Genomic DNA, 440955 nt, shown 5'->3' on the forward strand with positions numbered 1-440955 from the left:
CGATCTTCGGGTGCCGGTAGAGGAACTCCTCGACCTCCCGGGGATAGACGTTCTCGCCACCCCGGATGATCACGTCCTTGATCCGGCCGACGATCTGTACGTAGCCGTCCTCACGCATCACCGCGAGGTCCCCGGTGTGCATCCAGCGTCCCGCGTCGATCACCTCGGCGGTCCGCTCCGGCTGCTCCCAGTAGCCGAGCATCACGCTGTAGCCCCGGGTGCACAGTTCGCCCGCCGCACCGCGCTCCAGCGTCACCCCCGTCGCCGGGTCGACGACCTTGACCTCGATGTGCGGCATCACGCGGCCGACCGTGCCGGTACGCCGCTCCAGGTCGTCGTCACGGCGGGTCTGGGTGGAGACCGGGGAGGTCTCCGTCATGCCGTAACAGATGGACACCTCGTCCATGTGCATCTCGGCGACGACCCGCTTCATCACCTCGACCGGGCAGGGGGATCCGGCCATGATGCCGGTGCGCAGCGAGGAGAGGTCGTACGAGGCGAAGGCGGGCAGGTTCAGCTCCGCGATGAACATGGTGGGGACGCCGTACAACGAGGTGCAGCGCTCCTGCTCCACCGCGGCGAGGACGGTGGCCGCCTCGAACGCGGGGGCCGGGATCACGATGCAGGCGCCGTGCGAGGTGATGCCGAGGTTGCCCATCACCATGCCGAAGCAGTGGTAGAAGGGCACCGGCAGACAGACCCGGTCCTGTTCGGTGTAGGCGACCAGCTCCCCCACGAAGTAGCCGTTGTTGAGGATGTTGTGGTGGGAGAGGGTGGCTCCCTTGGGGAAGCCGGTCGTGCCGGAGGTGTACTGGATGTTGATCGGGTCGTCGCAGGACAGGCCGGCCTCACGGGCCGCCAGTTGCTCCGTGGTCACCGATCCGGCGACGGCGAGCAGGGCGTCCCAGGACGGGTCGCCGATGTAGTGCACGGCGCGCAGGGCGGGGCAGCCGGCCCGGACCTCGCCGACCAGGGCCCGGTAGTCGCTGGTGCGGTGTGCGAGCGAGGCGACCAGAAGACGGACCCCAGCCTGCTTCAGCACGTACTCCAGCTCGTGCGCGCGGTAGGCCGGGTTGATGTTGACCATGACGGCGCCGATGCGCGCGGTCGCGTACTGGACCAGCACCCACTCCGGGCAGTTGACCGCCCAGATGCCGACCCGGTCCCCCCGGTCCACGCCCGAGGCCATCAGCGCGCGGGCCAGTTCGTCGACGGCCGCGCCGAATTCGGCGTACGTCCAGCGCCGCCCGGACGGTACGTCGACGAGTGCCTCCCGGTCCGGGTACGCCTGGACCGCCCGGTCGAGGTTACGGCCGATGGTGTCGCCGAGCAGCGGGGTGGTGCCGGTGCCGTGGGCGTAGGACGGCCCGGTCATGTCAGGTCCCCCTCGCTGTACTCGGTTCCGGTGCCCCGGGCGGTGCGCTCGCGCAGCTCGATGCGGCGGATCTTGCCGGAGACGGTCTTGGGCAGCTCGGCGAACTCCAGCCGGCGGACCCGCTTGTACGGGGCGAGTACGGCACGGGAGTGCGCGAAGAGCGCCTTCGCGGTCTCCGGTCCGGGCTCCCAGCCCTCGGCGAGCACGATGTAGGCCTTCGGGACGGAGAGCCGCACCGGGTCGGGGGCCGGCACGACGGCCGCCTCGGCGACGGCCTCGTGCTCCAGCAGGGCGCTCTCCAGCTCGAACGGGGAGATCTTGTAGTCGGAGGCCTTGAAGACATCGTCGGCGCGGCCGACGTAGGTGATGTAGCCGTCGGCGTCACGGGAGCCGATGTCGCCGGTGCGGTAGTAGCCGCCCGCCATTGCTTCCGCGGTGCGGTCCGGGTCACCGTGGTAGCCGGTCATCAGGCCGACCGGGTGGCCCGAGAGGTCGAGCGAGATCTCGCCCTCGACGGCGCCGGGCTCACCGCTGACCGGGTCGAGGAGGACGACCTTGAAGCCGGGACTCGGGCGGCCCATCGAACCGGACTTCAGGACCTGGCCGGGGGTGTTGGCGACCTGGACGGCGGTCTCCGTCTGGCCGAAGCCGTCGCGGATGGTGATGCCCCAGGCGCGCCGGACCGTTTCGATGACCTCGGGGTTCAGCGGTTCGCCGGCCGCCACGACCTCCCGCGGCGGGGTCTTCAGCTGGGACAGGTCCGCCTGGATGAGCATGCGCCAGACGGTGGGCGGGGCGCAGAAGCTGGTGACGCCCGAGCGGTCCATCTCCGCCATCAGCCGGCCGGCGTCGAAGCGGGTGTAGTTGAAGATGAAGACGGTCGCCTCGGCGCTCCACGGGGCGAAGAGGTTGGACCAGGCGTGCTTGGCCCAGCCGGGCGAGGAGATGTTGAGGTGGACGTCGCCGGGCTTGAGGCCGATCCAGTACATCGTCGACAAGTGGCCCACGGGGTAGGAGACATGGGTGTGCTCGACGAGCTTGGGACTGGCGGTGGTGCCCGAGGTGAAATAGAGCATCAGCGGTTCGTCGGCGTCGGTCTCGCGGTCCGCCGTGAAGGTCTCCGGCTGCTCGTCGGCCCCGGCGTAGGAGATCCAGCCCTCGGTTTCGGCGCCGACGCTGATCCGGGTGTATTCGCCGGGCACCTCGTCGAACTTGGCGGTGTCGGCGTCCCGCACCAGGACGTGCCGGACCCGGCCGCGCTCGACCCGGTCGCGCAGGTCGACGGGGCCCAGCAGCGGTGTCGCGGGGATGACGACGGCGCGCAGCTTCATCGCGGCGAGCGCGGTCTCCCAGAGCTCGGTCTGGTTGCCGAGCATGACGAGGATGCGGTCGCCCTCCCGTACGCCCTGGGCACGCAGCCAGTTCGCGGCCTGGTTGGAGCGGGCGGACATCCGGGCGAAGGACATCTCGGTCCGCCCGCCGTCCTCCTCCACGATGTGCAGGGCCGTGCGGTCGTTGTCCCGGGCGATGACGTCGAACCAGTCGAGCGCCCAGTTGAAGTGGTCGCTGCGGGGCCAGCGGAAGCCCTCGTAGGCCGCGGTGTAGTCCTCGCGGTGCCGGAGCAGAAAGTCCCGGGCGGCCCGGAACGTCTCCGTCGCACTGGATGCCGACATGTGCCCTCCTCATTGCGGACCGGACGGTCACTGTCTCGGGCCGGTCGCCTAACATCATGTAAACAGTGACCCAGGTCTCACCACCCCCGAACGGGGGTGCCGCGGGGGATGCGGTGTTCCCCGGAGCCGGGTGGAGAGGCGTCAGCGTGCCGGAATCCGTCGATGCGGTCGAGATGCAAGCGGCGCTGCTGCGGCTGCGCCGGACGAGCGGGCTGCCCGTGGCCTTCGGCGGGCTGCTCTCCGACACCCGCCACGCCAGGATCGCCGAGCTGAACGGGGCACAGACCACGGCCCTGCGCGGGCTCGTGATCTCGGCCGGCAGCGGCCTCGGCGGGAAGGCGATCGCGCTGTCGCGGCCGTGCGCGGTGACCGACTACCACTCCTCGCGCCACATCAGCCACGAGTACGACACGGCGGTGGCGGCGGAGGGGCTGCGCTCGGTGGTCGCCGTGCCCGTCGTCGTACGCCGCAAGGTGCGGGGTGTGCTGTACGGGGCGCTGCGTGAGCCCCTCACGCTCGGCGACCGTACGTTCGACGCGGCGGTCGGGGCGGCCCGCGACGTGGAGCAGGCGCTGGCCGTGCGCGACGAGGTGCAGCAGTTGCTCGCCGTGACCCGGGAGGAGGTCACCGACCCCCGGGCCGTCCCGGGAGCGTGGGAGGACGTCCGGGAGGCGCACCGCGAGCTGCGCGCCCTCGCACCGAAGGTCCTCGATCCGGCGCTGCGCGACGAGCTGCTGGCGGTGTGCGGGCGGCTCGCCGCCGCGGCGGGCGCCCGGGTGCCCGGGGCGCGGGTGTGCCGGCTGGCGCCGCGCGAGGTCGACGTCCTGGCCTGCGTCGCCGCGGGCGCGACGAACGCGGTGGCGGCGGACCGGCTGGGGCTGCGGCCGGAGACGGTGAAGGGCTATCTGCGCTCCGCGATGCGGAAGCTGGGCGCGCACACCCGGCTGGAGGCGGTCGTCGCGGCCCGCCGGGCGGGGCTGCTGCCGTAGGTGCGGTGGTGAGGGGTGAAGGGCACGTTCAGCGGTCGAAGTCGATGAACGGGGCGAAGCGGATGTCGTGTCCGTCGCCGTCGCCTGCCGCCCGCGTCATCACGGAGAGCAGGGTCACCGCCTCGCCCGTGACGTCGTCACGCTCGGCCGCGGTGAGCGGGCGCAGCTCCTGGACGGTGACCGCCGTCGGCGCCGCGCCGCCCCCGCCGGATTCCAGGCGCCAGATCGCGGCGAGGAAGCCGTCGACCAGCACGCTGCCGTACGCCTGGTTCCCCACCCCGTTGCGGCCCTTGAGCGCCAGCGGGATCACCCGGGTCCGGTCCGCGTGGCCGAGCAGGACGTTGTCGAACTCGGGCAGGAAGCGCGGCGGGGCGGGGGTGTCCGCGTCGGGGCGCGGGGCGTCGGGCAGGTCGAAGAGCTCCACCCCGTTCTCGTCGCGGAAGGTGATCAGCTGGGGGCGGAGCCGGTCGAAGACCTCGCGCATCCGGGTCAGGCCCGCCCATGTCTGCATGTCCTTGACCGACGCGGGCCCGAACGCGGCGAGGTAGCGCAGCACGGTGCCGTCGGGCGCGGGGGCCGGTGCGGAGGGCCGGTCGAGCCAGTGCTCCGCGGTGGTCAGGGCGACCTGGCCGCTCTGCCCCCACACCCCGCGCGGGGTGACCTGGACGAGCGGCAGCAGACAGCGCGCGGCCGTGCTCAGGGCCTGCGGGTCCGCGTCCGGCCACTGGGCGAGGAGGTGTTCCCGGATCTCCTTCGGGGTGCGGGGCGTCTGATCGACGTACGCCCTGCCGAGGTCGCGGAGGAGGTCCAGGTCCACACCCGCGAGCCCCTTCCGGAACATCCTGAGCTCGCGGTCGCGTGCCTCCTGGACGAGGGGACGCAGGGTGAGGGCGTCGTCGGCGGTGTGGGTGTGGATGGTGGAGCGCAGGGTGACGATACGGACGACCTCGCGCGACTCCATCAGCCCGGCCAGCTCGGCCGGCTCGAAGCCCTCCAGCCGGGCGAGGAGCTGGTAGTACGGCGGCTTGGTGTTCTGCGCCTGGAGGCCGACGAGATGGCGGACGGCGTCCTTCGCGCTCATCGCCGCACGCCGGAGCAGGAGTTGGCGCTCCAGGGTCGCGCGCCCCAGCGCCCGCGGCGAGAGTACGGCGGCGGGGGCGGCGGCAGGGGTCTTCCTCTTCACGGCCATGAACGGCACGCTACGCGGCCATGCGGTCGGATTCTGTCCTGATGGCGCTCTTCCTTCGCGGGGACATCCTGCGCCATGCCGCCGCCCGGCAAGATCCCGGATTGCGCGCCGGGCGCCCGCATCATGGACCGGTGATCAGCGTCCTGTTCGCCGTCCTGACCGCGCTCAGCAACGGCGCGGCCTCCGTCCTTCAGCGCCGCGCGGCCTCTGCCGCCCCCGACAGTGAGGCGATGCGGCTGTCGCTGATCGGCCACCTGCTGCGCCAGAAGGTGTGGCTCGCCGGCATCGGCCTGGTGATCGTCGCGGCCGTCTGCCAGGCAGTGGCGCTGGCCACGGGCCCCATCGCCGTGGTGCAGCCGATCTTCATGATCGAACTGCCGGCGACGCTGCTGATGGCGAGTTTCGTGATGCGGGTGCGGTTGCCCCGGCCGGTGTGGTTCGGGGTGGCCGCCGTGACGTGTGGTCTGGCCCTCGGCATGGCGTCAGCGGCTCCGGGGGGCGGCAGTGCCACGGTGCACGGAGCCGCGTGGGTGCCGGCACTGATCCTGACGGGCCTGTTCGAGGCGGCGCTGATCGCGGGTGCGATGGCCACCCGCGGCAATCCCCGGGCGGCGCTGCTGGGGCTGGCGGCCGCCTGTGCGTACGCGCTGACCGCCGCCCTGATGAAGGACGCCATGGCCCGGCTCGACGACGGCGGGGCGGCGGCGCTCTTCACGTCCTGGCAGCTCTACGCCATGGCCGTGGCGGGCGTCGGCGCCCTGTTCCTCCTGCAGAACGCGCTGCAGGCAGGCACGCTGGTCGCGGTCCAGCCGTGTCTGACCCTGGGCGACGCCCTGATCAGCATCCTGTACGGGGTGACCCTGTTCGGCGAGGACCTGCGCACCGGCTGGTGGCTGCTGCCGGAGCTGCTCGCGCTCGGGCTGATCGCCGCGGGCTGCGTGGAACTGGCGCGTTCACCCCTGGCCTCCGGGAACGCGACAGCCCCGGCCCGTACGCGGCGGGTCGACTGACACGCCGCGTACGGGCCGGGGCCGGGGCGCTCACGCCGGACGCCTGCCCGTGGGCCAGTGACTACTTGCTGGCCGCGAAGCGCATCAGGGCCTGCTCGTCGCCCTGCTTGATCTTCCCGGTCTCATTGATCACCTCGAGCTTCCAGCTGCCGCCGGCCCGCATGGCCTTGGCCACGGCGCAGCCGTTGTCGCTGCTGAGCAGGCTCGGCCAGATGTCGGCGACCTGCTGGGTGGTGCCGCCCGTCGCGTCGTACACCTTGAAGCTGATGTTGCGCGCGCTCTGGAAGGAGCTGTGCTTCTTGTACGCGGCGGCGATGAAGACGATGGACGTGATGTTGCCCGGCACGCCGGCGAAGTCGACGGTCACCGTCTCGTCGTCACCGTCACCGTGCCCGGTCTGGTTGTCCCCGCTGTGGACGAGCGAGCGGTTGCCCAGCGGGTCCAGGGAGTCGAGGCCGGCCAGACGGACGGGCTCCGTGCCCTGCATCGCGATGGCGATCAGGTCGAGGTCGGTGCCCTTCTTCTGACGAAGCTTCCCCATCAGCCCGCCACTGGCACCGACCGTGGGATCCCAGGACACCCCGATGGACAGGTGGGTGACCCCGTCCAGATCCGCCGGGCCGTCTTCCTTCTTCAACGTGATCATGCGTGATCCTCTTCGTGGCCAGATTCCTACAGGTCGAGTGTGCCTGGTGTCCCCCGGATGCATCCCATCAGGGGCAAAATTTCGACCAAGTGTTGGACGGCTCAGGAGGAATTGTCCTGCTCCGGCACGATGCCGGAGGTTGTGCCCGCGTGGTAAAGGCGCGCGGTCTCCACGACTCCTCGGGCGCACAGCCCCTCGATGTCGGACGGGCTGCGGCCCAGCTCGGCGAGGATCCGCTCGGTGTGCCGGCCGGCCGCCGGCACGGGGCCCATCCGCGGTGCGACCCCTCCCAGGTCCACCGGCGGCAGGAGCGCCTGTACGGGGCCGGGGGCGCCGGGCACCGGGACCTCGCGCCAGCGGTCGCGCTCGGTGAGCGCGGGGTGGTCGAGGAACTCCGCGACGGAGTTCACGCCGGCGTTGGCGATCGCCGCCCGGTCCAGGAGCTCCGCCGCCTCCTGACTGCCGAGGTCCGCGAAGCGCGCGGCGACGATCGCGTTGAGCTCCTCGCGGTGGGCGACCCGGTCCTCCCCGGTGGCGAACCGGGGATCATCGACGAGCCCCGGCAGACCGAGGACGGTGACGCACAGGGCCTCCCACTCGCGCTCGTTCTGGATGGAGAGCATGACGTCCTTGCCGTCAGCGGCCGTGAAGGGGCCGTACGGCGCGATCGTGGCGTGCTGCGCACCGATCCGCGGCGGCTGGGTGCCGCCGTAGCGCGTGTAGTACGCGGGCTGGCTCATCCACTCGGCGAGTGCGTCGAAGAGGGAGACCTCGACGGTGGGGGCCCGGCCGGTGGTGGCCCGGGTGAAGAGGGCGGACAGGATGCCGCTGTAGGCGTACATGCCGCCGGCGATGTCCGCGACGGAGATGCCCGAGCGGGCGGGTTCGTCGGGCGAGCCCGTGATCGACAGCAGCCCGGTCTGACACTGCACCAGGAGGTCGTACGCCTTGCGTCCGGACCACGATCCGCTCGTGCCGTAGCCGCTGACCGTACAGGTGATGAGGGAGGGGTGCCGGGCCTGGAGGGCGGCCGCCCCGAGGCCCATCCGGTCCGCCGCGCCGGGGGCGAGGTTCTGGACGAACACATCGGCCCCTGCGATGAGTTCTTCGAGGATTTCGCGCCCCTCGGGCGCCTTGAGGTCCACGGTCAGGGATTCCTTGGAGCGGTTGAGCCAGACGAAATAGCTGGCCTGACCGTGCACGGTGGTGTCGTAGCGGCGGGCGAAGTCACCACCGCCGGGGCGCTCGACCTTGATGACGCGGGCGCCGAGGTCGGCCAGCTGACGGGTGGCGAAGGGCGCCGCGACGGCCTGTTCCAGGCTGACGACGGTGATGCCCGCGAGCGGGAGCGGAAGCGGTTCGGTCATGCGCACATGATCCCGGGCCGTGGTGGGCGACCTGGCCCGGTGCGTGCCGACGGCTCATGCGGCTCAGGCGGCTCAGGCAGACGGTTCCGGGACGACCAGCGGCGTCCCGAGGCGCTGGTGTCCGCCACTGGCCAGCATGCGCACCTCTCCGCGCTCGCTGATCTCCGCACGGACGATGCCGGTCTCGTCCTCGTAGACCGGGTACCCGCCCGCCCCGGACCGCGCGGTCCGCCGGACGATCACCGCGTCGTCCTCCACGGCGGACGTCTGAAACACCAGCTGATAACTCTCCGGGTAGTCCATGACGGCCTCTCCACGACGGCCTTCGGTGGCACGGGGGCCTGCCCCAGCGGCGGCTCCGCCCGCGGGGCGCCCACGGTCCGGCCCGCACCTTCTGCACCTTCCATGGTCTCGCAGACCCGCTGTCCCCGCACCGTGCACGGCCGCGCGGTGCGGGCCCCGGCCCCTCCTGCCTATCCTGAGGGGGTAGAGGCAGTTCGAAGGCAATCGGGCCGATACGCCCCTTTGCTCCCGCGTCGTACGGCAGGCATGGCCCGGGATCCCCGACACCGGGAAGGAATCGTCATGGAAGGCGCCGACCGGGGAGACGACGTGTACCAGCCCCAGCAGCCGGAGGCCTCCGACCCCGTCGAGCAGCTCGACACGGCGGACACCCTCCACGACCGCCGGCTGGACGACGTGCTTGACGAGGGCTACTCGCCCCCCGAGCGGCCGTGGGCCGTCGAGGACCGGGGCACCACCGGGGCCGAACAGCTCAGCGGGGAGACACTGGACGGCCGGCTGGGCCGGGAGCTGCCCGAGGACACCGATCCGGCCGGCGACGGCCTGGGCGACCTGTCCGACGGGGACGGCGAGCCCTGGGACGCGGAGGTCGGGGACGTGCGCGCCGGACGGCTGACGCGGGAGCTGGGCCTCAACGACCCGGACAGCATGGCCGGGGAGGACGTCGGGATCGACGGGGCGGCCGCGTCCGCCGAGGAGGCGGCCATGCACGTCATCCCGGACGCCCGGGCGTAGAGACGGCCCCCGTACTGCCGGGGGCTCTTCACGCTGCCCGGCGACGGCCCACCGCAGGACCACCGCACCCACCGCACCCACCGCAGGGGAGAGTCACATGCCGCACATCACCGTCGGTCGCGAGAACTCCGCCGGGATCGAGCTGTACTACGAGGACCACGGGACGGGCAGGCCCGTCGTCCTGATTCACGGGTTCCCGCTGAACGGCGCGTCGTGGGAGAGGCAACTGCCGGTCCTGCTCGGGGCCGGGTACCGGGTCATCACGTACGACCGGCGCGGCTTCGGGCGGTCGGACCGGCCCACGGACGGCTACGACTACGACACCTTCGCGGCCGACCTGAACGCGCTGATGGAGGAGCTCGACCTCCAGGACGCCGTACTCGTCGGGTTCTCCATGGGGACCGGAGAGGTCACCCGTTACCTCGGCAAGCACGGCTCTGGACGGGTCGGCCTGGCGGTGCTCGTGGCGCCGGTGCCACCGTTCCTGTTGAAGACGGACGACAATCCGGAGGGCGTCGACCAGAGCGTCTTCGACGACATCATGAGCGCCGTCGTGGCGGACCGGCCCGCCTATCTGACCGACTTCCTCGACGCGTTCAACAACACCGACGAGCTCGGCGGCAGCCGCGTCAGCGAGCAGGCGCTGCGCTCCCAGTGGACGGTGGCGGCCGGTGCGGCGGCCCATGCCACGCTGGCGTGCGTCCCTACCTGGCTGACGGACTTCCGCGACGACCTGCCGAAGATCGACGTGCCCACGCTCGTCGTGCAGGGCGACCAGGACCGCATCCTGCCCATCGACTCGACCGGACGCAGGCTGCCGGACCTCATCCGCGGCAGCCGTCTCGTGGAGATCGCGGGCGGCCCGCACAACATCGGCTGGACCCATGCGGAGGAACTCAACACCGCGCTCATGGGATTCCTGGACGAGCACCGGCGCTGAACGGCCGCGCTGCATCAGGGCGAGGCAGGGGCCCGATGCCCTGCCCGCCGTTACCCCTGAGGTAATCGACGCCTTCCACCCCCGTCGGACATCGTGTTCCTCACGAGCACAGCGCTCCCGGCCCACCGGCCGGAGCCGAGGGAGAGGACCGCACGATGACCGCTTACGACGAGGCCGTCCAGCGCTACTTCGCCGCCTGGAACGCCACCACTGCCGAGGAGCTGGAGAAGGCCGTCGCCGCGGCGTTCACGGAGAACGCCACGTATACCGACCCGCTGGCCGACGTGCGGGGGCACGAGGCGCTGGCCGCCGCGATCAGCGGAGCGCAGCAGCAGTTCCCCGGGTTCTCCTTCCGGCCCGCCGGAAGGGTGGACGGGCACCACGCCCTCGCCCGCTTCAGCTGGGAGCTGGTCGCGGCGGCCGACGGCGCGGCGCCCGTCGCCGGCTCGGACGTGATCGCCCTGGCCGACGACGGGCGGATCAGCTCGGTCAGCGGATTCCTGGACCGCGTGCCCGGGGCGTGAGCGGCCGTCGCGGCCCGCGCGGCCCGAGCCCGGCAGCCGGTGCGGGCCGGCCGCCGGGCTCGTACGGTCCTCAGGGGGCCTCCGCCAGCGCGATGCCGAAGTGGCCCTCGCCGCGGACCACGGTCTCGAAGAGCCGGTTGGCGGGCCGCGGCAGGCCGTAGTGGCCGCGCAGGGTGCTCGCGGTGTACTCGGTACGGAACAGGCCGCGCTCCTGAAGGATCGGCACGACCCGGTCGACGAAGACCTCCAGGCCGGAGGGGAGGACGGCGGGCATGATGTTGAAGCCGTCCGCGGCCCCGCTGTCGTACCAGTGCTCGATGGTGTCGGCGACCTGCTCGGCGGTGCCGGCGAAGGTGCGGTGACCGCGCCCGCCGCCGAGGCGCCCGATGAGCTGCCGTACCGTCAGGCGCTCACGCCTGGCGAGTTCCACGATGAGGGTGTAGCGGCTCTTGGCCCCCTCGATCTCGTCCTCGGTCGGGATGTCATCGGGAAGCTCCGCGTCCAGGTCGAGGTCGTCGGGCGCGATCCTCAGTCCCTGGGCGAGCTGCCGCTTGGCGTACTCGGGGACGATGAGGTTCTCCAGTTCGGCGTCGATCGCCAGCGCCTCGGCCTCGGTGTCACCGATGACGGGCACGATGCCGGGCAGGATCTTGATGCCGTCCGGGTGACGTCCGAGGGCCTCCGCGCGCTGCTTGACGTCCTTGTAGAAGGCGACGCCCTCCTCCAGGGTCTGCTGTGCGGTGAACACCGCCTCCGCGTACCTCGCCGCGAAGTCCTTGCCGTTCTCGCTCGACCCTGCCTGCACGAGCAACGGATAGCCCTGCGGAGGGCGTTGTACGTTCAGTGGGCCGTCGACGCGGAAGAACTCCCCGCTGTGCCCGATCTTCCGCACCCGATCGGCCAGGGCATGGACGCCGCGTTCCTTGTCGGCGATCACGGCGTCGTCGGCCCAGCTGTCCCAGAGCTTGGTGGACACCTCGACGAACTCGCCGGCCCGTCGGTAGCGGTCGCGGTGCAGCGGAGTGTCGTCGAGGCCGAAGTTGCGGGCCGCGTCGGCTCCCGCCGTGGTGACGATGTTCCAGCCGGCCCGTCCGGCGGAGACGTGGTCCAGCGAGGCGAACCGGCGGGCCAGGTTGAACGGCTCGTTGTAGCTCGTCGACGCGGTGGCGATCAGGCCGATGCGACGCGTGGCCCCGGCGAGGGCCGTGAGCAGCACGGTGGGCTCCAGCGTGGCGGCGGGGCGCCGGCCGGGGTCGCCGGTCAGGACGGGGCCGTCGGCGAGGAACAGCGAGTCCAGCCTGCCGCGTTCGGCGATCCGGGCGAGGTTCTTGTAGTGCTCGATGTCGGAGTTGGCCTCGGCAGGGCTCTCCGGGAGCCGCCAGGACGCCTCGTGATGGCCGGTGGACATGAGGAAGGCGTTGAGGTGCAGTTGCTTGCGGTCGGGCGTGCCGGGCATGGGAATCCATCTCTTCGCTGAGGGTTTACGGGACAGCCCTTAGGGCTGCGCGACGCCGAGGGCGGTGAGCAGGGTGTCGCGGTACTCCTGGAACCGGGGATCGCGGCGGGAGCGCGGGCCGGGCAGGTCGACGGTGAGGTCGACGGCGATCCGGCCGTCCTCCAGGACCAGGACCCGGTCGGCGAGTTCGATGGCCTCGTCGACATCGTGCGTGACCAGCAGTACCGCGGGGCGGTGGCGTTCGTAGAGTTCGCGGAGCAGGCCGTGCATCTTGATCCGGGTCAGGGCGTCCAATGCGCCGAACGGTTCGTCGGCGAGCAGGAGTTCGGGTTCGCGGACCAGGGCACGGGCCAGGGCGGCGCGCTGCTGCTCACCCCCGGACAGCTCGTGCGGCCAAGAGCGGTCGCGGCCCTCCAGGCCGACCTCGGCCAGGGCGGTGAGGCCGCGCTCGCGGGCCTGCCGGCCGCGCAGTCCGAGGGTCACGTTGTCGATGATCCTGAGCCAGGGCAGCAGCCGGGAGTCCTGGAAGGAGAGCGAGACCCGGTCGGGGACGGTGAGTTCACCGGAGCCCTCGACCGTGTGGTCGAGCCGGGCGACGGCCCGCAGCAGGGTGGACTTGCCGGAGCCACTGCGGCCGAGCAGGGCGGTGAACTCGCCCGCCGCGACGGTGAGATCGAGCTCCTTGAGGATGTCGCGGTCGCCGAACCGGCGGACCAGCTTCCTGGTGCGGATGGCCGGGCGCTCCGCGACGGCCGTGGTGCCGGCCTCGTGGACCGGGTTCAGCCCGCCAGAGTGCGTCGCCATGACAGGACCTTCCTCTCGACGGCGCGTACCGCCGCGTCCGATGCGAAGCCGAAGATCCCGTAGGCGACCAGGCCCACGATGATGACGTCGGACTGGGCGTACTGCTGGGCCTGGAACATCATGTAGCCGATGCCGCTGGTGGCGTTGACCTGCTCGACGACGATCAGTCCGAGCCAGGACGCGGTGACGCCGAGGCGCAGTCCGACGAAGAAGCCGGGCAGCGAGCCGGGCACGACGACCTTGCGGATGAACTGCGGCCGGCTCAGGTCGAGCCCCTCCGCGAGCTCCACGTACTTGCTGTCGATGCCGGTCAGTGAGGCGTACGTGTTGATGTACATGTTCACCGCGACACCGAGCGCGATGACGGTGACCTTCATCTGCTCGCCGATACCGAGCCAGAGGATCAGCAGCGGGAGCATGGCCAGGGAGGGGATCGCGCGCTTGATCTGGAGCGGCCCGTCCAGGAGGTACTCACCGGTGCGGCTGAGTCCGGCGGCGACGGCGAGGAGGACCCCGGCGCTCACGCCGAAGAACAGGCCGAGGCCCGCGCGTTGCAGCGAGATGAGGACGTTGTCCTGGAGCCGGCCGGTGGAGATGAGGTCGGACGCGGTGGACAGGACCGTGCCCGGTCCGGACAGGATCCGGGGGTCGAGGTATCCGATGGCGGAGGCGAACCACCACAGGGAGACGACCAGCACCGGGCCGATCAGCCGTCCGAAGGGGATCCCGCGGCCGGGGCCGAGGCGTCTGCGGGTGGCGTGGGGCGCGGGCACGGTGGTCTTCGTGCCGGGCGCCCCTCCCCGTACCGGGCCCCCGGCCTCGCCGGGTACGGCGGCGGTCGCACGGCTCGTGGTGCGGGTGTTCGTCAGCAGCTCGGTCATGACGTCTCCCGGTACCGGTCGGCCACGGCCTTCGCCGCGATCCCCTCGAAGCGGCGGTCGAACAGTGCGGTGACGTCCTGTTCCGGTACGAAGCCGCCCTCGGCCATCAGGTCGGCGGTCTCCTGCTCCCACGCGATCGCCTTGTCCCAGCTGACCGGGAACTGCGGCTTGCGGAGCGAGGCGACGATGCGCTTGCCGTCCTCGTGTGAGACGCCCTGGTCCTTGACGTAGTACGTGTCGATCCACTCGTCGGTGTTCTCCCAGGCCCAGGTCAAACCCCGGGCCCACACGGGGATGAAGCTGCGGACTGCGGCGGCCTTGGCCCGGTCGTTCAGCACCTCGTTGGGCGCCCAGAGGACCGTGAGCAGGTCCACGACATCGCTCTTCACCCCGCGTGCGCCGTCCTTCCCGTACTGGGTGAGGTACTTGGTGAGGGACGGTTCGTACAGCGGTGCCACATCGACCTGTCCGGACTGCAGGGCGGTGAGGAACTGGGTGCTGGGCAGAGCGACCAGTTCGACGTCCTTGTTGGCCAGGCCGGCCTGCTTCAGTGCGCGCAGGACGACGACGCCCTGTGCCTGGCCCTGGGAGAAGCCGACCTTCTTCCCGCGGAAGTCGGCCACGGACCTGATGTCCGAGCCCGGTGCGGTCGCGAAGACGTACGACGGGTGGTTCCGCACCTGCACGGCGACGATCTTCGCTCCGACACCGATGGCGTGAGCCTGGATCGGCGGTATTCCGGCATTGACCGCGAGATCGATGGAGTGGGCACGAAATCCCTGGATGATATCGGGGCCCGCGCTCAGGTTGGGCCATTGCGAAACACCGAAGGGCAGCTCCTTCGCCAATCCGGACGGCTTCAGCTGAAGCTGTGTGGAGCGAACGGCTATGGAGAGTTTCGTACCGGGCGGCGGTGCTCCCGAGGGGAGCTTTCCGGAAGGTTCGGAGCTCGCCGCTGTTTTGATCTGGGGTGAGCAGGCGGCGAGAGTTCCGATGACCGTCCCTCCGGCGAGGGCGAGAAACGACCTGCGGCCGACGTTCCGGTATGTGTCGTGGGGTGCCATGTGGTGAGTTCCTGATCCGTAGCTTCGGGAGGGGCGGGTTGTCAGAGGGAGTGGTAGGCGCCGTCGTGGAAGAGCAGCGGGCTGCGTCCCTCGTCGAGCCGGGCCTCGACCACCCGGGCGATGACGATGCGGTGGTCGCCGGCCGGCACGATCTGCTCCGTCTCCAGCCGCAGCCAGCCGGCCACTCCGACGAGCACCGGCTCGCCCTCCGGCAGGCGCCGCCAGCGAGTGGGGGCGGCGAACCGGTCGATGCCGCTGGTCGCGAAGGTGGTGGCCAGCGCCTGCTGTTCGGCGCCGAGGAAGTTGACGACGGCGGTCGCGGCCCGTTCGATGTGGGGCCAGGACGAGGTGCCGGTCCCGATGCCGAACGACACCAGCGGCGGGTCGAGCGAGAGGGAACTGAGCGAGGTCGCGGTGAAGCCGACCGGGCCGTGGCCCGCGTCGGCGGTGACGACGACGACTCCGGCGGGATAGCGGCGGAAGGCCTGCTTGAACCGGTCCGGGGCGATCCCCTTCGAGGCGGGCGCGGCCGGCGCCAGATATGAGGGCACGGTGACGGTCAACGTCTCTCCTCTGATGGAAAGTCGGAAAAATGGGCCGGTCATTGCGGCAGGATGCACAAAAGGGCAGGGCGGGGCGCACGTCGGCGCGGAGTGCTCGCCGGAATTCAGCGGGTGGTTATCGGGAACCCGGACAGGGGCGACAACACAGGCGCCGGGCATCCGTACGGGCCGGCGCGGCCGAGCGGAAGGCGCGCGTCGTCGAGGACGCGTCTCCTGAATTCCGCTGTCGGCTGATCATGAATCCATTATCCCGTCGGTATTCGCGTCCGGTCAACAATGCAACTGCCTGAATTAAGTCGGATACGGGAGTTGAGGGGACGTCAGGAAACTGCGGGGAGCGCCGGCCAGGGACCGAGCGGGTCCACGTACAACGCGCCGAGCCCCACCGCGCCCCCCGCGGTGGCCGGCACCGTGCCGGTGAAGCTGGTCGGCACCACGGCCCGCTCCGGGTCGTCACAGATCCAGGAACGCTCCGCCACCTCGGCCCGCAGATCGGCCAGACACTGCGGGATGCGGGCCGCCCCGGGCTCGACGACGACGAGCACCTCGGGGTCGAACATGTCCAGCAGCAGGGCCGCGGCCCTGCCGACCAGCCGTGCCCGCAGGCGGAACAGCGCCACCGCCCGCCCGTCACCGGCCACCGCCCGCTCCAGGAGTTCCGGGAACGAGCCGACGAACAGGCCCTGCGCTTCGGCGCGCCGCACCATGGCGCGCTCGGAGACCTCCGACTGGAGACAGCCGGTCCGCCCGCAGGTACACGGGTGCGCACCGCCCGTCCCACCGGCACCGAGCGGCAGATGCGCGACGCTGCCGGCCCCCGAGCGCGGGCCCCTGTGCATGGCCCCTTCGGAGGCGAAGGCCGCGTCGACGACGGCACCGACGAACAGCAGGACGGCGCTGTTCCTGGTCGACTCCTCACCGAACATCTGCTCCGCCCGGACCAGCGCCCGGGCGTGGCTGTCCACGTGGACCGGCAGCCCCGTCGCGGCGGAGAGGATGTCGCGGGCCGGCACGTCGTGCCAGCCGAGGTGGGGATGTTCCACGATCACCCCGGTCAGGGGATCGACCCGGTGTCCGGTGGCCAGGCCCAGGGCGAGCACGGCGCGCCCGCCGGCGTGCGCGGCCACCAGTTGGGGCAGCCGGGCCGCGAGTCCGGCGAGCAGGCGGCCGGGTTCGGTGGTGCGGTGCGGCTGCCGGTCCTCGGCGACGATCCGGCCCCGCAGATCCATCAGGGAGACGGTGGAATGGGCGACGGCGATGTGCGCCCCGGCCACCAGGTAGCCTCCGGTGTCGATCTCGACGGGGACGTGCGGCCGGCCGAGCCCCTTGGGGCCGGCGGTTTCGGCGGCCTCCCGGACCAGTCCGCGGGCGAGCAGCCGGCCGACGTGCCCGCTGACGGAGGCGGGCGAGAGGCCGGTGAGGCGGGCGACGGTGGAGCGGGCGACCGGGCCGTGGTCGAGGATCGCCCCGAGGACGGAGCCGGTGCCGGTCGGCCGGCGGCCGGGGGCGGTCGTGCGTATGCCGGAGCGGCTCGGCGGGGCCGGGCGGTTCTCGTGAGGACGGCGGACGGGCGCAGACAGACTCTTCACAGTGTCTTCCAGGTCCTGGGTGGCAGCGGTTGGCGCGGTGCGGGCTCCGGGACGGAGCGCGTGGCAGGCCGCCTCCGGCGTGGAGCCGGTCGGCGCTGCCTCTCCCGTGGAGCGTCACCCGGCGAGGGGCCGGGGCGGTCGTGGCCCCTCGGCGCGGGCTGGTGCTCTCAGGCGCGGAGACACACGGCGGAGCACACACGCTTCAGGTCGATATGACCTCGCGTCGTCAGGTGTGTGGATCGCTGCATGCCGCGCAACGTAGCCGGATCGGCGGAACGGGGTCAAACCCTCGCCGCATCCTGGACACCGCGCCGCGGGAAGGGTGTTGCCGGGTGTTGCGGCGGTATGGCGAAGGCGCGGCGGGCGTACGACGGGCGTGTGAACAGCCGGTCCGGACACGGGCAGGGAGACGGTGGCGGGCGGGTCCGGCGGCGGACGGCCGGCGGGCCGGCGGAGCGATTTCTGGAATTAACCTCTGATGCCTTGTCATGGCCGGTTCTACGCGCATAGCTTGTGCTCCCTCACCACACTCTGAGGGGCAGTTTCCGTGCGCATATCCAGATCCCGTTCCGTCCTGCTGGCCGGCGCGGTCGCCGTGACCCTCTCGGCCACCGCGCTGCCCGCCGCCTTCGCGGCTCCGTCCTCCACCGCCGTGATCTCCGAGGTGTACGGGGGCGGCGGGAACTCGGGAGCGACGCTCACCCGTGACTTCGTCGAGCTGGCCAACTCCGGCTCCGCCGCGTACGACCTGTCCGGGTTCAGCGTCCAGTACCTGCCCGGGGCCCCGTCCGCGGGTTCCCTGTGGCAGGTCTCGGCCCTGACGGGTTCCGTCGCGCCCGGCGGCCGCTACCTCGTCGCGCAGGCCGCGGGCACCGGCGGCACGGTCGCCCTGCCCACCCCGGACGCCACCGGCACCGTCGCCATGTCCGCGGCCAGTGGCACCGTCGCGCTGGTCTCCGGCACCACGCCGCTGACCTGCAAGACGGCGGCAGACTGTGCTGCCGACACCCGGATCGTCGACCTGGTCGGCTACGGCTCCGCGGTCGTCCGGGAAGGAAGCGGACCGGCGACGGGCGCCTCCGCCACCGCCTCCGTGGCGCGCGCGGCCTCCCTCTTGGACACCGACGACAACGCCACGGACCTGTCCTCGGCGGCCCCGACCCCGGTGAACGCGGCCGGTGAGACGTCCGGCGGCGGGGAGGGCCCCGGCGACCCGGGCAACCCGACCGAGCCCGGGACCGTACGCGTGCACGACATCCAGGGCAGCACCCGGGTCTCCCCGCTCGACGGCAAGGCGGTGACCGGCGTGCCCGGCGTCGTCACCGCGGTGCGCACCACGGGCTCGCGCGGCTTCTGGATCCAGGACACCGCGCCGGACGCGGACCCGCGCACCGGCGAGGGCGTCTTCGTCTACACCGGCTCCGCCGCCCCGGCGGTCGCGGTGGGCGACTCCGTCCTCGTCAGCGGCACGGTGGACGAGTACTACCCGTCGGCCACCACGCAGTCCATCACCGAGATCACCTCCCCCAGGACCACGGTCCTCTCCTCCGGCAACGCGCTGCCGGCGCCGGTGGTGCTCGACGCGGCCGCGGTGCCCGCCCGGTACGTCCCCTCGGCGGGCGGCGGTTCGATCGACGCGCTGCCCCTGGAGCCGTCGACGTACGCCCTGGACCTCTACGAGTCGCTCGAAGGCACCCGCGTGCGGATCGCCGACACCCGGGTCACCGGAGCCACGACCGCGTACGACGAGATCTGGGTGACCGTCGAGCCGAAGCAGAACCCGACCCGGCGCGGCGGCACGCTGTACTCCTCGTACACCGACCAGAACACCGGCCGGATCAAGGTGATGTCGCTCGACACCACGCGCCCGTTCCCCGTCGGCAACGTCGGCGACGTGCTGTCCGGCACCACCACCGGCGTGATCGACTACGCCTCCTTCGGCGGCTACAACCTCCAGGCGACGGAGCTCGGCACCCTCACCGACCACCACCTGCGGCGTGAGGTGACGCGCAGGCAGAAGGGCGGCGAACTCGCCGTAGCCACGTACAACGTGGAGAACCTGGACGCGCTGGACGAGCAGGCCAAGTTCGACACGCTCGCCGAGGGTGTCGCGGTCAACCTCTCCTCCCCCGACATCGTCTCGCTGGAGGAGATCCAGGACGACAACGGCGCGGTCAGCGACGGCACGGTCGGCTCCGAGGCGACGCTGAAGCGCTTCACCGACGCGATCGTCGCGGCGGGCGGCCCGCGCTACTCCTGGCGCTACGTCGCCCCGCAGGACGGCCAGGACGGCGGCGAGCCCGGCGGCAACATCCGCAACGTCTTCCTCTTCAACCCGCACCGGGTGTCCTTCGTGGACCGGGCGGGCGGCGACGCGACGACCGCGGTGGCGGCGGTGCCGACGAGGAAGAGCGTCACCCTGTCGGTGTCGCCCGGCCGGATCGATCCGGCGAGCGCGGCGTGGGACGACAGCCGCAAGCCGCTGGTCGGTGAGTTCCGTTTCCACGGGAAGCCGGTGTTCGTCATCGGCAACCACTTCGCCTCCAAGGGCGGCGACCAGCCGCTGCACGGCCGCTACCAGGAGCCGTCGCGCGGTTCGGAGACGAAGCGGGTCCAGCAGGCGGCGGAGGTCAACACCTTCGTGAAGTCCCTGCTGGCGGCCGACAAGTCGGCGCGGGTCGTCACGCTCGGCGACCTCAACGACTTCGCGTTCTCACCGACGATGTCCGCGCTGACCGCCGGCAAGGCGCTCAAGCCGCTCATCACCACGCTGCCGGCGAACGAGCAGTACAGCTACGTGTACGAGGGCAACTCCCAGACGCTGGACCACATCCTGACGAGCCCCGGCATCCGGCGGTTCGACTACGACGTGGTGCACATCAACGCGGAGTTCGCCGACCAGGCGAGCGACCACGACCCGCAGATCGTGCGGATCAAGGTCGACGGCCACCGCTGATCCGGTGCACGCGCGGCCGGGCGGCTCAACCGCCCGGCCGTGGCAGGAGACGGTCCGCCGTGTCCGCACGCGGGCGCGGCAGTGAGGCGAGCGGCCGCAGGGCGGGCGCGGCCTCCAGGGGCCGGTCGGTGAAGAAGCGGGCGACCAGGTCCGCCACGTCGTCGGGCCGCTCCAGGACCACCCAGTGGTCGGAGTCGCCGATCGTCAGGAAGCGGCTTCCCTCGATCGTCGCCGCGAAGGCGCGCTGGCGTTCGGGGGAGGTCACGGTGTCGTGCTCACCCGCGAAGACGAGCGCGGGCACCCCACTCAGCCCGCCGGAGAAGTCCGGCCGGTGCCCCAGCGCCCGGCGCAGCGACTGGGCCGCGTGCGGGGAGTGGGTGAGCGCGTGCACGAACGACCGCCGGACGTAGCGCCGGGCGAGTTCCCTGCGGTGGACCCGGCGCCCCGGGTCCAGACACATCAGCGCGTCGGCGGTCAGGGTGGCGAGCCCCTCCGTGTCACCGGCACTTAGCCGGTCGACGGCCCGGCCCCACTCGCCGCGCTGGGCGTCGCTGATGTGAGCCGGTACCCCGCCGAGGACCAGCCGGGCGATCCGGCCGGGGTCCCGCCGGGCGCAGCCGAACGCGATCGCCGCGCCGTAGGAGAAGCCGAAGAGGTTGACCCGGTCGACGCCCAGGTCGTCGATGATGCCGGCGACGGCGGCGTACAGGAGGTCGTCGCCGGTGCCGGGAGGCAGCGGATCGGCGCCGCCCATGCCGGGAAGGTCGGCGGTGACGACCGGGGCGTACGGGCCGAGGTGATCGTCCATCTGCGGCCAGCCGTACATCCCCTGGAGCGCGCCGCCGATGACGACGACCGGCTCGGTGCGGGGCGAGGGCTGCGCCAGAACGCGGTAGCTGTAGCGCAGCCCGTGCACCGACAGGTTCCGGATGATCTCGTCGGGCATGGTCATCGGTCCTTGGTCCTTGGTCCTCGGGTCGCTACGGCCGCCGCGCGGTCACGCCCTGGTGAGGACGAGTGCGGCATTGTGCCCGCCGAAGCCCAGCGAGGTCTTGACGGCGGCGTCGAACGCACCGGCCCTGGCCTCCTTGCTCACCACCTCGATGGGGATCTCGGGGTCGGGGGCGTCGAGGTTGACGGTGGGGGGCACGAGCTGGTGCTGGAGGGCGAGCACGGTCAGCGCGGTCTCGATGCCGCCGGCGGCGCCGAGGGTGTGACCGGTCATCGCCTTGGTCGACGTGACGAGGGGGTGCTCGCCGAGGACGCGGCGCAGCATCGTCGCCTCGATCAGGTCGTTGGCCACGGTCGAGGTGCCGTGGGCGTTGACGTGGCCGATGTCGGTGGCGGCCACGCCGGCGTCGGCGAGCGCGGTGCGCAGGGCCCGTTCGATGCCGAGGCCGTCGGGGTCCGGGGCGACGGCGGAGTACGCGTCGCTGGAGGCCCCGTAGCCGGCGATGTGGGCGCGGACGGTGGCGCCCCGGGCGGCCGCGTGGTCGGGGCGTTCCAGGACGAGGAGCCCGGCACCCTCGCCGACGACGAAGCCGTCGCGGTGGGTGTCGAAGGGCCGGCAGGCCGCCTCGGGGTCGTCGCGCCGGGTCGAGACGGCCTTCAGCTGGCAGGCGCTGGCGATCAGCAGCCGGGAGCAGACGGATTCGGCGCCACCCGCGACGACGATGTCGCAGGCGCCGGTGCGCAGCATCTGGTGGGCGGTGCCGATGGCGACGGTGCCGGAGGAGCAGGCGGTGGAAACGGCCTGGCTCGGGCCGTGGGCGCCGAGGTCGGTGGCGACGCTGCTGGCGGCTCCGTTGACGACGGTGAGCGGGGCGAGTTTCGGGGAGACCCGGCGTGCGCCGCGCTCGGTGAGGGCGGTGTGCTGCTCGTCGTAGAAGGGCAGCCCGCCGTGGGCGGAGCCGATGACGACGCCGACGCGGCCGCTGTCCCAGACCGAGGGGTCGAGTCCGGCGTCGGCGACGGCCTCGCGGGCGGCGATGACGGCGAGCTGCGAGAAGCGGTCCATGAGCCGCTGGGTGGCGACGCCGAGCACCGCCCTCGTGTCGAGGCCGGTGATGGTGTACATGAAGTCGCACGGCAGGTCGTGGAGTTCGGGCCGGTGCAGGACCGAGGGCGCGGCGTCGGCCTCGCTCACCCCGTGCCAGGTGGCGGCGGCGGTGGCGCCGGCGGCGGTGACCAGGCCGATGCCGGTGACGGCGGCGGCGAACGGTTCGTGGCGGTGGCGGGCCGTCATGCCGCGGCCTTGCCGCGCACGGCGTCGACCAGTTGACCGACGGTGTCGCGCGAGGTCAGCTGGACGTCTTCGAGGTCGATGCCCATCCGGTCCTCGATGAGGAGCCGCAATTCCTCCAGCGCCAGCGAATCCAGCCTGAGCTGACGGAGCGACGCCTCGGGGCGGATCGCCACCGGGTCCGTGCCGAAGTTCGCCACCAGCAAGGTGCTGATCTCGTCTGCCGTGCTCATGGGGGCACTCCTCCGCTGTCGTACGCGGTGACGCCTTGCCGCGTGGGGTGTGCGTGCCATCGGGGGACGCCGGCTGGGTTCCGGAGCAATCTTTTATACGCCCTGACGGCGGTGCGTCCGGCCCGCGTTCCCCCGTGCGGTGGGGGGCTGTCCAGGTGTGCGAATCCGCCGGGCCGGCGGGCACGCTCGGAGACGGCACCGCGCACGCCCTTGGCGGGCCGGTCAACGGGCCTCCTCACGGCCGCGCTTCGCCCGTAAACTCCGCGATCATGACGACCGAAACAGCTCAGACACCCGGAACGGACGAGGCCGAGGCCCTGTTCTCCACCATGTCCACCATGCGCGCGATGCGCCGTCTCAAGCCGGAGCCCGTCCCGGACGAGACGCTCGAGCAGCTCATACAGGCCGCCGTCTGGGGCCCCAGCGGCGGGAACATGCAGTGTTACGAGTACGTGGTCGTGACGGACCGTGAGGTGATGGCACGTCTGGCACCGCTGTGGAAGCGGTGCGTGGACGCGTATCTGGCGACGACCGGGAAGTACGCCCCGAAGGGCATGGACGACGCGGCGTACGGCCGGATGGTCGCCGCGATCGAGTACCAGCGCGACCACTTCGCCGACACACCGGCGCTGATCGTGCCCTGCTACCGGTTCCCGGAGCCCCGGATGGAGGAGGAGGGCCTGGCCGCCTACGCCCGGGCGCTCGGTCCGGCGGGGGTCGAGCACATGATGAGTACCCAGACCCGGTTCCAGGCGCTCGCCGAGGGCTCCTGCGTGTATCCCGGGGTCCAGAACGTCCTCCTCGCGGCCCGGGCGCTGGGGCTCGCCGCGAACGTCACCATCTGGCACCTGATGCTGGAGCAGGAGTGGAAGGAAGCGCTCGGCATCCCCGAGGACATGCGGACCTTCGCGGCCATTCCCGTCGGATGGCCGCAGGGCAACTTCGGCCCCATCCGGCGCCGCCCGGTGGCCGACGTCATCCACCGCGACCGCTGGTAGGACCGGCCGTCCGGACCCCGCCCGCGGCGGCGCGGTCCGGGCGGTCCCCGCGCCCCGTCACCGCTCCCCGCAACTCCATTGGGGTGAAAGGGAGTTCGACACACGCACAGATGATTGTCATGCCCTGGGCAGATCGATAACCTGAGCGGCTTCGCGGCCCTCGGCCCACCCCCCTCGTGCCCGGCGGCCGCTCTCCTCCCCCCACAGAGCAGGAGCAGGTATGCCCACACGCGCCGCCGCCCACACCAAGGCCCGCGCCTCCGTGCTGGCGGCCCTCACCGCCACCGTGCTGGCCGCGACCGGCACCCCGGCCCTCGCCGCGACGGACCCCGGGCACCCGATGAACCGGGCGTTCGAACGGGCCGCCGAGAGGTTCGACGTACCCCGCGATCTGCTCGCCGCCGTCGGTTACGGCGAGACCCGGCTGGACGGTCACTCCGGCCGCCCCAGCCAGGCGAACGGCTTCGGCGTCATGCACCTGGTCAGCAACCCCGTGAACCGGACCCTGGAACAGGCCGCCGGCCTCACCGGAAAACCCCTGGCCGAGCTCCGCACCGACACCACGGCCAACATCCTCGGCGGCGCGGCGGTGCTGCGCGGTTACGCCGACAAGGTCGGGCTCGACGCCCGGGACCGCGACGACCTCGGCGCCTGGTACCCGGCCGTCGCGCGGTACAGCGGCGCCGACGGTCCGGCCGCCGCCCTCTACGCCGACACCGTCTACACCTTTCTGGCGGACGGGCTCGACACCGTCACCCGCGACGGCGAGCGGATCTCGGTGACGGGCCGCCCGGTATCCCCGCAGAAAGGTTCACTCGACGCCCCCGACGCGAGCACCCGGAGCGCCGACTACCCGGCCGCACTGTGGGTGCCGGCCGACCCGAACAACTTCACCCCGGGGCGAACGGCCGCGATCGACAAGGTGGTCATCCACGTCACGCAGGGCTCGTACGCGGGCTCGATCAGCTGGTTCCAGGACCCGGTGTCCGAGGTGAGCGCCCACTACGTGGTGCGCTCCTCGGACGGCCAGATCACCCAGATGGTGCGGGACAGCGACACCGCGTACCACGCCCGGAGCGCCAACGCCTCGGCCCTCGGCATCGAGCACGAGGGCTTCATCGACGACCCGTCCTGGTTCACGGACTCCATGTACCGGTCCTCGGCCGCCCTGACCGCGCACCTGTGCGACCGGTACGGCATCCCGAAGGACCGCGCGCACATCATGGGGCACGTCGAGGTGCCGGGCAACGACCACACCGACCCCGGACCGTACTGGGACTGGAGCCGCTACATGGAGCTGGTCGGCGGGAGCGGCGACGGCGGCACGGGCGCCGACGGGGTGAGCTTCACCGCGTACGCGACGCAGGGCAGCGGTTCGACGGGTGCCCAGGTCAAGGCCGTGCAGACGCTGCTGAACACGCAGGGCTACCCGGCCGGGGAGGCGGACGGCACTTTCGGCCCGGCCACCCTGAGCGCGGTGAAGGCGTTCCAGACGGCGCGCGGGCTGGACGCCGACGGCGTGGTGGGGTCCAGGACCTGGACCGCGCTGCTCTCCGCCGGCACCACGCCCACGCTCGCCGAGGGAGCCTCGGGCGACGACGTGAAGCGCCTGCAGCGCGCCCTCACCGCGGCCCTCGGCTCGACGGTCGGCGTCGACGGGAGCTTCGGTCCGGGGACGGCGACCGCGGTGCGCGGGTACCAGACGAGCCGGGGCCTGACGGCCGAGGGCATCGTGGGGACGGGCACCTGGGCGGCGCTCCAGGCCGGACGCTGACCCCCGCGCCGGTGCCGGGCCGGGGGGGCCGGCGGCCTCACGTCCCACGGCGCGGCACCGGCGAAGGCGTTCAGGCCCGCTCGTACCGCAGTTCCACGACTCCGCTGCCGAAGGTCCGGGTCCCCGCGAGCCTGAGTGCGGTCCTGGTGTCCGTCGACGGGAACATGGACCTCCCCCGGCCGATCAGGACCGGGTGGACGTAGACCCGGTACTCGTCGATCAGATCGAGCGCCGCGAAGGACGCGGCGAGGTCGGCACCGCCGAGGCCCAGGTCGCCGCCGGGCTGTTCCTTGAGCGCCCTGACCTCTTCGGGCACGACCTCGTGGACGACGGTAGTGTTCCAGTCCGCCCGCTCCAGCGTCCGGGAGTAGACGTACTTCGGCATGTTCCGCCAGATGACGGCGAAATCGGCCATCGGCCCGGCGTTGGCCGGGTCCTGGTCCGCGGTGGGCCAGAAGTCCGCCATCAGCTCATGGACGACCCGCCCGTGGAGGAACCCGCCCAGCTCGGCGATCCGCTCGTTGAAGTAGCGATGCAGTTCGTCGTCGACGCGATGCCAGCTGATGTCCCGGTCCGGCCCCTCGAAGAAGCCGTCGAGGGAGACCGACATGGAATAGATGATCTTTCGCATCGCGAACCTCACCGGAAGCCTCGGGACGGATCTGCGGGGGACGGTTCCCGACCATACCCGGCAGCCGGTCACGGGCGCGGGACCTCGAGGACGTCACTCGAACAACGCCGGACGTCCGGTTCAGCGTGTGACGGTGAAAGTGGCCGCGCGGGGCACGAACGTCGTGCCGGCGTCCTTCGCGGTCGCCAGCACCGACACCTCCCAGGCGCCTTCCGGCAGACCGGCCGCCTCCTGCTGCGTGACCTTGAGCGTGTACGTGCAGCGCGAGGTGGTGTCCGAGGTGCTGCGGCACGTGGCCGCCTCCACGGACCGCATCTCGGCCTCGGTCGGGTCGAGCTTCGAACGTGTGGGCCAGGCGAGGACCTTGAGGCTCCGCACCCCCGAGTCGTCGCTCACGTCGGCGGTGAACGTGAGTGCCCCCGCCCCACGCGGGGACGGGGCCGCATAGTGGGCCGAACCGTTCTTCACACGCGGCCCGGTGGTGGCCGAGGCCACGGCGTATCCGCCGACGGCGACGGCGGCGAGAGCGACGGCGCCGATGACGGACGGGACGAGGACTCGCTTGGACATGGGGACCCCTTGGATCGAGCGGCGGTTGACGGGCGGGAGGCGCACAGCAGCGGGTGAGCGGCGTCCTTCCCGATGTGATCGAGCCTAGGGCCGACAGGTGCCCGCGGTCCTCGGGCCGCGGGACGACCGCGCCGTCCCACCGTGGGTGCAGAGCCTGCACCCCGGGTAAGAGACCGGCGTCCGCCTCCGGTCGGAGGACGGCCCCTCACCTGCGGTCATACCCTTGGTCCCTGATGAATCGAACCGACCGGCGACTGCTGCCGCTCCTGCTGATCTGCGCCCAGGCGGCGGTGTGGCCGGGGGCGGGCCTGATCCGTGGGACCGTCCCGGCCGGGTCCGCGCTTCTCGTGGCGGTCCTCGTCGCCGGACCGGTGACGGCCGCACTCGTCGTCCGCCGCGCGAGGCCGGTGACCACCCTCGTCCTGGTCGCCGCCGCCTGCGCCCTGGGGGCCGGCCCGCTGCCGCCGGGCGCGGTGGCGGTCCTGGGTACGGCCGGGGTCGCGCTGGCCCTGTTCACGGTGGCCTGCGAACACGACACCTTCACCGCCGTGTTGTGCGTACTGGCGCTTGCCGCCTGGCAGTCCGCGCACAACCTCAGCCTGCACGGGCTCAGTGACCGCAACGGACTCGACCTCGTCCTGACGGCCGTGCTGTACGCCGCCACGTGCGCCGCCGGGCTGCTCGTCCGCCGGGCCCGGCGGGCGCGACGGACCGCCGGGCACCTGCTGATCCGGGCCGAGACCGAGCGCCATCGACTCCCGGGCGCCGAACGGCAGCGACTCGAGAGGGAGTTGCACGACGTCAGCGCCCACCACCTGACCGCCGTGGTCGTCACGGCGGGGGCCGCTCTCGGCCTGCGCGAGCGCCGTCCCGAGCTGGCCGGTGAAGCACTGCGGTTCGCCGCCGAGACCGGCCGCGAGGTCACCCGGGCCCTCGGCGCGGTACGGGCTCCGGCGCCCTCGCGGGAACAGCTCCCGTCGCCGCGGGAGCGGCTGCTGGAGCTGGCCGCCGGATTCTCCCGGCTGGGCGGGCGGGTGGAGTGCGCGATCGATGCCCTGCCCGACGGTGCCGTGGCGGACGCGGCGTTCGGCATCGTGCGCGAGGCGCTGACCAATGTGGCGCGGCACGCCCCCGGTGCGCCGACGCACGTGGCGTGCCGGTACGGCGACAGCCGTACCGAGGTCGTGATCACGAGCGCGGCACCACCGGCCGGAGCGCCAGCGCACGGCGCGGGTCTCGGTTCGGGGCGCGGCCAGGGCTTTCTGCGGTCCCGGGCGCGGGAGGCGGGCGGCACGCTGACCAGCGGTCCGACGGCGGAGGGTGGCTGGGAGGTGTACGCGGTCCTGCCGGGCAGGACCGCGGCCTCGGTGGAGCAGCCGGTCCCGTGGAGCTACCGCCTCGCGCAGCTGACCGCCGCGGTGAGTCTCGTCCTGCAACCGCTGCTACCCCTGCTGGTCGTCCGGGCGGATTCTGTTTCCAGCGGTGCGCGGGTGTCGGCAGGTGTGCTCTTCGCCCTGCTGGCCTCGGCGCAGGCGTTCGCCCTGCTGTGGCGGCGACGGGCTCCCGTCGCCGCCCCGGGGATCGTGATCGGCCTGGCCCTGCTCTGGCCGGTGGCGATGGCCGTGGGCCGGTACACCGGCCCGGTGCTCCTGCCCCTGGTGCTGAGCATGGCCGCCACCTGCGCGGTCGTCGCCTCCGCCGCGGTCCGCGCGACCTCCACGGCCCCGCTGGACGCCGACGGACGCCCGCGCGTCCCCCTGCCGGCCGTCCCGGTGGTGGCCGCGGTGGCGCACGCGGTGGCCACGACCGCCGCCTTCCTGCACCGGGGCGCGGCCGTTCCCGTGTGGGCACTCGCCGCAGGGGCGACGGCCCAGGCGGCCCTGGTGGCCGGCGCGGCATGGTGGGCCGGATGCTTGCGGGGGCGCCGCGTCCGGGCCGCCCGCAGCTCGCAGGCGGAACACCTCGCCGCCTGGACCGAGGAGGCGGTGCGGGACGCGTGGGCGGAGCGCCGCCGCATCGCCGACGGACTGGAGACCACCGTGCTGGCACGCACCGCCGACATGATCGCGCAGGCCGACGCGGGCCGGCTCGACGCGGTCGCCGACCATGCCCGCGAGGCCCTGGCCGCGATGCGCGGCCTGCTCGACACGGCCCGCGAGGCGGAAGGCCCGCCCGCGTTGCGACCGCAGCCCACGCTCCAGGCCCTCGACCTGCTGGCCCATCAGGTCCGGGCCACCGGACGCGAGGTCGAGATACGGCCGCCCGGCCGGATGCCGGAACGGCTGCCCACCACCGTGGACCTGGCCGCCTACCATGCCTGCGAAACGCTCATCACGGCCGGCGGCGAGGAGCCGATGGTACTGACACTCGACGCGGACGACACGGCGTTGACGCTCACGGCGACCGGTGTGCCGGATTCCGTGCGCCCCGCCCTGTGCCGGCAGTTGGCCGTGCGGGCCGCGGTGATCGGCGGGACTCTCACCGGCGGCCCGTCCGGGCCGGTGCGGGTCCGACTCCCGCTGACGGCGGTGCCTGCCGTCCGGCGGAACGACGAGGAGGGACAACGATGAGTCTCAGGGTGCTGGTCGTCGACGACCAGGGCATCGTACGGGCGGGATTCGCCGCCGTGGTCGACGCCGAGGAGGACATGACGGTGGTCGGCGAGGCCGCCGACGGTGCCGAGGCGGTACGCCTCGCCGGGGAACTGGCACCCGACGTCGTCCTCATGGACGTCCGTATGCCGGTACTCGACGGCATCGCCGCCACCCGCATCATCACCGGCCGCCCCGGCGCCCCTCGCGTCCTGGTGCTGACCACCTTCGACCTCGACGCGTACGTGTTCGAGGCCCTGCGCGCCGGGGCTTCCGGTTTCCTCCTCAAGGACGTGCGTCCCGGCGAACTGCTGGACGGCATCAGGGTGGTGGCCGCCGGCGAAAGCGTCCTCGCCCCGTCCGCCACCCGTCGGCTCATCGGCCATTACGCCTCCGCACCGGCCGCCGGCATCCCGGGCGCCCGTACCCCCCGTGAGCTGGACAGCCTGACCTCCCGTGAGCGGGGCGTCCTGACCCTGGTCGCGGCCGGACTCACCAACACGGAGGTCGCCGAACATCTCGGCATCACCGTCGGCACCGTGAAATCCCATGTCAACGCGGTGCTCCGCAAGCTGGGGCTGCGTGACCGGGTGCAGGCGACGATCCTGGCCTACGATCTCGGGCTCGCCCGGCCGGACCGTTCCCGGGGGGTCCCGTCATGAGGATCGGAGCAGCGCGCGCCGCCGCCGTCCGCTGGGTGGCCGCCCACGCGCGGCCCGCCCCCGGCTACCGGGGGGCGTACTTCAGCGGCTCGACGGTCGGCCGGCCCGACGACGCCGAGCTGCCTGCCTCCTCCGACGTCGACGTGGTGGTCGTCACGGAGGCGGACGATCCGCCCGCCAAGCCCGGCAAACTCCGCCACGAGGGCGCGCTCTTGGAGATCACCTACGTCCCGTGGGCCGAGCTGCGCGACCCGGAGGCCGTGCTCTCCTCGTACCATCTGGCGGGCAGTTTCCGCCGGGACACGGTCATCGACGATCCCACCGGCGGCCTGCGCGCCCTGTACAGGGGCGTCTCGCCCCGTTTCGCCGAACGAGCCTGGGTCCGCCGCCGCTGTCTGGACGCCCGGCAGCGCGTCGAGGGCCGTCTGGCCGCGTTCGACGTCTCCGTCCCCTTTCACGAGCAGGTGCCCGCCTGGATGTTCCCCACCGGGGTCACCACCCACGTCCTGCTGGTCGCCGCGCTGCGCAACCCCACCGTCCGGCTGCGCTACCGGGCCGCGCGCGATGTCCTCACCACCTACGGGCGGCCGGAGCTGTACCCGGAGCTGCTGGAACTCCTCGGCTGCGCCGATGTCTCCGCGCGGCAGGTACGGCACCATGTGGCGGAACTGACGCGGACGTTCGACGCCACGGTCCCGGTGGCGCGCACCCCGTTCTTCTTCAGCAGCGACCTCACCGAGCAGGCGCGTCCCATTGCCGTCGACGGCAGCCTGGAGCTGATCGACGGGGGTGATCACCGCGAGGCCGTCTTCTGGATCGTCGCGACGCTCGCCCGCTGCCACACGGTGCTGGCCGTGGACGACCCCGCGCTGCACGCCGCGCGGTTGCCCGCGTTCGAGGCGGCCGTGGCCGAACTCACCGGGATCACCGGCACCGCGGACATCCTGGCCCGGCGGGAGGAGGTCACCCGGTTCCTGCCCCGGCTGTGGACGGCCGCCGAGGGCGTCCTGACGGCCAACCCGGACATCGCCGGAGAGCGCCCCCTGCCGCCGCAACGCCCGCTCTGATAATTTGCCCGCATGTCATCTCCTCGTGCGTAGGACCCCGCGCTGACCGCACCCGTCGTCACGGGTGCGGCACTCCGGTGTCCCCGCATGTCCGCAGCGACGGGTCTCCGCGCTGCCCTCACGAGGAATGTCATCGTGCTCACGCCTTCTTCCGCGCCCTCGCGCGCCCCCTCGTACGCCGCCGTGCTCCGAACCCCCCATGCCGCGTGCCCCTTCGCCGCCGCACTGCTGGGGCGGCTGTCCTACGGCGTCGCGCCCCTCTCCCTCCTGCTCGCGCTCAAGGACGCCACGGGTTCGTACTCCGTGGCCGGAGTCGCCATGGCCTTGTTCGGGGCCGCGAGCGTCACCCTCTCCCCCGCCCGTGCGGCCCTGATCGACCGGTACGGCCCCCGCCGGGTCCTGCCGCCCATGGCGGGGCTGTACGCGGCGCTGCTCACCGTGATCGCCCTGGCCACCTGGAATCCCGGTGCCCCGGCGCTCCTCCTGGGTGGGCTCACCATGGCGGCGGGCGCCTGCACCCCGCCGCTCGGTCCGGTCATGCGGGCGCTGTGGAGCAGCCTCGTCCCCGACCGGGAGCTGCTGCAGCGCGCGTACAGCCTGGACGGCGTCGCCGAGGAACTCATGTATGTCACCGCCCCGTTGCTGGTGGGGATCGTGGTGACGTTCACCGAGCCGGCGGCCGGCGTCCTGGCCGGTGCGGTGCTGGTGTTCGTGGGGGCGTCGGCACTGGTGTCGTCGCCCGCGGTGTCCCGCGCGCACACGGCACGGCCCCCGGCCGGCGGGCCGGCCGGGCCCCGGCTGCACGGCATCGCCGCCCTGCGGCACGCGGTGCTGGTGACGGCGGCCGTGGGGCTCTGCCTCGGGGCACTCGATCTGCTGGTGGTGGCGTTCACCGAGCGGCTCCATCAGGCGGCGGCCGTGTCCTGGGTGCTGGCCGCGCTCTCGGCCGGGAGCGCCGTCGGCGGTCTGGCCTACGGGGCGGTCCGGTGGAAGTCGTCGAGCCGGGTGCGGCTGCCGGTGGTGGCCGCCGCGCTGGGTGCGGCGCTGCTGGTGGCCGGGGTGTCACCGCATCTGTATGCGCTGGTCGCCGTCGTCGCGGTCGCCGGGCTCTTCGTCGCCCCGGCGCTCACGACCGCGTATCTGATCGCCGACGAGTCGGTGGACGCCGCCCGGCGCACCCAGGCGGGTGCCTGGGTCAATACCGCGTTCAACGCCGGGTCATCGGGCGGTACCGCCGTGGTCGGTCTGCTCGTCGACCGGTTGCCGATCGCACTGTGTTTCGGCCTGGCGGCGGCCCCGGCACTGGTGTGCGCGGCGGCGGTGGCGCGCGCCGGGGCCCGCCGCCCCCGGACCGCGGGAACGGGGGCGGCGGGCCGGGACGCGGTCAGCGGAGCCTGATCGCGCCGCCGTCGGCCGTCGGGGCCGACCGAGGAGTGCGCGGCCGCCTCGGCGGTGGGGCCCAGCAGCACGGGCTGGGTGGTGGGGATCGCGGCGTTGGCGTCGAGAGCGAGAGAGGCGGCCGCGCACCCTTCGAACAGGGTGCGCGGCCGCCTCACCGGGGCGTCTCAGCAGGTCACTTCAGGCCGAAGGCCCGGGTGATCTCCTGGTCCACGGCGAGACCGTCGCCGGCCTCGGCGTGCGCCTTGAGCGAAACGGCGGTGGCACCCTTCTTCGGGGTCTTGAACCGGGCGGTCCAGGAACCGGCCGAGTCCTTCTTCAGTTGCACCGCGCTCCAGGTCTCCCCGTCGTCGTAGCTGACGGACAGCGAGGCCTTCGTCGCCTTCACGGCGCCCTCCAGCCACTCCTGCGTGGTGGACGACAGACCGACCTCGGTCCACTTGCCGGCCTTCACGTCACCGGCCAGGTCGGTCGCGACGTCGTAGTCCAGCTGAAGCATCGGAATGTCCACCTGGAACGGGCCCTCGGGGTCGAGCGCGCCCGACTCGAACGTCCACTCCGAGTGCGTGCGGACGGAGGTCTTCCAGATGTCCGCGTCGCGCGAGGCGTCGAGCACCAGCCGGTAGGGCAGCTTCTCGTCGGCCAGGTTCCCGACGTATCCGGCGCGGCCCGGGGACTCGTCGAGCAGCTTGTCGCCCTGGTACACGGCGACCGTCCCGGTGTCGTACTCCTTGTCCGGCATGGCGCCGGAGTGACCGGCGCCGCTGTCCGTCCACGGCGTGATGTTGTACTGGATGTCGCCGTACAGCGAGCGGTTGGGCCCCCAGTAGCCGGTGCCCAGACGCGGCCGGGTGACCGGCGCGAACCAGTCGGCGGGGTAGGTACGGCCCGCCATGTAGTCCATGTCGGTGCTGCGCTCCTCCTGCGCGCTGTCCGTGCCCTCCTCGTTGAAGACCGCGTGGTCCTCGTACCAGAACGAGTCCCCGGGGAGCGGGTTGACCCACTCGGTGCGGGTGGCGGGGTACTTCTCGTACTCGGCGAAGCCGATGCCGAATCCGTAGTCCGGGATGTCGTAGCGGTAGCCGCCGCCGATGGCGTCCCGGTGGCCGTAGAAGGTGTTCTCCACCTCGGCGAGCTGCCGGGTGGACGGGGCGAAGGCGAGTGAGCGGTCCGGAATCGTGCCGTCGTGGCGGTCGACCAGGTCGTACACGTAGCTCGCGTACTTCCGCTGGTCGACGTTCACCGTCTTGCCGCGCCGGGCGGCCTGCACGAGGCCCTCGCCCGCGAGGCGCTGGACGGAGGCGACCGGGATGGCCAGCGTCGTGCCGTAGTCGGCGTAGGACTCCATCAGCACCCCGTCGCCCGCGTTGACGACGAACAGTGCCTCGGCACCGGCGGCGATCGCGGCCGCGGCCCGGTCGGCGGGGGCCACCGTGTCACTGCTGCGGATCACGACTGCCTTGCCCTTGGCGTTCAGGCCCTGGTAGTCGGCGGGGGCGCCGTTGCCCGCGAAGACGCTGCCGTACCGCTGCTCGCTGTCCTCGGTGACGAGCGAACCGCCCTGTGCGGCCACCGGGACGTCGCGGCCGTCGGCCGTCAGGTCGATCTGCTTCTCGCTCCGGCGCCAGCGCGTCAGGAAGCTGAAGCCGCCCTGGGTGACCTTCTTGGTCGGGCTCGCCCACAGCTGGTCGTACGTCAGCGGGATCTGGTACGCGTCACGCTGGACGGTGCCGTCCGGAGCCGTGCGCGCCATGTCGTAGCGCAGCTGGCGGGTCTCCGTCTCCTTCGGCGTCTTCACGGCGACCTTGTGGGCCTTGGAGGCGTCGAGCGTGACGGTGGTGGCCTTGTCGAGGACGACCTCGGGGGCCGCCAGGAAGGCGAGGGCCTGCGAGTCGGCGGTGTCGCCCTTGACGTCGGCGGCGGACCAGGCGGTGTAGTTGCCCGGGGGCAGTCGCAGTGTGGTGCTGCCGGACACCTGGACGGGGGTCAGGTTCTCGTCGCCGAGCGCGGCGAGGACGACGATGCCGTCCATCGGTTCGCCGGCGCGGTCGCGGAGCTGGAGCGTCAGGTCGTAGAGCTCCTGCTCCTTGTTCAGCGCGAAGCCGGTGTGCGCGACGACGGCGCCCGAAGCGTCCTCGGCAATGACCTGGCCGGAGAACGTGGTGTCGTTCGCGACCTTCGACGGGTCCAGCGAGAGAACGGCCTCGGCGGTCGAACCCGCCGGGACGGTCAGTTGCTTCGCCGAAAGTGTGTACGCCTCCGCGTCACTGTCCGTCGCCAGGTCGAGGGTGACGTCCTCGGCGCCGGTGTTGCGGTACGTGATCGTCCGCTCGGCGACGGGGTCCGAGGCGCTGTGCGGCCAGTCATAGGATGCGACCGCGACCGAGCCGGTGGCCTCGATCTTCGTGTCGATCGCAGCCTTCACGTCGACCCGGCCGGTGCCCTGCTCGTACGGCGTGTAGGCCGGCAGCACCTTGGACGAGGTCATCAGCGCGTCCTTGATGCGCTGGCCGGTCCAGTCGGGGTGCCGCTCCTTGAGGATGGCGGCGGCGCCCGCGACGTGCGGAGTCGCCATCGACGTACCGGACATCGACTGGTACATGCCCTCGATGCCGGGGACCGACTGCGAGGCGGCCGCGTTGATGTCGACGCCCGGTGCGGAGAGGTCCGGCTTGAGACCGTAGGAGCGAGTGAGCGGGCCCTTGGACGAGAAGTCCGCCCGGCCGTCCTGCTTGTCGACGGCGGCGATGGTGAGCGCCTTGTCGGCGGAACCGGGCGAGCCGATCGTGCCCGCGCCGTACGCGTTGCCCGCCGCGATCACGAACAACGGACCGCCGTCTGCGGACAGGGTGTTGACGGCCTGGGACATCGGGTCCGAGCCGTCGTCCGGGATGCTGGAGCCCAGGCTCATGGAGACGACATCGGCGCCCTCCGCCTTCGCCCACTCCATCGCCTCGATGATGCCCGAGTCCGCGCCGGAGCCCTCGTTGCTCAGCACCTTGCCGACGAGCAGGCCGGCAGCCGGGGCCACGCCCTTGTTGACACCGTCGGACGCGGCGCCGGAACCCGCGATCGTGGACGCGACGTGCGTACCGTGGCCGTTCTTGTCGTCGACCTCCTCGCCCGGCACGAAGCTCCTGGACTCCAGGATGCGGTCCTTGACGTCCGGGTGGTCCTCGTCGATGCCGGTGTCCAGGACGGCGACCTTGGTGCCCTTCCCGTCGTAGCCCTCGGCCCATGCCTGCGGGGCGTTGATCTGCGGCACCGAGTCCTTCAGCGCCGCCTCGACGCGGCCGTCGAGCCACAGCTTCGCGATGCCGTTGTCCAGCGAACGGGCCGTGGACGTCCTCGCGATGTCGTCCCAGAAGGAACGCACGGTGTCCTTGCCGGCCGTCAGCGCCGCGCCGTGGATGGACTCCAGCGCCCGGACGGCCCTGCTGCCGCGCGGGGTGGCGGGCAGCGCGCGGGACTTGCTCGCCGGGTAGGTGGCGATCAGCGGGATGCCGCCGGTCTTCTTGTCGTCGTAGCCCATCTTCGCGAGCGCGGAGATGTTGAAGAGGCGGCGGTCCAGCTTGCCGGCGGCGATCAGGCTTCCGGCCTCGTCGGGCAGGACGTAGATGTCGTCGCCGGCCTGCTGGACGTGGACGCCGCCGACCGCACCGTCGGGGCGGTCCACGGTGACGGTGTCCTGCCGGCCCACGCCGTCCGCGTAGTGGACGACGTCACCGGTGACCAGGGTGATGTCGTACTCATGGACCGGAGCGCTCCGGCCGGTGGCCGGCGCGGGACCGGTGGCGGCGGAAGCGGCGCCGGTGACGGGCAGCAGTGCGCCGCTCAGCAGGGCGACGGAGGTCGCTATGAGGAGGGCTCTGCGCCGCGCGCGAGCTGGTCTCGCCCGGCCGGCGGCGGTGGAGGCTGTGGATGTCATGCAGCTGATCTAACGGTTGACGCACCGGTTCGTCATCGGCTATCGCTGGCGGAAAGCCGCCGCGGCGGGGAACCGCCGTTCTCGGACGGCGCCGTGGGGCCCTGTTTCAGGCCGCGGAACCGATGCGCCCGGCCGGCCCCGGGGCGCCGCTGTGGTGGATCGGGGTGTGGGCCCCGGTCAGCGGGACACCGGTGCCGCCGCGCCGGTCGGCGACGATCTCGGCGGCGATCGACAGAGCCGTCTCCTCGGGCGTACGGGCTCCGAGGTCGAGGCCGATCGGGGAGTGCAGCCTGGCCAGTTCCAGGTCGGTGACGCCCACCTCGCGCAGCCGGTCGTTGCGCTCCAGATGGGTGCGGCGCGAGCCCATCGCGCCGACGTAGGCGACCGGGAGCTTCAGGGCCGCCTCCAGGAGCGGGACGTCGAACTTGGCGTCGTGCGTCAGGACGCACAGGACGGTACGCGCGTCCACGCCGGTGGTGGCCAGGTAGCGGTGCGGCCAGTCGACGACCAGCTCGTCGGCGTCCGGGAAACGGGCCCTCGTGGCGAAGACGGGGCGGGCGTCGCACACCGTGACGTGGTAGCCGAGGAACTTCCCGGCCCGCACGAGGGCGGAGGCGAAGTCGATGGCCCCGAACACGATCATCCGGGGCGGCGGGACGCTGGACTCGACGAGCAGGGTGAGCGGCTGTCCGCACCGCGAGCCGTCCGCGCCGAGGGTGAGGGTGCCGGTGCGGCCGGCGTCGAGCATCGCCCGGGTCTCGGCGACCGCGGTGTGGTCCAGTTCCGGGTGTTCGCCGAGGCTGCCCTCGTGGCTGCCGTCGGGGTGGACCAGCAGGGGCCGGCCGAGGAGTTCGACGGGCCCGTCGGTGATCCGGGCGAGCGCCGCCGCCTCCCCCCGTGCGGAGGCGGCGAGCGCGCCGGCGAACACCGGACGGGCGGGGTCGTCCGCCCGGACCGGTGTCACCAGGATGTCGATGACGCCCCCGCAGGTCAGGCCGACCGCGAAGGCGGTCTCGTCGCTGTAGCCGAACCGCTCCCGTACGGTCACGCCGTCGTCGAGCGCCTGTCGGCACAGTTCGTACACCGCGCCCTCCACACACCCGCCGGAGACCGAGCCGATCGCCGTGCCGTCACGGTCGACGGCCAGTGCGGCACCCGGCCGGCGGGGCGCGCTGCCTCCGACGGCGACGACGGTGGCGACGGCGAAGTCGCGTCCCTCGTCGGCCCACCGGTCGAGCTCGTCGGCGATGTCCAGCATCTCGGTCTCCTCGGCGGATGTGCGCAGGTGGGGCGGGCGGTCTCAGCTGACGCCGAGCCAGCTCTCGATCGGGTTGAGGGCGAAGTAGATGACGAAGATCACCGTCAGCCCCCACATGAAGGCACCGACCTCACGGGAACGGCCCTGCGCCGCCTTGATGGCGACGTAACTGATGACGCCCGCGGCCACACCGGTGGTGATGGTGTACGTGAAGGGCATCAGGACCACGGTCAGGAAGACCGGGATGGCGACGGAGCGGTCGCTCCAGTCCACGTGGCGGGCGTTCTGCATCATCATGGCGCCGATGACGACCAGCGCGGCGGACGCCACCTCGGCCGGCACGATCGCCGTGAGCGGGGTGAAGAAGAGGCAGGCGGCGAAGAAGAGTCCCGTGACGACGGAGGCGAGCCCGGTCCGGGCCCCCTCCCCCACCCCGGTCGCCGACTCGACGAACACCGTCTGGCCTGAGCCGCCGGCGACACCGCCGATCGCGCCGCCCGCGCCGTCGATGAACAGCGCCTTGGACAGGCCCGGCATCCGGCCCTTGTCGTCGGCCAGCTTGGCCTCCGTACCGACTCCGATGATCGTGGCCATCGCGTCGAAGAAACCGGCCAGCACCAGGGTGAAGACGATGAACCCGACGGTCATCGCGCCGACGTCGCCCCAGCCGCCGAACTCGACGTCGCCGAAGAGGGAGAAGTCGGGTGACGAGACCGCGGAACCCTTGAGCTCGGGCGGGCCGCTGCTCCAGATCTTCGGGTCGACGTCGGCGACCTTGTTGATCACGACGGCGACGACCGTGCCGACGACGATGCCGATGAGGATGGCGCCGGGGATGTTGCGGGCCTGCAGCATGAAGATCAGCAGCAGGGTCACCGCGAAGACGAGGACGGGCCATCCGGCGAGTTCACCGGCGGGGCCCAGGGTCACCGGGGTGGCGGTGCCCTTCCCCACGAAGCCTGCCTTGTAGAGGCCGATCAGGGCGATGAACAGGCCGATACCCATGGTGATGCCGTGCTTCAGCGGGAGCGGGATCGCGTTCATGATCAGCTCACGCAGACCGGTGACCACCAGGAGGCAGATCACCAGGCCGTACATCACGCACATGCCCATGGCCTGCGGCCAGGTCATCTCCGGGGCGACCTGTGAGGACAGGACACCTGAGACGCTGAGTCCCGCGGCGAGCGCGAGGGGGACCTTGCCGACGAAGCCCATCAGCAGGGTGGTCGCCGCGGCCGCGAGCGCGGTCGCGGTGATCAGGCCGGGCTGGCTGAGGAGGTTGCCGTCGACGTCCTTGCCGCCGAGGATCAGCGGGTTGAGCAGCAGGATGTACGCCATGGCCATGAAGGTCGTGACGCCGCCGCGCACTTCGGTGGCCACGGTCGATCCGCGTTCGGATATGTGGAAGTACCGGTCGAGCCATGATCTGCCCGCGGGGACGCGCGAGCCCGGGCCCGCGTCCTCCGCACCGGTCTTCGGTTCCACTGACTGCTGGGTCATGATGCCTGACTCCCAAGGTTCACAGGGGCACCCGCGATGGTGAGTGGAGATGCGGGATTTGGGATGAATGCTCTGGCTGCACGACCCGGGGGACGGCCCGAGACGAACGGTTACGGGGACTACTGATCAAGGGCCGCTAGCGGTGCGGAACTTGGGTTCTCCGGGCGGTGGTGCCTTCAGGCGCGCACCGCCCGGAGAGCTGTGGCGGAGCTCCGGTCAGGTGCCGGTGAGGTGCTCCGGGCGGACCGGGGTCCGGTTGAGCTCCAGCCCCGTCGCGTTCCGGATCGCCGCGAGGACGGCCGGGGTCGACGAGAGCGTGGGCGCCTCGCCGATGCCACGGAGCCCGTAAGGGGCGTGTTCGTCGGCGAGTTCGAGCACATCGACCGGGATGGTCGGGGTGTCGAGGATGGTGGGCAGGAGGTAGTCCGTGAAGGACGGGTTGCGCACCTTCGCGGTCACCGGGTCGACGATGATCTCCTCCATGACGGCGATGCCCATGCCCTGGAGGGTGCCGCCCTGGATCTGGCCGAGGACGGAGAGCGGGTTGAGCGCCTTGCCGACGTCCTGGGCACAGGCCAGTTCGATGACCTTGACCAGGCCGAGTTCGGTGTCGACCTCGACGACCGCGCGGTGGGCGGCGAAGGAGTACTGGACGTGGCCGTTGCCCTGTCCGGTACGGAGGTCGAAGGCCTCGGTGGGCCGGTGGCGCCACTCCAGCTCGACGTCGACCGCCTCGTCCTCCAGTACGTCGGCCAGGTCGGCGAGCACCTCGCCGCCGTCGGTGACGACCTTGCCGCCCTCCAGGAGGAGTTCGGCGGTGGCCCAGGCGGGGTGGTACGTGCCGAACTTGCGGCGGCCGATCTCCAGGACCTGCTCCCGGACGGCCTCGCAGGAGTTCTTCACGGCGCCGCCGGTGACGTAGGTCTGGCGGGAGGCGGACGTGGAGCCGGCCGAGCCGACCCGGGTGTCGGCCGGGTGGATGGTGACCTGCGAGACGCCCAGTTCGGTACGGGCGATCTGGGCGTGCACGGTGACGCCGCCCTGTCCGACCTCCGCCATGGCGGTGTGGACGGTCGCGACGGGTTCGCCGCCGATGACCTCCATGCGCACCCGGGCGGTCGAGTAGTCGTCGAAGCCCTCGGAGAAGCCGACGTTCTTCAGGCCGACCGCGTAGCCGATGCCGCGTACGACGCCCTCGCCGTGCGTGGTGTTGGACAGTCCGCCCGGCAGCGCGCGGACGTCCGGGTGCTCGCCGGCGCTCTCCCACTGACGCTCGGGCGGCAGCGGCCTGGCCTTGACCCGGCGCAGGAGTTCGGCGACCGGGGCGGGTGAGTCGACCTGCTGGCCCGTCGGCAGGAGGGTGCCCTGTTCCATGGCGTTGAGCTGCCTGAACTCTACGGGGTCCATGCCGAGTTCGGCGGCGACCTTGTCCATCTGCGCCTCGTAGGCGAAGCAGGCCTGGACCGCGCCGAAGCCGCGCATCGCGCCGCACGGCGGGTTGTTGGTGTAGAGGGCGATCGCCTCGATGTCGACGTCGTCGATGACGTACGGGCCGACGGCGAGCGAGGAGGCGTTGCCGACGACCGCCGGGGAGGCGGAGGCGTAGGCGCCGCCGTCCAGCACGATGCGGCACTTCATGTGGGTGAGCTTGCCGTCACGGGTGGCGCCGTGCTCGTACCAGAGCTTGGCGGGGTGGCGGTGGACGTGCCCGAAGAAGGACTCGAAGCGGTTGTAGACGATCTTCACGGGCTTGCCGGTGCGCAGCGCCAGCAGACAGGCGTGGATCTGCATCGACAGGTCCTCGCGGCCGCCGAAGGCTCCGCCGACGCCGGAGAGCGTCATGCGGACCTTGTCCTCGGGCAGGCCGAGGACGGGGGCGATCTGGCGGAGGTCGGAGTGCAGCCACTGGGTGGCGACGTACAGGTCGACGCCGCCGTCCTCGGACGGCACGGCGAGGCCGGATTCGGGGCCGAGGAAGGCCTGGTCCTGCATGCCGAAGACGTACTCCCCGCTGACCACCACGTCGGCGCGGGCCTTCGCCGCCTCCGCGTCGCCTCGGACGATCGGCTGGCGGTGGACGATGTTGGGGTGCGGTACGTGCCCGATGTGGTGGTCGTCGCGGCCCTCGTGGAGGAGGGGCGCCCCCTCGGCGGTCGCGGAGGCCTCGTCGGTGACGACCGGCAGTTCGCGGTAGTCGATCCTGATCTTCGCGGCGGCGCGGCGGGCGGTCTCCGGGTGGTCGGCGGCGACGAGAGCCACCGGCTCGCCGTGGTGGCGGACCCGGCCGTGGGCCAGGACGGGGGTGTCCTGGATCTCCAGGCCGTAGTTCTTCACCGCGGTCGGCAGGTCGTCGTAGGTGAGGACGGCGTACACGCCGGAGGTGGCGAGCGCCTCGGAGGTGTCGATCGAGACGATCTCGGCGTGCGCGACGGTGGAGCGCAGGGTGTGGCCCCAGAGCATGTCCTCGTGCCACATGTCCGAGGAGTACGCGAACTCGCCGGTGACCTTCAGGATCCCGTCGGGGCGCAGCGTGGACTCGCCGATGCCGCCCTTGGTGCGGGTGCCCTGGTTGATGTTGGTGGGGGAACCGGTAACGCCCATCGTTAGGTCCTGTCTGGAGTCCCGCGTCGTCCGCGCGGAGCGCGGGCGCAGCGGCGGTCGGTGCGTGCGTGCGATCGGTGTGCGTGGTCGTAGGTCATGTGGCGGAGGCACCTGTCCTGCGACCACGTACGGCGGGTGTGTGTGCCGGGCGTCGGGGCGCAGAGGCGGGACTCCGGACAGGACCTAGACCGTTTCTTCCGCGCGGGCGGCCGCGAGGCGGACCGCGTCGAGGATCTTCTCGTAGCCGGTGCAGCGGCAGAGGTTGCCGGAGAGCGCCTCGCGGATGTCCGCGTCGGACGGCTCCGGGGTGCGCTCCAACAGCTCGTCGGCGGCGACCAGCAGGCCCGGGGTGCAGAAGCCGCACTGGACGGCTCCGGCGTCGATGAACGCCTGCTGGATCGGGGAGAGCTCACCGGTGTCGCGGGTGTCCTCGCCGGCCGGCTTGGCCTCCCAGCGCCGCGCCGTGTCGAGCGCGGTGCCGCAGGCGCCGGAGGCGCACCCGGTGCCGGGGTGGGCCTCGGTGCGGTGGGCGGCGAAGTCGGCGAGACCTTCGACGGTGACGACCTCGCGGCCCTCGACCTGGCCTGCGGCGACCAGACAGGAGCAGACGGGCACACCGTCCAGCCGGACCGTGCAGGAACCGCATTCGCCCTGCTCGCAGGCGTTCTTGGAGCCGGGCAGGCCCATCCGCTCGCGCAGGACGTAGAGGAGGGACTCGCCCTCCCAGACGTCGTCGGCCTCGTGACGGCGGCCGTTGACCGTGAAATTGACGCGCATGATCAGGCGGCTCCTTCGGTGCTGCGGCCGTTGCCGCGGTACGACTCCCAGGTCCAGCCGAGGGTCCGGCGGGCCATGATCCCGACCGCGTGCCGGCGGTAGCTCGCGGTGCCGCGCACGTCGTCGATCGGGTTGCAGGCGCCCGCGGCGAGCGTGGCGAACTGCTTGGCGACGGACGGCGTGATGATCGCGCCGCTGTCCCAGAACCCGCCCTCCTCCAGCGCGGCGTTCAGGAACTCCTCTGCCTCCTTCGCCCGTACGGGTGTCGGGGCGGCGGATCCGATGCCGGTGCGGACCGTGCGGGTCTCGGGGTGCAGGGCCAGACCGAAGGCGCACACGGCGATGACCATCGCGTTTCGGGTGCCGACCTTGGAGTACTGCTGCGGCCCGTCGGCCTTCTTGATGTGTACGGCCCGGATCAGCTCGTCCGGCTCCAGGGCGTTGCGCTTGACGCCGGTGTAGAAGGCGTCGATGGGGATCAGCCGGGTTCCGCGGACGGACTCGGCCTCCACCTCGGCGCCCGCGGCGAGCAGCGCCGGGTGGGCGTCGCCGGCGGGCGAGGCGGTGCCCAGGTTGCCGCCGACGCCGCCGCGGTTGCGGATCTGCGGCGAGGCGACGGTGTGCGAGGCGAGCGCCAGTCCGGGCAGCTCGGCCCGAAGGTGCTCCATGATGGCGCTGTACGGGACCGAGGCGCCGAGCCGTACGCTCTCCTGGCCCACCTGCCACTCGGACAGCTCACCGATGCGGTTCAGGTCCAGGAGGTATTCGGGCCGCCGGTGGTCGAAGTTGATCTCGACCATCACATCGGTGCCACCCGCGATGGGCACAGCCGTCGGGTGCTCGGCCTTGGCGGCGAGCGCCTCCTCCCAGCTGGCGGGGCGAAGGAAGTCCATGAGTGGCTCTCTTCTTCTCAATCGGGTTGTTCGCTGGGGCTGGGGACGGCCGGCCCTCGACTTGTTCATGTCTTGTTCACGCGGTGTGTGACTCAGTACACAAGCCCTGCTCCACCTGGTGCAGTCACCGAAACCATGAAGGAGTTGGCTGGTCTCCATCCGCGTCTTGTAGATTCGAACGAATGGCTGGCATCGGTGACCTCACCGCAATACCCAGTTTTCACCCGCACCAACGAATGAGATCGGCGGCGACGAGATGCGGCTGCGCGCACTGCTGGAGACCGACGCGCTGGGCCTGCGGCTGCTCGGCGGCGACGAGGAGCTGGACCGGTCGGTCCGTGGCGTGATGACCACCGACCTGCGGGATCCCAGCCGCTACCTCACGGGCGGCGAACTGGTGCTGACCGGGCTGGCCTGGCACCGGGACGCGGAGGACTCGGAGCCGTTCGTACGGATCCTGGCGGGCGCCGGGGTCGCGGGGCTCGCGGCGGGCGAGGCGGAGCTCGGTGCCATCCCGGCCGATCTGGTCGAGGCGTGCGGGCGCCACCGGCTGCCGCTCTTCGCCGTCCATGAGACCGTCGCGTTCGCAACGATCACCGAGCACGTGGTCCGCCAGGTGTCCGGCGAGCGTGCGGGCGACCTGGCCGCGGTGGTCGACCGGCACCGCAGGCTGATGACCTCCGGTCCGGCGGGCGGCGGCCCCGAGGTGGTCCTCGACCTGCTCGGCTCCGACCTCGACCTCCACGCCTGGGTGCTCTCGCCCACCGGCCGGCAGATCGCGGGCGCGGGCGCCCCGCTGTCCGCACCGGCCGGCGCGGAGCTGGCCGGGCTGCATCTGGCCGCGGTGCGCTCGGGCCGGCGTGCCCCGCACCGGGTCACGGTCGGCGGCGTGACGTATTCGCTCTTCCCGATCCGCAACAACGGCCGGGGCGCCGTGCCGGCCTCCCGCGACGTCCGGGAGTCCGTCCTCTCCGACTGGCTGCTGGCCGTCGAGGCCGACGCGTCCGACTGGCCCGCCGCCCGGCTCGACCTGCTCCAGGGCGTCACCCAGCTGATCGCGGTCGAACGGGACCGGCGCGACGCGGCCCGTACGGTGCGCCGCAGACTGGCCCAGGAGGTCCTCGAGCTCGTCCAGGCCGGTGCGGCACCGGCCGAGATCGCCGCCAGGCTGCGGGTCGCCGCCCCGGTCCTGCTGCCCGGCCTCGGGACCACGCCGCACTGGCAGGTGGTGGTGGCCCGGGTCGAGTGGGACGAGGGCGCGCCCGGCGGCACCGGGTCCCCGATCGCGGCCGGCCCCGCCGCCCAGGCGCTGCTGGAGGAGATCCTGGTCGACCCGGCCGTGACGGGGCCCGATTCCTCGGACCGGATCGCGGTCGCCCACACGGGTGAGGAGGCCATCGCCCTCGTACCGCTGCCCGCCCTCTCCGACGCCCGGCCGGAGGGGGAGGAGAGGGACGCGGCGGCGGGCCCGGCGCTGCATGCCGACGCCCTGCTGGCCGCCGTGCGCGCGCCGCTCTCCGCGGGCCTCGCCGACGACGGCCGGCTGACACTGGGTGTCAGCGCTTCGGTGCACTCCCCGGAAGGGCTGCGCGGCGCACTGGAGGAGGCCCGGCACGCCCGCCGGGTGGCGGCGGCCCGGCCGGGGCGCGTCTGTGCGGCCGGCCACCACGAACTGGCTTCGCACGTGCTGCTGCTGCCGTTCGTGCCCGACGACGTCCGTCGCGCGTTCACCGCACGGCTGCTCGACCCGCTGCGCGACTACGACCGGCGCCACCGCGCGGAACTGATCCCGACCTTGGAGGCGTTCCTGGACTGCGACGGTTCATGGACCCGCTGCGCGGCCCGGCTGCACCTCCACGTCAACACGCTGCGCTACCGCGTCGGGCGAATCGAGCAGTTGACGGGACGTGACCTTTCGCGGCTCGAGGACAAGCTCGATTTCTTCCTCGCCCTGCGTATGAGCTGACTCCCGGGGGCCGCGGCGGCTCCCCAGGGCTCCCGCTGATTGTGAAAAGTTTCACCTGACATTGCCTCGACCCCTTGGCCCGGCGTGCCATTCCGTGCTGTGATGCGGCCAGACTCAGAGCGTCCGGCATCGGGGGCCACCCCCGGTGGCCGGACACTCTCCACAGCTCGATGGCGCGCTCGGGGAGGGCAATGTGGCGCATACCGCCATGTCTGGTTCCGGAACGACAGCAGATGACGATCCGCCGCTCCAGACAGCGGTATGGCGGCTGCGATCACGCGCCTGCTGGACGGACGCCGCTGCGCTGCTCGAACACGACGCCGCCACCGACCCGGCCGCGGCCCTCCAGCGCACGGCGCTGCTGACCGAGCGGTGTCTCTACACCGGCCAGGGCTGGACCGACGCGGAGGACGCGCTGCGCATCTCCGAGGCGATGGCCCACGACGACGCCGAGCGCGGGGCCGCCGCCTGCGAGCGCGGCTATCTCGCCTACGCCTCCACGCTGCTCGGTGTACGGGACCGGGCCGACGAGGCGCGGGTGGCGCTGAGCCGCGCGGCGGCGCTCCTGGCCCCGGCCGCCCCGGGCCGTCCGCTGCTCGACTTCCGGCGGGGCCTGATCGCGCAGAACATCGCGGACTCACCGCAGGCCGCCCGTGCCGCGTACCGCAGGGCCCACGCGGGCGCCACGGCCCAGGGAGACGCGCTGCTGCTCTCCTCCACCTGGCGCCATCTGGCCCTGATCGCCCTGCGCGAGGGCGAGTTGGCGGAAGCCAGGCACGGCTTCGCGGAGTCCCTGCGGATAAGGGAGGAGCTGGGTTACCTCGTCGGTACGGCCCCGGCGCTCATCGCGATGGCGGACGCCGAACCCGAGCCGGAGGCGGCGACGCGGCTGCGCGCGGAAGCGGGCCGGCTGTTCAGGCTGCTCGGCGGTGTGCCGACGTGGCTCGCGCCGCATCTGGATCCGCCGGGTCCGGAGACCGTCGAGGCGAACTGAGACGCGGGGAGCGGCCGGGCCGGGGGTCAGCCCCCGGAGCCGGCGAAGTGCTCCCGTACGAGTGACTGCACGACGGTCACGTCCTGGGCGATCAGCGCGTCGAGCAGTGCCGTGTGCTCGGCCGCGTCCGCCAGCAGGTCGGCGCGGCGGGTGACGGGGTTGCCCTCCAGGGGCCACTGGGAGCGGCGGTGCAGTTCGTCGGCCACCGCCACCAGCTGCGCGTTGCCCGCCAGCGCGAGCACCGCTCCGTGGAAGGCCCGGTCGGCCTCCGCGTAGCTCGCCCGGTCGCCGACGGCCGCCGACGCGACGGTGGCGTCGGCCAGCGGGCGCAGGGCGCACCAGCGGGCCGGCGGCACGGTCCGGGCGAGCCGCAGCATGACGGGGACCTCGATGAGTGCCCGCACCTCGGCGAGCTCGGCCAGCTCGCCCGGCCCGCGCTCGGCGACCCGGAAGCCGCGGTTCGGCACGACCTCGACGGCCCCCTCCCCGGCCAGCTGCTGCATCGCCTCGCGCACGGGGGTGGCGGAGACCCCGAAGCGGGCGCCGAGCGCCGGGGCGGAGTAGACCTGCCCGGGGATCAGCTCGCCGTCGACGAGGGCGGCGCGCAGGGCGTCCAGGATCTGTCCCCGCACGGAGTGCCGCCGCACCACGGCCCGGGGGGCGGGCGGCTCACTGTGGGTGTGCTCGCCACGGGCCTGCTCCGGCACCCGGAAGGACGAGGAGACGACGCCGGACGACGCTGCGGACGCGTGTGGTGACCACACGTCCTCACGGTCTCTGCCCTGCTCCACGGATACCTCCTCGGCCGGTCGCGGGCGCGGCTCGCGTGCGCGGCGCCTCGTGTGCACGATAGGCGGAGCAGGCCGCAGTTCAAACATCGATCGCGTCGGGTAAGGTAAGGCTAACCTGCAAACGATCGCGACTCGGTGGGCCCCGCATGTCCCTTCCCACGCTGCTTCCGGGCACGACGACCTCATCGGTGGCGGACGCGTACGCGCGTCTGGCCGAGGTCTTTCCCGGGCTGCGCGCCGAGGCGCTCGACGACGGCGAGCCCGCCCCCGGCGGGCCCGGCTGGGTGGGCGCCCACGAGCTCGCGGCCGGTGGCAGCGGGCTCGACGCCTTCCTCGCCTGGGACGACGCGCAGGTGCTGCGGGACTACGGGCAGCGGGCCCGGCCCGACGTGGTGGCCGGCTTCGGGCTCCACCGGTACGCATGGCCGGCCTGTCTGCTGGTGACGGTGCCCTGGTTCCTGCACCGGCGGGTCCCGCGCATCCCGGTCGAGGACGTCGCCTTCCAGCGGGCACTGGGCCATCTGACCGTACGGGTAAGGGAATTCGCCTGCCTGCCCGGCGATCCGGCGGCGGAGCTGCCCGGGGCCCGCGTGGTGGCCGACGAGGCCGCGCTGCGCGCCGAGGTGCTGGCGTCGGTGGCCGAACACCTCGGCCCCGTACTCGACGGCTTCGGCCCGCGGATGCGGCGCGGCAAGCGGGCCCTGTGGGGCATGGCGACGGACGAGATCGTCGAGGGCCTCTGGTACGTCGCCCATCTCCTCGGTGAGGAGCGGCGCGCGATGGCCGAGCTGGAGGCGCTCCTGCCGGGCACGACGAAGCCGTACGTCGGCACGGCGGGCTTCCGGGAACTGGCCGGCCCGGACGGGCAGTCACTGCCCACCCGGGACCGGGCGAGCTGCTGCATGTTCTACACCGTGCGGCCCGAGGACACCTGTGTCACCTGCCCGCGCACCTGCGACGCGGACCGGGTCCGCAAGCTGGCGCCCGCCCCCTGATCCACACCGCCCCCAAGGGTGGCGCGAATCGAACACAACTCCCGTGCTCTGTACGGACATTCGATCAGATCGCGGTTATCCGTCGGCTCCGCCACCCCATTGGCGTTCTCTTGCCCCGAAACCACCTGACCGCGACGCAATCCCCGGCACGATGGCGGCCGAAACGCCCTATCGCAACGCAAGGGACCGCGCATGAGACTGACCGACATATCGCTTGACTGGCTGCTTCCGGCTGCCGTTCTGCTGGCGGGGGTCATGGCGGCGGTGGCGGTGGTCGCGCGCGGCAAGCGCGCCTCTGACACATCCGCGACCGAGGACTCCTGGGAACGCAGCGAGGAACGGCGCAGACGCAAGGAGGCGCTCTACGCCACCGCTTCGTACGTGCTGCTGTTCTGCTGCGCGGCCGTCGCCGCCGCGCTCTCCTTCCACGGGCTCGTCGGCTTCGGCACGCAGAATCTCGGCCTCTCCGGGGGCTGGGAGTACCTGGTGCCGTTCGGCCTCGACGGGGCGGCGATGTTCTGCTCCGTGCTCGCCGTCCGTGAGGCCAGCCACGGCGACGCGGCGCTCGGCTCACGGCTGCTGGTGTGGACCTTCGCCGGTGCCGCCGCCTGGTTCAACTGGGTGCACGCGCCGCGCGGACTGAACCACGCGGGCGCTCCGCACTTCTTCGCGGGGATGTCGCTCTCGGCGGCCGTGCTCTTCGACCGTGCGCTGAAGCAGACCCGGGTGGCCGCACTGCGCGAACAGGGCCTGGTGCCCCGTCCGCTGCCGCAGATCCGGATCGTACGGTGGCTGCGCGCGCCCCGGGAGACCTTCGGCGCCTGGTCGCTGATGCTGCTCGAAGGCGTACGCACGCTGGACGAAGCGGTCGACGAGGTACGCGAGGACCGCCGGGAGAAGGAGCAGAACCGTCTCCGCAGGAGGGACCAGGAGAAGCTGGACCGGGCGCAGATCAAGGCCCTGAACCGGCAGAACCGGGCCTGGGGGCGGGTCGGCCGGGGCGGCGCCCAGGTGGACGTCCAGGCCATCGCCCCCGCGACGGGCTCCGCGCAGTCCGTCGCGGAGCCCGCCATATCCGAGCCGGGTCAGCTGCCCCTCAGACCCCGGCCATCCCTGCAAGCCGTCAACGGCCCGAACTCCGGGGGCGTCCCGGAGTTGGGTCCGACTGATGCGAGAACGGTCGACCTGACCGCCGAGGACGACACCCAGGCCCTGCCCCGGCTCGACTCGCTGGAGCAGAAGCTGAAGGATCTGGAGCAGCAGTTCGGCTGATGGGCCGGCCGGCTGATGCGTGCGGGACGCGGCCCTGACGATCCGACCGGACCGTCAGGGCCGTTAGCCGTGACGGTCCGACCGGCCCTCAGGGCCGTTCGCCGTCCAGCTCGAACCAGACCACCTTGCCCAGGGCGTGCGGGCTGACCCCCCAGGAGTCGGCGAGGCTCTCCACCAGGACCAGTCCCCTGCCGTGCGTACCGTCGTCGGCGTCCGGTGCGTGCGACACGGGCATGCCCGGGACGAAGTCCCTCACCTCCACGCGCAGCCTGCGCGGCGCGACGCTCACGGCGACGACCGCTCCGTCGTCCGTGTGGACCAGCGCGTTGGTCACGAGCTCACTGAGCAGCAGCTCGGCCACCTGGGCGGGCTCCTCCTTCCATCGGTACCGCAGTAACTCCCTTACGGCTCCCCGCACTTCCGCGACGGCTGCCACATCGGCGCGGCCGACTCTGCGATGCAGTCGGGCCAGTTCCTGACGCTCCATCGTTTCCCCCGCCCACACAGCGAATCGCCCCCTGTCCTCGAAGGTGCTCACGCAATGCATGCCCCGCCTACGGGCTGTCACGCTTCGGCGCGGCACCAGGACGGTGGTTCCGGCGCCCCCGGGACCGCGGCCGTGCGGGTCTCCTCCCGCTGCCGGTGGCGCAATCCCTGATCCTCGGTCCGGTGACAGGTATCTCGCTGTTCACCGCCTCCTCAGTCAACACCCGGAAAATTCACTCTTCCTGACGTTGACGGAACCGCATCTACGCGCGTCATCATGGTGGTTATGCGAATCCCCCCACGGATCACCACGCTCGGCGGCGTCGCCGCCCTCCTGTCCGTCCTCTTCGTCGGCGGCCCCATCGCGACGACAGCGTCCGCGACGACCACCTCGGTGGGCAGCGTCTGTTACTCCGCGCTGCCGTCCCAGGCCCACGACACCCTCGACCTCATCGATGCCGGCGGGCCCTTCCCGTACGACCAGGACGGGACCGTCTTCCAGAACCGTGAAGGCGTCCTGCCCGGCCGGAGCACCGGCTACTACCACGAGTACACCGTGATCACCCCCGGCTCCCCGACCCGCGGCGCGCGGCGCATCGTCACGGGCGAGGAGGTCCAGGAGGACTACTACACCGCCGACCACTACGAGACCTTCGACCTCGTCGACCACGACTGCTGAGGACCGCCCCCGGTACGGTCCGCGCCGTAGTCCCCCACCTGCGGCGCGGATCACCGGACCGGCGCACTTGTACGCTCCCTCCATGACCGTGACCTATGTGATCGAAGGCTCCCAAATCACCGACCTGGAGCGCTTCTGGGCCGTGATCGGCGAGGCGGTGAACGGGCCCGGCGGGTATTTCGGCCGGAATCTCGACGCCTTCGCGGACTGTCTGAGCGGCGGTATGGGCACGCCGGACGACGGCGACTTCGTCATCGAGTGGCGGGACCACGCTCTGTCGGCGCGGGCGCTGGGGCACGAGGAGACCGCCCGCCATCTGGACCGGATGGCCGGCCGCGCCCATGAGAGCAACCGGAACCGCCTGCGCGAGGAGTCCGCGCAGGCGGCTCTGGGGAGGGGCCCGACCCTCTTCGACCGGCTGGTGGAGGTCATCCGCGACCGGACGGAGCCGGGCACGCTGCGACTGCTCTGAGGGCCACGGGTGCGGTCGGCCGCGTCCGTGGCCCCCGGGGCCGGTCAGTGCCGCGTGTCAGGGTGCCTGTCAGTACTGCGTCGAGACCTTGACCCCGCCGAAGTCCTGCACGGCGTAGAGGCTGATGTAGTGCGCTCCTGCCGCCGGGTTCTCGACGGTCAGCGTGTGGGCGTTGCCGCTGCCGGTCGCCCGCGAGGTGTAGGCGCCCGTGGTGGCCCAGCCGTTGGCGTTGTAGTAGAGGTCGGCGTCACCCGTGCCGCCGCTCGTGGTGATCTTCAGCCGGGTGGTGCCGGCGGGCACGTAGATGTACAGGTAGGAGTAGTCGCCCTTGCCGGCCTGCTGTCCGCTGCGGGCACAGTCCTGGCCGAGTTCGCGGACGTCGCCCGCGGTGCATTCGGCCGACGGCTCCGTCGGCGGGTTGGTGGTGGTGCCGCAACTGCCGGCCGCGCACGCCGTCAGCCAGGCGTTCCAGTCGGAGTCGTAGCGGCTGCCGATGGTGGACGTGAGGAGGGTACGGGCGCCGTTCCAGTCGCCGGCGCGGTAGAGGCCCAGCAGTCGGTCCACGTCCGCACGGTGCGACTGGAGCATGTAACGCACGGCCAGGTAGCCCCAGTTGTAGACGCGTGTCTGGTCGGCGTTCTCGTAGGTGGTGTCGAACAGGGAGCGCAATGTGTACGTGTGCGCGGCGGCCTGGGTGACGGCGTCGTCGTAGGTGACGTCACGGTAGGAGTAGGAGACGTACTCCGCGAAGCCCTCGACCCACCAGATGGTCGGCGTGGTGATGTTCGCGTCGAAGTCACCGGCCATGTCGAAGCGGCCGTCGAGGTAGTGCGTGTACTCGTGGTTGAGGTTCCAGATCTGGAAGGCGGGGCGCACCCATTCGGCCTCGTAGGCGATGAAGCGCGGCTGGTTGCCGGCCGCCGCCGGGTCTCCCTCCAGGTACATGCCGCCGTTGTTGGTGTCGATGCCGTAGATGGCTCCGGCGTAGGTCTGGTAGTCGGTGCTCGAATCGAAGACGACCACCTCGATGGTGGTGTTCCTGTCGTTGGCGACGGGTCCGCTGTCCCGGGCCACCTGGTGGAAGTAGGCGTCCTGGCCGCGCAGGCTGGTGCAGGCCGCCGTGAGGTCGGCCGAGGACATCTGCTGGGCCAGGATGCGGATGCTGGCGCTGCAGGTGTACGCGACGGGAAGGACGGCGCTCTTGATCCGTGCCGCCAGGTCGCAGGTGTTGTACGTGGCGCAGTTCGCCCGGTCGTAGTAGTCGGTCATCTCGGCGAGTCCGACCCACAGGGGTGCGGTGGGGCCGGTCAGTGAGCTGCGGCCGAGCAGGTCGACGACGAGCGGACGGGCCTTGGGGCGCAGCGGCTCCTCCTGGAGGAAGCGCCCGAGTTCGCGCCCGGCGTTGGAGGTCAGGTACGACTGGTCGGTGCCCAGCAGGTCGATGTGGCCGCGGGCGAAGCCGGCGAGCGCGTCGAGCAGGCTGGGGTCGGCCTGGACGGCGCTGACGAACGCGGGCAGCTGATGCCCCCGGAAGGTCACGGTGTAGACGTTGTTGACCGCGTTGAGCATGTACCAGGAGCTGTTGTAAGCGGAGTTGTACCCGGCGAGCAGGCGCTTGACGACGTACAGGTAGCGGTCGTTCTGCTCGGCGCTGTCGATGAGCGTGACGGCCTCGGCCAGGGTCTCGCCGTTGGCGTCCGTGACGTCGCGCGAGTGGGCGGAGGCGAAGAAGGCGTCGAGCCCGCCCTGGATGGCGGTGCGCAGCGGGGCACCGTAGGAGCCGACGGTCCCGGGGTCGTAGTACTGCACGTAGTAGCCGGCGCGCAGGAAGAGCACCAGCTGCGGCATTCCGGTGCTGCTGTCACCCGGGTAGGCGGCCGATCCGTCGCGCAGGGCGGTGGCGACGCTGACCATCTGGGCCTCACGGAAGGCGAGGTAGCCGTCGTTGCCCTTGACTCCGAAGAGGGTGTTGACGCAGTCGGTCGTCGACGACCTGACCTGCTGGACCAGGGCGCTGCCGGTGCGGCTCGTGAAGTCGGAGACGGAGCACGCGGCGGCCGGTGCGATTCCGGCGGCCTTCGCGGCGGAGCGGGCCTTCGTCCTCATCGACGGGGCCGGGTGGCTCGGCGCGGAGGCGCGCGGGTCGTCGTAGTCGCGCTTCAGCGCGTCCTTGGAAGCGGTCTGCGGTGCCCGGTCGGCGGGCTTCAGGGCGGTGCCGGCTATGTGGCCGGCGTCCTGTACGGGTGCGGTGAGGGCCCGTGCGGCGGGGCCGCCCGGCTCGGGGGCCTTGCCCACGGCCTTGCCCACGGCGGCAGTCGCAGTGACGGCCGCCGTCGTGGAGGGCCGGGGCTCGGCGGCCCGGCTCGGTGCGGCGAGCATGCCGACACCCAGACAGGCAGCCAGGGCCACGGTGGACAAGCCGGTGAATCTCTGTAGAACCGAACGGTTCTTCACGTGCCGCCTCCCAGCGGTGTGGTGCCGCGCGTCGTTGCGCGGCGTGGGGGATGGTGCGGTCGGGGCCGGACGGCCGGTCCTTGAACCAGCTCGTGACATGAGCACGACCTCGACTGCGGCCGCCTGTACAATGGCACATGTCACATGTTCTTTGGAAGGCGCTGGGCGCACATTCATCTGTTCGCCAACTCCCGTCCGCAGCACTCCGCTTGCGGACGATGCCGCATCAGCCCGAGGAGTCCCGCCCCGTGACCGAGCCCCGACCTCCCCGTCCCTCCGGCAGCCACGACCTGCCGGTGCCCCCGGCCCTGGACGCCTTCATGCGAACGGGCTGGGCGAAGGCCCCGCTCCCGGCCGGCGTACCCGTCCCCGCCCACGCCCTCACACCGGCCCGCCGCGCCCGCGTCGCCGCGCGATTCCCGGGCGAGCGGCTCGTCATTCCGGCAGGCGCCCCCGCCGTCCGGTCCCACGGCACGGACCACCGCTTCCGGCCGCACACCGGGTACGCCTGGCTCACCGGCCTCACCGGCGACGACCAGGCCGGTCATGTGCTGGTCCTGGAACCGGACGGGGACGCACGCCACGAGGCGGTCCTGTACGTGAGACCGGGCTCGCCCCGCACCGGACACGAATTCCACCGCGACCGCCGGCACGGGGAGTTCTGGGTCGGCCGCAGACCCGGGCCGGCCGAGACCGCCGCGCGCACCGGCATCCGGAGCGAGCACCGGGACGCCTGGGACAAGCTCCTGACCGGCACCCAGCCGCCCACCCGGGTCCTCACCGGCGTGGATCCGTCCGTCGACGCCTGGCTCGGGGATGCGCGCCGGATGCCCGCCGTCCGGTCCGCCCCGGCCGGTCTCGATGCCGTGATCGACGAGCTCAGGCTCGTCAAGGACTCCTGGGAACAGGGCCAGTTGCAGCATGCCGTCGATGCGACGGCCGCCGGATTCGAGGACGTCGTACGGTCGCTCCCGCAGGCAGTCGCCGACCCGCGCGGCGAACGCCGGGTGGAGGGCGTCTTCGCGCTGCGGGCCCGGCTCGAAGGCAACGGCCCCGGCTTCCCGACCGTCGCGGCCGCCGGCGACCACGCGTGCGTGCTGCGGCGGACCCGCAACGACGGCCCGCTCGAACCCGGCCGTCTGCTCCTGCTGGACGCGGGCGTGGAGACCGATTCCCTCTACACGGCCGACATCACCCGCACGCTTCCGCTGTCCGGCACCTTCACCCCGGTCCAGCGCACGGTGTACGAGCTGGTGCTGGCCGCACAGGACGCGGGCATCGCGGCGCTACGGCCGGGCGCCCGCTTCCACGACTTCCACGAGGCCGCCATGCGGGTCATCGCCGAAGGGCTGTACGACTGGGGCGTGCTCGCGATGCCCGTCGACGAGGCGCTCGCTCCCGAGAACGGCTTCCACCGCCGCTACACCCTGTGCGCCGGCGGCCACATGCTCGGCATGGACGTGCACGACTGCGCGCGGGCCCGCGTCGGCATCTACCCGGACGGGGCCCTGGAGCCGGGTCAGGTGCTCACGGTGGGACCTGGGCTGTACCTCCGGCCGGACGACGAGACCCTGCCGCGCCCGCTCCGGGGCAACGGCGTCAGGATCGAGGACGACCTCGTGATCACGCAGGACGGCGCCCGCCTCATGTCGTCCGCGCTCCCCCGCACACCGGACGACGTCGAGGCGTGGATGGCGGGCCTCCTGGACGGCTGAGCACGCACCGGCCACCGCCCCGCGAGGGGGCGGTGGCCGGTGCGCAGGACTCAGGTCGGTCTGCCATCGGCCCACAGCGAGCGCACGTGGGACATGTGGGCGAGCATGCATGCCTCGGCCCCCGGCGCGTCACCGGCGACCACCAGGTCCAGCAGTTGGACGTGCTCCTGCGCGGAGGCGATCAACTGCCCCGTCTCGGCGAGCCGGTTGAGCCCGAACAGCCGGGAGCGCTTGCGCAGTTCACCGACCTCCTCGACCAGCCGGCGGTTCCCGGCCAGCGCCAGCAGGGCGAGATGGAAACGGCGGTCCGCCTCCAGGTAGCCCAGGATGTCGTTCCGCGTCGCCGCCTCGACGATCTCCATCGCGACGGGCCGCAACGCCTCCAGCTCCCGTGTGAGGCCCATCCGCGCGATCCGGCCCACGGTGGGGACCTCGATCATGGCGCGGAGTTCGGTGAAGTCGTCGAGGTCCTGCTCGGTGAGTTCGGTGATCCGGAAGCCCTTGTTGCGCACGGCCTCGACCAGGCCCTCCCGGGCCAGGTCGAGCATCGCCTCACGGACGGGGGTCGCCGAGACACCGAACTCGGTGGCCAGCGCGGGCGCGGAGTAGACGGTCCCGGGCTTCAGTTCGCCGGAGATGAGCGCCGCCCGCAGCGCGTGCGCCACCTGGTCGCGCAGATGTTCCTGCGCCGAGATCACGTTGAGCGATGTCAGGCGGGCCATGTCTGTTCCTCCAGGACCGTGCGGAGCCCAAGAATACAATGTGACGTTGTCCGTCACGGACTGGGCGGGTCACAGCAGGAACCCCTCGGGAAACGGGTCGGCCGGGTCGAGGAAGTACTGCGCGGTCCCGGTGATCCAGGCGCGGCCCGTCACGGTGGGAACGACGGCGGGCAGCGGCCCCACGGTGGTCTCGGCGACGAGTCGTCCGGTGAACTCCGTACCGATGAAGGACTCGTTGACGAAGTCGGTGTCCAGGGCGAGTTCTCCTCGCGCGTGGAGCTGGGCCATGCGCGCGGACGTGCCGGTGCCGCACGGCGAGCGGTCGAACCAGCCGGGGTGGATCGCCATGGCGTGCCGGGAGCGGACGGCGTCCGAGCCGGGGGCGATCAGCTGGACGTGCTTGAGTCCGTGGATGGCGGGGTCGAGCGGGTGGACCGGGCGGTCGGTGGCGTTGACCGCTTCCATCAGGGCCAGCCCGGCAGCCAGCAGCTCCTCCTTGCGGGAACGGTCGAACGGCAGTCCCAGGTCGTCCAGTTGGACCATCGCGTAGAAGTTGCCCCCGTATGCGAGGTCGTAGGGCACGGTGCCGTGGCCGGGGACCTTCGCCGTGAGCCCGAGTCCGGCACTGAAGGCGGGGACGTTGGTGAGCGTGACGGAGGTGGCGGCGCCGTCCTCGACCCGGACGTCGACGCTCACCAGTCCGGCGGGGGTGTCCAGCCGCACGGTGGTGACCGGCTCGGTGACCTCCACCATGCCGGTCTCCACCAGGACCGTGGCCACCCCGATGGTGCCGTGCCCGCACATCGGCAGACAGCCGGAGACCTCCATGAACAGGACCCCGAAGTCGGCGTCGGGACGGGTCGGCGGCTGGAGCACGGCCCCGCTCATGGCGGCGTGGCCGCGCGGCTCGTACATCAGCAGGGTCCGCACCGCGTCCCGGTGTGCCATGAAGTGGGCGCGGCGCTCGGCCATGGTGGAGCCGGGCAGTGTGCCGATCCCGCCGGTGATCACCCGGGTGGGCATGCCCTCGGTGTGCGAGTCGACGGCGTGGAAGATGTGACGCGTGCGCAAGTGTCCCCCTCGGTCGTCCGGCCGGTCCGGTACGACGCTCCGGCCGGCGGATGTCTGCTGCGGTTACGGGCGGGGCGGGGCGGGTCAGTCGAGGCCCTCGGCGATGGCCTTCTCGGTGGCCGCGCGCACGGCGGCCAGGGCGTCGGCGCCGAGCGGCAGGCGCGGCGGCCGGGTGGGCCCGCCGTGCCGTCCGACGATGTCCATCGACGCCTTGATGGCCTGGACGAACTCCGGTTTGGAGTCCCAGCGCAGCAGCGGGTGCAGGCGCCGGTACAGGGGCAGCGCCGTGTCCAGGTCCCCGGAGACAGCGGCCCGGTACAGCGCGACACAGCCGGCGGGCAGCATGTTGGGGCAGCCCGCGATCCAGCCGACGGCCCCGGCGAGGGCCAGCTCCAGCAGCACGTCGTCGGCGCCGACCAGGAGGTCGAGCCCCGGGGCCTCCTCGGCGATCTCGTACGCCCTGCGGACGTCCCCGCTGAACTCCTTGACTGCGACGACGGACCCCTCCGCGTGGAGCTGGGCGAGCAGCCGCGGCGTCAGGTCGACCTTGGTGTCGTACGGGTTGTTGTACGCGACGACCGGCAGGCCGACGGAGGCGACCTCGGCGTAGTGCGCGCGGACCGCCGCGTCCTCGCACACGTATCCGTTGGGCGGCAGGAGCAGGACGGAGCCGGCCCCGGCCTCGGCCGCCTGCTCGGCGCGGCGCCTGGACTGGGTGCTGTCGTACGCGGAGACGCCCGGCATCACCCTGGCCCCGTCCCCGGCCGCCTCGACGGCGACGCGCACGACCTGGTCGCGTTCCTGATCGGTGAGGGTCTGGTACTCCCCCAGCGAACCGTTGGGCACCACACCGTCGCAGCCGGCGGCGACGAGGTCGCGTACATGCGCGGCGTACGCGTCGAAGTCGATGGACCGGTCCTCGCGCAGGGTGAGCGGCGTGGCGACCATGACGCCCCGCCAGGGGCTGGTGCGGGCCGGGGTGTTCGTCGTCATGAGGTACTCCTTGTGAGGTGTGGCGGAGGGCTGGGTGTCGGGCCGGGGGGTGGGCCGCGCGTCCTCACGTGGCGTCGGGGCGGGCGGCACGGGCCAGTACGGACAGGGGGACCGGGCAGGCGAGCGGGCGGCGGTCCGGGCGCCCGGTGTCGTCGGCGCAGCCGGCGAGTTCCCGCACGGCGAATCCGCAGGTCCGTCCCTGGCACCAGCCCATCCCGGCCCGGGTGAGGAGCTTGACCGTGCGGCTGTCCCCGGCACCGAGCTCACCGACGGCCTCGCGGATGGCGCCGGTGGTGACCTCCTCGCACCGGCAGACCTCGGTGTCCGCCGCCGTCCAGTCGGTCCAGCCCGGGCCGGGCCGGTGCACGGCGCCCATCAGCTCGGCGAACGCGCGCATCCGCCGCCGGGCCCGGAGCAGCGCCGCCGTGCGGGTGGTGCGCCGGCCGCCGCGCGCGTCCGCGATCATGGAGCGTGCGGCCAGTTCGCCCTCGGTGAGGGCGAGACGGACCCCGCCGATGCCACCGGTCTCGCCCGCGGCCCAGACTCCGGGCACGGTGGTCCGCAGTTCCTCGTCGAGTTCCAGCGCGGCCGAGCCGTCCGTGCCGCACCGGGTGGCGCAGCCCAGCCCGACGGCGAGGTCGAGTTGGGGCACCAGACCGTGCCCTACGGCCAGGACGTCGCAGTCGATGCGGCGTCCGGTCCCGGGCAGCGGGCGCCAGTCGCGGTCCAGCCGGCTGACCGTGACGCCCTCCACCCGGTCGGTGCCGTGGACGGCGGTGACCGCCCGGTGCGTCAGCGGCCGGACCCGGTGGCGTGCCAGCGCCGCACCGTGCCGGGCCGCTTCCGCGAGGCGGCCGGGGTCGGCGGCCAGCACCAGGGGCGCGCGTCCGTACGCCCCGTAGCCGGAGGCCTCCACCAGGGCGGGGACCCGGGCGCCCGCCCGGGCGAGGGAGACCGCGACGGCCTGGAGCAGGGGCCCGCTGCCGGCGACGACGATGCGCCGGCCCGGCAGCACCAGGCCCGACTTGAGCATGGCCTGCGCCCCGGCCGCTCCGACTACACCCGGCAGGGTCCAGCCGGAGAAGGGGAGTTGGCGCTCGTGGGAGCCGGTAGCGACCAGCAGGCGACGGGCGTCGAGTGTGGCGGCCCCGTCCCGGCCGTCGGGCCCGGTGACCGCGTGCAGCGTCCAGTCCGCTCCGTTCCGTTCGACGGCCCAGACGTGGTGGCCGGTGAGCCGGCGGATCCGGCCGGCCGTGCGGTGCCGGTCGAGCCGTGCGGCGAGGGCGGCGAACTCCGCCCAGTCGTGGTGCAGCGCCTCGGGGCGGGTGGCGCCGAGGCCGGGCGCGGGGGCCCGGTAGTACTGACCGCCCATGGCGTCGGCGGCGTCGAGCAGGACCACGTCGAGTCCGCCGTCGGCCGCGGTGACGGCGGCGGCCATCCCTGCGGGCCCGGCGCCCACCACAGCGAGTTCGGCGCGTTCGGGCCGGGCGGCGGGCGGTTCAGCGGAGGGGGCCGTCATGTCCGTTCCCTTCCTGTGGGGTGACGACGTCACCGGGGCGGGCGGGCATCAGGCAGGCTCGCCGGTTGGGCTGCCCGTTGACAGTGGCCAGGCAGTCGAAGCAGGAGCCGATCCCGCAGAAGGCGCCACGCGGCCTTCCGTTCACCCGCGTGGTGCGCCAGGTGAGGACGGAGGCGGCCCAGAGCGCGGCGGCGATGCTCTGTCCGGGCAGGGCCCGGACCGGACGGCCGTCGAAGGTGATCTCGAAGGAGGCGCCGGGAACCGCTCCGGCCAGGCCGGCAGGGGTTCGTTCGGCCGTGCGTATGCGGGGACGTCTCACGCGGGCTCCTGCTCAGTCGGCGGTCGGACGGTCCGGACCGTCAGCGGGCTTCTCAGGGCGTACGGCGGCGCGGCGGCGCCGGTGGTATCAGCCACCGGGGCCGGAACGGGGCACCGCGTCGAACCGGTCCGGGCGGTACGGCTCGGGGTCGATGGCGGGGTCCTCCCCCCGGATCGCGGCGGTGACCAACACGGCTGTGGCGGGCGCCAGTCCGATGCCCGCGCCCTCGTGGCCGCAGGCGTGGAAGAGGCCCGGCACCCGGCGGTCGGGGCCGATCGCGGGGAGGTGGTCGGGCAGGTAGGGGCGGAAGCCGTGGTAGGTCCGCAGGACCCTGGCGTCGGCCAGGACCGGGAAGAGCGCGGCCGCCGCCGCGGCCAGCCGGCTGACCACGGGGACGGACAGCGTCCGGTCGAAGCCCACCCGTTCACGGCTGGCGCCGATGAGGACCGGCCCGGCCTGCGTGCCCTCCACGACGGGGGAGGTCTGGAGGGCGGCGGACGCACTCGACACGTCGGCCACGTACTCCGCCGCGTAGACCTTGTGCCGGATCAGGCGCGGCAACGGCTCGGTCACCAGGACGAAGCCGCGCCGGGGCAGCACGGGCAGCTCCACACCCGCCAGGGCCGCCAGCTCCCCGCCCCGTACGCCCGTCGCGTTGACCACCGCCGGGGCGAGCAGGTCGCCCCCGCCGGTACGTACGCCGCGCACCGCGCCCGTCGGTCCGGTCAGCACGGCCGTGACCGCTTCTCCCCGGTGGAGGCTCGCTCCTGCATCGCGGGCCGCGCGGACGAGGTGGGCGGCGGCCAGGGCCGGCTGGATCTGGGCGTCCTGCGGATAGAGGACTCCCCCGGCGAGCCCGGGCGCCAAGTGCGGTTCGAGTGCGGCGAGTTCGTCGGCGGACACTGCGGTCGCCCGCACCCCTGCGGCCCGTTGTCCGGCCGCGGTCGCGGTCAGGGTGGCCAGCGACTCGTGGCCCGCCGCGACGACCAGGCCGCCCTTCTGCTCGAACTCGACGTCCGGGGGCAGCGCTTCGGCCAACTCGCGCCAGAGCGCGGCGGACAGGAGCGCGAGATCCAGCTCCGGGCCCGGCACCTTGTCGGAGACCAGGAGGTTGCCCTCCCCCGCCCCGGTGGTGCCGCCGGCGACCGGTCCGCTGTCCACCACCGCGACCGAGAGTCCGGACCGGGCAGCGTAGTACGCGCAGGCGGCACCGACCACTCCGGCACCGACGACGACCACGTCCAAAGGCTGTCTCGTGAACACGCCAGTAATATGTCACATTGCTCTGAGGCCGCCAAGGGGGCGTCACACACCTTGATGTGACGCCCCGTCATCAGCCCTGTCAGGCCTTACAGGCGGGGCACGTTCCGCAGGTTGGACCGGGCCATCTGCACCATCTTGCCCACCCCGCCGTCCAGCACGATCTTGCTGGCGGAGAGCGCGAAGCCGGTCACCATGTCCGCGCTGATCTTGGGCGGGATGGAGAGCGCGTTCGGGTCGGTCACGACGTCGACGAGCGCCGGGCCCTTGTGCTTGAAGGCGTCCCTGAGGGCGCTCTCCAACTGCTTGGGCTTCTCGACCCGGACGCCGTACGCCCCCGAGGCCCGCGCGACAGCCGCGAAGTCCGGGTTCTTGTTGGTCGTGCCGAACGAGGGCAGTCCCCCGACCAGCATCTCCAACTCGACCATGCCCAGGGAGGAGTTGTTGAACAGGACGACTTTCACCGGCAGGTCGTACTGGACGAGGGTCAGGAAGTCCCCCATCAGCATCGTGAATCCGCCGTCGCCGGACATCGAGACGACCTGCCGGTTCCGGTCGGTGAACTGCGCGCCGATGGCCTGCGGCAGCGCGTTGGCCATCGAGCCGTGGCTGAACGAACCGATCACCCGGCGCTTGCCGTTCGGCGTCAGATAGCGGGCGGCCCAGACGTTGCACATACCGGTGTCGACGGTGAACACCGCGTCCTCGTCAGCCAGTTCGTCCAGGACCGAGGCCACGTACTCCGGATGGATCGGTACGTGCTTATCGACCTTGCGGGTGTACGCGCTGATCACACCCTCCAGCGCGTCCGCGTGCTTCTTGAGCATCCGGTCGAGGAACTTGCGGTCGCTCTTGGCCTTCACCCGCGGCGTCAGACAGCGCAGGGTCTCGCGGACATCGCCCCAGACCGCCAGATCGAGCTTGGAGCGGCGGCCCAGGTGTTCGGGACGCACGTCCACCTGGACGATCTTCACATCGGTGGGGAGGAAGGCGTTGTACGGGAAGTCCGTGCCGAGCAGGATCAGCAGGTCGCACTCGTTCGTCGCCTCGTACGCGGCCCCGTATCCGAGCAGCCCGCTCATGCCGACGTCGTACGGGTTGTCGTACTGGATCCACTCCTTGCCGCGCAGGGCATGGCCCACGGGGGCCTTCACCCGTTCGGCGAACTCCATGACCTCGGCGTGCGCGCCCGCCGTGCCGCTGCCGCAGAACAGCGTCACCCGTTTGGCCTCGTCGACCATCCGGCAGAGCTTCTCGACCTCCGCGTCCCCCGGGCGCACGGTGGGCCGCGAAGTGACCAGGGCGTGCTCGACGGACTTCTCCGGCGCGGCCTGCGAGGCCACGTCGCCGGGCATCGAGACGACGGCGACGCCGCCCCGGCCGATCGCGTGCTGGATGGCCGTCTGGAGCAGCCGCGGCATCTGCTGCGGGTTGGAGATCATCTCGTTGTAGTGGCTGCACTCCTGGAAGAGCAGCTCCGGATGGGTCTCCTGGAAGTAGCCGAGCCCGATCTCGCTCGACGGGATGTGCGAAGCGAGCGCGAGGACGGGCGCCATGGACCGGTGGGCATCGTAGAGGCCGTTGATGAGGTGCAGGTTGCCCGGGCCGCACGACCCGGCGCAGGCCGCCAGCTCGCCGGTGACCTGCGCCTCGGCACCGGCGGCGAACGCGGCCGTCTCCTCGTGCCTGACCTGGATCCAGTCGATGTCCGGGTTACGGCGGATCGCGTCGACGACGGGGTTGAGACTGTCGCCGACCACCCCGTACAGGCGCTTGACGCCCGCCCGGGCGAGGATGTCGACGAACTGTTCCGACACGTTCTGCTTGGCCATGGGTGCGCACTCCCTCTGCCTGTGCTCCGTGCACGATCGGCTGTCCGGACTCCGGGGCGTGAAACCTCGCCCGGACGGGTTCTCCGGAGTCCATCAACCCATGGCGCACGTGTTTACGCCTCCCAGACGCCGACCGCCGTCCGGTCGTCCGCGTACCCCTTCACCCGCAGCTGGGTGTCGGCCAGGAACCCGCCGAGGCCGGGCGCCTCGGCCGGTGTCCAGCGCTCGGCGAGCTCCTCGGCCAGCGCCGGCTCGCCGCGCAACGGCTCGGCGAGGCCGGGGCTGCAGAGCAGCAGGGTGTCGCCCGGCCGGGCGACCGACGCACGGAAGCGGAACGGCTCGGCGGGCGGCGGGACCGGGGCCTCGATGTACGGGGGCGGGGCGGTGGTGACCCCGAGGTCCATGGTCAGCCGGTCGCCCTCGGGTCCGCTCTCGGACACCGCCGAACCGAAGCCGACGACGGCCTCGCCGGTGAGCGCGCCGGGCCGGGGCACGATCGGTTCCAGGTCCTGCCAGCCGCCGTTCCGCAGCCGGAAGAGCCCGCCACCGCCCACGCCGAAGAACACGCGGGTGCGGCACGCGGGATCGGCGGACAGCAGGAGGCAGCGCAGGCCCGCGGTGTACTCGTCCGGGTCGCGGCCGAGTTCGGCGGCCCGGCCGCGCAGCTTGCCGTATGTGCGGTCGGTGAGCCGGTGCAGCCCGGACTTGAGGTCGCCTCGGCGGCCCGCTCGTATGTCGTCGGAGAGGCGGGCGTGGCTGCGTCCGACGGCTTCGGCGATCCAGCGGCACGCATCGGCCGCGGCCAGGTGCGCGCTCTCGGACGACCGGGCGCCGCCCGCGACGGCGACGAGGACGAGCGCGCCCTCCGCGGTCCCGAACCGCGCGGTGAGCAGGGCGTCGCGCCGCGGTTCGCCGCGGAAGCGCGCGGAGTCCCCCCGGACGGAGGCGGCCCGCAGCGTGTACGTGCCGTACCGGGCGCCGTCGAGCACGGTGTCGGCGACGAGCCCGTCCAGCTCGCGCGGGTCGCTCGCGGGCAGCGCGGTGGGTTCGGCGTCGTACGTGGGCGGCCTCGCGCCCACATGTGCGACCGGGATGCGCGGCGCCGCCGTCTCGGGCGCGGGTGCGGACCCGGGGGCCGGGGCGGGTTCGGCCGGGGCGGAGTCCTGGGTCCGCTCGACGACCGGGCGCCTGGGCAGCGGCGGCACGGCGTCGTCCGGCACGAGGTCGTCCGCCGCGACGGGCGGCCCGGACACGACGGTCGGTGCCTCTGCGGGCGTGGGCGGCTCCGGGGGCCTCGGTGGCTCCGGGGGCGCCGGTGGCTCCGGGGGCGCCGGTGCCTCGGCCGGCCGGCCGACCGCCAGGCTCTGGGCGATTCGGGGGTCGGCGGGAGGCGGCGACTCCGGCGCGGGAGGCGGAGATGGAGGCGGAGGTGGCGCGGCGGCGGGAGCCAGTGGTGGCGGCCCGGCGAAGGTGCGCGGCCGGGGCGGACCGGCCGGTGGCTCCCACGGGGCGCGCGCTGTCACCTCGGACGGCGGGGCCGGTGACGGGGCCGCCGTCCGGGTGACCTCGGAGGATGCCGCCCGCGGTTCGGGCACCGCGGCGGCGGCCTCGTGCGCCTCGTCTCCGTCGGCGCCCACCGCCCCCGCCGCCGAGTCGAAGCGGTCGTCGAGACTGTCGGCCGCGTGGCTCGCCCCGGTGTCCGGGGCGGAATCGTCGTACAGCCTGCGCCACCAGTCGTCCTCGTGGGCGGCGGGCCTCTCCCCCATCTGGCTCATGCCCTTATTGTCCACCGCGGGAGCCGCGCGAAAACGGGACATCCGGAAATCGAGGCCGAGTCCCGTCGTGGAAAAGGTCCGCCGGGCGGCCCCACCCCCCACGGGAAGGACGCCCGGCGGACCGGTCGGGGTGACTCGACGTCAGCGCACGGCGTAGGCGTCGTTCACGGTCTGGACGACGGAGTTGCCGTGGGCGTCCGCCATCTCGGTGCGCAGCGTGACCGGCTTGCCGGAGGCGTCCGCGTGGTTCACGGTCGCGGTCCAACGGCCGTTCCGCTGGGCCGTGGTGGCCGCGACCCAGGTCGCGCCGCCGTCGTACGAGTACGAGACCTTGGCCGCGGTGACCTTGCCGGGCGTGTATCCGGCGTGGCCCGAGACGCTCAGCCCGATCCGCTGGCCGTCCTTCGCCGCCAGGGTCTTCATGCCGTCCGAGGGCAGGTCGTAGCCCGGGAAGAGCAGCGGTATGCCCTGCGAGTAGGCGTTCTCGTCGCGGTGCGAGCGGAACTTCCAGGTGGTCTCGGTCCGGGTGGACCGCTTCCACACCTGAGCGGGCTGACCGGACTTCATCGTCATCATGGTGAGCTCGTACGCGGCGTCCTCGGCCGGGACGGTGAACACCCCGGACGGCCAGCCGGACTCACCGAGCACTTCGCCACCACTGGTGAGCCGCATGGTGCCCATGTCTCCGAAGGAGCCCTGGAGACCGCCGTGTTCGCTGTCGCTCCAGAAGCCGGGGGCGACGCCGATCAGATTGTCCTGCCGTTCGGCGGCGAGTCCTTCCCTGCCCTGGTCGTCGCGGGGGGCGGACGGGACGAGAACGCCCCGGTACCAGTTCGCGGACCGCTTCGAACCAGGCTTGTACGTACGGAACGTGTCCGTCATGAACTCGCCCCACGGGAAGCTGGAGGAGAGCGCCTGCTGCCAGGTGCTGTCGCCCGCCGAGTAGTACTCGGTGCGCTTTCCGGGTGCGGCCACGCTGTCGAACGCGCCGACGCCGTACCGGGTGCCGTAGGGGGTGGCGACGAGCAGCGTGTCCACGAAGTCGGTCCTGACGCCCATCGATTCGTAGGTGGACTCGACCGTTCCGAGGGCCTTGTCCCTGACCTTGTAGGTGCGGTCCGCGGTGACGGCGCCCTTTTCGGGGAAGGCCAGGTTGTAGACGAACGGGCTGGTCGCGGTGGCCTTCCAGCTCAGCGTCACCGGTCCGGCGGCGAGCGCGGCGGTCAGAGCGGCCGCCTCGTCCGCCTGGATGCCGAGCGAGGGCAGGGGCGCCGCACCGTAACCGACGGACGGCTTCCACGGGCCGGCGGACGGGCGGTGCGCGATGATCGCCACGGCGCCGGCGGCCCGGGCGTCGCGCGCCTGGGTGGCCATGAAGCCGTCGTCCGACACCTCGACCAGGGCGATCCTGCCCGTGACGTCGGCGGCCTTCAGCTCATCGGGGGTGCCGGTGCCTGCGTCGACGAGTGCGGCCCGGCCCGTTCCGTCGAGGTTGACGGAACCGGAGGAGGCGGCGGTGGGGTGCAGGGTGGCGCCGCCGACGACGGCGAGCTTCTCGATCTGCGGAGCGTAAGCGCGCCAGAAGCTGTCGAACTCGAAGTCGCCGTCCCGGGCCGTGCCTTGGATGTCGACCAGGTAGTCCTTGATGAGGGAGGTGCCGGCGATCGATCCGGAGTGCAGCCAGACGTCGTCCCAGCTGCGGCCGAAGGCGAGCGTCGCGCTGCGGGTCTCGGTGGTCCGGTCCTCGGTCTTCAGCTTGATCCGGTGCGCCTTGCGGGCGTCCAGCACCAGGACGGTGTCCTTGGTGACGTTCAGCTGGGGCCGGGCCAGGTAGCCGACCGATGCGGCGAGCCGCCCGGTCGCGTCCTCGGGGTCGGCCGAGACGATGAAGCTGGAGATGAAGTAGGCGCCCGGCCGCACCTCGTACACCTGGTCGGCCGCGCCGTCGTTGAAGCGGCGTTCGCCGGAGGCGGTGTCGGTGCCGATGACGTCCAGCGAGGAGGAACCCGTGGCGGGTTCGCCGTTGCGGTCGATCAGCTTGACGCGCAGGGTGACCGTCTCGGCGCCCACGTACAGCGAGAACGGGGTGGAGACCTTGACCCCGCCGGCGGCGGTGGCCAGCACCCGGCCGGTGACGTCGCCGTACTGGCTGTCGCGGAGGCGGGCGGTCGGGTCGAGCTTCAGCGGGACCTCGACCGTCGCCCCGGCGGGCACGGTGACGGTCTTCGCGCCGAGTGCGGCCACGGAGGACCGGACGGCCGAGCCGTCGTTGCCCGTGACGCCCTGGAGGGCGAGCGCGAGCTTCACCGGCTTGTCGCCCGTGTTGGTGTACGGAATCTGGACGGTGGTGCGATCCGTCCTGTCCTGCGGCCAGTTGAAGGTGCCGCCCTGGACGGCGGGTGCGCCGGTGAGCGTGGTGTCGATGGCGGCCTTGACGTCGAGCCGCCCGCCGCCGGTCTCGCGCACGTCACCGGGGATGTCGCTCTTCGCGGACGACACGAGGGCCGCCTTGACCTGCTGGGCCGTCCAGTCCGGGTGGCGTTCCTTGACGATGGCGGCGGCGCCCGCGACGTGCGGGGTGGCCATCGACGTACCGGACATCGACTGGTACGCGTAGACGCCGCGCCCGCCCGCCGCGGCGGCGGAGATGTCGACGCCGGGGGCGGCGATCTCGGGCTTGAGGGTGTGCGAGACGATCGCGGGGCCGCGGCTGGAGAACGGGGCGGTGGAGTCGTCGCGGTCGACCGCTCCGACGGTCAGCACACTGGGCGCACAGCCGGGCGAGGAGACGGTGTTGAGCGTCGGTCCCGCGTTGCCGGCGGCGATGACGAACAGGGTGTCCTTGCTCTTGCCGAGTTCCTCGGCGGCCATGCTCATGGGGTCGGTGCAGTCGGTGGGCGTCTGGCTGCCCAGGCTCATGGAGACGACGTCGGCCTTCCGGTCGACGGCCCACTGCATGCCCGCGATGATCCAGGAGGAGTCGCCGGAGCCGCTGTCGTTCAGCACCTTGCCGACGAGCAGGTCGGCGCCGGGCGCGACCCCCTTCTTCTTCCCGCCGCTGGCCGCGCCGCTGCCGCCCACCGTGGAGAGCGTGTGGGTGCCGTGGCCCTGGCGATCGTCGGTGGTGTCGGAGTCGGTGAAGTTCTTCGACTCGGTGATCCGGCCCCGGAGGTCCGGGTGTTCGGCGTCGGCGCCGGTGTCCAGGACGGCTACCTTGGTGCCCTTGCCGTCGTAGCCGGCGGCCCAGGCGAGGTCGGCGCCGATCTGTCGGGTGGAGCGGTCGAGGCTGGCCTCGACCTTGCGGTCCAGCCAGAGCTTCTTCAGCCCGGCGGCGGAGCGGGACCGGCTGGTGCCGGTGACGTCCGACCAGAATCCGGCGGTCTGCTTCTTGTCGGCCTTGAGCGCCACACCGTCGATGGCCGGGAGCGCGAGGCCGCGCTCGGCGCCGCGCGGGGTGACGGGGGCGCTGCGTGCGGTGTCCCCGGAGTAGGTCGCGATCAGCGGTACGGAGTCCGTGTGCGCGTCGTCGTACCCCTGTCGGATGAGCCCGGTGACGTTGAAGAGTTCTTCGTCCACGGTGCCGTCGGCGAGCGCCTTCGCCGCGGTGTCCGGGTAGACGTACAGGTCCTTGCCCGAACGGCGGGTCTGTACGAGGGGCAGCGTGCCGTCCTCGCGGGGCAGGGCGGTGGCCGAGGCGTTCCCCGGACCGTCGGTGCTCACCAGCACCTTGTCGCCGGTGACCAGCGTGACGGTGACCGGCTCGTTCCCCCGGGCGGTGGCAGCGGCGCTGCCGGTCAGCGGTCTCTTCGTGGCCGCGTCGCCCTGTGGCGCTGCCACGGACGGTGCGATCACCGTGACGGCGAGGACGGCGGCGGTCGCCGCCCCCAGTGCCGTACGCGATATCGGGCGCATCGCTCTCCCCAGGTAAACCGGGATAGACAGGCGTAAAGGCCCGTATTCCGGAGGTTGTTGGTGCTGCGGTGGCGCCACATTGGCAGAGTGACGGGCGGTACAGGGATGATGTGCGGCGGCGGGTTTACGCCGTGGCCGCTTTCCGCCACGGCGGGTCTGCCGGCGACAGGGAACAGCAGGGAAGCGACGCGGTCGGGAGAGGTCCGGAAATGCTGGGAGCCATAGGTCTCGACGAGACGCAGGAGTCGGCCTATCGCGCGCTGGTGGCGGTGGGAGCCGCGGAGGTCTCCGATCTCGCACACCGGCTGGCGTTGCCCGAGCGGGAGACCGAGCGGGCACTGCGACGGCTGGAACAGCACGGACTGGCGGCCCAGTCGTCGGCCCGTACGGGGCGGTGGGTGGCGGCGCCGCCCGGGGTCGCGCTGGGGGCGCTGCTGACGCAGCAGCGCCACGAGCTGGAGCAGGCGGAGCTGGCGGCGGTACTGCTGGCCGAGGAGTACCGGGCGGACGCGGCCGAACCAGCCGTACACGATCTGGTCGAGGTGGTCACCGGGGCGAGCGCCTTGGCTCACCGTTTCCATCAGCTCCAGCTGGGGGCGACGAGCGAGGTGTGCGCCCTGGTCACCGGGAACCCGATCGCGGTCAGCGGGCTCGACAACGAGTCCGAGGAGCAGGCCGCGACCCGCGGGGTGTCGTTCCGGGTGGTGGTCGAGCGCGAGGTGCTGGGACTGCCGTCGGGAATCCTGGAGCTGTCGGCGGCGCTGAGCCGCGACGAGCAGTGCCGTGTCGTGGACCGGGTTCCCACGAAGCTGGTCATCGCGGACGGGGCGCTGGCGATGGTGCCGCTGACCCGCCGCGGTGCGGAGCCCGCGGCCCTGGTGGTGCACGCGTCGGGGCTGCTGGAGTCGCTGACGGGGCTCTTCGAAGCGGTGTGGCGCGAGGCGATGCCCCTGCGGCTCGCCGAGAGCGGCGGGGTCGGCGAGGACGCGACGGGGCCCGACCCGACGGATCTGGAGATCCTGTCGCTGCTGCTGGCCGGTCTGACCGATGCCAGTGTGGCGAAACAGCTGGACCTGGGGCTGCGGACGGTGCAGCGCCGGGTCAAGGGCCTGATGGAGCTCACCGGGGTATCCACGCGGCTCCAACTGGGCTGGCACGCGTACGAGCGGGGCTGGGTCGCCCGCGAACCCCGCGCCTGAGAGCCTGACGGGTGGCCGTCGATCGGACAGCGGCCGCCCGACAGGCTCCGAACCCGTGCGGCCACGCGTCTGAGCTGCGCCGACGGGCGCGGGGCGGGCAGCGACGACGGGCGGGACCGGCCGGACTCCGGCAGGCTGGTCAGATGAGTGTCTGGCAGCTCGTCGCCGTCGGCCTGGTCATGCTGCTCGGCCTGATCGGCGTGCTGGTGCCCGGCGTGCCCGGACAGGCGATCATCTGGGCCGCCGTCCTGTGGTGGGCGCTGACGGACATGACGCCGGCCGCCTGGGGCGTCCTGATCGGGGCCACGGTCCTGCTGCTGCTGAACCAGGCGCTCAAACCGCTCCTGCCCCCACGCCGGCCCCGCGAGTCCGGGGCACCGCGGCGGACGCTGATGCTCGGCGGGATCGGCGCGATCACCGGATTCTTCGTGATCCCGGTGGTCGGAGCGGTCGCCGGATACGTGGGCGTGATCTACGGGGCGGAGCGGCTGCGGCTGGGCAGCCGCGGTGCCGGCTGGGCGTCGGTCCGCTCGGTGATGCGGGCGACCGGCTACTCCGTCCTCGTCGAACTGTTCGCGTGCCTGCTGGTGACCGGGGCGTGGCTGGGCGCGTTGATCTGGGGCTGACACCCTCGTACGGCTCCGCGAGGGCGCGTCCGTTACGCGGGCACCGGGCCCAGGGCCTGCGCGAGGCGTACGCCGTAGGAGCGCCACGGCCGCCAGCGGTCCGAGCCGGGCGTGTCGTGCGGGTCCACATCGGGGTCGCCCAGGCCCCGCATCCGGATCAGCTTCGCGGTGGCCGGGGTGATGCCGGGCAGCCGCAGCAGCGCCTGCTCGGCCTCGTCCCGGTCGGCGCCCGCGTCGAGCCGCACCTCCCCGTCGGCGAGCGCGGCGGTGAGCGCCCGCAGCGCGGGGTCGGACACCGCGCCGGCCAGGACGCCGGCTTCGGGGAACACATGGGTGAGCCCGCCGCAGGGCACGTCCAGGACCTTCCCGTACGTCTCGACCAGTTCCCCGGCGGCGGCCGGACCCAGCAGCGCCCGCACGGCGAACTCCTCGGCGTCCGCCGTACCGGGCGACCGCAGCCCGGGACGGGCCGCCACCCCTGCCGCGAGCAGCGGATCGGCGCCGAGCAGCTCGTCCACGGCGTACGGATCGGCGTCCAGGTCGAAGAGGCGGCGCAGCCGCTGCACCGCGGTGGTCAGATCGCGCAGGTCCGTGAGATGGATACGGGCCTCCAGCCAGGAGCCGGCGGACCGCTCGTCCACGGCGACGATGCCGGTGCCGTGGGGCAGGCGCAGGGTGCGGCGGTAGGTCCGGGCCCCGGGCTCCCCGCTGACCTCCTCGATCCGGTCGACCGTCTCGGCGTCGAGCAGGTCGAAGACCTCACGGGCCGCGTACGGCCCCCGGTGCGCGAGCCGGAGCGGGATGCCGGTGGTCCGCGCCTGCCGGACCGCGGCACCGAGCCCGGTGCCGGCCTCGGTGCGCAGCTCGCTCGGGGTGCGGGCGTAGATCTGGCGCACGGTGTCGTTGAACTGCCTCACGCTGGCGAAACCGGCCGCGAAGGCGATCTCGGTGACGGGCAGCGCGGTGGTCTGGAGCAGGACCCGCGCGGTGTGCGCGCGCTGGGCACGGGCCAGGGCGACGGGCCCGGCGCCCAGCTCGGCGTTGAGCTGGCGCTGGACCTGCCGTGAGCTGTAGCCGAGCCGGTGGGCGAGACCGGGGACGCCTTCCCGGTCCACCACACCGTCGCCGATCATCCGCATGGCACGGCCGACCACGTCCGCCCGGACGTTCCAGTCCGCGGAGCCGGGCACGGCGTCCGGGCGGCAGCGTCGGCACGCCCGGAAGCCGTTGCCCTGGGCGGCGGCCGCGGTCGGGTAGAAGCGGACGTTCTTGCGCTTGGGGGTGACGGCGGGGCAGCTCGGCCGGCAGTAGATGCCGGTCGTCTCGACGGCGAAGAAGAACTCCCCGTCGAAACGTGCGTCGCGGCTGCTCACCGCCTCGTACCTGGTCTCTTCGTCCATCACACCGTCCAGTGTGCGCCACCGGACACCACCGCACTCGCGGTTTTCGGACGCCGACCCGGTACACACCGGCTACCGCACCCGGCCGCGCTTCGCCTCCATGGCGGCCCGGCCCTCGGCCCCCTTGCGCTTCCAGTCGCGCCGGATCTCGGAGCGGACCCGGGCATCGGTCTTGGCGACGATGCGCTGGTTCTCGCGGAGCAGCTTGCGGTAGCTGTCCATACGCCGCTCGGGCAGCGTTCCGTCCTCGAGGGCCGCCAGCACCGCGCAGCCCGGTTCGGCCTCGTGGGCGCAGTCGTGGAACCGGCATGTCGCGGCGAGTTCCTCGATCTCGGAGAAGACCTGGCCGACACCCGCCTCCGCGTCGTACAGCCCGACGCCGCGCAGTCCCGGGGTGTCGATGAGGACGCCGCCGGAGGGCAGCACCAGCAGGTTCCGCGTCGTGGTGGTGTGCCGGCCCTTGCCGTCCATGTCGCGGGTTGCCCGCACCTCCATCTCGTCGTGCCCGAGCAGGGTGTTGGCCAGGGTGGACTTGCCCGCGCCGGAGGCTCCGAGCAGCACGCTCGTACCGCCCGAGACGAGGGCGGCGAACACGTCGACGCCCTCGCCGGTGGCGGAGCTGACGGGCAGCACCTGTACACCGGGCGCGAGCCGCTCGACGTCCTGGACGAGGTGGGAGAGCGTGACGGCGTCCGGGACCAGGTCGGCCTTGGTCAGCACGACGAGGGTCTCCGCGGCGCCCTCCCCGTCCGCCGCCCCGTCACGGAGCAGCGCGTCACCGCCGGCACTGGACAGGGCCAGGGCCAGGAAGCGTTCCACCCGTCCCAGGTCGAGCTCGACCGCCAGCGAGACGCAGATGGCGATGTGGTCGACGTTGGTGGCGAGCACCTGGCCCTCGGAACGCTTGGACGAGGTCGAGCGGACGAAGGCGGTCCGGCGCGGCAGCAGCGTACGGACGAACTGCGGGTCGCCTTCGGGGTCGACAGCGGCCCAGTCGCCCGTGCAGACGATGCGCATCGGGTCGCGCGGCACGACGAACGCCGTGTCCGCGCGGACCGTGCCCTGCGGGGTGACGATGTCGCACTGTCCGCGGTCGACGCGCACCACGCGTCCCGGCAGCAGTCCCTGCCGGGCGTACGGGGCGAAGTCGGCCTCCCAGTTGTCGTCCCAGCCGTAGGCGGCGAGGGGGTGCGACGGCGAGGAGCCCTGAAGAGTGGAGAGGGAAGAAGGAGAAGAAGAAGACGGGAAAGACAAGGGAAACCCTTCACAGGGTGGCCCCGGCAGTGCGCGCGGTGGCGCGGAGGTTCTGGAGGTAGGTCAGCCGGCGGCCACGGGGGTGGGAACGATGATCTTCGGCTTGTGGGCAGCGCCCATCGCGGCGACAGTCATCAATGTCCTCACCTCCGGTTTCACACACGGCCCGGAATCGGCGGTCTTCTCCGCCGTCCGTAACGCTGCACACGATAGCCCGCGGTGGCCGGGCGGCGTCAACGGATTTAACGCGGCACTCCGTTCCGGGGCACCCGGGCGGAATCGGTCCGGGAGATCCGCACGGAATATCCCGTGCCCTCCCTCGATCGGGTGATACGCATGGAGATCGACCGGTCGCGGACGGTTAGGGTGCCGGACATGACCTCCCCCCAGACAGCCCCCGGCACGTTCACCCAGGCCCAGTTGGGCACGCTCATCCTGATCGGCTGGAGCGGCGAGCACCCCCACAACGGGCACGACGTCGCCTTCCTGCTCGCCTACTCGCTGGGCGACGGATCGGACGGGCCCGCGGTCGGCGAGGCCGCGATGCGCATCGCACTGGATCGCTGCGGGCTCCCCGCCGGCGGCGCCCCGGTGCGCGCCGACGAGACGCCGGGCCTTCCGGTGAAGCTCCTCGTCCAGGCGGGCCAGGCCGTCCTGACGCTGCCGCACTTCAAGGCCCAGTACCCCGTCCCGCCCGAGTGGCTGGCCGCCGCCACCGAACAGGGCGAGGTGCACGCGATGTTCGCCACCCGCCCGTGGCCGCAGGGAGCCCCCGGGCTCCCGGTGGGCGAGGAGGAACTGCGCCTGTTCGCGGGTGACCCGGAGGTCATCGGAAGCTCCGCCCACTGCGTCCTTCCGGTACGCAGCCTGGGCTGACCGCCCCGCACGCACGATGCCCACCGCCCCAGTGGAGCGGTGGGCATCCGTGTGCTCGGGCGCCTCACGCACGCACCGCGGGCGGCCCGGAGGGTTCCGGGCCGCCCGCGGTGTGTGTACGGCGTCAGTTGTTGGCGATGCCGTTCCCGGAGAGGACCGGGATGCCGTTCACGAGGTGCGAGAGGGCCTCGTCTCCCTTGGCCTGGGTCGAGTTGTCGGCGCACTGCTGGTTCTGCGGGGAGGACAGGACGTTGACGTCCTGGACCGCCACGGGCAGGAGGATGCCCACGAGCGCACCCGCGTTGGCCTTGATCGGCGCTCCGACGCAGAGCTTGTTCAGCGAGCCCTGGACGAGCTGGACCTGCGGGCTGCCGTCACCCCGGGTCACGCTGTTGCCGAACGAGTCCACGGCACCGTTGCCGTTGACCGACGTGGTGCCCCCTTCGTTCCCGATCGCCATGGCCGAGGGGGCCACGGCGGCCGAGAGGCCGACCAGGGACACGGCCACTGCTGCGCCGGCCATCATCTTCTTCATCACGCTTCACCTTTCGGAGCGTTCCGTTCTGGAACGTACTGATCAACCTCTTACGGAGGCTTCGGTTCCGCGGTTCCACTCAAATGGGTTCGATCCGGCGTAAGTTCGACGTTCCGTCAACCCCGTGACCCTTCGCCGGAGACGCGCGCTCCGGGGACGAGGCCGCCCGCGCCGCACGGTCCGGACGTCGCCCCACCCGGCGGTGCCGTCGCGCCCCGGGCCGCCGCCTGCCACTCGGCGAGGAGGCGGTCGTAGATCGGTGTGGCGTCCTGCGGGTACCGCTGCGGGTCCCGCCGTCGCTGACTGTCGTGCTGGTCCATGAGTGGCCCCTACCCGGTACGGCGGCGTGCCTGGGCCACCGCTACGGCAACCGGCCCAGCACAGACGTCCTTTCGGGGGGCGTCCGGCCGTGCCTCGGCACGCGACGTGGGGCCGACCCGTCCGGGCGGCCGGGGGATCCGGCTGCCACGAGCGGGTCGGCCCCACGTGTGATCCGGGAACCGCGGGCGCTTCGGGAGCGACTAGTCGTTGGCGACGCCGTTGCCGGACAGGATCGGGATGCCGGACAGGATGTGCGACAGAGCCTCGTCACCCTTGGCCTGGGTGGAGTTCTCGGTGCACTGCTGGTTCTGCGGGGAGGACAGGACGTTGATGTCCTGGACCGAGATCGGGATGGCACCGAGCAGCGAACCGACGTTGGCCTTGGCCGGCAGGGCGATGCAGGGCTTGTTGAGCGAGCCCTGGATCAGCGCGAACTGCGGGCTCCAGTCACCGTGGGTGGCGGAGTTGCCGTACGACTGCATGGCGCCGTTGCCGTTGACCGACGTGGTGCCCTCTTCGTTGCCGATCGCCATGGCCTGCGGCGCGAGCGCGGCGGAGACGCCGACGATCGAAGCGGCGACGGCTGCCGAGGCCATAATCTTCTTGATCATGAAATAGCCCTTCTGGGGTTTTCTGTTGCCCGCCTGTCCGGAGCGACCTGATCAACTCGCGGTGGCGGGAATGGTTGTGGCGCTTCACTCGAACGGTGTTTCCGCGATCCGTACGGTTACGGAAGGTGCGGCACCGGAGAAATTGCGTGCGCCTCGAAGCGAGGCGGGAACCGCCGTCGTGGGGACGGGTCAGGCGCCGACCGGAAGGCCGCCCATGAGCGGGGCGGCACCCTTGACCGCGCCGGTGGCCTGCCCGGCGACCTTGGTGACGGTGCCGTCCTTCTGCAGCGCGTCGGCGGCGCCGCCGACCGTCTCGACGACCGGGTCCACGGCCTGCGGGGCCGCGGCCACCACCTGGTTGACACCGCCGTCGAGGCTGAAGCTGGGGGCCGTGGCGTTCGTAACGGCGAAGGCGGGAGCAGCCGTTCCGAGAGCAACCACGGAACCGGCGACGAACGCAGCTGTCTTCGCGTACTTCACTTTCGGGTTCCCTTCTGCAGCGGCATCCGTTTCGGTCGCGTCCCCGCGCCGCACCGGCCTTCTTTAGCCGTGACTTCTGCCGCTTTCCCTCTGATTAACGATCCGATTGCGGGTGGGCAACTGGGCGGCTGCGGCTTTCTGCGGACCGCTTTCCCTGGCTCGGGAAGATTGCATGACTAATCACTGATTCGAGTACGGAGGGGGACACCGGACACGATTCGGTGGTGCACTGTCGGTGCTCCGTCCCGCGCACCCGCCCGGATGTCCGCCCCCAGCCGCCGGCGCACCGCGCCCCGGGCCGGCGGAATGTCTTCGGCCGCTCCGCCGCATCGAGGAGGGCTGCGCACTCCCGGGACGGGACGCAGAAAAGAGGAAAGCCCCGGATCGCATGGAATGCGATCCGGGGCAGACCGGTGCCGAACGGATTCGGCGAGCGTGAATCAGACGTTGGCGCAGGTGTTGCCGAAGGCCGGGTTCAGCAGCGCGATGACGTTCACGGTGTTGCCGCAGAGGTTCACCGGAATGTGGATCGGAACCTGGATGACGTTGCCGGACAGGACGCCCGGGGAGTGCACGGCCGCACCCTCGGCGCCGGAGTCGGCGAAGGCGGGAGTGGCGGCGCCCATCGCCATGAGGGTTCCGGCGGCGACGGCGGCAATCTTGGTGTACTTCACTTTCAACCCTTTCTTCGACGGAGTCCGGAGCGGCCACGACTCTCGTGCCGCACGAGCGCGGTCCTGATCACTCGTAACTCCGCCGCTGTAATTCGTAACGATTTCAGACGGTAAGCGGAACTCTCCATCGGGAAGATTCTTCGGAATCCGCCCGAATGCCACAGTTTCGGTCACACACTGTCACCGCTGCGGTGGCCCGAATTTCTCGGGCGTACCCGGGAAGGGCAGCAACAGGCCCGGGCCGCCGGACGGGAAAACGCCGACGGCCCGGGCCTGTTGACAGCTGGATCAGCTGTTGCCGGCGCCGTTGCCGGAGAGGACCGGAATACCGGACAGGATGTGCGACAGCGGCTCGTCGCCCTTGGCCTGCGTGGAGTTCTCGGTGCACTGCTGGTTCTGCGGGGAGGACAGGACGTTGACGTCCTGGACCGCGATCGGGATGAGGCCGATCAGCGAACCGACGTTGGCCTTGGCCGGCAGGCCGATGCAGGGCTTGTTCAGCGAGCCCTGGACCAGGCCGAACTGCGGGCTGCCGTCGCCGCGCGTCTCGGCGTTGCCGAACGACTGCGAGGCGCCGTTGCCGTTGACCGAGGTCGTGCCGCCGGCGTCGCCGATGGCCATCGCCTGCGTCGCGCCGAGACCGAGGATGGAGGCGGCGACGGCACCCGTAGCCAGGACCTTCTTGATCACGATGAACCCTTCTCGTACTGGACGCCCCGTACCGGAGCGCACTGACCAACTAGCTTCCGGACGTTTGGTTATCTCCATTCACCCGAATGCCATGGCCGCACGGACATCCGTACGAAAGAGGTCGAGCGGAGCGGAATGGAGGCGTCAAGCGAACGCTTATCCGTAACCCGTCCGAGTGGTCACAGGATTCTCACTGGTTCCACGTTTCCCGCGTGCTTTTGCGTCGTTAGGGGTGTCGTCAAGCTTGCCCGAAGGGACGCCCACCCAGACAGGACTGGCAGGCCCGACGGCTGCTGGACGGCCTGATGAACACATTGCGGGTCACTATCGCCCGCGCGAAATGTCCCAAGGAAGGGCAACCCATGCGAAAAGCCTTGAGTAAAAGCGTGCTCGTCATGGCGGCGGCGTCAGGCATCCTGACCGCCTCCGGCGGTTACGCATTCGCCGACGCCTCGGCCGACGGCGCCGCGATCGGTTCGCCCGGTGTGGGTTCGGGCAACGCCGTGCAGGTGCCCGTGCACATCCCGGTCAACCTGTGCGGCAACACGGTCAACGTGATCGGCGCGCTGAACCCCGCCTTCGGCAACGAGTGCGAGAACGAGGACGGCGGCTCCGAGGCCGGAGACGCCCAGGGCGCGGACGCCGACGGTGTCGCCGCCAACTCCCCCGGCGTGCTGTCGGGCAACCTGATCCAGGCGCCGGTCGACGTCCCGGTCAATGTCTGCGGCAACACCGTCGACGTGGTGGGTCTGCTGAACCCCGCGTTCGGCAACGAGTGCGAGAACGAGTCGGGCGACAACGACACCCCGAAGCCCCCGCACCACCACAAGCCGCCGACTCACCACAAGCCGCCCACCCACCACCACAACCCGCCGAAGCCCCCGAAGCCGCCGACGGGCCACCACCACCACCACGACGGTGACTGCCCTCCCGGACACCACCACAACCCGCCGACCCACCCCCCGCACCACAACCCGCCGACTCACCCCCCGCACCACAACCCGCCCACCCACAACCCGCCCACGCACACGTGGCACCCGCACAACCCGCCGACCCACACCTCGCACCACAAGCCGCCGACCCACACCTGGCACCACACGCCGTCCAAGCACCACAAGCCGCCGCAGATGGCGCACACCGGTGCCAACGACAACCTGGGCATCGCGGGTGGCGCCAGCGCCGCCCTCGTGCTCGGTGGTGGCCTGCTGATGCGTCGCAGCCGCGCCGCGCAGAAGTGACGTAACCCCGCACACGGAAAGGTCCGGCCGGACAGCGCGAAGCTGTCCGGCCGGACCTTCTCACGTCCCGGTGTCAGATCCGGGAGAGTCCCGCGCGGTCGAGGCACGCGGCGATCGCCGCCGTCTCCGCGTCGTCCAGCCGGCGCATCGGCGGGCTCATCACGTTGGTGGTGATGACCCCGCGCAGCATCAGCGCGGTCTTGAACGCGCCGAGCCCGGCCGCCGTGGCGGACGCGGTGCCGGGACGGGCTGCCCGGATGATGTCGAAGAGCGCGACGAGACGGTCCTGTTCGGCCTTCGCCGCCGCCCAGTCGCCGGTGACCGCGGCCTGGTGGAGGCGTACGTAACCGTGCGGGTCGACGTTGCCGAGCCCGGGGACCGAGCCGTCGGCGCCGGCGAGCATCATCGCGTCGACGACCAGCTCGTGGCCGGTGAGCACGGAGAACTCCGACAGCTCACGGGCGCCGAGGGCCAGCCGGCGGAACGAGCCGTCGTCCCCGCTGGAGTCCTTCACACCGGCGAGCACGCCGTCCGCCGCGAGCGGCAGCAGCAGTTCCGGGTCCAGCTTGCTGTGTACGCAGACCGGCACGTCGTACGCCAGGAGCGGCAGGTCGACGGCGGCGGCGATGTCCCGGAAGTGCCGGTCGATCTCCAGGTCGTGGGTGCGGGTGTAGAACGGCGCCGTGGCGACGACGGCGTCCGCGCCGAGCTCGGCGGCCCGCCGGGCCCGCTCGATCGCACGGTTGGTGGTGGTCTCGATCGCGCCGACGAGGACCGGCACCTGGCCGGCGGCCGCCGAGGTGATGACCTCGATGACCTCGTCCTGCTGTCCGGGAGTCAGATAGGCGGTCTCGCCGGAGCTGCCGAGGGCGAAGAGCCCCGTGACACCACCGTCGAGGAGGTGCCCCACGACCCGCTCCAGGGAGGGGCGGTCGAGCGCGCCGTCCGCGGTGAGCGGGGTGACGACGGGCGGGATCACTCCGGAGTAGCGGGGGGTTCGGGCGGTCATGCGGTGCTCCTTGCGGACGGTACGGGGGTCGGGTCCCCGGAGGGGGACGCGGGGGTCTGGGGGTGGACGCAGTGCCAGCGGTGTTCGCCGGACCCGAGGGTCTGTGCCGGGAAGGCGGTGGAGCACGCGTCGTCGGCCTTCCAGCAACGGGTGCTGAACGGGCAGCCGGGCGGCGGGTTGGTGGCGGAGGGCACCGGGCCGGTGAGCACGATGCGTTCCGTCGTCTCCAGCAGGCTGGGCGTCGCCGAGAGCAGGGCTTCGGTGTACGGGTGGCTGGGGCTGCCCGCCACGTCGGCCGCCCGGCCCTCCTCGACGATGCGGCCGAGGTAGAGGACGGCGATGCGGTCGGCCAGGTAGCGCACGGTCTGGATGTCGTGCGAGATGAACACCATGCCGAGGCCGAGGCGTTCACGCAGGTCCACCAGGAGGTTCAGCACCTGGGCCCGGACCGAGACGTCGAGCGCGGAGGTGGGCTCGTCGGCGACGATCAGCTCGGGTTCCAGGGCCAGGGCGCGGGCGATGGCGACGCGCTGGCGCTGGCCGCCGGAGAGCTGCCCGGGCAGCGCCGCCAGGGTGTGTCCGGGCAGGCCGACCAGGTCGAGGAGTTCCTCGACGCGGGCCTCGCGCTCCTCGCGGGTGCCGCGGCGGTGCACGTCGAGCGGGTCGCGCAGGATCTGGCGGACCGTGAGCCGGGGGTTGAGCGCGGTGGACGGGTCCTGGAAGACGACGCCGACGGCGGAGCCGAAGTCGTCACGCCGCTGGGATCCGGACATCTCCCACAGGTCCTTGCCGTGGAAGGTGACGGTGCCCTCGGTGGGCTTCTGCAGGCCGGTCAGCACCCGGGCCATCGTCGACTTGCCGCAGCCGGACTCGCCGACCAGGCCGACGATCTCGCCGCGCCCGACCTCCAGCGTGGCATCGGTGAGGGCGTGCACGGCGTCGCGGCTGAAGACGCCTCCGCTGCGTGCCTTGTGGCGTACGTGAACGCCGTCGAGCCTGATCACAGGGCGCTCCCTTCGAGCTTCTTCGCTGCGGCGTCGGCCGGGTGGTGGCAGGCGAAGCCATGGTCCTTCGCGGCTCCGCGCCCGGTGAGTGCCGGGGTGGTGGTGCGGCAGAGGTCGGTCGCCGCGCCGCAGCGGCCGGCGAAGCGGCATCCCGCGCCGAAGCCCTGGGGTGCGGGGACGACGCCGCGGATCTGGTGGAGCCGCTCGGCGCCGGCTTCCACGGAGACGACGGAGCCGAGGAGGCCGCGGCTGTAGTGGTGGGTGGGGTCGGTGAGGATCGACCGGGTGTCGCCGATCTCGGCGAGCCGTCCCGCGTACATCACTGCGACCCGGTGGGAGAGGTCGCCGACGAGGGCGAGGTCGTGCGAGACCAGCACCATGGCGAAGCCGAGCTCGTCGCGGAGCCTGATGAGGAGTTCGACGACCTGGGCCTGGACGGTGACGTCGAGGGCGGTGGTCGGCTCGTCCGCGATCAGGAGGCGGGGACTGCGGGACAGGGCCATGGCGATGAGGACGCGCTGGCGCTGACCGCCGGAGAGCTCGTGCGGATAGCTGCGCAGGGTGCGCTCGGGCGAGAGGCCGACGAGTTCCAGGAGCTCGGCGGGCGTCTTCGTGCCGCCGCGCGAGGTCAGCTGCTTGAGCTGGGTGCCGACGAGCACCGACGGGTTGAGCGAGGAGAGCGCGTCCTGGTAGACCATCGCGATCTCGGGGCCCATCAGGGCGCGGCGTTCCTTGGGCGGGAGCTTCAGCAGGTCCCGGCCGCGGTAGAGGATCTCGCCGCTGACCTCGGCGTTGCGGGCGAGCAGGCCCATGACGGCGAGGCTGGTGATGGACTTGCCGCAGCCGGACTCGCCGACCAGGCCGAGGGTCTCCCCCTCGTGGACGGTGAAGTTCAGCTTGTCGACGACGGGGATCTCGCCGTAGCGGTCCGGGAAGCGGATCGCCAGGTCGCGTACGACGAGGAGTTCGTCGGCGTCCGCGCGGACCGGTGTGATGGTGGGCTCGGTGGCGTTGATGTGCCGGGCGAGCTTGGCGAGGGCGGCGTCGATGTCGACGGTGGCGGCGGCCTCGACCGGGTCCGGCGCGGTCGGGGCGGTGGGGTCGACGGCGGCGCGGGCGCTCTTGGGCGCCGCGGAGGCGTCGGTGAGGCCCTCGGAGAGGATGTTGAGTGCGAGGACCGTGATCAGCAGGGCGAGGCCGGGGAAGAAGGTGGCCCACCAGCCGCCCGCCAGGAGGATCTGCCGGCCGTAGGCGAGGACGCTGCCCCAGCTGGGGTCGGGGTCCTGCACACCGGCGCCGATGAAGGAGAGGCTGGCCTCGAAGATGATGGCCTCGGCGACCATGACGGTCGCGAAGACCATGACCGGGGCCATGCAGTTGACCGCGACGTGGCGGAGCACGATGTAGCCGCGCCGGGCTCCGATGACCTTTTCGGCGGCGACGTAGTCCTCGCCGTACTGGGCCAGCACGTTGGCGCGGACCACGCGGGCCAGCGACGGGGTGTACACGAAGGCGATCGTGAAGATGATCACCGGGATGCTGGTGCCGAACACGGCGACGAGGACGGCCGCGAGCGCGATCGGCGGGAACGACATGATGACGTCGAGGGTGCGCATGACGGACTCGTCGGCGAACTTGCGCGAGGTGGCGGCGAGCGAGCCGAGCAGGGATCCGGCGACCAGGGCGCAGGCGGTCGCGCCGAGGCCGATGATCAGCGAGTAGCGCGAGCCGTGCACGACGCGGGCGAACACGTCGCGTCCCGCCCGGTCGGTGCCGAACCAGTGCTCGCCGCTCGGAGCCTGGACGGGGTTGCCCGTGGCCAGGGGGTCCTGGGTGAGCAGGGGGGCGAGTACGGCGCCGAGGATGACGACGATCAGGACGCCGAGGGCGACTCGGGAGGTTACCGGGAGGGCGCGGAAGGCGATGCCCGGTCGGGAGAGCTTTGTGGCCAGACGGCCCGTGGCGAACATGTCACACCGTCCTGATGCGCGGGTTGACCAGCAGGTAGAGCAGGTCGACGATGACGTTGACCACCAGGAACGCGATGGCGATGGTCAGTACGGTGCCCTGGACCAGGGCGATGTCGCCTCCGGTGACACCTTCGAGGATGAGTTTGCCCATGCCGGGCAGGTCGAAGATCGCTTCGATGACGACGGCGCCGCTGAGCAGGTAGCCGACCTTGACGCCGAGCACGGTGAGCGGGGTGACGAGCGCGTTGCGCAGCACGGAGCGGATGACCAGGAGGACCGGCAGGCCGTTGCCCTGGGCGGTGCGGACGTAGTCCCGGTCGAGCTCGGTGACCATCGAGGTCCGGATGAGGCGGGCGAGCGACGCGGCGACGGGTACCGCGAGCGACACGGCGGGGAGGAACATCGTCCGGAGCCACCCGCCGAACGAGTCGGCGATGTTGGTGTATCCGCCGGTCGGGAAGATCTGGGTGTTCAGGGCGAACTGCTGGATGAGCAGGACCCCGAGCCAGAAGGACGGAATGGCGACCCCGGCCATGGACAGCACCCGGAAGAGCTGGTCGGGCCAGCGGTCGCGGTACATCGCGCCCAGGACGCCGCCGATGACGGCGAGGACGATGGCGATGATGAGCCCGAGGATGGTGAGCTGGAGGGTGAGCGGGAAGGCGGCGGTGATCCGGTCGACCACGGGCTGGCTCGGCGGGACGGTCGACCCGAGGTCGAAGTGGAGCAGTTGGCCGAGGAAGTGGAAGTAGCGGACGGGCAGCGGGTCGTTGAGCCCGTTGGCCTCCGCGAAGGCCTCCCGGGCCTCGGGGCCGGCGCTCTCCCCGAGCGCGTTGTAGGCCGGGTCGACCGGCGAGAACTGCAGCACCACGAAGACGAGCAACGCGATACCGAGGATCATCACCGGCATCATCGCGACGCGGCGCAGCGCGAGCCGGAGAAAAGCAACCATCGTCGGGTTCCTTGCGATTGGGCGGTCGTCCGGTCCGGGGCAGCGGGGGTGTTCGGTGCCCCGGACCGGGTTATCGGGCGCTCTGGGACGGCGCCGGTCTGTGGCCTCTCGTCCGGATCGGGGCGGGTCGGCCGGTACGGATCCGGACGAGAGGCGCTGGGTGCCGGGTCGCACGGTGGCCTGTGCGGGGGCGGGCGTACGGCCCGGCGGGCATGGCGGTCAGGCGCGGCCGACGTCCAGGAAGGAGAGGCCGGTGGTCGGCAGCGGCTTGAAGCCGCTCAGGCCCTTCTCGTTCCAGGCGGTGGGCAGCTTGCGGTGCAGGATCGGGTAGAGCGGGACCTCGTCGGCGAGGACGTCGGTGATCTGGCCCCACAGCTGCTTGCGGACGGCCTCGTCGCCGGCCTGGGCGGCCTTGTCGAGGAGCTGCTTGACCTTCTTGTACTCGGAGGTCCTGGACCAGCCGTAGCGGTTCTCCGGCCAGAAGCCGTAGTAGAACCAGCGCATCAGCAGGTCGACGTCGTTGCCGAAGACCGAGGGGTCGCCGGGGGCGACGAGTACCTCGAAGTCGCCGCTGTCGACCTTGGCGTACTGGGCGGCGGACTGGGCGATGCCGAGGGTGGCCTCGATGCCGGCCGCGGCCCAGCTCTCCTTGATCAGCGGGGCGATGTCCTTGACCCAGCCGGTGTCGGTGGTCAGGACGGTGAACTTGAGGTTCTTCACCCCTGCTTCGGCGAGCAGCTTCTTCGCCTTGGCCACGTCGTACGTGTAGACGGTGGCGGCCTTGTGGTAGTCGGGGTGCGTGGTGGGGACGTAGCCGGTGGCGGCGGTGGCGTTGCCGACCATGGCGGTCTTGATGATCTTCTCGGTGTCCAGCGCGTAGTGCAGGGCCTGACGGACCCGCTTGTCGGCGAACCGCTTGTCGGCGGTGTTGAACATCAGGAAGAGCAGGCCGAAGGACTGCACGGACTCGGTCTTCGCCGAGGCGGAGAGTCCCTTCACGTCGATGTAGGGGACGTCCTCGATGGCCTGGACGCGGCCGGACTGCATGGCGCTGACGCGGGCCGACTGGTCCGATATCAGGCGCCAGATCATCTTCTTGGCCTTGGCGGGGTGCGCGCCGTTGTACGTGTCGTGCTTCGCGAAGACGATCTTGTCTTCACGCGTCGCCGAGACGAACTTGTACGGTCCCGAGCCGACGGGCTTGGCGTCGAACCCCTTGACGTCCGCCTCGACGATCTTCTTCGGCACGATCCGGGCCACGGCGATGCGGGACGGGAAGAGCGCGAAGGGGTACTTGAGCTTGAACTCGACCGTGCCGGCGTCGACGGCCTTGACCGTGTCGATGAAGGGCACGAACTGTGCCATCAGCGAGGCGTTCTTCTCGTCCAGGATGCGTTCGAAGCTGAACACGACGTCGTCGGCGGTGACGGCCGAGCCGTCGTGGAAGGTCGCGCCCTTGCGGAGCGTGGCGCGGTAGGTGGTCGCGTTGATCTTCTTCGGCATCTCGGTGGCGAGAGCGGGCCGTGCCACGAGTGTTGCCGGATCGAGATCCACCAGCCCCTCGAAGATGTGCATATTGGCGGCGTACGGCGTCGCGCCCGAGGTGATCATCGGGTCGAAGCCCGTCGACAGGGGGTAGGACATACCGGCCTCGATGAGAGCGGTGTCGCCGCCCCCGTTCGTCGAGCCGTTGGAGGTCGAGGACGGCCCGCCGCACGCGGAAAGGCCGGCCGTGATGGCCGCAGCGGCACCGACGGCACTGGTGTAACGCAGGAAGGTGCGGCGCTCGACACCGGCTGCTCTCAGCTCGGGCACGGGTCCTCCAGGGACTTGAGGTGGGGCGTCAGGGGTAAAAACGGGGGGTCCGGCGCAGGTTCACGGAGACCGTGGAGCCTGAAGCATCAGACGTCAGATGTCTGATGCCTTGATAGCGTGGGAACGTAGCTTGACAATCGATGGGGGTCAAGAGGTGGGGAGTTCACATATGTCCGGAACGAGGCCCGGGCGACAGCTGCTCCGACAGGAAGTCGTCGACGGCATCAAGCGGTACATCCTCGAAAAAAGTCTTCGTCCCGGAGATCCGCTGCCCACCGAGCCCGCGCTGTGCGAGGCGCTCGGCGCCAGCCGCTCCAGCGTCCGCGAGGCGGTCAAGATCCTCAACGCGCTGGACATCGTGGAGGTCCGTCACGGGCACGGCACCTACGTCGGCCGGCTGAGCCTGTCCGCCCTGGTGGAGAGCCTCACCTTCCGCGGCCTGCTCTCGCCCGACGACGACTTCCAGGTGATGGCCGACCTGGTCGACGTGCGCGAGCTCTTCGAGCGCGGGATGGCCGAGCGGATCGTCTCCCTGCTCACCCCGGGCCAGCTGGACACCCTGGACGGCCTGGTGGCCACCATGCGTACGACCGGGGCCCAGGACGGGCACGGCTTCGTGGCAGCCGACCGCGCTTTCCACGCCCTGCTCGTCGCCCCGCTCGGCAACGACCTGATCGGCCAGCTCTCGATGGCGTTCTGGGACGTCTACACGATCGTCGCGCCGCACCTGGACGGCTTCACGCACAGCGACGAGACGGAGACGATCGCCGCCCACCAGAACATCGTGGACGCGGCCCGGGCCGGCGACAGCGCCGGATTCATCAAGGCGCTCGGCGAGCACTACGCCCCGGTCCGGCGCCGGATCACCGAGGCCCGCGCCCGGAGCTGATCAGCCCGCCCGGACCCACCGGAGCCGGCGGAGCGAGCCGGACGGGCCCTTGACGACCCCCGCAGCGGGTGCCTAGGGTCCGTGTGCCGACAGGACATCTGACGTCATCCGTCTGATGACCGGTGCACCATCTCGCACATGGCACTTCCCGCCGCGCCCCCAGGAGGGCACCTCCATGCCGTTCACGGACCTCTCGCTCGCGGACTGCCGCGACTACCGGCCGACGCTTCCCGTTCCGGCGGACTTCGACGCCTTCTGGTCGCGGACCCTGGAGGAGGCCCGGTCCTGCGCGGCGGACAAGCCCGTGTTCGCGGCGGTGGAGACCGGCCTCACCCAGGTCCGTACGTATGACGTGACGGTCCCCGGCTTCGCCGGGCAGCCGGTGCGCGGCTGGCTGCGGATGCCTGCCGGGGCGAGCGAACCGCTCGGCTGCGTCGTGGAGTTCCTCGGCTACGGCCGCGGGCGGGGCCTGGCGCACGAGAACCTGCTGTGGGCGTCGGCCGGTTACGCGCACCTGCTCATGGACACCCGCGGCCAGGGCTGGTCGGCCGCGGGCGGCGACACCGCCGACCCGCACGGGGGTGCGGCCGGAGTCGTACCCGGCTTCCTCACCCGGGGCATCGAGAGCCCCGAGACGTACTACTACCGGCGGCTGTTCACCGACGCGGTGCGCTGTGTCGACGCGGTGCGCACCCGGCCCGAGATCGATCCGGACCGGATCGTGGTGACCGGTGTCAGCCAGGGCGGCGGCATCGCGCTGGCCGTGTCGGGGCTCGTACCGGGGCTCGCGGGAGTGATGCCGGACGTGCCGTTCCTCTGCAACTTCCGCCGAGGGGCGGAGATTTCGGGCCGTCCTCCGTTCACCGAGATCGCCGAGTACCTCAAACTCCACCGTGACCGCACCGAGTCGGTCTTCGCCACCCTTTCGTACTTCGATGCCGCACTGCTCGCCACCCGGGCCACGGCCCCCGCACTGTTCTCCATCGCGATGATGGACGACATCTGCCCGCCCTCCACCTGCTTCACCGCCTACAACGGCTACGCCGGGCCCAAGGACGTGCGGATCTACGCGTTCAACGGGCACGAGGGCGGCGCGGAGTACCAGCAGCGGGAACAACTGGCCTGGGTGCGCTCCCTGTTCGCAGGCCTGCCGACCGGGCAGGCCGGCCACTCCTGACCGGAGGCACCTTCCGTGCGCAGACGATCCATGCTCCTTGCCGCAGGCGCGGCAGCCCTGAGCACCCAGCTCGGCGGCCGCGCCTTCGCCGCCGCTCCGGGCAGCGGCCCGGTCCTGGACCACGACACCCCTGTGGACCTGGACGGCAGCGAATACGTCGACCTGTCGAACCAGGCCGGCGCATTCGCCCCGCTCGCCACGGGAACCATCGTCGTCACCTTCCGCACCACCAGTCACCACCAGGCGATGACGCTGATCAGCGCCTCGGATCCCACCGCCCCCTCCTCCAACATCACGCTGAACCTGAGCGGCGGCGCCCTTCAGTTCTCCGTACGCGACAAGGGCGCGGTCCTCATAAATGTCATGACCCGGACACGGTACGACGACGGGCTGCGCCACACCGTCGCCGTCACCGTCGACGCGTCCGGCACCAGGCTGCACGCCGGCGGCCGCACCGTCTTCCAGACGGTGCGGCACGCCTTCGTCAAGAACGTCACCAAGCCGGCCGCCCTCGCACTGGGGCGCAACACCGACAGCGATCACCCCGGCGGCGAGTGGTTCTTCACCGGCACCATCGAGCGGGCCGCGGTCTGGGACCGGGTGCTGAGCGAGACCGAGCTGGTCGCGCAGAGCCCCCGCCCCGATCTCGCGGACCTGGGCCGGATCTCCACGATCCTCAACAGCGACACTCCGGCCACCTGGGTCGTCACCGGCGACAGCATCACCCACGGCGCGCTGCACACCCACGGCTGGCGCAGCTACCCGGAACACTGGATGGAACGGGTGCGCTGGGAGCTGGGCAAGCCCAAGAACCGCGACTTCGTGATCGATTCCGGGGTGAGCGGCGCGACCAGCGCCGAACTCGTCGCGCGGTTCGGCGAGCGGGTCACCGCCTTCTCGCCGCACGTCGTGTCGATCATGATCGGTACGAACGACATCGCGACGTCGGGACTAGGCCTCGACGCCTACCGGGCCAACCTCGTCTCGCTCGTGGGGTCGGTGCGCGCGCTGCCCGGCTCCCCGGTTCCGGTCCTGCAGTCACCCAATCCGGTGGATCCGGCGACGTGGCCGGGCCGGGTGAACCTCTCGCAGTACGCCCAGGTCATGGGCGAGGTCGCGGCGCAGCAGAAGGCCGTCTTCGTCGACCACTACAACGACTGGAGAGACGGCGACGGCGGCCAGGTCCCCCTGTCCCTCCTCAGCGACGGACTCCACCCCAACGAGCGCGGACACCACCGCGTCGCGCTCAGGATGATCAAGGATCTGCGGATCTTCGAGGCAAGCAGCGCGGTCTGTTCCCTGAACATCCCGTAGCCAGGCCCACCTCCCCCTGTCTCCCACCCTTCGCGAAGCCCCACCCCTTCCGAGAAGAGAGATCGTCCATGAACAGAACTGTCCCGGTCGCCCTGCTCGGCGCCACCCTGATGGTGGTCGCCACGACTGGCACCGCGCAGGCCGCGGCACCCGCCCCCGGCACGCTCACCACCCAGGACCTGACCGTCGACGGCGTCGGCTCCCCCCACTACCGCATCCCCGCCCTCACCACCTCGGTCAAGGGCACGCTGCTGGCCGCCTACGACGCCCGCCCCACCCTCGGCGACCTGCCGTCCAACATCAGCGTCGTGCTGCGGCGCAGCACCGACGGCGGCACGACCTGGCAGGCGCAGCAGGTGGTCCGCAAGGACGCCGCCCCCAAGGGGTACGGGGACCCGAGCCTGCTCGTCGACCGGACCACCGGCCGCATCTTCATGTTCTACGCGGCCGGGGTGAACCAGGGCTTCTTCGGCTCGGCCACCGGCAACGACGAGAGCGACCCGAACGTCCTGCAGGCGGACTACAGCTACTCGGACGACGACGGCGTCACCTGGGCCCATCGCCGTATCACCAGGCAGATCAAGGACCCCGCCTGGGCCGGGATGTTCGCCTCGTCCGGCGAGGGCATCCAGCTGCGCAACGGGCCGTACAAGGGCCGGCTGATCCAGCAGTACGCGGTCCGTATCAACGGCGCCAACTACGCGGCGAGCGCGTACAGCGACGACCACGGCGAGACCTGGAAGATGGGCACTCCGGTCGGCCCCGGCGGTGACGAGAACAAGACCGTCGAGCTGAACGACGGCACCATCATGCTCAACAACCGCTCGGCGCCGTACCGGACGATCGCGTACTCGAAGGACGGCGGGGTCACCTACACCCCGTTCGTCCAGGACACCGAGCTCCCCGATCCGGCGAACAACGCCTCGGTCATCCGCTACGCCCCCGACGCCCCGGCCTCGAACCCGCAGTCCTCCTGGCTGCTGTTCAGCAACACCGAGGCCACGTCGCGGAAGAACCTCACGGTCAAGATGTCCTGTGACAACGGGAAGACCTGGCCGATCAAGATGGTCGTCGACGCGGGCGCCGCGGCCTACTCGACGCTGACCCGGCTGCCGGGCGGCCGGGTCGGGCTGCTGTACGAGCGCGGCAACGCCGAGCACATCACGTACGACTCGTTCGACCTGAAGTGGCTCGGCGGCACCTGTGCCGACATCACGATCACCCCGCCGGCGACGCTCAAGGCCGGCACGTCCGCGGAGGTCACCGTCCGGGTCGTCAACCGGATGGACGTCACCCGCGGCGCGGGCACGCTCGACCTGACCGTGCCGAGCGGCTGGACGACCAAGCAGGTGGCGTTTCCGGCAACACGTCCGGGAGAGGGCGCCAACATCAAGGTCCCGGTCACCGTGCCCGCGGGCGCGTCGGGGAACGCGGCGCTCACCGTCACGTACAGGGCGGACGGCAAGCAGGCCTCGGGCAGCACGACGGTGACGGTCACCCCGTAGCCCGGACCACGGCCCTGCGTCCGGCTGCCACATGGCAGTTGGACGCAGGTTCCGCCGCCCCGTTCAATGGGTGCCACGCACGGTGACGGAAAGGGCGGTGGCGGACGTGGCGGGAGCCGGATTACGCATCGGAGTGGTCGGCGGGAGCGTCGCCGGCTGCGCGGCGGCGATCGCCGGGACCAGGGCAGGCGCCCAGGTCACGGTGTACGAGAGCAGCGACGGGGCGTTGGAGGACCGGGGGTTCGGCATCGTCGTCCCGCCTCCGCTCCATGCGGAGCTGGTCACGGCCGGTTATCTGGACGCCGGTATGCCGACCACGCCGGTGCCGTCACGGATCTGGCTCACCCGGGGACGGGATCGGCGCGCGGCTGTCGAAATGGCACGCCAGGACGGCGCGGTGACGCCCTGTCACTGGGGACTGCTGTGGCGCACGCTGCGGGCGAACGCCGACGGGGCGACGTATCACCGGGGACGTCCGGTCATCGGTGTGCTGCGTCATCCGTCGGGCGGCGCGGTGATCCGTACGGCGGACTCGGAGGAGCGGTACGACATCGTCGTCGGGGCGGACGGACCGCGGTCCGTCACCCGGGCGGCTGTCGCCCCGCAGGTGCGGCCGGTCGCTGCGGGGTACGTGGTGTGGCGCGGCACCCTCCCCCTCGACGCGCTCGCCGAGCACCCGCGGCAGCTGGAACTGATGCGCACCGCCTGGATCACGCTGGGTTTCCGTGGCGGGCACGGCGTGTTCTACCTGATTCCGGGCGCGGCCGACGGCTCCCGGCTGCTGGCCTACGCGATCTACGGCCCCCCTCCCCCGCCGTCGTGGACCGCCGGGCGCGAGGAGTACGTGCGGCACGTCGCCGAGGAGCACTTCCCGGCGGGCTGGGCCGAGATCGTCGCCCGGGGTGCGCACACCTCCCTGGCGTGCCACGACGTCACCGACTTCCACGTGGCCCGGGTCGCGGAGCCGCCGTTCCTGCTGGCGGGCGACGCGGCGAGCATCACCCGGCCGCACACGGCGAGCGGCGCGACCAAGGCGCTGCGGGACGCGCTCTGTCTGGAGCGGGTCCTGCGCGCCTCGTCGTCGGCCGCCGGGGCTCTGCGCCGGTACGCCGACGAGCGGTCGGGCGAGGGGGCCCGTCTGGTCGCCCTGGGCCGGCGGCTGGGCCGCGCCATGGTCGAACGGACCCCGGACTGGCCGGCGATGGGCCCTGCCGAAGTGGCGGAGTGGAGCCGCGCCACGCTGGACGGCGCCGACAGCTATCTGTACGGCGGCGGCCGGCGGGAGTGACGCCCCCAGGGGATGGATTCAGCGGCCGGCCGGCGCCGCGTCGGCGCTCAGTGCGGCCATGTCCACGACCCGGTCGGCGGCCTCCGCCACGGCCGGGTCGTGGGTGGCCACGACCGTGACACAGTCGTCCTGGTGGGTGCGCTCGGCGAGGAGGGCGGCCAGGTCACCGGCCTGGGGGCGGTCGACGGCCGCCGTCGGTTCGTCGATCAGCAGCAGTTTCGGCGAGAGGAAGAGCGCACGGGCCAGGGCCACGCGCTGGCGTTCGCCGCCGGAGAGCTGTTCGGGGCGGTGGCGCAGGCGATGACCGAGCCCCACCCGGGTCAGCGCCTCCGCGGCGCGGGAACGATGTGCGCGGGGCCGTTCACCGCTGATGTACACGGCGGCGAGCAACTGGTCGGTGGCGGTGAGGCCGGAGAGCAGGTTGCCGCTCTGGAACATGTAACCGATCCGTTCCCGGCGGGTCCTGGCGCGCTGAGCGTCGGTGAGCGCGGCGAGGTTTTCGCCGTCCAGCAGGACCTGACCGGTGGTGGGCCGCAGCAGCGCGCCCGCGACGGCGAGCAGGGTGGACTTGCCGGAGCCGGACGGGCCGACGAGGGCCGTCATGCGGCCGGGTTCGAAGGTGACGTCGAGGCTGTCGAGGACGGTGGTACGGGCGTCTGCGCGGCCGAACGTGACGGTGACGCCGCTCAGTTCGAGGCTCATCGGTTGGCTCCCAGCATGGTCAGCGGGTCGGCTCGGGTGACCCGGCGCAGGGTCAGGGCGGTGCCCGCGAGGCCCACGGCCGCGACGGTGCACATGGTGACGGTGAGGGTGGTGGCGGGCAGGCTGAAGGGCACCTGTTCGCCGACCAGCAGCCCGACCGCTCCGGCGAGCACGGCGCCCGCCGCGGTGCCGAGGACGACGACCAGGGCCGCTTGGAGGACGGAGTGGGCGAGCAGCCGTCGGCGGGAGGCCCCGAGGGCGCGTAGCAGGGCGAGTTCGGGCTGTCGTTGTACCGTCCACACGGCGAAGAAGGCACCGACGACCAGCGGGGCGATCAGGTAGAGGAAGACCTGGATCGAGTTCATGGTGACACGCTCACCGGTATAGCCGGGGGCCGCCTCGTACGCCTTCTCCTTGGTGAGCGTGGTGGTGGAGTACCGCTCGTCGAGGGCGGCGGTGGAGGTCCCGTCCGGCGCGGTGCGCAGGGCGAGGGCGCTGAACTGCCCGGGGATCGCGGTGGCCCGGGAGGCCGGGGCGCCCGGAGTGCTGAAGCGGATGCGCTGCCAGGTCCGCAACGGGACGTAGGCGACGGGCACATGACCGTAGCTGGAGCGCTCGGTCCGTCCGACGACGCGCAGTTCGATGCCGAGCCGGTCGATGACGAGGGTGTCGCCGACACGCACGCCCTCATCGGCGAGCTGGGCGGACATCACCACGCTGTCCGCCGCCGCACCGGCGAGGCCGTCGCCCTCGGTGACCGAGGGGGCGAGGAAGGAGGCGGGTTCGACGCCGAACGCGGCGAGATCCACCTCGGTGCCGCGGTTCGTCGTGCCACGGGTGATGGAGACCCCCAGCGGAGTCGTCCCGGCGCCGGCGTCCTTGCTCCACGCGGCGGCGGTCTTCTCGTCGAGGAGGCTGCGGGCGAACTGGTCGGACCGGGCGTCCGAGGAGAACACCAGTTGCGAGACGGGCAGACGGCGCAGCGCGGAGATGGTGTCGTCACCCAGGCCGGTGGTGAAGCCGGAGACGATGCCGACGAGTGCGGCGACGAGCACCACGACGGATCCCATGAGCAGGAAGCGCCCGCGGGCGGCGCGCAGCTCCAGCAGAGCGAGGAACACGGCGGTTCCCTTCGGTGGATCGATGTTAGGGACAGGGCGTCCCTAACATAGATGATGGGGACGCGGCGTCGCTAAGTGGGGGTCGCCGGTGCCGCCGGGGCTTCTAGACTGAGCCGGTGCCCAGGATCAACGCCGCCACGGTTGCCGAGCACCACGCCCAGCAGCGACTGGCCCTGGTGCGGGCGGCACGCGAGCTACTGGAGGGCGGCGACGCCGACGCCGTCACCTTCACCGCGATCGCCAGGGCCACGGGCCTCGCCCGCAACAGCGTGTACAAGTACTTCCCCGGCCGTCCCGAGTTGCTCGCCGCGGTGGTCGAGGACGCGATGCCCCGCTGGACGGAGGCCATCCGGGCCGGCATGTCGGCGGCCGGTACGCCGGAGGAGAAGATCGCCGCCTACGTGTCGTCACAGCTGGACCTCGTGCGCGGCGGGGAGCACCGGATCGCCCAGGCGCTGGCCGGGGTGCGGGACGCCGCAGTGGTGCGGGAGAGCGCGGTGCGGGCTCACCGGGAGCTGCTCACCCCGCTGATCGGCGCGCTGACGGAGCTGGGCGAGGAGGACCCGCGGCGTACGGCGCTGCTCCTCCAGGGGATCGTCAACGCGGCCACGACGGCGATCGAGAACGGCGACGACGCGGCCGCGGTGACGGACCGGGCGGTGCGCATGGCCGTCACCGCGATCACCGGCACGCCTCCGGGAGGCTGAGCGGGCGGCCGGGCCCTTACGACCTGGTGCACGAGAGCGAACGGGCTCCCGACGTCCTGCGACTCCGCCTTGGACGCGAAGTCGCATGACGCCGCTCACTGATCCGCTCTCCGCCGTGCACCGGGCCGTCACCCCGGCTACCGGGCCGGGGAAGGTTCCAGCCGGGTGCGGATGCCGTCGAAGTGGGTGCGCATCGCCCTCACCGCGCGCAGGCCGTCGGCCGCCGCCACCGCCTCGACGATCTCGCGGTGCTGGGCGCATGTGACCCACGCGTCCTGGTGGCCGTCGTCGAAGTCCTCCCGCACGCGGTCCATGGCCGCCCAGAACGCGTCGAGCACCTCGCTGAGCAGGTGGTTGTCCAGCGAGGCGTAGAGCGCGAGGTGGAACGCCCGGTCGGTGGAGCGTGCCACCCGGCCCGATCCGGCCTCCTGCTCCATCTTCGCGACCAGGGCGCGCAGCACGTCGAGGTCCTCGTCCGGGACGCCGGCCGCGACGGCGCCGACGAGCCCCGCCTCCAGCGCTTCCCGCACCTTCATCAGTTCGGCGAGCCCGTGCTCGCCCTGACGGTGGCGGACGGCCGCGCGGAAGGCGAGCCCTTCGGCGAACGGCGACAGGGAGAGCGAGCCCACGAAGGTGCCGTAACCGCGGCGGATCTCCACGACGTTGACCGCCTGGAGCGACTTGAGGGCCTCGCGCACCGACACCCGGCCGGCCTCGAAGAGGTCCATCAGTTCGGTCTCGGTGGGCAGTGCGTCACCCGGTGCGAGGCGTCGCTCCAGTATCAGTTCCTTGATCCGTCGCTCGATGTCCTGAGCCATGGTGGGCCGCGCCACAACGTCCTCCTGAGGTGCCGTTGCCCCTTGACCGGTCGCAGGAGCATCTGATTAAGGTGAAGCCAGACATAGGACATCTTACGTCCCATGTCTCGATCCGGGTAGCCGCTCAGGCCGCGGATCGGTATCCCGATCAGCTGGAGTCCTCACCATGTCTCTGACCGCACCGCTGCACGGCGTCGTCCCACCGGTCTGCACCCCGCTCGACTCCCGCGGGGAGGTCGACACCGCCTCCCTCGTCCGTCTCGTCGAGCACCTCATCGGCGGGGGCGTGCACGGACTCTTCGCACTGGGCTCCACCAGCGAGGTCGCCTACCTCACCGACGAACAGCGCGCCACGGTCCTGGAGACCGTTGTCAACGCCACCGACGGCCGCGTCCCGGTCCTCGCCGGCGTCATCGACACCACCACGGCCCGGGTCGTCGAGCATGCCAGGTCCGCCGCCGCGCTGGGCGCCGACGCCCTGGTCGCGACCGCGCCGTTCTACACCCGCACCCACGCCAAGGAGATCGCGGGGCACTTCCGCCGGCTGCGCTCCGAGGTGGCCCTGCCGCTGTTCGCGTACGACATCCCCGTCGCCGTGCACAGCAAGCTGTCCGCCGCACTGATCCGCGAGCTCGCCGAGGACGGCACCCTGGCGGGCCTCAAGGACAGCAGCGGCGACGAGGGCGGCCTGCGCCGGCTCGTCGTCGAGCTCGGCGGCCGCGAGGGCCGCTCGAACGGCCCGGTGCCCGGCTTCAGCATCCTCACCGGCTCCGAGCTGACGGTCGACGCGGCGCTGCTCGCCGGCGCCGACGGTGTCGTTCCCGGTATCGGCAACGTGGACCCGGCCGGTTACGTACGGCTCTACGAGGCCGCGCGGGCCGGGGACTGGACGCTGGCCGCGAAGGAGCAGGAACGGCTGATCAAGCTGTTCGCGATGGTCGACGTCGGCCCCGAGGCGGACATGGGCCGCAGCTCCTCGGCGCTCGGCTCGTTCAAGTCGGCGCTCCGGCTGCTGGGCATCATCGACTGCGGCGACACCGCCTTCCCGCAGATCCAGCTGTCCGCCGAATCCGTCGCGCTCGTCTCCGGGCGGCTGCGCGACGCCGGTCTGCCGCCGGTCCGATGACCACCTCGGCACAGTCGATACCGGCCGGGGGGCCCGTCGTCGGCCTCGACCTCGGCGGCACGAAGATCGCCGCCGCGCTCCTCGCGTCCGACGGCACGGTCCTCGCCCGGCACAGCCGGCCCACCCCGGCCCGGGACGGCGCGGCGGCGGTGCTCGACGCGCTCGCCTCGGCCGCCGCCGAGGTCGACCCTGACCACAGCGCCGCGGTGCTCGGCATCGCGGCGGCCGGGGTCATCGACCCCCGTACCGGCATGGTCACCAGCGCCACCGACTCCCTCCGCGGCTGGGCCGGCACCCCGCTGGGCGTCGGGCTCGCCAACCGCACCGGCTACGCGGTGGCCTGCGACAACGACGTGCGCGCCACGGCCGGGCCCGAACTCGCCGCCCTGAACGCGGAGCGCGAGGGCCACGGCTCGCTGCTCTTCGCCGCCATCGGCACCGGAGTCGGCGGCGCCCTCGCCGTCGACGGGCGGATGCTGCACGGCGCGGCCGGAATCGCCGGGCACCTCGGTCACCTGCCCAGCCCGGAGGCAGCCGGACTGCCCTGCACCTGCGGCGCCACCGGCCACCTGGAGGTCATCGCCTCCGGGCCCGGGATCGCCGCCCACTACGCACGGCTGACCGGTGCCCCCGTGGACCGGCTGGAGACCGTCGCCGCGCGCGCCGCCGCGGGCGACGCCCACGCCGTCACGGCCATCACCACCGGTGCGGCCGCCGCCGGACACGTCCTCGGGGGGCTCGCCAACGCGCTCGGCCCGGACCGGGTCGTCGTCGGCGGCGGTGTCCCGCGCATCGGCGCCCTGTACGAGGACGCGCTGCGGGCCGCCTTCGCCGGGGAGCTGATGGGACCGCTGCGCAGACTCGTCCCACAGGCCCCGCTGCTCGGCCACGACGCGGCCGTGCTCGGCGCGGCGGCCCTCACCACCACCCTTCCCCTCCACCACCCGGGAGCTCTCCGATGACCGCGCAGGAACTGGCCACCACCCTCCAGGGCAAGCTGATCGTGTCCTGCCAGGCGCCCCCCGGCGATCCGATGCGGGAGACGTCCACCCTGGTGCGGCTCGCGCTGTCGGCCGTCGCCGGTGGCGGCTCGGCGATCCGGGCCAACGGCCCCGAGGTCGTCGCCGCGATCACCGCCGCCGTCGACCTGCCGGTCATCGGCCTGTGGAAGGACGGCGACACCGGGGTGTTCATCACCCCGACCGTCCGGCACGCCCTGGCCGTCGCCGAGGCCGGCGCGGCCGTCGTCGCCGCGGACGCCACCGACCGGCCGCGCCCCGACGGCTCCACGTTCGCCGAACTCGTCGAAGCCGTCCACGCGGCCGGCGCCCTCGTCATGGCCGACGTCTCCACCCTCGCCGAGGGCGTCGCGGCAGCGGAGCTGGGGGCCGACTTCGTCTCCACGACCCTGTCCGGCTACGTACCCGGGACGCCGAAGCAGACCGGCCCCGACCTCGATCTGGTCTCCAAGCTCTCCGCCGCGATCGACGTCCCGGTGGTCGCCGAAGGCCGTATCAACACCCCCGGGGAAGCGGCCGAGGCCCTGGCGCGCGGCGCCCACAGCGTCGTCGTCGGCACCGCCATCACCGCTCCCACCGCCCTGACCGCCCGATTCGTGGCAGGCATCGCCAGGCCCTGATCTGTCCCACCACGCGGGACGGCTGCTCAAGGACGAGCGCCGTCCCGCATCCTGGAGTCACCGTGCAGACATCACCCCCCACACTCCCCTGGTACCGCCAGGTGAGCCGCACCCAGTGGAAGTCGTTCTTCGCCGCCTGGATCGGCTACGTGCTCGACGGCTTCGACTTCGTGCTGATCACCCTCGTGCTGACCGAGATCAGTGACGAGTTCGGACTGAGCACGGTGCAGGCGGCCAGCCTGATCTCCGGTGCGTTCATCACCCGCTGGCTGGGCGGCGCCGTCCTCGGCGCCATCGGCGACCGCTACGGCCGCAAGCTCTCCATGGTGCTCAGCATCCTGCTCTACTCGATGGGCACCTTCGCCTGCGGGTTCGCGTGGAACTACACCAGTCTGTTCGCCGCCCGGCTGGCCATCGGCATGGGCATGGCCGGTGAGTACAGCGCCAGCTCCACGTACGTCATGGAGAGCTGGCCGGCCGCGCTGCGCAACCGGGCCAGTGGCTTCCTGATCTCCGGGTTCTCGGTCGGCTCGGTGCTCGCCGCCCAGGTCTACGACTGGGTGGTGCCCTCGCTCGGCTGGCGCTGGATGTTCTATCTGGGCCTCATTCCGATCGCCATCGCGCTGTGGATGCGGCGCGCGCTGCCGGAGGCGGAGGAGTGGACGGAGTCCGTCGCGGACCAGGGCGCCAAGCCCAACCCGTTCCGGCCGCTGTTCCTCACCCGGGCCCGGGCCACCGCCAACACGGTCCTGGTCGTCGTCGCCACCGTCTCGCTGTTCCTCGTCTTCACCCCGGGCGGGGCCGGCATGGTGCCGGTGCTCTCCGTGATCGCCGGGCTCTCGCTCGCCGCGTTCGCCGTGCAGATGGGCGGGAGGCGCGGCTGGGTGCTGTACCTGTCCATGATCGTGACGCTGTTCTTCGCGTTCCTGTACTCGTGGCCCATCCAGGCCCTGCTGCCCACGTATCTGAAGACCGAGCTGGGCTACACGACGGACCAGGTCACGGACGTGCTGTACTTCGCCGGCTTCGGCACCATGGTCGGCTGCTGGGTCGCGGGCTTCCTCGGCGACCGGATCGGTACGAAGAAGGCGTACGCGCTGACGCTGCTGGCCTCGCTCGCCTTCGTCTATCCGGTCTTCGCGGTCAAGAACAACCTGATGCTGCTCGGCATCCTGCTCTTCCTGCTCCAGGCCACGAGCTTCGGCATCTCCGGGCTGCTCCCCCGCTACATCGGCGGTCACTTCCCGACCGCGAGCCGGGGTGCCGCACTCGGCTTCACGTACAACGTGGGCGCCCTCGGCGGGGCGGTCGCCCCGGTGCTCGGGGCCCATCTCGCCTCCGGGATGGACCTGGGCCGGGCGCTCGCGGTACTGACGTTCGCGGGCACGGTGATCGTGGTGCTGCTGGTCGGCTTCGACGTACCGGCGCGGCTGAACCGGCTGACGGACCCCGACGCCGAGCGGGACCACCTGGCGGTGACGCCGAGGCCGCCGGTCGGCGAGCATGTCCCCGTGGAGGGTTAGCGGCCCGGGTCTCCGGGGGTTCGCTCAGGGGGCAGCGGTCACAGCCCCGTGACCGCTGCCCGGGCGCGGCAGCCAACGTGTCGGTCTGTTGACGGACTCGTCGAGGGAAGACCCCCGGTCCTGAAGTCCTGGTCCCCAAGCGGCGCACGATCATCCGCGCGCCCGATGTCGCCCGCCGGAGACGAGAGCCACCATGTCGGTGGACCCCTTCCGAAGGAGTGCACCATGTCGTACCCGGAACACCTCGAATACCCGAAGCCCCGCTACCTGGGCGACAGGGGCGAGGTGAACGCGGTCTTCAGGCCGGCCGCCACCCCGCCGGACATCGCCCCGCCCGGGGGCGGCGCCACGCACTACCTCGCCACCAACGAGTCGACCGGCGGCGAATTCGGCCTGTACAAGGTGGATCTGGGCGCACGGGCCGCCGGGGCGAAGACCCACTTCCACAGGGCCATGTCGGAGTCCTTCTACGTCCTCTCCGGTGAACTGGAGCTCTTCAACGGCGAGAAGTGGGTCACCGGCCGCGAGGGCGACTTCCTGTACGTGCCGGTCGGCGGCCTCCACGCCTTCAGGAACGTGACCGATGAGCCGATGTCCATGCTCCTGCTCTTCTCCCCGGGCGCCCCGCGCGAGGAGTACTTCGAGCGGGTCGCGGAGGTGTCGCGGCGCGGTGGCGAGGAGCTCAAGCGGTTCCGCGTCCGGCACGACAGCTACTTCACCGAGGACTTCGGGCCCGGGGCGCGGTAGTCCACGGTGCCGGCCCGCCGACGGGCTCGGCGTTTCAGGCCGCGATGCGCTCGAAGACCGCGGCGAGACCCTGGCCGCCGCCGATGCACATGGTCTCCAGGCCGTAGCGGGCCTCGCGGCGGTGCAGTTCCCTGGTGAGGGTGGCAAGGATGCGGGCGCCGGTGGCGCCGACGGGGTGGCCGAGCGAGACGCCCGAGCCGTTCACGTTGATCCGTTCCTCGTGGTCCTTGTCGCCGAGGCCCAGCTCGCGGGTGCAGGCCAGCACCTGGGCGGCGAAGGCCTCGTTGAGCTCGATCAGGTCGAGGTCGGCGAGGGTGAGCCCGGCGCGGGCCAGCGCGGTGCGGGTGGCGGGGACGGGGCCGATGCCCATGGTGGCGGCGGGCACGCCCGCGCGGGCGAAGGAGACCAGACGCACCAGCGGGGTGAGGCCGAGGCCTTCGGCGGTGGCGGCACTGGTCACCAGGCAGGCGGCCGCCGCGTCGTTCTGGCCGCTGGCGTTGCCCGCGGTGACCGTGGCCTGCGGGTCGGACTTGCCCAGGATCGGTCGGAGTGCGGCGAGCTGTTCGGCGGTGGTGTCGGGGCGGGGGTGCTCGTCCGCGGTGACCACCGTCTGCCCTTTGCGCGTCTTCACCGTGACGGGGACGGTCTCCGCCTCATACCGCCCCTCGGCCATGGCCCGGCCGGCGCGCTGCTGCGAGCGCAGGGCCAGGGCGTCCTGGTCGGCGCGGCTGATGTCGTACGCGCGGCGCAGGTTCTCCGCCGTCTCGATCATGCCGCCGGGCACGGGGTGGTGGGCACCGCCGGCGGTGACCCGGCCGCGGGCGAGCGAGTCGTGGAGCTGGAGGCCGGGCCCCTTGATGCCCCAGCGCCCGTCGTGCGTGTAGTACGGGGCGGCGCTCATCACGTCGACACCGCCGGCGATCACCACGTCACTGAACCCGGCCCTGATCTGCATCGCCGCGTCGAGGACGGCCTGGAGGCCCGAGCCGCAGCGGCGGTCGGTCTGGAGGCCGGTGACGGACTGCGGGAGCCCGGCGTCCAGGGCGGCGACCCGGCCGATGGCGGGGGCGTCGGAGGACGGGTAGGCGTGCCCGAGGATCACTTCGTCCACCCGGTCCGGGTCGATCCCCGTGCGGGCGACGACCTCGGCGATGACGCGGGCGGCGAGGGCGGCCGGCGTCTGCCCGGCGAACGCCCCGCCGAAGCGGCCGATGGGGGTGCGCAGCGGTTCGCAGATCACGACATCGTGTCGGTCGGGCACAGCGGGACCTTCCGGGAGCGGGGCAGGAGAGGACAAGGGTGTGCCATGACCTTCCCACCCACCGACTGAGTCGGTCCAATATCCAGTTTCCCCTGATTCAAGACGACTCATGTCTCAATGCGGACTCACTGAGCGGCTCTACGGAGTCGGCAGCGCGTCCTCCGCGACGGCGAGCACCGCACGCAGCGCGGCCGAAGGGTTGTCGGTCCGCCAGGCCAGCGCCGCCTGCCGCCGGATCGGCGGTCCGGCCAGGCGCCGGTAGACGAGGCCGCTCTGCTGGATGTGCTGGACGGACGTGACGGTCAGGGTGACCCCGACGCCCGCGGCGACGAGCGCCAGGATCGTGTACGAGTCGGGGGCCTCCTGCACCACCCGCGGGTTGAACCCGGCGGCCTCGCAGGCCCCCACCATCGCGTCCCGCACGGTCGAGCCGGTGTTCGCGGGGAACGAGACGAACGGCTCCCCGGCCAGCACCTCGATCGGAACGCTGTCCCGGGCGGCGAGCGGATGGTCGGAGGGCAGCGCGCACACCAGCTCCTCCTCGTCGATCACCCGGAAGGTGACGCCCGGCTGCGTCACCGGAAGGCGTACGAACCCCAGGTCGAGCGAGCCGTCCGCGACCCGGGCGAGCGCGACGTTGGCGTAGGTCTGGCCCGTCATGACGAGCTCGATCCCGGGATGGGCGGCGCGCACCGCCCGGGTCAGCCGGGGCAGCGTCTCGTGGCTGGAGGCACCCGCGAAGCCGATGCTGACCCGCCCGTACTCGCCGCGGCCGGCCGCCTTCGCGGCCCGTACGGCGGTGTCGAGGTCGTCGATCACGGTCCGCACCGGCGGGAGGAACGACTCCCCCGCGCTGGTCAGCCGCACCGAGCGGGTGTTGCGCTCGAAGAGCTGGACGCCCAGTTCCTTCTCCAGCCGGCGGATCTGCTGGCTCAGCGGCGGCTGGGCCATCTGCAACCGCTTGGCGGCCCGGCCGAAATGCAGTTCCTCGGCCACGGCGACGAACGCGAACAGATGACGCAGTTCCACGACCGCCCCTCCCTCAGCACCATTGATCAACCTGCCGTCTCGATCCGAGCTTAATTCGGTATTGGACAGCGAACAATGACCGCTGGCACCGTGGGGCGACGCGCGCGCCCGCACACGCAGAGGAGCACGGTGGCCCCGACGGAACGGACCGACCGGACTGACAAGTCGATGTCGATGAAGGCGGCGATCTCCGCCTTCGTCCATGACGGCGCCACCGTCTGCCTCGAAGGCTTCACCCATCTCATCCCGACCGCCGCGGGCCACGAGATCATCCGCCAGGGCCGGCGTGACCTCACCGTCGTGCGGATGACGGCGGACATCGTCGTGGACCAGATGATCGCCGCGGGCTGCGTGACCCGGCTGGTCTCCTCGTTCGTGGGCAACTCCTCGGCCGGTTCGCTCGGTGAGCTCCGCCGGCGGGTGGAGGGCGCGGACCCCGCACCCCTCGCCTTCGAGGAGTACAGCCACTACGGCATGGTCTGCCGCTACCTCGCCGGCGCGCAGCGGCTGCCGTTCCATCCGCTGCGCTCGTACGGCGGCAGCGATCTGCCGTCCGTCAACAGCGATCTGCGCAAGGTCACTTCGCCGTATCCCGGCCCGGACGGCGAGCCCGAGCAGATCTACGTCGTACCGCCCGTCAACCCGGATGTGACGATCATCCACGCCCAGCGCGCCGACCGCCGGGGCAACACCCAGATCTGAGGGCTGACCGGTGTCCAGGCCGAGGCGGTGTACGCGGCGGACAGGGCGATCGTCGTCGTGGAGGAGATCGTGGACGACGAGGTGATCCGCTCGGACCCCAACCGCACGCTCGTCCCCGCGCACGCGGTCGACGCGGTGGTCCGCTGCCCGCGCGGGGCGCATCCCTCGTTCGCCCAGGGCTACTACGACCGGGACAACGCCTTCTACCGGGCCTGGTCGCACATCAGCAAGGACCCGCGGCGGCTCCAGGAGTGGCTGGACGAGTGGGTGCGCGGGACGGCGGACCACGCGGAGTACGTCGACAAGCTCGGCGAGGAGTTCTGGGCCGGGCTCGCGGTCGGCGAGGCCCTCAGCGAGCCGGTGAACTACGGGCGCCGGCTGTGAGCGCCCCGGAAGGACCCGCCGCCATGGAACACGGGAAGGAACGGGCCCTGGCCACCACCGCACCCGCCGCCGTCACCTCGTCCGAACTGCTCTCCGTCGTCGCCTCCCGCGAACTGGCCGCCCGCCGTACCGTGTTCGCCGGCATCGGCCTGCCGACCCTCGCCACCGAACTCGCCCGTCTGACGGTCGCGCCCGGCGTCGAGGTGGTGTACGAGTCCGGTGTCTGCGGCGCCCATCCCTCGCACCTGCCGGAGACCATCGCCGACGCGGTCCTGATCACGGGGGCGGAGGCGGTGATCTCGATGCCGATGCTCTTCGGCTGTGTGCTGCAGGGCGGCCACATCGACGTCGGCTTCCTCGGTGCCGCGCAGATCGACCGCTGGGGCAACCTCAACACGTCGGTGATCGGCGCGTGGGACAGCCCTTCGGTCCGGCTGCCCGGCTCGGGCGGCGGCGTCGAGGTGATGGCCAACTCCCGTGAGGTCTTCGTGGTGATGCGCCGTCACCACCCGCGCTCCTTCCCGGCGGAGCTCGACTTCTGCACCACGCCGGGCCCCGACCGCGCGCTCGCCGAGGGCATCCGCCCGCTGGGCGCCGGTGTCACCCGGGTCATCACCGAACTGGGCATCATGGCTCGCGCGGGCGTGGGCGAGGAGTTGCGGCTGGTCGCCGTCCAGCCCGGGGTCACCGTGGACGAGGTCCGGGCCGCGACCGGCTGGGACCTGCGGGTCGCCGACACGGTCGCCGAGGTGCCGCCGCCGACCGGGGCGGAGTTGCGGCTGCTGCGCGAGGATGTCGACCCGGACCGCGTGTACCTGCGCTGATCCGCACCGGCCCGCCCGTCCGTCACCCACGTCACCACCCCATCGAGAGGACCAGGACCACCATGCGTATCAGGATCGTCGGCGCCGGAGCCATGGGCCGCGGCATCGCCCAGTGGGCGGCCTCCGCCGGACACACCGTCGAGCTGTGCGACGTGCGGCCGGAGGCGGTGGCGGAGGCGGCCGCCTTCGTACGGTCCATGCTGGAGCGGGCCGTGCACAAGGGCCGGATGTCCGCCGCGGACGCGGACGCCGCCCTGGACCGGCTGATCGCGCTGGACGACCCGTGGGCGCGGGGCCCCGGCGTCGAGCTGGTCGTCGAGGCCGTGCGGGAGGACCTGGCCACCAAGGCGGAGGTCTTCGGCCGCCTGGAGCGGGTGCTGCCCGCGTCGGCCGTCTTCGCCACCAACACCTCCTCGTTGTCGGTGACCCGGATCGCCGCCGGCCTGAAGGACCCGACGCGTCTGGCCGGACTGCACTTCTTCAACCCGGTCCCGCTGATGAGGATCGTCGAGGTGGTGCCCGGTGCCGCCACGCGGCCGGAGATCCCCCCGTTGCTGACCGCGCTCGTGGAGAGCTGCGGGCACCGCGCGGTGACGGTCGCCGACACGCCCGGCTTCCTCATCAACCACGCCGGGCGCGGGCTGGCGACGGAGGCGCTCGCGCTGCTGGAGGAGACGGTCACCGACCCGGCGGGCATCGACCGCATCGCACGGGACGTGCTGGGCCTGCGGATGGGCCCGTTCGAGCTGATGGACCTCACCGGACTCGATGTGACGGCCGCCGTCATCGACTCGGTCTGGGAGGGCTTCCGCCACGAGGACCGGCTCCGCCCCTCGTATCTGACCCCGAACCGCGTCGCGGCCGGACTGCACGGGCGCAAGACGGGACGCGGCTGGTTCGCGTACGGCTCCGAGGCGGCCGCGCCCGTGCCGGAGGCCCCGGTCACCGGCGACCCGGACCGGCCGGTGCACGTGGTCGCCGCGTCGCCGGCCGGGGAGGCGGATGCCGCGGCCCTCCGGGAGGCCCTGTCGGCGGCGGGCGCCACCGTCGGGGCCGGTGCGGCGCCGTCGGCCGGGGCCCTGGTGCTGGTGCCCGTCTGGGGCACCACGGTCGCCGCCGCGGTGGCCGCGCACGGGCTGCCCGCGGGGCGCACCTTCGGGGTGGACCCGTTGCCGGGGGCCGGGCGCCGCCGGGTGCTGGCCGTGACCCCGGCCGCGGAGCCCGCGGCGGCGCGGGACGCGCGTGCGGTGCTGGCGCGGCCCTCGGACGGCGGCGAGCCGTTCGCGGTGTCGGTGGTGCGGGACACGGCGGGCTCGGTCGCCCAGCGGCTGCTCGCGTCGATCGTCGCGGTCTCGGCGTCGATCGCGGAACGCTCGCTGGCGACGCCGGCCGACATCGATCAGGCGGTGACGACCGGTCTCGGCTACCCGAGGGGTCCGCTGGCCTGGGGCGACCGGATCGGTGCGGCGCGGATGCTGGAACTGCAGCGGGCCCTGCACGCGACGACGGGTGACCCGCGCCACCGTCCGACCCGCTGGGTCACCGAACGCGCGGCACTGGGCCTGGCACTGACGGACCCGGGCACCTCGCCGGCGGACTGCCTGGGCGGCGGCGAAGACGGCGCGGCGTGAGTGGGGCCGGGTGACCTGACCGATTCGTTCAAGACCGTGGGCCCGCCCCCGGCCTACGGTCGGATCATGACTCCACGACTCGACGCGATCTCCCTCACCACCGCGGACCTTGCCGCATCGCTCGCCTTCTACCGCCGGCTCGGCCTCGACATCCCGGCCGGCGCGGAATCCGCGCCCCATGTCGAAGTGACCCTCCCGGGCGGGCAGCGGCTGCTGTGGGACACCGAGGACGTCGTCCGATCCTTCGACCCCGAGTGGGCCGGGACGAACGGCGGGGAGCGGCTCGGGCTCGCCTTCCTCTGCGAGAGCCCGGCAGAGGTCGACTCCGTCTTCGCCGAGCTGACCGGTGCCGGTTACCGGGGCCATCTGAAGCCGTGGGACGCGGTGTGGGGGCAGCGCTACGCGGTGGTGCTCGATCCGGACGGCTGTGCGGTGTCGCTGTTCGCCGCCGCCGATTCCCAGCGGGACAGCCTCTAGGGGGTGGCTGACACCACCCGGGTGCCGGTGAAGTACTCGCTCAGGGTGGTGCCTGCCAGTTCGCGCATCTCCCGCGCGAGATGCGCCTGGTCGGCGCAGCCCGCCGCGAGCGCGGCCTCGGCGTACGGCATCCCGGACCGTACGAACTCCAGCGCCCGTTGGAGCCGCAGCACCCGGGCGAGCGTCTTGGGGCCGTATCCGAAGGAGGTCAGCGAGCGGCGGTGCAGCTGACGGGCGCCGAGGCCGACCGCCTCGGCCGTCTGCGCGACGGTGCGGCCGCTGTCCAGGTGCGCGGCGACGGACCGCATCGCCGGGTCCGGCGGCCCGGCGACCGCTGCCCGGCGCACGGCGATGTCGTCCAGCGCGGCAGCCGGGTCGGCGGCGCCGGCGACCCGCTCGGTGAGCTCCCTGACCTGTGCCCCCGGCCAGAGATCGGCCAGGGCGACGCGACGGTCGCGCAGTTCGTGCGCGGGCACGCCCAGCAGGGCGGGGGCCGCGCCGGGGGGGAAGCGGACACCGGCGAAGCTGCCGCCGTACGGTGCGGACGGGGGCTCCGCACGGGTGTCCGGGCCCGCGACGAGGAGCCTGCCGCCGATCCAGAGCAGGTCCATGCAGCCGTCGGGCAGCACCGGATGGACGGATCCCGGCGGCACGGTCAGGGTCCAGACCTTCGCACCGTCAACCCGCGACGCGCGCTCTTCGTACCTGTCGCCCATGGCACTAGTCTCGTCGACGGACGGAGAACGGGCGCGACGGCATCCCGGGGGCGGTCATGGCGGCACTGATGCAGTTCACCACCGACAGCGGCGAGACGGTGACGGTCGAGGTCGACCGGCACGCTCCGGGTGCGCAACTGGTCGCGCGCGACGGTCATGCGCTGGCCCGGGCGGAACGCACCTTCGACGAGGCGCTCCAGGGCATCCGGTCGGCGGCCGAGTCGGCGCTCTCCGTGTTCCGGGACGGCACCCTGAAACCGGACGGGGTGGAACTCGAATTCGGTGTGAAGATCACCGCCGAGGCCGGTGCGGTGATCGCGAAGAGTGCGCTGGAGGGCCATCTGACGGTCAAGCTGTCCTGGTCGCCGGGCTCGTCCGCCGAGGCGCCCGCGGCCCCGGGTGTCCCGCCCGTCGGCTGACGGCCCGCCCTCACTCGCCGGGGGGCTGCGGCTTGTCCGTGTCCTTCTCGCGGCTCGGCTGCAGCCGGGACTTCACGTCGTCCGGCGGCAGGAACCGCGACCACCGTTCCGGGAACTCGGACGGCATGTACGGGTAGTCGCCGTCGTCCCCGTCGTCCTCGTCGTCGTACGGGCCGCCGTAGCGGCTCTCCGCCTGGGTCCGGGCCACGAATTCGGCCGCCTGGACCGCGCGCACCCGGTCGTTGGCGGCACGGGCCGCCGCCGTCGCCACCGACGGCCACACCCGGTCGATGGCCGCGTTGACGGCGGCGCCCACCAGCACCGCGAACGCGGAGATGCCGATCCACAGCAGTACCGCGATCGGGGCGGCCAGTGACCCGTAGATCGTGGGCCCCTCGACCGTACTGGTGAGGTAGATCCGCAGCAGGAAGCTGCCGACCACCCACATCGCCAGCGCCATCAGGGCGCCCGGCATGTCCTCTATCCACGGTGAGCGGACGGGGACGGACACGTGGTACAGCGTGGTCAGGAAGGCGATGGACAGCAGTATCACCAGCGGCCAGTACAGGACGCTTATGACCTCGGTGCCCCAGGGGATGAACTCCACGACCCGGTCGGGGCCGACCACCAGCAGCGGCAGCACGACCGCGCCCAGCAGCAGCGCCACCACGTACAGCAGGAAGGCGAGCATCCGGGTCTTGACGATGCCGCGCTGGCCGTCGAGCCCGTACATGACGGTGATCGTGTCGATGAAGACGTTGACCGCTCGCGAACCGGACCAGAGCGCGATCGCGAAACCGATGGAGATGACGTCGGGCCGGGCCCCGGTGGTGACGTCCGCCAGGAGCGGTTTGGCGAAGTCGTTGACGCCCCGCTCGGAGAGCACCGTATGGGCGGCGCTGAGGATGTTGCGCTCGATGGAGGCGACCGTGGTGGTGCTGGTCCACTCGTCGACGTAACCGAGCAGACCGATCAGTCCGAGGAGCAGCGGAGGCAGGGACAGCAGGGTGAAGAACGCCGCCTCGGCGGCGAGTCCCAGAATGCGGTACTCCATGCACGAGTTGACGGTGTCCTTCAGCAACTGCCAGGCCAGTTGGCGCTTGGACACGTTGCGGTAGAGCACTCTGGCCCGGTGGAGCCGGCCCGGCGGCCGCTCGGGTGTTTCATTTGCTGCCTGCACGTCCTTACCGTATCGGCATGGCAGCCACCACCCACACAGTGTCCAACCAGGCCCCTCCCCTCCTCGGCTACGACGTCTTCGGCGCGGACCGGGTGCTCACCGAAGCCGTGGAGCGGCACCTCCCGGCAGACCTGCTCGACGACGCGCGCAGGGGGCTCGCCGAGCTCGGCCGGTCCGCCGGTTCCGCCCAGGCCGCGGGCTGGGGCGCGCAGGCCAACGAGAATCCACCGAGGCTGCGGACCCATGACCGCTACGGGAACCGCATCGACGAGGTGGAGTTCCACCCGGCCTGGCACCGGCTGCTCGGCCATGCCGTGTCCGCCGGTCTGACCGACGCCTGGGACCGTCCGGGCGGGCACGTGCGCCGGACCGCCGGCTTCCTGGTGTGGACGCAGGCCGAGGCGGGCAACGGCTGCCCGCTCTCGATGACGCACGCGGCGGTGCCCGCGCTGCGGACCGATCCGGCGGTGGCCGCCGAGTGGGAGCCGTTGCTGACCTCGCGCGTGTACGACAAGGAGTTGCGGCCGGCCGGGCAGAAGTCCGGCGCGCTCCTCGGAATGGGCATGACGGAGAAGCAGGGCGGGACGGACGTACGGTCCAACACGACCCGCGCCGAGCCCCTCTCCGGCGAGGGGGAGTATCTGCTCACGGGGCACAAGTGGTTCTGCTCGGCGCCGATGTCCGACGGGTTCCTGGTGCTGGCGCAGGCCCCCGGCGGGCTGACGTGTTTCCTGCTGCCCCGGGTGCTGGCGGACGGCACGCGCAACGTCTTCGCGATCCAGCGGCTGAAGGACAAACTGGGCAACCGGTCCAACGCCTCGGCCGAGGTCGAGTTCGACGGTACGTGGGCGCGCCGGGTCGGTGAGGAGGGGCGCGGGGTGCGCACCATCATCGACATGGTGGCGGCGACCCGGCTGGACTGTGTGACCGGCTCGGCGGCGCTGATGCGGCAGGCGGTCGCGCAGGCGGTCCACCACACCACGTACCGGAGCGCGTTCGGCGGGGTGCTGGTCGACAAGCCGCTGATGCGCAACGTGCTGGCCGATCTGGCGCTGGAGTCGGAAGCCGCGACGGTGCTCGCGATGCGGCTCGCGGCGGCGTACGACGCCGGGACCGAGAGCGAGGCGGCGTTCCTGCGCATCGCGGTGCCCACGGCGAAGTACTGGGTGACGAAGCGGTGCACCCCGCTCGTGGCCGAGGCACTGGAGTGCCTGGGCGGCAACGGATACGTGGAGGAGTCGGGAATGCCCCGGCTGCTGCGCGAGGCACCGCTCAACTCGATCTGGGAGGGCTCGGGGAACGTACAGGCGCTGGATGTGCTGCGGGCCCTGCAACGGGAGCCGCTGGCGCTGAACGCGTTCCTCCAGGAGGTCGGGCGGGCCCGGGGCGCCGACCACCGGCTCGACGGGGCGATCAAGGGGCTGCTGACCGAGCTCGCCGATCTGCAGGGGATCGAGGCGCGGGCCCGCCGGCTCGTGGAGCGGATGGCACTGGTGCTGCAGGGTTCGCTGCTGGTGCGCTGGGCTCCGTCGGAGGTCTCCGACGCGTTCTGCGCGTCACGCCTGGGCGGCGAGTGGGGTGCGGCGTTCGGGACGCTGCCGCACACCCTGGACCTGGCGTCGGTCGTCGAACGGGCGCGGCCCGTGGAGCGTTGACCCGGGCGGTGCCAGCAACGGGGGGTGGTGCTGCGCCGACACGGCACCACCCCCCATGCTGTACACACCGGACTTCGGGGCGGAAACCCCGCCGTGCGGTGTGCCGCCACTCTTGTACGACCGGGGTGGCCTCGCCAGAGTTGCAGAGGGTTGCAACCATTGTGTGGAGTTGCGACACCGGGCCCCACGAAGCGGCAGGATGGGCGCCGTGGCCCTTGGCACGGTCCTGGTACTGACACTGGCACTGGCACCTGAGGGGGATCCGACGTGGAGACAAGTCCTGTCGATGTGATGCGGCCGGATGCGCAGGAGCCCGGCCGGTCCGCGCGCCTGCTCCACCGGGCCCGGGAGGCACGGGTGACGGGACAGCGGATGCCCGTCCGGCCGCGTGCGGAGATCGGGGCCTCGTGGGACCGGGTGCTGCGCAGCGGCATCGATCCGGAGCAGTCCACCCAGAGCGTGCTGCTGGAGATGGAGGAGATCGAGCACCGGCGACGGAGTTCCGTGCTGGGCGAGGTGATGCCGCTGCTCAGTGACGGGCTGGTGAGCATCGCGGACGCCTCGCAGCAGATCATGGTGGTCACCGATGTGGAGGGCCGGGTGCTGTGGCGCCAGGGCAACACGGGTGTGCTGCGCCGGGCCGACGGCATCTGTCTGGCCGAGGGCGCCGCCTGGTCGGAGGAGACCACCGGTACCAACGCGATCGGCACCGCGCTCGCCTCGCGCGCCCCGGTGCAGGTCCACTCCGCGGAGCACTTCGTCCGCAGTCTGCACGGCTGGACGTGCGCGGCGGCGCCGGTGCGCGACCCGCGCGACGGGCGGCTGATGGGGATCGTCGACATCAGCGGTCCGGCGAACACGTTCCATCCCACGACGCTCGCCCTGGTGGGTTCGGTGGCCCGGCTCGCCGAGAGCGAGATCAGGACGCAGCACCTGCAGTCGATCGACCGGCTCCGTTCGGTGGCGGCGCCCATGCTGTGCCGGCTGGGGGGCCGGGCGCTGGCGGTGGACGGCAACGGCTGGCTGGCGGCGGTCACCGGGATGCCGCCGGTGGACCGGCTGCCGCTGCCGAAGTCCGTACAGCCGGGCCGGGTGTGGCTGCCCTCGCTCGGGATGTGCCGGGTGGAGCCGCTGCCGGGCGGCTGGCTGGTGCAGGTAGCGGACGGGGCGATGGACAGTCCCCCGCGCCGCGTCGTGCTCGATCTGAGCCTGCCGCGCAGTTTGGCGGTGAACGTGGTGAGCCCGGTGGGCACGTGGACGCAGCGGCTCTCCCCCCGCCACGCCGAGCTGCTGTACGCGCTGGCCCTGCACCCCGAGGGGCGTACGGCCTCCGAGCTGGCGGAGGACCTCTTCGGGGATCCGACGAGGACGGTGACGGTCCGGGCCGAGATCTCGCGGCTGCGGCGCCACCTCGCGGAGGTGCTGGCGCACCGCCCGTACCGCTTCGGCGAGGGGGTCGAGGTGGAGGTGATCCGTCCGGAGCACCCGGGCGATCTGCTGCCGCGGTCGAAGGCGCCGGTGGTGGTGAGGGCCCGCGGCGCCTCCTGAGCACCGTTCCCGCAGGTCCCGGCTTGGGCTGGGGAAGAGACGCGTGGTTCTCTGGCAGTCATGAGCAACCCCGAACGTGCATCCGGTCCCGCCCTCGCCGAGGTGACCATCTGGTCCCTGGAACAGACCTCCCCCGCCGATCTGCGGCCCTCCGCGGTGCCGGGGCCCGACGTACGGATCGTCCGGTCCGAGGTGCCGTCGCCCGAGTTCAGCCGCTTCCTCTATACGGCGGTCGGCGGCGACATCCGGTGGACGGACCGCCTGTCGATGTCGTACGCCCAGTGGCAGGAGGTCCTGGACCGGCCGGGTGCGGAGACCTGGGTGGCGTACGTCAACGGGACGCCGGCCGGATACGTGGAGCTGGACCCGCAGGACGACGGCGTGGTCGAGATCATGTACTTCGGCCTCCTCCCGGCCTTCCGGGGGCGCCGGATCGGCGGGCACCTCCTCTCGTACGGGGCCGCCCGCGCCTGGGACCTGGCCGAGCGGTGGCCGGAGCGGCCCACGACGAAGCGGGTGTGGGTGCACACCTGCTCCAAGGACGGACCGCACGCGATGGGCAACTACGAGCGCCGGGGCTTCCGGCTGTTCGAGACCCGCACCGAGCTGGAGCCCGAGGTCGCCACACCGGGCCCGTGGCCGGAGTCCGGCCGGACTCTGCTTCCCTAGGGTCTCTCGTTCTGGACGGGAGACCCCAGGCCCTCCCGTAAGAAATGCACACGATTGTCCGGCTTTCCGGCCGACAGGCGCCCGCCACGCACGTGACGGGCGCCACATAATCTCACCTGTCGGGACAGTCTCGTCCACATCATGGATAGTGGTGGACTGCCCCGAGACCCGCGTGACAGGCTTCCGTCATGCCTGGAACTGGAATTGCCTTGGTGAGTCGACGCCACGTCGACCTCGGCCGCATGTCCAGCGCCATCTGTCCGGCGAGCTGAGAGTCCCAGCACCGCCGCGATCACCCTTTCTCTGCAAATCCTGCGCACCGCCGCGCCCAGACGCGAGTGTGCAGTTCAGAGCCGCCCTCCTGCAGTCCCGAAGGACGTACCGTCATGGCCGTTACCCCGGAACAGCCCGCGCCCGCCGCGCCCCGCCGCAAAGCGGGGCGTCACCGTGGCGAAGGTCAGTGGGCCCTGGGGCACTACACCCCACTGAACGGCAATGAGCAGTTCAAGAAGGACGACGACAGTCTCAACGTGCGGACGCGCATTGAGACGATCTACTCCAAGCGCGGGTTCGACTCGATCGACCCCAACGACCTTCGTGGACGCATGCGCTGGTGGGGCCTGTACACACAGCGGCGAGCCGGGATCGACGGCGGCAAGACGGCCGTCCTGGAGCCCGAGGAGCTCGAGGACAAGTACTTCATGATGCGGGTCCGCATCGACGGCGGACGGCTGACCACCGCGCAGCTGCGCGTCATCGGCGAGATCTCCGAGGAGTACGCCCGCGGCAGCGCGGACATCACCGACCGGCAGAACGTCCAGATGCACTGGATCCGCATCGAGGACGTCCCGGCGATCTGGGAGAAGCTGGAGGCCGTCGGCCTCTCCACCACCGAGGCGTGCGGTGACTGCCCCCGTACGATGATCGGCTCCCCGGTGGCCGGCATCGCCGCCGACGAGATCATCGACGGCACCTCGGCGCTGGACGAGATCCACGAGCGCTACATCGGCAACCCGGAGTTCTCCAACCTGCCGCGCAAGTTCAAGACCGCCATCTCCGGCTCCCCCGTGCAGGACGTGGTGCACGAGATCAACGACATCGCGTTCGTCGGTGTCGAGCACCCCGAGCACGGCCCCGGCTTCGACCTCTGGGTCGGCGGCGGTCTCTCCACCAACCCGCGACTGGCCGAACGCCTGGGCGCCTGGGTGCCGTTGGACGAGGTCGCGGACGTGTGGGCCGGTGTCGTGGGGATCTTCCGCGACTACGGCTACCGCCGGCTCCGCAACCGCGCCCGGTTGAAGTTCCTGGTCGCCGACTGGGGCGTCGCCAAGTTCCGTCAGGTGCTGGAGGACGAGTACCTGAAGCGTCCGATGCTGGACGGGCCCGCGCCCGCGGAACCGAGCAGCCGCTGGCGCGACCACATCGGTGTCCACCCGCAGCAGGACGGCCGTTTCTACGTCGGCTTCGCGCCGCGCGTCGGACGGGTCGACGGCTCCACCCTCGCCAAGGTCGCCGATCTCGCGGAGGCGCACGGCTCGGGCCGGGTGCGTACCACCGTCGAGCAGAAGATGATCATCCTCGACGTGGAGCAGGACCGGGTCGAGTCCCTGTCCGCCGGTCTCGAAGCACTCGGCTTCCAGGTGAAGCCGTCCACGTTCCGCCGCGGCACGATGGCCTGCACCGGCATCGAGTACTGCAAGCTGGCGATCGTCGAGACCAAGGCGCGCGGCGCCGAGCTCATCGACGAACTGGAGCGCCGCCTCCCGGAGTTCGACGAGCCGCTCACCATCAACATCAACGGCTGCCCCAACGCCTGCGCCCGCATCCAGACGGCGGACATCGGCCTCAAGGGCCAGCTCATGCTGGACGGCGAGGGCAACCAGGTCGAGGGCTACCAGGTGCACCTGGGCGGCGCGCTCGGCCTGGAGGCCGGCTTCGGCCGCAAGGTCCGCGGCCTGAAGGTCACCTCGGCCGAACTGCCGGACTACGTCGAGCGGGTGCTCGGGAACTTCCAGAAGGAGCGCGAGGACGACGAGCGCTTCGCGACCTGGGCGGCCCGGGCCAGTGCGGAGTCGCTGTCATGAGCGAGCGCGCAGCCCCGTTCCACTGCCCCTACTGCGGCGACGAGGACCTGCGTCCGCACGAGACAGGACACGGGGCCTGGGAATGCGCCTCCTGCAACCGGGCGTTCCAGCTGAAGTTCCTGGGCCTGCTGGCCCGGGGACTGGAGCGCAACAACGGTGAAGGGGACGGGATATGACGGACACTCTGCAAACCGGAGAGCTTTCCGCTGCCGAGCTCAAGGACCTGGCCGAGCGCGCGGGCCGGGAGCTGGAGGACGCCTCCGCGCTGGAGATCCTCCAGTGGGCCACCCGCACCTTCGGCGCGCGGTTCTGTGTGACGTCGTCCATGGAGGACGCGGTCGTCGCGCACCTCGCCTCCCGGGCGCTGCCCGGGGTGGACGTGGTCTTCCTCGACACGGGCTACCACTTCCCCGAGACCATCGGCACGCGTGACGCGGTGGAGGCGGTGATGGACGTCAACGTCATCACGCTGACCCCGCGGCAGACGGTGGCCGAGCAGGACGCCGAGTACGGGCCGAAGCTGCACGACCGGGACCCGGACCTCTGCTGCAAGCTGCGCAAGGTCAAGCCGCTGGAGGAGGGCCTGACCTCGTACGCGGCCTGGGCGACCGGGCTGCGCCGCGACGAGTCCCCCACCCGGGCGAACACCCCGGTGGTCGGCTGGGACGAGAAGCGGCAGAAGGTCAAGGTGTCGCCGATCGCCCGCTGGACCCAGGACGACGTCGACGCGTACGTCGCCGAGCACGGAGTGCTCACCAACCCGCTGCTGATGGACGGTTACGCCTCCGTGGGCTGCGCCCCCTGCACCCGCCGGGTGCTGGAGGGCGAGGACGCGCGGGCCGGACGCTGGGCCGGGCGTGGCAAGACCGAATGCGGGCTGCACGACTGATGACGACTGATCAGGAGACTTCGATGAGCGTGACGGAGACGGGAGCCACCGTCTGGCTGACCGGTCTGCCGAGCGCGGGCAAGACCACCATCGCGTACGAACTCGCCGGGCGGCTGCGCGGCGAGGGCCACCGGGTGGAGGTGCTCGACGGCGACGAGATCCGCGAGTTCCTCTCCGCGGGCCTCGGCTTCACCCGCGAGGACCGCCACACCAACGTCCAGCGGATCGGCTTCGTCGCCGAACTCCTGGCGGCCAACGGCGTGAAGGTGCTGGTCCCGGTCATCGCCCCGTACGCGGACAGCCGTGACGCGGTCCGCAAGCGGCACATGGCCGAGGGCACCGCGTATCTGGAGGTGCACGTCGCCACTCCGGTCGAGGTGTGCTCGGTGCGTGATGTGAAGGGGCTGTACGCCAAGCAGGCGGCGGGCGAGATCAGCGGGCTGACCGGGGTGGACGACCCCTATGAGGCGCCCGAGTCGCCCGATCTGCGGATCGAGTCGCACCAGCAGACCGTGCAGGAGTCCGCGGCGGAGCTGTACGCGCTGCTGAGCGAGAGGGGTGCAGCGTGACGACCGTCGCGACTGTGTCGGAAGGCACCGACAATCCGTACGCACTCAGCCACCTGGACTCCCTGGAGTCCGAGGCGGTGCACATCTTCCGTGAGGTGGCGGGTGAGTTCGAGCGGCCGGTGATCCTGTTCTCCGGTGGCAAGGACTCGATCCTGATGCTGCACCTGGCGCTCAAGGCGTTCGCGCCCGCGCCGGTGCCGTTCACGCTGCTGCACGTGGACACCGGGCACAACTTCCCCGAGGTCCTGGAGTACCGCGACCGCACCGTCGCCGAGCACGGGCTGCGCCTGCACGTCGCCTCCGTACAGGAGTACATCGACGCCGGGAAGCTCCGCGAGCGCCCCGACGGCACCCGCAACCCGCTGCAGACCGTGCCGCTGACCGAGGCGATCCAGCAGCACCGCTTCGACGCCGTGTTCGGCGGCGGCCGCCGCGACGAGGAGAAGGCGCGCGCCAAGGAGCGGGTCTTCTCGCTGCGCGACGAGTTCTCCCAGTGGGATCCGCGCCGCCAGCGCCCCGAACTGTGGCAGCTCTACAACGGCCGGCACGCCGCCGGGGAGCACGTCCGGGTCTTCCCGATCTCCAACTGGACCGAGCTCGACGTCTGGCAGTACATCGAGCGCGAGGGCATCGAGCTCCCGCAGATCTACTTCGCCCACGAGCGCGAGGTGTTCAACCGATCCGGCATGTGGCTGACCGCGGGCGACTGGGGCGGCCCCAAGGAGCACGAGAGCGTCGAGACCCGCCAGGTGCGCTACCGCACGGTCGGCGACATGTCCTGCACCGGTGCCGTCGACTCCGACGCCACCACGCTGGACGCCGTGATCACCGAGATCGCCGCCTCCCGGCTCACCGAGCGGGGCGCGACCCGCGCCGACGACAAGATGTCCGAGGCCGCGATGGAAGACCGCAAGCGCGAGGGGTACTTCTAAAATGACCACACCCACCCAGTTGGCCGAGCAGTTGTCGACCACCACCCTGCTGCGGTTCGCCACCGCGGGGTCCGTCGACGACGGCAAGTCCACCCTCGTCGGACGGCTGCTGCACGACTCCAAGTCGGTCCTCACCGACCAGCTGGAGGCGGTCGAGGACGCGTCCCGCAAGCGCGGCCAGGAGGCACCGGACCTGGCGCTGCTGACCGACGGGCTGCGGGCCGAGCGCGAGCAGGGCATCACCATCGATGTCGCCTACCGCTACTTCGCCACCACCCGGCGCCGGTTCATCCTCGCCGACACCCCGGGCCACGTGCAGTACACCCGCAACATGGTGACGGGCGCCTCCACGGCCGAGCTGGCCGTGGTCCTGGTCGACGCCCGTAACGGTGTCGTCGAGCAGACCCGCCGGCACGCCGCCGTCGCGGCCCTGCTCCGCGTCCCGCACGTGGTGCTGGCCGTGAACAAGATGGACCTGGTCGACTACGCGGAGCCGGTGTTCGCCGCCATAGCCGAGGAGTTCACCGCGTACGCGGCCTCCCTCGGTGTCCCGGAGATCACCGCGATCCCGATCTCGGCGCTGGCCGGTGACAACGTCGTGGAACCGTCCGCGAACATGGACTGGTACGGCGGCCCGACGGTCCTGGAACACCTGGAGACGGTCCCGGTCAGCCATGACCTCACCGCCTGCCACGCCCGATTCCCCGTCCAGTACGTGATCCGGCCGCAGACCGCCGAGCTCCCCGACTACCGGGGCTACGCGGGCCAGATCGCCGCCGGTGTGTTCCGGGTCGGCGAGCCCGTCACCGTGCTGCCCTCAGGCCGCACGTCGACGATCGCCGGCATCGATCTGCTCGGCGACAGCGTGGACATCGCCTGGGCCCCCCAGTCGGTCACCCTGCGCCTGACCGATGACATCGACGTCTCGCGCGGCGACCTGATCGCCCCGGTGAGCGACTCCCCCGCGGTCACCCAGGACGTCGAGGCGACCGTCTGCCACGTCGCCGACGAGCCGCTCACGGTGGGCCAGCGGGTGCTGATCAAGCACACCACCCGCACCGTCAAGGCGATCGTCAAGGACATCCCCTCCCGGCTGACCCTGGACGACCTCTCGCAGCACCCGGCCCCCGGCCGGCTCGTCGCCAACGACATCGGCCGGGTCGTCGTCCGCACCGCCGAGCCCCTCGCGCTCGACGCGTACGCCGACTCGCGCCGCACCGGTTCCTTCCTGCTGATCGACCCGGCGGACGGCACCACGCTCTCGGCCGGCATGGCGGGCGCCTCGTTCGCCGCCGTGGCGCAGGCCGAGGCCCCGTCGGACGACGACGCGGAGTGGGACTTCTGATGAGCACCGACGTCTTCTCGACCTTCGCGAAGGAGGGCGGCCGTGTCGGCAGCGGCGCCCTCGGCAGCGGCCAGGGCGGGGTCGCGCGATGTGCGCGTTGACGTACGCGCACTGCCTGCGCGCCCGGCAGCACCGACCGCACCGCCAGTTCAGACGAAGACCTGCCGACTTCCCGGCCGCGTCCCCGCACTTCCGGGGGGCGTGAGCTCCGGGCCAACGAGAGGAACACCTCCCGTGCCTGCCCCCCGTACCACGCTCCGCCGCAGCCTCGTCGCTGCCGCCGCACTGCCGCTGCTCGCCGTGGTACTCACCGCCTGCGGATACGGCTCCGAGTCGACGGATGACGACGCCGAGAAGGCGAACGTCGCCGCCGACGGAAAGAAGCTCTCCGCCGACACCGTGCGCATCGGGTACTTCCCGAACCTCACGCACGCCACCGCGCTCGTGGGTGACCAGGAGGGTCTGTTCCAGAAGGAACTCGGCGGCACCCAGCTGAAGACCTCGACGTTCAACGCGGGCCCCTCCGAGATCGAGGCGCTGAACGCCGACTCGATCGACATCGGCTTCATCGGTCCCTCGCCGTCCATCAACGGCTACACCAAGTCCAAGGGCAAGAACCTCCGGATCGTCGGTGGTGCGGCCTCCGGCGGCGTGAAACTGGTCGTCAACCCCGAGAAGATCAAGACCCTGGACGATCTCAAGGGCAAGAAGATCGCCACCCCGCAGCTCGGCAACACGCAGGACGTGGCCTTCCTCAACTGGATCTCCGAGAAGGGCTGGAAGGTCGACGCCCAGAGCGGCAAGGGCGACGTCTCCGTCGTCCGCACGGACAACAAGGTGACTCCGGACGCCTACAAGTCCGGTTCCATCGACGGCGCCTGGGTCCCCGAGCCGACCGCCTCCAAGCTGGTCGCCGAGGGTGCCGAGGAGCTGCTGAACGAGTCGACGCTGTGGCCCGACGACAAGTTCGTGATCACGAACATCATCGTGTCGCAGAAGTTCCTCAAGGAGCACCCGGACGTCGTCGAGGCGGTGCTGCGCGGTTCGGTGAACACGAACGCGTGGATCAACGCCAACCCCGACAAGGCGAAGGCGTCCGCGAACGCGGCGCTGAAGAAGCTCACCGGCAAGGCGCTGCCGGCCGAGATCATCGACCCGGCCTGGAAGTCGATCCAGATCACCGACGATCCGCTGGCCGCCACGCTCGACGCCCAGGCCGAGCACGCGGTGAAGGCCGGTCTGCTGGAGCAGCCCGACCTTGAGGGCATCTACGACCTGAAGCCGCTGAACAAGGTCCTCAAGGCCGCGGGCAAGCCCGAGGTCGCCGACGCCGGTCTCGGCGTCAAGTAACCAGCCGCTCGAAGACCCAGGAGGTGACGACCATGGCGAACACCCTCACCAAGGCCGAGGACCGTGTCGCGGTCGGGCACGCCGCCCGTATCGCACATGTCTCGAAGTCCTTCGCCGGACCCACGGGAGCGCAGCTGGTCCTGGACGACATCACGCTCGATGTCGCCCCGGGCGAGTTCGTCACCCTCCTGGGAGCCTCCGGGTGCGGAAAGTCGACGCTGCTCAACCTGGTGGCCGGACTCGACCGCCCGACCGGGGGCTCCATCGAGACCCCCGGCGGCCGGCCGGCCCTGATGTTCCAGGAGCACGCCCTGTTCCCGTGGCTGACCGCGGGGAAGAACATCGAACTGGCGCTGCGTCTGCGCGGCGTACCGAAGTCGGAGCGCCGCACCGAGGCGGAGCGGCTGCTGGAGCTGGTGCGCCTGGGCGGGGCGTACGGCAAGCGGGTGCACGAGCTGTCGGGCGGTATGCGCCAGCGGGTGGCGATGGCCCGCGCGCTCGCCCAGGACAGCCAACTGCTGCTGATGGACGAGCCGTTCGCCGCGCTCGACGCCATCACCCGGGACGTCCTGCACGACGAGCTGACCCGGATCTGGCGCGAGACGAACGTCTCGGTCCTCTTCGTCACACACAACGTGCGCGAGGCGGTCCGTCTCGCCGAGCGCGTGGTGCTGCTCTCCTCCCGCCCCGGCCGGATCGCCCGCGAGTGGACGGTCGACATCGAGCAGCCGCGCCGCATCGAGGACACCGCCGTGGCGGAACTGTCCGTCGAGATCACCGAACAACTGCGTGGGGAGATCCGCCGTCATGGCCAGCACTGACATCAAGTCGGACGGAGCGGCGTCCGGCGGGAGCGGGCCGGGCCAGGGGAAGCAGGACGACCTGGCCGGTCTGGAGGCCGGCCTGGACGCACTGGACGCCGTGCAGGTGCACCGCACCCCGGTGCGCGAGGTGCTGCTCCGCAAGGTCCTGCCGCCGCTGGTGGCGGTGGCCCTGGTCGTCGTCGTGTGGCAGCTGCTCGTCCAGGCGCAGGTGACCGAGGACTACAAGCTGCCGTCGCCGTCCGCGGTGTGGAGCAGCGCACGCGACATGTGGCTGCAGGGGACGCTGCTGGAGGTGGTGTGGACCAGCATCTCGCGCGGTCTGCTCGGCTTCCTGCTCTCGGTCGCCATCGGTACGCCGCTGGGTCTGCTGGTGGCCCGGGTGAAGTTCGTCCGGGCCGCGATCGGCCCGATCCTGTCCGGGTTGCAGTCCCTGCCGTCCGTGGCCTGGGTGGCGCCGGCCGTGATCTGGCTCGGCCTGAACGACTCGATGATGTTCGCGGTCATCCTGCTGGGCGCGGTGCCCTCGATCGCCAACGGCCTGGTGTCCGGCGTGGACCAGGTGCCGCCGCTCTTCCTCCGGGCGGGCAGGACGCTGGGCGCGACCGGTCTGCGGGGCACGTGGTTCATCGTCATGCCGGCCGCTCTGCCGGGGTATCTGGCCGGTCTGAAGCAGGGCTGGGCGTTCTCCTGGCGCTCGCTGATGGCCGCCGAGATCATCGCCTCGTCGCCGGATCTCGGTCTGGGGCTGGGGCAGTTGCTGGAGAACGGCCGCAACAACGCGGACATGCCGGGGATCTTCCTCGCCATCCTCCTGATCCTGTTCGTCGGCATCGCGATCGATCTGCTCATCTTCAGTCCGCTGGAGCGGTGGGTGCTGCGCAGCCGCGGTCTCCTCGTCAAGAACTGAGCCTCTGACATGACATCTCCGGTCCTCCTCGTCATCGCCCACGGCAGCCGCGATCCGCGGCACGCGGCGACCGTGCACGCGCTCACCGCGCGGGTACGGGCGCTGCGGCCGGGGCTGCGGGTGGAGACGGGGTTCCTGGACTTCAACGCCCCGTCGGTACCGAGAGTGCTGGAACGACTGGAAGCCGAGGGCGCGGATGAGGTGGTGGCGCTTCCGCTGCTGCTCACCCGGGCGTTCCACGCCAAGTCCGACATCCCGGCGGTCCTGCGCGAGGCGCGCGCCCGGCTGCCGCGGCTGCGGGTGCGGCAGGCCGAGGTGCTCGGCCCGTCACCGCTGCTGAACTCCGCCCTGGAGCGGCGGCTGCGGGAGGCCGGGGTCCGCCCCTGCGACCGAAGCTCGACCGGGCTCGTCCTGGCCTCGGCGGGCTCCACAGACCCGGAGGCGATCGCAGTGATCGCTGAAATCGCGCGGGAGCTGCGGCACACCGGTTGGTGTTCCGTGCGGCCTGCGTTCGCCTCCGCATCTCATCCCCGTACCGAGGACGCGGTACGGGCCCTGCGGGCCGACGGGGTGCGCCGGGTGGCCGTCGCCCCTTACGTGATCGCGCCCGGCCGCCTCCCGGACCGCATCGCGGCGGGGGCGGCCGAGGCCGGGGCCGCCGTGCTGGCCGGGGTGCTGGGCCCGTCGCCGGAGCTGGCGCGGTTGCTGCTGGACCGGTACGACGAGGCCCGTGTCCGCAGTGCCGGCCCTCTCCGGATCAGCGCCTAAGGGCTGTCCCGTAATCCCTGGTGGATCAGCGCGCGGCGTCAGATGCGGTGCATCGCAAGGCGGAGGGGCGTCCGCATACTGGATGTATTCGGGCGTTCCGACAACGCGGCGAGGTGCCGTAGCTGTCGTCGTGCGCCCGCCAGGGATTGCGGGACAGCCCTTAGGCTGCCGGGTTCTCGCTCAGCCCCTGTCCAGGCCGCCCGTGCGGGTGCGCTTGAGTTCGAAGAAGTCCTCGTGCCCGGCGAGCACCCGGAAGCTGTCGAACAGCCGCGCCGCCTCCTCGCCGCGCGGCACCGCCCGCAGCACGGGGCCGAACCACACGGTCCCGTCGACGTGAAGGGTGGGCGTGCCCACGTATCCGTCCGCCTCCGGGTCCTTGCCCGCGTCGTGACTGCGCCGCACCGCCTCGTCGTACGCCGGATCGTGCGCGGCGGCGGCCAGTTCGGCGGGGAGGCCGAGCTCGTCGAGGGACTGCGCGATCACCTCGTCGAAGTCCTCGCGTCTCTGCTGGTGGATCCGGGTTCCGTAGGCCGTGTACAGATCGCGCAGCACTCCCTCGCCGCGCAGTCCGGCCGCCGCGGCGGCGACGCGTACCGGGCCGATCGACTTGTCGACGAGCGTGCGGTACCAGTCGGGGAGTTCGTTGCCGGTGTTGTGCAGGTAGAGGCTCATCACGTGGAAGCGGAGCTCGATGTCGCGCTGCTGCTCCACCTCCAGCATCCAGCGGGAGGTGATCCAGGCGAACGGGCAGGCCGGGTCGAAATAGAAGTCGACGACGGCCCTGCCCGCGTCCGGGCTGCGGTGAGTGGTCATGGGATGAGCCTAGCCAGCCGGTGGCGCACCCCTGCGGTCCATTCGACGCCTACTGGAGTGGGCCATTTTCATGCGGCGGTCCACTGCGGGTCGCGCCCGCTCAGGGCCACCGCACGGTCGAGGTCGGATGCTTCCGGATCGACGGTGACCTCGTCGGCGAAGCCTTCGTACTGCCGGTAGAGCGCGGCCGTGCTCTCGACGATCCCGAGGACGTGGGCGGCCGCCGCGTCGGAGAGCCGGAACTCCTGGCCGGTGGCCCGGGCCACGTCCCAGCCGTGCAGGACGGTCTCCTCGATGAGCATCGCCGCGGTGTCGGCGGCCGGGGTGGCCGACTCCCCGCTGCCGATGGCGCCCTCCCAGACGGCCGGGTCGGACCAGGCGGCGACGGCGCGGTCCAGCTGGGCCGCGTACCGCTCGGCCCAGTCGGCGTCCGCGGTGAAGTCCCGGGTGGTGAGTTCCCCGGGGATCTCCGTGCGCAGGGCGCGGTGCTCCATGCCGTGCGAGGTGTAGAGAACCCAGTGGTTGATGAGCCCGCGGACGTCCCAGCCCGCGCAGGGGGTGACAGCGGTGTCGAGCTGTTCGGGGCGGACGCCGCGGGCCACGCGGGCGGCTTCGGCGGCGCATTCGGTCATGTGGGCGTGCTCGGTCTTCATGCTCAGCACTCTAGGAAGGATCATCGCTCCCGGTCTTGAAGAAAGGCGACAGCCACCGGCCGGTGGGACACCGGACGGCCGGACTACTGTTCCGTTATGCGCGCACCCCTTCCCTCCCCCTCGCTCCCCTCCCCCGACCGTTCGTTCCTCCTCGGCGGCGAGCTGCCCGTGCGCCGTCTCGGTTACGGCACCGCCCAGCTGACCGGCCCCGGTTACTGGGGCCCGCGCGGAGACCGCCTGGAGGCACTGACCGTGCTCCGGTCGGCGGTCGAGCAGGGCGTCACCCTGATCGACACCGCCGACAACTACGGCCCGGGAGTGGCCGAGGAGCTGGTGGCCGAAGCACTGCACCCGTACCGGGACGACGTCGTGATCGCGACGAAGGGCGGCGTCGTCCGGACCAGTGACAGCGCCTGGCACATCGCGGGGCGGCCCGAGCAGCTGCGGGCGATGTGCGAGGCCAGTCTGCGCAGGCTGCGGACCGACCGGATCGACCTCTACCAGTTGCACCGGCTGGACCCCGAGGTGCCGATGGCCGATCAGCTGGGGGCTCTGGATGCGCTGCGGCAGGAAGGTAAGATCCGGTACATCGGTCTGGACACCCTCACCGCCGACCAGCTGGAGCAGGCGCTCTCCCTGACCGGGATCGCCTCGGTGCAGAACCGCTTCAACCTCCTCGACCGCGGCTCGGACGCGGTACTGAAGGTGTGCGAAACCCATGGCCTGGCATTCCTCCCCTGGTTCCCGCTGGCCAACGGCGCGCTGACCGGCGACGCCGCCGTCGCGCTCGACGGTGTCGCGCGGGGCCATGGCGCCACCCGCGGGCAGATCGCCCTCGCCTGGCTGCTGCACCGCTCCCCCGTGCTGTGCCCGACCCCCGGCACCGGTTCGCCCGCCCACCTCGCGGAGAACCTGGCGGCCCGGGAGGTCCGGCTGACGACCGAGGACCTGAGCTGCCTGGAGGCGCTCGCACCCGCATGAAGGAGCACCCGCACATGACCACGACCGCCGCACCCGTCCAGCCCGCCCCGACCGCCCCGGTGCCGGTGATCCGGGCCGACCAGGTCTCCTTCGTACGGGAGGGGAACGTCCTGCTCGACTCGGTCTCACTGACCGTGCGGGGCGGGGAGCACTGGGCCCTGCTCGGCGCGAACGGGGCGGGCAAGAGCACCCTGCTCGGGCTGCTCGGCGCGGTCACCCACCCCACCCGGGGCTCGGTGGAGGTGCTGGGGCGCACGCTCGGCCGGGTGGATCTGCGGGAGCTGCGGACCCTGCTGGGCCATGTCGATCCACGTCATCCGCTGCGCTCCCCGCTGACCGTGAGCCAGGTGGTGCTGACCGGTCTGACCAATTCGGTCGAGCCCCTGCCGCGCTGGTCGCCGGGGGCCGGGCAGCGGGAGCGGGCCGAGCGGCTGCTGAAGATGCTGGGCATGGGCGGCAGGACGCGGTCGCGCTGGCCGGCGCTCTCGCAGGGTGAGCGGGGGCGCACGCTCATCGCCCGTGCGCTGATGCCGCAGCCCCGGCTGCTGCTGCTCGACGAGCCGGCCACGGGGCTGGATCTGGCCGCCCGTGAGCAGTTGCTGGACAGCCTGGACGCGTTGCGCGAGGAGCATCCGGAGCTGGCGACGGTCCTGGTCACGCACCATCTGGAGGAGCTGCCGGCCTCCACGACGCACGCGATGCTGCTGCGCGGCGGGCGGTGTACGGCCTCGGGGGCGGCGGACGAGGTCCTGACCACGGAGCGCGTGAGTGACTGCTTCGGTCATCCGGTACGGATCACCCGCACGGACGGACGGTGGGCGGCTCGGGCCCAGCGGGCGGCCCGTCGCTGACACCGCCTCACCGCTCGTCGGCCGCCGCGGTGACGAAGGGGGTGGCCTGGTGGTAGTAGAGCAGCCAGCCCGTCTCGGTGAGGCGCCACAGCGAACTGCGGTGGGCGCGCTTCCCCTTGGCCTCGGAGTCGAAGGTGACGTGGACGAGATCGTCGGCGAGTTGGACCCCGCGCATCCCCGAGGCGGTGAGCTGCCCGGCTCGCGGGGCCTCGTCCGAGGTCAGGGAGGTGATGACCATCGCGCGGTCCCAGCGGCGGCCGGTGGTGTCGACCTCGCGGAAGTCGGGGTGCAGGACCTGGACGAGGAGTTCGGTGGAGGACCGGACCGTCGGGTCGAGGAGGCGCAGTTCGCCCTCGACGGCCGCGGCCACGCCGGGGGTCGGCTCGCTCATGCGGCACCTCCGGCCGCTCGCGCGGATCCGGTGGGCCGTGCGTGGGGCCCGGTCGCGGTGGTCCTGCGGTGTCCGCTCCCGCTCGTCCCGGGCGGCGGAACCGCGTACATCATCATGGGCACACCATAGGACGATCTTCCCGAGCCGGGCGGCCGCCGCGCCCCGTGGGGGAGGGCGCGGTGGCCGCCCGGTCGGAGGGCGCCCTTGTTACTCAACGACCTTCAGCAGCTTGTTCGCCGTCCCTTCGGTGGCGTTGCTGATGGCGTCCGGGGTGGCTCCCCCGGTCAGCGCCGTCGCGACCTGGGCCGGGGTGGCGTCGGGGTGCCCCGCCAGGTAGACGGCGGCGGCACCGACGACGTGCGGGGTCGCCATGGACGTACCGGAGATGGTGTTGGAGCCGGTGTCGCTGTCGTTCCACGACGAGGTGATGTCCGAGCCCGGGGCGTAGATGTCCACGACCGAGCCGTAGTTGGAGAACGAGGACTGCTCGTCGTCCACCGTGGAGGAGGCGACCGTGATCGCCTCCGGGACGCGTGACGGGGAGCCCCCGCCGGCGTCGCTCGACTCGTTCCCGGCGGCCACCGCGAAGGTGACTCCGGAGGCGATGGCCTTCTGGACGGCCGCGTCCAGCGCCTCGTCCGCGCCGCCGCCGAGGCTCATGTTGGCGACGGACGGGCCCTGGTGGTTCTCGGTGACCCAGTCGATGCCGGCGACGACCTGCTCGGTGGTCCCCGAGCCGGAGTCATCGAGGACGCGGACGGCGACGATCTTGGCCTTCTTGGCGACGCCGTACGTCGCCCCGGCTATGGTGCCGGCCACGTGGGTGCCGTGGCCGTTGCCGTCGTCGGCACTGTCGTCGTTGTCCACGGCGTCGAAGCCCGAGCCGGCCCGGCCCCCGAACTCCTCATGGGTGGTGCGGACACCGGTGTCGATGACGTACGCGGTGACGCCCTCGCCCGCGCTCTCCGGATAGGTGTACGCGTTGTCCCCGGCGGTCTCCGCCTGGTCGATGCGGTCCAGACCCCAGGACGGCGGGTCGTCCTGGGTGGCGCTCGTGTGGAACTTCTTGTTCTGGACGACCTTGGAGACGGCCGGGTCGGCGGCGAGGCGCTTGGCCTCGGTCTCCGAAAGCCCGCTGGCGGAGAAGCCGTTGATGGCGGAGCTGTAGTTGCGCTTCAGCTTGCCGCCGTACTCCTTGGCGAGCTTCGCCTTGTCGGTCTTCTGGTCCAGCATCACGATGTAGCTGCCGGAGACGGCGGTCGCCGCGTCGGCTCCGTAGATCTTGCCGGTCGCCGGGGCGGGTGCCGCTCCCGCGAACGGGCTTGCCATCAGGGTGACTCCGGCGGCCGCGGCCACCGCGGTGATGGCGGCGGTCAGCTTGAACCGGCGTGCGCGCTGGTGAATTGCCATGAAGAGGGGTCTCCTCGTCATTCTTTGTGGGGGGATTGGCCCTCGGCCGGAAGATCTCCGGGGGCTGGTTCGAAACCCTTACCGATTGACACGCGCAGATCAAGACCTTCCCCGCGTCCGCGACGCCCCGGCCATGGTTTCGTCACAGGAAGTCGACCACTCGCACCCAAGTCGGTCACACGCAGAGCCCGTTACCGACCGCGTACCACCGCCCGTACATCACGGCCGCGACCCCACGGCGGTCGCACTCCTGGAGTCAGCGCTTCGCCCCGTTCGTGACGCTTCCTCACGAACGGGGCGGGGCGAGGCAGGTTCAGCGCCGGACGATCCGCACTCCTGTCACACCCATCAGCCCGGCGAGGGGAACATCGGATGCCGTCTGCGCGGGGTCCACCGTCAGACCGCCGCCGCGCACCATGTCGAGCAGCATCCCGGCGAGCGGCATCACCATGTGCCGCCCCCAGCACCGCTCGGACTCATGGCCGAAGGGCAGGCAGCCGGGCTGATCGTCCGGGTCGAGGCCGTCCCAGCGCTCGGGCCGGAACGCATCGGGGTCTTCCCAGAGCGCGGGATCCCGGTGGCTCAGCAGCGGCAGGAGCAGGAAGACCCACAACAGCCCGGGGGAGATGGCGCGTTCCCCCTCCCCTTACCCGTATGCGCATGTCGGAGCAAGGGCATGAAGAAGCAGCCTCAGCATGTCTGAATCGCCGCCGTTCAGGAATGCCGTGCCACCACTCCGGACAGGCAGCCGACGGGCGGACCGACCGGTACGCGACGAGAGAAAGAGGCGTACCGGTCGGTAATTTCCCGCTCCGCTCGGTGTCAGCGCTGATATCGGGCCAGGACCCGGTTCCCGTCCTCCACCAGACGCTCCCTCAGTTCGTCCGCGCCGATCGCACCGCTGTAGTACTCCTGGAGCGCGGGGGTGGCGACCTTGTCCTTCCACTCGGGGTAGCCGCGCACGGACTGGGCCGGGGCCGGGCGCAGCGCGGTCGCGAGGGCCACGCCGGTCGCCCAGCCCCGGTCGGCGGTGTGCAGCGAGGGGTCGGCGAGGGCGGCCGTGCCGGTCGGCAGCATCCAGTCGCCCTTGGCCAGGCGCACCATGTTGGCGGGCCGCAGCAGGAAGTCGATGAACTCCACGGCCTCCTTCTTGTGCGGGCTGTCCTCGGCGACGGACAGGGTCTGCGGGCTCACTCCCTGGGCCAGGCCCCCGGCCCCGGCCGGGGCGGGGAGCACGGTCCACTCGAAGCCCTTCGGGGCCTGTTCGACGACCTGTTGGCGGTAGGAGAACCCGAGCGGCACCATCGCGTACTTCCCGCCGAAGAGGCCGGGCAGCGTGTCGCCGCCGCCCATGCCGAGTGCCGTGCGGGCGGCGCTGTGGTCGGTGTTGACCTGGTCGTGAATGGTGTCCGGGACCACCCGGTCACCCTCGGCCATCGTGACGGTCACCTTTCCGTCGGCGCCGCGATGGAACAGCCGGCCGCCCGCCGAGAGGCCGAGGCTGAGGGTGACGGAGACCGGCTCCTTGAGCGGCCAGGCGATCCCGTAGCGGCCCTTGCCCGTCAGCTCCTTGGCGACCTGCCGGAACTCCGGCCAGGTCCAGGGCCTCTCCGGGGTCGGGATGCGGACCCCGGACTCCTTGAGGATCTTGGTGTTGGCGATCAGGACCCGCGGTTCCTGGAGGAACGGCACGCCGTAGACGCCGTCGTCGAAGGTGGTGGTCCGCCAGCTCTCCGCGGGGATGTCGTCGGTCAGCCGGTCCGGGAGGAGGGTACGGAGATCAGCGAGGTAGCCGCCGTACGCGAAGTCCGCGAGGTCGTCGGAGGCGTCGTGGATGACGTCCGGGGCCTCGTCCCCCTCGAAGGAGGTGAGGAGCTGGTCGTGGACGCTGTCCCAGCTGCCTTGGACGTACTGGACCTCGACGTCGGGGTGGCTCGCGTTCCACTCCTTCACCAGTCGCTTGTTGATGTCGACGGATTCCTTCTGCCAGGCGAGCGACTGGAAGCGGATCCGGATCTTCCCGTCCGCCCCGTCGTCGCCGTCCCCGGCGCACCCGCTGAGCAGGAGGGCGAGCGCGGCGGCCGCCGCCGCTGCCGTACGTACCACTGCGCGCATCAGCTCTTCACCGCCCCGGCCAGCATGCCGCCCGTGATCCGCCGCTGGATGACGGCGAACAGGACGAGCGAGGGGAGGGTGGCGAGGAACGCCGCGGCGGCGAGCGGCCCGAGGTCGCTCGCGCCCTCCGCTCCGAGGAAGTGGGTCAGTACGACCGGCAGGGTCTGTTTCTCCGGTGTCTTGAGCAGGACGAGCGCGAAGAAGAACTCGTTCCACGCGGTGATGAACGCGAAGAGTGCGGTGGCGACGATCCCGGGGGCCAGCAGCGGGGCGGTGACCGAGACGAGTATCCGCAGCCGACCGGCCCCGTCGACGGCCGCGGCCTCCTCCAGTTCGGGCGGCACGGCCCGTACGTAGCCGACCAGCATCCACAGCGCGAAGGGCAGGGCCCACACCGCGTACACCATGATCAGCCCCCACAGGGTGTTGATCAGATGCAGGTTCTTGAGGATGAGGAAGAGCGGAATGATCAGCAGGACGAAGGGGAACGCCTGGCTGACGACGACCCATCCGGTGGCGGCCGTGGAGAGCCGCGAGCGGTGGCGGGCCATCACATAGGCCATCGGGGTGGCGATGACGACGGCGATGACGCCTGCGGAGAGAGCGGCGATCAGCGAGTTGGCGGCGGCCCGGAGCAGCGGTTGCTCGTCGAAGGCCTGCCGGAAGTTGTCCAGCGTCGGGTGCTCGGGGATCCAGGTCGGGTGCAGGGAGCCCAGCTCCTGTGCGGGTTTGAACGCGGTGGAGATCAGCCACAGGAACGGGAAGGCCAGGAAGACCAGGTAGCAGAGCAGCGCGAGGTACTGCCCGGCGCGTGCGGGCCTGCTGGTGCGCGGACTCATCGGTCCTCACCTCCTCCGAGCCGTCCGGCGAGATGGACGGCGAGGAGCACGGAGATCACCGCGACCATCACACAGCCCATCGCCGCGGCGTAGCCGAACTGTCCGTACCGGAAGGCCTCTTCGTAGGCGAAGAGCATCGGCAGCCGGGTACGGCCGCCGGGACCGCCGCTGGTCAGCACGTAGACCAGGGCGAAGGAGTTGAAGTTCCAGATGAAGTTGAAGCCAGTCATTTCCCAGTCCCACGACCTTCAACTTCGCCACCCAATCTCCCTGCTGGCACGGCTTTCGCCGATGGGTCGACGCTTGGTTGACGTCGGGTTCACCCCTGGTTCACCAAGATCATCTCCCACCTGTTTCCCATACAGCTCCCGGGAGCTGGGAAACAGCAGACCGGGGCCGGACCACAGCGCCCTTGGAGGCGACTGAGGCGGTCCGGCCCCGGCGTCTTGTTCAACGAATGTCTCGTACACCGATGCCGGTTTACGGTTCACTCGTCCAGGTGGATACCCGGCGCGCCACGACGGGTAGATGGAAGCCTCCCCGTCAGACGCCATAGGGGGTACTGCGGCTGACGGGGACGGCCCCCTCGACCGGCGGGAACCTGAACCCCGCGGTCGAGCTTGTTGAGTTTTCATCATCGAACGCAGGTTCGAATCAAGCAGGCTACGCCCGCACGTCCGGCATATGCCAGACCGCGAGGAGGTCGGCCACCTCAAGGTGGACCCCTCTACTCACTTTCCAAGATCAAAGAATGCCGCAAAACTGCTGCGGACATAAGATGATCTTCGGCGGAGCGTGGCTCACATGCTCCCCGCAGACGACCAGTGGATCCTCGACGCCCGACGGGCGATCGGCGACCGCGTGCGCGTCCAGCGGATACACCTCGGCCTCACCCAGGAACGGCTCGCCGAACTGAGCGGGGTGGACCGGAGCACGATCCAGCGCATCGAGTACGGCGAAGAGGCGAAGATCAGCCACCTGCTGCTGATCGCCAGAGCGCTGCGTGTCCACGTGACGTACCTCCTGAGCTGACCGTCCCGTCGTCCAGTTGTGCACAGGTCAGCCCAAATGAGCCTTGCTCACTCTTGACCGAAAAACTAGTGTCCGTGGGCAACATTTGCACATACCAATCGGTACCGGTCACCGCGCGTATAACTGCTGGCCAGCGCCCTGCGGTGGTTCGCGGTGAGGTGCCCCATCTTCACGTAACCGGTCACTGGAGTAGACCGGATCCCGCCGCAACGTCACCCCAGCACTTGTTCTCGGCTTGCGCAGCCCGTCTCGTCGGCGCACGCCCGCGGGAACCACGAGTACGCGGCGCCCTTCTGCGGCCTCGCACGCTGCTCGCCCAGGTCGACGTCATAGCCCGCGGCAAGCGGATGCCTGCACCAGACGCAACGCCAACCCCGCTGCTGGTGCGCGGTCAGTGCGGCAAAAGACGGAAGCTCTCTGGTGGTCACAGCTGCCTGCCCCGATGGGCCGCACAGGTAACGACAGGCCACGGGCGGCTGTCGTCGACCGTGACCTCGCCAGCAGGGTGCAGAGGCCCCGTGACAGCGCCACAGTGCCAGCACGCCTCACCGTGTAATCGGGCGAAACTCGGCTGATCTGTGGTGCTGGCCGGCGCGGAGTTCGATGCACTCATGACCCGTCCTATCTGCCCGGTTCCTGCTGACGGGACAAATCATGGGCTGCCGCAAGGGGCACAAGTACCCCGGCAAGGGGTAGCGAGGGGTACCTAGTCGGCGTGGCACCACTCGGCGAAGTTCGTCAGTGTCTCGGCGTCGGCCCGCTTGAGCCGGCGGAGCGTGGCCGCATCCTCCCGCACCCACGGGTGTTCCCGGGTGTGCTGGGGGGCGATACGGCGTGCGACCTTCAGGGACTCAAACGCGTCATCCATGAGCCCGCCCCAGAGCTGTGCGCGGGCCAGTTCGATCCAGAACCCGCTGCGGCGCTCTGCCGGAAGGTCTGCTGGTGGCGTCCATTCGCGGGCCACGTCGAAGGCGCGCTGCACGTGCTCGTTGCCGAGGCTCACCGCGACGGACACCTCGTGGATTCGCACGGAGTCTGGGCCGAACGCGGTGCCCTGGTACACGCCCTCCCGAACGCGGTCCCCCAGCATCCGGGCCTCATCAAGGTGTTCGTCCGCGGCATCCCCACTCCCGGCGCGGCCGGCAATGACGGCGGCCCGCATGTGCAGGGCTCCGCGCGCTGCAACGGCCTGGGCGGCTACTGGCGGCGGGCAGGCGTCGATGGCCTGCTCCAGGGCGCGCAGCCCGGCGGTGTGGGCGCGGGCGGCGAAGAACGTCTCCGTGCGGACGTATCCGACGCTGGCCGCGAGCAGAGGATCCTGTGCGCCGGGCACAGCCCATCGCATCAGTTCGACCAGGCGGGCGGATAGGTCGCGGGCCCCGTATTTGTACGCGACAGCATCCGCGGACCGGTACGCGGTGACGAGGAGTCCTGCCACCTCCGGCACCTCACTGTGCGGTGCGCCAGCGGCGGCGCGGGAGAGTTCGGCGAGCAGGTCGGGGACTTCGCGGGCGATCTGCAGGTACTGGGCTGACAGCCGCCATGCCGTGGTCTGGGCGACAGCTGTGCGTAGCTCGGGCAGGGGGCGGACTGGTCCGTCGTCCGGCATGTCGTAGGCAGCAATGGCCGCCGACAGGGCGGGCAGGGCGTCCCGGATGCGGGTGGAAACATGCTCGCGGTCCGCGACGAGGCGGGACGGGTCCACGCCGAGGGCGGCGGCGATCGCATCGAGGGTGTCGTCGGTGACGCCCCGCTCCCCGCGCTCGATCTTGCGGATCGTACCGAGAGCCACCTGGGCTCGGGCGGCGAGCTGTTGCTGGGTCATTTTCGGGCGGGCGACGCTGCGGTAGTACGCAATGCGTCGGCCTACCGAACCGGGTTGGGTCGGTGGCATCCTGGCTCCGTTCGAGGCGTCCACTTCGAACCGTACCGGGGTGGTCGCCGCCCAGGTACGCAAACGGCCCCACCTGAACCCTCAGGTGGGGCCGTCGCGTTCAGGTCAGGTGTTGACGAGTCCGACCAGGTCTGTGAGCGAGTCGATGGACCAGTCCGCAGCGGCGCGGACCTCGGGGTCGTCGGCCCACCAGTACCCCCACGGCCCGCGGCGCAGATGTGCGGTCCGGAGGCCGGCTGCCTTCGCGGGGAAAACGTCGTTGGCGGGGTGGTCGCCGACGTACAGGGTGTCCCATGCCAGGGCACCGGAGGCGTCGAGGACGCGGGCGAAGAACTCGCTCGACGGCTTGGCGCAGCCCCATTCTGCGGACGTTGCGATGAAGTCCGCAGGCAGGTCCAGGGCGCGGAGCAACTCTCCGGCCTTGACTGTCTGGTTGCCCGCGATGACGACCCGGACACCAAGGCCCTGTAGGGCGGCCAGGGCAGGTCTCACGTCCGCGTACACGTCGGATTCGTCCAGGTGCTCGCCGCGGCCGGCTGCTTCGCGGGCGGCGTACTCGGCTGCGACGTCGATGCCTGGCCGGAGGAGTTTCACGGCGTCGGCGTTGTCGCGGCCCTGGGTGACGACGGCGCCGACAAGGGCGCTGAGGGTGTGCGGTGGGACGTCGAGCCAGTCAGCCCAAGATGCCCAGTAGCGGTCGTCGCGGATCAGGGTTTCGCCGATGTCGAAGACGATGGTCTCAATCACAGCGCGAGCCTACCGAGCCTCATTGTCAGCCCGGCGTCGTAGAATCTGCGCATGCCCTCTCCTCCTTCGCCTGCCACATCTGTGCGCTCGTTGGCCGCGGTGAACGCGGACATTCGTGCGCTGTGGGCGCGTGGTGGCCGGTTGTCGGTGGAGGGGCGTCGGGAGTATGAGCGGCTTCTCGCTGAGTGGGCGGCTGTGGTGCGGGGCGACGTCGTCGAGGCGGCGTGATCACTTTCGCGGTACTGCGGAAGTGATGGCCTGGCCTGCGGCTGATTGTCAGTGCCGCCGTTTAGGATCCGCCCGTGGCAAATCCGAGTGATGAACTGATCCAGCTGTACAGGGTGGCCGTCGAGGCCCAGACGAAGCCGACGTCCGAGCCGTACACCGAAGAGGGCTGGGCGCCGTGGCTGGAGGCGGCAGAAGCGTTTCAGCGGGCCGTGACCGCAGAAGCCGAGGCAACCGAGACCGGGCGGGGAAAGCTGGAGCAGGCGGTGAAGAAGATCGTGCTCTGGCCCGAGGCTGACGCGGGCTAGCCCCGGAAGCCGTATCGCCAGGCGCCGTCCTCGGTGCGGCCAAAGAAGCCCTCGTCGCCCATGAGTGGCACATAGGTCGCCTTGCGGAGGATGCTGGCAGGTTCGCCCTGCGCTGCAGCCATCAGGCCGTTGATGCCTTCGTCGACTGGCAGGTCGACGGCGGCCGGGGGTTCCCCGCTGGACCACGTGATCCGCTGGCCGTCGTGCGGGCCTCCGACGCACTCGACTTCGCACCGGTCGGGGTACTCCGCCCAGACGGGCAGGGCGTCGAAGTCGGTGTCGGGCAGGTTGCGGCCGGTGTGCTCGACGGCATAGTGGCGCAACTCCTGGCGGGCCGTCCGCTGGGCGTGCTCGCGCGTGTGCTCGTTGGTCTCCCAGAGCATCCGGTCGACTGCCAAAAGGATGTGGGCGAGCTCGCCGTCGATGACGGTCTGGCAGCGGAGCTTCAGCGTGTCGGGGTCCATGCGCCAATTCTCCTCGTCTTCGGTCGGTGATGTGGCCGTCTGCGGAAGCAGCTCCGCCCCCGTCCCGGGAGCAGCCGGGGCGGGGGCGGGAAGCAATCCAACCGCAAAAGCGGGGGCCGCAGCCCGAAGGATTGTTTGGTCCTCCGATTGTACGAGACCGGTATGACAACCCGGCTGCAATCAGGCGGCGTTGCGCGTTCCCCGACGCCAGTGGCCGGTCTCCGGCTCGCCGGGTTGCAGGCGCTTCCAGCTCTCCACCCGGGACAAGGCTGCGGCAAGCTCGTCGACGCTTGGCACCTTCCTCGATGTTCGCAGGCCTCGGTGCGGCATCTGGCGCCCCATTTCGCTCAGCAGATCCCCGACCGCAGCAGCAACCGACGCATGCACGCGAGCCCGCATCCAAGCCCTCACGGCTTCCTCCTCGGGTAGGGCCGGTACTCGCCAGGCGACAGATAGACGAGCACTTCGTCCCGGCGTGGCTGGTAGTGCGGGAGCGTGCCACCCCGGGCAGGGCCCGGGAAACCGCAGCGGTCAAGAACGGCGACCAGCGGGCGGCGGATCACCACGGCTCGGAATGCTCGATGCACCGGAAGTGGCTCTCCTCGCAGAGAGGGCAGGCCGGCTCCTTGGCCGCCATCACCTCACGGAAGGCCTGCTTCGACGTGAGGGACATGATGCGCCGAGACTCGGCATCGACGCCGCCCTGAGCTTCCTGCGATTCCTTCACCACGACCTCCTCGGGGTGCCCCCGCCGACGGGGGAGGCGGCGGGGGCACTGCCAGTGTGGCAGGGCAGGCGGGGGCGGGGCCAGCTACCCCTCAGGGCGCCGCGACTGGGTCAAGATCCGGCACGCGGACACAGAGGATGCCCTCGTCGTCGGCTACACCGGGCCCGCGCTCCGACCCCACCGCCTCGCACTCCTCGTCGGCGACGAAGGCGGGCCCGTCCAACTGTCCGCCCGGATCGACCCTGTCCTCGCCGGCCGGATCGGGGCTGCTCTCACCAGTGCGTTCGTCACCGGGCAGCGGCGCGCCCAAGGCGAGACGTACCACCACGTCGACAGCGACCTGATGGTCGAAGTGCTCGCCGGGTCCGGGCGGCACGGGACACTCACCGTCACCCGGATGCGGTGAACGACGCCAGCTAGGAGGTACGGGCAGCCGCTTGGCCTCCCGTGGGGAGCCGGGAGGTGCGGCAGGCCCCGCCCACAACGGGGGTGGCGGGCAGGGCCTGAACGGGGGAACCGCCTGGGGGCAAGCTCCGGCCGCGTGATCAACGATGCACCCGTTTCAGCCAAGTGGCTAGAGGGGTGACGTGAACTCGCACATCTCTACTAAAGGACAAAATCGCTGCGACGTGCAACGTAGTGCCGCTCCACGCGGCCGACAGGGCCGATAAGAGTGTCCTCACCTACTAGGAGCCAGTCCGTCCAGTACGTTCCACCGCCGTGATGCTCGCCACGGCAGGAGCAGGTGCAATCGTCGCGCGCTGCGGTCTGGCACTTCCGGTCACATCGCTCGGTCGTTGAGAACTCCAGGTAGACGTCAACCTGTCCGAACCGTTTGGCGAGGCTCTCGATGAGTACGCGCAGGTGCGGCTTGGCGATCTCCCAGCGGCCTGGCGACACCGCGTTGTTCCGGCGCGGGCGGATGCGCTCGCCAAGCGCGTTGTGTAGCCAGTTCCGGTTGCCGGCCTTGTAGGGCATCCACACCCAAAGTCGTGTCTCGTCGTAGCCGCGGCGCACCCAGGGGCGGTTCACAGTCCGATGTCCTCCGATGCGGCGTCGGTCCACTTGTCAGCTTCGCGAATGTACCCCCAGAAGGCGGGGCTGTTGTCGGCGTGCCCGGATTGGGCGCGGATCTTCTCTTCGCGCTTGCCGGCCCGGCGGCTGGTGGTGATGAAACCAGCCCGCATGCTGTGCCCGGTCAAGCGGACGGCGAGGCCGGCTCGTTCGGCGTTGCGGGCGATGATCTCGCGGACCGCTTCCGGGGATAGGGCGTGGTCGCCGAGGCGGCCGTGGACGGTGATGGGCAGGAAGGCGGGCCCGGTGGTGATGCCTGCGGCGGCACGCCAGGTGAGCCAGGCGCGGACGGGGCAGGTGTCGACGTTCTTGCCGTAGCTGACGACGACGTCGCGGGGCGGTCGGCCTTTTACTGCGGGGACGTGGACTTCGAGGCCTTGGCTGACGTGGGCGATGGTGTCGGATCGGAGGGCAGCGACTTCGGCGGAGCGTCCGGCGATTCCGAACGCCATGAGCCAGAGGGCGCGGTCGCGGAGTCCGGTGAGCCCGTCGGCAACGGCGGCGTTCATCTGGCGGAGTTGTTCGGGGGTGGCTGCGGCGGCCTTGCCTCTCCCGCGCGCCTGCCGTTCGGGGTCCATCTTCATGGGCTTCAAAGCCTGCCGGGCGGCCACGGTGGCGACCTTGGGGACTTCGACGCCGAGCCCGCGCGCGGTAACGGTGACCCCGGTGATCCTGCGGTCGATCGAGGTGGGCGCTGCGAGCTTGATGGTGTCGAGCCAGACGACGAAGCCGACGAGCGTGCCCTTGGTGACTGCGGTCAGCGGCAGCTCGTGCCCGGCCCGCTCGGCGAGCCAGCCGTGGAACTCGGCCCAGAGCGCCCAGTCGTTGGCGTAGCCGCGTTTCGTGTTGTGGGGGCGGATGGCGTCGAGGTGCTTCTCGGCTGCCTCCTCCATGGCGGCGAGGACGGCGAGCGCTGCAGCGTCGTAGGTGGCGGGGGCGGCATTCGAGTGGTGCGGAACGAGGTCGGTCACGGACTCTCCAATCGAGTACGGTACGGGCGATGCCCCGGCTGCTTTCCTCAGCCGGGGCATCGCTGCGTTCGGAACCTCCGTCACCGGGCAACCGGCATCTGGCAGGTGCGGCAACCAATCGACCGGCCCGCGAAGTACAGCGGGGCGGACAGGTGGGGCCGCCACCGAGCCTCGTCGACCGGAGCCTCGTCCGGCCGCGCCGTCAGGGACACCCGGCCGTCACTGGACGCACACTGCACGACAACCACCTGGAACTCCTGCTCCCTGTTGGAGCGCACGGCCAGGTCATGGCCGAGGTGGGGTACCAGGGCAGAGTGGTAGTCGCCCGGCGTGGTCGGGTTGGGGCGAGTGGTGGCAGAGAGCATGGGATTCCTCCTTGATGGGTGTGGATGGGCCTCAGCGGTTTTGGTCCTCGGCGAGGAGGCGGTCGATGAGCTCGCCCGCGAGCTCGGCGTTCCCGTCGAAGTAGACGGTCAGGGCGTGCTCGATGACGGGCCGCATGCTGCGGTCACCGGCAGGGGCTGCCTTGCGGGTCTCCGTGCTGGTGTTCTGCGTGGCGTCCATGCTGTTCTCCCTGCTTGCCGCTCGTTTATGTACCTACATAATGCGCTCACGTTGCACCCTTGTCAAGCCATCTCGGCAGATGGATGCTAGTTTCTGTACCTACAAACCCGAGGGGGAAAGATGGCCAGGCCAGCCACCGGCAAGACGCCGCTGCGGAACGTCCGTGTGCCCGACGAACTCTGGAGTGCAGCCATGACGGAAGCGAAGACGGAGGGGCGCTCGCTCACTGACGTCATCGTGAGTGATCTGCACCGCTACGTGAACCGGCGTCGACGCGAACGGGGCGCCCTCGACGACGAATCGCGACACCTCGGCGAGTCGGACAATCACCCCAAATAACGCCCGTGATATCGCATGTTATCGAGGGTCACCACAGCTAAGGGGAGTCGCACCCCGCGGCGTTGAACGACGAAGCGCCCCGCCCCCCGGATGAGAGCGGGGCGCAGTCGTGTCGCGGTCAGGCTTGGACGTCCATCTTGGCCAGGTGGCTGATCAGGTCAGCGATCTCGCCGCTCTCGCTGTGCGTGAAGTCGTAAGTGACTCCGTGCCCGCAGCGCATTTCCGCCTCGATGTAGAGCACCTCGCAGGTGCCCTCGCCGCAGCGCCCGTCGCCTTGCTCCTCAACATGGGCCCGTGTGGTCGGGCAGTCCCGGACGTGTTGGTACACGTCATAGCCGTCCATCAGGCGGGTGTACCCGGTCGCACGGAACCGCTTCAGCACGTAGACGGCGACGCGTTCGTCGGGAGTCATGAGGCCGCCTTCGTCCACGGCCAGTCGGCGTCGCGGCCCGTTTCCAACAGCGGCACCATGCGGAACGCCTGGTCGGTGAGCCCGCCGAACGTGTGCCGCTGCCCGTTGCCGGACGGGGTATGCCCGGCCTGGTACCCGGCAAGGTTCCACGTGTACATCGGGGTGGCCGCCGGGATGGCCGCGGTGACCTCCCGCGCGTCGTGCCCGGCCTGCTCGTCGGTGACGATGACGACCCTGTCGTGGCCCCGGAACTCCTGCCGGAGCGCGGCTGCGGTGTCGGTGCCGCCTCCGAGGAACCAGCCGCCTTCCTTCCACTTCCGGACGTCGCCGAGGAGGGACCCGCCGCGGGTGGGGGGGAACGGCTTCGTCTTCGCGCCGGGCTGGTCGGACATGTAGTAGCGGGCGGACGAGAACGACACTACGTCGGCGTGCTCGCACCGGGCGCCGAGGGCGATCCCGAACAGGGCCGCCGCATCCCAGCGCATCAGGGTGCCGTCCCGGGAGAACGACGCGTTCATTGAGGTGGACGTGTCGACGAGAACGAGCGTCCGGCCGGGCAGGCGGGGGATGTTGGCAAGGGACGCGGTGAGTGCCTTGTCGAGGGCGTGACCCCATCGCAGAGACGGGGCGGCGTTGAACGCGGAGTAGAACCGCATGGGCAGCTGACGGGACCGGGCGACCTGCTCCGGGTCGGCAAGCCGCTTCGCGACCTGCTCGGCAACGTCGTCGGACACCCCGGCCTCGTCGAAGTTCTTGAGGTTCCGCAGCAACGCCATGTAGCCCATGGACGGAACGAGCGCCTCCCACAGCTTCGCCTTGTCGACCTTCGAGCCGGCCATCGAGAGGGCCGCCTCCCAGGTGAGACCAGCGCGCCGGATCTCCTCGGCGTCGAGAACGATGCTGGGGTCCTGCTGAAAGAACTCCGGGAACGCCATGTTGCGGGCCAGGGTGGGGAGGCTGTCCGGGTCGGGGACGGTGCCGCGCTTGTGGCGGCGGTCGAGGGAGTAGGCGAACAGGTCGCCCTGCCACGCCTTGTCGGCTGCGGGCGCCGGGTGGACGAGGTTGAGGACGTCGCCGAACCGATAGCCCTTGGAGTCGGTGTCGTACTTGAGGAGCGACCGCTCGTTGTAGAGGCGCTGTACAGCGTCGGCGACACCGCGCTTCACCGGCTTGGGGAGCTTCCGCCCGTACTTGCTGGTCCAGTACCCGAGGAACTCCCCCGGCTCATCGGCTCGCTGGAGTACCGAGTCGATGGCCTGGCGGGAGTGGCCGACGATGCCAGCTTCGAGGCGGGCCTTCGTGAACTCGGCTGCCCCGACCAGTGACGCAGTACGCATGTTGGCGTCGGAGCGCAGCCACCGCAGGAACCCGGTGCACCAGTCCGGGTCGATGACAGCGACCTGGCGAATCAGTTGGGTGTAGCGGTCGTCGCGGTCGCCGCCCTTCTCGTAGAAGGTGTCGGTGCCGACGAAGTTGGAGACGGCGAGGAGGAACAGCTCGGACTTCGAGTCGCGCAGGAAGCCGGTGCCGCCCTCGTGCGTGGTGGTGCGCTCCCCGGTCGTGGTCACGGGCGAGCTGACAGCAGGGCGGGTGCCGCGCTGGTTGAAGCGGGACATAGAAAAACCCCTCACACGGAGGGGAGGTCAGCATTGGGGTGCCCGAGATCAAAGTCGGTGACGGTGACAAGGTGCTCTACCAACTGAGCTACCGACGCCGAAGCGTCGACCGGGACTCGAACCCGGGACCACCCCATTAGCAGTGGAAGTAACCGTCGCCTGCGCACCGGGCACCCCCGATGCTGTGCCTCCCGAGATCAAAGTCGGCGTGCGGCGAGATTCACCGAAGAAGTAGCCGCGGCCTGCGCACCGGGAGGTGCATGAAGTTGTGGCCCCACTGTAACGCCCAACCCTGCGAGAACCATGTCAATTTGAGGGCCGACCTCAAACTCAGATCACCCCCTCCCGCCGTAGCGGGAGGGGGCAGCATCACTCGGGGCTGGCCGGCGGGATGTCAGGTTCGAGGAACAGGCCCTGGTACTCCGGGACTGGCTGCTCGTCTGCGAGGCCGAGGTCGACGAGGGTGGCCATGTCCGCGGCCCCGTCGTCGAGGCGCCGCTGGACCTGGCGGGGCTTGGGGTCGGGCACGGTCACACTCCAGTTCGGTTGTACTCGGTCACACGATCCGGCGGGGCGGGCGGCTCGATCCGGTGGACACGCATCTGTGCCGTCATCTCAGAGACGTACCAGGCGAACGACCGGACGAGCGACCGGAGCGACCGCAGCTCCGTCTTCGTCTCGTCGAGCTCGTCCTGCATGTCGTCACGGATCGCCTGGAATGCTGCCAGGTCTGCGGCCCGTTGGTTCGGTTCCGCCTGCGCCCGTGCGGCGGCCCGCGTCGCATCGGCCGTCGCTGCCGCTGCCGCCTTCGTAGCCCGCGCAGCGAAGAGGCCGGCGAGCACCATTCCGACCGTTCCGAACGCGGCGATAATCCCAGCCCAGATACTCACGGGGCCTTGCCTTTCCTGGCGCGCCGCGGTGCTGGGGGGATCGAATGCTCGGGCACCGCGGAGGCCCACAAAATGACCCCGACATGCGAGGTGCAGTACCAGAGTGCGACGAACGCGCCGCGGGAGTATTGGCCGCTGACAGCAGCGGACAGATAGGCAACAGCCCAAACCGTGGGGGGAATGAGTGCGGCGATGAAGCCGACCCGGTCACGGCCGACGCGTAGGAGCGAACTCCCCGCCGTGATGAGGCCGGCCACGATCCATAGCCACGACCAGTGCCGCAGCGAGCACCAGTGCGTGAGGAGTTGCAGGCCGTCGGGGTCCGGTGGGGTGACGAGGAACGACACACCCCAGCACGTCTTACCGATGCCGATGATGAGGAGGAACTCGCCGCGGCGGCCCAGAGCGTGATGCAGCCGCCGGGCCGCACGGCACGGCATCTACACCCCTACGGGACGGGACGATTCCTTGGCCGGCGTCACCTGGGCGCGGGTCAGGAGTCCGAGGACGGCGAGCACCACCGCGTTCAGACCGCCGACGGTCTCAGCCGACACGGCGAACCCGTAGGCGGCGAGCAGGGCCACAGCCGCGGCGACAAGGCCGGTGAATGCGGACGGTGCGATCGGGCGGGTGATGGCCGCGGTCGCGGCGGCGAACACTGCGGAGACGACGGCGACGATCGCGCCAGCCTGCTCCCCGCTGAGCCCGAAGTTGAAGGAGACGAGCAGCGACAGGGCGCCACTGATCGTGGCGATGATGAGAGCAGGCTCTCGGCCGAAGATGCGCATGTCAGGACTCCTTGATGGACTTGGTGAGGGCGTCAACGGCCGTGCGGACGGCCCGCAGCTCGTCGCGGATGGTGATGACCGCGTTGTAGATCGACCGCAGGTAGGCGGACGGCTTCCAGAACTTGTTCTTCGCGTAGTCCGGCGCGAACTCCGGGGCGGGGACCATGTCCTCGTCCCAGGTGGCGCCCGCGATGTCTCGCTTGCTGTAGCCCGCCATGGGGTCCTCCTCGGTCGGGGTGGTGGTTGTGCCCGTGGCCGCGGCCAGGACAGCAGCGATGGGGAACGTTCCGGGGTCGCCGTGGTCGTTCTCCGGGACGTGCTGGTGCCCGCAGTGGCCCTTGAACGCCAGCCACTCCGCGTTGGCCATGCGGGTCTTCGTTGCCCCGTAGCTGGCCGGGTAGGCGACGAACGTCTGCCCAGACGTGAGCGGCACACTGTGATGGTCGCGGGCCCAGCGGGCGAACGCGCCCAGGTCGCGGATCACCCAGTCCGGCAGATCCGCGGTGTACAGGTGCGCCTTCGTGCCCCACCGCTTGTGCGCGGTCGGGTCGCAGGTGCCGACGAGCTCCACCTGAACGGCGTTGAGCGTGTTCGTCTCCACCCCGCCGGCCCGGTTGACAAGGGCGCGGGACGAGCTGTCGAAGTCGAAGTGCTGGTACCAGACGAGGCGCTTGGCCTTGAAGTCGGGCACTGCGGTGAAGTTCGGCGCCATGGATCCGCCGTCGTAGGCGGGCAGGGATGTGCCCTCGGTCGTGTGCCAGACGACGACGTTGGACTCCATTGCGGATCCCGGGTACTTCGAGCCGTACCAGTAGCCGGTGCTGGCGCCGGGGTACCTCTGCGGGCCGGTCTTGGCCATCAGCCCTCCAGGGCATGAAAGAACCCCGGGCCGGTTGGCGCGGGGCGGCGAGTAGGGGTACGGGTTCAGGAGACGGCGAGGTTCGACCAGCGGGCCTTGACGTCGCGGACTCCCAGGTGGGGGTACATGTCGCCCCGATAGCTTGAGTCCGTGACCGTGACACTGGCCGGGTTACTGACAGTGGTCCGGGTCGCGGTGATCTGGCCTGCTGTCACCTGCACCCGCAGGTGGTACACCGTCCCCGGGACGAGGGTGGCGCCGGTGGTCCCGCCGAGCTTCGTTGCCGCCGTGGTCCCGCCGCAGGTTTTGAAGATGTCGACGGACCCGTTGCTACGGACCAGGATGTTGTAGCCCGCTGCCCGCGCGCCCCCGGTGGTGACGTCGTCGTCGTACTCAACGTCGCCGGTGGTGAGCGTGAGCTGCAGCGACGCCCCGGTGGAGTCCGCGACGTCGAGCACGAAGTCGAAGTCGATGGTGAACGCGCTGGGCAGCGGCCCGAGGTAGCCCTGCATCACCCCGAGATAGCCGAGGTTGTCAGCGTGCCGGGTGCCAGAGGTATCGAGACCGAACCAAGCTGGCGCCTGGAAGAAGCCGCGGTCCTCTTTGCCGTCGACGATGCCGAGCATCCCGTGGAAGTACGTTTGCGCGGAGAAGATGTCCCGGGTGCGCATCGGTTCGGTCGCCTTGGCGTGCCATGGGTCGTCGGAGATGACCGCCCACACCGCGTCCAGGGGCAAAGCCGCGTAGTCGCTGCGCCGGTTGACGGTGTAGACGATGACCTTCAGCCCGGCCGCGGCGGCTGCCTCGATGCTGGCAACCGGGGTGAGCGCGGGGTTCAGTCCGATGTACTCGGTGCCAGCCGCGAGAAGGCCGGCATAGGTTTGCCCGTTCAGGGTGCCGTCCTCGTCGAGGAGGATTGTCGGTATGCCCGCGGCCCGGGCAGCGGCCAGCTCTGTTTCGTTCCACGCCATGATGAGGACGGAATCGGCGCGCTCGTGCCGCTGCACCGCTGCGACAGCTGCCGCGCCGCTTCCGGCGTTGTTGCAGTGGACGACGAGCGGGACCAGGCCGCCGAGCTCGGCAAGGACATCCACGAACAGCGGGATGTGCAGGTCGTTCGGCCATGAGTCGCAGAACCAGTTCCCGGCGTCGACACGGCCCCGCAGGACGGCCGGAGTCGTCAAGCCGCCGGTGGGCCCGGTGAGGTTGCTGGTTCGGGTGGCGGTGCTGTCGTGCGAGACGATGAGCCCACCGTCCTGGAGTAGGTAGACGTCGATCTCGATTGCGTCGATGCCCAGCTCGGCGGCCATCCGGAAGGCCTCGATGGTGTTCTCGGGGGCCATGAATCGGCCGCCGCGGTGCGCGATCCAGCGAGGTGCTGACAGGTCGGCGAGCTCCGCCCACGTGGCTGCCGGGTAGGTCGGGTCAAACGGCACTGGATCCCCTTATCAGAGCGTGTACATGATGTTGTTGAGGCTGATCCACGGGGGGGTTGTGGCCGCAGACTTGGCGACGATTTCCACGGTTCCATCCGGGTTGAAGTCGATCTTCATCGACAGTTGGTCGGAGGTGACACCCGAGCAAGCCGCGGTGACGGTACGGCGGTCCGTCGGCCGAGACCCCGCGGGCATGACTGTCGACAGGAACATGCCGTTGTTGGCCGGGGTTGCGCCGCTGTAGGTGACCTGGATGCCGCCCGACCACATGATGGCGGTCTCCCCGAAGAGGTTGACCCGGCGCCAGCGCACGGTGCCGTTCGCGTTGCCGTTGTTGGTGTAGCCGGTGGCCAGGGCAGGGGCCGTCCAGGTCTGCGAGCCGGCCGCCACGACTGTCCACGCCGACCCGTCGTACAGGGTGAGCAGATTGGTGTCCTGCAACCAGGCCAGCATGCCCTCGACCGGTGCGGTGAGCGTCGCCCCGCGGGTGGAGGCTGACGCGAACCGCATGATGGAGCGGGGAATGAGTCCTGCGGCAAGCTGGGCAATGGCGTCCGGGATACTCGGCGGATCCGTCATCTGTGCCAGGTCGATGCCCTGGCCGTAGCTGTCCGACGTCGGCATGTGGCCTCCTCAGAGGTCGTAGTAGGAGCCGTCCAGGGCGAACCAGGCGGTCGTGTTCGGGGAGACAAGGCCGTGGATCTGCAAAACCCCAGCCGTCGACACCTCGACCGCTGTCACGCCCTTGGTGTCAGCGCTCGTCTGGCGGCGCACGGCCCATGTCCTGGCATACGGAGGCCAAGCGGCAGCGGGCAGAGCCGACGAGAACGCGGTCTGGGTGGTGACCGCGGTGGTGCAAGAGACGGAGCCCCGGAGCTCGACCCGGTCCGATCCGGCGATCGTGATGATCCGGTACTCGGCCGGCCCGAAAATGGCCCGCGGGGTGGTGAACCCGGTCAGCAGCGGAATACTCGTCCAGCCGCCATTGGGTGCTGTGGCCCCTGCGTACCGGCCCAGCGCCACGGCCGCCCCGGCCGAGGAAACCGTCACCCGGATGATGTCGCCAGCGCTCGGGGCCTGATAGGCCTCGTCTCGCAGGGCGATGACGCCGTCCGTCGTGGTGACGGTTCCGTCCGTGCCGACCGTGTCGACAACAGCCCGGTACCAGTCGCTGCCGCGCACCGAAGGAGTTGTGGCACCGGCCCGGACAGCCTGCCGTTTCATGGAGCCAGCCATGCCGCGATTCGACGCACCAGTCGCTTTCACCCGTCCTCCTTCGCCGAGATTGTTCCGATCGGGAAGTCGCCGCCGACGTCCAGCGGGACGGTGAACGATGCGATTTGGTGGAGCTCGCGAAGCCCGTCGGGGTGCATGACCCGGATGACGTCGCCGGGCTCCAGGGCCGGATTTGGCAACGAGCTGAGGTCGCCCTTCGCGTTCGGCGCCTTCGCCGCGATCAGCTTCACGTTCGCTGCCGCTGCGCACGCGACGAGCGTGGTCAGGGTTGAGCTGCTGTACGTCGTAGGCCGGTGTCCGAACGGGCCGTCCCAGTACGTGGGGCTGCCGGGGTCCGAATCAACTGCCAGGTACTGCACTGGAGCACCCGCGTCCGAGGTCTCGCCCTTCGCGAGGACGCCGTTGAAAACGCCGTCCAGACTCATTGCACGAGTGCCTTTGACGTAGACGCCCCCCTCGGTCGCCTCGACGGCCCAGACCGGATCCACGGAAAGGACGTCGGGCAGGACACTGATGACGAAGGTGCCGTCCGCGTTCACGAAGCACTCGGCTCCGGCTGCTGCCGAGACTTCCTGGCACGCCGCCCAAGGATCACCGTCGACATCCCACGCGCGGGGTCCGATCGGCGTGTCGACGATGAGGCTGATCACCTGAGCGTCCGGAATGGACCGGGTGATCAGGGCGGTGATCGCTCCCACGACTGTGCCGGTCGCCTGGTACGGCGCAGTGAACTTGTCGTCGGCGACGATCGCCGAGATGTCCTTACCCGTCAGGGTGACGGGCCCGTCGCTGGGGTCGCCCTCCACTGTGTCCAGGCGGAACAGACCAAGCGGGACCAGCTCTGGGGCACCGGAGCCGTAATCGACACCGCGGCTGATCAGGAGCCGGGCCCCGTAGGTGGCGAGCTGATCGGTTGGGGTGAGAGGGATCAGTGACACGTCCGCGCTGGTCACGGAGCACGTCCGGCGGATTGTCTGCCCGCGGTCGACGGTGACACTGCCACCGGTGTGCTCGACGGGGACGACCCTGCCGTCCGTCAGGAACAGGAGCACCTCCGTCACCGGATTGTGAGACTCGGCAAGGCGGGGCAGGAACCGGCTACTGACGGGGTACACCGTTCACCCCATTCGGACGTCGAGGAGCAGGTCCTCGCAGGTGGCGAACGTGTTGAGGAGGTCCGCGCAGGTTGCGAATTCGGCGACGACATCCGTCCATGTCCGACCAGCGGAGCCGTTGACCCCGGTGGTGACGGGCATGTTCTGCTCGGTCAGTGGCAGCGTCCAGGACCTCATCGGGTCCATGGCGGTGCCGCCGGTTCGGCCTTCGCCGATCTGGCCGACGCTGACGTACATGTCCGCGACGCCCATGCCGGGTGCGGCCTGCCACAGGATGGTGTGACCTTCGTCGAGGAGCCAGTGCAGGGCGGCCCGCTCCTCATCGGAGATGGTCCACAGGGTGAGGTCTCCCTCCAGGCCCTGCCGCCGCCCACCGAGGACCACCTTGTTGCGGCGGCCCTTGACCACGTAGGCGGACTGTTCGATGGGGCGGGCCCAGTCGGGGGCGCGCTGCACGATCGCGGTGGTGTTCCGCTGGGGGTTGCCCGGGTCCTTGAGCCAGGCCCGGTTGATGTCGGTGTGCGGGACCGTGACGGTAGTGGTGGTGCGGGTCTGCACGTCACCGCCCACCGGGTCGGTGATCTCAACGCGGTAGGAGACCGGTACGCCAAGGGGCGCCTCGTAGTCCTCGATCACCATCAAGTCCGAGGTGACAACCGTCGTGCCGTCATACAGACCGGCCGGGCCACGAACCAGTGTCAGGGCGCCCGACGCCGTGACCCGGAAAACCTTGATGAGCTGGTCGAGAGGGAGTTCCCTCATGGTCAGCGTCACCGACGCCGTCGCCTCCGTGGCCGTCACAGTCACCAACGGCAGCGCCGGCCACAAGGCCACGTTATCGAGGCGGATCACCGAGCTCGTTGCAGTTGCTGTGAGCGTGAGCTCAACCGCAGCCTGCGTAGCACCTGCTGGGGCTGTGAGGTCGCCGAACAGGTACCACCAGCCGGGGGTGGGGGCGCTGGCAGCGGCGACGGACGTCAGTCCCAGGTCCGTGTTGGTGGCGCTGTACCAGCGGACGCCACGGGTGAGAGTCCACCCACCGGCGGCGACCTGCTCGCAGTACATCAGGCGGTACGTAGAGCCATCAGCGACGAGTGGGTACTTTGCGCTGCGGATCGTACTGCCGGTGGCTGTCGTGCTGGTCACAGTCAGGCAGTACGAGCCGTCGACAGCTGCGGCACCCCACGGTGTGGAGCGGGCGAGTGTGGCCACGCCAGCGGTCTTCGTCCAGCTGCCGACCCCCTGCTCGAACGACGCGTCGACGTAAGGCAGGACCGATCCGGCCTGGATTGTGGGGGCTGCCGCAATGACGGCCTGCTCCACTCGCAGCACCTGGCTGGCCGATGCCCCCACCAAGCCGACAGCCATTCGGGCGGTCACCGCAGTGCCTGGTGCCGGTGCTGAGACTCGCTGGCGTTGGAATCCTGTGCTGGTTGCTGCCAGGGTTGCGCGGGTTGCGGAGAGTTGCGTGTTCGTTGCGTCGTAGAACCGCAGCTCAACCCATGCGGACGCTGCGGTGGTGGGCGGCGACAGGTAGGCGTATGCCTGGTACTCGACTCCGGGTGTGACCGTCGGCTGCTCGACCGAGATCATTGCGGCGTTACCCGCGGCCGTGGCCGTCATGGCGAGGACCTGGCCCCCCGACCAGTACCAGTCAACAGCCCACGAGGTGGGGGGCGCCTGGCGGCTGATCGTCGCATTGGTCTCGGAGACCCAGCCCGACGCGTCAATCTCGCTGGACTCCGTACCGAAGCCGAAAAGGTTGCCGGTCGTGCGGATGGGGACGCCCAGGTAGACGTTCTCCCAGTAGTGCGACACCAGCGCACCAGCCGCCGTCGACGACAGGATGATGCGGACCCGGGTCGCCCCCGACGGCGCCGGACCCGCCACCCCCACCCGGTGCCACGACGCGGAGGCCGCAGACGTGGTCAGCGACCACAGGGTGGATCCGACCGGGGTGTAGGTGTCGTCGAGCCACAGCAGTCCGATCCGTTCGGCCTCCGTGGCGCTGGAGGCGTCCGCGAAGACCTGATAGGTCTGGCCGGCTGTCACCGGGTATCCGGTGACGGTTTCTGCCTGCGTTTCGCCAGCCGCACCGCTCCTCACGGTCAGCACCTTCGGCCCGTTGCGGCCTCCAGTGCCTGACAGGAATGTGCAGTTCAGGCGAGGCCGCCAGCCCGTGAACGTGGGGTCCATGCTCTCCGCAGCCGCGGAGAGCATGTTGCCGGGGATGGCCATCAGTCACCCCCGCCCGCGTCCAGGATCTGCGACAGCTGGTCAAAGCGTTCGGTGACGACGCCATGCATGGTGCCGATCATTTCCTTGCCGTCCAAATAGAGTGGTCCTTCCAGCACCATCTGTCGGGGTGCCGTGCTCGTGGAACCCCTCCCCATGAGGGCGTTGGCCTGCTGCGTTGTGAAGACGGGCTCGGGCCGGCCGGTTCCGTTGTAGGCGAGGTTGAGGCCGGGTTGGAGGTAGCCGCCCTGGTCGTACTTCCCCTTGTAGGCGTAGTGGCTGGTGAAGAGGTTGTTGTTCCAGGCGCGCGCCGACTTGCCGACGGTGACGCCGTCGCCGCCCCGTGATTCGACGTTCACCCCGTTCAGGGTGCCTGCGGTGTGACCGACACCCGCGTTGGTGATGCCGATCATGTACGGGGACTTGCCGTTCAGGACCCATCCGGGCGGGGCCGTCTGTCCAGAGAACGCCCCGGTCGCCCAGCGGCGGTGGGGCTTCTGCCCGCGGATCACGGACTCGATCGCGGACACGAACCCGGAGCAGTCCCATGACGGGTTGCCGTTGCCGCCCCACTGGTAGGGCTTCCCGGCCTGGGTGCGGGCCCACTTCAGCCCGGACTTGAAGCCGCCGCTGCCGATGCCGGCCTGGCCGAGCTTGGTGTCGGCCTTGTCGGAGTAGCCGACGATCGTCTTGACCATCTTCTTCGGAACCCCGGTGACCATGTCCCGGTACAGCGACGCAGACCCGGCAATCTTGTTCAGGAGCGGCTTCACGACGGCGTTCAGCCCGGCTTCCGCCGACGACTTCACCCCGTCCTTCAGCCAGCTAACACCGGACTTTGCGAGGTCGACAGTCTTGGATGCGGCCGAGCCGACCCAGTCGAAGATGCCGCCCTTCGAGAACCCGCCCTGGAACTGGCCCAGGGGCTTGCCCTTCATCGCGGCCGCGTTCACGGCGTGCAACCTCGCCCGCTCATACGGGTTCCGCATCGCCTCGGACACGTACACGCCCTCGCCGCGCCGCATCGGAACGAGCTGGTCGTCACCCTGCCGGTACGACGACGTACCAGGCAGGACACCGCCTCGGGCCCACCCCTTCGTTTCCATCGGGTCGATCTTCGGCGCCCCAAAAGCCTTCGCGATCAGGTTCCAGGTGGGCACGATGCCCGCGTTGTAAATCTTGTCGATGATGAACTTGACCGGCGTCTTCGCAATGTCCTTGACCTTGTCCCACGCCGTTTTGATGAAGTCCTTCGCATCCTCGAAGGAGTCACCAACCGCCTTGACGCCCTTCTTGATGTTGTCGAAGGCGGGCCTCAGTGCGTCGTCCCACAGGGTCTCGCCGGCGTCGCCGATCCAGCCGAAGACCGGCTTGGCGTAGTCGTTCCACAGCTCCTTGATCTTCCCGCCGAGGAGCCCGATGCCGAGCTTCATCAGCACCCAAGCGGGCTGGATCTTCTTTTCCCACAGCCAGACAGCCTTCTCCCCGATCCACGTGAACACGGGGCTGAATACGTTCGTCCACAGCCACTTCGCGAGCGTCGCAATCGCCTGGAAGGCTGGCTGGATGGCCTTCTCCCACAGCCACTTCGCTTTCGCACCGATCCAGCCGAAGACCGGGCCCAGGGCGTGCTCCCACAGCCACGAACCCACTGCGGCCAGGGCCTTGAACGCCAGGACCAGCGGGGCAATGAGGATCGTCAGAACGATCGTCGCCAGGATGCGCGCCGCCGCACCAATGAAGCTGAACACCGGGCTGAGGATGGTGTTCCACAGCCAGGACGCTGCGGTGCCCACCGCCGTGAAAGCGGTCACCAGGGCGCCGAACACCGGCTTCAGGATGGTGTTCCAGACGAACAGCGCACCCGTCTTCAGCGCCGACCACACTGCGTCGACAGTGGTTCGGAACCACGCGAAATGCTTGTACGCGTAGATGACCGCCGCGACGAGGGCAATGATCCCAATGATGATCAGCGTGATCGGGTTCGCCTTCATGACCGCGTTGAAAACGAGCAGGCCAAGCGTCCACACACGGGTTGCGACGAACGCCACATACATCAACTGGATCAGCCACGGCAGCGTCGTCGCAATCGACGCAATCGCACGGCCGACCGCACCCAGGATCTGCAGTACAGGACCCGACAACGGCTCCAGCGCCTTAGACATCTGATAGAAGCCGCTACTGATGTCACCGATAGCCCGGGCCAGCACCGGCCCCTGCTTCGACGAGTAGGCGAGGAACTTCTCGAACTTGTCGGACCCCTTCAGGCTGGTTCCCCACGTGGCGAACCGGCCAGTGATCCGCTGCATGGTCTTCGAAATCGAGTCCATGTGCGGCAGGAACGCCTGGATCACACCGGCCATGCCCTTGAAAATCCGGCCGAACGACGCGCCCACGCCGACGATCGCGGGCTCAACCGAGCCCGCCAGGTCCTTCTTGAAGCCCTTCCACCACGGCGACTTGAAGCCGGCCGAGGCACGGTCCTGCAACGTCTTGATACCGCGGGCCGCAGCCAGGACGAACGGCGTTAGACCCGGCAGTGAGTTCTTCAGCCCGATCAAGGCCCGGGTGAACAGCGGCATCACCTGCGGCTGCAGCGACGTCGACCACGCCTTGAACGCCGTCCGCAGCGACGTGAACGCGTCGAACGTGCCCCGCGCCGCCGGCGTCAGCTTCGCCAACTCCGCCTGATACTTCGCCTGCGCCAGGGCAGCCTGATCGACGCCCCCGGCCGCCGAAGCGGACGCGGAGGCAATCTGACGCTGAGCCGACGAGATCGAGTCCGCCGCGGACTGCTGCGCAGCAACCAGAGACTCCTGGGCGCGCGCCACGGAGCGGGCCCCGTCCTCCTGAACCCGGGTGACGTTGCGCTGCGACTCGGCGACCTTCTCCTGCGCCTTCGCAATGTCCTGCTGGCCAGTGACCTGCTGCCGGGCCGCCTCGCCGCGGGCCTTGACGAGCGCCTTCTGCTGGTCGGCGACGTTCTTGTCAGCCTCCGCAATGCGCTCCTGCGCCGTCTTGACCCGGTCGGATCCATCGACGCCGGCCTTGTCCGCCGCCGCCTTTTCCTTGGTCAGCGCCTTCGTCTCGGCCTGCTGCTCCTTGAGCCGCTGCACCGCCTGGTCGTAGGCCAGCTGGGCGCGCTCCTGATCCGCCAGAGTCGCCTTCGACCCATACGCCTGCAGCGTCCGGAGCCGGGCCTGCGCCTCCTGTACGTCCAGGACAGCGTCCCGCTCCGACAGGTGCGCATTCGTGACACGGTCTGCGAGCGCGGCCAGGTCGGCCGCCGCATCCTTGCGCGCCTGAGTCAGGTCTTCCTGTGCCTGCCGGGACGAGCGCTGAGCGTCGGCGAGGGACTCCTCAGCCTGGGCCACCCGCTCGGCCGCATCACGCTGCCGGTCCGCCGCCTGCTGCACCGCATCCGCAAGAGACGCCTTCGCCGCCTTCACCTGCTGGGCGGCCTGCACATTCGCCTCAGCCGACGACCGGGCAGCGTCCGCCACCGACTCCTCGGCCTGCCGGATCTGCCGGGCACCGTTACGAACCGCGGATGCCAAAGCTTGCTGGGCACCCGCCATCTGCAACGCCTTCGACGCACCCTGCCCATTCGACTGAGCACCCTTCAACGTTGACGCGCTCGCAGCATCCTGGGCGGCCTTCTGCGCCTGCAATGCCCCCGCGATTCCGATGATGGCGGGGGCTGCCACCGCCGCTAGCACGCCCACACCGATTGCCGCCGAAACGGAGGCGGCGCCCACCGCACCGATACCGGCGGCCAGGATCGGAATGGCCGGGATGATGGCCAGGCCGCCGATAGCGACGGTGAGCTGCAGCACCGCGGACAGGGCTCCGCCCGTGTTCACGTTGACTCGGGCGGTCTGACCGTCCAGCCGGTTGATCATTCCCTGGACGAGTGCAAGCTGGGCGGCGGCAGCTGCGGCGTCCACCCGCACCGCCACATCCGCGTCCGACGCCGACAGGCGGGCTAGCCGTGCCTGCAACTCGTTGATCTTCGCGGTTGCTGTGGCGGCATCAATGTCGATACCGATCCGCTGGTCGGCAAGGCTGCTCAACTGGGCGCGCAGAGACGCAATCTCCGCCTGCGCCGGGGTCGTGTCCGCACCAATGTTGATGTTCGGCAGCGACGCCTGCGCCTGCTGCACCGCAGCCCGCATCCGCTGCCCGAACGTCCCGTCCGTCTCCAAACGGATGTGGCCAGGGTTCGCCGAGATCCGATCGATCTCCTCACGGACCGCCGCAAGCTCCGCGCGAGCACGCGCCGTATCCGCGCGAATGGTCACATCAGGGTGGGAGGCGCCCAGGCGACGCAACTGCTCCTCGATGTCCGTGATCTCCGCGCGCGCATCGGCGGCGTCAATGTCGACGCCGATGCGCTTGCTGGACAGGGCCTCCATGCGGGCTCGCAGCGCCTGCAGATCCGAGTCCGCCTCGGATGTGTCCGCACCCACCGTAATGTTGGGAAGGCTGCGGAACGCCGCTTCGATCCGGGCCCGAGCCGCCCGGGCGAACGCCCCACCGGTCTCCTCACCCTGCCGGGTAGCCGCCGGACGCGCAGCCGCACCACCCTGGGTGATGCCGGCACGGAGAGCCCCACGGATTTCAGCAGTGATCCGGGCAGCGATCTGCGAACCGATCTGCTGACCGATCCGCAGCCCAATGTCGCCGATCTGCCGCTGCATCGCCGGGCCGAACGAGCGGCCAGCCGCATTACCCGCGTCCTCGCCGGCGCGAGTAGCGGCCGGAACGAGAGCCCTTTGCAGCCGCTGGTAAATGCCCTGCGTGTTCGGGATGACATCGACCTCGACCGAGCCGACACTGATCGCCACGGGAGCCTCCTCCCGCGCGTCAGGCCGCGCCTCCGTCTGGGTTAAGCATGTTGAACAGGAAATCTGCGTGCTGATCGGTCAACTGTTCACGCTTCTTCGGAACGCCAGCACCAACACCCGGCCGACGCATCGGCTCCGGCCTGGTCGGCTTACGGCCCTTGCCGTCCGAGTTAGCCACCACGGTGATGTACTGCAGATCCCTCAGCGCATCCGAGATCCCCGCAAGCAAGTGCTGATCCATCGACCAGCGGCCCCTCTCCGGCTCACCGTTCTGGGCCTGCTCCGCGTACTCCTCAGGGGTCAGGGCATTCCGGAGCGCGGTCATCGTCGCGGACTCCGGCGGCAGGCGCTGAATCAGCACCCGCAACCGGCGCGACGTCATCTCGCCCCGCCAATAGGCGTCGATCTGATCAGCGTCCCGACTGCAGTAGAAGGCAAGGTCGCCCTCTACCTCCTCCGGGTACGCCTCGACGACGCGGCGGGTCCACGCGATTTCCCCAGGCTCTCACCACCGCGCTGCGCGGCCTCCGACACGAACGCCTCGAACTCGTCGTTCGTCGGGTCGATCTCGAAGTACAGGTCGAGGTCCTCGGGGTGCACCACCTGCTCGGCGAAGTAGGTGAAGTTCGCGTTGGAGAGGGCCGTCTGCCACGACTGCCTCCACGCCCCGGGCGGGACGATGCGGATCTCCTCCTCGGCCAGCATGGCCGTCACGTAGTGGCCTTCCGCCTCGATCTCCTGCGCGGCGGCCGGGCTGGTCTCTTCGTCGTCGAAGACGTCGTCACGGGCGGCGGGTGCGAGCTCGCGCGGCGTCCGGACCGGACGGGGCGCGGTTGTGCGGGTGGATGTGGTGCGGCTGTTCGCGGCCATCGGCGCGGGCCTCCTCAATCGTGGCGCGGGCAAAAGGGTGAAGGGTGGGCGGGCCGGGCCCGCGCCAGCAGAAATGGCCCGCCCACCCAGCTCAGGAACCCGTGTAGACGGGCGTCACGGGAAGCTTGTCGACGTGGTAGACGGTGTTGCCGGCCTCGTCGGGGTACGTGGTGATCGTCCACTCGTAGCCGGACATTTCGTCCTGCTTGAAGGTGACGTCGGAGCGGTCGTTGATCTCGCCCTGCGGGACGTAGAAGCCCTTGTAGGCGTCCCCGTCGATGACGAGGAACCAGAACGCGCGCCGGTCCGGAACCGGCGACGAGGACTCGGCGTACTTGGTGAGGCCGTCCTCGTCCGGCTCCAGCACGGCCGCATCCAGGCGGTACTGCAGGGACTGGACGGCGGTACGAGACGTCTCCCACACCGTCAGCCCGAAGGTGCGGACCGACTTGGTGATCTGCGTGCGGAACGGAGAGGACAGCCCCCACGGCGTGAACTCCTGCGAGTCCTCGTCGAAGCCGTAGGTCAGGCCGTCGTCCGAGATGGCGCCGAGCGGCTCATACGGGGCGAGAGGCTGCGTCAGCGGCGAGTCCGGGGCGGCGGTGCCGACCGGCGCCACCCATCCCCCGCCATTTGCTCCGACGACGGCGAGATCCGCAGCGCGGGTGATCATGACCATGATGTTCTCCAGACATGGAAGAGCCCGCGCACGGGCGGGACAGAAGGGCGCGGCGCGGGCCCAAAACCGGTCAGGAAACCGGGTGACTGTAGATCTGATACGAGGCCCCGACACGTCGGAGCCCCGTGTTCTCGTAGGGGCGCACAGCAGGCGGCGGCGACGACGTGACCCGCCCGTACACCGCCCTGCTGGTCTGCGACCCGGCCAGCTCCGTCATCAGCCAGCCACGAATCAGCAGCGCCAGATCGATGGCATTGCCGCGGGTATCCGCGTACACGTCGATGTCGACCAAGGCGCGATCGAGTCGGAAGCCGTCATCGCCGCCGGCAGGAATTCGCTGAATCTGAACGGTCGGCAACTCGTTGAGGAGGTTGTTGTCGACCTCGTCACGGACGACCACGCCGGGCCCGGCCTTTGCCTGCAGCCAGCCGATCAGATCCAGCTCGATGTCGACCGAACCCACGACTGCCATCAGTCGGCCTCCAACGCCTCGCGGCCGTCGAGTGACGGGTGCACGTAGACCCAGGCAGCTGATCCGTTGATGTCGAGCGGCACGGTCGTGGGACCGCATACACAGGACGCGTCATCGGCCTCGGTGTCATGTTCGATCAGGTCGTTGCGAGGTGTGACATGTGCGGTGGCTGCCATCAGCGACCACCCGCCTGGGCGGCCCTCAGCATCACGTGATGCGCCGGAACCTTCTCCGTGCCGTACTCCACCCAGCGGGCGTAGTACGCCGTGTTCGTGACCGTGGCAGTCGCCCGGTCCTTCCGCCGGCCGCCACGTGAAGTCGAGGTCACCTCGAACGACGCCTTGTACTGGCCCGGCGTCGCCTTCCACGTGCCGGTGTACACCGGCGCGATAGTCACTGCGACACCCCGGATAACCTCGGCACGGCGCACCATTTCCGCCCGGACCATGTCCGAACGCAGTAGCTGCCCGACACCCTTCTTGGACATCTTGAACTTCGCGGGCATCATGACCACCTCGACTCATTGGGGGCGGCATGGACGTCAAGGGCGTACAAGGCGGCATCAGCTTCGACGGCGAATGGATCACCATCACGAAGAAGGAAGTCGGCCAGCAGCAGCGACAGTTCCGCATCAGGGCCGCAGACGTCACCGGCACCAGACTCAAGCGCGCCACCCGGCTCTTCCACGGCTACGTGCAGTTCGTCCTGCCCGGTAGCGGCCCAGCCACAGAGGCGAAAGGGCTCCTGGCCGGCGGCCGGCCGCACCAGTCCGACCCGCACAGTCTGTCCATCCGGCACAGCGCCAACGACGCCGCGCAGAAGCTCGTCGCAGCCGTTGAACAGGCCCGACCTACCCCGTAACCCGGTCCGCAGCGAACTGCACAGGGCCGCGGGTGCCTGTGAACGGCGACTGATGCCAGTCCCCCGGCTCCCCCGTCACCTCGCACACCTGGCCGCGGATCCGGAACTGGTCCGTGGTCAACACGTCTGTGTTCGGTGGGGCATACACGGTGAACCCGACAACGACCGTGTCCCTCTCCTGCTGCTGCGCGCCGCCCACCTGCGGAGTCTCCGCACGAGGCGCCACCACACAACCAGCAACCGGGGTCTCCGTCACCGGCCCCGGAATCGGCTGCCCCCGACCATCACGGCCCGGGGACGGACCGCGTCGGATTCGCACGACCGTCTCCCCATACGGATACGGGGCCGGCATCAGCCATACCCCCAGCCGGGCTCGAACTCGTCCGCGAAACCGGCGTCATCGACAGGCCACGTCGGCGACGGGTCAGCCGTCTCCGGTGTCGGATCCACGGTGTACGCCCCGCCCCGGCCCGCCAGCGACTTGAGGGCGGACTTGTCGGCCTTCGTCAGATACAAGCCGCCCGAACCCGACGGGCGCTGAACCGACATCGGGCCGATCGTTTCGTAGGACACCTGCTGAGGATTGACGTAGGCGCGGCCCGCCACGGAGAGGACGACCGCCTCGGCACCCTCCGGGAGCGGCCTCACTACCGTCTGGCAGAGCTTCACAGCCGTCGAGATGAGCAGGTCGGCCCGGTCGCCCTGGATCTCATCGAGCCCCAAATAGAGACCGAGCTGCTCGGCTGTCGGCGTCACAAACTCCATCGGGACCTCCTACCGGGCAAGGCCCTCAATCACATCGCACCACACAGCCAGTTCGGCTGTCGGATCCAGCTCTGCACTGCGGGCCTTCGCCCGCTTCGACGCCAACCGGTACTCGGCCGGCTGTAGCAACTTCCGGAGGACCGCCTCGTAGCCCTCGACGTCCTCGCGGTCGACGAAAACCCCGGCCTCACCCAGCGACTCACACAGGCCAGGCGTGGGGTGAGCCACGACCGGAATCCCAGATGCGAGCGCCTCCACACCGGCTCGGCCCCACGACTCGTAGGAGCTGGGCATGAGCAGCACCTTCGTGCGGGCGTACACCTTCTCCCGCATGTCCTCGCCACGGACGTGCTCGACGATCTCAACGTTCGGCAGGTCCGGCAGAATCTGCTCCCCGTAGGCGCCGCGCACCGCGAGGAACTGCTGATCCGGCATCCGCTCCGCCAAGGACCGAAGAACCTTGCCGCCCTTCTCAGGGTTACAGTTGACCAGCGTGATGGCCTTGCCCGGTTTCGTTGCGTACTCGTCGGCGAACACCGGTGGACGCACAATCAGCTCACTGCCCGGCCGCACACCCTTCGGATACTCGGCGAAGAACAGATCCGCCTCCCGCCGCATCCACTCACTGTTGTAGACCGCCAGAGCAGTCCCGCCAGCCGCAGCATCACGAAACGTCGGCCGGTACGTGTTGTGGCAGACCACCACCAACGGAGCCCCATAGCCGCGGGCCATAGCCGCTGCGGACGGAACCGTCTCCAAGTGGGCGATCAAGGCATGCGCCCGCTTCACCGCCGTCGGGAAATCCAGGCGGGCCTCCAAAGGCACCACCTGAATCCCCCGGTAGTCGTACACCTCGTGGGCCTTCCCGTACCGGGACAGCCACACCTGCACATCGTGCCCGCGCTCCACCAGAGGCCGCAGCATGGACACGAGCATGTGCTCAGCCCCAGCATTGTGCTCCGGCGGCATCGCGTGAACACGGGCCACGATGTGCAGCGGCTTGGCGGTCCCGCCCGGCGCGGAGGCCGGGACCGCAGCCATCAGCTACCGCTCGGGGTGCCGGTGAACTTCACGAACGCCTGCGCGTCGCCCTGCACGTACCCGTAGTACGCCTCCGCCAGGATGAGCACCAGGTTCTCCTGGAACGCGGAGTGGACGCCGCCCTCCTCGTCGATGTACGTGGCCTCCTTGGAGATCCGCACGGTGATGTCCATGCCGACCCCGTAGGCCGCCTGCGACCAGTCGCCGCCGATCGCCCGCAGCCCGGAGTCCGAGCTGGTGGACTGGCGGCGCTGCTTACCCGACACGCTCCGGGAGTACGCCAGCGGCTCACCGATCAGGGTGCCCGCCGACGCCATCTGCGTCCCCGGCACCGTCGTGTCGACCAGGATCGGCCGGCCCGTCGTGTCAGTCGCCAGCAGCAGCTTCGGCTTCAGCCGGTGGTCGGCGATCGTGCCGGTGTAGTCCCAGTCCTCGTCGATGACCTCTTCCATGCCGGTCACGAGGTCCGCCCAGATGCCGCCGTTCGCCTGCGCGGCCGTTCCCAGCGCCACCGAGTTGGTGGTCATCGCCAGGTAGTCGGTGAACGGGCCCGCCGCGCCCTTCATGGTGAGGCCGTGGATCGCCGCGTGGTCGAAGGCGCGGGCGAACGCCGTCGGCAGGTCACGCTGCAGCTGCTCGTACAGGCCGCCCGCGTTGGTCATCGCGACCTCTTCGGCAACCGGGATGAGGACGGCGACCTTCTTCGCCGTCATCTGCTTGATGCCGACGCTGGACGTCGACAGGGGCTTCTTCGCTGCCTGCCCCACCCAGTCCGCGGTCGGGACGTCCATCGGGATCGGGACGCTGGTCGTCGCGTCGATCGCCAGCGGCGCCGGCCGGGCCAGCGCCATCACCGCCGACTGCTCGACCGACTTCTCGAAGATCGGCGCCGTGATCGTCCGCGGCAGTAGCGCGGCATTGACATCGGACAGCTTCAGGGGAGCGGTAACCGCCATGATCGTCTACTCTCTGCAGCTACTTGAGCTGCGACTTCATCCACCCGGCGAACTCATCCGCCGGGGTGAGGGGGCGTGTCTTGTTGGCGCCGGACGCCTGAGTGCGATCCGGTGCGGGACGCCGCGGGCCCTCCTGGGGCTGGACTCGCGCCCAGTGCGGCTTGCGCTCCAACAGCGCCTGAAGGTCGGCCTCGATGGCCGCCTCGTCGATGTCGCCATCGCCGTCGATGTACGAGTCGAGATCCAGCGCACCGACCGCATCCTCCGGATCCGCGAACCCGGCGCCGGCCAGCGCCTGCACCTGGGACTTCACCAGGCGCTTGCGGGTCGCCGCGATCCGTTCCTCGGCCGCGGCGAGCTTGTCCGTGAGGCGCTCGGCGTCCGTCTTCTCCGCGTCCTTGATGGCCTGGAGTTCGGCCTGGGCCGCCTCAGCCTTCTTGAGGCGTTCGCGAAGGTTCTTGGACTCCGAGTTGGCCTTGCGGATCTTTGCTTCGGCCTGCTTCCGGTCGAACGGCTTCTCCTCGCCGCCGGCGTCCGCCTCCTGGGCGTCCTCCGTCGACTCGGTACCGTCCGCCTCCTCGGTGGTCGTCTCGTCGACGACCTCCTCAGTGCCGACCTCGGACTGCTGCTCGGTGCTCTCGTTGTTCTCAGGCATGGCGAATCGGCCCTCCAGGGGCTGTGGAAATGAGAAAGGCCGCCACCAGGGCAGCCATGGGTCAGAAAGTCATTGGGGTGCTACGGCAGCGGATGCGCGTCGCGATCCGCCAGCGCTCGCCGGAACCGCCGTAGCTGGTCACCGGAGTGGCCCTGCGCGTACTCCTGGTACAGCCGGTCCCACTCCGCCGCATGGGTGGACAGCTCGAAGCGCTGACCGCGAAACACCGGGATTACGCAGCAGTTGCACGAGTTGTGGTACTTCGCCGTGCCGCCGCCCAGGAAGGAATCATTGGCATCCCCGCCAGCCGTACCAGCCGTGGCATAGACCATCCCGCGGGATGCCATCAACTTGCAGAACGCGCACGCACCCAAAGCGGCAGCCCGGGCGTAGCCGACAGCCTGACGGTCCCCGCGGACGGCCTGACGAATCGTCTCCCGCCCCTGATCGGCCACAAGCTTCTGCGCAACCGCCTCGGCTTGGCTTTCTGCCACGTCGAGGCGCTCATCCAGCGTGACCGTCGCACCTTCACCCTCGGGCGCCCAGATGCCGTGAGTCGCCCAGCGGAGACTCGCCTCCACCTGCTCCGGCGGAGGCCTGTCCGCCAGTGGCGGAGTGAAATCCCCGGACACCTCAGCCGCAGCACGTTGCCCATCGAAGAACTCCGCAGCCAACGACGCCGACATGTCCCCGTACTGGGCCACCACCTCATCAGCGGCAGCCAGCCAATCCGGGAACGACGCCTGCAACCGGGACGGATTCAGGAAGCGCCGCAGCCGGCCAACGTCCCGCAGCAGCAGCCGCGACAAACCACGCTGGGCGCGCCGATACCGATCCGCGCCCTCACTACCATCAGACGCCGTCGACGCCATCCGGCACCTCCGGAAGCACTGCGGGCGCCGCCTCGTCACCCAGCTGCGACAACCGGTCCAGCAGACCCGACCCGGCAGTCGTCCGGCGTCGATCCATCCGCACCCGCTGCCGCTGCCCCTCCGTCAGGCCAGCCATCTCCAACGCCACATCGGAGTCGGCCGGAATGATGCCCGCCTGCACCAACTTGACTGTGGCATCCGTCTGCGCGGCCACCGTCGGGGTCGCCGGGTTCCGGAACACGGTCTCAATGCGGCGCGTCTTCTCCGGAGGCTCCCCGTCCCGCACCCACAGGGCCAGGCGCATCGCCTGCTGCCACGCGGAACCGAAGCGGCGGATCCGGCGCTCGGAGCGCTTCACCAGCTTCGCCTCAGTACTCCGGATGGCATCCGCAGACGCCGGGTTGTCGGTGGTGTAGCCGAGCATGTGCGGGGGGAGCCCGAATTGGGCCGACATGATCCGCGCATACAGGTCGATGATTTTCGTCATGCCGGTCGGGTCATGAGCAGCGAACTGGCCCACTGTCGGAACGTTGCCGTCCTCATCCCGCTCCAAGGCGAGCATGCGGCCGATGTACGTCTCCCACGCAGACTTCGCTGTGCCGTCTGCGTCCTGGAATGCCGACTCGCTCACACCCAGCAGATATCGCTGCGGCGCCCCGAAGAACTCGGCGGCCACCTCGATACCCATCAGACGCCGGCATGCCGCATCCGTAATCGACATGACCTCGGGGGTGATCTCCGACCGGCCAACCCGGTCGGCGGTCCGCTGCCGATTCGCCATCCGCACGACCGGAACCACACCGAGCCGGTGCATGTCCCGCTCAATGACCTCCCAACCACCCGACGGGGAAGGCAGACAAGTAATGGTCTGATCGGGGGTGTACAGGACCAGCATCCGCTCCTCAGGGCCCGACTCGATGTACGAGTCCGCGGCACACTCCCTCAGGGCGGCGGTCCCCATCCGCAGACGGGCGTCCCACAAAAGGGTCATGTCCAGAGGTGATTCCACCGTGATCAACGGCGGGCAGTCCTTACCGCAGTCACCGGACCCGACCGCCAGGTACTCGCGGCCATAGATCAGCGCATCGGTGTGGGCGAGACTCGACTCCTCGATCAAGTCGTTCGCCTCGACGATCTCGTCCAGCTCTGTACTGTCCGCCCCGTCCGCCCACCGGACCGCCTCCAGGTCGATCCGCTCCTCCAGCGACTCAACGCCGACCCGCGGCCAACCGATGATCGTGTGCAAGCCCCTGAGCTGCGGAGGAATGCTGATGCCCAGGTCGCGGATCAGTTGCTCACCGTTGAAGTACGCATCCCGCAACAGGAGGGCATGCCGGTCGCGCAGCATGTCGCCGCGCAACATCTGGATCAGCGCCAACTCGTCATCCGACAGATGCACCAGCGGCAGCTCAGGAATCGAAACGGTCATCGCAGCACCACCACCCGTCCCCGGCCGCGCGCAGTCTTGCGCTTCTCGTTCTTCGGGCTGTTCAGGACGGTCCGCCGCAGCATCCGGGCACCGATCATGCAGATCGCAAGGTCGATCTTCCGGGCCGACTCCCGGTGCTCCTTACCGATCGTGATCCCCCAAGCGTTCGTCCGCCGACGGGCGTTGATCACATGGGTGCGCATCACCTTGTGCCCGTCGTGCATCAGTTGCCGCTGCAGGATGTCCTCACGGGTCCGCTTCACCGCCTCCGTGAAAGTCTCCTGATTTCGGCGGTCACGCATGTCCCAACGCACCGCGTGCGCCTTCGAACCGGCGACCACGGCGCGCAGCAACAGCTTCTTGCCGTAGGCCTGCCCCCAACGGTCGAGGAAGGTGTCCCAGTACATTTCGCCGTCCTCGTCCTGACCGGACCCCGGGTCGGCGAAGAACGCCAGCACCTTGAACCGGTTGAACGCGTTCGCGACAACGCCGTCGGCGTCCTCGCGCGGCACCGACCACGGCACATAGCCCGGGGTCTCCGGGGCCGGCCAGTTCGGCGGCTTCTGCCACACACCCAGCGTCGACACCAGACCATCCGACATTCGGCAAGCCGCGAGGCCGGTCGCGTCGTCCGACTTAGACCCGTCGAAGAACATGACGATCTCGTCGCCATCCACCAGCGCCAGGTCCTCGCGCTTGCAGGCGTCCCACTCGTGGCGGGCCATCCACGCATCCTCGGCCGCGGCAATCTGGTTGTACCAAAACCGCCGGCTGCGGCTCGGCGGATTACGAACGTCAAGGATCGACGCCTTCAACCGCTCAATGTCCAGCCACGTCGAGTCCCCGCGCACTGCCCGCAACGTCGGCTCGATCCACGCCTCAGTCAGCTTCGCCTCTGGCGGCGCCTCCAGGCTGTCGTAGAACAGCCCTGTATCCGCAGCCCGCCCCGACTCCACGGCCTCGTAGGCGTCACGGGTCCGCTCGGCCACCGAGTCCTCGCCGGGCTCAAACGCGTTCGTGTTCGCCAGCGTGCGGGACTGCCCGTCGGCTGACTTTGTCGCGTTCCGCTCGATGACCGCGGCCATCTCATGACCCGAGTTCGACTCCAACCAGTGGTGTGTCTCCCCCAGATTTACGGCCGTCGGCCGCCCCCCTTCGAGGGCCCTCGGTGACGAGGTCACCGCTTCGATGCGGGCCCGCCCCTTGTCGGCGTAGATGATTTCCTTGCCGAGGTCGATGCGGTACTCCTCGATTGCCCGCTTCGTCAAGATCGACGGGAACAGTGTCATCGTGTTCCGGGTCTGATCCTGCGACACCGCGGCAATCTGCACCCACGCCGCTGGATGCTGCTGCCCCAACGGCTGCCCCGGCGGGACTCCCCACTCGTTGCCCTCGTCCGCCACCTCGGCAAAGCGGCACGGGCCAACGAACTCGAACGCCGAGTACGTCGCGATGAGCGGGTCTTTTCCGTGGCCCTTCAACCTCTGAATGACCCCGTCGCGCCACAGAAACCGGTTCGTCACCGGATCCATTGCGTACCACCACAAGGTCAAACGAGCTTGCTCAGGCGTGTACTGCCACGGCGCCCCGACGTAGTGCTGCAGGTACGTCTTCGTCCACGCCAGCGCATGCCAGCCCAGCGTGTACTCCGGCAGCAGAAACCGGCCGTCCGGACCGCGCTTCCACGTCGGCCCGAGCGTGAACGGGACAACGACGTCGGGGACCTGCTCCTCAGGCTCCATCGCCACGGAGCTCTACCAACGGAGAGGTCCGCTTCCGCTCGTTCCGCTGCAGACACGCCTCGATGTCCTCACGATCCGACCGGTCGAAGAAGCCGCGCAGTCGAACCACAGCAAAGTCCCGCATGCCCTCGATCGTTCTCGTCGAGCTTGCATAGATGCACTGCCGCTGCGGAACGTTGTGAAGCCGGGACCACGCCTGCGCCTCGGCTTGGCTGCCCGCGCAGATGACGAACCTGACCACGTCAGCCCCCTGCGATGTCACGGTACGAATCCAGAGGACTCACCGACGCCAGCTTTGGCCCCTTGGGCTTCTTCCGCTCCAGCTCCATGCGGGCCCGCCGGCGGTCGCCTTCCGTCGTGAGTAGCGACGACATCGCGGAGTTCAGGGCCGCCACGTACTGGCCGTTCGGCGGACGGTCCTCCGACAGGCCGCGGGACATCAGCTCCGCCACATAGCGGGCCACAGCCCAGTCCGACGGCTCGTAGAACGCCGCCTGGCCGGACTCCCGCAGGCTCAGGTACCAGTCCGTGGCGATCGGATGCCACAGCTCGCCCGGCTCGGGCAGGGCAGGCAAATCATCGGGTTGCCCCGACGGGGCCTGGATTAGTTCAGGGCCGTCGTCCTTGTTGCGACGACGGCGCTCCTCGGAACGCTTCGGGATAGGTCCGTGCGCGCCCATGACGACCTCCAGGGTCAGAGCACGCCACCAGGGCGCGCGAGGGCTGGAACAACGACAACGCCCCCTCAGGGACGCCGCCAGGGCGTCACGAGAGCGAGGCGACCAAACCGGCCGCGTCAGGCAGCTCGGCAAGACTGAGAGGCGAACCCGGAACCCGGTCGCCCACGATCATGTAGCGGCGATCCGAGTACACCTCGAACGCCAACTCCCCGCGGCGGATGCGCCGACCAGCCGGGACCGCGCCACGGAACCACAGATGCAAGCCGGTACCGGACCGGCCGCGCTCCATGTACGTCGGCGGCAACTGGTCCACGATCGCCCGAGCCCACGGAAGGACGACACCGTCCTCAACCGCGTGATCCAGGTCAACGACCACAATGCCGTCGCCGGCCGTCAGAACGAAGCCGATTCCGTCACCGGTCCTCGACGCGCAGGCCGCCGCGAAATCCGACCAGGACGAAGGGTCGTTCACCGAGGCGAAACGACCGTCCGTGCGCAGCGGCACCTTGGCCTTGTGCCGCACCCACCGAGGGCGGGACGTCAGCTCGACTGGAATACGAGCCGCCTGACCTGCGACTGCCTGCTCTTGGCGGGCGGCGATCCTGGTCCGACTCGCACGCTTCCGACAGGCCGCACCGCAGTACCGGGCATCAGCCCGAGCCATCAGCGGCAGCGGGCCGGCACACTGCACGCACTCGGTGCGGCGGGCTACGGCGGTCGCGGTCATGCCTCAAGTGTACGGGGCTCGTGTCACGGCTACAGCCTGCTGACCTGCACTGTTACCGATCTGCGACAGGTGAGCCGATTAGCCGGCCATAAACCGCTCGGGCATCAGCGCAGGTCAGGACCTTGGGAACCCGTACACGGGGTCAGGTGCTATACGGCCCCGATCCCTAAAAGATCATGATCATGGATATCCCCCCAGGTGATCATGAACCAAGATGATCAAGGTTTGATGATCAACTCCAAGATCTAATCTCAAGATCAAGATGCGGTTGTCCAGCCTCGCTCGAACCGACCTTCAACGTTCGATCTTCGTTCGCTTCGACCTCGAACATCGATCATCAACGCATCGAGCGAAGATGTGATCACGTCACACGTGACCGTCGACGACCATCACCACTACGACCTGCTGCCTGCCCGTCGGCCTGCCCCATGGGGTGCGGCCGGCCAGCAGCCTGCCTCGCGTCCCGCGCTGCCTCACTGTCTCCTCGTTCGTCGAACGAACTTCGAGTTCGATCCTCGGTTCGTTCAGCGACGTCGACCGACGTTGGCCCTGCTCCCGGTGAACACCGTCGCCCGTCGACCGGACATCGCACCTGAGGTACGCGAAAGCCCTGACACGCGAAGCGTCAGGGCTTCCCACCTGGTGAGCCATGTGCTTAGGGCATTAGGCGGCAAGCGGTAGCTTCCGCCGGCTACGCCACTCGATAAGCAACTGGGCCGACTTGGAGTGGTTGCACGGTGGACAAGCTGGAAGGACATTGCCGATGGCATGCCGTCCACCCAGCGCGAGCGGGATGACATGGTCCATCTGCATCACTTCGGGACGGACTCCGCAGTAAGCGCAGCAGTTGCGGTACCGATGGACGAGGCGGCGCCAGTCCTTGAGTTCCACGCCAACACTGCCCGGGTTGTTCCGCTTCCGCGCGCGACGTGCACGCCGCCGCACCTGCATGGCCTCCGGATTCTCGGCAGCCCACCGAACTGAACTCGCGATCAAATACGCCCGGTTCAATGCGTAGTAGGCGCGCCTTCTGCACCAGAAGGAGCAGTAGATGGCGTCCGACCTGATGGCCTGGAAGGCTCCTGCGCAGTGGGTGCACACGAAGTCATGGATGCCCTTGTAGCTGCGCCGTGCAGTGCGCCGCTGCCTGCACTTGCGTGAGCATGTGAGGCGATCCGTCCTGGTGACGGGGAAAGAGGTCTTGCATTCGGTGCAGGGTCGGGTCTCATCCGGGCGCCGGTTCCGACGGTAGCTAGTCTGCGTAGTACATCGGCGCGAGCAGTGCTGTGCGTCGTGTCGAAGCGGGGTGAAGCCGCCGCCACACGACCGGCAATTCCGGGATGGCGGCAACAGATCGATGCCTGCATTGATGGCGCGCTTGTAGTGCTTTGAGCATCGGAGCCTTCGCAGCTTTCCCCGAGTACAGCAGTCGGCCTCGTTGCGGTCGAAGCAGCCTGCGGAATCGTCAGGGTTGCGCGAGTTCTGCTTCTTCAGGTGCACCGCAGAACAGGGCAGGCAGCGTCGGCTGTTGCCGTGGCGATGGCTGATGTCGGCGCTGCAGTCAAGGCAGTCGCGCGTAGTCTGTGTCATGTCGACCTGTTCGCTCAGGTTGGCCGTGGCCCCGGGACGGTTCCAGCCGTCGCCGGGGTCTTTCCATAACTATCGCAGGTCAACCTGGCGTGCGCGGGGCTTTGTTGACCCTATCGGCGTCGCCCTTTCGACCCTCGGTTGGCCTTCGACCCGGGCCACTTCCCTGTGGCTTCATGGAAGCGGAGGGCGCAGTATCCGCGCGCCCGCGGCCCCATGAAGCGCTGCACGCGGCTCACGCAGCGAGTGAACGAACCCGAGCGGAGGGCATAACCGACGCCTGCTGCCTTGCCTCCACTGGTGGGCCGATCGCTCCAGTAGCGGCGACCTTCGCGGACGATGCGTCGGCTGCTTCGTTTGATTGCCACGTTGGATCACTCCTTCGTTGGCGCGGGCTCCTGGTCCTGGGGTTCGTCGACTCGTTCGATGTGGGCGCCGGCCTGGGCGGGGATGGCGAAGCAGATCCCGTTGGCGTCCTTCAGGGTGGCCCAGCCGTTGGTGAAGCCGAGGGTGAGGTTGGGGTCGGCGATGAGGATGTCGTCGATGGGCTTGCCGGGGCGGCGGATGAGGTAGGCGGGCATGGCGCGGGTCCTTTGTCAGAGGAGGCCGGGGTGTTGTTCGGGCGGCCGTGTTCGTCCGGGGCGCGGGCTGGCGCGCTGGGCGGCGTTGCCTTCGGCGCTGCTCTTCAGTCCGTGACAGGTCGCACACACACCCTGAAGCCGGTCCTCAGCGTGGGCGTCAGTCTTGGCTTCGATGTGGTCGCAGTGGGTGGCGGGTCTGATCTGGCATATCTGGCAGACCACGTCGCGGTCGAGCACCTTGCGGCGAATGGTTGCCCAGTTCGATGGCAGCCGGCTTTTGCGGTCGGAGTTCTGCCAGCCGCCACTCATGTCGACCTCCCCGTTCAGTCGTCGCTGCGCCTGATGTTTCCTTCGCTGATGTCGATGGCTGAGCGGAGGAGCCCGGTTTGGTTGATCCAGTCGCGGGTGTCGGTGGCGCCGGTGGAGAGGGCGATGGATCCGTCGGGTTGGAGGACTTTGAGGATGACGAGTGCGTCGGTGACGAGGTCTCCGTCGTCGAGGTCGGCGGTGACGCCGAGGCTGTCGAGGAGTTGCCCGATGGGCTGGTCAGCCATGGGGCGTCCCGGCGTCGTCGTGGTCGCCTCGATACTTGGCGAGGGCTTCGTGGATGCTGCTCTCGCTGCTGTCGTTGGAGTCCCACCATTCAACGGCCTGCCAGACGTCGCTGAGGCGCCGCGTTCGGACTGCGGCGCGGGTCTCCCACTGGCGGAAGAGCAGCAGAAGTTCCTCGGTCTCGCGGGCCGCGTCTTGGGCGTAGCCGAGCCCTGCGAGCCGCTGGGCCATCTCTTCGAGGTCGTGTCGGCGGGCCTGGAGGTCTTCGAGATCTTGGGCGGTGTACAGGTAGTTGTAGCTGCCGCCGCTCATCGGAGGCCGCCCTGCTGTCGTGCGGCGATGACCTCGGCTTGGGCCTTGGCGACTTCGGTCATGACCGTCTCGGTGAATCCGTCGAGGTCGGGTTCGACGCGGATGCGGATGACGTTGCCGTCGGTGGCGTCGCTGAGGGTGATCTCGTTGGCGGGGATGTTGATGGTGTCGTCGAAGATGAGGACGGCCCGCGCGCCGATCTGTTCGGCCATGCCTTGGTAGCGGAGGAGCCGCGATTCCTGGGCGGCACCGGGCGGGACTTCGACGCCTTCGTACTGGTCGATGACGAGGACGAATGGCGGTCGGTCGTCTCCGCTGCCTTCGGGGAGTTCGAGGATCTGCAAGCGGGCCATCAGCCGTTCGCCTCCTCGTCGTGGATGAGGACGCTACGGATGTTCGCGGTGGGGGCCAGGTAGACCGTCCGCTTCTTGGCGTCCAGGACGACGAAGACGTTTCCGGACCATTCGTGGCCGGGGGCGTTGGCGACCGTGTCGGTGTTGCCGTCGAGGTAGTTGATCTCGTATCGGGCCATGGCGCGGGCTCCTGGTGGTGGCGGGTTACGGGGTGTCTTCGTGGTGGATGGTGATGCGCCGGGCGAACATGGTGACGGTGATGACCACCGCTTCGTCGTCCCGGATCTCGTCGATCTTGATGCTGCTGCCGGACGGGATCGGCACCTCGACGCCGTTGATGCGGACGGCGCTGGGGGTGAGGATCTGGTCGCCGCTGCTGCGGTCGATGATCTCGATGTCCGCCCCACGGCGAGGTTCCGGCTTGCGGATGTCGGTCATAGCGTCGTCTCCGGCTTCTCCTGTTGCGGCTCGTTGCCGCTCGGGCCGAAGAAGCTGTCGAGGATGTCGCTGAGCGACTTGGTCACCTTGTCGGCGAGGTGGTGCCCGCTGGCTTTCTGCACGTAGGCGCTGATGGCGGCGGCCTGGTTGCGGACGTCGACGGGGACGCTGCTGAGGACCCCGTTGAGGCAGGGGTCGCTTTTGGCGTGGAGGTCTTCGTGATGCTGCATGGCGATGACGAGGTTCCACGCCCACAGGGGGAGGTCCGGTACGGGGGAAGCAGCCATGGCGCGGGCTCCTAGGTCAGGCAGATTCGTTGCTGGGCTCGAAGCCGTAGCGGGTTCGCAGGGCCGTTATCTCCAGCGCGATTGCCGCCTTGGCTTCCTCGGCCCACGTGCCACTGTTGACTGATGCGGTGGAGACCTCGACAGCTGAACCGCAGACGACGCCGCCATGCGGCTTGGTAGGGATGCCTGGGCGGCAGGTCCAGTCGGCGGTCCACGAGTGAAACTTGCGCCGGTTCCTGCCGTCGGTGCAGTGCTGGAGTCGCAGCTTCACGCTGTGGTCGTCGCCGTGCGGCATGCGTACCGTGGTTACGACAGGGTCGCCGACGTCTGTGTAGTCGTAGCGGCTCCGGCCCAGCAGTTTGTCGCGCGGGTCGAGTTTGATCGTGCCGCTCATCCACCACGGATCGTCACGCGAGGACTCATCGCGCCTGGCCCACAGCTTCCAGTCGATGCCGCCGTACTGAAAGCCGAGCCCGATGACCTTGGACTGGTAGCCCTTTGGGTTCAGTCGCCGGACCAGCCAGGTTCCGAATCGTTCGGTGTGCAGGTAGAGGGCACCGAAGGGGTGGAGCCGGATATGGGCGGCAAGGGTGTGTTCGCTGCCCTTGTTGCCGACCTTGAATTCGACGCTCCAGCCGGGGAAGGACTTGCCGAGGATGAGCTGGCCGCCGAGGACACCCGTGTTCTTGGTCGGCCACGGTCCCGGGGTTGACGGCGCAGCAAAAGGGATGCGGGCTCGTGCCATCCGCTTGATCTCTTCGCTGCTCATCGGTTCGGGAGGGCCGTCGACGTAGGGGCCTGCGTATCGGTCACCAACGTTCCACTGGTTGGGGTCGAGGTGGCCTTGGGGATTGGGCCTGGTTCCGCAGCGGTCGCAGCAGACCCAACGCGATCCCGGCTGGCCTCGGAACCCGTCAGTGCCGTCGACGACGGGCTTGTGCCCGAAGAGGCGGCAGGTTGCCAGCGGGCGTGGCAGGTCGTGGAGCCAGAAGCCTCGGTTGACGAACGTGCCTGGCTTCGTGTCTTCCTTGCGGTAGTCGACAGAGAAGGGATGCATGGCGCGGGCTCCGTGGGTTCAGTCGTTGAGTGCCCGCCGGATACTGCAATTCCGGCTGATCAGGCAGGCATTGCCGGTAGAATTCACACATGAAGAACTGCTCAATATCGGGCTGCTCCAAGCCCTCTCACAGTCGCACCTGGTGTCGATTCCACTGGCAGCGCTGGTATCGCTATGGCGACCCGCTCGTCGAGAAGCCGGATCGCATCGTCGGTAACGACGAGGCTCGCTTCTGGTCCAAAGTCGACAAGGAGCAGCCGGCACCCAAAGATCGACCTGAACTGGGAAGTTGCTGGGTCTGGATCGCTGGAGTCAACGAAGGTGGCTACGGCTACTTCGACTCAGGCAAAGACGCGAACGGTCGCCGCAAACGCTGGCTCGCCCACCGATGGAGCTTCCTCCGAGAGCACGGCACCCTCCCGAGCCAAGGAATGCACCTCGACCACCTATGCCGCACACGAGCTTGCGTGCGCCCATCACACCTCGAACCAGTGACACCGCAAGAAAACTGCCTGCGGGGAATCTCGCCCGCAGCTCAGCAAGCCAAGCAAATCGCCTGCCTCAATGGCGGACACCCATTGCGCACTGGCAAGTCCGGCAAGCGGTACTGCCCAACCTGCGCCCGCGAAAGCACCCTCAAAAGATACAGGGAGAAGCACGGCATACCACTGGATGCTCCACTGAAGCAAAGCAGGCCTCGGTCAATCAGCTAGACCTCGCGCAATCCCAGCCTCCAAAGTGACCCGAGGCTGGTAGAAGCCGAGCATCCTGGTCGGGTTGCACACCCGGTGGTGGACACCTTGCGGTGCGGCCGGCAGGTGCTTGATGCGGGGCGTGTAGCCAGCGGCGGCGGTGACGTACCCGGCGAGCTGGTCGAAGCTGGTGGCCCTGCCCCAGCCGAGGTTGACCGGACCAGTGACGTCGTGGTCGACGGCGGCGAGTGTGGCGCCGACGACGTCGTCCACGTGGATCCAATCCCGCGTGCTGCTGCCGTCGCCCCACACCTCGAACGGGTCGTCGCGCCGTTTGGCCCGGGCGATGAAGGCGGGGAACGGGTAGCAGTCGTCCTGGTCCTCGCCGTACCCGGAGAACGGGCGCAGGATGTGGACGCGGCAGCCTTCGGCTTCGGCGACCGCAGCGAGCTGTTCCCCGACGACTTTGGCGATGCCGTAGGTGTTGTCGGGCCGGCTGATGAGGTCGAGGTCGATGTCGTCCTCGGTGAGCCGGTGGATGTCGCCGGGCTGTTGCAGGTCGACGGGGTAGGCCGCGCTGCTGCTGAAGAACACGGCGCGCGGGGTGCCGGTGCGGATGAGCCACCGGAAGTACCAGGCGTCGAGGGCGAGGTTCGTGGCGACACCAAGCGGGGAGCCGTCGATACTGGCCCTGCCGCCGACGACTGCGGCGCAGTGGATTGCGAGATCGTGGCGGGTGTTGTCGGTGCGGAAGAAGTCGAGGGCATCGACAGCTGGACGACCGTGGCCGGCCTGAAGGTCAACGACGGTGACGGTGTGCCGCTGTGTGTTGAGTGCAGCAACGAGGTGGCGGCCAATGAAGCCTGAGCTGCCTGTTACGAGAACGCGCACTATGAACCCACCTTCACGGCTCGGTAGACGCCCCACGGCAGCTCGCTGTCGACGGGTTCGAGGCCGATACGCGCGCACGCCTCGTCCTGTTGCTCCTTGGACCAGGTGGTGACGCCGATCCACGAGTCGGCCTCGGACGGCGTCTCGGCGACGGGCCAGTCGAGGACGAGGATTCCGCCGAGCTTGGTGGCGGCCCGAAGCTTGCCGATGATGTGCAGGCAGTCGGTGTAGCTGTGGTGGATGAGGACGGCCAGGCTGTAGACGGCGTCCATGCGGCGGCGGCCGAGGTGTGCGGCGACGCCGTCGGCGTCGGCCTGGACGGTGGTGATGTCGGGGTCACGCTCTGCCAACCGGTCGCGCTCTGCCAACCGGTCGAGCATGTTCTGGGAGGCGTCGACGGCGGTCACTTCGTAGCCGGCGGCGGCCATGGGGATGGCGACGCGCCCGTCACCGCAGCCGAAGTCGAGGACCTTCGCCCCGTCGGGGATGACAGTGGCGAGCATGTCGGCCTGTGCCCGGCCGGAGTCCCAGTAGGCGTCCTCGGAGACCTGGCGGAGCGGGTGAATCGCGGTGGGGTCGGCCTGATCCCACGCCTGGATGACGTCATCTGCGGTCATCGCTGCCTCCTCAGAGCCACTTCACGGCGGCAGCGTTGATGGCCAGGTGCATGGTGTTGTCGGCGATGATCATCAGCCAGACCGCCATCCATGCGGGTCGGTCCTGGTGGTAGCCGGTGCCGGAGCATTCTGACCACGGGTGCCGGTACCTCTTGGGCGCCAGGAGGTTCTTCGCCCACACGACGTGGCGAGCGAGCCGGTAGTGGTCGATGACGGCGTGGGTGCCGATGATGGCGGCGAGCGCGGCAGGCGACCGGGTGACGAGGAGGAAGGGCAGGCCGTAGGTCAGGGCGTGTGCCCAGGCGGGCCACCAGCTCTTCGTCTTCTCGTTCGCCATCCAGTCGGACTGGATGAGGTAGTCCCCAGCAAGGTGCGCAAGCAGGAGCCCGAGGGCAACCTCACCGGTCACGACTCCTCCTCGATGAGCTTTCGCAGCTTGTCGAGGTCGTCGGCGAGCCCGCCGTTGTCCCGGTAGTCGTAGTAGGCGGCCGAGTCGCTGCTCACCTGTTCCGGCGAGTTGCACTCTTCATAGCCCTGATCTACGACCGCCTTGCCGTTGGCAGGATGCAGGTGCTCAATGACCATGTCGTCGAGGTACGTGATCCTGCCCATGCCCTTCCCCCAGTCGAGCCAGCAGAGGTCCAGGCAGAGGTGGACCAGCGCCGGGGGCGCCATGTAGCCGAGGGTGCGGACGATGTCGGCGGTCATGGCAACCGCAGTCGGCATCCTCTCCCCCATGAGGAGGTCGTTGCCGTAGACGATGCCGGGCCCGCCGGACAGGCATTCGCGGATGCGGGCATCCCAGGGCATGGCGGCCGGCCGGGGCCGGTGGTCGTCGCCCATGAACGCCAAGTACCGGTACTTCTTCGCCGCCTTGACCGCCTGCTGGTTGAGAGTTCCGCACAACCGCAGCCGCTTCCCGAACACGAAACGGACTTGGCCACCCTTCATGAACTTCGCGGCCTCACGCTTGTACGCGTCCAGCTTCGGGTCGTCGTTGTCGACGGCGAACAGCAGATCGGCAGTCGCTCCCGTCTCGTGCCACGCCCTGACGAGCGACATGACCGCCTGGGGCCGGCCGCGGGTAGGGATGATGACGAGCAGGTCGTCGGCCATGGCGCGGGCCCCTTCAGTCGGTGGCGGCAGGGTTGTGTCCTCGCGGGCGGGAGCCGTACCGCCACAGTGGGCTCGACCGGACCCCGCGAGGAGTCTTGGGGTTCAGGCGGCGGCGCGGTGTGCGTGTGGTCCGCGACTGTTCGCTGCCGGGTTGGGCGGGGTGAAGCGTGCACCGGCTTCGGCGGCGGCTTTGACGGTGGGGAGGTGGAAGAGGCATTCACCTTCGCCGCTGAGAACGGGTTCGATCTTCCTGCGGGTAACCCAGACGCGTATCGTGCCGGGCTTCACTCCAGCAGCGCGGGCGGCTTCCCAGAGGTTGCCGAGCTGATCGCCGTGCTCGATCTGCGCACCGTAGACATCGAAGCCGTCGGGGTTCGGAAAGGCGACCATGACACCTCCCACGGGTACGCGAAAGCCCCCACCGGATGGTTCACGGCGGGGGCTTCGAAGGCGTGTAGTGACTTGTGTGCCACGATCAAGATTCAGAATTACAGCCCGCGACCTGTTCGTCAAGCAGTTCCGGTTCGCGTGTCAAGGGGTCGTCTTCGTCGATTAGTGGCCGAATGAGGTTGAGGTACTCCCAGATCCAGATGCCGAGGTGTTCGGCGGCGGAGTGATAGCCCTCGCGCCGGATCAGCCGGTTGGGGTGCCAGGTTCCTTCGCGGTGTCGGCGAATCCAGTACTGGCAGCGGGCGGAGGGTTCGGGTGGCGGGGTGTTCCAGTGCTGTTCGGGGTCGTCGACGGCGGGCGGCTTGTGGCCCCAGGGCGGGGCGGTCACGGCCGCCACTCCTCGCGGTAGTCGGCGTGGTCGACATAGGACAGGGCGAGCAGCCGCAGGAGACCGACCGACTCGTACTCACTGGGGTCCATGGGGCCGACTCCCCATTCGCTGTCGATCCGGTCGTCCATTCCGTCCATGGCCGGGACGATCTCGTCGAGGATCCGCCGCTTGGCGTCGATGTCGCGCAGGACGCGGGCCGGGTCGTGCTCGATGATGTGGGCCCGGATCAACTCACCCTTCACCAGGGCGACACCGTCTCCCTTCGCGTCGACCACGCCGTCGCCGTCGAGCACGGCATCGTCCCAACTTTCGCCGCGCCAGGGAGAGGGCGCCACGCGGGCGTGACATGCAGCCCGAGCGATGCGCTCGTCTTCGGCGAGACGGTCGCGGAGGAACTGGACCAGGTCGGTCATTGGTTCGCCACGCGCACGGCGTTGAAGCAGCCGAAGCAGAGGTCAATCCACCGCTTGTCGTGCGCCGCGATCTCTGCGAGGAGAGCCGTGTCTGCCGACTTGCCGCAACTGAGGCAGATGTGGGGTTCGTCGCGGCGTGCGTCGATGTCGCTACCGTCAACGTCGACTGGCGCGGGTGGGAGCAGGGTGGGCTCGGCTTTGAGTAGGTGCAGCATGCCGGTGGCGTCCATGTCGTTATTCTCTCTCGCGGGTGTCATGCCGCGACCCCTGCTGCTTCGGCGAGCACAGCGTCCTGCTGCTGTCGGAGTTCCCGCCATGCTCCGAGGTCACCCCATTCGGTGCCGCACGTTCCGCACCTGATGCGGTGGTTGGTGGCGACGGCGGTGAGCTGGGCCCGGCACAACTGGCCGTCAACACGGACGGGGCAGAGCCCAGTCTTGACCCGGCCGGGCTTCCGTTCGTTGGCGACCGCGGCCGCGCATTCGGCGTGGAGTCGGCGGATGTCCTCGACGTCCTGGGCGACGGAGTCGTAGGCGTCGGCCGCCCACGGCAGGTTGTTGAGGAGGAACCTCACGTGCTCGGGCACGGCTTGGCGGGGGCTCCCGCGCCACGGGGCGACGGTCCAGCCGAGCCGGTTCCGCCACGCGTCCTCAATGTCCCGCAGTCGGGTCGCCATGCCGCCGGCTGCGACGAGGTTGAGGACTTCGAGCCGAGGCGGGATCGGCGGCGTCTTGCTGCCGGATGTCGGTGCTCCTCCCCCGCTGGCACCGCGCATCAACGCCGCGGTGGTGTCCAGCCGCGCGAACAGGTCGGGGAGCTCTGACAGTCGCACCCGGGTCTTGTCCTCGCACGGCCGGCAGACCTGCCGCTCGTACTCGGCTTCCCACAACGGCTTGTGGCAGTTGGTGCAGTTCGGCCATTCGTACTGGGTGAGGTCTGCGGCGTAGTTGTGCATGGTGGGCTCCTCGGTGCGGCGGTACAGAGGTGCGGGTGCTGCGTCAATTGTCGCTGAGGGTGATGACAACTGGTGGGCATGGCGAAGGCCCGCCACCCTGAGGCGACGGGCCCAGCAGGACGGGGGCGGTCACGGGGCCGCCCTCGTCGCTGCGGCACGCGCGGCAACTTTCGCAAGCTTCCCGGTCAGGGCCGCCTCCGCCGTACCGTCGGTGACGGACACGAGTGCCACGGCTGCGGCCAGGATCACGTCGCACAGTTCATCGGCGACCTCCTCACGGCTGTGGGTGACGCCCTTTCGGGGGTTTTGCCCGGTCATTCCGATGTACGCGGATGCGGCCTCGCCGGCTTCTTCTGTGACTTTGAGGATGCGCATGGCGACCTCGTGCGGTGTGCGCCCGTTGGCGGAGTCGATCCAGTCGACGAGTTGGTGGATGGTCGCCCACTGGTCGGGTGCAATCACGTCGGCCATGGTCAGGACTCCTTCTGGGTGGCAGGGAAGGTCTCGGCGTGGGTGAGTTTCCACGCAGCCCAGGCTTTGCTGGGGTACTTCGTGTGCATGCTGTGGTCGCGGTCCATGACCTGCACGAGAGTGAGCGGACCGACCTTGGCGTCGTCGTACTGGCCACCTCTCATTCGGGGGGCTACGGGCACCCAGAACGGCCCGTACTCCCACGTATCGACGCGGTACGACCAGTCGTCCTCGCCCCACTTGTGGAAGATGCGGGTCACCGCGTCAACGTCAAGGGGTCGTTCCATCAGCTTGGCTTTGTACCGCTCGTTGAACCAGCGCTCCTTGTACTCCTCGATGTACGAGGCAAGCCGCTGGGCTTCGGCGTCGGTGGGGCGGGCTTCGGAGTCCCGGTCGAAGGTGGCGATGTATCGCCACATCGGGTGGGTGCCGGTGACGGGGATACGGAGGGCGACGAGCGGGTCATCGCAGTCCGCGTCCGTTCCGAACGGCCATGTGTCGGCTGCCATGGGTCAGGTCTCCTTCGGGGTTCGGGCTGTACGCCGGGCATGCATGCGGGCGGTCATCGACGGTCCCCGCCCTGGTAGGTCCACCAGCCGTCGTAGCCGGGCGGGATGGCGGGAAAGTTCGCCAGCATCGGCTCAAGCAGCGTCAGATGCAATGCCTGCACGTGCGGCTTCTGCGACCCCCAGTAGCGCTCGCCGTCCCACCGCCCGTCGGGGTCGCCTCCGTACCGGCTGTCGAGGCGGTTGCCAAGGATCGCCTCCGGGGTGGACACGTCCGGCTCGTCCCTGAGCCAGTGGGCCCACAGGTTCAGGGCGCCGAGGCACGCGTAGGTGGTTCCGTTCTTGCGTCGGAACCAGACGGCGTTGCACTGCCCGGCCAGCCAGTAGGCGTCGTGCCGGTGGGTGACGTCGACGGCGACGGTGGTCAGGTCGATGGCGAAGGGCTTGCGGCTGATGAGGAACCGGTCTTCGCGGATCATCGGCGCCCCTCCTCGGCCGGGCAGGTGCAGTCGGGGCTGTCGGGGACGCGGCACGGGGCGGGGTGGTCCGCACGCATCGCGTCCAGCTGGGCCTGGCCCTCGGCGAGCTCGGCCGCCTCGTCGACCGGTGCCCACTTGTTGCCGCCCGGAGCGCGCGCCATCAGTACGTGCCCGGCGTCCGGCCAATCCTTGATGCCCTGCTCGGCTTCGGCACGGTCGTAGGTCGTTCCCACGATCACCGCGGGATGGTCATCGTCCTGGCCCGGGAGGAGCAGCCCGTACTCAACGTCGGCGCGAAGCGCGTTGCGGGTGCTGCACGGCCACCAGTCGCCGTCGATCATGCAGTGCGCAGAGTCCGTGTGCTGCTGGTGCAGGGCGAGCACTGAGGTTCGCTGTGTTTCCAGCTCGGCAACCTGGGCCCGCAGTCGGTCAACCTCGGCCAGGACCAGCGGGACCGCGCGGGCCAGCTGCGCCCCGGAGTCCGCGATGCTCGCCACCGTGTCGTCGGGCTCGGCCCACCGGTCGCCCCACAAGGACACGATCGCCTCGGACACGACTCGCAGCTCCTCCGGAGACGGTGCCACGTCCAGGCCGGCCGCGCGTGCAGCCTCCTGCGTGCAGATCGGGTTGTGGTCCGGGGTCATCGGGGTGTCGCTCATGGTCAGTTCTCCTCGGTGGTGCGGCGGGTCATGTTCCAGGCGGCGGGGCGGGCTGAGGCTTCGAGGCGGGTGCGGGCGTAGGTGCGGGCGCGGCGTTCGGCGAGCAGGGCACGGACCGCGGCACGGATGTCCTGGTCGGTCACGGTGTCTCGTCCGTGATGTCGGACCAGGCGCCGCTACCCCAGTCCTCGTAGGTGCGGGGGTTGGGCGTCCAGATCCAGTCCTGATCGGCGGTCCGGCGTCCGTGCTGTCCGTGCGCCAGCGGCTTGCCGGTCTCCGCGTCGGTGGTGACGGACGCGCAGTGGAAGCGAAAGCGTTCGCGGCCTTCGGGCCAGCCCACTCGGGCGGCATACAGGTGGCCGGGCTCGAAGAACGAAGGCTTGGCGCGGTCCGGGCCCATCGGAAGGTCGGTCATGGTTCTCCTCAAGCGGTGGCGGGTTGGTGGGGCCGCGCCCTCGAAGGGGGCGAGGGCGCGGCCCGGGGGTCTCCCTGGGGGCGGGGAGACCGGTCAGGGGTTTCAGTCGCGGAGGGTGGCGCGCTTCCACTCCTGGCGTTCGCTGCGCCTGACGCGGCGGCGGGACGTCTTCCTCTGCCGGCCGGGCGGCTGACCGCAGCAGTAGCAGTCGCGGCCGCCAGGTCCGTCGGGGCAGGTCCGGCCGATCATTCGAGGCATCAGGCGCTCCATTCGGTGCGGTTGGTGAGGTAGATGCGCTGCCACTTGTCCGCCGCCACCGTCCAGTCGTCACCGGCGGCGTACTCGGGGGCGTTGAGCGCCCACAGCTGATATGCGGCGTTGAGGGTCCGGGCCCGGTACTCGGTCAGGCCGAACATTTCGATGAGGTCCTGCCACGACTTCCGGACGGCGACGTAGCCGGCCTGGGTGTAGCGGGGATCGGCAGCGCCTTCCGGCTCGCTCGGCTGCTGCTCCTCGCGGTGCCACAGGTACGACGGGGCACAGTCCACGTGCACGGTCTCGCCAGCGTCGTCCACACCCGTTACGCGCAGCCCCCGCTCCATCTCGCCCGTCTCCCGGTTGTGGAAGTCCAGGGGGGAGCCGATCAAATCGAGCGCCTCGACCGAGACGACCGTGAACAGCGTCCAGTCGTGTGGGTGCCGAATCTGACTACCGGTCTGGAGAGAGTCAGCCCGAACCTGGTTCGGCGACATTGAGGTGACGGTCATGAGGGCTCCTAGGCGGGGTAGTCGTCGGGCGGGGCTGCGGTCAGTACGCGGTGACGAGGGTGCGGTAGTCGCGGATGGTGTGACCCCACAGGGCGGCGTGACCACCCCGGCGAACGACCGCGGTCAGGAGTTCGCGCTGCGTCTCAACGACCTGGTCGGCGGTCACACGGCGGCGCACCAGCTGCGGGACGGTGTAGCCGCCGTCACGCTCGATGACCCGAACCTCGTACAGGGGCGGGACGGGAAGGGCGGCCGGCCCGAACACCACGTAGGCGATGAAGCCCAGCTCGACGTTGCCGACGAGGCGGATCGCGGCGGTGAGGCGGTCGAGTTCGGCGGTCTCGGCCGCCAGCTCCTCGGCGACAACGGCGGCACGCCTCTGGCAGTTGCTGAGCTGCCCGGCGGTGTTCCACTCCGCCTCGGTGCTGTGGAAGTAGCCGATCTCGACCCGGCTGGCGAGGGCGTTGATCTCGCGGTTGAGGTTGGCGAGTTCGGTGTCGAGGTCGCGGTCGGTGTGGAAGCCGAGGGTGTCGATCACGGGTACTCCCTGTCCGGGGCGGGTGGTGGCCGTCTGCTGCGCCGCGAAGTTGGTCTAGGCGGCCTCCGTGTAGGCGGCCTGGTAGAAGGCGGGCTGGGCGAGGAACGCGGTCTGCTTGTACGTGGCGAGCCCGATGTACAGGGCGATGTCGAAGGGGCTGTACGCGGCTACGTGAATCCACTTGCCGGTGGTGCGGTGGCGCGCCCAGACCATGACCGGGGGCCGGCCGTTCGCGGCGACGTAGGCCTTCTTGACGTGCTTGCCGTACCAGGACTTGAACCCGTCCTTGAGGTCGTCGGCACCCAACCGGTCGAGGAGGTCCCCGGTGCGGATCAACGTGCCCTGCTCGACGGCGGAGGCGATGAGGCCGGAGCGGCACCTGTAGGCGAGGGCCTTCGTGGTGGTGCGGGCGGCGGTGTGGATCCGGCGGAGCTGGGCGGTGATGCGCATTGGTCCCCCTCGGTGCGGTGGCGCTTGGCGATGACTCAACCCTAGTCCAAGCCGCTTGGACAAGCAAGAGGGGCAACAAGCTTGCCCAAGTAGCTTGCATCTCAGTAGACTCGCCCCCATAGCCGTGGCCAAGCCGCTTGTGCAAACATGTGGGCATGGCCACCTATACCCCTAGCCCGGAACTGACCGAAGCCCTCAAGAGCTTCACCGAGAAGCAGGAAGCAGCAGATCAGGCGCGTGAAGCGCTCAGGAATGCTGTAGCAGCCGACCTGAAGACCTACGACGTGACAGCGGACGCCATCGCCACCTACCTGCCGTGGTCTGGCGAAACCGTCCGAGGTATCGCTCGCGAGTTCGGCGTACCCCGCAAACGCAAGCCAACCGTCCGCTCCATCAAGCCCAAGAAGCGCGTCGGAGGCGAGACCTCCGACTAGAACGGAGACCACATGGCCATGCCGCCACCAGGGCGCACAGGCGTCTACCGCTTCAGCAACGCCAAGAACCAGATCCTGTACATCGGGCTGACATCCAACCCATCACAGCGGTGGGCGCAGCACGCTTCGGACAAAGAGTGGTGGCACCAGGTGTGGATGCGGGAGATCGAGTGGTTCCCCACGCGCGAAGAGGCGGAAGCCGAAGAGGCGCGCCTCATATCGGTCGCTGCCCCGCTCTACAACAAAAACGGCGGGACCACTCGCCAGCGCAAGGCGAACCCTCGATCCATGAACTACTGGAAGCCGGACGAGGACTTCGTTTCCCTTGCGCGGCGTCACATGCGTGCGGTGGCGTCCCTGGCTGCGGCCCGCGCGGACCTGGAAAGTGCGATCGTAGCGACCCTCCGAAGCGGAATCGCCGCGCGCCACATCGAACCGCATGTCCCCTGGACTGGCCAGACGCTCTACGCGCTGGGACGCCGCGACGGAATGGAGAAGCGCGGCGAGCCGACGGTCATGAGTCCTCGCGAGGCGGCGATGCGGCAAGCCAAGGAGAACCCACCACCTCCGGCTGCCTGATTCCCGCCCCACCACCCCGGTCCCCGCGTCAGACTGCTGGCGTGGGGATTCGCTATGTGGTGCTGGGTGAGACACGGCAGGAGTGCGAGGAAGGCCTCGCCGGGCTGTGCGCAACCGTGGGCGCCCGGGTAGTACAGCAGCCGGCGCAGCTGGCGGGGCCGCGGTGGATTGCGCGGGCCGTACCCAACACGAAAGCCCCGGCCGAGGATGGCCGGGGCTGAGCCGTGCGGTGCGCGGTCAGTCCTGGATGAGCTGTCCGTCGTCGTCGCGGGGGCAGTCGCACCCGCAGGCACAGTCGGCGTGCTCCGCACCCTGCCCGTAGCAGCGGCAGTGACCTTCACCGCAGGGCTCGCGGCGCTCCTCATCCTGGGCGTCGAGGACCGCCTCGTCGTGCTCGTCGTACTCCCGCAGCTCGTCGCTGCTCATCACGTCGGCGTTGGTCATGTCGTCGTAGTCGGACATTGGGGTCTCCTCAGTTCGGGTGCTGGTTGCGGGTGTTGGCGATGACGCCAGTCGTCTTGCTGGTGATGCTGCGGGAGTCCTGGGTGACGGGCCCGTGGTAGTGCTGGTTGATGGTGGGCGGGCCGGATTCGACGGCGGCCTTGACCTTGCCCACGAGCCGGCTGACCGCGAGGACAACGGCGGCGGGGGCGCCGAGGACGATCGCGCACACGGCGGGGTCGGCATATCCGGAAGTCAGCATGACGAGGGAGGCGCCGGCGCCGACCATGACCGTGGCCGCTCCCCCGGCGAGCATGAGGGCGCTGGCGTCTGTGGCGCGCTGGGACATGGGCGGCCGGCCGGGCTGGGCAACGGGCGGGGCGGCGCCGACCAGGGGTAGCGGGGTGGTGTCGCGATAGCGAGCGACTAGCTCGTCGGCAATGGCCTGGTCAACGGCCTGCTGGAGGGGGCTAGGGATGGGCTGCCCGGTCGCGGCGGCGGTGGGCTTCGGCTCAGGCAGGGCGGGCATGGCGGGTAGATCTCCTGTCAGTTGTTGGGGTTGTCGGAGGGGGTGTTGAGCTGCTCGTTGAGTTCGGCAACTTCGGTGATTCTTTGGATCAGCGGGCCGAGGTCGAGGGTGAGCGACATGTGGGCGGGGGTGGCCTTGCGAAGCGCGGAGGAGATCACGCTTTCACCGGGGCAGAGCATGGCCAGGTGTGCGTCAACGAGCTGCCCGGCCGCTCTCAGAAGCGTTTGGACTTCCTGGGCGTTGGTGGCAGTGAACTGGTACTCGGGCGGGATGGCGGGCATGGCGGACTCCTGAGGTCAGGCGGCTTCGGCGAGGTCGGTGGTGTCGGTGGCTGCGTCGACGTGGTCGGGGTGGGCCCAGATGCCGCGGTCGACGGCGACGGCCCGGCCGTCGCGCTTGAGGCGGGTGAGGGCGTTCTTCACGGCACTGACGGTGAGCTTCGTTTCCTGCGCGATGGTGTTGCGGCCAACGGGGCGGCCCCGCTGGAGCAGGAAGCTGTGGACGGTGTCGTCCGTTCCGGCGGGCGCTTCGGCTTCGATGGCGGCCGTCGCTGCCGCGACCGGGTCGCCGGCCGGGGCCGTGGGTGTGGGGACGGCGTCGTCAGGGAGGACGACGGTTTCGCCGCGGAGGCGGGCTGCGAGCCGGTCGAGGCGCTCGGTGTAGGCCTTGCCGAGGCAGGCTGCGGCAGAGCCTTCGATGGTGGCTGCGGTGCCGGTGGTGGCCCAGTGGGCGGGGTCTCGGTCGAAGTGGGCCCTGAACTGGGCCTGGCGGTTGTCAGGGCCCTTGATGTAGCCAAGGCCGGCGGTGGACGTCTTGTCGGGCCAGTACATGGGCAGCTGGGACGGGTTGACTTCCCATCCCGGCAGGCCGATGGAGTCGGTGAGGGCGGACGCGGTACGGAACATGACGGTGTTGCCGGACTGGAGTTGCTCGCGGATGTCGGTGGACTCGGGCCCGGAGCCGAAGTAGTTGGCCTTGGGACCTTGGAAGACGAGGCGGATCTTGATTCCGCACTTGCGGGACATCAGGACGATCTCGAAGAGCAGGGCGACCGCGCCAGGCAGGGCAAGGACACGGTGCGCTTCGTCGATGGTGATGGAGATCAGCGGGTCGGGGTCGCCGACGACGAAGTGGTCGCGGCCTCGCAGCGTGCGGCCCTTGTGGTCGACGAACTGCATCATCGAGTAGCGGGCGGACCGCTCGTACATGACCTTGCGGGCCTCGTAGAGCAGCGCGAGGCCGCCCTGAGCCGTGTCCTCGTACCAGTCGACGGCCTCGCGCCAGCGGGGCAAGGACTGTCCGCCCTGCGGGTCACAAACCCAGGACACGATGCCGTTGTGGCGTTCCGTGCCGAGCAGCATGTCGAGGAAGCGGGACTTGCCGCCGTCGGTTGCCCCGTAGACGACGGAGTGGACGGGGCCGGACGGCTTCCAGAACGCGTAGTGGGCGGGGTCGCCGTCGTAGAAGATGCCGACCTTGGCCTGGCCGGTCTTCGTGTCGAGGATTTGCGGGCCGGGGTAGTCGGTGCCTGCGGCGAGCGGGTTGTGGTCGAACACGGCGATGATGGCCCGCTTGGCGGACTGGCCCATCGCCTTTTCGATCTGCAGCATCTCCTCGGGCAGGTCGAGGTCGCCAGCAATGTCGTTCATGGCGGACACGGCACGCCGCCAGTTGCCCTTCTTGAGGACGATGACGCCGGTCCACCCGTAGTCGGTGGTGACGACGTTGACGAGCTTGGATCCGGGCAGGGAGCCGTCGACGCCGGCGACGTTGTCGTGCCACGCCTTCATCTGCTCGGTGAGGTCGATGACGGGCGCTGCGGTGCGCTTGCCGCGCCGCCACCAGTAGACGCCGTGACCGATGCCCCAGGCGGCGAGGAGTGCCGGGTAGGGGCTGTTGCCGGGCTGAAGGCCGCCGGTTGCGGCCATGGCGGTGACGAGGCCGCCGGAGGTTGTGACGGCGGAGGCTGCGGCGATGAAGTCGTTGCGGGTCGGGAGCCTCTTCTTGCGGAGCTTCTTCTTGCCGATGCGGGCGTCCCAGCGGCCCCAGGCGACGGTGGTGACGGCTCCAGCCGCGGTGGCGGCGAGCGCGGTCTTCCATCCGTCGGCGGGCACGGCGAGGGCACTGCCGGCCAGGGCGGTGGCTGCGGTGGCGTAGAGGGGGGCCATGCCTCGGCGCGTGCGGTAGGCGAGCCGCATCGCGCGCCGGGCACCCTTGGTGGAGCGCTTCTTGCTGCGCCGGCCGCCCTTACTGTCGGGGGCCGTCTCGACCTTCTCGACGGTGATTGTCTCGGGCATGGCGGCGTCTCCTCGTGTTCCGTGAAGGGGCGGGCGGTGCGGCCCCGGCGTGTTGCCGGGGCCGCAGGTGGGGTTACGCGTCGGCGGTGTACGCCTGCTTGGCGGCCATGCGCCCACCCTGGGCGGCGACGGCCTCCTGGATGTTGGAGTGCCGGTCGTGGATGTTCTTCGACGACTGGGAGGCGATGGCCGCGTTGTCGACGGCAGCCTTCTGCAGGGACTGGGCGGCAGCGAGGGCGGCGGCGTACTGGTCGCGCAGGGCGGCCAGCTCCTGAAGGGTGCCGCCGTCGTCACCGAATTCGAGGGCGTCGGCCTGCTCGATGGCTGCTTCGATGGCGGCGAGCTGCTCGGCTGCGCGCTGTGCGATGGCGCCGGCTTCCTCGGCGCTGATGGTGGCTTCGGAGGCGAAGCGGGCGACGGCCTGCTTGAGCGTGTCGACGCCGGTGATCTCGGGGATGGTGGCGAGTGCCATGGGGGCTCCTTCTGTGGTGGGTGCGGTGTCGGATTCGGTGGTCTTGATGAGGGTCAATCGGGGCGTTGCGGACGGTTTGGCGGCGGGTGTGCTCGGGGCCGGCTTGGGCTTGGCGGTCTTCGCCGTGGACGGCGTTCCGTCGGTGGCGATGTCGTCACCGAGTTCGGGCTCCGGGCTGGCCTTCCCGAACTTGACCGCCGCCCGCTTGCGGGCCTTGGGCCACTCGCGCTTCCAGCCCCGCATGAAGCCCTTGGCGAAGGAGCCGGAGGCGGTCGCCCCGGTTGCCGCCCAGGCGGCGAGTTTCGCCCCGGTGCGGCGGCCCTTCTTCTTCGAGACCTTCGCGAGACGCTTCTTGTGCTTGTCGGAGACGGCACCCATGCCGTTCTCGATGGCGCGGGCGCAGGAGTAGGCGATGGCCAGCAGGAGGATGAGTCCGAGCATGGTCAGCCCCCCATCGCCCAGGCGACGAGGGAGCCGACCTGGGTGGCTACGAATCCGAGGGTGCTGGCCGCACCTTCGCCGATGGCGCCGGGGATCATCACGACCAGGACCGGGGCGAGGGCAGCGAGGATGAGCGTCCGCGTCTGGACGCCGCTCATGAAGTCGCTGATGAGCCACAGCACGGCGGCCAGGGCCAAGGCGAAGGTGATACCGAAGCCCGTCCACTCGCCGACGAGGGAGCTGACCATTCCGTCGATGCGGGTGACCAACCGGTTGAGCATGAGGCCGATCGGGGTGGACGCCAACCCCACAGAGGCGGCCAGGACGAGCACCACCTGAATCTGCGGGCTTTTGACCTTCGCGGCGAACTTGCTGATCCAGGGGAGGCGGTCGGCGACGTACAACACGCCGGCTGCTCCGAGGCAGGTTCCGCCGGTTGCGGCGGAGATCCCTGCGTCAATGATGGGCATTTCGATGTTCCCCCTTGAGGTTACGGTGCGTTAGTGGTTTCCTCGCGTGCGCGCGGGCGCGAGCAGGCGCGTTGAGTTCTCGTTGGCTTGGCCCGGACGGCTTGAGCCGTTCGTTGAGCCGTTACGGCCGGTTACGTGTCGGCGATGGTTTGCCTGAGCTGGTCGAGGAGCTGGACGGCCTTGGTGGCTGCGTCCGCTCGCTGCGATTCGGGAAGTCGGGCGATGACTGCGCGGAGCTGGTCCACCGCCACGGGGAGGGTGGTGAGGGGGCCTTGGGCTTCCGCGGCCCGGCGCCTGTCGCCCATGTGCTGGGCGGAGCGGGCCTGTCGTTCGGCCTGCCTGGGGCGCCGGGTGCGGGGGGCCATCTGTCCTCCTGTCGGTGGCGGATCTTCGGTGTGGTCTGCCTGGGCCTGCTTGCCGGGTCTGCGAACGATCCGCTCACCGGGTCACTCACCGGGTTTGACCTGGGGTTTTGCCGTGTCGACTGCTTCCGGCAGTCTCGGCGAGGACCAGAACCCTTGGGGGTGCTGGACCTCGCCGGCTATGCCGGGGGGCATCACGAGTTGCTCGTGCTGGCCTTGGCCTCGTCCTCGATGGCCGTCCATGTGTTGCGGACGCGCTGCTCACGCGCCCTGAAGCCGGCCTTGCGGAACGCTTCCTGGGCGGAGCGGTAGGAGCGGGGCGGGTTCATGGCATAGCGCAGCCACCGCAGGACAACGGTGAGCTGTTCGTCGGAGAGCGTGACCCCGGGCTGAGGAACCTCGACTCCGGCTACGTCGGCAAGGTCTTGGAGGGTTGCGGGATCGCCGATGGTGGCGTCTTCGCAGTCCGTGACCGTGTCCATTTCGTCCACAGTCGCGGGCTCGGTGGTCACGGACCCGATTTCCGCTTTGGCCTGTGTGACCACAGCGTGACCACCCTGATTGGCGGGAGCGTGACCGCCTGCCGTGACCGCAGGCCGGGACACAGCCAGTGCGAGGTCCCGTCCGGTGAACGCAACGGCCTTCTCGCGGTACTTCTTGTCGGACTCCTTCAGGCGCCCCTCGGCCCTGGCGCGGGCCTTGTCGATCTCGGCCTGTGCCCGCGTCAGAATGTCGGCGCGGGTGATCTGCCGAGACATCTCCCCCAGGTGCCCGGCCGTCTCCAGTGCGACCTCCTCCGCGGCGGCCGATCGGACGTGCCGGGCGTTCGCCGCGGCCAGCGCTCGGGCGTTGCGGTCCTCGGCGGACTGCTTGGCGATCGTGGCGGCCGTACCGGCGTCGGCGAGGACGTTGTTCACGAACAGCCGGAGCCCCATGAACAGGGCGGCGGCGACGGGCACGAACGCGAACACCTTGGCGTGCCCGAGCAGCAGCAGAGTGCCGGTGGACACCCCGATCGCGACAGTGGACAGGCCGAACATGACGGCCATGCCGATCCTCGACCGCTGCCGAATCGCGACTTCCGACATGCGGAGAGCGCCGATCCACAGGGCGTCGTAGACAAGGGCGATCGACCAGCCGGCAACGGTCCCTGCGGAACCGTGCAGGCCGATCATGTGGCCGAGCTTCCCGCCGACGGTCACCGCGACCAAGACGAGGGCGGCCAGGGTGAGCAGCACCTCGACAGTGGTGAAGACGTTCGGGCGGCCAGCCCAGGCCTTCTTGATACGGGTCATCGGAGTCGTTGTCCTTTCTGCTGCGTGAGTGATGGTCAGGCGTTCGGGACGGCCAGGCGGTGGATCCGGTTGCGGCGGACGAGGCCGGCGTTGAGGTAGTCGACGGCTTCGGCTTCGGTGATGCGGATCTGATGGCGGCCGAAGGCGAGGGCAATCAGGTCGGCGGCGGCGACCTCTTCGGCGTTCCGGCCGTAGATCAGGTGGTCGGCAGCGGCCATGAGGCGGGCGTGGCGGCGGTAGGCGTTTCGGGCTTCGCGGTACTTCTTGAACTTGCTCATCGCGGGCGGTGTCCTTTCCAGGTGAGTGGGTTAGCGGTTGACGACGGGTCGGTGGAGGTCGCAGTGGTGGTGGCGATGGGGCGGGCCGGGTCAGAGCTGGTCGGGAGTGAGGGAGAAGAACAGGACCACGAAGTTCGGTCCGTACTTCTCGGCGAGGTTGGCGTGGATGGCCTGGTAGGTGGAGGTGTGGGTGTGGACCCCCGGGACTGCAGTGACGGGGCCGTCGTCGGTTGCGATCTGGCCTCGGCCGGTCTGCACGGTGGCGATCCAGTGGTAGGTGACGGCTGTGGCGGTCTCGGTCTGTGCGGTCATGGCGGGTCCTTTTGGGGTCAGTAGACGGGGCCGTCGAACTGCTCGACGTAGAGGCGGATACCGGGGTGCTCCTGCTGTGTGCGGAGGGCGTCCTGGACGATGCCGTTCAGGGAGCCAGGGCCGCCGTTAGTACCGAAGGAGAGGAGCTCTCCGGTGGCGGCGTTGTAGATGCGGTAGTGCAGGTCGACGTCACCGACGGGGCGGCGGTCGACGAGGGTCTTGCCCTTCCAGGCGTCCATCAGGCGGCGGCCGGGGTGTCGTAGCGGATGCCGTCGTGCCAGCTGTCGAGAACGGGCGGGGTGCTCGGGTAGCGCAGCTCGTGAGCGGCGGCGAGGGCCTCGATGCGCCGCATGCCGAGCCGGTCGCCGGCGTCCACCGCGATCTCGTAGCGGGTGGCCAGCTCAAGGCGGGCAGCCTGCTCGGCGTCGTAGGCGTCAAGGACGGAGGACAGGAGCGAAAGAGACATGGGGGTGCCTATCTGTGAGGTAAGTGGGGTGGGGCGATGGGGGTGGAGAGCCGCGCCCGACCGGCCGGGGGATTCGCCGGCGGGGCGCGGCGGTCAGGGGGTCAGCCGCGGGTGCGGGCCTGCTGCCGGGCGGCAGCGGCGCGCACGTCGACGCCGTTCTCGTAGTCGCGTCGGCACGCCTCGGGGGTGGCCGGCTCGGCGACGATGGGGTTCTCGCGGGGGGTGGTCGGCTTCGCGTCCATGGCTACCAGTCCCCGAAGGTGCAGACGGGGCCGCACTCGCCGCGGGCGTGGGGGCTGCCGGGGGCAAAGTGGGCGTTGATGCTGTCGCGCCTTTGCTCATCCAGGCGAACGTCGTTCCGGATGTTCCAGCTGACAGGTGTCGCGCCGGCCTTGAGTTCGTCACAGCGGGGGCAGTCGTCGATCTTCTTGCCGAAGTTCGGCTTGTGCGAGTGCCTGGTAGCCACGATCACCACTCCCAGTCGGGCTGGATGGCGTGTGCGGCGGCCTCTTCGAATGCGATGCGGATGCCGGACTGGTACTGCGGCAGTGTCGTCCAGTTGTGGTCGACCACGGAGTCCACCACGAACGCGACCATCTTCTCGGCGCGGCGCTCCTCCTTGAGAGCCAGCTCCGGAGCCGGGGACGGTGTCGAGGTTGCCATCACCACTCCCGCTGCTGAATGAAGCGGCGGCGGGCGGCCGGCTCGGCGGGGGGTGTCGGGGTGTCCTGCTCCGGGACGACCACGGTGCGGACGTGGGAGGCGGCGCGGTGCGCGGCGGTGTCGGCCAGCGACATGACCTGGACGATCGGCGCGGGGCGCTCGACGGTAGAGTTCTGCACAGCCATCGGGGTCTCCTTAGGACCTTGGCGGTGAGGGTCGGATGCTGCGCGATGTAGGAGTCGCAAGCGTCCGGCCCGTTTTTTGTTGTGGTGCGTGCTGCTCTCGGGCATGCCCGGTAGGAGTGAGCAGCACCGTCTCTCAAATTTGAGCTTGAGAAGCGGCTACGAGGACGACAGTAGGCGGACCGGCACGCGGAGTCAAGACGCATCTTGAGAGAGTGTCGAAACACCTCTACTCTCAACCCATGACCGACTCCCTGGACGCCTCCTTCGCCCCGCTGAACACCCACCTCCGCTCTATCGGAGACCTCAGTGAGCGCTACAGGACCATCCGGGAAGCCGAGGAGCTGTTCGAAGCCCTCAAGCGCACCCACCTTCAAGAAGTCGCCCAAGGGCTGCGCGCCGAAGGCAAGAAGTGGAAGGAGATCGCCGCCATCATGGGCGGCGTCACCTACCAGCGAGCCTTCCAGTACGGCAAAGGTGAGTGAGAGGGGCTTCGTCATGCCCTCCAGTCAAGGCGTTCTCGACGGGCGGCACGAGGACCTCGCCGCGCCACCGAAACGCCACAACGCACCGCCCGCGACACGAAGGTGACGCAGCAGAGACACCGACACGACTCGCCCGAGCACGGCAAGCACGGGAGCCGCACGATGGAGATCGTCAAGACGTGGACGGGCCGGACAGCCTGCGTGCTGCAAGCCGCTCTGCGCCTGACCAATGAACAGTTCGCCGAGCACCTCGGCATCTCCACGCGCACCGTCGTTCGCTGGCACTCCAGCCCGGATCTTGCGCCCCGGACGGAGATGCAGCAGCTGCTCGACATGACCTTCGAGAAGGCTGGTGATGCGGTGCGGCGCCGTTTCGGAATGCTCCTGCGGCCAACAATCGAGGCCGAGCCGCCTCAAGCCCAGGCGCAGGCGCTACGGGTTGCCATCGCTGTGGTGCAGCGGGGCGCCGAGGTGCTCCTGGTTTGCCGCCGCGGGGATGACGATCTGTCGTGGCAGTTCCCGGCCGGCATGTGCAAGCCGGGAGCCACGGTCGCGTCGGTGGCGGTGCAGGAAACTCATGCGGAGACCGGTGTGCACTGCGCGGTCCGCGAGGAGTTGGGCACCCGCATCCACCCGAAAACGAGGGTGCTGGCCAGCTATGTCCTCTGCGACTATCTCGCCGGTGAGGCCACCAACCTGGACACGGTCGAGAACGTCGACGTCACCTGGGTACCGCTGACGAACCTGACCCGGTTCATCCCCGCCGACCGCATCTACCCGCCGATCCTGAGCGCCTTGGAGGCCGCGTGACCGAGCAGACCGACACCCAGCAGAGCATCTCCACGGCCATCATCGTCGATGGCGGGAAGGTGCTCATGATTCGCCGCCGCGAGCGGGAGGGCAAGCTGCTGTGGGCGTTCCCGGGCGGCGGAATCGAGGCCGGCGAATCCCCGGAGCAGGCTGCGGTCCGCGAGACGGCCGAGGAAGTCGAACTGGAGGTCAAGGCGGTCCGCGTACTGGGTGAGCGGGTGCATCCGAACACGGGCCGGCACATGACGTATGTGGCCTGCGAGCCGATCTCCGGCACCGCGGGCATCGGGGATGCGGAGGAGATCGCCGAAGTAGCGTGGCTCGCGCACGGCGAGATCGACGACTACGTGCCGTATGGACTGTTCGGGCCCGTGCACGAGTACCTGGATGGGGCGCTCCCCCGCTGATCCCGCAAACCAGAAACGCCCCCGCCACGGAGTGATCCGGGCGGGGGCGTTGCGTTGTTCAGCCGAGCGTATTGGTGACGTCGGCTGTGTCGGTACCAGGAAGCGGCCGGTGACCTTCGTCCCAGGGGTTCGACCAGCCGCAGAGCCCGCACGCGTACCTGCCGGCGAGGCCGTGGACTTCGGCGTCGCAGCCGCGGCACCTGGTGCTGGTGATCTCGGGCATGACGTAGACGGCAGGGGCAACGCCGGAGGACCAGCCGCATTGGTTGTTGCAGATCCATGAGCCGTCAGGGCCTTGGGTGGTGCCGGCTCCGCAGTTTCCGCACTGCATGGTGACCTCCCGTGGTGGGCCCGGCGTGACGGGGGTGCACGGCGGGCCGGGGTTCAGTGTGGCAGCGGATGGGCTGGGTGGGCAGGGTTTCGGCGGGTGGGTGACGTGTGGGGCGGGTGTTCGGCCGACCCTAATCCGCCACCGGTCAACGCTTGACCAGTACCTCAATCCCCTCTAAGGTGGTCAACAGTTGACCACCTAGCGGGGGAGTTCGCATGGCCACCATCAACTACACCAACGGCGCCCACCTCACCGCCACCCCAACCAAGGTCATGCTCCACACCGTCCGGTACGAGGAGCAGCCCAACGGGGCCAGCGACCGCGTGATCAGCACCGTCAACGAGCAGCAGTTCAACGCCCTGGCCGTCGACGTGAAGAAGCTGGGCGGGCGCTACAACGCCAACCGGTTCATCTTCCCGATCGAGGCCCTCGATGCGGTCAAGGAAATCGCCGAGAGCATGTGGGGCTCCCCGGTCCAACCGGCGCCTGCCGCGGACAGCAGCTCGGCCGAAGACACGAACGCCGAGCCGCCGCTGATGGTGAAGCCGGAGCCGGCCCCGGAACCCGAACTGGAGATCTTCGAAGGGCTGGAGCAGTCCGCATCCGGGCTCTACCCCTGGCAGCGGGGCGAGTACCACAACTGGTTCCAGGTCGAAATGCGCCAAGAGAACGAGCCTGGAGCTGGAATTGAGTGGGCCCGCCGCACCACCTCGGCGCACGAGGTCGGCCGAATGGTTCTGCGCAAGCACCCGGAACTGGGCTCTGTCAGGGTGCTGAACGAGCGCTACGCCGTACTGGCCACCGTGACCGATCCCGCACCCGTCTGCGACGCAATCCGCCGAATCGAGGAGGACCTGGAGCCGGCGCGCGCTGCCGCTCACATCCTCAACGGATGCCTGGAGAGGCTGGCGACGGCCGTGGAGTCCGCCGCCTGGGAAGACGCGGACGCGCATTACCTGTCTGACTCGCACCACCACTCGGCCAACTCTCTGGCAGCCCTGGTCAAGGGGATCGCCTCGCGGCCCACCGTCCTCAAGTGGTGCCAGAGGGACGAAGACGAAGCAGACCTCTAGCCTCACCACCCACCCCACCCTCGACCAAACCGAAATCCTCAGCCTGACGCTGAAAGGCATCTGATGAGCTACGAGAAGACCGACCCGGCCACCCGCGACGTCCGAACCGTGGAACACCACGCCTTCCTGAAAGCGCGGCGGGACAACATCGACGACCAGGACGAGTGGGTCAACGAGGTGCTGGCTCAGAACGCCCGCGTGATTGACCCGGAGAACTGCACCGACGAAGACCTGGCCCGGGGATACGGCCCGAACTGGCGAGAGGTGACCGCCGTCATCCAGCAGGCAGTCAGCCTCACCCGCGACCAGGCGGAGAAGATCGCGAGTCACGCCCTGCCGGAATGGCGGCTGGACAACCTCTTGGAAGAGGTCGGAACCGAGGTAACCGGATCGGACATGTGGTACCTGATCGGACAAGCCGGTGACGAGGCTCTGGAGCCCAAGTACCGGAAGGCTGAGATCTACTGGGAGACCCGGTACGCATACCTGGCCGCACTCCTGGCCGCCGCAGTGGGAGACCAGATCTCCGACGATCTGCGCGACCGCATGACGTACATCTGGAATGACCGGTAACCGGCAAGACAGCTGCGCCCCCGCCCGGTTTCCCGGTGCGGGGGCGCAGCGCTGTGCGGGTCAGTTCTGGTGGCAGCCGCACACGCAGGTATGGGTACGGATTGTCTCGCCGAGCCGCCGACCGCACTTGGGTCCTTCGAGCCAGGCAAGGATTTCACCGGTTTGTACTTCGCCTTGCCCGGGGCTGGCCTTCTGGTTCCGTTCCCGGATGGCGCACTGCTCGCGCACCCAGGCCCGCGCGTCTTCGGACTGGTACAGCTCGGTGGCGAGCCGTTCGACCTCGCCGAACAGGTCGGGGCCGTTGATGGGTCTGTGGAGGTCGGGCCGGTCGCAGCAGGTATCGAACCCGCCGTGGCAGTCGGACTCGACCTGTTCGGCGGTTGGGCAGTAGTAGGTGGTGGCCCCGGGCTTGCAGGTGTGGGGGTCGTCTTCGGTGTCGGTCATCGTTTCCTCTTCCGTTGTGCTGCTCGTCGCGTGGCCCGGTTGGCCTGTGGTTGGGGTTCGTCGTTGGCTATGACGTGCTCTCCGGTCCAGCGAAGTTCGGTTTCCCATCGGCTGCCAGGCTGACCTGCGTGTTCGCCGCGGGGGTTGCGGCTGGGGCCGGTCACAGGTATCTCCCGGTGGTGACGGTCCGAACCCGCCGCCGTCGCCGCTTCTTGTGCATGTCGGAGCGGAGAACGAGCCGTGTGGCGGGCCGGCTGTAGTCGACGGGTATCCGCCGCATCCGGGGCACGGTGGCGGCGAGTTCATCCGGGGACCACAGCGGGTCCTGGTAGTCGTTCACCGGTTAACCCCTCTCTCGGGGCGGAGTTTCCCGTCGGGGGTGAGGTGCCCGTCGGCGCCGGCGAGCAGGAGCATCGCCCGGTGGAGGACGGTGGTGGGTGACTCGCCGCGGTATCGGCGGAGTAGCCGGGACGTGTCGGGGTTGAGGCGGACGGTCAGCGGGCGGACGGGCATCGTGGCTCCTTGCGGTGGTGGCCGCCCGGGTGGGGTCCGGGCGGCCGGTGGGGTTAGGTGGTGGGCTGCTCGGGGGTGGGCGCCTCGTGGGTGCGGAGTCGTCGCCCTGCTGCGCGCCTTGTTCGGGGTACCCAGGACGGCATGCACTCGGGGCAGACATCGGATTCGGTGTCCCCGAGCTGGCCGTTGCTGCGGAGGTTGGAGGGGAAGCGCCAGCCGTCGACGTATCCGGCCAGGCGGGCTTCGGTCGGCGAGTTGTGGCCTGCCGGTTCTCCGTGGCGCTTCTGGCATCCGTCGCACTCAAGGATCACGCGGTTGAAGGTGAGCCGGGCCATGGTCATGCCTCCGTGGTGGTGGGCTGCTGCTGGTCGAGGGCGGCCCGTGCGGCGCGCAACGCCTGGTTGTAGCCGTGGTCCCAGCTGGTGGTGGGCTCGTCGGCGGTGACGGGTTCGAGGGGGATGTCCCGCACGCGCTGGTTGGCGGCCTCGGCGCGTTCGGCGCGCTGCTCCAGGTCCGTGGCGTGGGCTTCCAGGTCTCGGATGCGGTGGGCCCAGGACCGGAACTTGGTGATGTTGCTCCGGATGATGGTGCGGCGCGCCTCCAACTGCTCGTACAGCTGGTCGAGCGCGTCGGACGTGATGGTGCCGGCGGTGTGGCGGTCGCTCATCGGGTCGGCCCCTCGGTGGCGGTCCGGGTGCGGCCGCTGTACCAGGGCAGTGCGAGCCCGTCGTTGGCGGCGCGGGGTACGAGGTGGAGGTGGAGGTGGAACACGGACTGCGTAGCTTCCCGGCCGCGCGAGGTGATGACGTTCATGGGGCGGTCGGTCCACCGCATCAGTTCGGCAGCGCGCCGCATGGTGGCGGCGGTGACGTCCGGGTCGGTGGCGAAGTCGGCCACGTGGGTCTTCGGGATGACGAGGGTGTGGCCGTCGACGACGGGGTTGAGCGGGACGATCGCGATGGTGTCGGACCACTCGTGCACGAACGTGGCGGGCGCGCGCCCGGTGTTGATCTCACAGAACGGGCAGGGGTCGGGCTCGCTCATGTCGTTCTCCTTGATCGCGTCGTGGTCGTGCTGTGCGGTGCCGTCGTGTCGGCTGTGCGCCCGCAGGCGCCCGTGTCCGGGCCTCGCGCGCCCCCGGTGGCCCTCCCGGAGCACCAGGGCCGTGAGGACGGTCCCAGCGGCCAGGAGGGCGGCGTGCGGGGCAAGGTGAGCCAGGGTCACGGGGCGGGGTGGCGGAGCGCGGTGTGCGCGTCGGCTGCCTGGCGCGCCTCGGCTTCGGTCTTCGCGGCGCCGTGGCCGTCGGGGCAGGTGCACCACCACGCCCACGGCCACTTCCGGGCGCGTGCTGCTGCTCGCTTGCTGACGAGCAGGTGTTCCAGCGGCCGGAGGGCGGGCGCCACCTTGGTCTCGGGCTGGGTCACTTCGGCTCCTCGGACGGGGCGGGGGTGGGCTGCACGACGGTGTACGTGGTCGTCTTGCGGACGAGGCGGGTACGGATCGGCGTCCCGTCGTTCCAGGCGGGGAAGCGCTTTTGCTGCTGTGCGGTGCGCTTCTCGACCACGGCGCGGTCGCAGTCGGCGCGGAGGTACCCCCACAGGCCGTCGCTTTCCTCGATCTCGCCAATCCACGTGACCTCGGTCGGGTGCGCCTCGGTCTCGGGCTGCTGCGCCTCGTCGGCCAGGCGGCAGAGCTTCTCGGCGACGAACAGGCCGTACTCCGGCGTCTCCTTGAGCAGCTCGGCCACGAAGTCGGAGGCTTCCCGGAGCACGGTGGCCCGGTCGGTGCGCAGCCGCTCCACCTCGGCCCGCAGGCGGGCACCATCCTCCTCGGACACCGAGATCGCCCCCCGCAGCGCCTCGTCCAGCCCTTCGACTTCGGCCCGCAGTGCGGCCTGTTCGGTGTCCGCGACGGCCATGACGGCGTCGGCGAGCGCAACGTCGTCCACGCGGCTGGACTCGGCGCGGATCGCGGCGGCGTACCGTGCCCGGCGGTCGGCAGGCTGCTCGGCGGCGGCCCGGTCGGCGGGTGCGGGGAAGGCGACCGCCTTGAACTCGGGCTGCGTGGCTCGGCGCAGGACGGACAGCACCGCGTCGGCGTGCTCGCCGTACTCGTCGGGCTCCATCAGCTCGTCGGGCAGCCAGGTGAACCCGTTCGCCTCGCAGATGGCGCGGCGGATGCGGTCGCGGAGGTCGGTGCCCACGGGCGGGGCGGTTGTGCCCGGGGCGGGCCAGTCCTCGGTGCGGCAGTTGTCCCCGTGGACGGTGCACGGCGTGCGGGGCGTTTGGTCGGTCATGGCTGCTCCTGGGTGTGTGCGGGTCGAACCGGGTGAGAGGCTGGGCGCCGGGCCCGCCCCGCTCGATTGGTGCGAGCGGGGCGGGCTCCGTGTTCACGGGGTGGGGCGGCTATCCAGGTCGGCGATCCAGGCGGCGCACACGGAGGCCACCTGGATCAGCTCGGTGCGGAGCTTCGCGTGGTCACGCTCGGCGAAGGCTTCGGCGACTTCCTCGGTGAGGATGTCGGCCCACGTGCCGTATCCGGAGCCGAAGGCGTCCTGACAGAAGCGGCGGGCACGGTCAGCGTCGTCCTGCTGGCTCTTGTTGCCGGTGCCGTCGGGGTGGTGCTGGTCCCCGAACTTGGCGAGCTGACGGCTGCGCTCCTCGTCGATGGCCTCGGCGAACTTCTTGACGCCTGCGTTGGTGAAGAGGGTGGGGTACATCAGTTGCTCCTCGTGGCGGTCTGCTGGACCGCGGCGTGCGCGGCGGTGCGGGTCTGGTGGACGTTGTGGCGGCGGGTGCGGGTCACGGGGTGGGTCGGTTCGCCAGCTGCAGGAGCACAGCGGCGTGGCAGTGGTCGGGCTGGCCGGCCGCGGGCAGCGGGCAGTAGCAGGCGAGGTTCTTGCCGCGGAGTTCCGGCAGGCCGTCGAGGAGGCGCTGCCGCGCCGTGTCGCCCTCCTTGGACTGCCACATCAGACGGTTCCCCCGAAGCCACTCCTGGAAGGCGCCGACAACAGCGCGACGGGCCAGGTCGGTTTCGCCCGACTGGGCGTACCCGAGGTCGTAGGCCATGGCGAGGGTGAACGGGTTCCCGAACCGGGACGGCCGGGTGACGATCACCGTGTTGGTGGGCTTGCACCACCCCTTGGTGCGGCGGCGCTGGAGGCGGGCGGGCTGTTCGGGCATCAGGGGCTCCTTCGTGGCGGTCACAAGGACCACAAGGTCGGTTGCATGGGGTGGAGTTAGAGGGCGGTTTGCCCGGGAATCACGTCAGGTTCCGGCGACTCTGTACGCCCGCCTGCGGACCCAGGAGGGGTTTCGGGCTCCCGCACCCCCAACCGGGGGCTGTACGGGCCGGAGACGAGCAACGGGGCAGGTGCGCGGGATGCGGCACAACCGGTCCCCCGCTCAGCGGCCATCACGCTGGCTCGCTTTCCGTGCTGTCGACGGAGGCTGGGCCTTTGATCCGCCGGAATTCCAGTTCGGACGCGCTGGCCTGGTAGCCCTGGCAGTCGGCGAGCGGGCCGCGGCAGGCCCGGCACTGTGCTGAGTCGAACCAGGTGCCGCGGTTGCAGTCGGCGCATCGGGTCAACCAGAGGGCGCGGCCGCGGGTGGAGGTCCAGTCGGGGTGTCCGCCGTGGCGGCGCTCAGCCCTGGCCATGGCCCGGTAGTTGATGGTCTCGGTGTCACCGAACCGCGGGTCGAGCCAGGGGTCGTAGGGCCGCGGCGGGTGGCCGATGATGACGAGTTCTCCGCCGGGCCACTCACAGGTGCAGGCGTAGATCCCGCAGTCGCAGGCGAGGGACTTCCCGAACTCGACTGCCTTCTCGACCCTCGGGACGCCAGTGCCTTTGACTTCGAGCCAGGCGCCGATGTCGGGGAGTCGGAAATCGGGGATGTAGGCGGCCCCGGACGGCAGGGTGACCGTTTCGGGCTCGTACTCCCAGCGGATGTCGAGGGTGTCAAGGGTGGCGGCCCAGGACGCTTCGAGGGCGGACCGAAAGGTGGTTCCGCCGTACCAGGTGGGGAGCGCCTCGACGGTCATGTCGCCGGCGATGGCGCCAGGCTGGCCGGGGATGTGGTTGGCGCGTGCGATCTGCTGGTGAAGGGTTCTCTCGACCGCTTCACCGGCGAGGCTTGTGTGCCAGTCCTTCTGAATGCTCATGGTCAGCTCCTCAGATGCCGCGGTTCATGGACCGAAGGCGGGCGTAATGGCCTTGGAAGACGAGGGGGACGATCCGCCCGGAGGCGCCGTTGCGGTTCTTCGCGACGATGAGGTCGATCTCGCCGGCCCGGCTGTCGTCGGGGCTGCCGTCTTCGTTGAGGGGGCGGTGCATCAGCACGATGACGTTGGAGTCCTGCTCGATCGCCGAGGAGTCCTTGAAGTCGGTGACGACGGGCTGCCGTCCGGCGGCACCGCGGTTGAACTGGGCGAGCGCGATGACGGGGATCTCGAACTCCATCGCGAGGAGCTTCAGGCCCCGGGAAAGCTCGGCAACTTCGTTGGCCCGGTTCGCGTTCGGCTTCGCGTTCTCCGGTGTCATGAGCTGGAGGTAGTCGGCGACGACGATGGCGGGCGAATTGCCGGTGGATGCCATCCACCTCATGCGGGCCCGGATCTTCCCGATGGTGAGGTTCGGGGAGTCGTCGAGGATGAAGTTGTGGGCGTTCTGGAGGCGCGGCGCCGCCTTGAAGACCTTCTCCCAGTCGGACTGGTCGAGTTGGCGGCGGATGAGGCGGTCGAGGACGACGCCGGACTCGGCGGCGGTGAGTCGGGCCATGAGTTCGGAGCCGCCCATCTCCATCGAGGCGACGAGTGCAGCCTTGTTGCGGGTGAGGGCAACGTGGGCGGCGAGGTTCATGCCGAGGAGGGACTTGCCGCCTCCGGTTGCGGCGCCGACGGTGACGAGCTGGCCGGGCTTGAGTTCGACAACTTCATTGAGGTCCATCCAGGGGGTGTCGAGGGCGCGGGGGTCGGCGCCGGCTTCGAGTTCGTCGACGAAGCCCATCCATCGGTCGGAGACGGAGAGCCGAACGTCCGTTGTGGTGGTGCCGTTGGCGGCGGCCTGGAGGTCGGCCATGGCGGCGTCGAGGATTTCGGCTGCGGTGAGGGCCGCGGTGAGGGCTCGGGCGGTGGCGCGCCGGGTGGCTTCGAGGACGGTTCGCAGCTGGGCGCGTTCGCGGATGATGTCGGCGTAGTAGGTGGCGCTGCTTACTGCGGGGACGGCGGCGACAAGGGTGTGGAGGTATGCGGCGCCGCCGATCTTGCCGAGGTCTCCGGTGGCGAGGAGTTCAGCGGCAACGGTGATGGTGTCGATCTTCGGATCTCGGCTGCGGGCGTACAGGTCCGTGATGGTGCGGTAGATCGTCTGGTGGCGCGGCGTGTAAAAGTCGGCGACGTCGGTGAGGATCGCTGCGATGGGGTCGATGACGCTTCGGCTGAGGAGCATGGCGCCGAGGACTGCCATTTCGGCTTCGATGTCGTGCGGCGGCGCGTTGGTGTTGGTTTCGGGAGCCCAGTCGGGTTCGGTCATGTCGTGCTCGGTCATGCGGCGTGGCCTTTCGCATGGGCGGGGTGGCAGTTGGGGCAGTTGTGGAGGCTGCGGAGTCCGCGGTCGTCCTCGACTTCGCGGGTTCGGCTGATCGGGTCGCAGTCCGGGTGGCCGCAGTGGGGCGGCTTCCCGGCGGACGAGGGCCGCGGGGGCGGAACACTGGAGGCGGGTGGCAGTCCTCGCCAGCCGCCGCGGAGGAAGAATGTGGCGTAGCGGGGCTTCTGTCGTGCCGCCGCTTTGGCGTCGCGGGCGAAGGCGACCATGGCGGGGACTCCCGCGCGCTGGACGACGGCGGCGATGTCCAGCCAGTCGGCGGCCTTCATGCTCCAGGAGACGGTGATGCCGGCTTCTGTCATGGCTCGCACGAGGGGCTGGCAGATCTCGAACCCGTCGAGCTCGGGGGCGGGCTCGCTAGCCTGCGTAGTTTGGGTATGGGGAGGTGCCCCGTTTTTCGGGGCACTAGCGTCAAAAACCGGGGCACAAGCTGAACTTTGCGCCCCGTTTTTCGGGGCACAAACCGGGGCCGTCTCGACGTCTTGCGCCCCGATTTCCGGGGCACTACCGGAATCTTGCGCCCCGGAAATCGGGGCACTACCGGAAGCCTCTCGGGCGTAACCGACGGCCTTCGGGAGCCTGTAAACAGCCGCTCGACGCCCAGAAGCGACCTCCTTGACCTCCAACTCGCCAAGGTCCATGGCCTTCTTCAGGGCGGCTTCCACGGTGCTCTTCGACGTGGCGTTCATTGCCGCCATCAAGGCGCGGTGCCCCAGCCGCACCTCGGCCGCCGAGGTGCGCACCTGATCCGCCACAAACAGCAGGGCGATCCGGGTGTTGCCCTTCGACCGGGAGTGCTTCCAAACCCAGTCCATGGCATCCAGCGTCACGGCGGTCTTCTTCCTGGCGGTACGAATAGGTCTCAGGTGGAGCGGGCGGGCCGGCTAAGTCATCTGGATGCCTTCTGGTTCAGCGGCGGCTTGTGCCTGCGCAACAGGCGGTCCTCCAGCTCGTAGGCGTGTTCGCGGTCGCGACAGGGATGGGCTTGCCAGGAGACGAACTGCTTGCCGTGGCGCCGGTGGTATGCCACGCGGGTGCGGAACTGATCCGTTGAGCCCACGTAGCACGGGGCGTTGAGGTCGTCGAACAGGACGTAGACGACGGCGATCCCCTTGGCCGGTGCCGAGGTTGCTTCGTGGAAGGGGTACTCGCCGACCCAGCTGTCTTCGGGGCCGTTCGGCAGCTGCCGGGACAGGTGCGTCATGACCTTCCATGAGATGTCGACGTGTTCGTCCCAGCGGTGCATCCGGCCGGTGAGGCCCATGGCTTTGTAGTGCTCGTAAACGGCGACGAGTTGGTAGTGGTCGATCTCTCCGAGGCGGAACGCGGCCCCGACCCTGTGCATGACCTGAGCCTCAGCCTCATGCCGGGCCGCTTCGAGCTTCGCTTCCTTCTCGCGCAGTAGCTCAACGTGATGGAGGGTGGCCGCGATGGACTTACCAACGTCGCCACCCAAGCGTTCGGCAAGGGATATGGCCTCTTTGCTCACTGGGATCTCTTCCTGCGGTACGGATAAGGGCGTGCTGTCGGCGTGGTGCGCCCGGGTCAGGTGGGGGCTGGGGGCAGGCGATGGGGGGTCATGCGGCGGCCTGGAGTTGCCCCTGCGGGTCCGCGTACCGTTCGAGCGCTTCGCCGGTGACTGCCTCAACGAGGGCGCAGAGGATGACTTCGGCGGCGTTCGGGGTGACGGCATTGCCGTACTGGCGGACCTTGTCGCGCTTCGAGCCGAGGACGATGTAGTCGTCGGCGAAGGACATCGCGCGGCCGATCTCGTGCGGCTCCAGCATCCGGAAGCGGACGTCGTTGATGTCGACGTCACCGCGGACCAGGGCGTACCGGTCGCGAGTCGTCAGGGCACCGATGGGCTCCCGAACTGTGCGGGCCGTGCCGTTGCTGTAGTAGGGGACGAGGATGTCCTGCCAGGTGACGAGGGACTGGTGGCCAGCCGTGGTGAGAGTCCGCATGGGTTCGGTGGCTCGGGTGCAGTGCTCGCCGCCGTCGCCCTTACTGCCGTTGTTCCGCATGACCATGGCGGGCAGCTCGGGCGTGACGAGCCCGTGGTGGTTGCCGGACGCGGTGACGGTGGCGAGGGCGTCGGTGACGGACCGGGCGATGGAGCCGCCGCCGCGGAGCTCGGCGATGAACGGCAGCCACGCCAGGCCGGTTTCGTTCCGCGTCGTCATGGTGCGCAGCGGGTCGTTGACGGAGCGGGCTTCCTTGCCGTCCCGGCCCTCGACCGGCACCAGGAGCGGCGGCACCATTAGGCCGTCGTTCTCCCGCGTCGTTCGGGCACCCATCGGCTCCCCGACGCTGACCGCGGTGTCCCGCCACGTTCCGCCGGCCGGGACCATCATCGGAACCGGCTGCGAGAACTTCTTCAGCCCGGCCTGGATGCGGGCGATCGTCTTGTCGGCCAAGGGCTTGGCCCGGTCACCGATCCGCTGCCCCGGGATCGTCCAGTCGATCGCAGCCGCGGCGGGCAGTGCCTCGGGCTCGACGATCTGGTTCCGGCAGCTGGTTGACGGGCAGCGATAGACGTACTGGGTGCGGTAGCGCCCCATGTCCCGCTTCGGGTCCTTGAACACCTGCATCGCCTGCACGTACTCCCCGCAACCGGAGCACCAGGCGCGCGGCCTCAGCCACTTGTCCCAGTCCGGGGTTCGACCCAGCGACTCGTGCCAGTACCCGACGTACAGCCGGTCACGGGACTGCGGTGCGGCGTGCACAGACCGCGGGTTTGCGTGCATGGAGTTCAGGGCGATGATCCGGGTGCGGTAGCCGAGCTTGTGGAGCTCACCAATCCACCGGTCCCACTGGTCCCACGCCCGGACGTCGGTGACGTTCTCGACGACACCGGCCTTGACGAGGCCGCCGCGCTCGATGACGCCGCGCAGGTACAGCGGCACCTCCTCCATCAGCGCCCGGGATTCCTCTTCGGCGTCGGCCGGCTCCTCCTCGGACTGCTCGACGAGGAGGTCGAGGAGCGACCCCTGCATGGCGGTGTCGAAGTTCCGGCGCTTCCCCTTTGCGACAGACCAGTTGGTGCACTCAGGACTGGCCCAGAAGATGTCTGTGACCGGCCAGTCCCAGACGGGGGCGGTACGGATGTCGCCGCGGTAGTGGCTCGCCTCGGGGAAGTTCGCCTCATGGGAGTCCATGGCCCGCTGCCAATGATTTGCAGCTCTGGCGACCCGGACCCCGGGAACGGCGTGGGCGCCCTGGGAGGAGCCGCCCGCACCGGCGAACCAGTCCATCACCGTCAGTGCGTCGCCGTCGTTTCGGTAGCTCATCGGAGCCCCTTCGTGAAAGAGGTGGGCGTGGGAGTCGAGTGGGCGAGCATCACGCAACGACCTGCGGGTACTCGCGGACGCGGAGTCGGGCCGGCCAGTGGTCCGGGTTGCCGCCCTTGGTGTCGCCGTGGGCTGCGACGGTCTTGCCGTTGATGGTCATGTCGCGGGCCCAGACGGAGCCGAGCTGCTTCACGAATGGGGCGGTGCCGGAGCACCGGGCTACGTCGAGCAGGTCATCGACCCAACGGGTGTTCAGGGGGCGGGCGCCGGGGCCGGACTCGCCTCCGAGGATCAGCCAGTCGATGTTGGTGAGGTTGATGGACGGGAGGGGGCCGAGGAGGGGTTCGGCGGAGATGAATCGGACGGCGGCCGGTGTCTTGCGGAGGGCATCGACCCGGCGCGTGTAGGCGTCGCTCTCGATCGACGTTCCGATCCACACGTTCGGCAGGGGCCAGCCGGAACGGTGGTAGATGCCGTGCTTCAGGCCGGGGACGTAGGTGGGGCTGTGGGAGGTGGCCGCCCATTCCATGGAGGAGCGGAAGTGCTCGCCGGGCGGGTGGCCGGTGCCGCAGGTGCAGAGGTCGGTGAGGATGCGGGCCGCACGCTCGGGGCGCTTGGTGAGGATCTGGTAGGTGTGCTGCGGGGTGGCGGCCATGACGGCGAAGACCTGGGCAAGGAAATCGCGGGGGACGCGGGCATGGAACAGGTCGCTCATCGAGTTGACGAAGACCTTGCGGGGTTTCTTCCAGCGCAGGGGCTCGGTGAGGGTGCTGGTGTGCGCGGTGAGGGCGAAGCCGGGTCCGGAGGTCCGCGGGTCACCGTCGTTCTGATACTTCGCGGACCCCATGCCCTTGAGGCGCTTGGCCATGGTGAGGGCGTAGCAGTTGTCGCATCCGGGGCTGATGCGGTCGCAGCCGGTGGTGGGGTTCCACGTCTGCTCGGTCCATTCGATGTTGCTCACAGGGAGCACCGCCTTACTCGAAGAGGTCGGAGCTGGTTGGGCTTCGCAGGCAAGGGTGTAGCCGTGTCGCGACTGCCTTGCGAGCCGCTTTCGCATATGCAGAACGCTACCAGGATCGAACGCGAAACGCATAGGCGTTGCATATGCGTTTCCCGAGACTCGCCACGCTCGCCGGGTCGACGGATCGCATAGGCGGGCACTAGTCTTTTGCCATGGCAACCCGCGACCCCATGCCCAACCGCGTCTTCCGTCTCGACAAAGAGACCTGGGAGGCCTACGGCGCTGCCTGCGAAGAGAAGGGCATCTCGCGGTCCGACGACCTGCGGATGTACATCAAGGCGCAGGTGGCCGCGCACAAGCGCCGGCAGCGCGCCGACTCCGACTGACGTCACGTCCCCTCCCTCTCCCCCGCTTCGTGCGGGTTTTCGCTGTGCGTGTACGCCTGCTGGCGGGCCACCTGTTGGTGGCCCGCCGTTGTCATGCGGCCTGCGGGGTCTTGAGTTGGGCGCGGTGTTCGGCTCGGGCTTGGCGGCAGGGTTCGCAGACGGGCACGCCGAGCGGGTAGTGGGCGCTGTAGCCCTCCGTGGTTCCGCAGCGACCAGTCCAGTCGGGGTGTGCTGCGGGGTCGTCGATCTGGTCGTCGTCCCAGGCGCCGACGGGTGCCCACCCGTTCTTGATGGCTTTGCGGCGTGCGGCTTCGGCCCGGTGGGCGGGGACGCCGTGGTCGGTGGGATCGGCCCGCCACAGTTCGTCGTAGAGGGCGTTGACGGCACGAACGGTTGCAACACGCACGAGGTCGCTGGTGAGCGTGCGAGGGAAGTTCGTCCGGTCCATGTCGAGCCGTCGGGCGAGTTCGGACTGTGTCCAGCCCTTGGCGACGAGGGCTTGGAGCCGGCGCCGGGTTCCCGTTCCGTCGATGGGGACGCGGTTGCCCATGTTGTCGAGGGTCGGTTCGACGGCAAGGAGGGCCAGGGCGATGTGGGGGCGCATGCGCTTCGTGGGTTCGAGGCCGCGGGGCTTGTCGCCGTAGAGGAGCTTGGAGACGCCGCCCGTGGCCACACCAGCGAGGCGGGCCGCCCGGATCCAGCCGATGCCGAACTCGCCGAGTTCCCGGACGTGGGCGCGGACGGGTGCAGCATCGACGAAGGGCTGCCACCGGCCGTAGGCGATGGCGCGGCGCCGGTTGCGGTCGTATTCGGATGCGGCGTGGCAGCAGGGGTAGCAGCGGCACTTCTCCAGGTGGTACTTGGCGTTCGTGCCGTGGTCGCGGGTGCTCATGCTGCCTCCGCCTCGGCGCGCCGTTCCCGGATGAGCCGGCGGAGGTCGCGTTGGCCGAGCCCGCCCCAGATGCCCCATTGCTCGCCGGCGTCGACGGCGTAGTCGAGGCAGTGGGTGCGCACTTCACAGCTCATGCAGATGCGTTTCGCGGGGGCGGTGGTCCCGCCGGCGTCGGGCATGAACAGGGCCGGGTCGGTTTCGCTGCAGCGCGCTTCGTCGCGCCAGGTGCCGGTCATGCCGCCGCCGCCTTTGCTGCCCGCCGCGCCCGGTTGTAGGCGAGGGCACCGGCCCGGCAGGTGCCGCATCGGCAGCCTTTGGTGTACCCGGACCGGCCGTGGGTGGCGGCGCCGATGTCGATGGGTTCCAGCTCGATCAGCTGGGCTGGAGGAATCCACCCGTTCTTCTGCCAGGCGGTGATCGTGGCCCGGTCTCGGTGGAGGCGCCGGCTGATTTCGGCGTGCTCGATGCCGCGGACATTCAGCTGGCGGGCGGCTTCGACACGCTCGGGGAGGGTGAGTGTGGCGGGCTCCCCGTTCATGGCGTGTTCGATGGCGATGTAGTCGAGGCCGTTGGCGTAGGTGGTGGTCGTCGACGGGTACAGGCGGGTCGGGGTTGCGGCGCCGGGCCGGTGGGCGGTAATCATGCGGCGGCCCCGTCGTTCATCCCGAGCACTCGGTAGATGTAGGAGAGGTCTTTGCCGAGGCGCTGTGCAGCCTCGGCGCGGGTGAGCCCCGCGGTTTCGATCAGCCACCGGGTTTCGTCGGCCAGGAGTTCGGCCTTGGTGATCCCGTACTCCGGGGTGAAGTGCGGGTCGTTGATGGCGTCAGGGAACTGGTCCCAGTACCGGGGCGTAGGCCAGCGCTGTTCTGCCGCGTGACGGCGGGTGTTCCTGATGATGTGGGGCTTGACGCCGTGGCGGGCGGGGCGCTGGCGGCGCAGTTTCTCGTAGCCTGCGGCGACTTGATCGGCGGTGTCTGCCCGTACCAGTCGCTGGTCTTCGGTTCGCCTGACCAGGTCTCCGACGTACTGGCCGGAGAGCCCAATGTGGTCACCTGCCTGGCAGAAGGGCCAGCCCATGGCGGCGAGGGCTTGGATGCGGCGCCGTGTGCCGGTGCCGTCGATCGTGTAGGCCCGTGCGGCTTCGGCGGTGACAGCGAGGACTTTCTCGGCAATTTCGGTCCGTACCAGGTGCCGGGCGGGGCGGCGTTTGCTGGCCGCGGTCGGGACGATCGTTCGCAGGTTCGCTTCGTCTACGCCGGCGACTGCTGCGACACGGTTGGGGACGATGCCTTGTTCCCTGAGGGCCAGGAGGTGTTGGCGGACGGGGGCGGCGTCGACGAAGGGTCGCCATGCGCCTTCTCGCTGCTTCCGGCGTGCTTCGCGCTGCCAGAGGCGCTTTCGTTCGACGCAGTCGGGAAGGCGGCAGTTGTAGACGGTGTAGCAGGTCAGCGTGTTGTGGTTGGGTGCTTCGCGGCGGATGGCGGTGGTCATCGTCCTTCCTCCTGGACCTGGTTGGGTGTGGTGTCGCACATGGCGTGGAGTTCGGCGAGGATCTTGTCGTTGGGGCGGGCCATGAAGGCGTCGGCTTGGTCGGCGACGCGGTGGAGGCGGGTGGCGGTGACCTGGTAGCGGACGTAGTTGGCGCGGTCGCGGAGCCGGTGGGTGATGCGCCGGCAGGTGTGCCAGAAGGTGGCCCCGGCTGCGGCGGCGAGGAGGCCGGGCCCGTAGTAGAGGCCGCCGTCGATGAGCCGGTCCACGAAGGTGTGGTTGGCGGTGAGGACCTGGCCGGCGGCGAGGAGCGCGTCGAGGTTTGTCATGCCGCCCTCCCCTGGGCTCGGGCGGTGCGCTCGGCGGCGACGGCGAGGCCGCGGGCGGACAACTGCCAGACGGCGAGCCGGTGTCCGTGGGTGGCCGGGGAGGTGGAGGGGACGGAGTTGCCGGTGTGCTCGATGACCCCGCCGGACCGCAGCGCGTTGATCGCGGCGCCGAGGAAGCCGTGACCCATCTCGGGGAGGACCGTGCGGATGTCGTTGCAGGAGAAGGGTCCGCGGCGGCCGAACGCGAGGACGGCCTGCTCGACAAGGAACTGGTCCCAGGACGACTGGGCGGCTATGTCGGTGAGGAGGAGGTCACGGTCGGCGGCGGTGTGACGTTCGGCGACAGACAGGCGACGGGTCATGAGGCGGACTCCTCATCGGTGCGGGCGGCCTCGACGTGGACGCCGGGCAGTTGGGGGTCGACGATGTGGCGTCGGCCGTCGGGGGTGGTGACGACGAAGTGGATGTGCTTGATGCCGTCCGCGCTGTTGCTGCTCAGCCAGGCTTCGGACACCTCGGCTTCGTAGGTGACGCGAACCCGCTGGTTCTTCCGGGCGAGGTTCCGCAGTCGGCCTTCCTCGTCGGAGAGGGCCTGGAGGGGGCGGGGCTTCGGGGCGTGAACCTGTGTGACCTGGGTGGGTCGCATACCGCGGACCGGGTTGGCGCACCGGCAGGCGGTTTCGGTTCGCGGCTGCGTTTTGCAGGACTTCTTGCAGGCCCGGCAGTACCAGACGAGGTGCGTCGACTCGGCGATGGTCATGACGCGATCTCCTGGTCTGCGAGGTCGTTGAGGGCGGCGATGATGCGGGCGAACGCGTTCAGCTGGCCGACGAGCCCGGCGGCGTGGCCGATGCAGGACCGGCACCAGACGAGACCGTCCGGGGGTGTGGCAGGCATGGGGTCGAGGACGACGGGCGGGGAGTGGGTGACGCCCCAACCGGGCGCCCCGCACAGGCCCTGCCGGCCAGCGAATTTCCCGTCCTCCCGCATGATGTGGACGTTGCGGACCTGCTGGGCTCGGCGGCCAGTGGCGGCGTTGTAGCCGCGGTAGAAAGCGCGCATGGTGTGCTCTCCTGGTGGGCGGGGCGGCCCGCATTGCCCGCGGGCCGCCCCGAAGTGCGGGCTAGAAGGGGACGTTGTTGGTGGGCTCGCCGAGGGCCATCCGCTGCATGTGGTGGCCGATGTCATCGAGCAGGTCGATGCGTTCGCGCTTCAGCTCGTGCGCGAGGCCCCGGGCCCAGGTGCGAACCGCTTCGGACTCGCCGTCGAGGAGTGCTTCGGCGAGGTGGAGCACGACGATGTTGGCCATGGCCTGGTCACGGGTGACGCCGGGCCCCCACGGTTCGCGGGCGGCAGCCTGCTCCGCTGCCGTGAACGGATCGTCTGCGGTGTCGGCCTGCCCGTGCTTGTCGTGCTCGTCCTCGTGGCTGCGACCGCAGTCGCCGCGGCGTCGCTCGTCGTCGTTCATGAGGGAGCAGGGCATGCGGCCGGTGTCGATGACGTGCTTGAGGTCGCGGATGTTCCGCAGGTAGATGTGCCGGTAGTCGGTGTAGGTGCGGTCAAGGCGTTCGTCGGAGTCGCGAAGGACGCTGGCCTTGTAGGAGTCGGCGACTTCCTCCCACCGTTCGAGGAGGACGTTCAGGAGGTCCAGCGGGATGGCGGTCGTCTGGTCGGCGGTCATGTGTGGTTTCCTTCCGGTGGGCCGCCCCCGCATTGCCCGCGGGGGCGGCCTGTTGTGTGCGGGCTAGGCGGCGGTGCCGGGCTGGCGGACTTCCTGTCCGGCCCACGGGTCGTCTTCGGGCGGCGGGGTGTTGCCGGACTTGGCCGGGGCTTTGCCCTTGATTTCCGCTGCGGTGATGCGGGCCTGGGGGAACTCGTCCTCGACGGCGATCTCGCGGCGCTGGATCGACTTGTGCGTGATCAGCAGCTGGGCGATGTCGGGGCCAGTCCACTGGTCCCGCTTCCGGCCGAGCTTCTGCTCCAGCCGGTCCGCGGTGATGCCGAGGCCGGCGAACACCTGGACGGCGCCCTCGATGCGCTCCGGGAGCGGTTTGCCGTCGCCCTTGTTCAGGGTCTGGCGGCAGAGGTCTTCGGCCTCTTCGATGAACCAGTCGGGGATGGTCGCGAAGATCGCCTCACGGAGGCGGCGGGCGCCGTTGTTGGCGTTGTTCTCGTAGATGTCCCGCAGGTCTTCGAGCTGGACGACCTTGCGGTTGGCGAACTTGGCGTGCGGGACGATGAAGGTGAGGACGTGCCGGGTGTTGTTCTCGACGTCCCACGCCCAGGCCTGCATTTCGGACTGGCGGTAGTCGTCGTCGCGGCGGAGTTCGGTGACGCCGTACTGGATGTTTCCCCAGGACTGGGCAAGGGTTTTTGCCAGGTGGATGGTGGAGCCTTCGACGGCGCCGCCGGCCCGGGGGAACCGGTAGAACGCCTTCCCGGCGAGGGCCATGGACTGGCAGGCGGACTGGATGCTGTTGCGGGCGCGGCCGATGTCGCGGGGGAACTGGCGGGCTACGTAGATGGCGGCCTGGACTTCGGCGACGGCGCGGCTCTGTTCGACGGCGGTGCCCTGGCCGATGCGGTCGGCGCCGGGCGCTGCGGGCTGCTGGGCGGGGAAGTTCACAGGTACATCTCCTTGTCGCGGGTTTCGGCGTAGCCGGGGAGGGCGAGGTAGTTGGGTTCGTCGCCGTATCCGGGCCAGACGCCGGTGTTCATGCACTCGGCGAAGGTCTCGATGGCCCGGCGGTTTTTGGCGCCGCCGATGATGCGGGAGCCGAACTCGATTCCGATCACGTTGATCAGGTAGGGGGCCTTCTTCTCCTGCACGATGAGGAGGAGTTCGGCGTCGTCACCGCCGAGGCCGAGGGCCCTGGAGGCTTCCTCGTACCAGTCGGCCTGCTGGTTGTACCCGTACTTCGCGATGTCCTTCTGCATGGCGTCATCGCTGGCGTCGGCGGCGGTCTTGTAGTCGGGGATGATCAGCCGGCCTGACTGGATTGACGGCAGCCAGTCGAAGCGGACGCGGCGTCGGATACCGGTGGGGCCGTCGATCCAGAAGCCGGACTGCTCGGGCGCCCCGTAGGCGGGGTCGAGGAGTGCTGCGGCCAGCGGGTGCTTGCGGATGGCGGCGGCCATGCCGTTGACCATGTCCATCTCGTGCTGCTTGAGCGGGATGGCGCCGCGTTCGCGGGCTTCGAGAACCGCAACCTTGGCGGCCTTTGTGTCCCAGCGGGCGTGGTCGATGACGATGAGTTCAGGGCCGTTGCCGAGGACGAGTTTGTGGGCGGCGTTGCCGTAGTCGAACGTCTTCGTGGCGGGCTGCGGGTTGTCCTGTTCGTACCGGAAGTGGGCGGGGGTGGATGGGGGCAGGAGCTTGCGGGCGCCGGACGAGGAGAGCGACGTCTTGTCGGCGTGGTAGTCGGTGTTCGACAGGTCGGTGTGGATGCCGAGGGCTGGGGCTTCGGTGACCGGGGTCTCGGCGACGGTGGTCATGCTGCGGCGCCTTCCGTGGTCAGGGTGTAGTAGCAGTGGCCGGGGCGCTCGCTGTGGAGTTCGAGGAGCCCTTCGCGGTGCAGGCGCTCCAGGCGGTCGCGGGCCACGGACCGGTAGATGTGGGTGCCTGCTGCGCGGCGGAGAACGACCCTGGCTCGCCCGGGAGTCCACTCGCCGCCCTCCGTGGCGATGGCCTGCTGCAGGGCCTGCATCGACTCCTTCGGGCTGACCGGGTGCCGGGCGGGCGTGTTGGGGTTGACCCTGTAGGCGCGCCGGCCGCCAACCGTCATGGGGATGAGGTGTCCTCGGTGGGCGAGGTCCCGGAGGTCTCGCCGTGTGGCGTTGCGCCCGACAGGGCCCCGCAGGACGGTGCGGTAGAGGGTGGAGGCGGTGCTGGTCGTGACGGGCTGGCGAGGGCTCTGCGTGATCAGGGCGAGCAGGAGGTCGCGGCGCTGGGTGACGTCCAAGATGCGGCGGATCTCGGTGGTGCTCACTGGTTTTCCTCCTTGTCGAGGCAGTCCTCGCAGACGGGGCCTTCGGGTTTCCGGGCGAACGGGTCGGCGGGCTTGTGGCAGCGGGCGCAGCGGATTTCGGGCATCAGAACGGGATCCGTTCCGCGCGCTGCCGACTGGTGCGGGGCCAGAGGGGGATTCGCCAGGCGATGAGGCCGTGGCACTGGCAGTCCTCCCAGTCGCCGTCACCGCCGTCGGTGATGTAGCCGTGGCCGCCCGTTCCGTTGCAGTAGGTACAGGCCGGGTTGGTCTTCGGTACGCGGGTGGCGTGCAGGGCGCGCTGGAAGATTTCGATGTGCCAGCGGCCGATACGGATGGGCTTCATCAGCTCGCCGCCGTCGGGATGGCCCGCTCGAAGGAGCAGGGGTCGCAAGCGGGGACGCCGCAGTCGAGGCCGAGGGCGTGCTCGGTGTCGACGGTCCAGGCGTAGCCGTGGTGGAGGACCAGGGCGTACATGACCGGGTCGAGGTCGCTGGTGGAGTTGAACCGCATCTGGGCGAACGTGGCGTTCAGCTCGTTCGCCAAGTTCAGGGCGCCGCCGAGGGTTTCCCGGTCGTGGATGTCGTCCATGCCGGACGCCCACACGGACCACTCCTGGTTCTCGTAGCCGAGGCGGGTCCGGTCCTTACCGAAGAGGGTGATGCTGCTCATGGATGCTCCTTGTGGCGTGTGGTGTGGGGTGCTGCGGGCCGCCGTCGGGGGTCGGCGGCCCGCAGCAGGCAGACGGAGCGTTGAGGGCTCGGACATCTGCCGGTCGGGTGGTTACTGGAATTCGAGGGGCTCGTCGGCTGCGGCTGCGGCTTCCATGCCCTCGGCGAGGAGAAGACCGTTTACCCGGTCGTAGCTCGGCTCCTCGCCGTCCACGGATGGCCACACGGCGTCGATCGCCTGCCGCAGGCAAGGTGCGACCCGCTGGCACTCCTGGGGGCTCAGCTCGCCGTCGCAGTCGGAGTGGTCGAGTAGCGGTTTGAGGTCGCTGGTGACGTTGGACCAGGGGTTCAGCTGGTAGTCGTCGCCCGCTCCCAGCGGCTTGAAGCCGGACATGTGGTCGAGGTCGATGCCCACGTAGGCGGCGAGGGCGCGGCGAAAGCGCGAGAAGCCGGTGTACGCCCAGTGCGCTTCGGTGTGGGAAAAGTCGATTCCCATTGGGGTCTCCTGAGATGATCGGGTTGGGTGCCCCCGCTGAATTCGCCTCAGCGGGGGCGCTTTGGTGAGGCGGGTCAGTTGGCGTCGGCGAGTTCCGCGATGCGGTTGTGGGCCTCGTTGAAGTCGTCCGTGTCGAGGCCGCACCACGGGACGGTTTCGCTCATCGCGACGAGGACTTCGAGGGCGTTGAAGCCGTGGGCTTTGGCGGCTGCGGCGGCCGTCTCGACGTCAGCGTCGGTGTAGGTGCCGTTACGACTGGCGTCCATTCCCGGGCCGAGCGGCTGTGTACCCGGCTCGACGCACCACACGTAGCTGAGCTGCGCGAACAGGTCTTCCCGGTCGACCGCGGCTTTGACGGTGTCGGCGTCCCGTGTCCAGTCGGTGACCGCTGCGAGGAGTGCCGCCCCCTTGATGGCGTTCTCGCGCTGCATGGAGTCGGCGATGGCGAGCCCGCTGGCCTTGTGACTGATGCGCCACCGCTGCGGGTTGTGCGGCTTGTGGTTGGGGGCGAGGCGGAAGACAACGAGGCCTGGGGCGGGCTCCGTGGCCTGGTCGAGTGTCGTGATGTCCACGGCTTCTCCTTGGTCTGTGTTGGGTCGCCGGGCCGGCCGGTCATGGGCACGGCCGACCCGGCGGGTTCAGGCGGCGACGACGCGAAACGTGTGCGTGGTCTCTGAGTCGGGCTCGGCCGGTCCGGGGACCCACGTCGGGGTGCGCGGGTCGGTGGTGTCCGGGGTGTCGGCGATGCGGACGACGGGGCCGATGCCGTGCGCCTGCCACAGCGGCTTCACGTCGATCGGCGCGGTCGCCTGGTCTTCCACCGCGGTGGTGTCGCGCTCGGCCGGGGGGACGGTGATGGCGTCCCGGTTGGCGTCGGCCGCCAGGTACGGGGCGAGCCGGGTACGGAGCCGGTCGGCTTCGGTACGGGCCTGGTCGCGCTGACCGGTCCGCTCCTCCAGGTCGACGAAGAGGCAGTTCGCTACCTGCTCGGCCGCACTCCGCCCGGCCCGCTCCTCGGCCAGTTGGTGTTCGAGGAACGCGATGGTGTCGGCCGCCCCGATCAGCTGACCGAACGCCCTGGCCGTCTGAGCCTGCTGATCCTTCAGCTGCCGCTTCAACTCGGCCTTATCAGCAGCCCGGTGCTTCCGTACCGGCTTCGGCTCCGTGCGGCGTATGAGGTGGAGGGTGGGAAGGCTCATGACTTGCCCTTTCGGGTCCAGAGGCTGGGGGCCACCGCCATCACGCAGAACGCGACGCCGATGACGGTGGCGGTGATCGTGTAGCCGTTCACCGGACGATCGGCGGGTGGCCGCAGCGGCCGAGGAAGCACGGTTTGGCCTGCTCGGCCCACTGCTTCGGGGAGAGCAGCAGGTGCTGCATTCCGCGCTTGTCGTCCTTTGTCTGCTGCCGCTTCGTCGACGACCACTCGCGCTGTGCCTGCTGCGGGGTTGCGATCAGGTCGGCGTACAGGTCCGGGCGGACCGAACCGACGGCGCAGCCAACGGCGTTGGTCCGCACCCAGAAGCAGTCCACGAGCGGGAAGGTCTCCCCGTCGATCTGCACCATGAGGTCAGGCATTGCGGCCTCCGGTGAGGGTGCTGAGGAATCGGCGGAACCCGGTCTGCTCCAGCGGGGACGGGGCGAGGATGCGGCCCGGGGCCTGCGGGAGGGTGACCGCAGGGGTGGGAACCAGGGCCGGCGGGGCGATCCGTGCACCGAACGCCGCGGGCGACTCGATGTACCCGGAGGCCAGCGTGTCCGCGTAGTTCGGGTCGATTGCCGCCCGGTACTGGGAGGCAGTCGGCCGGGGGTGGAGCGGGATCAGCGGGCCGTGGTAGTGGTACAGGTCCGGGAGGGACACGGTGCCCTGACGGTCCGAGTCCGAGACGCGTTCCCGCATCAACGGCTCGCCAGCCGCAGACCACGTTCCGGCCCACTCCCACTCGACGTTCGTGCAGTCGCGGTAGGTGACGGTCAGATCGAACTCGATTCCGTCGTGCAGGTAGGTGATCATGCCGCCACCGCCGACCGCTGGACGGGGATGCCGATGCTGCGGACCCCGTCCTCGGCGGCCACCTGTGCGGCCACGTCGGTGTCGGCGTTGCGGGCCTCGGCCGCCTCGGTCAGTGCCGCGGCGAAGGCCAAGAGCGTCTCGGTCGGCGTCTGGTCGACGTGCAGGGTCATCGCCGACCCGATCTGCACCACCGGGAACGGGCCCGCCGCGTCGTACAGGGTGACCTGGTCCGGGGTGCCGTCCAGGTGCACGGTCACGTTCGTGATGTGGCTGTTCATGACGTCCTCCGGACGGTTCGGTTCTTCGCGACCTGGTCGGCAATCCAGGCGGCGAAGCCCGGGTAGTCGGCGTCCACGGCGCACACCTCGGGGTGCGCCAGGAGGTACAGGTCGTTGGCGTAGGCGATGCGGTCCGACGGGGAGGGCGAGGCGGCACGGGCCCGGATCAGGACCTCGGCGGCCAGTTCCTGCTCGACGTCGGCGAGGGGCACGTCCAGGGCGGCGATGCTGCGGGGCAGGGTCGTCATGACGTCACCGCCGCGTTCATTGCGCCGCGCTGGTCCGCGTAGTGGTCGGCGACCAGGCGCCGCACCAGCGGCATGTCGTCGGCCTGGGCGGCGGTACGGATCGCCGACAACGTCTCGGTCGGCGACGCCGGCTCGGGCGCGTCCTTCCGGGCGGCGTCGTACTGGGCGATGGCCCACACGGCTGCGTGGCACTGGTAGACGAAGTGGTAGTCCAACTTGCTGACGTGCCACTCGTTGCAGTCGTCGAAGGAGAACCCGCCCGACTGGCTGACCTTCACCACGTGCTTCTTGCCGCCGGCCGGGTGCTCCCGCGTCTCCCACAACGTGGCGCCGTAGTAGGAGTCGGCCTCGTCGCCGGACATGCCGCACGAGCACTCGGCCCGCCACGTCACCCCGTGCTCGAACTCGCTGACCAACTGGAAGGCGGCGCCCTCGTTGTCGAGGATGTGACTGTTGAGGATGTCCTCGCGGACCGTCTTCTCCAGACCCTCCGGCGCCCAGTCGTCCTGGATCGCCTCGGCGACCCGCTCCTTGATCTGGGCTTCCATCAGGCTGCGGTCGTACTCGCGGACCGAGTCGGCGCCGTTGACGAGCTTGCTCGCCCAGGACCCCGGGTCGACCCTGAGACCGCGCAGCCAAGCGAACATGTCCTCGGTGTCCTGGCCGCCCCGCTCGAAGTGGTACGAGCCGTGCGAGCCGGCGACCAGCAGGTTGTAGGGCCACGTCACGATGACCAGGCGGTTCATCGACTTCGGGGCCGAGAACTCGATGTGACGGAACAGGCCGTCCTCGCGCTGGACCTTGAGCGTGGCCTCGGCGAAGTCGGATGCGAAGTGACCGGCGATGCGGGCGTACTCGCTCATGACGTGGCCTCCGCCTGGGTGCCGTTGATCTGCTGGGCGAGCCCCAGGGCCCACGGGTTCACGACGCCTTCGACGTCCCCGTCGGACAGGTCGTCCAGCAGGTCCGCGAGCCACGCCGCAACAGCGGGCTGCATGAGGGCGATGTACTCGGCGTTCCACGGCTGGCGAATCCCGCCGTACCCCGACTTGATGCGACCCGACGCAACAACCTCGGAGTCAACCGAGCCCGCCGGGTGGGCGTGGGAGTAGACGGCACTCGTGCAGGTGGCGCGCGGCGACCAGACAGAGCTCGTGACCCACGGGCCGTCCGTCGCGTGCTTCACGTGCTTGCGGAGCTTCTCGACGGCGGCACGGATCTCCTCCGCCGGACTGCGATCAGGGGTCTGAGATGATGAGGGCACGGGGCCCGCCTTTCGTCTTGACGTGTGTGGGTGGGTCTCTGGGGTCACCCCGAGGCTTGGCAGTTACGGGGTGGCCTCTTTTGCTGCGCTCAGGCAGCGGCGGCGAGTCGGCGGCGCTTGCTCTGCGGCTGCTCGCGGGAGGCGTTGTGGATGTCGAGCCGGTCCTGCTTGCTGGTCTTGATACGGCGGCCCGGCTTCGCCTTGATGCCGAGGGCCTTCAGCCGGCGGCGCACGGTGGGGACGCTGCAGTCGAGGACGTATGCCGTCTCCTGAACCGTCATGAACTCCTGGTTCACGTCGGCAGGCTCCTCGGGTCGGCCGTACAGCTCGTACTTGCTGCCGGTCATGGGGTGTCACTCCTTCGGGGGCGGGACCTTGGGTGGGGTCAACAGGTCGTCTTCAGCCACGCCTAGGGCTAGGCGAAGCCTTTTGAACGGTGCGGGCGACATCTTCGAGCGGGTGCCGTTCTCTAGGTGGCTGAGGTAGCGCCTGCTGATGCCTGCGCGTTCGGCCAGCTCAGAGGTAGCTAGACCGGCGGTTTTCCGCTTTTCACGGATCGCCACCGCGTCCACTAGGTACGTGGTTGGCGGGTTGGGCATGCCTCAAAGCTAGACCTAGTTAGCCTCTCTGTCCAGCTCTAGTTAGTCACTGGTAGCGCGGAAGTTAGTCAGTGATCTAGCCGTAGTGAGCCTTAGAGCAAACGTGCAGGTCACGGATCCAGCCTTAGTTACCGTGTGGCCCTGGCTGGCCCTGGCTGGCCCTGCCAAGATGGGGCCCATGGCACCCAGTGACCCCAAAACCCGCCTCGCGGAGCACGTGAAGAACCGCCGGCTAGAGCTGAAGCTCGCGCGCAAGCGGGCGGCGGAGCTGGCCGGCATGTCCAAGGACACCTGGCAGCGCATCGAAGAAGGCAGCGACGTGCGCCTGATGAGCGTCGCCAAAGTCGACGCCGTGCTCGGCTGGGCATCGGGCAGCGCGGTCGGCGTCCTGGAAGGCCGGGAGCCGATCCTGACCCGCATGTCCTCTGAAGTGCCGGGCGTCAACATCTCGAAGAGGCCGGCCGAAGACCTGGACGGTCGTGCGCGTGAGGTCATTCAGCTTGCGACGATCGCCACCACGAGCGGCCTCACTTCTGACGAGATCCGGGAACTGAGCGACAAGGCGGTACGGGATCTCAGGGCCCACGGATTGATCTGACTGAAGTTTCACCCGCATGCCGTACAACCTTTTGCTTTTATCGACTCGTTACCACATTTCCCCCCACCACTTTGGCCCCATACGGTCCCAACTGGCCCTCGACGTGGCAGAGTCGAAGCACGCCCTTGGAGGCTCCCGCAACACCCGGAACTAGGGGGAGCCATGCAGTACAGCGAGCCGCTCATAGTCGACTACGGGCCGAGATTTCTTGGCCATAGCTTTTTGGTCGACAAGGGGATCGTGTGTGTGATCCCCCGCCAGATCGCCGCGGATAGTTCAGGAGCCGCGGCGATGAGGGAAGTAGTGAAGGACCTCGGAGGAGAATGTGGGGGATGCCGTAACTGCCCGCTAGGGCAAGCCGGCTGAAGCCACGGACGCGGGAGGCCACGGCGGTAGGGGTACCTGCCTGGCACCCGCCTCCGCCACGTCTGGAGGACTTCGTGAGCGGCGCCGATCAGCACATCCACATCGAGTGGCGTGGCGGTACATGCCGGGTGAAATGGTGGTCCGGCGAGTATCTCGACAACGGCCGAAAGCGGTACGAGTCCAAGGGCGGCTTCACCGACGAAGAGGTCGCCTTCAACCATGGCCGCGACAAGCTCTACGAGATTCGGCACGGCACCCACGTAAAGAACCGTGACGGGGCCACGCCCATGTCGGACTGGCTCGACGACTGGCTTGCCGCGATGGACCACGGCCACCTGACCGAGCGCGGGTACCGGTCAACTGTCGAGAATCACATCCGCCCGTACTTCAAGAAGCAGAACGCATCCGTTGCCGATATCGACGTCTTGGCCTACCGCGCGTTCAAGAAGCACATCAACGCGAAGATGAAGAAGGCCAGCTCGGCTGCGAACATCATGATGGTCCTGGGCATGGTCCTCGACGACGCGGTGCCCCGACTGATCAAGACTTCGCCGGTCGAACGCACGCGGCGCCGCGGCAAGTTCGTTAAGAAGCCCAAAGAGCGCAAGAAGGACATGACCCCGCAGGCAGTTGAGCAGCTCGCCTGCAACGCGCGCACAGTCTTCGGGCAAGCCGGCTACGTCTTCATTTGGACCATGGCGATGACGGGCATGAGGCCGGCCGAGCTGTTCGGCCTGACGAGGGAGTACTGCTACCCGAACTGGCCGCTCAGCGATCCGCGACCGGATGACGAGGAAACCGAGCGGTACGAAGAAGACGTTGAACGTTACGGCCGCGGCGACAACCTCATGCCGGCGATTCGAGTAGAACGCCAAGTTCAGTACGCAGACAGCACGCTTCAGTTCTTCCCGCCGAAGTACGAGTCCTGCCGATCGCTCGTGGTCCCTGACTTCCTGGCTGAGCTGCTGAAGGACCTTCTCGCGTCTCACGACCACAAGTGGGTCTTCCCGGCGCTGAAGGGCGGGTCGTTGGGTGCGGTGAACTTCGACTACAAGTACTGGCGGGACGTTGCCGACGGGGCGGACGAGCGGTCGGGGCCGCGGACTCGGGGTGCCCGGCCGGCCATTCCTCCGGTGCCGTCCTTCAAGGGGAGGCGCCTGTATCTGCTGCGGCATGGCCACAAGGCGTGGCTGGACGAGGACGGGCACAGCAAGTTCGCCACCGAGTCCCGGATGGGGCATGAGGTGCCGGGTGTTGAGGGGGTCTATTCAAGCGTGACGGTTCCGATGGAGCGTGCCATCATGAAGACGTTGCAGGAGCGGTGGGACCGTCTGCGTGGCGGGTCGAGCGGGTCAGATGCCTAGATCATCTCCCACATGTTTCCCACCTAGGCCCTGCGGATCAAGGGACCGGCTGGTGAGAGCCGTACAGGCCGCCAATTGACCAAGTTCCAGATGAAGTTGAGCGCGGTGATGGAGAGCGCGACGGGCTTGAGCGCGGGCCAGGTGACGGTACGGAACCGGCGCCAGGCCCCCGCGCCGTCCAGGGCGGCGGCCTCGTGCAGTTCGTGCGGGGTGTTCTGGAGACCGGCCAGCAGGGCGACCGTGGTCTGCGGCATGCCGGCCCAGACCCCGACGAGGATCACCGCGGGCAGCGCGGTGGCGAGACCGGTCAGCCAGTCCCGGCCGTCGCCGAGTCCCAGGTCGCGGATGGTCTCGTTGAGGATGCCGGCGTCCGGGTTGTAGACCAGGCGCCACATGATGCCGACGACGACCTCGGGCATCGCCCACGGGATGATGGCCAGGGCGCGGGCCAGCCAGCGCATCCGCAGGTTCTCGTTGAGGAGCAGGGCGAGGCCCAGGGCCAGGACGAACTGCGGGACGGTGACGCCGACCGCCCAGAGAAGACCGATCCGGAACGACTCCCAGAACAGTCCGTCGTGGAGCAGGTCCTGGAAGTTCAGTACACCGACCCACTGGGTGGACCGGGTACGGCCCGACTGGGCGTCGGTGAAGGCCAGCGCGATGCCGTAGAGCAGTGGCCCGACACTCAGGATCAGGATCGGGATCAGCGCGGGCAGCACCAGGAACCAGGTTCCGGCGTTCCGGTTGATCCGCACGGACCGCTTGTCGTGCGGGCCGTCCGGCGGACCGTGCCGCCCGGACCGTACGGTTGCACTCGCCAATGTCATGGATTGACCCCCTTGCGTCATTCGACCGGCTTTATACCGTTCTGGCCGCTCAGGTGGCCCTAGCCATCGTGCTGACGCGCCGTCGGTTCGTCAAGGCGGCCTGCACGAGTGCGAAAATCGGATCCATGAACGAGATGCGAGCGCGCGAGCTGCTGACCGCCGCCGGACTGCCCGGCGGTGCCGAGCTGATCGCGCTGGGCGAGAACGCGGTGTTCGCCGTGGGCGACCTGGTCGTCAAGATCGGCCGGGACGCCGTGCGGAACCCGGAACTGCGCGAACGGGCGGAGCGCGAGGTCGCCGTGGCCCAGTGGCTCGCCGCGTCCGGCGTCCCCGCCGTGCGCGCGGCCGAGCCCGGGGCGCGGCTGGTCGACGGCCACCCCGTGACGCTGTGGCACCGCCTGCCGGACGCGGTACGGCCGGCCGAGCCACGGGATCTGGCGCCCCTGCTGGGCGCGGTGCACGCGCTGCCGGCCCCGGCGGACCTCGCCCTGCCCCGCCGGGAGCTGCTGGGCGGCGTCGAACGGTGGCTGGGGCTGGCCGGCGAGGCCATCGAGCCGGCCGACGCCGCGTATCTGCGCGAGCGCCGCGACGGCTTCGCGGCGGCCGCCGCCGGCCTGGTCCCGCATCTGCCCCCGGGCCCGATCCATGGTGACGCGCTCACCCGCAACGTCCATGTCGGCCCGGACGGGCCGGTGCTGGTGGACCTGGAGACCTTCTCCACGGATCTGCGCGAGCACGATCTGGTGGTGCTCGCCCTGTCCCGCGACCGGTACGGGCTGGCGGCCGGGGCCTATGACGCGTTCACCGCGGCGTACGGGTGGGACGTGCGGGAGTGGGACGGCTGCGCGGTGCTGCGCGGGGCGCGGGAGACGGCGAGCTGCGCATGGGTCGCGCAACACGCCCCGGCCAACCCGAAGGCACTCGACGAATTCCGCCGCCGGGTGGCGTCCCTGCGGGACGGGGACCCGGCGGTGCGGTGGTATCCGTTCTGAGGCGGAGCTCACCGAACGCCGCTGAACGGCGCGTCCCCAGGGCGTGTTTCGAAAGGAGCGCCGTCCGCCCGGCGGGCGGGTCCGGCGGGCGGGTCCGGCGGCGTCCGGTGCGTGCGATCGCAAGGCGGAGGGTCGCCCCGATTCTGGGCGTATCGGGGTGATCCCGACAACGCGGCGAGCAATGGGGTCTCCCCTGCTCGAGCGAAGCCGAGAGCTCGGGGAAGTGCCAGGCGTCGCCGGACAGGCGGGACTTTCGAAACACGCCCTAGTCGACCGACGGACTTGATCGCGCCTCGACCACCGGCTCCCGTACCGGCCAGCGGCCGTCGATGACCGCGTCGGCCGTGCCCTTGCGGCGCAGGAACTGCTGGAAGTCGGCGGCCCACTCCGCGTACCAGACGATCTGGCGCTCGTGCAGCTCCGGTGCCGACAGCGCGGCCACCGAGCCGTGCCGTGCGGCTATCGCGTACGCGACGCGCACCGCCGCCAGCGCGTCCGCCGCCGCGTCGTGCGCTCCCCCGTGGACCACCCCGTACTCGACGCAGACCGCCTCGAGGTTGCGCTTGCCCTTGCGGTAGCGGTCGACGGACCGGTCGATCGTGTAAGGGTCGATCACCGGCCCGATCCCCGCGCCGTCCAGGCGCTCGCTGAGCGACGGCAGTCCGTGGCGGTGCAGTTCGGCCGTCAGCAGTGTCAGGTCGAAGGCCGCGTTGTACGCGACCACCGGAATGCCGCGCCGCCAGTAGCCGGTCAGGGTGTCGGCGATCTCGTCGGCCACCTCGCGGACCGGCCGGCCCTCCGCCGCCGCCCGCTCGCTGCTGATGCCGTGGATCGCCGAGGCCTGTGCGGGGATCCTGATCCCCGGATCGGCCAGCCAGGTGCGCCCGCTCACCGGCTCGTCGTCCCGGTCGTCGACACGGACGACCGCGGCCGTCACGATCCTGGCCTCCAGCGGTTCCGTACCCGTCGTCTCCAGGTCGAAGCCGACCAGCGCATGCCGGTGCCAGCTCATCCCGTACCTCCTTCGTGGTGCTCCCCCGGATGACGACCACCCTCGCACGGGGCACTGACAACGCGGCGGGGCGGTTCCTCAGGAGACCGGCCGCGAGTCCGTCCACACCGATTCGAACTCCTCGCGGTACGTCTCGAAGAGCCCGTGCTCGCTGTCCTGGCCGGCCCTGACGACCGCCCGCCCGCCGCCCCGCAGCACCAGCACCGGCGCCTCCATGCCGCGCGCCCGGCGCAGGTACGTCTGGACGACCCCCACCGCGTTGGCGCCGTCGCCGTCCACCAGGTAGGCGGTGAAGCGCGGGGTCTCGTCGAAGACATGGATCTCGAAGGCACCCGGATCGCGCAGCTTGGAGCGGACCCGGCGCATGTGAAGGATGTTCATCTCCACCGACCGGCTCAGCTCGCCCTTCTTGAGTCCGAGCTCCCGCTCGCGGCGCTTGACCGCGCTGCTGGCCGGGTTGATGAAGAGCAGCCGGACCCGGCAGCCCGACTCGGCGAGCCGGATCAGCCGGCGCCCCGAGAAGTTCTGCACCAGCAGGTTCAGTCCTATCCCGATCGCGTCCAGCCGGCGCGACCCGCCGAAGAGGTCCTCCGCGGGCAGCTGGCGCTGGAGCCGGACCCGGTCGGGGTGGACGGAGACCACGTCCGCGTACCGGTCGCCGACGAGCTCCTCCACGGCGTCGACCGGGAGCCGGTCGGCGGAGGGCACGGCCGCGCCGCTGCCGAGGATCTCCAGCAGCCGGGCGGAGGCCCGCTCGGCCTGGGCCAGCACCGCCTCATTGAGGGCACGGTTGCGGGAGACCACGTTGCGGGCGACCTCCAGCTCGTCCAGCGCCAGCTCGACGTCGCGGCGGTCGTCGAAGTAGGGCTCGAAGCAGGGCCAGTGCTGGACCATCAGCTCACGCAGTTGCGGCAGCGTGAGGAAACTCAGGACGTTGTCGTCGGCCGGGTCGAGCAGATAGCCCTTGCGCCGGGACACCTCGCGCACGGCGACGGCACGCTGCACCCACTCCTGCCCGGCGGGTCCCGCCGCGGCCACCACCCAGTCCTCGCCGTGGACCGGTTCGTAAATGGGCCGGAGCACCGTGGCGACGACGGCGCGCAGCCGCTGCTCCACGAGATTCAGCCAGATGTAGGCACGCCCGGCCCGCTGGGCGCGCGTGCGCACCTCGCTCCAGGCTTCCGCGTCCCAGTCCAGTTCCGCACCGATCTCCATGGGCTGCGCCAGCGAGACCGCCCCGGGCGGAACATCGGCCAGGTCCCCCTCGTGACCCGTGTCACCTGGGGGCAGCTCGAACCCTCCCGAGCTCACCCGCGCACCGCCTTCCACTCCCCCACCAACGATCAAGGAAGGGTACTCCGCGAGCGGGAGCCGGTGCAGCCGGATGCACAGGCTACTTTCCCAACTCCCCTATGGCGCACGCACGTTCTGTGCGGCGAGATCTGCCGGAGTGAGCGGATTCATAGTGATTAAACACCCCATTCCCCGCCGCATTCCGGACAACCGGCCGGGCGGGGTGCCGGATTCCGGTTCCGGGCGACGCGGAGGGGCCCGATGTTGACCGGACCACCGGGCGGACCGGTGGCCGAAGCGGGCGGCCTCCGCGACGCCGCCCCCCATTTGCCGTCCGGTCCTAGGTAAGGGACGCCCTTTCGGGGAAGATCTGCCCCAGGGAGCCAGCATTCCCCAGGCAACCGCATCAGAGTGGAAGAGTCGAAATCTATGCAGGTCTGGCCGGGACAGGCGTACCCCCTCGGTGCCACGTACGACGGCGCCGGGACCAACTTCGCGGTCTTCTCGGAGGCCGCCCACCGAATCGAGTTGTGCCTGCTGCACGACGACGGTTCCGAAACGGCGGTGGAGCTGAGAGAGACCGACGCCTTCGTCCGCCATGCCTACCTGCCCGGGGTGATGCCCGGTCAGCGGTACGGATTCAGGGTGCACGGCCCGTACGAACCGCAACGCGGCGCCCGCTGCAATTCCGCCAAGCTGCTGCTCGATCCGTACGCCCGGGCGGTCTCCGGGCAGATCCAGTGGGGCGAGGCGGTGTACGGCTACCCGTTCGGCCGCCCGGACGCGCGCAACGACCTGGACTCGGCGCCGCACACGATGTCCTCGGTCGTGGTCAATCCGTACTTCGACTGGGGCGACGACCGCCGGCCCCGTACGGACTACCACCGCACGGTGATCTACGAGGCCCATGTGAAGGGCCTGACGATGCTCCATCCGGGGCTGCCGAAGGAGCTGCGCGGGACGTACGCGGGGCTCGCCCATCCGGAGGTCATCGCGCATCTGACGGAGCTCGGCGTCACGGCCATCGAATTAATGCCGGTGCACCAGTTCGTCCAGGACCACCGGCTGGCTGACGCGGGGCTCGCCAACTACTGGGGTTACAACACCATCGGCTTCTTCGCCCCGCACAACGCCTACGCCTCCTGGGGCGACCGGGGCGAGCAGGTCCTGGAGTTCAAGCAGGCCGTCCGCGCCCTGCACCAGGCCGGCATCGAGGTGATCCTCGACGTGGTCTACAACCACACGGCGGAGGGCAACCACCTGGGGCCGACCCTGTCCTTCCGGGGGCTGGACAACGCCTCGTACTACCGGCTCGCCGACGACCAGCGCTACTACATGGACACCACGGGCACGGGGAACTCCCTGCTGATGCGCTCCCCGCACGTGCTCCAGCTGATCATGGACTCGCTGCGCTACTGGGTGACCGAGATGCACGTGGACGGATTCCGCTTCGACCTGGCGGCCACGCTGGCACGCCAGTTCCACGAGGTGGACCGGCTGTCGTCGTTCTTCGACCTGGTGCAGCAGGACCCGGTGGTCAGCCAGGTGAAGCTGATCGCCGAGCCGTGGGACGTGGGCGAGGGCGGCTACCAGGTGGGGAACTTCCCGCCGCTGTGGACCGAGTGGAACGGGAAGTACCGCGACACGGTGCGGGACCTGTGGCGCGGCGAACCCCGGACCCTGGCCGAGTTCGCCGGCCGGCTGACGGGCTCGTCCGACCTGTACCAGGACGACGGCCGGCGGCCGCTCGCCTCGATCAACTTCACCACCTGCCACGACGGATTCACGCTGCACGACCTGGTCTCGTACAACGACAAGCACAACGAGGCCAACGGCGAGGGCAACCGGGACGGCGAAAGCCACAACCGGTCGTGGAACTGCGGTGTGGAGGGCGAGACGGACCGGCCGGAGGTACTGGAGCTGCGCGAGCGTCAGATGCGCAACTTCATCGCCACGCTGATGCTGTCCCAGGGCGTGCCGATGCTCAGTCACGGCGACGAGTTCGGCCGGACGCAGCGCGGCAACAACAACGGCTACTGCCAGGACAGCGAGCTGTCGTGGGTGCACTGGCCCCTCCCTGCCGCCGCCGTCGAGGACGGGGACGAGGACGAGAGCGAAGGCGAGGAGTCGGACACGCCGGACGGCGGCCTCGGCAGCAGTCTGCTGGAGTTCACCCGGGCGATGGTGTGGCTGCGCCGCGACCATCCCGTCTTCCGGCGCCGGCGGTTCTTCCACGGGCGTCCCGTGGAGGGCACGCACGACGAGCTCTCGGACATCGCGTGGTTCACCCCCGAGGGCAAGGAGATGACCCAGCGGGACTGGCAGGCGGCGCACGCCAAGGCGCTGACGGTCTTCCTGAACGGGCACGCCATCTCGGAGCCCGGTCCGCGCGGCGAGCGGATCTCCGACGACTCGTTCCTGCTGATGTTCAACGCGAGCGCCGAGACGCTGGAGTTCGCCGTCCCGGTCAATCACGGACGGCAGTGGCTGGCGGTCGTCGACACGGCCCGCCCGGACGGGGTGCTGATCGGGGCGGGGCCCAAGGTGGCGGCGGGCGATCGGGTGACGCTGGTGGGACGCAGCATGGTGGTGCTCCAGCGGCCCGCGTAGGAGAAAGGCGCCCGGGGCCGGGCACTCGTCCGTGCGCGGGTGACAGAGGCGGCCCGGATCTGGGTACGAACGTTCCCATGACGCCTTCCGCCACGTACCGGCTCCAGCTCCAGCCGGAGTTCCCCTTCTCGGCCGCCGAGGACGCCGTGCCGTATCTCGCCTCGCTCGGCGTCTCCCACCTGCACCTGTCGCCGGTGCTCGAAGCCGTGCCCGGCTCACGGCACGGCTACGACGTCGTCGACCACGGCCGGGTACGCGCCGAGCTGGGGGGCGAGGACGGGCTGCGCCGGCTGGCGCGCACCGCGCGCGAGCACGGACTCGGCCTCGTCCTGGACATCGTGCCGAACCACATGGCCGCCGACCCCCGGCACAACCACGCTCTGCGCGAGGTCCTGCGCGAGGGGCCCGCCTCCCCGTACGCCCGCTGGTTCGACATCGACTGGGCCGCCGGCGACGGGCGGATCCTGCTGCCGGTCCTGGCCGGGCGGCTCGGCGAGGAGATGGACCGGCTGCGGGTCGACGGGGACGTGCTGCGCTACGGCGAGCAGGAGTTCCCGCTGCGGTCCGGCACCGCCCACCTCGACCTGCCCGAATTGCTCGACGCGCAGCACTACCGGCTCGCCTGGTGGCGGCTGGCCCGCACGGAGCTGAACTACCGGCGGTTCTTCACCATCTCGGAGCTGATCGGGGTGCGGGTGGAGGACCCCGCGGTCTTCGCCGCCTCCCATGCGAAGATCCTGGAGCTGGTACGGGACGGGGTCGTGGACGGCCTGCGGATCGACCACCCGGACGGGCTCGCCGATCCGGCCGGCTATCTGGAGCGGCTCTCGGAGGCGAGCGGCGGGGTGTGGACGGTGGTGGAGAAGATCCTCACCGGCCCTGAACCGCTGCCCGCGGGCTGGGCCGTCGCCGGGACCACCGGGTACGACGCGCTGTACCGGATCGACGGCCTCTTCGTCGACCCGGTGGGCGCGGCCGAGCTGCTCGGCGGCTACCGCGAGTCCGCCGTCCCGGCCGGTGACCGGGGCGGCTACTGGACGGCGACGGTGCGCCGCGCCGCGTACCGCGTGGTCACCCATGAGCTGGCCGCCGAGACCGGGCTGCTGACCCGGCTCGCCTCACGCGTCTGCGCCGAGGACCCCGCGCTGCGCGACCACGCCCCCTGGGCCCTGCACACCGCCGTGCGCGAACTGCTGGTCCGCCTCCCGGTCTACCGCCCGTACGTGACGGCGGGCGGCCCCTGCTCGGAGGCCGCCTCGGCGACGCTCGACGCGGTCGCGGTGAGCGATGCCAAGGCCGCGTTCGCGGTACGGGAGGAGGCCTCGGCCGTCGACGTGGTGCGGGAGCTGGCGCTGGGGCGGCTCGGCGCGGGCGAGGACCGGGCGGCGTTCTGCGCCCGGTTCGCCCAGACCGCGTCCGCGCTGCGCGCCAAGGCGGTCGAGGACACGGCGTACTACCGGTACGTGCCGCTGATCTCCGCCAACGAGGTGGGCGGCGATCCGGGGCAGCCGGCGGTGGCCCCGGAGGAGTTCCACGCCTACTGTGCCCGGCTCGCCCGCGACTGGCCCGCCACCGGCACGGCGCTGACGACGCACGACACCAAACGCAGCGCCGACGTCCGGGCGGGGATCGCGGTGCTTTCGCAGTGTCCGGGGCGGTGGACGGAGCTGGTCGCCGAGCTGACACGGACGGCCCCCGCCGCCCCCGATCCGCAACTGGCCTGGCAGGCGTGGCAGACGGCGCTCGGGTGTGTGGGGTTCCCGCCCGGGGAGCGGGCCGCACGGCTGGAGCCGGCGCTGCTCAAGGCGGTGCGGGAGTCGGGGCTGTTCACCAGCTGGACCGAACCCGATCCGGTGTACGAGCGGGCGGCGGCGGACTTCGTCGCCGCAGGCCCGGCCGCCGACACCGGTCCGGCGCGGACGCTGCTGGAACGGTTCGCAAGGACGCTCGCCCCGCACGTGCGGGCCCAGGTGCTGGGCGCGGCGCTGGTGCACCTGACGATGCCGGGGGTGCCGGATCTCTACCAGGGCACGGAGCGGGAGTACCTGGCGCTGGTCGACCCGGACAACCGGTGGCCGTTCCGGCAGCCGTCCGACGGGGCGCCCGCCGACGCCAAGGGCGAGCTCACCGAGACGGCGCTGCGGCTGCGGCGTGAGCGGCCCGAGGTGTTCGGCGAGTCGGGTACGTACGCCCCGCTGACCGCCTCCGGTCCTGCGGCGGCGCACTGTCTGGCCTTCTGCCGTTCGGGCGAGGTGGTCACCGCGGTGACCCGGCTGTCGCTGCGGCTGGCGGAGTCGGGCGGCTGGCGCGGGACGGCGCTGGCGCTGCCGGACGCGGGGGTGTGGCACGACCTGTTGACGCCGGGCCGGAAGTTCTCCGGCGGGACGGTGCAGGTGGCGGAGCTGTTCGCGGAACGGCCGGTGGCGCTGCTCAGCCGGTCTGTCTAGGGGCGCACGAGAAGGGAGCGCGGGCCCCGCATGAGCAGGCCGGTGGCCGCTGGGCGGAAGCCGTCCGCCCAGCGCAGGGCGGGCATCGCGTCGAGCAGGGCGCGCAGGCCCTGTTCGGCCTCCAGGCGGCCGAGCAGCACGGCGGGGCAGCCCGCCGGGCCGGGTGTCCCGCGGTCCTGGTCGCGGCGGAAGGGATCGAAGACGTCCGGTGCGGCGAACCGTTCCGGGTCCCGGCCCGCCGAGCCGATCAGGCAGGCGACGGGCGCTCGCGCGGGGAGGGTGCCGCCGCTGAGCGTGACCTCGGTGACGGTGCGGCGCAGCACGACCTGGACGGGCGGATCGCGGCGCAGCGACTCGGTCCAGGCCCGTCCGGCGAGCGCGGGTTCGATGCGCATGACGGCCATCAGGTCGGGGTCGTCCAGCAGATTGGCGAGGAACGAGGCGAGCGCGGTCTCGCGCAGTGCGGTGTGCCGGGTGCAGGGGGCGGCGTCGGTACCCATGCCGGTGTACGCGCCCGTGCGCGCTCCGGCGGGCAGCCAGCGGCAGAAGTCCTCGACGAGGTCGGCCTGGGGGCGTCGGGCGATGCGCCGGGCCAGTACGTAGGCGGTCCGCTCTACGCGCTCGGCCAGACGCCCGGGCACGGAGCCGGACGGTATCGCGTACCGGTCGCTGGGCAGACAGCGGAAGTTCCCGTGGCAGAGCCCGAGCGGGGCCGGGCCGCCCCGGGGCGCTCCGTCGTGGGGGAAGCCCGCGAACCCCGGGTCGCCCAGCGCCGTGGACACGTCGTCGTACCGGCTGAGGAGCCAGGCGCCCAGCGGCGCGTCGTAGATGAGCGGGTACTCCTCGCGGAGCACCCGGTAGAGCCGGTACGGGTCGTGGGCCGCGCCCGGCGCGAGGAGACTGGGGCCGCCGGCCCGGGCCGCGCGGCGGCGTCGTGCGGGCGGGCGCCGGGCCGTGCCGCGTTCGGGCGAGGGCGTCGGGGCCGGTATGTCTCCGGGCGTGCTGGCCGGCATGGCGTACCCCCCGGGGTGTCCGGTGCGCCGGTGCGCGGCGCGGTCCCTGTCAGGGGATCACCTGAACGGGCCCCCCGCAGTGGGCGTACGGCCGTCCGGGTGACGGGAGCGGTCACCCGCCCGGCACGTCGCACCGGGCGGACACGGCTCAGTCGGTGTCCTCGAACGCGGGGCGCCTGCCCGCGCTGCGCCGTACGAATCCTCGCAGGCCGGCGAGGAGCGTGACGCACGTCCAGCCGACGACGCCCAGGACGAGAGTTCCGAGCTGACCACCGGAATCGACTCGGGAGGCGGCTGCCAGCGGGACGACACCCTTCGGATCGCTGATGACCTCGATGCGGTCGCCCACCTCCCAGTCCGGGTGGTCACCGTCGTAGTCCAAGGTCTCCTCGAGCTGACCGAGCCTGCCCTCGAGCGTGAAGCGGTGATGCGATCCGCCGTTCGCCGCGGCGCTGTCGGCGGTGATGCGCACGGTCTCGCGCACACCCCGGTTGTCCAGCGCGGCTTCGGGGGCGTACTGGACCGAGCCCACGAGCACGGACACCGCCGGCAGGAAGGAGAGGACGGCGAGCCACCACGCGCAGTGGAGGAACCGCAGGACGATCGCGAAGACGACGCACCCGATGAGGCCGATGACGATCGGGATGACGTCCGTGCCCAACGCGATATAGGAGATGCCCGTGTTGACCGCGGCGATGATCCAGCCGAGCATGACCACCGCCAGGGTGACCAGGAAATACGTCCCCCGGGTCACAGCCTCGCTCGGCGCCTTCTTCACGTCCACCGCAGTCATCAGGGCAGGATAGACAACCGCCCGCCGCCGCCCCGGCCTGCCCCCTGGGCCAACGAGTGCGGGGCAGCGCCCCTGTGGGGCGTCGAGGGGGAGGACCGGGCCGGGCCCGTGCGGGGACGGAGGGCCGAGGGCCATGCCTTCCTCGCCCTCGCGGGGCGCGGACCGCACCGGGAGGCGTGGCCCGGGCGACTACGCGAGCGGCCGGAGCGCGGGCGCCGAGAGCCGGAAGGTCATCCTGCCGAAGCTCACCTGGTCCCCCTCCCGCACTGAGACCGCCCCCGTCACGCGCTGCCCGTTGACGCAGGTGCCGTTGGTCGAGCCGAGGTCGCGCAACTGCCACCGGCCGCCGTGCGCGGTGAGTTCGGCATGCAACCGGGACACAGTCTCGTGGCTGAGCCGGAGTCCGTTGCCCGGGTCGCGGCCGATGCGCAGGGGGTGCGGACTCGGCGCCGGGAGCAGCAGTTTGGGCAGCCGCTCGGCGCGCCACGCCCTGCGTACCCGCTCGGGGAAGCCGGAGACCCCGCTCACGGCCCGGAACAGGGGCCGCGACCAGCGGCCGTCACGCTCCAGGTCGGCGGTGAGGGCGTCCAGTTCCTCGGAACGGCTGGCGGTCAGGGCCAGTTCCATGCGCCGCATGAAGGTGTCGTGGGAGAGCTTGCCCTGGGCCGCGCCCTCTCTGAGCACACCGAGAACACGGTCGCGCTGGGCGTCGGAGAGCCGCGCGGGGTACGTGTGGGACTCGAAGGAGGACGTCACAGGGCCAATTGTCGGGCCGACCGCCCCGGAGTGTCCAGAACAACGGCGCTTTTCCGCCCCCTGACCTGCGCGGCCCCGGAAATATGCGGGGCGCCGCGTGCCCGGCGTTGCTACTGTCGGCCGCCGTGCCGCCCCGGCGACCGCCGGGGTCGGCCCGTACACCTGTGGGGGATTCGTGCTCGACGCACCACTCGACCTGACCGTCCGTCCGATCTGCGGCCCGGAGGAGCTCGGCCTCTTCCGCCGGCTGTCCTACGTCCTGGACCACGAGCTCGCGGACGATCTCGCGACGGGCCGCCGCCGCCCGGAGTGGATGTGGGTGGCCCTGCGGGGCGACCGGGTGGTGGCGCGGATCGCCTGGTGGAGCAAGGACGGCAAGGAGCCGCTCCTCCTCGACTTCTTCGACCTGGACGACACGCTGCCCGAGCCCGAGCGCGGGGAGGCGGGACTGCGACTGCTGGAAGCCGCGACGGCGGCCGTCGTTCCGGCCGGTGCCCCGCGTCCCGAGTACGGGCGCTTCGTACCGCCCGACTGGCGTGAGGACCCGGCAGCCCGTGACGTCGTCGAGGCCCGCATCCGGGTCATGGAGCGCACCGGCGCACGCATGCTCGTGGAGCGGCTGCGCCTGGAGTGGCGTGCGGGCACCCCCGTACCGGCCGACAGCGGCCGGCTGCGGTTCCGCCCGGTCGCCGGGCGCGAGGATCTCCTCGCGCTGATGACACCGGTGATGGAGGGCACCCTGGACGCCCACGGGCAGCAGGACCTGGCGTCGGGCCTGTCGGCGCGCGAGGCGGCGGAGAAGCACTACGACGAGGAGCTCGCCCACTACTCGACGCCTCAGGAGTGGTGGCGCGTCGCCGAACTGCCGGACGGCGAACCGGTCGGCTTCGTGATCCCGGCGCGCAACAGTTACAACCCGATCATCGCGTACATCGGCGTGCTGCCCGCTCAGCGCGGTCACGGCTTCATCGACGAACTCCTCGCCGAGGGAACGCGGGTGCTGGCCGGGCAGGACGGCGTGGAACGCGTCCGGGCGGCGACGGACCTCGGCAACGTGCCGATGGCGCAGTCCTTCGCGCGTCTGGGCTACGTCAACTTCGAGCGTGCCTTCGACATGGTGTGGGACGACTGACGGAGCCCGCCGCGCGGGGCCGTGCAAAATGCCTTGGACGGCCCTGTGCGAAGGGGTTAGGGTCACCGCGAGGGCATCCGGCCCCGGTCGAGGAAGGAGGCGAGGCACATGGGTACGCGCGACGGCATCACCCCGCGCATCACTTCGTTCCCGCGCTCCCGTCCCGCCCGCCGGGCGGTGTCCGACTCGGTCTGACCGGGAGCGCACAGCTTGCTTCCGGAGGACTTTTCCCATGACCGATCTGGTCATTCGCGCGCTCTCGCAGAGCGACGCCTCTCTCTTCGACTCCCTGCAGGACGCGTCCCTCGTCGGCCGCGCCGCCTTCGGGCATCGCTACGCCACGGTGGCGGACGGCGGGGAGTACCGCCCCGAGTGGACGTGGATCGCGCTGCGCGACGACACCGTCGTCGCCCGGGCGGCCTGGTGGGCCGGTCCCGATGACTCCGAGCCCGTCCTGCTCAACTGGTTCGACTTCGCCGAGGGCGAGGACGAGGCGGGCGCCGAGCTCCTGCGCCGCTGCCCGCTGCACGCCGAGTACGAACTGATCCTCCCCGCCGACTGGCGCGAGGTCCCCGAGGTCAGGGCCGCCGCCGAGGCCCGGATCGCCGCCGCCACGGCGGCCGGGATGAAGCCGCTCGTCGAGCGGTACCGCTACCTGTGGACACCGGACTGCGGACTGCCCGAACGGCCCGGCCGGCTGACCTTCGGCCCGGAGCCCGACGACGAGGTGATCCTCGGCCTGCTGCGGGGGATCCACTCCGTCACGCTCGACGCACACGCGCGGCGTGCGATCGAGGGCCCCGGCGGGCTGGAGGCCGCGGCCCAGGAGGAACTCGACTTCTTCCACTGGTGCCCCTCACCACGTGACTGGTGGCAGGTGGCGTACACACCGGACGGCGCGCCGGCCGGTCTCCATATCCCCGCGCACAACCCCTCGGGGCCGTGCATCGGCTTCATCGGGGTCCTGCCCGAGGCGCGCGGCCACGGGTACGGCTACGACCTGCTCGTGGAGTGCACGCACTTCCTGCTCGCCCGGGGCGCCGAGTTCATCGCGGGTGCGACGGACCGGGGGAACGTTCCGATGGCAGCCGCGTTCGCGAGGGCCGGGCATCCGGTGACGCAGGAGCGGATCCACCTGGTCTAGGGATCCCCCTGGCCCGCCTGGTCCAGGGGAAGTGAGGACGGGGGCCGGTGCCGCGCCGCGCGTCAGCCCCCGTTCGCGTGCTGCTGCCTGATGACGTCGCGGTACCAGGCGTACGACTCCTTGGGCGTGCGGCGCAGTGTCTCGTAGTCGATGTGGACCAGGCCGAAGCGCTTGCTGACCCCCTCGGTCCATTCGATGTTGTCCGTGAGCGACCAGGTGAAGTAGCCGCGTACGTCGACACCCGCGTCGATGGCCTGCCGCAGGGCGCCCAGGTGACCGTCGAGGAAGGCGATCCGGCGGGTGTCCGCGGTGGGTTCGTCGACGGCGCAGCCGTTCTCCGTGATGTAGAGCGGAGGGAGCCGGTCGCCGTAGCGGTCCCGGAGCTGGACGAGGGTCTCGCGCAGGCCGTCGGGGACGACGGGCCAGCCGAAGTCCGTCTTCTCGTACCCTTCGATCTCCCGGATACCGAAGGGGAGTTCGGCGGGCATGCCGAAGCCTGCGAAGCTGTCGAGGGCGTCGGCCGTGGGGGCGCCGACGAGGGTGGGGTTGTAGTAGTTGACCCCGTACCAGTCGAGCGGGGTGGAGATGGTCCGCAGGTCGTCCTCGACGGGGCCGGGCATCAGCGCGGCGAAGTTCTCGTCGGGGTAGCGGCCGGTGAGGAGGGGGTCGGCGAACAGCCGGTTGGTGAGGGTGTCGTACAGCTCGGCGCCGAAGCGGTCCTCTTCGGATTCGCTCGCGGTCCAGACCGGGGAGTGCGATACGGCTATGCCGATGTTGTCCGCGCCGGCGGCCCTCAGAGCGCGTACGGCCAAGCCGTGGGCGAGGAGCTGGTGGTGGGCGGCGGGCAGCGCGTCGAAGAGGAGGGTGCGGCCGGGGGCGTGCTCGCCGAGTGCGTAGCCGAGCATCGTCACTTCGGCGGGTTCGTTGAGTGTGATCCACATGGGAACGCGGTCGGCGAGCCGTTCGGCGACGATGCCCGCGTACTCGGCGAAGCGGTGGGCGGTGTCCCGGTTGAGCCAGCCGCCGGCCTCGTCCAGCGGCAGCGGGGTGTCCCAGTGGTACAGCGTGGGGGCCGGGGTGATGCCGTGGGCGCAGAGTTCGTCGACGAGGCGGTCGTAGAAGTCGAGCCCCCGCGGGTTGACCGGACCACTGCCGCCGGGGACGACGCGCGGCCAGCTCACCGAGAACCGGAAGGCGTCCGCGCCGAGCCCGGCGAGGAGTGCCACGTCCTCCCGGTAGTGCCGGTGGAAGCCCGTGCCTCGGGTGGTGTCGGTGCCGTCCTTGATGCGTCCGGGCTGCGCGGCGAAGGCGTCCCAGCCGGAGGGCCCCTTGCCGTCGGTGTCGGCGGCGCCCTCGGTCTGGAAGGCGGAGGCGGAGGCTCCCCAGAGGAAACCGGGCGGGAACGGCGGCACGGTCATCTCGGCCTCCACAGCCGTTAGAGGGAGTGCGTATGTCAGAAGCCGGCAGGGCAATGATCAGAACCAGAGCCAGATCCAGACCTTAATCGCCAATTACGGGCTCGATCCAGTGTCGCGGGGTCGAAGATCGCGCCGTCTGCCGACCATGGGCCGGTACACGGAAACGAGGGAGCGCTGCATGTTGTTCGAGGTATGGGCACCGGAAGCGGAATCGGCCGCCCTGCGGCTGTCGGGTGAGCCGCGGACCATGGAGCGTGATCCGGACCGGCCAGGCTGGTGGACCGCGGAGGCGGAGGCCGCGGCCGGCGACCGCTACGGTTTCGCCCTCGACGGCGGCCCGGTGCGCCCCGATCCCCGCTCGCGCCGCCAGCCGGACGGGCCGGACGGCGAGAGCGCCGTCGTCGACCACGGAGCGTACGCCTGGCGCACCGACTGGGCGGGGCGCGGGCTGCCGGGCGCGGTCCTGTACGAGCTGCACATCGGTACGTACACCGGCGAGGGCACCTTCGACGCGGCGGCGGCCCGGCTGGGGCATCTCGCCGAGTTGGGCATCACCCATGTGTCGCTGATGCCGGTGTGCCCGTTCCCCGGCGTCCACGGGTGGGGGTACGAGGGAGTGTCGTTGTGGGCCGTGCACGAGCCGTACGGCGGCCCCGAGGGGCTGAAGCGCTTTGTCGACACGGCGCACGGGCTCGGGCTCGCGGTCGTCCTTGACGTGGTCCACAACCACCTGGGCCCGTCGGGCAACTACCTGCCGGCCTTCGGCCCGTACTTCACCGAGACGCACCACACCCCCTGGGGCGCGGCGGTCAATCTGGACGCGCCCGGTTCCGACGAGGTGCGCGCCTTCCTGCTGGGCAGCGCACTCGCCTGGCTGCGCGACTACCGGCTGGACGGGCTGCGGCTCGACGCGGTCCACGCCCTGGCCGACACCCGGGCGCTGACCTTCCTGGAGGAGCTGTCCGCCGCCACCGACGCGCTCTCGGCCGAACTGGGCCGGCCGCTCTCGCTGATCGCCGAGTCCGACCTCTGCGACCCCCGGACGACGACACCGCGCGCGGCGGGCGGGATCGGTCTGCACGCCCAGTGGAACGACGACTTCCACCACTGCCTGCACACCGCGCTGACGGGCGAGTCCCGGGGCTACTACGCGGATTTCGCGACCGCCCCGCTGGCCGGGCTCGCCAAGACCGTGACGAGTGCCTTCTTCCACGACGGTACGTACTCCAGCTTCCGGGGCCGCGGTCACGGCCGCCCCGTCGACGTCACCCGCAGCGCCGCCCACCGCTTCGTCGGCTACGCCCAGACGCACGACCAGATCGGCAACCGGGCCCTCGGCGACCGGCTCGCCGCCTCCCTCTCCCCCGGTCTGCTGGCCTGCGCGGCGGCGCTCGTACTGACCGGCCCCTTCACACCGATGCTGTTCATGGGCGAGGAGTGGGGCGCCCGTACGCCCTGGCAGTTCTTCACCGACCACACCGATCCCGAACTCGCCGAGGCCGTACGGACCGGCAGGCGGCGGGAGTTCGGGGCGCACGGCTGGGCCGAGGAGGACATCCCGGACCCGCAGGACCCGGCCACCCGGGACCGTTCGTGCCTGGACTGGAGCGAGCAGCGGCGCGAACCGCACACCCGCCTCCATGCCTGGTACCGCGAACTGATCGCGCTGCGCCGCACCCTGCCCGACCTCAGCGACCCGGATCTGGCGACGGTGAGGACGGCGTACGACGACGACGCCCGCTGGCTGGCGATGCGCCGGGGCGAGCTGCGGATCGCCGTCAACCTCGACGGGAAGCCGGCCACGATCCCGCTGGGCGGCGGCCGGCACCGCGGCGGCGGAGGCAGAGTGCTGGCCGCCTGGCTGCCCGTCGAGGCGCCCGGCACGGACGGGGCGCTGCATCTGCCGCCGGAGTCGTGCGTGGTGCTGGCCGACGACTGAACCGGCAGGCGTGTCGCCGCTACTCGACGATCGCCAGTTCGCGCGCGGTGGCGTTGAGGCGACGGCCGCCGTCCTCGGTGACGGTCACGATGTCCTCGATCCGGACACCGAACCGGCCCGGCAGATAGACGCCCGGCTCCACGGAGAAGCACATGCCGGGCACGAGCGGCTGCTCCTCGCCCTCGATCATGTACGGCGGTTCGTGGGTGGTGACGCCGATGCCGTGGCCGGTGCGGTGGATGAAGCGTTCGCCGTAGCCGAACTCGGTGATGACGGCACGGGCGGCCCGGTCGATCTCCTGGCAGGCGGCACCGGGCCGCACCGCGTCGCAGCCTGCCTTCTGCGCCTCGCGCACGATGTCGTGGACCCGCTGCTCCTCGGCCGTGGGCTCGCCGACGTGGACCGTGCGAGAGGTGTCGGAGCCGTAGCCGTGCTTGAGGCCGCCGAAGTCGAGCACGACCATGTCGCCGCGTTCGATGGTGCGGTCACCCGCCTCGTGGTGGGGGTTGGCGCCGTTCGGTCCGGAGCCGACCACGGTGAAGTCGACCTGGGAGTGGCCGGACTCGGTGAGCAGGCGCGCCAGATCGGCCGCGACGTCGGTCTCCTTGCGGCCGGAGAACCGGACCTTCAGGATCTCCTCGTACGTGGCGTCGGCGGCGGCCCCGGCGGCTGCGAGCCTTTCCAGCTCGGGGGCGTCCTTCACGGCCCGCAGCATCGGCAGCGCCTCGGTGAGGGAGGCGTACGACGTCCCGGGCAGCGACTGCTGGAGGCCGAGCAGATGCATGGCCCAGGCGTTGTCGCTGATCCCGAACCGGCCCTTCGCGTCGAGCAGCGGCGCGGTGACGGCGTACGGGTCCTTGCCGTCGGTCCAGTCGCGCAGGGTCAGCGCGGGCGCGCCGACGGCCTTCTCCGCGTCCGGGGCCTCCAGGGTCGGTACGACGAGGACCGGGCCCCGGCCCGGCGTGAGGACGAGGACGGTCAGGCGCTCGGTGATCGCCGTGGGCTGATAGCCGGTCAGGTACACCAGGTCGGGTCCGGGTGCGACCAGTACGCCCGCGAGTCCCGCGGCGGCGGCGCTTTCGGCGGCGCGCGTCATCCGGGCCCGGTAGTCGTCGGCGGTGAACGGCACGGGCTGGTTCGGGCTGGACATGCGGGACCTCCTGGCAGCGCGGAACGGCTCCCCGCATCCTGCCCGCCCGGACGGTCGTGCGCGAGCAGTCAGGACCGCGAGCCGTCACCGGGCCGTACGACGAGGTCCGCGCGGTCACGGCCGGCGGCGACGAGCCGTGCGTTGACCTCGTCGGACCCGGCCACCCAGCGCTCCGCGTACGCCCGCTGCTTGCCGAACCGCACATGCCGGTCGACGAGCCTGCGGACCCGTACGTCCTGGTCGAGCTCCAGGAACCACGCCTCGTCGAGCAGCCCCCGCACCGGCGCCCAGGCCCCTTCCCCGTACAGGAGGTAGTTGCCCTCGGTGACGACGAGCGGGACGTCCGGCGGGACGGGGACGGCGCCGGCGACCGGCTGCTCCAGGGACCGGTCGAAGGCGGGGGCGTACACGACGGTGCCCGGCTCCGGTGCCCGCAGCCGCCGGAGCAGGGCCGCGTATCCGGCGGCGTCGAAGGTGTCGGGCGCGCCCTTGCGTTCTGCCAGGCCGAGGCGTTCCAGTTCGGCCTGGGCGAGGTGGAAGCCGTCCATCGGTACGAGGACGGCGAGCGGGCCCAGTGCGTCGACGAGCCGCTTTGCCAGGGTGGACTTCCCGGCACCGGGCGGCCCGGCGATTCCGAGGATGCGGCGGCCTCCGGCCAGGGCGAGGCGGCGGGCGCGGGCCGTCAGGTCGGCGAGGTCGGCGAGGTCGCTGGGGTCCATGGCGGATATTGTCCCGCTACGGGCCCGGCGGCCCGAGACTCCCCTTCTGTCCAGCGAGGAATCCCATGTCCCACATCGCCCTGGTCACCCTGGTCGTCCGCGACTACGACGAAGCGCTCGACTTCTACACCGACGCCCTCGGCTTCGAGCTGGTGGAGGACACCGACCGGGGCGACGGCTCCCGCTGGGTCGTGGTGCGGCCGCGTGGCACCGAGGGCACGGGACTGTTGCTCGCCCGCGCCAAGGACGAGGCCCAGGCGGCCAGTGTCGGGGCACAGACCGGTGGGCGGGTCGGCTTCTTCCTGCACACCGAGGACTTCGCCGGTGACCACGCGCGCATGCTGGCGGCCGGGGTCCGGTTCCTGGAGGAGCCGCGGCACGAGGTCTACGGCTCGGTCGCGGTCTTCGAGGACCTGTACGGCAACCGCTGGGATCTGCTCCAGCCCGCGTGAGACGCGACGGGGGCTCAGCGCGCCCCGTTGCCCTCCAGGTACGCGAGGACCGCCAGGACCCGGCGGTGGACCGAGCCGTCGTCCGGTTCCAGGCCGAGCTTGGCGAAGATGGAGCCGATGTGCTTGCTCACCGCCCTTTCGGTGACGACGAGTTCGGTGGCGATGGTGCCGTTCGCCTTGCCCTGGGCCATCAGTTCCAGAACCTCCCGCTCGCGGGGGGTGAGGCTCAGCAGCGGCTTCGCCGACGCCTTGCGGGTCAGCAGCTGGCTGACGACCTCGGGGTCGAGCGCGGTGCCGCCGGACGCCACCCGGTCCAGGGCCCGGAGGAACTGGTCGACGCGGCCCACCCGGTCCTTGAGCAGGTAGCCGATGCCCTGCGCGCCCTGGGCGAGCAGTTCGGCGGCATACGTCTCCTCGACGTACTGGGAGAGGACCAGGATCGGCAGGTCCGGCATCTCCTTGCGCGCGGCGATGGCGGCGCGCAGCCCCTCGTCGCGGAACGTGGGCGGCAGTCGTACGTCGAGGACGGCGGCGTCCGGGCGGTGCTCCAGCAGGGCGGGCAGCACCTCGGGGCCGGCCGCCGCGTCGGCCACCACCTCGTGGCCCGAGCTGGTGAGCAGGAGGATCAGGCCCTCCCGCAACAGGGCGTTGTCCTCGGCGATCACAATCCGCACGGCAGCTCCACTTCGATGTCCGTCGGCCCCCCGCTGGGGCTGCTGATGCGGGTGGTGCCGTCCAGGGCGGCGATCCGCCGCCTGATCCCGACCAGCCCGCTGCCGCCGCGTTCGTCCGCGCCGCCGTGCCCATCGTCGCCGATGGCCACGAGCAGGGCGCCGGGGGCCCGGTCGATCCGTACGTCTGCGGCCGTCGCGCCACTGTGCTTGTTGATGTTGGTGAGCGCCTCGGCGATCACGAAGTAGGCGGCGGCCTCGATGGCGGCCGGCAGCCGGAGCCCGTCCTCGACGCCGTCGAGTTCCACCGTGACGGGAACGGCGGAGTCCGCGGCCAACGCGCGTACGGCGCCGGTGAGCCCGCGGTCCGTCAGGATCGGCGGGTGGATGCCGCGGACCACGTGCCGCAGCTCCGCGAGCGCCGCGTCGACGCCGTCCTGCGCCTCGTCCAGGCGCTGTCGGGCCGCGGCCGGATCCCGGTCCAGGACCTGCTTGGCCAGACCGATGCGCATCGACAGGGCGACGATGCGGGCCTGGGCGCCGTCGTGCAGGTCCCGTTCGATACGGCGGAGTTCGGCGCCGTGCGCCTCGACCGCCCCGGCTCGACTGTGCGTCAGTTCAGCCACACGCACGATGAGTTGCGACGAAGGCGGGGCGTCCAGCAGGGACCTGGTCCAGCTCGCCGACAGTTCGGCGAGTACGGAATGCCAGCGCAGGACCAGGCCGCGGCGCTCGGGCGGCGGCGTGCCGTACTCGTCACTGCTCCTGCGGTCCAGCAGGTGCGCGGCGCTCAGCACGATGCCGTCCACCAGCAGTCCGACCGGCCACAGCAGCATCACGAGGTAACCGATGACATTGCCGGCCAGCGCCTGGAACGGCAGCCAGACGGCCTCGCGCCGGACAGCGGGATCCGTGAGTACGTGCCTGACCCGCTCGGCGAGTTCGCCGCCGTCGAGCGGCAGGTACGGCGTCGGCCGGAAGGGGACACCGAGGTACGCCGCCGCCCTGCGCCGCTCGGACTCCGCGAACCGGTGCAGCGCCTTGGCCGCCTCGGGCAGCGCCGGCAGCCCGACGACCACGACCGCGAAGAGCAGCGCCGCCAACACCAGGAACGTGGCGACGTACGCGAACAGTGCGATCGGGATACCGATGAAGACATAGCGCGACGCGTGCCAGGAACGCCGGACGGCGACCGTCAGCGGGGTGGGGGCGGTGCTCATGCCGCACCACGTTACGGGGGCTTGCCCGCCGCCGGAGTGGAGCGGTCACCCCGGTCGGTGGTGGTGCTGGCTGCACCCCCGTTCCGGGAGCGCGCACCCTCGTCCCGGCCCTCTGGCTCTCATAGCGTTTACGCAGGTCAGAACGTACGGAAGAAGCGAGGGGTCCACGGTGGAGACAACCACGGCAGTGCGCACGGCGGCGCTGGAGCTGGAGTTGGTGAGCCGACGCCACGGGCGGCGCGGCAGCGGCCGGGAGGCGGTCGCCCTCGACGCGGTCAGCTGCGTCGTCCCCGTGGGGAGCTTCACCGCGGTGGTCGGTCCTTCGGGGTCGGGCAAGAGCACGTTCCTCCAGTGCGCGGCAGGCCTGGACCGTCCTTCGTCGGGGAGTGTACGGATCGCCGGGACCGATCTCGGCACGCTGTCCGAGGCCGCGCTGACCCGGCTGCGCCGGGACCGGATCGGCTTCGTCTTCCAGTCGCACGCGCTGAACCTGGTGTCATCGCTGAGCATCGAGGAGAACGTCGTACTGCCCCTGGTCCTGGCCGGGGCCGATCCCGAGGCCGCTGACGTGCTGGACCGGGGGAGGCGGCTGCTGGAGCGGGTCGGCCTGTCCGGCCGGGGCGGTGACGGGCCGGGGACGCTGTCGGGCGGCCAGCAGCAACGGGTCGCTGTGGCGAGGGCGCTGGTGACCGACCCCGATGTGCTCTTCGCGGACGAGCCGACGGCCTCGCTGGATCCGGAGTCCGCGGCGCTGGTGCTGGGCCTGCTGCGGGACGCGGTACGGCTCGACGGGCGCACGGTCGTCATGGTCACCCATGACCCGATGGCGGCGAGCTGGGCCGACACCGTCCTGACGATGGACGGCGGCCGGCTGCGATGACGGTCACCGAAGCACGGAGGAAGCCGGTGCGCGCGACCGTACGGGCCGGGAGCCGGCGGGCCTCGGCATTTCTGGCCCGGCGCTCGCTGACGGCCCATCGCCGGGCCTGGACCGCCGTGTTCGCGTCGGCGGCGGCTGCGGCCGCGCTGCTCGGCGCCTTCGCCCTGGTGCTCGGCTCGCTGCTGCTGGCGAAGCCGCCGGTGGAGCGCTATGCCGGGGCGGACGCGGTGGTGGTGGCCGATCAGCGGGTCTCGTACACGGCGAAGCCCTGGGGCAGCGAGCCGCAGACGGTCACCGCCCATCTGCCGGAACGGGTGCGGCTGGAGAGTTCCGCGGTGACGCGGGCGGCAGCGGCGGACGGCGTGGCACGGGCCGTCGCGGACGACTCCGTTCCGGTGACGGTGGGCGACGGGGCGGCGGCGGTGGGCCGCTCCTGGCCGTCCGCCACGCTCACCTCGTACGCGCTCCTTGAGGGGCGCGCCCCTCGGACCGCCTCCGAGGTGGTCGTGGACGCGACCCTGGCGGACGCGGGCCGGCGCGTCACGCTGCAAGTGGGCGGCGCGGCGCGGCAGTACACCGTCAGCGGGGTGGCCGACACCGGTCACCATGTCGGCGCGCCCGCCGTGTTCTTCACCGAGGCGCGGCTCAGCGAACTGGCCGGACACCCGGGCACGGTGGACGCGATCGGTGTCCTGGCGGAGCGCGGCGTGTCCGCCGACGCGCTGCGGACGTCCCTTCAGGAGGCCGTGGCAGGCCAGAGCGGAGGCGAACGCGGTCTGCGCGTGCTGACGGGTGCCGAGCGCGGCGAGGCGGAGCACGTGGACGCGCTCGGCGGGCGCGGCGATCTCCTGGCGATGCTGGCGTCGATCGCCGGAACGGTGGTCATGGTGGCCCTGCTCGTGATCGCCACCACGGTGTCCCAGGCGGTGCACCAGCGCTCGGGCGAACTGGCCCTGTTGCGGGCGGTGGGGGCCACACCCCGGCAGCTCAGGTCGGCGGTCGGCCGTGAGGCGGGCCGGGTCGCGGTCGCCGCCGCGGTGCTGGGCGCGGCCGGCTCCATACCGCTCGGGCTGCTGATGCGGTCGCTGCTGACCACGGACCCGCTGCCGCTGCCCGTCCCGGTGTGGCTGCCGGTCGCGGCGGGGGTCGTGGGCGCGCTGCTCGTCGCCCTGGCCGCCCGGCCGGTGGCGCTGCTCGCCGCGCGTGCGGTGACCCGGATGCGGCCCGCGGCCGCCCTGAGCGCGGCGCGGGCGCCGGAGCCGGGCGAGCCGGGGCGGGTGCGCACCGGCGCCGGTGTGCTGCTGGCGGTCGCGGGGCTCGGTTCGGCCGGTACGGCGGCCACGTTGAGCGGCGGGTCCGCGGCCCTCGCCGCATCGGGTTCGGCCACCTCTCTGATCATCGCGGTGGCGCTGCTGGGTCCGTGGATAGCGCGGGTGTCGATGCGGGTGCTCGGCGCCCCGGCCCGGCGTGCGGGCGGGGTCTCCGGCTTCCTGGCCGCCCGGTCCGCCGCCGCGCACAACCGCCGGCTGGGGGCCGCGCTCACCCCGATCGTGCTGGTCGTCGCGTTCGTGTGCGTACAGCTGGCAGCAGGGACGACGCTGGAGCGGGCCTCGGACCGGCAGGCCGCGGACGCTCTGCGGGCCGACCTGGTCGTGACGGGCCCGGCGTCGGGTATCCCGGCGGAGGCGGCCGGGGCCGTGCGCGGGGCGCCCGGGGTGGCGGCGGCGACGGGCCTGCTGCGGTCGGCCGTCGTCCTCGCCCACCGCGAGGCCGGCGACCCGGCACTGGACCGCGTCCCCGTACTGGGCGTCACGGCCGACCAGTTGTCCCGGACGCTCGACGCCAGGGTGACGGCGGGCGACCCGGCCGGGCTCACGGGCCGGGGCACGGTCGCGGTCGGCCAGGACCGGGCGGACGACCTGGGCGTCGGCGTCGGGGACAAGGTGGCGCTGCGTCTCGGGGACGGTACGCAGGTACGCCTCGAGGTGGTGGCGCTCTACGAACGGTCGCTGGGGCTCGGCGAGTTCATGCTGCCCCGAGAGGCACTGGCCACCCATGTGTCGGCTCCGCGCGACCAGCAGATCCTGGTGCGCTCGGCGGACGGGGACGCGACATCGGCCGTACGGCGCGCGCTGACACCGTACAAGGGGCTCGATGTCCGCCCGGCGACGGCGGACGACGTGCGGATCAGCCCGTCGTCCTCGGACCAGGACGACGCCCTCATCATCATCGGCGTCGGAGTGATCGGCGGCTTCGCGCTGCTCGCCGTGGTCAGCACCCTGGCCCTGATCTCCGTCGGCCGCCGTCCGGAATTCCGCCTCCTGCGGCTGGTGGGCACCGGGCGCGGACAACTACTGCGGATGCGGGTGCTGGAGACGGGCCTGGTGACGGTGGCCGGTCTGACCATCGGCACCTCGGTCGCGGCGATCCCCCTGCTGGCGTTCGCACTCCCGGCGACGGGCGGGCTGCCGTACCTCCCGCCGGTGCAGTACGGAATCCTCGCGGCGGCCGTGACGACGGCGGCGGCCGTGGGCACGCTGTTCCCGGGGTCGCGGGGCGGCGGGCGCGGCGACTGTGTGGGCTGAGGCGGCGGCCCGCAAGGGCCACCGGCCGGGGCCCCGGCCTCAGCCCGCAGGGGCCACCGCCCCGGGCCCTCGCCCTCAGCCCGCCGCGAGTACGTCGTCGCCCGCCGCCCCCGCCAGCGCCTCCAGCACCGGGGCGATCAGCGGATGGGACTCGGCGCCCCGGCGTACCGCCGCGAAGACGCGGCGCGTCGGGGCGCTGCCCTGCACCGGGCGGACCACCACCCCGGCCAGGGCCACGCCGCGCAGCGCGGAACGCGGGACGAGGGCCACGCCGGCCCCCGCGCCCGCGAGGGCGACCACCGCGTGGAAGTCGTCCGAGGAGTGTTCGAGGTTCGGTGCGAAGCCGGCGTACTCGCAGGCCAGGACGACCACGTCGTGGCAGGGATTGCCCGGGTACGGGCCGATCCACGCGTCCTTCGCCAGGTCGGCGACGGCCACCTGATCCTGGCCGGCCAGCCGGTGGTCCACCGGGAGGACCGCGTCGAACGGTTCCGAGTACAGCGGTACGCGGGTCAGCCGCCGGTCGTCCTCGCCCGGTGCGCCGCGGTACTCGACGGCGACCGCCACATCGACCTGCCGGTCCAGCACCATGGGGACGCTCGCATCGCCCTCGGCGTCCTGGACGCGGACCTTGATGCCGGGCGCGGTCCGGTTCAGGGCCGTGATCGCGGGGGCGAGGACCAGGCCGATGCCGGTGGCGAACGCGGCGACGGTCACCGTACCGGCGTCCCCCGCGCTGTACGCGGCCAGCTCCGCCTCCGCCCGCTCCAGCTGGGCCAGCACCGCGTTGGTGTGGGTCAGCAGGATCTCCCCGGCCGGGGTCAGCCGGGCCCCGCGGGCGCCCCGCTCGACCAGCCGGTGTCCGGTCTCCTGCTCCAGCGCGGCGAGCTGCTGGGAGACGGCGGAGGGGGTCAGGTACAGCGCGGCGGCCGCGGCGGTCACCGTACGGTGATCCGCCACCGCCCGCAGGATGCGCAGCCGCCGTGCATCGATCATGTGACCTATTGTCCCAGGTCGCGCGGGGCGGCCCGGTCGCGCCTACTCCCCCAGCGCCGCCCGCGCGTCGACGAAGGCGTCGACCGCGCGGTTCACGTCCGCCGTGGAGTGGGCGGCGGAGAGCTGGACGCGGATGCGGGCCGCGCCCTGCGGGACGACCGGGTACGAGAACCCGATCACGTACACACCGCGCTCGAGGAGGAGCTCCGCCATCCGGCCTGCCTTCGCCGCGTCCCCGATCATCACGGGGGCGATGGCGTGGTCGCCGGGCAGGACGTCGAAGCCTTCCTCGGTCATCCGGGTTCGGAAGAGCGCGGTGTTGGCGTTGAGCTGCTCACGCAGGTCGCCCGCGGACTCCAGCAGGTCGATGACCTTCAGGGAGGCCGCCGCGATGACCGGGGCGAGCGAGTTGGAAAAGAGGTACGGGCGCGAGCGCTGGCGCAGCAGGGCGACGATCTCGGCGCGGGCGGCCACGTAACCGCCGGACGCGCCGCCGAGCGCCTTGCCGAGCGTGCCCGTGATGATGTCGACGCGGTCCATCACGTCGTGCAGCTCGGGCGTGCCGCGGCCGCCGGGTCCGACGAAGCCGACGGCGTGCGAGTCGTCGACCATGACCATGGCGTCGTAGCGCTCGGCGAGGTCGCAGATCTCGCGCAGCGGGGCGAGGTATCCGTCCATGGAGAAGACACCGTCGGTGACGACGAGGCGGCGCCGGGCCCCGGACGCCTCCTTGAGCTGCTGCTCCAGGTCGGCCATGTCGCGGTTGGCGTAGCGGAAGCGCTTTGCCTTGCACAGGCGGATGCCGTCGATGATCGAGGCGTGGTTGAGGGCGTCGGAGATGACCGCGTCCTCCGGGCCGAGGATGCTCTCGAAGACTCCGCCGTTGGCGTCGAAGCAGGAGGAGTAGAGGATCGTGTCCTCCTGGCCCAGGAAGGAGGAGAGCCGCTGCTCCAGCTCTTTGTGGACCTCCTGGGTGCCGCAGATGAAGCGGACGGAGGCCATGCCGTAGCCCCAGCGGTCCAGCGCCTCGTGCGCGGCGGCGATCACGTCGGGGTGGTCGGCGAGGCCCAGGTAGTTGTTGGCGCAGAAGTTCAGCACCTCGCCGGGACGGCCGCCGGCGGTGACGGCCACGGTCGCGGACTGCGGGGTGCCGATGACGCGCTCGGGCTTGTGCAGCCCGGCGGCCTCGATCTCCTGGAGGGTGGTGCGCAGGTCGTCACGTACGGAGTCGAACATACGGGATTCCTTAAGAGGTGTGAGGGTCAGACGGTCCAGTCGAGGATGACCTTGCCGCCGCGTCCGCTCGCCGCGTCGTCGAACGCCGCCTCGAAGTCGCGGTAGCCGTACCGGCCGGTGATCACCGGGGCGAGATCGAGGCCGCCCTCCAGCAGGACGGACATGGCGTACCAGGTCTCGTACATCTCGCGGCCGTAGATGCCCTTGATGGTGATCATGGAGGTGACGATCCGGGACCAGTCGACGGCGAACTCCTCGGACGGCAGTCCGAGCATCGCGATTCGGCCGCCGTGCGTCATGTTGCCGATCATGTCGCGCATGGCCTCGGGCCGGCCGGACATCTCCAGGCCGATGTCGAAGCCCTCGCGCAGCCCGAGTTCCCGCTGGCCGTCGGCGATGGTCTGCTCGCCGACGTTGAGGGCGAGGCTGACGCCCACCTTGCGGGCCAGTTCCAGGCGGGCTTCGCTGACGTCGGTGATCACGACGTTGCGGGCGCCGGCGTGCTTGGCGACCGCGGCGGCCATGATGCCGATCGGGCCGGCGCCGGTGATCAGGACGTCCTCACCGACCAGCGGGAAGGACAGCGCGGTGTGCACGGCGTTGCCGAACGGGTCGAAGATCGCGGCGATGTCCAGGTCGACGGGGACACGGTGCACCCACACGTTGGACGCGGGCAGCGCGACGTACTCGGCGAAGGCCCCGTCGCGTCCGACGCCGAGTCCCAGCGTGGAGCGGCAGAGGTGACGGCGGCCGGCCAGACAGTTGCGGCACTTCCCGCACACCAGGTGGCCCTCGCCGCTGACCAGGTCGCCGACGGCGATGTCGACGACGTCGGAACCGATCGCGGCGACCTCGCCGACGAACTCGTGGCCGAGGACGAGCGGGGTCTTGATGGACTGCTGGGCCCAGCCGTCGTAGTTACGGATGTGCAGGTCGGTGCCGCAGATGCCGGTACGGAGCACCTTGATCAGCACGTCCGAGGGGCCGGTCTCCGGCTCGGGCACGTCCATCAGCCACAGTCCCGGCTCGGCCTTCTGCTTCACGAGTGCCTTCACGGCTGCGGCTCCCTGTTACCTGGTACGGCGTTGATGTCCCCGGGCCGGGGGCATGCCTGCGGAAGCCTGCGGCCCGGGGAAGTATGAGAGGGACGACTGGCAGCGCGCTCGACCGGCTGCCGCGCACCATCCTCCGCCGTCACGGAGAAATCTGCCGTACCCCGCGCCCCAGGTCCATCGAGGATTTCTTAAGCGCGCCCGCAGCTTGGCTTCACGCCCGGCCGTACGGGCGCGGGTCCGCCTCCCCCGTTCGGCGGACGGGCTCCGGCCGGGTCAGGCGTACGGCCCCCGGCGCGGCCTCACACCGCCGACCAGCCGTCGTCCACAGGGAGGACCGCGCCGTTGATGTTGCTCGCCGCGTCCGAGGCGAGGAACAGGATCGCCGCGGCCTGCTCCTCGGGCCGGGCGATGCGGCCGAGGTTGACGAAGTGGGGGCCGAGCGCGGCGGGTCCGTGCGCGGCCGGGTCCGCGTCCGCGACGATGCCGGTGGCGGTGCCTCCCGGGGCGATGGCGTTCGCGCGGATGCCCTGCTTGCGGTACATCACCGCGAGGTTCTTGGTCAGGCCCACCAGGCCGTGCTTCGACGCCGTGTAGGCGGCGCCCGCCGCACTGCCCCGGAGGCCGGCCTCGGAAGCGGTGTTGACGATCGCGCCCCTGCCCGCGGCCAGCATGTGCGGCAGCACGGCGCGGGTGAGCTGGAACGGCGCGGTCAGGTTGACCCGCAGGACGCGCTCCCACTCCGCGTCGCTCACGTCCGCCGTCGCCGTCATCCGGTCCATGATTCCGGCGTTGTTCACCAGGACGTCCACGCCGCCGAAGCGCTCCACCGCCGTCCGCACCACCTCGTCCACGACCGCCTGGTCGCTGAGGTCGCCGGTGACGGCGACCGCGGTGCCGCCCGACGCCTCGATCGACGCGACCGCCGACGCGGCGCTGTCCGCGTCGAGATCCGCGACCACGACCCGGGCGCCCTCGTCGGCGAAGGCGAGGGCTGCCGCGCGGCCTATCCCCGATCCGGCCCCGGTGACGATGACGGCGCGTGTGTCGAATGTGCCTGCCATGAAGCGCTCCTGTTCCTCGTGCGGGGCTCCGATCGCCCCGGACGCCATCAGCCTACGATTTATTGTCTGTGAGTGACAAAAAGTCATGGTGGAGAATCCCGAGAACTCGATCACGCGATGAACGAAGCAGGAGGAAGACATGACCGCAGCCGGTGGCCGGACAGGACGTCCGCCCCTGACCGAGGCACGCCGGACCGAGGTCCGGCGGGAGATCGCCCGGGCGGCGGTGGACCTGTTCGTCACCCACGGCGTGACGTCCACGACCGGCGAACAGATCGGCCGGGCCGTCGGCCTGTCGGCGCGCACGCTGTGGCGCTACTTCCCCACCAAGGAGAGCTGCGTGACGCCCCTGTTCTCGGAAGGCATCGACACGCTCACCGCCTTCCTGCGGGAGTGGCCGTCCGGAGAGCCCCTGGACCGGGCCTGGGACGCCTGGCTGACGACGGGGCCGGACCTCACCGGCGGCCCCGACGAGGCCACCGTCCGCGCCCTGGTCCGGCTCACGCGCACCGAGCCGGGGCTACGTGCCGTCTGGCTCCAGACCTACGACGAGGCCGAGCCGGCGTTCGCCCGCGCCCTGGCCGAACGGTCCGGGCTGCCGCCCGACGACCTGCGCGTGACGATCCGCGCGGCGATGTTCAACGCGGCCCTGCGCGCGGCGGTCGAGCACTACGCCTGGCGGGACGCCGCCGCCCGGACCCCGCAGGTCGCCCGGGACGAGCGGGCGACGGCGAAGCGCGAACTGGAGGCGACCCTGCGCCAGGCCCTCGCCACCGCCGCCGAGGGAGTCAGGTAGCACCGCCGGGCGAATCGGGGGCCGGCTGAAGCGGGCCGGGGCCTCCGGCGCCGCGGCATCCGCCGTACGTGCCGCACACGGTCCGTCGCGGAGATGCCCCTCACCCGTTCCGCATGAACTCCCTCAGATGCCGGGCGAGTTCCTCCGGCCGGTCCTCCGGGATCAGGGTGTAACTGTCGGCGATCTCCACCAGCTCCCCCTTGGGCAGCATGCCGGCCAGCCGCCGCCCGTGTTCCGGGGGCATGACCCGGTCCTCGGAGGCCCAGGCGACGAGCGCCGGCCGGTCGAAGGTGCGCAGGGCTTCCGCCCATCGCAGGAGTTCGGCCTTCGGCGGGACGCCCAGGACGTACTTGCGCAGATCGCGGCGGATCTCCGGCGAAGTCCACAACGGCCTGAACCAGGCGTCCATCACCGCGTCCGGCACCGGCCGCTTGCTCATCCGGCCCCATGTCATCGGCAGCCGCCGCATCGGCTTGAACCTCAGCAGGGTGAAGGCCACGTTCAGGCCGCCGGGCATCCTGGCGGAGGCGTACAGGTTGTTGCCGGGGAGGCCGGGCGGGAAGTTGTCGAAGGCTTCGCAGGAAGTGAGGACCAGCTTGCCGATCCGCTGGTCCCTGCCGTCCGCGACCAGGGCCTGGGCGCCGCCCCAGTCGTTCATGACCAGGGTGACGTCGGTGAGGTCGAGCGCATCGAGGAACTCCGCGACCAGTCGTGCGACACCCAGGACCGACAGGTCCGCGTCGGGCCGCATCGGCCGGCGGTGGGCACCGAGCGGCAGCGTCGGGACAATGCACCGGTGGCCGGAACGCAGCCCGGCGACCACATGGCGCCACAGCGATCCGTCCATGGCCACACCATGGAGCAGGACGACGACCGGACCGTCGCCGCCGGTGTCCTCGTACTCCACAACGCCTGCGGAAAGCTCCAACTCGGCCACGTGACACATCTTTCGACTGGGCAGCGGCACGCGCGGCAGGCCACGCACCTCAAGGCCACCGTACCCGTGCCGTCCCAGCGGTGCGGAGACAGCGGCCACCGGAATGGAACTCGATTGCGTCCACCGGCGAATGACAGACGAACAACCCGAACAGGCCCGAGCCTTCGAGTCGCATCGACGAACGAAAGGAGCCCCGATGACCGTCGAACCCCCGGGTGTCCAGACCCGTGAGGAAGATCGCGAGGACGCTCGCGAGGGCAGCGACGCCCATGTGATCGAGCGGTCCCGGGATGAGCCCGAACTGTTTGCCGCGCTCTTCGACCGATACGCCGACGCCGTGCACCGTTACGCGGCCCGGCGGCTCGGCCCGGAGGCCGCAGAGGATCTGATGGCGGAGACGTTCACGACCGCCTTCCGGCGGCGCCACGCATATGACCTCACGCGCGCCGACGCCCGTCCGTGGCTGTTCGGCATCGCGACCAACCTGGTGAGCCGTCACCGCAGGGCCGAGGCACGCCGGTTCAAGGCGCTCTCCAAGGTGCCGGCACCGGTGGAACACCAGGAATCGGTCGCGGACCGCGCGGTCGCCAGAGCCGGCGCCACAGGGGTGCGCCGGGACCTGGCTGCCGCGCTGGCCGGGCTGTCCGCCCGGCACCGCGATGTCGTACTGCTGGTGGCCTGGGCCGACCTCGACTACGAGGAGGCGGCGCGGGCCCTCGGGGTGCCGATCGGCACCGTCAGATCCCGGCTGCACCGGGCTCGCAGCAGGCTGCGCGAAGCACTGGGCGGATCCGATCCGACAGCTTTCCGAGAGGCGGACGACCATGCGTGACATCGACGAACTGCTGGCCCTGAAGGACTACGAGGCGGGGGCACCGCCGCTCGACGACGAGACCCGGCGCCGGGCGCGGGCACGGCTGTTCGCCGCGATGACCGCGCCGGACGGACCCGCGCCGGTCCGCCGTAGGCCCGTCCTGCGCATCGCCCTCACGGGTGCGGTCGCGGCCTCGGTCGCCGCCGCCGTCCTGGTCGCCGTGCAGGAGGACGACGGCCCCAAGGGGACGACGGCGAAACCGCCGGCCGTCGGTTCTCCCCCGATGCGGAACGTGAGCGTGCAGACCGTGCTCAACGGCGCGGCCGCGTACGAGCGGAAGCACGAGCGGGTGGCCAGCCCGCGGGACGACCAGTTCATCTACACCAAGGAGATCATCAAGGAGACGAACCAGAGAACTGGTTCCACGAAGAGCTACACCGACGAGACCTGGCGCTCGGTGGACGGATCACAGCGCTCCTGGGTCATGGAGATCGGGCACGGCTGGTGGTCACCGCCGCTCGCGAAGAACGAGAGCGTCTGGCCGCCGCAGGACTGGGGCACGTTGAAGAAGCTCCCGGCCGACCCCGAGAAGCTGATCCTTTCGCTCCTGTCCAAGACCGGGCCCGACGACAGGAACGACTCGCTCGACGACATCACCGAGGAGGAGTGGTCCGAGATCCACTTCAGTCTCACCGGTCTGCTCAAGCTGGTGCCGGTGATGCCGCAGGGGCTCCGCCCCGCGGCGTACGAGGCGCTCGGCATGGTGCCCGGCGTGAGGACGGTGCCGAATCAGAAGGACGCCAAGGGCCGTACGGGCGTAGCCATCACGTACGACGACCCGATGCTCCCCGAGGGGTCCACGGGCTTCGGCGGCTACTTCGTCTTCGACCCGGAGACGTATCGGTTCCTCGGCTTCCGTGACGAGCGCACCTCCGACGACAGCAAAGGCCTGAACAGGTACACCCAGCTCTCCTACCTGGACAGTTGGGCGGTCGTCGACAAGGTCAGGCAGCAGCCGTGACGGGGAGGTAGCGCAGGAGTCCGTCGGGACGGCCGGGACCGGAGGGGGTCGTGGCCGTCCTCGGGCGTTCCGGCGCCGGGGCCACCTCGCAGCGACGCGTCCGGCCCGGGGGAACGGGTTGTACGCCGTTGGCCCGGTAGAGGCAGGCCCCGCCTCGTACCGCACCTGTCGGCGGTCGCAGAAGGAAGCCCCCCAGCCCACCCACCCACCCGTCGATTGACATGAACAGGTCTTGACCACTGCCGCCGCGGCTCCCTAATGTGAATAGGCATCAGACGTCTGCTGTCCGTTTTCAGAAAGTGGAGTTGTTCCATGACCGGAAGACGAACCCTCCTCCTCGCAGCCCTGTCGCTGCCGCTGGCGTCCCTCCTGACCGCGGCCCCCACCTCAGCGGCGCCGGCCGCCGCACCGGCCGCAGCGCAGTCCTTCTTCGTCGACTGCGGCGCCACCACCGCGGGCAACGGAACCCGGACCACACCCTGGGACTCACTGGCTCCGGTGAACGCCCACACCTTCCGGGCGGGCGACTCGATCCTTCTCAGACGCGGCTCCACCTGCACCGGCCAGACGCTCTTCCCGAAGGGGTCGGGCGCGGCCGGCGCCCCGATCGTGGTCGACGCGTACGGCACGGGCGCCAAGCCCGCGCTGGCCGGCGCCGGGCAGGTCACCGATGTCGTACGGCTCGCGGACCAGCAGTACTGGGAGCTGCGCAACCTGGACGTCTCCAACAAGGGTGCGGCCGCCGCGACCCGCCGCGGCGTCCACATCACCAGGACCGACTCGGGCACCGGCACCTACTACCGGCTCACGGGCCTCGACGTCCATGACGTCAACGGGAACCAGACCAAGAAGGACGACGACGCCAGCGCCGGAATCTTCTTCGAGGTCCTGGGCAACACGACACCGACGAAGTTCGACGACGTCGTGCTCACGGGCAACACGGTGCGGGCCGTGGACCGTTATGGGATCCACTTCTGGACCCGCTGGATGAAGCGCCCGGAGCTCAACAACGCCAACTGCGGTACGACCTGCGGAGCGTGGACGCCGCAGACGAGGGTCGTCATCCGCCAGAACACCGTCACCGACATCGGCGGCGACGCGATCGTCCCGCACCACACCGAGAGGGCACTCCTCGAGTACAACAAGGTCGACGGATTCCGCGAGCGCGAGCCCGCCCACTGCGCGGCCGGCCTCTGGGGGTGGAACACCCAGGACGCGCTGTACCAGTTCAACGAGGTGAGCGGCGGCAAGAGCACCTGCGACGGTCAGGGGCTCGACCTCGACGAGGCCAACATCCACACCGTTTACCAGTACAACTACAGCCACGACAACGAGGGTGGCTTCATCCTCCTGTGCAACGGCTCCGGGTCGACGACCACCGACAACATCGTCCGGTACAACATCAGCCAGAACGACGGCGGCCAGCTCTTCGACATGGTCTGCGCCAAGACGACCAACACGCAGATCTACAACAACACCTTCTACCTCGCCGAGCCGGTCGAGATCATCAGCAACTCGAACGGGTCGGCCGCGGCGAACGCCACGTTCACCAACAACATCTTCCACGTGGCGACGGACGGGGCGAGCTACGTCAACGCCGCCGGCCTCGGGTACGACTCGAACGTCTTCTACGGCGCGCACCCGGCCGGTGAGCCGGCCGACGCCCACAAGGTGACGACCGACCCGAAGCTGACGTCCCCCGGCACGGCCACCTCACGCACGGACGCCGACGGCTACCGGCTGCTGGCGGGCTCCTCCGCCCTGGCCAACGGCGCGGTCGTGCCGGGCGCGGGCGCACGTGACTACTTCGGCGGCACCGTAACGGCCGGCTGCGTGCCCGACCGCGGGGCGCACCAGTCGTCCACCACGTGCGTCGAGCCGACGGGTCCCGCGACCGGGATCAACCGGATCTCCGCCGGCACCCAGGCGATCGACGTACCGGCGCACTCCACGACCCAGGGCACGCAGCTGAACGGCTGGCTCTGGAACGGCGGCGACAACCAGAAGTGGAACGTCTCGGCGAACACCGACGGGACGTACACGCTGAAGAACGTGCACAGCGGCCTGTGCGCCGAGGTCTACCAGAACTCCAAGGCGGCGGGGGCCGCCATCGACCAGTGGGCGTGCAGCGGCGACGCGAACCAGCGCTGGGCCGCCACCCCCACGACCGGCGGCTACGAGCTGACGAGCAAGTCCAGCGGACTGCTGCTCACCGCGGCCTCCACCACGAACGGGGCGCTGCTCACCCAGCAGACGGCCTCCACCACCGCGGTCCAGACGTGGGCCTTCACCCAGCTGTCCTGACCGGACCGCGGTAGACACAGCGGGGCCGGGCGCCGAAGCGGGCACCCGGCCCCGTTCGCGTGCCCGCCTCCACCGGAGCCGCACCCGACGGCGCCCACGCGCTCAGTCGCGCGGCCAGGGCCGCCCGTCGAGGTGCTCGATGTCGCGGTTGAGACGAGCGAGGTTGTCCGCGAACTGGGCCGCCTCCTCCGGGGTCCACTCGGCCAGTACGCGCTGCAGACCGTCCCGGTTCTCGGCCCGGTCCTTGTCCAGCCGGTGCTCACCCTCGGCCGTGATGGCGAACTTCCTGGCGATCCCGCCGTCCGGGTCGGGGATGCGCTCGACGACTCCGATACGCAGCATCGCGGCGGTCTGCCGGTTCAGCGTGGAGGTGTCGAGGCCGAAGGCCTCGTGCAGCTGACCGATGGACATCGGGCCCTGGGCCCGGATGCGGCTGAGAAGGATGTAGGCGCTCCGGTCGAGCCGCCCGCCGCCTCGCGAGGTCAGCAGACTCATATGCCGCCCGAGCAGCATCGTCTCGAACTCGATCCGGTCCACAGGCATGTCCACGCAAGGCTTCCTTCGACTGCCGGGCTCGCCTCCCCGCAGGGCGGGCGACCTCTTTTGTACATATATACCACAGGTATGCATCATGCACTGGATGTGCATAATACAGTTCTAGTGTACCGTGCACAGCAAATGCATGATGCAATCACTTATGCCCGGCAGAGCTACAGGAGCACTCGTGAACACATCCCGGCCCGCACCCCGCTCCGGCGGTGTTGTCGGCATCCTCGCCCTCGCGGGCATCGTGGCCGCGATCACGCAGACCCTCGTGGTGCCACTGATCGCGGAGCTCCCGGCGATCCTGGGCACCTCCTCGTCGAACGCCTCCTGGGTCATCACCGCGACGCTCCTCGCCGCCGCCGTGGCCACGCCCGTCGCCGGACGCCTCGGCGACATGTTCGGCAAGCGGCGCATGCTGCTCGCCTCCCTGGTCCCGCTCATCGCCGGCTCGGTGGTCTGCGCCCTGTCCTCCTCCGTGGTCCCGATGATCGTCGGCCGGGGACTGCAGGGGCTCGGAATGGGCGTGGTGCCGCTGGGCATCAGCCTGCTGCGTGACGTGGTGCCGGCCGAGAAGCTCGGGTCGTCCATCGCGGTCATGAGCGCGTCCATGGGCGTCGGTGGCGCGCTCGGACTCCCCTTCGCCGCGGCCATCGCCGAGAACTCCAGCTGGCGGGTCCTGTTCTGGGTCGTCGCCGCGCTGTCCCTGGCCATCGGCGCACTGATCTGGTTCCTCGTCCCCGGCGACGCGAAGGGCAAGACCTCACAGGGCTTCGACGTGCTCGGCGCCATCGGTCTCGGCATCGCGCTGATCTGCCTCCTCCTCGGCGTCTCCAAGGGCGCCGACTGGGGCTGGGGCAGCGGCACCACCCTCGGCCTGCTCGGCGCCTCGGTCCTCGTCCTGCTCGTCTGGGGCCGGTGGGAGCTGCGCACCACCGACCCGCTCGTCGACCTGCGGGTCACCGCACGCCCTCAGATCCTCCTGACGAACGCGGCCTCGATCCTCATCGGCTTCTCCATGTACGCCCAGTCCTTGGTCGTACCCCAGCTGTTCCAGCTGCCCGAGGCGACGGGCTACGGCCTGGGCCAGTCGATGCTCGCCATGGGCCTGTGGATGGCCCCCGCGGGCCTGATGATGATGATCATGTCGCCGGTCGGCGCCAAGGTCTCCGCGGCCAAGGGCCCCAAGGTCACCCTCGCCATCGGCGCGCTGATCATCTCCCTCGGCTACGGCCTCGCCGTACCGATGATCGACGGCGGCTCCACCTGGAGCCTGCTCGTGGTGACCCTCGTCTGCAACACCGGTGTCGGCTTCGCCTACGGCGCCATGCCCGCGCTCATCATGGGTGCCGTGCCGCAGTCCGAGACCGCCTCCGCCAACAGCTTCAACACCCTGATGCGCTCGATCGGCAGCTCCCTCGCCGCCGCCGTCATCGGCGTGGTGATGGCCCAGATGACCACCGACTTCGGCGGCCACGCCCTGACGACGGCAGCCGGCTTCCGCGCCGCCATGCTCATCGGCTGCGGCGTCGCCCTCGCCGCGGCGGTCATCGCCGTCCTCATCCCCGTACGTGCATCGGCGCTGAAGGACCCGCTCGGCGCGGAGCCCGCGATGCCCGAGGTCACCGCAGCCAAGGCCTGACATGGCGTGCGGTGCCCCGAGGTGACCTGAGGCGGCCCGCCATGGCCGAAAAGGTTTGAGCGGTGCCCCACCACCCGAAAAGGTTGTCCTGTCCCTTCCAGGGGCAGGACAACCCGCCTTTGCCTCGAACCGTTCACCGCCCCGGCCGTAGACTCGCCGGATGGCGAAGTATTTCGACGTACATCCCGAAAATCCCCAGCGGCGCACCATCACCAACGTGGCCGAAAGCATCCGCTCCGGCTCACTCGTCGCGTATCCGACGGACTCCTGCTACGCGCTCGGGTGTCAGCTCGGCAGCCGCGACGGCATCTCCCGCATCCGCACGATCCGCCATCTCGACGACCGTCATCACTTCACGCTCATGTGCCAGAACTTCGCCCAGCTCGGGCAGTTCGTACAGATCGACAACGACGTGTTCCGCGCCATCAAGGCCGCGACCCCCGGCCAGTACACCTTCATCCTTCCGGCGACGAAGGAGGTGCCGCGTCAGCTGCTGCACCCGAAGAAGAAGACCGTCGGCGTCCGCATCCCCGACCACGCCGTCGTCCAGGCCCTGTTGGAGGAGCTCGGCGAGCCGCTGCTCTCCAGCACCCTGCTCCTGCCCGACGAGGAGGAGCCGATGACCCAGGGCTGGGAGATCAAGGAGCGCCTCGACCACGAGGTGGACGTCGTCGTCGACTCGGGCGACTGCGGTACGGAGCCGACCACCGTCATCGACTTCTCCAGCGGCGAGCTGGAGATCGTACGACGCGGAGCAGGCGACCCCTCCCGCTTCGAGTAAACGGGCCCGCGGGCCGGGCCCACGCCCCGGCCCGCCGCCCCCGCTCCCTGCCGCCTCGACCCCGGAGGACCTGACCGGTCATGCCTCGTGCCGTCACACTGATACGTTCCGCCGCCCTGTCCGACGTCGCCGAGTACGCCTACGCCGCCACGGCCCCCGCCGAGGCACGGCTGATCTTCCTCGCGGGCGCGTGCCCGCTGAACGAGGACGGCTCGACGGCGGCGATCGGGGACTACGCCGGCCAGGCGGCGAAAGCCCTGGAGAACATGCGCACCGCGCTCAAGGACGCGGGCGCGTCCCTGGAGGACGTCATCAGCACCCGCGTGCTCGTCGCCTCCACCCGCCAGGAGGACCTGGGAACCGCCTGGAAGGTGGTCCGGGACGCGTTCGGCGACCATGACGTTCCCAGCACCTTGATGGGCGTCACCGTGCTCGGCTACAGCGACCAGCTCGTCGAGATCGAATCCGTCGCCGCCGTCCTCGACGCCTGACGCGCCGGTCGCCCCCACCGCCTGGACGCACTTCGTCGCGTACGCGGTCCAGGGCTGAGCGCACGCCCTGCGTGCCCGGGCCCCAAGTCCCCGGGCACGCAGGCGCGAGAGGACATAGGAATCCCCTATAGCCGCTACTGCTCTTTGGTCTTTGCCTCGCATTCTCTCCCGGCCGTAACGTCGGAACAGCTCGACGACGACGCGTTCCACTTCCGTCGAGCGGACGCGTACGACATTCCCGAGAGGACCAGCGGCATGACCACGATCACGACGAAGAACGAATCGGGCACACGCGAACTCGCCGGAAAGCGAGCCCTGGTCACAGGCGGTTCCCGCGGAATCGGAGCGGCCATCGTGCGCCAACTCCGCGACGCAGGGGCCGAGGTGCTCACGACGGCCCGGTCGGCGGCGAGCGCGGTACCGGACGGCGTCACCTTCGTGGAGGCCGACGTGCGGACACGAGCCGGTGCGGAGACCATCGCCGCCGCCGCGCAGGAGGTGCTCGGCGGGGTGGACATCCTGGTCAACAACGCGGGTGGGGCCGGGCCGTTCCGGCAGACCGCGGACATTCCCGACGAGGAGTGGCAGGACCAACTGAACCTGAACTACCTGGCCTCCGTACGGCTGGACGCGCTGCTGGCGCCGGGGATGCGGGAGCGGGGTTCGGGGGCGATCGTGCACGTCTCCTCGGCCGCGACCCCGTTCACTCCCCCGCCGTTCCTGCACTACACGGCGGCCAAGGCAGCACTGGAGAACTACAGCCGGGGGCTGGCCCTGGAGTTGGCGTCCTCCGGCATCCGGGTCAACATCGTCAGCCCCGGCAGGACCGAGACCCCGGGCGGCGAAGCGACGCGGGAGGAGTGGGCGCGTATGGTCCCCGGCACGGGCGCGGACGACAACGGTGTGCCCTTGGGGCGTGTGGGCCGGCCCGATGACATCGCCGACGCGGTGCTGTTCCTCGTGTCCGACCGGGCGAGCTGGGTGACCGGGAACATTCTCACCGTGGACGGCGGTGAATTCCCCAGAAGCTGATTCCTCCGAATTCCGGAGCGCAGGAAGAAGAGCGGTGGCGGCGCCAAGTGAGGCGCCGTCACCGCTTTTCGCACAGCTGTTATCAGTTGAGCGTCAGCTGCCCGATGATGGGTCTGGCGGCGTACGCCCCTGTCTGGGTGGCGGCGGGACTGGTCCTGGCAGCGATCTTCGTCCATAGCCTGGGAGAGGTCTGGGAGTCCTCGGCGGGCTTCGCCCTCGGCTTCGGCCTCGCCCCCGACCATGCTCATGGCCAGTACCAAGGTCTCCTCGGCCTCGGCTTCAGTGCGGGCCAGGCTCTTGCCCCCGCGATCCTCATCACGGTGGTACTCGGCCTCGGCACTGCGGGCTGGCTGCTGCTCGCGGTGTTCTTCGCGGCGCTGGGTGCTGCCGGCCCGTCACTTGCCCGCTGGGGTATGCGGAGCCGGCCGCGGAGCGGCTTCGACGGTGGTGCCCAGGACGGGACGCGGGGGGCGATCGCGGAAGTCGAACGAGACACATAAGGGTGGGTCTCTCCGCTCGTTGTCCGGCGAGTACGCGGGCGAGTCGGTCGCGAGGACGCCGGTTCTCCTCGGCGAGTTGCCGGGCCCGTGGGACGGGTAACAGCCACTGGCTGCCGTCGGGGCCGCCGTTCCAGGGTGCGCTCCTGCCGGCCCCGGTCTTCCCTTCGGCCTCCCGGTCGAAGGGGAACCCGGCGGTGTCCTGGAAGGTGGGCAGCCCAGCCCTTGCGCCTGAGGAAGGCCGCCCCCTCAGTGACGGAGCCGGGTGGCCCGCCGGCGGGTCGAGCGGATGAGGATGAAGACCAGGACAGCCAGGTCTGCCGCCCCGGCGGCGTCGTCCGCGTAGCGCGTGGTCTGCAAGGGGCCGACCTGATCCAGCCGGACCCCCTCCGACTGCAGGACGTAGGCGAGGGTGAGCATGGCGAGGCGGGCGTTACCGTCCGGAAAGGGATGAAAGAAGAGCACGTCCAGATAGGCCCTGGCCGCGCGGGACGCCAGGGGAACTCGCCGATCGGCGCTCTCCCGTAGGCATTGTTCGAAGTCGCGCTCGGTGTGCGCCGTCAGCGCGTAGCGTTCGCGGCCCTCCTTGGCGAAGGCGTCGCCCTGCCGGAACCGGACCTCGGGCATGCCGAGGACCAGCTGCTGCCATCCAGCGAGAAGCGTGCAGGTGAGAGGGTGCCTGTGGGAGGCATCCACGCGCGAGCGAGCCAGCGCCGCGAGCAATCGACGGCCACGGGCGAGGTCGGAAGGACGGCCTCCCTCACCGCACCAGGTGGCGAGGCCGTCCACGACGGGATCGACCGGGTCCGATATCCGTCCGGCCGCGGAACACCAGTCGGTCCGGCCCCTGACCTGGAGCCAGGCAGCCAGGGCGTCAGTGGTCACGGTAGGGCTGCACTCCGGTCAGATCTACGGCAAGATCTTCTCCCACCGCGTCGATCAGGGTCCGCGACGGCACGGTCCAGCTCTTGAACCGACCACCGATCGCGGCGTCGACCGCGTCCTTCGCGCCTTCCGGCCCCGTGCCCGTGGAAGACAGGAACCACGTCAACACCGTGCGGCAGAGCCCGTACCAGCCACACTCGGCACCCGTGCGGTCCACGACCACGGTCACGAGTCGGGTAGCCGCCCGTTCCAGGTGCCAGCTGCGTGCCTCGGTGTCCGCTCCGGCGGGCGGGGCCAACTGCTCGAACCGCTCCGCGAGCTCCTCCAGCCAATCACGCCACTCCAGCAGCGACGCGACCACGTTGGCAGCCGTTACTGCCGGCTCGCCCACGGAGTGGGCGTCGCAGCACCAGCTGGTCACGACACCACCTCGTCCGCCCTCGCCCACCGCCCAATCCCATCCGCAGGCCCACCGACCGTATCGGGCCGCCAGGAGCGCCGTTACCTCGGTGATGAAGCGACACTTCTCTTGCCGCGCGGCTCCGTCGGAAGGCACCATCGAGGCAATCACCGTGGTGATCTCGGACGCCTCAACTTCGTCCCAGGCGAAGGCGATGCGGTCGGGGTCGGCGGCAGACCACGGCAGCCAGGCCGGCGCGAGATCGTAGTTGGTGGCCGTGATGTTCCTCCAGAACCGCGTAGGGCAGGACAACTGAGCGATCATGCCAAAGGTTCGGGGCTTCGTCACTCGAATTGAAGGCAGCACCCGGTGAGAACCTCGTACTGCGCACCCGCTGCCATGCGCGCCCGATCGCAGCGTGCTGCCGCCCCCGCCGGTCCCGAGACCGTGAAAAGGTTCCGCTCCCCCGCCCCGTCAGGACACCGGCGCGTAGGAAGCCGATTCGGTCCAGGTCTCCCGCCGCAGGAGGTCCAGCAGGGCCGTCTCCCCCGGGCCCGCGCCCTGCCGGAGCACCGCGATGACGGGTTGGGACACGGGCGGGGACACCGGTCGGACGAGGTGCTCGTGGCCGTGGGGCACCGCGGAGGCCGGTACGAGTGTCACGCCCAGCCCGTGGGCCGCCCAGCGCACGGCCGTCGCGGTCTGGGACACGCGGGCGGCCGTGGCCGGGGCCAGATCGTTGTCCTTCAGCAGGCCCAGCAGCACGCCGTCGAGCGCGCTGTCGCGGTCGAACCTCACCCACGCCTCCCCCGCCAGCTCACGCAGGTCGACCCGGTCCGCGGCGAGCAGCCGGTGGCCGGCGCCGAGCACCACGACGAACTCCTCGTGGCCGAGGTGGTGGGCGTCGGCGGGGGTCTGCTCGCACGCCGCCATCAGGGCGAGGTCCAGGACCCCTCGGCGGCACATCCGCTCCAGCTCCGCGGAGCTCGGTTCCTCGAAGACGGTCACCTCCAGGCGTGGGAACCGGCGCCGCAGCGTGTCCAGCGCGCCGGGAAACTGCCGCGTACCGAAGCCCATTTGTGCCGCGACCACCAACTCCCCCACCAGCTCGTCGGCCCCGGCTCGCGCCGTCGCCCGTGCCTTCCGCGCCGCACTCACCGCGACCTCCGCCTCCCGCAGGAACGCGCGGCCGACGGCTGTGGCCACGAGCCCGGCCGGTGTGCGGTCGAACAGTTCCACGCCGAGGTCCCGCTCCAGGCCGCGGATCTGCTGGGACACCGAGGGCTGGGCGACGCGCAACCGCTCCGCCGCCGCGGTCACCGAGCCCTCCTCGGCAACGGCCAGGGCGTACTCGAACTGGCGAAGGCTCATGAGCTCCCGTTTCCTCCCCGCGGTCATTGGTGTACTGACTGCCGGTACATCGCAGGAGGTGCCTCGGATATTCCGTTCCGACCCGGTGGAGGCCGGTCCGGGCCCGTCGGACTCCGACAGCACGCCGAGCCCTACAGCTGCCCTGCGCACTCCGTCAGCTTCGGCTCCTCCACCTTGTACTCATCAGGCATCAGGGGCTTCAGGTGCTTGTCGTACAGCTCCATCCACTTCGAGAGCCCACCGTCGGGCCTTTCCATGATCTTCGACAGGGCTCGGCACACCTCCCTCTTGAGGCCCTTCTCGGCGGGATCCAGCGCCACGCCGTACCCCTCGGCTCCGCCGTCGAACGTGTCGACCATCTTCGTGTTGCCGAACTTGCTGGCGTATCCGGCGACGATGACGTCATCCGTAGCCATCGCGTACACGTTGTTGCCCCTGGTGGTGACTTCTTGGGCGCACTCCTCGTAACCGGACGGGTAGTTCTTCTCGGCCGTCACCCCCTCGTCCCTGATCCACTGTTCGTACGTCGATCCTGCCGCCGTGCAGACTTCCGCGCTCCTGTCGTTCTTCAGGTCATGCCGGCTGTTGATGTCCTTGTAGTTGTCCTTCTTGACCAGAAGCGCACCGAGGGGGTTGAAGTACGTGCCGGCGAACTCCACTCCGTCCCTCTTCTTCCGCTCCTCGCCGACGCTGTACGTCGCCATCACGAGGTCGACCCTGTCCTTGGTCGTCACCATGGGTGCCCGTGTGCTGGACGTCACGGGATAGAAGCGGATCTCCTTCTTCTCCGGATCCGTGCTGTATCCCATCTCGCGGCCGATTTCCCTGGCCATGTCGATCTCGAAGCCCTCGTAGGAGTTCCCGGTCTTCTCGCTCAGTCCGGGCTGATCGGCTTTGACCCCGAACCACAGTGCCGTGTGCGTGTCCTTGTATCTCGGTTCTGTCATGTTCTTGTCCGCTGCGCCGCCGCTCTTCGCCGGGGAATCGTCGGGCCGCCCCCACACGAACCATCCGGTTCCGGCGAGCAATGCCGTACAGAGAACGGCGACCGGCACCTTCCACCGGCCCTGACCGCGGCGCTCGGGCGACCGCTCGGGCGGGCGGATCACCGGTTCCGCGGGAGCGGACGCTCCTGGCCCGGCAGCCGGTTCGGTGGGAGGGCGGCCTGCGGCCGGGGTGTCGAGCCCGCCGAAGTCCCGGGTGACCTCCCGCAGCATCCGCTCGGCCTCGGCGGCGACGGGGCGCTGACCGGGGTCCTTGCGCAGCAGGGCCTCGATGAGCGCGGTGAGCGGTCCCGCGTACCGCATGGGCGGCACCGGTGAATCGCGTACGGCGATCCAGATCTCATAGCTGCTCTGCCCGTTGAAGGGCCGTCGTCCCTCCACCATCTCGTACAGCGTGATGCCGAGGGCCCACAGGTCGGACGCCGTCGACGCGGGGTGGGGCCGGTCGGGGTCGCGGGTGAGCAGTTCGGGCGCGAGGTACTGGGCGGTGCCGATGACCTCGTGCGTACGGGTCACCTGCACGGCGCCCTCGAAGGTGGCGATCCCGAAGTCCATGAGCAGGGCGCGCCCGTCGGAACGGAACAGGATGTTGTGGGGCTTCATGTCGCGGTGCAGCACCCCGGCCTCGTGGGCGGCGGTCAGTCCGCGCAGCACCTGGAGGCCGACCCGTGCCGCGTGCGGCACGGAGAGCTGTTGCTGCTCGCGCAACAGGTCCGCCAGGGAGCGCGGGTCGAGCAGCTCCATGACGATCCAGACCTGGTTGCCGTCCTCGATCACATCGTGCACCGCGACCACGTTCGGGTGGCCGATCCGGGCAATGGCCCGCGCCTCACGGCGTGCGCGGCTCACCCATTCCGCCTGGGCCCCGGCGGAGACGGCTCCGGGGTGGAGCAGGCCCTTCACGGCGACCTTCCGGTCCAGGCTGGCGTCGAACGCTTCCCAGACGACTCCCATCCCGCCTCGCCCGAGCCGGCGTCGCAGGTGGTAGCGGCCTGCGATGACCAGGCCCGTGCCGTCACCCGTGCCGCTTCCGGTCGGTCCCTCGCTGTGCATCCGGCCCCCTGTGTACGTCGATGTGGTGAGCAACATTAGAGGGACCGTCAGCTCGCCACGCGGGCCTTGACATCGGCTGCGACCACCCCCTTACGGCTCGGCAATCGCCAACCGCTGCCCGGTCGGTGACCACCGCGCCGGTGGGTGCCGGCGCCCCGGCGCTCCAGCCCGGCCTTCGACCCCCAAGGGCACACCGGTCCTTGATAGCGTCGCCCCAGCGACTGCGGAACACTCCCCGCCGGGGTCGTCGCTCTGCCGGGACGGCGCTGCCACCACGGGACGGCGGGTGCGGGTGGCAGGGGGACCTTCACGGCAGGGACGAAGAGAGCCGACGCATGAGCCTCGCGCAGTTGCACTACACCTCCGCAACCGGCGGGGACGGTCCCGGAACCGGCGAGGCCGAACCGATACGGGCCCGCTTCAGCGCGGTTGACGCCGCGATACCCGCGTCCGTGCTCACCGAGGCGGGGCCGCTCCTGGCGTACGAGACACCCACCGGCACCGAGCACGGGCTCGCGGACGCCGCGTTGCGCGCGCTGCCCGAGGCGCTCAGCTTCAGCGTGCTCTCCGACGGCAGTCATCTGCTGGCCCGGACCGTGGCGGTCCGCCCCACGCCCGGCTCCGCCGTGGGATTCCACGCGCACGCGGTGCATCTCCCGGCCGGGGCCCGGCTGCCGGGCGGGACACTTCCGATCACCGCCTGCCGGTCCGCCCGCTGGGCGGCCACGACGCCCGAGCGACCGCTGCCCGACCCGCTCGCCGCGCTGCCCGCCACCGGCCACGCCCGGGACCGCGAGGGGCTCAACGACTTCGCCGTTTCCCGGGGCCCCTGGCTCGCCGGTGTCCTGGCCGATCTGCGCCGGCTGTGCGAGCAGGACGCCGCCGGTCAGGTGGTGCTCGTCGAGCGGCAGAGCGCCGACGTCGCCCGGTGGATCGCGCTGGCCTGCGTCGCGCTGCCCGACGGGCTCGCCGAGCGCCTGACGTTCACCACGTACAGCCGCCACCCGCGACGTGCCCCGCAGCGGGTCGTCGGAGCGCTCCCGCAGGACGCGCACGACCTGACCGGCCCCGGCTTCCACGTGCACACCTGCACCGGGCCGCGTCCGGAGGGGACCGTGGCCGACGCGTGGGCCGAGACGGCGGCCCGGATCTGGCGCAGCCGTACGCCGGAGCTGTTCCGGGAGGCCGCCGAGCTGCCCGGCGAGCCGTTCGCGGCAGGGCCGTTGGCCGTGACGGCGCTGTGCGCGGGCATCGCGCTGGGCACGGGCGGGCGCGCCGCCGCCGCCGGGTGGGCCGCCGAGCGGCCCTACGCGCTGGACGCGAAGCGGACCCGGCAGCTCGTCGACGCGCTGACCGCGCCCGGGGTCGACGACCGCACCGGCCCCGAGTTCGACGCGGCGGGGCGACTGTTCGCCGCGCTCGACGGCCGCTCCCCCTCGACGACCACAACCCCGCTGGCCGCGATGCTGGTCACGGAGGCGGTACGCGGCGGCAACGCCTCGGTGGAACTGCCGGGACGCACCGCCTTCAGCGGTCCCGAGGGCGCCGCCGTCGCCTCGGTGCTGGGCCCGGAGATCCTGACCGAGCTGAACGGCGCGGGTGTCGGTCTCGACGTGGCCCGGACGGTGCAGTTGCTGCGGGTGGCCCGGCTGCTCGGCGTGGACTGTGCGGACCTGCTGCCCTCGGTCGTCCGCCGACTCGCGCCCGCGCTGCTGGAGCCCGGGGACGGCGAGCCGGGCTGGGCGCCCGCGCTGCTGGAGCTGATGGACGAGCAGTTCGACGTCCGTACGGCGCTGCTCGGTGCGCTGGACCGGGTCGCGCCGCAGGACCCGTCGGGTGTCGAGCGGCTGCTGGGGCGGGTGCCGCTGCCGTTCACCGGCACCCAGTCGCTGCCGCATCTGCGGATGTGCGCCGAGGCGCCGGTGGCGAAGGCGGGCTGCGGCGCGGACCGTGTGGGTGCGGTGCACCGGGTACTGCGGGCCGCCGGGATGTCGCCGTTCGCGGAGCCGCTGGTGCTGCGGACGGCCGTGGGACTGGTGTGGGAGGAGGGCGCGGAGGGAGGTGCGATGACGACCGCCGAGGGCCGGCTGCTGCTGGAGGCCGCCACGTCCGACGCCCACCGGACGGCCGGTACGTGGTCGCACCTGGTCGCCGCGGCACTCGGTGCGCCCGCCACCGACGAGGAGGCGCCCGAGCTCGCCCACGACCTGCTGCGCGGCTTCCCCCAGGAGATCGGCGGCCGGGAGCGCGGGGCGCTGATGCTCCTGGAGTTCGCCCGCGAGATCCGGTCCGACACGGCGGCGCCGGAGTGGGCGGAGCGGGCCCGCGCGCTGCGCAAGGACGCCGAGCCGGTGGAGCCGGAGGTGCTCGGCCACGCCTTCGGGGCCCTCGCCACGCGGCTGCTCGCGCCGGACCGGCCGGAGGCCGAGCTGTACGCCCTCGTGCACAGCGGCGACGCCGATCTCGTGGCCGCGTACGAGCGGGCCGCGCGCGGGGCCGGGGTCCGTGCCCGGCTGAAGACGGAACCGGCGTACGCCGCGGACTGCTTCGCCGTCTGGACCGCTCATCCGCACGCCGGTGCGGAGTGGAGCCGGACCGCTGACGCCCTGCTGGAGCAGGTGCTGCGGCCCGCCGTGCGCAAGCTCTCGGCGGACGGGGTCGCGGAGGTGGAGGAGGCCGTGGGGCGCTCGGGGAGCAGTAACCGGGCGGAGGCATTCCACGACTGGAACCGCCGGGGCCGGGGCACCCTGGGCCGGATCGGCCGGAAGATCGCGGGCCGGGTGAGGCGGGCGTGAAGGCGCGAGTCGTCGGGGGCACCGTGCGCCGGGTACCTTGGGGCGTACCGATCTCGTGGGCCTCCTGGCGGGCTGCGTGAACCCCAGGAGGAACAGATGACGACGAACCGTGGGCGCAAGGACGTGATCCGCGACCGGATGGCGGCGACCGGTGAGTCGTACAACGTGGCCGCCCGCAATCTCAAGGCGATGAAGGACATGGGCGCCACGCGTGACGCCGTCCTCACGCAGCGCTGGCGCCCGGCCGACTCCCTCGACGTGCCGTGCCCCTGCGGTGGCACGTGCGAGCCCGGAGAGACGTGCGAGCGGTGCCACGCCCGGCACCGGCACGTGGCGCGGTACCCGGGCAGCGCCACGGACGTGGAGACGTGGGTCGACCGGTACGAGTGCACCGGTTGCTCCGCCTCGTACACCCTGATCGTCCGGCTTCCGGGGCGGCCCTGGGGTGTCGCGGAGACCGTGATCCAGGGCGGCTCGGCCGAGTCGGTCGTGCGGGCGCGGGTCTTCCCCGGTGTGGTGCACCCGCTGCTGAAGCCGGAGACGCCGGACGAGGACTGACGCCCGCGTCAGTCCTCGTGCCGCGCACCGCGTACCGACGGCTCAGGCGTCGGGGGTCAGCTTCAGTGAGATCGAGTTGATGCAGTACCGCTGGTCCGTAGGGGTCGGGTAGCCCTCGCCCTCGAAGACGTGGCCCAGGTGCGAACCGCAGCGGGCGCAGCGGACCTCGGTGCGGACCATGCCGTGGGTGCGGTCCTGGATCAGTTCGACCGCGTCCGTGTCCTTCGGGTCGTAGAAGGACGGCCAGCCGCAGTGCGACTCGAACTTCGTGGCGGAGCGGAACAGCTCCGCGTCACAGGCGCGGCAGGAGTAGACGCCCGTGGTCTTGGTGTCGGTGTATTCGCCGACGAAGGCCGGCTCGGTGCCCGCCTTGCGCAGGACGGCGTACTCGGCGGGGGAAAGCTCCTCCCGCCACTGCTCGTCCGGCTTCTCGATGTCGTACGGCACGGTGGCTCCCTCAGCTCGACAGGTGGTCCAGGATCTGCGGGCCGAGGTCCGTGACGTCGCCCGCTCCCATGGTGAGAACGAGGTCGCCGGGCTTCGCCATTCCCGCGATGACCCCGGGGACGCCCGTCTTGTCGTGCACGGCGGTGACGTCGGCGCCGGCGGCCTGTGCGGCGTCGATGATCAGCGCGCTGGTGATGCCCGGGATCGGGTCCTCGCGGGCCGGGTAGATGTCGAGGACCACGGAGGCGTCGGCCAGCGCGAGGGCCTGTCCCATCTCGGTGCCGAGTTCCTGGGTGCGGGAGAAGAGGTGGGGCTGGAAGACGACCAGGATGCGGGCGTCGGTGGCGGCACCCCGCATCGCTTCGAGGTCGGCCGTCATCTCGGTGGGGTGGTGGGCGTAGCTGTCGATGACCTGGACGCCGGCCGCCTCGCCCTTGAGCTGGAGGCGGCGCTTGACCCCGGTGTACTTGCCGAGGGCCGAGGCGAGGTTGTGGGCGGGGATGCCGAGGGCGACGCCCGCGGCGAGGGCTGCCACCGCGTTCAGCGCGTAGTGGCGGCCGGGGACGGAGACGGTGAAGGTGAGGTACTTCCCGTTCAGGACGACCGTGACCTCGCTGGTCAGACCGCGCGGGGTGATCTTGTGGACGCGTACGTCCGCGTTCTCGGACTCGCCGTAGGTGACGACCTTGAGCGCGGAGAGGTCGCGCACCCGGCGGGTCAGCTCGACGGCCCCGGACTGGTCGGCGGAGATGACCAGGGTGCCGTCGGGGACGATCTTGCCGGTGAAGGTCTCGAAGGAGTCGTAGATCTCGTCCATCGAGGCGTAGTTCGCGTGGTGGTCCAGCTCGACGTTGAGGACGATCGCGACCTCGGGGTCGTACTTCTGGAAGCTCCGGTCGCTCTCGTCGGCCTCGGCGACGAAGATCGCGCCCTCGCCGTGCGTGGCGTTGGTGCCGGGGCCGGCGAGGTCGCCGCCGATCGCGTACGAGGGGTCGAGGCCCAGCTCGGTGAGGGCGACGGCCAGCATCGACGTGGTGGTCGTCTTGCCGTGGGTGCCCGCGACGGCGATGGACCGCAGCCCCCGCATGAGGGACGCGAGGGCGTCGGAGCGGTGCACGACGGGGATCGACAGCTCCCCGGCGCGCACGAGCTCCGGGTTGTCGTCGCGGATGGCGCTGGAGACGACCACGCACGTGGCGTCGTCGGCCAGGTGCCCGGCGGCGTGCCCGATGTGGACGGTCGCCCCCAGCGCCCGCAGTGCCTCGGCCGTCGGGGACTCCTTGGAGTCGCTGCCCGCGACCTTCGCACCCCGCTGGGTGAGGATCTTCGCGAGGCCCGACATTCCGGCGCCGCCGATGCCGATGAAGTGCGGTCGTTCCATGGCGGCAGGAATACCGGGTGCCATGCGTGTGTCTCCCAGGGTGGTGCGGTCAGGGGCTCCCAGCCTATTCGCTGTGCGCGAAGAGCTTGAGCACCGGTACGCCGACCTTGTGCCGGGCACGGGAGGCCCAGTCGCGGTGGAAGAACTCCTCCACGTAGTGCGGCGCGGTGAGGACGATGACCTCGTCGGCCTCCGCCTCGTCGACGACGGAGGTGAGCTTGTCCAGGGGGTGGTCCTCGATCACCTGTCCGACGGCTTCCGAGCCGGCCTGGCGCAGGGCCTCCAGGGACACCTCCAGCGCGAGTTCGGCGGACTGTCTGGCGTTCTTCCCCTCCGGCTCCTCGCTCTCCCGGGCCGCTTCCTTCAGTTCGCCCATCGCCAGGTCGTCGATGGCCCGCAACAGCACATCCGCCTGGTCACCACGTGGCTGCATGAGCACGACGAAGGAGATCTGATCCTCCCCGTGCAGGGTGGTGACGAACTCGACGTCCTCGGAAGTGAGGGGCTTCTCGATCATCAAAACGCTGGTGAACACCACAGTGGCCCTTCTGCTTCAGTGGCCGTCGCCGGTCACTGCTGAAACCATCCTTCCCCGTGCTCGCACGGGGTCTGCGAGATCCATTCTGCCCACCGAACGCTAACCGGAACGGGATATTCCGCCGATTGTCAGATCCGACGGTACCGAGAGAAGAGGAACCCGGCCTCCTCCAGCAGGGATGCCAGGGCGAATCGTTCCGGCACGGCCACCGACGGACCGCCCGCGATCCGCTGCGCGTCCCCGGCCGTGAGCATGGGCGCCAGGGTCAGGCAGATCTCGTCCAGCACCCCCGCCGCCACGAACTGGCCGAGCAGCCGGGGCCCGCCCTCCGTCAGCAGCCGCCGGTGCCCGCGACCGGCCAGTTCCCGCACCGCGCGGGCCGGGTCCACACGGGAGCCCTCCCCCGCGATCACCACGTCGGCGCCCGCCTTGCGGGCCGCCTCGATCCGGTCGGGCGGCGCGCCCGCACCGGTGAGCACGAGGGTCGGGACCAGGGGCGAGACGAAGAGCGGGAGCGAGAAGTCCAGGTCCAGGCTGCCGCTCACGACGGCGATCGCCGGCGCGGGCCCCTGCCCGGCCTCGGCACGCCGCGCGGCGAAGGCTTCGCGGGCCCGCGCGGGGCGGTAGCCCTCCAGCCGTACCGTCTCCGCGCCCGCGATCACGACGTCGGCCAGACCCCGCAGGGTGCCGAAGATCCGCATGTCGCTCTCGCAGGAGATCGGCTGCGAGCGGCCGTCGTGCTGGGCGGCGCCGTCGAGCGTCGACACCATGTTGGCGCGCAGCCACGGGCCGTCGGTCTCGGGGTAGGCGTAGGCGTCGGACAGGGCGTCCAGGCTCCACTCGCCTCGGTCGTCGGCCGCTGTCAGGTCGGTCACAGGGAACAGGCGTCGCATGTTCCGCAGTCTGGCACGGCCTAAGCTTGGCGGTCGTGTCCTCCTCCACTGCCGTGCCGGGGTCCAGCCCCATAGCGGAAACGGCCCCGCTGTCCCTGTGCGCCCTCGAGCCGCGCGTTCCCGCCGACCGCCTGGTCGCCGAGATGGTGCCGCCGCCGCGCTTCGACTCGGTGCGTTTCGATACGTACGTCCCCGACCCCAACCAGCCGAGTCAGGTCGAGGCCGTCAAGGTGCTGTCCGACTTCGCCGCCGGGCTCGGCGGGGCGCACGCGAGCGGCGCCGGAAAGCGCAAGTGGTTCGGCGCCAAGAAGGCCGCGGCGCCCAGCGGGCCGCGCGGGGTCTACCTCGACGGCGGCTACGGCGTCGGCAAGACCCATCTGCTCGCCTCCCTCTGGCACGCCACGCCCGCCGCGCCCTCACTGAAGGCCTTCGGCACCTTCGTGGAGCTGACCAACCTGGTGGGCGCGCTGGGCTTCCAGCAGACCGTGCGGACGCTGAGCGGGCACCGGCTGCTGTGCATCGACGAGTTCGAGCTCGACGACCCGGGCGACACCGTGCTGGTCTCCTCGCTGCTGAGCCGCCTGGTCGAGGCCGGGGTGGCGCTCGCCGCGACCTCCAACACGCTGCCCGGCAAGCTCGGCGAGGGCCGCTTCGCCGCGGCCGACTTCCTGCGCGAGATCCAGGGGCTGTCCTCGCACTTCCGCCCGCTGCGCATCGACGGCGAGGACTACCGCCACCGCGGCCTGCCCGACGCCCCGCCCCCGTACTCCGAGGAGCAGGTCACCAGGGCGGCGTACGCGACCGAGGGTGCCAGCCTGGACGACTTCCCCGCACTGCTCGACCATCTGGCCCGCGTCCATCCGAGCCGGTACGGCGCGCTGACGGACGGCATCCGGGCGGTGTGCCTCACCGAGGTGCAGCCGGTGCCCGACCAGTCGACCGCGCTGCGACTCGTGGTGCTCGCCGACCGGCTGTACGACCGGGAGGTTCCGGTACTCGCGTCCGGGATGCCGTTCGACCGCCTGTTCAGCGAGGAGATGCTGAACGGCGGGTACCGGAAGAAGTACTTCCGGGCAATCTCGCGGCTCACGGCGCTGGCGCGTGACGCGAAGGGGCTGGTGGCGCAGTAGGTTCGGGGACGTCACACCGGTGGGGCACGACGGAGTGCCTCGCCACCCCCGTACAACCGCGCATTCCGTTTGAAGGGAACCAGCATGGCTACCACGCGTCAGGCGCACACGGTCTGGGAAGGCAACCTGCTCGAGGGCAAGGGCGTCGTCACCTTCGACTCCTCCGGCATCGGCGAGTTTCCGGTCTCCTGGCCGTCCCGCGCGGAGAAGGCGAACGGGAAGACCAGCCCGGAGGAGCTCATCGCCGCGGCCCACTCCAGTTGCTTCTCCATGGCGCTCTCCAACGGTCTCGCCACGGCCGGCAACCCGGCGACCGAGCTGAACACCACGGCCGACGTCACATTCCAGCCGGGCACCGGCATCACAGGGATCCACCTCACCGTCCAGGGCGTCGTCCCGGGTCTCGACGAGGCGGACTTCGTCAAGGCGGCCGAGGACGCGAAGGCGAACTGCCCGGTCAGCCAGGCGCTGAAGGGCACGACGATCACACTGAGCGCCTCGCTCGCCTGATCGTTCCCGCTCCCCCACTGTCCCCGGGCCGGCGCCTGCCGCCCGGGGACAGTGCTGTCCGGTCCGGCACCGGCCCAGTCGTGTTCACCTTCTTCCCCGCGACGACGTCGGCGGATCGGTTTTCCGTCTCCTTCTGCCCCGGAGCGTCGGGGCAGGACCGGCCAGTCCGCCGTGACAACGTTCACCGAGGGCCTCGAACGGGCAGGCCTGCTTTTGACAATGCCATGTCACCTGTCCGCCAACAGGGAGTTGCCACATGTCAACCGCATCTCGACCTTCCGCGACACGCCGTCAGGTTCTGGCCACGAGCGGCGCCGCCGCCGCGATCGCCTTCACCGGGGCCTTCTCCGAACTCTTCGCGGGAACGGCCGCCGCCCGGGGCCACGCGGGCTACGGCCCGCTGGTGCCCGACCCGGACGGACTCCTCGATCTCCCGAAGGGCTTCCGCTACCGGGTGCTGTCCCGGGAGGGCGACCCGCTCCGCTCCGGCGAGGGGCCGGTCCCCAGCCACTGCGACGGCATGGCCGCTTTCGCGGGCCGACGCGGGCACGTCCAACTGGTACGCAACCACGAGAACCGGGTCGACGCGGCGATCCCCGTGCCGACCGTCAAGGGGCTCACGTACGACCCGATGGGCAAGGGCGGCTGCACGGCCCTGGAGCTCGACGGCCGTAACCACGTCCTCGGCGAACGCGTCGCCATCGCCGGCACCGCGGTGAACTGCGCCGGTGGCCGCACCCCTTGGGACACCTGGCTCACCTGCGAGGAGACCGAGGACAAGGCCGGCACCAACGGCTACACCAAGGACCACGGCTTCATCTTCGAGGTGGACGGCGCGAATCCGCACCGCACCGGCGCCGTACCGCTGACCGCGATGGGCCGCTTCCAGCACGAGGCCATCGCGATCGATCCGCGCAACGGGATCGTGTACGAGACCGAGGACGCGTTCGAGAAGCCGTTCGGTCTCTTCTACCGCTTCCTCCCGGAGAAGCCGCTCGGCGGCACCGGTTCGCTGCGGGCCGGCGGGCGGCTGGAGGCCATGCGGGTGCCGGGGGTTCCCGACCTCTCCGCGGTCCAGGAGACCGGGACGAGTTTCGAGGGGATCGAGTGGGTTCCCGTACCGGACCCGCTGGCCGCCGAAACGGCCATCCGCTTCCAGGACTTCGGGCCGAAGGGCATCACCCACGGCCAGAAGCTGGAGGGCTGTTACTGGGGCGGCTCCTCGGTCTACTTCGTCTCCAGCTTCGCGCACAGCGCGGAGGGGTCGGCCGCCGACCACTTCGGGCAGGTCTGGCGGTACGAGCCGCAGCGGCGGCGGCTGACACTGGTCATCGCGTTCGGCCCGGACACGGACATCCAGCTGCCGGGCGAGTCCCCGGACAACATCTGTCTCGCCTCCGACGGAGGACTCATGGTGTGCGAGGACGGCGGCGGGGCGCAGCACGTGTTCGGTCTGACGCGGCGCGGCGAGGTGTACGCCATGGCGCGGGGCCGGCAGAACATCGGGACGGCCGAGGAGCCGGAGTGGGGCGAGTTCGCCGGAGTCACGTTCGCGCCGGACCAGGAGACGATGTTCGTCAACTGCTACACGCCGGGGACGACGTTCGCGGTGACCGGCCCGTGGCGCTGACCGGCTGAGTACGGCGGCGGCGCACCCCGCTCTCCCTTTGCGAACGGCAACTACGGGTTTGATCAACCCGGCCTGCCGGTGCAGGATGGCGAGGGTGCGCCGTGGCGTACAAGAATCGTTTTTGCAGAACGGTGGAACGGGGGGCGTTGTGTCCAAGTGGGACATCAAGCCGGATGGTGTTCGGGGGGTCCTGAGCAAGACGGCTGAGGCCGCCGGTGAGTTCGAGGCGGAGTTCACGTCGTACGGCGACGGGCTGGTGGGGTCGGCGACGTCGGCGGGCACCATGGTTCTGGGCGGTACCGAGATCCCCAAGGGGGGCGCGTTCGGGCCGGTGGCGCAGGCGCTGCAGGAGTTCCAGCTCCACACGAACAACGACGTGAAGTTCCTCCCGGTCCGGACGGGCAAGTCCATGACCGGGGCACGCCTGGCCACCGAGGAGTACCTCAAGGGTGACCTGGAGATGGCGAAGAACAAGCAGGAGCAGTACTCCAAGGCACCGACGCCGGAGGAGATGAAGGGCCCCAAGAAGTGATCGATCTGGGGAAGATACCGACCTTCACGGGCGACCTGGAGACGCTGGAGACGCATGCGGCTTCGCTGAAGACGACCGCATCCAGTATCCGCGGTACGGGCAAGGACGTGCACGAAGCGTTCCAGGCGCTGGACCCGGTCTATGACGCGCCGGAGCAGGAGGAGTTGCTCAACTCGACGATTCCTGTGCGGGACAAGGCGGACGCGTTCGCGACGAAGCTGGAGTCCGTCAGCGGCGCGCTGGCGAGTTTCGCGACGACCGCCCGTCCGCTGGTGAACAGGATGAATCAACTCCGCGCGGACGCGGCGAAGTTCGTCGCGGACAACAAGGACGACGACGACTGGCAGCAGGACCAGGACAAGATCGACGAGAACGAGCGCCTGGTCCACGAGGTGGGAACGACGTGGGTGGCGTTCCAGGGCGTCGAGCGCGACGCGGCGAACAAGATCACGGCTCTGGTGGGCGGTACGCACTTCGTCGTCGACGACGGCTCGCACAAGGCCGGGATGTACGGCTTCAAGGAGAGCGACGTCAAGGACGCCGGGGAGACGCCCTGGGGGACGGTCGACGAGCGTGAGTACACGGGGCTGCGGGCCGCGTGGGAGTGGACGAAGGACAATGTCGGCGGTGCGCTGAAGGGGTTCTTCGTCGACGGTGTCTGGGGCACGATCAAGGGCCTCGGCAGCATGGTCAACGTCTTCGACTGGGACAACTTCAAGAAGACCTGGTCGGGCATCGGCGACGTCTTCGGCGGCATCAGCGCGTACATCATGACGCCGTACGACTGGGCGATGGACAAGATGTTCGGCCCGGTCGACCACAGCGACACCGACAAGCAGAAGGCGGCCCTGCGCAACTTCGGCAAGTCGCTGGTCGCGTGGGACGAGTGGGGCAAGGACCCCTCACGCGCCTTCGGCACGGTCCTGTTCAACGCCGTGACCATCGGCTCGGGTTCGCTGCTCAAGCTCGGCAAGGCCGGAAAGCTCGGCGTGGGCGCCGAGGCGGTGACCGCGGTGGGCAAGGCGGGCGCACTCGTCGACCCGATGACCTACCTCGGCAAAGCGGCCGGCGTCACCAAGATCAAGGTCGGCGACCTCATGGAAAGCCTGAAAACCAGCCGTGCAGGCGTGGACGACATGGCCCGCACCATGCCCGCCGGGACCGGGACCTCACCGCATCCGGGCGAGGTGGCCACGCCTCCCGGCCTGGCGTACGTCGACCACGCGGGCAACACCCGCATAGTCGGCGACGACGCGGTCATCCGGGACGAGCACGGCAACGCCGTACCCGACACCCAAGCGGTCCCGGAGCCGCACAAGAACGACCTGTCGAGCACGCACGAGACGGTCCCGGAGCGGGAGAAGGTCCTCGAAGGCGCGGGCGGGCCGGGGCGTGTGGAGAACTCGGTGGACCAGCCTTCCTCAGGGGGCGGCGGTCCGCACAACACGCCGTCCACGGTCGGTCATGCGTCGGACCACGCCACCGGTGGCGGCTCGGGCGACGGGGCGGGTGCGCACCCGCCGGCGGGCGGCGGCGGCTCCCATACTCCGCCCGGTGGCGGCGGCTCGCACTCCCCAAACGGCGGCGAGGGCCCCGGCGACACGCCGGACACCGGTGCCAACAGTCACCCGGAGACCACCCCCGGCGGAGAGCGTGCGAACGAGCCCCTTCCGGAGTTGACGGCTGAGGAGCGGGCCGGGCAGTGGGGCCATCTGGAAGACGTGGAGAAGCGTGCTCCGGACGAATTCGATCACCTGAAGCACGACCCGGATCATAGGGGTAAAATCACCGACGATTCAATGGATGAAGCTCGCGTAGGTCTCGACCTGCGGGAGCAGGGACGCCTCCCGGCCGATATCCGTCGCCCGGAGGCGGCCGACAAGGGTGAATTCTATTCAGAATCCACCGGTAAGTACTATGACATTAAGGGTGTCCATTCGTTTTGGCCACCATTCAATAACGTGCGCAACGCCGACCTGCTCGCACGACCGTTCCCTGGCGCGTACAACCCGGCCAAGCACACACAGGTGTGGGTCAAAACGTTCACGGAGCAGATCGTGGAACAGAAGCGCATAGTAATCGTCGACGTCCGGAATGCGAATCAAGGGGCGATCGACAGCATCAAGAGCATCGTTGAAAGTCACGGTTGGGGAGATCATGTCATCTGGTACCCGTAAAAGCTGGCAGCCGACCGCCTTCCCAGCCGATCCTGAGGCAGCACGTCAACTGCGGGAGTGGGCCGCCGATGAGGGCTACAGCCTCTTTGGCATCGAACTCGACTTCCGGGGCGCCGACCTCTCGGGCGGCGACTTCACGAAAGCGTGGTTTACCCAGGCAGTCCTGGCAGGTGTGCGGTTCGCGGGAGCGACTTTCTACCGCGCCGACCTTCAGTCCGCCGATCTGACCGGTGCGGATCTGACCGGGGCCGACCTCGTCAGGGCGAACCTCAACGACGCCACGCTGCGGGCGGCTCGCCTCGACGGCGCCGACATGGTCAAGGCTTCTCTGCACGGAGTCGACGCGTCGGGAGCCGGCTTCAGGGGGACACGGATCATGGGGGCCTCACTCCAGGGTGTCGACATGCGGGGTGCGGACCTGACCGACGCGGTTCTGCTTCAGAACACGTTCAAGGTCACGGTCGACGACACCACGGTGGTGCGCGGCCTGACCGGCACCGTTTTCGGGCCGATCACCATCGTCAGCGGAGAGTCCTTCCGAGAGTTGGCCGGCACAGAAATCGAGGCATGGGTCGCCGAGCGAGGCGGGCAGGTAAAGGTCATTCCCACGACGCCACTGTAGGCCCGTTGGATTCCGCCGCCGAGGAAGTCACTCCAGCCGGGCATCACGCTTACAGTGTTCACCAATTCGATGTACGACCACCGTCCACAAAGAGGCTCCAGTGAGCCCATACTTCATGAATTTGCTCAAGGCCTCAGCTTCCGGGTAACGGTTGACGACGCCACAGTGGGTCGCGGCCTGACCCGCACCGTCTTCGGGTCGATCACCGCCGTCAGCAGCGCCACCCACGAAGTGGGAGGTGCAGAGCTGGAGGCATGGCTCCATGGGCGCGGCGGGCAGCTTCAGGTGCTCGCTCCGACAAACGCCGTAGGTCTGTCCAAGCGCTGACCAGGCAGCCCTTGGAGACGCACGCATCACCTGAATTCGTGCCGGATTGACGGGACGATCGGTTGGACTCACATTTCAAGAACTTCTTTCGAGTGCACCTTGATCTCGAGCGCGGGTACGAGATCACAGGCGAGTTGAGGCCCACATTGTTGAGCTTCAGTGATTCCTACGTGGACTTGATCCGCTCAGGATTCAAGAGATCATGTCGGACGAATCCTTCGGACCGGCCGAGTACAAAGGGCTGAGCGATATCGAATTCCCTGACAGGGAAACCCTGCAAACCTACCTCGGAGCCATGTACGACTATTTGCTCAACGGTGCGCCGGATCAGCCGATGCCCCCGGGTTGACTACGGCGTCCGCTTTCGCGAGGTGGGTCGTGGTTCGGGGACCTGACCGACGCGGCGTTCGGTACCGGGCCCGGCTGCGGTCGGCGGATCTGACCCGGGCGGATCTCACCGGAGCGGACGCAGTCAAACCCGACCTGGACGAGGCCGTGCTCCGGTCGGCGCGGTTCGACGGGGCCGACCCGGTCGGGGCTTCGCTGTGCGAGGTCGATGCGTCGGGAGCAAGTTTCCGCGGAACGCGGTTCCTCGGCGCTTCGCTGACCGGTGCCGACATGAGGGGCGCCGACCTGTCCGACGCTGTCCTGGAAGAGAATCTCTTCGAGATCAAAGTCGACGACGCCACGGTGGTGCGCGGCCTGACCGGCACCGCTTTCGGGCCGATCACACGTCATGAGCGGCGCAGCGGCCAGGGTGCCGGCCGGTGCGGAGCTCGAGGAGTGGATCGCTCAGCGGGGTGGACGGGTACGGGTGATTCCTCCGTACCGGACATCGCGGTAGGTACCCGGGTCGCGTCGCCCGCATCGAGACAACAGCCGGACACACACGACCAAGAGGAACACCGCATGACCAAGGACGTGATCGCGCTCACCGAGCGCATGCCGGACGCGCTGAGCGTCCTGGCGGGCCTGCTCGCCGGCGGGCCCGAGCTGCGGGTCGAGACCGCCGGCGAGGGTGCCGTGGTGCAGTTGTGCGACGACGACGGCCGGCCGCTCGTCTCGATCGAGGTGCCGCTGATGCTCCGGGTGCCGGGCGAGGCGGCCCGGCTGCTGGGGCCCGGCGCCGAGCCGTCCGGCGACGGGCCGGCGTGGTGGGTCGAGGCCCGCGCCGCGGCGGGTGTGCCACGGGCCGAGGAGCTCGCGGGCGCCTTCGCGGCCCGGCTGACCATGCTGCTGGGCGGCCGGGTCTGGCCGCCGGACGCCCCCGGAACCGTCGGGGCCGCCCGCCCGGTCGACGTCTCGGGCATCAGCGCCGTACCGGCCCCCGCCGCCGCTCAGCCCGCCGTCGACATGCTCACCGACAAGGCCGCCGTCGTCCTCCAGGACCGGCCGGTCGTCCCCATGACGAGCTGGCTCACCGAGGCGCTGCGGGCCACCCTGGAGAGCGGCCGGTCCCTCCAGATCGTCACCCCACCGCACTGCCGCCTCTCCCTGCCCACCCGCGCGCTCCTGGAGTCCACCGACTCACGCTGGGTGGTGCAGGACGAACGGTGCGGCTACTACGACGGGCTGACCGGCGCGGTGCTGCGCTGGCAGGACGACGCCTTCTCCCCCGACCGGGCCGAAAACGGTCGGACGCCGGTGGCGGACGCGTTCACCGAGACCCGGACCATCGGTGAGCGTCAGCTCATCGTCTCCTTCCGCACCCAGCACCGCCCCACCGACGACCTCGTCCTCGGCGGCGCGCTGGAGGCGGCCTGGAAGGCACTGACCGGCGGTCCGCCGGCAGGCTGGGGGACGGCGGAACCGGCCGGTCTGCCCTGGTCGCGGCGGCAGTTGACCGAGCTGGCGTACGATCGCGCTCCCCGGCCCACCTGGACCGTGGTGGTCGGCACCCCGGCCCGGCCCGCCGTCGCCACCCTGCGCGTCATACGGACGCCTGAGGGCGTCGAGGAGGACGTCACCCTCACCCTCGGCCACGGGCCCGGCGAGACGCCGGCCCTGGACGCGCTGCCGGGGCTGGCCGACGAACTGGTGACCCGTCACGGCCTGCAGACCATGCTGTGCCAACTGCGCGAGGCACGCCGGGATCTGAGCGCCCCGCCCCGCTTCGAACACCCGCCACTGCCGTACGCTTTCGTGCTCGGCCCCGCGCAGGTCCGGGAGGCCGGACGCGACACCGCGAGCAGGACGCCACTCGACGAAGCCCCCGTTCGGCTGGGCTCGAACGCCCGGCCGGGCTACTACTACCCGCTCGGCGACGGCGAGACCGCCGAGAGCTGGGCGGCCCTCGAACGCCTCATGCGGCACCTCCGTGGAGCGCCACCCGCCTAGCCGAACACTTCACGGCACCTCACGGCGCAGGCCGTTCCCTGTTGGTTAATCAGCTATTTTCCGGGAGTGACCAATCTTGTACGGAAAATGACGACTTTGACCGTGCTGGGAGCGGTGCTCGGAGGCGGGCTCGTCGCCTGTGGGGCCTCCGGCGGCTCGCACGGCGACCGGCCCACGGCGGCTGACCGTACAACGGCTGCCGCCCACGCTCCGTCCGCCGCTCCCCCGAGCGCGTCCCCGTCCGCGAAGAGCCCGCCGACCATGGCGCCCGGCCCCGCCGGCCTCACCCCCGTCCTGGAGCGCGGGCCGAACCGTACGGACAAGGTCGTGGCGCTCACCTTCGACGCCGACATGACCGCCGACGAGGGGCCGCGCGCGGCCGCCGGTGAGCACTTCGACAATCCGCGACTCATCGCGCTGCTGCGGCGACTGAAGGTGCCGGCGACCGTCTTCATGACCGGCCGGTGGGCCGAGGAGTACCCCGCCCAGGCCCGTTCCATCGGCACGGACCCGCTCTTCGAGATCGCCAACCACTCCTACAGCCACTACGCCTTCACCGCACCCTGCTACGGGCTGCCGACCCTGGAGGAGAAGGCGATCGGCGGCGAGGTGGAGCGGGCCTTCGGAGCGATCCGGAAGACCGGGGCCCGCAACGTCGTGCCGTACTTCCGCTTCCCCGGCGGCTGCTACGACGACGCCGCCCTGCGGGCGCTCGCGCCGGAGAAGGTGACCGCGGTGCAGTGGGACGTCGTCAGCGGTGACGCCTTCGCGACGGACGCGGACGCGGTGGCACAGCAGGTGCTGGACGGGGTGGAGCCCGGTTCGCTGGTCGTCATGCACTGCACCCGCAGCGCGGCACCGGTCACGGACGAGGCGGTGGACCAGGTGGTTCCGGAGCTGCGGAAGCGTGGGTACCGCTTCGTGAAGGTGTCGGAGCTGATGGCCGGCTGACCCCAGCGCCTCCTCAGCCGGAACAGGCCGTGCGCTGCGCCTCCTGCCACTCACAGACCGGGCAGAGCGTGATGCCCTTGACGGACTCGGCGTACTCGGTCGGTTTCCGGCACAGCACGCACTCGGCGTACGGGGGGCCCGCGGCGGTCTCGGGCGTCGGAGCGGCCGGCGTTGCGCAGTACGGCTCGTGCGCGGGTTCGTTCATGGGTACGAGCCTACTCAGCCGCGTACCGACGTGAGCCGGCAGACGAGTGCGGTGACCGCGGTCGCCACCGCCGCCGCTCCGAGGAGCGGGAGGACCGGCACGTGGACCGTGCCGGTGTGCGAGCCGGTGACCAGGCCCGTCACCGCGTACTTCGCGGGCGAGCCGCTGGTCACCAGGGCCAGCAGCGCCGCGCCCACCGTCGCGGCGAGGGACCAGCCGCGCCGGCGCAGCACCGGCCGGGTGCACAGCGCGCCGGCCGCCGCCCCGAGCAGGGCGCAGCAGGCGGTGGCGAGCAGCCCGGCGAGCCCGGCGGACGCCGGCGGGACCTCGACCGTGTGGTCGGTACTGGCCGGCTCACTGATCAGCAGCACGACCGCGGTGGCGGCCGCACCCAGGAGGCCGGCGCTCCCCAGCGCCGCGAGCAGGGCCGCCAGATGGGCGCGCGGCTGCCCGCCCACGGCCGCGGCGACGACCGTCCGGGCGGCGGGCGGCTCCTGGGTGGCGCAGATCCGTACGAGCCACGCGGTGACGGGGAGCAGCCCGGCCGCGGTGTAGCCGAGCGAGTCGAGCACGGGTTGCCCCGAGCGGACGCCGACGGCGAGGAAGGCCACGTACAGCAGTACGGGGGCGAGCCAGCGCTGGGAGCGCAGCAGGAGGGCGGCCTGGTAGCGGATCAGTGCGCTCATGGCGTCTCGTCGGGGTTGCCGGGTGCGGTCGAGAGCCGGCTGATGTGCCAGGGCGGGCGGGCTGTGAGCAGGGCGCTCAGCAGGGCGTCCGAGTGGGCGGCGTCGACGGTGAGACTCAGCGTTCCGTCCTGCCCGGCGGTCCGTACCGGGCCGCCGGGCAGTGCGGCGGGGAGCGGGGCGCCGGGCGGGCCCGTGACCTCGATCCGGACCCGGGGGCCGGGCCGCGTCCCGGACGGGGCGGGCGTCCCCTCGGCCAGTCCGGCCCCCCCGACGCGCAGGACCGTGTCGACCGCGCCCGCCAGACGACGGGGGTCATGGTCGACGAAGACGACGGTGGATCCGGCGGCGACGCGGGCCGCGACGGCCCGGTCCAGTGCGTCCCGGGCCGCGGCGTCCAGGCCGGTCCAGGCCTCGTCCAGTACCAGCAACTCCGGCTCGGCCAGGAGCGCCTGGGCGACGGCGACCTTCTGGCTCGTTCCCTTGGAGAGCTCCGCGAGCGGGGTGCGGGCGTGTTCCGCGGCACCGAAGAGGGTGAGCCACTCCGCCGCCCGGCCGGCCGCCTCCGGTCGGCGCAGTCCGTGGATGCGGCCGAGGTGGACGAGGTATCCGGCGGCGGTGAAGGGCAGCGCCGCCGGAAACCGCTCGGGGACGTACGCCGTACGCGGCCGGCGGCCGGTGATCCGGCCCTCGGTGGGGGCGTCGATCCCGGCCAGCAGCCGCAACAGGGTGGACTTCCCGGTGCCGTTGGCCCCCTCGACGCGGACGAGGGAGCGCGCGGGCAGCGCGAGGTCGACCCCGCGCAGCACCCAGGGCCCGGCGAGGCCGTACCGCCGCCCCACCTCTCGCAACCGCAGGATCTCGGTGCTCAGTTGGACGACGCCTTCTCGGTCTTGAGCTCGCTGGGACGTACGATCACGAACCCTTCGCCGTCCAGGCGCAGCTGGACGGCCTCCCCGGAACCGCCGCGCAGCATCGAGCCGACGCTCTGCGAGCGGTGCAGTGACGTGTTCAGATGGGCGCTCCAGCCCACGACCGCGTCCGTGTCGACACAGACCGGCTGCTGGGGCGTGACGGGGATCACTATGGGGTGCCCCTCACACATCAGGCCGAGCTTGCCGTAGCCGCTGAAGACGCTGTTGAAGAGTCCGCCGCCGGTCATCCCGGCGCCCTTCACGGTCTTGATCTCGTAGGCGAGCGTGGCGTCGAAGCACAGCACGTTGCGGCCGTTGATGGTGAGGACGTCGCCCTGTTCCATCTCCACGATGAAGCAGTTGGCCGCCTCGTGCGCGAACCACGCCTCGCCCTGGCCCCGCACCGCCATCAGCGGTAGCCCCTCGCCGGTGACGGCCCGCTTGAGCATGCCGCCGAGGCCCTGCCCCTTGCGCTCGAACTGCAGATCACCACGGAAGGCGATCATCGAGCCCTGGCGGGCGTGCATCTCGCCGTTGACCGCGTACTTGATGGATTTGGCGTTCTGCAGGGTCATTCCGGGGGCGGTCGCCTGCTGTGCCATGTGCTCGCTGGAAAAGAGATCGCTCTTCATGCGCTGCATCCTCACCCGGAGGCTTCCATTCCGCCAAGGAGGAGATTGCGGGCGACTGGCAGACTGGGCGGGTGAGCAGCAACGACACCCCCGAGTCCCCGTCCGTTCCCACCGACCTGCCGGCCGACAGCCCCTTCCGCTCCGAGCGGACGAACCGGGACGAAGCGCCTCAGTACGTACTCCCGTTGGTGGTGCACATCGAGAAGACGGCACCCCCGGCCCGCACCGACGCCCTGCGCACGGCCGCCCGGGCGGTGCTGGTGATGCTCTCCGACGAGCGGTCGACGGGCGAGGGTGAGTGGGCCCAGCTGATGCGCGACTGGCAGGACGCCCGCATCCGCAAGGTGGTGCGGCGGGCGCGCGGCGCGGAGTGGCGGAAGGCCTGCGCACTGCCCGGGATCACGGTCACGGGTGAGACGGCCGAGGTGCGGGTCTACCCGCCGGTGCCGCTCGACGGCTGGCCGAAGGAGCTCGCCAAGCTCCAGGTCTCGGGGACGGATCTGGACGACCCCGAACCCCCGGCCGCGCCCGACCTCACCGGCCCGGTCCTCTGGCTGAACCCGGAGCTCGGCATGTCGGCGGGCAAGGAGATGGCGCAGGCCGGGCACGGGGCCCAGCTCGCCTGGTGGGAGTTGTCCGGGACGGAGCGCAAGGCGTGGCGCGAGGCGGGCTTCCCGCTCTCGGTCGCCACCCCGGACGCGGACCGCTGGAGGCAACTGACGGTGAGCGGGCTGCCGGTGGTGCGGGACGCGGGATTCACCGAGATCGCCCCGGGGTCGTGCACGGTGGTCGCCGACCATCCGGCGCTGCGCCCCTGACGGGCGGGTTCCCCGGTCCTGCTCCGTCCGATGATTCTTCCCGGCCCCTTGAACGAAGCGGTCCGTCGATACGTACCTCCTGACGCCGCCGCACTGGCCATACTGCCCAGTACGTTGAACGGCCGGTCAGTGCCCGGCCGTTGCGACCGGCGGTTGTCTGGACGCCGCCACGCCTCGGCCCGGGAGAATCCTCTGTGCGACGCATCAACGGAACAGCCCTCATCATCGCGGCGCTCGTCGCCACCCTCGGCGCCCTCGCCTACCCGGTCTGGTCGTACGCCGACCGCTCCGGCACCGGGCAGGCCAACCTGAACGCGTCGACCACCGCGACCCAGTGGGGCCCGCTCTCCGCGACCGACCGGGACTTCCTGGTGAAGGTGCGCCTGGCCGGTCTCTGGGAGCTGCCCGCCGGGCAGCAGGCGATCGAGCGGGCACCGACCGAGGCGATCAAGGCGGCCGGGGACCATCTGGTCGTCGGGCACACGGACCTGGACCGCAGGTCGCGGGACGTGGCCGCCAAGCTCGGCGTGGAGCTGCCGAACCAGCCGACCGAGCAGCAGCAGGGCTGGCTGCGGGAGATGACCGCGGCGAGCGGCCAGGAGTACGAGCGGAAGTTCGCCAATCTGCTGCGGGACTCGCACGGCAAGGTCTTCGCGCTGATCGCCCAGGTGCGGCACACCACCCGCAACTCGCTGATCCGGCAGTTGGCCACCGACGCCAACGTGACCGTGCTCGACCACATCACCATGCTGGAGGGCACGGGCTTCGTCGACTTCGACGCCCTGGCCCGTGAGGCGGCCGGGGCGGCGACGGCCAGCCCGACCGGACCTCCGGTGGCGCCGAGGGGCTCGGTCCTGCCGCAGCCCGTTCCCGCGGCTCCGACGGGGGACCAGTCGTTCACCTCGCGGCCCTCCACGGCGCCGATGCCCTGAGAGAGGGAAGCCGAAGTCCCGACAGAGGCGCCCGGCCGGCCGGGCGCCGGGAACCTCAAATGAAGCTCTGAACGTCCCCCTCTTCGGATTCAGCGCCGCGCGGCGGGGCCATGACCCCTGCACAGAGCGGCTGAGGGGGACGGCATGGAGCTGGGAATCGGGATCGGGTGGCGGCCGGAGATCGCCGATGCGGTGGAGTCGCTGCCGGGGATCGACTGGGTGGAAACGGTCGCGGAGAACCTCTGCGCCGACCACCTGCCGGCCTCCTTGGTACGGCTGCGGGAGCGCGGCGTCACCGTGGTCCCGCACGGCGTCTCGCTCGGCCTCGGCGGGGCCGACCGCCCCGACCCCGGCCGGCTCGCCGGCCTGGCGGACCGGGCCACCCTGCTGGGCGCGCCCCTGGTGACCGAGCACATCGCGTTCGTCCGGGCGGGCGGCGCGCGCACCGGGTCGCCGGTGGTGGAGGCGGGGCACCTGCTGCCCGTGCCGCGTACGTGGGCGGCGCTGGAGGTGCTGTGCGAGAACGTGCGCGTGGCGCAGGACTCGCTGCCGGTGCCGCTGGCGCTGGAGAACATCGCGGCGCTGATCTCCTGGCCGGACGAGGAGCTGACCGAGGGCCAGTTCCTGGCGGAGCTGGTCGAGCGCACGGGGGTGCGGCTGCTGATCGACGTGGCCAATCTGCATACGAACCACGTGAACCGGGGCGAGGACCCGGCCACGGCCCTCGACGAACTGCCAGTGGAGGCCATCGCGTACGTCCACGTGGCGGGCGGCGTGGAGAAGGACGGTGTCTGGCACGACACGCACGCCCACCCGGTCACCGCTCCGGTGCTCGACGTCCTCGCCGAACTCCGCTCCCGCATCGCCCCGCCCGGGGTCCTTCTGGAGCGCGACGACGACTTCCCGGCGGCCGCCGGGCTGGCGGGCGAACTGGACGCGATCCGCGCCACGCTCGACGCGGACCGGGGCGGCGTCCGCCGGCCGGTCCGGCGCACGCCGAGGGTCTTTCGTTCGGATCAGGCCGGATCAGGCGAGCCCAGCATGATCCGAACGAAAGACCCTCGGCCCGAGCCCGCGGCGCAGGACGCCGGGGACCCGGAGGCCCGGCGTGACCGGGTCGCGGTCGCGCAGGCCTCGCTGCTCTCCGCCCTCGTCGCGGGCACTCCCGCCCCCGAGGGCTTCGACCACCGCCGGCTCGGCGTCCAGAGCCGGGCGCTGGCCGCCAAGCGCGCCGACGTCGTCGCCAAAGTGGCCCCCGAACTCCCGGAGATCCTGGGTACCGGCTACCGGGACGCGTTCCTCGCGTACGCCAGGAGCCGTCCGATGTCCGCCGGATACCGGCGTGACGCCCTGGACTTCGCCGAGCAGTTGCTCATCGCCGACCGCCCCGCCGATGACGCGGCCCGCCGTCGGCTGACCCACTGGTGGCAGGACCGGGCGGCTCCCCGGCCGCCCCGCCGCACCGTCCGGCTGGCCCGTGCGGCCCGTTCCGTACTCGTAGGGAGGTGACCGGGATGACTACCTTCGCCCTGGTCCTGACGCTTGCCGTGGCGGTCTCGTCGGTGCTGCTGATCGCAGGGTCGGGCCGCGCCCGCCGCGGGGTCGCCGGCACGGCCCACGACCTCTCCGAGGTGGCGTTCCTGAACGGCGGTCCCGGCCGTGTGGTGGACAGCGCGCTCGCCGCGATGCTGGAGGACGGCAGGCTGACCGTCGGCGGGCCCGGGATCGTCGCGGTGCAACGCCCGGTCGCGCATGACCCGGTGGAGCGGGCCGTGCTCCAGGAGCAGGCCGCGGCTCCGAGCGGCGCCCTGCACACGCTGCGGAACGCGGTGATGCGCCATCCCGCCGTGCAGGAGCTCGGTGACGGCCTGGCCGAGCGGGGTTTGCTCAACGTGCCCGGGGCGAACCGGAAGTGGCGTCGCTGGGGCGTGACACAAGGGGTGGTCTGCCTGCTCGGCCTGCCGGCCTCCTTCGTCCTGACGATCGTCGAGTTCGACTCGGCCGACAGTCTCGGCCGGACGCCGGCGCCCTTCATCATCAAGGTGCTCCCGGCCCTGCTCGTCGGCGCCGTCATCGGGCTGGTCGTCGCGGGCAACGCCCGCGCCCGGATCACCAAGGCGGGCAGCAGGGCCGCGGCGGAGTTCCGTTTCGCCCACGCGTACGAGACGGGCGCGGCCCACCTCGTGGCGACGGCCGGGCCGCGGGCGCTCACCGACCCCGGGCTGCGGGCGCACCTCATCGCGGCCGCCCGGATGCGGCCCACGGGAGCGCCCACACCCTCGCCCTCGCACCACTCCTCCGACTCCTCGGCGCTGCTGCTGGTGCCGACGGTGTGGTGCGCCGGGTCCAGCCCCGGAGACGGCGGCTGCGGCGGCTCTGCCGGAAGCAGCGGCGGAGCCAACGGGTGCGGCTCCGGTTCCGGCTCCGGTTGCAGCTCGGGATCCAGTTGCGGTTCCGGCTCCAGTTGCGGTTCCGGCTCCAGTTGCGGTTCCGGTTCGAGTTGCAGCTCGGGTTCCAGCTGCAGTTCCGGCTCCAGTTGCGGCAGCAGTTCCTGAGCGGTCGCCGTCCGCATCATGAAATCCCCTGGCGCTCCCGGGCCGTCTCGCATAGGAATCCAGCATGCTCTGGGTTCTGTTCCTGCTGGTCGCATGGGGTGCGGCGGCCGTCTCCTGTGTCCGGCTCTGCCTCGCGGCCGCTCGCCCGGCCCCGCCGCGGGGCACGTCCGCCGAGGGGCGGGAGGGCCTCGCGGGGCGCGGGCCCGAACTCACGCTGTACGAGACCGCGTTCCTGGCCGGCGGCCCACACCGGGTCGCCGATCTGGCGCTCGTCACCATGCATCTGCGCCGCCGGCTGCTGCTCGCGCACACCGGCTGGGCGACGGTGGTCGACCCGGACGGCCGCGACGAGGTGGAGCGCACGGTGATCCGTGCCATCGGGCCGCAGGGCCAGTCGCCCATACCGCCGGTCCGCGCCGCGGCGGCCGCCGCCGATGCGGTACGCGCCCTCGCCGACCGGCTCGTCGCCGCGGGCCTGGCGCTGCCGGGCGGGGCGGGGACGGACGTCGTGTCGGCGATACGGGCGGTGCGCGGGGCGGCGTTGCTGGTGGCGGTGATGGGCGCCGCCGCGTTGCTCACGCCCGGCCGGGAGCCGGGCGGCTCGGGGGTGCCGGTGCTCGTCTGGTTCGGGCTGCCGCTCGTACTGACCCTGGGCGTTCTCGCCATCGCCCTGATCGAACTGCGTCCGTACGGCTCCTGGGCCTCGCCCGCCGGGCAGCGGCTCCTGGACGCGCGCACGGCGGGCGAGGGCGGCCCTGAGGGCGATGTGCTGATGGCGGTCGCCGTGCGGGGGGTGCGCGCGGTGGCCGACCCGGCGCTGCGGGCCGCGCTCGGCCGCGCTGCCCGGAACCCCCGTGAATGACACCGGTGCGGCGCGCAGGGAGCGCGCCGCACCGGGAGCCGAACCCGGTGTCGCTGGAACGGCGGGCGGCACGGTGTGCCGCGGTTCCGCCGTCTGATCTTCCGGGTTGGGGTGATCGGAACCCGCTCGCTACGCGAGCCCGGCCACCAGGTCTGCGACCGACTTGCGCCGGCCGGTGAAGAAGGGGACCTCCTCGCGGACGTGCATCCGCGCCTCGGAGGCCCGCAGGTGACGCATGAGGTCGACGATGCGGTACAGCTCGTCGGCCTCGAAGGCCAGCACCCATTCGTAGTCGCCGAGGGAGAACGAGGCGACGGTGTTGGCACGCACGTCCGGGTAGCCGCGGGCCATCTTGCCGTGGTCGGCGAGCATGCGGCGACGGTCCTCGTCCGGAAGCAGGTACCAGTCGTAGGAGCGCACGAAGGGGTACACGCTGATGTAGTCGCGCGGCGTCTCGTCGGCGAGGAACGCCGGGACGTGCGACTTGTTGAACTCGGCGGGGCGGTGCAGCGCCATGTTCGACCAGACCGGGTCGAGGCTCTTGCCCAGCCGGGTGCGCCGGAAGAGGTTGTACGCCTCCTGCAGCGCGTCCGAGGTCTCGGCGTGCCACCAGATCATGACGTCGGCGTCGGCGCGCAGGCCCGAGACGTCGTAGGTGCCGCGCACGGTGATGTCCTTGGCCGCGAGCTGGTCGAACAGCTCCTGGACCTCACCGGAGTACGCCGCACGGTCCGTATCGGCGGGCAGCACGTCGCGGAGCTTGAAGACGGACCACAGCGTGTAGCGGACGACGTCGTTGAGGTCCTTCGCCTTCTTGCCGGCGTTCGGGGCCTTGCTTGATGTCACAGTCTCAGGGGCACTCATACGGCTATTGTCCCGCCTCGCTCCGTGTGCCCTGAACCAGGGTCGGAGTGGCGATGATCTCTCCCGTGTCCGCGTGGCCGTCCCCCGAGACGTCCCGGACGATCTCGTCCGCGGCACGGTGGGCGCTCGCGATGCAGGCGGGGACGCCGACCCCGTCGTAGACCGCGCCGCACACGCGCAGCGCGGGCATCTTGGCGACCTCGTCGCGGATCCGCGCGACGCGGCCGAGATGGCCCACGGGGTACTGCGGCAGTCCGCCGATCCACCGGGTGACCTCGGTGGCGACGGGCTTCGCGGCCAGTCCGGTGGCCGCGGCGAGGTCGCTCAGGGACACGTCGACGAGTTCGCCGTCCTCGCGGTGCAGATGGTCCTCCTCGCCGTACCGGCCCACCGAGGTCCGCAGGACGAACAGGTCCGGTGCCGCGTCGGCGACCCACTGCCACTTGTGGGTGGAGAAGGTGGCGGCCTTGATGGTGTGGCCGTCGACCGGGGGGACCAGGAAGCCGGAGCGCCCGTCGAAGGCCGCGGAGCCCGTCACGTCGGAACGCCGGAAGGCCATGGTGACCAGGGCCACCGACGCGTACTCGACGCCCGCGAGCTCGGCGGACGCGGCCGGGGACTCCGCGGCGAGCAGGGTGGAGGCGGACCAGGCGGGGGTGGCGAGGACGATGCCGTCGGCGGTGATCACCCGGGCGTCGGTGCGCACGTCCCAGCCGTCGGGGCTGCGGGTCAGGCCCAGCACGGGGGTCTCGGTGAGGATCTCGCCACCGCCTGCGCGTACGGCGTCGGCCACGGCGCCCGGCAGGGTGCCGAGACCCCCGTCGATCCCCTGGAAGACCGGCCCGGTCTGCTGCCGGGCCGCGGCCTGCTCCTGGATCCGGGTGACCCCGTCGAGCAGGGAGCCCGCCTGCCGGGCGACCTCGAAGAGCTGCGGTACGGCGGCGCGCATCGAGATCCGGTAGGCGTCGCCCGCGTACACCCCGCCCAGGAGCGGCTCGACCAGCCGGTCGACGACCTCCCGGCCGAGGCGGTCGGCCACGTACGCGCCGACGGCCACGTCGTCGCCGACCGTGGTCGGGGTGAGGTCGCGTTCCTGGGCGATGCGGGCGAGGCCCTCGGGCGAGAGCACCTCACCGAGGACCGACGGGTCGCCGGGGACGCCCATCACATGGCCCTTGGGCATGGGACGCAACGCGTCGCGCGTCCACAGCGCCGCGGTGGCGGTGGCGGGCGGCTGGAGCCGGTCACCGAGGCCGACGGCGCGGGCCAGCGCGACCGCCTCCGGCCGGCGGGCGAGCATCGACTCGGCCCCGAGGTCGACCCGTACGCCCGCGATCTCACCGGTCATGAGCTTGCCGCCGAGCCGGTCGGTGGCCTCCAGGAGGGTGACCCTCAGACCGGTGCCGAGGAGCCGGTGGGCGGCCGCGAGCCCGGCGATGCCGCCGCCGATGACGACGACGTGGCCGGGGGCCCTGTCCGCGCGGTGTGTTGAACGCTGCATGCCCCCACTCTCTCAAATCGCTTCCGAGTCCTGACCGTGACCGCTTCGAAACCGCCGATCGGCAACCCGGGCGGCCGCCTCGCACGTCAAAGGGGAGCCACCAATCACCCGTCCTGGGGGGACAGTTATGCAGACAGCGCTCATCACCCGTACAGGCAGACGAACGGGCCGCCGTACCCGCACCGCGCTCGCGGCCGGGCTCCTCACCGCCGTCCTCGCGCTGAGCGGCTGCGGAGCGGCCGACGACTCCGGCTCCGCCTCCGACCAGCGCGCCCTTTCCGCCGAAGGACAGAACGCCGAAGGACAGAACAAGGCGGCCACGGGCGCCGGGGAGGCGGCCGCGGACGCCAAGGAGGGGCCGGCCGAGTCGGGTACACCGAAGAAGCCGGCCACGACGGCCGCCACGCACGTCATCCGTACCGCGTCCCTGTCCGTGGAGGTGAAGAGCGCGACCAAGGCGGCGGCAGCCGCCCGTACCGTCGCGCAGAACGCGGGCGGGCTGGTCGCCAACGAGTCGACCGAGCAGGTGGACGACACGCACGACTCCTCGCATCTGGTGCTGAGGGTGCCGCAGGGCGAGTACGACAGTGTGCTGCGGGAGCTCTCGGGTGCGGGCAAGCTGCTGTCCCGCACGTCGGCCGCCAAGGACGTCACCGACCAGGTCGTCGACGTGGACAGCCGGATCGCCACCCAGCGCACGAGCGTGGCGCGGGTCCGCAAGCTGATGGACCGGGCCGACAGGCTCGTCGACGTGGTCGCGCTGGAGGGCGAACTGAGCAGCCGTCAGGCCGCTTTGGAGTCCCTGCTCGCCCAGCAGGCCTCGCTCAGGGACCGTACGTCGCTGGCCACGATCACGCTCGATCTGACGGAGCCGGAGGCCGCGCCCGAGAAGGACGAGGACCCGGGGTTCCTGGACGCGCTGAGCGGTGGCTGGCACGCCTTCCTGACGATGCTGCGCTGGCTGGCCGTGGCGGTGGGCGCCACGGCTCCGTTCCTGGCCGCGGCGGCCGTTCTGCTGGTCCTGTGGCAGGTGCTGCGCCGCCGCCGGAGCGGGAGGGCGGGGCAGCAGCCGCCGGCCGGCCCGTGACGGCTCCCGAGGGCGCCGCCGCGCCCCGGGGGTGTGCCGCGCCGTAGCGTGGGCCCTTCGCAGTGGCGTCGAAGGGACCTGGCATGACGGCGGAACGACTGGTGATCATCGGTGGTGACGCGGCGGGCATGTCCGCCGCGTCCCAGGCGCGCCGGCTCAAGGGCCCGGACGAGCTGGTCATCACCGCCTTCGAACGGGGCAACTTCACCTCGTACTCGGCCTGCGGCATCCCGTACTGGGTCGGCGGTGACGTCGAACAGCGGGACGACCTGATCGCACGCACTCCCGAGGAACACCGGGCGCGCGCCATCGACCTGCGCATGCGCACCGAGGTGACCGAGATCGATGTCGCGGGGCAGCGGGTCCGCTCGCTGGACCGGGAATCGGGCGAGACCTCCTGGACCGGCTTCGACAAGCTGGTGATCGCGACGGGAGCCCGCCCGGTGCGGCCCGCGCTGCCCGGTATGGACGCGGCCGGGGTGCACGGCGTGCAGACCCTGGACGACGGGCAGGCCCTGCTCGACACCCTGGACCGGGCGAAGGGCCGGCGCGCGGTCGTGGTCGGCGCCGGGTACATCGGCGTCGAGATGGCCGAGGCGATGCTGAAGCACGGCTTCGAGGTGACCGTGCTCAACCGCGGCGAGCAGCCGATGGCGACGCTCGACCCGGACATGGGCCGCCTGGTCCACGACGCGATGGACGGGCTGGGGATCAGGACGGTGAACGGGGCCGGGGTCACGGCGATCCGTACCGGTACGGACGGCCGGGTGAGCGGCGTGGAGACGGCCGACGCGTCCTACCCGGCGGACGTGGTGGTGCTGGGCATCGGCGTCGAGCCGGAGACGACACTGGCGCGCGCCGTCGGGCTGCCGGTCGGCCCGCACGGCGGACTGCTCACGGACCTGTCGATGCGCGTCGTGGGCCATGACAACATCTGGGCGGGCGGCGACTGCGTCGAGGTCCTCGACCTGGTGGCGGGCCGCACCCGCCACATCGCACTGGGCACCCACGCCAACAAGCACGGCCAGCTCATCGGGTCCAACGTCGGTGGCGGTTACGGGACGTTCCCGGGCGTGGTGGGCACGGCGGTGAGCAAGGTCTGCGACCTGGAGATCGCCCGTACCGGTCTGCGCGAGAAGGACGCCCGCGCGGTGGGCCTGCGCTTCGTCACGGCGACGATCGAGTCGACGGGCCGGGCGGGCTACTACCCGGGGGCGCGGCCCATGACGGTGAAGATGCTCGCGGAGTACCGCACGGGGCGGCTGCTGGGCGTGCAGATCGTGGGCCGCGAGGGGGCGGCGAAGCGGGTCGACGTGGCGGCGGTGGCGCTCACCGCCGGGATGACGGTCGAGCAGATGACGGCCCTGGACCTGGGCTACGCCCCGCCGTTCTCCCCGGTCTGGGACCCGGTCCTGGTGGCGGCCCGCAAGACGGTCACCGCGCTGCGGAAGGCGGGCACCGCCTGAGCGGCGCCCGCCCCCGGCCGGTCAGCGGGCGGTGCTGGTGTGGACGTACTCGACGAGCCGCGACAGCGCGTCCGGGTCCATGTTCGGCATCACGCCGTGGCCCAGGTTGAAGATGTGGCCCTCCAGGCCGGCGGCCGCGTCCAGCACCTCCTGGGTCTTGGCCTCCACGGCGGCGGTCGGGGCGAACAGCACGGCGGGGTCGAGGTTGCCCTGGAGCGCCTTGCCGGGGCCGACGCGGCGCGCGGCCTCGTCCATCGGGACCCGCCAGTCGACGCCGACGACGTCCGCTCCGGCCTCGCCCATCAGACCGAGCAGCTCACCGGTGCCGACACCGAAGTGGATGCGCGGGACGCCGTACGGGGCGACGGCGTCGAAGACCTTCGCCGAGGCGGGCAGCACGGAGCGGCGGTAGTCGGCGGGGGCCAGGGCGCCCACCCAGGAGTCGAAGAGCTGCACGGCGCTGGCGCCGGCGTCGATCTGGACCTTGAGGAAGGCGCCGGTGATCTCGGCGAGGCGGTCGAGCAGGTCGGCCCAGAGCTCCGGGTCGCCGTACATCAGGGCCTTGGTGTGCTCGTGGTTGCGGGACGGGCCGCCCTCCACGAGGTAGCTCGCGAGGGTGAACGGCGCACCCGCGAAACCGATCAGCGGGGTGGCCCCCAGCTCGGCGGTGAGCAGCCCGATGGCCTCGGTGACGTACCAGACGTCCTCGGGCGTCAGGTCGCGCAGCCGGGCCAGATCGGCGCGGGTGCGGATCGGCTCGGCGATCACGGGTCCGACGCCGGGCTTGATGTCGAGGTCGATGCCGATGGCCTTGAGCGGGACCACGATGTCGCTGTAGTACACCGCGGCGTCGACCTTGTGGCGGCGGACGGGCTGCATCGTGATCTCGGCGACGAGCTCCGGCATCGTGCAGGAGTCGAGCATCGGGATGCCTTCGCGCACCTTCAGGTACTCGGGCAGCGAGCGCCCCGCCTGGCGCATGAACCAGACCGGCGTGTGCGGCACGGGCTCGCGCCGGCACGCCTTCAGGAACGCCGACTCGTGGGTGGCGGAGGTCTTCGTCTGGTGGCCCGAGGGGCGGTCAATGGCACTCACGCACAGAATCTTCGCATGCGCGCGGAATGAGCCCTGCCCCGCACGGGTGTCCTTCCGCGCGCGCGGCTCCGGTTCCGCCTACTCTTCCCGGCATGGCTTCGGCGCAGGGACACTTCTCCGATCAATCCGATGATGCTGACGGCACGGACAGTGCGGAGGGTGATTCCGTCCCGCCCGCGTTCCGTTCGGCGGTGGACGCGTTGCGCTCGGCGCGCCTGCGGCCCGAGCTGGAGGTGGATCCGACGAGGCCACCGAAGCGCCTGGCTCCTTATGCCCACGCGCTGGAGGCGGCGGTCGTCGACGGCGAGGACGATCTCGCCGACGGGCGGCTCGTCCTGCTCCACGACCCGGCCGGGCACGAGGCCTGGCAGGGCAATTTCCGGCTGGTGACGCTGGTGCGCGCCGAGCTGGAGCCGGAGATGGCGTCCGATCCGCTGCTGCCGGAGGTGTGCTGGTCGTGGCTGACCGGCGCGCTGGAGGCGCGCGGTCTGTCGTACGGGGAAGCGGGCGGCACGGTCACCCGGGCCGGTTCGCACTACTTCGGTGCGCTGGCGACGCGGCGTCCGGCCACGCAGATCGAGATCCGGGCGTCGTGGACGCCGCGCGAGGGCCGGGGCGGAGTGCCGGACACGGCGGCGCATCTGATGGCGTGGGGCGATCTGCTGTGCCAGATCGCCGGTCTGCCGCCGTCGGAGCCGGCGGACGCGGCCGTGGTGACGCTGCCGCAGCGGCGCGGGCCGCAGGTTCCGTAGGGCGTTGCGGCGTTCCCCCCACCTTCGCTCCGCTCCGGAGCGCCGCTCGGACCAGACGTCGCACGCCGCCCCGGGGCGGCGTTCCGGTTTCGTGACGCAGTGTCACAAGACCTCGCACAGTCACCGGCTCTCTTTTCGTACAATCGATCGCGCGTCCTATTTGCCCGAATTGTTACTCACTAAATCGTGATCTTCCTCTAAAGGAGCAGGGGTCTGCTGCCGAAGGAGTCAATGACCCTTCAAGCACGGTTCGCCCCGGCTTCATCCCCGAGCCGGCCCGTCCCGCCACTCCCCAGGAGGCCTGGTGTCCGTTCTCCTCGAGCAGCCCGCAAGCCTGGTCGCCTACCGCCCGAACAAGCCGACGGCCATGGTCGTCGTGGCCGACCCGCGCGTCCGTTCCACCGTCACCCGCCATCTGTGGGCACTCGGAGTACGTGACGTCATCGAGGCGTCGTCCATCGCGGAGGCCCGTCCCCGCGTCGGCAACCCGCGCGACATCTGCGTAGCCGACGTCCACCTGCCCGACGGTTCCGGGCTGACCCTGCTCTCCGAAACCCGAGCCGCCGGCTGGCCGAACGGCCTCGCCCTCTCCGCCGCCGATGACATCGGCGCCGTGCGCAACGCCCTCGCGGGCGGCGTCAAGGGCTACGTCGTCACCGGCACCCGTACGAACATCGGCCACCCCACCCGTCCCGGCGTCGCCCCCATCGGCGCCAACGCCGCCCGTATGCACCGCCGGCCCCCCGGCACCCCGAGCCACCCGGGCGGCTACCGCGAACTGTCCGGCCGCGAGGTGGAGGTCCTGCGGCTCGTCGCCGAAGGGCAGTCCAACAAGGCCATCGGCGTCTCCATGGGGCTGTCCGCCCTCACCGTCAAGAGCCACCTCGCCCGCATCGCCCGCAAGCTCGGCACCGGAGACCGCGCAGGCATGGTCGCCGTCGCCCTGCGGACGGGCATCATCCACTGAATCCCTTCGGATCCCCACCCCCGCCGGTGTGCAGAAATGCGGAACCGGCTGGAATACATGCATCGGCACCCGTCGACGGATCATTCCGTCGACGGGTGCCGTGCATACACAGATACCCTTGACACGTGACCGACGCCCAAGAGACCGCAGCAGACACTTCACTGCGAACCACCGGGGGCGCCCCCCCGGACGACGTCGCCCCGGCGCCGATCCCCTTGCTCGAACCTCGCGAGGGCATTCCGCCGGTGGTGGCCTCCGACGATGCCCTGGCCGGGGTGATCGCGGCCTTCGCCGCGGGCTCCGGCCCGGTGGCCGTGGACGCCGAGCGCGCCTCCGGTTACCGGTACGGGCAGCGCGCCTATCTCGTACAGCTGCGCCGTGACGGCGCGGGCAGCGCGCTCGTCGACCCGGTGGGCTGCCCGGACCTGTCCGGGCTCGGCGAGGCGCTCCGCGGCACCGAGTGGATCCTGCACGCGGCGACCCAGGACCTGCCCTGTCTGCGCGAGATAGGGATGACGCCGACCGGGCTCTTCGACACCGAGCTGGCCGGCCGGCTGGCCGGATTCCCGCGGGTCGGCCTCGGCGCGATGGTCGAGAACGTGCTCGGCTACTCGCTGGAGAAGGGCCACTCGGCCGTCGACTGGTCGACCCGCCCGCTGCCCGAGCCCTGGCTGCGCTACGCCGCACTCGACGTCGAGCTGCTGATCGACCTGCGCAACGCCCTGGAGGAGGAGCTCGACCGGCAGGGCAAGCTGGAATGGGCGCAGGAGGAGTTCTCCGCCATCGCCTCCGCGCCGCCCGCTCCCCCGCGCCAGGACCCGTGGCGTCGCACGTCCGGCATGCACAAGGTCCGCCGCCGCCGGCAGATGGCGGTGGTCCGCGAGCTGTGGACCATGCGTGACCAGATCGCCCAGCGCCGCGACATCTCCCCCGGCAAGGTGCTCGGCGACACCGCGATCGTGGAGGCCGCACTCGCGCTCCCGCCCAACGCCCACGCCCTCACCGCCCTGCCCGGCTTCGGCCACCGCATGGGCCGGCGCCAGCTGGAGCAGTGGCAGGCGGCCGTGGACCGCGCGAAGGAGCTGCCCGACTCGGAGCTCCCGCAGCCGGGCCAGCCCCTGGCCGGACCGCCGCCGCCCCGCGCCTGGGCGGACAAGGACCCGGCCGCCGCGGCCCGCCTGTCGGCCGCCCGCACCGCCGTGTCCGAGCTCGCGGAGCGGCTGCACATGCCGCAGGAGAACCTCATCACCCCCGACACCGTGCGCCGGGTGTGCTGGGAACCGCCGAAGAAGCTCACGCCGGACGCGGTGGAGAACGCCCTCGCCGGATACGGCGCGCGGCGCTGGCAGATCGAACAGGTGGCCCCCATCCTGCTGCACGCGCTCGCTCCCGAGGCCTGAAAAGGGCATCGGACAGGGGCGTATTCACGCCAGGTTGGCGCGGGCTTCCGCTGCGCGCATCCTCTCTTCCCATGGCCCGGACGGCCCCTCGCGGGGCCGTCCGGGCCATTTTGCGGATGTGACCTTCGCCGCTCCCGCCGCAAGGACTGGGCAGTCTGGTTACCCGCAAGTAGCATGAGCGGTGGCGGCACGCTTCCGGGCGTGCCCCGCAGCAGTGCCATCCCGCACCCTGGAGGAGAGCCACCGTGCCTCGTACCATCCGGGACGTCGTCTTCGTCGACGGCGTCCGCACCCCGTTCGGCAAAGCGGGCCCGAAGGGCATCTACCACGAGACCCGCGCCGACGATCTCGTCGTGAAGGCCATCCGGGAGCTGCTGCGCCGCAACCCGGACCTGGACCCCGCACTGATCGACGAGGTCGCCATCGCCGCGACCACGCAGATCGGCGACCAGGGCCTCACGCTCGGCCGCACCGCCGGCATCCTGGCCGGGCTGCCGCAGTCGGTCCCCGGCTACTCCATCGACCGCATGTGTGCGGGCGCCCTGACCGCCGTCACCTCGACGGCCGGTTCCATCGCCTTCGGCGCGTACGACGTCGTCGTCGCCGGTGGCGTCGAGCACATGGGCCGCCACCCGATGGGCGAGGGCGTGGACCCGAACCCGCGCTTCGTATCGGAGAAGCTGGTCGACGAGTCCGCCCTGTTCATGGGCATGACCGCGGAGAACCTGCACGACCGGTACCCCTCGATCACCAAGCAGCGCGCCGACGAGTACGCGGTGCGCTCGCAGGAGAAGGCCGCCAAGGCGTACGCCAACGGCAAGATCCAGCAGGACCTGGTGCCGGTCTCCGTGCGCCGCACCAACCCCGAGGCCGGTGAGACGGGCTGGGGCCTGGTCACCGCCGACGAGCCGATGCGCCCGGGCACCACGATGGAGTCCCTCGCCGGTCTGAAGACCCCGTTCCGCGCCCACGGCCGCGTGACGGCCGGTAACGCCGCGGGTCTCAACGACGGCGCCACCGCCTCGCTGCTCGCCGCCGAGGACGTCGCCCGCGAGCTGGGCCTCCCGGTCAGGATGCGCCTCGTCTCCTACGCCTTCGCGGGCGTCGAGCCGGAGGTCATGGGCTACGGCCCGATCCCGGCGACGGAGAAGGCCCTGTCGAAGGCCGGCCTGTCCATCTCGGACATCGGTCTCTTCGAGATCAACGAGGCGTTCGCCGTGCAGGTGCTCGCCTTCCTGGAGCACTACGGCATCGCCGACGACGACGCCCGCGTCAACCAGTACGGCGGCGCGATCGCCTACGGCCACCCGCTCGCCTCCTCCGGTGTCCGGCTGATGACCCAGCTGGCCCGTCAGTTCGAGGAGCAGCCCGAGGTCCGCTACGGCCTGACGACCATGTGCGTCGGCTTCGGCATGGGCGCGACGGTCGTCTGGGAGAACCCGCACTTCGACGGAGGCAGCAAGTGAGCACCACCACCACTGAGCTCCTGAAGGGCGCGGCCGAGCTGTTCCCCGGCGAGGTCGTCACCCAGGCGCACGTACGCCACCTGGACCTTCCGGCCGGTGCGGGCCGTTTCGCCCTCATCACGCTGGACAACGGCCTGGACCACACCAAGCCGACCACCTTCGGACCGCAGTCGCTGGCGAACCTGAACGCCGCCGTCGACCAGGTCGAGAAGGAGGCCGCCGAGGGCGCGATCACCGGCATCGGCATCACGGGCAAGCCGTTCATCTTCGCGGTCGGCGCCGACCTCAAGGGCGTCGAGCTGCTGAAGGAGCACAAGGACGCGCTCGCCATCGGCAAGGGCGGCCACGACGTCTTCCGCCGGCTCTCCTCCCTCGCCGTCCCGACGTTCGCGTACTACAACGGCGCGGCGATGGGGGGCGGTGTCGAGGTCGGTCTGCACTGCTCGTACCGCACCGTCTCCAAGGCCCTGCCCGCGTTCTCGCTGCCCGAGGTCTTCCTCGGCCTGGTCCCCGGCTGGGGCGGCTGCGCGCTGCTTCCCAACCTGATCGGTGCCGACCGCGCCGTCTCGGTGATCATCGAGAACTCGCTGAACCAGAACCGCCAGCTCAAGGGCAAGCAGGTCTTCGACCTCGGGATCGCCGACGCTCTCTTCGAGGGCGCCGACTTCCTGGAGCAGTCGCTGATCTGGACCGCGAACGTGCTGAACGGCACGCTCACGGTCGAGCGCCCCGAGATCGACCGCGGTGACGCCTGGGACCAGGCCGTCGCCCGCGGCAAGGCCATCGCCGACTCCAAGGTGCACGGCGCGGCCCCGGCCGCGTACCGCGCGCTGGAGATCATCGCCGCGGCCAAGGACGGCGACCTGGGCGCCGGCTTCGACCGCGAGGACCAGGCCCTGGCGGACCTGATCATGGGCGGCGAGCTGCGCTCCGGGATCTACTCGTTCAACCTGGTCCAGAAGCGCGCCAAGCGCCCGGCCGGCGCTCCGGACAAGGCCCTGGCCCGTCCGGTCACCAAGGTCGGCGTCGTGGGCGCGGGTCTGATGGCCAGCCAGCTCGCCCTGCTGTTCCTCCGCCGCCTCGAGGTACCGGTCGTCCTGACCGACATCGACCAGGCGCGCGTGGACAAGGGTGTGGGCTACGTCCACGCCGAGATCGAGAAGCTGCTCGGCAAGGGCCGCATCAACCAGGACAAGGCCAACCGCCTGAAGGCCCTGGTCTCCGGTGTGCTGGACAAGGCGGAGGGCTTCTCCGACGCCGACTTCATCATCGAGGCCGTCTTCGAGGAGATCGGCGTCAAGCAGCAGGTGTTCGCGGAGGTCGAGGCGGTCGCCCCGGCGCACGCCATCCTCGCCACCAACACCTCCTCCCTCTCGGTCACCGAGATGGCGTCGAAGCTGAAGAACCCCGAGCGGGTCGTCGGCTTCCACTTCTTCAACCCGGTCGCGATCCTCCCGCTCCTGGAGATCGTCCGCGGCGAGCAGACGGACGACGCCTCGCTGGCCACGGCCTTCGGGGTCGCCCGCAAGCTGAAGAAGACCGCGGTCCTGGTGAAGGACGCCCCGGCGTTCGTCGTCAACCGCATCCTCACCCGCTTCATGGGCGAGATCCAGAACGTCATCGACGAGGGCACCCCGGTCGAGGTCGCGGAGAAGGCCATCGAGCCGCTCGGCCTGCCGATGTCCCCGCTGGTGCTCCTGGAGCTGGTCGGCCCGGCCATCGGCCTGCACGTCTCCGAGACCCTGAACCGCGCCTTCCCGGAGCGCTTCACCGTCTCCGAGAACCTGGCCGCGGTCGTCAAGGCCGGCAAGCGCGGCTTCTACGTCTATGACTCCGGCAAGCCGGAGCTGGACCCGGAGGTCGCCGCCCTCCTGAAGCAGGGCGACACCGTCCTGACCGAGGAGCAGGTCCGCGACCGCGTCCTGGACGCGGTCGCGCAGGAGATCGGCCTGATGCTGGACGAGGGCGTCGTCGCCGAGGCCCAGGACATCGACCTCTGCCTGATCACGGGCGCGGGCTGGCCCTTCCACCTGGGCGGCATCACGCCGTACCTGGACCGCGAGGGCGTTTCCGAGCGGGTGAACGGGAAGAAGTTCCTGGCGCGGGGCGTGGCGAGCGTTCCGGCGTAACGCGCTTCGCTGATACGCGCACGGGCCGTACGGATCTCGCTTCCGTACGGCCCGTCCGTCTCTCCGGTGCCCCCTGGCCTGTGCTTCGTCGCCGTATGCTGCGCAGACCGAACTCGCCCGGGTACACGCCGCCTTGCTGGAGGAGGTGTGCGAGGACGACGGACGCGGCGACCGCATCGGTACGGCGTTCGCCGTCAAGGAGCAGATGACCGACGCTCGTTCTCGCTGCTACCGGATGCCCGCCTCCTGTACGAACTCACCCAGCCACGCCCGGAATTGCGGGCCGAGGTCCTCGCGCTCGCAAGCCAGCCGGACGACGGCACGCAGATAGTCGCCGCGATCCCCGGTGTCGTAGCGGCGGCCGCGGAAGACCACCGCGTGGACGGGCCCGCCGAGCGTCGGATCGAGGGCCAGTTGGCGGAGAGCGTCAGTCAGTTGGATCTCACCGCCGCGGCCGGGCGGTGTCTTGCGCAGGACCTCGAAGATCTGCGGGGCGAGGACGTACCGCCCGATCACGGCAAGATTGCTGGGCGCGGTGCCGGGTTCGGGCTTCTCCACGAGATCGGTGACGGTCAAAACGTCGCCCGTCTCATCCTCCAGGGGGGCCACAGCCGCGCATCCGTACAGGTGCGTCCGGTCGTCCTCGACCTCCATGAGCGCCACGACGCTGCCGCCGTGCTGCTCCTGGACCTCCAGCATCCGGGCGAGCAGCGGATCCCGCTCGTCGATGAGGTCGTCGCCGAGCAACACCGCGAACGGGGCGTCACCGACATGCGGTTCGGCACAGAGGACGGCGTGCCCCAGGCCGAGCGGGTTGCCCTGCCGCACATAGTGGACGTCGGCCAGTTCGCTCGACTCACGGACCTGCCGCAGCTTGCCGGAATCGCCCTTCAGCTCCAGCAGGTGCTCCAGTTCGTAAGCACGGTCGAAGTGGTCCTCCAGGGCCCGCTTGTTACGGCCGGTGACCATGAGGACGTCATCGAGTCCGCTGCGTACGGCCTCCGCCACCACGTACTCGATCGCGGGCCGGTCCACGACCGGGAGCATCTCCTTGGGAGTCGCCTTGGTCGCGGGGAGGAATCGGGTGCCAAGACCCGCTGCCGGGATGACGGCCTTGCGGGTGCGGCGGTGGTGCGAAGGCATGAACGTGTGCTCCAGCGGGTGACTGATATGTACGTGCGACAGGGCGAGGTCGGGGGCCGAGGCCCGAAATAGCGGTGTCAGCCCTTGTCCGGGCTGACCGTGAAGGACAGCTCGTTGCCGGGTGTGAAGAAGACCCTTCCGCGCGCCGGGCCCTGCGTCGGGTGGTGCCAGCGCTGCGTGGGATAGACATCGATCCGCTTGCGCTCCAGGATGTCGTCGAAGAACCGCGCGAGCCGGATACGCGGTTGTCCGGGTTCACGCTCCAGCCACAGGTCCCAGTCGTCGTGGCCGCCCGACGAGGCGGCAACGACACCGGCGAACGGCAGGTGTGCCTCGAAGGAGCCGTCGTGTCCCACGGAAACCTGGCCTGCCACAGTGGACGCGACACACCCCTTGCGGGGGATGGCCCCGAGCCGCAGCCCGGAGAGATCGGTGCCCGGCGGAACGATCAGGGCGCCGCGCATGAGCCAGCCGTCCTGCCCCACCACCACGGCATGCACCTCTGCATGCTCCACGCGATGACGCACGAAGACCGACAGGTGGCCGTCCGCGGTGCGGTAGGGCACGGGCCAGTACGCGGGACCTCCCGCCGGAACACGGCGGACCAGCAGACCACCGGTATGGACGCCCTCCACGGCGAGCGGGGAGCGCCGGCCGTCCGGCAGCTCCAGGTCGATGTCGTACCGGCCCTCGGCCAGGACCGGTGGCTCGGCGGGGACCGCGTACACCGACCGCAGAGTGCCCGTCGCCTCCTCCACCGACGTCCCGAGGGCAACCAGCTTGATCAGCGTCTCGCCCCTGCGCGGGGTGACACACAGCACGGGAGGCTCCGCGCCGGGGTGCAGCACAGCGCGGACCTCGATTGCGCCGTCACCGCGCACCAGTACCTCGGCCGGCACACCGGAGGGCACCACCGAAGGGGCCACGGCTGCGGTCTGCTTCGGCACGGAGGCGGACACATCCCGCAGGAACGCGTCGTAGCGGAAGGCGATGCGCTCGGCGCTGTAGAGAGGGGCCGTCGCGTAGGCGCCCTGGGAAAGCTTCTCCCGCTCGGCCGGCTGTTCGATGAGGTAGCGCATCGCCTGGGCCATGGCGTCCTCGTCACCGAGGGGCACCAGGAGGCCGTTGTGGCCCGGGACGACGATCTCCCCGGGGCCGAAGGGGGCATCGGCCGCGAGAACCGGAAGTCCGTGGTGCATGGCCTCCACCAAGGTCAGGCCGAACGACTCCCGGCGGGCCGCGCTCACCGAGAACGCCGCCTTGTCCCACTCCGCGGTGAGGTCGGGCAGCGCGCCCATGAGACGGACAGCGTCGCTGAGCCCGTGCGCGTGCACGAGGTCCTGCAGCTTTGCCTGCTCGGGCCCGCGGCCGAAGATGCGCAGCCTCCACTGCGGGTGGTGGGGGGCGACCTGGGCGAACGCGTTGATCAGCGTGTCGAAGCCCTTGAGCGGCACGAGGCGTCCCGCGGCGGCGATCAACGGCAGGCCGCGCACAGGGACGTGCCGGTCCGGCGGCGGCACGATGTTGCCGATGCCTGCGAGCAGGGGTGCCTGGTCTCCCAGCTGTTGCTGGTAGTTGTTCATGTCGGCCTGGGTGAGGCAGACGACGCCGTCCACCTCGCGGTACAGCTCCAGAGTGCGCTCGCGCAGCGCCTGGGAGGGCACCATCGAACTCTCGTGGTCGATAACCACGCGCCCGTAGCCGTGCCGTCCGTGGGCGATGAAGTACGCGGCGAATCCCGGCCGGGCAGCGATGACGACGTCGGCGCCGCATGTGCCGAGGTGACCGAGGATCAGGTCGTCGACGTCCGGGGTGTACTGGTCGGCCCAGCCGTCCTCCTTCGGCATGATCCGGGGCGGCTTGCCGCCCACGGTCTTCGCCGTGCCCTCCCGCCGGTCGACCAGGTAGCGCAGGGTCACGCTGCTGGAGGGCCGGAAGGACGGCTGGTCCGCCGTACGGAAGACCGAGACGATCTCCACCTCGTGGTGGACCGCCAGCGCGGAGGCCAGGCTGCTGGTGGCCCGCGGGACCCCGCCGAAATTGTCGATGCTGTGGAGCAGGAAGGAGATCCGCACAAGTGTCCTTCGGGATTCTCGGGGTCCCGTAAGGGGCCGTTGTCAGTGGTGCTCGGTCACCACGAGCGAGAGTTCGTTGTCCGCGGTGAAGTAGGGACGCAGTCCGACGACGGCACGACCGACGTCCGGGCCGAACAGGTCCGGCGGCTCCTCCCGCACCAGCTCGGGGAAGCGCTGCACATCGCGTCTCACCACCTGGTCATCGGCGATACGCGCCACCCTGACCGGTGCACTGCCGCTGCTGTCGGTGAGCAGCACGTCCCAGTTCTCGCGCATGAGCAGCCGGGCCCTCATGGCCTCTTCCATGTTCAGCTCCGCGCCGAACCAGCCGCCTTCGAAACGCGCCCGGCCCGCTGCCAGCGTGCGCGCGGGCTCCTGGCGTCGACGGAGCAGCAACGTCAGGTCGCCGTCGATCTGCCACTCACCCTGCAGCCAGCCCGTCAGCCACAGGCTCGTGTCGCTGTAGTCGACGGTCACCAGCTCGGCGTGGCTCTGCCGGGACCAGACGCGCAGGCGCAGGTAGCCGCCTTCGGAGGCATACGGCAGCACCCAGTGGAACAGGTTCAGGTCGCTCAGGTGTCCGACGTCGCGTGCCCCGCCGAGCGAGCACCGCCCGTAGCGCAGGCGGCTCTCCTTGCCCTTGCCGTCCACTGCGTAGAGATCGGCGCGGCCTTCGCCCAGCACGGCCAGCGCGCGAGCGTCGATACGGGCGCGGGTCCCGTCGCTCCCGACGGCGAAGTCGACCACTTCCTTGCCGCCTTTGCCCTGCTCCTTGACGCGCACGTTCCGGGCGCCGGACACACCCCGCAGAGTGACCTCCCATGCGCCGTCCGACAGCACCCGGCAGTCAGCGGTGGGGAGGGTGCGCTCCTCGGCGGGCGCACCCCCGCCGGTGCGCCGTCCCTTGCCCCAGCGGCCGCGCACCCCGGCCTTGACCGCTCCGAACAATGCGTCGTACGCGTCGCCGACCTGCTCCGTGCCCGCGGATTCCGCGGTCCGCAGGGCCTGAGCCCGATGCGCCGAGCGCAGCCGCTCGTCCGCCATGTAGCGCTCCAGGGCGCGGGCGGTGGCATGGACATCACCAGCCGGCACCAGCAGCCCGCCGTGACCCTCGGCGAGCACCTCAGGCGCTCCGAAGGGCACCTCCGTGGCAACCACGGGCGTGGCCTGGGCGAGTGCCTCCAGCACGGGGCGCGCGCTGTCGACGCGCTCCGCGGTCACCAGGGCGATGTCGGCGTCGTAGAAGTCGTCTTCGCCGGCTTCTCGCTCGAAGAGCAGAACATGGTCGTGGAGCCCCAGGGCCATGACCAGTTCGCGGGTCTCACGGCGCAGCGGGCCGGTACCGAACACCCTGAGCTGCCAGCCCGGTTGAGCCGTGCGGGTCTGAGCGAAGGCGTGCAGCGCCAACTCGACGCGCCGGTGCGAGACCAGTCGCCCGGCGCTGATCACCACGCCCGTCGTCGGCTTGTCCGGGTTCCCGGCAAGAATCACCGGCTCGACGATGTGGCGCACCTCGACGCCCGCTGTGCGCAGCTCCGTGTACTCGGGAGCGGCGGCGTCGCCCTGGGTGAGCGGGACGACCGCGTCCAGTTCGCGGTAGAGCTCCGTCCAGCGGGCGCGCGCAGATTCCGGGAGCCGTTCGACGGGCGCCGGCTGGCGGGCGATGCGCCGCGCGTGCGGTACCCGGCACTGCGCAAGGGCCGCGCCGAGCGCGGAGCTGAGGGCGAGCACCACGTCGGCTCCGCTCGCGGAAAGGTGCTTCCGCAGCCTTGCGTCGTCGGCGCGGTTGTAGCGCCGGAACTCGGGATCGCCGGCGATCACGAGCTGTGAGGTGTTGTCGTCGTCCCGGTCGCCGGCCGCGACCGAGGGGGCCAGGGCCAGGACGTCGACGTTCGTCGGGAGCCGCAGCGCCGCGTGCGGTTCGGCGGCTCCTCGCACGGTGACGACAGTCACCCGGTGCCTGGCGGCGAGGGACTGGGCCAGCCGGGCAGCTGCCCGCGCGCCGATGGAGTCGGTGGCCAGGGTGTGGACGAGGATCTCGATGTTCATGGCTCAGGCCGCCGTCTTCTCGTACGGGCTCGGCACCGGGTAGAAGGCTTCGAGGAATCGGTGGAGCAGCTGGCTCTGGTGCTCGATCTCGGCGGGGTCGCTCGCGGAGTCGTTGAGGCAGAAGGTGTCCCGGTCCCGGCGCAGCAGCAGGAGTTCCAGCTTGTGCTCCAGCTCGGGATCGTCGAGCGCGAAGTAGCCGTACCGGAGGTCTCCGGGCAGGCTGCACCCGGAGTAGTAGCCGTAGTAGTGGTGCAGCGAGGAGGCTATGGACAGGTCGGTGCTGCTCCGCACGGGACTGGCGGAGGTGCCCCGGTGCTCCTCGGGGAAGTCTTGTTCGATGGCGGCGAGGATGTCCCGGTTGAGCGCGTACGGCACGTGCTTCATCTTCTGTACGAGCGTGCGGCCGAACCGCTGGTGGATGAGCCGGCGGTTGTTCTTCGCGGCCACCGAGGTGGGTACCTCGTCGGGTTCCGGGGGCCCGTAGGGGACCTGTGCCGGGGACGGGAAGAACTTGGCGATGCCGTTCGGGTGGAAGAACGCGGAGGGAGTGAGGGTCCGCCCGATGAACATGTCGTCGTTGAAGTAGACGAAGTGGCGTGACAGCCCGGGGATGTGGTGCAGTCGGGACTCGATCGCATGGCTGTTGAAGGTGGGCAGGTGGGAGGGGTCGTCGAAGATCTCCTGGTGGTCCACCACGCGGGCTCTGCCGTCGCCGGCGGCCCACCAGTGCGGAGTCTGCTGGTCGGTGACGATGTAGATGTTCCTCACCCACGGCATGAACATCCGCACCGAGCGCAGGCTGTACTTCAGCTCGTCGCGGGAGACATAACGTGCCAGGCTCGCCGCTTCCGCGTGGAAGACCTCACCGCGGCTCTCGGCGCGGCGCCGCTGCCAGGCCGGGTCGTCGCCGTCCACCCAGGTGTACACGACATCGATGGGGAAGGGGTGTTCGTCGGGGAAGGCGATGTCCAGTTCGGGGCGGGTGCGCGTCGGGCGCAGTTGCGGCACCTCGGACCCGTGGGCCCGGCCCACGAGCCTGGTCATCTGCTCTCCGGGGACGACGAGCTGGTCGTGGCCGAGGAAGACGTGCTCGCTGGCGCGGTTGCGACGGGGTGCGACGAGGCGGTCGACTCCCGCGCCGGGCACGCTCTCCGCGGGCTCCCAGAACTCGACGTCACAGCCCGTGTCGGCACCGTGCGTCAGGTGGCCTTCTTCCGTGGTGCGGAACCAGAAGGCGCGCACGACGGAGAGGCCGTTCGCCCGTTCCCACGTCTTGGCCGAGGAACCCTCCCACGCACCGTCGCCGGGAGCCATTCCGGCCTTGGGGCGGGCGACGTAGCCCCTGCTGTTGGACAGGCGGGCCCGTAGCGCCGCCAGGACCTGGGGGCGTCGACGCGCGTCAACACCGACCGCGGAGGCGGTGTCGTCGAGGCCCGGCACCGCGAACCAGTCGATCCGCTCGGCTTCCAGGGCGCGGCGGACCTCCAGGTTGTTCAGCTCACGCGCGGCGAGCGGCGTGAGGCGATCGTGCACCAGCGCGACACGCTTGTGCATGTCCACGATGACCTGCCGCTCCGTGCGGCCCCTGCGCAGGTGCGCCGGCGTGGGCTCCGGGCGAGGGCCGGTGCCCACGGAGGTCTCGCCAGCCGTCTCTCGGCTGGAGGTGTCAAACACGCGTTTCACTTTCGTCACGGGGGATGGGTGCTGCGGCAGGGGGAGCGCTCCGCTCACCGCCTGATCTCGGCCTTCTGCGACTGGATCGGCCGGGCCGCGTTGCGGTACTCGTCCGAGTCCACCCGCTCGAAGCGGCTGGGGACGGGGAAGTACGCGTCCAGGAAGTTCCGGATCATGTGTTCCTGTGCCTCCGGGTCCGGATGCTCGACGGTGTCGTTCAGGCAGAACGTGTCGAAGTTCCGATGAGCGAGGAGGCTGTTCAGGCGGCGCCGGGCCTGGTCGGCGGCGAGGTCGATGTACTGGTAGCGCAGGTTGCCGGACGTCGTACGGCCTGTGTGGAAGCCGTAGTAGTGGTGCAGGGACGAGGCGATCGGCACGTCGTCGGGTGACCGGAAACGGGAGTGCTGGGTGCGGTGGTGCTCCTCGCCGTAGACCAACTCGATGTCGGCGAGGATGCTGCGGCGCAGTGGATGCGGGGTGTGCTTCATCTTCTGCGCGATACGGGTCCCGAAGGACCGCTCGATCAGTGCTCGGCTGTTCTTGCCCGCGGCGTTCACCGGCAGGTCGTCCTTGCCCGCCGGGCCGCTCGGTATGAGTGCCTTGGACTGGAAGAATTTGGTCAGGCCATTGGTGTGGAAGAAGCGGTCGGCGCCGACCGGACGGCCGAGGAACACGTCGTCATTGAGGTAGAGGAAGTGCTCGGACAGACCCTCGATGTGGTGGAGCTGGCTTTCGATGGCGTGCGAGTTGAACGTGGGCAACGCGTCAGGGTCCGAGAAGATCTCGCGGTGATCCACGACCTTGATGCCTGGGGCGTCGGTGTCCAGCCAGCTGGGTACCTGCCCGGCAGTGACCAGATAGACCGTGCGGACCCAGGGTGCGTACTGGTGCAGGGAGCGCAGGGAGTAGCGCAGTTCGTCGCGGCTGGTGAAGCGCGCGTCGTTGGCTGCCTGGGCATGCAGGGTTTGCGGTGGGCCGCCCATCCGCCCGGCACGGACCGCGTCGCGCTGGGCGCTCCACTTGGGGTCGGAGTCGTCGACCCAGGTGTAGACGACGTCGATGGGGAAGAGGTGGTCCTCTGCCAGGGGCCGGGTGAATTCGGCCACGGTACGCGCGCTGCCCGTGGTGTAGGCACCGGGCACCAGGGCGAACAGGGCCTGCGGGACGATGTGGTGCGGCGCGTCGACCGCCACCTCGTCAACCACCCGGTTGGGGCGGGGCGCCACCAGTCGGCCTGCCCGTTCCGCCCAGAACTCGAGGTCGCAGCCCTGATCAGCACCGAACACGAGCTCCTGGGTCGGGTCGGTGACGTACCAGGCGATCCGGAGGGCATCGTGCCTGCGCAGCTGGCGCCAGGACTTGTCTTCGTCGCCAGATCGCATGCCCGACTCCGAAGCGGCGGCCGCACCCACGTAACCCGGAGTCTGCTCGAAGGCGATCCGGAGCATCTCCTCCGCCGACTCGCGCAGCCCCGCGGGCACCGCGACCGTCGGCACGTCGCTCGTAGCACCTCGCAGACAGAAGTACTCGATGCCCCCGGCCTCCAGCGCGGCAATGAGGATGTGCAGATTCCGGGCCCGGGCAGCCCACGCCGTAGCGCCGTCGACCACCAGGGCATGCATGTGCCGGCCCTTGACGCGCACCACCCGGCGCATCGAGGCCGCGCTGTGCCGGGGCGCATTGCGGCGGCCGCCCATCGCCCAGACGACCGTCGCCGACCGGATGGCGTCGACGGAGGTGAACGAGGACTTCACGACGGATCGCAGCGGAGCCGGAACCTTACGGACGATGCCTCGTCGCGCGCCCGCCGGAACCACAAACCGATACGCCGAAACCAGCGATCCCGCCTCCGGATTACCGGAACCGGCCACGAGGCATCCACCACCCACGCCACTGCGGTCCAGCGTCTGCCGCAACCAGGCACCACCTCGTGCCCGGGCGACGGACGGCACGAGACCGAAACCTGTCATCCCCGTTAAGACCGCCCCACTGGACGGTCACACCTGCTCACCTGCCGAGCAAGTCACAGAACCTTCACATAAAGAGCCGATCAACGTCCAGCCACCGAGGCGGACATAACCGACATATGCCCGTGATGAATCCCACCGATTATTCGTACAACCTTTTACGGCTGCACGGAAACATCACATGAATTCGGGGCGACACATCGGTGTCGCCCCGCTCGGCACTCCAGCAGGTGCCGTCAGGTCACAGTCGGTGCCAGTGCGGCGAGAGCGTGAGCCCCGGGCCCGATTCCTGCCGGGCGACGGACATTGCCCCGTCCTGTCCACGCACCGCTACGACGACGCGGCCGTTCCCGTCGAGAGCGAGCGCGGGATCACCGACGCACTCCTCGGTGGTGTCCGACCACCAGACGCCACCCTGCTCCTCCTCGGTACCGCAGACCCCGATCAGCAGAGTGCCACCCGCCCCGCGCTGCGCGAGAACCGTGCAGTCATAGCCGTCGAGCGGGGTGCGCAGTGCGACCACGGCACCGTCCCCAGGCTGTCCACCCACCGGCACGGGCCAGGCACCCACGCGGTAGGAGACGACTCCCGTCCTGTTCGGGTCGGTCCAGTAATAGGTGAGGCGGTCTGGCGCCGTCTCCAAGGCCGTCACGGAACCGTCCAGGGCATGGAACGGCACGGGTGGAGCGATCAGCGGTGTGCCGTCCGGATCCTCCTGACGCCACTGCCGCACCCCACGATCGCCGGACGTGAAGACCTCCACGAGCCCGCGCGAGGTCACCGACGGCACGATCTCGGCGGCGAGTCCGGCGCCCTTGAGGTCCTGCCAGGCTGCCCACTTGCCGCCCTTGCCCTCGCGGCGCATCTGCAGGCCACCGCCCGCGTTGCGCACGAAGACGAAGACCGTGCCCTTCGCGTCGACGACCCCGGCCGGCGGACCCACTTTCCGGCCCGTTTCGGCGTCACGGTAGAAGTTGCCGAGGGAACGCCACTCGGCGACCGGGCGGCCGGTCTGGTACTGGACTGCGTGTACGAAGTCCACACTCGGCCCGTCGGAACCCCGGCGCTCACGCCGCCCGAGGAAGTGCACGTACGAGTCGGCTCCCTGGACGATGGTGAGGTCCGTCAGGTCGGCGATCGGCACGAAGTCCGGGCCGTCCCAGCGGTCGCCGCCCGGGCTCCGCTGCGTCCAGCGCAGCAGACCGTCGTCCGTCCGGGAGTAGAGCGTGAGCCTGCCGTCCTTACCGAGCGGCATCCAGCGTCCGCGCGGCGTTCCGGAGACCTGGTGGCGTCCGGACGACGCGAGAGAGGGGGTACTGCCCGCGGAGTCCGATCCTCTTCTCCGCATGACCCGTAACACCCTCTCCACTCCACCGGATTCTTTGTCGCCCGCGCTCGGGGCCGACAACATCATATGCTCAGCACCGAGCCGCCCCACGGCAGGGCGCCAGCACTCCGCACTCCCCGGCGAAGGCGCCCTCACCGGCGGCCGGAACACCCATTCGCACGATCCTCTGTTCTATAGTGCTCGCTCAGTCATGCACACACGGACCGGCCACACCCCCCACCCGAGTCCCACGCACTCCACAGCCCACCTCGGGCCACGAGATTTGAGGACTCGACCACGATGAGCCACGACTCCATGTCCCAGGACACGCATGAAGGTGGTTCGGCCTCTCACGGCGGCAGACGGAAGCGCACGGGAGGCCCTCGCAAGCGCCGCCGGGGCCTCAAGATCACCCTCTCCGTCCTGCTCGTCCTGCTGATCGCCGCGGGCGGCACCGGCTACTGGCTCTACAGCCAGTTGGACGGGAACATCAAGGGCGTCGACATCAACAAGGCGCTGGGCGAGGACCGCCCGGAGAAGCTCCCGACCAGCGGGCAGAACCTGCTGGTCCTCGGTTCGGACTCGCGCGCCGGTGCCGAGAACAAGGAGCTGGGCGGTGGCGGCAGCGTCAGCGGAGCCCGCTCCGACACCGCGATGGTCGTGCACATACCCGAGGGCCGCAGCAGGGCCGTCGCCGTTTCCATCCCCCGCGACACGCTGGTGACCCGGCCCGAGTGCACCAAGGCCGACGGGACCGAGGTGCCTGCCGCGGAGCGCAGGATGTTCAACTCCGTCTACTCCCAGGTCGGTCCCGCCTGCGTCGTGAAGACCGTCGAGAAGATGTCCGGCGTACGCATCGACCACTACCTGGAGATCAACTTCGCCGGGTTCAAGGGCCTCGTGGACGCCATCGGCGGCGTCACCGTCGACGTCCCGCAGGACATCCACGACACCTCCTCCGGCCTCGACCTGACCGCCGGCCCCCACAAGCTCGACGGCACCCAGTCCCTGGCCTACGTACGCACCCGTCACGGCATCGGCGACGGCAGCGACCTCGGACGCATCGGGCTCCAGCAGCAGTTCCTGTTCGCCCTCCTCAGCGAGGTCCAGAAGCAGGACCTGCTGGGCAGTCCGACCAGTGCGTACAAGATCGCCAACTCCGCCACCAAGTCGCTGACGACGGACGAGGGTCTCGCCTCGCTCACGTCGCTGACCAGCTTCGCCCGTTCGATGAACGGCGTCGACCCGGCGTCGATGGAGACCATCATGCTCCCCGTCGCCTACGACAAGATCGACAAGAACCGGGTGGTGGCCGCGCAGCCGCAGGCCGACACCCTCTGGAAGGCGATCCGCACGGACGCCGCCATTCCGGAGTCCGCCAAGAAGTCCCCCGCCACCGGCGGCTGACACGGCGACAGACCGCACGGCCCCGCTTGCCCGACCGGGCAGGCGGGGCCGTCCGCGTCACGCCTTCGTGCGGTTCACCCGGCTGTGGCCGCGGCCGTACGCGAAGTAGATGATCACGCCGACGACCATCCAGATGCCGAACCGCAGCCACGTCTCCGCCGGCAGGTTGAGCATCAGCCAGACCGACGCGGCGACCGAGACGATCGGGAGCAGCGGAACCCACGGCGTGCGGAAGGCGCGGTGCAGGTCGGGGCGGGTGCGGCGCAGGACGATGACGCCCAGGGCGACGACGACGAAGGCGAAGAGCGTGCCGATGTTCACCAGCGTCGCGAGCTCGTTGATGCTGGTGAAACCCGCGATGAGCGCGATGAGCGCACCGAGCAGGATGGTCGGGCGGTACGGGGTGCGGTACCGCGGGTGCGTCTTCGAGAAGAACCTCGGGAGCAGGCCGTCCCGGCTCATCGCGAAGAACACCCGGGTCTGGCCGAGCAGCAGGATCATGCAGACCGTGGTGAGGCCGACGGCGGCGCCGAAGCTGATGACCCCCGCGTAGAAGGGGTGCCCGACGGCCTTGAAGGCGTCGGCGAGCGGGGCGCTCACGGAGAGCTCGGTGTAGTGCTGCATGCCCGTGACGACGATCGACACGGCCACGTAGAGCGCGGTGCAGATGAAGAGCGAGGCCATGATGCCGCGCGGCATGTCGCGCTGCGGGAGCTTGGTCTCCTCGGCGGCCGTGGCCACCACGTCGAAGCCGATGAAGGCGAAGAAGACGACGGAGGCGGCGGTGAAGATGCCCATCACGCCGAAGTTCGTGGGGGAGTAACCGAAGATCAGCTGGATCAGCGGGGCGTCCAGGCCCGATCCGGAGGGCTGTGGTTGGGCATCGGGGATGAAGGGCGAGTAGTTCGCGGTGTCGATGAAGAACAGGCCCGCGATGATCACGATGAGGACCACGGCCACCTTGATGGCGACCACCACCGTCGTGACCCGGGCGGAGAGCTTCATGCCGAGCACCAGGATGACGGTCAGCACGAGGACCAGGACGAAGGCGAGGACGTCGAAGCCGAAGCCGTCCGCCACGTCGGGGCCGGAGAGCGCGTCCGGCAGGTGCCAGCCGGCGTTGTCCAGCAGCGAGCGGACGTAGCCGGACCAGCCGACCGCGACGACCGCCGTGCCCAGCGCGAACTCCAGGACCAGGTCCCAGCCGATGATCCAGGCGACCAGTTCGCCGAGCGAGGCGTAGGAGAAGGTGTACGCCGAGCCGGCCACCGGGACGGTGGAGGCGAACTCCGCATAGCAGAGCGCGGCCAGGGCGCAGACGATGCCGGCGACCACGAAGGCGATGGCGGTGGCCGGGCCCGCCGTCTCCTTGGCGACCTTGCCGGTGAGGACGAAGATGCCGGTTCCGATGATGACGCCCACTCCGAAGACCGTGAGGTCCAGGGCGGAGAGGGACTTCTTGAGGGCGTGCTCCGGCTCCTCCGTGTCGCGGATCGACTGTTCGACCGTTTTGGTCCTGAACAGTCCGTCCCCGCTGGGGGGCAGGTCCTGCTGGGTGCTCACCGGCGTACCTCCACGCACTCGTCGTGTACGCCATGATTCGGACCCGCCCGCTCCCGGGGCCCCCGCAGCACGCCGCTCACGGCGGTATTTCACACGAATGGGCCGGTCGGACCACCCGTACAGGGTGGGCGACCGGCCCAATCGGCGTGCGGCGGTGTGCGGGTCAGTCCCGGACCGGCTCCACCACCGCGGAGCGGCTCTCCGTGTCCGTTTCGTAGCGGCCGTCGAGCCTGGCGACCAGACCGGTGACCTGACGGGCGATGTCCGGCGCGGTCAGTCCGATCTCCGCCATGACCTCCTTGCGGGAGGCGTGGTCGAGGAAGACCGACGGGATGCCGAAGTCGCGCAGCGGTACGTCGACGTCGGCGTCGCGCAGCGCCTGGGCGACCGCGGAGCCGACGCCGCCGGCCCTGCTGTTGTCCTCGACGGTGACGACGACCCGGTGCTTCGCCGCGAGCGGGGCCATGGCCTCGTCCACGGGCTTGACCCAGCGCGGGTCGACGACGGTGGTCGAGATGCCCTGGGCGTCGAGCAGGTCCGCGATCTCCAGGCACATCGGGGCGAGCGCCCCGATGGAGACGAGCAGGACGTCGGGCCGGGCGGCGGCCGGCTCGCGGAGCACGTCCATGCCGCCGACGGTGGAGACGGCCTTGACCGACGGGCCGACCGCTCCCTTGGAGAAGCGGACGACCGTCGGGGCGTCGTCGACCTCGACGGCCTCGCGCAGCTGGGCGCGGACCTGGTCGGCGTCGCGCGGGGCGGCGATGCGCAGGGTCGGCACGCACTGCAGGATCGACATGTCCCACATGCCGTTGTGCGAGGCGCCGTCCGTACCGGTGACCCCGGCCCGGTCCAGGACGAACGTCACACCGCACTTGTGCAGGGCGACGTCCATGAGGACCTGGTCGAAGGCGCGGTTGAGGAAGGTGGCGTACACCGCGAAGACCGGGTGCAGACCGCCGGTGGCGAGGCCGGCCGCGGAGACCGCGCCGTGCTGCTCGGCGATGCCCACGTCGTAGATCCGGTCCGGGAAGGCCTTCTCGAACTTGGTCAGGCCGACCGGCTGGAGCATGGCCGCGGTGATCGCGACGATGTCCTCGCGCTCCTTGCCGAGCTTGACCATCTCCTCACCGAACACGGAGGTCCAGTCGAGGCCGGAGGTGGCGACGGGCAGGCCGGTGTCGGGGTGGATCTTGCCGACGGCGTGGAAACGGTCGGCCTCGTCCAGCAGGGCCGGGGTGTAGCCGCGGCCCTTCTCCGTGAGGCAGTGCACGATGACGGGGCCGCCGAAGCGCTTGGCGCGCTGGAGCGCGGACTCCAGGGCCTCCAGGTCGTGGCCGTCGATCGGGCCGACGTACTTCAGGCCGAGGTCCTCGAACATGCCCTGCGGGGCGATGAAGTCCTTCAGGCCCTTCTTGGCCCCGTGCAGCGTCTCGTACAGCGGCTTCCCGACGACCGGGGTGCGTCCCAGGAGGTCCTTGCCGCGGGCCAGGAAGCGCTCGTAGCCGTCGGTGGTGCGCAGGGTCGCCAGGTGGTTGGCGAGGCCGCCGATCGTCGGGGCGTAGGAGCGCTCGTTGTCGTTGACGACGATGACGAGCGGGCGGTCCTTGGCGGCGGCGATGTTGTTCAGCGCCTCCCAGGCCATGCCGCCGGTGAGCGCGCCGTCTCCGATGACCGCGACGACGCGGTCGTCCTTGCCCAGCACCTCGTTGGCCTTGGCGAGGCCGTCGGCCCAGCCGAGCACGGTCGAGGCGTGCGAGTTCTCGATGACGTCGTGCTCGGACTCGGCGCGCGAGGGGTAGCCGGAGAGGCCGCCCTTGCTCTTGAGCTTCGAGAAGTCCTGGCGGCCGGTGAGGAGCTTGTGCACATAGCTCTGGTGGCCGGTGTCGAAGAGGACCTTGTCCTTCGGGGAGTCGAAGACCCGGTGCAGGGCGATGGTCAGCTCGACCACGCCCAGGTTGGGTCCGAGGTGTCCGCCGGTCTTGGAGACGGCGTCGACGAGGAAGGTCCGGATCTCTTCGGCGAGCTGCTCCAGCTGCTCGGGGGTGAGCCGGTCCAGGTCACGCGGTCCGCCGATGCGGGCCAGCAGATCCCATCCGTCGCCTGTCACCGCCTGACGCGCTTCGCGCGGCTGTGTCACCGTGCCTCCTTGCGATTGTGCTGGTCGAGCATGCCGATCCGCTGAGTCTAATCTTCCGCCCGCCGCCACGGACATCGGGCGGGAGTGTGCTGTCCCACCTCGCGCCGGTACGTGACAGTGCCCGGCGCCCCCGGAGGGGCGTCGGGCACTGTCCGGCCTTGCGTGGTCACCGGGCCCCGCCGGGCCCGGTGAGGCTACGCGCGGCCTGCGGTCTTCTGCGTACGGCGGGAGACCGAGTCGATGACCACGGCGGCGAGGAGAACCGCGCCGGTGATCATGTACTGCACGGCGTTGGCCATGCCGATCATGTTCAGGCCCTGCTGGATCGACTGGATGACGATCATGCCCAGGAGTGCGGACCAGACCTTGCCCCGGCCACCGAAGAGGCTGGTGCCGCCGATGACCGCGGCCGCGATGACCAGCATCAGGGTGTTGCCGCCGCCGACGCTCTTGGTCGCGCCGCCGGAGAGGCTGGCGATGAAGAGACCGCCGAAGGCACCCAGCGTGCCGGAGAGCGCGAAGACGGTGATCCGGATCCGGTCCACGCTGATACCGGCGCGGCGCGCGGCCTCCGGGCTGCCGCCGACCGCGAAGACCTGACGGCCGAAGGTCGTACGGCGGGCCACGAAGTCCGCGATCACGAGGACGGCGAGGAAGAGCACCAGGGCAAGCGGCAGACCGCGGGCGCCGGCCGGCTCGTTCAGGACGTACGCGACGACGAAGCACAGGACGGCGACGACACCGGTGCGCAGCACGATCTCGGTGATGGGGCGGGCCGGCAGGTTGGCGGCCTTGCGGCGCTTGCTGTCCCGCAGGAGCGAGGCGGCGTACGCGAGGACGGCGACCGCGGCCAGGCCGTAGCCGACGCCCTTGTCCGCGAAGAAGTAGTTGGTGAGGTCCTCGACGACACTGCCGGACGGCGTGTTGATCGAGCCCTCGCCACCCATCAGCCAGTCCTGCAGACCGCTCCAGCCGAGGAAGCCGGCCAGGGTAACGACGAAGGCCGGCACACCGATCTTGGCGAAGAAGAAGCCGTGCAGGGCTCCCAGCGCCGTACCGGCGAGGATCGCCGTGACGATCGCCAGCCACTCGGGCCAGCCGTGGTTGACGTTCAGCACGGCCCAGGTGGCCGCGCCGACGCCCGCTACGGAACCGACCGACAGGTCGATCTCGCCGAGCAGCAGCACGAACACGATGCCGACCGCCATGATGCCGAGGCCGGAGCTGTAGACGGCGATGTTGGCGACGGAGCTGGCGGAGAGGAAGTTGTTGTTCTGGAGCTGGAAGACGATCGCGATGACGATCAGGCCCACGAAGACGGGCAGCGAACCGAGCTCGCCGCCGCGCACCTTGCGGGTGAATTCCGACCAGTAGCCCTTGAAGCCCTCCTCACGGATGAGGAGACGCGGGTCCACCGCGGGGATCGGGGCTGCCGACGGCTCGGCCTGGGCCGGCACCGTGGCGGACTTCTCGATCTTGTCGGTGGAAGGGCCGGGGGTCTTGGCGAGGTCGCTCACTTCGCGTCCTCCTTCGTGGCTGTGCGTGCCTTGCGGCGCGTGACGGCATTGTCCGTGGCGCCGGTGATCGCGGCGATGACCTCTTCGTGGGACGTGGTCGCGACGTCGAAGACACCGTTGTTGCGGCCCAGACGGAGCACCGCGACCTTGTCGGCGACGGCGTTCACGTCGGCCATGTTGTGGCTGATGAGGATGACGCCGTGGCCGCGCTCGCGCAGCCGCTCGACGAGGTCGAGGACCTGCGCGGTCTGCTCGACGCCGAGGGCGGCGGTCGGCTCGTCCAGGATGACGACCTTGGGGTCGCCGATCAGGGCGCGGGCGATGGCCACGACCTGGCGCTGACCACCGGAGAGCGAGGCGACCGGGATGCGGACGCTCGGAATCCGGATGGACAGGGTGTCCAGCAGTTCCTTCGCGCGCTTCTCCATCGCGATCTCGTCGAGGACGGAGGCGCTGCGCAGCTCGTTGCCGAGGAAGAGGTTGGCGACGACATCGAGGTTGTCGCAGAGGGCCAAGTCCTGGTAGACGGTGGCGATTCCGAGCTCCTGGGCGTCGTTCGGCCGGTTGATCCGGACCGTCCCGCCCTCCCACTCGATGGCGCCTTCGTCGATCGGGTGGACGCCCGAGATGGTCTTGACGAGGGTTGACTTGCCGGCGCCGTTGTCGCCGACCAGGGCAACGACTTCGCCGGGGTGAATCTCCAGGTCCACATCGGTGAGCGCCTGGACGGCGCCGAACCGCTTGGAGATTCCGCGCAACGCCAGCACGGGCGTAGCGGACACGTGAATCATCTCCTTCGCCGCCTGACCGGCGGGGATGGTGCTGCAAAGCAGGGGGTGCCAGGTCGGGTCGTCGGGCCGTCGTCGTCGCCCGGTGGCCGAGTGGCCTGGGGCGGCGGCGGCCCGACGGCCTGACCTGGGAAGATAGTCCGGCCCCGCCCCCGCTTGCGGGGCGTTGACGGGGCGGGGGCCGGACTGGCTGGGGGGCCCGCAGGGGCCTGGAGCCGGAGTTACTTGATGCCGGCGGCGTCGCAGGCCGCCTTGAACTCCGCGGTGCAGATGTCGGAGGCCTTGTAGACCTCGTCCGCGATGATCGTGTCGGCGATGTTCTCCTTGGTCACGACCGTGGCGTCGTACAGCCGCGACGGGGTGCCCTTGAACTCACCCGACAGGCTGTCGACCTTGGTCGGGGCCAGCGAGTCGATCTTCTCGCCCTTGAGGAGCTTGACCGCGATCTCGGCGGTGGTCTCGGCCTCCGGCTTGATCTGCTTGTAGATCGAGAAGGACTGGTCGCCCGCGATGATGCGCTGCAGACCGGCGAGCTCGGAGTCCTGGCCGCCGACCGGGACCTTCACGCCCTGCTTCTTGAGGGCGGTGATGATGCCGCCGGCCATGCCGTCGTTCGCGGAGTAGACGCCCTGGAAGCCGTCCTTGCCGAGCGAGTCGATGGCGGCACCCATCTTCTTGTTCGCCTCGTCCGGCGACCAGTCCGGGATGTCCTGCTCGTAGACGACCTTCTTGACCTGGGTGTCCAGGACGCTGTGCGCGCCCTTCTTGAAGAAGGGGGCGTTCGGGTCGAGCGGCGAGCCGTTGATCATGACGACGTTGCTGCTCTTCGCCTTGTCACCGAGCGCCTTGACGAGCGCCTCGCCCTGCAGGCGGCCGATCTTCTCGTTGTCGTACGAGACGTACGCGGAGATCGGGCCCTCGGCGAGCCGGTCGTACGCGACGACCTTGACGCCCTTCTTGTCGGCCTGCTGGATCCAGGACTTCGCGGCCTTGTAGTCGACCGTGTCGAGGATGATGACCTTGACACCCTGCGTGACCAGCGCGTCGAACTGCTTCTTCTGCGTCTCGGTGTCGCCACCGGCGTTGTTGTACTTGACGTCGCAGTCGGAGCAGAGCGCCTTGATCTTCGCTTCCATGATGGGGCGGTCGAAGGTCTCGTAACGCGTGGTCTTGTTCTCCGGCAGCAGCAGACCGATGGTCTTGCTGTCACCACCGCTGCCGCTGTCCTTGTCGTCGCCGGCCTTGCCACAGGCGGCAAGGGAGACGGCCATCGAAACTGCGGCCGTGCCTATGACGATGCGTCGCGTCATTGCGTTCATTGCGGGTGTGCCTCCCTGACGAGGCCGCAGCGTTGCGGCCGAGGTGGGTTGGAGTCAACTCGGCCGCAGACGTGGCGTCAAGGAGTAAATTCTTAACGAGATGACAACGGTGCCATTCGTTATCTAAGTGAAGGCAGGAGTCGCCGCGGGGAGAGTGCTCTCCAAAAGGGACGAATCCCCCATCTCGTTCAGTACGAGGGCCAGGGCGCCCAGCACCTCCGCCCGGCCGCCGAGGGCGCCGGGGAGCACCGAGAGCTGTCGCGCGGCGCTGGGAATGGCATAGCGCGACACGGAGTCGCGGATGGGCCCGAGGACCAGTTCCCCCGCCTCCGCGAGCGAGCCCCCGAGCACCACGCGGCTCGGGTTGAGCAGATTGCAGAGGTTGGCCACCCCGCTGCCGATGTGCCGCCCGACGTCGCCGATCACCCGGCGGCAGCCCGGGTCGCCCTCGCGGGCCAGCTGGACCACCCGCTCCATGGTGAGATCGGCCCCGTGACTGGGCTGGAGCAGGGGCAGGACGTACCGGGCGGCCGTGAAGGTCTCCAGGCACCCCCGGTTGCCGCAGCGGCAGACAGGGCCCGACTCGTCGAGGGTGATGTGGCCGATCTCGCCGGCCGTGCCGCCGGGGCCCCGGTAGATGTGCCCGTCGATCACCAGACCGGCGCCCACACCGCTCGCGACCTTGATGTACGCGAGGTCCCGGACCCCGCGGCCGCTCCCCCACACCAGCTCGCCCAGCGCCCCGAGATTGGCGTCGTTGTCGACGTACACCGGCACGCCCAGGCGTCCGGCGAGTTCCTCGCTGGGGTTGATGCCCGTCCAGCCCGGCAGGATCGACGTGGAGCCCAGCGTGCCGGACTCGACGTCGATCGGGCCGGGAACACCGAGGCCCACCCCGATGACCTTGCCGGGACTGATCCCGGTGGTCTCGATCAGCCGGTTGACCAGCTGTTCCGCCCGTCCGAAGCCCTCGGCCGACGAGGCGTCCACGTCCAGCGGCTCGGACTCCTCGGCGAGCACCTGATGGGCCAGGTTGCCGACCGCGACCCGTAGGTGCGTATGCCCGAAATCGACGCCGATGACGATGCCCGCGTCCCCGCTGAGCGAGACGCTGCGGGCCCGGCGGCCGCCGGCCGAGGTGGGGGTCACCTCGACGGTGCCGCCCTCCTTCAGTTCACGAACGATATTGGAGACGGTCGCCGCGGAGAGGCCCGTGCTCCTGGCGATCTCCGCCTGGGTGAGCGAGCCCGCCATGCGTACGGCGCGCACGACCCGCTCAAGGTTGGCGCGATGCAGAGATGTCTGCGACCCCGGAGTCTCCATCGACTCTCTCACTCCTGCCATATTCTCCAACATGTGAACCCTAAGCTGACCGTTTTGGGGTACGCCCCGTCAAGACCTTGAGCAGTCGAAGCCTCGGATGAGCACCGGACCCTCGCACGGCACGCTCCGCGAACTCCCCCTTACACAGACGAACCACCCGTCGGCGGTGTGCCGACGGGCGGTTCGATGGTCGCGTGCGGGAAGCGCTGCGCGTACTACTTCACCGCTCCCGCGGTCAGACCGGCCACGACCTGGCGCTGGAAGACGATGTAGGCCGCGAGGACCGGGAGCATCGCCATCACCAGACCGGCGAAGAGTCCGGACCAGTCGCCCTTGTAGCCCTGGCTGTTGGCCAGTTCGACCAGCCCCTGGGAGAGCACCCGGTGGTCGGGGTCGCTGTTCAGGACCGTGGGCAGCATGTACTGGTTCCACTGCCCCAGGAAGTTGAAGATGCCGACGCTGATCAGGCCCGGCTTCGCCATGGGCAGCATCACCTGGAAGAACGTCCGGGTGTGCGAGGCACCGTCGATCATCGCCGCCTCCGCCACGGAGCCCGGCAGCGTCCGGAAGAAGGCGGTGAGGAAGAAGACGGTGAACGGCAGCGAGTAGGCGATGTAGACCAGGATCAGCCCGTGCGTCGTGTTCAGCAGCCCCATGTTGTTCATGACGAAGAACAGCGGGACCAGCGCCAGGATGATCGGGAAGCTCATCCCGCCGATGAACAGGTAGTACACGAAGCGGTTGCCCGGGAAGTCGAACCGGGCCAGCACGTAGGCCGCCATCGAACCCAGCAGCAGCGTGCCGATGAGCGAACCCCCGACCACCACGATCGTGTTCAAGAAGTATTCGCTCATATGCGCCTGGCTCCAGGCGCGTGACCAGTTCTCGAAGTGAAGCTTGTCCGGCAGCGCCCATGGCGTCGACAGGATCGAGTCATCGGTCTTGAACGAGGTCATGACCGCCCAGAGCAGCGGCATGACCACCAGGATCGCCCAGATGATCAGCACACCGTGCGAGAAGACGTTGAGGATCTTGCCCTCGCCGCTCTTCTTCTTGTCGTCCTGGGCGGGCGACTTGGACACGGGGGCCGGTTCCGTCACCGTGACCACGGGAGGGGTTTCAGTGGCCTTCACGTGTGCTCACCTCGTACTGTCGAGCCGGTCGCCGGGACCGGGCTGTCTTGCCTGCTGGGGATCCGGGCAACGCGTCCCGGGAAGCACAGCATCAGAACTCCAGCCGCTCGCGCCGGCCCAGTCGCATCACGATGGCGGCGAACACCATGGTGACGATGAGCAGCCCCACACCGATCGTGGTCGCGTATCCGGCCTGACCGTCGCGGAAGGCCGTCTGGTAGACGTACAGCGGCAGCACGGAGGTCGAGTAGTCGGGGCCGCCGGGGCCCACGGTCATGACCTGTACGGCCGTGAACGCCTCGACCCCGAGGGCCAGGATGCCCATGTAGACCCAGCCCGACTGGATGGTGTCCCAGAGCAGCGGCACGGTGATCTTGAAGAACGTCGTGACGCGGCTGGCCCCGTCCAGGAGCGCCGCCTCGTAGAAGTCCTTCGGGATGGAGGCCATTCCGGCGGAGAAGAGGACGACGAAGAATCCGACCGTCGACCAGACCAGCACCACCATGACGCAGATGAGTGCCAGATCCGGGTCACCCAGCCAGTCGGGCTGGATGGAGTCGAGTCCTACTCCCTTGAGCGCCGAATTCAGCATTCCACTGCGCGGGTTGTACGCGAACTGGAACAGCAGGGCGACGATGACGATCGAGAGCACCTGCGGGAAGAAATAGGCGATCTTGTAGAAACCCGAGCCCCGCACGCCGGAGACCGCGGCGTTCTTCCGCCGCCGGCCTCCGACATTGAGCATGAAGGCGAAGAAGAGCGCGAGGCCCAGCGTCACCAGCGGCAGCAGCAGCACGAGCAGCACGCTGTGCTGCAGCGACTTCCAGAAAATGTCGTCCTTGAACATCCTCGTGTAGTTGTCGAGGCCGACCATCTTGAAGTCCGGGCTCAGGCCGGTCCAGTCCGTGAACGAGTAGTAGATGGACTGGATGAACGGCCAGATGACGAAGACCGCGTACAACGCCAGTGGGGCTACCAGGAACCCCACAATGAACCGGTACTTGCCGTGCTGCATCGTTTACCGACCCCGATCTTTCCGCGGGTGCCGCCGCTGGTGACGGTTACTCACTAGTGCTGGTAGTGCTTGATGGACTGGTCCTTGGCCGCGGCGTCCGCGTAACCCTGGATCTTCTTGATGGCCTCGGCGGGCGTCAGACGCCCGGCCATCATCTCGCCGATGCCGGCGGTGCCGATCTGCTCCTTCTGGAGCTTCACGTACCAGTCCTGCATACGGGGGTTCACCACGTTGTCGCCGGCCTTCTTCAGCGCGTCGACACCGGCCTGCATGGCCGTGGAGAGGGTCAGACCGTCGGTGCCGCCGTTGAAGGCACTGAGGGACTTGACCTGCTTGGTGAAGTTCTTCGAGGACTCCTCGGAGAGCATGATGCGCAGCTGCTCCATGCCGCCCTGGGGGTTCTTCGCCTTCGCCGGGACGACGAAGGGCTCGCCGCCGGACGCCCAGATGGTGCCGAAGGGCAGCTTGTCCGACGAGTCGAGGCCGGAGGGGGCCGAGACCATCATCTTGAAGTCCTTGGGCGTGGTCGGGGCCGCCTCGTTCTCCACCCACGAACCGTTCGGGATGAAGAGCGCCTTGCCCTTGGTCCACTCGGTCTGCGACTGGATGTGGGTCAGGCCCGGGGTGCCCTTGAGGATGTACCCCTTCTTGTACAGCTCGTAGTACGCCTCGAACGCCGCCTTGACGGCGGGGTCCTTCCAGGCGTTCGGCTCCAGGTTGTCGATCTTGTCGAGAACCTCCCGGCCACCGATCTTGCCGATGAACGGGTAGAGCGAGAACGGCAGGTAGTACGGGTACTTGCCCGGGTACGTCCAGCCGGCGATGCCCTGCTTCTTCGCCTTCGCACACAGGGCGAGCATGGCATCCCAGTCCTCGGGATACTCGGCGTCCAGCTTCTCCAGGTTGGTCTGCGAGTACCAGACGCCGTACACGGTGTACGCGTAGTACATGATCCAGACCGGGTCACCGTCGAACTGACCCATCTCCAGGACACCCGGGCGCAGCGTGTCGCGGACCTTCTTGCTCGGGTCGTCGATGGACGGGGCGTCCATCAGCGGCGTCAGGTCCATCAGCTGCTTCTTGCCGACGAGGACACCCATGTCCATCTGCTCGGCACCGGAGTTGTCGATCAGGTCCGGCGGGGTGCCGCCGTTGAAGCGCGGCTGCAGCTGCGACTGGATCTTCTGCGTCGCGGCGTGCTTGACCTTGGCCTTCGGGAAGGCCGCGGTGTACTTCTTCTCCGCGTCGATCGCGTACTGCTGGCCGAAGCCGCCGTCGAAGATGACCACGTCGAGGGCGGCCGTCTCGTTGACGCCCAGCGGGTTCTTCGCGCTGGTCTTGCCCTTCTCGACCTGCTCGTCGCCGCCGCCGTCGCTGCTCGCACACGCCGACAGGAAGCTCATCGTCGGAACGGTGATCAGACCGAGTGCGGCAGACCGCTTGATCAGATCGCGACGGCCAAGGCCCTCATTCTCGTGGCCGGAGGTGGATCCCATGCTCAAGTCCTCGCCTTCTCCAGGACTCAGGCGGTGTGTACCGGTCGCCCGTCGATATTCGCCTCAGGCGAAGGGCCCCGCCACCGCGGTCAGTTGCGCTTGGGTGGTACAGATTTCAGGCTGGTCATTGCAGTGGGGGGCAGAGGGAGACCGAACAGCGGACGCGCCTGCGGCGCCCTGTTGTCCTGCCCCCGTGTCTCCCCTTGCCGCACAGTTGGAAAGAACCCGTGCAGATGCCGACAGGTATAGTCCACTTGTCGCCAACTGAGCAAGATCGAATGCAGGTTTGGGCGGCAGTCTTTCCCGAGTTGAGACCTCGCGGATACCTCGGCACCGCACGGCCTCCTTCGGATGTAACGATTTCCGCATTCCGGTCGATTCGCACACGCGCTCTGATCCAACACCCTTGACATCAACCGGCACTTCACTCCCTACTTGTTCCTGCGCCCCCCTCTGACAACGTTGTCCAAGCGCACTTCCTCGGGAGGAATGGCTCGGCATGCAGCCCCGACACGGTTCTCGCAAGAGACAAAGCAGCACGGCCGCACTGATCGCGGCCTCACTCGTCCTTCTCGTGACCGCCCCCACCGCGGCCGCCGCCACCTCGGCCGGCGCGAACGCGAAGGGCCAGAAGGCCGCCGGCGACCGGACATTCAGCTCATCCTTCGAAGCGGACGAAAAGCAGCCGGACTGGCGCAATACCGTTGAAGAAGGCCCCGATGGAAAGAAGCGGGCATCGGGTATCGATGGCGGCTTCTCCGCCGGAATACCGGGCAATGTGACCGACAAGGTCACAGATGTCCGCGCCAGCGACGAGAACACCGGCGGCGGCGAGGTGAAGGAAAACCTCGTCGACGGACAGTCCGGCACGAAATGGCTGTCGTTCGAGCCCACCGCCTGGGCCGAGTTCGACCTCGTCGAGCCGGTCAAGGTCGTGACGTACGCGCTGACTTCGGCCGACGACCACGACGAGCGGGACCCGAAGGACTGGACCCTTCAGGGCTCCGAGGACGGCAAGACCTGGACGGACCTGGACACCCGGACCGGCCAGACCTTCAGCGAGCGCTTCCAGACCAAGTCGTACGACTTCTCGGCGGACAAGGCCTACCAGCACTTCCGCCTGGACATCACGAAGAACAACGGCGCCTCGGACGCGACCCAGCTCGCCGACGTCCAGTTCTCCGACGGGGACACCTCCGCGCCCGCCCCCGACGACATGCGCAGCCAGATCGACCGCGGCCCGTCGGGCTCCCCCACGGCCAAGGCCGGCGCGGGCTTCACCGGAAAGAAGGCGCTGCGCTACGCGGGCACGCACAAGGCGGACGGCCGGGCGTACTCGTACAACAAGATCTTCGACGTCAACACGGCCGTCACCCGGGACACCGAACTTTCCTACCTGGTGTACCCCCAGATGGGTGAGACCGACCTGTCCTACCCGGCCACGCACGTCGCGGTGGACCTCGCGTTCACGGACGGCACCTACCTCAGCGATCTGCGCGCCACCGACACCAACGGCGGCCTGCTGACCCCCGGGGGCCAGGCCGACGCCAAGCGGCTGTACGTCAACCAGTGGAACAAGGTCGACGCGCGGATCGGCACCGTAGCGGCCGGCAAGACCGTCGACCGGATCCTCGTCGCGTACGACTCCCCCAAGGGCCCGTCGAAGTTCCAGGGCTGGATCGACGACGTCGAGATCGCCCCGAAGGCGCCCGAGAAGCGCAAGAAGCACCTCTCGGACTACGCCTCGACCGTCCGCGGCACCAACTCCAGCGGCGGCTTCTCGCGGGGCAACAACTTCCCCGCCACCGCCGTCCCCAACGGCTTCAACTTCTGGACGCCGGTCACCAACGCCGGATCCACCAGTTGGCTGTACGACTACGCGCGCGGCAACAACGACGACAACCTGCCCACCCTGCAGGCCTTCAGCGCCAGCCATGAGCCGAGCCCCTGGATGGGCGACCGGCAGACCTTCCAGCTGATGCCGTCGGCGGCCTCCGGCACCCCGGACGCCTCGCGCACGGCCCGCGCGCTGCCGTTCAAGCACGAGAACGAAACGGCGAAGCCCCACTACTACGGGGTGACGTTCGAGAACGGCCTCGAGGCCGAGATGACACCGAGCGACCACGCGGCACGGATGCGGTTCACGTATCCGGGCAAGGACGCGAGCATGGTCTTCGACAACGTCTCCAACGACGGCGGGCTCACCCTCGACCCGGCGACCAGCTCCTTCACGGGCTTCTCCGACGTGAAGAGCGGCGGCTCGACCGGTGCCACCCGGCTCTTCGTGTACGGCGTCTTCGACGCCCCGGTCACCGACAGCGGCAAGCTCTCGGGCGGTGGCGGCGCGGACGTCACGGGCTTCCTGCGCTTCGACGCGGGCAAGGACCGGACGGTCAACCTGCGCCTCGCCACCTCGCTGATCAGCATCGACCAGGCGAAGCAGAACCTCGCCGCCGAGATCCCCGCCTCGCGCTCCTTCGCCCGGGTCGAGGACAAGGCGCAGGACGCCTGGGACGACCTGCTGGGCAAGGTCGAGGTCGAGGGCGCGTCCGCCGACCAGCTGACCACGCTGTACTCCAGCATGTACCGGCTCTACCTCTACCCGAACTCGGGCTTCGAGAAGGTCGGCGGCAAGGACAAGTACGCCTCCCCGTTCTCCCCGCAGGTCGGCTCGGACACCCCGACGCACACCGGCGCGAAGATCGTCGACGGCAAGGTGTACGTCAACAACGGCTTCTGGGACACCTACCGGACGACGTGGCCCGCGTACTCCTTCCTCACGCCGAAGAAGGCCGGCGAGATGGTCGACGGCTTCGTCCAGCAGTACAAGGACGGCGGCTGGATCTCCCGCTGGTCCTCCCCCGGCTACTCGGACCTGATGACCGGCACCTCCTCGGACGTCGCGTTCGCCGACGCGTACGTCAAGGGCGTGAAGTTCGACGCCGAGGCGGCGTACGACGCGGCCCTGAAGAACGCCACGGTCGTCCCGCCGTCCTCGGGCGTCGGCCGCAAGGGCATGGAGACGTCCCCGTTCGCCGGGTACGCCAACACCTCGACCCACGAGGGCCTGTCCTGGTCGCTGGAGGGCTACCTCAACGACTACGGCATCGCGCAGATGGGCCAGGCGCTCTACAAGAAGACGCACAAGCAGCACTACAAGGACGAGTCCGAGTACTTCCTGAACCGGGCCCGTAACTACGTCGAGCTGTTCGACGACAAGGCGGGCTTCTTCCAGGGCAAGGACGCCAAGGGCGACTGGCGCCTGCCCTCCGACCAGTACGACCCCCGCGTCTGGGGCTACGACTACACGGAGACCAACGGCTGGGGTTACGCCTTCACCGCCCCGCAGGACAGCAAGGGCCTCGCCAACCTGTACGGCGGCCGGGACGGTCTGGCCAAGAAGCTGGACACGTACTTCTCCACCCCCGAGACGGCGGGCCCGGAGTTCGTCGGCAGTTACGGCGGCGTCATCCACGAGATGACCGAGGCCCGGGACGTACGGATGGGTCAGTACGGCCACAGCAACCAGGTCGCGCACCACGTCACGTACATGTACGACGCGGCCTCGCAGCCGTACAAGACGCAGGAGAAGGTCCGCGAGGTCCTGAGCCGTCTGTACACGGGCAGCGAGATCGGCCAGGGCTACCACGGCGACGAGGACAACGGCGAGCAGTCGGCCTGGTTCCTCTTCTCCTCCCTCGGCTTCTACCCGCTGGTCATGGGCAGTGGCGAGTACGCGATCGGCTCCCCGCTGTTCACCAAGACGACCGTGCACCTGGAGAACGGCCGCAAGCTGGTCGTCAAGGCGCCGAAGAACAGCGCGAAGAACATCTACGTGCAGGGCCTGAAGGTCAACGGCAAGAAGTGGACCTCCACCTCGCTGCCGCACGACCTGCTGGCCAAGGGCGGCGTGCTGGAGTTCGACATGGGCTCGAAGCCGTCGGCCTGGGGCACCGGCAAGGACGCCGCCCCGGTCTCCATCACCAAGGACGACCAGGTGCCTTCGCCGAACAAGGACGTGCTGAAGGGCGAGGGCGCGCTGTTCGACAACACCTCGGCCACCACGGCCACGGCCTCCACGGTGGAGCTGCCGGTTCCCTCGGCGACGGACGCGGTCCAGTACACGCTGACGTCGGGCGAGGCGGCCAAGGCCCCGAGCGGCTGGGTGCTGCAGGGTTCCCCGGACGGCACGACCTGGAAGGACCTCGACAAGCGGTCCGGCCAGTCGTTCGCCTGGAACAAGCAGACGAGGGCCTTCACGGTGAACGCGCGTGGTTCGTACGCGCACTACCGGCTGGTGCTCGACAGTGAGTCGACGCTCGCGGAGGTGGAGCTGATCTCCTGATCGCTTGCGGATGAACGGACGGCCGGCATCTCCCTCGCGGGATGCCGGCCGTCCGCGTTCTCACCCCACCGTGCAGTCGGGCTCGGGTGGCGGGACCGGGGTCGCCACCCGAGGAGCCATATCCGGAGGTCGCGGAAGCTCCCGACCGGGCGAATCGTTCAGGGACGGCTCGCTCCGACGGGAACTCCCCCGAGTCACCACGCGTCATGAGGACCGTGATGGACATGGACGGCGTGAAGCTCGACGAACTCAGCGAGATCTGGGACGACATACGGGAGAACTACGAGACATCCGACAACAGCGACTATGACCGGGCGGTGCTCGACTGCGCCGCCCGGCTCGCTTCCTCCCCCGGTGGCGAGTCGGCCTACGTGTGGGCGATCGGGCTGGCGCTGATGGCCCCGTACCTCACCTGGCTGCCGGGAGCGGGCGTCGCGGAGCAGGCCGTGGCGGCGCTGGAGGCCGCCGACAGGGCCCTGCGCGACCGCGCCTGCCCCCACGACTCGCATCCGTACCTGAGCCACGACGACGAGGAGGACGAATACCTCGCCGGGATTCTGCTCGCACTCGCCGACGAGAGCGCCGACTGGAACGAGGACAGCCCTCGGAGCGAGTGGCTCTGCCCGCACAACGCGGCCGGATTCGCGCGGATCGGCCTGGACATCATCCACCCCGGATCGGTCGCGGACGTGCCGCCGCGTCTGCCGGTGGAGGCCAAGGACAGCATCAGTACGCTGTCGGCGCTGCTGCACGGGTACCCGAAACCGTGGACCGACATCGACGACGAGATCAGCAGCCAGGCGTCGGAACTGTCCGGCGCGGCCCCGGCGGACCGCGCCGGGCGTCTGATGGTGGTCAGGGCCGTGACCTGGTACGCGGTTTCCGGCATGGTGCGTTCGAAGTCCGTCCTCGACCACCTGGCCGAGGCGGTGGAGGGGGTGCGGCCGCACTTCGCCGACGGCCATTGCGCCCATGACGGGCACCCGGCTCTGCCGGACAGCGGGCCGGACGCCGCGTCACTCGGCATCAAGCTGAGCAGTCCCGGCGGACGGGAGGTCTTCGAGCGGAGCCGCATCGCATCGGGCCGGAACACCCCGCTCGACGCGGTGGTGTGTCCGGTCCTCATGGCGGAGGTCGCGGACCGGACGCTGGCGCTCCTGCGCACGCGACGGGACGAACTCTTCGGGGAACGCGACACCTCGCACGCCGACGCCGCATATCTGCGTGCGGACGGCCGGCTGAACATCGAAAGGCTCGTGGAGCGGACGGACAGCAAGAGCTGGAACGAGGAGTACGCCGACGATCTGGGCCTGTGGGCCGCCCGTCGCCACGAGCAGTCCGACGACGACCGGGATCGCGCCGTGCTGCTGCTCGTGGCCCACCAGGCCACGAAGAACTCGTACCCGAGCCCTCCGCTCTCCGTCGTCCGGGGCGTCCTGGCCACCATGCGCGCGGTCGCTGCGGCCCCCCTGCCGGCCGAGTGCGTGCACGAGGACGAGCACCCGGTGCTGCGGCGCGCGGAGTTCCGCGCCGGCATGGCGCATTTCTGGGCCCCGGAGGAGTTCCCGCCGGGCGAGGAGTCCCGCAGCGCGGAGTCCTGGACCTGCCCGCGGTTCGCGGCGTCGGTCGCCGAGGAGTGCATAGGCGACCTGGCGGGCCTGTACGAGGAGGACGAGGTCGCCGACGCGCGCTGACGTCCGCCGGCCAAGGCCCCTTCAGAGCTGCGGGGTGTCCGGGACGGCGGTCGGGAACAGACTCTCCGGCAGGGTCACGTTCCAGGCGGTGATGACCGGCTCGCCGTGCTCCGTACCGAGCCGGGACACGGCGCCGGTCGCGAGCTGGAAGAGCGCCCCCTCCGCCGGGGTGAGGCCGAGGTAGCGGGCCGTCAGGACGCGCAGGAAGTGGGAATGGGCGACGAGCACGATGTCCTCGTCACCGGCGCGTTCGGCGGCTTCCCCCACCTCGGCCAGAATCCGGTCGGCCCGCTCACCGACCGCCGCGGGGGTCTCGCCCGGGTGCGCCGGAGGACCGGCCGTGACGCCGTCGGTCCAGAGGTTCCAGTCAGGGCGGGTGAGATGGATGTCATGGGTGGTGATGCCCTCGTACCCGCCGTAGTCCCACTCGCGCAGCTCGGGGGTGATGCGGGGCGCGGCCAGTCCGGCGAGCTCGGCGGTGCGCCGGGCCCGTACCGAGGGGCTGACCAGGGTGAGGGCGATGGAGCGGTCGGCGAGGAGGGGGGCGAGGGCGCGGGCCTGGCGTTCACCGAGGGGCGTCAGGGGCAGGTCGGTGTGGCTCGTGTGCTGTCCGTCGCGTGACCACTCGGTCTCGCCGTGCCGGATCAGGATCAACTCGCCCATGTGAAGGCCATCCGCTCTCAGTACTGTTACCGCTCACGTGCTGTCGGTGGTGCGAACCCCGTGGTCCACGATTGCATTCCGGCCGGAGCGAGGCGGGCGGGCGCGCCCGGGAGTGACCGGATGCGGCTGCGCGCCGTGCCGGTCCCCGGTGAGGATCTCCGCGATGACGTGCCGTGCGGTGTCCGCCATGAACGCGTTGGTCTGCCGGTAGTACTGGAGTTCCATCAGCGCGACGGACAGTGCCCAGCCGATACCGCGTGCCCAGGCGGCGTCGTCCGCCCCCGTCGCGGCGCGGAAGGTGTCACGCGCCCCGGCGGGCAGGACGTACCAGGCGACGATCAGGTCGACGGCGGCGTCACCCAGTCCGAGGCAGCCGAAGTCGATGACGGCGGTGAGCCGCCGGTCGGCCGTGAGCATGTTGCCCGGTTGCAGGTCCGCGTGGATCCAGACCGGCGGGCCGGCCGGTGCGGGTGCGCGCAGGGCCGCCTCCCAGACTTCGGTCGCCGCCGGGGTGTCGATGTCGGCGTGCAGGTCCGCGAGCGCCGCACGGACTGCGGGATCCCGGGCGGCCAGGGTTTCGCTGCGATAGGACGGGGGCCCGTCGGTGGGGTCGACGCGGTGGAGCGCCGTGGTGAAGCGGGCCAGGTCCCGGGCGAGCGGGGCGGCTTCGGCGGTGTCACCGGCCTTCGGGCAGTTCCCGTCGATCCACTCGTAGACGGACCAGGGCCATGGGTAGCCCTCGCCGGGCACGCCCGCGCCCAGCGGGACGGGGACGGCGACCGGGAGCGAGGGCGCGAGGCGCGGCAGCCAGTGGTGCTCCTTGACGGTGTCGTCGGCCGAGCCCGCGGTACGGGGGAGCCGGACGACCAGATCCTCTCCGAGCCGGAACATCACGTTGCTGGTCCCGGCGACACCGACGCGTTCGGTGGGGAGACCGGACCAGTGCGGGAACTGCGCGGCGATCAGCCGGTGCACCAGTGCGTCGTCGATTTCGGGCTCGTCGGCGTGCATCCTGCCTGCGCTCATCCCTGCCGTCCTGGAGCGGGTGGTTTCCGGTCGGGCGACATACGACCCCGGCCCGCGTGCACGCGTCAACCGCATATCGTCAGGCCCTACACCTCCAGGTTGGCGAAGAGACCGATGAGCCCGCCGACGACGTAGCTCGTGACGTCGGCGGCGGGCGGAATCCACGCCACCCACTCCGGGCACACCTCCTGGACGGGCCCGGTGCCCAGAGGGGAGAAGATGTTGGCCAGCGGGCCGAGTCCCGAGCTGATGGCGGCCAGGATGCGATCGGCGTCCCACTCGCCGCCCTCCTCGCAGTCGGCGACGATGTTCACGACAAGATCGACGAGGCCGAGGACCATGTTGAACGCGGACAGCGCGAAGGTCTTCAGCGACTCGGAGTCCGACGGCGTCGCACCATTGAGGTAGTCGTTCAAATAGTACATTTTGAACAGCTGCCAGCCGACTGTGGAGAGCGAGGCGAAGAGGGCCCCGACGGCCCAGTCGGCGATCGGCCATGCGTTGAGGGTGTCCATGGGGAACGGGATGGTCAGCGCGACCGACAGCAGGTTGCAGCCCACGCCGATCGCGGTGACCACACCGCCGTAGTCCGCCCAGCTGTCCGACCATGACTCGCCGGCCGCCGCACAGAGATCCAGGTACATGAGGGCGAGGCCCTCGACGACGCTGGCCAGAGCCCCGCCGACGTAGTAGATCGACGCCCACGGGCCGGTGGAGCCGGGGACGCCGTCGCCGCGGCGCCGCTGCGCGTCGGACTCCGGGGGCCAGCTCAGGCTCGCGGACTTTCCTTCGATGATGGTGCCGATGACATGCACGGGTACGGCCGCGAGGAGCGTGAGCCCCTCCAGGATGGTGATGCTCTCGACGAGCGGGTCACCGGCGAGCAGGGCGAAGAAGTTCCAGCCGAGCAGCAGAGGGACCACCAGCGGTCCGGAGAGGTTCGTCCCCAGAAACGTCTTCACGTCCTCGACGCAGTCCACGATCAGGCCGAGGAGGTCGACGACCACCTCGTCGAGCAGGGCGAGGAAGGCCTCGATCAGCTCTTCGGCGATCGTGCTGAGCAGGTCTCCGATGCCGAGGTTCTGCCACTCGCCCGGATCGGAGGGGTCGATCTGGGTCTTGATCCAGGCGATGACTTGCTGCACGGCTTCGCCGAACGCCCGGAACAGGTCCTTCGCCGCCTCCGATCCGAACAGCTCGCGGCAGAAGTCCCAGAAAGGATCGGGGTCATCGGTCGCACTCCCCCTGCCGGACCCGGTGGCCTGCCGGCCGAGATCCTCGATGAACTCGCTCACCGTGCGCTGAGCGGGCGAGGGCCGGCCCGGAGCCCGGCCGTCGCCGCCGCTGCCGGTCGGCGGGGTGACCGCGCCGAAGGTCCGATGGGTCAGGTAGTGGGCGTGCGGGCTGGCCGCCAGGTCGGCCGGCGAGACCGCCGTACCGCCGGCGCCCGTCTTCGTGATCGTGCTGGTGTTGCCCGTGACGGAGCTCGGTTCGGCGTACTGCTGATACGTGGAGTTGCCGCCCAGCGTCGTGCCGGAACCGATGCCGGTCGCGGCGCTGCCGAACCCGTCCCTGATCGCACCCTGGAGGTCGGCGAAGAACGACGACTGCGGTCCGAGGTTCGACCGGGCGTTGGCCAGGGCCGCGGCCACGGAGTCGATGGTGGCGGTCAGCCCCGCCGCCAGGGCCTCCTGGCAGGCGAAGACGGCCTTGCCGTCGAACAGGGCCTTGAGGAAGTCGATGACGTCCTTGACGTACGCCTCGATGGCCGAGAAGACGGCCATCACGACGTTGACCGCGTCCTCGATGCCCTTGATGATGATGCTGCCGATACTGACGATCGCGTCGCCGATCCTGACCGCGATCTGCACGATGCCGTCGACCAGGTTCACACCGACGTGATAGACCGTCATCGCCGCCGACTTGATGCCCTGCCAGATGCTGTCCGCGATGCTCTCGATGTCACCCCACAGGCTCTCGCCGATGAAGGTGTTGTGGAGTGCCAGTTCACGCAGGTAGGCGTCGCGGTCGTGGAACTCCTGGTAGCTGGGCCGGCCCGTGACGACGTCGCGGTTGATGATGAATCCCGCCAGGCCGCCGTCCGCGTCCTGAGCGGACCCCGAGCCCTGATTCGACTGACCGGTTCCCTTGGCCATCAGGCTCTGGATGGCGGTGTGCGCGTTGTCAGCGGTCATGACCGGGTCGTCGCCCTGCACGCCGGGGAACAGGCTGCCCGGACGCCGGGGGTTGGGGTTCTGCGCTCCGGAGATCGTGTCGGAGGTGAAGGTGGTGTTGCCGCCGCCCATGTAGGTGAGGGAGCCGGTGGTGCCGAGTCCTCCGTTGCTGATGCCCTCGGCACTGCCGGCTAGGTACGCCTGCACCGGGGCGGCCGGTGCGACGCTCAGCACCCCGAACGCGGGCTCGTCGTCGCGGTCGTCGCCGGACTGGCCCGGCGCATCGGTGAAGGTGAGGGTGGCGGGGGCGAAGTCGCTCGCGACGAGGGCGACGGTGGCAGTGCCGCCCGCCGTAGTGGTGACGGTGGTGGACTGGCCGTCGCCGGGCCCGATCATCTGGACGGTGCCGTTGAGGACGGCGGCGGTCACCGTCGAGGCGCTGACGTCGATCTTCCGGTTGCTCACCGGCACGCCGTTGACGTCGGTGAGGGTGAACTGGGTACGGTACGTCGCCAACTCGTACGTGTTGACCTGGGCCAGCGCCGGCGTGTGGTTCATCCAGCCGCCCGGACCGGCGTCGGTGGCCGCGTTGAGCTGGCGCAGCCGCAGTTCGCCCGCGGCGTTGGCCGTGAACAGCGTGGGCGGGTCGTAGGGGAAGAGCGACGGATACAGGGCGGCGCAGCCCTCGTTGACTCCGCCGCTTTCGGTGAGGCTGCCGGAGATCGCGACGCTCGGCGCCCACTGGATCGTGTATTTCTCGGGCGCGGCACTGCTGCTGAAGAGCCCGGTCTGTGTCAGGAAGAAGAGGTTCTCGTCCGAGTCGATGAGGAACACCGAGGTCGTGCCCGTGTGGTCGGTGACGGCCCGGGCCGATGTGATGGTGCCGCTCGTGTTCACCGGCAGCACGATGCTGCCGTACTCGGCGTCGTAGAGAAAGGGCACGCCGTTGGTGTCGACGTACAGCGGCCGGAAGCCGTACTCCATCCCTTCCCGGCAGACGTCCGCGAACGACTCCGCCGCGGTGACCGGTGGCGGCGAGACCGGTGGACGGGCGCGGGAGTAGGGGGACTGGGTGACCACGGTTTCGCCGATCCGCCACACCGAGGTCAGCGACTCACCGGCGGGCAACGACTTGTTGGCACAGACCAGGACCCAGTCGCCGAATTGCTGCGCGATCGGGAACAGCGTCCAGTCCGACGCGGTGTAGGGCGAACCGGGCTGGCCCATCATCTCGGAGTCCTGATGCCAGGCGGCTCCGTCGAAGCTCAGCGTGCTGCACAGGGCCAACCCGGGACCGACGTAGTTCACGTCGCTGACGGAGTAGACGATCGGGAACGGTCCCTCGCCGGTGGTCGGGAGGGGACCGTTGCTCCGGCCTTGGATGACGGGGTTGTAGTAGGCCACCTTGAGGGTCGGCACCGGGTACATGAACTCGAAGGTCTCCGTGACGATGTTGCCGTCACCGTCGAGCCAGCCGTGCCAGAGGGTGCGCGACGCGCCGAAGGCGTTTCTCAGGGTGCAGAAGAAGTTCGGGAAACCGACGGCCATGCACGAGACGACTGATACCGGCGTGCAGCCGTCCGGGATGCCGGGGATCGGGGTCAGGGTCCAGCCGTGCACCGCGGTGGGATCCTGGGCGAGGTAGTTCAGCGCGTACGTGCCGTTGTTCGAGGTCCCGTCCGAAGCGGTGTCGGTGATGACGAAGGCCTCGGCCAGCCCGTTCTTGAACGGGTTGCAGAACGTGCCGACCCAGGGGGCCGCACTCTGCGGAAGGTCCTGGTCGAGGCTGACCACGACGGTGTTGGTGTTGATGGCGTCCTGGATCAGGACGCTGCTGACCTGCGCGCTGAACGGCATCTTGGGGTACGGCGTGCTCACGGGCGGTCTCCGGGAGTTGGCGGCGACTTCGGGTCGGATCGGCGGTCGGCTCGCCGGTCAGCCGGACGGGGGGACGCTCCAGAGGTTGTCGCCGTTGTCGTCGACGATGCAGAGCGTGCCGGGGGCCTTGTCCACGATGAGCTGGGCGCCGTTCACGCCCGCCTTCCAGATGGCGGTGCCCTGGCCGTCGAGCAGCTGCAGATCGCCGTCGGTGGTGAACACGGCGCCCGCGCCGGGCTGCGACCAGTAGTCCGTTCCGGCCTGATCCCACAACAGCATTTGCTGTTCCTGCATCAGCAGTTGGGAGCCCGCCCGGCCGGTCGTGCCGGTTCCGGGGGTGAACCACCAGCCGGGAGGGCAACCGGTGGCGTCATCGCTGCTGGGCGGCGGCTGGCCGACCCGGAGGACGAGGACACCGGCGGACGTGATCTCCAGGCAGGGCCCGGGGCCCCTGGACAGAGTGAGGGTGTCGCCGGGACCGCCCCCGAAGTCGGCGGAGCTCCACACCAGGCCCACCCCGGTGCTGTCGTAGACCTCGAGCACGCCAGCCTCGGTGAAAGCGGCGGAGTGTCCGGGGGTGTTGCCGTCACTCCCGTCCGTGCCGGTGTTCCAGACCGGCTGACCGGACCGGTCGAGCAGGACCAGGTTGCCGTCGAGCTGCATGACCAGCACCACTCCGTCGGCGGCGATCTGAGCGCCGGGGGCGATCGGGGTGCCGGCCGGACACGGGGCCTGCGTACGGTTCGAGAACCAGAAGGGGAAGCCGTCGTCACCGACGAGCTGCACGCTGGGCGGAGCGTCGACGATTCTGAGGCTCGCCGTGCCCGCGGTCGTCCCGGTTCCCGACGTCCAGAGCGTGTCGCCGGACATGTCGACGACGGTCAGGTCGGCACTCTGGGTCAGCACCGCACCACCGACGCCGTCGAGGGGCACGGACCACACCGGGGTGTCGCCCGCGGTGAGCAGCAGACCGGCCGACTGCACGGTCAGCCTGGTGTTCAGGGGCGTGCTGACGCTCGAACCGGCGGGCAGCGCCGTGCCGGCGGGCATGGGGCTGACCAGCTCGACCGGCGGCAGTGGGGCGTTCTGCAGCACCTGGTAGCCGGACCACTGGCCGGTACAGCCGGGGAGCGTGGTGCTGTAACTGCCGGGCTGGTCGGAGGGTTCGTGGAGCCAGAGACTCTGGTCGTCGCCGATCACGAACAGGGCGGGGGCGTCACCCGGCACCTGGTCCGGGGCGAGCTGCACGGGGTCCGTGCCGGATCCGCCGACGTAGATCTGCGAGGCCGGGCCCATCATCGGCGTCTGGCCGTTGAAGCACGTGCTGATCTGCGGGATGGCGTAGACACTGTCGTCGGAGCCGATCACGTACAGGGTCGTGTTGACGCCGGCCACGGCCTGCCCGGCGACGGCCAGCCGGCACCCCAGGTTCGGCACCGGCAGCGCCATCGCCCCGGTGAATCCGGCCGGCCAGACCATCAGGTTGCGCTCGCCGCCCGGCTCGTTGTCCACGTAGACGCAGGCAGGGATGAGCGGCCCGCTCTCGGAGTAGGCCTGGATCACCGCGACGAGCCCGCCCGGGAAGGCGCCGCCGGCCACGCCCGGCCCGCCGCTGAGCCCGGGAGACGCGAGGGTGTGCCACGGCGTCAGGACGTTGCCGTTCCCGGAGCCGGACAGCTGCGTGACGCTGGGGGTGCCACTCCAGTTGAAGAACACGTTGAAATGCGGGCAGAAGCTCGTCGCGGTCGTCTCGGTCGGCGCCAGCACCATTCCGTTGTACTGGGGCGCGAAGTCAGGACTGCCGAAGGACTGGTACCGGGTCCAGCCGTTGCCGTCGAACGCGGTGACGCCGACGGTGGAGGAGTCCTGTGCGCCGTACAGGACAGGGCGCGGCGGGTCGTCACCGCCCGGCGGGGAGTAGGCGACGCTCAGACCGGTGACGATCGGGACCGAGCCCACCGGGCACTGCGGCGAGTCGCTCCAGCCTTCCGGGGTCAGTTCCAGCTGCCCGAGCGTCCCGGCCCCGTCGGTCCAGAACACGTTGACCCCGGCCGGGTCGCCGGAGCACCCGGTCACGGCCACGATCCCGCCGAAGCGCTCCGCTCCGCCGCCGAGCGTGTACGGACCGCCGGGCAGGTCCTCCACGCCCCAGCACGCACCGCCGTTCGAGGTCAGGTACCGCAGCGCCCCGGCCCCGTCCACGAACACCGCTTCGATCGCGCCCGACCCCGCGGGCGCGCCGTGGGGCACCGTGAAGGGGTTCCGGAACGCCGCCACCGGCGAGAACCCGCCCCCCTGGGCAGGAGACGCTACAGACACCGGCGAGGCCGCCACCGCACTTTTCACGGGCCTTGTCTGACACACCGTCACAGAATCGTGCGGGAGCGACGCGCCCGAAGGGGCTCCCCTCGGGTGACACTCCGCCAGTTTTGCCCGATCAGCCCCGCCCGCCCGGAGCAGCGGGACGGGGCAGCCCGTCCCGCCGCGTCCCGGCGCGTCGCCCCTATCGGTCCGCGCACCCGGCGCCTTGACCGACGGGGCCGACGGGCCCGCCGCGACCTCAGCCCCGGACGACGTCCAGGGACGTGTCGCCGACAACCACGACCTCGTACGGCCGGTCCGTGTCCGCCGTGACCCGGAGCGTGCCGCCCTCGCGGACCAGTTCGTACGTGGCGGCCGGGGCGCCCGTGAGGTCGGGGACGGTCACCGTGCGGGTGAAGTCGCCGAGGCCCTCGGGGGCGTACACACGCAGCTCGAGGTTCTGCGTCCAGTCGCCGTCGGGACGGGAGGCGTCCGCGCCGAGCGGCAGGACCGCGCCGGGGCGCACCAGGAGCGGCAGGCTGTCGAAGCCGTGGGTGCCGTGGTGCCAGGCGGGGCCGGTGACGGTCTCGCCGGTCAGGAAGTGGGTCCAGGTGCCCTCGGGGACGTAGTACTCGACCTGGCCGTCCTCGCTGAAGACCGGGGCCACGAGGAGGTCGGGGCCCAGCAGGTACTGGCGGTCCACCGTGCGGGTGGCCGGGTCGTCGGGGAACTCCAGCAGCATCGGGCGCATGGTGGGGACGCCGGTGTCGCGGGCCTCGACGGCGGCACCGTACAGGTACGGCATGAGGCGGTGCTTCAGTTCGGTGAACTGCTTGGCGACCGCGACCGCCTCGTCACCGAACTCCCACGGCACCCGGTAGGACGAGGAGCCGTGCAGGCGGCTGTGCGAGGAGAGCAGGCCGAACGCGAGCCAGCGCTTGAAGACCGCGGGGTCGGGGGTGCCCTCGAAGCCGCCGATGTCATGGCTCCAGAAGCCGAAGCCGGACAGGGAGAGGGAGAGGCCGCCGCGCAGGGACTCGGCCATCGCGCCGAAGGAGGACCAGCAGTCGCCTCCCCAGTGGACGGGGAACTGCTGGCCGCCGGCGGTGGCGGAGCGGGCGAAGAGGACGGCCTCGCCCGCACCGCGCTCCTTCTCCAGGAGTTCGAAGACGGCCTTGTTGTACAGGTGCGTGTAGTAGTTGTGCATGCGCTCGGGGTCGGAGCCGTCGTGCCAGACGACGTCGGTGGGGATGCGCTCGCCGAAGTCCGTCTTGAAGCCGTCGACGCCCTGGTCGAGGAGCGTCTTCAGCTTGGCCTGGAACCAGGCGGTGGCCTCGGGGTTGGTGAAGTCGACCAGGGCCATGCCGGCCTGCCACTTGTCCCACTGCCAGATGTCACCCTCGGAGGTGAGGACGAAGTAGCCCTTCTCCGCGCCTTCCGCGTACAGGGCGCTCTTCTGTGCGATGTACGGGTTGATCCAGACGCAGATCTTCAGGCCCTTGTCCTTGAGCCGGGCGAGCATGCCGACCGGGTCGGGGAAGGTGTCCGGATCCCATTCGAAGTCGCACCACTGGTACTCGCGCATCCAGAAGCAGTCGAAGTGGAAGACGGAGAGCGGGATGCCGCGCTCGGCCATGCCGTCGACGAACGAGGTGACCGTGGCCTCGTCGTAGTCGGTGGTGAAGGAGGTGGTCAGCCAGAGGCCGAACGACCAGGCCGGGGGCAGGGCCGGGCGGCCGGTCAGGGCGGTGTAGCGGGCGAGGACGTCCTTGGGCGTGGGTCCGGCGACGACGAAGTACTCCAGCGTCTGGTCCTCGACGCTGAACTGCACCTGGCCGACCGCTTCGGAGCCGACCTCGAAGGAGACCTTGCCGGGGTGGTTGACGAAGACACCGTAGCCGCGCGAGGAGAGGTAGAACGGGATGTTCTTGTAGGCCTGCTCGCTGCTGGTGCCGCCGTCGGCCTGCCACATGTCGACGACCTGGCCGTTCTTGACGTACGGGGTGAACCGCTCGCCGAGGCCGTGGATCGTCTCGCCGACGCCGAGCGCGAGCTGGGCGACCATGTGGTGGCTGCCGTCGTCCCGGACGGTGGCGAAGGCGGTGCCCTTGCGTCCGGCGGTGGTCAGCGGGCGGCCGTCCGCGTCGAGGAACTCCAGGCCGAAGCCGCCCTCGGTGGGGAGGCGGAGGGTGAGCGGTCCGCTGGTGAGCTCGGCGGTCGGGCCGTCGTCGCGGGTGGTGGCCGCGCTGTCGCCGGTGGCGCCGGGGAGGCCGAACTCGGGCCCGGGGCGGCGCTTGCCGGCGAGGTGGGTGACGCGCACACCGATGACGCCTTCGGCGGCGGCGTACGCCTCCACCGTGATCAGGGGGGCGTTGAGCGTGTCCCCGCGCCGCGTCACGCGCTTGACTGCGGCGTGGGCGGTGAGGCGGCCGGCGTCGAGGCGCAGGTCGCGGATTTCGGTGGCGTACGAGGCGTGGACACCGTCTCGCATCTGCCAGAAGCCGTCGGTGAACTTCATGGGGGGTCTTCCTTAGCCGGTACGGGGGCGTGTTCGGGGTGCGTCGTCGGCAGGGCGGGGCGCAGCGGGCGGCCTTCGCCAGTCATCCCGCACGACGGTATGTCGTGCCTCGTTCCTGTGGGTCCCAGTTTTGATCGTACACAAAACAAATAAATCTTCGAAGCGCTTCGACAGCACCGAAAGCCCCCCGAACCCCGCCCCACCTGCGCCCCAAGCACCCCTTGCCGACTGCCTTGTTGTCCCTATGTGACGGCTGTGTCACAGGGATGGTCTAGTCACAAACGTCGAGATGCCGTATTAGTACTGCCAGCAAACAAATCGGTCGGACGGCAGAGCAGCCGCCCGGGCCATGTCGACAAGAGGCAGCAGAATGTCGAATCGCTTCACCCCCACCCCCGCCGACCGGTTCACCTTCGGGCTCTGGACCGTCGGCTGGCGAGGCAACGACCCCTTCGGTGACGCCACCCGCCCCGCCCTGGACCCGGTCGAGTCCGTCGAGCGCCTCGCGGAGCTCGGCGCCCACGGTGTGACGTTCCACGACGACGACCTGATCCCGTTCGGCGCGTCCGACAGCGAGCGCGCCGCGATCGTCACGCGCTTCAAGGCCGCCCTGGGCCGCACCGGTCTCAAGGTCCCCATGGCCACCACCAACCTCTTCACCCACCCCGTCTTCAAGGACGGCGGTTTCACCTCCAACGACCGCGACGTCCGCCGCTTCGCGCTGCGCAAGGTCATCCGCAACATCGACCTGGCCGTCGAACTGGGCGCCGAGACGTATGTCGCCTGGGGCGGCCGCGAGGGCGCCGAGTCCGGCGGGGCCAAGGACGTGCGGGTCGCGCTGGACCGGATGAAGGAAGCGTTCGACCTGCTCGGCGAGTACGTCGTGGACCAGGGGTACGACCTCAGGTTCGCGATCGAGCCCAAGCCGAACGAGCCGCGCGGCGACATCCTGCTCCCGACCGTCGGCCACGCCCTCGCCTTCATCGAGCGCCTGGAGCGCCCGGAGATGTACGGCGTGAACCCCGAGGTCGGCCACGAGCAGATGGCCGGGCTGAACTTCGCCCACGGCATCGCGCAGGCCCTGTGGGCGGGCAAGCTCTTCCACATCGACCTCAACGGCCAGTCCGGCATCAAGTACGACCAGGACCTCCGCTTCGGCGCCGGTGACCTGCGCCAGGCCTTCTGGCTCGTCGACCTGCTGGAGGACTCGGACTACGCGGGACCGCTGCACTTCGACTTCAAGCCGGTGCGCACCGACGGCATCGACGGGGTCTGGGAGTCCGCGAAGAACTGCATGCGCAACTACCTCATCCTCAAGGAGCGCGCGCTGGCGTTCCGCGCCGACCCGGCCGTGAAGGAGGCGCTCGCCGCCTCCCGTCTGGACGAGCTCGCGCAGCCCACCGCGGCCGACGGCGTCAAGGCGCTGCTCGCGGACCGTTCCGCTTACGAGGACTTCGACGTGGACGGCGCCGCCCAGCGCTCGATGGCCTTCGAGGCGCTCGACCAGCTCGCCATGGAGCACCTGCTCGGCGTCAGCTGACCCCCCGGGGCGCCCGGCTCGCCGGGCACCCCTTCTCCCCGGGCGCGGACCTGCCGGACCCGCGCCGGGGCGGATGATCCACCTCGTCGGGACACAGTGGTCCCCCCGGGCCGGCACCCCTCTCACGCAAGGGCACCATCGTGACAGCACCTTCTCCGGACGGCATGCGCCGGCCGCGCCACCGTCCTCACCGGCGGGTCATCGTCCCGCTCACCGTCGTCTCCGCGCTGCTCGGCGGCGTCGTCCTGTCCGGCTGCGGGCAGCAGCGGGACCCGGACGTGTACACCGTCATGAACTCGTCGACCGACGAGTCCTACCACCGCTGGGACGCCCAGACGCTGGCCCGGTGCAGCAAGGCCCTCGGCGTGAAGATCGAGCAGCAGAGCGTCCCCGCCTCGCAGGTGATGACGAAGGCCCTGCGGATGGCGTCCTCGAAGTCGCTGCCGGACGTGCTCCAGCTGGACGCCTCGGAGATGCCGACGTTCGCCGAGGCGGGCGGGCTGATCCCGCTGAAGGACCTCGGTCTGACGACGAAGGACATCCCCGAGGGGATCGTCGACTTCGGTTCGTACGACGGGCAGTACTACGGGGCCGCGCGCACCGTGAACACCCTGGCGCTGTTCTACAACAAGGACACCCTGGCCAAGGCCGGCCTGGAGGTGCCCACCACCTGGGCCGAGATGCAGGCGACCGCCAAGAAGCTCACCCAGGGCAAGCGGTACGGGCTGGCGCTCAGCGCGGGCGGCGCGGAGGACGGCGTCTTCCAGTTCACCCCGTTCATGTGGTCCAACGGCGGCGACGAGACGAAGCTCGACACTCCGCAGGTGGCCGGGGCGCTCGACTACTGGAAGAGCCTCCTCAAGGACGGTTCGCTGTCCAAGTCGACGGTCAACTGGACCCAGGCCGACGTGAACGACCAGTTCATGGCCGGCAACGCCGCGATGATGATCAACGGCCCGTGGCAGGTGGAGACCCTCAACTCGAAGAAGGGTCTGAACTGGGGCATCGCCCAGATCCCCGTCCCGAAGGCCGGCGACGACTCGGTGGGTCCGCTGGGCGGCGGGGTGCTGACCGTGCCCAACACCGGTGACGAGGAACGCGAGAAGACGGCGGCCAGGATCATAGGCTGCATGTCGGGCGAGCAGGAGCAGATCACCTACGCGATCAACAGCTGGATGGTCCCGGCCAACGAGAAGGCCGCCGCCGTGTGGCGTACGAAGGCACCGGAACTGGCCGCCCTCGCCGACCAGGTCGCCACGGCCCGTTCGCGTACGGCCAAGCTCGGCGCGCAGTGGTCGTCCGTGTCGCTGGCCCTCCAGAGCGCCTTCCAGTCCGCGCTCACCGGTGAGTCCAGCGAGGCCGCTCTGAAGCGTGCCCAGCAGCAGGTCACGAGCGGGAACTGAGGTATACGAACCATGTCATCCACCACAGCCTCGGCCGCCGCGCTGCCGGCCGACCCGAAGGCCTCCGCGGCCGGTGCGGTCAACAAGCCGGTGAACCCGCGGAGCGCCAAGCGGCGCAGGACGCTCGCCCAGTGGGGGTTCATCGCCCCCGCCGTGATCTTCATGGCGCTGTTCTTCGGCTACCCGCTCGTCCGCAACATCGTGATGAGCTTCCAGGACTACTCGCCGTCCACGTTCTTCACCGGCGAGGCACCGTTCAACGGCTTCGACAACTGGAGCAACGTCTTCAACGACGGGCTGTTCGGCAAGGCCCTGTGGCAGACGATCCTCTTCACCGTCGGATCGCTCGTCGGCCAGTTCTGCATCGGCCTGGCCCTCGCCGTCTTCTTCACCCGCCGCTTCCCCCTGAACGGCATCCTGCGCTCGCTGATCCTGCTGCCGTGGCTGGTCCCGATGGTCGTCTCCGGCATCGTGTGGCGGCGCATCTTCGACCAGGACACCGGGGTCCTGAACTCCTTCCTGGGCACCGTCGGCCTCCCCGGAGACACACCGTGGCTGACCAGCACCAGCATGGCGCTGATCTCGGTGGTCCTGGTGAACATCTGGATCGGCATCCCGTTCAACATGGTGATCCTCTACGGCGGCCTCCAGGAGGTCCCCAAGGAGCTGAACGAGGCCGCCTCGCTCGACGGCGCGTCCGCCTGGCGCACGTTCCGCTCGGTCACCCTGCCGATGCTCAAGCCCGTCATCACCGTGGTGCTCGTGCTCGGCTTCATGTCGACGGTGAAGATCCTCGACCTGGTCCTCGCCCTCACCGACGGCGGGCCCGCCGACTCCACCCAGACGCTCGGCACGCTCACGTACCAGAACTCCTTCGTCCAGATGGACTTCGGGGCCGGTGCCGTGGTCGGCAACATCCTGATCCTGATCTCCGCCGTCTTCGCGGTGTTCTACCTGCGGGTCAACCGCAACGAGGGGAAGTGACCGGCATGGCGACCACCACCCAGATCCCCGCCGCCCCGGCTCCCGCCGTCCACCGGCCGAAGCGCCGCTGGGGCGCGACCGTCTTCGGCGTCGTCGTCCTCGCGGTGATGCTGTTCCCGCTGTACTGGATGATCAACACCGCGCTGCAGCCGGACGCGGGCCTGGTCGACGTCGGCCCGGTCCCGACGGGCGTGGACTTCTCCGGCTTCACCTCCGCGATCACCGACCAGGGCGGCAACCTGCTGACCTCGCTGGCCGTGGCGCTCGGCGCCGTGGCCATCTGTCTGGCGATCTCCGCGCCGGCGGCGTACGGCCTGGCGCAGTTCAAGCTGCGCGGCAGCAAGACGATCGTCTTCGGCACGCTCATCACCCAGATGGTGCCCGGCATCGTCATCGCGAACGCCCTGTACAGCGCGTACGTGGACCTCGGGCTGGTCAACTCCTACTTCGGCCTGATGCTGGCGGACGCCTCACTGGGTATCCCCTTCGCGATCGTGCTGATGCGCTCGTTCATGGTGTCCATCCCGCGCGAGGTCATCGAGGCCGCGGAGGTCGACGGCGCCGGACGCTTCCGTACGTTCGTGCAGGTCGTGCTCCCGATGAGCCGCAACTCGCTGATCACCGCAGGGCTGTTCTCGTTCCTGTACGCATGGAGCGACTTCATGTTCGCGCTGACCCTGAACACCACGGACGACGTCAAGCCGATCACACTGGGCATCTACCAGTACATCGGCGCCCACGTCGGTGACTGGGGTTCGGTCATGGCCGCTTCCGTGCTCTCCGCGGTCCCGGCGGCGGTTCTGCTCGTCCTGTCCCAGAAGTACATCGCTGCCGGGATCACCGGCGGCTCGGTCAAGTAAGGGTTTCCATGAGTGACTTCCCGGCCTTCCCGCCCGGTTTCGTCTTCGGCGCCGCCACGGCGTCGTACCAGATCGAGGGCGCCGTCGACGAGGACGGCCGCGGGCCGTCCATCTGGGACACCTACAGCCACACGCCGGGGAAGACCGATGGCGGTGACACGGGTGACGTGGCGTGCGACCACTACCACCGCTACCCCGAGGACGTGGCGCTGCTGCGTGACCTGGGGGTGGACTCGTACCGCTTCTCGATCGCCTGGTCGCGCATCCAGCCGGAAGGCAGCGGGGCGATAAACGCCAAGGGCCTGGACTTCTACTCCCGGCTCGTCGACGAGCTCCTCGCGGCGGGCATCGAGCCGGCCGCCACCCTCTACCACTGGGACCTGCCGCAGGCCCTGGAGGACAAGGGCGGCTGGCGGGTGCGCGAGACCGCGGAGCGCTTCGGCGAGTACACGGCGATCATGGCGGAGCACCTGGGCGACCGGGTGCCGCGGTGGATCACGCTGAACGAACCGTGGTGCAGCGCGTTCCTCGGCTACTCGGTCGGGCGCCACGCGCCGGGCGCGAAGGAGGGCCGCGGCGCCCTGGCCGCCGCGCACCACCTGCTCGTCGGCCACGGCCACGCGATGACCGCGCTGCGCGCGGCGGGGGTCCGCGAGGCGGGGATCACGCTCAACCTGGACCGCAACGTCCCCGCCACCGAGTCGGACGCCGACCTCGCCGCGGTCGTCCGCGCGGACACCCAGCACAACCTGGTGTGGACCGAGCCGATCCTGGCGGGCCGCTACCCGGCCACCGAGGAGGAGACCTGGGGCGAGCTCATCACCGGCCAGGACTTCCGGCGCGAGGGCGACCTTGAGCTGATCTCCCAGCCGATGGACTTCCTGGGCATCAACTACTACCGCCCCATCGTGGTCGCCGCCGCCCCGCACCGCGAGGCCGACCCGGCGCTGCGGGTCGCCACCGACAACCGCTACAGCGAGGGCGAGTACCGGGGCGTCCGCAAGACGGCGATGAACTGGCCGGTCGTGCCCGAGTCGTTCACCGACCTGCTGACCGCGCTGAAGCAGACGTACGGCGACGCGCTGCCGCCCGTGCACATCACGGAGAACGGCTCGGCGGAGTTCGACACCGTGGACGCGGACGGTTCGGTGCACGACGCGGACCGCGTGACCTATCTGCAGACCCATCTGACCGCGCTGCGCGCGGCGATGGAAGCGGGCGTCGACGTGCGGGGCTACTACGTCTGGTCGCTGCTGGACAACTTCGAGTGGGCGCTGGGCTACGCGAAGCGGTTCGGGATCATCCGGGTCGACTACGACACGCTGGAGCGCACGCCGAAGGACAGCTACCGCTGGTACCAGGAGCTGATCGCGGCCCACCGGAAGTAGTCCGGTCCGCCCCTCGGCCGCCCCGTTCGCCGTACGCACGGCGGGCGGGGCGGCGTGCTGCGCGGGCGGGCGCCGTCAGCGCGCCGCGTACGCCGCCGGGTCCGCCAGGACCCCGCGCACCACCCGGGCCGCCGCGCCCCGTGCCGCGTCGCCGGAGAGCGAGGAGGCCCGCAGCCCGCTGCCGTCGCTCCGCCACCGGCCCGACACCACCCGCTCCGCGAGCTGCGTCTCGGCCGCTTCGGCGAGCCACGGCTTCAGGTCGCGGTAGATACCGCCGAGCACAACGGTGCCCAGATCGAAGAGGTTGACCGCCCCGGCCAGCACCACGCCCATCCGGTCACCGGCCGCCCGCAGCAACTCCAGCGTGTCCGGGTCGCCCGACCTCGCCCGCCTCTCCAGCTCGCCGAGTCCGCGCACCCCCGCGGCCGGGTCGATGCCCGCGGCCCGCAGCAGCGCCGCCTGTCCGGCGTACTGCTCGAGGCAGCCGCGCGCGCCGCACCCGCACAGCGGGCCCTCCGGGTCGACGACCACGTGGCCGACCTCGCCGGCGAACCCGTGGGCGCCACGCAGCAGTTCGCCCTGGAGCACCAGCGCACCGCCGACGCCGATCTCGCCGGTGAGGTAGAGGAAGCAGCCCGTGTCGCCGAGGCCGCCGAACCACAGCTCGGCCAGGGCCGCCAGATTGGCCTCGTTGTCGGAGCTCACCGCCAGCGCCCGCCCGGCCGGTCGCAGGGTGCTGAGCGCCTGGCCGAAGATGCCTTCGGCCGCGACCCGGTACCACCCCAGGTTCGGCGCCTGGCGGACCATGCCGCCGGAGACGAGCCCGGGCAGCGCCAGCTCGACGCCGACGGCCCGCAGCCCCTGCTCGCCGGTCGAGGTGATGACGCGGTTGGTGAGCCGGGCGGCATGGGCGAGGGCCTCGGCCGGCGGGGTGTTCCGGTTGTCGATGTGCTCGGTGACGCGGACCCGGTCGGTGCCGGTGAGCCCGACCGCGCAGACCGAGACGTAGTCGATGTTGATCTCGACGCCGAGTCCGGCCGGGCCGGTGTCCGAGACCTTCAGCACGGTGCCCGGACGTCCGGCGCTGCCGCTGAACGTCTTGCCGGACTCGGTCAGGTGGTCGAGCGCCAGCAGCTCCTCGACGAGCGAGGAGACGGCGGCCCGGGTGAGCCCGACGCGGGCGGCCACCCGGGCACGGGTCGCCTCGCCCTCCTCCAGGACAGCACGCAGGACGAGGCCGAGGTTGTTGCGGCGCACGGTCTCGGTTCCGGCCTTGGCGCCGGGCGAGGTGGGGCGGATCGTCGTCATCAGACCTTCGAGCGTAGGGCCTCGGGACCGCGACGACGCGCATGCGCCCGCGGACGACCTGCGGTTTCGTGCCCGGGGCGCCGGCTGCCGGTGCGGGCGAGGTCAGTGCCGGGTGCCCGCCCGGTCGAGCAGCATCGCGGCCATCTCCCGGGCGGCGCGTGCCGGGTGCGCGTCGGGGCGGGTGACCGCGTGGGCCAGTGTGCCGTCGATGAGCACCAGGAGCTGGTCGGCGCCGAACTCGGGGTCCGGGTGCCCGTGGCGGGTCAGCTCCGCGGTGAACAGCTCGTGCAGGCCGTCCTTGAAGGCGCGGACCTCCGCGTGGGCGGGGTGCGCCGGATCCGTGAGGGCCACATCGGCCGTGGTGTAGCGGCAGCCGTGGAACGCCGGGCGCTGGGTGACCACCTCCAGCTCGTCGAAGACCGCGAGCACGCGCGCCCGCGCGTCGTCACCGGCCTCGTCCATCACCTCGATGTAGCGGGCCTGGGCCGGGTGGCTGCGCAGGACCTCGGCGACCAGGCCGTCCTTGCCGCCGAAGTGCTGGTAGAGGGAGCGCCGCGCGACGTCGGCCCGTTTGAGGATCGCGTCGACGCCGACGTGCACACCGTCGGTGTAGGTGAGGTCGCGGGCGGCCTCGATCAGCCGTTCGCGGGGGCCAGGTCTCGTCGTCGTCACGTCATCGATTCTGACACGGACTTGACGGTAGAACAACCAGTCTATCTACTGGCAGCAGCAAGGTAGACCGACCATTCGATGCACAACGTGTCCCTCGCCGCTTCCAAGGAGCAGTCATGCCCCGTTCCGGAACTCTGCCGACCGTTCTTACCGGCGTGTTCATCACCACGCTCGACTTCTTCATCGTCAATGTGGCCGTCCCCTCCACCCAGCACGACCTGCACGCCGGCCCGACCGCCATCGAATGGGTCGTCGCCGGGTACGCACTGGCCTACGGGTCCGGGCTGATCCTCGGCGGGCGGCTCGGAGACATCCACGGGCGCCGTCGGATGTTCATGCTCGGGACGGCCCTGTTCACACTCACCTCCCTGGTGTGCGGATTCGCGCCCGACGCCACCACGCTGGTCGTGGCACGGGTGGCCCAGGGCGCCGCCGCCGCGCTGCTCTCACCGCAGGTTCTCGCCATCGTCCGCACGGCCTACGAGGGTCCGGAGCGGCTCAGGGCCATCCATGCCTACGCCCTGACGATGGGGCTGGCAGCGGTGTTCGGACAGCTCATCGGCGGGGTCCTCATCCGCGCCGACCTGTTCGGGCTCGGCTGGCGGGCCTGCTTCCTGCTCAACGTGCCGATCGGTATCGCCGTACTGGCGGTGGCCCGCCGGGTGATCCCGGAGAGCCGGGCCGCCGACGCCGTGCGCCTCGACCTGGCCGGCGCCGCCCTGGTCACCACCGCCCTCGCCGCCACCCTGCTGCCCCTGATCGAGGGCCGTGAACAGGGCTGGCCCGCGTGGACCTGGGCGTCCTTCGCCGCCTCCGCGGCGCTCTTGGCCGCCTTCGCCCGGCGACGGCCCCCGCACTCGCCCCTGATCGACCCGGCCCTCTTCCGTCAGCGCGGCTTCACCGCGGGCCTGTTCACGCACCTCGCGTTCACGATGGGCATGGCCTCCTACTTCCTGGTCTTCGCGCTGTACGTCCAGCAGGGCCGCGGCCTCGACGCACTGGGGGCAGGGCTCGTCTTCATCCCGATCGGTGCCGGGTATCTGGCCGCCTCGCTCCTCGCCCCCCGGCTGACGGCCCGTCTCGGCCGCCAAGTGATCGCGGTCGGTGGACTCACGAGAGCACTCGGCCTTGCCGCACTGCTGCTCCTGGTGGTGCGGGAGGCCGGCGTCGCCTGGTTCGTGCCGGCGCTCCTCACCGACGGGATCGGCATGGGGCTGGCCCTGGGCCCGATCATGACCACCGTGCTGGCCGGGGTCTCCCAGCACCACGCCGGCTCGGCCGCGAGTGCACTCACCACCGCCCAACAGGTGGGCGGTGCGCTGGGGGTGGGCGCGGTCGGCGTCGTCTATTACGGCAGCCTCGCCGACGGGGTTCCCACCGCCTTCCGCCACGGACTGATCTACCTGATCGTCATCGCCCTCGTCCTCACCGCGCTCGCGCAGCTGCTCCCCCGCGGCGCCAGGAGGAGCAGTCCCGTCACGTCGTCCACCCGAGAAGGAGCCACCGCGTGAACACCACCGGCACCGACGTCCTGAACACCCTTGCCCGCCGGTACATCGCCCTGTGGAACGAGCCCGACCCGGCCTTGCGGCACGCCCTCGTCGACGAGTTGTTCGCCCCCGACTGCGCGCACTTCACCCCGTCGCGCGAAGTGCGCGGCCGCGCGGGCATGGTGGCGCGGGTGGCCGACGCCCACGCCCAGTGGGTCGCCCCCGGCAAGCACTGCTTCCGAGCGGTACCCGATGCCGACGGGCACCACGGAGCCGTGCGGTTCCACTGGGAGATGGCGGAGGTGGCGACGGGGTTGGCCGTCTCCGTGGGCTTCGACTTTCTCGTACTCGACGCGTCCGGCCTCATCGTCAGCGACCACCAGTTCATCGACCGGTGACCGGGCCGCCGGCTACCGGCTCGCCAGTGATCACGCGCCGGAAACACCACCGCAGCCGCCCTGCCACATCCTCCGGCTACATTGGACGTACGCGGCCGCCGTAGCCCGCTCCATCCGCCCCCCGGACCCGTGGTCCGGCCGGTGAACGAGGAGGTCCGCGGTGCACGTTCCATCCGTTCGAGCCGACCGTACGAGGGCGCGGCGCCCGGCACCCGCCTGGCTCACCCACGTGACGCGCCCGCGCCGGGCCCCCGTGCCCCGCACGGCGATGGTGCGCGGCGCGCTCGGGGCGGGTCCCCTGCTCGCAGCGGGGGTCGCTCTCGGGCAGCCCGGGCCGGGGGTCCTCGCCGCGCTCGGGGCGATGCTCGCCGGGGTCAACGACCGGCCGGGCACCCGTCGCAAGGGTCTCGTCCACATAGGACTGCCGGCCGTGGCCGGAGCGCTGGGGCTGCTCGCCGGCGCGCTGGTCGCGGAGGCGGCGGGGCGGTGGGCGGCGGTTCCCGTGCTCTTCCTGGTGGGCTGGGTCTCCGGGGCGCTGAGCACCAGGGGCGCCGTGTGGTCGGCGGCCGCCCTCCAGATGCTGGTCACCACGACGATCGGCATGGGCATGCCGCTGGCCGGTCCCGCGTGGCTGAAGGCGCTGTGCTTCCTCTCCGGGGCGGGCTGGCTCGTTCTCCTGCGGCTGCTGCTGCGCGCCCCGCGATCACCGGGCGCGACGCGGTCGAGCGGTGAACGCGAGGCCGTCGCCGCCGTGTTCGACGCGCTCGCGGACGCGTTGGGCGCGCTCGGCGGGCCGGGGGCGCCGGCCGCGCGCCGCAGGCTGATCGGCGCGCAGCAGCAGGCCGACGAGGCGCTGCGGCTGATGCGGCTGCTGCCGTGGCCCCGCCGGTCCGGCGGGGCGGACCACGCCCTGGCCGCCCGCTTCGGCTCCGGGCTCGCGCTCTGCGAGGCGAGCATCGCCCTGCTGTGGGAGGGCCGGCCCGTCCCGGACGCCGTGGCCGAGGGCCCCCGGGGGCTGGCCGCGGCGGTCCGGTCCGGCGGGCCCGCGGGTACGCTGCCGAGCGCGCGGCCGGACACCGTCGAACGGCTGGCCTTCGACCGGGCGGTCCTGGAGGCCGCGGTGGTCTTCGACCGGACGACGGCCGGCGCACACCCTGCGCGGGGCTCCGGGCGCTCCCGTGCGACGGGGACGCACTCCGGTTCCCGACCGGGTCCGTTCACGCCCGCCGGACGGGAGTACGGGCTGCGGGTGGCGCTCTGCGTCTCGGTCACGGCGGCCGTCGCGCTGCTGCTGCACGAGGACCACTGGTACTGGCTGCCCGCCACGGCGGCGTTCCTCGTGAAGCCCGACATGGGCCCGCTGTTCTCCCGGGTGGTGAACCGGTTCGCCGGAACCGTGGCCGGAGTCCTCGCGTTCGTCGCACTCATGGCCGCGCTCGGCGGCCTCGGTGCTCCGGTGGTCGTGGCGGCGGTCGTCGTGGCCGGGGCCCTGGTGCCCCTGTCCCTCCGCCACTTCGCGTTCCAGACCGCCGTGATCACCGTGCTGGTGCTGTCGTTCGTGCACACCGCGGGTGACACCGAGGCAGCCGCGTCCCGGCTGCTGGAGACGTTCCTGGCCTGCGTGATCGTGCTGCTCGTCGGCCATCTTCCGCTGGTGGCCGATCCCCGGGTGCGGGTCGGCCACCGCTTCGCCGTCACCCTGCGCTGCACGGAGCGGTATCTGCGCCATGTGCTGGACGCGCCGGACCCGGCCGGGGGCCGGCAGCGGGACGACGCACGGGGACTGGCGCTGCGCGGCGCCGTGTACCGGGCGCTCGCCGAGGCCCGGGCCGCGGCGGAGACCGTGGCGGTCGAGCTGCCGGGTCCGTTCGGTGGCCGGCACCACGACTGGTCGGCGGTGACGGTGGCCGCCGAACTGGTCGTCGACGCGGCGACCGCGTGCGCGCTGCGGGTGGAGAACGGGGTGCCGCGCCCCTCGTCCGGCGAGGTGGAGCGCGTGACGACGGCGCTGTCCGTGCTGGCGGACGCCCTGGAGGACGGTCACCGCACCGCGCGGCCGGCGCCGGGCCCGGGTCCGCGGGACTGCCGTTCGCTGCGGGATGTGATGACGCAGCTGCACGGTATTCACCGGCTGACCGCGGTGGGGTCCGCCGAACCCTCGACAGCCGGTTCCGGCGCCCGTCCTTGACCCGGTGCCTTCGCACAACGCCGCGAGGGCCGGGCGGAGATGTCGCTTTGACGCCTTTCCGTCAAACCCTTGGAGCCGTGAGGGACTCGTGAAAGGATCACCCTCAATTCCGTGGCGTGTCCCCGTATCCCGCGGCGCGTCACGCCTCGACCCACCACCCATGGAGAACACACGTGGCCAAGATCTCCGGCCGTCTGCCCGGACGGGCAGCCACCCGCCTCGCCGCCGCCGCGATAACCGCGGCCCTCGTCGGCACCGGCGCCTCGGCCTTCGCGGCGGACGTGGGCGACGCGCCCATGTACGGCATCGCCGCCCTGGACAGTGCGGGCGCCGCGTACACCTACACCCCGAACGGGGAGGGCGGCCTGGAGGCCCGCACCCCGATCGGCGCGGACTGGCTCGGCGCCGGCGCGAAGGACATCAAGTTCGTCGGCCGTGTGGACGGCAACGCGGACAATCTCGCCGACGGCCGCTGGCAGACCAACACGGCGGGTGTCCTTTACTACGGCGCCGAGGACAACTCCGACCTCAAGAACGTCGGCCACGGCTGGGGCATCTACGACAAGCTCGTCTCCGCGGGCAACCTCGGCGGCGGCGAGGCCGGTGACCTGCTCGGCCGGGACGCCTCCGGGCACCTGTACCTGTACCTGGGTTACGGCGACGGCACCGTCACCAAGCGCTACACCGTCGGCGCCGGCTGGAACGCGTACACGCAGCTCGCCGGCAACGGCGACCTGACGGGTGACGGCAAGAACGACATCGTCGCCCGCGACAAGGCCGGCGTCCTGTGGCTCTACAAGGGCACCGGTGACTACAAGTCCCCCTTCACCGCCCGCACCAAGGTCGGCTCCGGCTGGAACACGTACAACACCGTCTTCGCCCCCGGCGACATCAACCTCGACGGCACGACCGATCTCGTCGGCCGGGACGCCGCGGGTGCGCTGTACCTCTACGAGGGCACGGGCAAGGCCGCGTCCCCGTACGGGAGCCGTGTGAAGATCGGCAACGGTGGCTGGAACACGTACCGTCTCATCTTCTGATCAAAAGTGAAGGTTTCCTGCCCGAAGTCATGACACGATTCGGATGAAACCCGTGGCCTGCCCTCCCTCTTGGGACGGGCGGGCCACCCTTCATCTAGATCCATGGAGTACTTCGTGGCCAAAACCTCTGGCCGTAAGCACAGACGAATAGCCGCCCGCGTGGCAGCCGCGGCGCTCACCGCCGCACTCGTCGGCACCGGCACGTCCGCCGTTGCCGCCGATTCCCCGCAGCCGACGCTCGGCACCGCAGCCGACGCGCCTTCGGCCGCGACGACCGCCGCAGCCGCTGCTGTCGCACCCGACTTCGCGCTGTACGGCCTCACCTCCGGTGGCGACGCGTACGCGTACCGGTCGAACGGCAAGGGCGGGATCACCGCCCGCGACCTCAAGGGCACGGGCTGGCAGGGTGTCTCCAACCTCCTGCAGGTCGCCAACGTTCCGAAGAGCAGCGGTGACGCGGACGGCATCTGGTTCCGCGAGTCCAACGGCTACCTCGGGTACCTGAAGTTCGACGCCGCCGCCCCGGTCAAGGTCGGCACCGGCTGGAACATCTACAACAAGCTGGTCTCGCCCGGCAACATCGGCGGCGCCGGCGCCGGCGACCTGCTCGGCCGCGACAGCAGCGGCGCGCTCTACCTCTACCTGGGTACGGGCACGGGCAAGCTGACGAGCCGCTACAAGGTCGGCAGCGGCTGGAACATCTACAACCAGATCGCCGGCAACGGTGACCTGAGCGGCGACGGCAAGAACGACGTCGTCGCCCGCGACGCGGCCGGCGTCCTGTGGCTCTACAAGGGCACCGGCAACTACAAGGCGCCCTTCACCGCCCGCACCAAGATCGGCTCCGGCTGGAACACGTACAACCAGCTGATCTCCACGGGTGACATCACCGAGGACGGCCGGACCGACCTCATCGCCCGCGACAAGACCGGCGCGCTGTACCTGTACAAGGGCACCGGCAAGGCCGCGAGCCCCTTCGGCGGGCGCGTGAAGATCGGCGCGAGCGGCTGGAACAGCTACCGCTTCCTCTTCTGAGCAGGTAGTTCTCCCGCAGCATGAGAGAGGGCCGCACCCCCGTCGCCGGGGGTGCGGCCCTCTCGCCGTACTGCCGCTGATGCCTACTTGCGGATCAGGCTGCGGAGCACGTACTGCAGGATGCCGCCGTTGCGGTAGTAGTCCGCCTCACCAGGGGTGTCGATGCGGACGACGCCGTCGAACTCCACACCGGTGTCGGTCGTGACCTTCACCGTGCGCGGGGTGGTGCCGTCGTTCAGCTCGGTCACGCCGGTGAAGGAGAAGGTCTCCTCGCCGGTGAGGCCGAGGGTCTCGGCGGTCTGGCCCTCCGGGAACTGGAGCGGGAGGACGCCCATGCCGATGAGGTTCGAGCGGTGGATGCGCTCGTAGGACTCGGCGATGACGGCCTTGACGCCCAGGAGCGCGGTGCCCTTGGCCGCCCAGTCGCGGGAGGAGCCGGAGCCGTACTCCTTGCCCGCCAGGATGACCAGCGGGGTGCCGGCGGCCTGGTAGTTCTGCGAGGCGTCGTAGATGAACGACACGGGGGCGTCGGCCTGCGTGAAGTCGCGGGTGAAGCCGCCCTCGGTGCCCGGCGCGATCTGGTTGCGCAGGCGGATGTTGGCGAACGTGCCGCGGATCATGACCTCGTGGTTACCACGGCGCGAGCCGTAGGAGTTGAAGTCACGGCGCTCGATGCCGTGCTCCGTGAGGTACTGACCGGCCGGGGTGTCGGCCTTGATCGCACCGGCCGGGGAGATGTGGTCGGTGGTGACCGAGTCGCCGAGCTTGGCCAGGACACGGGCGCCGGTGATGTCCTCGACCGGGGTCGTCTCCATCGTCATGCCCTCGAAGTACGGGGGCTTGCGCACGTAGGTGGACTCGGAGTCCCACTCGAAGGTGTTGCCGGTGGGGATCGAGAGCGCCTGCCACTGGGCGTCGCCCGCGAAGACGTCCTGGTAGGACTTGTTGAACATGTCCTCGCCGATGGAGTTGGCGACGACGTCGTTCACCTCGGCCTCGGAGGGCCAGATGTCCTGCAGGTAGACGGGCTTGCCGTCCTGGTCGACGCCGAGGGCGTCCTTGGTGATGTCGACCTTCATCGAACCGGCGATGGCGTACGCGACGACCAGCGGCGGGGACGCCAGGTAGTTCATCTTGACGTCGGGGTTGATCCGGCCCTCGAAGTTACGGTTGCCGGAGAGCACCGAGGTCACGGCCAGGTCGTGGTCGTTGACCGCCTTGGAGACCTCTTCCGGCAGCGGGCCGGAGTTGCCGATGCAGGTGGTGCAGCCGTAGCCGACGAGGTTGAAGCCGACCTTGTCGAGGTACGGGGTCAGGCCCGCCTTGTCGAAGTAGTCGGTGACGACCTTCGAGCCCGGGGCGAGGGTGGTCTTGACCCACGGCTTGCGGGTCAGGCCCTTCTCGACGGCCTTCTTCGCCACGAGCGCCGCGGCGACCATGACGTACGGGTTCGAGGTGTTGGTGCAGGAGGTGATCGCGGCGACGGTGACGGCGCCGTGGTCCAGCTCGTAGGACGTGCCGTCGGGGGCCGTCACAGTGACCGGGTTCGACGGGACGCCGTTGTGGGTGGCCGGCGAGTCGGAGGCCGGGAAGGACTCCTTGCCCGCCTCCTCGTCGTCCGTGACGTAGTTGCGTACGTCCTGGGCGAACTGCGCCTTGGCGTTCGCGAGGACGATGCGGTCCTGCGGGCGCTTCGGGCCGGCGATGGAGGGGACGACCGTGGAGAGGTCGAGCTCCAGCTTCTCGGAGAAGTCCGGCTCGGCGGCCGGGTCGAGCCAGAGGCCCTGCTCCTTGGCGTACGCCTCGACGAGCGCGACCTGCTGGGCGTCGCGGCCGGTCAGACGGAGGTACTTCAGCGTCTCGTCGTCGATCGGGAAGATCGCGGCGGTGGAGCCGAACTCCGGCGACATGTTGCCGATGGTGGCGCGGTTCGCGAGGGAGGTGGCGGCGACGCCCTCACCGTAGAACTCGACGAACTTACCGACGACGCCGTGCTTGCGGAGCATCTCGGTGATGGTCAGCACGAGGTCGGTGGCGGTGGTGCCGGCCGGGAGCTCGCCGGTCAGCTTGAAGCCGACGACGCGCGGGATGAGCATGGAGACCGGCTGGCCGAGCATCGCGGCCTCGGCCTCGATGCCGCCGACGCCCCAGCCCAGCACACCGAGGCCGTTGACCATGGTGGTGTGGGAGTCGGTGCCGACGAGGGTGTCGGGGTACGCCTGGCCATTACGGACCATGACCGTGCGGGCCAGGTGCTCGATGTTGACCTGGTGGACGATGCCGGTGCCCGGGGGGACGACCTTGAACTCGTCGAAGGCGGTCTGGCCCCAGCGCAGGAACTGGTAGCGCTCCTTGTTGCGGCCGTACTCCAGCTCGACGTTCTGGCCGAAGGCCTCCTTCGTGCCGAACTTGTCGGCGATGACGGAGTGGTCGATGACCAGCTCGGCCGGGGCCAGCGGGTTGATCTTCGTGGCGTCGCCGCCGAGCTCCTTGACGGCCTCACGCATGGTGGCGAGGTCCACGACACACGGCACACCGGTGAAGTCCTGCATGATCACGCGAGCCGGCGTGAACTGGATCTCCTGGCTGGGCTGGGCCTGGGAGTCCCAGCCGCCGAGCGCCCGGATGTGGTCGGCGGTGATGTTCGCGCCGTCCTCCGTGCGGAGCAGGTTCTCCAGCAGCACCTTCAGGCTGTAAGGGAGGCGCGCGGAGCCCTCGACCTTGTCCAGCTTGAAGATCTCGTACGACTCGTCGCCCACGCGCAGCGTGCTGCGGGCGTCGAAGCTGTTCGCCGACACGACAGTCTCCTTCATCAATGTGCGCGTAACTCCGCGCCGCGCCTCACTTCGGCGGGCGCCGCGTGGTGCCGCCTTCGGCCACCCGACCATCCGCTAAGGTAAGGCTTAGTTAGGTAGCCCTTACTGCGCGGCGGCCCGCTGTGCGCCTTCGGCATATATCTCGATGTCGAGATAACTCTAGTACATGACCGGGGAAGGGTCATGTCAGGGCATGCCCGATCGCTTTTGTCCGCTGTCATCCGATCGAGGCGCTGGACTGCGAAACCGGTCCTACGGGCTGTTCGCCCACAGACCGGTCCGCACACCGCTCCGCAGGCAGACCGAAGCCACTCAGCGCAGTAGGGCCGCCAGCAGGTCGGTCCCCAGCGCCGTCAGGCCGGGCAGACTGACGGCGTAACGGACGTAGCGGCCCTGCCGCCGGGCCGTGAGCAGCCCCGCGCGCCGCAGGACCGCGAGGTGGCGGGAGACCTCCGGGGGCGAGAGTTCCCAGGCGTGGGCCAGCTCGCCGGTGGTGTGCGGGCCGCGGACCAGGGTGCGCAGCAGCCGCAGCCTCACCGGATGCGCGAGTGCCTCCAACCGCAGCGTGACCGTTTCCAGCGATACCGGCTCCGCCGGGCTCGCCTCGGCCACGGGATACTGCACCACCGGCTGCCACCCGGGCGCGTGGACCACCACCAGGTGCGGGCGGCCGAAGACGCTGGGGAGGAAGGTGACCCCGGTGCCGTTGGCGGCGGTCGCGTTGTCCTGCAGCTTGTCCACGATGATGCGGGTGCCGTCCGGTGCCAGGGTGACGGCGCCGGAGACCGACGCGAGTGCCGCCCCGGCGCCCTGGCGCTTCAGCAGGTCGTTCTTCAGGCGCAGGTCGGTGGCCAGTTGAACGGCGACGCCCGCCCAGGCGGCGTCGAAGAAGGCCTCGGCGCACTGTTCGAGCGTGTGACGCACCCGTGCCCGCACGGCGGCCGGGTCCGCGAGCAGCCGTTCCGCGAAGGCCTCCTGAAGCGCGCCTCGGGCCTGGGCCAGATCCAGGGCCCGCTCGCGAGCCGTCGTGTCGGAGAGCGGCGACGGTGCGCCGAAGTGGACCCGGTTGCTGCCGCACGTGGTGATGAGCGCGGCGGTCACATACGTCTCGTCGTCGATCCGGTCCACATCGTCCAACTCCTCGGCGAGGGTCGGCCGGGGACGAGCGGGGACCAGGAAGTCGGCTCGTGAGGAACGCCAGAGGAACTCCGCCTCCCCGAGCCGCTCGGCCAGTTCCGGCCGCAGCCCGGTCCGGACGCCCCCGGCCCAGTCGGCGAACCGCGGGTGATGCGCGGGTTCGGCCAGCACGTGCAGCATCGCTGTCAGTTCGGCCAGCGGGGAGGCGGCGAACCGCAGTCGCCCGGCAGGCAGGCCGCCGATGTCGATCCTCAACGTCATCCCCTCATCATCGATGGCCGGGCGGCCGGCGAACGCGCCGATTGACGGTGTCCGTCAACCGGCATGGTCGGCCCGGCGGCCGAACGCACCGTGGACGCCATGGCAACCACGATCAAGATCCGGCCGCGCGCCCTCATCCGTGCCTCCGGAGGCCCCCGCTATGCCGTCGCCCTGGCCGTGGACGCGCTCGGCACCGGCATGCTGCGGCCGTTTCTGCTTCTCTACGGGCTGACGGTGCTGAGGCTGTCCGCACCTGCCACCGGCGTCGCCATGACGGTCGGTGTCGTCGCGAGTCTGGCGTGCATGCCCGCTGTCGGCCGATGGCTGGACCGGGGCGCACGCAGCACGGTCGTGGCGGCGTCGATGCTGGTGCGCGTGCTGGGCGTGGTGCTCCTGCTGGCCACCCCTGCGGGGCACGTCCGGCTGTTCGCGACGGCGGCGCTCCTCCTCGGCATCGGCAACCAGGCATGGCCGGCCGCCCACGCGGCTCTCGTGGCCACGGTCGCCCGCGGCCGGGAACGCGACGCCGCTCTCGCGGGAGGCCGCGCCCTGCGCAACGCCGGGCTGGGCGCGGGCGCGCTCCTCGCCACCGCCTGCCTGGCGGGCGGTACCACCGCATTACAGGTACTGGCAGGCGTGACGGGGCTCGCCTATCTCGCTGCGGCAGCCTTGGCATGGTCGGTTCACCTGCACGCGCATCCAGCCGCCACGCCGGCCGGGGACAGGGCTGACGGGCCCGCACCTCGGATGCGTGTGCTGCTGGCCGCCAACGTCGTCTACGTCTTCTGCCTCAACGTCCCCGAAATCGCGCTGCCTCTGGTCCTGGTGAGCCAGTTGCACGCATCCCCGGTATGGGCGGCAGCCATCTTCGTGGCCAACACGGTGCTGGTGGTCACCCTGCAGGTTCCGGTCACCGTCCTGATGGCCCGCTTCTCCCGGCGGGCCGTACTGGCTCTTGCCGGCGTGGTGCTCACCGCCTCCTACCTCGGCTTCCTCGCGGCCACCTCACTGGGACACGGCTGGAGTGCCCCGGCCGTCGCCGCGGTGTCCGTGGTCTGCACCATCGGCGAGATCGTCTACGCCGGCAGCGCCACCGCGCTCGTCACCGCCCTCGCCCCGGCCCATGCCCTGGGGCGCGCCCTCGCCCGCTTCCAGCTCTCCACGGGCTTCGGCCTCGCCGTCTCCCCGGCGATCATCACCGCTCTCGCCTCCACCGGCTCGGCCGCCCTCTGGGGCAGCCTCGCCGGTGCGACGCTGCTGTCCGCCGGCGCCGTTGCCACCGAGAAGGATCAAGAAACCGGGCTCAGCGGTTTCAGAACGCTGAAACCGTCGTGAAACCGCGGTGAATGTGCCCTGCCGCAACCTCCTCGGCATGACGACAACGACTTCGCGCTCTCTCGCCATCTCGGCCAAGGGACTACGCAAGGCCTACGGCGACAAGACGGTCCTCGACCGCGTCGACCTCGCGGTGCCGGCCGGTACGGTCTTCGCGCTGCTCGGCCCGAACGGCGCCGGCAAGACCACCGCCGTGAAGATCCTCTCCACCTTGACCACAGCCGACGCCGGCGAGCTGCACGTCGGCGGCCACGACCTGACCGCCGACCCGCAGGCCGTGCGCGCCGCGATCGGTGTCACCGGACAGTTCTCCGCCGTCGACGGCCTGATCACCGGCGAGGAGAACATGCTCCTCATGGCCGACCTGCATCACCTGGCCAAGGGCGACGGGCGTCGGATCGCCGCCGGACTCCTCGAACGGTTCGACCTGGTGGAGGCCGCGAAGAAGCCCGTCTCCAGCTACTCCGGTGGGATGAAGCGCCGCCTCGACCTCGCCATGACGCTGGTCGGCAACCCCCGGATCATCTTCCTCGACGAGCCGACCACCGGCCTCGACCCCCGCTCGCGGCACAACATGTGGCAGATGATCCGCGAGCTCGTCGCCGACGGCGCCACCGTCTTCCTCACCACCCAGTACCTGGACGAGGCCGACGAACTCGCCGACCGCATCGCGGTCCTGAACGACGGAAGGATCGCCGCCGAGGGAAGCGCCGAGGAGCTGAAGCGGCTCGTCCCCGGCGGACACGTGCGACTGCGGTTCACCGCCCCGGACGCGTACCGGACAGCCGCCGTCGCGCTGCGCGACGCGACCCGGGACGACGAGGCACTGTCCCTGCAGATCCCCAGCGACGGCAGTCAGCGCGAGCTGCGCGCCGTTCTCGACTGGCTGGACGCCGCCGGCGTCGAGGCCGACGAGCTGACCGTCCACACACCCGACCTCGACGACGTGTTCTTCGCCCTGACCAGCTCCACCGTGCCCAGCCAGACCGACAAGACCGAGGAGACAGTCCGATGAGTGCCCTCCCCCTCGCCGTCCGCGACTCGTCCACGATGCTGCGCCGCAACCTCCTGCACGCCCGGCGCTACCCGTCCATGACCCTGAACCTGCTCCTCACACCGATCATGCTGCTGCTGCTCTTCGTCTACATCTTCGGCGACGTCATGAGCGCCGGGATCGGCGGCGCGGACCGCTCCGACTACATCGCCTACATCGTCCCGGGCATCTTGATGATGACCATCGGAAGCACCGTGATCGGGGCCGCGGTCTCCGTCTCCACCGATATGTCCGAGGGACTCATCGCGCGCTTCCGCACCATGGCGGTCTACCGCGGCTCGGTGATCGTCGGGCACGTCGTCGGCAGCGTGCTGCAGGTGCTCGCCAGCCTGATCCTCGTCGGGGCGGTCGCCGTGGCCATCGGTTTCCGGTCCACGGACGCGACCGCCCTGGAGTGGCTCGCGGCGTTCGGGCTGCTCGCGCTGTTCGCCACGGCTCTCACCTGGATCGCGGTCGGGATGGGCATGGCAAGCCCGAACGCGGAGGCGGCCGGCAACATGGCCATGCCGCTGATCCTTCTCCCGCTCATCTCCAGCGCCTTCATCCCCGCCGACACCATGCCCGGCTGGTTCCAGCCGATCGCCGAGTACCAGCCCTTCACCCCCGCCATCGAGACCCTGCGCGGCCTGCTGCTCGGCACCCCGATCGGCAACGACTGGTGGATCGCGGTCGCCTGGTGCGTCGCACTGAGCGCGCTGGGCTACCGCTGGTCGATGGCGCAGTTCAACCGCGACCCGAAGTGAGCACGCGGGCTGCCTCCCGCAGCTCGTCACGTTCCAGGGCGGCATACTCCGACACCGCGTCGGCGTACGCCGCCCGGTCGGCGTTCTCCGCCGCCCGCCGGGCACGGTCCGCCGACATCGTCGGCTGGAAGTCACGCATCGCCCGCAGCCGTTCGGCCAGTGCGAGCATCCGTACAGCAGCGCCGTCGTCGTCGCCGGAGGCGAGCTGGGCCAGACCGAGGGCGTGCAGCACCGTCCCGAAGACCGGGAGCTGCCAGGGCGAGCCGGGCGGGCCGGAGAGCAGGGTGCGCAGCCCCTTCCGCAGCCGGGCGAGCGGCTGAGCGACCAGTTCGAGCCGGTCCGCGTGCGCGTGCGCCGACACCGCCGCCGACAGGATGTGCAGGGCCGACGGGTCGAGCCAGAGTTCGTCGCCCCGCAGGGGTCCGGCCACGGGCATCCACTCCACGGCGCCACGCCACAGGCCGAGTCCGACCTCCGTCAGTCCGCGGGCGAGCGCGATCTCGGCCCGCCCGGCGAGGTCGGGCCGGTAGAAGGACTTCTGCTGCGGGGAGTTGTCGCGTTCCGCCTGTCGCAGCCAGTACTCGGCCTCCTCGGGATCGCCGCGCTGCAGGCAGGCGAGGACGAGGCTCGTACGGATGAAGAGATAGTCGTGCCCGTCACCGAGCCGCGGCACCACCTCCAAGGTCGCCCTGAGGTGTTCGTACGCCTCTTCGCCCCGCCCCGTACGCAGGCACAGCTCGCTGAGCCGGGAGTGCCCCATGAGCTGCATGGACGGATTCCCGACCGGGGCCAGTTCGGTGAGTATCCGGCGGGCCGCGGCGAGCGCGCGGTCGATGTCGTGCTCGTACTCCCATACATACGTGGCGATGGACTCGGCGACGCCGGCGACCAGCGGCTGCTCGCTGTCGCAGAGCCTTCGCAGCACGTCGTGGTCGGGAGGCAGCATCTCGGGGATCGCGCTCAGCACCGTCCCGATGGCGCGGAGGAGCGTGTCCGGCGGGGCCGCGGGCAGCCGCCGGAGGGTGACGAGCTGGCGGACGGCGACCGGGCCGTATGCCATGAAGAGGCCCGCCGTGCACATCACCGCGGCGGCACGGGCGACTTCGACGTACGCGGGGTCGGGGCGGTAGTGCGACAGGGGCGGCCCCGTGTCCGCGGCAAGGGCCGCGAGCCGGGGAAAGCCGGAGTCGGTGGCCCACAGGGCGGCGAGGACCGCGGTGAGGGCGGCGAGGGCGGGGGCGTCCTCGCGTGCCCGTGCACACCGCAGGGCGAGTACGAGGTTGTCCTGCTCGGGCCTGACGCACTCCCAGGCGGCCCGTGGTTCCGAGCCGAAGAACCAGTCGTGGTGCGTGACCCCGAAGTCTCTCGCCCAGCTGAGGAAACGGCCCGTGGCCGCCTCCTCCTCGCCCGCCTCCGCGCACCGGGCGGCGCTGAACTCCCGTACGGTCTCCAGCATCCGGAACCGCACGCCGGCCGGGGTGTCGGCAACGGTGAGCAGCGACTGGTCGGTCAGTTGCTCCAGCAGGAACAGCGCGTCGTCGCCGAGGACGTGCTCCGCGGCTTCTCCGGAGAAGCCGCCGGGAAAGACGGACAAGGTGCGCAGCGCGGCCCGGGCGTCCTCTGCGAGGAGGTTCCAGCTCCAGTCGACGACTGCGTGCAGGGTGCGGTGGCGCTCGGGGGTGTCGCGGGCTCCGCCGCGAAGGAGCGCGAACCTGTCTCCGAGCCGGCGGGCGATCTCCGGCACCGAGAGCACCCGCACCCGCGCGGCCGCCAGTTCCACCGCGAGGGGCAGTCCTTCGAGGCTGCGGCACAGTTCGGCCACCACGTCCGGCGGCATCTCCACCCCCGGCCGGGCGGCCCTGGCCCGCTGCGTGAACAGCTCGACCGAGGTGTCGGGGCCCAGTTCCGGCAGCGCGTACACCGACTCCGAGGTGAGGCCGAGCGGGGCACGGCTGGTGGCGAGCACCCGCAGGCCCTTCGAGGACGAGAGCAGGGCGCGTACGAGATCGGCGGCGCCCCGCACCACCTGCTCGCAGTTGTCGAGGACCAGGAGCGCGGGGCCGGAGCCGAGCGCGCCGAGGATTCCCGGCACCGGGTCGGCAGCGGCCGGACCGCTCATGGCGCCGGCGCCCAGCGCGGAGGCCACCTCCGCGGCCACGTCCGCGTCCGTGGTGACGCCGGCGAGCGGCACGAAGTACACCACGCGCTGTTCGGCCCGGCGGCTGACCGCGTGCGAGAGCCGGGTCTTGCCGAGGCCGCCGGGGCCGACCACGGTGACGGCGCGGGAGGTGCGCAGCAGGTGCAGCACCGCCGCGATGTCCTCGTCCCGGCCGAGGAGCCTGTTCGGTTCGTGCGGTACCCCGTGCCTGACCGCGGGCGCCTCGCCGCGCAGCAGTTCGTGCTGTACGGCCTTGAGGCCTGCGCCCGGGTCCGTGCCGAGTTCGTCGCGCAGCCCGCTCCGGTACGCCTCGTACCGCGTCAGCGCGGCCGACGGGCCCGCGGTCGCCGCCTCGCCGCGCAGCAACTCGGCGAGCACCTCCTCGTCGCGCGGGTGCGCGGCGGCCGCAGCGGCCAGCGGCCGGGCCGCCTCCGCGTGCCGCCCGAGGCGGGCGAGCGCGAGCGCCTGAGCACGTTCGAGCGTGCCGCGTACCGGGGCCCGCGAGGCGCGCAACGCGGCCACGGGGTCGGCGGCGGCGCCCGCACCGTCGGGCGTGCCCTCCCACAGGGCGAGCCCGGCTTCGGCCGCGGCGAGCGATCCCGCGTGGTCACCCGCTCCGGCCCGCTCCGTGCTCGCGGCGGCGTGCAGCAGCAGGGCGGAGGTGTCGACCTGGTCCTCGGCGAGGGCGAGCCGGTATCCGGTCGGGGTACTGGCGATGACGTCGGCGCCCAGCAGCGACCTCGCCCGGGACACGAGAACCTGCAACGCCTTTCCCGGCCGCTCCGGCAACGCGTCCGGCCACAGCCCCTCCACGAGCCGCTCGCTGCTGCTGCCCGTGCGCAGGTCGTCCGCGAGCAGCGCGAGAAGACCGCGGAGCCGGGGTGCGGTGAGCTCCTGTCCGCGATAGGCGACACGCGGCAGCAGGGTCAGGTCGGTGGTCACCCGTGCAGGTTAGCCAAGGCCCGGCTCCGGGACGCCCCGCAGGATGAACTCCCGCCGCGGGGGCGTACCTTCGCGACGTGCGCTCCTCCCGGCACACCCGCCGCCCGCCCCCCGGGGGTGCCGCCGCCCCGACGGTACGGCCCTCCTCCGTGACAGTGGCGGCAAAGACGTCCGTGACAGTGGCGGCGAAGACGCTCCCTACGCGGAAGTCCGACGCCGGACCATGTCCTTGCTCTCCGCCGGCAGCGCGTCGGCGGCCAGCAGCCGCGGCAGCAGATCCGCCTCCAGGGTCATGGCGCGGAAAGCGAGCGCGACGGTGACCTCGTGATCGGGGCGGTGCACGATCTCGACCGGATCGGCGGCCCCGATGTCGCCGGGCGCGATCACGCGAAGATACGCACCGGGCCGGGCGGCCCGCGTGAACCGTTCGAGCCAGCCGTCACGTCCCAGCCACCCCTGGAACGTCACGCACGGGATCCGCGGGCACGACACCTCCAGGACCACATCCGGCCCGATCCGCCAACGCTCGCCGATCAGTGCGCCATTGACGTCCAGTCCCAGGGTGGTGAGGTTCTCCCCGAAGGCGCCGTGCGCGAAGGGCCTGCCGAGCTCGGCCTCCCAGCCGTCGAGATCCTCGCGGGCGTAGGCGTAGACGGCCTGGTCGCAGCCGCCGTGGTGCTGCACGTCGTAGACCCGGTCACCGGCGAGGCCGACCGCACCGGTGCCCTTGGGGCCGGGGGCGGCGACGGCGACCGGGCCGTCGACGGGACACTTGTCGATCCCGGTCTCACGCAGCCCCTTCCATGGGTTGGGGCGGGGGCGGCCGATATTGACGGAGAGCACCTTCATGGCGGGGACGATACGACCCGCGGCGCGCGCGGTCGACGGGTTTCCGGGGCGCACCGAGAAGTTCCGTGGACGGAGGCGGACGGAGCACTCGCACCTCGCGCCGGTGCCGCGGACGCGCCCCAGGTGCCGAACCGGCGCCAGGGGAGGATCTTGGAGGTGGACAGCGCGACCCGTCCGAGCCGCGCCCCCTCCCGCGACTCCGCACCCAGCCGTCACTCGAACACCACACCCCGACATCAGTCCCATCTCATATCTGAGATAGCCTTTCGATATGTCAGATGACTACCTCGTACGTATCGGCAAGCTCATCCGTGACGCCCGTCAGCACCGGGGCTGGACACAGAGCCAGCTCGCCGAGGCGCTCGCGACCAGCCAGAGCGCCGTGAACCGCATCGAGCGCGGCAACCAAAACATCAGCCTTGAGATGATCGCCCGCATCGGTGAAGCACTCGACAGCGAAATCGTCTCGCTCGGCTACGCCGGACCCATGCACCTGCGGGTGGTCGGCGGGCGCCGGCTCTCCGGGTCCATCGACGTCAAGACGAGCAAGAACGCGTGCGTGGCGCTGCTCTGCGCCTCCCTGCTCAACAAGGGCCGCACGGTGCTGCGCCGGGTGGCCAGGATCGAGGAGGTCTACCGCCTCCTGGAGGTGCTGAACTCCATCGGGGTGCGCACCCGGTGGATCAACGACGGCACCGATCTGGAGATCGTCCCGCCGGCCCGGCTCGACATGGACGCCATCGACGCGGACGCCGCCCGCCGGACCCGGTCGATCATCATGTTCCTCGGCCCGCTGCTGCACCGCATGGACCGGTTCAAGCTGCCGTACGCGGGCGGCTGCGACCTCGGTACGCGGACCATCGAGCCGCACATGATCGCGCTGCGCCGCTTCGGTCTGGAGATCGCCGCGACCGAGGGCATCTACCACGCCCAGGTCGACCACGCCGTCACCCCCGGGCGCCCCATCGTGCTGACCGAGCGCGGCGACACCGTCACCGAGAACGCGCTGCTGGCGGCCGCCCGGCACGACGGCACCACCGTCATCCGCAACGCGTCCTCCAACTACATGGTCCAGGACCTCTGCTTCTTCCTGGAGGCGCTGGGCGTACGGGTGGACGGCGTCGGCACGACGACGCTGACCGTGCACGGTGTGCCGAACATCGACGTGGACGTCGACTACTCCCCCTCCGAGGACCCGGTCGAGGCGATGAGCCTGCTGGCCGCCGCCGTCGTGACGGAGTCGGAACTGACGATCCGCCGGGTGCCGATCGAGTTCCTGGAGATCGAGCTCGCCGTCCTGGAGGAGATGGGCGTCGACTGCGCCCGCACGGCGGAGTACGCCGCCGACAACGGGCGCACCCGCCTGGTCGACCTGACGGTCCGGCCCTCCAAACTGGAGGCGCCCATCGACAAGATCCACCCGATGCCGTTCCCGGGCCTCAACATCGACAACGTCCCGTTCTTCGCGGCCATCGCCGCCTCGGCCCACGGCCAGACCCTCATCCACGACTGGGTCTACGACAACCGCGCGATCTACCTCACCGACCTCAACCGCCTCGGCGGCCGCCTCCAGCTCCTGGACCCGCACCGCGTCCTGGTCGAGGGCCCGACCCGGTGGCGCGCGGCCGAGATGATGTGCCCTCCGGCACTGCGGCCGGCGGTGGTGGTACTGCTCGCGATGATGGCGGCCGAGGGGACCTCCGTACTGCGCAACGTGTATGTGATCAACCGGGGTTACGAGGAGCTGGCGGAGCGGCTGAACTCGGTGGGGGCGCAGATCGAGATCTTCCGGGACATCTGAAAGCCTGTACTCATGGCATCGTCACACCCCTCCTGACCTGCGCGAATGCGAGGCGAGGTGGGGTGTGACGGTGTCTCTGGGACTTTCCGGGACTTGGAACCAGGAGCGACGGCTCTCCTCTCCCGGCCGGGTAACCGCAGGTGCCGTCCAAGCGGGTACCGGTCTCGCAGTGACGTTTAAGGGCACGCCTTCGCTTGGTTGGGAGAGGAACCGCAAGGGGTCCTCACCGGGCGTCCGCATGAGGCTCCCGGAGATGACGGCTGGGGGCTTCGGTGGGTGCGGGTGGGGAACAGAAACGTCTCTTGTCAGCCAGTGAGATGCGCGTGGGGGTTGCTGAGTTCGTACGGCGGGTGACAGCGCGGAACCGGTTGCCGCTGGACTACTCGGTGGCGAGCCTGCGTGTGGTGGACCGCATCACCGACGGGCTCCGACGTGCCGGACCGGAGCAACGGAACGTGGCACGTGAACTGTTCTGGTTCGGGGCGTACGCGGGCGAGGTGTTCGTCCGGAGGGCCGGGGCGCAGTGGGTGGATTTCGACCGGGGCCAGCAGGAGCTGTTCGGTCAGATGGTGGGTGTCCGGATGCCTGACGGGCGGGTGTGGAATCCGATCGGGAAGGTGGCCAAGCGGTTCGTGGCCGGCCAGGAGGAGTCCGTGCAGCAGTTGTACTTCCTCCTCCATGGCCGCGTACCGATGAAAGCCGCGCGGTGAGCTCACGTTCCGTTCCGGGGGCGGTCGGTGAAGCTGTGATTCCGTTTGCTGTGACATTTCTGTGTGTCAGGGCGCAGAGGGAAGGGGGCAGCATGCTGGACGATCGAAGAGGCACGTGTGGGCAGGGGCGGGGACCGGCGTCGTGAGCAGGCGTACGACGTGGAGCTCGGGAGGGCTGTATTACTTGCTCAGCAGGGGGATGAGGACGGGTTCGCAACGGCGTACCGGCTGGTGCATCCAGGGCTCCTCGGATACGTGCGTGGGCTCGTCGGGGACGACGCGGAGGACGTCGCGTCGGATGCCTGGCTGGAGATCGCCAGGGATGTGGGGCGCTTCCGCGGTGATGGCCCGGGATTCCGTGGCTGGACGGCGACTATCGCGCGCCACCGGGCGCTGGACCACCTCCGCAAGAAGCAGCGCAGGCCCCGGGCGGCCCTGATCGAGCAGGATGTCCTGGCACTGCCCGGGCGGGCCGACACGGTCGACGCGGTGCTGGAGTCGATGTCGACGCGGTGGGCGCTGGGACAGATCCGCGAGCTCCCGCCGGACCAGGCGGAGGCTGTTCTCCTGCGGGTGGTGGTGGGCCTGGACGGGCCTGCCGCGGCCAGGGTGCTGGGCAAACGGCCCGGCGCAGTGCGGACGGCCGCCTACCGTGGGCTGAAGCGGCTGGCGGAGCAGTTGACTTCGGGCAGTGGCCCGGATCGGGCGGCAGATGCGGCGCGGGGCACCGTGAGGGATGAGACATGAGCCGCAAGGCGGAAGAGACGGATCCAGCGCTCGTCACACCTGGGATCGAGGCTCTCGCGGATGCTGTGCGAGGCGATGCCGGAGCGGCGGGTGTCGAGCGTGCGCTCGCGGCCTTCCGGGAGGCCGGTGGCGCGGGGGCGGGGACGGCCTGGTTCAGGCGCCGGAGGCGCGACGACTGGCGTCCGGTGCGCCGCGGGTTTCCCACGCGGGTTTCGTTGCGGGCAGCTCTCGGCGGCGTCCTCGCGGGCGTGACGCTGGGCGGGGTGGCGCTGGCCGCCGGCACGGGTGTGCTGCCGAACCCGCTCGCCCCGGCCGAGAGTCCTGGACCTCGGCCGGGGGTACATGCTCCGCGCACTCCTGGCGACGCCGATGGGGAGCCGGACCGGACCGCCTCGTCACCGGCGCCCACGCTCCCGGGATCGCCCATGCCCTCGGGGGCGGCCACGTCGCACGATCCGGCACCGGGCAATCGCGCCGCACTGTGCCACGCGTGGGCCAAGGGCAACGGCAAGCACCGCGGTGCGGCGTTCCAGCGGCTGGCGGAGGCCGCGGGCGGAGACGACGCGGTGGATGCCTACTGTTCCGCGTTTTCCGTCGAGAACGGCGTTGCTCCTTCGGCGCCCGGGAAGTCGGCGCGGACGCCCGCGCAGGGACCGGCGAAGGACCACCCGACGGCTTCTCCTTCACGGGGCAGGAGCGCGGAGCACACCCCCGGCGCCGGTCAGCGCACGTAACCCACCGGGCGGGACCGCCGGCCGGCAAGAGCGCAGATGCCGCCACCAAGGGTGACCAGTACGCCGAGCACCACGGCCAGTCCGAGCTTCACCGGTGCGCCGCCGCTTTTGAGCGCGCGGCCCTGTACGGCGGCCGTGGGAACAGTGCCGGACTCCTCGCTCAGGAAGTACCGCGAGTCGTTCGAGTTCCCACGGTTGTCGCCCAGGAGGAACATCCGCCCGGCCGGCACCCTCACGTCGTAGGGTGCCGAACTGAACATGGAATCCGCCCCCTTCACGTAGGGCTCGTCGGCCGGTGACCCGTTGACGGTCAGCGTCCCGTCGGCGAAGACGACGCGGTCGCCCCCGAGTCCGATGACGCGCTGCAGGACCGGCAGCCCCATGTAGCGGTCCGGCACGCCGTAGAGCACGACGTCCCCTCGTCGTACGTCGTCGCCGCCGGACCGCTCCACCATGACGCGGTCGCCTTCGTGATAGGTGGGTTCCATCGCACTTCTGGCCGTGACCACCGTGTAGGAACTCAGAACCGACCAGAGCGCCCCGGCAGCCGTGAGGGCCCCCAAGACGGCCAGGACCGTCCCCGTGATCAGCAATCGGCGCCGGGCGCGCGGGCGTTGGGTTTCGCTCATCATCTCTCCGTCCGTGTGAAGGCCGGGACCTCGGCCGATCGCGATGCGCGGGTGGGCTCCGGGCTGGATCCAGGCCATGATCCTGTCCATCGTGGCGCGCGGTACCGAGTCACAACCCGCCGTCGCACCCCTCCCGTTGACGTGGAGGAAGACCCCGGCTCCGCGTCCCGGGGTGGCGGGCCAGTGGTTGAAGTTGATGACCGGCGCCTCCGCGTACTGCGTGGGGTAGTTGATGAGGTGCTCGCTGTCCCGTTCCCCGGTCTCGATGAGGGGGAAGTCGGCGACGGCGGCGGAATGCATCGAGTTGCAGCAGGCCGACTCGGGGTCCTCCACCCACCCGCGGGAGGAATCGCCCGGTCCCGGACGGGAGGGAGGCAGGGGCGGCCCGACCGCCCCTGCCCACTCGGTCAGCCGGTGAGGACGGCGCCGATTCCCTGCCCGGCCGCGGTGGCGAGGGCCGTGGGCCCGTACGAGGCTCCCGCTCCCCCGGTCAGCGTCATCACGGTGCCGTCGCCCGCGTTCTCGCCCTCCGCACCGAAGGCGGCATCGGCTGAGCCGTCGCCGTTCAGGTCGGTCAGCGACACGGCCGAGCCGAACCTGTCGCCGTCCTCTGCCGCTCCCGGCACTCCGCCCGAGCCCTGCACGAAGGTGACCGCACCGGTAACGGTGAGGCCGCCGGCAGATCCGTGCAGCAGATACGCGCGCCCAGCACCGCCCGGTGCACCAGCGAGTACGTCGGCGTATCCGTCCTCGTCGGTATCGCCCACCGCCAACGAGGTACCGGCCTCACTGCCGACGCCGGACGGGTCGAGGGCACCGGTGTCGATCACCGCTGCCTCAGCCGCTTCCAGTCCGGTGGACGAACCGGGGTACGTGATGATCTGTCCCGTGTCCGAAGCAGTCGGCCGCCCCACGGACAAGTCGGCGTAGCCGTCGCCGTTCACATCCCCTGCGGCCAGGGCTCGGCCGCCCGCCCCGTCGAGCACGGTCACGGTGTCGGTGCGCAGGCCGTCTGCCGAGCCGCGCGCCACGACCAGCGGATAGGCACCGTCCGCAGCGCGGAAGGTGAGCGCCGCGTCGTCGAACCCGTCGTGGTCGAAGTCGCCGGTGGTCACGGCGGAGTCCTGAACGGGGCCCTCGGCGAGGGCGAGCGGCGCGGAGAAGTGCCGGTCGGAGCCGTCCACGGTCCAGGCACGGCCGACGCCGGGCGAGACGGCGAGGACGTCGTCGCCTCCGTCGCCGTCGAAGTCGCCGGTGGCCAGCGCCGCCCCGAAGCGGGCGTTGCCGGTGCGGCTCCCCACCGGTTCGTTGATCATGCCCGCCTGGCCGGTGAGACCGTTCGGCCCGCCGCGCAGGACGCTGACACCGCCCTCGTCGCTCGCACCGGCGGTGACTTCCTCGCCGGGTGAGGACACCACAAGGTCCTGGTAGCCGTCGTGGTCGAGATCTCCGAAGGCGCTTGCCGATCCGAAGCCGTCGCCGTCCTCGGATCCGCCGGGCACGCCTTCGGTCTCCTGCGTGAGTATCGCCCTGTTCGCGGCGTACGGGGTGGTGCGGGTGCCGAGTATCACGCTCACCTGGCCTGCGCCGGCATGGCCGTTGGCGGTGGCGCGGGCCACACCCACCGTGAGGTCGGCGTGACCATCCCGGTTCGTGTCGCCGTGCACGAAGCTCGAGTTGACGGCGGCCGCGGCTGTACGGATCGCGGGGAGGTCGCCGTAGAGGTTGGTGCCCGGGCACTCGGTGGGGTAGCCGTCGCGGTGGCCGGAGATCCGGTTCATCGTGACCTTCTGGCCCAGGACGTACTTGCCGTTGTCGGCACCGGCCGCCATCACGATCGTCCCGGCGGGGTTGATGCCGTACAGGCCGAGCTTCCAGGCCGCGAGCCGCGCGATCGAATCGCGGACCGCGGGTGTGGTGCTCGCGGTGTTGAAGTCACCGAGCACGGCGACGCCGCTGGTGTCGGTGTTGAATCCGTAGGTGTGCGCCCCGTAGACCGGCCGGTCGATCCCTCCGGCGCGGCCTTCGAAGAGGGTGCCGCACTTGTCGACGAAGAAGTTGTAGCCGATGTCGTTCCAGCCGTTGGACTTCACGTGGTACGTGAGGATGCCCCGGATCACAGAGGCGGACTCGGCGCAGGTGTAGTCGTTCGTACCGGCCGTGTGGTGCACGAACACGGCCTTGGTGTCGGTGGTGTACGCGGGCGGGTCGGCGACCAGCGACTCGTCGGCGCCCCACTCGGCGCGGGAGGTGATCGCGGGCGCTCCGGCCGCGATCGCGGTCGCGGCGGTGTCCACGGTCCGGGTCCGGTCCGTTCCGCCGTCGGGGTCGACCAGATCGACGCGCAGCCCGTCAGGGAGGCGCGTACCCGTGATGCGGGCCTGGACACCGTCCGACGGCCCCACCCACAGGGGCTGGGTGCCGCCACGTACGCCGGTGGCTCCATGGTCGGGGCCCGACTCGGGTGTGTGAACGTCGAGTTCGAGCGTCCGCCAGTCGCTCCAGGTTCGGGTCTCGCTGTCTCGGGTGCGTACCTGGACCGAGCCGCCCAGTACCGCTTCCGGGTCGGTCCAAGTGACGCCGAGCATCCGGAACGGAGCGGTCGCACGCGGGGTGAGGGCGCGGTGGCTCTGACCGGAGTCGGGTACAGCGACGGTGTGCACGATGCCGGTGCGAGCGGGGGCAGCGGACGCGCTCGACAGGGCGACCCGGTCGTTGCTCAGCGCGATACAGCTCAGCACGACGGCCGTCGCCAGCACGAGGCGGCTGAGGCGCGGGACGGGAGTGGACGGCTTCATGACGCTCCCTGTGCCGGCGCGACCGCGTCGGTGGTGTTCTCGGGTGCCGGCAGTGTGCCCTGACAGGTGGCTCGACCGTAGGAGCCGTAGGCGGTCGCGGTCTGGACATGCCGGCCGCGCACGGCGAGGCCGCAACGGGCCTGCCCGCCCTTGGCATCGAGCGTGATCGTGACGATGGGCGACTCACCCAGCGGGACGCGCACGGTCTTCTTCCATGGCAGGGAGACCCGGCGGGCCACGACAGCCGTTCCGGACTCGCTGCGGGCTTGGTAGGTCAGGTCGGCGGTGCCCTCACCGGTGACCTCGTACGTCACCGAGGCCGTCGGCGCCTTGGGCTGGGTGCTCTTCTCCTCGGTGTCGAGCACCCCGTACAGGACGAGGCCGGCGCATGCGGCGAGAAGCGCGCCCCCGACAGCCATACCGCGTCGGTCGAGGCGTCGACCGGCCACGCTCTCGTATCGCGACGATTCGGCCTCCGCGGATGCGGGACCCGGCGCTGGGCAGTCCGCCGTTGAGGGCTCTGGCTCTTCGGTCGGTGGCATGCGGCGTCCCGGCTTTCCTGAGGTGTTGATCGACTCCGCGCCATTGCTCAGCCGCGGGCCGGGCGGTTATACCCCAGCTGCGGCCTGCATTTCCACTGCACGGAAATAGCGGGCGAATCACCCTCGAATTCAGCTGCCAATTGTCCGCATTATTCCGTCGCTTGACATGCACACAGTCCGATGACTAGACATCCCCCGCCTCCGCCGAGCGACAACTCGCTCGGGTGAACGCCATGTTCACAGGGGGCTCAGGCATGCATCCGGTCGGCCCGAGCCGATCGGTGGTTCGGCGTGTCCGCATTTCCCTCTGCTGCCCGGCCTTTCGCGCGCGCGGGGGCGCGGGGTCGTCGCAATGGAAGGGAATCCGGACGTGAAAGTCCGCTACGGGAGACTCGTCTCCTGCATGGTCGTCGCCGCGGTGGTGAGCGCGGGACTACCCCAGCTCGCCTATGCGGCACCGGCCACATCCCCTGGTCACGACGGTGGCAAGGGTGTGGTCGACGCCATCGAAGGATGGTTCTCCAACGACGACGGCGAGGGTTCTCCTCAGCCTTCGGCAGGTGGAGATCTGGCGATCCCGAGCCGTGAGAAGCTGCCGAAGGGGAAGGATTCCGCCCCGGCCCGGCGCGTCAAGGAACTGACGTCGCGGCGCACCGAGCACGCGCGGTTCTGGGAGTTGTCGGACGGCCGTGTTCAGGCCGAGGTTTCGGCGGTGCCGACCGGGTACGGAGTCGGCAAGGGAAAGACGAAGTCCTGGAAGCTGATCGACACCGGTGTATCTGCCACGGATGCCAAGGGATTCGATTTCGCCAACACGTCCAATTCGGCGCGGAGCTGGTTCGGTTCCGACCCCGCAAAGCTGCTGAAGTTCCAGGCCGGCGAGAACGGGCCCGCTGTCACCCTCGGCCTCGATGGTGCGGAGTCGAAGTCGGTGAGACCGGCGGCGAAGGGCTCCACGGTCACGTACAAGGACGTGGCGGCCGGCAGTGCCGACCTCCAGTACCAGGTGGGTCCGGGCCGGGTGAAGGAGAACATCCTCCTGTCCGGGGCACCCTCGGGGCCCGTGTCGTACACCTTCACCCTGGACACGGGAGGGCTGACCCCCAAGGCCCGCAAGGACGGTTCCATCGCGCTGTACGGCGAGTTGCCGAACACGCCGGTGATGACGATCCCGGCCGCGTACATGACGGACACCCGCAAGGACGCCTCCTCGCCCTACGGGCTCGCCTACAGCTCGCGGGTCGGCCAGAAGCTGGTGCGGGACGGTGACGACTGGAAGATCGTCATCACGCCGGACGCGAAGTGGCTGGCATCCGGCAAGCGGCAGTACCCGGTCACGATCGACCCGACGATCACCGTCACACCTACGGCCGCGCAGTCGCAGGACACGATGGTCCTGTCCGACCAGCCCTCGGTGAACTTCAACAACACCTGGAAGCTGTCCACGGGCAAGACCGACACGGGTATCTCCCGCTCCCTGATCAAGTTCCCGATCAGCGAGATCCCGACCGGGACGAAGATCGATACGGCGCGTCTGGAGATGTACTACGACCAGACGCATACCACCAATGCCAACGATGTCACCATGGAGGCGCACCGAGCCACGGGTGCCTGGGACGAGTCGACGGCGAACTGGTCCAACACCAGCGCCCTCTCCGGCGAACTGTCGGGCACCACGTACCAGATCGACGACGGTGACACCGGAACGGCCGCAGTCGGCGAGTGGCCCAAGGCCGCCACGACCGGCGGTGCGGCAACCGGCGACGACTACGCATACAACAAGAACACCGCCACCGGCGAGACGTACACGTGGCAGCCGCAGATCCCCGAGACCGCGTCCTACCGCATCGAGGCACACGTCCCGCCCGCGTCCGACGCGGCGACCGCGGCCCCGTACACGATCAGCCACCGCGACGGCACCGCGACCGGCACGGTCAACCAGACCGGTAGCACCTCGGCGTGGAAGACCGTCAACAGCACGCAGTACTACTTCGCCCGGGGCAACGCGGGCAAGGTCGTCCTGGGCGACACCGGATCGTCCACCACGCGCAACATCGCCGACTCGATCCGGCTGGTGAACCCCGCCCAGATCGTCAAGAACACCGGCGAGTACAACGCGTGGCACAAGTTCCCGGTGACCGACACCGTCCAGAAGTGGCTCTCGGGCACCGCCGTCAACCACGGCTTCGTGCTCCAGGCCAAGGACGACACCGCCGCGGCCACCCCGACCGGCGGCCCCCGCTACGAGGCCGGTGACGGTTCCACGTACGGCGACGAGACGGCCAGCTTCCCGCGGCTCACCGTCACCTACGGCAGGATCGGCTCCGCGCTCAGCTCGCCGACGGTCGTCCACGACACCGGACCCGAGCTGAACTGGTCCGCGTACTCCAACAAGTCCGGCGACACCGGCCAGGACATCGTCGAGTACCAGCTGCACCGCTCCACGCAGCAGGTGTTCACACCCTCGGCCGCAACACTGGTCGCCCCCGTGGACAAGGCCACCACCGCCTACACCGACACCACCGCCACGCCGACACCACCGACGTCGGCGGAGGAGATCAGCCGCACGTACTACTACCAGATCGCGGTGAAGACGAAGGACGGCTCCGTCATCGGGTCGCCCACCCGCGTGGTCGGCGTTCCCAAGTCCGGCCGCACCATGAAGCTGGTCCAGGGCACGGCCGGCGGAGTCACCGACACCACGCTCTCCTCCCAGCAGCCCACCACCAACCAGGACACCATCCAGTCCTTCGGCGTGGGCCAGAAGTGGCTGAGCGTCGGCAACAACTCCGGGACGTACGGCAAGACCCGCACCGCGCTGAAGTTCCCCACGGCTTCCATCCCGACGACGGCCACCGTCCTGGAATCGAAGCTGTACATGTGGGGCGCGGAGACCACCACGGACACCGACGGTGCGATCTACGAACTGCACAGTCTGAACAAGGACTTCGCGGAAACGACTTCCACATGGAACAGCGCCGCCACCGGCACCGCGTGGACCGCGCCCGGCGGTGACTTCTCCGGCACCGTCTCCGACACCGTCGCGCAGGTCGAGGAGGTCGGCCGCCACTGGTGGGACGCCACGTCCCTCACGCAGGGCTGGGTCAAGACGCCCACCAGCAACAAGGGCGCCCTGGTCAAACTGAAGGACGAGACGACCGCCGGGCCGCAGGAACGCACCCTGTTCCTCGCCTCGGAGGGCGAGGACCAGCAGCTCGGCCCGCTGCTGCGCGTCATCTACGTCGACGCCACCACGGAGAACACGTACTACGCGCCGCAGACGCCGGCCCGCATGACGCCGAACTCCACGTACACGGTGGACACGACGGTCACCAACACCACGTCCGCGGCGTGGGCGGCAGGCGAGCGAGTTCTCTCGTACACCTGGAAGCTCCCCGACGGCACCGACGTCACCAACGGTGGGAACCAGGTCAAGACCGCGGTGCCGGCCCTCGCTCCGGCAGCGTCTGCGACGGTCAAAGCCCAGGTCCAGACGCCGATCAACTCCGACTCGGGCAACAAGCGCACCGAGTACGTCCTGGGCTGGGACATCCAGAAGGTCTCCGACAGCACCTGGCTGTCCGCCGGTACCGGTGGCATACCGTCCCTGAAGCAGAACGTGGCCGTGGAGGACCCCACCTCCAACGCCCTGGGCCTGGAGAAGTTCTACTCCTACACGGGCAAGAACACGGGCGCCGGCTCGACAGTGATGAACAACCTGGCGGCGGGCAACTCCGTCTGGTCGTACAACGCCTTCACCAACCCGGGCCGCGGACTGACCACGTTCGCACGATTCTCGTACAACTCGCTCGACACCTCGGACACAGTGTCAGGCGCGGGCTGGTCGGCGCAGGCAGCAGGGCCGGTCCGGCTCGGGGCTCCCCTGGACTTCCACCCCAATCCGAACCCGACGGAAATCCGCCTTCCCGACGGTGACGGCACCACGCACGTCTTCCGCAAGCAGGACGACGGCACCTGGAAGGCTCCCGCGGGCGTCCACTACAAGGTCACGATGAAGTCGGGCCTGGACTGCACCCCGAACAAGGACCCGATCCCCGACGCGTGGACGCTGACGCGTCCCGACGGCACGCGCTTCCTGTTCGGCTGCGACGGATACATGACGTCGGCGATCGACAAGAACGGCAATACGCAGACGTACACGTACGAGGAGCGCAAGTCCAACAACAAGCCGACGAAGTTCCTCACGTACATCACGGACCCCGCATCACGTCAGTCGCTCACGGTCGACTACTACAAGAAGGGCGACGCGTCGTACGAGTACATCGACGACGCGGGCGCGAAGGTCACCGGCACCAAGCTCAACAACTCCAAGATCTACGACCACGTGAAGTCCATGACGGACATCTCTGGCCGCGAGGTCTCCTTCTACTACACGGACAAGGGCCTGCTGGGCCAGTTCGTCGACGGTGACGGCTCTGCGCAGCCGAAGGTCTTCAAGTTCACCTACGACGCCACGCAGGGCAACAAGAACGTCAAGCTGGTCAAGGCCACGGACCCGCGGGGCAACTCGACGTCAATGGCGTACTACGCCCCCTCGTCCGGTGACGACCCGAAGTACCACTGGTGGACGAAGACCATCACCGACCGTGCTGCCGGCGGCACGGGCTTCGCGTACGCGGTGAACGCGACGAACACGAAATTCACCGACGCGACGGTGACGGACGCGGAGTCCCATGCGACGAGGTTCGTCACGGACGACTTCGGACGCCCGGTACAGACAACGAACGCGAAGTCGCAAACCACAAAGATGGCCTGGGATGCCGACAACAACGTCACGTATCTCGAGGAGGACAACGGCGCCAAGTCCGCCTACTGCTTCGACCAGAAGACGGGCTTCCCGCTGTGGTCGCGCAATCCTGAGAGCAACAAGGCGGGTGTCCCCCCGTCCTCGGACTGCGCGCCGGGCGTCTATCCGGCGGACTCACAGCAGTACACCTACCAGACACGCCTCGACGGCTTCTCGGCCGACCTGTACACGAAGACGTCGCCCGAGGGCCGAAAGTGGCAGTTCGGGTACGACTCGTTCGGCAACTTGAAGACGGTCACGGATCCCAAGGGCGTTGCCACGGCGACAGCCGGGGACTACACCACGGCGTACGAGTACGACGCCTACGGTCAGGTGACCAAGACGACGGATGCCAACGGGCACCCGTCGACGAACAGCGACTTCGGGCCGACCGGCTATCCGAAGACGATGACGGACGCGCTGAACAAGTCGACGACGTATGTCTACGACGAGCGCGGCCAGGTGACCGAGGTCACCGACGCGCTGGGCAAGAAGACCACGCAGACCTATGACGTCTACGGCCGGCCCCTGGTCAGCACCGTGCCCAAGGACCAGAACGCGGGAGAGTTGATCACGGCGCCGGCGCCCGTGTACGACGCGAACGACAACACCACCCGGACCACCGCGCCGGACGGGGCCGTGTCGACCGCGGTGTACGACAGCGCGGATCAGATCACGTCGGCGACCGCGCCGGCGAACAACAACACGAGCCCGCGCGCCTCGACGTACACGTACGACAAGGTCGGCAACCTGAAGACGACGACCGAACCCAAGGGCACGGCCACCACGTCTGACGCCACCGACTACATCGCTACCAACTACTACGACGAGGTCTACCAACTGGCCTCGGCGGTCAACGCAGCCGGCGACAAGGTCTCATACGTCTACGACAACGTCGGCAACGTCACCACCGTGGTCGACCCGAAGAAGAACGCCACCGCGGACACCACGGACTACAGCACCAAGAAGGATTACGACCTCAATCACCGTGTCACCAAGGTCACCGACGCGGCCGGGAAGTTCACCACCCAGAGCTTCGACAAGGACGGACTGACCCTCTCCACGACCGACAAGGAGAACCGGACCACCACCGTCACCTATGACGAGCGTGGCAAGAAGACCGAGGTCAAGGCTCCCTACGACGGCACCAAGACGCGGTCGACGAAGTACGAGTACGACCAGGTCGGCAATGCGACCAGAGTGACCACGCCGCGTGGCACCGCCACGGCCGCGAGCGACGACTTCGTCTCCCGCACCGAGTACGACGCCCTCAACCGACCGGTCAAGCAGTACCAGCCCTACGATCCCGCCGACAGCCGCTACAGCGACCCGAACGTCTACACGCGCACGGACTACGACGCGGTGGGCCGGGTCTCCAGGACGTCCATGCCGCCGTCCGAGGGCGAAAGCGTCCGCAACGACACCACCCAGGACTACTTCGACAACGGCTGGGTGAAGAAGTCCACCGACCCGTGGTCGATCGTCACCGACTTCGACTACGACAAGCTGGGCAAGCAGTCCACACGCACCATCTCGGCAGCGGACGGCTCAGCCAACCGCACCATGACCTGGTCCTACTACCCGGACGGGTCACTCAAGAACCGAGCGGACGACGGCGTCCCGGTCGGCCAGGCAGTCGTTCTGGTCGACAACTCCGACACCCAGAACACGTCCTCCACCGGCACCTGGACATCGGCGGACGCCACCGGACAACAGGGCTATGACCATCGCACCCACCCTGCCGGCACGGGGACCGACGCGTACACCTGGACGCTGAACATCCCCAAGGACGGCAGCTACACGGCGTACGTGAAGTACCCGAAGGTGACCGGAGCCGCCACCGCGGCGAAGTACACACTCACCCACGGCACGACCACCGAGCCGGCCGTCACCAAAGACCAGAACGCGAGCACCGGTACCTGGGTGGGGCTCGGCACCTACACGCTCGAACAGGGTGAGAACGCCAAGCTCAAGCTTGACCAGAACACTGCCGGAACCGTCGTCGCGGACGGCGTCAAGCTGGTCCGCAGCACCGCGGGTGAGACCGACAACGAGAAGCACGACTACGCCTACACCTACGACCTCAACGGCAATCTGACCAAGATCGACGACACGTCATCCACGGCGAAGATCGACGCCTACACGGTCGCCTACACCGGCCTGAACCAGGTCGCGAAGGTCACCGAGGCGCTCGCCGGACAGGACAAGAAGTCCACGACGTACACATACGACGCCAACGGTCAGGCCGACACGGTCACCCACCCCGACCAGTATTCCAAGTACAGCTACGACCTGCGCGAACTGGTCAGGACGGTGACCGTCGGCAAGACAGCCGCCGATGACGATCCCAAGGTCACGTCGTACACGTACACCGACCGCGGCCTCAAGCTGAAGGAGACCAAGGGCAACGGCAACACCGTCGACTACACGTACTACGCCGACGCCGCGCCGAAGACCACCACGGAGAACAAGCCCAACGGCACCCTCGTCTCCTCGCACTCCTACGCATACGACGCCAATGGCAACAAGGCTCAGGACCTCGCGAAGAAGATGAACGCCGACAACCGCTCGGCATACCTGTCATCGACCACGGACTACACCTACGACCCCGTGGACCGGCTCGCCAAGTCCGTCAAGACGGGCACCGGAGCCGGCACCGAGACATACGTCCACGACGACAACGCCAACGTCATCAGCCAGACCGTCAAGGGCGTCACCACCGCGTACGAGTACGACCGCAACCGCCTGCTGACCGCGAGCAGCTCCGGGAGTACAGCGAACTACACCTACGACCCGTTCGGCCGTCAGGAGTCCACCACCAGCGGTGGCAAGGTCATCGACCGGAAGGTCTACGACGGCTTCGACCATGTGGTGGAATCCCAGAAGGCCGACACCACGGGGTCGCTGAAGTCCACCACGTACGTCTTCGACCCGCTCGACCGCACCTCGTCCAAGACGTCGGACGGTAAGACGACCGAGTTCGACTACCTCGGCCTGTCGAACGAAGTGCTCGACGAGAAGGTCGGCAGCGACCTGACCAAGTCGTACCAGTACAGCCCCTGGGGCGAGCGTCTGTCGCAGATCAAGCACAACGACGACGGTACGTCCGAAGACGGCTACTACGGCTACAACAGCCGTACCGACGTCGAGACGCTGACGGACGAGAACGGCGACTCGAAGGCGACGTACGGCTACACCGCCTACGGGAACAACGACGATGCCGAGTTCACGGGCATCGACAAACCTGACGCAGCGGATCCCACCAAGGAGGAGTACAACCCCTACCGCTACAACGCCAAGCGCTGGGACGCCCAGTCGGGTACGTACGACATGGGGTTCCGGGACTACAGCCCGGGGCTGAACCGGTTCACCACCCGCGACATGTACAACGGCGCTCTCGCCGACATGAGTCTCGGTGCGGACCCCTACACGGGCAACCGCTACGCCTTCACCGGTGGCAATCCGGTGAGCAGGACCGAACTCGACGGCCACAGTTGGCTGGACCCGATCAAGAATTTCTTCTCGGGTGGCGGGAAGGTAGCCACGAAATCGCCCAAGGGCGCGTTCACGGCGATCGAGGTCTTTCTCAACGGAATCGGGTGGAACACACCCACCGCGCCCAACGGCGTCGAGTCGGACCCCGGGGCATCCCCCGACTACAACAAGGGCCTGCTTCTCAAGCCGGACTCCAAAAAGGAGTGGCAGCCGGCCGATACACGGTTCCCGTTCACCCGTGATGACTGCGCGGCCGGCCAGAGCATGACCTACTACGCGCCGCTCGACCAGCAGGGCAGGGCGCAGGGCGCCTACGCCTGCCTCACCGCCGGGGGCTTCAACTACACGGACAAGGAGGGCAACACCGCACTGAACACACCCGACACGGAAATCATGGGCAGCAACGCGCCCTGGCCCCCGTCAACGCCGGGATTCTTCGAGAACGCCCCACCCGGATTCAAGTTGGGGAACAAGCCCACGATGAACCGCGGGCATCTTCTCGCCCGTCAGCTCGGAGGCAGCGGCACGGATCGACGTAATCTGGTCACGCTGTATCGCACCGCGAATTCCCCGGAGATGTCGACGCAGGAGCAGAAGATCGCGGACTCAATCGCCGCGGGAAATACCGTCTACTATTCCTCCGTTCCTGTCTGGGGCAGCGACAGCAACCCCATTCCGCTCGGTGTTACCATGACCGCCTATACGTCTACAGGGGCAAGAATCGTCGATCAGACGATTTGGAACAGACCCTGACCAAGACGTAGTCAGTACGTCAATCGCGTGGAGGGGTGCACATGGAATGGGTCGAACGCTTGGCGGCGGTGACAGGTTGGGATGGCGAAACTCGCGAGCCCGACTGGTCCGGCACCGAGGAATCCCTGGGCACCCCTCTCCCCGAAGATTTCAAAGAACTACGCCGCCGCTTCGCCCCCTGGGGCGCATTCAGTGACCATCTCCTGGTCCTGGAGGCCAACGAGGAATCAGAGTCGTTGCGTGGCAACCACGAAAGACTCCTCAAGTCGGTTTCTGCTAACCCAGAAAACAGGCGGGCGTTCGACCCCGTCGGCCTTCTTGGTGCCAACGAGGACATGCCGGGAACAGGGCTTGTGCAATGGGGATACTCCTTCATCGAAGAGGAGTACTACTGGCTGGCCGACACCACACGGGATGCGTCCACATGGCCAGTAATGGCCCGAGTGGATCCACTGGAACCATTTCAGCGTTTCGACATTTCGGCGTCTGAGTTCGTCTATCGTGTTCTCACGGAGGCGGACTTTAAGCCCTTCGGTGTCGCGGCGACGATCCCGTCACCCTATTACCGGGCGCTTTGATCTGACCCAGAACGAACCATTCGCGCCACGGCCCACCCGTATCCCCCGGGTGGGCCGTGGCGTTTGCGATACCTATCCGGCAGAAGAACCTCGCTCTTTCCACGCTCGACGAAAGGTGTGAGGTTGCTCTGGGACTTTTCCGGGACTTTGGACCAGGAGCGACGGCTCCCCTCCCCCGGCCGGGTAACCGCCCCGGACCAGCGCTATCGCCCCCGGCAGGGTGTCGTGCCCCTTGGGGGCAAAGGGCACGTGCTCACTCGGCCGCGTCGGGGTCGCGCGCCCCGGAGGGGCCGTCCTCGGGTCCCGGCCGCAGTCGGACGATGCCCTGGTGAAACGGATCATCACCGGCGGGCAGCGGACCGAGCGTCCGTGAGGTGCTCTCGTCCAGCGGCAGCGTCCAGTAGGTGTCCTCGGTGGCCGAGAACCGCAGCACGAAAATCGTCGTGTCGTCGTGGAGCCGGCCCCCCGAGTGGCGCAGCAGACCGTCCGAGACCAGCGCGGCTACCTGGTGTGCGGACGCCACCGCGGCGGGATCGCGGACGACGGCGTCCTCCAGGAACGAGCGAAGGGGGAAGAACTCGCCCGCCGCGTCGCGCGCCTCGGTGACACCGTCGGTGGTCAGCACGATGACGTCGTCGTCGGCGAGCGGGAAACGGTGGGGGACAGCCGAAACAGTCCCAGCCGGATCCAGTTCGCCGAGGCCGAGCGGAAGCCGGTTGGTCACCTGCAGCGCCCTGACCCCGCGCGGATTCACGACCAGCGGTGGCTCGTGGCCGAAATCGACGACGTCCACCCATGACTCTCCGCAGCCTGGGTTGGGGAACCCCATCAGCACGGCGGTCGCGAACCGGTCGGGCTGCGCGTTTCCCATGGACATGCCGAGACGGCGCTGGCGTTGCATCCGTACCTCCAGCCGTCCGGCGACGACGCCCAGGCTCGGCACGTGGTACCCGGCCTCGCGGAACGATCCGAGGATCGCGGCCGCCGCGGCCAGGGCGCCCAGCCCCTTCCCCTGGACGTCGCCGATGAGGGCCCGCACCCCCCAGCGGCACGGCTGGATGTCGTAGAAGTCGCCGCCCAGACGGGCCACCGCATCGGCGGGGAGATAGACGTGGGCGTTCTCGATGCCGTGAAGGTGCGGTGGCAGCTCACGTAGCACGGTGGCCCGGGTCGCGTCCGCCACGTTGTGTATGTGCAGGAGTCTGGATTCCCGCCGCAGCCGGAGCCAGCAGGCGACAACGGCGAGCACGCTGCCCGCGGCTACCAGAATGAAGTCGGGCAGGCCGGCTCTGTACTCGTGCGACCAGGCGGCGTCGAGCCCCACATACGACAGGATGGTGACGAGCCCGAAGACCGCGGTCACCCAGACAGGACAGAGCGCGGCGGCCAGGCCCGGCACCATCACGATCCAGGAGAGCACCCGGAAGTCGCCGGAGGTGTTCCAGTCGGCGAAGGCGACCGCGAGCAGCGCCGCCAGCGGCAGCAGCCAGCCCACCCGGCGCCGCAGCCGGCCGGGCAAGACGTACACGGCCCGATTCAATCCGCGCCCCAGCGCCTGCCGCCACCGCCCCAAGAGGCCGGGCAGCGGGCCCGACAGGCGGATCTGCGGTTGGCGGAAGGGCGACACCTTCTTATCGGATCACGCACCGGGACCCAGCGCATCCGGTGACCACGACGGCCGCCATGGCCGGAGCGCCCGGCGCCGAGCGGCCATCGGCCGATGGCCGGTCGGCACAGCGACGGCGGCGGCGCCGAGCGGGGCATGGCCGAGATCGTCGCTGTGCCCGACCTCAACACGCGATGACCGTTGGCCGCTGACGGCCTTCCAGTCGGGCCTGACTCCCGGTCGCGACGTGGCGTCTCGTGGCACCAGGTGGCACCACATGGTGCCAGGGTGCGTCATTACGCGTCGCCCGGAGCACGTAGAGGCGCCCGACACCACCGCCACCCGAGCAGCTTTCACCCTGTTTTCGCAGGTCAGAAGCTTCTCACGCCACGCGCCGTTCAAAATGGCACCACGTGGCTTGCGCATGGCGCCATCGCGGTGCCATTATGGCGTCATGGACCTCACCCCGTATGTCGACACCCTCCGCCGCGAACTCGCGGTGGCTGCCGAGGCCGGTGGCGACGAAGCCCGCGCGCTGGCCGAGAGGCTCACCGCTCCCCTGGAGTCGGCGACCCGGCTGACCATGCTCAACGTTCTCTCCGCCGCGATGGACGAGGTCACCCGCGAACTCGCCCCCGGCTCGGTCGACGTACGGCTGCGCGGGCTCGACCCCGACTTCGTCGTGACACTGCCCGCCACCGACACCGGCGCCGCCCCCGCGGGGCCGGCCGCGCCCGCCGAGCCGCTCAGGACCCCGCCCCCGACGGACGGGGACGAGGGTGGCACCGCCCGCGTCAACCTGCGGCTGCCGGCGCACCTGAAGGCTCGGGCCGAGGAGGTCGCGAGCCGCGAGGGCCTGTCGGTCAACGCATGGCTGGTACGGGCCGTGTCGGCCGCGGTCGACGGCGGCACCGGGCCGCGCACGACCGAGAAGAGCCAGACGCTCGGACAGGGCTACACCGGCTGGGTGCGCTAGCCACACCCCTTCACCCACACCACGTCCCACCAGCGGGGACGCCACCAAGAGCCAAGAGGACGGGACAGCCATGCCTGCTTTCGACACCGCCGAACCGATCACGGTCACCGCCCACGTGGAGGCCGGTTCCATCCAGTTCACCGCGAGCGACCGCTTCGACACCGTCGTCGAGGCGCGTCCCCGCGACCCGAAGAAGGATCAGGACGTCCGGGCGGCCGAGCAGACCGAGGTCACCTACGCGGGCGGCGCACTGACCGTCCGGACGCCCAGGCAGCGCTACCTGATCGGCCGCACCGGCACCGTGGACGTGGTGGTCGAGCTGCCCACGGGCTCGCACATCGATGTGACGGGCGCCTGGGCGCAGGTGCTCGGTGAGGGCCGCCTCGGCGAGGTCCGGGTGAAGACCTCGTCCGGCGACGTCCGTCTCGACGCGACCGGCCCGCTGCACCTGACCGCGTCGCACGGATCGATCACCGTGGACCACGTCGAGGGCAAGGCGGAGATCACCACCAGCTCCGGCAGCCTGCGCGTCGGACTCGTCGACGGAGCCGCCGTCCTGAAGAACTCGCACGGCACCACGACCGTCGGCGCCGCGACCGGCGAGCTGCGGGTGAGCGGCTCCAACGGCGACATCGACATCGCCCGCGCCGAGGGCTCGGTCACGGCCACCACCGCCCACGGCACCCTGCGCGTGGCCGAGATCGCCCGCGGCACGGCCCAGTTGGAGACGAACCACGGAGCCATCGAGGTCGGCATCCGCGAGGGCACGGCCGCCTGGCTCGACGTCACCTCCGGCGCCGGTCAGGTACGCAACACCCTGACCGCGTCCGAGACGCCGGCGGAGACCGAGGACACCGTCAGGGTCCACGCCCGCACCCGCTACGGCAACATCGACATCCGCCGCGCCAAGGCCTGACCCCGGCACCCGCCGGCCCGGACCCGCTCAGCGCCCCCCGCCCCGCTCCGCCCCAGCCTCTTTCACTCTCACTTCCGAACGGGAGGGCTCCATGCCTTCGTCTGTCATGCCCACATCCAGGAAGGGCGACGGTCAGCCGTTGCCGGACGCGGTCTCCGCCGTCGGGATGCGCAAGTCCTACGGTGACAAGGTCGTCCTCGACGGGATCGACCTGCGCATCCCCGCGGGCACCGTGTTCGCCCTGCTCGGTCCGAACGGCGCCGGCAAGACCACCGCCGTGAAGATCCTGTCCACGCTCGTCTCCGCGGACGCCGGCGAGCTGCGGGTCGACGGCCACGACCTGGCCACCGACCCGCAGTCGGTACGCGCCGCGATCGGTGTCACCGGACAGTTCTCCGCCGTCGACGGCCTGATCACCGGCGAGGAGAACATGCTCCTCATGGCCGACCTGCACCACCTGTCCCAGCAGGAGGGGCGGCGGGTGGCCGCCGAACTGCTGGAACGCTTCGACCTGACCGAGGCCGCGAAGAAGCCCGCCTCCACCTACTCCGGCGGCATGAAGCGGCGCCTCGACATCGCCATGACCCTCGTCGGCAACCCGCGGATCATCTTCCTCGACGAACCGACCACCGGCCTCGACCCCCGCTCCCGCCACACCATGTGGGGCATCATCCGCGCCCTGGTCACGAGCGGCGTCACCGTCTTCCTCACCACCCAGTACCTGGACGAGGCCGACGAACTCGCCGACCGCATCGCCGTACTCAACAACGGGAAGATCGCCGCCGAGGGCACCGCCGACGAACTGAAACGGATCGTCCCCGGGGGCCACGTCCGCCTCCGCTTCACCGACCCGGCCGCCTACCGCTCCGCCGCGTCCGCCCTCGGCGACGTCACCCGGGACGACGAGGCGCTCGCCCTCCAGATCCCCAGCGACGGCAGCCAGCGCGAACTGCGCACCGTCCTCGACCGCCTGGATTCCGCCGGCATCGAAGCGGACGAACTCACCGTCCACACCCCCGACCTCGACGACGTGTTCTTCGCCCTGACGGGCAACAGCCGGCCGGCCCAGGCCACCCAGTCCAAGGAGACAGTCCGATGAGCACCCTCACCCTCGCCGTCCGCGACTCGTCCACGATGCTGCGCCGCAACCTCCTGCACGCCCGGCGCTACCCGTCCATGACCCTGAACCTGCTCCTCACACCGATCATGCTGCTACTGCTCTTCGTCTACATCTTCGGCGACGTCATGAGCGCCGGGATCGGCGGCGCGGACCGCTCCGACTACATCGCCTACATCGTCCCCGGCCTGCTGCTGCTGACCATCGGCAGCACCACCATCGGCACCGCGGTCTCCGTCTCCAACGACATGACCGAAGGCATCATCGCCCGCTTCCGCACCATGGCCATCCACCGCGGGTCCGTCCTCGTCGGGCACGTGGTGGGCAGCGTCCTCCAGTGCGTCGCCAGCGTCGTCCTCGTCGGCGCCGTCGCCGTGGCCATCGGCTTCCGCTCCACCGATGCCGGCGCTCTCGAATGGCTCGCCGCCTTCGGGCTGCTCGCCTTCTTCTCCATGGCGTTCACCTGGATCGCCGTCGGCATGGGCCTGATCAGTCCCAACGCCGAGGCCGCCAGCAACAACGCACTGCCCATGATCCTGCTGCCCATGCTGTCCAGCGCCTTCATCCCGGTCGACACCATGCCCGGCTGGTTCCAGCCCATCGCCGAGTACCAGCCCTTCACCCCCGCCATCGAGACCTTGCGCGGGCTGCTGCTCGGCACCGAAATCGGCCACAACGGCTGGCTCTCCCTCGCCTGGTGCGTGGGCCTGACCGTGCTCGGCTACCGCTGGTCGACCTCGAAGTTCAACAGCGACCCGAAGTAGGAGAAGGTCCGGTCTGCAGCGCGAAGACCACGAACCGCAACGCTTCCCGTCCCGGGGGCGGTGTACACCGGCACAGCGTCGGTGCACACCGCCCCCGGGACGGCGCGCGTTCACGACGGTGGTGCGGCCGAGCAGCTCAGTCGCACCGACCGCTGCCGCTGTAGCAGGGCACGTGCCCGGCGCTCGGGGTGGGCGCGGGATCCGGATGCAGCTGGTCGTACTCGTGCTGCCCGGCCACGAGCAGCACCACGAGGAAGCCGGCGACAAGGAGTTGCAGGAGCGCCGTCCACGGCGCACGGGACAGCGCCGCGTACCCGAGGACTACCAGCACGCCGATGAGGAAGTGCTGCGTGAACGCGAGACCGGCCAGCGTCGACTCATCCATCTCCCGCGCCCCCTGCGCGGAGAGCCCCTCCAGCCCGTAACCGAACATCGCCCACCCGTAGACCACGACCTCGATGATCAGGAAGAGGACGCAGGCCGCGATGTCCGCGGCGAGGGGCGTGGTGCTCGACCAGGGCCATCTGCGTCGAGCCGGACGCTCCGGAGTCTCGTGTGTCATGCCCACATCCTGCCGAGCCGGCCGTAGGCACGCATGAGTACGCGCACTCATGCGACGCGGACACCATGCCCTCCCCGCCGAGGTGATGAAGGTGCGACCGACCAACGGCGCGCGCGGGCAGGGCCGTTGGCCTCTGCCCCGGTCTCAGCCAGATCCGCGCCCCGGGGCGGTCGGCGAGGGACGAGGAGCGGGCCTCCGCGGACCGGACCGGGTATCACCGGGGAACGGCTGGAGCGGCGGTCAGCCCTCCTCGGTGAGCTGCTCGTCCAACTCGTCGAAGAGCAGCTCACCGTGGTCGATCTGCCCCGTGCGGTACGCGGAACGCGCGACCAGGTGTGCGGCCACCGGACCGGTCATCAGCTGGAAGAAGCCGATCAGCGCCAGCGTCGCGAGATCCATGCCGCTGCGCAGCCGCAGCGCCATCCCGGCCAGGACCAGCAGCATGCCGAGGGACTGCGGTTTGGTCGCGGCATGGCTGCGGGAGAGGACGTCCGGCAGCCGCAGCATGCCGATCACGCCGAGCAGGCAGATGGCCGCGCCGATCAGCAGCAGGACCGCTCCCACCGTGTCCACGATCTGGAGCCAGACGGTCATGGCGTCTCCTTGCCGGTCCGGCCGTCGCCGTCGGGGCGGGGCCGGCCCGGCGGCCGGTCGCGCACCGCGATGAAGCGGGCGATGCCTACCGAACCGGTGAAGCCGAGGAAGGCCAGTACCAGCATGATCGGAAAGTAGAACGGATCGCGTGCGAAAGCGGACTTGGCGCCGAGACCGGAGATGATCAGGGCCGCGCAGACGTCCAGCGAGAGCGCCCGGTCGAGCATCGAGGGTCCGCGCCAGATGCGGAACAGCAGGCACGCTCCGGCGACGACGATCAGCACGACGGATGCGGTCAGCAACACCCGGTCGACGGTCTCCGGCACACTCATGCGCCCTCCTCCTGGTCTCCCGGCCGCTCGCCGGTGTGCGGCGGCGACGGGGGCGGTCCGGCGACGCGGTCGATCTCGTCGCGGGTACCGAAGGCCCGGACGGTCAGTTCCTCCATGCGCCAGACGGACCGCCGGGCCGCGTCCAGTTCGGCGGGCCGGTCCGCGTCGAGGACGTGCACGAAGACGGTGGCGGTGGCGCGGCGCACCTCGACGACCGATCCCCCCGGCACGTTCGACACCGCCACGGCGGTCGCGGTGAGCATCAGGTCCGAGCGGCAGCGCAGCGGCACCGCGATGACGGCGGCCCGGTGCGGGCGGTCGGCGAAGATCTGCCGGGTGACCCTCACTCCGGAGGTGTACATGTCGTAGAGCAGATAGGTGACCAGCCGCAGGATGCCCCAGGGGTGCAGTCGCAGCCCCAGATCGACCTTCGGCAGGGGGAAGGCCAGGCAGACCGCCACCGCGACCACGGCGCCGGTCAGCACGTTGGCCCAGTTCAGGCTGGACCAGAGCATCACCCAGATGACGGTGAGCCAGGCGATCAGCGGGAGTTCGAGCACACGCGGCCTACGGCTGCCGAACTGGAAGCTGAACGGGGGAAGGTTCCTGTTCCCGCGGGGGAACGTGATCAGGCGTTTCACCGGCCGAGCACCGCCTCGATGTAGGGGGCGCGCGCGATGAGTTCGGCGGCCGAGCGGTCGGTGTACGAGGTCAGCGGCCCGGCGAACACGGTGAAGGCGAGGCCGAGCGTCACCGTCGCCGCGGTGGCCCAGGTCATCAGGACCGGCAGCCTGGTCGTGGTCGTGACGGCGTGTCCGTGGAGGGTGGCCGCGACCGCGCGACCGGCCGGCTCGTGGCGGGGGCGTACCCCTTCGTCGCCGGTGCCGCGCATCCGGTCGGGGCCCTCGTCGCTGTCGTCGTCGCTGTCGTCGTCCGACTCCAGGACCGTGCCGTCCGCGGCCTGGCCGGGGGGCGCGGCCCGCCAGAACGCCAGGTTCCAGACCTTGGCCATCACGTACAGCGTGAGCAGGCTGGTCACCGTGGACCCGATGACGAGGATCCACGCCCAGACGCTGCCGTCGGCGACACCGGCGCGCATGAGTCCGAGCTTGCCGATGAAGCCGGAGAGCGGCGGAATGCCGGCCAGGTTCATCGCGGGTACGAAGAAGAGGACGGCCAGCAGCGGAGCGGCTCTGGCGATGCCGCCGAGCCGGGTGAGTTCGGTGGTGCCGCCCCGCCGTTCGATCAGTCCGGCCACCAGGAACAACGTGGTCTGGACGGTGATGTGGTGGACGACGTAGACGATGGCTCCGCCGTACGCCTCTCGGGTGGCGAGACCGATACCGAAGACCATGTAACCGATGTGGCTGATGAGGGTGAACGAGAGCAGCCGCTTCAGGTCGGTCTGCGCGACGGCCCCGAAGATGCCCACGACCATCGAGGCGAGTGCCGCGGCCATCAGGAGGTCGCCGAGCCGGTTGCCGGGGAAGAGCAGCGTCTCGGTGCGCAGCATGCAGTAGACGCCGACCTTGGTGAGCAGCCCGGCGAAGACCGCGGTGACGGGGGCCGGGGCTGTCGGGTAGGAGTCGGGGAGCCAGGCGGCGAGGGGGAAGACGGCGGCCTTGATCGCGAAGACGGTCAGCAGCATCGCCTGGATCAGCGTCTGTACGCCCAGCGGCAGTTCGGCGAGGCGGCCGGCGAGCTGGGCGAAGTTGGCGGTGCCGGTGGCCGCGTACGTCATGGCGATGGCGGTGAGGAAGAGCATCGAGGAGAACAGCGAGATGATCACGTACGTGGAACCCGCCCGGATCCGGGGGCCGGTGCCGCCGAGGGTGAGCAGGACGAAGCTGGCGACCAGCATGATCTCGAAGCCGACGTAGAGGTTGACGAGGTCACCGGCGAGGAAGGTGCAGGAGACCCCGGCGACCAGGATCAGGTAGGCGGGGTGGAAGACCGCGACCGGTGTCTCCTCGTCCCGGTCGGCCATGCCCTGGCCCAGGGAGTAGACGAGGACGCAGAGGGTGACGGCCGAGGACACGGTCAGCATCAGTCCGGAGAGCCGGTCGGCGACCAGGGTGATGCCGAGCGGCGGTGCGAAGTCGCCGAGGTGCACGCTGAGCGGGCCGTTCATGTCGGCGGCGATCATCAGGGCGACAGAAAGCCCCAGTACGGCGGTGAGTACGGCGACGCTGATGAAGCGCTGGAACCGTTTGAGCCGGGTGCCGAAGGCGAGGCTCAGGCCGGTGGCGCAGAGCGGCAGCAGCACCGGCAGGGGGACGAGTGCGTTCACCCGGTGTCTCCTCGGTTCGCGTCGTCGGGGGTGCTGGGGGGTTCCGGCCGCTCGGTGGGCCGCTGCGGCGTGTAGTCCTCCGGGTCGGCGCCCAGGACGTCGTGCCACAGGTCTCCGCTCGCGTCCCGGCCGCGGGCCTGGAGGGCGCGGTCGGCGCGCAGCCTGGCCCGCAGGCGGCGGCGCTCCTCGCGGTAGCGACGGCGTTCCCCGGCGGTGAGGTCGTCCGCGGCGCGGTAGCGCTCGCGCAGTTCGTCGCGCTCCCCCAGCACCTCGGCTCGCAGCACGATGCGCCGGTCCTCGTCGTCGTCGTGCACCTCGTCCGTACCGGTCAGCTGGTGGCTGCGGTAGGCCATGGCGAGGAGGAAGGCGGTGGTGGCGAGCGTGATGACGATCGCGGTGAGGGCGATGGCCTGGGGCAGCGGGTCGGTGACCCGGCCCAGTTCGACGCCGTAGAGCAGGGGTTCGCGGCCGGCCGATCCGGTGGCGGACAGGACGAGCAGGTTGATGCCGTTGCCCGCGATGACCGCGCCCAGCAGGATGCGGGTGAGCGGCCGGGTGAGCATGAGGATGCCGCCGACCGCGCACAGGACCGCGGCGGTGGCGAGGAGCGAGGCGCTGACGGTCACGGTGTGGCGCCTCCCGTCTCGGGGTCGGGGCCGGGCGCGTGGCCCGCTGCCGCCTTCTCGGCCGCGGCCCGCTCGATCTGCCGGTCGACCTTGGCGCCCAGGGCCCGCACGATGTCGAGCACCACGCCCAGGACCAGCAGATAGACCCCGCAGTCGAAGATCACCGGCGTACCGAAGTGGTAGTCGCCGATCAGCGGCAGGTGCCCGTGGTGGGTCCAGGCGTGCAGGACCGTGCCGTCCGCGAGTCCCAGCAGGGCCACTCCGGTGGACAGGAACAGGCCGAGGCCGGTGAAGAGTCCGGGTTGCAGGGGCGCGGCCTCGGCGAGTTCGAAGCGGCCGCCCGCCAGGTAGCGGGTGATCAGCGCGACGCCGGCGACGAGCCCCGCGACGAATCCGCCGCCCGGCATGTTCTCGGCGCAGAACAGCAGGTACACCGAGAGCACCAGGATCGGGTGGAACAGCAGCCGGGCCACCACCTCGAAGACGATGGATCGGTGTTCGGGCGCGAGTGTGGCGCCGGCCGCCAGCCAGCCGCGTTCCGGCGCCCCTTCGTCGCCGCGCGGGAGCCCCGCCAGCGGGGGCCTGGTGACCGACCACGCGGTGTACGGCCGGGCCTTGGGCGGTGCCGGGTCCCCCTCGGCGCGGCGGTGCAGGTAGATCAGGCTCGTCACGCCGATCGCCGCGGTGGCCAGGACGGCGGACTCCCCCATCGTGTCCCACGCACGCAGGTCCACCAGGATCGTGGCCACCACGTCCTTGAGGCCGTGGTGAGCGGTCTCCTCGACCATGGCGGCGCCCGCCGGCTCGGCGGTGCGGGCGGCCGCCGCGACCCACACCACGACGCTCAGAGTGGCCGCGGCGGCCAGCGCCACCGGGATGCGGACGGTCCGCCGCCAGGTGCTCACCGATTCCTGGAAGTGCACCGGCATCCGCCGCAGCACCAGTACGAAGACGATCATCGACACCGTCTCCACGCAGAACTGCGTGAGCGCCAGGTCCGGTCCGCCCTGGACGACGAAGAGCAGCGCGGTCCCGTATCCGGTGAGCCCGGCCAGCACCACGGCCTTCATGCGCCGTCTGACGGTCAGACAGAACAGCGCCGCCGCGCAGGTCAGCACGGCGACGGCGCCCTGCAGCGGTACGTCCCAGAGCCGCGGCGCCGCGGCGCCGCGCCAGGGCCGGTCGACGCCGAGCACGGCGAGCTGGCCGGCGAGCACGACGAGCAGGGTGGTGGCGAGGTAGACCGAAAGGGAGCCGCGCTGGACGAATCCGGTGATCTGGAGGGAGAGCCGTTCCAGGCCCAGCAGCAGATGGCCGAAGACGCTGTCCGCGGTCGGCCAGGCGATCCGCCGGGAGAACCGTACGACCGGGGCCCGCACGGCGAAGAGCACCGCACCGCCGGCCGTGGCGATGACCGACAGCGTCAGGGCGGTGCCCCAGCCGTGCCAGAGCGCGAGGTGGTACGGGTGGGCGGGGGCGGGGAAGGCGTCCGCGTACGCGCTGAGGAGCCGGTCGGTCCAGCCGACGCCGGGGCCCAGCACCAGCCCACAGACGGCGAGCACCGCGGGCGGCGCGAGGAAGGCCCATCCGACCCGGTGGACCGGGGTGTCGGCGACACCGGGCTTGCGCCAGAAGGCACCCCAGACGAACCGGACGGTGTAGGCGACGGTCAGCATCGACCCGGCCACCGTGCTGCCCAGCGCCCAGCGGTCCGCGGTGTCGCCGTGCAGCAGCGCATCGAAGGCGGCCTCCTTCGACGCGAAGCCGAGCAGCGGGGGCAGCGCGGCCATGGAGGCGGCGGCGATCACGGCGACGGCGCAGACGTGCGGCAGCGACCGCCCGACGCCGGAGAGTCTGCGCAGGTCCCGGGTGCCGGCGGCATGGTCGACGATGCCGGTGACGAGGAACAGCGGCGCCTTGAACAGGGCGTGGGCCAGGATCATGGCGGCGGCGGCCAGGGCCGCGTCCCGGTTGCCGATGCCGGCGAGCAGGGTGAGGAAGCCGAGCTGGCTGACGGTGCCGTAGGCGAGGACGAGTTTGAGGTCGTTGAGCCGCAGGGCACGCCAGCCCCCGAGCAGCATCGTCGCGGCGCCGAGGATCATCACGACGGGCCGCCAGACCGGTACGTCGGCGAAGCCCGGGGCGAGCCGGGCGACCAGGTAGACACCGGCCTTGACCATGGCCGCGGCGTGCAGATACGCGCTGACGGGGGTGGGCGCGGCCATGGCGTTCGGGAGCCACAGGCTGAACGGCCAGATCGCCGATTTCGACAGGGCGCCGCACAGGATCAGCACGACGGCCACGGAGACGGCGAGGCTCGTGGCGGGCGGGTCGGCGAGGATCGCGGAGATGCGGTAGGTCCCTGCGGCCCGACCGATGATCAGGAAGCCGACCAGCATGCCGAGTCCGCCGAAGGTGGTGACGGTGAGCGCCTGGAGGGCGGAGCGGCGGCTGTGCCGCTGCTCGCTGTCGTACCCGATCAGCAGGTAGGAGAAGACCGTGGTCAGCTCCCAGAACACGTAGAGCGTGATCAGGTCGTCGCTGAGGACGAGGGCGAGCATGGCCCCGGCGAAGGCGAGCAGGTTCCCGGCGAATCCCGCCAGTTGGGGGGTGCCGTCCTTGAAGTACGAGGCGCAGTAGAGCAGGACGAGCGTGCCGACGCCCGCAGCCAGCAGCACCATGAGTTCGGCGAGGGCGTCCAGGCGCAGGCCGACGGAGACGTCGTACGCCGGGATCCAGGTCCACGACCAGGTGACCGAGGCACCGGAGGCCGCCGTGTCCCACTGGGCGAGCGCCCAGCAGGTGGTGGCGGCCGGGGGCAGCGCGAGGACCACGAAGGCGCGCGCGCCCAGGCGCCGCACCAGCGGACGCGCGCACGCGGCGAGGACGAAGTGGCAGATGACGAGCGCGGTCATACGGCCGGTGCGGCGGGAGAAGTTACAGAACAGACAAAGGGCACTAAGTACAGATATATCCCCGACCACACTTCACCCGTACGGCGCGCCGCACGGACGGTGATGGACCGTCATCCGCCTCTCGCGGCAGCAGCCCGAGCCGCCGCCGTTCCGCCTCGGCACCGACGCCGTAACGTCACTTTCCGGACAGCTCCGCGCGTTGATGGTGGTTCTGTGAGTGATCGGTGTTGCACATGTGAGCCCGCTTCCTCTTCTTTTTTGCAGTGTGACTAATATCTATCTGTCGAAGTTTTCAACGGATTTGACCAGTCGCGAGGCTGGCATCACGTCAAGGAGCATGCCCTGCGCACGCGCGCGTCAAGGCGGACCGACTCGACCACAATGTCGCTGCGGACGGCCCTGCTCGTACTGGCCATCGTCCCCGGTGTCGCACTGGCCGCCCTCTGGGCCGTCACCAGTGGTCAGACTCTGCTCGACTTCCAAAGGCAGGCAGCCCAGGGGCAGTTGGCCCAGAAAGCCGGCCAGCCGTCCAACATCGTGTACTACAACCTGCAGGAGGAGCGGCGGCTGAGCGCCGAGGCTCTGGCCCGCAACGGAGGTGCCACCGACGCACTCCGCAAGCAGCGCAAGCTGACCGACGAAGCGATCGCCGACTTCCAGTCCCTCTCGGACATCGCCACCGACGACGCCCCCGGCGAGGTCCAGGACGCGGTCCTCCAGGCCCGTACGGCAATCACCCAACTCCCCGCGCAGCGCGCCCTCGTCAACGAGGGGGACAACGACCAGCAGAAGGCCGTGTACCGCTACTACACGGACCTGATCGCCGTCGACCTGAAGCTCTTCACCGCGCTGAGCCATGTGGACAACGGTGAGATCACCACCCTCTCGCAGCCGCTGGTCGACCTGTTCTGGGCCAAGGAGATGATCTCCCGCTCGGACGCCCTGCTGGCCCGCGGCTGGCCCAAGGGCAAGCTGAGCACGGAGGACCTCCAGCAGGTCCGGCAGGCCGTTTCCGGCCAGTCCTTCCAGTACACCACCAAGGTCGTTCCCTACCTTCCGGCGGACGAGAAGGCCATGTGGGAGGAGATCTCCGGCGGTTCGGCCTGGAAGACCAAGACCCGGGTGGAGAGCGAGGTCCTGCGGCCGGCGGACCCGGACAGCGCCGGCTTCGTCAGCCTCGGCGTCCAGGAGAAGACCTGGCGCGGCGCGATGGACGAGCTCACGCCCCAGCTGATGAAGCTGATGGAGCACCGTACCGACCTCGTCGTCGCGAACGGCAAGGACAGTGTCATCTCCCTGCTGATCAGGGTCGTCCTCACCACGGTCGTCGGCCTCCTCGCCGTCATCGCGGTCATCTGGATCACCTGGCGCCTCACCCGCAACCTGCGCCGCCGGATCGGCCGGCTCCAGGAGCGGGCCGAGGAGCTGGAGAAGACCCTGCCCGACGTCGTCGAGCGGCTCGGCAAGGGCGAACGCATCGACGTCGAGGCCGAGGCCCGCGCCATCGGCCACGACCGCAAGGACGGCGGCAAGGCCGACGAGCTGACCCAGCTCGGCGACGCGCTCGACCTGGCCCGCACGAGTGCGCTCCAGGCAGCCGTCAAACAGGCCGACCAGCACCGCGGCTTCGAACGGCTGCTGCAGCGCATCGCGCGCCGCACCCAGCAGTTGATCGGTCAGCAGCTGAAGAAGCTGGACGAGCTGGAGCGCAAGCACGAGGACCCCGAGGTGCTGGACGGCCTCTTCGACCTCGATCACCTCACCGCCCGCCTCCGGCGCTACGAGGAGAACCTCGTGATCCTCGCCGGCGGCTCCCCGCACCGGCGCTGGCGCAAGCCCGTTCCGTTGCTGGACGTCATGCGCTCCGCCCAGGGCGAGGTGCAGGACTACCAGCGCGTGGTGCTGGACCTGGACGGCGCCCCGTGGCTCTCGGAGCGGGCCGTCGGCCCGGTCTCCCACGTACTGGCGGAGCTGATCGAGAACGCCCTCACCTTCTCCAAGCCGCCCAGCCCCGTCGAGGTCAGGGCGGCCCGGGTCAGCCGGGGCCTGGCCATCGAGGTCGAGGACCGCGGGCTCGGCATGGAGGAGGAGCAGCTCGCCGAGGCGAACGAGCTGATGAGCAGGCCTCCCCGGATGGACGTGCTGGCGCATGCCGACGACATCCGGCTCGGTCTGTACGTGATCGCGCGCCTGGCCGACCAGCACGGTCTGCGGGTGGAGTTCCGCCATTCGGCCTTCGGCGGCACCCGGGTCGTCGTGCTCGTGCCCGACGCGCTCACCGTCCCCGGCCCGCACTCCGGTCCGGTGGCCGTGCCCTCCCCCGAGGAAACCGGCGCGGCACCCGTCCCGGAACCGGCCCCGACCCGCGACACCGACGCGCTGCCCAGCCGCGGCCGCGGCCAGGCGCTGGCCGGCGTCACGGCGCTGCACGCCTCGGGCGCACCGTTCGAGACCACCGCCGCGCCCTACACGGTGGCGGACGAGCCCTTCCCCGACCGGGAGGAGCAGCCGCAGCCGGCCCCCGTCGACCACCCGTTCGGTGATCCGGTCACCGCATACACCCCGTACGCCGACAGCACGCCGGGGAGTACGTACGGCCAGGCCGTGCCCACGTCCCCGTACGGCGGTGCGGATCAGAGCCCCTACGGCACCCCGGGCGACACCGCTTACGCCGGCACCCACGGGAACACGTACGCCGACGCCGAGCAGCCCTACATGAAGGCCGAGGGCCAGTACCCGGTACCGCAACAGTCCTACCAGACGCCCGAGGAGCCGTACATGACTCCGCATCAGCCGTACCCGGGACCGTACGCGGCGGGCGTCCCCGACGGGACCGGCTTCCCGGCGCCCGCACCCCGGCAACCGGAACGGGCCGCCGGACACCCCCGCCAGCTCCCGGTGGCCGAACCCGACCATCCGGCCCCGCCGGCGGCGGGCACGACCGGCCGGGAGAGCGGGCCGGGGCGGCCCGCACTGCCGGCGGCACCCGCCGCGGAACCCCCGTTGCCGCGCCGGGTGCGCCAGGCCAGCCTCGTGGACGAACTGCGGATCACGCCGGCCTCCGGGACCACCGCGTCCCCGTCGCCGAGCCGGCCGGCCAATCCGCAGTCCCGTCCGGCCCCGCGCCGCGCCGGTGCCGCCATCGGAGCCTTCCAGCGTCGGTCCCGCGCCGCCCGCGCGACCGACGAGCCGCCGACGCAGCCCGACCCTCCCGCACCCCTCCCCACGAGAGAAGAACGGTCATGACACGCACAACCGCCACTCACCAGGACCTCGACTGGCTGCTCGACGGTTTGGTGGACTCGGTGGCCGAGACCCTGAACGCCGTGCTGCTTTCCGACGACGGCCTGGTGGTGAGCCATTCGCGCACCGTCGAGCGGTCCGACGCGGAGCGGCTTGCCGCCATCTGCACCGGGCAGCAGAGCCTGGCCCGCGGTGTGGGCCAGCTCTTCAACGGCGGCGACGTGCACCAGGTGATCGTCGAGCTGTCGGATCTCTGGCTCTTCATCATCTCGGCGGCCCAGGGCACGCACCTGGCCGTCGTCGCCTCCCAGGAGGTGGACGCCGAGATCATGTCGCTCGCCATGCACAACCTCGTCCAGCAGGTCGGCCAGAAGCTCAGCACTCCGGTGCGGGGCGACTTCAACGCCTTCGGCAGCGGGGACGGGCCGCGCGCGTGACCCCGCCCTGGGAGGACGAGGAGACGGAGGAGGACGGCGCGGGCACCATGGTGCGTCCGTACACCATCACCCGTGGCCGGACCGCTCCCGAGCGGGACGACTTCACCCTCATCACCGTGCTGACGACCGCGCACGACCCGCGGGACGGGCACGGCGCGGCGATCCACCCGGGCAGGCTCCAGCCGGAGCACCGGATGATCCTGGAGCGCTGTCTGCGTCCCGCCGCGGTCGCCGAGGTCTCCGCGGACCTCAACCTCCCGGTCTCGGTGACCAAGATCCTGCTGGCGGACCTGGTCGCCCAGGGCCTGCTGCTCGCCCGTGCGCCCCTTTCGGTGGCCCGGGCGGCCGGCGGCGCCGACATGGGAATGCTCGCCGCCCTTCGCGACGGACTCGGGAGACTCTGAGCCAAGATGACCATCAGTCAGGCGGCCCCCGCCGCCGTGAAAATCCTCGTCGCCGGCGGCTTCGGCGTCGGCAAGACCACTCTCGTGGGCGCCGTCAGCGAGGTCGCGCCCCTGCGCACCGAGGAGTTCCTGACCAAGGCCAGCATCGGCGTCGACGACCTGGCCGGTGTCGGACAGAAGGACACGACCACCGTGGCCCTGGACTTCGGCCGGATCACGGTCAGTCAGGAACTCGTCGTCTACCTGTTCGGCACACCGGGCCAGGAGCGCTTCTGGTTCATGTGGAACGACCTGGTCAACGGAGCCCTCGGCGGCGTCGTGATCGCCGACACCCGTCGGCTGGAGACGAGCTTCGCCTCGATCGACTTCTTCGAGAGCCGGGACATCCCGTTCGTCGTGGCGATCAACTGCTTCCACGGCCACAACAGCCGCACCGCGGACGAGGTCAGAGCCGCTCTCGACCTCGACCCGCACGTCCCCCTGCTGGTCGGCGACGTACGCGAGCGGCCCTTCGGCCGTGACGTGCTGCTGGCCCTCGTGGACCACCTGATGAGCCTGCCCGTCGCGGCCGGCTGATCACCCCTCCCCCGACGCTTCGCACCACTTCCGCACTGGAGAGAACACCTATGGCAACACCCCTGCGCGTCCTGATCCACGGCGGCGGCATCGGCGGGCTGACGCTCGCCACCGCCCTGGCCCGGCGCGGCCACACCGTCGAGGTCGCCGAGCTCCGCGACGAGCTGGAGGCCCTGGGCGTCGGCATCATCCAGCCGTCCAACGCCCTGCACGTCATGCGGGAGATCGGGGTCCTCGATGACTGCCTCAAGGCGGGCTTCGAGTGGGAGGTCCTGACCATCGCCGATCCCACCGGCAACGTCCTGGCCGAGATCCCGCAGCCCCGCATGGGCGACGCCCCGTCCAACAACGGCATCCCGCGCCCGGCGCTCTCCCAGATCCTCGGCGCCGCGGCCACGGCGGCCGGCGCGACGATCCGCTTCGGCGCGACCATCACCGAGCTCACCGACGACGGCGAGGGCGTCGACGTCACCCTGTCCGACGGTTCGTCCGCGCGCTGGGACCTGGTCGTCGGCTTCGACGGCATCGGCTCGCCGCTGCGCACCCGGCTGTACGGCGACCGCTACGCGCCGGAGTACACCGGCTTCGCCAACTGGCGGGTCACCGTGCCCCGTCAGGAGCAGGTCAGGGGCGTCGTCATGGGCACCGCGGGCCAGGCGGCCAAGGCGCTGCTCACCCCGATCACGGACGAGCTGATGTACCTGGGCGCGGTGTTCGCCGAGGCCGAGGACTTCCGGCCGGACGCGGAGAAGGCGCACGAGCAGCTCAAGGAGCGGCTCCCGATGTTCTCCGGCCCGGTCGCCGAGGCGCTCGCCGCGGTCACCGGACCGGAAGCGGTGGTGTACTCGCGGATCTCCCAGGTGACCGTCGAGGAGCCGTGGCACGTGGGCCGGGTGGTCCTCGCCGGTGACGCCGCGCACGCGAGCACCCCGCATCTCGCGCAGGGTGCGGCGATGGCGGTGGAGGACGCGCTGGTGCTCGCCGAGTCGCTGGACGCCGAGGCGGACGTCGCAGCCGCGCTCGGCGCCTGGGAGGCCCGCCGCCGCCCGCGCGCCATGTGGGTGCAGGCGCTGTCGCGTGCCGTGCTCAAGCAGGAGACGGGCGGGGAGACGACGCCTGAGGAGGACGAGCTGCTGAAGGTCGGCATCCCGGGCGCGGCCCACGTCCTGGTGCAGCCGTACTGAGGCGCTGCCCGCTGACGCCTGACGGCTCCGAACGCCCCGTGCGGCCCGGCTTTCCGGGCCGCACGGGGCGTTCGCGTACTCAGGGCAGGACCGCCACCCCGTCGATCTCGACGAGTGCCTGCTCGTCCCAGAGCCGCACCGCCCCGATGACGGCCATCGCCGGGTAGTCGCGGCCCGCCAGCCGGCGCCAGATCCGGCCCAGTTCGGCGGCGTTCGCCCGGTAGTCGGCGACATCGGTGGCGTAGACCGTGACCCGGGCAAGGTCGGCGGGGGCTCCCCCGGCCGCGCGCAGGGCGCTGAGGAGGTTGGTGAGCGCGGTGGCGAACTGCTCGGGCAGGGTGCTCCCGGTGACGTCGCCCCGCTGGTCCAGGGCGGTCTGCCCGGCGAGGAAGACCAGTTGGCTGCCGGTGGCGGTGACCGCGTGCGAGAAGCCCGCCGGCGGTGAGAGTTCGGCGGGGTTGATCCGGTGGATCGGGCTCATGCGGACGGCTCCCGGTTCGCGTACAGCTCCTTGGCGATGATGGTGCGCTGGACCTCGCTGGCACCCTCGTAGATGCGCGGGGCGCGGACCTCCCGGTAGAGGTGTTCGAGCAGATGGCCGCGGCGCAGGGCGCGGGCGCCGTGCAGTTGGACGGCCGTGTCCACGACGTACTGCGCGGTCTCGGTGGCGTACAGCTTCGCCATCGCGGCCCGCCGCGGGACGCCCGGCTCTCCCGCGTCGTACGCGGCGGCTGCCGCGTACACCAGCAGCCGGGCGGCCTCGGTGCGGGTGGCCATCTCCGCGACCTGGTGGGAGACGGCCTGCAGGTCGCTCAGCGGTCCGCCGAACGCGGTGCGGGCGGCGGTGTGTTCCACCGTGGCGTCGAGCGCGGCGCGGGCCATGCCGATCGCGAAGGCGCCGACGCTGGGCCGGAAGAGGTTCAGGGTGTTCATGGCGACCCGGAAGCCCCGGTCCGGTTCGCCGAGCACGTCGTCGGGGGTGACCGGGACACCGTCGAAGTGGAGCGCGCCGATCGGGTGCGGGGAGAGCATGTCCAGCGGGGTGCCGGTGAGGCCGGGGCGGTCGGCGGGGACCAGGAACGCCGTGACGCCGCGCGCTCCGGCACCGGCGGTCGTCCGGGCGAAGACGGTGTAGAAGTCCGCCTCCGGGGCGTTGGAGATCCAGCACTTCTCGCCGGTCAGCCGCCAGCCGCCGGCCACGCGTCCGGCCTCCAGGGCGAGGGCCGCCGCGTCGGAACCCGCCCCCGGCTCGCTGAGCGCGAAGGCGGCGACGGCGCGGCCCGCGCGGACCTCGGGGAGCCAGCGTTCGCGATGAGCGGGGGTGCCCGCCTGCACGACCGGATACGTCCCGAGTCCCTGGAGCGCCAGGGCGGTCTCGGCCTCCGTACAGCCGCGGGCGAGCGATTCACGCAGCAGGCACAGGTCGAGCGCGCCGGAGCCGAGCATCCGGTCGAGCAGGCCGAGCTCCCCCAGTGCGGCGACCAGGGGACGGTTGACGTGCCCCGGCTCGCCCTTCTCGGCGAGCGGACGCAGCCGCTCATCGGCCAGGGTGCGCAGTTCCTCGCACCAGGCGGTCTGTGCCGGATCGAGCGAGAATGCCGACATACCGGCGCCTCTCCTGTCGAATGCCCCGGTGCCGTCCCTCCGGGACCGGGACTTTATCGCGGACCGTTGACTACCGTCACCCAAACGATACGCTCCAAGGGCGACAAGGGGGCGATCCTTCATGGAACCGAATACCTCAGCGCACATCGACAGCTTCGCCAGGGAACATCTGCCACCCGACGACCAGTGGCCGGAACTGGTCTTCGACCTCCCCGAGCTGCACTACCCGGACCGGCTCAACTGCGCCGCCGAGCTCCTGGACCGGACGACCGAGCGCTTCGGTCCCGAGCGGCCCGCCTTCCGCACGCCCGACGGCGGGGTGCTGAGCTACGGGGAGCTGCGGGACCTGGTCGACCGGATCGCCCATGTCCTCACCTCGGACCTGGGGGTCGTGCCCGGCAACCGGGTGCTGCTGCGCGGCCCGACCACGCCCCGTCTCGCCGCCTGCTGGCTGGCGGTGCTGAAGGCCGGTGCGATCGCCGTCACCGTACTGGCGCAGCAGCGGGCCTCCGAACTCGCCACGATCTGCTCGATCGCCCGGATCAGCCATGCGCTGTGCGATGTCCGGTCCGTCGGCGACCTGGTGAAGGCGGAGGTTCCGGGGCTGCGGATCACGGCGTACGGGGGTGACGCGCCCGACGACCTGCTGCGGCTGGCCGACGGCCGCCCGGAGCCGTACCGGGCCGTGGACACCGCGGCGGACGACGTGGCGCTGATCGCGTTCACCTCGGGGACCACCGGGCGCCCCAAGGGCTGCATGCATCTGCACCGTGATGTGCTGGCCATCGCAGACACCTTCTCGCGGCACGTCCTGCGGCCGCTGCCCGACGACGTCTTCGCCGGCAGCCCGCCGCTCGGCTTCACCTTCGGCCTCGGCGGCCTGGTCGTCTTCCCGCTGCGGGCCGGCGCGTCGTCCCTGCTGCTGGAACAGGCGGGCCCCAAACAGCTGTTGCCCGCCCTGGCGACGCACCACGTCTCGGTGCTGTTCACCGCGCCGACCGCCTACCGGGTGATGCTCGACCAGCTCGACGGACACGACCTCTCCGCGCTGCGCCGCTGCGTATCGGCGGGTGAGAACCTGCCGGTCGCGACCTGGCACTCCTGGCACGAGCGGACCGGTCTGCGGATCATCAACGGCATCGGCGCCACCGAGCTGCTGCACATCTTCGTCTCCGCCGCCGACGACGCCATCCGCCCCGGCACCACCGGCGTCCCGGTCCCCGGCTGGCAGGCCCGGGTGGTGGACGGGGACGGTGAACCGGTGCCGGACGGCGAGCCGGGGCTGCTCGCGGTGCGCGGGCCCGTCGGCTGCCGCTACCTCACCGACGAGCGGCAGCGGGAGTACGTACGGCACGGCTGGAACATCACCGGCGACACCTACGTGCGCGACGCTGACGGCTACTTCCGGTACGTGGCCCGCGCCGACGACATGATCATCTCCTCCGGCTACAACATCGCCGGGCCCGAGGTCGAGGACGCGCTGCTGCGCCACCCCGAGGTGGCTGAGGCCGCGGTGGTGGGACGGGAGGACGAGCTGCGCGGCCGGATCGTGGCGGCGTACGTGGTGCTCCGGGAGGGCTCGGCCCTGACGGCCGACGCGCTGCGTGCCTTCATGCGCGCGGAACTGGCCCCGCACAAGTGCCCCCGCCTCATCACGTTCCTGCCCGCACTCCCCCGTACCGCGACCGGCAAACTGCAGCGGTTCCGGCTTCGCGCGGACGAACCCGGTGCGGACTCCGGCACGGCGGGCCGAGAATGATCACATGGTAGAACCGCACACCCCCCGCTCGCTGATCGTCACCCTCTACGGTGCGTACGGCCGCACCCCGGGCGACGCCCCGATGCCGGTCGCGGAACTCGTCCGGCTGCTGGGTGCGGTCGGCGTCGAGGCCCCCGCCGTGCGCTCGTCCGTCTCCCGGCTGAAGCGGCGCGGGCTGCTCGTCGCGGCCCGGACGCCGGGCGGGGCGGCCGGCTACGCACTCTCGGCCGACGCCCGCCAGCTGCTCGACGACGGGGACCGGCGGATCTACCGGCATGCGGACCCTCGCATCGAGGACGGCTGGGTGCTCGCCGTGTTCTCCGTACCGGAGGCCGAGCGCCACAAGCGGCACCTGCTGCGCTCGCGCCTGTCCGGTCTCGGCTTCGGCACGGCCGCCCCCGGCGTGTGGATCGCACCGGCCGCGCTGTACGACGAGACCCGGCACACGCTGGAACGCCTGGACCTCGCCCCGTACGTGGAGCTGTTCCGCGGCGACCATCTGGGGTTCGCGGCCACCGGGCAGTCGGTGACCCGCTGGTGGGACCTCGACGCCGTGGCCCGGCTGCACGACGGCTTCCTGACCCGGCACGAGCCGGTGCTGCGGTCCTGGGAGGCGCGCGGGGGCGAACCGCCGGCTCCGGAAGCGGCGTACCGGGACTACCTGTTGGCGCTGGACTCCTGGCGGCAGGTGCCGTACGCGGATCCGGGGCTGCCGAAGGAGCTGCTTCCGCGGACATGGCCGGGCGGCCGGTCGGCGGAGGTGTTCGGGCGGCTGCACGAGCGGTTGCGGGACGCGGGGGCACGGTTCGTGCGGGGGTGATCCCTCGCCCTCGGGTGCTCAGTCCAGCGTCAGCCGCGGTTTCGGTGCGTCGGTCCGGCCGGTCGGCGGGGTGCGGCTGCCCGCGCGGTACGGGAGCGGCCAGGGCGCGCCCGGTCCGGTGTAGCCCTGGTCGGCTGCCGCGTGGAGCGTCCAGTGCGGGTCGTACAGATGCGGGCGGGCCAGGGCGCAGAGGTCGGCGCGCCCCGCGAGCAGCAGCGAGTTGACGTCGTCCCAGGAGGAGATGGCGCCGACGGCGATGACGGGCACGCACAGGGTGTTGCGGATCCGGTCCGCGTACGGGGTCTGGTAGGAGCGCCCGTACTCCGGCCGCTCGAAGGGGACGACCTGGCCGGTGGAGACGTCGATGGCGTCGGCGCCGTGCGCGACGAAGGCGCGGGCGATCTCGATCGCGTCCTCGCCCGTCGTCCCGCCCTCGGCCCAGTCCGTCGCGGAGATCCGGACGGTCATCGGCCGGTCGTCGGGCCACCGTTCGCGGACCGCGTCGAAGACTTCCAGCGGGAAGCGGAGCCGGTTGGCCAGGGTGCCGCCGTAAGCGTCGGTGCGGTGGTTGGTGAGCGGGGAGAGGAAGCCGGAGAGCAGATAGCCGTGGGCGCAGTGCAGTTCGAGGAGGTCGAACCCGCACGCGTCGGCGCGTGCGGCGGCGGACGCGAACTGTTCGCGGACGGCGTCCAGACCCGCACGGTCCAGGGCGTGCGGGGTCTGATTGGCACCCGGCGCGTACGCGAGCGGAGAGGCGGCCGTGAGCGGCCAGTTGCCGTCGTCGAGCGGCTGGTCGATGCCCTCCCACATGAGCTTGGTCGAACCCTTGCGGCCGGAGTGGCCGAGCTGGACGCCGATCGCGGTGCCGGGTGATCCGGCGTGCACGAAGTCGGTGATCCTGGTCCAGGCGGCTGCCTGCTCCTCGGTGTAGAGGCCGGTGCAGCCGGGCGTGATGCGGCCCTCGGGGCTCACGCACACCATCTCCGTCATGACCAGCCCGGCGCCTCCGAGTGCCCGCGCGCCCAGGTGGACGAGGTGGAAGTCGCCGGGGACGCCGTCGGTGGCGGAGTACATGTCCATGGGCGAGACGACGACGCGGTTGCGCAGTTCCAGCCCCCGCAGCCGCAGCGGCGTGAACATCGGCGGGGTGTCTGCGGGGCAGCCGAACTCGCCCTCGACGGCCGCGGTGAACGAGGCGTCGCGCAGCCGCAGGTTGTCGTGGGTGACGCGGCGGCTGCGGGTGAGGAGGTTGAAGGCGAACTGGCGGGGCGGCTGGTCGACGTACGTGCCCAGCTCCTCGAACCAGCGCAGGCTCGCCGCGGCGGCGCGCTGGGTCGACTCGACGACGGGCCTGCGCTCGCTCTCGTACGCGGCGAGGGCGTCGGGCAGCCCGGGGTGTTCCTCGACGCAGGCGGCGAGGGCGAGGGCGTCCTCGACGGCGAGTTTGGTGCCGGATCCGATGGAGAAGTGCGCGGTGTGGGCAGCGTCCCCGATGAGGACCGTGTTCCCGTGCGACCAGTGCTCGTTGACGACGGTACGGAAGGTGAGCCAGGAGGAGTTGTTGGAGCGCAACGGCCGATGGCCGAGGGCGTCGGCGAAGATCTTGGCGCAGTGCCGGGTGGACTCGGCGGGGTCGCAGGTGTCGAATCCGGCCGCGTGCCAGACCTCTTCGCGCATCTCCACGATGACGGTCGAGGCATCGGGGGAGAAGGGGTAGCCGTGCAGCTGCATCACCCCGTACGCCGTCTCGACGGTCTCGAAGCGGAAGGCGTCCAGGGCGAAGTCGGCGGCGAGCCAGATGTAGCGGCAGCGATGGGAGGTGAGGCGGGGCCCGAAGCTCTCCGCGTGGGCGTCGCGGGTCCGGCTGTGTACGCCGTCGGCCGCGATCACCAGATCGTACGAGGCGGCGAGTTCGGCGGCGGGCGGCGCCTCCTCGCGGAAGCGGAGGCTCACCCCGAGGCCGGTACAGCGCTCGTGCAGGATCTCCAGGAGCCGGCGGCGGCCGAGTGCGGCGAAGCCGTGGCCGCCGGAGGTCTGGGTGTGGCCGCGGTGGACGATGTCGATGTCGTCCCAGCGGACGAACTCGCGTTGCAGGGCGGCGTGGACGACGGGGTCGGCGTGTTCGATGCCGCCGAGGGTCTCGTCGGAGAGGACGACGCCGAAGCCGAAGGTGTCGTCCGGTGCGTTGCGTTCCCAGAGGGTGATCTCGCGCTCCGGGCGCAGCCGCTTGAGCAGTGCCGCGGCGTAGAGCCCGCCGGGCCCGCCGCCGATGACGGCGATCCGGCGGAGCGGGGGCGGCTCGCTGGCGGAGGGCGTCATAGCGTCACCGGCCCTGCCATTTCGGCGGCCGCTTCTCGGTGAAGGCGGCGTGGAACTCGGTGTAGTCCTCGCCGTGCATGAGCAGCGCCTGGGTGGCGGCGTCCATCTCGACGGAGGCGGCCAGCGGCATGTCTAGTTCGGCGGTGAGCAGCGCCTTGGTCTGGGCAAGGGCGAGAGCGGGTCCGTCCGCGAGGCGTCGGGCGAGCGCCGCGGCTCGCTCGTCCGCCCCGCCTTCCTCGGTCAGCTCGCTGATCAGCCCGATCCGCTCGGCCTCGGGGGCGCGGACGGGGTCGCCCAGCATCAGCAGCCGGGTGGCGTGGCCGAGGCCGACGACGCGGGGCAGCAGGTAGGCCGCGCCCATGTCACCGCCGGAGAGCCCTACGCGGGTGAAGAGGAAGGCGAACTTCGCCGAGGGATCGGCGACCCGGAAGTCGGCGGCCAGGGCGAGGACGGCGCCCGCTCCGGCGGCGACTCCGTGCACGGCCGCGATGACGGGGAACGGGCACTCCCGCAGGGCCCGTACGACCTGGCCGGTCATCCGGTTGAAGTCCAGCAACTGGGCGGTGTCCATCGCGAGGGTGGCGCCGATGATCTCGTCCACATCGCCGCCCGAGCAGAAGCCGCGCCCCTCACCGGCCAGCACCAGGGCACGCACCGAGCGCTCCCGCGACAGCTCGGCCAGGAGGTCACGCAGGTCCGCGTAGGCACCGAAGGTCAGCGCGTTGAGCTTGTCGGGCCGGGAGAGGGTGACGGTGGCGACGCCGTCCTGCGTGGTGACCCGCAGATGGTGCCAGTCCTCCGTACGGGACGCGGAGCTGGGAAACGGACTCATCGAGGGTGGTCCCCCTTCAGCCGTCGGGCTGCTGCCTGGCCCCGAATTTATCACTCGTACGTGACTCCCGTCACGAGTACGCGATAAGCGGAGTGTAGGAACGGAGTGACGAACGTCCCGTTCGTACCGGTCGGCAGGCCCTTGCCCGAGTCGTGGGACTTCGTAAGGTTGAAACCAAGAAGACTTGAGCTCCGGAAGCGCCTGAGCCCAGGACCGTTTCACGCTCTCCCGAACGGAAGCCCCGTTGTGCCGTCCGACGCACCCGCCCACGCCACCTGGCGTATCGCACTGCCGCACTCCGCGGCTGCTGTGCCGATCGCCCGGGCGCTGATCCGTTCGGTGCTGGCGGACCTCGACGCGCCCGCCGACAGCGACACCGCCGAGCTGCTGACCGCCGAGCTGGTCGCCAACGCCGTGGAGCACACCCCCGGCGATGAGCCCGTCGAGCTGGTCGTGGAGCTACTGCCGACCGGCTGCCAGGTCGAGGTGCACGACGACGATCCGGCTCCGCCGGGCGATCTCTCCCGTCCCGAGCCGGACTCCCTGCCCGATCCGTGGCAGGAGCACGGCCGGGGACTGCTGCTGATCCGCACCCTCAGCTCGTCCTGCGGGCACCGCACGACGGAGCGCGGCAAGGCGGTGTGGTTCACCCTGCCGTCGTCCGCCCGGCCGGCGCCCTGACCGGCCGGACCCGTCAGCCGCCGGCCCGGCCCGCCAGCCGCGAGCGGCTGCGCCCGTAGCCCACGTACACCGCGGCGCCGACGGCCAGGAACACCGCGAACTGCACCCAGGTCGACCAGCCGGTCCCGTACATGAGATAGACGCAGAAGGCGACGCCGAGGAGCGGGCTGAGCGGGTACAGCGGGACCCGGAACGAGCCCCTGACCTCCGGATTGCGGCGGCGCAGCACGATCACGGCGACGTTGACCGCGACCATCGTGGCCAGCGTCCCGATGGTGGTCAGGTTCACCACCACGTCGAGCGAGGAGAAGGCCGCCGGGACGGCGAAGACGACGGCGACGATCCAGGTATTGGCGACCGGTGTCGCGGTGCGCGGCGAGACCCGTTCGAAGACCCGCGGGACCAGGCCGTCCCGAGACATCGACATCAGGATGCGGGTCTGTCCGTACATCACGGCGAGGACGACCGAGGCGATGGCGACGACCGCACCGAACGCGATGATCCCGCCACCGACGGTCGAGTCGGTGACCTGGTCGACGATCAGGGACAGCGCGGCCGGCTTGTCGGAGACGGCGTCCGGGCCCAGCGCGCCGATCGCGGCGAGGGCCACGGCGCAGTAGAGCAGCGTGACCAGACCGATGCAGATCATGATCGCGATCGGGATGTTGCGCCGCGGGTTCTTGACCTCCTCGCCCGTGGTGGTGATGGCGTCGAAGCCGATGTACGAGAAGAACGCCAGCGACGCACCCGCGGTGACGCCGCCCGCGCCGTGGGACACGAACGGCGTGAGGTTGCCGTGCTCGAAGGCGGTGAAGGCGATGACGCAGAACATGATCAGGATGGTGATCTTGAGGACGGCCATCGCGGCGGTGGCCCCGGCGCTCTCCCGGATGCCGCGCACCAGCAGCGTCGCGGCCATCATCACCACGAGCACGGCCGGCAGGTTGATCACACCGCCGTCGCCGGGACCGGCGGAGAGCGCGGCCGGCAGCTGCCACCCGAAGAGGCTGTCGAGCAGTTCGTTGACGTACTGGCTCCATCCGACCGCCACGGCGGAGACCGATACGCCGTACTCCAGGAGCAGGCACCAGCCGACGAGGAAGGCCGTGCGTTCACCGAGCGTGGCGTAGGCGAAGGAGTACGAGCTGCCGGAGACCGGGATCGCGCTGCCCAGCTCGGCGAACGAGAACGCGGTGAAGATGCAGGTGACGGCCGCGAGCACGAAGGACAGCACCACGGCGGGCCCGGCCTCGGCGACGCTGTCGGACAGGCCGACGAAGATGCCGGTGCCGACGACGGCGCCGACCCCGAAGCACACCAGCTGGAAGAGTCCCATGGTCCGCTTGAGCCCGTGGCCCTCCAGGTCGGCGCCGGACTCGGCGATCAGCTGGTGCGGGTCCTTGACGCGGTGCGGCGGGCCGGGCAGGCGCAGGGGGCTCACGGCGGGGGTCTCATCTCTGGCGGTACAGGTGGGGGGACGGTGCGGTGACGGCAGTGGGGGCCGGTCGCCGCACACGAAAATGGGGTTCGAGCGTGCGAGCTCGAACCCCACCAACGGGGACCATAATAGGCGCCCGTACGCATGTTCACCCAATTGGGTGCATGACCATGCGACGCACGGCCACGCACTACGACCGTGTCAGCGGGTGGCCATCGTCGCCACCAGGACGGCCTTGATCGTGTGCATCCGGTTCTCCGCCTCGTCGAAGACGACGGAGTGCGCGGACTCGAAGACCTCGTCACTGACCTCCAGCTCGGTGAGGCCGTGGCGGGCGTGGATCTCGCGCCCCACCTTGGTGCCGAGGTCGTGGAAGGCCGGGAGGCAGTGCAGGAACTTCACGTCGTCGCTGCCGCTGGCCCGCAGGACGTCCATGGTGACGGCGTACGGCGCGAGGGCCGCGATGCGCTCGTCCCAGACCTCCTTGGGCTCCCCCATCGAGACCCAGACGTCGGTGGCGACGAAGTCGGCGCCGCGCACGCCGTCGGCGATGTCCTCGGTGAGCGTGACCGTCGCCCCGCTCGCCGCGGCGAGCTCGTGGGCCTGTGCGACGACGACCTCGGCGGGCCAGTAGGCCTTCGGCGCGACGATCCGTACGTCCATGCCCAGCAGGGCGCCCGTGACGAGGTAGGAGTTGCCCATGTTGAACCGGGCGTCGCCGAGGTAGGCGAAGGCGATGCGCTCCAGCGGCTTCTCGCTGTGCTCGGTCATCGTGAGGACGTCGGCGAGCATCTGGGTGGGGTGCCAGTCGTCGGTGAGCCCGTTGAACACGGGTACGCCGCCGTGGGCCGCCAGTTCCTCGACGGCTTCCTGGCTGTCGCCGCGGTACTCGATCCCGTCGAACATCCGGCCGAGGACACGGGCGGTGTCCTTCACGGACTCCTTGTGCCCCATCTGCGAACCGGAGGGGTCTAGGTACGTGGTGGAGGCGCCCTGGTCGGCGGCTGCCACCTCGAACGCGCAGCGCGTGCGGGTCGAGGTCTTCTCGAAGATGAGCGCGATGTTCCTGCCGCGCAGCCGCTGGACCTCGGTCCCCGCCTTCTTCGCGGCCTTGAGCTCGGCGGCCAGGGCGATCAGGCCGCGGAACTCCTCGGCCGTGAAGTCCAGCTCCTTGAGGAAGTGGCGGCCTGCGAGGTCTATGGCCATGGTGACTGCTCCTGGGTCGGACGGGGACGCGTACGATATCCCTGGAAGTCTATACGATGGAATGCATCGCTATACAGAGAACCCCTGGGTCCGTACCCGCCGCACCGCACCTCTCCCCACGTCGGGCCCTGGACCCCGGGCCACCGGCTCCCGCCTACACCGCGTCCCGGACCACCGGGCAGCTCATGCAGCGGGGGCCGCCCCGGCCCCGGCCCAGTTCGCTGCCGCGGATCTCGATGACCTCGATGCCTTCCTTGCGCAGGTGCGAGTTGGTGGTGGCGTTGCGCTCGTAGGCGACGACGACGCCCGGTTCGACGGCCAGGACGTTGCAGCCGTCGTCCCACTGCTCGCGCGCCGCGGCGTGCACGTCCTGGGTGGCGGTCAGGACCCGGATCGAGTCCAGCCCCAGCGCCTCGGCGATGGCGCGGTGCATGTGCTCGGGCGGATGGTCGGTGACCTTGAGATCACGCGGCCCGTCCCCGGGCTCGATGGTGTACGAGCGGAGCATGCCCAGACCCGCGTACTTGGTGAAGGTGTCCCCGTCGACCATCGTCATCACCGTGTCGAGGTGCATGAACGCCCGGCTCTTGGGCATGTCGAGTGCCACGATCGTCCGGGCGGAACCGGCGTCGAAGAGACCCCGGGCCAGCATCTCCACCGCCTGCGGGGTGGTGCGCTCACTCATTCCGATGAGCACGGCGCCGCTGCCGATGACGAGGACGTCGCCGCCCTCGATGGTGGAGGGGTAGTCGTCCTGACCCTCCGACCAGTGGTGGAAGGCGCCCGCGTCGGGACCGGTGAAGAGCGGGTGGTGACGGTAGATCGCCTCGAAGTGGACCGTCTCGCGCTGCCGCGCCGGCCACCGCATGGCGTTGATCGAGACACCGTCGTAGATCCAGGCCGAGGTGTCGCGGGTGAAGAGGTGGTTGGGCAGCGGGCCGAGCAGGAAGTCGTCCAGGTCCATGACGTGGAAGCGCACGGACGTCGGTTCGCGGAACCGCTCCAGGAACTCCCGTTTGGTCATCCCGCCCACCAGCGCCTCGCAGAGGTCGGCCGTGGACAACTCCTCGAAGGCGGCCCGCAGGTGCTCGGTGGCCAGTGGCCCGTACTCCTTCTCCTCGAAGACCCGGTCCAGCACGAGCCGTCGGGCGACGGGAATCTCCAGCGACTCCTGGAGCAGGTCGCCGAAGAGGTGCACCTCGACCCCGCGGTCGCGCAGCACGGCCGCGAAGCCGTCATGCTCCTCGCGGGCCCGGCGGACCCAGAGCACGTCGTCGAAGAGCAGTTCACCCCTGTTGTCCGGGGTGAGCCGTTTCAGTTCCAGATCGGGGCGGTGCAGGATGACGCGGCGCAGCCGCCCGGCCTCGGAGTCGACATGGAATCCCATGCCCCCATCCTCACCGCGCGGAGCGCCGTTCACCCGGCGAATCGCCAGTTGATTCTGCCGTCCTCCGGTTCTTCCGGCGGGCCGCGACCCTGGTGGCCCCGGCCCGCCGAAGGGCCCTACAACCGCGGGTCCACCGGCTCCGACTCCAGCGCCAGGACCGCGAACACCGCCTCGTGGACCCGCCACAGCGGCTCCCCCTCGGCCAGCCGGTCCAGGGCTTCGAGGCCCAGTGCGTACTCGCGCAGCGCGAGCGACCGCTTGTGGCCGAGGAAGCGGCCACGCAGCCGGTCCAGGTTCTCCGGCCGGGTGTACTCGGGGCCGTAGATGATCCGCAGGTACTCCCGGCCACGCACCTTGATGCCCGGCTGTACAAGGCGGTCCTTGCCGTCCCTGACAAGCGCGCCGAGCGGCTTGACGACCATCCCCTCACCGCCGCGGCCGGTCATCTCCAGCCACCAGTCGATGCCGGAGCGGAGCGACGCCTCGTCCGCGGTGTCGACCACGAGCCGCCGGGTGACCTGGAGCAGACCCGTGGGGTCGTTCTCCACCAGCCGGTCCAGCCAGGCCAGTTGCTCGTCATGGGGGACGGCGGCGAGCGAGCGGCCCTGCACGGCGAGGATCTGGAAGGGGGCGAGGCGCACCCCGTCCAGGCCTTCCGTGGTCCAGCAGTAGCGGCGGTAGGCATCGGTGAACGCGGCTGCGTCCTCGGCCCGCCCCCGCTGCCGGTCCGCGAGCGCGCCGACATCGATGCCGCGTGCCTCCGCTGCCGCGAGCGCCCCGGTCGCCGCGGGGAAGACGGCGCCCGAAGCGGCGCCGACCGCCGCGTACTGCGAGCGGAGCAGCCCGGCCGCCTTCAGGGACCAGGGCATCAGTTCGGCGTCGAGCAGCACCCAGTCGGTGTCCCACTCCTCCCACAGCCCTGCGGCCGTGACGGCCTCGCGCAGCCGGCCCAGCACGGCCTCGGTGAGCGCGGGGTCGTCCAGGAACGGCCGTCCGGTGCGGGTGTGCAGCGCACCCGTCGGGCCGCCCTTGCCGGGGTCGCCGGTCCCCGGGTCGCCGGCCCCGAGACCGCCGGTCCCGAGGCTGCCGGTCCCGAAGCGTTCCCGTGCCGCGTCCGCGTCCCGGCAGACCAAGGCCACGGCGCGGGAGCCCATGTGCTTCTCCTCGCACACGACCTTGGCCACGCCGTCCGCCCGGTACTGCGCGAACGCCTCGGCCGGGTGCTCGAGGTACCCCTCCTCGTGCGAGGTTGCGGTCGGTGCCATGGTCGGCGGCAGGTAAGCCAGCAGCCGGGGGTCGACGGCGAACCGGCTCATGACCTCCAGCGCGGCCGCCGCGTTCTCCTCGCGCACCGCGATCCGGCCCATGTGCCGGGTCTCCACGACCCGGCGGCCCTGGACATCGGCGAGGTCCAGCGGGCGGCCCTCCCTGCCGCCCGGCGCCTCGGTGGTCAGCGGCTTCACGGGCTCGTACCAGACCTGCTCGGCCGGTACGTCGACGAGCTCGCGCTCCGGCCAGCGCAGCGCGGTCATCCTCCCGCCGAACACGGCTCCGGTGTCCAGGCAGATGGTGTTGTTGATCCAGGAGGTGGTGGGGACGGGGGTGTGGCCGTAGACCACGGTGGCGCGGCCTCGGTAGTCCTCCGCCCACGGGTAGCGCACCGGCAGGCCGAACTCGTCGGTCTCCCCGGTGGTGTCACCGTAGAGGGCGTGAGAGCGGACCCGTCCGGAGGTGCGCCCGTGGTACTTCTCGGGCAGACCGGCGTGGCAGACGACCAACTTGCCGTCGTCCAGCACGTAGTGGCTGACGAGCCCGTCGATGAACTGCCTGACCCGCTCCCGGAACTCCGGATCCCTGGTGTCCTCCCGTTCCAGCTGCTCGATCGTCTCGGCGAGGCCGTGGGTCCGCTGGACCTTGCGGCCCTTGAGGTAGCGGCCGAGCTTGTTCTCGTGGTTGCCCGGCACGCAGAGCGCGTTGCCGTCCGAGACCATGGACATGACGCGGCGCAGCACGCCCGGGCTGTCCGGGCCACGGTCGACGAGGTCGCCGACGAACACGGCCGTGCGCCCTTCGGGGTGCGAGCCGTTCACGTAGCCGAGCTTGCCGAGCAGGGTCTCCAGCTCGGAGCTGCAGCCGTGGATGTCACCGATGATGTCGAAGGGGCCGGCGAGGTGGCGGAGGTCGTTGTAGCGGCGCTCCAGCACCACTTCGGCGTGCTCGGCATCCTCCTCGCTGCGCAGGATGTGGACCTTTCGGAAGCCCTCACGCTCCAGGCCGCGCAGCGAACGGCGCAGCTCCCGCCGGTGGCGCTGGATGACGTGGCGGGGCATGCCCGCGCGGTCCGGGCGGTCCGCGTTGCGCGCGAGGCAGACCTCTTCGGGCAGGTCGAGCACGATCGCGATGGGCAGCACGTCGTGCTCCCGGGCCAGCTGCACCAACTGGCGGCGACTCTCGGGCTGGACGCTGGTCGCGTCCACGACGGTCAGCCGTCCCGCGGCCAGGCGCTTGCCCGCGATGTAGTGCAGGACGTCGAAGGCGTCCCGGCTGGCGCTCTGGTCGTTCTCGTCGTCGGCGACCAGGCCACGGCAGAAGTCCGAGGAGATGATCTCGGTCGGCTTGAAGTGCTTGCGGGCGAAGGTGGACTTGCCCGAGCCGCTCGCCCCGATGAGGACGACGAGCGAGAGGTCGGTCACCGGCAGGGTGCGCGTAGTGCGGCCGCTGGAGGTGGAGTGGGTGCTGCCAGTGGGGGTGTTGTCAGTGGGGGTGCTGTCAGTGTTGCTGTCGCCGGCCCTGCTCATGCGGCTTTCGCCTCCTTCTCGGTTCTGCCGGCCTTGGCCGTCGTGTCGGTCGCGTCGGTCGTCTCGGTCGCGTCGGTGTCGGTCGCGTCGGCCGCCGTCATCGTGAAAACGGCCAGCTGGGTGGGCGGCCCCACCTCGGGGTCGTCGGGGCCCACCGGGACGAACTCCACCCCGTATCCGTGCCTGCGGGCCACTTCGCCCGCCCAGTCACGGAATTCGGCCCGGGTCCACTCGAAGCGATGGTCGCCGTGCCGGACGTGCCCGGCCGGGAGGGACTCCCAGCGGACGTTGTACTCGACGTTCGGCGTGGTCACGAGCACGGTGCGGGGGCGGGCCACGCCGAACACCGCGTACTCCAGGGCCGGCAGCCGCGGCAGGTCGAGGTGCTCGACGACCTCACTCAGCACCGCCGCGTCGTACCCCTTGAGCTGCTTGTCCGTGTACGTGAGCGAGCCCTGCCGAAGCGTCACGCGCGCCGCCTGCCGCTCCCCCATCCGGTCCAGCTTCAGCCGACGCGAGGCGATCGTCAGGGCGCGCATCGAGACGTCGACGCCGACGATCTCCGTGAAACGCACGTCCTTCAGCAACGCCTGCACCAACTGGCCCTGCCCGCAGCCCAGGTCGAGCACCCGGCTCGCCCCGGCAGCGGTCAGCGCCGCCAGGATCGCGGCCCGGCGCTGCTCGGCCAGCGGCACCGGCCGCTCCTCCGTGTCCGCCGTCTCGTCGACGGCGTTGTCGACGCTCTCGACGTCGAGGTCGTCGGACTCGGCGAGCCGCACCAGCTCCAGCCGCTGCATCGCCTGCCGGGTCAGTCCCCAGCGCCGCGACAGATAGCGGCTGGTGATCAGCTTCAGCTCGGGGTGGTCGGCCAGCCAGCCCTCGCCGGCCCGCAGCAGCTTGTCCACCTCGTCCGGCGCCACCCAGTAGTGCTTGGCGTCGTCGAGCACCGGCAGCAGGACGTACAGCTGACGCAACGCGTCCGCGAGCCTCAGCTCGCCCTCCAGCACGAGCCGTACGTACCGTGAGTCCCCCCACTCGGGGAACCGCTCGTCCAGTGGTACGGCCACCGCGTCCACCCGCGACCAGCCGAGCGGCCCGAAGAGCGCGCGCACCAGTTCGGCACCACCACGGGCCGGCAGGGCGGGCACTTCGATCCGCAGCGGCATCGGCTCCGCCGCCCGTTCGGGCATCGCCTTGCAGGTGCCACTCAGCGCGGACTTGAAGACGGTGCTCATCGCGACGGAGAGCAGCGAGGACGCCGCGTAGGGGCGGTCGTTGACGTACTGCGCGAGTGCCGCGTCCGGGGCACCGCCCCGGCCCTTGCCCTTGCCCCGCCGCACCAGCGCCACGGGATCCACCTCCAGCAGCAACGCGGCTGTGCACTGCTGCGCGGATGCCTCGGGATAGAAGACGTGCGCGGTGCCGTGCGAGGTGGAGAACGTCTGCGCCTTCTCGGGATGCTTGTGCAGCAGGAAACCGAGATCGGTGGCGGGACGCTCCGGGATGCCGGTGGTACTGATCGTCAGGAACACACGTCCGAGTATGGTCCGGTTCACTCCCTCTCACCAGGCATTTTCACCCCTCCCCGGGTGCGGGTGTCGCTGTCCCCCCTTCTTCGCCGAGCAGCGTGGCCAGTTCCGCGATGGTGGCCGGGCCGACCCTGCAGCAGCCACCGATCAGCCGCGCGCCGGCCTCCTGCCAGGCCCGGACCCGACCGGGGTCGAACGTGGCGCCCCCGGCCCATCCCCTCTCCTTCGCGTCCCAGCGTTCACCGCTGTTCGGATAGACGACGACCGGCTTTCCGGTCACCTCCGCCGCCGTCCGGAGCGCCCCGTCCACGTCGGCCGGATCACAGCAGTTCACCCCGGCCGCCACCACCTGTTCGTCTCCGTCGACGAGGCCGAACGCCTCATCCAGCCGCTGCCCGGCCCTGGTCCGGTCGCCGGACACGGTGTAGGAGAGCCAGACCGGTAGTCCGCACTCCCCCGCCACCCGCAACAGCGCCTGCGCCTCGTCCATGTCCGGCACCGTCTCCAGCGCCAGCACATCGGGCCCGGCTGCTGCCAGGGCCTCGATCCGGGGGCGGTGGAAACGCTCCAGCTCCCGGACCGTGAGCCCGTAGCGGCCCCGGTACTCCGCGCCATCCGCCGTCACCGCCCCGTACGGACCGACCGAGGCGGCGACCCAGACGTCCCGGTCCACCGCCCCGGCCGCCCGACGGGCGAGCTCCACGCTGCGGGCGAAGAGCCCCGCCGCCTCCGCCCGCCCGATCCCGTGCCGCCGGAACCCTGCCCAACTCGCCTGATAGCTGGCCGTGATGAGCACCTGCGCACCCGCCCGCACATACGCCGTGTGCGCGGCCTCGATCTGCCCCGGCCCGTCGGCGAGCAGCCGGGCCGACCACAGGGCGTCGGAAAGATCGCAGCCCTGCGCCTCCAACTGGTTGGAGAGCCCGCCGTCGAGCAGGACCGTCCCCGCCGAGAGCGCGGTGGCGAGGGAGCGGGACGGTGCCCCTGCCGGGCGGCCGGGATCGTGGACGGGTGACACCAAGGGCTCCTTGTCTCAGTCGAGCTGTGACTGGACCTGGGACGAAATCAGCTCCAGATGCTCCAGGTCGTCGAGGTCCAGCACCTGGAGGTAAATGCGCGACGCCCCGATGGCGCCGAACCGGCCGATCTTGTCGACGACCTCCGCGGGCGAGCCGGCCAGCCCGTTCGCCTTCAGCTCCGCCACGTCCCGCCCGATGACCGCGGCACGGCGCGCCACCTGCGCGTCGTCCTTGCCGACACAGGCGACGAGGGCGTTGGAGTACACCAGGTCGTCCGGCTTGCGACCCGCCTCCGCGGCCGCCGCCCTGACCCGGCCGAACTGCTTCTCGCTGTCCTCCAGCGAGGCGAACGGGATGTTGAACTCATCGGCGTACTGCGCGGCCAGCCGCGGCGTCCGCTTCGCCCCGTGCCCGCCGATCAGCACGGGCACCTTGGCCTGCGCCGGCTTGGGCAGCGCGGGCGAGTCCGTGAGCTGGTAGTAGGTGCCGTCGTAACTGAACGTCTTGCCGACCTCGGTGGCCCACAGGCCGGTGACGATCGCCAGCTGCTCCTCGAGCCGGCCGAACTTCTCCTTGGGGAACGGGATGCCGTAGGCCTTGTGTTCCTGCTCGAACCAGCCGGCCCCCAGCCCCAGTTCGACGCGGCCGCCGGACATCTGGTCGACCTGTGCCACCTGGATGGCGAGCACACCGGGGAGCCGGAACGTCCCCGCCGTCATCAGTGTGCCGAGACGGATGCGCTTGGTCTCGCGGGCCAGCCCGGCCAGAGTGATCCATGCGTCCGTCGGCCCGGGGAGGCCGTCGCCCTGCCCCATGCGCAGATAGTGGTCGGACCGGTAGAAGGCATCGAAACCGAGGTCCTCGGCCGCCTTCGCGACGGTGAGCAGTGTGTCGTAGCTCGCCCCTTGCTGGGGCTCGGTGAAGATTCGAAGATCCATGCATCCATCCTGCACCCCGGGATGCCACCGCTCCTCTCCGGCCGGTCCCCCCACGCCGCCGCGTTCAGGCCAACCCGGATGCCGGACGCTCAACCGAGGTCGGCGGCCGGTCCCACCGGTCCGTGCAGTACGCCGTGCGGGCCGTCCCGCTCCCGGCCCCGCTCCAGATCCTCCTGACGCTCCCGGTCCCGCTCGTCGAGCAGCCGGAGCATGCCGTGCACCCGGTCCGTCGACTCGTCGGCGGCGTCGATCGCCTCCATGCACTGCCAGTACAGGCCCTGTTCATCGGTGTCGCATGCCACCCCGACCAGGGCTATCCCCACCTCCCCGAGCAGCGTGCCGAGGCCGGCGAGGGCCGCTCTGGGATCGGCGACTTCGGAGAGCCGCGCCGCCCGGGCCACACCGGACCGGGCCGCCGGATGATCCAGCGCCCCGTTGCTCCGTCCGCCGATCTCGCTGAGGCCGCTGGCCTCGCCCCGTAACTCCTTGGGGCCACTCGCCGCCAGCCGGCTCCCGATCGCCTGCGCCAACGCTTGGGCCTGCCATGCCTCGGCGATGATGTCCGGTGTGCCCCGGCTCTGCGCCAGCGCGCTCCGGATGACTGCTACAAGCCGCTCCGCTTCCATCCCTTGCCCCCGTTCGACACGAAAACCCGCTCACCTCTTCCATTACCCACAGTGAGGGCGGTGGTACCGAAAGGCCAGGGGATTTCGGAAATCTGTGGACACGAAATCGAATGTGGATAAGTCGATCACTCCGAAGAGTGACGAGAGCGGGGATCCGTCGACGCGGGCACCGGGAAGCGGCCCTCGTTCCGCTCGATCTTGGCCGCCAGCGCCGCCAGCACATCGATCCCCAGCACCTCGCAGAACTGCAGCAGGTAGGCGAGAACGTCCGCGACCTCGTCCGCCACTCTGGGCGCCGTCGTGGGGTCCTCCATCACCCGCGCCGACTGTTCCGGCGTCAGCCACTGGAAGATCTCGACGAGTTCGGCGGCCTCGACGCTCAGCGCCGAAGCGAGGTTCTTCGGGGTGTGGTACTGCTCCCAGTCACGTGCGGCCGCGAACGCGGAGAGCCGTTGCTGGAGCGCGCGTACATCAAGTTCTGTCACGACGTCAGGTCTACCACCGCCGCTCCACCACCCGGACGGGCAGTCGGGCAGGCGGACGGGACAGACGGCCAAGGACACAGGGAGGCAGGGGGCAGGGAGGCAGGCGACGTGCCGGGGCCGCACCCGGTCACGGCGTACCGCGTACCGGGTGCCACGCGGTACCGCCTGCGCGACGACCCCGGCCGACACGCCCGCCACGCCTACACCCCCGGCACGCCCGCCGCCGTCACTCCCTCGACCTCCATGCCCATCGGGGACAGCAGGAAGACGTTCCGGTCGACTCGGTGCATTCCGCTGCCCAGCCCGAAGACGACTCCACTGGTGAAGTCCAGGATCCGCTTGGCCACATCGCCTTCGGCACTGGTCAGGTCGAGGAGTACCGGAATCTGCGCGACCAGGTACTCGGCGACCTCGCGCGCGTCCGCGAAGACCTGGACCCGCAGCACCACCATGCGCCGCTGCTCGGCGCTCTCCCGCTCGTCCGACACCGTGCGGTGGTCCACTCGCGAGGGCCACTCGTTGCGACTGCGCAGCGGGACGACCTGGGCGAGCCCCTCCCACTGCTCGTCCGTGACGTCATACCTGTCGTACCTGCTCACCGGACCACCCCGTCTGTGCATCGGTTGGCGTTGCGCCGGCTGCGCTCACTGTTCATCGGGCAATTCTCTCGCCCCTCACCCGTTCGGCCTACCAGCGACACGGTTCAGGACCCGATCGGAGCCTCCGGCTGCCCGGCGGGCTCCCCCTCCGGGCCCGCGAACACGGTGGTGTCCAGGGGTGTGAAACGTACCGGAAGATGCACCAGCGCGCGGTGGAACGGCCCTGGCCGCCAGAGTAGTTCGCCCACCGGAACAGCCAGTTCCGCATCGCACAGCTGGCTGGTGAACTGCTCGATCGCGGTCATCGCGATGAGCAGGGCCGGCTGCTTCGCCGGGCACCGGTGGGGGCCGGCCGACCAGGCCAGATGGGCGCTGCCCCCGGACCGCACCACGGCGTCCGAACCAGCCTGCTCAGATTGGGTGTTGGCCGCTCCGAAGGAGACGAGGACGAGCTGACCCGCGCGCAGCCGGACCCCGTGGAACTCGGTGTCGTGACGCGGGTAGTGCGCCGCCAGATTGGCGATCGGCGGGTCCTGCCACAGGACCTCGTTGATCGCCTCGTGGGCGGTCATCGCACCCCCGTGCACAGAGCCCGCGTACCGCTCGTCGGTGAGCATGTGCAGGATCGCGTTGCCGATCAGGTTGGTCGTCGGGTCGTGTCCCGCGCTCATCAGCAACGTGATCTGACGCACAGTCTCGTCGTTGTCCAGGTTCGCCGGATGTGCGAGGAAGTACGAGGTGAGGTCGCGGCGCGGCCGGGCGCGCCGGTCGGCGACGAGACGGGTGACGACGTCGACGAGGTCGGCGTACGCGGCGGCGGCGCCCTGGGCCGAGTTCATCATCCCGCCGATGCCGTCGACGATCCGTTCGCCGTCCGCGGGATCGACGCCGAACCAGGTGACGAAGACGTGCAGCGGGAGCCGCCGGGCGTACTGCGTGATGAGGTCGCCGCTCCCCGTCTCGGCGAACGACCCGATGAGCTGCTGGGCGACCCGGGCCACCTCGGCGCGCAGGACGTGCGGTTCGATCAGGGCGAGGGTGTCGTTGATGGCTTCGCGGTAACGGCCGTGCTCCGCGCCGTCGCTGAACAGCGCGGTGGGGCGGTGCCCGAGCACGGGCAGCACGGAGGAGTCCGCGGGGACCGTCGCCTGCCAGGCGCGGGGGTCCTTGCTGAAGGTTTCGGTGTCGCGCAGCAGGTCGACGGCAGCCTGATAGTCGGTGACGAGCATCGCCTCGACGCCCGGGGCGATCCGGACCGGCGCCAGCGGGCCGTGCTCGCGCAGTCTGCGGTAGTGGCCGTGCGGATCGGCCGCGAAGTCGGGGCCGTACAACGCCAGGGGCTGCGGCGGCTGCGGATGCGGTGTCATGACGGGTCCTCGGTCTGCGGGTCCTCGGGCTGCGGCAGTCGGGTCAGCACGTGTTCGGCCAGCGCGATCAGGGCGTCGATGCTGCCGCGTCGCTCCCTCGCGTCGCACTGGACCAGCGGGGTCCCGGCGTCGAGGTCGAGGTGGGTGCGCAGGACCTCGTCGCTGTGGGCGGGGGCGTCGGGGAACCGGTTGACCGCGACGGCGTACGGCAGCCCCTGCTCCTCGACCATGTCCATGACGGCGAAGGAGTCGGCAAGCCGACGGGTGTCCACCAGCACGAGCGCGCCCAGTGCCCCGCGCGCGATGTCCTCCCACAGCGGCAGGAACCGGTCCTGGCCGGGGGTGCCGAACATGTACAGCACGAGATCGTCCAGGACGGTGAGACGCCCGAAGTCGATGGCGACCGTGGTCGTGGTCTTCTCGGGGAGTCCGGCCGTGTCGTCGAGCAGGGTGCTGGACTGGGTCATCGCCTCTTCGGTGTGGAGCGTCGGGATCTCCGAGAGGGTGCGGATCAGGGTCGTCTTGCCCACGCCGAAGGGACCCGTGACGACGAGCTTCATCAGGGTCCGGGCGGCAGTCGGCAGATAGCCGACGTCCGTCCGGTCAGTGGAGGGAGCGGAGTCCAACGAGCAGCCTCTCGACGAGCGACCGGTCGATCTCCCCGGCACTGGGTATCGGCGGTCGCGTGAGCAGAAGTCCGGCGGCCGCGAGGTCCGTGGCCAGGAATACGGTGGCGCTGACCGGCAGGTCCAGATGAGCCGCGCACTCGACGACGGTGAGGGCGCCCGGCTCCAGCAGGTCGCAGAGCCTGCGCTGCTCCGAGCCGGTGTCCAGCGCCACGGCCTCCTCGGTGCGCACGAGCACGGCCAGCCGGTCGAGCGCGGGACCGGTGGGCCGGGACCGGCCTCCGGTGACGAGGTAGGCGGGTATCAGACGGCGTCCTGGGCCGGCGGTCATGGCCGGGCGTCGGTGTCCGGTTGGCGGGTGGGCGCGTGCATCGCCCGCGTCAGCGCGGTGACCTGCACCTGCATCTGGTAGGCGATGTCACCGAGCTTGGCGCCCGGTTCGGCGAACAGGGCGAGCGTCGTGTTCTTCCCCGCCGGTACGACGATGGCGAAGCCCAGGTCCGACTCGACGACCGTCTGGGCCAGTCGCGGGGCCTCCGCGTTGGTGAAGGCGGTGGTGAAGGCGCGGGCCGCCGCGTGCAGCGTGGCCGTCATCGCGGCCACGCGTTCGCCGGAGGCCCGGTCGAGGCCGGGTGAGGCGCCCTCGACGAGACCGTCGCCGGTGGCGACCACGGCGTGCTGGACTCCGGGCAGTTCCAGCAGCGGGGTCAGCACCCATGCGAGGTCACCGGTGCTGGGGCTGGGGGCGCTCACTTCTCGTCGTCTCCTTGGTCGTCCTGGTCTCCCAGGTGGTCGTGGCCGTCGGCATCCGGTACGGGGGCCCGCCCTGCGACGCTCCTGCCGATCAGGGTGCCCTGCTGGAGTGCCGCCCAGGAAGACTCGGCCTGCTCAGGTGTACGGGGCACCTGTTCTGCGGCCGGGGCGGCGGGGGCCGATTCGGCGGCGGCGGGACGGGGCGCGCGCCGGCGCCTGCTGGGCAGCCCGGAAGGTGCCGCGGTGGACGGCGGTTCCTGCGGTGCGGACTCCACGGCGGCGGCCGGCCGGTCCGGGGCCGGGGTGGCCGACACGGGCACCGGGGCCAGGACGGAAAGGGTGCGGTCGTCCTCCAGCACGGTCAGCAGGTGGGCGGGGACACGCAGGATCGTGCGCATACCGCCGAACGGCGAGGCCTCGATATGGCAGTGGAAGCCGTACTGCACCACCAGCCGGCCGACGACGGCGAACCCGGTCTGCGGCGGGTCGCCCAGCTCGGTCAGAAGCACCTCGGCGGGCCCGGCCAGCAGCGCACGGGCCCGGTCCAGCGCGTCGTCGTCCATGCCGATGCCCGCGTCGTCGACCACCAGGAACGCACCCCGCCCGCCGCTCTGCTGGACCGTCACCTGCACATCGGTGTCGGGGTGCGAGTAGGCGGTGGCGTTGGCGAGCAGTTCGGCGAGGGCGATCGCGAGAGGTTCGGCCGCCCGTGCGGCGAGTGCGAGGCGCTCGTCGCGCAGGTGGTTGGCCACCTTGATCCGCTCGTATCCGGCGACCCGGGACTGTGCGCCGAGCACGACCTCGACGAGCGGGGAACTCTGCCGGGCCAGGCCCGGCCACGCGTCGCAGAGCACGGCGGTGGACTGGGTGCGGCGCAGCGCGAGTTCGTTGCGGAAGTCCAGTTGCAGGATGCGCGGGTCGTCGTACTCGTGCTGGAGCTCGTGCAGCAGCTGCTGGGACTGGTTGAGCAGGGACTGGATCTTGGCCGAGGTGCCGCGCATCGCCGCGCGGGCGGCCGCGTCGACACGCTGCCGCTCCTCCATGACCGCGGTCCTGGCCGCCTGCACGGCCTCCGTGAGCAACCGGGCAGCGCCGCCGTCGACCTCGGCCGCCTCCCGCAGCCCGGGAACCTGGGCGCTGGGGTGGGAGAGGGCGAGTGCGGCGGCGGGAATGCGCTTGTGCGCCAGCTGCCGGATCTCGTCGACGAGGGCCGCGGTGCGTGCCTCGGCCGCCTTGGCCTGGCGTTCGGCCAGCTCGGCGTGGGCGACGGCCAACTGCTCCGACCGGGCGGCCCGGTAGGAGCGTGCCATTGCTGCCACGGCGGTGATGACGGCGATCACCGCCACGATCCATGCCATGCCGTTACCGCGTTTCTGTCGTCGGGTCGGTCCTGTGGCCGGGGAGGGAGGAGCCGATCACGTGGCGGGGGAGGGAGGAGCCTGCCCCGTGGCCGGGGCGGCGCAGGCCGTTCCGGTGGCAGGAAGGGCGAAGGACGGCCTCGTGGCCGCGGCGGTCACCGACCGGGCGGTCAGTCCGCCCGGCCTGCCGTCTCACGGGCCTGCTCCACTTCTTGCGCGACCGCTGCGACGTCGGTCATGACCTGGAGCACGCCGGGGAGTTCGGACCCGTCGAGCTGCCGGTACTCGCTGCCGATCGTGACCACCAGCCTTTCCGGGAGGCCGAGTTCGGGATGGCGCCCCTCCCCGATGACCCGGCGGGCCGCCTCCACGGCGGGCACTCCGGCGGTGTGGAAGGCGTGGGCCCGCTCCCGTACGTACTCGAGATAGACGATGCGATCGCGTACGCCGGCCCGGTCAAGGACCGGTCCGTGCCCCGGCACGACGGTCTCCGCACCGGTGTCCAGTACCTGCTCGCAGGCCGCGATCACATTGCTCAGCGGGCCGGCCCAGTGGATCGGGTGGTCCCCCGGCTGCTGCGGGGTCGAGGAGAAGATGATGTCGCCGCTGAACACGACGCCCTGCGCGGGCAGGTGGACCATGAGGTCCCCCGTGGTGTGCGCGGACGGCAGGGACGTGATGCGGACGGGGTACTCGCCCAGGGTCAGTTCGAGCTCCCCGGTGAAGTAGGTCGTCGGCCGGACCGGATCGGTCTGCGACCAGTCGAAGGGGCCGAAGTGGCGCCCGAGGTACGCGCCGAGCGCGGTGGCCGGATCACTTCCGTTGACCAGGGCGTGCTGCTGCTGCGGAGTGGGCTCGTAGTGGATGTGCTCCCGGGCCTCGCGGGTCGCGATGATCTCCGCGTCCGGGAGCACTCCCGCGCCCCAGAAGTGGTCGCCGTTGGCGTGTGTGACGATCACCCGGTCGATGGAGACACCCTCGGGGAGCAGCTTCGTGCTCTCGGCCAGGAACTGGCCCGCCAGCACGGTGTCGTACGGGGTGTCGATCCAGAGCGCGCCGCGGGGCGAGACGAGCAGGCCGCAGTTGGCCAGCCCCCAGCCCCGTTTCGGCGGAAGCCATGCGTGCAGGCCCCGGCCCAGGTCAACGACGTCTCCACCCGTGATCGACATGGACGCGATTATGCCGACCCCGATCCGGTCGCGCGTTCGATCCCGGCCACGACGGCACGCCGTTGGCGTGAAATCGCCTGTCCGCCACCATGGAGACCACCGACCGGTGACCGTCCGAGAGCACCGGAACCGGTCACAGCAGGGAACATTCGGAAGATTTCAGGTGAAATCCTATGGATGGGCTCGCGCCCATGAACGTTGCAAGGCAACCCGTCGTCAAACCGGCGGAGGCCGATTACCCACCGAGCATGGCCGGAAACAGACACCGAAAACCCCCGGGTGGGACCGCTGGAGGCGGCCCACCCGGGGGTTCGTGGCCCAGTAGGCCGCGGGCACGTTCCACCGCTGGTCAGGAAGCGGGCACGTTCCACTGCTGGTTGGCACCGCCGTGGCAGTCCCAGAGCCCGAGCGCGGTCCCGTTCGCGGTCTCGCTCCCCGGGACGTCGAGACAGCGGCCGGACGCCTTGTTGACGAGTGCGTGCGTGGTGGCCTTGTACGTCCATTGCCGGGCCGGGTCGGTGACCGCCCCGCCCGCTCCGGTCCCGGCACAGTCACGTACGCGTACGGCCGCGCCGTTGCCGGTGCCTTCCGCGGAGAGGCAGTAGTCCGACGGGAGCCGCAGTGTGCCGTCCGCCGCCTTCACCCAGGCCTGGTTGGCGCTGCCCGAGCAGGTGTAGAGGTCGGCGACCACACCGTCCGCGACGCCTCCGAAGGCGTCCAGGCACTTCCCGGCGGGCCCGGTCACCGCGCCCCGCACCGAGTTGCCGACGGCGAGGTTCTGCACGGTGGAGCCGGCGGCCGTGTCGATCCGGGTCATCGGGGCACAGGCGTTGTCGCTGCTGGACGTGGAGGCGACCGCACCCGTGACCGTACCGCCGTTGCCGGTGGGCACCCCGAAACGGGCGTCGCTGAACGGCTGGTCGTAACAGGTGGAGCGGGAGTTGTTCCACTCGAAGTACTCGGTCCAGTCCACCATTCCGGAGGGCGAGATGGCGGCGGCCGGCGTCCTGATGCTGCCGAGCTTGTACGACGCCCCCGTGACGGTGTCCGCGACGGTGGCGCCGAACCATCCGTCGCCCTCTGCCGCGACCTCGAACGTGTAGCGGTGACCGGCGGTCCAGTCGAGGTTCATCCGGCAGCTCATGCCTTCGCCCTCACCGCCGAAGTTCAGGCACCAGCTTCCGGATGAGCCCGTCTTCGCCTCGGAGACGTCCCAGACGGAGAACAGGAGGGTCCGCTTCGACCCTCCGTTGGACTGCATTCCGAAGTACGCGCCGCTGCCCTTGTCGAAGCCGAACTGATGACTCCAGAAGACGTTCGCCCGGTAGCCGGGGTCGTGCAGGACGGTGGTGGACCAGGTGACGTCGGTCAGTACCGGAGCACCGGCGAAGGAGTAATTGGTGTAGGTGCCGGGGGTCGTGCCGAGCGCGGCGGCCCGGGTGGGGGCTGCTCTGTCCGGCCCGGCGGCCCGGGCGGGAAGTGCTGCGGCCGGCTCCACGGGCTGGGTGAGTGCTGCCGCGTCCGGCTCCGCGGCCTGGGTGGGGGCGGCCGTTCCGAACAGGGCCAGGGCGGCTGCCGCTGCGGTGGCGGTGATCGTGCCTGCCAAGTGGCGCAGGATCATCTGTTACACCTGCTTCTGGTGGGGGGAGTGGGGATCGTTGCCCTTGCATGCACCGGCTCGGTGCATCCGTGCTGTGAAACCCGCCGGACACGGCCGTGGCTCTGTCCGGCCTTCCCGGTCAGATCCTCAGGAACGGACCTGCCCGCGTGCGAAGTACGCGACCAGCCCGGCGTCGAGGGCAGGCACGACGTGCGGCGCACCGCCCTGACGCAGGGAGCGGGTCGCGAGGACACCGGCGGAGACGCTCATCCGGGCGGCGAGCGGTGAGGTGCCGGTGACGCGCCGTCGCGCAGTGACCCCTCGGTGCCGATGGCGGTGCAGTTGCGCCGCGTTCACGGCCTTCTGTCCCGGGTGGGGGGCGGACATCGCAAGGGAGCGGCGCAGACCGAGCCCGATGACACCGAATCGCAGGTCCGACACGGGAAGCCCCTTCCGTCACGACGCCACCCACATGTTCCCGACTGCGCACCCCCATGGCAAGAGTTGTTCACTTCGGGGTTCTGATGAACATCTGTTGGCACGCAAGAGACGTCGTGAGCGCGAGCGGCAGTGCACAGGGCGCGGGGTGGCGCACCCGGCCGCCGGAATCGCGGCGAGGGTCGGGCGGCCGGGAGCGGGGAGCGCCGGTCAGACCGCGATGACGGTGACGCCGGCGTCGGTGAAGCGCGCGGCGGCTTCGGGCGCGATGCCCGTGTCGGTGACCAGGAAGTCGACCAGCCCGAGGTCGCAGACCCGGGCGAAGGCCCGCTTGCCGATCTTCGACGAGTCGGCCGCCACCACGACCCGCTGGGCCTGCTGGGCGAGCAGCCGGTTGATACTGGCCTCGCCCTCGTGGTGGACGTACGCCCCGCGTTCGGTGTCGATCGCGTTGACGCCCAGTACGGCGAGGTCCAGCGTGATCTCGCCCAGCACACCGCTGGCCAGCGGGCCCGTCAGCTCGTACGACTGGGGCCTGGCCACACCGCCCGTCACCACGATCTTGATCTGTGGCCGGATCACCAGCTCGTTGGCGATGTTGAGGGCGTTGGTGACCACGGTCAGTGTCGGCTGGCCGGACGCCCCGCCCGCCCCTTCGCCCACGAGGTCGGAGCGCACGGCGAGCGACCGCGCCACCTCCGTGATGGTGGTGCCGCCGGTCAGCCCCACCACCTCGCCGACCGCGACCAGTTCGGCGACGGCGCGGCCGATGGCCTGCTTCTCCGGCGCGTTGCGTCCCGTCTTGTAACGCAGCGCCAGCTCGTAGCTGACACCGTGAGCGACCGCGCCGCCCCGGGTGCGGGTGAGCAGGTGCTGCTCGGCCAGTTGATCCAGGTCCCGGCGGATGGTCGCGGCCGAGACGTCGAGGGTGCCTGCGGCATCCTCGACGTCCACCCGGCCGTGTTTACCGACGAGTTCCAGCAGCGCGTTCCACCGGGCATCCCTGGACAAGAGAACTCTCCTTACAGGTCCGGTCTGCCGGCACCCATCCCCTTGGGTGCGATCACCGGACACGCGCAAGCGTGGCACACGGCTCCGCCGAGTCAAGCCGGCTGCAAAGTGAATGCTTGATAATGCTCACTCATCGCGAGTAACGTGCGTAAACGAGCATCCCATCTCCAGTACGGAGTGCAAAAGTGTCATTTGTCGAGATCGAGACAGCCAGCCAGCCGGACTGCTGGCGCCGCGCCGCGGACCTCGCTCCGAGCCACGCCGCCGCGCTGCCCGCCCGCGGGGAGCGCATCGCCGTGGTCGGCTGCGGCACCTCGTTCTACATGGCTCAGGCATACGCCTCCCTCCGTGAGGAGTCCGGGCAGGGCGAGTCCGACGCCTTCGCCGCATCGGAGTTCCCCACCCGCCGCCACTACGACCGCGTAGTCGCCCTCACCCGCTCGGGCACCACGACCGAGGTGCTCGAACTGCTCGACCGGCTGCGCGGGACCACCCCCACCCTGGCCATCACCGCCGACCCGGACACCCCGGTGATGACGGCCGCCGACGCCGTCGTGGTCCTCGACTTCGCGGACGAGCAGTCCGTCGTGCAGACGCGGTTCGCCACCACCCTGCTGACGCTGCTCCGCGCCCATCTCGGCCTGCACACGGACGCCGTGGTCCGCGACGCGGAGACCGCCTTGGCCGAGCCGCTGCCCGAAGGGCTGCTGGACTGCTCGCAGTTCACCTTCCTCGGCCGCGGCTGGACGGCAGGCCTCGCCAACGAGGCCGCGCTGAAGATGAAGGAGGCCTCGCTCTCCTGGACGGAGGCGTACGCCTCGATGGAGTACCGCCACGGCCCCATCAGCATCGCCACCACCGGCACGGCCACCTGGACGTTCGGCACCGCCCCCGAGGGCCTGCGCGAGCAGGTCCTCGCCACCGGTGCCCGCTGGGTGGAGAGCGGCCTGGACCCACTGGCCGAACTGGTGCGCGTCCAGCGCCTGGCCATCGCCCGCGCCGCCGCCCGCGGCCTGGACCCGGACAGCCCGCGCCACCTGACGCGTTCGGTGGTCCTGGCGGACGCCTGAGCCTCCTGCCCGCCGACTCCGGCAGACGTCAGCCGGTCAGGCACCGTCCGCAACCAGCCTCCGCCGCCGTACGACCCGTGAGGCGAGCTGGTTCGTGCGCCGGGGAACCGGCCGCCCGTCGCGGGGCGGCCGGTCCACCCGTGCGTCCGGCCCGCCGGCCCCGGACCGTCAGGACTCCTCGAAGTAGGCGTCCAGGACCGCGTCGAAGCCCTCCGTCCACTCCTTGAGGCTGCTCCTGGCGGCCGCCTCGACCTCGGCGTTGAACCAGCGCCGGTCCGATATGTGGACCGTGATCGTGAACCGGCGGCCGAACCGGGCCGGCTTCAGTTCGACGGCGCCGATCTCGTCCCAGTGGAAGTCGGCCTCCTGGTCGTCCAGCGTGAACCGGATACCCGTGCGGTCCGCGGAGATCGAACCGCGCCGGTCGCTCACCTCGAACGACGCGCCGCCCTCGGCGTCGTCCTCGGACGACCGGCCTTCCCCTGCCTCGTTCTCGTTCTCGTCCTCCTCGTCGTCCGCCGCCTCCGTGGCGACGGGCTCGCCGTCAGGCACCGCGTCCTCGGGCGCGGCCTCCGCGACGTCCTTGTCCGGCGCGGCGTCCTCGGGTGCGGTCTCCTCGGTCTGCTCCGGGTCCTCGTCCGCCTTCGCGGCGGTTCGGGGGGCCGTGAGACCAGGGATGTACGCCGGGTCTGTCCCTGCGGCGTACGCGGGCTGAGTGTTGGGATCTATGCGCTGCTCCACGGCGGGCAGTATGGCCGACGAACCTGTACGGGGCCAGTGAGACCGGTTGTTCACCGGGCTTCGGACACGACAGGGGCGGCGCGGACCGCACGGCGACGCCAGGGGCGGGCCCATCCGCTCGGCCCGCCCCCCCCCCCGTCCCTCATCCCCCTCCGCCCGTTGGTCAGCCGGTGGAACAGGCCTCGTCACCGAGGGCGAACGCGGCCGGCACGGCGTTGCCGCCCGTCAGGGTGCCGGTGAAGCCGAAGCCCACCGATGCGCCCGGCGCCACCCTCCCGTTCCAGGAGACACTGGCCGCCGTCACCTTCGCCCCGTCCTGCGCGAGCGTCGCGTTCCACATCTGGGTGACCTTCTGGCCGTCCACGAACGTCCACCCCAGCCGCCAGCTGTCCAGGGCCTGCGTCCCGGTGTTGGTGAGCGTCACATCGGCCTGGAAGCCGCCGGACCACTGATTCGTGACCTTGTACGCCACCGAACAGGCCGCGTCCCCGGGCGGGTTCCCCGGGTCGGTGCCGGGGTCCGTGCCGGGGTCCGTGCCCGGATCGGTGCCCGGGTCCGTGCCGCCCCCGTCACCGTCCGACGCGTCGCCGTACATGATTCCGCGCCCGTTGGTCGAGAGGTAGACCCGCCCGTAGATCCTCGGGTCACCGGTGATGGACGCACCGATCCAGCCCCACTGGTGGGCGTCGTCGTTGATCCGCGTCCAGGTCGTACCCGCGTCCGTGGAACGGAAGACGCCACGCACGCCGCTGATCTTCGCCGTGACGAAGAGCGTCTGGTACGACGACCCGGCGGCCGCCTTGCCGAAGCCGACCGAGTCCGCCTGCTCGACCCCGGACAGCTTGGTGAACGTCGCGCCCGAGTCGGTGGAGTGCCAGAGCCCGTAGGCCCCCGTCGCGCTGCCGCCCGCGAGCCACACATCGCCCTCGGTACCCGGCACGGCCTTGAAGCGGACGTTGCCCTCGGCGGGCAGACCGCTGGACGCCTTGGCGGTGAAGGAGGCGCCGCCGTCCGTCGAGACGTAGAAGGTGCCGGCCTTGTACCCGTAGAACTTCTTCGGGTTCTTCCGGTCGGACTCGACGGTCGCCCCGGCCGGAATCCCGGTGGACGCCGACCACGAACTTCCGTACCCGGTGGTGCGGTGCACACCCGCGCCCTCCGGGCTCCACACGAACCCACTGCCGTCGGCCGCGGCCGCGACCGTGCCGCCTCCGGTGACTCCGGCGGGCTCGGAACCCTGGAACCAGTTGGAGCCGTTGTCCGTCGAGAAGCCGATGTGCGGGGCGGCGTCGGCGCTGCCGACCCGCACCACCGTGCTGGGGCTGCTCTCCGCGAAGTCGAGGCTGGTGGTCGAGGTGAGGTTGGGCGAGGTGAACATCATGTCCGGCACGGCGTCGAGATCGGTGTGCCGGAAGCCGCCGATGTCGCCGAGCGCACTGAGCAACGGGGCTCCGGACGGCGGGCTCGCCAGGTCGTTGACGGCTGTCTCCTCCAGGCCCTTCACCATCGGGGTGATCTTGAACTGGCTGCCGGAGTCCCAGTTCTTGAGGTTCTCGGTGCCGTAGATCGTGGCACCGGTGCCATACATCATCCGGTTCGAGTCGAACGGGTCGATCTCCAGCGCCTCCGTCATCCAGCCCAGCTTGGGCGAGGTCTCCGGCGGCGTCGGATTGGCACCCCAGGTCAGCCAGGGCACGGACGAGACGTCCTGGGTGAAGCGGTTGGTGCGGTTCGGGTAACTGCTGTAGTCCCAGGCCCGGGTCCAGGTCGCCCCGCTGTCCGTGGAGCGGAAGATCTGGGTGTCCGGCCACCAGGAGCTGTACGCCGTCGCCATCAGGGTGCCGGGGTCCTGCCGGTCCACGGACAGTCCGCTGAATCCGTAGTAGGTGTCCGCCTCGGCCACCGGGCTGACGTCCTTCCACTCACCGGTCGCGGTGGTGTAGCGCCAGATCCGGCCCTTGCCGCCGTCGTACGGGCCGCCGGTGTCGCTCAGCGTCAGATACAGATAGCCGTTCGCCGAGTCGAGCACCCCCTTGTGGGCCAGGTAACCGGTCGGCTGTCCGGCGATCCGCGACCAGGTGGCACCGCCGTCGGTGGAGCGGTAGACGGTGTTGTCCTTGTCGGCGACGCCGACGTAGATGTCCTGGGTCGCGCTCCCCGCGCCGCCGGATCGCTCGTCGAAGGTCACCCAGACGATGCCCTGGTTGTCATTGCCGTAGCCGCTGGTGTCGGTCGGGTCCTGGGCGTAGTTGCCCGGGTTGGGGAAGGCCGTCACCTCGGACCAGGTCGCTCCCGAGTCCGTGGAGCGCCACAGGCCCTCGCCGCTGGGTGCGCCCAGGTAGAGCACGGAATTCTTGTTCGGGTCGACGGCGAGGCGTTCGCCCATGCCGCGCCCCGGCATGTTGCCACCCAGTTTGAAGGGCAGCGTGGCGGCCTTCCAACTGGCGCCCCGGTCCGAGGAGCGCAGGACCGCGCCGTTGTTCGGGTCCCAGCTGTTGGTGTACGTGCCCACGGCCGCGTACACGTTGTCCGGGTCGGCCGAGTCGGAGGCGAGACTCACCACGCCGGACCAGCCCCAGTGGTCCCAGTCCACCCAGTCGAGCAGCGGGGTCCACTGCTTGCCCGCCTGGTCCCAGCGGTAGGCGCCGCCGATGTCGGTACGGGCGTAGGCGAGGTTCTTCTCGGACCGGTTGAAGACGATGCCGGGGACGAAACCGCCACCGTCGATGCGGACGTTCTTCCAGTCATACGTGTCCGCGGCCGACGACACATCGGAGGCCTGAACAGCGGGTACGGGGTCGTTGGCTCGCGCCGATGCGGGGGCGCCGGTGGCGAACAGCCCGGCGGTGAGAGTGAGTGCTGCCAGGAGGGCGGCAAGGGGTCTAGCGCTTGAGCGCACGGAAACGTCCTCTCCGAACGAGACCGCCGACAGCGGCGGTACAGGGCGGGTGCCGATGTGGGAGCGCTCCCATTCGCGCCCCGATGGTAGCGGCGCGCGCCCGCCGGGAGAAGGGCAATACCCAGGGTTCATCGGATGACTTGAACCTGGCGAGCAGTCAACTTTCCGACCAGCACGGCAAGTCACCCGTGACGCCGCCGACGGAGCGCCGCTCGGGAGACCGCCCGGCCACACCGGACGCGCGTCCCTGACCGGGCCGAACGGGCGAACCGTGCCGGCCCCGCGCCCCCGCCCACGTGCCCGGCCGCAGCCGTGCCCCGCACCCTGCGGGAAACCGCAGTGCAGATGTCCGGAACACCGCACCTGACACGACGGCAACCCCCATACTTCCGCAGGTCAGCGGCTTCTAGCGTGGCCGACGAGTCGTGGTGTCCGTGCCGCGGCCATCGTCCGCCTTGGAGGACCCGTATGGATCCCGTGACGCTCGCCCTTCCCCAGGAACCCGCCGGTGGTGTCGCCGGCTGGGCGGCGGATCTCGTGGACGCCATGGGCGGTCCCGGCGCCGGTCTTGCCATCGCTCTGGAGAACCTCTTCCCGCCGCTGCCCAGCGAGGTGATCCTGCCGCTGACCGGCTTCGCCGCGGGGCAGGGGGCGATCTCCCTGGCGTCGGCCCTCTTCTGGACCACGCTCGGTTCGGTGGCCGGTGCGGCCGCGCTGTACTGGATCGGGATGCTGTTCGGACGGGAGCGGATGCACGCCCTGTGGGCGAGACTGCCGTTGGTGCGGGCTTCCGATCTGGAGCGCACCGAGGCGTGGTTCGCCCGGCACGGCACCAAGGCCGTCCTGCTCGGCCGCATGGTGCCGATCTTCCGGAGTCTGATCTCCGTCCCGGCAGGTCTGGAACGCATGCCGCTGCCGGTGTTCCTCGGGCTGACCGCCCTGGGCAGCCTGGCGTGGAACTCGGTTCTCGTGCTGGCCGGTTACTGGCTGGGCGACCAGTGGGACACGGTGGGGACGTATGTCGGCCTGCTGTCCAAGGTGGTCCTGCTCCTGGTGCTGACCGCGATCGCGCTCTACGTGGTCGTGCGCTTCCGGTCCAGGAACCCCCGGGCCCAGCACCGGCGTGTCTCCTGAAGGGCGACGATGCCTCCGCACCCGGCGCCGGACCCCGGCCCCCGCCCGGCCGGACGATCTTGTCGCAGCCCTGCGGCGCCAGTACTGTCGGCGGACATGACGGGCAACTCGGCGGGCGCGGGCTCCCCTCACCCTCCTCCCCCGCTCCCGCTCAGGGCCGCGGGAGCGCTCCTCGGCTGTCTGACCGCACTGGGCTCGCTGCTCTACTTCGCCGTGGCCGGCGCGCTGCTCGGCGCCTTCCTGCTGTGGCCGCGCACCCGCCGCCGTGCGCGGGTCCTCCTCGTCGCGGGAGCCCGGAGACTGACCGGCGCCGAGCGGTGGCGACGGGCCGTCTTCTTCCACGACCGGTTTCCCGAGCACCGCGCCACCGATCAGCAGGTCCTGCGCTATCTGGCCTCCCGCACCTACGCGGGACTGCTGTGCGCGGTGGTGACCGGGCTGCTGGTCCTCGGACTCGTGCTGGCCGGGCTCCTCGCGGCCGGGGTCGCCCGGTCGACGTTGGGTCTGCGGGAGTTGCTCGGCCAGATGGCCCTCGGCTCCGTGTTGCTCTTCCTCGACGTACAGGGGCTGTTGTCCCTCGCCGCGCTGGACGCCCGGCTCGCACGCGAGTGTTTCGGCCCCGGCGAACGGGAGTTGCTGGAGCGGCGCATCGGTGAACTCGCCGCGAGCCGCGCCGCGGTGGTGCGGGCGGTGGACAGCGAGCGGCGACGGGTCGAGCGCGATCTGCACGACGGGGTGCAGCAGCGGCTCGTGGCGCTCGCGATGCTGCTCGGCCGCGCGCGCCGCGCCCGCGACCCCGGGCAGGCCGACGCGCTGCTGGCGCAGGCGCACAAGGAGTCGGGCGAGGTGCTCGGCGAACTGCGCGAAGTGGCCTGGCGGGTCTATCCGACCGCGCTCGACCATCTGGGGCTGAGGGAGGCGCTGGGCGGGGTGGCGGAGCGGTGCTCGCTCCCGGTGCGGGTGGCGTACGACGTGTCCGGGCCGCTGCCACCGCCCGTCGAGACGGCCGCGTACTTCGTCGTGTCCGAGTCCGTGACCAATGCCGCCAAGCACTCCGGGGCCGGGGACGTCCTCGTGAACGTCGTGCGGCAGGGCGAGGTCCTCAGCGTGCGCGTCCGCGACGACGGAAGGGGCGGGGCGGACCCGGAAGGCAGCGGACTGGCCGGCCTGCGGGGCCGGGTCGCCGCGATCGACGGCATGCTGGACGTCCACAGCCCCGTCGGGGGCCCCACCACCGTGACCGCGGAGCTGCCGTGCGTGTGATTCTCGCCGAGGACTCGGCCCTGCTGAGGGAAGGACTCGTCCGGCTGCTCACCGAGGAGGGCCACGAGGTGCTCGCCTCCGTGGGTGACGCCGAGGAGCTGCTGTCGGAGGTCGCGTCGCGGACGCCGGACGTCGTCGTCACCGACATCCGGATGCCGCCCACGCACAAGGACGAGGGCCTGCGCGCCGCGGTGGAGATCCGCAGGCGGTGGCCGGCCGTCGGGGTGCTCGTCCTGTCCCAGTACGTGGAGCGGGCCTACGCGGCCCAGTTGCTCGCCACGAACGCCGAGCGGGTGGGCTATCTCCTCAAGGACCGGGTCGCGCAGGTGGAGGAGTTCCTCGACTCACTGGAAAGGATCCACGCGGGCGGGGCCGTCTTCGACCCCGAAGTCGTACGCCAGCTGGTCATCCGCAGCGCGCACGGAGACCCGCTGTCGCGGCTGACGCCGCGCGAGCGCACCGTTCTGGAGGCGCTGGCGCAGGGTCACACCAATGCGGCCATCGCGCAGAAGCTGCACATCTCACTGAGCGCGGTCGAGAAGAACCTGAACATGGTCTTCGACAAGCTGGGGCTGGCGCACACCACCGGCTACAACCGCCGGATCCTTGCCGTCCTGCGCTATCTGGAAGCGTGAGGGCCGGTGGCTCAGGCGTACCAGTCGCCCATCCGGGGCGGGTCGCACAGTTCGAGCACCACTTCGCCCGCCTCGGAGGTCATGCCGCCGACGGGCCGGACCCGGTCGCCGACGTTCACCAGGTGCGGAGCCGCGCCCACGATGCGGCACCGGTACACGAACCCTTCGGGGAAACGGACCAGGGACTCGTTGCGCATGACCCGCGAGTAGCGGTTCACGACGCTGGAGCGCACGACGACCCCGTGGCCGGCGCTCTGTTCCGACTCCAGATCGCTCGACGCGCAGACGGGGCACAGGAGTTTACGGAAGGAAGCGGTGCCACACCACCGGCACACCTGGTAGACCAGCCCCTCCGTGCTGTGCGGCCCCGCTGTGTCGTGAGCAGTGGGCTCCACGTCGATTCCGGTGATGAACACGCCTCGGCCTCCCGCGCTCGACTGGGTGCGCCGCACCTCCGGCGACGGCACACCGGCACCGTATGGCACTTAGTTCCATGAAGTAAAGGTACTGAGTGCCGGGGAGTGCGAACCCGCCGCGTGAACTACCTCTCAGTGGAACCGTGTTCCTCGCCGAGAGCCGATTCGATGCGCTGAACGACGCGCCACATCGGGGCGCCCTTCGGCGCGATCATCACGATCACCTCGTCCTCGGAGGCGGGTGCCGACGGCCGCTCGGCGGCGGTCCCCCACACGGTGCGGACGAGTTCGAGCGCCCGGTCGACCTCGGCGCCGGCATCACCCCGGCCGCCCGAACGCAGCCAGGACCGCAGCCCGTTGTTGTGCGCGGCGACCACCGAAGCGGCGATCACCTCGGCGCGCAGGGCCGCGTCCGGCGCACCGGACCACCGCCGCTCCAGGTAGCCGGCCATGGTCCGCTCGTAGCGGCGCACGACGGAGAGCTCGTACGTACGCAGACCGGGCACCTCCCGGGTGAGCCGGTAACGCTGGACGGAGAACTCCGGGTTCTCCGCGTACATCCGCAGCACCAGCCGGGCCGCCTCGCACACCGCCTCCACCGGATCGCCGTCCCCGGCGGCCTCCAGGAACGCGGTCATGTCCGCGAGGCACCGCTCGTGATCGGGGAAGACCGCGTCCTCCTTGGAGGGGAAGTAGCGGAAGAACGACCGCCGCCCGACCCCCGCGCTGGCGACGATGTCGTCCACCGTGGTCCGCTCGAATCCGCGCTCCATGAAGAGCGCGAAGGCCGCCTCGGCGAGTACGTCACGCATGGGGGGCTTCTTGGCCGGTCCGCGGTCATCGGTCATGCCGGAAACGTAGCATCGGAAACGCACATCCGGCACTGCGTACCTTTACGAAGGGTACTGGGTACCATAGGATTGCCGTAGAGACTCGACGAAGTACAGGGAGAGCCGGCGTGAGCCTGAGGATCGTTGTCTGTGTGAAGTACGTGCCCGACGCGACCGGTGACCGGCATTTCGCCGATGACCTGACGTTGGATCGTGAGGATGTCGACGGT

426 protein-coding genes, 1 tRNA gene and 6 pseudogenes (1 of these 433 cut by a window edge) are annotated in these 440955 nt (G+C 70.5%); 150 read left to right on the forward strand and 283 right to left on the reverse strand.

All coding sequences use genetic code 11. The annotated features are described in order from the left end of the window. Positions 1–1375, reverse strand: partial view of an AMP-binding protein gene (locus tag ACFYPA_RS05275; RefSeq protein WP_389129625.1) — the 5' portion only. The gene continues 233 nt to the left of window position 1, outside the view; only the first 1375 of its 1608 coding nucleotides appear in the window; its start codon is at positions 1373–1375; its stop codon lies beyond the left edge, outside the window. Next, the gene (locus tag ACFYPA_RS05280; protein WP_359081946.1) at positions 1372–3048 is read right to left on the reverse strand and encodes an AMP-binding protein; all 1677 of its coding nucleotides are present in this window, start codon (positions 3046–3048) and stop codon (positions 1372–1374) included. The genes ACFYPA_RS05275 and ACFYPA_RS05280 overlap by 4 nt, the downstream gene beginning before the upstream one ends. Positions 3049–3194: 146 nt before the next feature. Between ACFYPA_RS05280 and ACFYPA_RS05285 the strand changes: the two genes are divergently transcribed. Beyond that, positions 3195–4037, forward strand: a complete 843-nt coding sequence (locus ACFYPA_RS05285) for a helix-turn-helix transcriptional regulator (protein WP_359081945.1) — start codon at positions 3195–3197, stop codon at positions 4035–4037. Positions 4038–4065: 28 nt separating this feature from the next. Here ACFYPA_RS05285 and ACFYPA_RS05290 read toward each other — a convergent pair whose 3' ends face one another. Further along, on the reverse strand, positions 4066–5226 hold the full coding sequence (locus tag ACFYPA_RS05290; protein WP_359349580.1) for a winged helix DNA-binding domain-containing protein: 1161 nt from the start codon (positions 5224–5226) through the stop codon (positions 4066–4068). A 131-nt stretch (positions 5227–5357) separates the two neighbouring features. Between ACFYPA_RS05290 and ACFYPA_RS05295 the strand changes: the two genes are divergently transcribed. Continuing rightward, positions 5358–6236, forward strand: coding sequence for a DMT family transporter (locus tag ACFYPA_RS05295; RefSeq protein ID WP_389129630.1), 879 nt, complete (start codon positions 5358–5360; stop codon positions 6234–6236). A gap of 61 nt (positions 6237–6297) precedes the next feature. Here ACFYPA_RS05295 and ACFYPA_RS05300 read toward each other — a convergent pair whose 3' ends face one another. The 3 genes from ACFYPA_RS05300 to ACFYPA_RS05310 form a co-directional block, all read right to left on the reverse strand. Continuing rightward, a complete protein-coding gene (locus tag ACFYPA_RS05300) occupies positions 6298–6882 on the reverse strand; it encodes a TerD family protein (RefSeq protein WP_359081942.1) in 585 nt (194 codons plus the stop codon). A 101-nt stretch (positions 6883–6983) separates the two neighbouring features. Further along, the gene (locus tag ACFYPA_RS05305) at positions 6984–8249 is read right to left on the reverse strand and encodes a CaiB/BaiF CoA transferase family protein (RefSeq protein WP_389129634.1); all 1266 of its coding nucleotides are present in this window, start codon (positions 8247–8249) and stop codon (positions 6984–6986) included. Between the two features lie 72 nt (positions 8250–8321). Continuing rightward, a complete protein-coding gene (locus ACFYPA_RS05310; RefSeq protein WP_359081940.1) occupies positions 8322–8552 on the reverse strand; it encodes a DUF6296 family protein in 231 nt (76 codons plus the stop codon). Positions 8553–8834: 282 nt separating this feature from the next. On the opposite strand from ACFYPA_RS05310, the gene ACFYPA_RS05315 reads away from it, so the two are divergent. From ACFYPA_RS05315 to ACFYPA_RS05325, 3 genes are all read left to right on the forward strand, one after another. Beyond that, positions 8835–9287 carry a DUF5709 domain-containing protein gene (locus ACFYPA_RS05315; RefSeq protein WP_359081939.1) on the forward strand — a complete coding sequence of 151 codons (453 nt, stop codon included), beginning with the start codon at positions 8835–8837 and terminating at the stop codon, positions 9285–9287. A gap of 97 nt (positions 9288–9384) precedes the next feature. Continuing rightward, positions 9385–10227, forward strand: a complete 843-nt coding sequence (locus tag ACFYPA_RS05320; RefSeq protein ID WP_389129638.1) for an alpha/beta fold hydrolase — start codon at positions 9385–9387, stop codon at positions 10225–10227. Positions 10228–10382: 155 nt separating this feature from the next. Further along, positions 10383–10751 carry a nuclear transport factor 2 family protein gene (locus ACFYPA_RS05325; RefSeq protein WP_389129641.1) on the forward strand — a complete coding sequence of 123 codons (369 nt, stop codon included), beginning with the start codon at positions 10383–10385 and terminating at the stop codon, positions 10749–10751. 70 nt (positions 10752–10821) lie between these two features. On the opposite strand, the gene ACFYPA_RS05330 is transcribed toward ACFYPA_RS05325, so the two are convergent. The 6 genes from ACFYPA_RS05330 to ACFYPA_RS05355 form a co-directional block, all read right to left on the reverse strand. Then, entirely contained in the window at positions 10822–12207 is a 1386-nt protein-coding gene (locus ACFYPA_RS05330) for an LLM class flavin-dependent oxidoreductase (protein WP_359081936.1), read from the reverse strand. A 39-nt stretch (positions 12208–12246) separates the two neighbouring features. Further along, positions 12247–13011, reverse strand: a complete 765-nt coding sequence (locus ACFYPA_RS05335) for an ABC transporter ATP-binding protein (RefSeq protein ID WP_359081935.1) — start codon at positions 13009–13011, stop codon at positions 12247–12249. Further along, on the reverse strand, positions 12987–13892 hold the full coding sequence (locus ACFYPA_RS05340; protein ID WP_359320268.1) for an ABC transporter permease: 906 nt from the start codon (positions 13890–13892) through the stop codon (positions 12987–12989). Before ACFYPA_RS05340 ends, ACFYPA_RS05335 begins: the two co-directional genes overlap by 25 nt. Next, positions 13889–14956, reverse strand: a complete 1068-nt coding sequence (locus ACFYPA_RS05345; protein ID WP_359081933.1) for an ABC transporter substrate-binding protein — start codon at positions 14954–14956, stop codon at positions 13889–13891. The genes ACFYPA_RS05340 and ACFYPA_RS05345 overlap by 4 nt, the downstream gene beginning before the upstream one ends. Positions 14957–14997: 41 nt before the next feature. Continuing rightward, on the reverse strand, positions 14998–15519 hold the full coding sequence (locus tag ACFYPA_RS05350; protein WP_359081932.1) for a flavin reductase family protein: 522 nt from the start codon (positions 15517–15519) through the stop codon (positions 14998–15000). A 320-nt stretch (positions 15520–15839) separates the two neighbouring features. Then, on the reverse strand, positions 15840–17108 hold the full coding sequence (locus tag ACFYPA_RS05355) for an ROK family protein (protein ID WP_389129646.1): 1269 nt from the start codon (positions 17106–17108) through the stop codon (positions 15840–15842). Positions 17109–17655: 547 nt separating this feature from the next. Here ACFYPA_RS05355 and ACFYPA_RS05360 point away from each other — a divergent pair. Then, positions 17656–20064, forward strand: coding sequence for an endonuclease/exonuclease/phosphatase family protein (locus tag ACFYPA_RS05360; protein ID WP_389129649.1), 2409 nt, complete (start codon positions 17656–17658; stop codon positions 20062–20064). A 25-nt stretch (positions 20065–20089) separates the two neighbouring features. Here ACFYPA_RS05360 and ACFYPA_RS05365 read toward each other — a convergent pair whose 3' ends face one another. The 3 genes from ACFYPA_RS05365 to ACFYPA_RS05375 are packed head-to-tail and all read right to left on the reverse strand — an operon-like array spanning position 20090 to position 22539. After that, complete coding sequence (locus ACFYPA_RS05365; protein WP_389130389.1) at positions 20090–21010, reverse strand: alpha/beta fold hydrolase; 921 nt, start codon at positions 21008–21010, stop codon at positions 20090–20092. A gap of 51 nt (positions 21011–21061) precedes the next feature. Then, entirely contained in the window at positions 21062–22309 is a 1248-nt protein-coding gene (locus ACFYPA_RS05370) for a beta-ketoacyl-[acyl-carrier-protein] synthase family protein (RefSeq protein WP_389129651.1), read from the reverse strand. Continuing rightward, positions 22306–22539 (reverse strand): acyl carrier protein, encoded by a 234-nt coding sequence (locus ACFYPA_RS05375; protein WP_359081928.1) that lies wholly within the window; start codon positions 22537–22539, stop codon positions 22306–22308. Before ACFYPA_RS05375 ends, ACFYPA_RS05370 begins: the two co-directional genes overlap by 4 nt. A 269-nt stretch (positions 22540–22808) precedes the next feature. Between ACFYPA_RS05375 and ACFYPA_RS05380 the strand changes: the two genes are divergently transcribed. Together ACFYPA_RS05380 and ACFYPA_RS05385 are read left to right on the forward strand one after the other, a co-directional pair. Further along, positions 22809–23537, forward strand: a complete 729-nt coding sequence (locus ACFYPA_RS05380; protein ID WP_389129654.1) for a nitroreductase family protein — start codon at positions 22809–22811, stop codon at positions 23535–23537. A 220-nt stretch (positions 23538–23757) separates the two neighbouring features. Further along, positions 23758–25311 carry a peptidoglycan-binding protein gene (locus tag ACFYPA_RS05385; RefSeq protein ID WP_389129657.1) on the forward strand — a complete coding sequence of 518 codons (1554 nt, stop codon included), beginning with the start codon at positions 23758–23760 and terminating at the stop codon, positions 25309–25311. A 70-nt stretch (positions 25312–25381) separates the two neighbouring features. Here the strand turns inward: ACFYPA_RS05385 and ACFYPA_RS05390 are convergent, their stop codons facing one another. Together ACFYPA_RS05390 and ACFYPA_RS05395 are read right to left on the reverse strand one after the other, a co-directional pair. Next, the gene (locus tag ACFYPA_RS05390) at positions 25382–25942 is read right to left on the reverse strand and encodes a dihydrofolate reductase family protein (RefSeq protein ID WP_359081925.1); all 561 of its coding nucleotides are present in this window, start codon (positions 25940–25942) and stop codon (positions 25382–25384) included. 120 nt (positions 25943–26062) lie between these two features. Beyond that, positions 26063–26512, reverse strand: coding sequence for a DUF5707 domain-containing protein (locus tag ACFYPA_RS05395; RefSeq protein WP_389129660.1), 450 nt, complete (start codon positions 26510–26512; stop codon positions 26063–26065). A 233-nt stretch (positions 26513–26745) separates the two neighbouring features. Between ACFYPA_RS05395 and ACFYPA_RS05400 the strand changes: the two genes are divergently transcribed. From ACFYPA_RS05400 to ACFYPA_RS05415, 4 genes are all read left to right on the forward strand, one after another. Then, a complete protein-coding gene (locus tag ACFYPA_RS05400) occupies positions 26746–29082 on the forward strand; it encodes a histidine kinase (protein WP_389129663.1) in 2337 nt (778 codons plus the stop codon). After that, entirely contained in the window at positions 29079–29765 is a 687-nt protein-coding gene (locus tag ACFYPA_RS05405; RefSeq protein WP_359081918.1) for a response regulator transcription factor, read from the forward strand. Before ACFYPA_RS05400 ends, ACFYPA_RS05405 begins: the two co-directional genes overlap by 4 nt. Further along, positions 29762–30832: a hypothetical protein gene (locus tag ACFYPA_RS05410; protein ID WP_389129666.1), complete on the forward strand. Its 1071-nt coding sequence runs from the start codon at positions 29762–29764 to the stop codon at positions 30830–30832. Before ACFYPA_RS05405 ends, ACFYPA_RS05410 begins: the two co-directional genes overlap by 4 nt. A gap of 132 nt (positions 30833–30964) precedes the next feature. Beyond that, a complete protein-coding gene (locus ACFYPA_RS05415) occupies positions 30965–32230 on the forward strand; it encodes an MFS transporter (protein ID WP_389130392.1) in 1266 nt (421 codons plus the stop codon). Between the two features lie 175 nt (positions 32231–32405). On the opposite strand, the gene ACFYPA_RS05420 is transcribed toward ACFYPA_RS05415, so the two are convergent. From ACFYPA_RS05420 to ACFYPA_RS05445, 6 genes are all read right to left on the reverse strand, one after another. Continuing rightward, a complete protein-coding gene (locus ACFYPA_RS05420) occupies positions 32406–36158 on the reverse strand; it encodes a S8 family serine peptidase (protein WP_389129669.1) in 3753 nt (1250 codons plus the stop codon). A 106-nt stretch (positions 36159–36264) separates the two neighbouring features. Then, positions 36265–37416, reverse strand: a complete 1152-nt coding sequence (locus ACFYPA_RS05425) for an XdhC family protein (RefSeq protein ID WP_389129672.1) — start codon at positions 37414–37416, stop codon at positions 36265–36267. Between the two features lie 42 nt (positions 37417–37458). After that, positions 37459–38916 (reverse strand): NCS2 family permease, encoded by a 1458-nt coding sequence (locus tag ACFYPA_RS05430; RefSeq protein WP_359081908.1) that lies wholly within the window; start codon positions 38914–38916, stop codon positions 37459–37461. A gap of 216 nt (positions 38917–39132) precedes the next feature. Continuing rightward, positions 39133–41517 (reverse strand): molybdopterin cofactor-binding domain-containing protein, encoded by a 2385-nt coding sequence (locus ACFYPA_RS05435; RefSeq protein ID WP_359318788.1) that lies wholly within the window; start codon positions 41515–41517, stop codon positions 39133–39135. Positions 41518–41700: 183 nt separating this feature from the next. Further along, positions 41701–42294, reverse strand: coding sequence for a (2Fe-2S)-binding protein (locus ACFYPA_RS05440; RefSeq protein ID WP_359081904.1), 594 nt, complete (start codon positions 42292–42294; stop codon positions 41701–41703). A 2-nt stretch (positions 42295–42296) separates the two neighbouring features. Beyond that, positions 42297–43187 (reverse strand): xanthine dehydrogenase family protein subunit M, encoded by an 891-nt coding sequence (locus tag ACFYPA_RS05445; protein WP_359318791.1) that lies wholly within the window; start codon positions 43185–43187, stop codon positions 42297–42299. 256 nt (positions 43188–43443) lie between these two features. Here ACFYPA_RS05445 and ACFYPA_RS05450 point away from each other — a divergent pair, with 256 nt between their 5' ends. Both ACFYPA_RS05450 and ACFYPA_RS05455 read left to right on the forward strand, forming a co-directional pair. Then, positions 43444–45153 (forward strand): PucR family transcriptional regulator ligand-binding domain-containing protein, encoded by a 1710-nt coding sequence (locus ACFYPA_RS05450; protein ID WP_359318794.1) that lies wholly within the window; start codon positions 43444–43446, stop codon positions 45151–45153. Positions 45154–45361: 208 nt separating this feature from the next. Next, positions 45362–46147 (forward strand): hypothetical protein, encoded by a 786-nt coding sequence (locus ACFYPA_RS05455; protein WP_359318797.1) that lies wholly within the window; start codon positions 45362–45364, stop codon positions 46145–46147. 26 nt (positions 46148–46173) lie between these two features. On the opposite strand, the gene ACFYPA_RS05460 is transcribed toward ACFYPA_RS05455, so the two are convergent. Beyond that, the gene (locus tag ACFYPA_RS05460; protein ID WP_359081896.1) at positions 46174–46938 is read right to left on the reverse strand and encodes a GntR family transcriptional regulator; all 765 of its coding nucleotides are present in this window, start codon (positions 46936–46938) and stop codon (positions 46174–46176) included. Positions 46939–47084: 146 nt separating this feature from the next. Between ACFYPA_RS05460 and ACFYPA_RS05465 the strand changes: the two genes are divergently transcribed. Continuing rightward, complete coding sequence (locus tag ACFYPA_RS05465) at positions 47085–47933, forward strand: (2Fe-2S)-binding protein (RefSeq protein WP_359349535.1); 849 nt, start codon at positions 47085–47087, stop codon at positions 47931–47933. Between the two features lie 192 nt (positions 47934–48125). Continuing rightward, positions 48126–49205, forward strand: a complete 1080-nt coding sequence (locus tag ACFYPA_RS05470) for a DUF2637 domain-containing protein (protein WP_359081892.1) — start codon at positions 48126–48128, stop codon at positions 49203–49205. Positions 49206–49293: 88 nt separating this feature from the next. On the opposite strand, the gene ACFYPA_RS05475 is transcribed toward ACFYPA_RS05470, so the two are convergent. Further along, positions 49294–49692 (reverse strand): ATP-binding protein, encoded by a 399-nt coding sequence (locus ACFYPA_RS05475; protein ID WP_359318800.1) that lies wholly within the window; start codon positions 49690–49692, stop codon positions 49294–49296. A 285-nt stretch (positions 49693–49977) separates the two neighbouring features. Here ACFYPA_RS05475 and ACFYPA_RS05480 point away from each other — a divergent pair, with 285 nt between their 5' ends. Both ACFYPA_RS05480 and ACFYPA_RS05485 read left to right on the forward strand, forming a co-directional pair. After that, positions 49978–50370 (forward strand): ribonuclease domain-containing protein, encoded by a 393-nt coding sequence (locus ACFYPA_RS05480; protein WP_389129679.1) that lies wholly within the window; start codon positions 49978–49980, stop codon positions 50368–50370. 82 nt (positions 50371–50452) lie between these two features. Beyond that, the gene (locus ACFYPA_RS05485) at positions 50453–50842 is read left to right on the forward strand and encodes a barstar family protein (RefSeq protein WP_389129682.1); all 390 of its coding nucleotides are present in this window, start codon (positions 50453–50455) and stop codon (positions 50840–50842) included. Between the two features lie 69 nt (positions 50843–50911). On the opposite strand, the gene ACFYPA_RS05490 is transcribed toward ACFYPA_RS05485, so the two are convergent. After that, positions 50912–53296, reverse strand: a complete 2385-nt coding sequence (locus tag ACFYPA_RS05490; protein WP_389129685.1) for a M9 family metallopeptidase — start codon at positions 53294–53296, stop codon at positions 50912–50914. Positions 53297–53514: 218 nt separating this feature from the next. Between ACFYPA_RS05490 and ACFYPA_RS05495 the strand changes: the two genes are divergently transcribed. Continuing rightward, a complete protein-coding gene (locus ACFYPA_RS05495; protein ID WP_389129688.1) occupies positions 53515–55011 on the forward strand; it encodes an aminopeptidase P family protein in 1497 nt (498 codons plus the stop codon). A gap of 50 nt (positions 55012–55061) precedes the next feature. Here the strand turns inward: ACFYPA_RS05495 and ACFYPA_RS05500 are convergent, their stop codons facing one another. The 9 genes from ACFYPA_RS05500 to ACFYPA_RS05540 all read right to left on the reverse strand — a co-directional run bounded on the left by ACFYPA_RS05500 (position 55062) and on the right by ACFYPA_RS05540 (position 68414). Then, positions 55062–55733, reverse strand: coding sequence for a GntR family transcriptional regulator (locus ACFYPA_RS05500; RefSeq protein ID WP_389129690.1), 672 nt, complete (start codon positions 55731–55733; stop codon positions 55062–55064). A gap of 69 nt (positions 55734–55802) precedes the next feature. Next, positions 55803–56804, reverse strand: a complete 1002-nt coding sequence (locus ACFYPA_RS05505) for a proline racemase family protein (protein ID WP_359081878.1) — start codon at positions 56802–56804, stop codon at positions 55803–55805. An 84-nt stretch (positions 56805–56888) separates the two neighbouring features. Beyond that, on the reverse strand, positions 56889–57797 hold the full coding sequence (locus tag ACFYPA_RS05510) for a dihydrodipicolinate synthase family protein (protein ID WP_389129692.1): 909 nt from the start codon (positions 57795–57797) through the stop codon (positions 56889–56891). Positions 57798–57861: 64 nt separating this feature from the next. Then, positions 57862–59316 carry an NAD(P)/FAD-dependent oxidoreductase gene (locus ACFYPA_RS05515; protein WP_389129695.1) on the reverse strand — a complete coding sequence of 485 codons (1455 nt, stop codon included), beginning with the start codon at positions 59314–59316 and terminating at the stop codon, positions 57862–57864. After that, a complete protein-coding gene (locus ACFYPA_RS05520; RefSeq protein ID WP_359318819.1) occupies positions 59297–59635 on the reverse strand; it encodes a (2Fe-2S)-binding protein in 339 nt (112 codons plus the stop codon). Before ACFYPA_RS05520 ends, ACFYPA_RS05515 begins: the two co-directional genes overlap by 20 nt. Before the next feature lie 87 nt (positions 59636–59722). Then, a complete protein-coding gene (locus tag ACFYPA_RS05525; protein WP_389129698.1) occupies positions 59723–60898 on the reverse strand; it encodes an NAD(P)/FAD-dependent oxidoreductase in 1176 nt (391 codons plus the stop codon). An 86-nt stretch (positions 60899–60984) separates the two neighbouring features. Continuing rightward, entirely contained in the window at positions 60985–62727 is a 1743-nt protein-coding gene (locus tag ACFYPA_RS05530) for a pyruvate dehydrogenase (protein ID WP_389129700.1), read from the reverse strand. Positions 62728–62840: 113 nt separating this feature from the next. Further along, the gene (locus tag ACFYPA_RS05535; RefSeq protein WP_389129703.1) at positions 62841–64502 is read right to left on the reverse strand and encodes a protein phosphatase 2C domain-containing protein; all 1662 of its coding nucleotides are present in this window, start codon (positions 64500–64502) and stop codon (positions 62841–62843) included. A gap of 141 nt (positions 64503–64643) precedes the next feature. Further along, on the reverse strand, positions 64644–68414 hold the full coding sequence (locus ACFYPA_RS05540) for a S8 family serine peptidase (protein ID WP_389129706.1): 3771 nt from the start codon (positions 68412–68414) through the stop codon (positions 64644–64646). Between the two features lie 209 nt (positions 68415–68623). On the opposite strand from ACFYPA_RS05540, the gene ACFYPA_RS05545 reads away from it, so the two are divergent. Next, a complete protein-coding gene (locus tag ACFYPA_RS05545; RefSeq protein ID WP_359081868.1) occupies positions 68624–69613 on the forward strand; it encodes a helix-turn-helix domain-containing protein in 990 nt (329 codons plus the stop codon). Between the two features lie 143 nt (positions 69614–69756). Continuing rightward, on the forward strand, positions 69757–70239 hold the full coding sequence (locus tag ACFYPA_RS05550) for a DUF456 domain-containing protein (RefSeq protein WP_359081867.1): 483 nt from the start codon (positions 69757–69759) through the stop codon (positions 70237–70239). A 32-nt stretch (positions 70240–70271) separates the two neighbouring features. Here ACFYPA_RS05550 and ACFYPA_RS05555 read toward each other — a convergent pair whose 3' ends face one another. Next, the gene (locus ACFYPA_RS05555; RefSeq protein ID WP_389130395.1) at positions 70272–71639 is read right to left on the reverse strand and encodes a DNA-3-methyladenine glycosylase 2 family protein; all 1368 of its coding nucleotides are present in this window, start codon (positions 71637–71639) and stop codon (positions 70272–70274) included. Positions 71640–71711: 72 nt separating this feature from the next. After that, a complete protein-coding gene (rsgA, locus tag ACFYPA_RS05560) occupies positions 71712–72893 on the reverse strand; it encodes a ribosome small subunit-dependent GTPase A (protein WP_389129710.1) in 1182 nt (393 codons plus the stop codon). A gap of 375 nt (positions 72894–73268) precedes the next feature. Here rsgA and ACFYPA_RS05565 point away from each other — a divergent pair, with 375 nt between their 5' ends. After that, complete coding sequence (locus ACFYPA_RS05565) at positions 73269–73769, forward strand: DUF5949 family protein (RefSeq protein ID WP_359318833.1); 501 nt, start codon at positions 73269–73271, stop codon at positions 73767–73769. Between the two features lie 124 nt (positions 73770–73893). Here ACFYPA_RS05565 and ACFYPA_RS05570 read toward each other — a convergent pair whose 3' ends face one another. From ACFYPA_RS05570 to ACFYPA_RS05595, 6 genes are all read right to left on the reverse strand, one after another. Next, complete coding sequence (locus tag ACFYPA_RS05570; RefSeq protein ID WP_359081864.1) at positions 73894–74304, reverse strand: rodlin; 411 nt, start codon at positions 74302–74304, stop codon at positions 73894–73896. 116 nt (positions 74305–74420) lie between these two features. Then, entirely contained in the window at positions 74421–74624 is a 204-nt protein-coding gene (locus ACFYPA_RS05575; RefSeq protein WP_359349504.1) for a hypothetical protein, read from the reverse strand. A gap of 201 nt (positions 74625–74825) precedes the next feature. Beyond that, complete coding sequence (locus tag ACFYPA_RS05580; RefSeq protein ID WP_359081862.1) at positions 74826–75236, reverse strand: rodlin; 411 nt, start codon at positions 75234–75236, stop codon at positions 74826–74828. Between the two features lie 189 nt (positions 75237–75425). Continuing rightward, positions 75426–75716, reverse strand: a complete 291-nt coding sequence (locus tag ACFYPA_RS05585) for a hypothetical protein (protein ID WP_359081861.1) — start codon at positions 75714–75716, stop codon at positions 75426–75428. A gap of 440 nt (positions 75717–76156) precedes the next feature. Beyond that, the gene (locus tag ACFYPA_RS05590) at positions 76157–76390 is read right to left on the reverse strand and encodes a chaplin (protein ID WP_359081860.1); all 234 of its coding nucleotides are present in this window, start codon (positions 76388–76390) and stop codon (positions 76157–76159) included. A gap of 288 nt (positions 76391–76678) precedes the next feature. After that, positions 76679–77080, reverse strand: coding sequence for a rodlin (locus ACFYPA_RS05595; protein ID WP_359081859.1), 402 nt, complete (start codon positions 77078–77080; stop codon positions 76679–76681). Between the two features lie 362 nt (positions 77081–77442). Here ACFYPA_RS05595 and ACFYPA_RS05600 point away from each other — a divergent pair, with 362 nt between their 5' ends. Then, positions 77443–78318 (forward strand): chaplin, encoded by an 876-nt coding sequence (locus tag ACFYPA_RS05600; RefSeq protein ID WP_389129716.1) that lies wholly within the window; start codon positions 77443–77445, stop codon positions 78316–78318. 73 nt (positions 78319–78391) lie between these two features. On the opposite strand, the gene ACFYPA_RS05605 is transcribed toward ACFYPA_RS05600, so the two are convergent. From ACFYPA_RS05605 to ACFYPA_RS05625, 5 genes are all read right to left on the reverse strand, one after another. Next, positions 78392–79327, reverse strand: a complete 936-nt coding sequence (locus ACFYPA_RS05605) for a dihydrodipicolinate synthase family protein (RefSeq protein WP_359081857.1) — start codon at positions 79325–79327, stop codon at positions 78392–78394. Next, positions 79324–80331 carry an ABC transporter ATP-binding protein gene (locus ACFYPA_RS05610; RefSeq protein WP_359318840.1) on the reverse strand — a complete coding sequence of 336 codons (1008 nt, stop codon included), beginning with the start codon at positions 80329–80331 and terminating at the stop codon, positions 79324–79326. The genes ACFYPA_RS05605 and ACFYPA_RS05610 overlap by 4 nt, the downstream gene beginning before the upstream one ends. Then, positions 80328–82301 (reverse strand): dipeptide/oligopeptide/nickel ABC transporter permease/ATP-binding protein, encoded by a 1974-nt coding sequence (locus ACFYPA_RS05615; protein WP_359081853.1) that lies wholly within the window; start codon positions 82299–82301, stop codon positions 80328–80330. The genes ACFYPA_RS05610 and ACFYPA_RS05615 overlap by 4 nt, the downstream gene beginning before the upstream one ends. A 1-nt stretch (position 82302) precedes the next feature. After that, positions 82303–83253, reverse strand: coding sequence for an ABC transporter permease (locus tag ACFYPA_RS05620; RefSeq protein WP_359081851.1), 951 nt, complete (start codon positions 83251–83253; stop codon positions 82303–82305). A 219-nt stretch (positions 83254–83472) separates the two neighbouring features. Beyond that, entirely contained in the window at positions 83473–85068 is a 1596-nt protein-coding gene (locus tag ACFYPA_RS05625) for an ABC transporter substrate-binding protein (protein ID WP_359081850.1), read from the reverse strand. Between the two features lie 169 nt (positions 85069–85237). Here ACFYPA_RS05625 and ACFYPA_RS05630 point away from each other — a divergent pair, with 169 nt between their 5' ends. The 5 genes from ACFYPA_RS05630 to ACFYPA_RS05650 all read left to right on the forward strand — a co-directional run bounded on the left by ACFYPA_RS05630 (position 85238) and on the right by ACFYPA_RS05650 (position 91241). Further along, positions 85238–85957, forward strand: a complete 720-nt coding sequence (locus tag ACFYPA_RS05630) for a FadR/GntR family transcriptional regulator (RefSeq protein ID WP_359081849.1) — start codon at positions 85238–85240, stop codon at positions 85955–85957. A 175-nt stretch (positions 85958–86132) separates the two neighbouring features. Continuing rightward, positions 86133–87134 (forward strand): acetylxylan esterase, encoded by a 1002-nt coding sequence (locus tag ACFYPA_RS05635; RefSeq protein WP_389129721.1) that lies wholly within the window; start codon positions 86133–86135, stop codon positions 87132–87134. 15 nt (positions 87135–87149) lie between these two features. Further along, positions 87150–88448 (forward strand): GDSL-type esterase/lipase family protein, encoded by a 1299-nt coding sequence (locus ACFYPA_RS05640; RefSeq protein WP_389129724.1) that lies wholly within the window; start codon positions 87150–87152, stop codon positions 88446–88448. 68 nt (positions 88449–88516) lie between these two features. Further along, entirely contained in the window at positions 88517–89953 is a 1437-nt protein-coding gene (locus ACFYPA_RS05645) for an exo-alpha-sialidase (protein WP_389129726.1), read from the forward strand. Between the two features lie 97 nt (positions 89954–90050). Next, positions 90051–91241 carry an FAD-dependent monooxygenase gene (locus ACFYPA_RS05650; RefSeq protein WP_389129729.1) on the forward strand — a complete coding sequence of 397 codons (1191 nt, stop codon included), beginning with the start codon at positions 90051–90053 and terminating at the stop codon, positions 91239–91241. Positions 91242–91259: 18 nt separating this feature from the next. On the opposite strand, the gene ACFYPA_RS05655 is transcribed toward ACFYPA_RS05650, so the two are convergent. Together ACFYPA_RS05655 and ACFYPA_RS05660 are read right to left on the reverse strand one after the other, a co-directional pair. Beyond that, entirely contained in the window at positions 91260–91943 is a 684-nt protein-coding gene (locus ACFYPA_RS05655; protein ID WP_359081840.1) for an ABC transporter ATP-binding protein, read from the reverse strand. Next, a complete protein-coding gene (locus ACFYPA_RS05660; RefSeq protein ID WP_389129733.1) occupies positions 91940–93064 on the reverse strand; it encodes an ABC transporter permease in 1125 nt (374 codons plus the stop codon). The genes ACFYPA_RS05655 and ACFYPA_RS05660 overlap by 4 nt, the downstream gene beginning before the upstream one ends. Positions 93065–93180: 116 nt before the next feature. Here ACFYPA_RS05660 and ACFYPA_RS05665 point away from each other — a divergent pair, with 116 nt between their 5' ends. Beyond that, positions 93181–93771: a TetR/AcrR family transcriptional regulator gene (locus tag ACFYPA_RS05665; protein WP_359081836.1), complete on the forward strand. Its 591-nt coding sequence runs from the start codon at positions 93181–93183 to the stop codon at positions 93769–93771. Positions 93772–93908: 137 nt separating this feature from the next. Here ACFYPA_RS05665 and ACFYPA_RS05670 read toward each other — a convergent pair whose 3' ends face one another. After that, complete coding sequence (locus tag ACFYPA_RS05670; RefSeq protein WP_389129736.1) at positions 93909–94604, reverse strand: FadR/GntR family transcriptional regulator; 696 nt, start codon at positions 94602–94604, stop codon at positions 93909–93911. Positions 94605–94755: 151 nt separating this feature from the next. On the opposite strand from ACFYPA_RS05670, the gene ACFYPA_RS05675 reads away from it, so the two are divergent. The 5 genes from ACFYPA_RS05675 to ACFYPA_RS05695 all read left to right on the forward strand — a co-directional run bounded on the left by ACFYPA_RS05675 (position 94756) and on the right by ACFYPA_RS05695 (position 99624). After that, complete coding sequence (locus ACFYPA_RS05675) at positions 94756–95715, forward strand: dihydrodipicolinate synthase family protein (RefSeq protein ID WP_359081832.1); 960 nt, start codon at positions 94756–94758, stop codon at positions 95713–95715. Then, on the forward strand, positions 95712–96677 hold the full coding sequence (locus tag ACFYPA_RS05680) for an ROK family protein (RefSeq protein ID WP_389129739.1): 966 nt from the start codon (positions 95712–95714) through the stop codon (positions 96675–96677). Before ACFYPA_RS05675 ends, ACFYPA_RS05680 begins: the two co-directional genes overlap by 4 nt. Further along, positions 96674–97354 (forward strand): N-acetylmannosamine-6-phosphate 2-epimerase, encoded by a 681-nt coding sequence (locus ACFYPA_RS05685; RefSeq protein ID WP_359349491.1) that lies wholly within the window; start codon positions 96674–96676, stop codon positions 97352–97354. The genes ACFYPA_RS05680 and ACFYPA_RS05685 overlap by 4 nt, the downstream gene beginning before the upstream one ends. 62 nt (positions 97355–97416) lie before the next feature. Further along, entirely contained in the window at positions 97417–98877 is a 1461-nt protein-coding gene (locus ACFYPA_RS05690) for a sialate:H+ symport family MFS transporter (protein ID WP_389129742.1), read from the forward strand. Positions 98878–99102: 225 nt separating this feature from the next. Next, positions 99103–99624 (forward strand): cupin domain-containing protein, encoded by a 522-nt coding sequence (locus ACFYPA_RS05695; protein ID WP_389129745.1) that lies wholly within the window; start codon positions 99103–99105, stop codon positions 99622–99624. Between the two features lie 34 nt (positions 99625–99658). On the opposite strand, the gene ACFYPA_RS05700 is transcribed toward ACFYPA_RS05695, so the two are convergent. Together ACFYPA_RS05700 and ACFYPA_RS05705 are read right to left on the reverse strand one after the other, a co-directional pair. Further along, positions 99659–100885 (reverse strand): acetyl-CoA C-acetyltransferase, encoded by a 1227-nt coding sequence (locus tag ACFYPA_RS05700; RefSeq protein ID WP_389129748.1) that lies wholly within the window; start codon positions 100883–100885, stop codon positions 99659–99661. 138 nt (positions 100886–101023) lie between these two features. Beyond that, positions 101024–101914, reverse strand: coding sequence for a LysR family transcriptional regulator (locus ACFYPA_RS05705; protein WP_359081817.1), 891 nt, complete (start codon positions 101912–101914; stop codon positions 101024–101026). 168 nt (positions 101915–102082) lie between these two features. Between ACFYPA_RS05705 and ACFYPA_RS05710 the strand changes: the two are divergent. The 4 genes and pseudogenes from ACFYPA_RS05710 to ACFYPA_RS05725 all read left to right on the forward strand — a co-directional run bounded on the left by ACFYPA_RS05710 (position 102083) and on the right by ACFYPA_RS05725 (position 105932). Next, a pseudogene (locus ACFYPA_RS05710) lies at positions 102083–103000 on the forward strand (CoA transferase subunit A). 23 nt (positions 103001–103023) lie between these two features. Continuing rightward, on the forward strand, positions 103024–103824 hold the full coding sequence (locus ACFYPA_RS05715) for a CoA-transferase (RefSeq protein ID WP_359318870.1): 801 nt from the start codon (positions 103024–103026) through the stop codon (positions 103822–103824). Between the two features lie 62 nt (positions 103825–103886). Then, positions 103887–105455, forward strand: coding sequence for a 3-hydroxyacyl-CoA dehydrogenase (locus ACFYPA_RS05720; RefSeq protein WP_359318873.1), 1569 nt, complete (start codon positions 103887–103889; stop codon positions 105453–105455). 66 nt (positions 105456–105521) lie between these two features. Next, the gene (locus tag ACFYPA_RS05725) at positions 105522–105932 is read left to right on the forward strand and encodes a VOC family protein (protein ID WP_359081811.1); all 411 of its coding nucleotides are present in this window, start codon (positions 105522–105524) and stop codon (positions 105930–105932) included. Positions 105933–105961: 29 nt separating this feature from the next. On the opposite strand, the pseudogene ACFYPA_RS05730 reads toward ACFYPA_RS05725, so the two are convergent. Continuing rightward, positions 105962–106648, reverse strand: a pseudogene (locus tag ACFYPA_RS05730) (helix-turn-helix domain-containing protein); the annotation flags it as partial. Between the two features lie 56 nt (positions 106649–106704). Between ACFYPA_RS05730 and ACFYPA_RS05735 the strand changes: the two are divergent. After that, positions 106705–107067, forward strand: a complete 363-nt coding sequence (locus ACFYPA_RS05735; RefSeq protein ID WP_359081807.1) for a CU044_2847 family protein — start codon at positions 106705–106707, stop codon at positions 107065–107067. A 10-nt stretch (positions 107068–107077) separates the two neighbouring features. Here the strand turns inward: ACFYPA_RS05735 and ACFYPA_RS05740 are convergent, their stop codons facing one another. Further along, complete coding sequence (locus tag ACFYPA_RS05740; RefSeq protein ID WP_359082032.1) at positions 107078–108190, reverse strand: YihY/virulence factor BrkB family protein; 1113 nt, start codon at positions 108188–108190, stop codon at positions 107078–107080. Between the two features lie 74 nt (positions 108191–108264). Between ACFYPA_RS05740 and ACFYPA_RS05745 the strand changes: the two genes are divergently transcribed. The 14 genes from ACFYPA_RS05745 (at position 108265) to ACFYPA_RS05810 (ending at position 121787) form a co-directional block, all read left to right on the forward strand. Then, positions 108265–109902: an acyl-CoA dehydrogenase family protein gene (locus tag ACFYPA_RS05745; RefSeq protein ID WP_359318879.1), complete on the forward strand. Its 1638-nt coding sequence runs from the start codon at positions 108265–108267 to the stop codon at positions 109900–109902. 291 nt (positions 109903–110193) lie between these two features. Beyond that, a complete protein-coding gene (locus tag ACFYPA_RS05750; RefSeq protein WP_359082031.1) occupies positions 110194–111450 on the forward strand; it encodes a GAF domain-containing protein in 1257 nt (418 codons plus the stop codon). Between the two features lie 60 nt (positions 111451–111510). Then, a complete protein-coding gene (locus ACFYPA_RS05755; protein ID WP_359349473.1) occupies positions 111511–112119 on the forward strand; it encodes a GNAT family N-acetyltransferase in 609 nt (202 codons plus the stop codon). A gap of 188 nt (positions 112120–112307) precedes the next feature. After that, positions 112308–112391 carry a putative leader peptide gene (locus tag ACFYPA_RS05760; protein ID WP_310739661.1) on the forward strand — a complete coding sequence of 28 codons (84 nt, stop codon included), beginning with the start codon at positions 112308–112310 and terminating at the stop codon, positions 112389–112391. A 114-nt stretch (positions 112392–112505) separates the two neighbouring features. Further along, entirely contained in the window at positions 112506–114203 is a 1698-nt protein-coding gene (locus tag ACFYPA_RS05765; protein WP_359349471.1) for a nitrite/sulfite reductase, read from the forward strand. Next, on the forward strand, positions 114200–114379 hold the full coding sequence (locus tag ACFYPA_RS05770) for a hypothetical protein (protein WP_389129754.1): 180 nt from the start codon (positions 114200–114202) through the stop codon (positions 114377–114379). Before ACFYPA_RS05765 ends, ACFYPA_RS05770 begins: the two co-directional genes overlap by 4 nt. Beyond that, a complete protein-coding gene (locus ACFYPA_RS05775) occupies positions 114376–115092 on the forward strand; it encodes a phosphoadenylyl-sulfate reductase (RefSeq protein WP_359318886.1) in 717 nt (238 codons plus the stop codon). The genes ACFYPA_RS05770 and ACFYPA_RS05775 overlap by 4 nt, the downstream gene beginning before the upstream one ends. Positions 115093–115115: 23 nt before the next feature. Beyond that, entirely contained in the window at positions 115116–115661 is a 546-nt protein-coding gene (cysC, locus tag ACFYPA_RS05780) for an adenylyl-sulfate kinase (protein ID WP_389129757.1), read from the forward strand. Next, on the forward strand, positions 115658–116593 hold the full coding sequence (cysD, locus tag ACFYPA_RS05785; protein WP_359081796.1) for a sulfate adenylyltransferase subunit CysD: 936 nt from the start codon (positions 115658–115660) through the stop codon (positions 116591–116593). Before cysC ends, cysD begins: the two co-directional genes overlap by 4 nt. A 1-nt stretch (position 116594) precedes the next feature. After that, entirely contained in the window at positions 116595–117938 is a 1344-nt protein-coding gene (locus ACFYPA_RS05790) for a sulfate adenylyltransferase subunit 1 (RefSeq protein WP_389129761.1), read from the forward strand. A 234-nt stretch (positions 117939–118172) separates the two neighbouring features. Next, positions 118173–119288 (forward strand): aliphatic sulfonate ABC transporter substrate-binding protein, encoded by a 1116-nt coding sequence (locus ACFYPA_RS05795; RefSeq protein WP_359081793.1) that lies wholly within the window; start codon positions 118173–118175, stop codon positions 119286–119288. Between the two features lie 32 nt (positions 119289–119320). Beyond that, a complete protein-coding gene (locus ACFYPA_RS05800; RefSeq protein ID WP_359081791.1) occupies positions 119321–120109 on the forward strand; it encodes an ABC transporter ATP-binding protein in 789 nt (262 codons plus the stop codon). Then, complete coding sequence (locus tag ACFYPA_RS05805) at positions 120096–121019, forward strand: ABC transporter permease (protein WP_359318892.1); 924 nt, start codon at positions 120096–120098, stop codon at positions 121017–121019. The genes ACFYPA_RS05800 and ACFYPA_RS05805 overlap by 14 nt, the downstream gene beginning before the upstream one ends. A 9-nt stretch (positions 121020–121028) precedes the next feature. After that, a complete protein-coding gene (locus ACFYPA_RS05810) occupies positions 121029–121787 on the forward strand; it encodes a sirohydrochlorin chelatase (RefSeq protein ID WP_389129766.1) in 759 nt (252 codons plus the stop codon). Between the two features lie 180 nt (positions 121788–121967). Here the strand turns inward: ACFYPA_RS05810 and ACFYPA_RS05815 are convergent, their stop codons facing one another. Further along, positions 121968–122600 (reverse strand): DsbA family protein, encoded by a 633-nt coding sequence (locus ACFYPA_RS05815; protein ID WP_359318894.1) that lies wholly within the window; start codon positions 122598–122600, stop codon positions 121968–121970. A gap of 68 nt (positions 122601–122668) precedes the next feature. Then, a complete protein-coding gene (locus ACFYPA_RS05820) occupies positions 122669–123253 on the reverse strand; it encodes a TIGR03086 family metal-binding protein (protein WP_359081785.1) in 585 nt (194 codons plus the stop codon). A gap of 96 nt (positions 123254–123349) precedes the next feature. Here ACFYPA_RS05820 and ACFYPA_RS05825 point away from each other — a divergent pair, with 96 nt between their 5' ends. Further along, positions 123350–124234, forward strand: coding sequence for an aldo/keto reductase (locus tag ACFYPA_RS05825; RefSeq protein ID WP_359318896.1), 885 nt, complete (start codon positions 123350–123352; stop codon positions 124232–124234). 14 nt (positions 124235–124248) lie between these two features. Then, positions 124249–125085 (forward strand): ATP-binding cassette domain-containing protein, encoded by an 837-nt coding sequence (locus tag ACFYPA_RS05830; protein ID WP_359318898.1) that lies wholly within the window; start codon positions 124249–124251, stop codon positions 125083–125085. A gap of 7 nt (positions 125086–125092) precedes the next feature. Here the strand turns inward: ACFYPA_RS05830 and ACFYPA_RS05835 are convergent, their stop codons facing one another. The 6 genes and pseudogenes from ACFYPA_RS05835 to ACFYPA_RS05860 form a co-directional block, all read right to left on the reverse strand. Beyond that, on the reverse strand, positions 125093–125476 hold the full coding sequence (locus ACFYPA_RS05835; protein ID WP_359081779.1) for a nuclear transport factor 2 family protein: 384 nt from the start codon (positions 125474–125476) through the stop codon (positions 125093–125095). Between the two features lie 207 nt (positions 125477–125683). After that, positions 125684–126886: a S8 family peptidase gene (locus ACFYPA_RS05840; protein WP_359081777.1), complete on the reverse strand. Its 1203-nt coding sequence runs from the start codon at positions 126884–126886 to the stop codon at positions 125684–125686. Positions 126887–127199: 313 nt separating this feature from the next. After that, a pseudogene (locus tag ACFYPA_RS05845) lies at positions 127200–127487 on the reverse strand (cytochrome P450); the annotation flags it as partial. A 221-nt stretch (positions 127488–127708) separates the two neighbouring features. Next, the gene (locus tag ACFYPA_RS05850; protein ID WP_359318901.1) at positions 127709–129001 is read right to left on the reverse strand and encodes a sugar ABC transporter substrate-binding protein; all 1293 of its coding nucleotides are present in this window, start codon (positions 128999–129001) and stop codon (positions 127709–127711) included. Further along, on the reverse strand, positions 129001–129840 hold the full coding sequence (locus tag ACFYPA_RS05855; protein WP_359318903.1) for a carbohydrate ABC transporter permease: 840 nt from the start codon (positions 129838–129840) through the stop codon (positions 129001–129003). The genes ACFYPA_RS05850 and ACFYPA_RS05855 overlap by 1 nt, the downstream gene beginning before the upstream one ends. Next, positions 129837–130070, reverse strand: a pseudogene (locus tag ACFYPA_RS05860) (sugar ABC transporter permease); the annotation flags it as partial. The pseudogene ACFYPA_RS05860 and the gene ACFYPA_RS05855, both read right to left, overlap by 4 nt. A gap of 574 nt (positions 130071–130644) precedes the next feature. Here ACFYPA_RS05860 and ACFYPA_RS05865 point away from each other — a divergent pair. Next, positions 130645–130872, forward strand: coding sequence for a helix-turn-helix domain-containing protein (locus tag ACFYPA_RS05865; protein WP_389129772.1), 228 nt, complete (start codon positions 130645–130647; stop codon positions 130870–130872). 706 nt (positions 130873–131578) lie between these two features. On the opposite strand, the gene ACFYPA_RS05870 is transcribed toward ACFYPA_RS05865, so the two are convergent. Continuing rightward, on the reverse strand, positions 131579–132766 hold the full coding sequence (locus ACFYPA_RS05870; RefSeq protein WP_389129774.1) for a helix-turn-helix domain-containing protein: 1188 nt from the start codon (positions 132764–132766) through the stop codon (positions 131579–131581). A 105-nt stretch (positions 132767–132871) separates the two neighbouring features. Further along, the gene (locus tag ACFYPA_RS05875) at positions 132872–133513 is read right to left on the reverse strand and encodes an HAD family hydrolase (RefSeq protein WP_389129777.1); all 642 of its coding nucleotides are present in this window, start codon (positions 133511–133513) and stop codon (positions 132872–132874) included. Positions 133514–133815: 302 nt separating this feature from the next. Here ACFYPA_RS05875 and ACFYPA_RS05880 point away from each other — a divergent pair, with 302 nt between their 5' ends. After that, entirely contained in the window at positions 133816–134046 is a 231-nt protein-coding gene (locus ACFYPA_RS05880; protein ID WP_389129780.1) for a hypothetical protein, read from the forward strand. Here ACFYPA_RS05880 and ACFYPA_RS05885 read toward each other — a convergent pair. The 7 genes from ACFYPA_RS05885 to ACFYPA_RS05915 all read right to left on the reverse strand — a co-directional run bounded on the left by ACFYPA_RS05885 (position 134043) and on the right by ACFYPA_RS05915 (position 137846). Continuing rightward, positions 134043–134510: a hypothetical protein gene (locus ACFYPA_RS05885; protein ID WP_389129782.1), complete on the reverse strand. Its 468-nt coding sequence runs from the start codon at positions 134508–134510 to the stop codon at positions 134043–134045. The genes ACFYPA_RS05880 and ACFYPA_RS05885 overlap by 4 nt on opposite strands. Before the next feature lie 559 nt (positions 134511–135069). After that, on the reverse strand, positions 135070–135237 hold the full coding sequence (locus ACFYPA_RS05890; protein WP_389129785.1) for a hypothetical protein: 168 nt from the start codon (positions 135235–135237) through the stop codon (positions 135070–135072). A gap of 91 nt (positions 135238–135328) precedes the next feature. Beyond that, positions 135329–135613: a hypothetical protein gene (locus ACFYPA_RS05895; protein WP_389129788.1), complete on the reverse strand. Its 285-nt coding sequence runs from the start codon at positions 135611–135613 to the stop codon at positions 135329–135331. Between the two features lie 230 nt (positions 135614–135843). After that, complete coding sequence (locus ACFYPA_RS05900) at positions 135844–136269, reverse strand: hypothetical protein (protein ID WP_389129791.1); 426 nt, start codon at positions 136267–136269, stop codon at positions 135844–135846. Further along, positions 136266–137282 (reverse strand): tyrosine-type recombinase/integrase, encoded by a 1017-nt coding sequence (locus ACFYPA_RS05905; protein ID WP_389129794.1) that lies wholly within the window; start codon positions 137280–137282, stop codon positions 136266–136268. The genes ACFYPA_RS05900 and ACFYPA_RS05905 overlap by 4 nt, the downstream gene beginning before the upstream one ends. An 80-nt stretch (positions 137283–137362) precedes the next feature. Then, complete coding sequence (locus ACFYPA_RS05910) at positions 137363–137647, reverse strand: hypothetical protein (RefSeq protein WP_389129796.1); 285 nt, start codon at positions 137645–137647, stop codon at positions 137363–137365. Between the two features lie 31 nt (positions 137648–137678). Continuing rightward, on the reverse strand, positions 137679–137846 hold the full coding sequence (locus ACFYPA_RS05915) for a hypothetical protein (protein ID WP_389129799.1): 168 nt from the start codon (positions 137844–137846) through the stop codon (positions 137679–137681). Between the two features lie 120 nt (positions 137847–137966). On the opposite strand from ACFYPA_RS05915, the gene ACFYPA_RS05920 reads away from it, so the two are divergent. Next, positions 137967–138185 (forward strand): hypothetical protein, encoded by a 219-nt coding sequence (locus ACFYPA_RS05920; RefSeq protein ID WP_389129802.1) that lies wholly within the window; start codon positions 137967–137969, stop codon positions 138183–138185. 118 nt (positions 138186–138303) lie between these two features. On the opposite strand, the gene ACFYPA_RS05925 is transcribed toward ACFYPA_RS05920, so the two are convergent. From ACFYPA_RS05925 to ACFYPA_RS06020, 20 genes are all read right to left on the reverse strand, one after another. Continuing rightward, positions 138304–138597, reverse strand: coding sequence for a hypothetical protein (locus tag ACFYPA_RS05925; protein WP_389129805.1), 294 nt, complete (start codon positions 138595–138597; stop codon positions 138304–138306). Further along, positions 138594–140213, reverse strand: coding sequence for a TROVE domain-containing protein (locus ACFYPA_RS05930; protein ID WP_389129808.1), 1620 nt, complete (start codon positions 140211–140213; stop codon positions 138594–138596). The genes ACFYPA_RS05925 and ACFYPA_RS05930 overlap by 4 nt, the downstream gene beginning before the upstream one ends. A gap of 101 nt (positions 140214–140314) precedes the next feature. Beyond that, positions 140315–140396, reverse strand: a tRNA-Ser gene (locus tag ACFYPA_RS05935). 186 nt (positions 140397–140582) lie between these two features. Beyond that, positions 140583–140741, reverse strand: a complete 159-nt coding sequence (locus ACFYPA_RS05940; protein ID WP_389129810.1) for a hypothetical protein — start codon at positions 140739–140741, stop codon at positions 140583–140585. 2 nt (positions 140742–140743) lie between these two features. Beyond that, positions 140744–141103, reverse strand: coding sequence for a hypothetical protein (locus ACFYPA_RS05945; RefSeq protein ID WP_389129812.1), 360 nt, complete (start codon positions 141101–141103; stop codon positions 140744–140746). Continuing rightward, positions 141100–141543 carry a hypothetical protein gene (locus ACFYPA_RS05950; RefSeq protein ID WP_389129815.1) on the reverse strand — a complete coding sequence of 148 codons (444 nt, stop codon included), beginning with the start codon at positions 141541–141543 and terminating at the stop codon, positions 141100–141102. Before ACFYPA_RS05950 ends, ACFYPA_RS05945 begins: the two co-directional genes overlap by 4 nt. Beyond that, the gene (locus ACFYPA_RS05955) at positions 141544–141891 is read right to left on the reverse strand and encodes a hypothetical protein (protein WP_389129817.1); all 348 of its coding nucleotides are present in this window, start codon (positions 141889–141891) and stop codon (positions 141544–141546) included. It abuts the gene before it with no gap. Position 141892: 1 nt separating this feature from the next. Further along, the gene (locus ACFYPA_RS05960) at positions 141893–142750 is read right to left on the reverse strand and encodes a hypothetical protein (RefSeq protein WP_389129820.1); all 858 of its coding nucleotides are present in this window, start codon (positions 142748–142750) and stop codon (positions 141893–141895) included. Positions 142751–142815: 65 nt separating this feature from the next. After that, positions 142816–144186: a glycerophosphodiester phosphodiesterase gene (locus ACFYPA_RS05965; protein WP_389129822.1), complete on the reverse strand. Its 1371-nt coding sequence runs from the start codon at positions 144184–144186 to the stop codon at positions 142816–142818. Positions 144187–144198: 12 nt separating this feature from the next. Beyond that, a complete protein-coding gene (locus ACFYPA_RS05970; RefSeq protein WP_389129825.1) occupies positions 144199–144810 on the reverse strand; it encodes a hypothetical protein in 612 nt (203 codons plus the stop codon). Positions 144811–144819: 9 nt separating this feature from the next. Next, complete coding sequence (locus tag ACFYPA_RS05975) at positions 144820–145422, reverse strand: hypothetical protein (RefSeq protein ID WP_389129827.1); 603 nt, start codon at positions 145420–145422, stop codon at positions 144820–144822. A 26-nt stretch (positions 145423–145448) separates the two neighbouring features. Then, entirely contained in the window at positions 145449–146537 is a 1089-nt protein-coding gene (locus tag ACFYPA_RS05980) for a DUF5047 domain-containing protein (RefSeq protein ID WP_389129829.1), read from the reverse strand. A 3-nt stretch (positions 146538–146540) separates the two neighbouring features. Further along, entirely contained in the window at positions 146541–148775 is a 2235-nt protein-coding gene (locus ACFYPA_RS05985; protein ID WP_389129832.1) for a hypothetical protein, read from the reverse strand. Beyond that, the gene (locus ACFYPA_RS05990) at positions 148775–153619 is read right to left on the reverse strand and encodes a hypothetical protein (protein WP_389129835.1); all 4845 of its coding nucleotides are present in this window, start codon (positions 153617–153619) and stop codon (positions 148775–148777) included. Before ACFYPA_RS05990 ends, ACFYPA_RS05985 begins: the two co-directional genes overlap by 1 nt. 19 nt (positions 153620–153638) lie before the next feature. After that, complete coding sequence (locus tag ACFYPA_RS05995) at positions 153639–154001, reverse strand: hypothetical protein (protein WP_389129838.1); 363 nt, start codon at positions 153999–154001, stop codon at positions 153639–153641. 65 nt (positions 154002–154066) lie between these two features. Beyond that, positions 154067–154489, reverse strand: a complete 423-nt coding sequence (locus ACFYPA_RS06000; RefSeq protein ID WP_389129841.1) for a hypothetical protein — start codon at positions 154487–154489, stop codon at positions 154067–154069. A gap of 91 nt (positions 154490–154580) precedes the next feature. Next, on the reverse strand, positions 154581–155162 hold the full coding sequence (locus ACFYPA_RS06005) for a phage tail protein (RefSeq protein ID WP_389129844.1): 582 nt from the start codon (positions 155160–155162) through the stop codon (positions 154581–154583). 76 nt (positions 155163–155238) lie between these two features. Beyond that, on the reverse strand, positions 155239–155640 hold the full coding sequence (locus ACFYPA_RS06010) for a hypothetical protein (RefSeq protein ID WP_389129847.1): 402 nt from the start codon (positions 155638–155640) through the stop codon (positions 155239–155241). Beyond that, a complete protein-coding gene (locus ACFYPA_RS06015; RefSeq protein WP_389129850.1) occupies positions 155640–155816 on the reverse strand; it encodes a hypothetical protein in 177 nt (58 codons plus the stop codon). Before ACFYPA_RS06015 ends, ACFYPA_RS06010 begins: the two co-directional genes overlap by 1 nt. After that, complete coding sequence (locus ACFYPA_RS06020) at positions 155816–156148, reverse strand: HK97 gp10 family phage protein (RefSeq protein WP_389129853.1); 333 nt, start codon at positions 156146–156148, stop codon at positions 155816–155818. Before ACFYPA_RS06020 ends, ACFYPA_RS06015 begins: the two co-directional genes overlap by 1 nt. A 26-nt stretch (positions 156149–156174) precedes the next feature. On the opposite strand from ACFYPA_RS06020, the gene ACFYPA_RS06025 reads away from it, so the two are divergent. Further along, the gene (locus ACFYPA_RS06025; RefSeq protein ID WP_389129856.1) at positions 156175–156501 is read left to right on the forward strand and encodes a DUF4429 domain-containing protein; all 327 of its coding nucleotides are present in this window, start codon (positions 156175–156177) and stop codon (positions 156499–156501) included. A gap of 351 nt (positions 156502–156852) precedes the next feature. On the opposite strand, the gene ACFYPA_RS06030 is transcribed toward ACFYPA_RS06025, so the two are convergent. The 19 genes from ACFYPA_RS06030 to ACFYPA_RS06120 form a co-directional block, all read right to left on the reverse strand. Continuing rightward, positions 156853–157266 (reverse strand): hypothetical protein, encoded by a 414-nt coding sequence (locus ACFYPA_RS06030; protein WP_389129859.1) that lies wholly within the window; start codon positions 157264–157266, stop codon positions 156853–156855. A gap of 9 nt (positions 157267–157275) precedes the next feature. Then, positions 157276–158190 (reverse strand): glycosyltransferase family 4 protein, encoded by a 915-nt coding sequence (locus ACFYPA_RS06035; RefSeq protein ID WP_389129862.1) that lies wholly within the window; start codon positions 158188–158190, stop codon positions 157276–157278. A gap of 116 nt (positions 158191–158306) precedes the next feature. Beyond that, complete coding sequence (locus ACFYPA_RS06040) at positions 158307–159263, reverse strand: phage major capsid protein (protein WP_389129865.1); 957 nt, start codon at positions 159261–159263, stop codon at positions 158307–158309. Between the two features lie 19 nt (positions 159264–159282). Then, on the reverse strand, positions 159283–159918 hold the full coding sequence (locus tag ACFYPA_RS06045) for a hypothetical protein (RefSeq protein ID WP_389129868.1): 636 nt from the start codon (positions 159916–159918) through the stop codon (positions 159283–159285). A gap of 80 nt (positions 159919–159998) precedes the next feature. Next, complete coding sequence (locus tag ACFYPA_RS06050) at positions 159999–160790, reverse strand: hypothetical protein (RefSeq protein WP_389129871.1); 792 nt, start codon at positions 160788–160790, stop codon at positions 159999–160001. Further along, a complete protein-coding gene (locus ACFYPA_RS06055; RefSeq protein ID WP_389129874.1) occupies positions 160771–162219 on the reverse strand; it encodes a phage portal protein in 1449 nt (482 codons plus the stop codon). The genes ACFYPA_RS06050 and ACFYPA_RS06055 overlap by 20 nt, the downstream gene beginning before the upstream one ends. Next, positions 162216–163961, reverse strand: coding sequence for a terminase TerL endonuclease subunit (locus ACFYPA_RS06060; protein ID WP_389130398.1), 1746 nt, complete (start codon positions 163959–163961; stop codon positions 162216–162218). Before ACFYPA_RS06060 ends, ACFYPA_RS06055 begins: the two co-directional genes overlap by 4 nt. A 242-nt stretch (positions 163962–164203) precedes the next feature. Further along, complete coding sequence (locus ACFYPA_RS06065; RefSeq protein ID WP_389129877.1) at positions 164204–164641, reverse strand: hypothetical protein; 438 nt, start codon at positions 164639–164641, stop codon at positions 164204–164206. Positions 164642–164726: 85 nt separating this feature from the next. Further along, positions 164727–165368: a bifunctional DNA primase/polymerase gene (locus tag ACFYPA_RS06070; RefSeq protein WP_389129880.1), complete on the reverse strand. Its 642-nt coding sequence runs from the start codon at positions 165366–165368 to the stop codon at positions 164727–164729. A gap of 663 nt (positions 165369–166031) precedes the next feature. Then, positions 166032–166958 carry an HNH endonuclease gene (locus ACFYPA_RS06075; RefSeq protein ID WP_389129883.1) on the reverse strand — a complete coding sequence of 309 codons (927 nt, stop codon included), beginning with the start codon at positions 166956–166958 and terminating at the stop codon, positions 166032–166034. A 371-nt stretch (positions 166959–167329) separates the two neighbouring features. Further along, complete coding sequence (locus ACFYPA_RS06080) at positions 167330–167536, reverse strand: hypothetical protein (protein ID WP_389129886.1); 207 nt, start codon at positions 167534–167536, stop codon at positions 167330–167332. A gap of 15 nt (positions 167537–167551) precedes the next feature. Continuing rightward, entirely contained in the window at positions 167552–167845 is a 294-nt protein-coding gene (locus ACFYPA_RS06085) for an HNH endonuclease (RefSeq protein ID WP_359079665.1), read from the reverse strand. A gap of 14 nt (positions 167846–167859) precedes the next feature. After that, positions 167860–168090, reverse strand: a complete 231-nt coding sequence (locus ACFYPA_RS06090) for a hypothetical protein (protein ID WP_389129889.1) — start codon at positions 168088–168090, stop codon at positions 167860–167862. Beyond that, entirely contained in the window at positions 168083–168400 is a 318-nt protein-coding gene (locus ACFYPA_RS06095; RefSeq protein ID WP_389129891.1) for a hypothetical protein, read from the reverse strand. Before ACFYPA_RS06095 ends, ACFYPA_RS06090 begins: the two co-directional genes overlap by 8 nt. Further along, on the reverse strand, positions 168397–168753 hold the full coding sequence (locus ACFYPA_RS06100) for a hypothetical protein (protein ID WP_389129894.1): 357 nt from the start codon (positions 168751–168753) through the stop codon (positions 168397–168399). The genes ACFYPA_RS06095 and ACFYPA_RS06100 overlap by 4 nt, the downstream gene beginning before the upstream one ends. Continuing rightward, entirely contained in the window at positions 168753–168932 is a 180-nt protein-coding gene (locus ACFYPA_RS06105; RefSeq protein WP_389129897.1) for a hypothetical protein, read from the reverse strand. Before ACFYPA_RS06105 ends, ACFYPA_RS06100 begins: the two co-directional genes overlap by 1 nt. Positions 168933–168957: 25 nt before the next feature. Beyond that, positions 168958–169191: a hypothetical protein gene (locus ACFYPA_RS06110; RefSeq protein WP_389129900.1), complete on the reverse strand. Its 234-nt coding sequence runs from the start codon at positions 169189–169191 to the stop codon at positions 168958–168960. Next, on the reverse strand, positions 169188–169478 hold the full coding sequence (locus ACFYPA_RS06115) for a hypothetical protein (protein WP_389129903.1): 291 nt from the start codon (positions 169476–169478) through the stop codon (positions 169188–169190). Before ACFYPA_RS06115 ends, ACFYPA_RS06110 begins: the two co-directional genes overlap by 4 nt. A 16-nt stretch (positions 169479–169494) precedes the next feature. Beyond that, positions 169495–170535 (reverse strand): hypothetical protein, encoded by a 1041-nt coding sequence (locus ACFYPA_RS06120; protein ID WP_389129905.1) that lies wholly within the window; start codon positions 170533–170535, stop codon positions 169495–169497. 89 nt (positions 170536–170624) lie between these two features. Here ACFYPA_RS06120 and ACFYPA_RS06125 point away from each other — a divergent pair, with 89 nt between their 5' ends. Next, the gene (locus tag ACFYPA_RS06125; protein WP_389129908.1) at positions 170625–171248 is read left to right on the forward strand and encodes an HNH endonuclease signature motif containing protein; all 624 of its coding nucleotides are present in this window, start codon (positions 170625–170627) and stop codon (positions 171246–171248) included. Here the strand turns inward: ACFYPA_RS06125 and ACFYPA_RS06130 are convergent. The 19 genes from ACFYPA_RS06130 to ACFYPA_RS06220 all read right to left on the reverse strand — a co-directional run bounded on the left by ACFYPA_RS06130 (position 171237) and on the right by ACFYPA_RS06220 (position 180285). Next, the gene (locus tag ACFYPA_RS06130) at positions 171237–172118 is read right to left on the reverse strand and encodes an NAD-dependent epimerase/dehydratase family protein (RefSeq protein ID WP_389129911.1); all 882 of its coding nucleotides are present in this window, start codon (positions 172116–172118) and stop codon (positions 171237–171239) included. The genes ACFYPA_RS06125 and ACFYPA_RS06130 overlap by 12 nt on opposite strands. Next, positions 172118–172735 carry a class I SAM-dependent methyltransferase gene (locus ACFYPA_RS06135; protein WP_389129914.1) on the reverse strand — a complete coding sequence of 206 codons (618 nt, stop codon included), beginning with the start codon at positions 172733–172735 and terminating at the stop codon, positions 172118–172120. The genes ACFYPA_RS06130 and ACFYPA_RS06135 overlap by 1 nt, the downstream gene beginning before the upstream one ends. A gap of 10 nt (positions 172736–172745) precedes the next feature. After that, positions 172746–173144 (reverse strand): DUF3307 domain-containing protein, encoded by a 399-nt coding sequence (locus ACFYPA_RS06140; protein ID WP_389129917.1) that lies wholly within the window; start codon positions 173142–173144, stop codon positions 172746–172748. Beyond that, positions 173141–173851, reverse strand: coding sequence for a glycosyltransferase family 2 protein (locus tag ACFYPA_RS06145; RefSeq protein WP_389129920.1), 711 nt, complete (start codon positions 173849–173851; stop codon positions 173141–173143). Before ACFYPA_RS06145 ends, ACFYPA_RS06140 begins: the two co-directional genes overlap by 4 nt. A gap of 102 nt (positions 173852–173953) precedes the next feature. Continuing rightward, on the reverse strand, positions 173954–174241 hold the full coding sequence (locus tag ACFYPA_RS06150; protein ID WP_389129923.1) for a hypothetical protein: 288 nt from the start codon (positions 174239–174241) through the stop codon (positions 173954–173956). 85 nt (positions 174242–174326) lie between these two features. Beyond that, positions 174327–174629, reverse strand: coding sequence for a hypothetical protein (locus ACFYPA_RS06155; protein WP_389129926.1), 303 nt, complete (start codon positions 174627–174629; stop codon positions 174327–174329). Continuing rightward, complete coding sequence (locus tag ACFYPA_RS06160) at positions 174626–175045, reverse strand: DUF6221 family protein (protein ID WP_389129929.1); 420 nt, start codon at positions 175043–175045, stop codon at positions 174626–174628. The genes ACFYPA_RS06155 and ACFYPA_RS06160 overlap by 4 nt, the downstream gene beginning before the upstream one ends. Next, positions 175042–175275 carry a hypothetical protein gene (locus tag ACFYPA_RS06165; RefSeq protein WP_389058156.1) on the reverse strand — a complete coding sequence of 78 codons (234 nt, stop codon included), beginning with the start codon at positions 175273–175275 and terminating at the stop codon, positions 175042–175044. Before ACFYPA_RS06165 ends, ACFYPA_RS06160 begins: the two co-directional genes overlap by 4 nt. Positions 175276–175298: 23 nt before the next feature. Then, a complete protein-coding gene (locus ACFYPA_RS06170; RefSeq protein WP_389129932.1) occupies positions 175299–176000 on the reverse strand; it encodes a hypothetical protein in 702 nt (233 codons plus the stop codon). A 129-nt stretch (positions 176001–176129) separates the two neighbouring features. Then, complete coding sequence (locus ACFYPA_RS06175) at positions 176130–176471, reverse strand: MazG-like family protein (protein ID WP_389129934.1); 342 nt, start codon at positions 176469–176471, stop codon at positions 176130–176132. Between the two features lie 2 nt (positions 176472–176473). Then, a complete protein-coding gene (locus tag ACFYPA_RS06180; RefSeq protein WP_389129937.1) occupies positions 176474–176980 on the reverse strand; it encodes a hypothetical protein in 507 nt (168 codons plus the stop codon). Positions 176981–177033: 53 nt separating this feature from the next. Continuing rightward, on the reverse strand, positions 177034–177456 hold the full coding sequence (locus tag ACFYPA_RS06185) for a hypothetical protein (RefSeq protein ID WP_389129939.1): 423 nt from the start codon (positions 177454–177456) through the stop codon (positions 177034–177036). Further along, positions 177453–178115, reverse strand: coding sequence for a hypothetical protein (locus tag ACFYPA_RS06190; protein WP_389129942.1), 663 nt, complete (start codon positions 178113–178115; stop codon positions 177453–177455). The genes ACFYPA_RS06185 and ACFYPA_RS06190 overlap by 4 nt, the downstream gene beginning before the upstream one ends. A gap of 2 nt (positions 178116–178117) precedes the next feature. Next, positions 178118–178258 carry a hypothetical protein gene (locus ACFYPA_RS06195; protein ID WP_389129945.1) on the reverse strand — a complete coding sequence of 47 codons (141 nt, stop codon included), beginning with the start codon at positions 178256–178258 and terminating at the stop codon, positions 178118–178120. After that, positions 178255–178530 carry a hypothetical protein gene (locus tag ACFYPA_RS06200; protein ID WP_389129948.1) on the reverse strand — a complete coding sequence of 92 codons (276 nt, stop codon included), beginning with the start codon at positions 178528–178530 and terminating at the stop codon, positions 178255–178257. The genes ACFYPA_RS06195 and ACFYPA_RS06200 overlap by 4 nt, the downstream gene beginning before the upstream one ends. A gap of 102 nt (positions 178531–178632) precedes the next feature. Continuing rightward, complete coding sequence (locus ACFYPA_RS06205; protein ID WP_389129951.1) at positions 178633–178788, reverse strand: hypothetical protein; 156 nt, start codon at positions 178786–178788, stop codon at positions 178633–178635. Further along, positions 178788–179297: a hypothetical protein gene (locus tag ACFYPA_RS06210; protein WP_389129954.1), complete on the reverse strand. Its 510-nt coding sequence runs from the start codon at positions 179295–179297 to the stop codon at positions 178788–178790. The genes ACFYPA_RS06205 and ACFYPA_RS06210 overlap by 1 nt, the downstream gene beginning before the upstream one ends. 40 nt (positions 179298–179337) lie before the next feature. Then, entirely contained in the window at positions 179338–179835 is a 498-nt protein-coding gene (locus ACFYPA_RS06215; RefSeq protein WP_389129957.1) for a hypothetical protein, read from the reverse strand. Between the two features lie 54 nt (positions 179836–179889). Further along, positions 179890–180285, reverse strand: coding sequence for a hypothetical protein (locus ACFYPA_RS06220; protein WP_389129960.1), 396 nt, complete (start codon positions 180283–180285; stop codon positions 179890–179892). A gap of 155 nt (positions 180286–180440) precedes the next feature. On the opposite strand from ACFYPA_RS06220, the gene ACFYPA_RS06225 reads away from it, so the two are divergent. Together ACFYPA_RS06225 and ACFYPA_RS06230 are read left to right on the forward strand one after the other, a co-directional pair. After that, entirely contained in the window at positions 180441–180719 is a 279-nt protein-coding gene (locus tag ACFYPA_RS06225) for a hypothetical protein (RefSeq protein WP_389129963.1), read from the forward strand. Positions 180720–180731: 12 nt separating this feature from the next. After that, positions 180732–181298 carry a GIY-YIG nuclease family protein gene (locus tag ACFYPA_RS06230; protein ID WP_389129965.1) on the forward strand — a complete coding sequence of 189 codons (567 nt, stop codon included), beginning with the start codon at positions 180732–180734 and terminating at the stop codon, positions 181296–181298. Between the two features lie 237 nt (positions 181299–181535). On the opposite strand, the gene ACFYPA_RS06235 is transcribed toward ACFYPA_RS06230, so the two are convergent. From ACFYPA_RS06235 to ACFYPA_RS06310, 16 genes are all read right to left on the reverse strand, one after another. Further along, positions 181536–181760, reverse strand: a complete 225-nt coding sequence (locus ACFYPA_RS06235) for a hypothetical protein (RefSeq protein ID WP_389129968.1) — start codon at positions 181758–181760, stop codon at positions 181536–181538. A 10-nt stretch (positions 181761–181770) separates the two neighbouring features. Continuing rightward, positions 181771–182268 (reverse strand): hypothetical protein, encoded by a 498-nt coding sequence (locus ACFYPA_RS06240; protein ID WP_389129970.1) that lies wholly within the window; start codon positions 182266–182268, stop codon positions 181771–181773. Positions 182269–182285: 17 nt separating this feature from the next. Beyond that, positions 182286–182549 carry a hypothetical protein gene (locus ACFYPA_RS06245; RefSeq protein ID WP_389129972.1) on the reverse strand — a complete coding sequence of 88 codons (264 nt, stop codon included), beginning with the start codon at positions 182547–182549 and terminating at the stop codon, positions 182286–182288. 15 nt (positions 182550–182564) lie between these two features. Continuing rightward, positions 182565–184565, reverse strand: coding sequence for a hypothetical protein (locus tag ACFYPA_RS06250; RefSeq protein WP_389129975.1), 2001 nt, complete (start codon positions 184563–184565; stop codon positions 182565–182567). 73 nt (positions 184566–184638) lie between these two features. Continuing rightward, positions 184639–185478, reverse strand: coding sequence for a hypothetical protein (locus ACFYPA_RS06255; RefSeq protein WP_389129978.1), 840 nt, complete (start codon positions 185476–185478; stop codon positions 184639–184641). Positions 185479–185480: 2 nt separating this feature from the next. Further along, positions 185481–185948: a hypothetical protein gene (locus tag ACFYPA_RS06260; protein ID WP_389129981.1), complete on the reverse strand. Its 468-nt coding sequence runs from the start codon at positions 185946–185948 to the stop codon at positions 185481–185483. Between the two features lie 131 nt (positions 185949–186079). After that, positions 186080–186313: a hypothetical protein gene (locus tag ACFYPA_RS06265; protein ID WP_389129984.1), complete on the reverse strand. Its 234-nt coding sequence runs from the start codon at positions 186311–186313 to the stop codon at positions 186080–186082. A gap of 191 nt (positions 186314–186504) precedes the next feature. Continuing rightward, entirely contained in the window at positions 186505–187605 is a 1101-nt protein-coding gene (locus ACFYPA_RS06270; RefSeq protein WP_389129987.1) for a hypothetical protein, read from the reverse strand. A gap of 35 nt (positions 187606–187640) precedes the next feature. After that, entirely contained in the window at positions 187641–187883 is a 243-nt protein-coding gene (locus ACFYPA_RS06275) for a hypothetical protein (protein ID WP_389129989.1), read from the reverse strand. 90 nt (positions 187884–187973) lie between these two features. Further along, a complete protein-coding gene (locus ACFYPA_RS06280) occupies positions 187974–188195 on the reverse strand; it encodes a hypothetical protein (protein ID WP_389129992.1) in 222 nt (73 codons plus the stop codon). A gap of 17 nt (positions 188196–188212) precedes the next feature. Further along, a complete protein-coding gene (locus tag ACFYPA_RS06285) occupies positions 188213–188434 on the reverse strand; it encodes a hypothetical protein (RefSeq protein WP_389129995.1) in 222 nt (73 codons plus the stop codon). Further along, entirely contained in the window at positions 188434–188661 is a 228-nt protein-coding gene (locus ACFYPA_RS06290) for a hypothetical protein (RefSeq protein ID WP_389129998.1), read from the reverse strand. Before ACFYPA_RS06290 ends, ACFYPA_RS06285 begins: the two co-directional genes overlap by 1 nt. Before the next feature lie 101 nt (positions 188662–188762). Then, positions 188763–188903 carry a hypothetical protein gene (locus ACFYPA_RS06295; RefSeq protein WP_389130001.1) on the reverse strand — a complete coding sequence of 47 codons (141 nt, stop codon included), beginning with the start codon at positions 188901–188903 and terminating at the stop codon, positions 188763–188765. A 2-nt stretch (positions 188904–188905) separates the two neighbouring features. Continuing rightward, positions 188906–189127 (reverse strand): hypothetical protein, encoded by a 222-nt coding sequence (locus ACFYPA_RS06300; protein WP_389130004.1) that lies wholly within the window; start codon positions 189125–189127, stop codon positions 188906–188908. 2 nt (positions 189128–189129) lie between these two features. Then, positions 189130–189324 (reverse strand): hypothetical protein, encoded by a 195-nt coding sequence (locus ACFYPA_RS06305; RefSeq protein WP_389130007.1) that lies wholly within the window; start codon positions 189322–189324, stop codon positions 189130–189132. Continuing rightward, a complete protein-coding gene (locus ACFYPA_RS06310) occupies positions 189324–189509 on the reverse strand; it encodes a hypothetical protein (RefSeq protein ID WP_389130009.1) in 186 nt (61 codons plus the stop codon). Before ACFYPA_RS06310 ends, ACFYPA_RS06305 begins: the two co-directional genes overlap by 1 nt. Positions 189510–189748: 239 nt before the next feature. Between ACFYPA_RS06310 and ACFYPA_RS06315 the strand changes: the two genes are divergently transcribed. The 5 genes from ACFYPA_RS06315 to ACFYPA_RS06335 all read left to right on the forward strand — a co-directional run bounded on the left by ACFYPA_RS06315 (position 189749) and on the right by ACFYPA_RS06335 (position 193185). Beyond that, a complete protein-coding gene (locus tag ACFYPA_RS06315; protein ID WP_389130012.1) occupies positions 189749–189991 on the forward strand; it encodes a hypothetical protein in 243 nt (80 codons plus the stop codon). Positions 189992–190153: 162 nt separating this feature from the next. Next, positions 190154–190801: an NUDIX hydrolase gene (locus ACFYPA_RS06320; protein WP_389130014.1), complete on the forward strand. Its 648-nt coding sequence runs from the start codon at positions 190154–190156 to the stop codon at positions 190799–190801. After that, positions 190798–191208 carry an NUDIX hydrolase gene (locus ACFYPA_RS06325; protein ID WP_389130017.1) on the forward strand — a complete coding sequence of 137 codons (411 nt, stop codon included), beginning with the start codon at positions 190798–190800 and terminating at the stop codon, positions 191206–191208. Before ACFYPA_RS06320 ends, ACFYPA_RS06325 begins: the two co-directional genes overlap by 4 nt. A 546-nt stretch (positions 191209–191754) precedes the next feature. Then, positions 191755–192612, forward strand: a complete 858-nt coding sequence (locus ACFYPA_RS06330; protein WP_389130019.1) for a hypothetical protein — start codon at positions 191755–191757, stop codon at positions 192610–192612. A 63-nt stretch (positions 192613–192675) separates the two neighbouring features. Continuing rightward, positions 192676–193185 carry a hypothetical protein gene (locus ACFYPA_RS06335; protein WP_389130022.1) on the forward strand — a complete coding sequence of 170 codons (510 nt, stop codon included), beginning with the start codon at positions 192676–192678 and terminating at the stop codon, positions 193183–193185. Positions 193186–193245: 60 nt separating this feature from the next. Here the strand turns inward: ACFYPA_RS06335 and ACFYPA_RS06340 are convergent, their stop codons facing one another. The 16 genes from ACFYPA_RS06340 to ACFYPA_RS06415 form a co-directional block, all read right to left on the reverse strand. Further along, positions 193246–193629, reverse strand: a complete 384-nt coding sequence (locus tag ACFYPA_RS06340; protein ID WP_389130025.1) for a hypothetical protein — start codon at positions 193627–193629, stop codon at positions 193246–193248. A 160-nt stretch (positions 193630–193789) separates the two neighbouring features. Continuing rightward, entirely contained in the window at positions 193790–193969 is a 180-nt protein-coding gene (locus tag ACFYPA_RS06345; protein WP_389130027.1) for a hypothetical protein, read from the reverse strand. Beyond that, positions 193966–194142, reverse strand: a complete 177-nt coding sequence (locus ACFYPA_RS06350) for a hypothetical protein (protein ID WP_389130030.1) — start codon at positions 194140–194142, stop codon at positions 193966–193968. Before ACFYPA_RS06350 ends, ACFYPA_RS06345 begins: the two co-directional genes overlap by 4 nt. A gap of 53 nt (positions 194143–194195) precedes the next feature. Continuing rightward, positions 194196–194483 carry a hypothetical protein gene (locus tag ACFYPA_RS06355; protein WP_389130033.1) on the reverse strand — a complete coding sequence of 96 codons (288 nt, stop codon included), beginning with the start codon at positions 194481–194483 and terminating at the stop codon, positions 194196–194198. Further along, positions 194480–194809, reverse strand: coding sequence for a hypothetical protein (locus tag ACFYPA_RS06360; protein WP_389130035.1), 330 nt, complete (start codon positions 194807–194809; stop codon positions 194480–194482). The genes ACFYPA_RS06355 and ACFYPA_RS06360 overlap by 4 nt, the downstream gene beginning before the upstream one ends. Then, positions 194806–195186, reverse strand: a complete 381-nt coding sequence (locus ACFYPA_RS06365) for an HIT family protein (RefSeq protein WP_389130038.1) — start codon at positions 195184–195186, stop codon at positions 194806–194808. The genes ACFYPA_RS06360 and ACFYPA_RS06365 overlap by 4 nt, the downstream gene beginning before the upstream one ends. 176 nt (positions 195187–195362) lie before the next feature. Beyond that, positions 195363–195566 (reverse strand): hypothetical protein, encoded by a 204-nt coding sequence (locus tag ACFYPA_RS06370; protein WP_389130041.1) that lies wholly within the window; start codon positions 195564–195566, stop codon positions 195363–195365. After that, positions 195563–196438: a hypothetical protein gene (locus tag ACFYPA_RS06375; protein ID WP_389130044.1), complete on the reverse strand. Its 876-nt coding sequence runs from the start codon at positions 196436–196438 to the stop codon at positions 195563–195565. Before ACFYPA_RS06375 ends, ACFYPA_RS06370 begins: the two co-directional genes overlap by 4 nt. A 93-nt stretch (positions 196439–196531) precedes the next feature. Next, positions 196532–196861 carry a hypothetical protein gene (locus ACFYPA_RS06380; RefSeq protein ID WP_389130047.1) on the reverse strand — a complete coding sequence of 110 codons (330 nt, stop codon included), beginning with the start codon at positions 196859–196861 and terminating at the stop codon, positions 196532–196534. Positions 196862–196943: 82 nt separating this feature from the next. Continuing rightward, the gene (locus tag ACFYPA_RS06385; protein WP_389130049.1) at positions 196944–197324 is read right to left on the reverse strand and encodes a DUF4326 domain-containing protein; all 381 of its coding nucleotides are present in this window, start codon (positions 197322–197324) and stop codon (positions 196944–196946) included. 232 nt (positions 197325–197556) lie between these two features. Then, the gene (locus ACFYPA_RS06390; protein WP_389130052.1) at positions 197557–198303 is read right to left on the reverse strand and encodes a hypothetical protein; all 747 of its coding nucleotides are present in this window, start codon (positions 198301–198303) and stop codon (positions 197557–197559) included. Positions 198304–198313: 10 nt separating this feature from the next. Beyond that, on the reverse strand, positions 198314–199687 hold the full coding sequence (locus ACFYPA_RS06395; protein ID WP_389130054.1) for a replicative DNA helicase: 1374 nt from the start codon (positions 199685–199687) through the stop codon (positions 198314–198316). Continuing rightward, positions 199684–200046, reverse strand: a complete 363-nt coding sequence (locus ACFYPA_RS06400; protein WP_389130057.1) for a hypothetical protein — start codon at positions 200044–200046, stop codon at positions 199684–199686. The genes ACFYPA_RS06395 and ACFYPA_RS06400 overlap by 4 nt, the downstream gene beginning before the upstream one ends. 587 nt (positions 200047–200633) lie before the next feature. Further along, on the reverse strand, positions 200634–201233 hold the full coding sequence (locus ACFYPA_RS06405; RefSeq protein WP_389130060.1) for a GIY-YIG nuclease family protein: 600 nt from the start codon (positions 201231–201233) through the stop codon (positions 200634–200636). Positions 201234–201321: 88 nt separating this feature from the next. Continuing rightward, on the reverse strand, positions 201322–203034 hold the full coding sequence (locus ACFYPA_RS06410; RefSeq protein WP_389130062.1) for a DNA cytosine methyltransferase: 1713 nt from the start codon (positions 203032–203034) through the stop codon (positions 201322–201324). Between the two features lie 49 nt (positions 203035–203083). Next, entirely contained in the window at positions 203084–203995 is a 912-nt protein-coding gene (locus ACFYPA_RS06415) for a DUF5131 family protein (RefSeq protein ID WP_389130065.1), read from the reverse strand. A 212-nt stretch (positions 203996–204207) separates the two neighbouring features. On the opposite strand from ACFYPA_RS06415, the gene ACFYPA_RS06420 reads away from it, so the two are divergent. Then, on the forward strand, positions 204208–204381 hold the full coding sequence (locus tag ACFYPA_RS06420; RefSeq protein ID WP_389130068.1) for a hypothetical protein: 174 nt from the start codon (positions 204208–204210) through the stop codon (positions 204379–204381). A 91-nt stretch (positions 204382–204472) separates the two neighbouring features. On the opposite strand, the gene ACFYPA_RS06425 is transcribed toward ACFYPA_RS06420, so the two are convergent. From ACFYPA_RS06425 to ACFYPA_RS06545, 25 genes are all read right to left on the reverse strand, one after another. After that, complete coding sequence (locus ACFYPA_RS06425; protein WP_389130071.1) at positions 204473–205273, reverse strand: hypothetical protein; 801 nt, start codon at positions 205271–205273, stop codon at positions 204473–204475. After that, positions 205270–205509, reverse strand: coding sequence for a WhiB family transcriptional regulator (locus ACFYPA_RS06430; RefSeq protein ID WP_389130074.1), 240 nt, complete (start codon positions 205507–205509; stop codon positions 205270–205272). Before ACFYPA_RS06430 ends, ACFYPA_RS06425 begins: the two co-directional genes overlap by 4 nt. After that, positions 205506–205916, reverse strand: coding sequence for a hypothetical protein (locus ACFYPA_RS06435; protein WP_389130076.1), 411 nt, complete (start codon positions 205914–205916; stop codon positions 205506–205508). Before ACFYPA_RS06435 ends, ACFYPA_RS06430 begins: the two co-directional genes overlap by 4 nt. Then, entirely contained in the window at positions 205913–206764 is an 852-nt protein-coding gene (locus ACFYPA_RS06440; protein ID WP_389130079.1) for a hypothetical protein, read from the reverse strand. The genes ACFYPA_RS06435 and ACFYPA_RS06440 overlap by 4 nt, the downstream gene beginning before the upstream one ends. Beyond that, on the reverse strand, positions 206761–207090 hold the full coding sequence (locus tag ACFYPA_RS06445) for a hypothetical protein (RefSeq protein ID WP_389130082.1): 330 nt from the start codon (positions 207088–207090) through the stop codon (positions 206761–206763). The genes ACFYPA_RS06440 and ACFYPA_RS06445 overlap by 4 nt, the downstream gene beginning before the upstream one ends. Continuing rightward, positions 207087–207452 (reverse strand): hypothetical protein, encoded by a 366-nt coding sequence (locus tag ACFYPA_RS06450; protein WP_389130084.1) that lies wholly within the window; start codon positions 207450–207452, stop codon positions 207087–207089. Before ACFYPA_RS06450 ends, ACFYPA_RS06445 begins: the two co-directional genes overlap by 4 nt. Continuing rightward, a complete protein-coding gene (locus tag ACFYPA_RS06455) occupies positions 207449–207850 on the reverse strand; it encodes a hypothetical protein (RefSeq protein WP_389130087.1) in 402 nt (133 codons plus the stop codon). Before ACFYPA_RS06455 ends, ACFYPA_RS06450 begins: the two co-directional genes overlap by 4 nt. After that, complete coding sequence (locus ACFYPA_RS06460) at positions 207847–208152, reverse strand: hypothetical protein (RefSeq protein ID WP_389130090.1); 306 nt, start codon at positions 208150–208152, stop codon at positions 207847–207849. The genes ACFYPA_RS06455 and ACFYPA_RS06460 overlap by 4 nt, the downstream gene beginning before the upstream one ends. A 61-nt stretch (positions 208153–208213) precedes the next feature. Further along, on the reverse strand, positions 208214–208771 hold the full coding sequence (locus ACFYPA_RS06465) for a hypothetical protein (protein WP_389130092.1): 558 nt from the start codon (positions 208769–208771) through the stop codon (positions 208214–208216). A 63-nt stretch (positions 208772–208834) separates the two neighbouring features. Beyond that, on the reverse strand, positions 208835–209716 hold the full coding sequence (locus ACFYPA_RS06470; RefSeq protein WP_389130094.1) for a hypothetical protein: 882 nt from the start codon (positions 209714–209716) through the stop codon (positions 208835–208837). Further along, a complete protein-coding gene (locus ACFYPA_RS06475; RefSeq protein ID WP_389130097.1) occupies positions 209713–210585 on the reverse strand; it encodes a PD-(D/E)XK nuclease-like domain-containing protein in 873 nt (290 codons plus the stop codon). The genes ACFYPA_RS06470 and ACFYPA_RS06475 overlap by 4 nt, the downstream gene beginning before the upstream one ends. After that, complete coding sequence (locus ACFYPA_RS06480) at positions 210582–211079, reverse strand: hypothetical protein (RefSeq protein WP_389130100.1); 498 nt, start codon at positions 211077–211079, stop codon at positions 210582–210584. Before ACFYPA_RS06480 ends, ACFYPA_RS06475 begins: the two co-directional genes overlap by 4 nt. Before the next feature lie 103 nt (positions 211080–211182). Continuing rightward, positions 211183–211422 carry a hypothetical protein gene (locus ACFYPA_RS06485; RefSeq protein ID WP_389130103.1) on the reverse strand — a complete coding sequence of 80 codons (240 nt, stop codon included), beginning with the start codon at positions 211420–211422 and terminating at the stop codon, positions 211183–211185. Beyond that, positions 211422–211748 (reverse strand): hypothetical protein, encoded by a 327-nt coding sequence (locus tag ACFYPA_RS06490; RefSeq protein WP_389130106.1) that lies wholly within the window; start codon positions 211746–211748, stop codon positions 211422–211424. Before ACFYPA_RS06490 ends, ACFYPA_RS06485 begins: the two co-directional genes overlap by 1 nt. Before the next feature lie 111 nt (positions 211749–211859). Further along, on the reverse strand, positions 211860–212243 hold the full coding sequence (locus ACFYPA_RS06495) for a hypothetical protein (RefSeq protein ID WP_389130109.1): 384 nt from the start codon (positions 212241–212243) through the stop codon (positions 211860–211862). A 74-nt stretch (positions 212244–212317) separates the two neighbouring features. Further along, complete coding sequence (locus ACFYPA_RS06500; protein ID WP_389130112.1) at positions 212318–212815, reverse strand: hypothetical protein; 498 nt, start codon at positions 212813–212815, stop codon at positions 212318–212320. A 66-nt stretch (positions 212816–212881) separates the two neighbouring features. Then, on the reverse strand, positions 212882–213442 hold the full coding sequence (locus ACFYPA_RS06505) for a hypothetical protein (RefSeq protein WP_389130115.1): 561 nt from the start codon (positions 213440–213442) through the stop codon (positions 212882–212884). Between the two features lie 88 nt (positions 213443–213530). After that, the gene (locus tag ACFYPA_RS06510) at positions 213531–213821 is read right to left on the reverse strand and encodes a hypothetical protein (RefSeq protein ID WP_389130118.1); all 291 of its coding nucleotides are present in this window, start codon (positions 213819–213821) and stop codon (positions 213531–213533) included. Then, on the reverse strand, positions 213814–214257 hold the full coding sequence (locus tag ACFYPA_RS06515) for a phiSA1p31-related protein (RefSeq protein WP_389130121.1): 444 nt from the start codon (positions 214255–214257) through the stop codon (positions 213814–213816). The genes ACFYPA_RS06510 and ACFYPA_RS06515 overlap by 8 nt, the downstream gene beginning before the upstream one ends. Continuing rightward, positions 214254–214535 (reverse strand): hypothetical protein, encoded by a 282-nt coding sequence (locus ACFYPA_RS06520; protein WP_389130124.1) that lies wholly within the window; start codon positions 214533–214535, stop codon positions 214254–214256. Before ACFYPA_RS06520 ends, ACFYPA_RS06515 begins: the two co-directional genes overlap by 4 nt. Continuing rightward, the gene (locus tag ACFYPA_RS06525; protein ID WP_389130127.1) at positions 214532–214783 is read right to left on the reverse strand and encodes a hypothetical protein; all 252 of its coding nucleotides are present in this window, start codon (positions 214781–214783) and stop codon (positions 214532–214534) included. Before ACFYPA_RS06525 ends, ACFYPA_RS06520 begins: the two co-directional genes overlap by 4 nt. Then, positions 214780–215646, reverse strand: a complete 867-nt coding sequence (locus ACFYPA_RS06530; RefSeq protein ID WP_389130130.1) for a hypothetical protein — start codon at positions 215644–215646, stop codon at positions 214780–214782. Before ACFYPA_RS06530 ends, ACFYPA_RS06525 begins: the two co-directional genes overlap by 4 nt. Continuing rightward, entirely contained in the window at positions 215643–216047 is a 405-nt protein-coding gene (locus tag ACFYPA_RS06535) for a hypothetical protein (RefSeq protein ID WP_389130133.1), read from the reverse strand. The genes ACFYPA_RS06530 and ACFYPA_RS06535 overlap by 4 nt, the downstream gene beginning before the upstream one ends. Before the next feature lie 89 nt (positions 216048–216136). Then, positions 216137–216394, reverse strand: a complete 258-nt coding sequence (locus ACFYPA_RS06540) for a hypothetical protein (protein ID WP_389130136.1) — start codon at positions 216392–216394, stop codon at positions 216137–216139. Positions 216395–216400: 6 nt separating this feature from the next. Continuing rightward, entirely contained in the window at positions 216401–216646 is a 246-nt protein-coding gene (locus ACFYPA_RS06545; RefSeq protein WP_389130139.1) for a helix-turn-helix domain-containing protein, read from the reverse strand. A gap of 178 nt (positions 216647–216824) precedes the next feature. On the opposite strand from ACFYPA_RS06545, the gene ACFYPA_RS06550 reads away from it, so the two are divergent. Then, on the forward strand, positions 216825–217244 hold the full coding sequence (locus ACFYPA_RS06550; RefSeq protein WP_389130142.1) for a helix-turn-helix domain-containing protein: 420 nt from the start codon (positions 216825–216827) through the stop codon (positions 217242–217244). 440 nt (positions 217245–217684) lie between these two features. Beyond that, positions 217685–218974 carry a tyrosine-type recombinase/integrase gene (locus tag ACFYPA_RS06555; RefSeq protein ID WP_389130145.1) on the forward strand — a complete coding sequence of 430 codons (1290 nt, stop codon included), beginning with the start codon at positions 217685–217687 and terminating at the stop codon, positions 218972–218974. A 23-nt stretch (positions 218975–218997) separates the two neighbouring features. Here ACFYPA_RS06555 and ACFYPA_RS06560 read toward each other — a convergent pair whose 3' ends face one another. Then, entirely contained in the window at positions 218998–219801 is an 804-nt protein-coding gene (locus ACFYPA_RS06560; protein ID WP_389130148.1) for a carbohydrate ABC transporter permease, read from the reverse strand. Between the two features lie 125 nt (positions 219802–219926). Between ACFYPA_RS06560 and ACFYPA_RS06565 the strand changes: the two genes are divergently transcribed. Then, complete coding sequence (locus ACFYPA_RS06565) at positions 219927–220793, forward strand: aminoglycoside phosphotransferase family protein (protein ID WP_359318905.1); 867 nt, start codon at positions 219927–219929, stop codon at positions 220791–220793. 265 nt (positions 220794–221058) lie between these two features. Here ACFYPA_RS06565 and ACFYPA_RS06570 read toward each other — a convergent pair whose 3' ends face one another. Both ACFYPA_RS06570 and ACFYPA_RS06575 read right to left on the reverse strand, forming a co-directional pair. Continuing rightward, positions 221059–221805, reverse strand: coding sequence for a 3'-5' exonuclease (locus tag ACFYPA_RS06570; protein WP_359081767.1), 747 nt, complete (start codon positions 221803–221805; stop codon positions 221059–221061). Between the two features lie 78 nt (positions 221806–221883). Next, complete coding sequence (locus ACFYPA_RS06575) at positions 221884–223116, reverse strand: SAV2148 family HEPN domain-containing protein (RefSeq protein ID WP_359081766.1); 1233 nt, start codon at positions 223114–223116, stop codon at positions 221884–221886. A gap of 411 nt (positions 223117–223527) precedes the next feature. Between ACFYPA_RS06575 and glgX the strand changes: the two genes are divergently transcribed. Together glgX and treY are read left to right on the forward strand one after the other, a co-directional pair. Then, positions 223528–225708 (forward strand): glycogen debranching protein GlgX, encoded by a 2181-nt coding sequence (glgX, locus tag ACFYPA_RS06580; RefSeq protein WP_359318908.1) that lies wholly within the window; start codon positions 223528–223530, stop codon positions 225706–225708. 77 nt (positions 225709–225785) lie between these two features. Then, positions 225786–228155 carry a malto-oligosyltrehalose synthase gene (gene treY / locus ACFYPA_RS06585; RefSeq protein WP_359318910.1) on the forward strand — a complete coding sequence of 790 codons (2370 nt, stop codon included), beginning with the start codon at positions 225786–225788 and terminating at the stop codon, positions 228153–228155. Here the strand turns inward: treY and ACFYPA_RS06590 are convergent. The 3 genes from ACFYPA_RS06590 to ACFYPA_RS06600 form a co-directional block, all read right to left on the reverse strand. Then, the gene (locus tag ACFYPA_RS06590) at positions 228152–229168 is read right to left on the reverse strand and encodes a cytochrome P450 (protein ID WP_359318912.1); all 1017 of its coding nucleotides are present in this window, start codon (positions 229166–229168) and stop codon (positions 228152–228154) included. The genes treY and ACFYPA_RS06590 overlap by 4 nt on opposite strands. 148 nt (positions 229169–229316) lie before the next feature. Then, positions 229317–229961 (reverse strand): hypothetical protein, encoded by a 645-nt coding sequence (locus ACFYPA_RS06595; protein WP_389130155.1) that lies wholly within the window; start codon positions 229959–229961, stop codon positions 229317–229319. Positions 229962–230150: 189 nt separating this feature from the next. Then, positions 230151–230717, reverse strand: a complete 567-nt coding sequence (locus ACFYPA_RS06600) for a DUF1707 and FHA domain-containing protein (RefSeq protein WP_359318916.1) — start codon at positions 230715–230717, stop codon at positions 230151–230153. A gap of 175 nt (positions 230718–230892) precedes the next feature. On the opposite strand from ACFYPA_RS06600, the gene ACFYPA_RS06605 reads away from it, so the two are divergent. Continuing rightward, the gene (locus tag ACFYPA_RS06605) at positions 230893–231849 is read left to right on the forward strand and encodes a GNAT family N-acetyltransferase (protein ID WP_359081756.1); all 957 of its coding nucleotides are present in this window, start codon (positions 230893–230895) and stop codon (positions 231847–231849) included. 232 nt (positions 231850–232081) lie between these two features. Then, positions 232082–232993, forward strand: a complete 912-nt coding sequence (locus ACFYPA_RS06610) for a GNAT family N-acetyltransferase (RefSeq protein ID WP_359081754.1) — start codon at positions 232082–232084, stop codon at positions 232991–232993. A 62-nt stretch (positions 232994–233055) separates the two neighbouring features. On the opposite strand, the gene ACFYPA_RS06615 is transcribed toward ACFYPA_RS06610, so the two are convergent. Then, positions 233056–234411: a GH1 family beta-glucosidase gene (locus tag ACFYPA_RS06615; protein WP_359318918.1), complete on the reverse strand. Its 1356-nt coding sequence runs from the start codon at positions 234409–234411 to the stop codon at positions 233056–233058. Between the two features lie 178 nt (positions 234412–234589). Between ACFYPA_RS06615 and treZ the strand changes: the two genes are divergently transcribed. Beyond that, the gene (treZ, locus tag ACFYPA_RS06620; RefSeq protein WP_359081750.1) at positions 234590–236350 is read left to right on the forward strand and encodes a malto-oligosyltrehalose trehalohydrolase; all 1761 of its coding nucleotides are present in this window, start codon (positions 234590–234592) and stop codon (positions 236348–236350) included. Between the two features lie 19 nt (positions 236351–236369). On the opposite strand, the gene ACFYPA_RS06625 is transcribed toward treZ, so the two are convergent. Both ACFYPA_RS06625 and ACFYPA_RS06630 read right to left on the reverse strand, forming a co-directional pair. Then, positions 236370–237500, reverse strand: a complete 1131-nt coding sequence (locus ACFYPA_RS06625; RefSeq protein ID WP_359318920.1) for an aminopeptidase P family protein — start codon at positions 237498–237500, stop codon at positions 236370–236372. Positions 237501–237568: 68 nt separating this feature from the next. Next, positions 237569–238219 carry a nucleoside/nucleotide kinase family protein gene (locus tag ACFYPA_RS06630; protein WP_359081747.1) on the reverse strand — a complete coding sequence of 217 codons (651 nt, stop codon included), beginning with the start codon at positions 238217–238219 and terminating at the stop codon, positions 237569–237571. A 65-nt stretch (positions 238220–238284) separates the two neighbouring features. On the opposite strand from ACFYPA_RS06630, the gene ACFYPA_RS06635 reads away from it, so the two are divergent. Continuing rightward, positions 238285–238671: a VOC family protein gene (locus ACFYPA_RS06635; RefSeq protein WP_359318922.1), complete on the forward strand. Its 387-nt coding sequence runs from the start codon at positions 238285–238287 to the stop codon at positions 238669–238671. 14 nt (positions 238672–238685) lie between these two features. On the opposite strand, the gene ACFYPA_RS06640 is transcribed toward ACFYPA_RS06635, so the two are convergent. After that, entirely contained in the window at positions 238686–239345 is a 660-nt protein-coding gene (locus tag ACFYPA_RS06640) for a response regulator transcription factor (protein WP_359318924.1), read from the reverse strand. Further along, positions 239333–240562: a sensor domain-containing protein gene (locus ACFYPA_RS06645; RefSeq protein ID WP_359318925.1), complete on the reverse strand. Its 1230-nt coding sequence runs from the start codon at positions 240560–240562 to the stop codon at positions 239333–239335. The genes ACFYPA_RS06640 and ACFYPA_RS06645 overlap by 13 nt, the downstream gene beginning before the upstream one ends. Positions 240563–240731: 169 nt before the next feature. Here ACFYPA_RS06645 and ACFYPA_RS06650 point away from each other — a divergent pair, with 169 nt between their 5' ends. Next, the gene (locus tag ACFYPA_RS06650) at positions 240732–241442 is read left to right on the forward strand and encodes an ABC transporter ATP-binding protein (RefSeq protein WP_359318927.1); all 711 of its coding nucleotides are present in this window, start codon (positions 240732–240734) and stop codon (positions 241440–241442) included. Next, complete coding sequence (locus ACFYPA_RS06655; protein ID WP_359318929.1) at positions 241439–244027, forward strand: FtsX-like permease family protein; 2589 nt, start codon at positions 241439–241441, stop codon at positions 244025–244027. The genes ACFYPA_RS06650 and ACFYPA_RS06655 overlap by 4 nt, the downstream gene beginning before the upstream one ends. A 75-nt stretch (positions 244028–244102) precedes the next feature. On the opposite strand, the gene ACFYPA_RS06660 is transcribed toward ACFYPA_RS06655, so the two are convergent. From ACFYPA_RS06660 to ACFYPA_RS06675, 4 genes are all read right to left on the reverse strand, one after another. Next, positions 244103–245023 carry a LysR family transcriptional regulator gene (locus ACFYPA_RS06660; RefSeq protein WP_359081734.1) on the reverse strand — a complete coding sequence of 307 codons (921 nt, stop codon included), beginning with the start codon at positions 245021–245023 and terminating at the stop codon, positions 244103–244105. Positions 245024–245065: 42 nt separating this feature from the next. Continuing rightward, positions 245066–246259, reverse strand: a complete 1194-nt coding sequence (locus tag ACFYPA_RS06665; protein ID WP_359318931.1) for a glycine C-acetyltransferase — start codon at positions 246257–246259, stop codon at positions 245066–245068. 26 nt (positions 246260–246285) lie between these two features. Continuing rightward, positions 246286–247314 carry an L-threonine 3-dehydrogenase gene (gene tdh / locus ACFYPA_RS06670; RefSeq protein WP_359081730.1) on the reverse strand — a complete coding sequence of 343 codons (1029 nt, stop codon included), beginning with the start codon at positions 247312–247314 and terminating at the stop codon, positions 246286–246288. A 299-nt stretch (positions 247315–247613) separates the two neighbouring features. Beyond that, positions 247614–248375, reverse strand: coding sequence for a glucose 1-dehydrogenase (locus ACFYPA_RS06675; protein WP_359318932.1), 762 nt, complete (start codon positions 248373–248375; stop codon positions 247614–247616). Positions 248376–248514: 139 nt separating this feature from the next. Between ACFYPA_RS06675 and ACFYPA_RS06680 the strand changes: the two genes are divergently transcribed. Continuing rightward, positions 248515–249171: a TetR/AcrR family transcriptional regulator gene (locus tag ACFYPA_RS06680; protein WP_359318934.1), complete on the forward strand. Its 657-nt coding sequence runs from the start codon at positions 248515–248517 to the stop codon at positions 249169–249171. 100 nt (positions 249172–249271) lie between these two features. Here the strand turns inward: ACFYPA_RS06680 and ACFYPA_RS06685 are convergent, their stop codons facing one another. Then, positions 249272–250108, reverse strand: coding sequence for an alpha/beta hydrolase (locus tag ACFYPA_RS06685; RefSeq protein ID WP_359318936.1), 837 nt, complete (start codon positions 250106–250108; stop codon positions 249272–249274). 196 nt (positions 250109–250304) lie between these two features. Here ACFYPA_RS06685 and ACFYPA_RS06690 point away from each other — a divergent pair, with 196 nt between their 5' ends. The 3 genes from ACFYPA_RS06690 (at position 250305) to ACFYPA_RS06700 (ending at position 254247) form a co-directional block, all read left to right on the forward strand. Beyond that, complete coding sequence (locus ACFYPA_RS06690) at positions 250305–250940, forward strand: RNA polymerase sigma factor (RefSeq protein WP_359318938.1); 636 nt, start codon at positions 250305–250307, stop codon at positions 250938–250940. Beyond that, positions 250933–251943 carry a CU044_5270 family protein gene (locus ACFYPA_RS06695; RefSeq protein ID WP_359318939.1) on the forward strand — a complete coding sequence of 337 codons (1011 nt, stop codon included), beginning with the start codon at positions 250933–250935 and terminating at the stop codon, positions 251941–251943. The genes ACFYPA_RS06690 and ACFYPA_RS06695 overlap by 8 nt, the downstream gene beginning before the upstream one ends. Before the next feature lie 312 nt (positions 251944–252255). Then, entirely contained in the window at positions 252256–254247 is a 1992-nt protein-coding gene (locus tag ACFYPA_RS06700; protein WP_389130171.1) for an RICIN domain-containing protein, read from the forward strand. Positions 254248–254349: 102 nt separating this feature from the next. Here the strand turns inward: ACFYPA_RS06700 and ACFYPA_RS06705 are convergent, their stop codons facing one another. Next, positions 254350–254796: a MarR family transcriptional regulator gene (locus ACFYPA_RS06705; protein WP_359081717.1), complete on the reverse strand. Its 447-nt coding sequence runs from the start codon at positions 254794–254796 to the stop codon at positions 254350–254352. Between the two features lie 148 nt (positions 254797–254944). Between ACFYPA_RS06705 and ACFYPA_RS06710 the strand changes: the two genes are divergently transcribed. The 5 genes from ACFYPA_RS06710 to ACFYPA_RS06730 all read left to right on the forward strand — a co-directional run bounded on the left by ACFYPA_RS06710 (position 254945) and on the right by ACFYPA_RS06730 (position 259236). After that, positions 254945–256432, forward strand: a complete 1488-nt coding sequence (locus ACFYPA_RS06710; RefSeq protein WP_389130401.1) for an MFS transporter — start codon at positions 254945–254947, stop codon at positions 256430–256432. A gap of 160 nt (positions 256433–256592) precedes the next feature. After that, entirely contained in the window at positions 256593–257213 is a 621-nt protein-coding gene (locus ACFYPA_RS06715) for an L-threonylcarbamoyladenylate synthase (RefSeq protein ID WP_359081713.1), read from the forward strand. Between the two features lie 80 nt (positions 257214–257293). Next, a complete protein-coding gene (locus ACFYPA_RS06720) occupies positions 257294–257704 on the forward strand; it encodes a Rid family hydrolase (RefSeq protein WP_359081711.1) in 411 nt (136 codons plus the stop codon). Positions 257705–257959: 255 nt separating this feature from the next. Then, on the forward strand, positions 257960–258736 hold the full coding sequence (locus ACFYPA_RS06725; RefSeq protein WP_389130176.1) for an oxidoreductase: 777 nt from the start codon (positions 257960–257962) through the stop codon (positions 258734–258736). A gap of 86 nt (positions 258737–258822) precedes the next feature. After that, positions 258823–259236, forward strand: a complete 414-nt coding sequence (locus ACFYPA_RS06730; RefSeq protein ID WP_389130179.1) for a hypothetical protein — start codon at positions 258823–258825, stop codon at positions 259234–259236. A gap of 246 nt (positions 259237–259482) precedes the next feature. Here the strand turns inward: ACFYPA_RS06730 and ACFYPA_RS06735 are convergent, their stop codons facing one another. From ACFYPA_RS06735 to ACFYPA_RS06750, 4 genes are all read right to left on the reverse strand, one after another. Next, positions 259483–260118 (reverse strand): Fic family protein, encoded by a 636-nt coding sequence (locus ACFYPA_RS06735; protein ID WP_389130182.1) that lies wholly within the window; start codon positions 260116–260118, stop codon positions 259483–259485. Then, the gene (locus tag ACFYPA_RS06740; RefSeq protein WP_359081703.1) at positions 260108–260842 is read right to left on the reverse strand and encodes a hypothetical protein; all 735 of its coding nucleotides are present in this window, start codon (positions 260840–260842) and stop codon (positions 260108–260110) included. Before ACFYPA_RS06740 ends, ACFYPA_RS06735 begins: the two co-directional genes overlap by 11 nt. A 150-nt stretch (positions 260843–260992) precedes the next feature. Then, on the reverse strand, positions 260993–261889 hold the full coding sequence (locus ACFYPA_RS06745) for a LysR family transcriptional regulator (RefSeq protein ID WP_359318950.1): 897 nt from the start codon (positions 261887–261889) through the stop codon (positions 260993–260995). Positions 261890–262020: 131 nt separating this feature from the next. Next, positions 262021–263982 carry a serine/threonine-protein kinase gene (locus ACFYPA_RS06750; RefSeq protein WP_389130186.1) on the reverse strand — a complete coding sequence of 654 codons (1962 nt, stop codon included), beginning with the start codon at positions 263980–263982 and terminating at the stop codon, positions 262021–262023. 299 nt (positions 263983–264281) lie between these two features. Here ACFYPA_RS06750 and ACFYPA_RS06755 point away from each other — a divergent pair, with 299 nt between their 5' ends. After that, on the forward strand, positions 264282–266741 hold the full coding sequence (locus ACFYPA_RS06755) for a GTPase-associated protein 1-related protein (protein WP_389130189.1): 2460 nt from the start codon (positions 264282–264284) through the stop codon (positions 266739–266741). Between the two features lie 96 nt (positions 266742–266837). Continuing rightward, entirely contained in the window at positions 266838–267299 is a 462-nt protein-coding gene (locus ACFYPA_RS06760) for a hypothetical protein (RefSeq protein WP_359081695.1), read from the forward strand. Positions 267300–267341: 42 nt separating this feature from the next. Here ACFYPA_RS06760 and msrB read toward each other — a convergent pair whose 3' ends face one another. The 4 genes from msrB to ACFYPA_RS06780 all read right to left on the reverse strand — a co-directional run bounded on the left by msrB (position 267342) and on the right by ACFYPA_RS06780 (position 270558). Continuing rightward, the gene (gene msrB, locus ACFYPA_RS06765; protein WP_389130192.1) at positions 267342–267746 is read right to left on the reverse strand and encodes a peptide-methionine (R)-S-oxide reductase MsrB; all 405 of its coding nucleotides are present in this window, start codon (positions 267744–267746) and stop codon (positions 267342–267344) included. Between the two features lie 10 nt (positions 267747–267756). Then, positions 267757–269151 carry a UDP-N-acetylmuramate--L-alanine ligase gene (gene murC, locus ACFYPA_RS06770; protein WP_359081691.1) on the reverse strand — a complete coding sequence of 465 codons (1395 nt, stop codon included), beginning with the start codon at positions 269149–269151 and terminating at the stop codon, positions 267757–267759. A 40-nt stretch (positions 269152–269191) separates the two neighbouring features. Then, positions 269192–269644 (reverse strand): indole-3-glycerol phosphate synthase, encoded by a 453-nt coding sequence (locus tag ACFYPA_RS06775; protein ID WP_359081689.1) that lies wholly within the window; start codon positions 269642–269644, stop codon positions 269192–269194. A 149-nt stretch (positions 269645–269793) separates the two neighbouring features. Next, a complete protein-coding gene (locus tag ACFYPA_RS06780) occupies positions 269794–270558 on the reverse strand; it encodes a pyrimidine reductase family protein (protein ID WP_359081687.1) in 765 nt (254 codons plus the stop codon). A gap of 35 nt (positions 270559–270593) precedes the next feature. On the opposite strand from ACFYPA_RS06780, the gene zapE reads away from it, so the two are divergent. From zapE to ACFYPA_RS06830, 10 genes and pseudogenes are all read left to right on the forward strand, one after another. Beyond that, on the forward strand, positions 270594–271688 hold the full coding sequence (gene zapE / locus ACFYPA_RS06785; RefSeq protein ID WP_359318954.1) for a cell division protein ZapE: 1095 nt from the start codon (positions 270594–270596) through the stop codon (positions 271686–271688). 84 nt (positions 271689–271772) lie between these two features. Further along, positions 271773–272198, forward strand: coding sequence for an OsmC family protein (locus tag ACFYPA_RS06790; RefSeq protein WP_359081683.1), 426 nt, complete (start codon positions 271773–271775; stop codon positions 272196–272198). A gap of 256 nt (positions 272199–272454) precedes the next feature. Further along, complete coding sequence (locus ACFYPA_RS06795) at positions 272455–273828, forward strand: alkaline phosphatase PhoX (protein ID WP_359318956.1); 1374 nt, start codon at positions 272455–272457, stop codon at positions 273826–273828. A gap of 148 nt (positions 273829–273976) precedes the next feature. Next, positions 273977–274360: a DUF6507 family protein gene (locus ACFYPA_RS06800; protein ID WP_359355683.1), complete on the forward strand. Its 384-nt coding sequence runs from the start codon at positions 273977–273979 to the stop codon at positions 274358–274360. Next, the gene (locus tag ACFYPA_RS06805; protein ID WP_389130199.1) at positions 274357–276537 is read left to right on the forward strand and encodes a hypothetical protein; all 2181 of its coding nucleotides are present in this window, start codon (positions 274357–274359) and stop codon (positions 276535–276537) included. Before ACFYPA_RS06800 ends, ACFYPA_RS06805 begins: the two co-directional genes overlap by 4 nt. Next, positions 276494–277159: a pentapeptide repeat-containing protein gene (locus ACFYPA_RS06810; protein ID WP_359318764.1), complete on the forward strand. Its 666-nt coding sequence runs from the start codon at positions 276494–276496 to the stop codon at positions 277157–277159. The genes ACFYPA_RS06805 and ACFYPA_RS06810 overlap by 44 nt, the downstream gene beginning before the upstream one ends. Positions 277160–277688: 529 nt before the next feature. Then, positions 277689–277835: a hypothetical protein gene (locus ACFYPA_RS06815; RefSeq protein WP_359084396.1), complete on the forward strand. Its 147-nt coding sequence runs from the start codon at positions 277689–277691 to the stop codon at positions 277833–277835. 29 nt (positions 277836–277864) lie between these two features. Beyond that, positions 277865–278089, forward strand: a pseudogene (locus ACFYPA_RS06820) (pentapeptide repeat-containing protein); the annotation flags it as partial. A 306-nt stretch (positions 278090–278395) separates the two neighbouring features. Beyond that, positions 278396–279823: a DUF6177 family protein gene (locus ACFYPA_RS06825; RefSeq protein WP_359318777.1), complete on the forward strand. Its 1428-nt coding sequence runs from the start codon at positions 278396–278398 to the stop codon at positions 279821–279823. Positions 279824–279910: 87 nt separating this feature from the next. Beyond that, positions 279911–280774 carry a polysaccharide deacetylase family protein gene (locus ACFYPA_RS06830; protein WP_359084397.1) on the forward strand — a complete coding sequence of 288 codons (864 nt, stop codon included), beginning with the start codon at positions 279911–279913 and terminating at the stop codon, positions 280772–280774. A 13-nt stretch (positions 280775–280787) separates the two neighbouring features. Here the strand turns inward: ACFYPA_RS06830 and ACFYPA_RS06835 are convergent, their stop codons facing one another. The 4 genes from ACFYPA_RS06835 to ACFYPA_RS06850 are packed head-to-tail and all read right to left on the reverse strand — an operon-like array spanning position 280788 to position 283208. Beyond that, positions 280788–280979 (reverse strand): hypothetical protein, encoded by a 192-nt coding sequence (locus ACFYPA_RS06835; protein ID WP_389130203.1) that lies wholly within the window; start codon positions 280977–280979, stop codon positions 280788–280790. A 14-nt stretch (positions 280980–280993) separates the two neighbouring features. Continuing rightward, entirely contained in the window at positions 280994–281665 is a 672-nt protein-coding gene (locus tag ACFYPA_RS06840; RefSeq protein ID WP_359349360.1) for an ABC transporter, read from the reverse strand. Then, the gene (locus ACFYPA_RS06845; RefSeq protein WP_389130404.1) at positions 281662–282471 is read right to left on the reverse strand and encodes an ATP-binding cassette domain-containing protein; all 810 of its coding nucleotides are present in this window, start codon (positions 282469–282471) and stop codon (positions 281662–281664) included. The genes ACFYPA_RS06840 and ACFYPA_RS06845 overlap by 4 nt, the downstream gene beginning before the upstream one ends. A 59-nt stretch (positions 282472–282530) precedes the next feature. Continuing rightward, positions 282531–283208, reverse strand: a complete 678-nt coding sequence (locus tag ACFYPA_RS06850) for an AIM24 family protein (RefSeq protein WP_219566541.1) — start codon at positions 283206–283208, stop codon at positions 282531–282533. A gap of 71 nt (positions 283209–283279) precedes the next feature. Here ACFYPA_RS06850 and ACFYPA_RS06855 point away from each other — a divergent pair, with 71 nt between their 5' ends. From ACFYPA_RS06855 to ACFYPA_RS06875, 5 genes are all read left to right on the forward strand, one after another. Continuing rightward, entirely contained in the window at positions 283280–284026 is a 747-nt protein-coding gene (locus tag ACFYPA_RS06855; protein WP_359084401.1) for a peptidyl-tRNA hydrolase, read from the forward strand. A gap of 194 nt (positions 284027–284220) precedes the next feature. Continuing rightward, positions 284221–284958 carry a DUF4142 domain-containing protein gene (locus tag ACFYPA_RS06860; protein WP_359084402.1) on the forward strand — a complete coding sequence of 246 codons (738 nt, stop codon included), beginning with the start codon at positions 284221–284223 and terminating at the stop codon, positions 284956–284958. A 144-nt stretch (positions 284959–285102) separates the two neighbouring features. Next, positions 285103–286467 carry a DUF692 domain-containing protein gene (locus tag ACFYPA_RS06865; protein WP_359318753.1) on the forward strand — a complete coding sequence of 455 codons (1365 nt, stop codon included), beginning with the start codon at positions 285103–285105 and terminating at the stop codon, positions 286465–286467. A gap of 5 nt (positions 286468–286472) precedes the next feature. Next, the gene (locus ACFYPA_RS06870) at positions 286473–287513 is read left to right on the forward strand and encodes a TIGR04222 domain-containing membrane protein (RefSeq protein ID WP_389130208.1); all 1041 of its coding nucleotides are present in this window, start codon (positions 286473–286475) and stop codon (positions 287511–287513) included. Positions 287514–287577: 64 nt separating this feature from the next. Further along, positions 287578–288375 (forward strand): TIGR04222 domain-containing membrane protein, encoded by a 798-nt coding sequence (locus tag ACFYPA_RS06875; RefSeq protein ID WP_359349349.1) that lies wholly within the window; start codon positions 287578–287580, stop codon positions 288373–288375. A gap of 129 nt (positions 288376–288504) precedes the next feature. Here ACFYPA_RS06875 and hemQ read toward each other — a convergent pair whose 3' ends face one another. Continuing rightward, on the reverse strand, positions 288505–289239 hold the full coding sequence (gene hemQ / locus ACFYPA_RS06880) for a hydrogen peroxide-dependent heme synthase (RefSeq protein WP_359084406.1): 735 nt from the start codon (positions 289237–289239) through the stop codon (positions 288505–288507). 4 nt (positions 289240–289243) lie between these two features. Beyond that, positions 289244–290740, reverse strand: a complete 1497-nt coding sequence (gene hemG, locus ACFYPA_RS06885; RefSeq protein ID WP_359349346.1) for a protoporphyrinogen oxidase — start codon at positions 290738–290740, stop codon at positions 289244–289246. A 127-nt stretch (positions 290741–290867) separates the two neighbouring features. Here hemG and ACFYPA_RS06890 point away from each other — a divergent pair, with 127 nt between their 5' ends. Continuing rightward, positions 290868–291827: a DUF4349 domain-containing protein gene (locus tag ACFYPA_RS06890; RefSeq protein WP_359084408.1), complete on the forward strand. Its 960-nt coding sequence runs from the start codon at positions 290868–290870 to the stop codon at positions 291825–291827. Positions 291828–291910: 83 nt separating this feature from the next. Beyond that, on the forward strand, positions 291911–293293 hold the full coding sequence (locus ACFYPA_RS06895; RefSeq protein ID WP_389130213.1) for an FAD-dependent oxidoreductase: 1383 nt from the start codon (positions 291911–291913) through the stop codon (positions 293291–293293). A gap of 21 nt (positions 293294–293314) precedes the next feature. Here ACFYPA_RS06895 and hemE read toward each other — a convergent pair whose 3' ends face one another. Then, complete coding sequence (gene hemE / locus ACFYPA_RS06900; protein ID WP_359084411.1) at positions 293315–294388, reverse strand: uroporphyrinogen decarboxylase; 1074 nt, start codon at positions 294386–294388, stop codon at positions 293315–293317. Between the two features lie 92 nt (positions 294389–294480). Between hemE and ACFYPA_RS06905 the strand changes: the two genes are divergently transcribed. The 5 genes from ACFYPA_RS06905 to ACFYPA_RS06925 all read left to right on the forward strand — a co-directional run bounded on the left by ACFYPA_RS06905 (position 294481) and on the right by ACFYPA_RS06925 (position 301102). Next, the gene (locus tag ACFYPA_RS06905; protein WP_359084412.1) at positions 294481–295140 is read left to right on the forward strand and encodes a DUF3000 domain-containing protein; all 660 of its coding nucleotides are present in this window, start codon (positions 294481–294483) and stop codon (positions 295138–295140) included. Positions 295141–295444: 304 nt separating this feature from the next. Next, a complete protein-coding gene (locus ACFYPA_RS06910; protein ID WP_024488613.1) occupies positions 295445–296107 on the forward strand; it encodes a response regulator transcription factor in 663 nt (220 codons plus the stop codon). Between the two features lie 125 nt (positions 296108–296232). Beyond that, entirely contained in the window at positions 296233–297507 is a 1275-nt protein-coding gene (locus ACFYPA_RS06915; protein WP_359084415.1) for a ribonuclease D, read from the forward strand. 245 nt (positions 297508–297752) lie between these two features. Further along, positions 297753–298973, forward strand: a complete 1221-nt coding sequence (locus ACFYPA_RS06920; protein WP_359084417.1) for an acetyl-CoA C-acyltransferase — start codon at positions 297753–297755, stop codon at positions 298971–298973. After that, positions 298970–301102, forward strand: coding sequence for a 3-hydroxyacyl-CoA dehydrogenase NAD-binding domain-containing protein (locus ACFYPA_RS06925; protein ID WP_359084419.1), 2133 nt, complete (start codon positions 298970–298972; stop codon positions 301100–301102). Before ACFYPA_RS06920 ends, ACFYPA_RS06925 begins: the two co-directional genes overlap by 4 nt. A 228-nt stretch (positions 301103–301330) precedes the next feature. On the opposite strand, the gene galU is transcribed toward ACFYPA_RS06925, so the two are convergent. The 6 genes from galU to ACFYPA_RS06955 all read right to left on the reverse strand — a co-directional run bounded on the left by galU (position 301331) and on the right by ACFYPA_RS06955 (position 311265). Continuing rightward, positions 301331–302245: a UTP--glucose-1-phosphate uridylyltransferase GalU gene (galU, locus tag ACFYPA_RS06930; RefSeq protein ID WP_389130218.1), complete on the reverse strand. Its 915-nt coding sequence runs from the start codon at positions 302243–302245 to the stop codon at positions 301331–301333. A gap of 77 nt (positions 302246–302322) precedes the next feature. Next, on the reverse strand, positions 302323–304320 hold the full coding sequence (locus ACFYPA_RS06935) for a glycosyltransferase (protein WP_389130220.1): 1998 nt from the start codon (positions 304318–304320) through the stop codon (positions 302323–302325). A 42-nt stretch (positions 304321–304362) separates the two neighbouring features. After that, positions 304363–306369, reverse strand: coding sequence for a glycosyltransferase (locus tag ACFYPA_RS06940; protein ID WP_389130223.1), 2007 nt, complete (start codon positions 306367–306369; stop codon positions 304363–304365). 3 nt (positions 306370–306372) lie between these two features. Then, positions 306373–308043 carry a stealth family protein gene (locus ACFYPA_RS06945; RefSeq protein ID WP_389130225.1) on the reverse strand — a complete coding sequence of 557 codons (1671 nt, stop codon included), beginning with the start codon at positions 308041–308043 and terminating at the stop codon, positions 306373–306375. A 53-nt stretch (positions 308044–308096) separates the two neighbouring features. Beyond that, positions 308097–309914 carry a stealth family protein gene (locus ACFYPA_RS06950; RefSeq protein WP_389130228.1) on the reverse strand — a complete coding sequence of 606 codons (1818 nt, stop codon included), beginning with the start codon at positions 309912–309914 and terminating at the stop codon, positions 308097–308099. A gap of 337 nt (positions 309915–310251) precedes the next feature. After that, complete coding sequence (locus ACFYPA_RS06955; RefSeq protein WP_389130231.1) at positions 310252–311265, reverse strand: hypothetical protein; 1014 nt, start codon at positions 311263–311265, stop codon at positions 310252–310254. A gap of 387 nt (positions 311266–311652) precedes the next feature. Here ACFYPA_RS06955 and ACFYPA_RS06960 point away from each other — a divergent pair, with 387 nt between their 5' ends. Continuing rightward, positions 311653–312744 carry an LCP family protein gene (locus ACFYPA_RS06960; RefSeq protein ID WP_389130407.1) on the forward strand — a complete coding sequence of 364 codons (1092 nt, stop codon included), beginning with the start codon at positions 311653–311655 and terminating at the stop codon, positions 312742–312744. Positions 312745–312801: 57 nt separating this feature from the next. Here ACFYPA_RS06960 and ACFYPA_RS06965 read toward each other — a convergent pair whose 3' ends face one another. The 9 genes from ACFYPA_RS06965 to ngcE form a co-directional block, all read right to left on the reverse strand. Beyond that, entirely contained in the window at positions 312802–314307 is a 1506-nt protein-coding gene (locus ACFYPA_RS06965) for an amino acid permease (protein ID WP_359084427.1), read from the reverse strand. Between the two features lie 163 nt (positions 314308–314470). Next, on the reverse strand, positions 314471–316447 hold the full coding sequence (gene dxs, locus ACFYPA_RS06970) for a 1-deoxy-D-xylulose-5-phosphate synthase (protein WP_359084428.1): 1977 nt from the start codon (positions 316445–316447) through the stop codon (positions 314471–314473). Positions 316448–316641: 194 nt separating this feature from the next. Beyond that, complete coding sequence (locus ACFYPA_RS06975) at positions 316642–317964, reverse strand: sugar ABC transporter permease (RefSeq protein ID WP_389130234.1); 1323 nt, start codon at positions 317962–317964, stop codon at positions 316642–316644. Next, complete coding sequence (locus ACFYPA_RS06980) at positions 317961–318755, reverse strand: ATP-binding cassette domain-containing protein (RefSeq protein ID WP_359084429.1); 795 nt, start codon at positions 318753–318755, stop codon at positions 317961–317963. The genes ACFYPA_RS06975 and ACFYPA_RS06980 overlap by 4 nt, the downstream gene beginning before the upstream one ends. Before the next feature lie 218 nt (positions 318756–318973). Beyond that, positions 318974–320071 carry a substrate-binding domain-containing protein gene (locus ACFYPA_RS06985; RefSeq protein ID WP_359084430.1) on the reverse strand — a complete coding sequence of 366 codons (1098 nt, stop codon included), beginning with the start codon at positions 320069–320071 and terminating at the stop codon, positions 318974–318976. A gap of 123 nt (positions 320072–320194) precedes the next feature. Beyond that, positions 320195–321394 (reverse strand): ROK family transcriptional regulator, encoded by a 1200-nt coding sequence (locus ACFYPA_RS06990; RefSeq protein ID WP_359084431.1) that lies wholly within the window; start codon positions 321392–321394, stop codon positions 320195–320197. Positions 321395–321609: 215 nt separating this feature from the next. Further along, positions 321610–322476 (reverse strand): carbohydrate ABC transporter permease, encoded by an 867-nt coding sequence (locus ACFYPA_RS06995; protein ID WP_389130410.1) that lies wholly within the window; start codon positions 322474–322476, stop codon positions 321610–321612. A gap of 142 nt (positions 322477–322618) precedes the next feature. Next, the gene (locus tag ACFYPA_RS07000) at positions 322619–323542 is read right to left on the reverse strand and encodes a sugar ABC transporter permease (RefSeq protein WP_359084433.1); all 924 of its coding nucleotides are present in this window, start codon (positions 323540–323542) and stop codon (positions 322619–322621) included. A 53-nt stretch (positions 323543–323595) separates the two neighbouring features. Further along, on the reverse strand, positions 323596–325038 hold the full coding sequence (gene ngcE / locus ACFYPA_RS07005; RefSeq protein ID WP_359084434.1) for an N-acetylglucosamine/diacetylchitobiose ABC transporter substrate-binding protein: 1443 nt from the start codon (positions 325036–325038) through the stop codon (positions 323596–323598). A 499-nt stretch (positions 325039–325537) separates the two neighbouring features. On the opposite strand from ngcE, the gene ACFYPA_RS07010 reads away from it, so the two are divergent. Both ACFYPA_RS07010 and ACFYPA_RS07015 read left to right on the forward strand, forming a co-directional pair. Then, a complete protein-coding gene (locus ACFYPA_RS07010; RefSeq protein ID WP_389130240.1) occupies positions 325538–329383 on the forward strand; it encodes a GH92 family glycosyl hydrolase in 3846 nt (1281 codons plus the stop codon). 224 nt (positions 329384–329607) lie between these two features. Continuing rightward, positions 329608–331077: a hypothetical protein gene (locus ACFYPA_RS07015; protein ID WP_389130243.1), complete on the forward strand. Its 1470-nt coding sequence runs from the start codon at positions 329608–329610 to the stop codon at positions 331075–331077. Positions 331078–331098: 21 nt separating this feature from the next. Here the strand turns inward: ACFYPA_RS07015 and ACFYPA_RS07020 are convergent, their stop codons facing one another. From ACFYPA_RS07020 to yicI, 5 genes are all read right to left on the reverse strand, one after another. After that, positions 331099–331740 carry a histidine phosphatase family protein gene (locus ACFYPA_RS07020; protein ID WP_359084440.1) on the reverse strand — a complete coding sequence of 214 codons (642 nt, stop codon included), beginning with the start codon at positions 331738–331740 and terminating at the stop codon, positions 331099–331101. 33 nt (positions 331741–331773) lie between these two features. Beyond that, complete coding sequence (locus tag ACFYPA_RS07025; protein ID WP_389130246.1) at positions 331774–332766, reverse strand: aminoglycoside phosphotransferase family protein; 993 nt, start codon at positions 332764–332766, stop codon at positions 331774–331776. An 86-nt stretch (positions 332767–332852) separates the two neighbouring features. Then, complete coding sequence (locus tag ACFYPA_RS07030; RefSeq protein WP_389130249.1) at positions 332853–336818, reverse strand: hypothetical protein; 3966 nt, start codon at positions 336816–336818, stop codon at positions 332853–332855. 57 nt (positions 336819–336875) lie between these two features. Continuing rightward, entirely contained in the window at positions 336876–339095 is a 2220-nt protein-coding gene (locus tag ACFYPA_RS07035; protein ID WP_389130252.1) for a hypothetical protein, read from the reverse strand. Positions 339096–339378: 283 nt separating this feature from the next. Then, positions 339379–341637 carry an alpha-xylosidase gene (gene yicI / locus ACFYPA_RS07040; protein ID WP_389130255.1) on the reverse strand — a complete coding sequence of 753 codons (2259 nt, stop codon included), beginning with the start codon at positions 341635–341637 and terminating at the stop codon, positions 339379–339381. Between the two features lie 370 nt (positions 341638–342007). On the opposite strand from yicI, the gene xylA reads away from it, so the two are divergent. From xylA to ACFYPA_RS07065, 5 genes are all read left to right on the forward strand, one after another. After that, positions 342008–343177 carry a xylose isomerase gene (gene xylA / locus ACFYPA_RS07045; protein ID WP_389130258.1) on the forward strand — a complete coding sequence of 390 codons (1170 nt, stop codon included), beginning with the start codon at positions 342008–342010 and terminating at the stop codon, positions 343175–343177. Positions 343178–343341: 164 nt separating this feature from the next. Continuing rightward, entirely contained in the window at positions 343342–344580 is a 1239-nt protein-coding gene (locus ACFYPA_RS07050) for a sugar ABC transporter substrate-binding protein (RefSeq protein WP_359084558.1), read from the forward strand. 12 nt (positions 344581–344592) lie between these two features. Next, positions 344593–345564, forward strand: a complete 972-nt coding sequence (locus tag ACFYPA_RS07055; protein WP_359084446.1) for a sugar ABC transporter permease — start codon at positions 344593–344595, stop codon at positions 345562–345564. 5 nt (positions 345565–345569) lie between these two features. Next, complete coding sequence (locus ACFYPA_RS07060; RefSeq protein WP_359084447.1) at positions 345570–346424, forward strand: carbohydrate ABC transporter permease; 855 nt, start codon at positions 345570–345572, stop codon at positions 346422–346424. An 8-nt stretch (positions 346425–346432) separates the two neighbouring features. Next, complete coding sequence (locus ACFYPA_RS07065; RefSeq protein ID WP_359084449.1) at positions 346433–347812, forward strand: GH1 family beta-glucosidase; 1380 nt, start codon at positions 346433–346435, stop codon at positions 347810–347812. Positions 347813–347887: 75 nt separating this feature from the next. Here ACFYPA_RS07065 and ACFYPA_RS07070 read toward each other — a convergent pair whose 3' ends face one another. Then, on the reverse strand, positions 347888–349120 hold the full coding sequence (locus tag ACFYPA_RS07070; RefSeq protein ID WP_389130263.1) for an ROK family protein: 1233 nt from the start codon (positions 349118–349120) through the stop codon (positions 347888–347890). Positions 349121–349222: 102 nt separating this feature from the next. Beyond that, complete coding sequence (locus ACFYPA_RS07075; RefSeq protein WP_359084451.1) at positions 349223–349792, reverse strand: TetR/AcrR family transcriptional regulator; 570 nt, start codon at positions 349790–349792, stop codon at positions 349223–349225. A gap of 116 nt (positions 349793–349908) precedes the next feature. On the opposite strand from ACFYPA_RS07075, the gene ACFYPA_RS07080 reads away from it, so the two are divergent. From ACFYPA_RS07080 to ACFYPA_RS07100, 5 genes are all read left to right on the forward strand, one after another. Next, on the forward strand, positions 349909–351303 hold the full coding sequence (locus tag ACFYPA_RS07080; RefSeq protein WP_359318696.1) for an MFS transporter: 1395 nt from the start codon (positions 349909–349911) through the stop codon (positions 351301–351303). Continuing rightward, entirely contained in the window at positions 351300–351680 is a 381-nt protein-coding gene (locus tag ACFYPA_RS07085; protein WP_389130266.1) for a nuclear transport factor 2 family protein, read from the forward strand. Before ACFYPA_RS07080 ends, ACFYPA_RS07085 begins: the two co-directional genes overlap by 4 nt. A gap of 229 nt (positions 351681–351909) precedes the next feature. After that, positions 351910–353868, forward strand: a complete 1959-nt coding sequence (locus tag ACFYPA_RS07090) for an FUSC family protein (RefSeq protein ID WP_389130269.1) — start codon at positions 351910–351912, stop codon at positions 353866–353868. 173 nt (positions 353869–354041) lie between these two features. Next, positions 354042–354908, forward strand: coding sequence for a VCBS repeat-containing protein (locus ACFYPA_RS07095; RefSeq protein ID WP_359084456.1), 867 nt, complete (start codon positions 354042–354044; stop codon positions 354906–354908). A gap of 114 nt (positions 354909–355022) precedes the next feature. Next, positions 355023–355943, forward strand: coding sequence for an FG-GAP repeat domain-containing protein (locus tag ACFYPA_RS07100; protein ID WP_389130272.1), 921 nt, complete (start codon positions 355023–355025; stop codon positions 355941–355943). 83 nt (positions 355944–356026) lie between these two features. Here the strand turns inward: ACFYPA_RS07100 and acnA are convergent, their stop codons facing one another. Both acnA and ACFYPA_RS07110 read right to left on the reverse strand, forming a co-directional pair. After that, positions 356027–358741 (reverse strand): aconitate hydratase AcnA, encoded by a 2715-nt coding sequence (gene acnA, locus ACFYPA_RS07105; RefSeq protein ID WP_359084458.1) that lies wholly within the window; start codon positions 358739–358741, stop codon positions 356027–356029. Positions 358742–359071: 330 nt separating this feature from the next. Next, entirely contained in the window at positions 359072–360157 is a 1086-nt protein-coding gene (locus ACFYPA_RS07110; RefSeq protein ID WP_389130275.1) for a DUF5937 family protein, read from the reverse strand. Between the two features lie 99 nt (positions 360158–360256). Here ACFYPA_RS07110 and ACFYPA_RS07115 point away from each other — a divergent pair, with 99 nt between their 5' ends. Genes ACFYPA_RS07115 through ACFYPA_RS07125 form a run of 3 tightly spaced genes read left to right on the forward strand, consistent with a single transcriptional unit; the run spans position 360257 to position 363289 of the window. Beyond that, positions 360257–361492 carry an MFS transporter gene (locus tag ACFYPA_RS07115; protein ID WP_389130278.1) on the forward strand — a complete coding sequence of 412 codons (1236 nt, stop codon included), beginning with the start codon at positions 360257–360259 and terminating at the stop codon, positions 361490–361492. Positions 361493–361529: 37 nt separating this feature from the next. After that, positions 361530–362507, forward strand: coding sequence for an ABC transporter ATP-binding protein (locus ACFYPA_RS07120; RefSeq protein WP_389130281.1), 978 nt, complete (start codon positions 361530–361532; stop codon positions 362505–362507). Beyond that, the gene (locus tag ACFYPA_RS07125; RefSeq protein WP_359084463.1) at positions 362504–363289 is read left to right on the forward strand and encodes an ABC transporter permease; all 786 of its coding nucleotides are present in this window, start codon (positions 362504–362506) and stop codon (positions 363287–363289) included. The genes ACFYPA_RS07120 and ACFYPA_RS07125 overlap by 4 nt, the downstream gene beginning before the upstream one ends. On the opposite strand, the gene ACFYPA_RS07130 is transcribed toward ACFYPA_RS07125, so the two are convergent. Both ACFYPA_RS07130 and ACFYPA_RS07135 read right to left on the reverse strand, forming a co-directional pair. Next, positions 363270–366389 (reverse strand): ATP-binding protein, encoded by a 3120-nt coding sequence (locus ACFYPA_RS07130; RefSeq protein ID WP_389130285.1) that lies wholly within the window; start codon positions 366387–366389, stop codon positions 363270–363272. The two genes, ACFYPA_RS07125 and ACFYPA_RS07130, sit on opposite strands and share 20 nt — an antisense overlap. A 198-nt stretch (positions 366390–366587) precedes the next feature. Next, positions 366588–367238, reverse strand: a complete 651-nt coding sequence (locus ACFYPA_RS07135; RefSeq protein WP_359084466.1) for an MOSC domain-containing protein — start codon at positions 367236–367238, stop codon at positions 366588–366590. Between the two features lie 271 nt (positions 367239–367509). On the opposite strand from ACFYPA_RS07135, the gene ACFYPA_RS07140 reads away from it, so the two are divergent. The 3 genes from ACFYPA_RS07140 to ACFYPA_RS07150 all read left to right on the forward strand — a co-directional run bounded on the left by ACFYPA_RS07140 (position 367510) and on the right by ACFYPA_RS07150 (position 370496). Continuing rightward, positions 367510–369039, forward strand: a complete 1530-nt coding sequence (locus ACFYPA_RS07140) for a UDP-N-acetylglucosamine 1-carboxyvinyltransferase (protein WP_359084467.1) — start codon at positions 367510–367512, stop codon at positions 369037–369039. Positions 369040–369356: 317 nt separating this feature from the next. Continuing rightward, a complete protein-coding gene (locus ACFYPA_RS07145; protein WP_359084560.1) occupies positions 369357–369749 on the forward strand; it encodes a hypothetical protein in 393 nt (130 codons plus the stop codon). A 117-nt stretch (positions 369750–369866) separates the two neighbouring features. Further along, positions 369867–370496: an RNA polymerase sigma factor gene (locus ACFYPA_RS07150; protein WP_359318672.1), complete on the forward strand. Its 630-nt coding sequence runs from the start codon at positions 369867–369869 to the stop codon at positions 370494–370496. 721 nt (positions 370497–371217) lie between these two features. Here the strand turns inward: ACFYPA_RS07150 and lepB are convergent. From lepB to ACFYPA_RS07165, 3 genes are all read right to left on the reverse strand, one after another. Continuing rightward, positions 371218–372192 (reverse strand): signal peptidase I, encoded by a 975-nt coding sequence (lepB, locus tag ACFYPA_RS07155; RefSeq protein WP_389130288.1) that lies wholly within the window; start codon positions 372190–372192, stop codon positions 371218–371220. Positions 372193–372266: 74 nt separating this feature from the next. Next, positions 372267–374657, reverse strand: a complete 2391-nt coding sequence (locus tag ACFYPA_RS07160) for an N-acetylmuramoyl-L-alanine amidase (protein ID WP_389130291.1) — start codon at positions 374655–374657, stop codon at positions 372267–372269. Then, a complete protein-coding gene (locus tag ACFYPA_RS07165) occupies positions 374654–375076 on the reverse strand; it encodes a hypothetical protein (protein ID WP_359084472.1) in 423 nt (140 codons plus the stop codon). The genes ACFYPA_RS07160 and ACFYPA_RS07165 overlap by 4 nt, the downstream gene beginning before the upstream one ends. A gap of 526 nt (positions 375077–375602) precedes the next feature. On the opposite strand from ACFYPA_RS07165, the gene ACFYPA_RS07170 reads away from it, so the two are divergent. After that, entirely contained in the window at positions 375603–384254 is an 8652-nt protein-coding gene (locus ACFYPA_RS07170; protein ID WP_389130415.1) for a DNRLRE domain-containing protein, read from the forward strand. Between the two features lie 41 nt (positions 384255–384295). Further along, positions 384296–384832: a hypothetical protein gene (locus ACFYPA_RS07175; protein ID WP_359318663.1), complete on the forward strand. Its 537-nt coding sequence runs from the start codon at positions 384296–384298 to the stop codon at positions 384830–384832. 253 nt (positions 384833–385085) lie between these two features. Here ACFYPA_RS07175 and ACFYPA_RS07180 read toward each other — a convergent pair whose 3' ends face one another. Further along, the gene (locus tag ACFYPA_RS07180; protein ID WP_389130294.1) at positions 385086–386360 is read right to left on the reverse strand and encodes a PP2C family protein-serine/threonine phosphatase; all 1275 of its coding nucleotides are present in this window, start codon (positions 386358–386360) and stop codon (positions 385086–385088) included. Between the two features lie 532 nt (positions 386361–386892). Here ACFYPA_RS07180 and ACFYPA_RS07185 point away from each other — a divergent pair. From ACFYPA_RS07185 to ACFYPA_RS07200, 4 genes are all read left to right on the forward strand, one after another. Beyond that, positions 386893–387414: a hypothetical protein gene (locus ACFYPA_RS07185; RefSeq protein ID WP_359084476.1), complete on the forward strand. Its 522-nt coding sequence runs from the start codon at positions 386893–386895 to the stop codon at positions 387412–387414. Between the two features lie 70 nt (positions 387415–387484). After that, entirely contained in the window at positions 387485–388330 is an 846-nt protein-coding gene (locus ACFYPA_RS07190; RefSeq protein WP_389130297.1) for a DUF4097 domain-containing protein, read from the forward strand. Between the two features lie 106 nt (positions 388331–388436). Beyond that, positions 388437–389429 (forward strand): ATP-binding cassette domain-containing protein, encoded by a 993-nt coding sequence (locus ACFYPA_RS07195; RefSeq protein ID WP_359084479.1) that lies wholly within the window; start codon positions 388437–388439, stop codon positions 389427–389429. After that, positions 389426–390211, forward strand: coding sequence for an ABC transporter permease (locus tag ACFYPA_RS07200; protein WP_389130300.1), 786 nt, complete (start codon positions 389426–389428; stop codon positions 390209–390211). The genes ACFYPA_RS07195 and ACFYPA_RS07200 overlap by 4 nt, the downstream gene beginning before the upstream one ends. A 136-nt stretch (positions 390212–390347) precedes the next feature. On the opposite strand, the gene ACFYPA_RS07205 is transcribed toward ACFYPA_RS07200, so the two are convergent. The 7 genes from ACFYPA_RS07205 to ACFYPA_RS07235 form a co-directional block, all read right to left on the reverse strand. Then, positions 390348–390773 (reverse strand): DUF6234 family protein, encoded by a 426-nt coding sequence (locus ACFYPA_RS07205; protein ID WP_389130303.1) that lies wholly within the window; start codon positions 390771–390773, stop codon positions 390348–390350. A gap of 240 nt (positions 390774–391013) precedes the next feature. Further along, positions 391014–391367: a monovalent cation/H(+) antiporter subunit G gene (mnhG, locus tag ACFYPA_RS07210; RefSeq protein ID WP_389130306.1), complete on the reverse strand. Its 354-nt coding sequence runs from the start codon at positions 391365–391367 to the stop codon at positions 391014–391016. Continuing rightward, positions 391364–391699 carry a monovalent cation/H+ antiporter complex subunit F gene (locus tag ACFYPA_RS07215; protein WP_359084483.1) on the reverse strand — a complete coding sequence of 112 codons (336 nt, stop codon included), beginning with the start codon at positions 391697–391699 and terminating at the stop codon, positions 391364–391366. Before ACFYPA_RS07215 ends, mnhG begins: the two co-directional genes overlap by 4 nt. Next, a complete protein-coding gene (locus ACFYPA_RS07220; protein WP_359084484.1) occupies positions 391696–392340 on the reverse strand; it encodes a Na+/H+ antiporter subunit E in 645 nt (214 codons plus the stop codon). Before ACFYPA_RS07220 ends, ACFYPA_RS07215 begins: the two co-directional genes overlap by 4 nt. Beyond that, positions 392337–393989: a Na+/H+ antiporter subunit D gene (locus ACFYPA_RS07225; protein ID WP_359084485.1), complete on the reverse strand. Its 1653-nt coding sequence runs from the start codon at positions 393987–393989 to the stop codon at positions 392337–392339. The genes ACFYPA_RS07220 and ACFYPA_RS07225 overlap by 4 nt, the downstream gene beginning before the upstream one ends. Then, complete coding sequence (locus ACFYPA_RS07230) at positions 393986–394615, reverse strand: Na(+)/H(+) antiporter subunit C (protein WP_359084487.1); 630 nt, start codon at positions 394613–394615, stop codon at positions 393986–393988. Before ACFYPA_RS07230 ends, ACFYPA_RS07225 begins: the two co-directional genes overlap by 4 nt. Beyond that, a complete protein-coding gene (locus ACFYPA_RS07235; protein WP_389130311.1) occupies positions 394612–397530 on the reverse strand; it encodes a Na+/H+ antiporter subunit A in 2919 nt (972 codons plus the stop codon). The genes ACFYPA_RS07230 and ACFYPA_RS07235 overlap by 4 nt, the downstream gene beginning before the upstream one ends. 381 nt (positions 397531–397911) lie before the next feature. Between ACFYPA_RS07235 and ACFYPA_RS07240 the strand changes: the two genes are divergently transcribed. Genes ACFYPA_RS07240 through ACFYPA_RS07260 form a run of 5 tightly spaced genes read left to right on the forward strand, consistent with a single transcriptional unit; the run spans position 397912 to position 403374 of the window. Further along, complete coding sequence (locus ACFYPA_RS07240; protein ID WP_389130314.1) at positions 397912–400776, forward strand: nitrate- and nitrite sensing domain-containing protein; 2865 nt, start codon at positions 397912–397914, stop codon at positions 400774–400776. Next, a complete protein-coding gene (locus ACFYPA_RS07245; RefSeq protein WP_359084490.1) occupies positions 400773–401210 on the forward strand; it encodes a roadblock/LC7 domain-containing protein in 438 nt (145 codons plus the stop codon). Before ACFYPA_RS07240 ends, ACFYPA_RS07245 begins: the two co-directional genes overlap by 4 nt. Further along, on the forward strand, positions 401207–401614 hold the full coding sequence (locus ACFYPA_RS07250) for a DUF742 domain-containing protein (RefSeq protein WP_389130317.1): 408 nt from the start codon (positions 401207–401209) through the stop codon (positions 401612–401614). Before ACFYPA_RS07245 ends, ACFYPA_RS07250 begins: the two co-directional genes overlap by 4 nt. A gap of 6 nt (positions 401615–401620) precedes the next feature. Then, positions 401621–402190, forward strand: coding sequence for an ATP/GTP-binding protein (locus ACFYPA_RS07255; protein ID WP_359084491.1), 570 nt, complete (start codon positions 401621–401623; stop codon positions 402188–402190). Positions 402191–402240: 50 nt separating this feature from the next. After that, positions 402241–403374, forward strand: coding sequence for an FAD-dependent monooxygenase (locus tag ACFYPA_RS07260; protein ID WP_359084493.1), 1134 nt, complete (start codon positions 402241–402243; stop codon positions 403372–403374). 79 nt (positions 403375–403453) lie between these two features. Here the strand turns inward: ACFYPA_RS07260 and ACFYPA_RS07265 are convergent, their stop codons facing one another. Beyond that, complete coding sequence (locus ACFYPA_RS07265) at positions 403454–403855, reverse strand: RidA family protein (RefSeq protein WP_359084494.1); 402 nt, start codon at positions 403853–403855, stop codon at positions 403454–403456. Further along, positions 403852–404979, reverse strand: coding sequence for an acyl-CoA dehydrogenase family protein (locus ACFYPA_RS07270; protein WP_359084496.1), 1128 nt, complete (start codon positions 404977–404979; stop codon positions 403852–403854). Before ACFYPA_RS07270 ends, ACFYPA_RS07265 begins: the two co-directional genes overlap by 4 nt. Before the next feature lie 121 nt (positions 404980–405100). Here ACFYPA_RS07270 and ACFYPA_RS07275 point away from each other — a divergent pair, with 121 nt between their 5' ends. Next, entirely contained in the window at positions 405101–406738 is a 1638-nt protein-coding gene (locus ACFYPA_RS07275; protein WP_389130322.1) for an AMP-binding protein, read from the forward strand. Between the two features lie 4 nt (positions 406739–406742). After that, the gene (locus ACFYPA_RS07280; protein ID WP_359318636.1) at positions 406743–407558 is read left to right on the forward strand and encodes a PaaX family transcriptional regulator C-terminal domain-containing protein; all 816 of its coding nucleotides are present in this window, start codon (positions 406743–406745) and stop codon (positions 407556–407558) included. 18 nt (positions 407559–407576) lie between these two features. On the opposite strand, the gene ACFYPA_RS07285 is transcribed toward ACFYPA_RS07280, so the two are convergent. Then, positions 407577–409877: a bifunctional salicylyl-CoA 5-hydroxylase/oxidoreductase gene (locus tag ACFYPA_RS07285; protein WP_389130326.1), complete on the reverse strand. Its 2301-nt coding sequence runs from the start codon at positions 409875–409877 to the stop codon at positions 407577–407579. Positions 409878–409881: 4 nt separating this feature from the next. After that, positions 409882–410709 (reverse strand): enoyl-CoA hydratase family protein, encoded by an 828-nt coding sequence (locus tag ACFYPA_RS07290; protein ID WP_359084500.1) that lies wholly within the window; start codon positions 410707–410709, stop codon positions 409882–409884. 246 nt (positions 410710–410955) lie between these two features. Here ACFYPA_RS07290 and ACFYPA_RS07295 point away from each other — a divergent pair, with 246 nt between their 5' ends. Continuing rightward, positions 410956–411390 (forward strand): ATP-binding protein, encoded by a 435-nt coding sequence (locus ACFYPA_RS07295; protein ID WP_359084501.1) that lies wholly within the window; start codon positions 410956–410958, stop codon positions 411388–411390. A 13-nt stretch (positions 411391–411403) separates the two neighbouring features. On the opposite strand, the gene ACFYPA_RS07300 is transcribed toward ACFYPA_RS07295, so the two are convergent. From ACFYPA_RS07300 to ACFYPA_RS07390, 19 genes are all read right to left on the reverse strand, one after another. Then, complete coding sequence (locus tag ACFYPA_RS07300) at positions 411404–412831, reverse strand: amino acid permease (protein WP_359349271.1); 1428 nt, start codon at positions 412829–412831, stop codon at positions 411404–411406. Positions 412832–413029: 198 nt separating this feature from the next. Then, entirely contained in the window at positions 413030–414034 is a 1005-nt protein-coding gene (gene argF / locus ACFYPA_RS07305) for an ornithine carbamoyltransferase (protein WP_389130331.1), read from the reverse strand. Between the two features lie 154 nt (positions 414035–414188). Continuing rightward, positions 414189–415421 (reverse strand): arginine deiminase, encoded by a 1233-nt coding sequence (locus tag ACFYPA_RS07310; protein ID WP_359318626.1) that lies wholly within the window; start codon positions 415419–415421, stop codon positions 414189–414191. A gap of 116 nt (positions 415422–415537) precedes the next feature. Continuing rightward, positions 415538–418219, reverse strand: coding sequence for a polynucleotide kinase-phosphatase (locus tag ACFYPA_RS07315; RefSeq protein WP_389130334.1), 2682 nt, complete (start codon positions 418217–418219; stop codon positions 415538–415540). Beyond that, complete coding sequence (locus tag ACFYPA_RS07320) at positions 418216–419751, reverse strand: 3' terminal RNA ribose 2'-O-methyltransferase Hen1 (protein WP_389130337.1); 1536 nt, start codon at positions 419749–419751, stop codon at positions 418216–418218. The genes ACFYPA_RS07315 and ACFYPA_RS07320 overlap by 4 nt, the downstream gene beginning before the upstream one ends. A gap of 43 nt (positions 419752–419794) precedes the next feature. Then, entirely contained in the window at positions 419795–420766 is a 972-nt protein-coding gene (mmuM, locus tag ACFYPA_RS07325) for a homocysteine S-methyltransferase (RefSeq protein WP_389130340.1), read from the reverse strand. Positions 420767–420781: 15 nt separating this feature from the next. Continuing rightward, a complete protein-coding gene (locus tag ACFYPA_RS07330) occupies positions 420782–421705 on the reverse strand; it encodes an LLM class F420-dependent oxidoreductase (RefSeq protein ID WP_359084513.1) in 924 nt (307 codons plus the stop codon). 89 nt (positions 421706–421794) lie between these two features. Next, positions 421795–422331 (reverse strand): DUF6099 family protein, encoded by a 537-nt coding sequence (locus tag ACFYPA_RS07335; RefSeq protein WP_389130343.1) that lies wholly within the window; start codon positions 422329–422331, stop codon positions 421795–421797. A gap of 125 nt (positions 422332–422456) precedes the next feature. Further along, entirely contained in the window at positions 422457–422816 is a 360-nt protein-coding gene (locus ACFYPA_RS07340; protein ID WP_359084515.1) for a nucleotide pyrophosphohydrolase, read from the reverse strand. A gap of 200 nt (positions 422817–423016) precedes the next feature. Further along, the gene (locus ACFYPA_RS07345) at positions 423017–423415 is read right to left on the reverse strand and encodes a cell division protein SepF (RefSeq protein ID WP_359084517.1); all 399 of its coding nucleotides are present in this window, start codon (positions 423413–423415) and stop codon (positions 423017–423019) included. 104 nt (positions 423416–423519) lie between these two features. Further along, on the reverse strand, positions 423520–424782 hold the full coding sequence (locus tag ACFYPA_RS07350; RefSeq protein ID WP_359349254.1) for a cytochrome P450: 1263 nt from the start codon (positions 424780–424782) through the stop codon (positions 423520–423522). Beyond that, positions 424779–425408 (reverse strand): ATP/GTP-binding protein, encoded by a 630-nt coding sequence (locus tag ACFYPA_RS07355; RefSeq protein WP_359318620.1) that lies wholly within the window; start codon positions 425406–425408, stop codon positions 424779–424781. Before ACFYPA_RS07355 ends, ACFYPA_RS07350 begins: the two co-directional genes overlap by 4 nt. Beyond that, positions 425386–425739 (reverse strand): DUF742 domain-containing protein, encoded by a 354-nt coding sequence (locus tag ACFYPA_RS07360; protein ID WP_359084523.1) that lies wholly within the window; start codon positions 425737–425739, stop codon positions 425386–425388. Before ACFYPA_RS07360 ends, ACFYPA_RS07355 begins: the two co-directional genes overlap by 23 nt. Then, positions 425736–426161 (reverse strand): roadblock/LC7 domain-containing protein, encoded by a 426-nt coding sequence (locus ACFYPA_RS07365; protein WP_359084525.1) that lies wholly within the window; start codon positions 426159–426161, stop codon positions 425736–425738. The genes ACFYPA_RS07360 and ACFYPA_RS07365 overlap by 4 nt, the downstream gene beginning before the upstream one ends. Further along, the gene (locus ACFYPA_RS07370; RefSeq protein WP_359318617.1) at positions 426158–427519 is read right to left on the reverse strand and encodes an ATP-binding protein; all 1362 of its coding nucleotides are present in this window, start codon (positions 427517–427519) and stop codon (positions 426158–426160) included. The genes ACFYPA_RS07365 and ACFYPA_RS07370 overlap by 4 nt, the downstream gene beginning before the upstream one ends. Before the next feature lie 170 nt (positions 427520–427689). Further along, a complete protein-coding gene (locus ACFYPA_RS07375) occupies positions 427690–428688 on the reverse strand; it encodes an MBL fold metallo-hydrolase (RefSeq protein WP_389130351.1) in 999 nt (332 codons plus the stop codon). A 349-nt stretch (positions 428689–429037) separates the two neighbouring features. Continuing rightward, on the reverse strand, positions 429038–430309 hold the full coding sequence (locus ACFYPA_RS07380; protein WP_359349251.1) for a ricin-type beta-trefoil lectin domain protein: 1272 nt from the start codon (positions 430307–430309) through the stop codon (positions 429038–429040). A 126-nt stretch (positions 430310–430435) separates the two neighbouring features. Next, a complete protein-coding gene (locus ACFYPA_RS07385) occupies positions 430436–430729 on the reverse strand; it encodes a hypothetical protein (protein WP_389130354.1) in 294 nt (97 codons plus the stop codon). A 207-nt stretch (positions 430730–430936) separates the two neighbouring features. After that, positions 430937–431737, reverse strand: coding sequence for a DeoR/GlpR family DNA-binding transcription regulator (locus ACFYPA_RS07390; RefSeq protein WP_359084534.1), 801 nt, complete (start codon positions 431735–431737; stop codon positions 430937–430939). A gap of 185 nt (positions 431738–431922) precedes the next feature. Here ACFYPA_RS07390 and ACFYPA_RS07395 point away from each other — a divergent pair, with 185 nt between their 5' ends. Continuing rightward, positions 431923–432807 carry an SIS domain-containing protein gene (locus tag ACFYPA_RS07395; protein WP_389130357.1) on the forward strand — a complete coding sequence of 295 codons (885 nt, stop codon included), beginning with the start codon at positions 431923–431925 and terminating at the stop codon, positions 432805–432807. A 168-nt stretch (positions 432808–432975) separates the two neighbouring features. Here the strand turns inward: ACFYPA_RS07395 and ACFYPA_RS07400 are convergent, their stop codons facing one another. Then, a complete protein-coding gene (locus ACFYPA_RS07400) occupies positions 432976–433548 on the reverse strand; it encodes a hypothetical protein (RefSeq protein ID WP_359084538.1) in 573 nt (190 codons plus the stop codon). 163 nt (positions 433549–433711) lie between these two features. Beyond that, complete coding sequence (locus ACFYPA_RS07405; RefSeq protein WP_389130361.1) at positions 433712–436447, reverse strand: cellulose binding domain-containing protein; 2736 nt, start codon at positions 436445–436447, stop codon at positions 433712–433714. A 468-nt stretch (positions 436448–436915) separates the two neighbouring features. Between ACFYPA_RS07405 and ACFYPA_RS07410 the strand changes: the two genes are divergently transcribed. The 3 genes from ACFYPA_RS07410 to ACFYPA_RS07420 all read left to right on the forward strand — a co-directional run bounded on the left by ACFYPA_RS07410 (position 436916) and on the right by ACFYPA_RS07420 (position 439479). Further along, positions 436916–437581, forward strand: a complete 666-nt coding sequence (locus tag ACFYPA_RS07410; protein WP_359318602.1) for a DedA family protein — start codon at positions 436916–436918, stop codon at positions 437579–437581. Between the two features lie 96 nt (positions 437582–437677). Further along, positions 437678–438844 (forward strand): histidine kinase, encoded by a 1167-nt coding sequence (locus ACFYPA_RS07415; RefSeq protein ID WP_359318599.1) that lies wholly within the window; start codon positions 437678–437680, stop codon positions 438842–438844. Further along, the gene (locus ACFYPA_RS07420) at positions 438835–439479 is read left to right on the forward strand and encodes a response regulator transcription factor (RefSeq protein WP_359084546.1); all 645 of its coding nucleotides are present in this window, start codon (positions 438835–438837) and stop codon (positions 439477–439479) included. Before ACFYPA_RS07415 ends, ACFYPA_RS07420 begins: the two co-directional genes overlap by 10 nt. A gap of 11 nt (positions 439480–439490) precedes the next feature. Here the strand turns inward: ACFYPA_RS07420 and ACFYPA_RS07425 are convergent, their stop codons facing one another. Both ACFYPA_RS07425 and ACFYPA_RS07430 read right to left on the reverse strand, forming a co-directional pair. Then, the gene (locus ACFYPA_RS07425) at positions 439491–439895 is read right to left on the reverse strand and encodes a Zn-ribbon domain-containing OB-fold protein (protein WP_389130418.1); all 405 of its coding nucleotides are present in this window, start codon (positions 439893–439895) and stop codon (positions 439491–439493) included. A 125-nt stretch (positions 439896–440020) separates the two neighbouring features. Beyond that, positions 440021–440743 (reverse strand): TetR family transcriptional regulator, encoded by a 723-nt coding sequence (locus ACFYPA_RS07430; protein WP_359349241.1) that lies wholly within the window; start codon positions 440741–440743, stop codon positions 440021–440023. Positions 440744–440853: 110 nt separating this feature from the next. Here ACFYPA_RS07430 and ACFYPA_RS07435 point away from each other — a divergent pair. After that, a pseudogene (locus ACFYPA_RS07435) lies at positions 440854–440955 on the forward strand (electron transfer flavoprotein subunit beta); the annotation flags it as partial.

It is taken from the genome of Streptomyces sp. NPDC005775, from assembly GCF_042871565.1.
Taxonomy (GTDB): domain Bacteria; phylum Actinomycetota; class Actinomycetes; order Streptomycetales; family Streptomycetaceae; genus Streptomyces.

What these genes read in the sequence shown, in the direction of transcription:
- ACFYPA_RS05280 (WP_359081946.1), bottom strand. Translation starts at nt 3,048, where the DNA reads ATGTCGGCATCCAGTGCGACGGAGACGTTCCGGGCCGCCCGGGACTTT.
- ACFYPA_RS05290 (WP_359349580.1), bottom strand. Translation starts at nt 5,226, where the DNA reads ATGGCCGTGAAGAGGAAGACCCCTGCCGCCGCCCCCGCCGCCGTACTC.
- ACFYPA_RS05300 (WP_359081942.1), bottom strand. Translation starts at nt 6,882, where the DNA reads ATGATCACGTTGAAGAAGGAAGACGGCCCGGCGGATCTGGACGGGGTC.
- ACFYPA_RS05305 (WP_389129634.1), bottom strand. Translation starts at nt 8,249, where the DNA reads ATGACCGAACCGCTTCCGCTCCCGCTCGCGGGCATCACCGTCGTCAGC.
- ACFYPA_RS05310 (WP_359081940.1), bottom strand. Translation starts at nt 8,552, where the DNA reads ATGGACTACCCGGAGAGTTATCAGCTGGTGTTTCAGACGTCCGCCGTG.
- ACFYPA_RS05315 (WP_359081939.1), top strand. Translation starts at nt 8,835, where the DNA reads ATGGAAGGCGCCGACCGGGGAGACGACGTGTACCAGCCCCAGCAGCCG.
- ACFYPA_RS05320 (WP_389129638.1), top strand. Translation starts at nt 9,385, where the DNA reads ATGCCGCACATCACCGTCGGTCGCGAGAACTCCGCCGGGATCGAGCTG.
- ACFYPA_RS05325 (WP_389129641.1), top strand. Translation starts at nt 10,383, where the DNA reads ATGACCGCTTACGACGAGGCCGTCCAGCGCTACTTCGCCGCCTGGAAC.
- ACFYPA_RS05330 (WP_359081936.1), bottom strand. Translation starts at nt 12,207, where the DNA reads ATGCCCGGCACGCCCGACCGCAAGCAACTGCACCTCAACGCCTTCCTC.
- ACFYPA_RS05335 (WP_359081935.1), bottom strand. Translation starts at nt 13,011, where the DNA reads ATGGCGACGCACTCTGGCGGGCTGAACCCGGTCCACGAGGCCGGCACC.
- ACFYPA_RS05340 (WP_359320268.1), bottom strand. Translation starts at nt 13,892, where the DNA reads ATGACCGAGCTGCTGACGAACACCCGCACCACGAGCCGTGCGACCGCC.
- ACFYPA_RS05345 (WP_359081933.1), bottom strand. Translation starts at nt 14,956, where the DNA reads ATGGCACCCCACGACACATACCGGAACGTCGGCCGCAGGTCGTTTCTC.
- ACFYPA_RS05365 (WP_389130389.1), bottom strand. Translation starts at nt 21,010, where the DNA reads ATGCCCGACGAGATCATCCGGAACCTGTCGGTGCACGGGCTGCGCTAC.
- ACFYPA_RS05370 (WP_389129651.1), bottom strand. Translation starts at nt 22,309, where the DNA reads ATGACGGCCCGCCACCGCCACGAACCGTTCGCCGCCGCCGTCACCGGC.
- ACFYPA_RS05375 (WP_359081928.1), bottom strand. Translation starts at nt 22,539, where the DNA reads ATGAGCACGGCAGACGAGATCAGCACCTTGCTGGTGGCGAACTTCGGC.
- ACFYPA_RS05380 (WP_389129654.1), top strand. Translation starts at nt 22,809, where the DNA reads ATGACGACCGAAACAGCTCAGACACCCGGAACGGACGAGGCCGAGGCC.
- ACFYPA_RS05385 (WP_389129657.1), top strand. Translation starts at nt 23,758, where the DNA reads ATGCCCACACGCGCCGCCGCCCACACCAAGGCCCGCGCCTCCGTGCTG.
- ACFYPA_RS05390 (WP_359081925.1), bottom strand. Translation starts at nt 25,942, where the DNA reads ATGCGAAAGATCATCTATTCCATGTCGGTCTCCCTCGACGGCTTCTTC.
- ACFYPA_RS05395 (WP_389129660.1), bottom strand. Translation starts at nt 26,512, where the DNA reads ATGTCCAAGCGAGTCCTCGTCCCGTCCGTCATCGGCGCCGTCGCTCTC.
- ACFYPA_RS05400 (WP_389129663.1), top strand. Translation starts at nt 26,746, where the DNA reads ATGAATCGAACCGACCGGCGACTGCTGCCGCTCCTGCTGATCTGCGCC.
- ACFYPA_RS05405 (WP_359081918.1), top strand. Translation starts at nt 29,079, where the DNA reads ATGAGTCTCAGGGTGCTGGTCGTCGACGACCAGGGCATCGTACGGGCG.
- ACFYPA_RS05410 (WP_389129666.1), top strand. Translation starts at nt 29,762, where the DNA reads ATGAGGATCGGAGCAGCGCGCGCCGCCGCCGTCCGCTGGGTGGCCGCC.
- ACFYPA_RS05420 (WP_389129669.1), bottom strand. Translation starts at nt 36,158, where the DNA reads ATGACATCCACAGCCTCCACCGCCGCCGGCCGGGCGAGACCAGCTCGC.
- ACFYPA_RS05425 (WP_389129672.1), bottom strand. Translation starts at nt 37,416, where the DNA reads ATGCTGGACATCGCCGACGAGCTCGACCGGTGGGCCGACGAGGGACGC.
- ACFYPA_RS05430 (WP_359081908.1), bottom strand. Translation starts at nt 38,916, where the DNA reads ATGACCCAGCAGTCAGTGGAACCGAAGACCGGTGCGGAGGACGCGGGC.
- ACFYPA_RS05435 (WP_359318788.1), bottom strand. Translation starts at nt 41,517, where the DNA reads ATGGGCGTTACCGGTTCCCCCACCAACATCAACCAGGGCACCCGCACC.
- ACFYPA_RS05440 (WP_359081904.1), bottom strand. Translation starts at nt 42,294, where the DNA reads ATGCGCGTCAATTTCACGGTCAACGGCCGCCGTCACGAGGCCGACGAC.
- ACFYPA_RS05445 (WP_359318791.1), bottom strand. Translation starts at nt 43,187, where the DNA reads ATGGACTTCCTTCGCCCCGCCAGCTGGGAGGAGGCGCTCGCCGCCAAG.
- ACFYPA_RS05450 (WP_359318794.1), top strand. Translation starts at nt 43,444, where the DNA reads ATGCGGCTGCGCGCACTGCTGGAGACCGACGCGCTGGGCCTGCGGCTG.
- ACFYPA_RS05455 (WP_359318797.1), top strand. Translation starts at nt 45,362, where the DNA reads ATGTCTGGTTCCGGAACGACAGCAGATGACGATCCGCCGCTCCAGACA.
- ACFYPA_RS05465 (WP_359349535.1), top strand. Translation starts at nt 47,085, where the DNA reads ATGTCCCTTCCCACGCTGCTTCCGGGCACGACGACCTCATCGGTGGCG.
- ACFYPA_RS05470 (WP_359081892.1), top strand. Translation starts at nt 48,126, where the DNA reads ATGAGACTGACCGACATATCGCTTGACTGGCTGCTTCCGGCTGCCGTT.
- ACFYPA_RS05475 (WP_359318800.1), bottom strand. Translation starts at nt 49,692, where the DNA reads ATGGAGCGTCAGGAACTGGCCCGACTGCATCGCAGAGTCGGCCGCGCC.
- ACFYPA_RS05480 (WP_389129679.1), top strand. Translation starts at nt 49,978, where the DNA reads ATGCGAATCCCCCCACGGATCACCACGCTCGGCGGCGTCGCCGCCCTC.
- ACFYPA_RS05485 (WP_389129682.1), top strand. Translation starts at nt 50,453, where the DNA reads ATGACCGTGACCTATGTGATCGAAGGCTCCCAAATCACCGACCTGGAG.
- ACFYPA_RS05495 (WP_389129688.1), top strand. Translation starts at nt 53,515, where the DNA reads ATGCCGCATCAGCCCGAGGAGTCCCGCCCCGTGACCGAGCCCCGACCT.
- ACFYPA_RS05500 (WP_389129690.1), bottom strand. Translation starts at nt 55,733, where the DNA reads ATGGCCCGCCTGACATCGCTCAACGTGATCTCGGCGCAGGAACATCTG.
- ACFYPA_RS05510 (WP_389129692.1), bottom strand. Translation starts at nt 57,797, where the DNA reads ATGACGACGAACACCCCGGCCCGCACCAGCCCCTGGCGGGGCGTCATG.
- ACFYPA_RS05515 (WP_389129695.1), bottom strand. Translation starts at nt 59,316, where the DNA reads ATGACGGCCCCCTCCGCTGAACCGCCCGCCGCCCGGCCCGAACGCGCC.
- ACFYPA_RS05530 (WP_389129700.1), bottom strand. Translation starts at nt 62,727, where the DNA reads ATGGCCAAGCAGAACGTGTCGGAACAGTTCGTCGACATCCTCGCCCGG.
- ACFYPA_RS05535 (WP_389129703.1), bottom strand. Translation starts at nt 64,502, where the DNA reads ATGAGCCAGATGGGGGAGAGGCCCGCCGCCCACGAGGACGACTGGTGG.
- ACFYPA_RS05540 (WP_389129706.1), bottom strand. Translation starts at nt 68,414, where the DNA reads ATGCGCCCGATATCGCGTACGGCACTGGGGGCGGCGACCGCCGCCGTC.
- ACFYPA_RS05545 (WP_359081868.1), top strand. Translation starts at nt 68,624, where the DNA reads ATGCTGGGAGCCATAGGTCTCGACGAGACGCAGGAGTCGGCCTATCGC.
- ACFYPA_RS05550 (WP_359081867.1), top strand. Translation starts at nt 69,757, where the DNA reads ATGAGTGTCTGGCAGCTCGTCGCCGTCGGCCTGGTCATGCTGCTCGGC.
- ACFYPA_RS05555 (WP_389130395.1), bottom strand. Translation starts at nt 71,639, where the DNA reads ATGGACGAAGAGACCAGGTACGAGGCGGTGAGCAGCCGCGACGCACGT.
- ACFYPA_RS05565 (WP_359318833.1), top strand. Translation starts at nt 73,269, where the DNA reads ATGACCTCCCCCCAGACAGCCCCCGGCACGTTCACCCAGGCCCAGTTG.
- ACFYPA_RS05570 (WP_359081864.1), bottom strand. Translation starts at nt 74,304, where the DNA reads ATGAAGAAGATGATGGCCGGCGCAGCAGTGGCCGTGTCCCTGGTCGGC.
- ACFYPA_RS05575 (WP_359349504.1), bottom strand. Translation starts at nt 74,624, where the DNA reads ATGGACCAGCACGACAGTCAGCGACGGCGGGACCCGCAGCGGTACCCG.
- ACFYPA_RS05580 (WP_359081862.1), bottom strand. Translation starts at nt 75,236, where the DNA reads ATGATCAAGAAGATTATGGCCTCGGCAGCCGTCGCCGCTTCGATCGTC.
- ACFYPA_RS05600 (WP_389129716.1), top strand. Translation starts at nt 77,443, where the DNA reads ATGCGAAAAGCCTTGAGTAAAAGCGTGCTCGTCATGGCGGCGGCGTCA.
- ACFYPA_RS05605 (WP_359081857.1), bottom strand. Translation starts at nt 79,327, where the DNA reads ATGACCGCCCGAACCCCCCGCTACTCCGGAGTGATCCCGCCCGTCGTC.
- ACFYPA_RS05615 (WP_359081853.1), bottom strand. Translation starts at nt 82,301, where the DNA reads ATGTTCGCCACGGGCCGTCTGGCCACAAAGCTCTCCCGACCGGGCATC.
- ACFYPA_RS05620 (WP_359081851.1), bottom strand. Translation starts at nt 83,253, where the DNA reads ATGGTTGCTTTTCTCCGGCTCGCGCTGCGCCGCGTCGCGATGATGCCG.
- ACFYPA_RS05630 (WP_359081849.1), top strand. Translation starts at nt 85,238, where the DNA reads ATGTCCGGAACGAGGCCCGGGCGACAGCTGCTCCGACAGGAAGTCGTC.
- ACFYPA_RS05635 (WP_389129721.1), top strand. Translation starts at nt 86,133, where the DNA reads ATGCCGTTCACGGACCTCTCGCTCGCGGACTGCCGCGACTACCGGCCG.
- ACFYPA_RS05645 (WP_389129726.1), top strand. Translation starts at nt 88,517, where the DNA reads ATGAACAGAACTGTCCCGGTCGCCCTGCTCGGCGCCACCCTGATGGTG.
- ACFYPA_RS05655 (WP_359081840.1), bottom strand. Translation starts at nt 91,943, where the DNA reads ATGAGCCTCGAACTGAGCGGCGTCACCGTCACGTTCGGCCGCGCAGAC.
- ACFYPA_RS05675 (WP_359081832.1), top strand. Translation starts at nt 94,756, where the DNA reads ATGTCTCTGACCGCACCGCTGCACGGCGTCGTCCCACCGGTCTGCACC.
- ACFYPA_RS05680 (WP_389129739.1), top strand. Translation starts at nt 95,712, where the DNA reads ATGACCACCTCGGCACAGTCGATACCGGCCGGGGGGCCCGTCGTCGGC.
- ACFYPA_RS05685 (WP_359349491.1), top strand. Translation starts at nt 96,674, where the DNA reads ATGACCGCGCAGGAACTGGCCACCACCCTCCAGGGCAAGCTGATCGTG.
- ACFYPA_RS05695 (WP_389129745.1), top strand. Translation starts at nt 99,103, where the DNA reads ATGTCGTACCCGGAACACCTCGAATACCCGAAGCCCCGCTACCTGGGC.
- ACFYPA_RS05715 (WP_359318870.1), top strand. Translation starts at nt 103,024, where the DNA reads ATGGAACACGGGAAGGAACGGGCCCTGGCCACCACCGCACCCGCCGCC.
- ACFYPA_RS05720 (WP_359318873.1), top strand. Translation starts at nt 103,887, where the DNA reads ATGCGTATCAGGATCGTCGGCGCCGGAGCCATGGGCCGCGGCATCGCC.
- ACFYPA_RS05725 (WP_359081811.1), top strand. Translation starts at nt 105,522, where the DNA reads ATGACTCCACGACTCGACGCGATCTCCCTCACCACCGCGGACCTTGCC.
- ACFYPA_RS05735 (WP_359081807.1), top strand. Translation starts at nt 106,705, where the DNA reads ATGGCGGCACTGATGCAGTTCACCACCGACAGCGGCGAGACGGTGACG.
- ACFYPA_RS05745 (WP_359318879.1), top strand. Translation starts at nt 108,265, where the DNA reads ATGGCAGCCACCACCCACACAGTGTCCAACCAGGCCCCTCCCCTCCTC.
- ACFYPA_RS05750 (WP_359082031.1), top strand. Translation starts at nt 110,194, where the DNA reads ATGCGGCCGGATGCGCAGGAGCCCGGCCGGTCCGCGCGCCTGCTCCAC.
- ACFYPA_RS05755 (WP_359349473.1), top strand. Translation starts at nt 111,511, where the DNA reads ATGAGCAACCCCGAACGTGCATCCGGTCCCGCCCTCGCCGAGGTGACC.
- ACFYPA_RS05760 (WP_310739661.1), top strand. Translation starts at nt 112,308, where the DNA reads ATGCCTGGAACTGGAATTGCCTTGGTGAGTCGACGCCACGTCGACCTC.
- ACFYPA_RS05765 (WP_359349471.1), top strand. Translation starts at nt 112,506, where the DNA reads ATGGCCGTTACCCCGGAACAGCCCGCGCCCGCCGCGCCCCGCCGCAAA.
- ACFYPA_RS05770 (WP_389129754.1), top strand. Translation starts at nt 114,200, where the DNA reads ATGAGCGAGCGCGCAGCCCCGTTCCACTGCCCCTACTGCGGCGACGAG.
- ACFYPA_RS05775 (WP_359318886.1), top strand. Translation starts at nt 114,376, where the DNA reads ATGACGGACACTCTGCAAACCGGAGAGCTTTCCGCTGCCGAGCTCAAG.
- cysC (WP_389129757.1), top strand. Translation starts at nt 115,116, where the DNA reads ATGAGCGTGACGGAGACGGGAGCCACCGTCTGGCTGACCGGTCTGCCG.
- ACFYPA_RS05790 (WP_389129761.1), top strand. Translation starts at nt 116,595, where the DNA reads ATGACCACACCCACCCAGTTGGCCGAGCAGTTGTCGACCACCACCCTG.
- ACFYPA_RS05800 (WP_359081791.1), top strand. Translation starts at nt 119,321, where the DNA reads ATGGCGAACACCCTCACCAAGGCCGAGGACCGTGTCGCGGTCGGGCAC.
- ACFYPA_RS05805 (WP_359318892.1), top strand. Translation starts at nt 120,096, where the DNA reads ATGGCCAGCACTGACATCAAGTCGGACGGAGCGGCGTCCGGCGGGAGC.
- ACFYPA_RS05810 (WP_389129766.1), top strand. Translation starts at nt 121,029, where the DNA reads ATGACATCTCCGGTCCTCCTCGTCATCGCCCACGGCAGCCGCGATCCG.
- ACFYPA_RS05815 (WP_359318894.1), bottom strand. Translation starts at nt 122,600, where the DNA reads ATGACCACTCACCGCAGCCCGGACGCGGGCAGGGCCGTCGTCGACTTC.
- ACFYPA_RS05820 (WP_359081785.1), bottom strand. Translation starts at nt 123,253, where the DNA reads ATGAAGACCGAGCACGCCCACATGACCGAATGCGCCGCCGAAGCCGCC.
- ACFYPA_RS05825 (WP_359318896.1), top strand. Translation starts at nt 123,350, where the DNA reads ATGCGCGCACCCCTTCCCTCCCCCTCGCTCCCCTCCCCCGACCGTTCG.
- ACFYPA_RS05830 (WP_359318898.1), top strand. Translation starts at nt 124,249, where the DNA reads ATGACCACGACCGCCGCACCCGTCCAGCCCGCCCCGACCGCCCCGGTG.
- ACFYPA_RS05835 (WP_359081779.1), bottom strand. Translation starts at nt 125,476, where the DNA reads ATGAGCGAGCCGACCCCCGGCGTGGCCGCGGCCGTCGAGGGCGAACTG.
- ACFYPA_RS05840 (WP_359081777.1), bottom strand. Translation starts at nt 126,886, where the DNA reads ATGGCAATTCACCAGCGCGCACGCCGGTTCAAGCTGACCGCCGCCATC.
- ACFYPA_RS05850 (WP_359318901.1), bottom strand. Translation starts at nt 129,001, where the DNA reads ATGCGCGCAGTGGTACGTACGGCAGCGGCGGCGGCCGCCGCGCTCGCC.
- ACFYPA_RS05855 (WP_359318903.1), bottom strand. Translation starts at nt 129,840, where the DNA reads ATGAGTCCGCGCACCAGCAGGCCCGCACGCGCCGGGCAGTACCTCGCG.
- ACFYPA_RS05865 (WP_389129772.1), top strand. Translation starts at nt 130,645, where the DNA reads ATGCTCCCCGCAGACGACCAGTGGATCCTCGACGCCCGACGGGCGATC.
- ACFYPA_RS05870 (WP_389129774.1), bottom strand. Translation starts at nt 132,766, where the DNA reads ATGCCACCGACCCAACCCGGTTCGGTAGGCCGACGCATTGCGTACTAC.
- ACFYPA_RS05885 (WP_389129782.1), bottom strand. Translation starts at nt 134,510, where the DNA reads ATGGACCCCGACACGCTGAAGCTCCGCTGCCAGACCGTCATCGACGGC.
- ACFYPA_RS05910 (WP_389129796.1), bottom strand. Translation starts at nt 137,647, where the DNA reads ATGCTCTCTGCCACCACTCGCCCCAACCCGACCACGCCGGGCGACTAC.
- ACFYPA_RS05915 (WP_389129799.1), bottom strand. Translation starts at nt 137,846, where the DNA reads ATGGACGCCACGCAGAACACCAGCACGGAGACCCGCAAGGCAGCCCCT.
- ACFYPA_RS05920 (WP_389129802.1), top strand. Translation starts at nt 137,967, where the DNA reads ATGGCCAGGCCAGCCACCGGCAAGACGCCGCTGCGGAACGTCCGTGTG.
- ACFYPA_RS05925 (WP_389129805.1), bottom strand. Translation starts at nt 138,597, where the DNA reads ATGACTCCCGACGAACGCGTCGCCGTCTACGTGCTGAAGCGGTTCCGT.
- ACFYPA_RS05930 (WP_389129808.1), bottom strand. Translation starts at nt 140,213, where the DNA reads ATGTCCCGCTTCAACCAGCGCGGCACCCGCCCTGCTGTCAGCTCGCCC.
- ACFYPA_RS05950 (WP_389129815.1), bottom strand. Translation starts at nt 141,543, where the DNA reads ATGCCGTGCCGTGCGGCCCGGCGGCTGCATCACGCTCTGGGCCGCCGC.
- ACFYPA_RS05955 (WP_389129817.1), bottom strand. Translation starts at nt 141,891, where the DNA reads ATGCGCATCTTCGGCCGAGAGCCTGCTCTCATCATCGCCACGATCAGT.
- ACFYPA_RS05960 (WP_389129820.1), bottom strand. Translation starts at nt 142,750, where the DNA reads ATGGCCAAGACCGGCCCGCAGAGGTACCCCGGCGCCAGCACCGGCTAC.
- ACFYPA_RS05970 (WP_389129825.1), bottom strand. Translation starts at nt 144,810, where the DNA reads ATGCCGACGTCGGACAGCTACGGCCAGGGCATCGACCTGGCACAGATG.
- ACFYPA_RS05975 (WP_389129827.1), bottom strand. Translation starts at nt 145,422, where the DNA reads ATGGCTGGCTCCATGAAACGGCAGGCTGTCCGGGCCGGTGCCACAACT.
- ACFYPA_RS05985 (WP_389129832.1), bottom strand. Translation starts at nt 148,775, where the DNA reads ATGGCCATCCCCGGCAACATGCTCTCCGCGGCTGCGGAGAGCATGGAC.
- ACFYPA_RS05995 (WP_389129838.1), bottom strand. Translation starts at nt 154,001, where the DNA reads ATGACGTCGCGCCGGTTGCGGGTGCTGATTCAGCGCCTGCCGCCGGAG.
- ACFYPA_RS06000 (WP_389129841.1), bottom strand. Translation starts at nt 154,489, where the DNA reads ATGGCCGCGAACAGCCGCACCACATCCACCCGCACAACCGCGCCCCGT.
- ACFYPA_RS06005 (WP_389129844.1), bottom strand. Translation starts at nt 155,162, where the DNA reads ATGATCACCCGCGCTGCGGATCTCGCCGTCGTCGGAGCAAATGGCGGG.
- ACFYPA_RS06010 (WP_389129847.1), bottom strand. Translation starts at nt 155,640, where the DNA reads ATGGCAGTCGTGGGTTCGGTCGACATCGAGCTGGATCTGATCGGCTGG.
- ACFYPA_RS06015 (WP_389129850.1), bottom strand. Translation starts at nt 155,816, where the DNA reads ATGGCAGCCACCGCACATGTCACACCTCGCAACGACCTGATCGAACAT.
- ACFYPA_RS06020 (WP_389129853.1), bottom strand. Translation starts at nt 156,148, where the DNA reads ATGATGCCCGCGAAGTTCAAGATGTCCAAGAAGGGTGTCGGGCAGCTA.
- ACFYPA_RS06025 (WP_389129856.1), top strand. Translation starts at nt 156,175, where the DNA reads ATGGACGTCAAGGGCGTACAAGGCGGCATCAGCTTCGACGGCGAATGG.
- ACFYPA_RS06030 (WP_389129859.1), bottom strand. Translation starts at nt 157,266, where the DNA reads ATGGAGTTTGTGACGCCGACAGCCGAGCAGCTCGGTCTCTATTTGGGG.
- ACFYPA_RS06035 (WP_389129862.1), bottom strand. Translation starts at nt 158,190, where the DNA reads ATGCTGCGGCCTCTGGTGGAGCGCGGGCACGATGTGCAGGTGTGGCTG.
- ACFYPA_RS06040 (WP_389129865.1), bottom strand. Translation starts at nt 159,263, where the DNA reads ATGGCGGTTACCGCTCCCCTGAAGCTGTCCGATGTCAATGCCGCGCTA.
- ACFYPA_RS06045 (WP_389129868.1), bottom strand. Translation starts at nt 159,918, where the DNA reads ATGCCTGAGAACAACGAGAGCACCGAGCAGCAGTCCGAGGTCGGCACT.
- ACFYPA_RS06050 (WP_389129871.1), bottom strand. Translation starts at nt 160,790, where the DNA reads ATGGCGTCGACGGCGTCTGATGGTAGTGAGGGCGCGGATCGGTATCGG.
- ACFYPA_RS06055 (WP_389129874.1), bottom strand. Translation starts at nt 162,219, where the DNA reads ATGACCGTTTCGATTCCTGAGCTGCCGCTGGTGCATCTGTCGGATGAC.
- ACFYPA_RS06060 (WP_389130398.1), bottom strand. Translation starts at nt 163,961, where the DNA reads ATGGAGCCTGAGGAGCAGGTCCCCGACGTCGTTGTCCCGTTCACGCTC.
- ACFYPA_RS06065 (WP_389129877.1), bottom strand. Translation starts at nt 164,641, where the DNA reads ATGGGCGCGCACGGACCTATCCCGAAGCGTTCCGAGGAGCGCCGTCGT.
- ACFYPA_RS06070 (WP_389129880.1), bottom strand. Translation starts at nt 165,368, where the DNA reads ATGACCGCGACCGCCGTAGCCCGCCGCACCGAGTGCGTGCAGTGTGCC.
- ACFYPA_RS06075 (WP_389129883.1), bottom strand. Translation starts at nt 166,958, where the DNA reads ATGACACAGACTACGCGCGACTGCCTTGACTGCAGCGCCGACATCAGC.
- ACFYPA_RS06080 (WP_389129886.1), bottom strand. Translation starts at nt 167,536, where the DNA reads ATGCCCGCCTACCTCATCCGCCGCCCCGGCAAGCCCATCGACGACATC.
- ACFYPA_RS06085 (WP_359079665.1), bottom strand. Translation starts at nt 167,845, where the DNA reads ATGAGTGGCGGCTGGCAGAACTCCGACCGCAAAAGCCGGCTGCCATCG.
- ACFYPA_RS06090 (WP_389129889.1), bottom strand. Translation starts at nt 168,090, where the DNA reads ATGGCTGACCAGCCCATCGGGCAACTCCTCGACAGCCTCGGCGTCACC.
- ACFYPA_RS06095 (WP_389129891.1), bottom strand. Translation starts at nt 168,400, where the DNA reads ATGAGCGGCGGCAGCTACAACTACCTGTACACCGCCCAAGATCTCGAA.
- ACFYPA_RS06100 (WP_389129894.1), bottom strand. Translation starts at nt 168,753, where the DNA reads ATGGCCCGCTTGCAGATCCTCGAACTCCCCGAAGGCAGCGGAGACGAC.
- ACFYPA_RS06105 (WP_389129897.1), bottom strand. Translation starts at nt 168,932, where the DNA reads ATGGCCCGATACGAGATCAACTACCTCGACGGCAACACCGACACGGTC.
- ACFYPA_RS06110 (WP_389129900.1), bottom strand. Translation starts at nt 169,191, where the DNA reads ATGACCGACATCCGCAAGCCGGAACCTCGCCGTGGGGCGGACATCGAG.
- ACFYPA_RS06115 (WP_389129903.1), bottom strand. Translation starts at nt 169,478, where the DNA reads ATGGCTGCTTCCCCCGTACCGGACCTCCCCCTGTGGGCGTGGAACCTC.
- ACFYPA_RS06120 (WP_389129905.1), bottom strand. Translation starts at nt 170,535, where the DNA reads ATGCATCCCTTCTCTGTCGACTACCGCAAGGAAGACACGAAGCCAGGC.
- ACFYPA_RS06125 (WP_389129908.1), top strand. Translation starts at nt 170,625, where the DNA reads ATGAAGAACTGCTCAATATCGGGCTGCTCCAAGCCCTCTCACAGTCGC.
- ACFYPA_RS06135 (WP_389129914.1), bottom strand. Translation starts at nt 172,735, where the DNA reads ATGACCGCAGATGACGTCATCCAGGCGTGGGATCAGGCCGACCCCACC.
- ACFYPA_RS06145 (WP_389129920.1), bottom strand. Translation starts at nt 173,851, where the DNA reads ATGGCCGACGACCTGCTCGTCATCATCCCTACCCGCGGCCGGCCCCAG.
- ACFYPA_RS06150 (WP_389129923.1), bottom strand. Translation starts at nt 174,241, where the DNA reads ATGGTCGCCTTTCCGAACCCCGACGGCTTCGATGTCTACGGTGCGCAG.
- ACFYPA_RS06160 (WP_389129929.1), bottom strand. Translation starts at nt 175,045, where the DNA reads ATGACCGACCTGGTCCAGTTCCTCCGCGACCGTCTCGCCGAAGACGAG.
- ACFYPA_RS06165 (WP_389058156.1), bottom strand. Translation starts at nt 175,275, where the DNA reads ATGGACGCCACCGGCATGCTGCACCTACTCAAAGCCGAGCCCACCCTG.
- ACFYPA_RS06170 (WP_389129932.1), bottom strand. Translation starts at nt 176,000, where the DNA reads ATGCACAACTACGCCGCAGACCTCACCCAGTACGAATGGCCGAACTGC.
- ACFYPA_RS06175 (WP_389129934.1), bottom strand. Translation starts at nt 176,471, where the DNA reads ATGGCCGACGTGATTGCACCCGACCAGTGGGCGACCATCCACCAACTC.
- ACFYPA_RS06180 (WP_389129937.1), bottom strand. Translation starts at nt 176,980, where the DNA reads ATGGCAGCCGACACATGGCCGTTCGGAACGGACGCGGACTGCGATGAC.
- ACFYPA_RS06185 (WP_389129939.1), bottom strand. Translation starts at nt 177,456, where the DNA reads ATGATCCGCGAAGACCGGTTCCTCATCAGCCGCAAGCCCTTCGCCATC.
- ACFYPA_RS06190 (WP_389129942.1), bottom strand. Translation starts at nt 178,115, where the DNA reads ATGAGCGACACCCCGATGACCCCGGACCACAACCCGATCTGCACGCAG.
- ACFYPA_RS06200 (WP_389129948.1), bottom strand. Translation starts at nt 178,530, where the DNA reads ATGACCGACCTTCCGATGGGCCCGGACCGCGCCAAGCCTTCGTTCTTC.
- ACFYPA_RS06205 (WP_389129951.1), bottom strand. Translation starts at nt 178,788, where the DNA reads ATGCCTCGAATGATCGGCCGGACCTGCCCCGACGGACCTGGCGGCCGC.
- ACFYPA_RS06210 (WP_389129954.1), bottom strand. Translation starts at nt 179,297, where the DNA reads ATGACCGTCACCTCAATGTCGCCGAACCAGGTTCGGGCTGACTCTCTC.
- ACFYPA_RS06220 (WP_389129960.1), bottom strand. Translation starts at nt 180,285, where the DNA reads ATGCGCATCACCGCCCAGCTCCGCCGGATCCACACCGCCGCCCGCACC.
- ACFYPA_RS06225 (WP_389129963.1), top strand. Translation starts at nt 180,441, where the DNA reads ATGGCCACCTATACCCCTAGCCCGGAACTGACCGAAGCCCTCAAGAGC.
- ACFYPA_RS06230 (WP_389129965.1), top strand. Translation starts at nt 180,732, where the DNA reads ATGGCCATGCCGCCACCAGGGCGCACAGGCGTCTACCGCTTCAGCAAC.
- ACFYPA_RS06235 (WP_389129968.1), bottom strand. Translation starts at nt 181,760, where the DNA reads ATGTCCGACTACGACGACATGACCAACGCCGACGTGATGAGCAGCGAC.
- ACFYPA_RS06240 (WP_389129970.1), bottom strand. Translation starts at nt 182,268, where the DNA reads ATGCCCGCCCTGCCTGAGCCGAAGCCCACCGCCGCCGCGACCGGGCAG.
- ACFYPA_RS06245 (WP_389129972.1), bottom strand. Translation starts at nt 182,549, where the DNA reads ATGCCCGCCATCCCGCCCGAGTACCAGTTCACTGCCACCAACGCCCAG.
- ACFYPA_RS06250 (WP_389129975.1), bottom strand. Translation starts at nt 184,565, where the DNA reads ATGCCCGAGACAATCACCGTCGAGAAGGTCGAGACGGCCCCCGACAGT.
- ACFYPA_RS06255 (WP_389129978.1), bottom strand. Translation starts at nt 185,478, where the DNA reads ATGCTCGGACTCATCCTCCTGCTGGCCATCGCCTACTCCTGCGCCCGC.
- ACFYPA_RS06260 (WP_389129981.1), bottom strand. Translation starts at nt 185,948, where the DNA reads ATGCCCATCATTGACGCAGGGATCTCCGCCGCAACCGGCGGAACCTGC.
- ACFYPA_RS06265 (WP_389129984.1), bottom strand. Translation starts at nt 186,313, where the DNA reads ATGGCCCCCCGCACCCGGCGCCCCAGGCAGGCCGAACGACAGGCCCGC.
- ACFYPA_RS06270 (WP_389129987.1), bottom strand. Translation starts at nt 187,605, where the DNA reads ATGACCCGTATCAAGAAGGCCTGGGCTGGCCGCCCGAACGTCTTCACC.
- ACFYPA_RS06275 (WP_389129989.1), bottom strand. Translation starts at nt 187,883, where the DNA reads ATGAGCAAGTTCAAGAAGTACCGCGAAGCCCGAAACGCCTACCGCCGC.
- ACFYPA_RS06280 (WP_389129992.1), bottom strand. Translation starts at nt 188,195, where the DNA reads ATGACCGCACAGACCGAGACCGCCACAGCCGTCACCTACCACTGGATC.
- ACFYPA_RS06285 (WP_389129995.1), bottom strand. Translation starts at nt 188,434, where the DNA reads ATGGACGCCTGGAAGGGCAAGACCCTCGTCGACCGCCGCCCCGTCGGT.
- ACFYPA_RS06290 (WP_389129998.1), bottom strand. Translation starts at nt 188,661, where the DNA reads ATGTCTCTTTCGCTCCTGTCCTCCGTCCTTGACGCCTACGACGCCGAG.
- ACFYPA_RS06295 (WP_389130001.1), bottom strand. Translation starts at nt 188,903, where the DNA reads ATGGACGCGAAGCCGACCACCCCCCGCGAGAACCCCATCGTCGCCGAG.
- ACFYPA_RS06305 (WP_389130007.1), bottom strand. Translation starts at nt 189,324, where the DNA reads ATGGCAACCTCGACACCGTCCCCGGCTCCGGAGCTGGCTCTCAAGGAG.
- ACFYPA_RS06310 (WP_389130009.1), bottom strand. Translation starts at nt 189,509, where the DNA reads ATGGCTGTGCAGAACTCTACCGTCGAGCGCCCCGCGCCGATCGTCCAG.
- ACFYPA_RS06315 (WP_389130012.1), top strand. Translation starts at nt 189,749, where the DNA reads ATGACCGACTCCCTGGACGCCTCCTTCGCCCCGCTGAACACCCACCTC.
- ACFYPA_RS06320 (WP_389130014.1), top strand. Translation starts at nt 190,154, where the DNA reads ATGGAGATCGTCAAGACGTGGACGGGCCGGACAGCCTGCGTGCTGCAA.
- ACFYPA_RS06330 (WP_389130019.1), top strand. Translation starts at nt 191,755, where the DNA reads ATGGCCACCATCAACTACACCAACGGCGCCCACCTCACCGCCACCCCA.
- ACFYPA_RS06335 (WP_389130022.1), top strand. Translation starts at nt 192,676, where the DNA reads ATGAGCTACGAGAAGACCGACCCGGCCACCCGCGACGTCCGAACCGTG.
- ACFYPA_RS06340 (WP_389130025.1), bottom strand. Translation starts at nt 193,629, where the DNA reads ATGACCGACACCGAAGACGACCCCCACACCTGCAAGCCCGGGGCCACC.
- ACFYPA_RS06350 (WP_389130030.1), bottom strand. Translation starts at nt 194,142, where the DNA reads ATGCCCGTCCGCCCGCTGACCGTCCGCCTCAACCCCGACACGTCCCGG.
- ACFYPA_RS06355 (WP_389130033.1), bottom strand. Translation starts at nt 194,483, where the DNA reads ATGACCATGGCCCGGCTCACCTTCAACCGCGTGATCCTTGAGTGCGAC.
- ACFYPA_RS06360 (WP_389130035.1), bottom strand. Translation starts at nt 194,809, where the DNA reads ATGAGCGACCGCCACACCGCCGGCACCATCACGTCCGACGCGCTCGAC.
- ACFYPA_RS06365 (WP_389130038.1), bottom strand. Translation starts at nt 195,186, where the DNA reads ATGAGCGAGCCCGACCCCTGCCCGTTCTGTGAGATCAACACCGGGCGC.
- ACFYPA_RS06375 (WP_389130044.1), bottom strand. Translation starts at nt 196,438, where the DNA reads ATGACCGACCAAACGCCCCGCACGCCGTGCACCGTCCACGGGGACAAC.
- ACFYPA_RS06380 (WP_389130047.1), bottom strand. Translation starts at nt 196,861, where the DNA reads ATGTACCCCACCCTCTTCACCAACGCAGGCGTCAAGAAGTTCGCCGAG.
- ACFYPA_RS06385 (WP_389130049.1), bottom strand. Translation starts at nt 197,324, where the DNA reads ATGCCCGAACAGCCCGCCCGCCTCCAGCGCCGCCGCACCAAGGGGTGG.
- ACFYPA_RS06390 (WP_389130052.1), bottom strand. Translation starts at nt 198,303, where the DNA reads ATGAGCATTCAGAAGGACTGGCACACAAGCCTCGCCGGTGAAGCGGTC.
- ACFYPA_RS06395 (WP_389130054.1), bottom strand. Translation starts at nt 199,687, where the DNA reads ATGACCGAGCACGACATGACCGAACCCGACTGGGCTCCCGAAACCAAC.
- ACFYPA_RS06400 (WP_389130057.1), bottom strand. Translation starts at nt 200,046, where the DNA reads ATGACAGAAGCCGGCATCACCGTCTCCTGGAGCATGAAGGCCGCCGAC.
- ACFYPA_RS06410 (WP_389130062.1), bottom strand. Translation starts at nt 203,034, where the DNA reads ATGAGCTACCGAAACGACGGCGACGCACTGACGGTGATGGACTGGTTC.
- ACFYPA_RS06420 (WP_389130068.1), top strand. Translation starts at nt 204,208, where the DNA reads ATGGCAACCCGCGACCCCATGCCCAACCGCGTCTTCCGTCTCGACAAA.
- ACFYPA_RS06425 (WP_389130071.1), bottom strand. Translation starts at nt 205,273, where the DNA reads ATGAGCACCCGCGACCACGGCACGAACGCCAAGTACCACCTGGAGAAG.
- ACFYPA_RS06430 (WP_389130074.1), bottom strand. Translation starts at nt 205,509, where the DNA reads ATGACCGGCACCTGGCGCGACGAAGCGCGCTGCAGCGAAACCGACCCG.
- ACFYPA_RS06435 (WP_389130076.1), bottom strand. Translation starts at nt 205,916, where the DNA reads ATGATTACCGCCCACCGGCCCGGCGCCGCAACCCCGACCCGCCTGTAC.
- ACFYPA_RS06440 (WP_389130079.1), bottom strand. Translation starts at nt 206,764, where the DNA reads ATGACCACCGCCATCCGCCGCGAAGCACCCAACCACAACACGCTGACC.
- ACFYPA_RS06445 (WP_389130082.1), bottom strand. Translation starts at nt 207,090, where the DNA reads ATGACAAACCTCGACGCGCTCCTCGCCGCCGGCCAGGTCCTCACCGCC.
- ACFYPA_RS06450 (WP_389130084.1), bottom strand. Translation starts at nt 207,452, where the DNA reads ATGACCCGTCGCCTGTCTGTCGCCGAACGTCACACCGCCGCCGACCGT.
- ACFYPA_RS06455 (WP_389130087.1), bottom strand. Translation starts at nt 207,850, where the DNA reads ATGACCATCGCCGAGTCGACGCACCTCGTCTGGTACTGCCGGGCCTGC.
- ACFYPA_RS06460 (WP_389130090.1), bottom strand. Translation starts at nt 208,152, where the DNA reads ATGCGCGCTTTCTACCGCGGCTACAACGCCGCCACTGGCCGCCGAGCC.
- ACFYPA_RS06465 (WP_389130092.1), bottom strand. Translation starts at nt 208,771, where the DNA reads ATGACCGCCGACCAGACGACCGCCATCCCGCTGGACCTCCTGAACGTC.
- ACFYPA_RS06475 (WP_389130097.1), bottom strand. Translation starts at nt 210,585, where the DNA reads ATGACCACCGTCGCCGAGACCCCGGTCACCGAAGCCCCAGCCCTCGGC.
- ACFYPA_RS06485 (WP_389130103.1), bottom strand. Translation starts at nt 211,422, where the DNA reads ATGAAGCCCATCCGTATCGGCCGCTGGCACATCGAAATCTTCCAGCGC.
- ACFYPA_RS06490 (WP_389130106.1), bottom strand. Translation starts at nt 211,748, where the DNA reads ATGAGCAGCATCACCCTCTTCGGTAAGGACCGGACCCGCCTCGGCTAC.
- ACFYPA_RS06495 (WP_389130109.1), bottom strand. Translation starts at nt 212,243, where the DNA reads ATGGGAATCGACTTTTCCCACACCGAAGCGCACTGGGCGTACACCGGC.
- ACFYPA_RS06505 (WP_389130115.1), bottom strand. Translation starts at nt 213,442, where the DNA reads ATGAGCCTTCCCACCCTCCACCTCATACGCCGCACGGAGCCGAAGCCG.
- ACFYPA_RS06510 (WP_389130118.1), bottom strand. Translation starts at nt 213,821, where the DNA reads ATGCCTGACCTCATGGTGCAGATCGACGGGGAGACCTTCCCGCTCGTG.
- ACFYPA_RS06515 (WP_389130121.1), bottom strand. Translation starts at nt 214,257, where the DNA reads ATGATCACCTACCTGCACGACGGAATCGAGTTCGATCTGACCGTCACC.
- ACFYPA_RS06520 (WP_389130124.1), bottom strand. Translation starts at nt 214,535, where the DNA reads ATGAACAGCCACATCACGAACGTGACCGTGCACCTGGACGGCACCCCG.
- ACFYPA_RS06525 (WP_389130127.1), bottom strand. Translation starts at nt 214,783, where the DNA reads ATGACGACCCTGCCCCGCAGCATCGCCGCCCTGGACGTGCCCCTCGCC.
- ACFYPA_RS06530 (WP_389130130.1), bottom strand. Translation starts at nt 215,646, where the DNA reads ATGAGCGAGTACGCCCGCATCGCCGGTCACTTCGCATCCGACTTCGCC.
- ACFYPA_RS06540 (WP_389130136.1), bottom strand. Translation starts at nt 216,394, where the DNA reads ATGACCGGCAGCAAGTACGAGCTGTACGGCCGACCCGAGGAGCCTGCC.
- ACFYPA_RS06545 (WP_389130139.1), bottom strand. Translation starts at nt 216,646, where the DNA reads ATGCCCAACCCGCCAACCACGTACCTAGTGGACGCGGTGGCGATCCGT.
- ACFYPA_RS06550 (WP_389130142.1), top strand. Translation starts at nt 216,825, where the DNA reads ATGGCACCCAGTGACCCCAAAACCCGCCTCGCGGAGCACGTGAAGAAC.
- ACFYPA_RS06560 (WP_389130148.1), bottom strand. Translation starts at nt 219,801, where the DNA reads ATGACATTGGCGAGTGCAACCGTACGGTCCGGGCGGCACGGTCCGCCG.
- ACFYPA_RS06565 (WP_359318905.1), top strand. Translation starts at nt 219,927, where the DNA reads ATGAACGAGATGCGAGCGCGCGAGCTGCTGACCGCCGCCGGACTGCCC.
- ACFYPA_RS06570 (WP_359081767.1), bottom strand. Translation starts at nt 221,805, where the DNA reads ATGAGCTGGCACCGGCATGCGCTGGTCGGCTTCGACCTGGAGACGACG.
- glgX (WP_359318908.1), top strand. Translation starts at nt 223,528, where the DNA reads ATGCAGGTCTGGCCGGGACAGGCGTACCCCCTCGGTGCCACGTACGAC.
- treY (WP_359318910.1), top strand. Translation starts at nt 225,786, where the DNA reads ATGACGCCTTCCGCCACGTACCGGCTCCAGCTCCAGCCGGAGTTCCCC.
- ACFYPA_RS06590 (WP_359318912.1), bottom strand. Translation starts at nt 229,168, where the DNA reads ATGCCGGCCAGCACGCCCGGAGACATACCGGCCCCGACGCCCTCGCCC.
- ACFYPA_RS06595 (WP_389130155.1), bottom strand. Translation starts at nt 229,961, where the DNA reads ATGACTGCGGTGGACGTGAAGAAGGCGCCGAGCGAGGCTGTGACCCGG.
- ACFYPA_RS06610 (WP_359081754.1), top strand. Translation starts at nt 232,082, where the DNA reads ATGACCGATCTGGTCATTCGCGCGCTCTCGCAGAGCGACGCCTCTCTC.
- ACFYPA_RS06615 (WP_359318918.1), bottom strand. Translation starts at nt 234,411, where the DNA reads ATGACCGTGCCGCCGTTCCCGCCCGGTTTCCTCTGGGGAGCCTCCGCC.
- treZ (WP_359081750.1), top strand. Translation starts at nt 234,590, where the DNA reads ATGTTGTTCGAGGTATGGGCACCGGAAGCGGAATCGGCCGCCCTGCGG.
- ACFYPA_RS06625 (WP_359318920.1), bottom strand. Translation starts at nt 237,500, where the DNA reads ATGTCCAGCCCGAACCAGCCCGTGCCGTTCACCGCCGACGACTACCGG.
- ACFYPA_RS06630 (WP_359081747.1), bottom strand. Translation starts at nt 238,219, where the DNA reads ATGGACCCCAGCGACCTCGCCGACCTCGCCGACCTGACGGCCCGCGCC.
- ACFYPA_RS06635 (WP_359318922.1), top strand. Translation starts at nt 238,285, where the DNA reads ATGTCCCACATCGCCCTGGTCACCCTGGTCGTCCGCGACTACGACGAA.
- ACFYPA_RS06645 (WP_359318925.1), bottom strand. Translation starts at nt 240,562, where the DNA reads ATGAGCACCGCCCCCACCCCGCTGACGGTCGCCGTCCGGCGTTCCTGG.
- ACFYPA_RS06655 (WP_359318929.1), top strand. Translation starts at nt 241,439, where the DNA reads ATGACGGTCACCGAAGCACGGAGGAAGCCGGTGCGCGCGACCGTACGG.
- ACFYPA_RS06660 (WP_359081734.1), bottom strand. Translation starts at nt 245,023, where the DNA reads ATGATCGATGCACGGCGGCTGCGCATCCTGCGGGCGGTGGCGGATCAC.
- ACFYPA_RS06665 (WP_359318931.1), bottom strand. Translation starts at nt 246,259, where the DNA reads ATGTTCGACTCCGTACGTGACGACCTGCGCACCACCCTCCAGGAGATC.
- ACFYPA_RS06675 (WP_359318932.1), bottom strand. Translation starts at nt 248,375, where the DNA reads ATGGCAGGCACATTCGACACACGCGCCGTCATCGTCACCGGGGCCGGA.
- ACFYPA_RS06680 (WP_359318934.1), top strand. Translation starts at nt 248,515, where the DNA reads ATGACCGCAGCCGGTGGCCGGACAGGACGTCCGCCCCTGACCGAGGCA.
- ACFYPA_RS06690 (WP_359318938.1), top strand. Translation starts at nt 250,305, where the DNA reads ATGACCGTCGAACCCCCGGGTGTCCAGACCCGTGAGGAAGATCGCGAG.
- ACFYPA_RS06695 (WP_359318939.1), top strand. Translation starts at nt 250,933, where the DNA reads ATGCGTGACATCGACGAACTGCTGGCCCTGAAGGACTACGAGGCGGGG.
- ACFYPA_RS06700 (WP_389130171.1), top strand. Translation starts at nt 252,256, where the DNA reads ATGACCGGAAGACGAACCCTCCTCCTCGCAGCCCTGTCGCTGCCGCTG.
- ACFYPA_RS06710 (WP_389130401.1), top strand. Translation starts at nt 254,945, where the DNA reads ATGCCCGGCAGAGCTACAGGAGCACTCGTGAACACATCCCGGCCCGCA.
- ACFYPA_RS06715 (WP_359081713.1), top strand. Translation starts at nt 256,593, where the DNA reads ATGGCGAAGTATTTCGACGTACATCCCGAAAATCCCCAGCGGCGCACC.
- ACFYPA_RS06720 (WP_359081711.1), top strand. Translation starts at nt 257,294, where the DNA reads ATGCCTCGTGCCGTCACACTGATACGTTCCGCCGCCCTGTCCGACGTC.
- ACFYPA_RS06725 (WP_389130176.1), top strand. Translation starts at nt 257,960, where the DNA reads ATGACCACGATCACGACGAAGAACGAATCGGGCACACGCGAACTCGCC.
- ACFYPA_RS06740 (WP_359081703.1), bottom strand. Translation starts at nt 260,842, where the DNA reads ATGATCGCTCAGTTGTCCTGCCCTACGCGGTTCTGGAGGAACATCACG.
- ACFYPA_RS06745 (WP_359318950.1), bottom strand. Translation starts at nt 261,889, where the DNA reads ATGAGCCTTCGCCAGTTCGAGTACGCCCTGGCCGTTGCCGAGGAGGGC.
- ACFYPA_RS06750 (WP_389130186.1), bottom strand. Translation starts at nt 263,982, where the DNA reads ATGTTGCTCACCACATCGACGTACACAGGGGGCCGGATGCACAGCGAG.
- ACFYPA_RS06755 (WP_389130189.1), top strand. Translation starts at nt 264,282, where the DNA reads ATGAGCCTCGCGCAGTTGCACTACACCTCCGCAACCGGCGGGGACGGT.
- ACFYPA_RS06760 (WP_359081695.1), top strand. Translation starts at nt 266,838, where the DNA reads ATGACGACGAACCGTGGGCGCAAGGACGTGATCCGCGACCGGATGGCG.
- murC (WP_359081691.1), bottom strand. Translation starts at nt 269,151, where the DNA reads ATGGCACCCGGTATTCCTGCCGCCATGGAACGACCGCACTTCATCGGC.
- ACFYPA_RS06775 (WP_359081689.1), bottom strand. Translation starts at nt 269,644, where the DNA reads ATGATCGAGAAGCCCCTCACTTCCGAGGACGTCGAGTTCGTCACCACC.
- ACFYPA_RS06780 (WP_359081687.1), bottom strand. Translation starts at nt 270,558, where the DNA reads ATGCGACGCCTGTTCCCTGTGACCGACCTGACAGCGGCCGACGACCGA.
- ACFYPA_RS06790 (WP_359081683.1), top strand. Translation starts at nt 271,773, where the DNA reads ATGGCTACCACGCGTCAGGCGCACACGGTCTGGGAAGGCAACCTGCTC.
- ACFYPA_RS06795 (WP_359318956.1), top strand. Translation starts at nt 272,455, where the DNA reads ATGTCAACCGCATCTCGACCTTCCGCGACACGCCGTCAGGTTCTGGCC.
- ACFYPA_RS06815 (WP_359084396.1), top strand. Translation starts at nt 277,689, where the DNA reads ATGTCGGACGAATCCTTCGGACCGGCCGAGTACAAAGGGCTGAGCGAT.
- ACFYPA_RS06825 (WP_359318777.1), top strand. Translation starts at nt 278,396, where the DNA reads ATGACCAAGGACGTGATCGCGCTCACCGAGCGCATGCCGGACGCGCTG.
- ACFYPA_RS06830 (WP_359084397.1), top strand. Translation starts at nt 279,911, where the DNA reads ATGACGACTTTGACCGTGCTGGGAGCGGTGCTCGGAGGCGGGCTCGTC.
- ACFYPA_RS06835 (WP_389130203.1), bottom strand. Translation starts at nt 280,979, where the DNA reads ATGAACGAACCCGCGCACGAGCCGTACTGCGCAACGCCGGCCGCTCCG.
- ACFYPA_RS06840 (WP_359349360.1), bottom strand. Translation starts at nt 281,665, where the DNA reads ATGAGCGCACTGATCCGCTACCAGGCCGCCCTCCTGCTGCGCTCCCAG.
- ACFYPA_RS06850 (WP_219566541.1), bottom strand. Translation starts at nt 283,208, where the DNA reads ATGAAGAGCGATCTCTTTTCCAGCGAGCACATGGCACAGCAGGCGACC.
- ACFYPA_RS06865 (WP_359318753.1), top strand. Translation starts at nt 285,103, where the DNA reads ATGGAGCTGGGAATCGGGATCGGGTGGCGGCCGGAGATCGCCGATGCG.
- ACFYPA_RS06870 (WP_389130208.1), top strand. Translation starts at nt 286,473, where the DNA reads ATGACTACCTTCGCCCTGGTCCTGACGCTTGCCGTGGCGGTCTCGTCG.
- ACFYPA_RS06875 (WP_359349349.1), top strand. Translation starts at nt 287,578, where the DNA reads ATGCTCTGGGTTCTGTTCCTGCTGGTCGCATGGGGTGCGGCGGCCGTC.
- hemQ (WP_359084406.1), bottom strand. Translation starts at nt 289,239, where the DNA reads ATGAGTGCCCCTGAGACTGTGACATCAAGCAAGGCCCCGAACGCCGGC.
- hemG (WP_359349346.1), bottom strand. Translation starts at nt 290,740, where the DNA reads ATGCAGCGTTCAACACACCGCGCGGACAGGGCCCCCGGCCACGTCGTC.
- ACFYPA_RS06890 (WP_359084408.1), top strand. Translation starts at nt 290,868, where the DNA reads ATGCAGACAGCGCTCATCACCCGTACAGGCAGACGAACGGGCCGCCGT.
- ACFYPA_RS06895 (WP_389130213.1), top strand. Translation starts at nt 291,911, where the DNA reads ATGACGGCGGAACGACTGGTGATCATCGGTGGTGACGCGGCGGGCATG.
- ACFYPA_RS06905 (WP_359084412.1), top strand. Translation starts at nt 294,481, where the DNA reads ATGGCTTCGGCGCAGGGACACTTCTCCGATCAATCCGATGATGCTGAC.
- galU (WP_389130218.1), bottom strand. Translation starts at nt 302,245, where the DNA reads ATGCCTTCGCACCACCGCCGCACCCGCAAGGCCGTCATCCCGGCAGCG.
- ACFYPA_RS06940 (WP_389130223.1), bottom strand. Translation starts at nt 306,369, where the DNA reads ATGAACATCGAGATCCTCGTCCACACCCTGGCCACCGACTCCATCGGC.
- ACFYPA_RS06955 (WP_389130231.1), bottom strand. Translation starts at nt 311,265, where the DNA reads ATGCCGCTCGGTAAGGACGGCAGGCTCACGCTCTACTCCCGGACGGAC.
- ACFYPA_RS06960 (WP_389130407.1), top strand. Translation starts at nt 311,653, where the DNA reads ATGTCCCAGGACACGCATGAAGGTGGTTCGGCCTCTCACGGCGGCAGA.
- ACFYPA_RS06980 (WP_359084429.1), bottom strand. Translation starts at nt 318,755, where the DNA reads ATGATTCACGTGTCCGCTACGCCCGTGCTGGCGTTGCGCGGAATCTCC.
- ACFYPA_RS06985 (WP_359084430.1), bottom strand. Translation starts at nt 320,071, where the DNA reads ATGAACGCAATGACGCGACGCATCGTCATAGGCACGGCCGCAGTTTCG.
- ACFYPA_RS06990 (WP_359084431.1), bottom strand. Translation starts at nt 321,394, where the DNA reads ATGGAGACTCCGGGGTCGCAGACATCTCTGCATCGCGCCAACCTTGAG.
- ACFYPA_RS07000 (WP_359084433.1), bottom strand. Translation starts at nt 323,542, where the DNA reads ATGCAGCACGGCAAGTACCGGTTCATTGTGGGGTTCCTGGTAGCCCCA.
- ngcE (WP_359084434.1), bottom strand. Translation starts at nt 325,038, where the DNA reads ATGGGATCCACCTCCGGCCACGAGAATGAGGGCCTTGGCCGTCGCGAT.
- ACFYPA_RS07010 (WP_389130240.1), top strand. Translation starts at nt 325,538, where the DNA reads ATGCAGCCCCGACACGGTTCTCGCAAGAGACAAAGCAGCACGGCCGCA.
- ACFYPA_RS07015 (WP_389130243.1), top strand. Translation starts at nt 329,608, where the DNA reads ATGGACGGCGTGAAGCTCGACGAACTCAGCGAGATCTGGGACGACATA.
- ACFYPA_RS07020 (WP_359084440.1), bottom strand. Translation starts at nt 331,740, where the DNA reads ATGGGCGAGTTGATCCTGATCCGGCACGGCGAGACCGAGTGGTCACGC.
- ACFYPA_RS07025 (WP_389130246.1), bottom strand. Translation starts at nt 332,766, where the DNA reads ATGAGCGCAGGCAGGATGCACGCCGACGAGCCCGAAATCGACGACGCA.
- yicI (WP_389130255.1), bottom strand. Translation starts at nt 341,637, where the DNA reads ATGAAGTTCACCGACGGCTTCTGGCAGATGCGAGACGGTGTCCACGCC.
- xylA (WP_389130258.1), top strand. Translation starts at nt 342,008, where the DNA reads ATGTCGAATCGCTTCACCCCCACCCCCGCCGACCGGTTCACCTTCGGG.
- ACFYPA_RS07050 (WP_359084558.1), top strand. Translation starts at nt 343,342, where the DNA reads ATGCGCCGGCCGCGCCACCGTCCTCACCGGCGGGTCATCGTCCCGCTC.
- ACFYPA_RS07055 (WP_359084446.1), top strand. Translation starts at nt 344,593, where the DNA reads ATGTCATCCACCACAGCCTCGGCCGCCGCGCTGCCGGCCGACCCGAAG.
- ACFYPA_RS07060 (WP_359084447.1), top strand. Translation starts at nt 345,570, where the DNA reads ATGGCGACCACCACCCAGATCCCCGCCGCCCCGGCTCCCGCCGTCCAC.
- ACFYPA_RS07065 (WP_359084449.1), top strand. Translation starts at nt 346,433, where the DNA reads ATGAGTGACTTCCCGGCCTTCCCGCCCGGTTTCGTCTTCGGCGCCGCC.
- ACFYPA_RS07070 (WP_389130263.1), bottom strand. Translation starts at nt 349,120, where the DNA reads ATGACGACGATCCGCCCCACCTCGCCCGGCGCCAAGGCCGGAACCGAG.
- ACFYPA_RS07080 (WP_359318696.1), top strand. Translation starts at nt 349,909, where the DNA reads ATGCCCCGTTCCGGAACTCTGCCGACCGTTCTTACCGGCGTGTTCATC.
- ACFYPA_RS07110 (WP_389130275.1), bottom strand. Translation starts at nt 360,157, where the DNA reads ATGACGTTGAGGATCGACATCGGCGGCCTGCCTGCCGGGCGACTGCGG.
- ACFYPA_RS07115 (WP_389130278.1), top strand. Translation starts at nt 360,257, where the DNA reads ATGGCAACCACGATCAAGATCCGGCCGCGCGCCCTCATCCGTGCCTCC.
- ACFYPA_RS07120 (WP_389130281.1), top strand. Translation starts at nt 361,530, where the DNA reads ATGACGACAACGACTTCGCGCTCTCTCGCCATCTCGGCCAAGGGACTA.
- ACFYPA_RS07125 (WP_359084463.1), top strand. Translation starts at nt 362,504, where the DNA reads ATGAGTGCCCTCCCCCTCGCCGTCCGCGACTCGTCCACGATGCTGCGC.
- ACFYPA_RS07135 (WP_359084466.1), bottom strand. Translation starts at nt 367,238, where the DNA reads ATGAAGGTGCTCTCCGTCAATATCGGCCGCCCCCGCCCCAACCCATGG.
- ACFYPA_RS07140 (WP_359084467.1), top strand. Translation starts at nt 367,510, where the DNA reads ATGTCAGATGACTACCTCGTACGTATCGGCAAGCTCATCCGTGACGCC.
- ACFYPA_RS07145 (WP_359084560.1), top strand. Translation starts at nt 369,357, where the DNA reads ATGCGCGTGGGGGTTGCTGAGTTCGTACGGCGGGTGACAGCGCGGAAC.
- ACFYPA_RS07160 (WP_389130291.1), bottom strand. Translation starts at nt 374,657, where the DNA reads ATGAAGCCGTCCACTCCCGTCCCGCGCCTCAGCCGCCTCGTGCTGGCG.
- ACFYPA_RS07165 (WP_359084472.1), bottom strand. Translation starts at nt 375,076, where the DNA reads ATGGCTGTCGGGGGCGCGCTTCTCGCCGCATGCGCCGGCCTCGTCCTG.
- ACFYPA_RS07170 (WP_389130415.1), top strand. Translation starts at nt 375,603, where the DNA reads ATGGTCGTCGCCGCGGTGGTGAGCGCGGGACTACCCCAGCTCGCCTAT.
- ACFYPA_RS07175 (WP_359318663.1), top strand. Translation starts at nt 384,296, where the DNA reads ATGGAATGGGTCGAACGCTTGGCGGCGGTGACAGGTTGGGATGGCGAA.
- ACFYPA_RS07185 (WP_359084476.1), top strand. Translation starts at nt 386,893, where the DNA reads ATGGACCTCACCCCGTATGTCGACACCCTCCGCCGCGAACTCGCGGTG.
- ACFYPA_RS07190 (WP_389130297.1), top strand. Translation starts at nt 387,485, where the DNA reads ATGCCTGCTTTCGACACCGCCGAACCGATCACGGTCACCGCCCACGTG.
- ACFYPA_RS07195 (WP_359084479.1), top strand. Translation starts at nt 388,437, where the DNA reads ATGCCCACATCCAGGAAGGGCGACGGTCAGCCGTTGCCGGACGCGGTC.
- ACFYPA_RS07200 (WP_389130300.1), top strand. Translation starts at nt 389,426, where the DNA reads ATGAGCACCCTCACCCTCGCCGTCCGCGACTCGTCCACGATGCTGCGC.
- ACFYPA_RS07205 (WP_389130303.1), bottom strand. Translation starts at nt 390,773, where the DNA reads ATGACACACGAGACTCCGGAGCGTCCGGCTCGACGCAGATGGCCCTGG.
- mnhG (WP_389130306.1), bottom strand. Translation starts at nt 391,367, where the DNA reads ATGACCGTCTGGCTCCAGATCGTGGACACGGTGGGAGCGGTCCTGCTG.
- ACFYPA_RS07215 (WP_359084483.1), bottom strand. Translation starts at nt 391,699, where the DNA reads ATGAGTGTGCCGGAGACCGTCGACCGGGTGTTGCTGACCGCATCCGTC.
- ACFYPA_RS07235 (WP_389130311.1), bottom strand. Translation starts at nt 397,530, where the DNA reads ATGACCGCGCTCGTCATCTGCCACTTCGTCCTCGCCGCGTGCGCGCGT.
- ACFYPA_RS07240 (WP_389130314.1), top strand. Translation starts at nt 397,912, where the DNA reads ATGTCGCTGCGGACGGCCCTGCTCGTACTGGCCATCGTCCCCGGTGTC.
- ACFYPA_RS07245 (WP_359084490.1), top strand. Translation starts at nt 400,773, where the DNA reads ATGACACGCACAACCGCCACTCACCAGGACCTCGACTGGCTGCTCGAC.
- ACFYPA_RS07255 (WP_359084491.1), top strand. Translation starts at nt 401,621, where the DNA reads ATGACCATCAGTCAGGCGGCCCCCGCCGCCGTGAAAATCCTCGTCGCC.
- ACFYPA_RS07260 (WP_359084493.1), top strand. Translation starts at nt 402,241, where the DNA reads ATGGCAACACCCCTGCGCGTCCTGATCCACGGCGGCGGCATCGGCGGG.
- ACFYPA_RS07265 (WP_359084494.1), bottom strand. Translation starts at nt 403,855, where the DNA reads ATGAGCCCGATCCACCGGATCAACCCCGCCGAACTCTCACCGCCGGCG.
- ACFYPA_RS07270 (WP_359084496.1), bottom strand. Translation starts at nt 404,979, where the DNA reads ATGTCGGCATTCTCGCTCGATCCGGCACAGACCGCCTGGTGCGAGGAA.
- ACFYPA_RS07275 (WP_389130322.1), top strand. Translation starts at nt 405,101, where the DNA reads ATGGAACCGAATACCTCAGCGCACATCGACAGCTTCGCCAGGGAACAT.
- ACFYPA_RS07280 (WP_359318636.1), top strand. Translation starts at nt 406,743, where the DNA reads ATGGTAGAACCGCACACCCCCCGCTCGCTGATCGTCACCCTCTACGGT.
- ACFYPA_RS07285 (WP_389130326.1), bottom strand. Translation starts at nt 409,877, where the DNA reads ATGACGCCCTCCGCCAGCGAGCCGCCCCCGCTCCGCCGGATCGCCGTC.
- ACFYPA_RS07290 (WP_359084500.1), bottom strand. Translation starts at nt 410,709, where the DNA reads ATGAGTCCGTTTCCCAGCTCCGCGTCCCGTACGGAGGACTGGCACCAT.
- argF (WP_389130331.1), bottom strand. Translation starts at nt 414,034, where the DNA reads ATGGCCATAGACCTCGCAGGCCGCCACTTCCTCAAGGAGCTGGACTTC.
- ACFYPA_RS07310 (WP_359318626.1), bottom strand. Translation starts at nt 415,421, where the DNA reads ATGGGATTCCATGTCGACTCCGAGGCCGGGCGGCTGCGCCGCGTCATC.
- ACFYPA_RS07315 (WP_389130334.1), bottom strand. Translation starts at nt 418,219, where the DNA reads ATGAGCAGGGCCGGCGACAGCAACACTGACAGCACCCCCACTGACAAC.
- ACFYPA_RS07330 (WP_359084513.1), bottom strand. Translation starts at nt 421,705, where the DNA reads ATGGATCTTCGAATCTTCACCGAGCCCCAGCAAGGGGCGAGCTACGAC.
- ACFYPA_RS07335 (WP_389130343.1), bottom strand. Translation starts at nt 422,331, where the DNA reads ATGGAAGCGGAGCGGCTTGTAGCAGTCATCCGGAGCGCGCTGGCGCAG.
- ACFYPA_RS07350 (WP_359349254.1), bottom strand. Translation starts at nt 424,782, where the DNA reads ATGACACCGCATCCGCAGCCGCCGCAGCCCCTGGCGTTGTACGGCCCC.
- ACFYPA_RS07360 (WP_359084523.1), bottom strand. Translation starts at nt 425,739, where the DNA reads ATGACCGCCGGCCCAGGACGCCGTCTGATACCCGCCTACCTCGTCACC.
- ACFYPA_RS07370 (WP_359318617.1), bottom strand. Translation starts at nt 427,519, where the DNA reads ATGGCATGGATCGTGGCGGTGATCGCCGTCATCACCGCCGTGGCAGCA.
- ACFYPA_RS07375 (WP_389130351.1), bottom strand. Translation starts at nt 428,688, where the DNA reads ATGTCGATCACGGGTGGAGACGTCGTTGACCTGGGCCGGGGCCTGCAC.
- ACFYPA_RS07380 (WP_359349251.1), bottom strand. Translation starts at nt 430,309, where the DNA reads ATGATCCTGCGCCACTTGGCAGGCACGATCACCGCCACCGCAGCGGCA.
- ACFYPA_RS07410 (WP_359318602.1), top strand. Translation starts at nt 436,916, where the DNA reads ATGGATCCCGTGACGCTCGCCCTTCCCCAGGAACCCGCCGGTGGTGTC.
- ACFYPA_RS07415 (WP_359318599.1), top strand. Translation starts at nt 437,678, where the DNA reads ATGACGGGCAACTCGGCGGGCGCGGGCTCCCCTCACCCTCCTCCCCCG.
- ACFYPA_RS07430 (WP_359349241.1), bottom strand. Translation starts at nt 440,743, where the DNA reads ATGACCGATGACCGCGGACCGGCCAAGAAGCCCCCCATGCGTGACGTA.